The 461,373-nt window shown below is 62.9% G+C and carries 382 protein-coding genes, 2 tRNA genes, 1 other RNA gene and 10 pseudogenes (2 of these 395 running past the window's edge); 169 read left to right on the forward strand and 226 right to left on the reverse strand.

What is annotated here, in order from left to right; genetic code table 11:
- From LMTR13_RS29320 to LMTR13_RS29335, 4 genes are all read left to right on the forward strand, one after another.
- Positions 1-23, forward strand: partial view of a DUF302 domain-containing protein gene (locus tag LMTR13_RS29320; RefSeq protein WP_065730804.1) — the 3' end only. The gene continues 469 nt to the left of window position 1, outside the view; the window shows 23 of its 492 coding nt (coding positions 470-492); the start codon falls outside the window, past its left edge; it ends in the stop codon at positions 21-23.
- Positions 24-113: 90 nt separating this feature from the next.
- On the forward strand, positions 114-1,475 hold the full coding sequence (locus LMTR13_RS29325) for a dihydrolipoyl dehydrogenase family protein (protein ID WP_065730805.1): 1,362 nt from the start codon (positions 114-116) through the stop codon (positions 1,473-1,475).
- Positions 1,476-1,605: 130 nt separating this feature from the next.
- Entirely contained in the window at positions 1,606-2,097 is a 492-nt protein-coding gene (locus tag LMTR13_RS29330) for a cupin domain-containing protein (RefSeq protein WP_065730806.1), read from the forward strand.
- A gap of 117 nt (positions 2,098-2,214) precedes the next feature.
- Positions 2,215-3,444 (forward strand): MFS transporter, encoded by a 1,230-nt coding sequence (locus LMTR13_RS29335; protein ID WP_065730807.1) that lies wholly within the window; start codon positions 2,215-2,217, stop codon positions 3,442-3,444.
- Here LMTR13_RS29335 and LMTR13_RS29340 read toward each other — a convergent pair.
- From LMTR13_RS29340 to LMTR13_RS29355, 4 genes are all read right to left on the reverse strand, one after another.
- On the reverse strand, positions 3,407-4,705 hold the full coding sequence (locus LMTR13_RS29340; protein ID WP_065730808.1) for an MFS transporter: 1,299 nt from the start codon (positions 4,703-4,705) through the stop codon (positions 3,407-3,409). The two genes, LMTR13_RS29335 and LMTR13_RS29340, sit on opposite strands and share 38 nt — an antisense overlap.
- 45 nt (positions 4,706-4,750) lie before the next feature.
- Complete coding sequence (locus LMTR13_RS29345; protein ID WP_065730809.1) at positions 4,751-5,248, reverse strand: PRC-barrel domain-containing protein; 498 nt, start codon at positions 5,246-5,248, stop codon at positions 4,751-4,753.
- 47 nt (positions 5,249-5,295) lie between these two features.
- Entirely contained in the window at positions 5,296-7,494 is a 2,199-nt protein-coding gene (locus LMTR13_RS29350; protein WP_065730810.1) for an amylo-alpha-1,6-glucosidase, read from the reverse strand.
- Between the two features lie 68 nt (positions 7,495-7,562).
- Complete coding sequence (locus LMTR13_RS29355) at positions 7,563-9,326, reverse strand: ABC transporter ATP-binding protein (protein WP_065730811.1); 1,764 nt, start codon at positions 9,324-9,326, stop codon at positions 7,563-7,565.
- Between the two features lie 302 nt (positions 9,327-9,628).
- Here LMTR13_RS29355 and LMTR13_RS29360 point away from each other — a divergent pair, with 302 nt between their 5' ends.
- A complete protein-coding gene (locus tag LMTR13_RS29360; RefSeq protein WP_065730812.1) occupies positions 9,629-10,696 on the forward strand; it encodes a glycosyltransferase family 4 protein in 1,068 nt (355 codons plus the stop codon).
- A gap of 150 nt (positions 10,697-10,846) precedes the next feature.
- On the opposite strand, the gene LMTR13_RS29365 is transcribed toward LMTR13_RS29360, so the two are convergent.
- Genes LMTR13_RS29365 through LMTR13_RS29375 form a run of 3 tightly spaced genes read right to left on the reverse strand, consistent with a single transcriptional unit; the run spans position 10,847 to position 15,955 of the window.
- Positions 10,847-12,793, reverse strand: a complete 1,947-nt coding sequence (locus tag LMTR13_RS29365; RefSeq protein ID WP_065730813.1) for an alkyl/aryl-sulfatase — start codon at positions 12,791-12,793, stop codon at positions 10,847-10,849.
- A gap of 51 nt (positions 12,794-12,844) precedes the next feature.
- On the reverse strand, positions 12,845-14,665 hold the full coding sequence (locus LMTR13_RS29370; RefSeq protein WP_083219270.1) for a flavin-containing monooxygenase: 1,821 nt from the start codon (positions 14,663-14,665) through the stop codon (positions 12,845-12,847).
- 48 nt (positions 14,666-14,713) lie between these two features.
- Positions 14,714-15,955, reverse strand: coding sequence for an acyl-CoA dehydrogenase family protein (locus LMTR13_RS29375; RefSeq protein WP_065730814.1), 1,242 nt, complete (start codon positions 15,953-15,955; stop codon positions 14,714-14,716).
- 102 nt (positions 15,956-16,057) lie between these two features.
- Between LMTR13_RS29375 and LMTR13_RS29380 the strand changes: the two genes are divergently transcribed.
- Together LMTR13_RS29380 and LMTR13_RS29385 are read left to right on the forward strand one after the other, a co-directional pair.
- Complete coding sequence (locus LMTR13_RS29380; protein ID WP_065730815.1) at positions 16,058-16,870, forward strand: IclR family transcriptional regulator; 813 nt, start codon at positions 16,058-16,060, stop codon at positions 16,868-16,870.
- Positions 16,871-16,934: 64 nt separating this feature from the next.
- Positions 16,935-17,933 (forward strand): Bug family tripartite tricarboxylate transporter substrate binding protein, encoded by a 999-nt coding sequence (locus tag LMTR13_RS29385; protein ID WP_083219272.1) that lies wholly within the window; start codon positions 16,935-16,937, stop codon positions 17,931-17,933.
- 19 nt (positions 17,934-17,952) lie between these two features.
- Here LMTR13_RS29385 and LMTR13_RS29390 read toward each other — a convergent pair whose 3' ends face one another.
- Entirely contained in the window at positions 17,953-18,957 is a 1,005-nt protein-coding gene (locus LMTR13_RS29390; protein WP_065730816.1) for an ABC transporter substrate-binding protein, read from the reverse strand.
- 99 nt (positions 18,958-19,056) lie between these two features.
- Between LMTR13_RS29390 and LMTR13_RS29395 the strand changes: the two genes are divergently transcribed.
- From LMTR13_RS29395 to LMTR13_RS29425, 7 genes are all read left to right on the forward strand, one after another.
- A complete protein-coding gene (locus LMTR13_RS29395; protein WP_065730817.1) occupies positions 19,057-19,704 on the forward strand; it encodes a TetR/AcrR family transcriptional regulator in 648 nt (215 codons plus the stop codon).
- Positions 19,705-19,791: 87 nt separating this feature from the next.
- The gene (locus tag LMTR13_RS29400) at positions 19,792-20,562 is read left to right on the forward strand and encodes an ABC transporter permease (protein WP_065733068.1); all 771 of its coding nucleotides are present in this window, start codon (positions 19,792-19,794) and stop codon (positions 20,560-20,562) included.
- Positions 20,563-20,580: 18 nt separating this feature from the next.
- The gene (locus tag LMTR13_RS29405) at positions 20,581-21,618 is read left to right on the forward strand and encodes an NAD-dependent epimerase/dehydratase family protein (RefSeq protein WP_065730818.1); all 1,038 of its coding nucleotides are present in this window, start codon (positions 20,581-20,583) and stop codon (positions 21,616-21,618) included.
- Complete coding sequence (locus LMTR13_RS29410) at positions 21,605-22,429, forward strand: GNAT family N-acetyltransferase (RefSeq protein ID WP_065730819.1); 825 nt, start codon at positions 21,605-21,607, stop codon at positions 22,427-22,429. Before LMTR13_RS29405 ends, LMTR13_RS29410 begins: the two co-directional genes overlap by 14 nt.
- A gap of 11 nt (positions 22,430-22,440) precedes the next feature.
- Positions 22,441-23,496 carry a dihydrodipicolinate synthase family protein gene (locus tag LMTR13_RS29415; RefSeq protein WP_065730820.1) on the forward strand — a complete coding sequence of 352 codons (1,056 nt, stop codon included), beginning with the start codon at positions 22,441-22,443 and terminating at the stop codon, positions 23,494-23,496.
- Positions 23,484-24,272 (forward strand): ABC transporter ATP-binding protein, encoded by a 789-nt coding sequence (locus LMTR13_RS29420; protein ID WP_065730821.1) that lies wholly within the window; start codon positions 23,484-23,486, stop codon positions 24,270-24,272. The genes LMTR13_RS29415 and LMTR13_RS29420 overlap by 13 nt, the downstream gene beginning before the upstream one ends.
- Before the next feature lie 132 nt (positions 24,273-24,404).
- The gene (locus tag LMTR13_RS29425) at positions 24,405-25,796 is read left to right on the forward strand and encodes an MFS transporter (protein ID WP_065730822.1); all 1,392 of its coding nucleotides are present in this window, start codon (positions 24,405-24,407) and stop codon (positions 25,794-25,796) included.
- A gap of 33 nt (positions 25,797-25,829) precedes the next feature.
- On the opposite strand, the gene LMTR13_RS29430 is transcribed toward LMTR13_RS29425, so the two are convergent.
- A complete protein-coding gene (locus tag LMTR13_RS29430; RefSeq protein ID WP_335622050.1) occupies positions 25,830-26,147 on the reverse strand; it encodes an anthrone oxygenase family protein in 318 nt (105 codons plus the stop codon).
- Positions 26,148-26,372: 225 nt separating this feature from the next.
- Here LMTR13_RS29430 and LMTR13_RS43005 point away from each other — a divergent pair, with 225 nt between their 5' ends.
- The 9 genes from LMTR13_RS43005 (at position 26,373) to soxA (ending at position 33,126) form a co-directional block, all read left to right on the forward strand.
- Entirely contained in the window at positions 26,373-26,483 is a 111-nt protein-coding gene (locus LMTR13_RS43005) for a MarR family transcriptional regulator (RefSeq protein ID WP_236843510.1), read from the forward strand.
- A 327-nt stretch (positions 26,484-26,810) separates the two neighbouring features.
- The gene (locus LMTR13_RS29440) at positions 26,811-27,260 is read left to right on the forward strand and encodes a (2Fe-2S)-binding protein (RefSeq protein ID WP_065730825.1); all 450 of its coding nucleotides are present in this window, start codon (positions 26,811-26,813) and stop codon (positions 27,258-27,260) included.
- A gap of 9 nt (positions 27,261-27,269) precedes the next feature.
- Positions 27,270-29,456: a xanthine dehydrogenase family protein molybdopterin-binding subunit gene (locus LMTR13_RS29445; RefSeq protein WP_065730826.1), complete on the forward strand. Its 2,187-nt coding sequence runs from the start codon at positions 27,270-27,272 to the stop codon at positions 29,454-29,456.
- Positions 29,457-29,509: 53 nt separating this feature from the next.
- Positions 29,510-29,803 (forward strand): c-type cytochrome, encoded by a 294-nt coding sequence (locus tag LMTR13_RS29450; protein ID WP_065730827.1) that lies wholly within the window; start codon positions 29,510-29,512, stop codon positions 29,801-29,803.
- A 12-nt stretch (positions 29,804-29,815) separates the two neighbouring features.
- Positions 29,816-31,096, forward strand: coding sequence for an NAD(P)/FAD-dependent oxidoreductase (locus LMTR13_RS29455; RefSeq protein WP_065730828.1), 1,281 nt, complete (start codon positions 29,816-29,818; stop codon positions 31,094-31,096).
- Positions 31,089-31,547 carry a sulfur oxidation c-type cytochrome SoxX gene (gene soxX, locus LMTR13_RS29460; protein ID WP_418219730.1) on the forward strand — a complete coding sequence of 153 codons (459 nt, stop codon included), beginning with the start codon at positions 31,089-31,091 and terminating at the stop codon, positions 31,545-31,547. The genes LMTR13_RS29455 and soxX overlap by 8 nt, the downstream gene beginning before the upstream one ends.
- 9 nt (positions 31,548-31,556) lie before the next feature.
- Positions 31,557-32,036 (forward strand): SoxY-related AACIE arm protein, encoded by a 480-nt coding sequence (locus LMTR13_RS29465; RefSeq protein WP_065730829.1) that lies wholly within the window; start codon positions 31,557-31,559, stop codon positions 32,034-32,036.
- Positions 32,036-32,356: a thiosulfate oxidation carrier complex protein SoxZ gene (soxZ, locus tag LMTR13_RS29470; RefSeq protein WP_065730830.1), complete on the forward strand. Its 321-nt coding sequence runs from the start codon at positions 32,036-32,038 to the stop codon at positions 32,354-32,356. The genes LMTR13_RS29465 and soxZ overlap by 1 nt, the downstream gene beginning before the upstream one ends.
- Positions 32,353-33,126: a sulfur oxidation c-type cytochrome SoxA gene (gene soxA, locus LMTR13_RS29475; protein ID WP_065730831.1), complete on the forward strand. Its 774-nt coding sequence runs from the start codon at positions 32,353-32,355 to the stop codon at positions 33,124-33,126. Before soxZ ends, soxA begins: the two co-directional genes overlap by 4 nt.
- Positions 33,127-33,270: 144 nt before the next feature.
- Here the strand turns inward: soxA and LMTR13_RS29480 are convergent, their stop codons facing one another.
- Positions 33,271-34,044 carry a ferredoxin--NADP reductase gene (locus tag LMTR13_RS29480; protein ID WP_065730832.1) on the reverse strand — a complete coding sequence of 258 codons (774 nt, stop codon included), beginning with the start codon at positions 34,042-34,044 and terminating at the stop codon, positions 33,271-33,273.
- Positions 34,045-34,189: 145 nt separating this feature from the next.
- Here LMTR13_RS29480 and LMTR13_RS29485 point away from each other — a divergent pair, with 145 nt between their 5' ends.
- The 3 genes from LMTR13_RS29485 to LMTR13_RS29495 all read left to right on the forward strand — a co-directional run bounded on the left by LMTR13_RS29485 (position 34,190) and on the right by LMTR13_RS29495 (position 37,662).
- On the forward strand, positions 34,190-35,389 hold the full coding sequence (locus tag LMTR13_RS29485) for an amidohydrolase family protein (RefSeq protein ID WP_065733070.1): 1,200 nt from the start codon (positions 34,190-34,192) through the stop codon (positions 35,387-35,389).
- 231 nt (positions 35,390-35,620) lie between these two features.
- Positions 35,621-37,222: an SUMF1/EgtB/PvdO family nonheme iron enzyme gene (locus LMTR13_RS29490; RefSeq protein WP_065730833.1), complete on the forward strand. Its 1,602-nt coding sequence runs from the start codon at positions 35,621-35,623 to the stop codon at positions 37,220-37,222.
- Positions 37,223-37,236: 14 nt separating this feature from the next.
- Positions 37,237-37,662: a DUF4399 domain-containing protein gene (locus tag LMTR13_RS29495; protein ID WP_065730834.1), complete on the forward strand. Its 426-nt coding sequence runs from the start codon at positions 37,237-37,239 to the stop codon at positions 37,660-37,662.
- Positions 37,663-37,679: 17 nt separating this feature from the next.
- On the opposite strand, the gene LMTR13_RS29500 is transcribed toward LMTR13_RS29495, so the two are convergent.
- The 3 genes from LMTR13_RS29500 to LMTR13_RS29510 are packed head-to-tail and all read right to left on the reverse strand — an operon-like array spanning position 37,680 to position 40,036.
- A complete protein-coding gene (locus tag LMTR13_RS29500) occupies positions 37,680-38,537 on the reverse strand; it encodes a crotonase/enoyl-CoA hydratase family protein (RefSeq protein WP_065730835.1) in 858 nt (285 codons plus the stop codon).
- Positions 38,538-38,547: 10 nt separating this feature from the next.
- Positions 38,548-39,360: a crotonase/enoyl-CoA hydratase family protein gene (locus tag LMTR13_RS29505; RefSeq protein ID WP_065730836.1), complete on the reverse strand. Its 813-nt coding sequence runs from the start codon at positions 39,358-39,360 to the stop codon at positions 38,548-38,550.
- Between the two features lie 13 nt (positions 39,361-39,373).
- A complete protein-coding gene (locus LMTR13_RS29510) occupies positions 39,374-40,036 on the reverse strand; it encodes a TetR/AcrR family transcriptional regulator (protein ID WP_065730837.1) in 663 nt (220 codons plus the stop codon).
- A gap of 92 nt (positions 40,037-40,128) precedes the next feature.
- Here LMTR13_RS29510 and LMTR13_RS29515 point away from each other — a divergent pair, with 92 nt between their 5' ends.
- From LMTR13_RS29515 to LMTR13_RS29530, 4 genes are all read left to right on the forward strand, one after another.
- The gene (locus LMTR13_RS29515; RefSeq protein WP_065730838.1) at positions 40,129-40,791 is read left to right on the forward strand and encodes a TetR/AcrR family transcriptional regulator; all 663 of its coding nucleotides are present in this window, start codon (positions 40,129-40,131) and stop codon (positions 40,789-40,791) included.
- Complete coding sequence (locus tag LMTR13_RS29520; RefSeq protein WP_065730839.1) at positions 40,784-42,433, forward strand: acyl-CoA dehydrogenase family protein; 1,650 nt, start codon at positions 40,784-40,786, stop codon at positions 42,431-42,433. Before LMTR13_RS29515 ends, LMTR13_RS29520 begins: the two co-directional genes overlap by 8 nt.
- 227 nt (positions 42,434-42,660) lie before the next feature.
- A complete protein-coding gene (locus LMTR13_RS29525) occupies positions 42,661-44,061 on the forward strand; it encodes a selenium-binding protein SBP56-related protein (protein WP_065730840.1) in 1,401 nt (466 codons plus the stop codon).
- A 2-nt stretch (positions 44,062-44,063) separates the two neighbouring features.
- Positions 44,064-44,729 carry a hypothetical protein gene (locus tag LMTR13_RS29530; protein ID WP_065730841.1) on the forward strand — a complete coding sequence of 222 codons (666 nt, stop codon included), beginning with the start codon at positions 44,064-44,066 and terminating at the stop codon, positions 44,727-44,729.
- A 13-nt stretch (positions 44,730-44,742) separates the two neighbouring features.
- Here the strand turns inward: LMTR13_RS29530 and LMTR13_RS29535 are convergent, their stop codons facing one another.
- The 8 genes from LMTR13_RS29535 to LMTR13_RS29570 form a co-directional block, all read right to left on the reverse strand.
- Positions 44,743-45,198 carry a MarR family winged helix-turn-helix transcriptional regulator gene (locus LMTR13_RS29535; RefSeq protein ID WP_065730842.1) on the reverse strand — a complete coding sequence of 152 codons (456 nt, stop codon included), beginning with the start codon at positions 45,196-45,198 and terminating at the stop codon, positions 44,743-44,745.
- 28 nt (positions 45,199-45,226) lie between these two features.
- The gene (locus tag LMTR13_RS29540) at positions 45,227-45,931 is read right to left on the reverse strand and encodes an ABC transporter ATP-binding protein (protein WP_065730843.1); all 705 of its coding nucleotides are present in this window, start codon (positions 45,929-45,931) and stop codon (positions 45,227-45,229) included.
- On the reverse strand, positions 45,928-46,719 hold the full coding sequence (locus LMTR13_RS29545) for an ABC transporter ATP-binding protein (protein WP_065730844.1): 792 nt from the start codon (positions 46,717-46,719) through the stop codon (positions 45,928-45,930). Before LMTR13_RS29545 ends, LMTR13_RS29540 begins: the two co-directional genes overlap by 4 nt.
- Positions 46,716-48,605, reverse strand: a complete 1,890-nt coding sequence (locus LMTR13_RS29550; RefSeq protein ID WP_065730845.1) for an ABC transporter permease — start codon at positions 48,603-48,605, stop codon at positions 46,716-46,718. Before LMTR13_RS29550 ends, LMTR13_RS29545 begins: the two co-directional genes overlap by 4 nt.
- A gap of 230 nt (positions 48,606-48,835) precedes the next feature.
- Entirely contained in the window at positions 48,836-50,038 is a 1,203-nt protein-coding gene (locus LMTR13_RS29555; protein ID WP_065730846.1) for an ABC transporter substrate-binding protein, read from the reverse strand.
- 23 nt (positions 50,039-50,061) lie between these two features.
- Positions 50,062-50,646: an amino acid synthesis family protein gene (locus LMTR13_RS29560; protein ID WP_065730847.1), complete on the reverse strand. Its 585-nt coding sequence runs from the start codon at positions 50,644-50,646 to the stop codon at positions 50,062-50,064.
- A gap of 19 nt (positions 50,647-50,665) precedes the next feature.
- A complete protein-coding gene (locus LMTR13_RS29565) occupies positions 50,666-51,574 on the reverse strand; it encodes a UPF0280 family protein (protein ID WP_065730848.1) in 909 nt (302 codons plus the stop codon).
- On the reverse strand, positions 51,571-53,016 hold the full coding sequence (locus LMTR13_RS29570; RefSeq protein ID WP_065730849.1) for a 6-hydroxynicotinate reductase: 1,446 nt from the start codon (positions 53,014-53,016) through the stop codon (positions 51,571-51,573). The genes LMTR13_RS29565 and LMTR13_RS29570 overlap by 4 nt, the downstream gene beginning before the upstream one ends.
- Before the next feature lie 289 nt (positions 53,017-53,305).
- On the opposite strand from LMTR13_RS29570, the gene LMTR13_RS29575 reads away from it, so the two are divergent.
- The 5 genes from LMTR13_RS29575 to LMTR13_RS29595 all read left to right on the forward strand — a co-directional run bounded on the left by LMTR13_RS29575 (position 53,306) and on the right by LMTR13_RS29595 (position 60,828).
- On the forward strand, positions 53,306-53,785 hold the full coding sequence (locus LMTR13_RS29575; protein WP_065733071.1) for a (2Fe-2S)-binding protein: 480 nt from the start codon (positions 53,306-53,308) through the stop codon (positions 53,783-53,785).
- A complete protein-coding gene (locus LMTR13_RS29580; RefSeq protein WP_065730850.1) occupies positions 53,772-57,335 on the forward strand; it encodes a molybdopterin cofactor-binding domain-containing protein in 3,564 nt (1,187 codons plus the stop codon). The genes LMTR13_RS29575 and LMTR13_RS29580 overlap by 14 nt, the downstream gene beginning before the upstream one ends.
- Positions 57,336-57,396: 61 nt before the next feature.
- Entirely contained in the window at positions 57,397-58,701 is a 1,305-nt protein-coding gene (gene pncB / locus LMTR13_RS29585; protein WP_065730851.1) for a nicotinate phosphoribosyltransferase, read from the forward strand.
- Between the two features lie 45 nt (positions 58,702-58,746).
- Positions 58,747-60,042, forward strand: coding sequence for an O-acetylhomoserine aminocarboxypropyltransferase (locus LMTR13_RS29590; RefSeq protein WP_065730852.1), 1,296 nt, complete (start codon positions 58,747-58,749; stop codon positions 60,040-60,042).
- Positions 60,043-60,045: 3 nt separating this feature from the next.
- Positions 60,046-60,828 (forward strand): alpha/beta fold hydrolase, encoded by a 783-nt coding sequence (locus LMTR13_RS29595; RefSeq protein WP_065730853.1) that lies wholly within the window; start codon positions 60,046-60,048, stop codon positions 60,826-60,828.
- 195 nt (positions 60,829-61,023) lie between these two features.
- On the opposite strand, the gene LMTR13_RS29600 is transcribed toward LMTR13_RS29595, so the two are convergent.
- From LMTR13_RS29600 to LMTR13_RS29610, 3 genes are all read right to left on the reverse strand, one after another.
- Positions 61,024-62,046: a S1C family serine protease gene (locus tag LMTR13_RS29600; RefSeq protein WP_065730854.1), complete on the reverse strand. Its 1,023-nt coding sequence runs from the start codon at positions 62,044-62,046 to the stop codon at positions 61,024-61,026.
- Positions 62,047-62,135: 89 nt separating this feature from the next.
- A complete protein-coding gene (locus LMTR13_RS29605) occupies positions 62,136-62,582 on the reverse strand; it encodes a hypothetical protein (protein WP_065730855.1) in 447 nt (148 codons plus the stop codon).
- 7 nt (positions 62,583-62,589) lie between these two features.
- The gene (locus tag LMTR13_RS29610; protein WP_065730856.1) at positions 62,590-64,188 is read right to left on the reverse strand and encodes a GMC family oxidoreductase; all 1,599 of its coding nucleotides are present in this window, start codon (positions 64,186-64,188) and stop codon (positions 62,590-62,592) included.
- A 235-nt stretch (positions 64,189-64,423) separates the two neighbouring features.
- On the opposite strand from LMTR13_RS29610, the gene LMTR13_RS29615 reads away from it, so the two are divergent.
- A complete protein-coding gene (locus tag LMTR13_RS29615; RefSeq protein ID WP_083219274.1) occupies positions 64,424-65,983 on the forward strand; it encodes a flavin-containing monooxygenase in 1,560 nt (519 codons plus the stop codon).
- Positions 65,984-66,586: 603 nt separating this feature from the next.
- Here the strand turns inward: LMTR13_RS29615 and LMTR13_RS29620 are convergent.
- The 5 genes from LMTR13_RS29620 to LMTR13_RS29640 all read right to left on the reverse strand — a co-directional run bounded on the left by LMTR13_RS29620 (position 66,587) and on the right by LMTR13_RS29640 (position 74,377).
- Entirely contained in the window at positions 66,587-69,907 is a 3,321-nt protein-coding gene (locus LMTR13_RS29620; protein ID WP_065730858.1) for a carboxyl transferase domain-containing protein, read from the reverse strand.
- Positions 69,908-70,111: 204 nt separating this feature from the next.
- On the reverse strand, positions 70,112-71,548 hold the full coding sequence (locus tag LMTR13_RS29625) for an amidohydrolase family protein (RefSeq protein WP_236843188.1): 1,437 nt from the start codon (positions 71,546-71,548) through the stop codon (positions 70,112-70,114).
- A gap of 115 nt (positions 71,549-71,663) precedes the next feature.
- On the reverse strand, positions 71,664-72,689 hold the full coding sequence (locus LMTR13_RS29630) for an ABC transporter substrate-binding protein (protein WP_065730859.1): 1,026 nt from the start codon (positions 72,687-72,689) through the stop codon (positions 71,664-71,666).
- 45 nt (positions 72,690-72,734) lie between these two features.
- Complete coding sequence (locus LMTR13_RS29635) at positions 72,735-73,511, reverse strand: ABC transporter permease (RefSeq protein WP_065730860.1); 777 nt, start codon at positions 73,509-73,511, stop codon at positions 72,735-72,737.
- Between the two features lie 2 nt (positions 73,512-73,513).
- Positions 73,514-74,377 (reverse strand): ABC transporter ATP-binding protein, encoded by an 864-nt coding sequence (locus LMTR13_RS29640; protein WP_083219515.1) that lies wholly within the window; start codon positions 74,375-74,377, stop codon positions 73,514-73,516.
- 193 nt (positions 74,378-74,570) lie between these two features.
- On the opposite strand from LMTR13_RS29640, the gene LMTR13_RS29645 reads away from it, so the two are divergent.
- On the forward strand, positions 74,571-75,329 hold the full coding sequence (locus tag LMTR13_RS29645; RefSeq protein ID WP_065730861.1) for a GntR family transcriptional regulator: 759 nt from the start codon (positions 74,571-74,573) through the stop codon (positions 75,327-75,329).
- 5 nt (positions 75,330-75,334) lie between these two features.
- Here the strand turns inward: LMTR13_RS29645 and LMTR13_RS29650 are convergent, their stop codons facing one another.
- Positions 75,335-75,751, reverse strand: a complete 417-nt coding sequence (locus tag LMTR13_RS29650) for a nuclear transport factor 2-like protein (protein WP_065730862.1) — start codon at positions 75,749-75,751, stop codon at positions 75,335-75,337.
- Positions 75,752-75,902: 151 nt separating this feature from the next.
- Between LMTR13_RS29650 and LMTR13_RS29655 the strand changes: the two genes are divergently transcribed.
- Both LMTR13_RS29655 and LMTR13_RS29660 read left to right on the forward strand, forming a co-directional pair.
- Positions 75,903-77,144, forward strand: coding sequence for an amidohydrolase family protein (locus LMTR13_RS29655; RefSeq protein ID WP_065730863.1), 1,242 nt, complete (start codon positions 75,903-75,905; stop codon positions 77,142-77,144).
- Positions 77,145-77,276: 132 nt separating this feature from the next.
- Positions 77,277-78,491, forward strand: coding sequence for a mandelate racemase/muconate lactonizing enzyme family protein (locus LMTR13_RS29660; RefSeq protein WP_065730864.1), 1,215 nt, complete (start codon positions 77,277-77,279; stop codon positions 78,489-78,491).
- 141 nt (positions 78,492-78,632) lie between these two features.
- On the opposite strand, the gene LMTR13_RS29665 is transcribed toward LMTR13_RS29660, so the two are convergent.
- The 5 genes from LMTR13_RS29665 to LMTR13_RS29685 all read right to left on the reverse strand — a co-directional run bounded on the left by LMTR13_RS29665 (position 78,633) and on the right by LMTR13_RS29685 (position 86,613).
- On the reverse strand, positions 78,633-79,799 hold the full coding sequence (locus tag LMTR13_RS29665) for an ABC transporter substrate-binding protein (protein WP_236843189.1): 1,167 nt from the start codon (positions 79,797-79,799) through the stop codon (positions 78,633-78,635).
- A 799-nt stretch (positions 79,800-80,598) separates the two neighbouring features.
- Complete coding sequence (locus tag LMTR13_RS29670; RefSeq protein WP_065730866.1) at positions 80,599-82,638, reverse strand: hydantoinase/oxoprolinase family protein; 2,040 nt, start codon at positions 82,636-82,638, stop codon at positions 80,599-80,601.
- Between the two features lie 2 nt (positions 82,639-82,640).
- Entirely contained in the window at positions 82,641-84,305 is a 1,665-nt protein-coding gene (locus LMTR13_RS29675; RefSeq protein ID WP_065730867.1) for a hydantoinase B/oxoprolinase family protein, read from the reverse strand.
- 147 nt (positions 84,306-84,452) lie between these two features.
- Entirely contained in the window at positions 84,453-85,688 is a 1,236-nt protein-coding gene (locus tag LMTR13_RS29680; RefSeq protein ID WP_065730868.1) for an MFS transporter, read from the reverse strand.
- Positions 85,689-85,767: 79 nt separating this feature from the next.
- Entirely contained in the window at positions 85,768-86,613 is an 846-nt protein-coding gene (locus tag LMTR13_RS29685; protein ID WP_065733074.1) for a CmcJ/NvfI family oxidoreductase, read from the reverse strand.
- Positions 86,614-86,888: 275 nt separating this feature from the next.
- Between LMTR13_RS29685 and LMTR13_RS29690 the strand changes: the two genes are divergently transcribed.
- Positions 86,889-87,656: an SDR family oxidoreductase gene (locus LMTR13_RS29690; protein WP_236843190.1), complete on the forward strand. Its 768-nt coding sequence runs from the start codon at positions 86,889-86,891 to the stop codon at positions 87,654-87,656.
- Between the two features lie 252 nt (positions 87,657-87,908).
- On the opposite strand, the gene LMTR13_RS29695 is transcribed toward LMTR13_RS29690, so the two are convergent.
- Positions 87,909-88,208 carry an HU family DNA-binding protein gene (locus LMTR13_RS29695; RefSeq protein WP_057851696.1) on the reverse strand — a complete coding sequence of 100 codons (300 nt, stop codon included), beginning with the start codon at positions 88,206-88,208 and terminating at the stop codon, positions 87,909-87,911.
- A gap of 428 nt (positions 88,209-88,636) precedes the next feature.
- On the opposite strand from LMTR13_RS29695, the gene LMTR13_RS29700 reads away from it, so the two are divergent.
- From LMTR13_RS29700 to LMTR13_RS29715, 4 genes are read left to right on the forward strand one after another with little or no spacing between them, the layout of a single operon-like run.
- Positions 88,637-90,253 (forward strand): ABC transporter substrate-binding protein, encoded by a 1,617-nt coding sequence (locus LMTR13_RS29700; RefSeq protein WP_065730870.1) that lies wholly within the window; start codon positions 88,637-88,639, stop codon positions 90,251-90,253.
- A 24-nt stretch (positions 90,254-90,277) separates the two neighbouring features.
- Positions 90,278-91,255, forward strand: coding sequence for an ABC transporter permease (locus LMTR13_RS29705; protein ID WP_065730871.1), 978 nt, complete (start codon positions 90,278-90,280; stop codon positions 91,253-91,255).
- A 4-nt stretch (positions 91,256-91,259) separates the two neighbouring features.
- Positions 91,260-92,090, forward strand: a complete 831-nt coding sequence (locus LMTR13_RS29710) for an ABC transporter permease (protein ID WP_057851850.1) — start codon at positions 91,260-91,262, stop codon at positions 92,088-92,090.
- Positions 92,087-93,718, forward strand: coding sequence for an ABC transporter ATP-binding protein (locus LMTR13_RS29715; RefSeq protein WP_065730872.1), 1,632 nt, complete (start codon positions 92,087-92,089; stop codon positions 93,716-93,718). Before LMTR13_RS29710 ends, LMTR13_RS29715 begins: the two co-directional genes overlap by 4 nt.
- A 41-nt stretch (positions 93,719-93,759) precedes the next feature.
- Here LMTR13_RS29715 and LMTR13_RS29720 read toward each other — a convergent pair whose 3' ends face one another.
- The gene (locus LMTR13_RS29720) at positions 93,760-95,064 is read right to left on the reverse strand and encodes an NAD(P)/FAD-dependent oxidoreductase (RefSeq protein WP_065730873.1); all 1,305 of its coding nucleotides are present in this window, start codon (positions 95,062-95,064) and stop codon (positions 93,760-93,762) included.
- 74 nt (positions 95,065-95,138) lie between these two features.
- On the opposite strand from LMTR13_RS29720, the gene LMTR13_RS29725 reads away from it, so the two are divergent.
- Both LMTR13_RS29725 and LMTR13_RS29730 read left to right on the forward strand, forming a co-directional pair.
- The gene (locus LMTR13_RS29725; RefSeq protein WP_065730874.1) at positions 95,139-95,990 is read left to right on the forward strand and encodes a VOC family protein; all 852 of its coding nucleotides are present in this window, start codon (positions 95,139-95,141) and stop codon (positions 95,988-95,990) included.
- Between the two features lie 37 nt (positions 95,991-96,027).
- Positions 96,028-96,639, forward strand: a complete 612-nt coding sequence (locus LMTR13_RS29730; protein ID WP_065730875.1) for a TetR/AcrR family transcriptional regulator — start codon at positions 96,028-96,030, stop codon at positions 96,637-96,639.
- Here the strand turns inward: LMTR13_RS29730 and LMTR13_RS29735 are convergent.
- From LMTR13_RS29735 to LMTR13_RS29795, 13 genes and pseudogenes are all read right to left on the reverse strand, one after another.
- Positions 96,626-97,585 (reverse strand): fatty acid desaturase, encoded by a 960-nt coding sequence (locus LMTR13_RS29735; RefSeq protein WP_065730876.1) that lies wholly within the window; start codon positions 97,583-97,585, stop codon positions 96,626-96,628. The two genes, LMTR13_RS29730 and LMTR13_RS29735, sit on opposite strands and share 14 nt — an antisense overlap.
- A 24-nt stretch (positions 97,586-97,609) precedes the next feature.
- Entirely contained in the window at positions 97,610-98,629 is a 1,020-nt protein-coding gene (locus tag LMTR13_RS29740) for an alpha/beta fold hydrolase (RefSeq protein ID WP_065730877.1), read from the reverse strand.
- A 175-nt stretch (positions 98,630-98,804) separates the two neighbouring features.
- Positions 98,805-100,463 (reverse strand): regulator, encoded by a 1,659-nt coding sequence (locus LMTR13_RS29745; protein ID WP_065730878.1) that lies wholly within the window; start codon positions 100,461-100,463, stop codon positions 98,805-98,807.
- On the reverse strand, positions 100,460-101,170 hold the full coding sequence (locus LMTR13_RS29750; protein WP_065730879.1) for a cysteine hydrolase family protein: 711 nt from the start codon (positions 101,168-101,170) through the stop codon (positions 100,460-100,462). Before LMTR13_RS29750 ends, LMTR13_RS29745 begins: the two co-directional genes overlap by 4 nt.
- A 218-nt stretch (positions 101,171-101,388) precedes the next feature.
- Positions 101,389-102,782: pseudogene (locus LMTR13_RS29755) on the reverse strand (hypothetical protein).
- Between the two features lie 180 nt (positions 102,783-102,962).
- Positions 102,963-104,210 carry an allantoate amidohydrolase gene (locus tag LMTR13_RS29760; protein WP_065730880.1) on the reverse strand — a complete coding sequence of 416 codons (1,248 nt, stop codon included), beginning with the start codon at positions 104,208-104,210 and terminating at the stop codon, positions 102,963-102,965.
- Between the two features lie 4 nt (positions 104,211-104,214).
- Positions 104,215-105,153 (reverse strand): allantoinase PuuE, encoded by a 939-nt coding sequence (gene puuE, locus LMTR13_RS29765; RefSeq protein ID WP_065730881.1) that lies wholly within the window; start codon positions 105,151-105,153, stop codon positions 104,215-104,217.
- A 1-nt stretch (position 105,154) separates the two neighbouring features.
- Positions 105,155-105,568 (reverse strand): DUF3830 family protein, encoded by a 414-nt coding sequence (locus tag LMTR13_RS29770; RefSeq protein ID WP_065730882.1) that lies wholly within the window; start codon positions 105,566-105,568, stop codon positions 105,155-105,157.
- Between the two features lie 135 nt (positions 105,569-105,703).
- Complete coding sequence (locus LMTR13_RS29775) at positions 105,704-106,846, reverse strand: mechanosensitive ion channel family protein (protein WP_065730883.1); 1,143 nt, start codon at positions 106,844-106,846, stop codon at positions 105,704-105,706.
- Positions 106,847-106,998: 152 nt separating this feature from the next.
- Entirely contained in the window at positions 106,999-107,790 is a 792-nt protein-coding gene (locus tag LMTR13_RS29780) for a shikimate dehydrogenase family protein (protein ID WP_065733075.1), read from the reverse strand.
- Positions 107,791-107,795: 5 nt separating this feature from the next.
- Entirely contained in the window at positions 107,796-108,623 is an 828-nt protein-coding gene (locus tag LMTR13_RS29785) for a carbohydrate ABC transporter permease (protein WP_156795850.1), read from the reverse strand.
- A gap of 8 nt (positions 108,624-108,631) precedes the next feature.
- Complete coding sequence (locus LMTR13_RS29790; RefSeq protein ID WP_065730885.1) at positions 108,632-109,531, reverse strand: carbohydrate ABC transporter permease; 900 nt, start codon at positions 109,529-109,531, stop codon at positions 108,632-108,634.
- The gene (locus LMTR13_RS29795) at positions 109,528-110,889 is read right to left on the reverse strand and encodes an ABC transporter substrate-binding protein (RefSeq protein WP_065730886.1); all 1,362 of its coding nucleotides are present in this window, start codon (positions 110,887-110,889) and stop codon (positions 109,528-109,530) included. The genes LMTR13_RS29790 and LMTR13_RS29795 overlap by 4 nt, the downstream gene beginning before the upstream one ends.
- Positions 110,890-111,043: 154 nt before the next feature.
- On the opposite strand from LMTR13_RS29795, the gene LMTR13_RS29800 reads away from it, so the two are divergent.
- The 12 genes from LMTR13_RS29800 (at position 111,044) to LMTR13_RS29855 (ending at position 123,314) form a co-directional block, all read left to right on the forward strand.
- Positions 111,044-111,802 (forward strand): FadR/GntR family transcriptional regulator, encoded by a 759-nt coding sequence (locus LMTR13_RS29800; protein ID WP_065730887.1) that lies wholly within the window; start codon positions 111,044-111,046, stop codon positions 111,800-111,802.
- A gap of 80 nt (positions 111,803-111,882) precedes the next feature.
- Positions 111,883-112,956 carry an LLM class flavin-dependent oxidoreductase gene (locus tag LMTR13_RS29805; RefSeq protein ID WP_065730888.1) on the forward strand — a complete coding sequence of 358 codons (1,074 nt, stop codon included), beginning with the start codon at positions 111,883-111,885 and terminating at the stop codon, positions 112,954-112,956.
- An 84-nt stretch (positions 112,957-113,040) separates the two neighbouring features.
- Positions 113,041-114,018: an NADPH:quinone oxidoreductase family protein gene (locus tag LMTR13_RS29810; RefSeq protein ID WP_065730889.1), complete on the forward strand. Its 978-nt coding sequence runs from the start codon at positions 113,041-113,043 to the stop codon at positions 114,016-114,018.
- A 29-nt stretch (positions 114,019-114,047) separates the two neighbouring features.
- Positions 114,048-114,629, forward strand: coding sequence for a DUF2889 domain-containing protein (locus LMTR13_RS29815; protein ID WP_065730890.1), 582 nt, complete (start codon positions 114,048-114,050; stop codon positions 114,627-114,629).
- A gap of 283 nt (positions 114,630-114,912) precedes the next feature.
- A complete protein-coding gene (locus LMTR13_RS29820; protein WP_065730891.1) occupies positions 114,913-115,221 on the forward strand; it encodes a helix-turn-helix domain-containing protein in 309 nt (102 codons plus the stop codon).
- A complete protein-coding gene (gene hyfB / locus LMTR13_RS29825) occupies positions 115,221-117,236 on the forward strand; it encodes a hydrogenase 4 subunit B (RefSeq protein ID WP_065730892.1) in 2,016 nt (671 codons plus the stop codon). The genes LMTR13_RS29820 and hyfB overlap by 1 nt, the downstream gene beginning before the upstream one ends.
- A complete protein-coding gene (locus LMTR13_RS29830) occupies positions 117,227-118,183 on the forward strand; it encodes a respiratory chain complex I subunit 1 family protein (RefSeq protein WP_065730893.1) in 957 nt (318 codons plus the stop codon). Before hyfB ends, LMTR13_RS29830 begins: the two co-directional genes overlap by 10 nt.
- A gap of 5 nt (positions 118,184-118,188) precedes the next feature.
- Positions 118,189-118,851 (forward strand): hydrogenase-4 component E, encoded by a 663-nt coding sequence (locus LMTR13_RS29835; RefSeq protein WP_065733076.1) that lies wholly within the window; start codon positions 118,189-118,191, stop codon positions 118,849-118,851.
- Positions 118,848-120,299 (forward strand): hydrogenase 4 subunit F, encoded by a 1,452-nt coding sequence (locus LMTR13_RS29840; RefSeq protein WP_065730894.1) that lies wholly within the window; start codon positions 118,848-118,850, stop codon positions 120,297-120,299. The genes LMTR13_RS29835 and LMTR13_RS29840 overlap by 4 nt, the downstream gene beginning before the upstream one ends.
- Before the next feature lie 14 nt (positions 120,300-120,313).
- Positions 120,314-121,825: a hydrogenase large subunit gene (locus LMTR13_RS29845; protein WP_065730895.1), complete on the forward strand. Its 1,512-nt coding sequence runs from the start codon at positions 120,314-120,316 to the stop codon at positions 121,823-121,825.
- A gap of 12 nt (positions 121,826-121,837) precedes the next feature.
- The gene (locus tag LMTR13_RS29850) at positions 121,838-122,371 is read left to right on the forward strand and encodes an NADH-quinone oxidoreductase subunit B family protein (RefSeq protein ID WP_065730896.1); all 534 of its coding nucleotides are present in this window, start codon (positions 121,838-121,840) and stop codon (positions 122,369-122,371) included.
- Between the two features lie 100 nt (positions 122,372-122,471).
- Positions 122,472-123,314 (forward strand): HD domain-containing protein, encoded by an 843-nt coding sequence (locus tag LMTR13_RS29855; RefSeq protein ID WP_065730897.1) that lies wholly within the window; start codon positions 122,472-122,474, stop codon positions 123,312-123,314.
- 29 nt (positions 123,315-123,343) lie between these two features.
- On the opposite strand, the gene LMTR13_RS29860 is transcribed toward LMTR13_RS29855, so the two are convergent.
- Positions 123,344-123,670: a helix-turn-helix domain-containing protein gene (locus tag LMTR13_RS29860; protein ID WP_065730898.1), complete on the reverse strand. Its 327-nt coding sequence runs from the start codon at positions 123,668-123,670 to the stop codon at positions 123,344-123,346.
- A 181-nt stretch (positions 123,671-123,851) separates the two neighbouring features.
- Here LMTR13_RS29860 and LMTR13_RS29865 point away from each other — a divergent pair, with 181 nt between their 5' ends.
- The 7 genes from LMTR13_RS29865 (at position 123,852) to LMTR13_RS29895 (ending at position 131,967) form a co-directional block, all read left to right on the forward strand.
- Positions 123,852-124,598, forward strand: coding sequence for a polyamine aminopropyltransferase (locus LMTR13_RS29865; protein WP_065730899.1), 747 nt, complete (start codon positions 123,852-123,854; stop codon positions 124,596-124,598).
- A gap of 271 nt (positions 124,599-124,869) precedes the next feature.
- Complete coding sequence (locus LMTR13_RS29870) at positions 124,870-125,808, forward strand: ABC transporter permease (protein WP_065730900.1); 939 nt, start codon at positions 124,870-124,872, stop codon at positions 125,806-125,808.
- Positions 125,805-126,692 (forward strand): ABC transporter permease, encoded by an 888-nt coding sequence (locus LMTR13_RS29875; protein WP_083219278.1) that lies wholly within the window; start codon positions 125,805-125,807, stop codon positions 126,690-126,692. Before LMTR13_RS29870 ends, LMTR13_RS29875 begins: the two co-directional genes overlap by 4 nt.
- A 23-nt stretch (positions 126,693-126,715) precedes the next feature.
- The gene (locus tag LMTR13_RS29880; RefSeq protein ID WP_197520937.1) at positions 126,716-128,257 is read left to right on the forward strand and encodes an ABC transporter substrate-binding protein; all 1,542 of its coding nucleotides are present in this window, start codon (positions 126,716-126,718) and stop codon (positions 128,255-128,257) included.
- Between the two features lie 16 nt (positions 128,258-128,273).
- Positions 128,274-129,845 (forward strand): ABC transporter substrate-binding protein, encoded by a 1,572-nt coding sequence (locus LMTR13_RS29885; RefSeq protein ID WP_065730902.1) that lies wholly within the window; start codon positions 128,274-128,276, stop codon positions 129,843-129,845.
- Positions 129,845-130,825 (forward strand): ABC transporter ATP-binding protein, encoded by a 981-nt coding sequence (locus LMTR13_RS29890; protein WP_197520938.1) that lies wholly within the window; start codon positions 129,845-129,847, stop codon positions 130,823-130,825. Before LMTR13_RS29885 ends, LMTR13_RS29890 begins: the two co-directional genes overlap by 1 nt.
- A complete protein-coding gene (locus LMTR13_RS29895; protein ID WP_065730903.1) occupies positions 130,822-131,967 on the forward strand; it encodes an ABC transporter ATP-binding protein in 1,146 nt (381 codons plus the stop codon). Before LMTR13_RS29890 ends, LMTR13_RS29895 begins: the two co-directional genes overlap by 4 nt.
- On the opposite strand, the gene uxuA is transcribed toward LMTR13_RS29895, so the two are convergent.
- From uxuA to LMTR13_RS29925, 6 genes are all read right to left on the reverse strand, one after another.
- Complete coding sequence (gene uxuA, locus LMTR13_RS29900; RefSeq protein ID WP_065733079.1) at positions 131,920-133,110, reverse strand: mannonate dehydratase; 1,191 nt, start codon at positions 133,108-133,110, stop codon at positions 131,920-131,922. The two genes, LMTR13_RS29895 and uxuA, sit on opposite strands and share 48 nt — an antisense overlap.
- Positions 133,111-133,141: 31 nt before the next feature.
- The gene (locus LMTR13_RS29905) at positions 133,142-134,188 is read right to left on the reverse strand and encodes an L-idonate 5-dehydrogenase (protein WP_065730904.1); all 1,047 of its coding nucleotides are present in this window, start codon (positions 134,186-134,188) and stop codon (positions 133,142-133,144) included.
- Positions 134,185-135,591 carry a TRAP transporter large permease gene (locus tag LMTR13_RS29910; RefSeq protein ID WP_065730905.1) on the reverse strand — a complete coding sequence of 469 codons (1,407 nt, stop codon included), beginning with the start codon at positions 135,589-135,591 and terminating at the stop codon, positions 134,185-134,187. Before LMTR13_RS29910 ends, LMTR13_RS29905 begins: the two co-directional genes overlap by 4 nt.
- Positions 135,592-135,595: 4 nt before the next feature.
- Complete coding sequence (locus LMTR13_RS29915; protein WP_065730906.1) at positions 135,596-136,174, reverse strand: TRAP transporter small permease; 579 nt, start codon at positions 136,172-136,174, stop codon at positions 135,596-135,598.
- A gap of 85 nt (positions 136,175-136,259) precedes the next feature.
- The gene (locus LMTR13_RS29920) at positions 136,260-137,237 is read right to left on the reverse strand and encodes a sialic acid TRAP transporter substrate-binding protein SiaP (RefSeq protein ID WP_065730907.1); all 978 of its coding nucleotides are present in this window, start codon (positions 137,235-137,237) and stop codon (positions 136,260-136,262) included.
- An 81-nt stretch (positions 137,238-137,318) separates the two neighbouring features.
- Complete coding sequence (locus LMTR13_RS29925) at positions 137,319-138,056, reverse strand: FadR/GntR family transcriptional regulator (protein ID WP_065730908.1); 738 nt, start codon at positions 138,054-138,056, stop codon at positions 137,319-137,321.
- Positions 138,057-138,177: 121 nt separating this feature from the next.
- Here LMTR13_RS29925 and LMTR13_RS29930 point away from each other — a divergent pair, with 121 nt between their 5' ends.
- Positions 138,178-139,698, forward strand: a complete 1,521-nt coding sequence (locus tag LMTR13_RS29930) for a mannitol dehydrogenase family protein (RefSeq protein WP_083219280.1) — start codon at positions 138,178-138,180, stop codon at positions 139,696-139,698.
- Between the two features lie 69 nt (positions 139,699-139,767).
- Here LMTR13_RS29930 and LMTR13_RS29935 read toward each other — a convergent pair whose 3' ends face one another.
- A complete protein-coding gene (locus tag LMTR13_RS29935) occupies positions 139,768-140,640 on the reverse strand; it encodes an alpha/beta hydrolase (RefSeq protein WP_418219816.1) in 873 nt (290 codons plus the stop codon).
- A gap of 125 nt (positions 140,641-140,765) precedes the next feature.
- On the opposite strand from LMTR13_RS29935, the gene kynU reads away from it, so the two are divergent.
- Both kynU and kynA read left to right on the forward strand, forming a co-directional pair.
- Complete coding sequence (gene kynU / locus LMTR13_RS29940; protein WP_065730909.1) at positions 140,766-141,959, forward strand: kynureninase; 1,194 nt, start codon at positions 140,766-140,768, stop codon at positions 141,957-141,959.
- Positions 141,956-142,795, forward strand: coding sequence for a tryptophan 2,3-dioxygenase (gene kynA / locus LMTR13_RS29945; RefSeq protein ID WP_065730910.1), 840 nt, complete (start codon positions 141,956-141,958; stop codon positions 142,793-142,795). Before kynU ends, kynA begins: the two co-directional genes overlap by 4 nt.
- Before the next feature lie 22 nt (positions 142,796-142,817).
- Here the strand turns inward: kynA and LMTR13_RS29950 are convergent, their stop codons facing one another.
- The 4 genes from LMTR13_RS29950 to LMTR13_RS29965 all read right to left on the reverse strand — a co-directional run bounded on the left by LMTR13_RS29950 (position 142,818) and on the right by LMTR13_RS29965 (position 147,167).
- Positions 142,818-143,276: a RidA family protein gene (locus tag LMTR13_RS29950; RefSeq protein WP_065730911.1), complete on the reverse strand. Its 459-nt coding sequence runs from the start codon at positions 143,274-143,276 to the stop codon at positions 142,818-142,820.
- Positions 143,277-143,301: 25 nt separating this feature from the next.
- Positions 143,302-144,999 carry a benzoate-CoA ligase family protein gene (locus tag LMTR13_RS29955; RefSeq protein ID WP_065730912.1) on the reverse strand — a complete coding sequence of 566 codons (1,698 nt, stop codon included), beginning with the start codon at positions 144,997-144,999 and terminating at the stop codon, positions 143,302-143,304.
- 192 nt (positions 145,000-145,191) lie between these two features.
- Positions 145,192-146,685, reverse strand: a complete 1,494-nt coding sequence (locus LMTR13_RS29960) for a flavin-containing monooxygenase (protein WP_065730913.1) — start codon at positions 146,683-146,685, stop codon at positions 145,192-145,194.
- Positions 146,686-146,717: 32 nt separating this feature from the next.
- Positions 146,718-147,167 (reverse strand): cupin domain-containing protein, encoded by a 450-nt coding sequence (locus LMTR13_RS29965; protein ID WP_065730914.1) that lies wholly within the window; start codon positions 147,165-147,167, stop codon positions 146,718-146,720.
- A 314-nt stretch (positions 147,168-147,481) separates the two neighbouring features.
- Between LMTR13_RS29965 and LMTR13_RS29970 the strand changes: the two genes are divergently transcribed.
- The gene (locus tag LMTR13_RS29970) at positions 147,482-148,498 is read left to right on the forward strand and encodes an AraC family transcriptional regulator (protein WP_065730915.1); all 1,017 of its coding nucleotides are present in this window, start codon (positions 147,482-147,484) and stop codon (positions 148,496-148,498) included.
- On the opposite strand, the gene LMTR13_RS29975 is transcribed toward LMTR13_RS29970, so the two are convergent.
- Complete coding sequence (locus LMTR13_RS29975; protein WP_197521198.1) at positions 148,495-149,307, reverse strand: alpha/beta hydrolase; 813 nt, start codon at positions 149,305-149,307, stop codon at positions 148,495-148,497. The genes LMTR13_RS29970 and LMTR13_RS29975 overlap by 4 nt on opposite strands.
- Before the next feature lie 8 nt (positions 149,308-149,315).
- Positions 149,316-149,828, reverse strand: a complete 513-nt coding sequence (locus LMTR13_RS29980; RefSeq protein WP_065730916.1) for a MarR family winged helix-turn-helix transcriptional regulator — start codon at positions 149,826-149,828, stop codon at positions 149,316-149,318.
- 213 nt (positions 149,829-150,041) lie between these two features.
- On the opposite strand from LMTR13_RS29980, the gene LMTR13_RS29985 reads away from it, so the two are divergent.
- Together LMTR13_RS29985 and LMTR13_RS29990 are read left to right on the forward strand one after the other, a co-directional pair.
- Positions 150,042-151,214, forward strand: a complete 1,173-nt coding sequence (locus LMTR13_RS29985) for an ABC transporter substrate-binding protein (RefSeq protein WP_065733083.1) — start codon at positions 150,042-150,044, stop codon at positions 151,212-151,214.
- Positions 151,215-151,233: 19 nt separating this feature from the next.
- Entirely contained in the window at positions 151,234-151,689 is a 456-nt protein-coding gene (locus LMTR13_RS29990) for a cupin domain-containing protein (protein WP_065730917.1), read from the forward strand.
- A 1-nt stretch (position 151,690) separates the two neighbouring features.
- Here the strand turns inward: LMTR13_RS29990 and LMTR13_RS29995 are convergent, their stop codons facing one another.
- The 5 genes from LMTR13_RS29995 to LMTR13_RS30015 form a co-directional block, all read right to left on the reverse strand.
- Complete coding sequence (locus LMTR13_RS29995; protein ID WP_065730918.1) at positions 151,691-152,944, reverse strand: flavin-dependent oxidoreductase; 1,254 nt, start codon at positions 152,942-152,944, stop codon at positions 151,691-151,693.
- Positions 152,945-153,021: 77 nt separating this feature from the next.
- Positions 153,022-155,370, reverse strand: a complete 2,349-nt coding sequence (locus LMTR13_RS30000; RefSeq protein ID WP_065730919.1) for a bifunctional salicylyl-CoA 5-hydroxylase/oxidoreductase — start codon at positions 155,368-155,370, stop codon at positions 153,022-153,024.
- A gap of 168 nt (positions 155,371-155,538) precedes the next feature.
- On the reverse strand, positions 155,539-156,375 hold the full coding sequence (locus LMTR13_RS30005; protein ID WP_065730920.1) for an enoyl-CoA hydratase family protein: 837 nt from the start codon (positions 156,373-156,375) through the stop codon (positions 155,539-155,541).
- A gap of 33 nt (positions 156,376-156,408) precedes the next feature.
- Positions 156,409-157,170 (reverse strand): SDR family NAD(P)-dependent oxidoreductase, encoded by a 762-nt coding sequence (locus LMTR13_RS30010; RefSeq protein ID WP_065730921.1) that lies wholly within the window; start codon positions 157,168-157,170, stop codon positions 156,409-156,411.
- Positions 157,171-158,043: 873 nt separating this feature from the next.
- Positions 158,044-159,228, reverse strand: a complete 1,185-nt coding sequence (locus tag LMTR13_RS30015; protein ID WP_065730922.1) for a CaiB/BaiF CoA transferase family protein — start codon at positions 159,226-159,228, stop codon at positions 158,044-158,046.
- A gap of 110 nt (positions 159,229-159,338) precedes the next feature.
- On the opposite strand from LMTR13_RS30015, the gene LMTR13_RS30020 reads away from it, so the two are divergent.
- From LMTR13_RS30020 to LMTR13_RS30035, 4 genes are all read left to right on the forward strand, one after another.
- Positions 159,339-160,268: a dihydrodipicolinate synthase family protein gene (locus LMTR13_RS30020; RefSeq protein ID WP_065733084.1), complete on the forward strand. Its 930-nt coding sequence runs from the start codon at positions 159,339-159,341 to the stop codon at positions 160,266-160,268.
- A gap of 115 nt (positions 160,269-160,383) precedes the next feature.
- Positions 160,384-161,409 (forward strand): YihY/virulence factor BrkB family protein, encoded by a 1,026-nt coding sequence (locus tag LMTR13_RS30025; RefSeq protein ID WP_083219282.1) that lies wholly within the window; start codon positions 160,384-160,386, stop codon positions 161,407-161,409.
- A 244-nt stretch (positions 161,410-161,653) separates the two neighbouring features.
- Positions 161,654-162,349: a DUF3750 domain-containing protein gene (locus tag LMTR13_RS30030; protein ID WP_236843191.1), complete on the forward strand. Its 696-nt coding sequence runs from the start codon at positions 161,654-161,656 to the stop codon at positions 162,347-162,349.
- A 91-nt stretch (positions 162,350-162,440) separates the two neighbouring features.
- Positions 162,441-162,632 carry a hypothetical protein gene (locus tag LMTR13_RS30035; protein ID WP_065730923.1) on the forward strand — a complete coding sequence of 64 codons (192 nt, stop codon included), beginning with the start codon at positions 162,441-162,443 and terminating at the stop codon, positions 162,630-162,632.
- 7 nt (positions 162,633-162,639) lie between these two features.
- Here LMTR13_RS30035 and LMTR13_RS30040 read toward each other — a convergent pair whose 3' ends face one another.
- The 8 genes from LMTR13_RS30040 to LMTR13_RS30075 form a co-directional block, all read right to left on the reverse strand.
- On the reverse strand, positions 162,640-163,323 hold the full coding sequence (locus LMTR13_RS30040) for an endonuclease/exonuclease/phosphatase family protein (protein WP_236843192.1): 684 nt from the start codon (positions 163,321-163,323) through the stop codon (positions 162,640-162,642).
- On the reverse strand, positions 163,320-165,437 hold the full coding sequence (locus LMTR13_RS30045; protein WP_236843193.1) for a VTT domain-containing protein: 2,118 nt from the start codon (positions 165,435-165,437) through the stop codon (positions 163,320-163,322). Before LMTR13_RS30045 ends, LMTR13_RS30040 begins: the two co-directional genes overlap by 4 nt.
- A 658-nt stretch (positions 165,438-166,095) precedes the next feature.
- Positions 166,096-167,658, reverse strand: coding sequence for a GNAT family N-acetyltransferase (locus LMTR13_RS30050; RefSeq protein WP_065730924.1), 1,563 nt, complete (start codon positions 167,656-167,658; stop codon positions 166,096-166,098).
- 46 nt (positions 167,659-167,704) lie between these two features.
- Entirely contained in the window at positions 167,705-169,066 is a 1,362-nt protein-coding gene (locus LMTR13_RS30055) for an HlyD family type I secretion periplasmic adaptor subunit (protein ID WP_065730925.1), read from the reverse strand.
- A gap of 38 nt (positions 169,067-169,104) precedes the next feature.
- Positions 169,105-171,225: a type I secretion system permease/ATPase gene (locus tag LMTR13_RS30060; protein ID WP_236843194.1), complete on the reverse strand. Its 2,121-nt coding sequence runs from the start codon at positions 171,223-171,225 to the stop codon at positions 169,105-169,107.
- A gap of 49 nt (positions 171,226-171,274) precedes the next feature.
- On the reverse strand, positions 171,275-173,206 hold the full coding sequence (locus tag LMTR13_RS30065) for a hypothetical protein (protein WP_065730926.1): 1,932 nt from the start codon (positions 173,204-173,206) through the stop codon (positions 171,275-171,277).
- A gap of 136 nt (positions 173,207-173,342) precedes the next feature.
- Positions 173,343-174,152 (reverse strand): hypothetical protein, encoded by an 810-nt coding sequence (locus tag LMTR13_RS30070; protein ID WP_065730927.1) that lies wholly within the window; start codon positions 174,150-174,152, stop codon positions 173,343-173,345.
- 296 nt (positions 174,153-174,448) lie between these two features.
- Entirely contained in the window at positions 174,449-175,039 is a 591-nt protein-coding gene (locus tag LMTR13_RS30075) for a hypothetical protein (protein ID WP_065730928.1), read from the reverse strand.
- A 409-nt stretch (positions 175,040-175,448) separates the two neighbouring features.
- Between LMTR13_RS30075 and LMTR13_RS30080 the strand changes: the two genes are divergently transcribed.
- On the forward strand, positions 175,449-176,282 hold the full coding sequence (locus LMTR13_RS30080; RefSeq protein WP_065730929.1) for a response regulator transcription factor: 834 nt from the start codon (positions 175,449-175,451) through the stop codon (positions 176,280-176,282).
- Between the two features lie 364 nt (positions 176,283-176,646).
- A pseudogene (locus tag LMTR13_RS39985) lies at positions 176,647-176,924 on the forward strand (hypothetical protein); the annotation flags it as partial.
- On the opposite strand, the gene LMTR13_RS30085 reads toward LMTR13_RS39985, so the two are convergent.
- Positions 176,820-177,725 carry an RNA polymerase factor sigma-32 gene (locus tag LMTR13_RS30085; RefSeq protein WP_083219283.1) on the reverse strand — a complete coding sequence of 302 codons (906 nt, stop codon included), beginning with the start codon at positions 177,723-177,725 and terminating at the stop codon, positions 176,820-176,822. The pseudogene LMTR13_RS39985 and the gene LMTR13_RS30085 sit on opposite strands and share 105 nt — an antisense overlap.
- A 433-nt stretch (positions 177,726-178,158) precedes the next feature.
- Here LMTR13_RS30085 and LMTR13_RS30090 point away from each other — a divergent pair, with 433 nt between their 5' ends.
- Complete coding sequence (locus LMTR13_RS30090; protein WP_065730930.1) at positions 178,159-178,452, forward strand: hypothetical protein; 294 nt, start codon at positions 178,159-178,161, stop codon at positions 178,450-178,452.
- Between the two features lie 17 nt (positions 178,453-178,469).
- On the opposite strand, the gene LMTR13_RS30095 is transcribed toward LMTR13_RS30090, so the two are convergent.
- Together LMTR13_RS30095 and LMTR13_RS30100 are read right to left on the reverse strand one after the other, a co-directional pair.
- Positions 178,470-179,834: a sensor histidine kinase gene (locus tag LMTR13_RS30095; protein WP_236843195.1), complete on the reverse strand. Its 1,365-nt coding sequence runs from the start codon at positions 179,832-179,834 to the stop codon at positions 178,470-178,472.
- Positions 179,835-179,913: 79 nt separating this feature from the next.
- Positions 179,914-180,591 (reverse strand): response regulator transcription factor, encoded by a 678-nt coding sequence (locus LMTR13_RS30100; RefSeq protein WP_065730931.1) that lies wholly within the window; start codon positions 180,589-180,591, stop codon positions 179,914-179,916.
- A 427-nt stretch (positions 180,592-181,018) separates the two neighbouring features.
- On the opposite strand from LMTR13_RS30100, the gene LMTR13_RS30105 reads away from it, so the two are divergent.
- Entirely contained in the window at positions 181,019-181,246 is a 228-nt protein-coding gene (locus LMTR13_RS30105; protein WP_065730932.1) for a hypothetical protein, read from the forward strand.
- A 276-nt stretch (positions 181,247-181,522) separates the two neighbouring features.
- Positions 181,523-181,933: a hypothetical protein gene (locus LMTR13_RS42000; protein ID WP_083219284.1), complete on the forward strand. Its 411-nt coding sequence runs from the start codon at positions 181,523-181,525 to the stop codon at positions 181,931-181,933.
- 227 nt (positions 181,934-182,160) lie between these two features.
- Here the strand turns inward: LMTR13_RS42000 and LMTR13_RS30115 are convergent, their stop codons facing one another.
- Positions 182,161-182,844 (reverse strand): hypothetical protein, encoded by a 684-nt coding sequence (locus LMTR13_RS30115; protein ID WP_065730934.1) that lies wholly within the window; start codon positions 182,842-182,844, stop codon positions 182,161-182,163.
- Between the two features lie 41 nt (positions 182,845-182,885).
- Between LMTR13_RS30115 and LMTR13_RS30120 the strand changes: the two genes are divergently transcribed.
- Positions 182,886-184,067: an efflux RND transporter periplasmic adaptor subunit gene (locus tag LMTR13_RS30120; RefSeq protein ID WP_065730935.1), complete on the forward strand. Its 1,182-nt coding sequence runs from the start codon at positions 182,886-182,888 to the stop codon at positions 184,065-184,067.
- Entirely contained in the window at positions 184,064-187,171 is a 3,108-nt protein-coding gene (locus tag LMTR13_RS30125) for an efflux RND transporter permease subunit (RefSeq protein WP_065730936.1), read from the forward strand. Before LMTR13_RS30120 ends, LMTR13_RS30125 begins: the two co-directional genes overlap by 4 nt.
- A 47-nt stretch (positions 187,172-187,218) precedes the next feature.
- On the opposite strand, the gene LMTR13_RS30130 is transcribed toward LMTR13_RS30125, so the two are convergent.
- Complete coding sequence (locus tag LMTR13_RS30130) at positions 187,219-189,519, reverse strand: MHYT domain-containing protein (protein ID WP_065730937.1); 2,301 nt, start codon at positions 189,517-189,519, stop codon at positions 187,219-187,221.
- A gap of 167 nt (positions 189,520-189,686) precedes the next feature.
- Here LMTR13_RS30130 and dinB point away from each other — a divergent pair, with 167 nt between their 5' ends.
- Entirely contained in the window at positions 189,687-190,934 is a 1,248-nt protein-coding gene (gene dinB, locus LMTR13_RS30135) for a DNA polymerase IV (RefSeq protein WP_065730938.1), read from the forward strand.
- Positions 190,935-191,079: 145 nt separating this feature from the next.
- On the opposite strand, the gene LMTR13_RS42005 is transcribed toward dinB, so the two are convergent.
- The 9 genes from LMTR13_RS42005 to LMTR13_RS30175 all read right to left on the reverse strand — a co-directional run bounded on the left by LMTR13_RS42005 (position 191,080) and on the right by LMTR13_RS30175 (position 199,905).
- Positions 191,080-191,247: a hypothetical protein gene (locus LMTR13_RS42005; RefSeq protein ID WP_197520941.1), complete on the reverse strand. Its 168-nt coding sequence runs from the start codon at positions 191,245-191,247 to the stop codon at positions 191,080-191,082.
- A 216-nt stretch (positions 191,248-191,463) separates the two neighbouring features.
- Positions 191,464-193,317 carry a bifunctional sugar phosphate isomerase/epimerase/4-hydroxyphenylpyruvate dioxygenase family protein gene (locus LMTR13_RS30140; protein ID WP_065730939.1) on the reverse strand — a complete coding sequence of 618 codons (1,854 nt, stop codon included), beginning with the start codon at positions 193,315-193,317 and terminating at the stop codon, positions 191,464-191,466.
- The gene (locus tag LMTR13_RS30145; RefSeq protein ID WP_065730940.1) at positions 193,314-194,054 is read right to left on the reverse strand and encodes an ABC transporter ATP-binding protein; all 741 of its coding nucleotides are present in this window, start codon (positions 194,052-194,054) and stop codon (positions 193,314-193,316) included. The genes LMTR13_RS30140 and LMTR13_RS30145 overlap by 4 nt, the downstream gene beginning before the upstream one ends.
- Positions 194,055-194,064: 10 nt before the next feature.
- The gene (locus LMTR13_RS30150; protein ID WP_065730941.1) at positions 194,065-194,808 is read right to left on the reverse strand and encodes an ABC transporter ATP-binding protein; all 744 of its coding nucleotides are present in this window, start codon (positions 194,806-194,808) and stop codon (positions 194,065-194,067) included.
- A complete protein-coding gene (locus tag LMTR13_RS30155; RefSeq protein WP_065730942.1) occupies positions 194,805-195,803 on the reverse strand; it encodes a branched-chain amino acid ABC transporter permease in 999 nt (332 codons plus the stop codon). The genes LMTR13_RS30150 and LMTR13_RS30155 overlap by 4 nt, the downstream gene beginning before the upstream one ends.
- A complete protein-coding gene (locus LMTR13_RS30160) occupies positions 195,800-196,675 on the reverse strand; it encodes a branched-chain amino acid ABC transporter permease (RefSeq protein WP_065730943.1) in 876 nt (291 codons plus the stop codon). Before LMTR13_RS30160 ends, LMTR13_RS30155 begins: the two co-directional genes overlap by 4 nt.
- 99 nt (positions 196,676-196,774) lie before the next feature.
- The gene (locus tag LMTR13_RS30165) at positions 196,775-197,911 is read right to left on the reverse strand and encodes an ABC transporter substrate-binding protein (RefSeq protein ID WP_065733091.1); all 1,137 of its coding nucleotides are present in this window, start codon (positions 197,909-197,911) and stop codon (positions 196,775-196,777) included.
- A gap of 51 nt (positions 197,912-197,962) precedes the next feature.
- Entirely contained in the window at positions 197,963-198,853 is an 891-nt protein-coding gene (locus tag LMTR13_RS30170) for a shikimate dehydrogenase (RefSeq protein ID WP_065730944.1), read from the reverse strand.
- Positions 198,854-198,966: 113 nt separating this feature from the next.
- Entirely contained in the window at positions 198,967-199,905 is a 939-nt protein-coding gene (locus LMTR13_RS30175) for a LysR family transcriptional regulator (RefSeq protein WP_065730945.1), read from the reverse strand.
- Between the two features lie 322 nt (positions 199,906-200,227).
- On the opposite strand from LMTR13_RS30175, the gene LMTR13_RS30180 reads away from it, so the two are divergent.
- Positions 200,228-201,424 (forward strand): acetyl-CoA C-acyltransferase, encoded by a 1,197-nt coding sequence (locus LMTR13_RS30180; protein WP_065730946.1) that lies wholly within the window; start codon positions 200,228-200,230, stop codon positions 201,422-201,424.
- Positions 201,425-201,554: 130 nt separating this feature from the next.
- On the opposite strand, the pseudogene LMTR13_RS43010 reads toward LMTR13_RS30180, so the two are convergent.
- From LMTR13_RS43010 to LMTR13_RS30210, 7 genes and pseudogenes are all read right to left on the reverse strand, one after another.
- A pseudogene (locus LMTR13_RS43010) lies at positions 201,555-201,707 on the reverse strand (enoyl-CoA hydratase); the annotation flags it as partial.
- A gap of 23 nt (positions 201,708-201,730) precedes the next feature.
- A complete protein-coding gene (locus LMTR13_RS30185; RefSeq protein ID WP_065730947.1) occupies positions 201,731-202,735 on the reverse strand; it encodes an NAD(P)H-dependent flavin oxidoreductase in 1,005 nt (334 codons plus the stop codon).
- Positions 202,736-202,786: 51 nt separating this feature from the next.
- Positions 202,787-203,974: an acetyl-CoA C-acyltransferase gene (locus LMTR13_RS30190; protein WP_065730948.1), complete on the reverse strand. Its 1,188-nt coding sequence runs from the start codon at positions 203,972-203,974 to the stop codon at positions 202,787-202,789.
- A gap of 52 nt (positions 203,975-204,026) precedes the next feature.
- Complete coding sequence (locus tag LMTR13_RS30195; RefSeq protein ID WP_065730949.1) at positions 204,027-205,157, reverse strand: acyl-CoA dehydrogenase family protein; 1,131 nt, start codon at positions 205,155-205,157, stop codon at positions 204,027-204,029.
- Between the two features lie 21 nt (positions 205,158-205,178).
- Positions 205,179-206,360, reverse strand: coding sequence for an acyl-CoA dehydrogenase family protein (locus LMTR13_RS30200; RefSeq protein WP_065730950.1), 1,182 nt, complete (start codon positions 206,358-206,360; stop codon positions 205,179-205,181).
- Positions 206,361-206,375: 15 nt separating this feature from the next.
- Complete coding sequence (locus LMTR13_RS30205) at positions 206,376-207,113, reverse strand: SDR family oxidoreductase (RefSeq protein ID WP_065730951.1); 738 nt, start codon at positions 207,111-207,113, stop codon at positions 206,376-206,378.
- A 29-nt stretch (positions 207,114-207,142) separates the two neighbouring features.
- Positions 207,143-208,717, reverse strand: a complete 1,575-nt coding sequence (locus LMTR13_RS30210) for a class I adenylate-forming enzyme family protein (protein WP_065733092.1) — start codon at positions 208,715-208,717, stop codon at positions 207,143-207,145.
- Positions 208,718-208,945: 228 nt separating this feature from the next.
- Here LMTR13_RS30210 and LMTR13_RS30215 point away from each other — a divergent pair, with 228 nt between their 5' ends.
- Complete coding sequence (locus LMTR13_RS30215) at positions 208,946-209,689, forward strand: SDR family NAD(P)-dependent oxidoreductase (protein ID WP_065730952.1); 744 nt, start codon at positions 208,946-208,948, stop codon at positions 209,687-209,689.
- Complete coding sequence (locus LMTR13_RS30220) at positions 209,689-210,366, forward strand: glutathione S-transferase family protein (RefSeq protein ID WP_065733093.1); 678 nt, start codon at positions 209,689-209,691, stop codon at positions 210,364-210,366. The genes LMTR13_RS30215 and LMTR13_RS30220 overlap by 1 nt, the downstream gene beginning before the upstream one ends.
- 32 nt (positions 210,367-210,398) lie before the next feature.
- On the opposite strand, the gene LMTR13_RS30225 is transcribed toward LMTR13_RS30220, so the two are convergent.
- Together LMTR13_RS30225 and LMTR13_RS30230 are read right to left on the reverse strand one after the other, a co-directional pair.
- Positions 210,399-211,598 (reverse strand): CaiB/BaiF CoA transferase family protein, encoded by a 1,200-nt coding sequence (locus LMTR13_RS30225; protein ID WP_065730953.1) that lies wholly within the window; start codon positions 211,596-211,598, stop codon positions 210,399-210,401.
- A gap of 79 nt (positions 211,599-211,677) precedes the next feature.
- Positions 211,678-212,310, reverse strand: a complete 633-nt coding sequence (locus tag LMTR13_RS30230) for a 2-hydroxychromene-2-carboxylate isomerase (protein ID WP_065730954.1) — start codon at positions 212,308-212,310, stop codon at positions 211,678-211,680.
- Positions 212,311-212,556: 246 nt separating this feature from the next.
- Here LMTR13_RS30230 and LMTR13_RS30235 point away from each other — a divergent pair, with 246 nt between their 5' ends.
- The gene (locus LMTR13_RS30235) at positions 212,557-213,069 is read left to right on the forward strand and encodes a winged helix-turn-helix transcriptional regulator (protein WP_065730955.1); all 513 of its coding nucleotides are present in this window, start codon (positions 212,557-212,559) and stop codon (positions 213,067-213,069) included.
- A 113-nt stretch (positions 213,070-213,182) separates the two neighbouring features.
- On the opposite strand, the gene LMTR13_RS30240 is transcribed toward LMTR13_RS30235, so the two are convergent.
- Together LMTR13_RS30240 and LMTR13_RS30245 are read right to left on the reverse strand one after the other, a co-directional pair.
- On the reverse strand, positions 213,183-214,985 hold the full coding sequence (locus tag LMTR13_RS30240) for an AMP-binding protein (protein ID WP_065730956.1): 1,803 nt from the start codon (positions 214,983-214,985) through the stop codon (positions 213,183-213,185).
- A 189-nt stretch (positions 214,986-215,174) separates the two neighbouring features.
- Positions 215,175-216,374, reverse strand: coding sequence for an ABC transporter substrate-binding protein (locus LMTR13_RS30245; RefSeq protein WP_065730957.1), 1,200 nt, complete (start codon positions 216,372-216,374; stop codon positions 215,175-215,177).
- 438 nt (positions 216,375-216,812) lie between these two features.
- Between LMTR13_RS30245 and LMTR13_RS30250 the strand changes: the two genes are divergently transcribed.
- A complete protein-coding gene (locus LMTR13_RS30250) occupies positions 216,813-217,040 on the forward strand; it encodes an SDR family NAD(P)-dependent oxidoreductase (protein ID WP_065730958.1) in 228 nt (75 codons plus the stop codon).
- A 109-nt stretch (positions 217,041-217,149) separates the two neighbouring features.
- Here LMTR13_RS30250 and LMTR13_RS30255 read toward each other — a convergent pair whose 3' ends face one another.
- On the reverse strand, positions 217,150-217,737 hold the full coding sequence (locus tag LMTR13_RS30255) for a TetR/AcrR family transcriptional regulator (protein WP_065730959.1): 588 nt from the start codon (positions 217,735-217,737) through the stop codon (positions 217,150-217,152).
- Between the two features lie 97 nt (positions 217,738-217,834).
- Here LMTR13_RS30255 and LMTR13_RS30260 point away from each other — a divergent pair, with 97 nt between their 5' ends.
- From LMTR13_RS30260 to LMTR13_RS30270, 3 genes are all read left to right on the forward strand, one after another.
- Positions 217,835-218,647: an oxidoreductase gene (locus LMTR13_RS30260; protein WP_065730960.1), complete on the forward strand. Its 813-nt coding sequence runs from the start codon at positions 217,835-217,837 to the stop codon at positions 218,645-218,647.
- A 189-nt stretch (positions 218,648-218,836) separates the two neighbouring features.
- Entirely contained in the window at positions 218,837-220,099 is a 1,263-nt protein-coding gene (fabF, locus tag LMTR13_RS30265; protein WP_065730961.1) for a beta-ketoacyl-ACP synthase II, read from the forward strand.
- 76 nt (positions 220,100-220,175) lie between these two features.
- Positions 220,176-220,955, forward strand: coding sequence for an SDR family oxidoreductase (locus LMTR13_RS30270; RefSeq protein WP_065730962.1), 780 nt, complete (start codon positions 220,176-220,178; stop codon positions 220,953-220,955).
- A gap of 345 nt (positions 220,956-221,300) precedes the next feature.
- Here the strand turns inward: LMTR13_RS30270 and LMTR13_RS30275 are convergent.
- A tRNA-Gln gene (locus tag LMTR13_RS30275) sits at positions 221,301-221,375 on the reverse strand.
- A 285-nt stretch (positions 221,376-221,660) separates the two neighbouring features.
- On the opposite strand from LMTR13_RS30275, the gene LMTR13_RS30280 reads away from it, so the two are divergent.
- On the forward strand, positions 221,661-223,442 hold the full coding sequence (locus tag LMTR13_RS30280) for an acyl-CoA dehydrogenase (protein ID WP_065730963.1): 1,782 nt from the start codon (positions 221,661-221,663) through the stop codon (positions 223,440-223,442).
- A 304-nt stretch (positions 223,443-223,746) separates the two neighbouring features.
- Entirely contained in the window at positions 223,747-225,042 is a 1,296-nt protein-coding gene (locus tag LMTR13_RS41365; RefSeq protein ID WP_156795854.1) for a D-alanyl-D-alanine carboxypeptidase family protein, read from the forward strand.
- Between the two features lie 90 nt (positions 225,043-225,132).
- Here LMTR13_RS41365 and LMTR13_RS30290 read toward each other — a convergent pair whose 3' ends face one another.
- A complete protein-coding gene (locus LMTR13_RS30290) occupies positions 225,133-226,266 on the reverse strand; it encodes a hypothetical protein (protein ID WP_156795855.1) in 1,134 nt (377 codons plus the stop codon).
- Positions 226,263-226,454 (reverse strand): hypothetical protein, encoded by a 192-nt coding sequence (locus LMTR13_RS30295; protein WP_065730966.1) that lies wholly within the window; start codon positions 226,452-226,454, stop codon positions 226,263-226,265. Before LMTR13_RS30295 ends, LMTR13_RS30290 begins: the two co-directional genes overlap by 4 nt.
- Positions 226,455-226,987: 533 nt before the next feature.
- On the opposite strand from LMTR13_RS30295, the gene LMTR13_RS30300 reads away from it, so the two are divergent.
- The 4 genes from LMTR13_RS30300 (at position 226,988) to LMTR13_RS30315 (ending at position 230,131) form a co-directional block, all read left to right on the forward strand.
- Positions 226,988-227,203: a hypothetical protein gene (locus LMTR13_RS30300; protein WP_065730967.1), complete on the forward strand. Its 216-nt coding sequence runs from the start codon at positions 226,988-226,990 to the stop codon at positions 227,201-227,203.
- A gap of 899 nt (positions 227,204-228,102) precedes the next feature.
- The gene (locus LMTR13_RS30305) at positions 228,103-228,516 is read left to right on the forward strand and encodes a hypothetical protein (RefSeq protein WP_156795856.1); all 414 of its coding nucleotides are present in this window, start codon (positions 228,103-228,105) and stop codon (positions 228,514-228,516) included.
- A 24-nt stretch (positions 228,517-228,540) separates the two neighbouring features.
- Positions 228,541-229,038: an ImmA/IrrE family metallo-endopeptidase gene (locus LMTR13_RS30310; protein WP_065730969.1), complete on the forward strand. Its 498-nt coding sequence runs from the start codon at positions 228,541-228,543 to the stop codon at positions 229,036-229,038.
- Positions 229,039-229,063: 25 nt separating this feature from the next.
- Positions 229,064-230,131: a beta family protein gene (locus LMTR13_RS30315; RefSeq protein ID WP_156795857.1), complete on the forward strand. Its 1,068-nt coding sequence runs from the start codon at positions 229,064-229,066 to the stop codon at positions 230,129-230,131.
- On the opposite strand, the gene LMTR13_RS30320 is transcribed toward LMTR13_RS30315, so the two are convergent.
- The 3 genes from LMTR13_RS30320 to LMTR13_RS30335 all read right to left on the reverse strand — a co-directional run bounded on the left by LMTR13_RS30320 (position 230,128) and on the right by LMTR13_RS30335 (position 233,141).
- A complete protein-coding gene (locus LMTR13_RS30320; protein WP_065730971.1) occupies positions 230,128-230,874 on the reverse strand; it encodes a sce7726 family protein in 747 nt (248 codons plus the stop codon). The genes LMTR13_RS30315 and LMTR13_RS30320 overlap by 4 nt on opposite strands.
- 184 nt (positions 230,875-231,058) lie before the next feature.
- Positions 231,059-232,020, reverse strand: a protein-coding gene (locus tag LMTR13_RS40000) for an IS630 family transposase (RefSeq protein WP_156795382.1) whose coding sequence is annotated in 2 segments (ribosomal slippage) — positions 231,059-231,681 and positions 231,681-232,020 — 963 coding nt in all. Because the reading frame shifts where the segments join, the coding sequence is not laid out codon by codon here.
- Positions 232,021-232,199: 179 nt separating this feature from the next.
- The gene (locus LMTR13_RS30335) at positions 232,200-233,141 is read right to left on the reverse strand and encodes a ring-cleaving dioxygenase (protein ID WP_065730972.1); all 942 of its coding nucleotides are present in this window, start codon (positions 233,139-233,141) and stop codon (positions 232,200-232,202) included.
- Positions 233,142-233,327: 186 nt separating this feature from the next.
- Here LMTR13_RS30335 and LMTR13_RS30340 point away from each other — a divergent pair, with 186 nt between their 5' ends.
- From LMTR13_RS30340 to LMTR13_RS30375, 8 genes are all read left to right on the forward strand, one after another.
- Positions 233,328-234,992 (forward strand): bifunctional metallophosphatase/5'-nucleotidase, encoded by a 1,665-nt coding sequence (locus LMTR13_RS30340; RefSeq protein WP_065733094.1) that lies wholly within the window; start codon positions 233,328-233,330, stop codon positions 234,990-234,992.
- A gap of 89 nt (positions 234,993-235,081) precedes the next feature.
- Positions 235,082-236,008: a histone deacetylase family protein gene (locus LMTR13_RS30345; protein ID WP_065730973.1), complete on the forward strand. Its 927-nt coding sequence runs from the start codon at positions 235,082-235,084 to the stop codon at positions 236,006-236,008.
- A gap of 130 nt (positions 236,009-236,138) precedes the next feature.
- Positions 236,139-236,390, forward strand: coding sequence for an exodeoxyribonuclease VII small subunit (locus LMTR13_RS30350; protein WP_065730974.1), 252 nt, complete (start codon positions 236,139-236,141; stop codon positions 236,388-236,390).
- 146 nt (positions 236,391-236,536) lie between these two features.
- Positions 236,537-237,835: a hypothetical protein gene (locus tag LMTR13_RS30355; protein WP_065730975.1), complete on the forward strand. Its 1,299-nt coding sequence runs from the start codon at positions 236,537-236,539 to the stop codon at positions 237,833-237,835.
- 325 nt (positions 237,836-238,160) lie between these two features.
- Positions 238,161-240,107, forward strand: a complete 1,947-nt coding sequence (gene dxs / locus LMTR13_RS30360) for a 1-deoxy-D-xylulose-5-phosphate synthase (protein ID WP_065730976.1) — start codon at positions 238,161-238,163, stop codon at positions 240,105-240,107.
- Between the two features lie 106 nt (positions 240,108-240,213).
- A complete protein-coding gene (locus tag LMTR13_RS30365; protein ID WP_065730977.1) occupies positions 240,214-240,780 on the forward strand; it encodes a nucleoside 2-deoxyribosyltransferase in 567 nt (188 codons plus the stop codon).
- Between the two features lie 50 nt (positions 240,781-240,830).
- The gene (locus LMTR13_RS30370; RefSeq protein ID WP_065733095.1) at positions 240,831-241,538 is read left to right on the forward strand and encodes a TlyA family RNA methyltransferase; all 708 of its coding nucleotides are present in this window, start codon (positions 240,831-240,833) and stop codon (positions 241,536-241,538) included.
- Positions 241,531-242,778 carry a class I SAM-dependent RNA methyltransferase gene (locus LMTR13_RS30375; RefSeq protein WP_065730978.1) on the forward strand — a complete coding sequence of 416 codons (1,248 nt, stop codon included), beginning with the start codon at positions 241,531-241,533 and terminating at the stop codon, positions 242,776-242,778. The genes LMTR13_RS30370 and LMTR13_RS30375 overlap by 8 nt, the downstream gene beginning before the upstream one ends.
- A 199-nt stretch (positions 242,779-242,977) precedes the next feature.
- On the opposite strand, the gene LMTR13_RS30380 is transcribed toward LMTR13_RS30375, so the two are convergent.
- Positions 242,978-243,850 (reverse strand): DUF1194 domain-containing protein, encoded by an 873-nt coding sequence (locus LMTR13_RS30380; RefSeq protein WP_065730979.1) that lies wholly within the window; start codon positions 243,848-243,850, stop codon positions 242,978-242,980.
- A 143-nt stretch (positions 243,851-243,993) separates the two neighbouring features.
- Between LMTR13_RS30380 and LMTR13_RS41370 the strand changes: the two genes are divergently transcribed.
- Both LMTR13_RS41370 and clpS read left to right on the forward strand, forming a co-directional pair.
- Positions 243,994-244,152: a hypothetical protein gene (locus LMTR13_RS41370; RefSeq protein WP_156795859.1), complete on the forward strand. Its 159-nt coding sequence runs from the start codon at positions 243,994-243,996 to the stop codon at positions 244,150-244,152.
- A 46-nt stretch (positions 244,153-244,198) separates the two neighbouring features.
- Positions 244,199-244,504, forward strand: coding sequence for an ATP-dependent Clp protease adapter ClpS (clpS, locus tag LMTR13_RS30385; protein ID WP_028346801.1), 306 nt, complete (start codon positions 244,199-244,201; stop codon positions 244,502-244,504).
- Positions 244,505-244,524: 20 nt separating this feature from the next.
- On the opposite strand, the pseudogene LMTR13_RS30390 reads toward clpS, so the two are convergent.
- From LMTR13_RS30390 to fabI, 7 genes and pseudogenes are all read right to left on the reverse strand, one after another.
- Positions 244,525-245,708 (reverse strand): annotated as a pseudogene (locus LMTR13_RS30390) (adenylate/guanylate cyclase domain-containing protein).
- Between the two features lie 75 nt (positions 245,709-245,783).
- Positions 245,784-246,869 carry a chorismate synthase gene (gene aroC, locus LMTR13_RS30395; protein ID WP_065730980.1) on the reverse strand — a complete coding sequence of 362 codons (1,086 nt, stop codon included), beginning with the start codon at positions 246,867-246,869 and terminating at the stop codon, positions 245,784-245,786.
- A gap of 204 nt (positions 246,870-247,073) precedes the next feature.
- Positions 247,074-247,604: a GNAT family N-acetyltransferase gene (locus LMTR13_RS30400; protein ID WP_065730981.1), complete on the reverse strand. Its 531-nt coding sequence runs from the start codon at positions 247,602-247,604 to the stop codon at positions 247,074-247,076.
- Positions 247,592-247,933, reverse strand: a complete 342-nt coding sequence (locus LMTR13_RS30405) for a type II toxin-antitoxin system TacA family antitoxin (RefSeq protein ID WP_065733096.1) — start codon at positions 247,931-247,933, stop codon at positions 247,592-247,594. The genes LMTR13_RS30400 and LMTR13_RS30405 overlap by 13 nt, the downstream gene beginning before the upstream one ends.
- A 76-nt stretch (positions 247,934-248,009) precedes the next feature.
- Positions 248,010-248,609: a histidine phosphatase family protein gene (locus LMTR13_RS30410; RefSeq protein WP_065730982.1), complete on the reverse strand. Its 600-nt coding sequence runs from the start codon at positions 248,607-248,609 to the stop codon at positions 248,010-248,012.
- A 4-nt stretch (positions 248,610-248,613) separates the two neighbouring features.
- Positions 248,614-249,051 carry a hypothetical protein gene (locus LMTR13_RS30415; protein ID WP_065730983.1) on the reverse strand — a complete coding sequence of 146 codons (438 nt, stop codon included), beginning with the start codon at positions 249,049-249,051 and terminating at the stop codon, positions 248,614-248,616.
- A 2-nt stretch (positions 249,052-249,053) separates the two neighbouring features.
- Entirely contained in the window at positions 249,054-249,872 is an 819-nt protein-coding gene (gene fabI, locus LMTR13_RS30420; RefSeq protein WP_065730984.1) for an enoyl-ACP reductase FabI, read from the reverse strand.
- A 186-nt stretch (positions 249,873-250,058) separates the two neighbouring features.
- On the opposite strand from fabI, the gene LMTR13_RS30425 reads away from it, so the two are divergent.
- Together LMTR13_RS30425 and LMTR13_RS30430 are read left to right on the forward strand one after the other, a co-directional pair.
- Positions 250,059-250,547: an RNA polymerase sigma factor gene (locus LMTR13_RS30425; RefSeq protein WP_027537716.1), complete on the forward strand. Its 489-nt coding sequence runs from the start codon at positions 250,059-250,061 to the stop codon at positions 250,545-250,547.
- Between the two features lie 67 nt (positions 250,548-250,614).
- The gene (locus LMTR13_RS30430; protein WP_065730985.1) at positions 250,615-251,385 is read left to right on the forward strand and encodes an anti-sigma factor family protein; all 771 of its coding nucleotides are present in this window, start codon (positions 250,615-250,617) and stop codon (positions 251,383-251,385) included.
- Positions 251,386-251,794: 409 nt separating this feature from the next.
- On the opposite strand, the gene LMTR13_RS30435 is transcribed toward LMTR13_RS30430, so the two are convergent.
- Positions 251,795-252,745 carry a DnaJ C-terminal domain-containing protein gene (locus LMTR13_RS30435; protein WP_065730986.1) on the reverse strand — a complete coding sequence of 317 codons (951 nt, stop codon included), beginning with the start codon at positions 252,743-252,745 and terminating at the stop codon, positions 251,795-251,797.
- Between the two features lie 127 nt (positions 252,746-252,872).
- Positions 252,873-253,280: an RT0821/Lpp0805 family surface protein gene (locus tag LMTR13_RS30440; RefSeq protein ID WP_065730987.1), complete on the reverse strand. Its 408-nt coding sequence runs from the start codon at positions 253,278-253,280 to the stop codon at positions 252,873-252,875.
- Between the two features lie 122 nt (positions 253,281-253,402).
- On the opposite strand from LMTR13_RS30440, the gene pdxH reads away from it, so the two are divergent.
- Positions 253,403-254,044 carry a pyridoxamine 5'-phosphate oxidase gene (gene pdxH / locus LMTR13_RS30445; RefSeq protein ID WP_065730988.1) on the forward strand — a complete coding sequence of 214 codons (642 nt, stop codon included), beginning with the start codon at positions 253,403-253,405 and terminating at the stop codon, positions 254,042-254,044.
- Between the two features lie 112 nt (positions 254,045-254,156).
- Positions 254,157-254,909, forward strand: coding sequence for an SDR family NAD(P)-dependent oxidoreductase (locus LMTR13_RS30450; RefSeq protein ID WP_065730989.1), 753 nt, complete (start codon positions 254,157-254,159; stop codon positions 254,907-254,909).
- A gap of 97 nt (positions 254,910-255,006) precedes the next feature.
- Here LMTR13_RS30450 and LMTR13_RS30455 read toward each other — a convergent pair whose 3' ends face one another.
- A complete protein-coding gene (locus tag LMTR13_RS30455; RefSeq protein WP_065730990.1) occupies positions 255,007-255,228 on the reverse strand; it encodes a hypothetical protein in 222 nt (73 codons plus the stop codon).
- A 131-nt stretch (positions 255,229-255,359) separates the two neighbouring features.
- Entirely contained in the window at positions 255,360-256,331 is a 972-nt protein-coding gene (locus LMTR13_RS30460) for a magnesium transporter CorA family protein (protein WP_065730991.1), read from the reverse strand.
- 403 nt (positions 256,332-256,734) lie between these two features.
- Between LMTR13_RS30460 and LMTR13_RS30470 the strand changes: the two genes are divergently transcribed.
- Positions 256,735-257,424, forward strand: a complete 690-nt coding sequence (locus tag LMTR13_RS30470) for a L,D-transpeptidase (RefSeq protein ID WP_065730993.1) — start codon at positions 256,735-256,737, stop codon at positions 257,422-257,424.
- A gap of 28 nt (positions 257,425-257,452) precedes the next feature.
- Here LMTR13_RS30470 and LMTR13_RS30475 read toward each other — a convergent pair whose 3' ends face one another.
- A complete protein-coding gene (locus LMTR13_RS30475) occupies positions 257,453-258,616 on the reverse strand; it encodes an extensin family protein (protein WP_065730994.1) in 1,164 nt (387 codons plus the stop codon).
- An 84-nt stretch (positions 258,617-258,700) separates the two neighbouring features.
- Here LMTR13_RS30475 and LMTR13_RS30480 point away from each other — a divergent pair, with 84 nt between their 5' ends.
- Positions 258,701-260,329 (forward strand): fatty-acid--CoA ligase, encoded by a 1,629-nt coding sequence (locus LMTR13_RS30480; protein WP_065730995.1) that lies wholly within the window; start codon positions 258,701-258,703, stop codon positions 260,327-260,329.
- A 713-nt stretch (positions 260,330-261,042) separates the two neighbouring features.
- Positions 261,043-261,939: a LysR family transcriptional regulator gene (locus LMTR13_RS30485; protein WP_065730996.1), complete on the forward strand. Its 897-nt coding sequence runs from the start codon at positions 261,043-261,045 to the stop codon at positions 261,937-261,939.
- 99 nt (positions 261,940-262,038) lie between these two features.
- Here the strand turns inward: LMTR13_RS30485 and LMTR13_RS30490 are convergent, their stop codons facing one another.
- On the reverse strand, positions 262,039-263,280 hold the full coding sequence (locus LMTR13_RS30490; RefSeq protein WP_236843196.1) for an SEL1-like repeat protein: 1,242 nt from the start codon (positions 263,278-263,280) through the stop codon (positions 262,039-262,041).
- 454 nt (positions 263,281-263,734) lie between these two features.
- Here LMTR13_RS30490 and LMTR13_RS30495 point away from each other — a divergent pair, with 454 nt between their 5' ends.
- Entirely contained in the window at positions 263,735-264,586 is an 852-nt protein-coding gene (locus tag LMTR13_RS30495) for a DUF1499 domain-containing protein (protein WP_065730997.1), read from the forward strand.
- Positions 264,587-264,724: 138 nt separating this feature from the next.
- Here the strand turns inward: LMTR13_RS30495 and LMTR13_RS30500 are convergent, their stop codons facing one another.
- The 4 genes from LMTR13_RS30500 to LMTR13_RS30515 form a co-directional block, all read right to left on the reverse strand.
- Complete coding sequence (locus tag LMTR13_RS30500) at positions 264,725-265,642, reverse strand: MBL fold metallo-hydrolase (protein WP_065730998.1); 918 nt, start codon at positions 265,640-265,642, stop codon at positions 264,725-264,727.
- Between the two features lie 131 nt (positions 265,643-265,773).
- On the reverse strand, positions 265,774-266,988 hold the full coding sequence (locus LMTR13_RS30505) for an acyl-CoA dehydrogenase (protein ID WP_065730999.1): 1,215 nt from the start codon (positions 266,986-266,988) through the stop codon (positions 265,774-265,776).
- A gap of 192 nt (positions 266,989-267,180) precedes the next feature.
- On the reverse strand, positions 267,181-268,260 hold the full coding sequence (gene ribB, locus LMTR13_RS30510) for a 3,4-dihydroxy-2-butanone-4-phosphate synthase (RefSeq protein WP_065731000.1): 1,080 nt from the start codon (positions 268,258-268,260) through the stop codon (positions 267,181-267,183).
- A 254-nt stretch (positions 268,261-268,514) separates the two neighbouring features.
- Positions 268,515-270,242 carry a cation:proton antiporter gene (locus tag LMTR13_RS30515; protein WP_065731001.1) on the reverse strand — a complete coding sequence of 576 codons (1,728 nt, stop codon included), beginning with the start codon at positions 270,240-270,242 and terminating at the stop codon, positions 268,515-268,517.
- Between LMTR13_RS30515 and LMTR13_RS43470 the strand changes: the two genes are divergently transcribed.
- Both LMTR13_RS43470 and LMTR13_RS30525 read left to right on the forward strand, forming a co-directional pair.
- On the forward strand, positions 270,241-270,708 hold the full coding sequence (locus tag LMTR13_RS43470; protein WP_335622051.1) for a DUF3124 domain-containing protein: 468 nt from the start codon (positions 270,241-270,243) through the stop codon (positions 270,706-270,708). The genes LMTR13_RS30515 and LMTR13_RS43470 overlap by 2 nt on opposite strands.
- Positions 270,709-270,770: 62 nt before the next feature.
- A complete protein-coding gene (locus LMTR13_RS30525) occupies positions 270,771-272,015 on the forward strand; it encodes an aminotransferase-like domain-containing protein (RefSeq protein WP_065731002.1) in 1,245 nt (414 codons plus the stop codon).
- 35 nt (positions 272,016-272,050) lie between these two features.
- Here LMTR13_RS30525 and LMTR13_RS41375 read toward each other — a convergent pair whose 3' ends face one another.
- Both LMTR13_RS41375 and LMTR13_RS30535 read right to left on the reverse strand, forming a co-directional pair.
- Complete coding sequence (locus LMTR13_RS41375) at positions 272,051-272,326, reverse strand: helix-turn-helix domain-containing protein (RefSeq protein WP_335622052.1); 276 nt, start codon at positions 272,324-272,326, stop codon at positions 272,051-272,053.
- Positions 272,327-272,448: 122 nt separating this feature from the next.
- Positions 272,449-273,435, reverse strand: a complete 987-nt coding sequence (locus LMTR13_RS30535; protein ID WP_065731003.1) for a Bug family tripartite tricarboxylate transporter substrate binding protein — start codon at positions 273,433-273,435, stop codon at positions 272,449-272,451.
- A gap of 35 nt (positions 273,436-273,470) precedes the next feature.
- Between LMTR13_RS30535 and LMTR13_RS30540 the strand changes: the two genes are divergently transcribed.
- Positions 273,471-275,174, forward strand: a complete 1,704-nt coding sequence (locus LMTR13_RS30540) for an FAD-dependent oxidoreductase (RefSeq protein ID WP_065731004.1) — start codon at positions 273,471-273,473, stop codon at positions 275,172-275,174.
- Between the two features lie 17 nt (positions 275,175-275,191).
- Here the strand turns inward: LMTR13_RS30540 and LMTR13_RS30545 are convergent, their stop codons facing one another.
- Complete coding sequence (locus tag LMTR13_RS30545; RefSeq protein ID WP_065731005.1) at positions 275,192-276,472, reverse strand: amidohydrolase family protein; 1,281 nt, start codon at positions 276,470-276,472, stop codon at positions 275,192-275,194.
- A gap of 335 nt (positions 276,473-276,807) precedes the next feature.
- Here LMTR13_RS30545 and LMTR13_RS30550 point away from each other — a divergent pair, with 335 nt between their 5' ends.
- Positions 276,808-277,044, forward strand: coding sequence for a hypothetical protein (locus LMTR13_RS30550; protein ID WP_065731006.1), 237 nt, complete (start codon positions 276,808-276,810; stop codon positions 277,042-277,044).
- 193 nt (positions 277,045-277,237) lie between these two features.
- On the opposite strand, the gene LMTR13_RS30555 is transcribed toward LMTR13_RS30550, so the two are convergent.
- The 4 genes from LMTR13_RS30555 to LMTR13_RS30570 form a co-directional block, all read right to left on the reverse strand.
- Positions 277,238-278,410, reverse strand: coding sequence for a thiolase family protein (locus LMTR13_RS30555; protein ID WP_065731007.1), 1,173 nt, complete (start codon positions 278,408-278,410; stop codon positions 277,238-277,240).
- 363 nt (positions 278,411-278,773) lie between these two features.
- Entirely contained in the window at positions 278,774-280,345 is a 1,572-nt protein-coding gene (locus tag LMTR13_RS30560; RefSeq protein WP_065731008.1) for an alkaline phosphatase D family protein, read from the reverse strand.
- Positions 280,346-280,579: 234 nt separating this feature from the next.
- Positions 280,580-281,029: a hypothetical protein gene (locus tag LMTR13_RS30565; RefSeq protein ID WP_065731009.1), complete on the reverse strand. Its 450-nt coding sequence runs from the start codon at positions 281,027-281,029 to the stop codon at positions 280,580-280,582.
- Between the two features lie 145 nt (positions 281,030-281,174).
- A complete protein-coding gene (locus tag LMTR13_RS30570) occupies positions 281,175-284,648 on the reverse strand; it encodes an indolepyruvate ferredoxin oxidoreductase family protein (protein WP_065731010.1) in 3,474 nt (1,157 codons plus the stop codon).
- Between the two features lie 196 nt (positions 284,649-284,844).
- On the opposite strand from LMTR13_RS30570, the gene LMTR13_RS30575 reads away from it, so the two are divergent.
- From LMTR13_RS30575 to LMTR13_RS30585, 3 genes are all read left to right on the forward strand, one after another.
- On the forward strand, positions 284,845-285,786 hold the full coding sequence (locus LMTR13_RS30575) for a hypothetical protein (RefSeq protein WP_065731011.1): 942 nt from the start codon (positions 284,845-284,847) through the stop codon (positions 285,784-285,786).
- Between the two features lie 13 nt (positions 285,787-285,799).
- Positions 285,800-286,600 (forward strand): SDR family NAD(P)-dependent oxidoreductase, encoded by an 801-nt coding sequence (locus tag LMTR13_RS30580; RefSeq protein WP_065731012.1) that lies wholly within the window; start codon positions 285,800-285,802, stop codon positions 286,598-286,600.
- A gap of 416 nt (positions 286,601-287,016) precedes the next feature.
- Positions 287,017-287,241, forward strand: coding sequence for a hypothetical protein (locus LMTR13_RS30585; protein ID WP_065731013.1), 225 nt, complete (start codon positions 287,017-287,019; stop codon positions 287,239-287,241).
- Positions 287,242-287,315: 74 nt separating this feature from the next.
- On the opposite strand, the gene LMTR13_RS30590 is transcribed toward LMTR13_RS30585, so the two are convergent.
- From LMTR13_RS30590 to LMTR13_RS30600, 3 genes are read right to left on the reverse strand one after another with little or no spacing between them, the layout of a single operon-like run.
- Positions 287,316-287,699: a cupin domain-containing protein gene (locus LMTR13_RS30590; RefSeq protein ID WP_065731014.1), complete on the reverse strand. Its 384-nt coding sequence runs from the start codon at positions 287,697-287,699 to the stop codon at positions 287,316-287,318.
- 18 nt (positions 287,700-287,717) lie between these two features.
- On the reverse strand, positions 287,718-288,422 hold the full coding sequence (locus LMTR13_RS30595; protein WP_065731015.1) for an SDR family oxidoreductase: 705 nt from the start codon (positions 288,420-288,422) through the stop codon (positions 287,718-287,720).
- A 21-nt stretch (positions 288,423-288,443) separates the two neighbouring features.
- The gene (locus LMTR13_RS30600) at positions 288,444-290,243 is read right to left on the reverse strand and encodes a thiamine pyrophosphate-binding protein (RefSeq protein WP_065731016.1); all 1,800 of its coding nucleotides are present in this window, start codon (positions 290,241-290,243) and stop codon (positions 288,444-288,446) included.
- Between the two features lie 207 nt (positions 290,244-290,450).
- Here LMTR13_RS30600 and LMTR13_RS30605 point away from each other — a divergent pair, with 207 nt between their 5' ends.
- The 4 genes from LMTR13_RS30605 to LMTR13_RS30620 all read left to right on the forward strand — a co-directional run bounded on the left by LMTR13_RS30605 (position 290,451) and on the right by LMTR13_RS30620 (position 296,272).
- A complete protein-coding gene (locus LMTR13_RS30605; protein ID WP_065731017.1) occupies positions 290,451-291,344 on the forward strand; it encodes an IclR family transcriptional regulator in 894 nt (297 codons plus the stop codon).
- Positions 291,345-291,533: 189 nt separating this feature from the next.
- Positions 291,534-292,778: an ABC transporter substrate-binding protein gene (locus LMTR13_RS30610; protein WP_065731018.1), complete on the forward strand. Its 1,245-nt coding sequence runs from the start codon at positions 291,534-291,536 to the stop codon at positions 292,776-292,778.
- Between the two features lie 87 nt (positions 292,779-292,865).
- Entirely contained in the window at positions 292,866-293,741 is an 876-nt protein-coding gene (locus LMTR13_RS30615) for a branched-chain amino acid ABC transporter permease (protein ID WP_065731019.1), read from the forward strand.
- Positions 293,738-296,272, forward strand: coding sequence for a branched-chain amino acid ABC transporter ATP-binding protein/permease (locus LMTR13_RS30620; protein WP_065731020.1), 2,535 nt, complete (start codon positions 293,738-293,740; stop codon positions 296,270-296,272). The genes LMTR13_RS30615 and LMTR13_RS30620 overlap by 4 nt, the downstream gene beginning before the upstream one ends.
- 202 nt (positions 296,273-296,474) lie before the next feature.
- On the opposite strand, the gene hemC is transcribed toward LMTR13_RS30620, so the two are convergent.
- Positions 296,475-297,434 (reverse strand): hydroxymethylbilane synthase, encoded by a 960-nt coding sequence (gene hemC, locus LMTR13_RS30625; RefSeq protein WP_065733099.1) that lies wholly within the window; start codon positions 297,432-297,434, stop codon positions 296,475-296,477.
- 264 nt (positions 297,435-297,698) lie between these two features.
- On the opposite strand from hemC, the gene LMTR13_RS30630 reads away from it, so the two are divergent.
- The 7 genes and pseudogenes from LMTR13_RS30630 to LMTR13_RS30660 all read left to right on the forward strand — a co-directional run bounded on the left by LMTR13_RS30630 (position 297,699) and on the right by LMTR13_RS30660 (position 306,250).
- Positions 297,699-298,946 carry a multidrug effflux MFS transporter gene (locus LMTR13_RS30630; RefSeq protein ID WP_065731021.1) on the forward strand — a complete coding sequence of 416 codons (1,248 nt, stop codon included), beginning with the start codon at positions 297,699-297,701 and terminating at the stop codon, positions 298,944-298,946.
- A gap of 87 nt (positions 298,947-299,033) precedes the next feature.
- Positions 299,034-300,451, forward strand: a pseudogene (locus LMTR13_RS30635) (M20 family metallopeptidase).
- A gap of 178 nt (positions 300,452-300,629) precedes the next feature.
- Positions 300,630-302,426 (forward strand): peptide ABC transporter substrate-binding protein, encoded by a 1,797-nt coding sequence (locus tag LMTR13_RS30640; RefSeq protein ID WP_065731022.1) that lies wholly within the window; start codon positions 300,630-300,632, stop codon positions 302,424-302,426.
- 21 nt (positions 302,427-302,447) lie between these two features.
- The gene (locus LMTR13_RS30645; RefSeq protein WP_065731023.1) at positions 302,448-303,407 is read left to right on the forward strand and encodes an ABC transporter permease; all 960 of its coding nucleotides are present in this window, start codon (positions 302,448-302,450) and stop codon (positions 303,405-303,407) included.
- A complete protein-coding gene (locus LMTR13_RS30650) occupies positions 303,373-304,293 on the forward strand; it encodes an ABC transporter permease (protein WP_065731024.1) in 921 nt (306 codons plus the stop codon). Before LMTR13_RS30645 ends, LMTR13_RS30650 begins: the two co-directional genes overlap by 35 nt.
- Entirely contained in the window at positions 304,293-305,285 is a 993-nt protein-coding gene (locus tag LMTR13_RS30655) for an ABC transporter ATP-binding protein (protein ID WP_065731025.1), read from the forward strand. Before LMTR13_RS30650 ends, LMTR13_RS30655 begins: the two co-directional genes overlap by 1 nt.
- Entirely contained in the window at positions 305,282-306,250 is a 969-nt protein-coding gene (locus tag LMTR13_RS30660) for an ABC transporter ATP-binding protein (RefSeq protein ID WP_065731026.1), read from the forward strand. Before LMTR13_RS30655 ends, LMTR13_RS30660 begins: the two co-directional genes overlap by 4 nt.
- A 140-nt stretch (positions 306,251-306,390) precedes the next feature.
- Here the strand turns inward: LMTR13_RS30660 and LMTR13_RS41380 are convergent, their stop codons facing one another.
- The 3 genes from LMTR13_RS41380 to LMTR13_RS30670 all read right to left on the reverse strand — a co-directional run bounded on the left by LMTR13_RS41380 (position 306,391) and on the right by LMTR13_RS30670 (position 307,659).
- On the reverse strand, positions 306,391-306,636 hold the full coding sequence (locus LMTR13_RS41380; protein WP_156795860.1) for a hypothetical protein: 246 nt from the start codon (positions 306,634-306,636) through the stop codon (positions 306,391-306,393).
- A 194-nt stretch (positions 306,637-306,830) separates the two neighbouring features.
- Positions 306,831-307,046: a hypothetical protein gene (locus LMTR13_RS30665; RefSeq protein ID WP_156795861.1), complete on the reverse strand. Its 216-nt coding sequence runs from the start codon at positions 307,044-307,046 to the stop codon at positions 306,831-306,833.
- Positions 307,047-307,458: 412 nt separating this feature from the next.
- Positions 307,459-307,659 (reverse strand): hypothetical protein, encoded by a 201-nt coding sequence (locus LMTR13_RS30670; protein ID WP_065731028.1) that lies wholly within the window; start codon positions 307,657-307,659, stop codon positions 307,459-307,461.
- Positions 307,660-307,883: 224 nt separating this feature from the next.
- On the opposite strand from LMTR13_RS30670, the gene LMTR13_RS30675 reads away from it, so the two are divergent.
- On the forward strand, positions 307,884-308,180 hold the full coding sequence (locus LMTR13_RS30675; protein ID WP_156795862.1) for a hypothetical protein: 297 nt from the start codon (positions 307,884-307,886) through the stop codon (positions 308,178-308,180).
- A gap of 19 nt (positions 308,181-308,199) precedes the next feature.
- On the opposite strand, the gene LMTR13_RS30680 is transcribed toward LMTR13_RS30675, so the two are convergent.
- Positions 308,200-308,982 (reverse strand): 2-keto-4-pentenoate hydratase, encoded by a 783-nt coding sequence (locus tag LMTR13_RS30680; RefSeq protein WP_065731030.1) that lies wholly within the window; start codon positions 308,980-308,982, stop codon positions 308,200-308,202.
- Between the two features lie 3 nt (positions 308,983-308,985).
- On the reverse strand, positions 308,986-310,737 hold the full coding sequence (locus LMTR13_RS30685; RefSeq protein WP_156795863.1) for an acyl-CoA dehydrogenase family protein: 1,752 nt from the start codon (positions 310,735-310,737) through the stop codon (positions 308,986-308,988).
- Between the two features lie 208 nt (positions 310,738-310,945).
- On the opposite strand from LMTR13_RS30685, the gene LMTR13_RS30690 reads away from it, so the two are divergent.
- Together LMTR13_RS30690 and LMTR13_RS30695 are read left to right on the forward strand one after the other, a co-directional pair.
- Positions 310,946-311,851: a LysR substrate-binding domain-containing protein gene (locus tag LMTR13_RS30690; protein WP_236843512.1), complete on the forward strand. Its 906-nt coding sequence runs from the start codon at positions 310,946-310,948 to the stop codon at positions 311,849-311,851.
- 120 nt (positions 311,852-311,971) lie between these two features.
- Positions 311,972-312,424, forward strand: coding sequence for a VOC family protein (locus tag LMTR13_RS30695; RefSeq protein ID WP_065731033.1), 453 nt, complete (start codon positions 311,972-311,974; stop codon positions 312,422-312,424).
- A 35-nt stretch (positions 312,425-312,459) separates the two neighbouring features.
- Here the strand turns inward: LMTR13_RS30695 and LMTR13_RS30700 are convergent, their stop codons facing one another.
- On the reverse strand, positions 312,460-312,906 hold the full coding sequence (locus LMTR13_RS30700) for a hypothetical protein (protein ID WP_156795864.1): 447 nt from the start codon (positions 312,904-312,906) through the stop codon (positions 312,460-312,462).
- A 178-nt stretch (positions 312,907-313,084) separates the two neighbouring features.
- Between LMTR13_RS30700 and LMTR13_RS30705 the strand changes: the two genes are divergently transcribed.
- On the forward strand, positions 313,085-313,894 hold the full coding sequence (locus tag LMTR13_RS30705) for a 4'-phosphopantetheinyl transferase family protein (RefSeq protein ID WP_236843513.1): 810 nt from the start codon (positions 313,085-313,087) through the stop codon (positions 313,892-313,894).
- Between the two features lie 4 nt (positions 313,895-313,898).
- Here LMTR13_RS30705 and LMTR13_RS30710 read toward each other — a convergent pair whose 3' ends face one another.
- The 3 genes from LMTR13_RS30710 to LMTR13_RS30720 form a co-directional block, all read right to left on the reverse strand.
- Entirely contained in the window at positions 313,899-315,197 is a 1,299-nt protein-coding gene (locus tag LMTR13_RS30710) for a lysine N(6)-hydroxylase/L-ornithine N(5)-oxygenase family protein (protein WP_065731036.1), read from the reverse strand.
- A gap of 21 nt (positions 315,198-315,218) precedes the next feature.
- A complete protein-coding gene (locus LMTR13_RS30715; protein WP_335622053.1) occupies positions 315,219-316,214 on the reverse strand; it encodes a GNAT family N-acetyltransferase in 996 nt (331 codons plus the stop codon).
- Positions 316,215-316,501: 287 nt separating this feature from the next.
- Positions 316,502-318,205: a cyclic peptide export ABC transporter gene (locus LMTR13_RS30720; protein WP_083219289.1), complete on the reverse strand. Its 1,704-nt coding sequence runs from the start codon at positions 318,203-318,205 to the stop codon at positions 316,502-316,504.
- Between the two features lie 316 nt (positions 318,206-318,521).
- Between LMTR13_RS30720 and LMTR13_RS30725 the strand changes: the two genes are divergently transcribed.
- Complete coding sequence (locus LMTR13_RS30725; protein WP_197520944.1) at positions 318,522-319,583, forward strand: siderophore-interacting protein; 1,062 nt, start codon at positions 318,522-318,524, stop codon at positions 319,581-319,583.
- 70 nt (positions 319,584-319,653) lie between these two features.
- Positions 319,654-320,478 carry an ATP-binding cassette domain-containing protein gene (locus LMTR13_RS30730; RefSeq protein ID WP_065731038.1) on the forward strand — a complete coding sequence of 275 codons (825 nt, stop codon included), beginning with the start codon at positions 319,654-319,656 and terminating at the stop codon, positions 320,476-320,478.
- A 27-nt stretch (positions 320,479-320,505) separates the two neighbouring features.
- Here LMTR13_RS30730 and fhuB read toward each other — a convergent pair whose 3' ends face one another.
- From fhuB to LMTR13_RS30790, 12 genes are all read right to left on the reverse strand, one after another.
- Positions 320,506-322,512 carry a Fe(3+)-hydroxamate ABC transporter permease FhuB gene (fhuB, locus tag LMTR13_RS30735; protein ID WP_197520945.1) on the reverse strand — a complete coding sequence of 669 codons (2,007 nt, stop codon included), beginning with the start codon at positions 322,510-322,512 and terminating at the stop codon, positions 320,506-320,508.
- Positions 322,499-323,434 carry an ABC transporter substrate-binding protein gene (locus LMTR13_RS30740; protein ID WP_065731039.1) on the reverse strand — a complete coding sequence of 312 codons (936 nt, stop codon included), beginning with the start codon at positions 323,432-323,434 and terminating at the stop codon, positions 322,499-322,501. The genes fhuB and LMTR13_RS30740 overlap by 14 nt, the downstream gene beginning before the upstream one ends.
- A gap of 61 nt (positions 323,435-323,495) precedes the next feature.
- The gene (locus LMTR13_RS30745) at positions 323,496-324,500 is read right to left on the reverse strand and encodes an alpha/beta hydrolase (protein WP_065731040.1); all 1,005 of its coding nucleotides are present in this window, start codon (positions 324,498-324,500) and stop codon (positions 323,496-323,498) included.
- 8 nt (positions 324,501-324,508) lie between these two features.
- The gene (locus tag LMTR13_RS30750) at positions 324,509-340,945 is read right to left on the reverse strand and encodes a non-ribosomal peptide synthetase (protein ID WP_065731041.1); all 16,437 of its coding nucleotides are present in this window, start codon (positions 340,943-340,945) and stop codon (positions 324,509-324,511) included.
- Positions 340,938-347,519, reverse strand: coding sequence for a non-ribosomal peptide synthetase (locus tag LMTR13_RS30755; protein ID WP_065731042.1), 6,582 nt, complete (start codon positions 347,517-347,519; stop codon positions 340,938-340,940). Before LMTR13_RS30755 ends, LMTR13_RS30750 begins: the two co-directional genes overlap by 8 nt.
- Before the next feature lie 2 nt (positions 347,520-347,521).
- Complete coding sequence (locus tag LMTR13_RS30760) at positions 347,522-357,277, reverse strand: non-ribosomal peptide synthetase (protein ID WP_065731043.1); 9,756 nt, start codon at positions 357,275-357,277, stop codon at positions 347,522-347,524.
- 54 nt (positions 357,278-357,331) lie between these two features.
- Positions 357,332-358,300: a TauD/TfdA family dioxygenase gene (locus LMTR13_RS30765; protein ID WP_065731044.1), complete on the reverse strand. Its 969-nt coding sequence runs from the start codon at positions 358,298-358,300 to the stop codon at positions 357,332-357,334.
- Complete coding sequence (locus LMTR13_RS30770) at positions 358,269-359,024, reverse strand: thioesterase II family protein (RefSeq protein ID WP_083219291.1); 756 nt, start codon at positions 359,022-359,024, stop codon at positions 358,269-358,271. Before LMTR13_RS30770 ends, LMTR13_RS30765 begins: the two co-directional genes overlap by 32 nt.
- Positions 359,025-359,045: 21 nt before the next feature.
- On the reverse strand, positions 359,046-359,273 hold the full coding sequence (locus LMTR13_RS30775) for an MbtH family protein (protein WP_065731046.1): 228 nt from the start codon (positions 359,271-359,273) through the stop codon (positions 359,046-359,048).
- A gap of 374 nt (positions 359,274-359,647) precedes the next feature.
- Complete coding sequence (locus LMTR13_RS30780; RefSeq protein ID WP_065731047.1) at positions 359,648-361,999, reverse strand: TonB-dependent receptor; 2,352 nt, start codon at positions 361,997-361,999, stop codon at positions 359,648-359,650.
- A gap of 361 nt (positions 362,000-362,360) precedes the next feature.
- Positions 362,361-363,506, reverse strand: coding sequence for an amidohydrolase (locus tag LMTR13_RS30785; protein WP_065731048.1), 1,146 nt, complete (start codon positions 363,504-363,506; stop codon positions 362,361-362,363).
- 110 nt (positions 363,507-363,616) lie between these two features.
- On the reverse strand, positions 363,617-364,555 hold the full coding sequence (locus LMTR13_RS30790) for a LysR family transcriptional regulator (protein ID WP_065733103.1): 939 nt from the start codon (positions 364,553-364,555) through the stop codon (positions 363,617-363,619).
- 143 nt (positions 364,556-364,698) lie between these two features.
- Here LMTR13_RS30790 and LMTR13_RS30795 point away from each other — a divergent pair, with 143 nt between their 5' ends.
- Positions 364,699-365,712, forward strand: a complete 1,014-nt coding sequence (locus LMTR13_RS30795; protein ID WP_156795865.1) for an LLM class flavin-dependent oxidoreductase — start codon at positions 364,699-364,701, stop codon at positions 365,710-365,712.
- Between the two features lie 54 nt (positions 365,713-365,766).
- Positions 365,767-366,381: an NADPH-dependent FMN reductase gene (locus LMTR13_RS30800; RefSeq protein ID WP_065731050.1), complete on the forward strand. Its 615-nt coding sequence runs from the start codon at positions 365,767-365,769 to the stop codon at positions 366,379-366,381.
- 96 nt (positions 366,382-366,477) lie between these two features.
- Here the strand turns inward: LMTR13_RS30800 and LMTR13_RS30805 are convergent, their stop codons facing one another.
- Positions 366,478-367,806, reverse strand: a complete 1,329-nt coding sequence (locus tag LMTR13_RS30805) for an IS1182 family transposase (RefSeq protein WP_197520869.1) — start codon at positions 367,804-367,806, stop codon at positions 366,478-366,480.
- Between the two features lie 147 nt (positions 367,807-367,953).
- Here LMTR13_RS30805 and LMTR13_RS30810 point away from each other — a divergent pair, with 147 nt between their 5' ends.
- From LMTR13_RS30810 to LMTR13_RS30825, 3 genes are all read left to right on the forward strand, one after another.
- Positions 367,954-368,739, forward strand: a complete 786-nt coding sequence (locus LMTR13_RS30810; protein ID WP_065731051.1) for an alpha/beta fold hydrolase — start codon at positions 367,954-367,956, stop codon at positions 368,737-368,739.
- 97 nt (positions 368,740-368,836) lie between these two features.
- Entirely contained in the window at positions 368,837-369,811 is a 975-nt protein-coding gene (locus tag LMTR13_RS30815) for a Bug family tripartite tricarboxylate transporter substrate binding protein (protein WP_065731052.1), read from the forward strand.
- Between the two features lie 1,029 nt (positions 369,812-370,840).
- Entirely contained in the window at positions 370,841-371,416 is a 576-nt protein-coding gene (locus LMTR13_RS30825) for a hypothetical protein (protein WP_156795866.1), read from the forward strand.
- Between the two features lie 116 nt (positions 371,417-371,532).
- Here LMTR13_RS30825 and LMTR13_RS40015 read toward each other — a convergent pair whose 3' ends face one another.
- The 5 genes and pseudogenes from LMTR13_RS40015 to LMTR13_RS43030 form a co-directional block, all read right to left on the reverse strand.
- Positions 371,533-371,679 carry a hypothetical protein gene (locus LMTR13_RS40015; RefSeq protein WP_236843197.1) on the reverse strand — a complete coding sequence of 49 codons (147 nt, stop codon included), beginning with the start codon at positions 371,677-371,679 and terminating at the stop codon, positions 371,533-371,535.
- Between the two features lie 97 nt (positions 371,680-371,776).
- The gene (locus LMTR13_RS30830) at positions 371,777-372,178 is read right to left on the reverse strand and encodes an SRPBCC family protein (protein ID WP_236843198.1); all 402 of its coding nucleotides are present in this window, start codon (positions 372,176-372,178) and stop codon (positions 371,777-371,779) included.
- Between the two features lie 708 nt (positions 372,179-372,886).
- On the reverse strand, positions 372,887-373,159 hold the full coding sequence (locus tag LMTR13_RS43020; RefSeq protein ID WP_236843199.1) for a metallophosphoesterase: 273 nt from the start codon (positions 373,157-373,159) through the stop codon (positions 372,887-372,889).
- Positions 373,160-373,260: 101 nt separating this feature from the next.
- Positions 373,261-373,536, reverse strand: a complete 276-nt coding sequence (locus tag LMTR13_RS43025; protein ID WP_236843200.1) for a hypothetical protein — start codon at positions 373,534-373,536, stop codon at positions 373,261-373,263.
- Between the two features lie 368 nt (positions 373,537-373,904).
- Positions 373,905-374,204 (reverse strand): annotated as a pseudogene (locus LMTR13_RS43030) (Gfo/Idh/MocA family protein); the annotation flags it as partial.
- Positions 374,205-374,224: 20 nt separating this feature from the next.
- On the opposite strand from LMTR13_RS43030, the pseudogene LMTR13_RS43035 reads away from it, so the two are divergent.
- Positions 374,225-374,377, forward strand: a pseudogene (locus tag LMTR13_RS43035) (peroxidase-related enzyme); the annotation flags it as partial.
- A gap of 338 nt (positions 374,378-374,715) precedes the next feature.
- Here LMTR13_RS43035 and LMTR13_RS30840 read toward each other — a convergent pair.
- The 8 genes from LMTR13_RS30840 to LMTR13_RS30875 all read right to left on the reverse strand — a co-directional run bounded on the left by LMTR13_RS30840 (position 374,716) and on the right by LMTR13_RS30875 (position 381,525).
- Entirely contained in the window at positions 374,716-375,117 is a 402-nt protein-coding gene (locus tag LMTR13_RS30840) for a FixH family protein (protein WP_065731054.1), read from the reverse strand.
- A 14-nt stretch (positions 375,118-375,131) separates the two neighbouring features.
- Positions 375,132-376,061, reverse strand: a complete 930-nt coding sequence (locus LMTR13_RS30845; protein ID WP_065731055.1) for a branched-chain amino acid ABC transporter permease — start codon at positions 376,059-376,061, stop codon at positions 375,132-375,134.
- A 3-nt stretch (positions 376,062-376,064) separates the two neighbouring features.
- The gene (locus tag LMTR13_RS30850; protein ID WP_156795868.1) at positions 376,065-376,955 is read right to left on the reverse strand and encodes a branched-chain amino acid ABC transporter permease; all 891 of its coding nucleotides are present in this window, start codon (positions 376,953-376,955) and stop codon (positions 376,065-376,067) included.
- A gap of 19 nt (positions 376,956-376,974) precedes the next feature.
- Positions 376,975-377,694, reverse strand: a complete 720-nt coding sequence (locus tag LMTR13_RS30855; RefSeq protein WP_065731057.1) for an ABC transporter ATP-binding protein — start codon at positions 377,692-377,694, stop codon at positions 376,975-376,977.
- An 8-nt stretch (positions 377,695-377,702) separates the two neighbouring features.
- Positions 377,703-378,443: an ABC transporter ATP-binding protein gene (locus LMTR13_RS30860; RefSeq protein ID WP_065731058.1), complete on the reverse strand. Its 741-nt coding sequence runs from the start codon at positions 378,441-378,443 to the stop codon at positions 377,703-377,705.
- Positions 378,436-379,347, reverse strand: a complete 912-nt coding sequence (locus tag LMTR13_RS30865) for a branched-chain amino acid ABC transporter permease (protein WP_065731059.1) — start codon at positions 379,345-379,347, stop codon at positions 378,436-378,438. The genes LMTR13_RS30860 and LMTR13_RS30865 overlap by 8 nt, the downstream gene beginning before the upstream one ends.
- 11 nt (positions 379,348-379,358) lie before the next feature.
- Positions 379,359-380,249, reverse strand: coding sequence for a branched-chain amino acid ABC transporter permease (locus LMTR13_RS30870; protein WP_065731060.1), 891 nt, complete (start codon positions 380,247-380,249; stop codon positions 379,359-379,361).
- Positions 380,250-380,328: 79 nt separating this feature from the next.
- Entirely contained in the window at positions 380,329-381,525 is a 1,197-nt protein-coding gene (locus tag LMTR13_RS30875) for an ABC transporter substrate-binding protein (RefSeq protein WP_065731061.1), read from the reverse strand.
- A 409-nt stretch (positions 381,526-381,934) separates the two neighbouring features.
- Between LMTR13_RS30875 and LMTR13_RS30880 the strand changes: the two genes are divergently transcribed.
- From LMTR13_RS30880 to LMTR13_RS40025, 7 genes and pseudogenes are all read left to right on the forward strand, one after another.
- Positions 381,935-383,668: an acyl-CoA synthetase gene (locus LMTR13_RS30880; RefSeq protein ID WP_083219521.1), complete on the forward strand. Its 1,734-nt coding sequence runs from the start codon at positions 381,935-381,937 to the stop codon at positions 383,666-383,668.
- A gap of 26 nt (positions 383,669-383,694) precedes the next feature.
- Positions 383,695-384,969 carry an ABC transporter substrate-binding protein gene (locus LMTR13_RS30885; RefSeq protein WP_065731062.1) on the forward strand — a complete coding sequence of 425 codons (1,275 nt, stop codon included), beginning with the start codon at positions 383,695-383,697 and terminating at the stop codon, positions 384,967-384,969.
- Between the two features lie 45 nt (positions 384,970-385,014).
- Entirely contained in the window at positions 385,015-385,911 is an 897-nt protein-coding gene (locus LMTR13_RS30890) for a branched-chain amino acid ABC transporter permease (protein ID WP_065731063.1), read from the forward strand.
- The gene (locus LMTR13_RS30895) at positions 385,908-386,837 is read left to right on the forward strand and encodes a branched-chain amino acid ABC transporter permease (RefSeq protein ID WP_065731064.1); all 930 of its coding nucleotides are present in this window, start codon (positions 385,908-385,910) and stop codon (positions 386,835-386,837) included. The genes LMTR13_RS30890 and LMTR13_RS30895 overlap by 4 nt, the downstream gene beginning before the upstream one ends.
- Positions 386,834-387,565 (forward strand): ABC transporter ATP-binding protein, encoded by a 732-nt coding sequence (locus LMTR13_RS30900; RefSeq protein WP_065733105.1) that lies wholly within the window; start codon positions 386,834-386,836, stop codon positions 387,563-387,565. The genes LMTR13_RS30895 and LMTR13_RS30900 overlap by 4 nt, the downstream gene beginning before the upstream one ends.
- A complete protein-coding gene (locus LMTR13_RS30905; protein ID WP_065731065.1) occupies positions 387,552-388,199 on the forward strand; it encodes an ABC transporter ATP-binding protein in 648 nt (215 codons plus the stop codon). Before LMTR13_RS30900 ends, LMTR13_RS30905 begins: the two co-directional genes overlap by 14 nt.
- Positions 388,200-388,377: 178 nt before the next feature.
- Positions 388,378-389,295 (forward strand): annotated as a pseudogene (locus tag LMTR13_RS40025) (IS630 family transposase).
- 455 nt (positions 389,296-389,750) lie between these two features.
- On the opposite strand, the gene LMTR13_RS30920 reads toward LMTR13_RS40025, so the two are convergent.
- The 11 genes from LMTR13_RS30920 to LMTR13_RS30970 all read right to left on the reverse strand — a co-directional run bounded on the left by LMTR13_RS30920 (position 389,751) and on the right by LMTR13_RS30970 (position 400,330).
- Positions 389,751-390,122: a 2TM domain-containing protein gene (locus LMTR13_RS30920; protein WP_156795869.1), complete on the reverse strand. Its 372-nt coding sequence runs from the start codon at positions 390,120-390,122 to the stop codon at positions 389,751-389,753.
- Between the two features lie 19 nt (positions 390,123-390,141).
- Complete coding sequence (locus LMTR13_RS30925; RefSeq protein ID WP_065731067.1) at positions 390,142-390,600, reverse strand: hypothetical protein; 459 nt, start codon at positions 390,598-390,600, stop codon at positions 390,142-390,144.
- A 51-nt stretch (positions 390,601-390,651) separates the two neighbouring features.
- Positions 390,652-391,401, reverse strand: a complete 750-nt coding sequence (locus LMTR13_RS30930; RefSeq protein WP_065731068.1) for a TRAP transporter small permease subunit — start codon at positions 391,399-391,401, stop codon at positions 390,652-390,654.
- 40 nt (positions 391,402-391,441) lie between these two features.
- Entirely contained in the window at positions 391,442-392,941 is a 1,500-nt protein-coding gene (locus LMTR13_RS30935; RefSeq protein WP_083219294.1) for a TRAP transporter large permease, read from the reverse strand.
- Positions 392,942-393,037: 96 nt separating this feature from the next.
- The gene (locus tag LMTR13_RS30940; protein WP_197520946.1) at positions 393,038-394,126 is read right to left on the reverse strand and encodes a TRAP transporter substrate-binding protein; all 1,089 of its coding nucleotides are present in this window, start codon (positions 394,124-394,126) and stop codon (positions 393,038-393,040) included.
- Between the two features lie 591 nt (positions 394,127-394,717).
- Positions 394,718-394,793: transfer RNA gene (locus LMTR13_RS30945), tRNA-Lys, on the reverse strand.
- 165 nt (positions 394,794-394,958) lie between these two features.
- Positions 394,959-395,549, reverse strand: coding sequence for a Spy/CpxP family protein refolding chaperone (locus tag LMTR13_RS30950; RefSeq protein WP_065733107.1), 591 nt, complete (start codon positions 395,547-395,549; stop codon positions 394,959-394,961).
- A gap of 130 nt (positions 395,550-395,679) precedes the next feature.
- The gene (locus tag LMTR13_RS30955) at positions 395,680-397,005 is read right to left on the reverse strand and encodes a TRAP transporter large permease (protein WP_065731070.1); all 1,326 of its coding nucleotides are present in this window, start codon (positions 397,003-397,005) and stop codon (positions 395,680-395,682) included.
- Positions 397,002-397,577 carry a TRAP transporter small permease gene (locus tag LMTR13_RS30960; protein ID WP_065733108.1) on the reverse strand — a complete coding sequence of 192 codons (576 nt, stop codon included), beginning with the start codon at positions 397,575-397,577 and terminating at the stop codon, positions 397,002-397,004. Before LMTR13_RS30960 ends, LMTR13_RS30955 begins: the two co-directional genes overlap by 4 nt.
- Positions 397,578-397,698: 121 nt before the next feature.
- Entirely contained in the window at positions 397,699-398,700 is a 1,002-nt protein-coding gene (locus tag LMTR13_RS30965) for a TRAP transporter substrate-binding protein (protein ID WP_065731071.1), read from the reverse strand.
- Between the two features lie 328 nt (positions 398,701-399,028).
- A complete protein-coding gene (locus tag LMTR13_RS30970) occupies positions 399,029-400,330 on the reverse strand; it encodes an IS1182 family transposase (protein ID WP_065729675.1) in 1,302 nt (433 codons plus the stop codon).
- Between the two features lie 914 nt (positions 400,331-401,244).
- Here LMTR13_RS30970 and LMTR13_RS30975 point away from each other — a divergent pair.
- A complete protein-coding gene (locus LMTR13_RS30975) occupies positions 401,245-402,033 on the forward strand; it encodes a class I SAM-dependent methyltransferase (protein WP_065731072.1) in 789 nt (262 codons plus the stop codon).
- Positions 402,034-402,174: 141 nt separating this feature from the next.
- On the opposite strand, the gene LMTR13_RS30980 is transcribed toward LMTR13_RS30975, so the two are convergent.
- The 3 genes and pseudogenes from LMTR13_RS30980 to LMTR13_RS30990 all read right to left on the reverse strand — a co-directional run bounded on the left by LMTR13_RS30980 (position 402,175) and on the right by LMTR13_RS30990 (position 403,887).
- A complete protein-coding gene (locus LMTR13_RS30980; RefSeq protein WP_065731073.1) occupies positions 402,175-402,636 on the reverse strand; it encodes a DUF302 domain-containing protein in 462 nt (153 codons plus the stop codon).
- A gap of 85 nt (positions 402,637-402,721) precedes the next feature.
- A pseudogene (locus tag LMTR13_RS30985) lies at positions 402,722-403,443 on the reverse strand (cytochrome c biogenesis CcdA family protein).
- Between the two features lie 51 nt (positions 403,444-403,494).
- Positions 403,495-403,887 carry a thioredoxin family protein gene (locus LMTR13_RS30990; protein ID WP_065731074.1) on the reverse strand — a complete coding sequence of 131 codons (393 nt, stop codon included), beginning with the start codon at positions 403,885-403,887 and terminating at the stop codon, positions 403,495-403,497.
- A gap of 216 nt (positions 403,888-404,103) precedes the next feature.
- On the opposite strand from LMTR13_RS30990, the gene LMTR13_RS30995 reads away from it, so the two are divergent.
- Positions 404,104-404,739, forward strand: coding sequence for an RNA polymerase sigma factor (locus tag LMTR13_RS30995; protein ID WP_083219295.1), 636 nt, complete (start codon positions 404,104-404,106; stop codon positions 404,737-404,739).
- On the forward strand, positions 404,736-405,428 hold the full coding sequence (locus tag LMTR13_RS31000; protein ID WP_065731076.1) for an NrsF family protein: 693 nt from the start codon (positions 404,736-404,738) through the stop codon (positions 405,426-405,428). Before LMTR13_RS30995 ends, LMTR13_RS31000 begins: the two co-directional genes overlap by 4 nt.
- A gap of 379 nt (positions 405,429-405,807) precedes the next feature.
- Here LMTR13_RS31000 and LMTR13_RS31010 read toward each other — a convergent pair whose 3' ends face one another.
- Entirely contained in the window at positions 405,808-407,367 is a 1,560-nt protein-coding gene (locus LMTR13_RS31010; protein ID WP_065731078.1) for a 2-isopropylmalate synthase, read from the reverse strand.
- A gap of 446 nt (positions 407,368-407,813) precedes the next feature.
- On the opposite strand from LMTR13_RS31010, the gene LMTR13_RS31015 reads away from it, so the two are divergent.
- Positions 407,814-409,328 (forward strand): CYTH and CHAD domain-containing protein, encoded by a 1,515-nt coding sequence (locus LMTR13_RS31015; RefSeq protein ID WP_065731079.1) that lies wholly within the window; start codon positions 407,814-407,816, stop codon positions 409,326-409,328.
- Positions 409,329-409,907: 579 nt separating this feature from the next.
- Here the strand turns inward: LMTR13_RS31015 and LMTR13_RS31020 are convergent.
- The 9 genes from LMTR13_RS31020 to LMTR13_RS31060 form a co-directional block, all read right to left on the reverse strand.
- On the reverse strand, positions 409,908-410,321 hold the full coding sequence (locus LMTR13_RS31020; protein ID WP_065731080.1) for a hypothetical protein: 414 nt from the start codon (positions 410,319-410,321) through the stop codon (positions 409,908-409,910).
- Positions 410,322-410,554: 233 nt separating this feature from the next.
- Entirely contained in the window at positions 410,555-411,469 is a 915-nt protein-coding gene (locus LMTR13_RS31025) for a polyphosphate kinase 2 family protein (RefSeq protein ID WP_065731081.1), read from the reverse strand.
- Positions 411,466-412,446, reverse strand: coding sequence for a branched-chain amino acid ABC transporter permease (locus LMTR13_RS31030; RefSeq protein ID WP_065731082.1), 981 nt, complete (start codon positions 412,444-412,446; stop codon positions 411,466-411,468). Before LMTR13_RS31030 ends, LMTR13_RS31025 begins: the two co-directional genes overlap by 4 nt.
- On the reverse strand, positions 412,443-413,324 hold the full coding sequence (locus LMTR13_RS31035) for a branched-chain amino acid ABC transporter permease (protein ID WP_065731083.1): 882 nt from the start codon (positions 413,322-413,324) through the stop codon (positions 412,443-412,445). Before LMTR13_RS31035 ends, LMTR13_RS31030 begins: the two co-directional genes overlap by 4 nt.
- 3 nt (positions 413,325-413,327) lie before the next feature.
- On the reverse strand, positions 413,328-414,032 hold the full coding sequence (locus tag LMTR13_RS31040) for an ABC transporter ATP-binding protein (RefSeq protein ID WP_065731084.1): 705 nt from the start codon (positions 414,030-414,032) through the stop codon (positions 413,328-413,330).
- Positions 414,033-414,034: 2 nt separating this feature from the next.
- Complete coding sequence (locus LMTR13_RS31045; RefSeq protein WP_065731085.1) at positions 414,035-414,802, reverse strand: ABC transporter ATP-binding protein; 768 nt, start codon at positions 414,800-414,802, stop codon at positions 414,035-414,037.
- 32 nt (positions 414,803-414,834) lie between these two features.
- The gene (locus LMTR13_RS31050; protein ID WP_065731086.1) at positions 414,835-416,145 is read right to left on the reverse strand and encodes an ABC transporter substrate-binding protein; all 1,311 of its coding nucleotides are present in this window, start codon (positions 416,143-416,145) and stop codon (positions 414,835-414,837) included.
- Between the two features lie 101 nt (positions 416,146-416,246).
- Positions 416,247-416,963: a hypothetical protein gene (locus LMTR13_RS31055; RefSeq protein WP_065731087.1), complete on the reverse strand. Its 717-nt coding sequence runs from the start codon at positions 416,961-416,963 to the stop codon at positions 416,247-416,249.
- 41 nt (positions 416,964-417,004) lie between these two features.
- Positions 417,005-418,033 carry an ABC transporter substrate-binding protein gene (locus tag LMTR13_RS31060; RefSeq protein ID WP_065731088.1) on the reverse strand — a complete coding sequence of 343 codons (1,029 nt, stop codon included), beginning with the start codon at positions 418,031-418,033 and terminating at the stop codon, positions 417,005-417,007.
- A gap of 325 nt (positions 418,034-418,358) precedes the next feature.
- On the opposite strand from LMTR13_RS31060, the gene LMTR13_RS31065 reads away from it, so the two are divergent.
- The gene (locus tag LMTR13_RS31065) at positions 418,359-418,820 is read left to right on the forward strand and encodes an OsmC family protein (RefSeq protein WP_065731089.1); all 462 of its coding nucleotides are present in this window, start codon (positions 418,359-418,361) and stop codon (positions 418,818-418,820) included.
- 170 nt (positions 418,821-418,990) lie between these two features.
- Here LMTR13_RS31065 and LMTR13_RS31070 read toward each other — a convergent pair whose 3' ends face one another.
- Positions 418,991-419,779 carry an ABC transporter permease gene (locus LMTR13_RS31070; RefSeq protein WP_065731090.1) on the reverse strand — a complete coding sequence of 263 codons (789 nt, stop codon included), beginning with the start codon at positions 419,777-419,779 and terminating at the stop codon, positions 418,991-418,993.
- Positions 419,779-420,606, reverse strand: coding sequence for an ABC transporter ATP-binding protein (locus tag LMTR13_RS31075; protein WP_065731091.1), 828 nt, complete (start codon positions 420,604-420,606; stop codon positions 419,779-419,781). Before LMTR13_RS31075 ends, LMTR13_RS31070 begins: the two co-directional genes overlap by 1 nt.
- A gap of 262 nt (positions 420,607-420,868) precedes the next feature.
- On the opposite strand from LMTR13_RS31075, the gene LMTR13_RS31080 reads away from it, so the two are divergent.
- Positions 420,869-421,654, forward strand: a complete 786-nt coding sequence (locus tag LMTR13_RS31080) for an ATP-binding cassette domain-containing protein (RefSeq protein ID WP_065731092.1) — start codon at positions 420,869-420,871, stop codon at positions 421,652-421,654.
- Positions 421,651-423,210, forward strand: a complete 1,560-nt coding sequence (locus LMTR13_RS31085; protein ID WP_065731093.1) for a glycine betaine ABC transporter substrate-binding protein — start codon at positions 421,651-421,653, stop codon at positions 423,208-423,210. The genes LMTR13_RS31080 and LMTR13_RS31085 overlap by 4 nt, the downstream gene beginning before the upstream one ends.
- Positions 423,211-423,475: 265 nt before the next feature.
- Here LMTR13_RS31085 and LMTR13_RS31090 read toward each other — a convergent pair whose 3' ends face one another.
- The 3 genes from LMTR13_RS31090 to LMTR13_RS31100 all read right to left on the reverse strand — a co-directional run bounded on the left by LMTR13_RS31090 (position 423,476) and on the right by LMTR13_RS31100 (position 427,884).
- Positions 423,476-425,230, reverse strand: coding sequence for a sulfatase-like hydrolase/transferase (locus tag LMTR13_RS31090; protein WP_083219297.1), 1,755 nt, complete (start codon positions 425,228-425,230; stop codon positions 423,476-423,478).
- A gap of 9 nt (positions 425,231-425,239) precedes the next feature.
- Positions 425,240-426,949 carry a sulfatase-like hydrolase/transferase gene (locus LMTR13_RS31095; RefSeq protein ID WP_065731094.1) on the reverse strand — a complete coding sequence of 570 codons (1,710 nt, stop codon included), beginning with the start codon at positions 426,947-426,949 and terminating at the stop codon, positions 425,240-425,242.
- A gap of 251 nt (positions 426,950-427,200) precedes the next feature.
- Positions 427,201-427,884 (reverse strand): TetR/AcrR family transcriptional regulator, encoded by a 684-nt coding sequence (locus tag LMTR13_RS31100; RefSeq protein WP_065731095.1) that lies wholly within the window; start codon positions 427,882-427,884, stop codon positions 427,201-427,203.
- Positions 427,885-428,008: 124 nt separating this feature from the next.
- Here LMTR13_RS31100 and LMTR13_RS31105 point away from each other — a divergent pair, with 124 nt between their 5' ends.
- The gene (locus tag LMTR13_RS31105) at positions 428,009-428,623 is read left to right on the forward strand and encodes a hypothetical protein (protein ID WP_065731096.1); all 615 of its coding nucleotides are present in this window, start codon (positions 428,009-428,011) and stop codon (positions 428,621-428,623) included.
- 1 nt (position 428,624) lies between these two features.
- On the opposite strand, the gene LMTR13_RS31110 is transcribed toward LMTR13_RS31105, so the two are convergent.
- Both LMTR13_RS31110 and LMTR13_RS31115 read right to left on the reverse strand, forming a co-directional pair.
- Positions 428,625-428,867, reverse strand: a complete 243-nt coding sequence (locus LMTR13_RS31110) for a hypothetical protein (RefSeq protein ID WP_065731097.1) — start codon at positions 428,865-428,867, stop codon at positions 428,625-428,627.
- Positions 428,868-428,886: 19 nt separating this feature from the next.
- On the reverse strand, positions 428,887-429,738 hold the full coding sequence (locus LMTR13_RS31115; RefSeq protein WP_065731098.1) for an SDR family oxidoreductase: 852 nt from the start codon (positions 429,736-429,738) through the stop codon (positions 428,887-428,889).
- 456 nt (positions 429,739-430,194) lie between these two features.
- Between LMTR13_RS31115 and LMTR13_RS31120 the strand changes: the two genes are divergently transcribed.
- Positions 430,195-431,298, forward strand: a complete 1,104-nt coding sequence (locus LMTR13_RS31120; protein WP_065731099.1) for a DUF2336 domain-containing protein — start codon at positions 430,195-430,197, stop codon at positions 431,296-431,298.
- 96 nt (positions 431,299-431,394) lie between these two features.
- Here LMTR13_RS31120 and LMTR13_RS31125 read toward each other — a convergent pair whose 3' ends face one another.
- Positions 431,395-432,231: a LysR family transcriptional regulator gene (locus tag LMTR13_RS31125; RefSeq protein WP_065731100.1), complete on the reverse strand. Its 837-nt coding sequence runs from the start codon at positions 432,229-432,231 to the stop codon at positions 431,395-431,397.
- A 106-nt stretch (positions 432,232-432,337) separates the two neighbouring features.
- Between LMTR13_RS31125 and LMTR13_RS31130 the strand changes: the two genes are divergently transcribed.
- Complete coding sequence (locus LMTR13_RS31130) at positions 432,338-432,784, forward strand: PaaI family thioesterase (protein WP_065731101.1); 447 nt, start codon at positions 432,338-432,340, stop codon at positions 432,782-432,784.
- Between the two features lie 529 nt (positions 432,785-433,313).
- Here LMTR13_RS31130 and ilvC read toward each other — a convergent pair.
- The 8 genes from ilvC to miaA form a co-directional block, all read right to left on the reverse strand.
- Positions 433,314-434,333 carry a ketol-acid reductoisomerase gene (gene ilvC, locus LMTR13_RS31135; protein ID WP_065731102.1) on the reverse strand — a complete coding sequence of 340 codons (1,020 nt, stop codon included), beginning with the start codon at positions 434,331-434,333 and terminating at the stop codon, positions 433,314-433,316.
- A gap of 146 nt (positions 434,334-434,479) precedes the next feature.
- Positions 434,480-435,082: a LysE family translocator gene (locus LMTR13_RS31140; protein WP_065731103.1), complete on the reverse strand. Its 603-nt coding sequence runs from the start codon at positions 435,080-435,082 to the stop codon at positions 434,480-434,482.
- A gap of 9 nt (positions 435,083-435,091) precedes the next feature.
- Positions 435,092-435,982 (reverse strand): EamA family transporter, encoded by an 891-nt coding sequence (locus LMTR13_RS31145; RefSeq protein WP_065731104.1) that lies wholly within the window; start codon positions 435,980-435,982, stop codon positions 435,092-435,094.
- A 6-nt stretch (positions 435,983-435,988) separates the two neighbouring features.
- Positions 435,989-436,684, reverse strand: a complete 696-nt coding sequence (locus tag LMTR13_RS31150) for a class I SAM-dependent methyltransferase (RefSeq protein ID WP_065731105.1) — start codon at positions 436,682-436,684, stop codon at positions 435,989-435,991.
- A gap of 2 nt (positions 436,685-436,686) precedes the next feature.
- On the reverse strand, positions 436,687-437,229 hold the full coding sequence (ilvN, locus tag LMTR13_RS31155; RefSeq protein ID WP_065731106.1) for an acetolactate synthase small subunit: 543 nt from the start codon (positions 437,227-437,229) through the stop codon (positions 436,687-436,689).
- 150 nt (positions 437,230-437,379) lie between these two features.
- On the reverse strand, positions 437,380-438,366 hold the full coding sequence (locus tag LMTR13_RS31160; protein ID WP_065731107.1) for a threonine dehydratase: 987 nt from the start codon (positions 438,364-438,366) through the stop codon (positions 437,380-437,382).
- A gap of 178 nt (positions 438,367-438,544) precedes the next feature.
- Positions 438,545-440,320: an acetolactate synthase 3 large subunit gene (locus tag LMTR13_RS31165; RefSeq protein WP_065731108.1), complete on the reverse strand. Its 1,776-nt coding sequence runs from the start codon at positions 440,318-440,320 to the stop codon at positions 438,545-438,547.
- Positions 440,321-440,771: 451 nt separating this feature from the next.
- Complete coding sequence (gene miaA, locus LMTR13_RS31170) at positions 440,772-441,710, reverse strand: tRNA (adenosine(37)-N6)-dimethylallyltransferase MiaA (RefSeq protein ID WP_236843201.1); 939 nt, start codon at positions 441,708-441,710, stop codon at positions 440,772-440,774.
- Here miaA and serB point away from each other — a divergent pair.
- The gene (serB, locus tag LMTR13_RS31175; protein WP_065731110.1) at positions 441,688-442,593 is read left to right on the forward strand and encodes a phosphoserine phosphatase SerB; all 906 of its coding nucleotides are present in this window, start codon (positions 441,688-441,690) and stop codon (positions 442,591-442,593) included. The two genes, miaA and serB, sit on opposite strands and share 23 nt — an antisense overlap.
- A 166-nt stretch (positions 442,594-442,759) precedes the next feature.
- Here serB and LMTR13_RS31180 read toward each other — a convergent pair whose 3' ends face one another.
- The 10 genes from LMTR13_RS31180 to LMTR13_RS31225 all read right to left on the reverse strand — a co-directional run bounded on the left by LMTR13_RS31180 (position 442,760) and on the right by LMTR13_RS31225 (position 452,226).
- On the reverse strand, positions 442,760-444,265 hold the full coding sequence (locus tag LMTR13_RS31180; RefSeq protein WP_065731111.1) for a Do family serine endopeptidase: 1,506 nt from the start codon (positions 444,263-444,265) through the stop codon (positions 442,760-442,762).
- A gap of 281 nt (positions 444,266-444,546) precedes the next feature.
- A complete protein-coding gene (locus LMTR13_RS31185; RefSeq protein ID WP_065731112.1) occupies positions 444,547-444,747 on the reverse strand; it encodes a DUF2065 domain-containing protein in 201 nt (66 codons plus the stop codon).
- Positions 444,748-444,842: 95 nt separating this feature from the next.
- Positions 444,843-445,754 carry a protease modulator HflC gene (hflC, locus tag LMTR13_RS31190; protein WP_065731113.1) on the reverse strand — a complete coding sequence of 304 codons (912 nt, stop codon included), beginning with the start codon at positions 445,752-445,754 and terminating at the stop codon, positions 444,843-444,845.
- Positions 445,751-446,902, reverse strand: a complete 1,152-nt coding sequence (hflK, locus tag LMTR13_RS31195; RefSeq protein ID WP_065731114.1) for an FtsH protease activity modulator HflK — start codon at positions 446,900-446,902, stop codon at positions 445,751-445,753. Before hflK ends, hflC begins: the two co-directional genes overlap by 4 nt.
- Positions 446,903-447,074: 172 nt before the next feature.
- Positions 447,075-447,587, reverse strand: a complete 513-nt coding sequence (locus LMTR13_RS31200) for a dihydrofolate reductase (protein ID WP_065731115.1) — start codon at positions 447,585-447,587, stop codon at positions 447,075-447,077.
- On the reverse strand, positions 447,587-448,072 hold the full coding sequence (locus LMTR13_RS31205; protein WP_065731116.1) for a GNAT family N-acetyltransferase: 486 nt from the start codon (positions 448,070-448,072) through the stop codon (positions 447,587-447,589). Before LMTR13_RS31205 ends, LMTR13_RS31200 begins: the two co-directional genes overlap by 1 nt.
- Before the next feature lie 19 nt (positions 448,073-448,091).
- Positions 448,092-448,886 carry a thymidylate synthase gene (locus LMTR13_RS31210; RefSeq protein WP_065731117.1) on the reverse strand — a complete coding sequence of 265 codons (795 nt, stop codon included), beginning with the start codon at positions 448,884-448,886 and terminating at the stop codon, positions 448,092-448,094.
- 170 nt (positions 448,887-449,056) lie between these two features.
- Entirely contained in the window at positions 449,057-450,040 is a 984-nt protein-coding gene (locus LMTR13_RS31215) for a tripartite tricarboxylate transporter substrate binding protein BugD (RefSeq protein ID WP_065731118.1), read from the reverse strand.
- Positions 450,041-450,152: 112 nt separating this feature from the next.
- Positions 450,153-451,718: a tripartite tricarboxylate transporter permease gene (locus LMTR13_RS31220; protein ID WP_065731119.1), complete on the reverse strand. Its 1,566-nt coding sequence runs from the start codon at positions 451,716-451,718 to the stop codon at positions 450,153-450,155.
- A 7-nt stretch (positions 451,719-451,725) separates the two neighbouring features.
- A complete protein-coding gene (locus LMTR13_RS31225; RefSeq protein WP_065731120.1) occupies positions 451,726-452,226 on the reverse strand; it encodes a tripartite tricarboxylate transporter TctB family protein in 501 nt (166 codons plus the stop codon).
- Between the two features lie 407 nt (positions 452,227-452,633).
- Here LMTR13_RS31225 and ssrA point away from each other — a divergent pair.
- The 5 genes from ssrA (at position 452,634) to LMTR13_RS31250 (ending at position 455,845) form a co-directional block, all read left to right on the forward strand.
- Positions 452,634-452,990: a transfer-messenger RNA gene (ssrA, locus tag LMTR13_RS31230) on the forward strand.
- A 141-nt stretch (positions 452,991-453,131) separates the two neighbouring features.
- Positions 453,132-453,647, forward strand: coding sequence for an SspB family protein (locus LMTR13_RS31235; protein WP_065731121.1), 516 nt, complete (start codon positions 453,132-453,134; stop codon positions 453,645-453,647).
- Between the two features lie 70 nt (positions 453,648-453,717).
- A complete protein-coding gene (fumC, locus tag LMTR13_RS31240; protein ID WP_065731122.1) occupies positions 453,718-455,133 on the forward strand; it encodes a class II fumarate hydratase in 1,416 nt (471 codons plus the stop codon).
- Positions 455,134-455,402: 269 nt separating this feature from the next.
- Positions 455,403-455,591 carry a DUF4169 family protein gene (locus LMTR13_RS31245; RefSeq protein WP_065733110.1) on the forward strand — a complete coding sequence of 63 codons (189 nt, stop codon included), beginning with the start codon at positions 455,403-455,405 and terminating at the stop codon, positions 455,589-455,591.
- Positions 455,588-455,845 carry a ribbon-helix-helix domain-containing protein gene (locus tag LMTR13_RS31250; protein WP_028350320.1) on the forward strand — a complete coding sequence of 86 codons (258 nt, stop codon included), beginning with the start codon at positions 455,588-455,590 and terminating at the stop codon, positions 455,843-455,845. The genes LMTR13_RS31245 and LMTR13_RS31250 overlap by 4 nt, the downstream gene beginning before the upstream one ends.
- 52 nt (positions 455,846-455,897) lie before the next feature.
- On the opposite strand, the gene LMTR13_RS31255 is transcribed toward LMTR13_RS31250, so the two are convergent.
- Positions 455,898-456,476, reverse strand: a complete 579-nt coding sequence (locus tag LMTR13_RS31255) for a tetratricopeptide repeat protein (protein WP_065731123.1) — start codon at positions 456,474-456,476, stop codon at positions 455,898-455,900.
- Positions 456,477-456,764: 288 nt separating this feature from the next.
- Here LMTR13_RS31255 and LMTR13_RS31260 point away from each other — a divergent pair, with 288 nt between their 5' ends.
- A complete protein-coding gene (locus LMTR13_RS31260) occupies positions 456,765-458,342 on the forward strand; it encodes an ABC-F family ATP-binding cassette domain-containing protein (protein ID WP_065731124.1) in 1,578 nt (525 codons plus the stop codon).
- Between the two features lie 266 nt (positions 458,343-458,608).
- On the opposite strand, the pseudogene LMTR13_RS31265 reads toward LMTR13_RS31260, so the two are convergent.
- Positions 458,609-459,473: pseudogene (locus LMTR13_RS31265) on the reverse strand (IS110 family RNA-guided transposase).
- A gap of 194 nt (positions 459,474-459,667) precedes the next feature.
- Positions 459,668-461,373: the 3' portion of an ATP-binding protein gene (locus LMTR13_RS31270; RefSeq protein WP_083219298.1), read on the reverse strand. 742 nt of this gene lie beyond the right edge of the window; 1,706 of the gene's 2,448 nt are visible here — the last part of the coding sequence; its start codon lies beyond the right edge, outside the window; the stop codon is at positions 459,668-459,670.

Below are 461,373 nucleotides of genomic sequence, written 5' to 3' on the forward strand. Positions count from 1 at the left end.
CCTCGACCATCGCAACCAAGTAACAGCGTCGGGCCGCTCGACGTAAGCTCATCAGGTTGCGCAGCCGGCGTGGCCTGATCGCATCCGGCGTTGCCAACGGAGGGGTTAGTTCGATGACATCAGAGAAATTTGACGTGGTCGTTCTCGGCGGCGGCAATGCCGGCATCGGCGTCACCGGACCGGTCCGGCGCGCGGGAATGTCGGTCGCGATGATCGAGGCCGATCTGCTCGGCGGCACCTGCCCGAACCGGGGCTGCACCCCGAAGAAGGTGCTGGTCGCCGCCGGACACGCGCTGCACGAAATCGAGCGCGCATCCATCCATCACATTGCCATCGGCAAGCCGAAACTCGACTGGGCCGCGCTGATCGATCGCGAGAAGGACATGATCAAGGACATTCCTGCCAATCTCGCCCGCGCGATGGCCAAGCGCAATGTCGAGGTCATCAAGGGCCACGGCGCGTTCACTGGCCCCAATACCGTCCGCGTCGGAAGCCGGATACTCGAGGCCAGGCAAATCGTGATTGCGACGGGATCAAAGCCGCGACCGCTGCCAATTCCGGGGGCCGAGCTCATGATCACCTCGGATGAAATGCTCAGCGAACGCGAATTGCCGGCTTCCGTGATCTTCATCGGCGGCGGCGTCATCGCGCTCGAATTTGGCCACGTCTATGCCCGCGCCGGCGCTGACGTCGCCATCCTCGAAGCGCTGCCGCAGCTATTGCCGGCCATGGATGCCGACGCCGTCGCGCGCTTGCAGGCCGAGAGCGAGCGCATCGGCATACGCCTCAGAACCACAGTGAGCGTCAAGCGAATTGAACAGGCGAACGGCCGCCTGCGTGTCGTCTTCAGCCATGACGGCGCCGAGCACGCAACCGAGGCCGACCGCGTCGTCAACGGCGCGGGACGCATCGCCAATGTCGATACGCTGGATCTCTCCGCAGGCCAGGTCGAACACGCCAATGGCCGCGTCGCGATCGACGGCCATTTGCGGTCGACCTCCAATCCCAACGTATATGTCTGTGGTGATGCGGTACCGACCTCCCCGCAACTGTCGCCGATCGCGACCTATGAGGGCGACATCGTCGGCCGAAACATCGTCGAACGCGCGAAATACAGCCCGGACTACGCCAGCATGGCGACATCTGTCTACACGGTGCCGCCGCTCGCCTCGGTCGGCCTGACGGAAGCCGTCGCCAGACAGAAAGGTTTTGCGATCGACGTCCACGTCAACGACATGCTCGACTGGTTCTCCGCGAAGACCTATGCCGAAACCGTTGCGTGGTCGAAGGTGATCGTCGATCGATCAACCGACCGCATCCTTGGCGCCCATTTCGTCGGGCATTCCGGGCAGGAGCTCGTGAACATCTTCGGGCTGGCGATGCGCTTTGGCATCACCGCGCGCCAGATCCGGGAAAACGTCTACGCCTATCCAACGTTTTCCTCCGACATCAAGCACATGCTCGGCCACGGCTAGCGACATAGCGCAGCGCTATGGAGTTGAGAGCCAACCGGCATTTCCTCCTGCACGCAAATTCGATGATTGTTGTGGATGTAGCCGGCCGGTTCGTTCAGGGCCGGGGCAAACCTGAAGAGGAGACCACGACATGTCCATATCGAACATCACGTCACGCCCGATCCGGCAAGGCCTCGCACTTGCCGCGCTTGTCGCAGGCTCGCTTGCGATGACCTCCCTCGCCAGCGCGGGCGAATGCCCGGCCGCCAAGATGCAGCCCAACGTACGCGCCATGGTCGACCACAAGCCGGTCGGCGTCACCGATGTGACGCTCGGCTCGATCAACCTCGAAAAGCAGCCGGCCAAGATCAACGATCGCGAGCTGCGCTTCCGCAAGCTGACCATCGAGCCCGGCGGCATTGTGCCCTGGCACAGCCATGACGACCGGCCTGCGCTGATCTACATCCAACAGGGCGAGATTGTCGAATACGCCAGCAACTGCTCGGAGCCGATCGTGCACAAGGCCGGCGAGATCAGGCCGGAAGTCGCCGGCACCTCGCACTGGTGGAAGAATCTCGGCAAGGAGACCGTCATTCTCTATGTCGGCGACGTCCGCAAGGATCCGCACGACCACAATATGTAAGGAGCTGTAACGAGCGCCACCCGACGTCTCGTTGCAGGATGTGACGGCCTGGGGTCCCGTGTCGCCCCACACGCCCAGGCGTCACATCCTTCTTTCTCGATAAGATGTTGAAGCACCATGACCAGCATGTCCGCGCCGATGAAATCCGAAACGATGGAGATCCATGGTCATTCGCCGGGCGCAGCGCTGCGATCCCTGGTTATTGGCCTGACGGCGTTTCTGACCGTGGTGGATCTGTTCGCGACGCAGGCCATTCTTCCTTCGTTGACCCGGCACTACAATGTAACCCCGGCTGCTATGGGTATCGCGGTCAATGCCAGTACCATCGGCATGGCCGTCGCCAGCCTTGTTGTCGGCTTCCTGAGCCCGCATATCGATCGCCGGATCGGCATTCTCGTCAGCCTGGTCGTGCTCGCAATCCCCACCACGTTGCTGGCGATCGCGCCTGATCTCACGACGTTTACGGTACTTCGCATCGCCCAGGGCCTCTGCATGGCCTCGGCGTTCGCTCTGACCCTGGCCTACCTCGGCGAGCAATGCAGTTCGATGGATGCGGGCGGCGCGTTCGCGGCCTATATCACCGGCAACGTCGCGAGCAATCTGATCGGCCGGCTCGTATCGGCCGCGGTGGTCGATACGCTCGGGCTGGCCTCGAACTTCTATTTCTTCGCGCTGCTCAATCTCGCCGGCGCCGTGCTGGTCTATTTCACCATCCATCGGGTCGAGCCGATGCACGCGATGCACGCGACACGATCGCCGTTCGCGGCAACAATCGAGCATTGGCGTAATCCGGCGCTACGTTCGGCTTTCGCTATCGGCTTCTGCATCCTGTTTGCCTTCATCGGGACCTTTACTTTTGTCAATTTTGTGCTGGTGCGTGCGCCGCTCTCGCTCGGACGGATGGATCTCGGCCTTGTCTACTTCGTCTTCGCGCCTTCCGTGCTCACGACACTGCTCGCCGGCAGGGCAGCAGCGCGCTTTGGCACGCGGCCGGCGATCTGGGGCGCGCTTGCGGTCGCCGCTGTGGGCCTGCCGCTGATGCTGTCTTCGCATCTCCCGGAAGTTTTGACCGGCATGGTGCTGGTGGGCGTCGGCACGTTCTTCGCGCAGGCCTGCGCCACCAGCTTCGTCGGCCAAGCCGCCAGCGACCACCGCGGCATCGCCAGCGGCACATACCTCGCCTGCTATTTCCTCGGCGGCCTCGTTGGCAGCGCCGTGCTGGGCCAGTTGTTCGACCGCTTCGGATGGAGCGCCTGCATCGCCGGCGTCGCCGCGTCGCTGGTCATCGCGGCACTTTTGACCGTGCGCCTCACGCTCGAATCTCAGTCCGCCGGGTCTCCGGCATGAACGCCCAGATCACCGTAAGGCCAAGGCTTGCGATCCCCGCCAGCCCGACGAACGCGACACTGCTGCCAAAGACATCACTGATATAGCCCGCCAATACCGTGCTCAGCGAAGCACCAATGCCCGTCGCAGTTCCGACGATTCCCTGCGCCAGATTGAAGTGGCCGCTGCCGTAGGCGACATCGGCCACGATCAGCGGCACCATCACGCTGAGCACGGCCGCGGTAATGCCGTCGAACACCTGCACGAGAACCAGAAGAAAGGGATCGCTCACGACAGCAAACAACAGGCCACGGATTGCCAGTGCGCCGAACGCCAACAGCAGCAGCGGCCGCCTTCCCCACGCCTGCGCCTTGCGTCCGACCGAGGGTGAGGTCAACGCGACGATCGCTTGAGGTACGATGATGCAGGCCGCAATCAGCACCGGCGCCCATTGAGCCGATCGTGTCGTGACCACGCCGGCCATCAGCGGCAGCATGGCGGCGTTGGCGAGTTGGAACAGCGATACGCCGCCGGCGAAGATCAGCAGCGGGCGCTGCCGAAGGAGACGAAGCACACTGGTCGCCTCCTTGTCGGCGGCCGTGGTGCCGCCGCCGTCCTCGCTCAAGGCACCGTGCGCCTGCGCCACGTTAATTTCCTGGCCGCGAATCCGGGCAAGCGCCAACAAGGTGGGAATTACAAGAAGGGCGGTGACGAAGAAGACCGACTGGCTTGACAACAGATAGCCGCATGCGCCCATCAGCGCCGCCGCTGAACCATTGCCGAGGGACGCGAAACGGGCATTGCGCCCGAGCCGTTCCCCGATCGCAAGCGGCCCGACCAGGCCGAGGCTAATGGCGGCGATGGCCGGACCCAGCACGCAGCTCGCAAGCGCATGCAACGTTGCGGCCGCCGTCACTACCGGGAAGATCGGCCACAAGGCGTAGGCCAGCGCGGCGCAGCCGATGGTGGAGAGGGCGAGCCCCGCTACCAGCCGCTCGGAACGGGCGGCATCGACGACGGCTCCGCCCGGCATCTGCCCGAGCAGGCCGATGATCCCCCCGATCGACAGCACGAAGCCGATCTCGACCTGCGTCCATTTCTGCGTGGTGAGGTAAACCGCTATAAACGGACCGAATCCGGTCTGCACGTCGGCGAGAAAGAAGATGAACCAGTCAAGGCCGCGCTGGCTCTCGCGCGACGGTTTAGGCCGCTCGCTGGGCGCGGGCGGCAGCGGCACAACATTACTCTCCCCGGCGGATCGCCCATGGCGATCGTCGTTCATCGGATCGAGCGACTGGGAAGGGCGCGCGACCAGATCGTTTCTCCCTTATTTGTCGAAATCCCAAGGCTGCAAGCGGCCGGCCGCGCCGAGCACGATCACTGGCGCGTCCTGCTTGTATTCCGGCGCCGCCGTTACCTGTTCCTTGGTCAGCTCGAGCGTGATACTGTCGCTCTTGTTGGCAACACGGCCAAAATGCAGCGCACTCCAGTCGACGACGATCTTTCGGCTGCCGACACCGAGAAAGCCGCCGAAATCGATGACGGCGGCGCGTACAGTGCCCTCGCGGTTCACGATCACGTCGACGATCCGTCCCATATTCTCATTGGCCGGACTGCGGACCTCGCGGCCCAGAATGCCGAGCGCGTCGCGGGCGCCGATCACAGTGACCGACGGCGGAGGCGCCGGTTCCTTTTTCGTGGCATCTTTCGCAGCATCGGCCGGTGCGGCTCGGCTTCCCTGCGTTCCATTATCTTCCGCTGCCGACACCGGAAGGCTCATCGCCAGCCCGGCGATCAGCGATATGATGACAATACCGGCGCGCATATGGCCTCCTGAACTCCGAAGACGCATGGATAGCGGATGCACGACCGCTAGTGCGTCAATACGATCGACACCTGAATCTGTCCACGCGTGCGCAATACCTCGAGCGACACTTCCTCGCCGTGGCGGCGGACCCTCAGGTCGACGCTGGAAGGCCCGAGCCGCAGATCGCGCAATACCACCTCGTTGAGGAATTCCGGCAGGCGCGGGTCGCGAAGGCGTATCTCGCCGCGCGCGGCATCGAATTCGAGGCCAAGCGCCGCTTCCAGCAGCGTAAAGGGCGTCGCGCTGGCCCAGGCCTGCGGCGCACAGGCGACCGGATAGAGCACCGGTCCACGCCGCTTTTCCCGCCGGAATCCGCAGAACAATTCCGGCAGCCGCCGCAAGTCCATGTAGCTTGCGGCGTCGAACAGGCCCTTGAACAGATGCGCCACCGAGTGCTTCAGGCCGTAGCGCGCAAAGCCGAGCGCGATCAGCGCGTTGTCGTGCGGCCAGATCGACCCGTCGTGATAGGACATCGGGTTGTAGCGCACCTCGCCGTAGGCCACGGTGCGGATACCCCATCCTGAAAAGAACTTCTGGCTCATCAGATCGGCCGCAACGCGGCGGGCACGATCGGTCCGGACGATGCCGGTGAAGAGAAGCTGGCCGGCATTGGACGTTCGGACCTTGCACGGCCGCTTGGCACCATCGAGCGCCAGCGCGTAGGTGCCGAGCTCCTCGCACCAGAACGCTTCCTCGAAGCGTTCGGCCAGCAGCAAGGCCTCGGATTCGAGCTTCGCCGCCTGGTCAATCTTTCCCAACCGCCGGGCGCAACGGGCCGCCAGCCGCTTGGCGGCGAAGACATAGCCCTGAACTTCCGCCAGCGCGATATAGCCTTCGGCGAGCTCCCCATCGGCGTGGAAGATCGCGTCGTAGGAATCCTTCCAGCCCTGGTTGGCAAGTCCCTGCTCGGTGGCGCGCTGGTATTCGACGAAGCCGTCATGATCGGGGTCGCCGGGACCGTCGATCCACCGTAACGCCGCCTCGATCGCGGACCACAGTTCGGCCAGCGTTTCCTCATCGCCGGTGCGCTCGACGTAGAGGCCGGCCAGCAGCACGAACAGCGATGTCGAGTCGACGCTGCCGTAATACTGCGCGAACGGCACTTCGCGCAGCGCCGCCATTTCGCCACCGCGCATTTCGTGCAGGATCTTGCCCGGCTCGGCGTCAGCAAGTGGATCGGTGGTCTTGGCCTGGAAGAAGGCCAGCCGCCTCAGCACGCCTTGGGCAATACGCGGATCGATCCACAGCATCTGCAGTGCCGTGATCAGTCCATCGCGGCCGAACGTAGTCGAATACCAGGGAATGCCCGCATAGGGATATCGCCCCTGCGGCGTTTCGGTCATCAGCATGTTGAGGTCGCCCATCGCCTGGCACAGAACCTCGTTGAAGATGTCGTTCGACGTCTCGATGCTGGCTGCGCCGACGGTCGAACGCCGCATCTCGCGGCGATGCGCCAAGAGGCCGCGAAAGAACGGTATCGGCTTCTGCATGGCCGGCTTGTTGCAGGACACCGCGACAAACAATGCGATTACTTGCCTGGGCTCCAGCTCAAAATGGTGGGTTGCCGAATTAACGGAGAGCCGCGTCGGCCGCGGCTCAAAATGCAATGCTGTAATGCGGGTCTGACCGTCGAGCCCGCTGTACTCCAGCACGACATCGGTGGGGCCGAGCAACCGGCTGGAGCCCACGCCCCGGCGCGACCGGCGCTCGCCGCGCACCTCGAACAAATCGGCGAAATCATTGTCGAACAGCAGCGTCAGGTCGAAGCTCGCCGGCCGGTCGCCGTGATTCTGAAGGGCGATGCGCTGATAGGCCGTGCCGCGCCACAGGAAAATCGAGCGCACGATGTGCAGCGTGTCCTTCTGCAACGCCAGCCTGCCGTTGCGGTACACGTCCGAATTGGTGAGATCGACAGTCAGCGCCGAATTGTCGTCGCGCAGATTGGAGCCAAGCAACAGCGGCTGGACTTCGTCGAGCACCATCTCCAATCGGGCAAGATAACGTGTATCGGCATTGAACAGGCCATCGGGCCCGCCGGCAGAGGCGCCGATATCGCCATGGCTGTCCAGCACGATAAACGTATCGTCGTGCTTGAGGGAGCAGCGCGGCCGCGTCGCCGGGCCCGTCATCGGGATGTAGAAAGGCGATTCCGCGACGTGTTCGGCAGCCTCAATGGTGATCAATTGAGTGACTTCCGCTGTCATTTTGACCCCTCAAGCGATTTCCTTGCGTTGTGATGGACGCATCGGGACGCAAACGCTACTGCAGCAGATCAGGCCGCGTGAGTGGCGAGACGGCCCATTTCACGCGCAACCAATTCGCGGTAAGGGCCCCTTCCCTGCAGGAGAATATCCGGCGGGCCGTCTTCGATGATCCGCCCGCCCTGCAATACCACCACACGGTCAAAATTGCGCAAGGTGGCGAGACGATGGGCGATGGCTATCACGGTGCGTCCGCGCATCAGCCGCGACAACGCCTCGCGGATCGCCTCTTCGGATTCGCTGTCGAGCGCAGCCGTTGCCTCGTCCAGCAACAGGATCGGCGCGTCCTTCAGGAAGGCGCGTGCGATGGCGATCCGCTGCCGCTGCCCGCCGGAAACCTTGATACCGCGATCGCCAACCATTGTCGCCATGCCATCGGGGAGATTTTCGATGAAATCGCACCGCGCTGCAATCGCCGCGCGCAGCACCTCGTCGTCGGTCGCGTTCGGACGTCCGTAGCGGATATTTTCCATGATCGAACGGTGGAACAGCGAGATGTCCTGCGGCACCACCGAGATCGCCTCGCGCAGGCTCTGCTGCGTTACCCGCGAGATGTCCTGGCCGTCGATGGCGATGTTGCCGTGCTGGACGTCGTAGAACCGCTGCAGCAGCACAAACAGACTGGATTTGCCGCCGCCGGAATGGCCGACCAGCCCGACCCGTTGTCCCGGCTGTATGCGCAAGGAGAACTTCTCGAACACCTGAACGCCGCCGGGATAGTGGAACGAGACATTGTTGAAGGCGACGGCAGCGCCGCTGCGGATCAGCGGCTCGGCCTCTGGGTGATCCTTTAATTCGTGCGGCAACAGCAAGGTTGCAATCGCCTCCGTCAGGCGGGCGACGTGCTGGGTGACGTCGACCAGCGCCACCGCAAGATCGCGCGTCGCGCTCAGGATCGAGAGCCCGAGTGTGCATACCAGCACGACGTCGCCGGTTGTCGCCGCGCCCCGCTGCCAGAGCGCGATGGCCCACGCCAGCAGCGCGATGGTCAGGACGATTGTCACGACGGCGTGAAGGATCCGCAGCTTTTCGAGATAGCGGAGGCTGCGTCCGCGGGCGTCGAGTTCCCGCTCAACGGTAGCGTCGAAACGGTCGTGTTCGTAGCTGAGGCCGCAGAACGCGCGGACCAGCGGCAGATTGCTGATGACATCGACCATCTCGCCGTCCACCGCAGCCGCCTTGTCGGCGAAATCATCATGCAGCGGCTTGCCCGCAGCGGCGAGCTGAAACATCGCCATCAGCATGATACCTGCGATGATGATCAAGCCCGCGGACATCGCCAGGCTGACTGTTCCTATAAGGAGTATCGCCGAAACGGTCGCGATACACGGCGGCAACACGTTCCATACGAACATGTTTTCGACAGTGAAGACCGCGTTGGATGTCGCGGTGATACGGCTGGTCAGCATGCCTGGCAGCCGATCGGAGAAGTAGCTGGGGGCGTGACCGGTCAGATGGCGGAACATGTCGCGGCGAAGATCGCCGGTAACGCCGACGAAAGTGAAGCTGGCCGTCCAGCTCGCGACCCGCCACAGCAGATTATCCGCCGCGATGAGCGACATGAGAAAAGCGAATGCCAGCCATACGCTGTTTGCGTGCGACGAACCGGCCGTCAGGCTGTCGACCAGATTCTTCACGCCATATTGCGTGCCCACCGAGCAGGCAACTGCTGCAACGACGGCAGACACGATGACCACATGGGCCGCGCGGCGCCGGCGCAGATAGCGCAAGACAAACGGAAACGGCCGCCGCACATATCCTGAAAGATTGTCCATGTCGTCTGCAAACCTGTTGAGAGTGAACGGAAATCCCTAACGTGTGTCGCGCACGAGGTCGTGAACGGTGCCGCTTCGGGTTTGCGGGAGCGCGGCCATCACCGCGCAACAATTCTGCAGCATCAAGTCGCCTTCTATCTGTTGGTGTCAGATGGCATCAGCAAGACAGCCGTGTGGAAGAACCAAGATGCGCCGATGATTGGAACTTCGCAGATGCAAGAACGTTCCCAACTTCGGCACGCCGGTGCCGATCTGCGGGCTGAGGGCTTTATCCAACTAACATTCGAAACAGGAGACGAAAGATGCGCATCGCGCAGGTCGCCCCGCTGACGGAGGCTGTTCCCCCCAAACTGTACGGCGGCACCGAGCGGGTGGTGCACTGGCTGACCGAAGAACTGGTAGCGTTGGGGCATGAAGTCACCTTGTTCGCCAGCGGCGATTCCCACACCTCGGCGAAACTCGATGCGACGTGGCCGAAGGCGTTACGCCTCGACGGCTCGGTCCGCGACCCTAACGCGCTGCACATGGTGATGCTGGAGCGCGTGCGGCGGAAATGCGACGACGAAGAGTTCGATTTTCTCCACTTCCATCTCGATTACTATCCGTTCTCACTGTTCTACCGTCAGCCGACGCCGTTCCTGACGACGCTGCACGGCAGGCTGGATCTGCCGGAGCATCAGCCGGTATTCACCACCTTCTCCAAGGTCCCGGTGATATCGATTTCCAACGCGCAGCGGCGTCCTGTGCCGCTGGCCAACTGGGTGCGCACCATTCACCACGGGCTGCCGGAGGATTTGCTGACACCGCAACAGGTGCGGCCATCCTATCTCGCCGTGCTGGGACGGATCGCGCCGGAAAAGGGCGTCGATCGCGCCATCCGCATCGCGACAAGATGCGGTATTCCGCTCAAGATCGCAGCCAAGGTCGATCGTGCCGATCAGGAATATTACGACGAAGTGATCTCACCGCTCATCAAGGCCAATCCGCTGGTGGAATATATCGGCGAGATCAGCGATCGCGAAAAATCCGACTTTCTCAGCGGCGCGATCGGCCTCCTGGTCCCGATCGACTGGCCGGAGCCGTTCGGCCTCGTCATGATCGAAGCCATGGCCTGCGGCACGCCGGTTATTGCCTATAACCGCGGCTCAGTGCCTGAGATCATCGACGCTGGCCTCACCGGCTTTGTCGTAGAGGACGAGACCAGCGCAGTGGCCGTGGTCGACCGTCTTGCCGGCTTGGATCGGACCGCCATCCGCAAGCAGTTCGAAGCGCGTTTCACGGCGCGCCGAATGGCGCTCGACTATCTTGCTGCGTATCGCGGCCTGATGGAGGAAGAGCCGCGGATCAAGCTCGTGAGCAGCGCAGAGTAGCGATGCGATAACGCCCCCCTTGTCGTCGCAAGACGACCGTAGCGTGGGCAAAGCGAAGCGTGCCCACCATCGAGCAACACTCCGGACGGATGGTGGGCACGGCGCTGAAGCGCCTTTGCCCACCCTACAATCTACAAGTTCGCAACCACGTCAGGAGACCGCCGCCCGTTTCGGCTCGACGATCTCGAACATCCGCGGGAATTCGTCCATCAGCATCATCAGCTCGCCGAGCCGCGCCGCATTGCCGCTGACCTCGATCTTGCCGCTTCCGACCGCTTCGGGAAACGTCGTCAACTTGGCAATCACCTCGTCGAGCACGCCACGCGGCAACACGAAGCTGGCGTCGGCATCGGCGGCTTGCGTGCCGGCGACATAGGTCAGCGCGCAGTTTTCCAGGTTGAGAACGAAGCTCTCCCTGGTATCGGTGAAATTCCAGTTCAGCACGATGCGCTTGCCTTCGGCCTTCGGACCGTTGAGGCGCACGCCGAGCACGTCCCAGAGCTGTTCGGTGCGCAGCGCAGCCAGCGTTTCACGCGGCATCGCGGCGCGCGGCGGCGTCTTGGGCATCCCCTGCCGCAATTCCTGCGCGCCGAACAGATAGGCATTGCGCCAGGTCGAACTTTCCGAGGCATAGCCGAGTTGTTCGAACGTATCGGCAAGCAACGCACGTGCCGCCTGGTTGTCGGGATCGGCAAACACCAGGTGGCTCACGGCTTGCGCGACGAAGCGGAATTCGCCCTTGGCAAAATCCGCTCTCGCGCGCGCCAGGACCGCGTCCGCGCCGCCCATATACTCGACATACTTTTTGCCCGATTCGACCGGCGGAAGTGGATCGAGGTTGACGGGATTGGCGTCGTACCAGCCGAGGTACTTCTGGTAGATCGCCTTCACATTGTGCCTGATGTGGCCGTAATAACCACGGCCATGCCATGCGCCCTCGAGGCTCGCCGGCAGGCGGATGGCTTCGGCAATCTCGGCTGCGGTCAGCCCGTGGTTCATCAGGCGGATGGTCTGGTCATGCGCGAATTTATAGAGATCGCGCTGCTGGCGGATCATGGTGTCGATCCGCTCCCGGCCCCACACCGGCCAATGGTGCTGGCCGCACATCGCATCCGCCTTGCCGCCCCACATCTGCAGGGCCTCGCCGAGATATTTTGACCAGGCCAGTGCGTCGCGCACGTCAGCGCCGCGGAACGGCAGCAGATTGTGAAAATTATGCGTGCAGTTTTCCGCGAGGTTGAGCAGCTTGTAACGCGGGATGAAGAAATGCATCTCCGCCGGCGCTTCGCTGTTCGGCGCCATCTGGAATTCGAATTCGACCCCGTCGATGATCCGCCTGTCGCCGGTCGCCATGATCAGGTCGGTCGGGCGCACGAGCGCGACCGCTCCCGCCGCCATGGTCTTGCCCAGCCCGCAATCGACCTGCCCGTGGACGCCCTTGGCAAGAAACGGTCCGAACTGATATTGCGCCCGCCGGAGCATCGCCGGGCCGGCGATGATGTTTTCCGAAACCGCATGCTCCATGAACAGATTGGGCGCAATGATCGGCACGGTGCCGCCGGTAAGCGCCGCATCGTCGAGTACGCCGCGCGCGCCGCCCCAATGATCGGTATGGGTATGGGTGAAGATCACTGCCGCAACGGGGCGCTTGCCCCGGTGCTGGAAGTAGAGCTCCATCGCCGCCCGCGCGCCTTCGATCGAGGTCAGCGTATCCACCACGATCACGCCGCGGTCGCCCTCGATCAGCGTCATGTTGGCGATATCCAGCCCGCGCACCTGATAGACACCGGGCACCACCTCGAACAGGCCGTGATGCATGTTGAGCCGCGACTGCCGCCACAGGCTGGGATCGACCGTCGGCGGCGCTTCTTCCGCGGACAGGAAGCCATACGGCTCCAGGCTCCAGACCACCCTGCCCTGCGGCGAAGTGATCTTCGCGTTCTCGATCGTGCCGAGGAAGCCGCGCGCGGCGTCGTCGAAATCGCGCGTGTCGGAAAACGGCAACGCCTTCAGCGTCGCCACGTGCTGCGCGATGACGGAGGCGGAAGCCTCCTTTGGAGATTCCTTAAGCGCTTCGATCGTGGCTGGTTGGCTCATTGTTGTGTGCTCCCTTACGCAGAAGAAACAGAAGGTCGAATTCGAACAGCCTCAGCGAAACTCCAGCCCCTCGAACTGGCCGGCGTTGCGCCAAGCGTCGATGTACTTGAAATAAGCCATCGGGCCCGCCGGATGGCCGACATTGAGATTGGCCGCGGGGCCGGGCTCGCGTCCTTCATTGTTGTAGTAGCCCGGCGTGCAGTCGGGCGAGCCGATCATCCGGCCGGCGCCGGTCAGCAACAGTTCGACCCAGCGATCCTCGGCTTCCTTGGTGACTTCGATCTCCCTGAAGCCGTTCGCCTGCGCATGCCGAACCATCAGCGCAATCGTCTTTGCGGCCTCGGACAGGTTATGCGGTACATTGGAGATGAGATTGGCGCCCTGCGTCGGCTGCACGAAGAACGCGTTCGGAAAACCGTGGACGTGGATGCCGTGCTTGGTGCGCATGCCCGACGCCCAATAATCCGATAACTTGACGCCGCCTCGTCCTGTCAGGTCGAAGCCGGCGCGCCGCTTGTACTCGGTGCCGACTTCGAATCCCGAGGCGTAGATGATGCAGTCGAGCTGGTACTCCGTCCCTGCGACAACGACGCTATTCTCGGTGATGCGCTCGACGCCCTTGCCGTCGGTATCGACCAGACGGGTGCGTGGGGTGTTGAAGGCTTGCAGATAGGAATCATGGAAGCACGGCCGCTTGCAGAGCTGGCGATACCAGGCCTCGAGCTTGGCGGCCGTTTCGCGATCCTGCACGATGCTGTCGACCCGGGCGCGGATTTCCTCCATCTTCTCGAAATCGGAATCCTCGAACGCCGCGAGCATGTTTGGTGGCGTCCGCTGCTCGCGCGGCAGGTCCATGATTCTGGCGCGAATGCGCCGCGACAAATCGGTCCAGCCGTCCTGCACCAGATCTTCTTCCGCGGAGCCGCCGGCCTGGTTGGCGGTAAAGTTCTCCAGCCAGCGCTGCTGCCAGCCGGGTGTCGCGATCCCCGAAAACCATTTCGGATCGATCGGCGCGTTGGCGCGGACGTCGACCGAGGATGGCGTGCGCTGAAAAACATAGAGCTCTTTGCAGGCGCGTGCGAGATGCGGCACGCACTGCACGGAAGTGGCGCCGGTGCCGATGATGCCGACGCGTTTATCGGCAAGTTTTTCCATCAGTGCGCCGGATGGATCGCCGCCGGTGTAGCCATAATCCCAGCGGCTGGTGTGGAACGAGTGCCCCTTGAAAGACTCGATGCCGGAAATGCCGGGCAGTTTCGGCACGTGCAGCGGCCCCGTGCCCATGCCGACGAATTGGGTGGTGAAGTCATCGCCGCGGCTGGTGCGAATGCGCCAGCGTGACGCCGCCTCGTCCCAATCGAGGCTCACGACCTCGGTGTGGAATAGCGCGTTGTCGTAAAGCCCATATTGTTTGCCGATGCGCTGGCAGTGCGCCAGGATTTCCGGCGCATGCGCATACTTCTCCGACGGCATGTGGCCCGTTTCCTCGAGCAACGGCATGTAGACCATCGACGCAGTATCGCATTGCGCGCCGGGATAGCGGTTCCAGTACCAGGTACCGCCGAAGTCGCCGCCCTTCTCGATGACGCGGACGTCCTTCACGCCAACTTCCGACAGCCGCGCCGCGGTGACCAGCCCGGCAAACCCACCGCCGATAAAGGCGACGGTGACGTGATCGGTTTCCGGTTCGCGCGCGGTGACCGGCGTATAGGGATCGTCGAGATAATGCGCTAGCCGTCCCGCGACGCGCAGATACTGATCGTTGCCGTCGGGACGCAGCCGCTTGTTGCGCTCCTCAAGATATTTCTGGCGCAGCCGCGCCTTGTCGATCGCAGCGTTTTGCGCGGCCTGGGATTGATCCGTGATGGTCATGCGAAGGCGCCCTTTCAGGAAATCACACATCACCGTCGCTGTCGCCGCTCAGGACGGATGGGCGGACAGATACGGCGAGTTGGCAATCGACCAGGACGGCATCGGCTCCATGCGAAAGATCTGCCGCAGATGGACTTCATCGGGCCCGTCACCAATCCGCAACAGGCGCCCCCAGGCCAGCGCCTGATGGATCGGCGTATCGTCGGAGCCGCCCATGGCGCCGAACACCTGCATGGCGCGGTCGGCGATCTTCTGCAGCATCGCGGGCACTGCCACCTTGATCAAGGACACATCGCGCCAGGCGCCGTGATGGCCGGCCTGATCGAGGCGCCATGCGCAACGATAGGTCAGCAGGCGGGCCTGCTCGAGCTCGACGCGGGATTCCGCGATCCAGCGCTGCACGGTGTCGTACTGCATCACGGTACGTCCGAACGCGGACCGCTCGGATGACCGCACCATCATCAATTCGATCAGCAGTTCGCATAGCCCGATCGAGCGCATGCAGTGATGGATACGCGCCGGCCCCAAACGAATCTGCGCGACCTTGAAGCCGTCGCCTTCCGCGCCGAGCAGGTTCGCGCGGGGCACGCGCACGTTTTCGAACGAAAGCTCGCCGATCGGCGCGACGTGATCTTCGCACCCCATCCAGCGCAGCCGGCGCACCAGCCGAACGCCTGGCGTATCCATCGGCACGATAATGCAGGAATGGCGCCGCGTCCGGTCGGCGTCGGAATCGGTCACGCCCATCACGATCAGGAAGCTGCATTTCGGATGCGCCGCGCCGGTGATGAACCATTTCCGCCCGTTGATGACGTAGTCATTGCCGTCCCGGACCATGCGGGTGGCGATGTTGGTCGCATCGGATGAAGCCACGTCCGGCTCGGTCATGCCGAACGCCGAGCGTGTCCTGGCTTCCAGCAGCGGCTGCAGCCAGCGCGCCTTCTGCTCGGGCGTCGCGCAATTCTGCAGCGCGATCATGTTGGGCACGTCGGGCGCCTGGCAATTGAAGACCTCAGGCGCCCAGAACAGCCGGCCCATGATCTCGGCCAATGGCGCATATTCGAGGTTGGAAAGACGCGTGCCGGGTTCGTCTTCTCCGAGTTCAGGAAGCCCGAGATTCCATAGCCCCGCCGCACGCGCCTTGCGCTGTAGGTCCTGCATGAAGGGCGCGTCCTCGCCTTCAGCCGTGTGATCGAGCCAGGCGCGATGGCGCGGCAACACTTCGCGGTCGAAAAACGCCTGAAGTCTCTCCCGCCACTCTTCCGATCGTTTGGAAAGGTCGAAATCCATGCCGCCTCCCGATTTTTCGGGAACCTAAGCGTATATCGACACAATATGCAAATTTCATTTCGATATATTGACAGATTTGGGGAACCATGGCCCACTTCGGTCATGGCGACGATTTCCAATATCGATCCCTCGATACCCCGGACTGCGGAGGACCAGGCCGATCCCTCCTTCGCGACCACGCTGGCGCACGGGCTCGACGTGCTGGCGGCGTTCCGCAACCGGGCGGGCTCGCTGTCGAACGCGGAGCTTGCGCTCCATACAGGCCTGTCGCGGCCGACGGTGTCGCGGTTGACCTACACGCTGGCGCAGCTTGGCTATCTCAAGCGCGACGCCAAGGGACGCTTCCAGCTCGGGCTCGGCATTCTGGCCGCGGCCTATCCGGTGCTGTCGGCGCTGAAGGTGCGGCAATTGGCACGCCCGCTGATGCGCGATTTCGCGGCCTACACCGGCGGCACGGTTTCGATCGCGATGCCGTTCGGGCTCGACTTCATCTATGTCGAAACGCTGCGCACCACCGACGCCGTGGCGCATCTGCCAGATGTCGGTTTTGCCAGCTCGCTGGCGCCCACCGCCGTCGGCCGCGCTCTGCTCGCGCTCTTCACCGCGGAAGAACTCGACGCGTACGTGGCGAAGGTGAAGGCCGAGCGCCCGGAAGAGGCCGATTATGTCGAGCGGCGGACGCTGCCGGACGTCGCGCTTTGCAAGGAGCGCGGCTTTGCGATTTCGCTCGGCGAATGGCGGCGCGAGATTTTTGGTGTCGCCGCGCCGCTGTACCGCACGCCGTCGGGCGATTGCCTCTCGGTCAATTGCGGCATTCCCTCGTTTCGCTTCAATGCCGAACAGATCGAGCGTGAATGCGGGCCGCGCATGCTCGGCTTGGCGCGCAGCATCCGCTCGCTGGTAGCCAACGACTGAATACCCCCGTTAGAGGGGCAAAGGCGCACCGTTTCACCGGTGCGCAACATATGGGGAGGGAAGAATGAGCCGGATCAAAACCGTGCTGGGTTTTGCCATGAATCTTGCCCTGGGTATTGCGTTGGGCGTAGCCGTGCCGCTTGCCACGGCCGCGCAGGCGCAAATCAGCTATCCGAACCGACCGATCCGCATCATCGTTCCCTACCCCGCCGGCGGCATTGTCGACATCGTCGCGCGCGCGGTGACCGAGCAAGTCGGCCGCGACTGGAAACAGACGGTGGTCATCGAAGCAAGGCCCGGCGGCAACAGCAACATCGGCACCGCGTCGGTGGCGCGCAGCGAACCCGACGGTTACACCTGGCTGGTCACCGGCCCCGCGGCTTTGGTCAACCCGACGCTCTACAAGGACGCCGGCTGGGACGCGCTGAAGGATCTCAAATGCGTCGGCCTTGCGGTCTGGAATCAGAGTGTGGCGCTGGTCCATCCCTCGATGCCGGCCAGCACCATCAAGGAATTCGTCGAGATCGCGCGCAAGAAGCCGGGCGAACTCAATTTCGGCAATCCCGGTACCGGCTCCTCCATCGATCTGAGCGCGCAAAAGCTGTTTCAGGCCGCCAATATCAAGCTGACCAATGTCGGCTACAAGGGGCAGCCGCAGGCGCTGATCGACCTGATGACCAACCTGATGCATTTCGAGATCGTCTCGCTCGAGCTGGCACTGCCGCACATCAGGGCCGGCAGCGTGAAACCGCTTGCTGTCATGACCGACAAACGTGTCGCCGATCTGCCAGATGTGCCGACGATTGCGGAAGCCGGATTTCCGGAAGCCACCTACGTGCCCTGGTATGGCATCTACGTCCAGGCGGGAACGTCCGATGCCATCGTCGCGAAGATCAACGAGGCCATCAACAAGGCGCTGCAGAACCCGGAAGTGCGGCGCCAGCTCTCGGTCGCCAATATTCCGGGCAAGCCGATGCCGCTCGCCGACCTCGCCGCGCTGATGAAGGCAGACCACGAGAAGCTGACGAAGGTGATCGCGACATCAGGCATGGCGCTGCAGTGATGTCTGCCTCCTAAATGACTTACTTCTTCACCTTGCTGGCATCCATCTTGATGCTCGTATCCAGCATTTTGACAGAGAACGCAGTATTCACGTCGAACGGCTTTTCCATGCCGAGATAGGTCTGCACCAGCTCGTAGTCCTTCTTCATCCGCTCGGCATCAATCCAGCCCAGCGCCTTGGTCGTCGTGAATTCGTCTGTCATCAGGAACTTGATGCGCTCCCACTGCCGCTGCTGGTTTTCCTTGTCGAGACCCGAAGCCTGGTCGAGCAGCGCCTTGAGGCAGGGCGCGACGTCGGTGACGCAGGCAGCATAGGCCTTCTGGCTGATCTTGACGAAGTCCTCGACCAGTTTTGGATTCTTTTGCAGATAGGCGCCGTTGACGATCAGTGAATTGCCGTAAGGGTTCAGCCCGATATCCTTCCAGTTGACGTAGCCGAGATCGGCGCCGAACTCGATCACCTTCAGATCGTGCTCATTGTAGAAATCGCTGATGATATCGACGGTATGGCTCTTCAGCGCCGCGATCTTGGCGGTCGGACCGACATTGACGAAGCTCACCGAGTCCGGCGCGATGCCCGCCGCCTTGGCGAAGGCCGGCCACATCACCCGTGACGCGTCGCCCGGCGGATTGCCGATCTTGTGGTTCGGAAAGTCCTTCGGCCCGTTCACGCCATAGCTCTTCAGCCAATAGAAGGTCTGTCCGGTGTTGGCGTAGATGCTCATCAGCGCCACCACGTCGGCGCCCTTGCTCTTGGCCACCAGCGCGGTCGCGAGATCCGCGATGCCGAACGGCGAGCCGCCGGAGCCGACCCTCAGCGAGGAGACGCCGGAGCCTTTGCCGACCTCAATCGTCAGCTCGATGCCGGCCTTCTCGTACCAGCCCTGCGATTTGGCGTAGTAGAACGGTGAGTGATCGGCGGTCGGGGTCCAGTTCAGGATCAGATTGACCTGCTCGGCCGCAGCGCAGGGAATGGCCGGCGCGGCAAGTGCAGCCGCCAATCCCGCAATTCGCAAAGCCTTCATTGCACCCTCCTCGTTCTGCAACCCGATCTTGTCGTCGCTCCTCGGTGACGCTACCAATGCAACAAGGGACCACACGACTTGTCAACTATTTGGTTGGAAATGCCGAGAAAACGTTCTGACGATACCAGGCCGCAACGGCGCGATCCGGCCGCGACCCGCAAAAAACTGCTGACGGCGGCGCGGCGCGAATTCGCCAGCAGCGGCCTCGCCGGAGCCCGGGTCGACGAGATCGCCGCCCGCGCGGGCGTCAACAAGCAGCTCGTCTATCACTATTTCGGCGACAAGGACGCACTTTACCTTGCTGTGCTCGAGTGGGTTTACGAGGAAATCCGCGCCCAGGAACGCAAGCTCAATCTCGAGGGATTGCCGCCCGAGCAGGCGATCAAGAAGCTGATCGAAAGTTCCTTCGATCACCTCGCCGCACATCCTGATTTCATCGTGCTGCTGAACGACGAGAACCGCGGCGGCGCGCGCCATGTGCGCGGCTCGCGAAAACTGGAAGCGATGCATTCGCCGCTGGTCAGCCTCGTCTCGACCATTCTCGGCGAGGGCGTGAAGGCCGGCATATTCCGTAAAGGTATCAACCCCGTACACCTCTATATCTCGATTGCCGGGCTCAGCTATTTTTACTTTTCGAACACGCCGACCCTGTCGGCGATCTTCGGCAAGGACCTGTCGAGCCGGGCCGCACGGCAGGCGCGCCGCAAACACGTGGTCGACCTGGTGATGCATTCGCTGCGCCCTTAATCAACCAGATGGTTGATTACCGGGAGAGGCCGCGCTAGATTGCCGCCGCGCGGCGGGGAACCGGCCGCGCATCCAAAGGAGCGCACGGTGTTCAGCGATGACGGACGATCGATACGGTCTTTCGCGATCATCCTGGTCGTGCATCTGGCCGTGATCGTGCTCTGGCAGGTTCTGGTCGACGCCTTCCAGGTACCGAAATTCATCCTTCCCTCCCCGCTCGCGACCGTCGCGACGCTGGGCTCGCCCAGCTACGCCTGGCTCTCCAATCTCTCTGTGACGGCGATCGAAATTCTCGGCGGGTTCTGCCTCGGCGCGCTGGTCGGCATTATGCTGGCCGTGCTGTTCACCTGGTCGCCGCTGGTCAGCCTTTTGCTGCTGCCGCTGTTCGTGACGCTGAATATGATTCCGAAAGTGGCGCTGGGACCGCTGTTCATCGTCTGGTTTTCCTACGGCATATTTCCGAACATCCTGATCGCGTTTTCCATTTGCTTCTTTCCGATCCTGCTCACCACTGCGCGTGGATTGAGTGAGGTGGAACCGGATCTGCTGGATCTCGTGAAGTCGCTGCGCGGTTCGCGCTGGACGCTGTTCCGGAAAATCCAGTTGCCGGGCGCGCTGCCATACGTGTTTTCCGGAATGAAGGTTGGCGCCATCCTGGCGGTGGCCGGCGCAATCGTCGGCGAGTTCATCGCTTCCGAGCGCGGGCTCGGCTACCTCATGATCCAGGTGCAGTCCTCACTCGATACGCCGGCGATGGTGATGGCGGTGGTACTCCTGACATTGCTCGGTGTGGCGCTGTATGGCCTCGTTCTCGGCCTCGAACGGCTATTCGTCGTTCGGGACATCCGGCTGCAATGACAAGATCAGGGAAGAAACATGCTGTTGACCCGCGATACCCTGCCCACAACAATTGCCGATATTGCAGCGCTCGATGAATTACTGTGCCGCCCGAGCCAGGCGTTGATCGACGATCTGCGCAAGGTCGACGGCGACATCATGATCCTGGGTGTTGCCGGCAAAATGGGACCGACGCTGGCCGGCCTTGCAAAAGCGGCCGTGCCGGAGCGCCGCGTGATCGGCGTGGCCCGGTTCAGCGAACCCGTCGTCAAGGACTGGCTGCAGGTGCGCGGAATCGAGACCATCAATTGCGATCTGCTCGACGAGGCCGCCATCAAAGCTTTGCCGAAGATTGCGAACATCGTGTTCATGGCCGGGCGCAAATTCGGCGCCGAGGGTGACCTCTCGCTGACCTGGGCAATGAATTCGCACGTCCCAGCCCTGGTCGCGCAAACCTTTGCGACCTCGCGTATCGTCGCGTTCTCGACCGGCTGCATTTATCCGTTCGTGCCGGTCTCCGGCAAGGGCTCGGCCGAGGATATGGCGCCCGATCCGCCGGGCGAATATGCGCAATCCTGCGTCGGGCGCGAGCGCATGTTCGAGTATTTCTCACGCAAGCATGGAACGCCCGGACGGCTGTTCCGGCTGAACTACGCGATCGACATGCGTTACGGCGTGCTGCACGATATAGCGAGCAAGGTGCTGCAGGGTCAGCCGATCGACGTCAGCCTCGGCCATGTCAATTTCATCTGGCAAGGCGACGCTTCCTCGCAGGCGCTGCGCTGTCTGGCGCATTGCGAGACGCCGACCTCGCCGATCAATGTCAGTGGTCATGAAATACTCGCCGTGCGCGATCTGGCCGCGAAATTCGGCCAGCGCTTCGGCCGCGCGCCAATCATCGCCGGCAAGGAAGAGCCGACGGCCTGGCTCACCGACACATCGCAGGCGGTGAAACTATTCGGCCTGCCGATCGTCGATACCGAGCAGCTCATCAATTGGACCGCCGATTGGGTGTCGCGATCGATGCCGAGCCTCGGCAAGCCCACTAAATACGAGGTGCGCGATGGCCGCTATTGAGCCCATCGACATCGTCGAACTCGATGTCAGCGATGCGAAGGCCGGGCTCGTGCTGTCGACCGAAGCCGGCTGGAACCAGAACGAGGCCGACTGGCGCTTTTTCCTGAGCCAAGGGGTCGTATTCGGCGCGCGCGATGGCAACCGATTGGTGGCGACAGCGGCGCTGCTGCCCTACTCGGCGGGCAATGCCTGGATCAGCATGGTGCTGGTGACTGCCAACTTTCGCCGCCGCGGCCTTGCGACCAGGCTCGTCGATGCCTGCCTGGAAGTTGCCGCGCGGCGCGGGCTCACAAGCTGGCTTGATGCCACACCGGCTGGCGCGGCCGTCTACGCTCCGCTCGGCTTTGCGCCGACGCTGCAATTGCGGCGGTTGCGGTTGGAGAAGCCGCAAGGCACCATCGCGACGAGGCCACTAGCGGCCGACAACCTCGAGGCCCTGGCCGCGCGCGATGGCGGTGCCATGGGATTCGACCGCAGCACATTGCTGTCGGAATTTGCTGCGCGCCCGGGTTCGCGCATCGTGTCGGATGTCCGAGCCATGGCCCTCGTCCGCGATGGGCGCACCGCGCGGCACATCGGTCCAGTCTTAGCCGACCACGCCGATCAGGCGCTGGGGTTGGTCGAAGCCATCACCGGCTCCGAAACCGGACCTTGGCTGATCGACGCCGTTCATTCTCAAGACGCGTTTCTGAACGGTCTCGTTCGCTCAGGCTGGAATATCGAGCGGCCGTTTCAGCGCATGCGTTTTGGCTCCGCGACCGCCTCGCCCGCGCAACCGCCGTTCGCCGTCGCCGGCCCGGAATTCGGATAGGAACAGCCGCCATGCATCATAGCGAAATCAAAGCCGAGGTCCGAAAGCTGATCGCTGACGGCACCGTGCTGCCGGCGCATCCGCTCGCACTCGACGCCAACCGCGCACTCGATGTGCGCCATCAGCGGGCACTGACGCGCTACTACCTCGATGCCGGCGCCGGAGGATTGGCAGTGGGCGTGCACACCACGCAATTCGCGATCCGCGACGTCGGCATGTACCGTCCCGTGCTGGAGCTGGCGGCCGAGACCGCCGCATCATGGACCAAACGGCCAGTCGCGATGGTCGCTGGTTTGGCCGGTCCGACGCAGCAGGCTGTTGCAGAGGCGCAAACCGCACGCGGCATCGGCTATCACGCCGGCCTGCTCAGCCTGGCTGCGATGAAATCGGCATCCGAGGATGACATCATTGCGCATTGCGAGGCAGTGGCACGCGAGATCCCACTGGTCGGCTTCTATTTGCAACCGGCCGTCGGCGGCGTGATCCTCAGCGCCGATTTCTGGAAGCGCTTTGCGGCCATCGATAACGTCATCGCCATCAAGGTGGCGCCGTTCAATCGCTATCGGACGCTGGACGTTCTGCGCGGAGTGGCGGCAGCGAACGCGCTCGACCGCGTCGCGCTCTATACCGGCAACGACGACCACATCCTGCTGGACCTCACGTTGCCGTTCGACCTCCGCGACAGCGGCGTCACCACGCGAGCATACTTCAAGGGCGGCCTGCTCGGGCACTGGTCCGTGTGGACCGCGAGCGCGATCAGGCAGTTCGAGATGTGCAAGGCGGCGCGCGGCAAGGACACGGTGCCGGCCGACCTGCTGGCGCTCGACGCTCGTGTCACCGACTGCAACAGCGCGTTCTTCGACATCGCCAACAATTTCCACGGTTGCATCGCCGGTTGCCACGAAATCCTGCGGCGGCAGGGATTGATGCAGGGCCTCTGGTGTCTCGATCCCACCGAAGGGCTGAGCCCGGGCCAGATGCAGGAGATCGACCGCGTCTGCCGCGAGCATGCCGATCTCTCCGACGACGCATTCGTGAGGGAGAACCTGCACAAATGGCTGGCATGACGGCGGAAGAGCCCTTCATCAGCCTGCGCAATGTCCGCAAGGTCTACCGGTCGAGGGGTGCGGAATTCCTCGCCGTCTCCGACGTCACCATGGACGTGAAAGAAGGCGAGCTGGTTTCGCTGGTCGGCCCGTCCGGCTGCGGCAAGACCACCGTGCTGAAGATTCTGGCCGGGCTGCACGAGGCCGATGGCGGCACCATCAAGATCGGCAATGCGAAAACATCGTTCGATCCAGCGCGCGACATCGGCATGGTGTTCCAGCAGGCCCTGCTTTTGAAATGGCGAACCATTTTGGACAACGTGCTGCTGCCGGCTGAAATCGTCGGCCTGCCGATGAAAGCCGCACGGAATCGCGCCCGCGATCTGCTCAACCTGGTCGGCCTCGCCGGCTATGAGGACAAATATCCGCAGCAATTGTCCGGCGGCATGCAGCAGCGCACGGCGATTGCGCGCGCCTTCATCCACGATCCCAAGCTGATCCTGATGGACGAACCGTTCGGCGCGCTAGACGCGCTGACCCGCGAGCAGATGAACCTCGAAATGCTGCGGATCTGGCGCGAAAGCGGCAAGACCATCCTGTTCGTGACACACTCGATTCAGGAAGCGGTATTCCTCGCCTCGCATTGCGCCGTGCTCACGGCCGGTCCGGCGCGAATGGCGGAGTATTTTCCGATCGAGCTGCCGTTCCCGCGGGCACTGCCGATCAAGACCACGGATGAGTTCGGCGCCTATGCGCGGCGGATTTATACGAGGCTGGGGCTGAGCCCAGGGACATAGCCTGCAGGCGCCAGAATTCCGCCGGCCCGCCTCGCATACGCATCATGCAAACTGAGAGCCTGTGGTCAGCGCGGCGTCCGTAGTACACGCCACCCTAGGGCGCGTCCGCGCCGGCGTGGAGAGCCCGACAGAATGTCCGCAGACGTAGCCCCAAAACCATCAGCCACGCCCATCGACGGCTTGCCGCCGGAACTCCGGCGCTGGGCGCTCGCGGCGATCTTTACCGCGCTGGCGCTGGCCTCGCTGGATACGGCGATCGCCAACATCGCGCTGCCCGCCATCGCGGCCGACCTGCATGTCAGCCCGGCCGACGTGGTCTGGGTCGTCAATATCTACCAGATCGCGTTGGTCGCGACGCTGCTGCCGCTCGGCGCGCTCGGTGAAATCGTCGGCCATGAGCGGATCTATATCGGAGGCCTCGTGCTGTTCACGCTGGCCTCGCTCGGCTGCGCCCTGGCATGGTCGCTACCCAGCCTGACGGCGGCGCGGGCGCTGCAGGGGCTCGGCGCCAGCGGCATCATGAGCGTAAACGCGGCGCTGGTCCGCTTCGTCTATCCGACCCACACGCTGGGCCGCGGCTTCGGCCATAATGCGCTCGTGGTCGGAACGGCATTCACCTTCGGTCCGACGATTGCCTCCGCGGTCCTTGCGATCGGAACATGGCCGTGGCTGTTCGCGATCAACCTTCCCTTCGGCGTGATCGCAATCTGGATCGGCCTGAAAACCTTGCCCAAAACGCCGCGCGCGAAGCACGCGTTCGATTTTGCCAGCGCAGCGCTGACCGCAAGCTGCCTTGGGCTCTTCATCATCGGCATCGGCGGCGCGGCACATCAGGCCCCGCCCGTCCTTGTCGGAGTGGCGCTTGGCGCAGCATTGCTGCTCGGCTGGATCATGGCCCGCAGGGATGCGAACCATCCGGCGCCGATGTTGCCGATCGACCTGTTCCGGCGGCCGATGTTCGCGCTGTCGGCCGCCACATCGGTCTGTACATTCGCAGTGCAGGGACTGGCCTTCGTTTCGCTGCCCTTCTACTTCGAGGACGTGCTGCACCGGTCCCAGGTCGAGACCGGCTTCTTCATGACGCCCTGGCCACTGGTGGTGGCGATCATGGCGCCGATCGGAGGCCGGCTCTCCGACCGCTATCCCGTCGGCATCCTCGGCGGCCTCGGGCTGGTATTGCTCGGCATCGGCATGGCGCTGCTGGCGGCGCTGCCACCGGACCCCGGCACAGCCGACATCGTCTGGCGCACCGTGATTTGCGGAATCGGATTCGGCTTCTTTCAAACGCCCAATTTGCGGGCGCTGATGTCGAGCGCACCGCCGCACCGCAGTGGCAGCGCGAGCGGCATCGTCGCAACCGCCCGTCTGACCGGGCAAACACTCGGCGCCGCGCTCGCGGCCCTTTGCTTTGCGCTGGCCGGTCACGACGGTGCGACGGTCGCCCTGATGCTCGGCGCCGGATTTGCCGCGCTCGGAAGCCTGATGAGTTTTCTGCGTCTGGCGGTGGGCGCAGAACGGACATGATCGCCGCGCGGGACACGCCCCAGTTCGCTGCGCCTAATTGAGCGCCCAAAGGTAAACCAGCGTTGCCGCGATCCCGAGGCCCGTCCTGACCGCGTGCAACCTTCCCCACTTGACGATCAGCGCACGTGACTGCGGGCCGGCGTCCTTTTCGTCGATGACGTTCAGCACGCGGTTGGTCGGCATGATGCCGATCAGCGTATAGGGCCAGTTGGCAAGAATGAGCACCGCGCCGACAATCCAGCGCCAGTCCCACGTCAGCCAGGCAGCGGTCAGGCCGAGCACGCCGGAAATGACTGCGCAGCTCGCCTGCATCGCAAAGCCGCGCGCGTAGCTTGGTTTCCACTGCCTCAAGAGGCTCCGGTCATCGAGGCCGAGACGCGCCGGCTGTTCGGCGAAGTTGATGAAGAAGGCGGCGCCGGCGAACGCGGCGGCGACAATCGTTGCAAGCTGTCCCGCAAACGTGACTCACACTCCACATCTCGTTTTGCCAACTGACGATATATGCGCCCCTGGCAGGTGCCGGGCGCGATCGCGCTTGCGCCAAGCCCGCAACCGGTGGCCTGGCTCGCGCGCAGCATGGGCCTCAATCGACAGGGAGTTCAGCGCATTGTGAACGAGATGGCAGAGGATGGCCTCGTAGAGCTTGGGCCAATCCGAACCACCGCCGAGCACTCCTCGTCGCGCTAACCAAGCGTGGGCGGGATGCCTTCGAAACCGCCAGCGCGCTGCAGGTTCCGTGGGCAAATGCCCTTGCGAAGGGACTTATCCCCGAAGAACTCGCCACAACAAGCCGCATCGCGAAGCTGCTGAGCGAGCGCCTTGATAAGTCTGCCTAGCCTCTACCTCCAAACACGGACACCAATCGGCCAGGTTGCGGAAACTTGGCGCAACACCGGCGGATCGACTTTCTTCCCGTTCGTAAAACACGCTTTTTCTTGATTTGAACTGTTCTATTTTTTCCGGTCACATCGCGCCCGGTTCAATTGGCGAATTGAACTCAAAAAGGGACATGCGATGGCAAACCTCACAATAAACGGAAAAACAATCAATGTGGACGTCGAAGACGACACGCCACTGCTCTGGGCTATCAGGGAGAATGTCGGGCTGACCGGCACCAAATATGGATGCGGCATAGCAATATGCGGCGCCTGCACCGTCCATATCGACGGAGTCGCGATGCGCTCCTGCGGCATGACGGTCAGCGAAGCAGCCGGCAAACAGATCACCACGATCGAAGGACTCGCCAGCAACGGCGCGCTGCACAAGGTGCAGCAGGCATGGATCGCCAACGACGTCCCGCAATGCGGCTATTGCCAGAGCGGCATGATCATGGCGGTCGCGGCGCTTCTAAAGGAGAAGCCGAAGCCGACCGATGAGGATATCGACGAGGCCATCACCAATATCTGCCGATGCGGGACCTTCCAGCAGGTCCGCGAGGCGATCCACGCCGCCGCGAGCGTTTGAGGTGATGCCATGAATCAGCACGTCATGCCCAAACTGAATCGCCGAGCCTTCGTGATCGGCACCGCTGCCGCCGGCGCCGGGCTCGCGATTGGCCTCGATATTCCCTTCGGCGGACCGAAGGTCGTCCGCGCCGCCGATGGCTCACCAGAAGTCAATGTCTGGGTGGTGATCCGCCCCGATAACACCACCGTCGTTCGCGTCGCCCGCTCGGAGATGGGCCAGGGCACCCTTACCGGCCTCGCCCAGCTCGTCGCCGAAGAGCTCGAATGCGACTGGTCGAAGGTCGTCACCGAATATCCGACACCGGGTCAAAGTGTCGCACGCAAGCGCGCCTGGGGCGATTTTTCGACGGGCGGCAGCCGCGGCATTCGCTCCAGCCAGGACTATGTCCGCAAAGGCGGCGCCACCGCCCGCGTGATGCTGATACAGGCCGCCGCGAACGAGTGGAAAGTGCCTGCATCGGAATGCACCGCCGCCAACAGCATCATCACGCACACGCCATCGGGCAGGACCACGACCTACGGCAAGGTGGTGGAAGCCGCTGCGAAGCTCGAGCCCCCGGCGGACGTCAAGCTGAAGGATCCCAAGGACTGGAAGATCGTCGGCAAGGGCGTCAAGCGGCTCGACACCGTCGACAAGACCACCGGAGCGATGATCTACGGCGCCGACGTCAAGCTGCCTGGCATGCTCAACGCGGCGATCAAGGACGCGCCGGTCTTCGGCAGCAAGCTGAAGAGCTACGACGAGGCCAAGATCGCCGGCATGAAGGGCGTCAAGAAGGTGGTGAAGGTCGGCGATAGCGCGGTCGCGGTCGTCGCCGATACCTGGTGGCACGCCAAGACTGCCCTTGATGCGCTGCCGATCGTCTGGGACGAAGGCGAGAACGCCAAAGTCTCCAGCGAGTCGATCGCCAAATGGCTGGCCGAAGGCCTCGACAATTCGCAGCCGGCCTATATCGGCAACCAGAACGGCGACGCCAAGGCTGCGATTGCAAGCGCCGCCAAGAAGGTCGAGGCGGTCTACGACTATCCCTACCAGAACCACGCCGCGATGGAGCCGATGAACGCCACCGCGCTCTATACCGCGGACAAATGCGAGGTTTGGTGCGGCACGCAGAATGGCGAGGCGGCCTTCGCCGCCACGCTCGAAGCGTCGGGATTGCCGGCCGAAAAATGCGAGGTGCACAAGCTGATGCTGGGCGGAGGCTTCGGCCGGCGCGGCATGACCGACTATGTGAGGCAAGCGGTTTTGATCGCCAAGGAGATGCCGGGCACGCCGGTCAAGCTGTTGTGGTCACGCGAAGAGGATATGGCGCAAGGCAAATTCCATCCGGTCACGCAATGCAAGCTGACCGGAGCCTTCGATGCCGACAACAATCTCACGGCGCTGCATGTGCGATTGTCCGGCCAGTCGATCCTCTACACGGTGCGTCCGGCGGCGCTGGTGAACGGCATGGATACGGTTGCGTTTCAGGGCTTGAGCCCTTCCGGCGATGCGGCGATTGGCTACGCCGTGCCGAACCTGCTGGTCGAGCATTCGATGCGCAATCCGCACGTCCCGCCAGGTTTCTGGCGCGGCGTCAACGTCAACCAGAATGCCATCTATATGGAATGCTTCATGGATGAACTGGCGCATTCGGTGGGCCAGGATCCGGTGGAATTCCGCCGCAAGCTGATGAGCAAGCATCCGAAACATCTCGCCGTGCTCAATGCGGTGGCCGACAAGATCGGTTGGGGCAAGCCCGCGCCGCAAGGCGTCTATCGAGGGATTGCGCAGGTGATGGGCTATGGCAGCTATGTCGCGGGTGCCGCGGAAATCTCTGTCACCGAGGGCAGCAAGATCAAGGTGCATCGCATCGTCGCTTCGACCGATCCCGGCTACATCGTCAACCCGGCGCAGGTCGAGCGGCAGATCGCGGGCTCCTTCGTCTATGGCCTGTCCGCGCTGTTCTACGGCGGCTGCACGGTGAAGGACGGCAAGATCGAGCAGACCAACTTCGACACCTACAATTCCATGCGCATCGCCGAGATGCCGAAGGTGGAATGCGTCATGGTGCCGAGCGGCGGCTTCTGGGGCGGCGTCGGCGAGCCGACGATCGGTGTCGCCGCGCCTGCGGTGCTCAATGCCTACTTCGCGGCGACCGGCAAGCGTATACGTTCTGTGCCACTGAGGGACCAAAACATCTCGTTCGCCTGACAACAGCCAGCGGCGGCCTTCAGGCCGCCGCTCTATGATCGGGAGGTTCGCTGATGAAAACGCTGCCTGCCATCCTCGGGATTGCAGCTATTGTCGCATCGTGCGGGCCGGGGCTGGCGGCTTCCCTACCTCCACCGGGCGCGGCATCCTGCTCCGGCTGTCATTCCACGGGGGCAACCGCGTCGTCGATCACGCGGCTGTCCGGTCGCAATGCCGAGGATATCAGCAAGGCGATGACCGGATTTCGCGACGGTACGCTTCCCGCGACGGTCATGAACCGGATCGCCAAGGGGTTTACTGACGAAGAGTCGCGCGCGATTGCGGCGTGGCTCGCGGCACAGAAATAGGGGGCCGCCGGCATGGGCACAGACAAGCGCATCAGCCGCCGGGATTTTTGCCACCTCAGTGCGGCCGTCGCAGCGACAGCGGCGTTTCCGCTGCCCACCTTCGCGCAAGCCGCAGCGCGTGTCGTCGTGATTGGCGGCGGCTTCGGCGGCGCGAGCTGCGCGCGGGCGCTGAAACAGATCGAGCCGAAACTGCAGGTCACGCTGATCGAGCCGAACCGAACCTTCATCGCCTGCCCGTTCAGCAACAACGTCATTGCTGGCCTGCGTTCAATCGATCAGCAACAATTCGGCTATGACAAGATCGCCGCTGGTGGCGTAACAGTAGTGCCGCAGGCGGCAACGGCCATCAACGCAGCGGCGCGGACCGTCGGGCTCGCCGACGGCACGTCGCTCGGCTACGACCGGCTGGTGTTGTCTCCCGGCATCGATCTGCGTTTCGACGCACTACAGGGTTACGACGAAGCTGCCGCGGCAAAGATGCCGCATGCCTGGAAAGCCGGCGAACAAACGCTGTTGCTGCGCAAGCAACTCGAGGCGATGGACGATGGCGGTCTCGTGGTGATCGCAGCTCCCGCCAACCCCTTCCGTTGTCCGCCGGGACCTTATGAACGGGCCTGCCTGATTGCGCACTATTTGAAGACCAAGAAGCCGCGCTCGAAGCTGCTTATCCTTGACGCAAAGGACACGTTTTCCAAGCAGCGCCTGTTTCAGAACGCCTGGAAGGAGCTTTATCCGGGAATGATCGAATGGATATCGTTGTCGCAGGGCGGCAAGGTGAACGCCGTCGATCCCGCGACCAATACGCTGATCACCGATTTCGGCAACCACACCGCCAAGGTGGCCAACGTCATTCCGCCGCAGCGGGCGGGCCGCATCGCCACCATCGCGGGCGCGACTGATAACACCGGCTGGTGCGCGATCGATCCTGTCACCTTCGAGTCCAAATCGGTGCCGAATATCCACGTCATCGGCGATGCCTGTCTTGCCGGCGCCATGCCTAAATCCGCATTCACGGCAAATGCGCAAGCGAAAGTTTGTGCGGCCGCTATTGCCACACTGCTATCGGGCGGACCGCCCACTACGCCGAAACTGATCAATACCTGCTACAGCCTGGCGGCGCCCGATTATGGCATCTCGATTGCCGGCGTGTACCAGCCGAAGAACGGATTGCTGGCCGATGTCGAAGGCGCTGGCGGCGTCAGTCCGCTGGATGTGCCCCGCGAGTTCCGCGCGCGCGAAGCCGAATATGCGCAATCCTGGTTCGCGACCATCACGGCGGAAGTCTTTGGCTAGATTCGGATTTCGCATATCGGCGCCGATCCTTGCCGGAACGCTGCTTGCCCTGCCCGGCGGCATCGTTGCGCAGGAACTTCGCAGCTATACCGTCGTCGGCGACGCCATTCCGCATTCGCTGACAGGCGCGTCCGGCGATGCAGCGCGCGGGCGTTCCCTCGTCGTCGAGCGTTCCAGCACTTGCATCCTGTGCCACAACGGCCCATTTCCCGAACAGAAATTCCAGGGCGACCTAGCGCCTGATCTTTCCGGTTCCGGCAGCCGCTGGTCCGAAGGTCAGCTTCGGCTTCGGATGGTGGATGCCTCTCGTCTCAATGCCGCGACGATCATGCCGTCCTATTACCGCGTTGACGGCCTCACTCGCGTCGGGACGCCGTGGCGCGGCAAGCCGATCCTGTCGGCCGAACAGATCGAGGATATCGTGGCGTATCTCGCAAGCTTACGCGAATAGGAAGGTCCGATGCATCCACCACCGAATTCGACACGGCGCCAGTTTCTCGGCCTCGCCGGAGCGGCAGCCGTGCTTGGCACGGCCCCCGTCGTCACGCTTCGGCCTGCCGAGGCGACGCCCGAGATGCTCGCTTCCGCCATCCGCAATGTCACCGGCGGCGTCGCGGTGAAAACCGGCAAGGTCAAGCTCGACGTGCCGCCCCTGGTCGAGAACGGCAACACCGTGCCCCTGACTGTGAGTGTCGCCCACCCGATGGCGCCGGAGGACCATGTCAGCAGCATCCACGTTTTCAACGAGAAGAATCCGCAGCCGAACATCGCCAACTTCCACCTCGGCCCGCATGCCGGCCGCGCACAGGTTTCGACCCGCGTTCGCCTCACCGACAGCCAGAAGGTGGTCGCGATCGCAAAGCTCTCGGACGGGTCGTTCTGGTCGGCCAGCGTCGATGTCGTGGTGACACTGGCGGCCTGCACCGAGGAGGTGATCTGATGGCTTCCGCGCTGATCAACGTTCCGGCCAAAGCCAAACGTGGCGACATCATCGAGATCAAGACGCTGATGTCGCACATCATGGAGTCAGGCTATCGCCATAAGGCGTCAGGTGAAGCTGTGCCGCGCGACATCATCACGGGCTTTACCTGCCGCTTTAACGGCGCTGAAATCTTCCGCGCCGATTTGTTTCCGGCCATCGCGGCCAACCCATTCTTCTCCTTCTTCACGACCGCGACCGAAAGCGGCAAGTTCGAGTTCGAATGGATCGGCGACAAGGGCTTTTCCGAAACCGCGTCCGCATCGATCACGGTCGAATGAGACTTGCCGGCGCCATAGCCGCCGCACTGCTGGTGGCGGGCGCCGGCGGCGCTGCCGAGATCCCGCAAGCCGATCGCCGTTCCGGCTACAGCTTCATGAAGCCGGACACCAAGACGATGCAGGACGACGACACCGCCAATCCCGGCATGCTCTGGGTGCTCGACGGCGAGGCGCTGTGGAGCCGCAAGACAGGCGCCGCGGACAAAGCCTGCGCCGATTGCCATGGCGATGCGCGCACGAACATGAAGGGCGTAGCTGCCCGCTACCCGGCCTTCGATAAGGCGATCGGCCGCCCAGTCGATCTGGAGCAGCGCATCAACTCTTGCCGCACCAGCCAGCAGCAGGCGACGCCGCTTCCCTTCGAGAGCCGTGAGCTGCTGGCGCTGACGGCCTTTGTCGCACGGCAGTCGCAGGGCATACCGATTGAAACCGGCACCGACCCGCAGCTCGCGCCGTTCATTGCCAAAGGACGCGAGCTCTACATGCAGCGGCAGGGTCAGCTCAATCTCGGCTGCGCCAATTGCCATGACGACAATTGGGACAAGCGGCTCGCCGGCTCCGCGATCACGCAAGGACATCCCACGGGCTACCCGCTCTACCGGCTGGAATGGCAGTCGCTGGGCTCGCTGCAGCGGCGGCTGCGCGCCTGCATCACGGGTATCCGCGCGCAGGCGCATGATTACGGCGCACCGGAGCTGGTCGAGCTGGAATTGTACCTGATGTCGCGGGCGCGCGGGATGAAGATGGAAGCGCCGGCGGTGCGGCCTTAGCTGATATCTAACCCGCCGCGCGGCCCCTCACTACGAGGTCCGGAGACAAAATCGCGAAAACAACCCCATGCAAAGTAGAATGGCCCCGGCCGCCAGCACTCGCGCTGCTTGTCGGGACACGAGATGGTCTATCATCACGGCGCTTTACCGCTCCGCGAACGCCTTCTCGACCACGAACTGCGCGGGCTCGCCGTGATTGCCCTCGACAAAGCCGCGGCCGTTCAGCAGCGCGCGGGTATCGGTCACCAGCGCCGGGCTGCCGCAGATCATGACGCGGTCATGCGCCGCATCGAGTGAAGGCAGCCCGATATCGCTAAAGAGCTTGCCTGAGGTGATCAGGTCGGTGATGCGGCCGCGGTTGCGGAAGGGGTCGCGCGTCACGGTCGGGTAATAGATCAACTGGTTGCGAACGTAGTCGCCGATCAACTCGTCGTTCGGCAGCTTTTCGGTGATCATCTCGCCATAGGCGAGCTCTTTCACGCGGCGGCAGCCGTGCAGCAGCACGACCTTCTCGAACCGCTCATAGGTCTCGGGATCCTTGATCACGGAAAGGAACGGCGCCAGCCCTGTGCCCGTGCCGATCAGATAGAGGTTGCGGCCGTCTTCGAGATTGTCGATCACCAGCGTGCCGGTCGCCTTGCGGCTGACGATGATTTCGTCGCCCCGCTTCAAATGCTGGAGCCGCGAGGTGAGCGGACCGTCCGGCACCTTGATCGAGAAGAATTCGAGCCGGTCCTCGTAATTGGCGCTGGCGACCGAGTAGGCGCGGATCAGCGGCTTCTCGCCGACCTTCAGCCCGATCATGGTGAATTCGCCGTTGCGGAAACGGAACGAGGGATCGCGGGTGGTGGTGAAGCTGAACAGCGTATCGGTCCAGTGATGAACGCTCAGCACGCTTTCCTGGTTGAAATTGCTCATCGCACCGTTCCCTGACCTGCAAGCCGGATTGACCGGTCCAATCATTCGTATACGATCATTCGTATACAAACGAATAATCCAGCTTGATCCGATCGTCAAGCCGGGCAGAATGTCCGGCGAAGGCATTGAAGCAAAAGGAAAAACCATGGCCCACGACGCACCCCAGGCGACCGGTCCGAGCAAGCTGGTGATCCGCAATATCGGGCTCGTGCTGTCGGGAGCTTTGGAAAAGCCGATCCTGGATGCCGACACGATCGTGGCCGAGAACGGCAAGATCACAGCGATCGGCCGCTTCAAGGACTGCAATACCGACGGCGCCACCACGACAGTCGATGCCAACGGCACCACCGTCGCGCCGGGCCTGATCGACAGCCATGTCCATCCGGTCGCCGGCGACTGGACGCCGCGGCAGAACCAGATCAACTGGATTGACAGCTATCTCCATGGTGGCGTCACCACCATGATCTCGGCGGGCGAAGTCCACATGCCCGGCCGCCCGCGCGACGTCGTAGGCCTGAAGGCGATGGCGATCTTTGCGCAGCGTGCGTTCTGGACGCTGCGTCCGGGCGGCGTGAAGGTGCACGCCGGCGCGCCGGTGATCGAATGCGAGATGGTCGAGGACGACTTCAAGGAGATGGCGGCCGCTGGCGTTAAGCTGCTCGGCGAAGTCGGCCTCGGCGGCGTCAAGGACGGGCCGACCGCGCGGAAAATGGTCGGGTGGGCGCGCAAATACGGCATTCAGAGCACGATCCACACCGGTGGACCTTCGATTCCCGGATCCGGCCTGATCGACAAGGACGTGGTGCTGGAAGCCGACACCGACGTGGTCGGCCACATCAATGGCGGTCACACCGCGTTGCCCGACGATCAGATCCGCTGCATCTGCGAGGGCTGCAAGCGCGGGCTGGAGCTGGTTCACAACGGCAATGAGCGCTCGGCGCTGTTCACGCTGCGCACCGCGCGCGAGATGGGTGATCTCCATCGCGTCATCCTCGGTACCGACGCGCCGGCCGGCTCCGGCGTGCAGCCGCTCGGCATTTTGCGAATGGTTTCGATGCTGTCGTCGCTCGGCGAGCTACCGGCCGAACTCGCCTTCTGCCTTGCGACCGGCAACACCGCGCGCATGCGGGAGCTCGATTGCGGCATCGTCGAGGTCGGCCGCTCCGCGGACTTCGTCCTGATGGACAAGGCGCAGCACTCGCCTGGCAAGAACATCCTCGAAAGCGTGCAGCTCGGCGACCTCCCCGGCATCGGCATGACCATCATCGATGGCATCGTCCGCACCCAGCGCAGCCGCAACACGCCGCCGGCCGGCAAGGTGCCGGAGATCGTTAGCGGGCGTTGATGCCGGTGACCCCGCGAGTGTGCGCCGGGCGACCATACCCTCGAACGCGATGAACGAATTGCCGCTCAGGCTCCATTTTTTGTGAGCTCACTCACACTTAGCCCTTAAGAGCCGCGTGGAACCCGCGTACGGCAGCTTGCGGCGAACAGCCACCATGGTACGCTGTAGGTGCTGGAAAGATTGCTTGCCTCATACTGTATTCGGTATTCGCAGTTGGGAGCCAATCCAAGCATGGCCCAAATTCGTGACATCAAGTCAGGCCGACCGGGTGAGCGATCGCCCGAGCCAATGCCACGCCGACTTGCGGCCATCGTGGCAGGCGACATCTCCGGTTACAGCCGTCTGATGCAGATCGACGAGGAAGGGACGCACAATCGCGTCAAGCGGATCGAGCGCGACCTCATCGAACCCAGCATCAGAGAACACCACGGCAGGCTTGTTAAAACCACGGGTGACGGCTTCATCGCCATTTTCGACAGCCCGGTCGAAGCCGTTCGATCCAGCATCGTGATCCAGCAAAATCTGGTCGGGCGCAATGCATCACTGCCCAAGCATCATTGGATCGAGTATCGGATTGGCGTCAACCTCGGCGACGTCATCATCGAAACCGATGACGTTTATGGCGATGGCGTCAATATTGCGACGCGGCTCGAGGGCATAGCTCGCGCTGGCGAAGTCTATATCTCCGGCGGCATCTACGAACAGATCAAGCACAAGCTGGTTTGCGGATACGAGTCGCTCGGTGATCGAAAGGTCAAGAACATCACCGATCCGGTCCGGGTCTACCGCGTGCTTCCCGACCCCTCCGCCCTTCAGGAAGTCCGGAGCCGGCGCGAACGCATCCTGATCCTCTTGCTCTTCCTTGCGATAGCGACCATTGCGGGCGGCACTCTCTGGTACATGTTCGCACAACCTCGCAAGGCGACAGATCAGGCGTCGGCTCCCGTTTCATCTCCAGTAGAAGCGCCGAAGGCGCCTGCGCCTGCCGCGAAGCAACAAGCGCCGCAGCCCCAGCCTTCTCCTTCCGTAGCACCAGCTCAACAACAGGCGGCGCCTCGGCCTGAGTCGTCGCCAATGACGAAGCAGGCGGCGCCGCTACCGCCGCCGGCGTCTCCTGCACCCGAGACTCCGCCCACGACGCAAGCGGCCGCACCGGTTCGAGAACCCGAGATGATCTCGCTTCGGGGCGGTAGCTTCGCCATGGGCAGCAACGAGGAGGTTTCGGAAAAGCCGGTCCGCCAGGTAACGGTCAAGCCCTTTGCGATGGGGAAATTTCCTGTCTCCGTGCGGGAATGGAACGCATGCGCCGCCGCCGGGGCATGCGGATTCACAGCGACCGGAAAGGAGGATGCGCCGGTTACAAACGTGAGCTGGAGCGATGCCAGGCAATATGTTGAGTGGCTCGCGGAAACCACCCGAAAGCCATACCGGCTGCCGAGCGAGGCCGAATGGGAATATGCAGCGCGAGGCGGCACGCAGACCCGATACTGGTGGGGCGATCAGTTTCAGTCCGGCATGGTCAATTGCAGGAACTGCAGCGACATCCCTGCCAGCGAGCAGCCGGTCAAGGTTGGCAGCCTCAAGCCAAATCCCTTTGGGCTGTTTGATATGGGCGGCGGGGTCGATCAATGGGTCGAAGATTGCTGGCACAAAAATTATCAGGGCGCGCCGGCTGACGGGTCAGCATGGGTCGAGAATGCATGCTCGTCGCGCGTCATCCGTTCCGGCTCCTGGAGGAAAGACTCAACTTATGCCCGGACGTCAAACCGCGGCAGCTATGACACCAACGTGCGATATCCCACCCACGGGTTCCGCGTCGCACTTTCCCCGTAGGTAAGAGGGCATTCATGAAGGTCTTGCGGTGGATCGCTCTGTCAGCAGCGCTCACTTGCCTGCCGTTCGCCGCGTATGCGCAAGGAAAGCCCGCCCACAAGGATGCCCATCTCTACTTTGTATGGCCGCAGAACGGCACCGTGATCAAAGGCGGATTTTGGTGTCGCTTTGGTCTACGCAACATGGGCGTGACGCACGCCGGCGACAATTACCCGAACAGCGGCCATCACCACCTGCTGATAAATGTGAATGAACCGCTCAATCCCAATGAGCCGATTCCGCAGGACAGGTCGCATCTTCATTTTGGCGCCGGCCAGACCGAAGCCCGGATCGAGTTGCCGCCCGGCAAACATACGCTCCAGCTCGTGCTGGGCGATGCCGAACACTATCCGCACGTTCCCCCGGTTGTCTCGCAGAAAATTACTATCACCATCAGATAGAACCGCTCGGCCCCGAACTACCTGTTCTGCGTGATCGGCTGATTGGTAGTCCAGTCGAAAGTGCCCTGGTCGCGCTCGTCGACCGCGCGCTTCCAGCCCATTTCTTCCGACCGACGCTTGAAGTTCAGCCCCTCCGGCGAATGCCGGGTGATACCGTCGAACACGGTGGCGATCATCTGCGTGCCCATCAGGCCCATATTGTAGAGCGCCTGGTTCATCATCAGCTTCTGCATCATGAGCTGGTTCTGTGGCACGGTCGCAATCCGGTGCGCGAGCGCGTCGACTTCGTCGTCGAGCTTGTCGGCCGGAACGGCTTTCAGCACGAGGCCAAGCGCCGCCGCCTCGACACCGGTGATCTTGTCGCCGGTGAACAGCATGCGCTTGGCCTTTTCGGCGCCGAGCCGGTAGACCCACATCGCCGTCGTCGGGCAGCCCCAGACGCGCACCGGCGGATAGCCGATGCGGGCATCCTCCGCCATGACGATCATGTCGGAGCAGAGCGCGATATCCGAGCCGCCGGCCACCGCAAAGCCGTGCACCTTGCAGATCACAGGACGTTTCGAGCGGAACAGGCTCATGAACTTGTTCGTATTGTCCGACATGGCCGCGTAATCCTTCATCGGATCCCACGGCATTTCCTGGGTGTAGCGGTTGGCCTTGTCGCCGGAGGCGTAGGCCGTCAGGTCATATCCGGCGCAAAATGCGCGGCCGGCGCCTGCGAGCACGATCACATGCGCGCCCGGATCGTTGTCGGCGCGGGCGACCGCATCGGCAAGCGCGCCGGGTAATTCATCGTCGATCGCGTTCATGACTTCCGGCCGGGTCAGCGTGATGCGCGCGATACGGCCGTCGCGCTCGTAGAGGACTTTGGCCATGTGCGGCTCCTCAGATCTTGGCAAAATCGCCGTGGCGGCCCTTGCCGCTGGCAAAGCGCGCCGCGCCACTGACGCCCTCCTTGAAGATGGCTTCGACGCCGTTGGCCCATTCCCACCGCAAGGCATCGCGGACCGGCAGACCGTAAGTCTCGACCACCGAGCGCCGATCGGCCCGCACGGCCGCTTGCGGAAACCGCGCGATCTCCAGCGCCATCGCCTCGGCCGCAGCGCGAGCGCCACCGCTCTCCACGACCTGCTCGCACATGCCGATGCGCAACGCTTCGTCGGCCTGGACCTTGCGGCCGGTGAGGATGATTTCCATCGCCCGTCCCTGCCCGACAAGCCGCGCCAGACGCACGCTGCCGCCGTCCAAAAGCGGAATGCCCCAGCGCCGGCAATAGACGCCAAAATAGGCGCTTTCGGCCATCACGCGGATATCGCACCACAGCGCCAGCTCCATGCCGCCGGCCACCGCCGGTCCCTCCACCGCGGCAATCACCGGCTTCGACAATTCCAGCCGCGTCGGTCCGAGCGGCCCGCGCGGCGCGGGGTTTGCGCCGGTCGGGAACGCCAGCCCGTCGACGACGTGGCGTTGAAAGGCGTTGCGGTCGGAGAGCGTGCTGGCGAATTTGAGATCCCAGCCGGCGCAGAACGCGCCGCCCTCGCCCCATAGCACCGCGACGCTGGCGGAATCGTCGGCGTCGAATTCCCTGAACGCTTGCGCCAACGCTTCCGCGCTGTCGGGATCCATCGCATTGCGTGCCTCGGCAAACCGGCTGTGGATGACGGTCCACACCGCACCCTGTTTCTCGATCCGGACCATCTCGCTTACTCCCTTACTGTTTTTGTTTACGTGCGGCTCTAACCGTCGCACCTTTCGTGCCTGGGAGGCATTGCGACAGCATCATGCGAAGCAGCGTCTGCGCGCCGATGTCGAGAAAATCGAGCCGGCCCGCGATCTGCAGCACAAGCGCCCCGATCATCTGGCTGGTCAGCAGCGCGACCCATGGCCGAACCTCTGAAGGCTTGAGCCGGCGCACCTCGGTCAGCGGCACCGCGATGCGTTCCAGCACCTTCCACAGCGCTTGATTGAGCTCATCATCCGACGGCCTGCCGACGCCGAGCCGCTTGAGGCCGCGAAAGGCGTAGAGGCCCAGATTTATCTCGAAGCGGTGCTCGAGGTAGTAGTTCAGGAAGGCCTCGCAGGCCGCCTCGACCTGGGCCTCCGGCGTTCGCGCGGCGGCTACGCGCGCGGCAACGAAAGCATCGAGTGCCGCCAGCGACTGTTGGAGCAGCTCGGCATAGATCGCCTCCTTGCTCTCGAACAGCGGATAGATCGCCCCCGTCGTGCAGCCGGCGCGAACTGCGATGCCGCGCATGGTGGCGCCCTCCAGCCCCTGCTCGGCGAATTCGTCGCGCGCGGCGCGCAGCAGAAGCTCGCGCTTCGCTCCCTTCACGACATCGGACCAGTCCTTGGCGGAGGCTGCAGGTTCTCTCATGATAACAACGTTATTAAAACATGTGCACCAGAGTCAATGGTAACGATGGTTTTTTGTTTGTGTAGCAAAAAAATAAGTGTACGGTCGCCGCCATGTCGATGCCCGAACGTGCCGTCCGGGCGGGTGCCCAGCACACCCGCCGTGAGATCCTGCTGACGGCGGCGCGCCTGTTCGCCGACCGCGGCTTTGCCGACGTTTCGGTAACCGAGGTAGCGGCGGCGGCTGGCGTCTTTCCCAACCAGGTGACGTATTATTTCGGCGGCAAGGACGGCTTGTTCGTCGAGGTGGCCGGCCGCCTGATCCTCGAGGCAGGACAAGCCGCAGAGATCGAGGCACAAAAGGCCAAATCGGTTCGCGAATACACGCGAATGCTGGCAGCATCCGTGCTCGGCCCCGGCCTTCCCGCCGTCCTCGCCTTCATCGAAGCCATGCTGATCGCGCGGCGCCGTGCCGATCTGGCGCCGCAGATCAAGGCGACGCTCGACCGGCTGCACGAGGAAGGCGCGCGGGCGACGTCGGAGATCATGGCGCAAAAGCGCTGGCAGATGATGACGAGCCCGGCGACCGCCGCGCAAAACTTCTGGGCGACCATCACCGGCGTGGCGCTGCAGATGGTCGCGAGCGGAACGGGCGAGATCGGCAGCGGCGTCGACGCACTGGCGCTGGTCGAACTCAATTTGGTCGACCGGCAGGGCCGGCCCGAAAATGCCGGCTGCAAAAATCCCAAGTCCAAACGGAGTAAGCGTCATGCGTGAGTCCGCCGCCAGAGTCCTCCCCACCCACGAAGTGACCAACCAGCCTCCCCCGCTGCCTTCCATCGATCTCTTCGAAGGCGACATCGCGCTGGTCGAGGCCGTCAGGCGATCGGGCGCCGAAAGCGCGGAGCCGCACCTGAAGAGATCAGGCAAGCACGCCGGCGACGAGCGCGTGCAGGACATTGCACGCCTCGCCCATCGCTATCAGCCGGAGCTGCACGCCTTCGACCGCTTCGGCCACCGCCAGGATGCGGTCGAATTTCATCCGGCCTATCACGAACTGATGCAGCTCGTATTCGGCGACGGCGTCCACTCGCTCGCCTGGACCGCCCGCGAAGGCGGCCATGCGGCCCGCACGGCGTTGAGCTACATCTGGAATCAGGCGGATCAAGGCGTCAACTGCCCGGCCTCGATGACCTATGGCGCGGTGAAGGCGCTGCGCAACCATCCCCCGCTTTCTGCCGCACTCGAACCGAAGATCCTCGCCAACGCCTACGACCCGCGGCCGATCCATTTCAGGGACAAGAGCGCCATCACCATCGGCATGGCGATGACGGAGAAGCAGGGAGGCTCCGATCTGCGCGCCACGGCAACGGTCGCCGTGCCAGCCGGCGACGGCGAATTCGGTCCGGAATATCTGCTGACCGGCCACAAATGGTTCTGCTCGGCGCCGATGAGCGATGGATTTTTGACGCTGGCGAGAACCGAGAAAGGCGTGACCTGCTTCTTCCTGTTGCGGTCGCTGGCGGATGGAACCCGCAATCCCTTCTTCATTCAGCGCCTGAAGGACAAGCTCGGAAACCGCTCCAACGCGTCATCAGAAATCGAATATGCTGATACGCGCGCCATCCAGATCGGCGATGAAGGCCGCGGCATTCCGACCCTGATTGAGATGGCCCACCTGACACGGCTTGAAACCGCCATCAGTTCGGCTGCCATTATCAGGCGGGCACTGACCGAAGCCATCCACCACACCCGCTACCGCCGCACCTTCCAGCGGGCGCTGGTCGATCAGCCGATCATGCAAAGCGTGCTCGCCGACGTCGCGACCGAGAGCGAGGCCCATCTCGCGTTGACCATGCGGGCGGCGCAGGCGCAGGACCTTGCCGCAACCGACAGCACCGAAGCCCTGCTCTCGCGCTTCCTCGTTCCGCTCGCCAAGTTCTGGGTGTGCAAGCGCACGCCGCCGCTGGTGGCGGAACTGCTCGAATGCTTCGGCGGCAATGGGTATGTCGAGGAAGGCCTGCTCGCCCGGCTCTACCGCGAAGCACCGCTGAACGGCATCTGGGAAGGTTCGGGCAACGTCATCTGCCTCGACCTCGTGCGCGTGCTCAGGCGCGAGCCGCAAGTCCGCGATGCACTCCGAGGTGAAATTCGCGTCCCGGGATCGGCTACCCTCAACGCGCTATGGAGCGAGATCGACGGCCTGATCGACCAGGTGGTCGCCGACGAACAGGGCGCAAGGTGGCTCGTCGAGCGAACCGCGATTGCCGTGCAGTATTCCCTGCTGTTGCGCCATGCGCCGGACTTCGTGTCGGACAGTTTTCGGGCGAGCAAGATCGACCGCCCGCATCTGACGATGGGATCGCTCAAGGCCGACGCCGCTCTCCGCCGCATCGTTGAACGCGCGGCGGTAAGCTGACGCGCAGGACGGCAGGCATGGAGGCGGGTTTAGCGCAACTGCGGGCATTGGCACCGGATTAGTAGCACCATCGTTATTTTCGCCGGACGCATTGCGGTGTATGGTGATTGCGCAAACCCCGGCCGGCGGCACTCGTGAGAGGAACTCGATGCGCCGGGTGATTTCTTGCCGCTAGCGTGCCGCTGCGCCGTGTTGCTGTACATCCAGGCAAACAGGGAGGCAGTACGATGAACATTCGGCCCGATCCCACGTTTCACGCTTCGCCAAAGCTTGCCATGGAAGCTCCGCCGGAGAGCTTCGCCTACACTGTGCTGCTGAGCCCGGACGCTTCGAAACCGGACGCACTGGCCGTAATCGACGTCAGGCCGGACTCCCCGACCTACAGCCGTGTCGTTCACACGGTGACGATGCCCAACAAGGGCGACGAGTTTCACCATTTCGGTTGGAACGCATGCTCGTCGGCGCTGTCGCCGCTCACCGGGCACGCCTTCCTCGAGCGTCGCTATCTCATCATCCCCGGCATGCGCTCGTCCCGCATCTACATCGTCGATACCAAGCCTGATCCCACCAAGGCGGCGATACACAAGATCATCGAGCCCGAAGAAATCTTCAGGAAGACCGGATACTCGCGGCCCCACACCGTCCACTGCGGGCCGGAAGGCATCTACATCAGCACGCTCGGCGGCGGCGGCAAGAACGGCACCGACGGACCGCCCGGCGTCTTCATCATGGATTGCGAGACATTCGAGGTGCTCGGACGGTGGGAGCTCGATCGCGGTCCGCAAACCCTGCACTATGATTTCTGGTGGAATCTGCCGCGCGATTACATGGTGACCAGCGAGTGGGCGCTGCCGCCGCAGTTCGAGAATGGGATCGTGCCGGAAGATCTTCTCTCCAACAAATACGGCCACCGGATCCATTTCTGGGATCTGCGCGCCCGGCGCAATGTGCAGACCATCGATCTCGGCGCCAACCATCAGATGGCGCTGGAGGTGCGTCCCGCGCACGATCCGGTTCGCGAATACGGCTTCCTCGGCGTCGTGGTCGATACCACCAATCTCGAAGGCTCGATCTGGACCTGGTGGCGCGAGGGCGGCAAGTTTCACATCGAGAAAACCGCGACCATCCCGCCCGAGCCGGCGGCGAAGGAGCAACTGCCGCCGCTGCTGCAAGGCTTCGGCGCCGTGCCGCCGCTGGTCTCCGACATCGACCTGTCGATGGACGATAAGTTCCTCTACGTCGCCTGCTGGGGCACCGGCGAGATGCGTCAATACAACGTCAACGAGCCGCGAAGGCCGAAGCTTGCCGGCTCGGTCCGCATCGGCGGCATCGCGCGCCGCACCCCGCACCCGAACGGCAAGGCCTTTGGTGGGGGTCCGCAAATGGTCGAGATCAGCCGCGACGGTAAGCGGGTGTACTGGACCAACTCGCTGTATTCGACGTGGGACGACCAATTCTATCCCGACGGTGTTCCGGGAGCCATGGTGATGGCCGATACGAAGCCGGACGGCGGCCTCGAACTGGCGAGGGATTACTGGGTCAATTTCCCCGATGGTTACCGCGCGCATCAAGTCCGGCTCGACGGCGGTGACTGTTCGACGGATTCGTTCTGCTACCCGTCGGTCTGAAGTTGAGCACTGCCGACTGGACACCGGTCTGGCTCTGGCTGGCTGTCATTGCGAGCGGTCTCTATCACGGCGTCAACCCGGGAATGGGGTGGCCGCTCGCCGTTTCGGCCGGATTGATGGAGCGGAGCCCGCGTGCGCTGGTGGCCGCGCTTGGGCCGCTCACGGCCGGCCATCTGCTCGCGATGCTGCTCGTACTCCTCCCCTTCGCGTTGCTTGTTGCCATCGTCGATTGGCAGCGCACGATCCAGATCGGCGCTAGCCTCCTTGTTATCGTCTTCGGCCTGTTCCGCCTTGCAAGCCGGCGCCATCCAAGGGCGCTGGCGCGGATATCGCCGGCGCAACTGGGACTTTGGTCGTTCGCCGTAGCGCTTGCGCATGGCGCGGCGCTGATGCTGGTGCCGATCTATCTCGGGCTTTGCAGGGAAGCCGAGCTCGACAGCGGCCACGCGGCAGCGGGCACTCTCGTCAACGCCAATCTCAGCATGGCCGTGCTGGTTGCCACCGTCCACGCCATCGCGATGGTCGCCGCCGGCGGTTGTTGCGCGTGGCTCGCCTACCGCTATCTCGGCCTCAAATTCATATCGCAGAGCTGGTTCAATCTGGATACGACCTGGGCCGTGAGCCTCATTCTGGTGGGCGCGATCGCACTGGCGCTCAACCTGATCTGACGCGAGCAACGCCTTAACGCAGCTTGTCGAGCAATGCGATCAGCGTCTCGCGCTCCTTGGCGTCCAGCGGCGCCAGCGTCTCGCGACTTATCGCCAGCGCATTCGGCGCGGCCTTCTCGGCCAGTTGCTGGCCGGCGCGCGTCAGACTCACCAGCAGGCGGCGGCCGTCCTCGGGATCCGGGCTGGTCTCGGTCAGGCCGCGCGCGGTGAGACGATCGATCACGCCCTTGATGGTCGCCACATCCATCGCCGTCAGCCGCCCCAGCAGGTTCTGCGAGCACGGCCCCGTCTCAGTCAGTTTGGCGAGCGCCGCCCATTGCGTCGGCGTCAGGTTGATGCCGATTTCACGGGCGAAGATGGTGGCATGGCGTTGCCAGACCTGGCGCAGGATGAAGCCGATCTGCTCGTCGAGAATGTAGGACGGGCGCGGCGGCTTGACGCTCCGTTTCGGCGAAACACCCCTTCCCATCTGCGTTCCCCGCCCTTCCCCTCGCCGATCACAGCGACAGATGCGCGTCCTGGATATCCGGCCGCGCGTCGAGTTCGGCCATCGTGCCGCCGAAGCAAATCCTGCCGCGCTCGATGATGTAGGCGCGGTCCGAGATCAGCCGCGCGAAATGCAGGTTCTGCTCGGAGACCACGATGCTGACGCCTTCCTTCTTCATCGCCAGGATGGCGTCGACCATCTGCTCGACAATCTTCGGCGACAAGCCTTCCGAGGGCTCGTCGAGCAGCACCAGCGTGGGATTGCCCATCAGCGTCCGTGCGATCGTCAGCATCTGCTGCTCGCCGCCGCTCATCCGCCCGCCCGGCCGGTTGCGCATCTCGCCGAGATTTGGAAACAGCGTGAACAGCTTTTCGCGCGTCCAATGCGGCGCGTTCGGCCGTTTTGGCTGGCGGCCGACTTCGAGGTTCTCGTCGACCGTCAGATCGGTGAAGATACGCCGCTCTTCCGGCACGTAGCCGAGTCCACCGCGTACGATTGCATGCGTCGGTTCGCGGGAGACATCCTTGCCCTCGAAGATGATCCGTCCCGAACGGTTCTCAACCAGGCCGACGATAGAGCGGAAGGTGGTCGACTTGCCGGCGCCGTTGCGGCCGAGCAAAGCCACCACCTCGCCCTCGCCGACCTCGAGTGCGATATCGAACAGGATATGCGCCGGGCCGTAAAAACTGTTGAGGTCCGCGACCTGCAGCTTCATGCGCCGGCTCCCTCGCGGTGGCGGGAATCATAGACCAGGCCTTCGCCGAGATAGATCGCGCGCACCTGCGGATTGCCGCGCACTTCCTCGGGCGAGCCTTCGGCGATCAGGCTGCCGCGGTTGAGCACCAGGATGCGGTCGGCATGTTCGAACACCACGTCCATGTCGTGCTCGGTGAAGAGCACGCCAATCGACTGTTCGCGGGCGATGCGCGCGGTGAGCCGCATCAGCTCGATCCGCTCGCGCGGCGCCATGCCCGCGGTGGGCTCATCCATCAGCAGCAGCCTGGGCTGGTTGGCGAGCGCGATCGCAAGCTCCAGCCGCTTGAGATCGCCATAGGCAAGCTCGCCGCAGGGGCGCTCGGCATAGGCGCCCATGCCGACGAGGTCGAGCAGCCGGCCCGCCTCGTCGCGGGCGTAAGCCGCGGTCGAGCCCCAGAGATTGAACAATTGCCTGCCATACGACACCAGTGCGACCTGCACGTTCTCGCGCACGGTCATGGTCGGGAATGTCGCCGTGATCTGGAAGGTGCGCCCGACGCCGAGCCGCCAGATGGCACGCGGCTTCTCGCCCACGGTATCCTTGCCAAGCAGATGGATGCGGCCGCTGTCCGGAATGTTCTGGCCATTGAGCATGTCGAAGCAGGTGCTCTTGCCCGCACCATTGGGTCCGATCAGCGCCAGGATTTCACCCGCACGCAATTCGAACGACACGCTGCGCACGGCATGGACGCCGCCATAGGATTTGCTTAAGCCTTCGACCTTCAGCAATGTCGGGACCATGCTCATTCGGCGGCCTCGATCCGGGAGGTGACGAGCGCAGATTTTTTGGCTTCGGAGGATCGCCGGCGATTCCGGATCGCCTCCAGCGTGCCGACGATGCCCTTGGGGAACGCCACCACCATCAGCACGATGAAGCCGCCCAGCACCAGTTTTGAGAGATCGGTCTGGCTGACCAGCCAGATGTTGGCCGCCTTGAAGACGATGGCGCCGATCACCGCGCCGGAAACCGTTTCGACGCCGCCGAGCAGAACCATGACCAGCGCATCCACGGAGAGCGAGATGCCGACGCTGTCCGGGAACACGCTTCCCTTCAGATAGGCAAACAACGCGCCGCCGATCCCCGCCACCGTGCCTGATATGACGAAGGCCGTCCATTGAATGCGCTTGCCATTGATGCCGATCGCCTCGCTACGCAGCGGCGAGTCCCGCGTTGCACGCAGCGCAAAGCCAAACGGCGAGAACACCATCACCCGGAGCACGGTGACCACGAGCGCCGTGATGCCGAGCGACAACCAATAGAAACTGGCGGGGCTCGCCGCCCATTTCTCCGGCCACACGCCCAAAATGCCGTTGTCGCCGCCGGTCACCTCGACCCACTGGAACGCGATCGACCAGACGATCTGCGCAAAGGCCAGCGTCAGCATCGCGAAATAGACGCCTGAGAGCTGCACGGCGAAGAAGCCGAATACCGCGGCACCCAGCAGCCCCAGCAGCGGGCCGAGCAGCAGCGAAACGATCATCGGCAATCCGGCTGCCTTGGCGAGGAATGCGACGCCATAGGCGCCAAGCCCGAAATAGGCGGCATGGCCGAACGAGGCGAGGCCGCCGACCGACATCAGGAAATGCAGGCTGGCGGCGAAGATGACGAAGATCGCAATTTCCGATCCGACCGTGAGCGCGTAGTTGCCGGCAAACAACGGCAGCATGGCCGCAAGGACCAGCGCGCCCAATGACATCAACCGTTCACCCGAGGTAAGCGGCCGCCACGGCGTGACGGTCAGGCCCGGCGTACGGCGTGCGGCCGCTTCCGGTTTGCCAAACAGGCCCCACGGGCGCACGATCAGCACCACTGCCATCACCAGGAATACCAGGATGATGGATATCTTCGGGAAGATGAGAATTCCGAAGGCGTTGAGTTCGGACACCAGCACGGCCGCGACAAAGGCACCGATGATGCTGCCGAGCCCGCCGATTACGACCACCACGAACACTTCGACGATGATGCGAAGATCCAGCGCGTGATGCACCGCATCGCGCGGAATCTGCAGCGCGCCGCCGAGCGCTGCCAGAAAGACGCCGAGCGCGAACACGCTGGTGAACAGCCATTTCTGATTGACGCCGAGCGCCGCTACCATGTCGCGATCCTGCGTCGCCGCGCGCACCAAGACGCCCCAGCGCGTGCGCTGGAACAGAAGCCAGAGCACGCCGAGCACGACAGGACTGAGCCCGATCAGGAACAGGTCGTAGCTCGGGATGTTCTGGCCGAAAAAGTCGACCGCGCCCTTGAAGCCGGGTGCGCGACGGCCGAGCAGATCGTCCGGCCCCCAGATCATCACGACGATGTCCTGGACCATCAAGGTCAGGCCGAACGTCGCCAGCAACTGGAATAGCTCCGGCGCATGATAGATCCGCCGCAGCAACACCATCTCGACCAGTACGCCGATGATGGCAACGATCAGCGCTGCAACGACGACGCCGCCCCAGAATCCGAGCGCGCCGGAGAACCGCTCGGTCAGCGTGAACGCGACATAGGCACCGAGCATATAGAACGCGCCATGGGCAAAATTCACGATCCGCGTCACGCCGAAGATGATCGACAGCCCCGACGCGACCAGAAACAGCGACGCCGCGCTGGCGAGACCGGTCAGGAACTGAACGAAGTAGAAGGCCATTGGCGGTCCGGGTTAGGGTAATCGTCAGAGAGGCCTCATCCTTCGAGACGGCGCTTCGCGCCTCCTCAGGGATGAGGATCGTCGGTCTCACCTCTCCCCGCGGGGAGAGATCGGATCGCCCTTGCGATCCGGGTGAGGGGGTATCGGTTGATCTGCAAACCGACTCGCGGAAAGAGCCCCTCACCCCAACCCTCTTCCCGCGAAGGGCGGGGAGAGGGAGTGGAGAGAGATCAATCCTTCGGACGGAGCTTTTCGACTTCCGCGTCGCTCGGCAGATAGTCCGCACCCTTGCGATAGACCGAGTTCACCATCACGCCCTTGCCGTCCTTCAGCGCGGTCTTGCCGACATAGGCCCCTAACGTCGACTGGTGATCGATCTTGCGGAAGGTGATCTCGCCGAACGGCGACGGCATCGACAGTCCTTCGGTCGCCGCGATCAGCTTCTCCGGATCGGTCGAGTTGGCCTTCGCAAGGATCGCAGCAGCCGCCTTGATGGTCTGGTAGCCGACGATCGAGCCGAGGCGCGGATAGTCCTTGTACTTGGCCTGATAGGCTTTCAGGAACTTGTCATGGTCCGGCGTCTTGATGTCGTACCAGGGATAGCCCGTGACGATCCAGCCCTCCGGCGTCTCATCCTTCAGTGGATCGAGATATTCCGGCTCGCCGGTGAGGAAGGAGACCACTGAGCGTCCCTTGAACAGGCCACGGGTATTGCCCTCACGCACGAGCTTCACCAGATCGGCACCGAAGGTGACGTTGAGGATCGCCTCGGGATTGGCCGCAGCCACCGCCTGCACCACCGGGCCCGCATCGATCTTGCCCTGCGGCGGCCACTGCTCGTCGACCCACTGAATGTCCGGACGCTTCTCCGACATCAGCTTCTTGAACACCGCAACCGCCGACTGGCCGTATTCGTAGTTCGGCGCAATCGTCGCCCAGCGCTTGGCCGGCAGCTTGGCGGCTTCTTCCACCAGCATCGCCGCCTGCATGTAGTTGGAGGGACGCAGGCGGAAGGTATAGCGGTTACCCTTCGACCAGGTGATGGCGTCGGTCAAAGGCTCTGCGGCCAGGAAGAACACTTTTTTCTGGTTGGCGAAGTCCGAGACGGCGAGGCCGATATTGGACAGGAAGGTGCCGGCCAGCATCGCGACGTTCTCGCTCGACACCAGCTCGTTGGCGGCGGTCTGCGCGTCCGCCGGTTTGCCACCATCGTCCTTGGAGATGACGACGAGCTTCTTGCCGTTGATGCCGCCGGCGGCGTTGATCTCCTCGACCGCGAGCTGCCAGCCCTTGCGGTAAGGTTCGGTGAAGGCCGGCAACAGCGAATAGCTGTTGATCTCGCCGATCTTGATCTCGCTTTGCGCCATGGCGCTGCCAGCCATGCCCGCCACCGCGATCGCCAATCCCGCTCCCAGCAAATGTCTCCGTCGCATCCCTACCTCCAATGTTGATGTCATTATCTCAAGCCGTCTTCGCCTTTGACTTCCGCTACCATCAGTCCCCCGACGCGCGGCAGCGGCCTGCCGCTATCGGTGACCGCCACCGCCACCATGATCTCGTTGGCGCGGGGCGCATCGTTGATCTGCACTTCCATCCCATCGAAATGGCTGCGCACGAAGGCTGCGTCCTTGTGGCCGAGTGGAATATCCAGGGTCGTTCCGGGACCGCTGCGCTTCTTCGACGACGGGATCAGCGCCGCGCCCTTGCCCAGAACTTTTCGTACCGGCGCGCCCATCTTCGGATGCAGGATCGCCGCTGCATGTTCGAGTTCGCCATTTTCGCCGACCGCGGCGGCTTTGCCGTAGCTGTGCGCCTTGATACCTTCGATGCCGAGCGCGGCGACCGCTCTTTTCGAAAGGAGATCGCCGAGTTCTTCGCCGATTTCGATCAACGGCGAGAGATCCTCGACATACCTGCCTGCAAAGGGATTCTCGATGACAGCAATCGCGGCCGCCCGCCGTGTCGGCGGCGCAACCTTCTGACCCATCTCCAGATGGGTTTCCTCGACCACCGTGACAATCTTGCGAATGATCGCGCTCATCTGTCAGCCTCGCTCCCGATCAAACATGCGCTGTTCTTGCTAGTGCGTTTCCATGAAACGTTGGCAGCACACCCGCCCTGATCCCTGTTGCACCCACCACGACCGTCTCGCCTAGTAGACGCAAGGCCGCACCCTCGATCAATCCCGCCGCAAGCAATTGTTGTGCCCGGCCTACCCCTGCCCTTAACGCATCGTCGATCTCGCTTTCCCGGAGCACGCCAATGTCGCGAGTGACGAGGCGCGCTCCGAGGTCGCTGTCGGGCTGCAATTCATTGGCCGGACAACGGATGATGGCGGGATGACCAGGCAGATCGACGGCATTGGCGATGATGGTGGCCGCGGCATCGGCTTGCGACGCCGTTCGCGCCAGCACGGTAACCGCATCGGCGATCCCGAGCGAAAAGCTGCGGCCGTGCCGCCCGCTGGTCGCGATGCCGCGTGCTGGATCATCGGCTTCAATAGTGATGGTTTGCATCACACCACGATGGTCCGGTCGGTCCATCAGTCCCACTGTGAACCGCTCTCCACCGGTCAAGTGCAACGCGATGTCGCCGCCATTGTTGACGTAGGCACGATCGATCCGCGCCGTGCCCAGCATTGCGCCAAGAATCTCTTCCGCGACGCTGCCCGCCACCGCGGCCATCGGCGTGATGAACTCTTCGGCCGCAAACGGCGCCACCGCCGCATGCATGCGGCGCGCGACGACACCGTTCAGCGTGCTTCGCACCGGATCGGCGGCCCTTCGAAGTTCGATCAACTCTTCGCAGAGCTCATCGAGCAGGCCGGTGAAGCGCCGCGCGGCGGCCTCGTAAGCGGCGCGCACCTCGCCCTCGCTTCCCCTCGCTTCGATGATCAAGTCAATCGGACCGTCCTGCAAATGCAGCCGCTTGCCGTCAGAAAGAAGCGCGATTTGCGGGAGCCGCTTCATGCGCGGCGTCCCGGCACATAAGGCATCGGTCGGAATTCGCTGTTCTCCCGCAACGACGCCAGCGAGCGGACGTGATCCATGTGGCCGCCGAGCGCCGCGTAATCGGATAGTTTCAGCGTGAACTCGATCGGTGCCACCAGCGCCGGCGTCGGCACATAGCCGAATGCGCCTGCCGGCATTTGCGTGACATCGACCATGAAGGTGATGCCACCGCCCGGCCAGACATAGACCGGCGCGCCACCGCTGGTGACCCGCGTCAGCGCATCCTTCACCGATCGCGTCAGCCGCACCGGATTGTCAGTGACGCCGGCGCGCAGCGAGCCGCCAGCGCCGCCCATGAACAACACCGTGCACAGCGCCGGCTCGCAATTTTCCTGGATGCGCTCGACCGAGAACTGGAGTTCGGGCGGCATCTGCTTTTCGATCGGCCGCAACGCTTCGTCGAGTTCGTAATAGGCCGCGTGCTCGCCGGTGGTCGAAACCATCAGCATGGTCAGTCCGGGCCGCGCCTCCTTCGGGTTGAACGGTCCGAGTACCGACAGCGGATCGGAAATATTGGTGCCGCCCCACCCCGTCCCGGGATCGGCGACCTGGAAATAACGGCCGGGAGTCGAGCGCCGGCCCTTCATCTTGATCCCGGTATCGGGAATATCGAGCAGCTTGCCGGCCTGATGCTCACTGAGGACGCCGGTGATGTGGTCGTCCACGACCACGACCTCATCGACCTTGCCGTGCCACTGCTTGGCGAACATGCCGATCGTCGCCGAGCCGCATCCGACCCGCATCCGCTCTTCCGCGACACCGTTGACGATCGGCGGCCGGCCGGCCTGCACCACCACCGTGGCGCCGCCGTCGATCGTCAGTTCCACTGCCTTGCAATTGGACAGATCCATCAGCGCGTCGCAAGTGACGCGACCCTCCTTCTTGGAACCACCGGTAAGATGATGCACGCCACCGAGCGAAAGCATCTGCGAGCCATATTCGCTGGTCGTCACATGGCCGATCGCCTCGCCTTCGGCGCGGACGGTCGCGGTCTCGGGGCCGAGATAGCGATCGGTGTCGATCTTCACCTTGACGCCGCAATAGCTGAAAATGCCTTCGGTCACGACGGTGACCATGTCGACGCCGTCGACTTCCGAGGAGACGATGAACGGTGCAGGCTTGTAGTCGGGATAAGTCGTGCCGGCACCGATCGCCGTGACGAATACGTTCGGCTCGTGGACGATCTTGCCATCCCAGTCGCCACCGGCCTGAAACGGCACCAGCCGTCCGCCATGCGAGACCGTTCGCTCCAGCACGATATGCGGATCGACACGCACCAGCTCGCCATTATGGTTGGCATAGCGATCACACGCGCCCGCCGCGCCCGGCTTGATGTAGCACATCACCGGACAGGCATCGCAGCGGATCTTGTCGCCAGTGGCAACGGTCTCGTCACTCATGAACAAGCCTGCAGTGGGAAGGCGCCGATCGTAGCCGCGTCCGCGCGACCAGGATCATTTGTTCGTATACGAATGATGTTGCGCGCGGACTGGAACGCTGTCAAGCGGGCCCGGAGCCAAAAGCCTTGCTTGCCGCATAATACCGCATTTGCCTCACCCCTTTGTTCATAAAGCGAGCAACACGCTGCAGCGCGGGATAGCGCCGCTTGCACGTTTGTACACAAACGGTATCTTTCGCGAAGCACCCGGTGCGGCTTTTGCAGCGCAACGAGGACTTCGGGAGAGCATGATGCGCCTGACCGTCAACGGCAAGGCTCACGACGTTGACGCCGCACTCGACACTGCATTGCTTTACGTGCTGCGCAACGACCTCGAACTGAACGGACCGAAGTACGGCTGCGGGCTCGGCGAGTGCGGCGCCTGCGCCGTGCTGATCGACGGCGTCGCGGCGCGATCCTGCGTGATCCCGATCGAGGGTTGTGCCGGGCGCGACATCGTGACGCTCGAAGGCCTCGGCACGCGCGAGCATCCCGATCCCGTGCAGCAGGCCTTCATCCACGAGCAAGCCGCGCAATGCGGCTATTGCCTCAACGGCATGATCATTACGACCAAGGCGCTGTTGCTGCGCTCCCCTCGCCCGTCGGAGGACGAGGTTCTGGAAGCCCTGCGCCATCATCTGTGCCGCTGCGGTGCACATGTCGAAATCATGCGCGCGGCAATGCGCGCCGCAGGCCGTCTCGTTGAGGCGCAGACGCATGACCGTCCCTGACACGGCCGAGAATCGCGAGCGGTTGCAAGGCACGCTGTCCGTCGTGCGTCCGGCATCGCCGGTCGAGGCGGTCAAGTTCGAGACTTTCATCAAGATCACGGCCGATGGATCGGTCACCGCCTATAATGGCCACGTCGATCTGGGCACCGGCATCCGCACCGCGCTCGGGCAGATCGTCGCGGAGGAACTCGACGTGTCCTTTGCCCGTGTTGTGGTCGTGCTCGGCGATACAGCCCTCGTTCCCAATCAGGGCGCGACGATTGCGAGCGAAACAATTCAGATTACGGCCGTACCGTTGCGCAAGGCTGCGGCACAGGCGCGGCAGTTTCTCGTCGCGCGCGCGGCCGAGCGGCTGGAGCTTTCCGCCGAGGACCTCGTCATTGAAGACGGCCTCGTCCGCGGCAGGGACAATCGCAGCGTCAGCTATGGCGAATTGATTGCGGGCGACACCATTCGCCTCGAACTCGCCGACGACGTTCCTGTGAAGGCCGTGAGTGAATACGGCATCGTTGGCCAATCGGTGCCGCGCGTCGATCTGCCGGCGAAGGCGACCGGTGAACTCGTCTACGTTCACGACGTGCGTGTCCCCGGCATGCTGCATGGCCGCGTCGTGCGCCCGCCCTATGCCGGCGTCGATGTCGGCGACTTCATCGGCAACAGCCTGACCGCGGTCGATGAGAGCTCGGTGCGCGACGTCCCTGGCCTCGTCGCCGTCGTTCGCATTGGCGACTTCGTCGGCGTCGTCGCCGAGCGCGAGGAGAATGCGATCAGGGCGGCGGCGCAGCTCAAGGTGAGCTGGAAGCCGGTGCCGACGCTGCCCGACCTCAAGGACGTCGAGACGGCGCTGCGCGCCAATCCGTCGACGCCACGCAAGCTGATCGACAAGGGCGACGTCGATGCGGCGATCGCCGGCGCGGCCAAGCCGATGCCGCGGACCTACATCTGGCCCTACCAGATGCACGCCTCGATCGGCCCGTCCTGCGCAGTCGCCGACTGTCAGGACGACCACACCCGGGTCTGGTCCGGCACGCAGAACCCGCACCATCTGCGCACCGATCTCGCACGGCTGATCCACCGACGCGAGGCGGAGATCGAGGTGATCCGGCTGGAAGCGGCTGGTTGCTACGGCCGCAACTGCGCCGATGACGTTTCCGCCGATGCCGTTCTACTTTCACGCGCCGTCGGCCGCCCCGTGCGCGTGCAATTGACACGCGAACAGGAGCACGCCTGGGAACCGAAGGGCACCGCGCAATTGATGGATGTCGACGGCGGGCTGAACGCCGACGGCAGCGTTGCCGGCTATGATTTTGCCACGCGCTATCCGTCGAACGGCGCACCGACGCTGGCCCTGCTGCTGACCGGCGCCGTCCCGCATACGCCCGCCATTTTTGAGATGGGCGACCGCACCGCTATCCCGCCCTACGACTACGACAATCTGCGCGTGGTGGCGAACGACATGCCGCCGATCGTGCGCGCCTCCTGGCTCCGCGGCGTCTCGGCGCTGCCGAACACGTTTGCGCATGAATCCTGGATCGACGAATGCGCCAGCGAGGCTGGTGTCGATCCGATCGAGTACCGTCTGCGCTATTTGAAGGATCCGCGCGCGATCGATCTCGTCAATGCGGTGGCCGAACGCGCCGGCTGGACGCCGCGGCCAGTGCGCAAGGAGAAGCAGGCCGAGGACGATATCGTGCGCGGGCGCGGCTTTGCCTATGCGCTCTATGTGCACAGCAAGTTTCCCGGCTATGGCGCGGCATGGTCGGCATGGATCGCTGACGTCGCCGTCAACAAGGCGACCGGCGATGTCAGCGTGACGCGCGTGGTGGCGGGGCAGGACTCCGGCCTGATGATCAATCCGGACGGCGTCCGTCATCAGATCCACGGCAACGTCATTCAATCGACCAGCCGCGCATTGATGGAGGAGGTGTCGTTCGATCGCACGTCGGTGACGGCTCGGGAATGGGGCGCCTATCCCATCATCAAATTTCCCGAAGTACCGAAGATCGACGTGCTGATGCTGCCGCGGCAGGACCAGCCGCCGCTCGGTGTCGGCGAGTCCGCGTCGGTCCCCAGCGCGGCGGCCATTGCCAACGCGATCTATGACGCGACCGGCGTTCGCTTCCGCGAATTGCCGTTCACGCCGGAACGAATCTTGCGGGGACTGCGCGGCGAGGAACCGGCTGCAGCGGAGGCATTGCCTGCGCCGGCATTCGCGCCACAGCCTGATCTCGACCGATGGCACAATCCGTTCGCTGGACGGCGCGGTGTACTCGCCACCGCCGCAGCGCTGTGCGCGGCTGTGGTCGGCATCGGCGCGGCCGTGCTGCCGTGGCGAGCGATCACGCCAATCGCGCGGCCCGATGCCTCGGTCTACTCGGCCACGACTATCGCCCGCGGCCAGCAACTTGCCGCGCTCGGCGATTGCGCGGTGTGCCACACCGCTGCGAATGGCGTGCTCAATGCCGGCGGCCGGCCGCTGCCGACACCGTTCGGCACGATCTACTCGACCAATATCACGCCCGATGTCGAAACCGGCATCGGCGCCTGGTCCTATCCCGCCTTCGAACGCGCGATGCGCGAGGGCATTCACCGCGACGGGCGGCATCTGTATCCCGCGTTTCCCTATCCGCATTTCGCAAGGACCACTGACGCCGACATGCAGGCGCTCTACGCCTATCTGATGGCCCAGCCGGCGGTGCGTGCGGAGACGCCGGCGAACGTGTTGGCGTTTCCGTTCAACCTGCGCCCGCTGATGGCCGGATGGAATGCGCTGTTCCACACGCCGACCGTGTTCCAGGCTGATCCGACCAAATCCGAGATATGGAATCGCGGCGCTTATCTCGTCGAAGGCCTCGGCCATTGCGGCGCCTGCCATTCGCCGCGCAATGCGCTTGGCGCGGAGAAGGCGAACGCCTATCTCGCCGGCGGATTCGCGGAAGGCTGGGAAGCGCCGGCGCTGACTTCGTTGTCGCAAGCGCCGATCCCATGGAACGAGGATGAGCTGTACGCCTACTTGCGAACCGGCGAGTCGCGCTTTCACGGCGTCGCCGCGGGGCCGATGGCGCCGGTGGTGAGGGAACTCGCGGCGTTGCCTGATGCCGACATCCGCGCCATGGCGGTCTATCTCGCCTCGTTTAGCGAGACCGTCATCGATCGCCCGGCGCAGCAAGCGCTTGCTGGCAAGCTCGAAGCCTCGACCTCCACGCGAACGTTTGCGGCCTCGAGCGTCGGCGCGCGTCTCTATCAGGGCGCCTGCGCCGTCTGCCATGAGGTCGGCGGCGCGCCGCTGTTCGGCAGCCGGCCGTCGCTGGCGCTGAACACCAACCTGCACAGCACCGCACCAGACAACCTGATCCAGGTCATCCTGCATGGCATCGCCAAGCCGGCCATAACCGACCTCGGCTATATGCCGGCGTTCAAGGACAGCCTGACCGACGGCCAGATCGCCGAACTGGTCGGGTATCTGAGGCAACAATTTGCCCCCGATAAGCCGATCTGGAAGGATATTCATGCTGCGATCAGCCGCGTCCGGCGGGAACAGGCGCGCTGAGCTGCCATGCCGGGGCCAAAACCCGCTGGTTGGGCGGCCCCCGGCACGGTAGAGTTCCGCCATGGCAGTTACCGATATTGCATCCCGGACCTATAACCACGGCTGGCGGCTCGACCCGATCGTGCGCAGCCTGCTCGATACCGATTTTTACAAGCTCTTGATGCTGCAGATGATCCGGGAATTTTACCCGGAGCAGCGCGTTACCTTTTCGGTCATCAATCGCACCCGGTATGTCCGCCTCGCCGAGATCATCGACGAGGGCGAATTGCGCGCGCAGCTTGACCATGCGCGCACCATCCGCTTCACCAAGAAGGAGTTGATCTGGCTCGCCGGTAATACGTTCTACGGCAAGACCCAGATGTTCTCGCCTGATTTCATCCACTGGCTTGCTAACTTCCGCCTGCCCGAATACGAGCTCAACAAGGTCGACGGCCAATACGAGCTGCATTTCCATGGCCCGTGGACGCACACCACGATGTGGGAAATTCCGGCCCTTGCGATCATGAACGAGCTGCGCTCGCGCCAGGTGACCAAGGGCCAGGGCCGCTTCGTGCTCGACGTGCTCTATGCCCGCGCCAAGGCCAAGCTGTGGTCCAAGGTGGAGCGGCTGCGCAAGCTCGAAGGCTTGCGGCTGTCGGACTTCGGCACCCGCCGCCGCCACGGCCATCTGTGGCAGCGCTGGTGCGTCGAGGCCGTCAAGGAGGGGCTCGGCCCCTCTTTCACCGGCACCTCCAACGTGTTGCTGGCGATGGACAACGATCTCGAAGCGATCGGCACCAATGCGCATGAACTGCCGATGGTCGCAGCCGCGCTCGCCAATTCCGACGAGGAACTGCGCTGGGCGCCCTATCGCATCCTCGACCAATGGCGACACACCTACGGCGGCAATCTCCTGATCGCCCTGCCCGACGCATTCGGCACCAAGACATTCCTGCGCGACGCGCCGGAATGGGTCGCCGACTGGACCGGCTTCCGCCCCGACAGCGCGCCGCCGATCACGGCAGGCGAAGACATCATCAAATGGTGGAAGCAGAAGGGCCGCAATCCCCGGGATAAGCTGCTGGTGTTCTCCGACGGCATGGATGTCGATTCGATCGAGGAGACCTATCGTCACTTCGCCGGACGTGTCCGCATCTCGTTCGGCTGGGGCACCAACCTCACCAATGATTTCGTCGGCTGCGCGCCGGATGGATCGGCCGATCTTGATCCGATCTCGCTGGTCTGCAAGGTAACGTCGGTCGACGGCCGGCCGGCGGTGAAGCTGTCGGATAATCCCGAGAAGGCCACCGGCACGCCGTCCGAAATCGAACGTTACTTGCGCGTGTTCGGCAATGCCGGCCGCGTTCGCACCGCCGTGCACGTCTGAGCCATCGAATACCTTCCCGCCACTACTTGATTTGACGAGCCCCGCATGCCCGCACCCAAGCCGCCTGCCTTCGAAACCCTCAGCCTGCATGCCGGTCAGCGGCCGGATCCCGCAACCGGCGCCCGCGCCGTTCCGATCTACCAGACCACGTCCTACGTGTTCCATGATTCCGACCACGCGGCGGCGCTGTTCAACCTGGAGCGCGCCGGACATATCTACACCCGGATTTCCAATCCCACGACGGCCGTGCTCGAGGAGCGGCTGGCGGCGCTGGAAGCCGGCGTCGGCGCGATCTGCACGGCGAGCGGCATGGCCGCGATGCATCTGGCGATCGCAACAATCCTCAATGCCGGCGATCACATCGTCGCCTCGTCCTCGCTTTACGGCGGCACCATCAATTTGCTTGCCCACACGCTGCCGCGCTTCGGCATCACGACGACGTTCGTCAAGCCGCGCGCGCTCGATGAATTCCGCGCCGCGATCAAGCCGAATACGCGGCTCGTGATCGGCGAGACCATCGGCAATCCGGGGCTTGAGGTGCTGGATATTCCGGCGGTCGCGCAGATCGCGCATGACGCCAGGATTCCGCTCCTGATCGATAACACCTTTGCGACGCCGTTTCTCAGCCGCCCGATCGAGCTCGGCGCCGATATCGTGATGAACTCGGCGACCAAATGGATCGGCGGCCACGGCATTGCGATCGGCGGCGTCATCGTCGATGGCGGCCGGTTCGACTGGCACGCGTCGGGCAAGTTCCCCCAGCTCACCGAGCCCTATGCCGGCTATCACGGCATCGTCTTCGACGAGCAGTTCGGCCAGGCCGCCTTCATCATGCGCGCCCGCACCGAAGGCCTGCGCGACTTCGGCGCCTGCCTGTCGCCGACCAATGCGTTTCAGCTCCTGCAGGGCGTCGAGACGCTCGGCGTGCGGATGGAGCGCCATATGAGCAACACGCTTGCGGTGCTGGAGGCGCTGAGCGCCAACAAGGCGGTCGAGTGGGTGCTGCATCCAGCGCTGGAAAATCATCCCGACCATCAACTCGCGAAGCGGCTCTTGCCGCGCGGCGCCGGATCGATCGTCTCTTTCGGCATCAAGGGCGGACGCGCGGCGGGCAAAAAATTTATCGAGTCGTTGCGGATGATCAGCCATCTCGCCAATGTCGGCGATGCCAAGACACTCGTGATTCACCCCGCCAGCACCACGCATCAGCAAATGGACGCGGCGCAGCTCAAGGCCGCCGGGGTCGGCGAGGAGCTGGTGCGGTTGTCGGTCGGCATCGAAACCGTCTCCGACATCATCGACGATCTCGGCCAGGCGCTCCGCGCATCGCAGAAGGTTTGAACCATGCAGCTCTCCGTCAATGGCGTTGATACCTTCGTCGCGACCGGCGGCCGTCCTTTCGATCGATCGCTGCCCGCGATCGTGATGCTGCACGGCGCCGGTTTCGACCATTCGACCTGGGCGCTGCACAGCCGCTGGTTCGCGCATCACGGTTATTCGGTGCTGGCGCCCGATTTACCCGGCCATGGCCGTTCGGGAGGCAGCCCGCTGCCAACCATCGCCGACATGGCCGACTGGACCGCCGCGCTGCTCGACGCTGCGGGAGCGCCGAAGGCGAAGCTCATCGGCCATTCGATGGGTTCGCTGATCGCGCTGGAGACGTCCGCGCGGCATCCCGACAAGGTGTCCGGCCTCGGCCTGATCGGCACCGCTGCGACGATGACGGTCGGCCCCGATCTGCTCAAGGCCGCCGAGGTCAACAACCCCGATGCCATCGACATGGTCTCGATCTGGGGCCTCGGCTTCAAGGCCGAGCTCGGCGGCAGCCTCGCGCCGGGACTGTGGATGCATCAGGGCGCGCAGCGCGTGCTGCAGCAGACGCGACCGGGCGTGCTCTACAGCGATCTCAATGCCTGCAATTCCTATCAGAATGCGCTCGCGGCAGCGGCGCAGGTCAAGGTGCCCGTCACCTTCATTCTCGGCGAGCGCGACATGATGACGCCAGCCAAGGGCGGCAAGGCGCTCGCGGCGGCAACGCCGACTGCGCGGATCGTCGTTGTTCCCGGCGCCGGCCACATGATCATGGCCGAAGCGCCGGATGAATTGCTGGCGGCGCTGCGGGGGTAGCGGCGACACGTTTCGCTCTCTTCACCCGCCCCTTGAGGGGGCGGGTCGGCTCGCATGGAGCGCAGCGCAATGCGAGACGGGGCGGGGTGACAGTCTATCCACGCGTGCACTGTTGGATGTGGAGAGACCGTCACCCCGCCCCGCCGCGCGCTATGCGCGCGTCGACCCGCCCCCTCGAGGGGCGGGTAAGCAGCATCACTGCCTCTCCGGCCTCCGCTCCACCGGATGAATCTCGATCCCGCGCAGCCTTCCCATCCGCAGTACATCCATCGCGAGCGTCCGCCCGATGCGGTCGCGGTCGAGGGCGCGGATCAGATCGTCGACGCCGTTGATCTCGACGCCGTCGAGCTTGATCACGACATCGCCCGGCAACAGTCCCGCCTTTGCGGCCGGGCTGTCCGGCTCGATCTGCGCCAGCAGCGCGCCCATCTTGTTGTCGACGCCGGCGACTACGGCATGCCGTCGCGGGATCGGCGCGGTCTGGCCTGCGACGCCGATATAGGCGCGGCGGACATAGCCGTGGCGGATGATCTCGGACAACACGAACTGCGCGGTGTTACTGGCGACGGCAAAGCAGATGCCCTGCGCGCCGCTGATGATCGCGGTGTTGATGCCGATCACCTCCGATGACGATGACACCAGCGGCCCGCCGGAATTCCCGGGATTGAGCGCAGCATCGGTCTGGATCACGTCCTCGATGGTGCGCCCGCTGACCGAGCGGATCGAACGGCCGAGCGCCGACACCACGCCGGCGGTGACCGTCGATTCGAATCCGAGCGGATTGCCGATCGCGACCACGAGCTGGCCGCGGCGCAGGCTTTTGGAATTTCCCAGCGAGGCATAACGCAGATCGCGCGCGCCGTCGGCGCGCAGCAGCGCAAGGTCGGTATCGGGATCGACGCCGAGCACATGGGCGTCGGTGACGAACCCTTCGATATCGCGCAGCCTGATCTCTTTCGACGATCCGACCACATGGCTGTTGGTCAGCACTAGGCCATCGGGCGAGATCACGATACCGGAACCAAGTCCGCCACGCTCACGCGCACGACGCACTTTCGGCCCGGTTTCGACGCGGACGACCGCTGGCCCGACGCGCTCGGTCACGTCGATCACGACATTGGAATAGGCATCGAGCAGAACCCGGTCACTGTCCGGGGCACGCTCGGCCGTTCGCGACGACAGTCCGTCATCGGCGATAGCTGAGGTATAGTCCAACATGGCGAGATTCCTTCGGTTTCCTCAAATGGTGGCCGGGAACCGGATGCGCAAGAGCCGCGGCGCATGCGCAGGCCTGCCCCGCCGCCGCTTCAGGAAACCCGCAGCTTGCCGCCTCGCGCCTTGACGGGATCGAGCAGCGACCAGTCGCCCTCGGGCAGTATATGTCCCTTCGGGAACGGGGCGCGAAGCTCGAGCCCGAGCGAGCGCAGCACGCGGTCGTCGCGGTAGTAGCATTGCAGGACGACGCGGACGAGCGTCGCAGTCGCAACGCCGCCGGTGGCGCGGAACTCCGTCGCGACGACATCGCGCTTGGCCGCATCGAGCTCGGCGAGCGGCTTGCCGGCGAGATGCGCGAGATGATCGAGCGCCTGCGCGACCATCGAAGTATCGCGACCGAGCGTCGCCAGCATGTCGGCCTGGATTGCGGGATCGTCGGCGCCGGGCATCTTGTACTCGTCGCTGGCGGGAATGATCATCGCAGCGATGGTGCGGAGATCGTCGCGCTGGGCTGAGGTCAATTCATTTGTTGCGAGCATGGCGGTCTCAGTCGAAAAGATTGGCAAGGCGTTGCTTCATCTGGTCGGCGACATGGAGCGCGATCGCCTGGATGGTCGAGGTCGGATTCACGCCGCCCGCCGTCACGAACACGCTGCCGTCGACGATGAAGAGGTTCTTCACGTCGTGCGAGCGGCCCCATTCGTTGACGACGGAGCGCGCAGGATCGGTGCCCATCCGTGCGGTGCCGAGCAGATGCCAGCCGCCCCAGGGAATCGGGTTGTTGATGCAGATGTCGGTCGCACCGGCGGTTTCGAGAATCTCCCGGCCGCGCGCCAATCCATGCTCCATCATCTTCCGGCTGTTTTCGCTGATCGTGTAGTCGATCTTCGGCGCGGGGATTCCGTGGCTGTCCTTCAGCACCGGATCGAGCGTGACGCGGTTGTGCTCCTCGGGCAGATCCTCGCAGATCGCGGAGACCGCGAGCCGATGGCCATTGAGCTTGCGGAATACGCGGTGATGGTCCGCGCCCCATGGCAAAATGCCCTTCTGCTCGCTCGCGACGGCTTCGAACACCGGCCCCGCGCCGCGGCCGAACTGGATGCCGTAGCCGCGCACAAAGCCGCGCGAGAGATCGGTGTCATAGAATTCCTTGCTCCAGAGGCAGGTCGGCGGCGCACGGTTAGAGTCGGTCGGCTCCTTCACAAAACCGTAGATCTGCGCATAGGGATGAAACATCAGGTTCTTGCCGACCAGGCCGGATGAATTGGCGAGCCCATTCGGGAAGCGACCGGAGACCGAATTCAGCAGCAGCCGCGGCGTGCCGATGCCGTTGCAGGCGATGATGACGACCTCGGCCGGCTGGAACTGCTCGACGCCATCCTCGTCGTAGTAGACGACGCCCGAGGCCATGCCGTGCTCGTTGGTCAGAATCTCGCGCACGCGGCAATGGGTCCTGAGTTCGACGCCAGCGCGGATCGCCTGCGGCCAATAGGTGATATCGGTCGAGGCTTTGGCGCCTTGCGCGCAGGCCGGCGTGCAATGGCCGAGATTGATGCAGCGCGCCCGGCCCTCGTAATCCATCGTCGCGACCGTGGTATCCGACGGCCACCAGTGCCAGCCGAGCTTGTTCATGGCCTTGCCGATCAGCGGGCCGGAAAGCCCGAGCGGCTGCGGCGGCATCGGCGGATGGGTCAGCGGCGACAGCGGATCGCCTGACAGGCCCGAGACGCCCATCATCCGGTCGTTCTCTTCGAAGAACGGCACCAGCGTGTCGTAATCGATCGGCCAGTCGTCGGCGACGCCGTCCAGCGTCTTCACCCGGAAGTCGGACGGATGCAGCCGCGGCCAATGCGCGGTGTACATCACCGTCGAGCCGCCGACGCCGTTGAAGTTCACGACCTTGATCGGCGAGTTGTCGTCGTTGATCGGATAGTCCTCGGGCCGGCCGCGGATGTTCGGGCTGGTCGACCAGTCGCCATAAAACTTCGCCTCCCAGTCCCGCCCGGTGCTCGGATATTCCGACGGCTTCATCCAGCCGCCCTGGTCGAGGCAGAGGATATGCATCCTGGTATCAGCCAGGCTCCACGCCACCGCCGCGCCGGACGCACCGGCGCCGATGATGAGGACGTCAACGGGATCGTTCATTGCGGTCGCTTCGCTCCCTGAATCGTCGCCTTGAGGGCGATCTGGGCTCCACGATAGGGGCAGATACGGCCGGCAGTAAAGCCGAGCGAGGCTGACTCGGCGGGACAAACACGCAACCCTGCCACGCCTTGATACGGGTTTGTCCGCGGGCGCGAGACCGGATAGCTTTTGAGCAAACCACAATGCGGGAGCGACGCCGATTCCGGACTACGACGCCATCATCATCGGCGCGGGCATGTCGGGCCTGTACCAGCTCTACCGGCTGCGCGAACAGGGTTTTCGCGTGCGGGCGTTCGAGGCCGCGACCGATGTCGGTGGCACCTGGTACTGGAACCGCTATCCCGGCGCGCGCTTCGATTCCGAGAGCTATTCCTATGGCTACTCGTTCTCGAAGCAGCTCTTGGAGGAATGGGAGTGGTCCGAGCATTTTGCCGGCCAGCCGGAGACTCTGCGCTATCTCAACTACGTTGCCGACAAGTTCGACCTGCACCGCGATATCCAGTTTCGCAGCCGGGTGACGGCGGCAGTTTACGACGAAGGCTCGCGAAGCTGGACCGTTACGCTCGAGAACGGCAGCCGCTTCAGTACACGGTTCCTGATCACCGCGATCGGGCCGCTGTCGACGCCTACCCTGCCGCGGATCGAGGGCCGCGAGGATTTCAAGGGCGCCTCCTTTCACACCGCGCGATGGCCGAAGGAGTCGGTTGATTTCACCGGCAAGCGCGTCGCGGTGATCGGCACCGGCGCGACCGGCGTGCAGACCATCCAGACCATTGCGAGCCAAGTCGGCCATCTCACCGTCTTCCAGCGAACGCCGAACTGGTGCGCGCCGCTGCACAACGGCAAGATCGATGCGGAGACCCAAGCGAAGATCAAGGCCGGCTATCCGGAAATGTTCGCCCGCTGCAAGGAAACCTTCGCCTGTTTCCTGCACACGCCGGACCCGCGCGGCGCGTTCGAAGTGTCCGACGAGGAGCGCGAGGCGTTCTATGAAAAGCTCTATGGCGAGCGCGGCTTCGGCATCTGGCAGGGCAACTTTCGCGACATCCTGATCGACCGCAAGGCGAACGCCACGATCTCCGATTTCGTCGCGCGCAAGATCCGGCAGCGCGTGAAGAATTCGGCGGTCGCGGAGAAGCTGATTCCGAAAAATCACGGCTTCGGTACGCGACGCTTGCCGCTCGAGACCTTCTATTACGAGGTCTACAACCAGGACAATGTCGAACTGGTCGACATCATGGAGACGCCGATCGAGCGGATCACGCCTGAGGGCATCAGGACCAGCGACAAGGATTACGAATTCGACATCATCATCTACGCGACCGGTTTCGATGCCATCACCGGCAGTTTCGACAAGATCGATTTCCGCGGCGTTGGCGGCGCGCGGTTGAAAGACAAGTGGCGACAAGGCCCGGAGACCTATCTCGGCATCATGGTGCATGAATTTCCGAACATGCTGATGCTGATGGGGCCGCATACCGCGCTCGGCAACATTCCGCGCAGCATCGAATACAGCGTCGACTGGGTCACCGGGCTGATCAAGTTTGCGATGGAACGGAAACTGACACGGCTGGAAGCGACGCCGGAGGGCGTGAAATCCTGGACCGATCACGTCAAGGCGCTCGGCGAGGGGTTGCTGTCCAACGAGGTGAATTCCTGGATGACCGGCATCAACTCCAACGTCGAGGGCAAACAGACCCGCATCGTCGCCCGCTACAGCGGCAGCGCGCCGGCCTACCGTGCCAGGTGCGATGAGGTGGCAGCGAAGGGATATGATGAGTTGAGGTTGGGGTAGATCATAGTGTGTGGGCCTTCCGCACCCCGTGACTGTCATCCCCCGCGCATGCGGGGGATCCAGTACGCTGCGGCTTCTCGATTCAATCACTGCCGTCTCTGGGATACTGGGTCACCCGCCTTCGCGGGTGACGACAAGTGAATATGCGGCGGCGCTCTCGCGGCGCATGGCGCCCGAGGTTTGCTCTCAACTTCCCGCCCTCTTCAAGCAGAGGGCGCTGGGAAGACCGGGTGCGCGCCGCACCCGCGGTCTCGTGTGCAACTTGCGCACTAAGAACGCGCACACGAGCATACAGGTACAGCGGGGGCATCCCGGCCTTCCCTAGGCAATGGCTTTACGGGCGCCTTCAAATTTCGCTTTGTGCGTGCGGCAAATCAGCTCGCGGTCCGCAGGTTGGGCAAACCGAAGGCACGACGCGCGCAAGGTTGCCGCCCTATGCTCTCTGTGCTCATCGTCCCGGACAAGCGGGCAAGGCGAGCGCGATCCGGGACCCATACGCCGCGGCCGTCATTGTTGAGCGCGGGATCGACGTTCTTCAACAACGCGACCCTGTGATTATGGGTCCCTGCGTTTGCAGGGACGACGGCTTCATATCTTCGTCACTCACCACGCATCAATGCACGGCCGCTTCTTGGTCGCGCGCGCTTCCGGCTTCGGCACCGAGCGCAAACCCGACATGATCCAGTGCCGCGTGTCGGCGGGATCGATCACTTCGTCGATCTCGAGCACGGAAGCGATCGAGACTGCCTTGCCGTTGGCGTAGAGCTCGGCGACCTTGGCCTTGTAGTAGTCTTCACGCTCGTCCGGGTCCTCGATCGCTTCCATCTCCTTGCGGAAGCCGAGACGGACATAGCCTTCCAGGCCCATGCCGCCGAACTCGCCGGTCGGCCAGGCCACCGTGAAGAACGAGGCGTGGAAGCCGCCGCCGATCATCGACTGCGCGCCGAGACCGTAGCCCTTGCGCAGGACGATGCCGAACAGCGGCACGGTGAGGCTCGCACCGGTGACGAACATGCGGGCGACATGGCGGACGATCGCGGTCTTCTCGGCTTCCGGGCCGACCATGAATCCCGGCGTATCGCACAGCGATACGATCGGGATGTCGAAGGCGTCGCAGAGCTGCATGAAGCGCGCAGCCTTGTCGCCGGCCGGGGCATCGATCGCGCCGCCGAGGTGCTTTGGATTGTTGGCGATCAGGCCGAACGGCTTTCCTTCGATGCGGATGAAGGAGGTGATCATGCCGACGCCGAAATCCCGGCGGATCTCCAGCACCGAGCCTTCGTCGGCAAGGAGATCGATGACATTGCGGATGTCGTAGACCCGCAGCCGGTTCTCCGGAATCGCCCGCCGCAGCAGGCGCTGGTCCGGCGCTTTCCAGTCGGCAACCGTGCCCTGGAAATAGGACAGGTATTTCTGCGCCGCGGATGTCGCCTCCGCTTCATCTTCCACCAGAATGTCGATGACGCCGTTCGGCGATTGGAACGACACCGGACCCACCTCCGCAGGGTGATAGACGCCGAGCCCGCCGCCCTCGATCATCGCGGGACCGCCCATGCCGATCGATGCGTCCCTGGTGGCGATGATGACATCGCAGCAGCCGAGCATCGCGGCGTTACCGGCAAAGCAATAGCCGGAGACGACGCCGATCACCGGCACCAGTCCTGAGAGCTTTGCGAACTGCACAAAGGACGGACCGTCGAGGCCGGTCATGCCGAGCCTGTCCGTATCGCCGGGCCGGCCGCCGCCGCCCTCGGCGTAAAACACCAGCGGCAGGCGCCATTGCTCGGCAAGGCTCAGCATGCGATCGATCTTCTTGTGGTTCATATGGCCCTGCGTGCCGGCGAGCACGGTATAGTCGTAAGCGATCACCATGCAGCGGGCGGCATCCGCGCCGAATTTTTCCGCATTCACGGTGGCGACGCCGGAGATCAGACCGTCGGCCGGCGTGTTGCGGATCAGGTCATCGACCGTGCGCCGCCTTCGCTGGGCGGCGATGGCGAGCGAACCGTACTCGACGAACGAGCCTTCATCGACGAGTTGCGCGATATTCTCCCGCGCCGTGCGCTGGTTGGTCTTGCGCCGGCGCTCGACCGACGCCGGGCGGTTTTCGTCGAGCGTAATGGCGTGGCGCTCCATGAGTTCGGCCAGATCGGGACGGATGTGGTCGAGATCGACATCCTCTTCCTCGGCGATATCATGGGCGTCGAGCTCGGCCGGTTCGAGGTAGAGGATCGCCTCGTCCTGCATCAGCGTCGCGCCGGAGCCGGCCGCGATCTGCGTCACCCGGCCGCCATGCGGCGCCGTGACCAGATGCTCCATCTTCATGGATTCGAGCACGGCGATCTGCTGACCGGGGCGAACGAGGTCTCCCTCCTCGACGTCTATCGCGACGATCGTGCCTTGCAGCGGCGCCGGCACCGCGACCGAACCTGCTGGGCCGGTTGCAGATGCCGCGACCGCGATCGCGAGCGTCTCGTCATCGGCGGCGCTGCCGGATTCGACCAGTTCCGTCTCCGCCGTCGTGTTGGTTTCGCCAATTAGATCGGCGACGTGCTTGTCAATAAAACCGGTGCTGAGACGGTTCTCGACAAAATCCGGATGCGCCAAGATCGCCGCGAGCAAGGGAATGTTGGTGGCGACGCCGCCGATCCGAAACTCACGCAGCGTGCGCGAGGCCTTGTGCACCACGTCGGTCCAGTTGCCGCCCGGCGAATGCACGATGACTTTGGCGAGCAGTGAGTCGAAGGCGGCGCTGGTCCGGTAACCCGAATAACCGAATGTATCGACGCGCACGCCGGGGCCGGACGGCAGGTCGAATACCGCCAGCGTCCCGCCGGTCGGCCTCGTCGCGCCGGTCTCGTCCATCACCTCCATGTTGACGCGGAGCTGCATCGCAAAGCCGCGGGGCCTCGGGATATAGCCCTGCGCAAGCCCGAGCGAGCCCAGCGTCGCACCGGCAGCGACCGCAAGCTGCGACTGCACGAGATCGAGGCCGAGCACCTCCTCGGTGACGGTATGCTCGACCTGCAGCCGCGGATTGGCCTCGATGAAGGCGAACGCCTTGTCGCTGGTCCTGGCGTCGTTATCGACGAGGAATTCGAAGGTGCCGAGATTGTCGTAGTTCGCCGCAGCCGCAAGTTCCTTGGCGGCGTCGATGATGCGCGTGCGCAAGGCATCGTTCAGCGACGGGCTTGGCGCGACCTCGATGAGCTTCTGGTTGCGGCGCTGGATCGTGCATTCGCGCTCCCACAAATGGCTGATCGCGCCGTGGTGGTCGCAGATGACCTGCACCTCGATGTGGCGGGCATTGCGAATCAGGCGCTCGACATAGACGCCATCGCTGCCGAAAGCCGCCATCGCCTCGGATTGGCAGCGCGCATAGGCCTCCTCCAGCCTGCCCGCGTCGTCGACGATCCGCATGCCGCGGCCGCCGCCGCCGGCGATGGCCTTGATCATGATGGCGCCGCGCTCGCCGAGCGATTCCAGGAAGGCCTTGGCCTCATTGAGGCTGGTCCGCCCGCTGGTGCCCTCGATAACAGGCACGCCGCATTTTTTTGCCAGCGCCTTGGCCTGCGCCTTGTCGCCGAACAGATCGAGCGCTTCCGGCGACGGGCCGACGAAGACGATGCTTTCTTCGATGCAGCGGCGGGCGAACGCGGCATTCTCGCTGAGGAAGCCATAGCCGGGATGCACGGCGTCGCATTCGGTCGCCTTGGCGGCTGCGATCACCGCCTCGATATCGAGATAGGCCCGCGCGCCGCGCCCGGGGATTTCAAGGGCGGCGTCGGCGGCGCGGACATGCAGCGATTGCGCGTCGTCGGCGGAATAGATTGCGACCGTCGCAAGGCCAGCGTCGCCCGCCGCCCGCGCGATGCGGATGGCAATCTCGCCGCGGTTGGCAATCAGCAATTTATGGAAGGACATGAACGGTTCCGTCTGGACATCAGAGCGAAGTGATGCGGCGATCGGCTCACCTGGCCCGCTTGCTTCCTATACCCCAGTCAGCAGCGCGATGCGGCTACCGGCAGTTTCTTGTTTACTCGACATGAACCGGTGCCGAGATTCTGCGCAAGTGGAATTTCGTTCCACGTCACGGAATTCACAGAGCAAACTGAGGCGCTTAGCGGTCTACCGGCAATCGAGCTGGGCTTCGAACCAGCTCTGCAGCGACGCTGCGAGCGGCGGCCAGGCCCGCTGAAATGGCGCGAGTTGTCTTGCGTTGGCCCGATAGATTCCGCGCAACTCCTGCTCGATCGCGGGGAGATCGACACTGGTGCAACGGCCTTCGCTCACGATCAGCCGTCCGTCCACCACGACGTCGCGGAGCAATGACGCATTGCCGCGCGCGAACAGGAGATCGATGGGGTCGACCGGCATGATCCGGTCGCGGTCGAGCCGGTCGAGATCGAGCGTGACGAAATCGGCCGGCGCGCCGGGGACGAGTTCACCGGTACCGGGCGCGCCCGTCGCTTTGCGGCCATTGGCGATGGCGAGCGCGAGGAACTCGGCAGCGGTCCAAGTTCGCTCGAAGCCAAGGCCGCCGTGCATCATCTGCACCAGCCGCATCTCGCGCAGCACGTCGTCGTCTTCGTCGAGCGCGAGACCATCGACGCCGACTGCAATGGCGCAGCCACATCGGTGCGCCGCGGCGATCGGGGCAAGGCCCGAGCGCAGGTGCAAATTGGAGGAGAAGTTGGTGACGATGCGCGCCCCGGACGCTGCAATCATCTCGATCTCGTCGGGGCGGGCGTGGATGCAATGCGCCAGCGTCAACCGCTCCGACAGGAAGCCGATGTCGCGGAGATAACGGACGACGCCTTCCGGAAAATGCTGGTCGGCCCAGGCGCGTTGGTAGATTGTCTCCAACAGATGCATGTGGATGCGCCGCCCGGTCAGCGCCGAATTCTCCGCCACCGCCTCGAGCAGCGGTTTTGAGCACCACTGTACGCCGGCCGGGCCGAGCTGTACCTCTACCTTCGGCCCCGCGACGGCCGAGGCTATCGCATCCGTCAGCTCGATATAGGCCTTGGGCGACATCGGCGCACGGACGAACAATTCCTCGATCGTCCTGCGATCGTCGCTTGAGAGTTGCGACAGCACCGGTTCGCCGTCGCCATAGACCACCGGGTTCTGGTCGCGCACTGCGAGCGCGAACGCGATGCGGATGCCGACGTCGGACGCCGCCCTCGCAATCGCCTTTGCCTCCTCGATCAGCGGCATGGTGCCGCTTGGCCGGGTATAGTGCACCATCATCGCCGCGCAGCCCGCCCGCGCCGAGCGGGCCAACGCCGAGGCCGCGGTCAGATAGGGATCGACCGGCGTGCCCAGCGCCGAGCGCAGGATCCAGCTTTCCAAGGGCATGCCGAGCGCGCCGAACGAGGACGCGGTGGGCCGCGCATGGTCGTGGGCGTTGACGAAGGCGGGAAGAATGAGGGATCGCGGGGCGGTTGTGGGTAAGACTGCCTCGGAGATATCGGTGATGAGGCCGTTGTCGTGGCGAAGCACGACATTCTCGATCAGGCCGTGGTCCGGGCCGGAGAATAGGCTGTGTGCCGCGATTTCCATCGTGTCACCGCACTCCGTCATTGCGAGGAGCGCAGCGACGAAGCAATCCATATTTCCCCGTGCACAGACATGGATTGCTTCGATACGCTCGCAATGACGGTCTTAAGCACCCGACTCAATTCGCCGTATACACCAGCTCCCGCTCCGCACGCGGCGGCAGGAACTCGCGGGAGAAAATCTCCGACGGCGCCGGCGCGCGGGCGAGCTGGTAGCCTTCGACGATGATGCCGATGGCGCGCGCCATGCGGTCGTCCTTGACGTCGCCGACGCCGATTTCCTTCATCTCCGGCGAGACGATCAGTTTGTCAAACGAGAACTGGAGGCGGCGCTTCTCGACTTCGGCATTGATCAGATTGTCATAGTTCACCGCCGCCTTCATGCCCGCGTTCTGGTCCTTGGCGATCGCGATCACGGCCTTGTTGACGGCGCGAACGAGGCCGGCGACGGCCTTGGGATTGGACGCCAGCAGCTTGCGCGACACCATCATGCCGTTGGAATAGAGATCGAGGCCGTAATCGCCGAACGAGAACCATTTGTAGTCCTTGTCGGGATCCTGGCGGTTCAGCACCAGGTTGAAGTAGCTCGTAATGTTGAACACCAGCGCGGCATCGATATCGCCCTTGATCAGCATCGGCTCCTGCAGGTTCGGCGCCATGTTGGAGATCTTGATCTTCTCGCCCTCGAGCTTGTTCTTGCTGGCAAACACCGGCAACAACCGCGTCGTCGGCGTGCCCTGCGCGCCACCGAGCGTGCGGCCCTCAAAGTCCTTGATGGTGTTGATGCCGCTGGTCTTCTTGGTCACGATGGCGAACGGCGGCTGGTTCCAGATCATGTAGACCATCACAGGCGCGTCCTGCGGCTTGGTCGAGGCGTTCTGGATGATGGCGTTGACGTCGCCGAAGCCGGCGTCATAGGCGCCCGACATGATGCGCGTCACCGTTGCACCGGAGCCCTCGCCCTGGTCGATCACGACATTGAGGCCCTCTTCCTTGAAGAAGCCGTTGTCCTTGGCATAGAAGAACGCGGCGTCGGACCCTTGCGTCTTCCAGCCCAGCGTGAACTTGATCGTCGTTTCCTGGGCACACGCTGTGCCGGCGAACAAGGCAACTCCCAGCAGCGCGGCGCTTACTCTGGCTAACATCGTGATCTCCTCGATAAGGGTTGGATGGGGGAGTGGCGAAAATTTTCATGTCGCGATCACGTCGCTCTTGCGGGTGGCCCAGCCGGTGACGCGGCCCTCGATCAGCGAAAAGACCACGTAGAGGGCGACACCGAGGCCGGCGAGCACGAACAGGCCGGCGAACACCAGCGGCACGTTGAAATTCGAGGACGCGGTCATCATGACGTTGCCGATGCCGCGGTTGGAAGCGACGGTCTCCGACAGCACCGCGCCGACAAAGGCGTAGGAGATCGCGACCTTCAGCGAGGCAAAGAAGAACGGCATGGTGCGCGGCAGTCCGACGTTCCAGAGGATGTCGAACTTGCTGGCCCCTAACGCCTTCAGAACGTCTTCGAGTTCAGGTTCTGTCGTCGCCAGTCCCGTCGCGATGTTGACCACGATGGGGAAGAAGCAGATCGAGAGCGCGGTCAGCACCGCCGGCACCGTGCCCGAGCCGAACCACAGCACGAAGATCGGCACGACAGCAACTTTTGGAATCGAGGAAAATCCAACGAGCAGCGGATAGGCCGTGTCATAAGCGGTTTTGGAAACGCCGATCACCGCGCCGAGCACGACGCCGAGCCCGACGCCAAGAACAAAGCCGACCATCGTCGTCGCCAGCGTCTGCAGGATATGGGGCCACAGGATCGGGAATTTCTCGAACAGCGTGACGAATACTTGCGAGGGACGCGGCAGCACCAGATCGGACATGCCAGTCATCAGGCAGAACAATTCCCAAGCGACGAAGAACAGCACGATCAGTGCCGCCGACCATGCTTTTTGGCGATAATCGAGATCGGGCATGGTCAGGCCGCTCCCTGTGCTGAGGCGGTGCGCGCATCAACGATGAAGGCGCGCAGCTTCTGGTTCAGCGCGACGAAATCGGGCTCGAATGTCATGGCAACCGTGCGCGGCCGGGGGAACTCGACGCGGCTGTCGTCGAGGATGCGGCCGGGGCGCGCGCTCATCACGCAGATGCGGCTGCCGAGGAACGCGGCCTCGCGCAGGTCATGCGTCACCAGGAGCACGGTCGGCCTATGGGCGATCCAGAGGTCCTGCAGGATCGACCACAGCTCTTCCCTGGTGAACTGGTCGAGTGCGCCGAAGGGCTCATCCAGCAACAGCATGCGCGGCTCGTGGATCAGCGCGCGGCACAGGTTGGCGCGCTGAAGCATGCCGCCGGAGAGTTGCCAGGGGTAGCGGTTGCCAAAGCCCTTGAGGCCGACCTGCTCGAGCAGTGCATTAGCCTTGTCGCGGAATTCGGTCTTGCGCAACTTTCGGAATTGCGAGCGGAACGGCTCGACGATCTTGAGCGGCAGCATGATGTTGCGCTCGATCGACATCCACGGCAGCATGGTCGGGTTCTGGAACGCCATGCCGACGCGTAAAGCGCGGGCGGCGACTTCGCGGCCGCCGACGACGACGACGCCGGCCGTCGGCTGCACGAGGCCGCTGACCAGCCGCAGGATGGTCGACTTGCCGCAGCCGGACGGCCCGACGAGGGCGACAAACTCGCCGTCGGCGATCCGCAAGCTTGTCGTGGAGAGGGCCGGCACCGCGCGGGCGCCGCGGCCGAAGGTGACGGAAGCCTCCGACAGTTCGATCGCGATCGGAGTGGCGGAGCCCGGAACCGGCGTGCCCCTAAACTCGGAATGTGGTTGCATGCGCATCATGGCTGGAAGTGCATGCAAGCCGAATGCCAGCCAAACTTGCCTTTGGAATCAAGGCGCCTCGGATTTGCCGCGCGATCCGGCGGATTCCTTTTGTGCAATTCTACCCCGAAAGTGCATGCAATTGAGGCGCACAATCAGTCGGCAATTGTGATAAGAGAGCGCCATTCGAAGCACCCGTCAGGATTCGCCGATGGCGCCCCGCCCCGTCAGCAAGACCGCTGAACCATCCGATAAGGTCGGCGTGATCTGCCGCGCGCTGCGCCGCGCCATCATCGAGCAGGCGCTGGAGCCCGGCGCGAAATTGCCCGAGGACTCGCTCGGCGAGCGGTTCGGCGTCAGCCGCACCATCGCCCGCCACGCACTCGGGCAACTGGCCGCGGAAGGTCTCGTCGAGCTGCGCCGCAACCGGATCGCCGTGGTGGCGACGCCGAGCTGGCAGGAAGCGCGCGACGCCTTCGATATCCGGATCGAACTCGAGCGCCTCGTCGTGCGCCAGCTCGCCGGCAAGCTGACCAAGAGCCAGATTGCCGAACTCAATGCCCATGTCGACGCCGAGGACCACGCCCGCGACGGCGCGGATGCGGTCTCGATCCGCCTCGCGACCGAATTCCATATCCTGCTCGCCCACATGACCAACAGCCCGATCCTGGTGCGTTATGTCAGCGAGGTCGCCTATCGCTGCTGCCTGACGCTATCGCTGTACAGCCGTCCGCATTCGTCCGAATGCGGCATCAACGAGCACCGCGCGATCATCGCGGCGCTGGTGAAAGGCGACGAGGCCAAGGTGATGAGCCTGATGCACAGCCATCTGGATTCGGTAGCCAGCCGCGCGCTGGTCGCTCCTTCCCCGCAGCGCGGCCGCGATTTGCTGGATATTCTGGCGCCCTATGCCGAGGAAGGCGAAGGTGAGCGGGTGGTGAAGCTGCCGAAGGTGGTCAGGGCGAGGTAAGACCGCTACGCCTCAATCCCCATCTGCACCAGAATCCGCTCGGCGCTGTCGTTCCAGACGTCCATCTTCACGATCTGCCCGCCCCGGACCACAAAGCGATCGACATAGCGATTGCCTTCGAACGGCGTGCCGTCGAGCCATTCGCCGTAAAGCGTGCCGATGCTGTAGACGACGGTCTCCTCCGCGCCCGGGCAGACGTCGAAGCGGTCCATCTTCTTCTTGACCCAGCGATAGCGCCGCGCGTTGAAGCCGGTCGGGCCGCGCGGATGGTCAAACTCGCGTCCGCCGGTGAAGGTGATGATCGTGCCCGGCTTCATGTAGGCCGCGGCGGCATCGGGATCGGGGATCATCGACGCCGTGAGATAGGCCTCGACCACCTCGGCGTCTGACATGTTGGCTTCGGCTTTGGCGGCAACGGACATGGCGGTTTCTCCTGACGCGGGAAATACTACAGTTCAGCCCACAAACTGCATGCACATATTTTGAACAATTTAGCTCCAGATTGCACACAATCTGGAGCTGCCCGGCGTCCCCGCTTCCGATAGGTTGAGACCTACTCCAGCCTGACGCCCGATGAACACGAAAACCGCCTTCGACCTGATCTTCCGCAACGCCAGGACGCGAGCCTCGGCGACACCTCTCGATATCGGCGTCGCGAGCGGGCGCATAGCCGCCATCGAACCCCGCCTTGCCTGCGAAGCGACCGAGATCGAGGTCGGCGGCAGATTGGCCCTGCCCGGCTTCGTCGATACGCATATTCATCTCGACAAGGCCTGCCTGCTCGGCCGCTGCGCGCACAACCACGGCAGCGTCAGTGAAGCCATTGCCGCAGTCGCTGCCATGAAGCGCGATTTCACGGTGGAAGACGTCTATGCGCGCGGCGCGCGCGTGATCGAGCGCGCCATCGTGCATGGCACCACGCGGATGCGGACCCATGTCGAAATCGATCCGCGCATCGGCTTGCGCGGTTTTGCGGCGGTGAAGGCGCTGAAGCGCGACTATGCCTGGGCGCTCGATCTCTCGATCTGCGTGTTTCCGCAGGAGGGCCTGACCAACGATCCCGGCGCCGAGGAACTACTCATTGCGGCCTTGCGCGACGGCGGTGAGGCGATCGGCGGCTGTCCCTATATGGACACCGATCCGAACGCGCATCTCGAAAAGATTTTCGACCTGGCGCAGCAATTCGATGTCGATGTCGACCTGCACCTCGATTTCGATCTCGACCCGTCCTGGTGGCATCTCGAAGAGGTCTGCCGGCAGACCGAGCGGCGCAATTACCACGGTCGCGTCGCGATCGGCCACGCCACCAAATTGTCGGCGCTGCCGCCGGATCGGCTGAAGGCCGCCGCCGCGCGGCTGGCCAAATGCGGCGTCGCCGTCACCGTGCTGCCCGCGACCGATCTCTATCTGATGGGCCGTGACGCCACGCATAATGCGCCGCGCGGGCTGACTTTGGCGCACAAGCTCGTGGCGGACGGCGTTCTCTGTTCGGTCGCGACCAACAACGTGCTCAACCCCTTCACGCCGTTCGGCGACGCCTCGCTGCTGCGGATGGCGAATTTCTACGCCAATGTCGCGCATGCCGGCATCAGCGAGTTCGATACCTGCCTCGATCTCGTGACCGAACTGCCGGCACGGCTGATGAACTTGAGGGATTACGGCATCGCGCCGGGCAACCCGGCGGACCTCGTCATCCTCGACACCGACAGCGGCACCAATGCGATCGCCGAACTGCCCGATATGCTGATGGGATTCAAGAACGGGCGGCAGGTGTTCGAGCGGCGGAAGCCGACGCTGTTTCATCCGCAGGCGTAGCCGATCCCGACAATCGTTATGCTTCGGCCAGACACGGCCATGACAAACAGCGAACCCTCCCGCGATTGACCTCCCCATCAATCCACTGTTGTTATTGATCAACCACAACAACAAGCTCCGGGGCAGGAAATCATGAAAAGAGCCACCACCGTCAGAAGCGTCGAAACGCTCGCCTGCGACGCCGGATGGCGCAACTACCACTTCGTCAAGATCATGACCGAGGACGGCATCGTCGGCTGGAGCGAGTACGACGAGGGTTTTGGTGCGCCCGGCGTGACGGCGGCGATCGAGCGGCTTGGCGCGCGCGTCGTCGGCAAGAACGCGTTCCAGCACGAGCGGATTTACGCCGAACTGTTTGCGGCGACGCGGCCGGCTGCCGGCGGTGTGGTGGCACTGGCGCTTGGGGCTCTCGAGAACGCGCTGCTCGACGTCAAGGCCAAGGCGCTCGGCGTGCCCTGCTACGAATTGCTCGGCGGCAAGATCCGCGACCGCATCCGAGTCTACTGGTCGCATTGCGCGACCTGGCGCATCAACCATCCCGACTGGTTCAAGCCGGCGATTACCGATCTCGACGGCGTCAAGTCGATCGGGCGCGAGGTGCGCGAGAAGGGTTTTACGGCGATGAAGACCAACATCTTCGTCTACACCGACGGCAAGCCGCAGGGCTGGCGGCCGGGCTTCGGTTCGCCGTTCGAGCCCGAGATCAATGTCGATCGCAAGGTGCTGCGCAATCTGTGCATGCATCTGGAAGCCATCCGCGACGGCGCCGGGCCGGACGTCGACCTACTGCTCGACCTCAACTTCAACGCCAAGACCGAGGGCTATCTCAAGATCCTCCGCGCCATCAAGGACATCGACCTGTTCTGGGTGGAGATCGACACCTTCAACCCGCAGGCGCTGGGCTACATCCGCCGCCAGAGCCCGCATCCGGTCTCGTCCTGCGAGACGCTGTTGGGGCTGCGCGAGTTCCTGCCCTACTTCAACGAACAGGCGATGGACGTCGCGATCATCGACACACCGTGGAACGGGGTGTGGCAATCGATGAAGATCGCCGCGGCCGCCGAGCATTTCGAGGTCAACGTCGCACCGCATAATTTCTATGGCCACCTCTGCACCATGCAGAACGCGCATTTCTCCGCCGCGGTGCCGAATCTGCGCATCATGGAAACCGACATCGATCGCCTCGCGTGGGACCATGAGTTGTTCACCCACGTGCCCGATATCGTCGATGGTCACCTGGTGATGCCGGACCGGCCCGGCTGGGGCACCGAGCCCAACGAGGAAGGCCTGCGCGCCCATCCGCCGAAGAACAAAGGCGGGCTGTTGAATTACGGGCAGAAGAAGTAGCGAACCTTGGCCGCCATACCATGCGGGGTATCCAGTACGCCGCGACCTACCCGTTCAATCACTGACGTCTCGGCGTACTGGATCGCCCGCTTTCGCGGGCGATGACAGCGGTGGCTGTTTGTGGAGTTCGCAACATTCTGCTCAATTATCGCCCGGCACGCCCAGGAACGCGCTCTCGATCACATCGCCAATCGGCTGCCAAGTGCTGCCGTCGAACTGCACCAGCCGCATCTGTTCGATCGGATGGAAGTCGGACGGCCCGGTGTTTATCGTTATTCCCGGAAATGCGACTGTGCTCTGGTAGTTCCGCAAGGACGCGGCCTGCCGCATGATGTTCTCGCGCGACAGGTCGTCGCCGCACTGGGTCAGCACCTGGACCAGCGTCTCGGCCGCCGCATAGCCGAATATGGCGTAGCCATCCTCCTTGTCTCCATCCGGATAATACTTGTCCATGAACGCAAGCCACGCCTTGATGGCAGGATCTTCCTTCCAGGTGGCGTCGCCGGCATCCTTCAGATACGAGGTGGAGATCACGCCGACGGAGTTCTGAAGCCCCGCCGGCCGCAGCGCATGGGCGATCGAGGCCGCCGCATTCACCAGCACCACTACAGGATACCAGCCCTGTTCAGCGGCCTTGCGGATTGCACGCGCCGAGATCGGCGGCGCGCAGTTGAGCACCAGCACTTCGGCGCCGGAGTTCTTGAGGATGTCGACCTGGGCATCGATCGACATGTCGGCGTCGATGGCGATATCGGCCACGATCATGTTGGCGGTGATGCCGAGCCCTTCCTGCAAACCCCGGAACAGATCGCGGCCGAACTGGTCGTTCTGCCAGAGCACGGCGATCTTTTTGCTCGGATAGGCGGCCTGGATGTAGTTGGCGTAGATCCGCCCCTCGGAGCGATACGTCGGCTGCCAACCCATCGTCCACGGAAAGCGCTTCGGATGCGCCCACTCCTCTTCGCCGGAGGCGACAAAGAGCTGCGGGATGTTTCGCTCGTTGAGATAGCTTCGCGTCGCCAGATTACTCGGCGTGCCGAACGATCCGAACATCAGGTGCACACGCTCCTGCTCGACCAGCTCGCGGGTATGTTCGACCGCCGTTCTCGGGTTGGAACTGTCGTCGCGGGAGATGAACCTGATCTTGCGTCCGTTGATGCCGCCGCGCTCGTTGATCATGTCGAAATAGGCGGCCTCCGCCCTGCCGATCGAAGCGAACGCGGCCAGCGGGCCGGTATAGGGCATGATGTTGCCGATGCGGATTTCGGTGTCGGTCACGCCGGCAGCGCGGGTTGGCGGCGGGGCCATCCAAGTCGATCCCAGCAACAATGCAGCGAAGAAGGCTGGTGGCAGCCATTTTATTCTTGTTTTCATCAACGCGGCCCTCGAACGTCGAGCTGTTCAGAGCTCTTGACGCCACCCAGCGATGACGATGATAGCGCGGGAGATCAGGTTGTTAAAATGAAATGTTGGCGGCGCGGCTTCGCCACGCCAGATGGGCCGCCAGTCTTCATAAAATGAGACGTTGCGGTTCAGGCGTGTTTGATGTCCGATATACGCTCAACAGCGCACGAACTCGAACATCGCTGGATATCCGAGTGCGTGTAGGCTGTGTGTGGCAAGGAGGTCGAGGGATGAGGATAGCGATCGTAGCTTTGGGAACGGCCCTGGTCCTGTGTAACGTGGGCGCGTTTAGTGCCGCAGCGCATGCGCAGACCGCCCAAGTCGTTCGTGAACCACGGGAAAGGCCCATCATCCGGGTGCCCGTCGTAAGGCCAGCTCCCTACTGGGACTACAACATTGTTCCGCGATATCGCTATCGCCCTGAGGACGACCGGGTCGACCCGTGCGGCGGGCCCGTAGTGCCGGTGATACGCGAGGGACCTCAGGAAGCAACGGTTCCGTTGTGGCTGGCGAACGAATTGGGCCTTGGCCGTGTGCATGGTCGAGATTGGCCATGTAGGGGCCGAAATCGGTAATGCGACGATTGGGCAGCAACGTAGCCAGCACGAGCCAACCGGTCGCGCGAACGCGCGCCCGATGACAGGCTCCGCGATATGCGAGAGTTATGACGCCGGATATCGCTACGCTCTTCCGTGACTACAGATCAGCGTAGCGCGATATCCAGCCAGCCCAACGGATTGACTGCGACGCGGTCGCCGGTGTCGACCAGCACGGTCGTGGTCTCGGCTTCGATGATGGCCGGCCCCGTCAGCGTGTGGCCGGGCTGCAGCTCGTCGAGTGCATAGACCGGGACTTCGCGCCAGCCGCCGAAGAAGGCCTGCCGCCGGCTGCGTGGCGAACAGGCGCTGGATAATGCGGCCTCGTGCTCGCCTTCGTCCTGCCGCTCCACTTCGCCGACGGCAGCGACGCGGGCGTTGACGAACACGACCTCCTGGCCGCGCGAGGCGTAGGTGTAGAGCTCCTCGTGCCTGACATGAAAGCGGTCTTCGATCTGATCCACCAGATTGGGCGCGTTCCAGTCGAGGCCATCGAGCGAAACGTCGATTTCAAAGATCTGCTCGCCGTAGCGCATTTCGGCGGAGCGCTCGATTGCAATCGGGCCATTGAACCACGAGCGCAGGCGGCCGGCAGCCTGCTGCTCCAGCCCGGCAAACAGTTCGCGCACTTCATCGGCCGAAATGCGGCCAGTGCCATAATGCGTGCGGCTGACCTCGTAGCGGAGATCGCTGGTCAGCATACCCCAGGCCGACAGCACGGAGGCCACAGTCGGCACGATGATGCGCTTGATCTCGAGTTCGCGCGCCACTTCCGCCGCATGCAGACCGGCTGCGCCGCCGAAACTCAATAGCGCAAATTTTCGCGGATCAACGCCGCGGCGCAGCGTCATCAGGCGGATGCCGTCGGCCATGTTCAGGTTGATCATGCGATAGATGCCGGCGGCGGCCTCGACGCGCGACAGCTCCATCGCGGCCGCAACGCGATCAACGGCCGCTTCCGACGCCGCGCGAACGAGCGGACGCTTGCCGCCCATGAAGGCAGCGGCATCGAGATAGCCGAGCACGACATTGGCGTCGGTGACGGTCGCGGCCTCTCCGCCATTGCCATAGCAGGCCGGGCCCGGCACCGAGCCCGCGCTTTCCGGGCCGACCCGCAGGGTGCGGCTGGCATCGACGCTGGCGATCGAGCCGCCACCGGCAGCGATGCTCGCGATGTCGAGGCTGCGCAGCGCGATGCGCTGGCCGGCCAGCATGCCGTCGGCGGAGAGCGAGACCTGCCCCCCTGCTATCAGCGAGATATCGGTCGAGGTGCCGCCCATGTCGAACGGCACCAGATCGGGAATGCCGAGCAAGTCAGAACAGCGTCGTCCGCCGGACATGCCCCCCGCCGGTCCCGACAGCACCGTACCTGCGGCGAGCCGCGAGGCTTCTTCCACCGGCGCCATGCCGCCATGCGAGAGCACGACAAACAGACCGCCCCTGAAGCCGGCTTCGGTCAGCCGCGTTTCGAGGTTGGTCAGATAGCGCCGCACGATCGGCTCGACATAGGCGTTCACGATCGTGGTCGAGACGCGCTCATATTCCTTGATCTGCGGCAGCACGTCGCTGGAGCGCGAGATGCTGATGCCGGGCAGCGCCTGCTTCAGCCGCTCGACGGCGGCGAGCTCGTGCACGGGATTGAGATAGGAGTGTAGAAAGCACACCGCGACCGAGGCCGCGCCCGACTGCCTGATGCCGGCGATGGCGTCGTCGAGCGATTTTGTATCAAGTGGAATGAGGACACAGCCGTCAGCCTTGAGCCGTTCCTTCACCCCGAAACGCAAATCGCGCGGCACCAGCGGCGCCGGCGGCGGTGAGCGCAGATCATAGCGATCGGGCTTCAGCCCCTCGCGCATCTCGATGACGTCGCGGTGGCCTTCCGTGGTGATGAGCGCAACTTTTGCACCTTTGCGCTCCAGGAGCGCATTGGTGGCAACCGTCGTGCCATGCACAAGACGGTCGGTTGCAGCGAGCATTTCGGCGCGCGTGACGTTCAGCCGCCGCGCCAGTTCTTCCAGCCCCGCCATCACGCCGATCGATTGATCCGCAGGTGTGGATGGCGATTTTGCGAATATGGTTCGCCCGGTCTCGTCCGTGGCCACCAGATCGGTGTAGGTTCCGCCGACGTCAACGCCAATCCTGAACATGATTAGCTACGCTGCTCCGCCGACGCTTCAGTGAGGCCCTGCTCGCGGTCGCGCCGGCGCGCTTCCGCCGACCGTTTTGCGGGCGGCCCCCAGCCGCCACCGCCGGAAGAGCGTATTTCCAGGCAATCGCCGGGGCGAAGCTCGATACCGACCTCCTTGGTGCGCAATACGCGCGGCTCCCGGCCTTCGGACAGCAAACGATAATGATGCGGCTTGCCGTCCTCACCGCCGAGCATGCCGCACGGACCATGCCGCGCACCGTCGCCCGCGGTATTGCCTTTTGCGGCCTTTTCCGTCTCCAGCACCAGATCGAGGGAGACACCGAGGCCGCCGCGATACTGGCCATCGCCGCCGGAGCCCGGGCGGAATTCATGCTGCCGGAAATAGAGGGGAAAGCGCACTTCGGCAACTTCGAGGCTGCCGAACTTCAGCCCGCCGACCGAATGCCACTCGCCGATCGACGACCAGCCGTCGCCGCCGGATGACCCGCCGCCGCCGGGCCGCGCCTGGAACAGGTGCCAGATGAAATTCTTGCCGGTGCGCGGATCCTCGCCCTGGATCGCGATGCGAAAGCGCCGGCTCCAGCCCGCCATCGCACGCTCGGGACAGGATGCGGAAAGGGCCTTCACGATCGCTTCCACGATTTCATTGGAGGGATGGCTGGTGCACAGCGTCACCGGCCGGCCGGGATCGGCCCACACCACCGTGCCCTGCCTAGCGATCACCTTCAGCGGCCGCAGCGCGCCGGTGTTTTTCGGAATTTCGGCGTCGATCAGATAGGCAAACGCCATCGCCACCGCGGCCTGCATGTTGGCATGCGAGGAATTCACAAAACTGGTCGACTGCGGATCGGAGTCGGAGAGATCGACTTCGACATCGCTGCCCCTCTTGGTGACCTTCGCAGCAATGCGGATATCGCTGCGGCCCTGGCCGTCATCGTCGAGAAACGCCTCGCCATGGAACACGCCGTCCTTCCATGTCGAAACGACGGCGCGGGTCTGCTGTTCGGTCGCGTCGAGGATCGCTTCCACCGCGGCTTCGACGACGGGCGCGCCAAACTCCGCAAACAATCGCGACAGCCGCCGCTCGCCGAGATGCGCAGCTCCCAGCATGGCGGCGAGGTCGCCGCGGAATTCACGGGGGTTGCGAATGTTCAGCGCCAGCAGGTCGAGCAGATCGTCGCGGAGCTTTCCTGCCTCGTAGAGCTTGATCGGTGGGACACGCAACCCTTCCTGATAGATCTCGGTGGCGGCGGGGTTATAGGCGCCGTGGGTGGCGCCGCCGATGTCGCTCTGGTGTGCGCGCACGATGGTCCAGAGCAGCCGCCGCTCGCCGTCGAACACCGGCACGAAGGCGGTCAGATCCGGCAGGTGGCTACCGCCATAATAGGGATCGTTGAGCAGGATCACGTCGCCCGGCTTGACGTCCTTGAACCGTTCCTCGACCGCGAGCGTCGCCCACGGCAGCGCGCCGACATGAACCGGCAGGTGATCGGCCTGCGCGATCAGCCGTCCCGCGGCGTCGCAGATCGCGAGCGAAAAATCGCGGCTGGAATTGAGGATCTGCGAATAGGAGGTGCGAAGCATCGCCTCGCCCATCTCCTTCACGATCGAGCTGAGGCGATGCTGGACGACGGAGCGCGTGATGGGATCGATCCTGGCGGACATGGTTACCCGTTATTACCTGACATTCTGCGCCGGAGTGTAGGATGGGTTGAGCCCTTGCGAAACCCATCATCGAATGGATAGGCATTGATGGGTATTGCTTCCGCCTACGCTCGTTGAGCTATGGGCGGACAAGTCGCTCCACCCATCCTACGTATACCGCAAAAATACGACGGTCCCGATGATCAAGGCCGCGGCCATGAACATCAGCACCGCGGGCAAGCCGTAGACTGCCGCGACCACGCCGGTTGCCGATTGCATCAGCGCGGTACCGAGGAAGAACGCGAGGTTGACGGCGGAAAGTGCCTTGCCGGCATTCTGCGCGCCCGCCAGTTGCCGCGTCATGCCGAAGAGCAGCGGCTGCGCCGATATGGCTATGCCGATCAGAACCAGCAGCACGCCGTCAAATCGCGGCGGCATCGCCGTCATCCCGAACAGTTCCGAAAGCGGATAATGCGGCGCGCCCGCCGCCATCAGCGCGAGCAGCAGGGCTACGAAGGAATGGGCGGCGGCCAGCACCTCGCGGCGGTGGCCGATATTGCGGTCGAGGATGCCGATCAACAAGGGACCAACGATCAACGCCAGCGTGAACAGGCCGAGCGCGTTTCCGGCCTCGATGCGGCCAAGTCCTTTGACTTCCATCAGCCACGGTCCACCCCACAATCCGCGCAGCACCAGCGAAGCCGCCAGCGAGACCAGCGACAGCGCGATCAGGCCACGGAGCGGTCGCGACAAGCCGATGCGCAGCACCTCGGCCATTTGCGAGAGCGGCGAGGAGTCGTCGGCATGCGCGGCCGGTTGCTTCGGCACCAGCGCGAACACGGCCACCGCCACCACAGCGCCGAAGCCGGCGGAGATCCAGAATCCGGCCCGCCATCCCCACTGTTCCACGACGAAGGCCAGCGGGCTCGACGACAGCAGCATGCCGACATTGCCGATCGAGAGAATGATGCCGGACCACAGGCCGAAGCGCGCCGCCGACATATGTTTCGCCGCCAGCGTCATCGGGCACATCAGCATGCCTGAGGTGGCGACCCCAAGCAGGAACTGGCCAAACAGAAAGCTCTCCGGCCCCGTTGCCAGACCCGACGCCAGCGCGCCGATGATGGTTCCTGCCAGCAGACTGAGCGACACCGGCCGCACGCCAAAGCGATCCATCGCCGCGCCGACCGGAATCTGCGAGGCGGCGAAGGCGAAATGGTAGATCGAGGTGAGGCTCGCCAGCGTCTGCGACGGCGTTTTGAAATCGGCGGCCATGACGTCGAGGCTGACGGCCGGAATCGTTCGCAGCAGCGTCGACAACATGTGACCGCAGGCCAGCGCCAGCAGCGCAAAAATTAGGGCGCGGAAATTGACATCCGCGCCGTCGGCCTTGCCGTCGTCCATGAGCCGCCTCGCCCCAAAACCGTTTCGGGGCGAGGTAACACCAATATAGCGGGAACGCGAATCCACCCGCTCGCAGCGATCAGTTCCTGTGGAACACCAGCGTTCGCAGTTCGATGCTCGCGCGCGGCGGCGCATCGGCCGGCGTGGTTGGATCGATGAAAGCGGTATGCGGGCCGAACCGTGTGCGGCCGTCGGTCGCGGAATCGTAGCACTTCAGGAGCAGCGCCTCATCGGTCCGCATTTCCGGAATGTAGTACCAGCGATGGTTCGGATTGTATTTTACGGAATAGGTTTCGCCGCTGCGATTCGGATAGATCAGGTCGGATGCGACGAGATCGCCCGGCTGCACCGTCTGGCCGTCGCACATCGCCAGCGGCGTATCGCGCAACGGACCCCGGATCGGCCGCCAGACGTTGACGACCTGAACCCGTCCCTTCAGAAGCTCGTCAGCCTCATCGGGCAAATGTTCGCGCACGCGGTTGGCGCCTGAATTGTCGGTCTGGTCGACATGGACGCGCGTGGCCGGCTGGCGCGGACCGGCGCCCCTGATATCGGCGGCGCCCTCCACGCGCTTGCGCACGGTGTGATCGAAGATGAAGACGCGGTCTGCTTTGAGCGTCGCCTTCAGGAAGGCTTCCACGGCGGGGTAGTAGACGCTGTTCACTTCCTTGTCGTCGTAGAAATCCCTGACGATGGTGGGATGGCGGACCAGCGCAAAACCCTCGCGGTCCAAAGAGAGGTTTGCGGCGATCAGGCGCGCGTCGAAGATCGGGACGTTGTGCGGTTCGGGCAGCGCGGTGGATTTGGGTTCGCCCGGCGGCGGATCGAAGGCATAGGTGCGAGGCTTTCCCGGCGTCGGCGCGAGATAGTTCAGCTCGGCGGTGACGAAGGGAAGCGATTCGAGTTTTGCTTGCTGCAGGGCCATGGTGGTCTCCTGGATCCATTGTTGTTCTGCTTGATCTTGGCGCGGCCGCCGAGCCTCACAAGGCGCGCTCGAAAATAGCAACATTGCCGTTCCCGGCGGCGGCAAACGGGGAAAATCCTTGTCGAGGATGCCCTTCAAACCGGATGGTATTTCCGGCGCTCACGCGTTCGTCATCGAACGCGTGAGCGCGTTGACGCTGCGATGAGGCACGGCAACAATGGCTTCACTCGACCAGTTCCGGCTCAACGCATAGGCAGATCAACATGCAAGTCACGATGAAGGACAGAGTCGCCGTCGTCACCGGCGGCAGCAAGGGAATTGGCCTCGCCGTCGCCCGGCAATTCGCGGCCTCCGGCGCCAAAGTGGCGATCCTCGCACGCGGAGCAGCCGATCTGAAAGCAGCGCGAGAGCTGCTCGCCAAGGACGGGCTTGAGGTGCGCGACTATGTCTGCGACGTCTCCAAGGCATCAGACATTACGAAGGCGCACGAGAAGATTGTCGCCGACCTCGGCCCCGTCGACATCCTGATCAACAACGCTGGCACCGCGCGGACGATGGCTTTCGAGAACATCACCGACGAAGCCTGGCAGGAAGATCTCGATCTCAAACTCTTCGCCGCCATCCGCTTCAGCCGGCTGGTCTGGCCGGGCATGAAGGCGCGCAAATGGGGCCGCATCATCAACGTACTCAATACCTACGCCAAGGCGCCTGCGGCTTCCTCGGCGCCGACCTCGGTCTCTCGGGCGGCCGGCATGGCGCTGACCAAGGTGATGGCGAGCGAAGGCGGCGAGCACAACATCCTGGTCAATGCCATGCTGGTCGGCCTGATCATGAGCGATCAATGGGTGAAGCGGCACGCCGCGCAGGCACCCGATATGGATTTCGAGGTGTTTGCAAAAAAACTCGCCAAGGGCACGCCTTTGGGGCGCATCGGCACGGCTGAGGAATTCGCCAACCTGGCCTGCTTCCTGGCTTCCGATCAGGGTTCGTTCATCACCGGCACCGCCATCAATGTCGATGGCGGAAGGTCGCCGGTGGTTTAGGGGCTAGATGCGGCCGCATCTTCTCCCTTGCTCCCGCTCTTGCGGGAGTTGTGGCGGGATGACTTGCACAAACCCTCTCCCCACGTCTGCGAACGCAGGGACCCACAACCACAGGCCTTTCGTTTGGAAGGACGGCGTCTGCCACGGCGCCACAAGAGAAACCACGCGGTATGTCCCTGCGTTCGCAGGGGACGACGGGGCGAGGTGAAGAAAACAAAAAGGCCCCCGTCGCCAGGGGCCTTTCTGCTTTTCTTAAACCGCGTCCTTGGCGGCCTTGACCGGGCGGGCCCGGACGATCTTGCGGGCCGGCTTGGCCTTGAACATCATTTCCTCGCCCGTGAAGGGGTTGGTGCCCTTCCGAGCCTTGGTCGCCGGCTTCTTGACCACGACGAACTTCGCGAAGCCGGGAACGAGGAACACCCCGTTCTTCTTCAGTTCCTTGTGACCGACGTCAACGAGCGTGTCCATCACGTTCTTGACCTCTTTCTTCGAAACTTCGGTGGTGGTCGCGATCTTCTCGATCAGCTGCGACTTAGACATTTGGGTGGCCATGGTTGCTCCATTGATTCTGGCACAGGCGACGATATGGCGGAAACGGCCTAAAAAACAGGGTTTCCGACATTCTGCACAACTATCTCGCTAGTCGAGTTGCAGTGATTCGTCCAATTTTTCCGGGCTTTTTAGCATCGGAAGCCGTCCGGAGCCTATTTTTATGGGGAATCAGCGCACCCCGAGGCCCCCTTTCCAGACAATCTGAGACCGCCCTCGGGTCTTTGCCTCTATCGAGGCGAGCCGTGATTTGCCTTCTGACCGGACAAAATGCGCAGATTGATCGGCCAGTAAGCATGTTGTTTTCAGGAAGGATTTTCCGCCCCGCGCGTTGATTTGAAAATGACTCGCGTCGGCGTTCCATCGTAACATCGCCCTTAAGGCGGACGCGTGAACGGTCTGCCATCAAATATCGTGTTCGGAGACTTCGCATGAATTTGACGCGCCTTGAGATCAATCGCCGCACCGCGCTGCTGACGTCGGCGGCCATCGCGGCCAACGTGATCAACCCGATGCGGGCGTTCGCGCAGGAGACGCCGCGCAAGGGCGGCGTGTTCAACGTCCATTACGCCGCCGAGCAGCGCCAGCTCAACCCGAGCATCCAGGCTTCCACCGGCGTCTACATCATCGGCGGCAAGATCCAGGAAAACCTCGTCGATCTCGACGCCAACGGCCAGCCGGTCGGCGTGCTCGCCGAAAGTTGGGAAGCCTCGCCCGACGGCAAGACCGTGACCTTCAAGCTGCGCAAGGGCATCACCTGGCACGACGGCAAGCCGTTCACCTCGGCCGATGTCGAATTTACCGCCATGAACATGTGGAAGAAGATCCTCAATTACGGATCGACGCTGCAGCTCTTTCTGACCGAGGTCGAGACGCCGGACGCGCAGACCGCGATCTTCAAGTACGAGCGGCCGATGCCGCTGAACCTCCTGCTGCGCGCCCTGCCCGACCTCGGCTACGTCTCGGCCAAGCATCTCTATGAGACCGGCGACATCCGCCAGAACCCGACCAACCTTTCGCCCGTCGGCACCGGCCCATTCAAGTTCGTCAAATACGAGCGCGGACAATATATCATCGCCGACCGCAACGAGAATTACTGGCGTCCGAACGCGCCCTATCTCGATCGCATCGTCTGGCGCGTGATCACCGATCGCGCCTCGGCCGCGGCGCAAATGGAAGCCGGCGAACTTCACTACGCTCCATTCTCGAGCCTGACGCTCTCCGATCTCGCTCGCCTCGGCAAGGACAAGCGCTTCGTCGTCTCCACCAAGGGCAACGAAGGCAACGCGCGCACCAACACGCTCGAGTTCAACTTCCGCCGCAAGGAATTGTCCGACATCCGGGTTCGCCGCGCGATTGCGCATGCCATCAACGTACCGTTCTTCATCGAGAATTTTCTCGGCGATTTCGCCAAGCTCGGCACCGGGCCGATTCCTTCGACCTCAACGGACTTCTATCCGGGGCCGAATACGCCGCAATATCCTTATGACAAGGCCAAGGCGGCTGCGCTGCTCGACGAAGCCGGCTTCAAGGCGGGCCGCGGCGGCACGCGCTTCGCGCTGAAACTGTTGCCCGCGCCATGGGGCGAGGACATCTCGCTGTGGTCGACCTTCATCCAGCAGTCGCTCGGCGAGGTCGGCATCCCGATCGAGATCGTGCGCAACGACGGCGGCGGCTTCCTCAAGCAGGTCTATGACGAGCACGCCTTCGACCTCGCCACCGGCTGGCACCAGTACCGCAACGATCCCGCGGTCTCGACCACGGTCTGGTATCGCTCGGGCCAGCCCAAGGGCGCACCCTGGACCAACCAGTGGGGCTGGGAGGACAAGAATGTCGACAAGACCATCGACGATGCCGCGACCGAAATCGATCCGGCCAAGCGCAAGGCGCTCTATGCCCAATTCGTCAAGGAAGTGAACACGGAGCTGCCGGTCTGGATGCCGATCGAGCAGATTTTCGTTACCACGATTACGGCGAAGGCACGCAACCACTCCAACACCCCGCGCTGGGGATCGACGAGCTGGCACGATCTTTGGCTTTCGGCTTAAGCCGATATCCGCCAAGATAGGCCTATGCGCATCCTGGCCCTTGCGGGGCGGCGGCTCGCCGCCTCGATCCCGACCCTCGTCCTGATCCTGATCGGCGTGTTCCTGCTGCTGCAGTTCGCGCCGGGCGACACCGTCGACGCCATGATGGCGCAGATGGGCGGCGGCGATGCCGCGACCGCCAAGGAGCTGCGCAAATTCTATGGGCTCGACCTCTCGATCCCGGCCCAGCTCGGCAATTACCTCTGGCGGCTGGTGCGGCTCGATCTCGGCTTCTCCTCGATCTACGGCAAGCCGGTGGCGTCGGTGATCCTGGAGCGGTTGCCGCCGACCATTCTCTTGATGACCGCGTCGCTGTCCTTCGCGTTCTTCTTCGGCCTCCTATTCGGCGTGATTGCCGCGCGCGGCGTCAACCGCTGGCCGGACACGCTGATCTCGACGCTCGGCCTGATCTTCTACGCCACGCCCTCGTTCTGGTTCGGGCTGATGGCGATCGTGGTGTTTTCGGTTTACCTGCAGTGGCTGCCGCCGGGCGGCTTCGAGGACATCGGGACCATGCGGACCGGGATATGGCGCGGGCTCGACATCGCAAGCCACCTGGTGCTGCCGACGCTGACGCTCGGGCTGATCTTTCTGGCGATTTACCTCCGCATCATGCGCGCTTCGATGCTGGAGGTTCTCAATCTCGATTACGTCCGCACCGCGCGTGCCAAAGGTCTCGACGAGACCCGTGTGGTGACGCAGCACGTGCTGCGCAATGCGCTCTTGCCAATGGTGACGCTGATTGGCTTGCAGGCCGGTACCATGCTCGGCGGATCGGTGGTGGTCGAAAGCGTGTTCTCGTTGCCGGGTCTCGGACGGCTTGCCTATGAATCGGTGGTGCAGCGCGACCTCAATACGCTGCTCGGGATCGTCTTCGTCTCGGCGCTGCTCGTCATATCAGTGAACTTCATCGTCGACCTCATCTATGCGCGGCTCGATCCGCGCATCACGGCAGAGGGTTAGCGCCATGGATGCGGTCAAGCGCTACTTCCGAAGCCCCGCCGCCGTCGCCGGCCTGATCCTGCTCCTGATCGTGATCGCGATGGCGGTCTCGGCCGGCTGGTTCTATCCGCGCGATCCGCTGGCGCTGGCCGGCCGGCCCCTGGTCTGGCCGTTCTCCAATCCGCGCTTCCTGCTCGGCACCGACAATTCGGGCCGCGACATCGCAGCTCAGATTTTCTACGGCGCGCGGATTTCGCTTCTGATCGGCGGCGTCGCCACCGCGATTGCGATCCTGATCGGCATCCTCGTCGGCGCTTTCGCCGGCTACTACGGCGGCTGGGTCGACAATGTCTTGATGCGGATCACCGAAGCGTTCCAGACGCTGCCGAACTTCGTGCTGCTGCTGGTGCTGGTCGCAGTATTCGGCTCGACCTTGACGACGGTCACGATCGCGGTCGGCGTGGTGTCGTGGCCGGCGCCGGCGCGGCTGACCCGCGCCGAGTTCCTCTCCTTACGCAACCGCGAGTTCGTCCAGGCCGGACGCACGCTCGGCATGAAGAATATTCAGCTCATTTTCGGCGAGATCCTGCCCAATGCGCTGCCACCGGTCATCGTCTACGCCAGCGTGGTGATGGCAGTCGCGATACTCCTCGAAAGCGCACTCGCCTTCCTGCGGCTGTCCGACCCCAACGTGGCATCCTGGGGCAATTTGATCGGCCTCGGCCGCGATGTGCTGCGGGTGCAATGGTACGTCTCGGCAATCCCGGGTATTGCGATCCTGGTTACCGTGCTCGCGGTATCGCTGGTCGGCCAGGGCCTGAATGACGCGCTCAATCCGAGGCTGAAGGGCCGATGAGCGAGCACGAGACCATCCTCTCGCTCGACCGCCTGACCGTACGCCTGCCCGGCGGCGCCGATCGGGCGCACGCGCTATCGAATGTATCGCTGGATATCGCATCGAACGAAATCCTCTGCGTGGTCGGCGAATCCGGCTCCGGCAAGTCGATGATGGCGAACGCGATCATGCGGTTGCTGCCCAATGAGGTGACGATCGACGGCGGCCGGATGCTATTCGAGGGCCGCGACCTCTGCGCAGCTTCGGTTGCCGAAATGCGCCAGGTGCGCGGCGCCGGCATTGCGATGATCTTCCAGGAACCGATGACGGCGCTCAATCCACTGCGCACCATCGGCGACCAGATCGCCGAGATGTTCTCGATCCATACCGAATTGTCGAAGGCCGAGATCGGCGCGAAAGTGCTGGCACTGCTCGCCGACGTCCGCATTCCCGATCCGAAGCTGGCGGCAAAGGCCTATCCGCATGAACTGTCGGGCGGCCAGCGCCAGCGCGCCATGATCGCCATGGCGCTGGCGCTCGACCCGAAACTGCTGATCGCCGACGAACCGACCACCGCCCTCGATGTCACCACACAAGCGCAGATTCTAAAACTGATCCGTGACCTGCAGCAGCGTCGCAGAACGGCGGTGATGTTCATCACCCATGATTTCGGCGTGGTGGCGGAGATCGCCGACCGTGTCGTGGTGATGCAGCACGGACTCATCGTCGAACAAGGTACGGCTTCCGATGTGCTGCACCATCCGCAGCATGCCTATACCAAACAGCTCATCGCCGCGGTGCCGCCACTGAACGCCCCTCCCCCGCGGGCGCTTGCCTCCGACAACATCCTGACGATCAGCGATGTCTCGAAGACCTATCGCACCGGCGGTTTTCTCGGGCGCGGCGCGCGGGTGACGCCGGCCGTGAAGAATGTGTCGCTCAATTTGCCCCGCGGGGCGACGCTCGGCATTGTCGGCGAATCCGGCTCGGGCAAATCGACGCTGGCGCGGTGCATCGTGCGGCTGATCGATCCGGATGCCGGCTCCATCGTCCTCGACGGCAGCGACTGGGCAAAGATGCCGCGTGAAGAGGTCCGCCGCGAGACGCGGCATATCCAGATGGTGTTTCAGGATCCGTTCGCCTCGCTCAATCCGCGCCGCAAGGCGGCCGAGCTGGTGGCACAAGGCCCGATCGTGCACGGCACGCCGCGGGCCAAGGCGATTGCGGATGCGAAAGAACTGTTCGCACTGGTCGGGCTCGATCCTTCCGCCGGCGACCGCTTTCCGCACGAATTCTCCGGCGGCCAGCGCCAGCGCATTGGCCTCGCCCGCGCACTGGCGCTGAAACCGGACGTGCTGGTGGCGGACGAGCCGGTATCGGCGCTGGATGTTTCCGTGCAGGCGCAGGTGCTGAAACTGCTCGCCGAATTGCGCGCGCGGCTCGGGCTTTCGATCGTCTTCATCACGCATGATTTGCGCGTGGCAGCGCAAATCTGCGACCTCGTCGCGGTGATGAAGGATGGCGCCGTTGTAGAACACGGGCTTGCGGCCGAGGTGTTCGGCAATCCGCAGCATCCGTATACGCGGGCGCTGCTCGACTCGATTCCCGGCGGGGAGTTTGCGCGGGAGCATGACACGGCGGCGGTGTAGTAGCTCCGTCTCCCCGCGAAGAACGGGGGAGAGGGAGAAGATCACGCCATCTCCCTGGCATCTCGCCGGCGATAGACCAGCAGCATCAGCGGCGCCAGTTTTCGCAAAATGCCGTGGGCGACGATCGGCACCGGCTCCGTGAACGGGAGTGCCAACTCGTTTTCCGGCACGCCGCGGACGGCCTTTGCCAGCTCATTGCCGAGCGGCATCGTCAGCGCCACCGCACGGCCGTTGCAGCCTGTCCAGCCGTAAGCGTTGGGACCAAGCCGATGGATGCGCGGCAGGAAATCCGTGGTCATGCCGACATAACCGTTCCAGACATAGTCGAACGAGACCTCGCCGATCTGCGGCCATAGCCGCTGCAGGCGTTCGGTGACGCGCGCCTTGATCCGTTCCACCTTGTTGCCGGGTCCGATTACCGCGCCGCCGGTGACGAGACGGTTGCGCGCGTCATAGCGCGCGAAATAGAGTTCGCCATGGGTATCCGACATCGCCTGCCGGCCGGGGATGATGGTGTTGCGGACATTGTCGGACAACGGCTGCGTCGCCATCTGCCACGACAGCACCGGCATCACCTCGCGTGCAATTTGCGGCACGAGGGATTTCGAGAACTCGCCGCTATAGGCATTGCTCGCCACGACAAGCGCGCGGCCGGAAATCTCGCCCTTTGCGGTTTTCACCACCCAGCGGTCGTTGCGGCGCTCGAAACTCTCGGCCGGCGAGCGCGCGTAGATGCGCGCGCCGAGGCCGAGCACGGTGCGCGCGAGGCCACGGGCCAGTGCCAGCGGATTGATGTGGCCGCCGGTCTTGTTCCAGAAGCCGCCGAACCAAGCATCCGAACCCAGCATGTCGCGCGTCTGCTCGCGCGACAGCAACTCAACGGGCGCGCCGAACTTCGACCACTGCCGCACGCGACGTTCGGCAATCTTGATGCGGCCGGGAGAATGCACCGGTTGAACCCAGCCGGCCTGCTCCGCCTCGGCGTCGATGTCGTAGCGCCTTGTCACGTCGAAGAGATAAGAAGCGCTGTCGCGCAGCATGCCGACGAAACGCTCGCCGGCCTCGCCGTGTCTTGCGACAATGTCCTCCGGATCGGGCCGTGACAGCGTCGGGATCACCTGGCCGTTGTTGCGGCCCGAGGCGCCCCAGCCCGGCTCCGCGGCTTCGACGATGGCGACATCGACGCCTGCCTCGCGCAGATGCAGCGCGGTGGAAAGTCCGGTGAAACCGCCGCCGATCACGATCACGTCCGCCTGCTGCGCGCCGGTGAGTTCGGGCAATTCCGGCCCTGCAGGCGTCACAGCCGCCCACAGCGAAGAAGGCCAGCGGACGTTGCTCGTATTCATCGGTATCCTTTCTTGCGGGCAGCAGATCGTTCTGCTTAGCTTAGCCCCCTAACCAGCTCCAGGGAAACAAGAGAGTGGCACTCAAAAACGTCATCGGAATCGATCACGCCGTCATCATGGTGAAAGATCTCGACAAAGCCGCCGAAAACTACAAGCGGCTCGGCTTCACGGTGTCGCCGCGCGGCACCCACAGCGCACATATGGGATCGGGCAATTACACCATCATGTTTGACCCCGACTATATGGAACTGCTCGGCGTGCTGACGCCGACAGAACATAATGCTCCGGCGCGCGCGTATCTCGAAAAGAATGGCGAAGGCATCGAGCGCATCGCGTTCACGGCGGTGGATTCGGCAGAAGGCGCGGAAGAAATTCGCGCGCGCGGCTATCCGCCGATTGGACCGACGGATTTCGAACGACCGGTGACGATGCCCGATGGCACGATATCCGCGGCCAAATTTCGCACCTTCCAATGGCCGACGGCGGAAGCGCCGGGCGGCGTGCGCATCTTTGCCTGCCAGCACAAGACGCGCGAGACGGTGTGGATTCCCGAGCTGATGAAGCACGCCAACGGCGCCAAGCGCCTGAAGCAGGTGCTGATCGTCACCCCGGAGCCGGCAGATGACGCCGCGCAACTCGCGAGCATGATCGATCGTGAGGCAAGGGTCGAACCGGACGGCGTCATTGCGGTCCCCTCGGGCGGCGACCGTGCCGACTTCGTATTCCTGACAAGGACCCAGCTCGGCACACGCTACCCTGACGTCCCGTTGGCGGGACTGCCCGAGCGTGGCGGCGCGGGGCTGGTGATCGCGGCCGATGTCGCAGCGGCGGAGAAGGCGCTGGGTGCGACCGGTGTTCGCAGTGCAGACGGCGTCGTTGTACCGCCGGCCGAGGGCAACGGCACGATGCTGGCGTTCGTGGCCTAGCCGGCAGCGCCGCAGAGGCCGCACCGGGATAACGGGAATGGCGAAGGGCATGATCGAGGCGGATGGCGACGCGGCGGCAAACCGCCGCGGCCGCCCCCGCTCCGCCGAAACGACCAACGCCATCCTGCAAAGTGCCTACACGCTGATGGCGACCACGGGTCTTGCCGCCACCAGCATCGACGCGGTGGCGCGGCATTCCAACGTCTCCAAGATGACCATCTACAAATGGTGGCCTTCGCGGGAGGCGCTGCTGATCGATGCGTTCCTGGATCATGCCTCGCTGATGCTGCCACTGCCGACGTCTGGGACGCCGGCAGACCGCCTGAGAAGTCACGCCGCGGCTTATGCCAAGGCGCTGCAGGGTGAGTTCGGCAAGGTGCAGCTCGCGGTGATCTCCGAATGCATCTCGAAGACCGGATCTGCCGAGATCTTCTTCGAGCGCTATCTCAGGTATCGCAGAGCCGCCTTGGTACAGTTGATTGCCGCCGGCCAGCAGGACGGCAGCGTCGGCGCAGCCGGAGCGCCGGAGGATCTCTACGACGCCATTTATGGCAGCCTGTTCTACCGCTACATCTTCGAAATCAAGCCGATCTCGCCGGCGCAAGCCCGCAATCTCGTCGACACCCTGTTGATGATCAGGCGCCGTTGACGCCCTGCACCTGGTCTCGTCGCTGGCGGCGGAACCAGGCCCAGGTTTCCCGCGTCACCGCCAGATACCCCCGGCCGCGGAACACGATCCGCTGATCGACGATCTCGTTCAGCTTCGGCAGCGCGTGAAACGGGATCGAGGGATAGGCGTGGTGCTCGACATGGTACGGCATGTTCCACGCAAACCACTTCGTGACCATGCCGGTATAGGTGGTGCGGGTGTTCTGGAAGGCGCTGCGCGTCCGATCGCAGCCGGTATGTTCGGCATAGAGATAAGGACGCAGGAATAACTGGCCGACGATCAGCGGAACGATCCAGACCCAGAGCAGCAGCGTCGTATGCAGCACGAGCGAGGCGAGCAGCAGCACGAGATAAGCGACGACATAGAGGCGCGCCTCCCGCACGACGATGTGGCGTTTTCCTTCGGGAATCCAGGGGGCGGTGGCGTTGCCAGTGAAGGCATGACGAAGCATCAGCCCGATCCGGAACGCGACCTGCCGAAGGCCGCTATAGGCGATCGCGAGTTCGGCATCCGTGGCGGGCATCCGGCCGACCAGCAGTTCCGGGTCCCGCTCCGGATCCTGGGTGTAGCGGTGGTGGTCCCAGTGGAACAGACAATAATATTCGTAAGGCAGCCCGATCGCGAATGAAGAGAGATGGCCGAGCACGAGATTGATCGCGCGGCTGCGAAACGCCGTCTTGTGCGCGGTCTCGTGCACCACCATGAACAGGAAGGCGACGAAATACCCCTGCACGACGATCAGCGGGATCGCCCAGAACAGGCCATAGGTCGAGACGGTCAGCCAGATCAGCGTACCGAAAAGCGCGATCGCGCCGTAGTGGCTGGCCGCGCGAACCATGCCTTGAAGGTTCGTTCGCACCGATAGCGCGCGCAATTCGGCCGACGTCAGCGGCTTCTCTCCCGTTGCAGTAACTGCTGTGCTCATGATTGCAATCGCCTCTGATTGGCTTCAGCGCTGCAGCAGCGCCGAGATTTCGGCGTTGATGAAGTCGCGGTCTGCAGGATTGTTGATCGGATTTCCGGCACGATGTCCGTGGATCGAGGGAATCGGATGCAGTTCGGCGGACTTCGCGTTGACAAGGCGGCCAAGCTCCGCCTCGTTGTCGCGCATGTCTAAGTAGCGGTCCGTCCTCCCCGGCATCAGCAACATCCGCGCCCTGATCGCGGCGATCGCGCGGGCGATGTCGCCGCCAAATTCGGGGCATTGGCTGATATCGCCGCGCTGCCAGATGCCGATCTGCGCCAACAGATCGTTGGCGTCGCGCCTTGTGAAGGCAACATCCCAGGAACGCGCGAGGTAATCTTCGAGGCCCGTGAAGCCAGCCTCGCGCCAGACCTCGTCGCGATAATAGGCGTGCGACATCGCCCATCCCGCATAGACCCGCCCCATTGCCCGCAGCCCGGCGACCGGTTTTGCAACGAAACGGCCATCCTGCCAGGCCGGGTCCGCCGTCAGCGCCGCCTTCACGCCCTCGAGGAACACATGATTATAGGGCGAACATCTGGCGCTGCCGCAGACGACCGCTGCCCGCTCCACCATGTCGGGATGAAGGGCGGCCCAGTGATAGGCCTGCATGCCGCCCATCGACCAGCCATAGACCAGCGCGATCCTTGAAATGCCGAACTGCTCCTCAAGCAGCCGACGCTGCACTGCGACAGCGTCGTGATAGCTGATGGCCGGAAACGGCGAGACATCGCAATTGGACGGCGATGAAGACAGGCCGTTGCCGAAGAGATTTGGAATGATGATGAAATAGTGATCGGGATCCAGAGCGGCGCCGCGCTGGATCAGCCATTCGATGTCGCTGTGCTGCGCGCTGAAGGACGTCGGATAGACAATGACATTGTCCTTCCGGGCGCTCAGCGTGCCATAGGTCTTGTACGCGAGCCGCATCGCAGGAAATACCGCGCCTGACTGAAGCGCGACGTCTCCGGCTTCGAACAACTGATAGTCGGCGCGAGGCGTCATGGCCGGTTCCGAACGACATTTAGTGTACTTATCGTACACTATTTGGATGGAATTGCAATGGGCTTGTCGTGCCAGCAGGCTCTCTCCGCGCCGTACAGCCACAAATGAAAGCTGCGCCGCAGGGTTTCTGCGGCGCAGTTTCGACGGGCTCAGAAGATTGCGGACCCTCCAGCGATTACTCCGCGGGTGCTGCCGCCGGTACCTCAGCATGCGAGCTGTAAGCGACGCTGCCGCTGGTCTTCGCCAGCGCGAACAGGCCCGCCGCCATCACGGCATAGGCCAGCGCCACGCCCGGCGTCACACCGAGACCGCCGCCGATGCCGACGGCTTCGCCATGCATGAAGCCGAAATAGGTCATGACGGCACCGGCCAGCGCGAAGGCCGACGCCTTCATGAAGTCGCGCTCGATCACGAACACGCCGATCGCGCCCAGCACGAGGCCGGCGAGGATCGAGCCGCCGCCCATTACATCGAGGCCACGATAGAGCACGCCCTGCTGCGGCAACGAGGCGATGGCCGCGGCCTTCACCGCGTCGACCTTGTCGGCGGCGAGACCGCCGACGGTTTGAGCTGCGGCCATGCTCGCGCCGAGCATGGTGTCGATCTGCAGTTTTGCCCACGCCGCGAGATGCGGCGTGAAGGCGAGCACTATCGCCGGCGCGTGCTTGACTGGCGTGGTCTGGAACGCCTGCGCGCCGATCAGCATGCCGATGTAGAGCAGGATCGGTGAGATCGCGACCACCGGCACCAGCGCCAGCAGCACCGAGATGATGCCGAACCAGGACAGCAGCACCACCATGACGCCGGTCGCCGCCGAATAACCAATCCGCCCGCCCATCGCCTTCCAGCCGGGATGGCCGATATAGACGGCGTTGATGAAGGGATTGCCCATCAGGCAACCGATCAGGCTGACGACGCCGTCCGCGGTGAGCACGCGCGTGGTCGGATATTCGTCGCCGGCGGCTTCCGCGCTTTCGACATTGTCCATGGCTTCGACGAGGTCGTAGATGCCGAACGGGATCGCGGTCACCAGGATGATGCCGAGGAATTCGAAGCCGGAGAACACGTGACCGAATGCCGGCAGCGGCACCGAGAAGCCGAAATTGGCGAAGGCATCGCCAACGCCCTTCAGGCTCAACCCGCCGAGCCCGAGACCGAACAGGTTCGAACCCCAGGCGATCAGCATGCCGGCAGCAATGGCGACGAGGCCGGCCGGAATCCCCTTCGGGTATTTCACGCCGCCGAACCAGGCCACCAGGATGATGGCGAAGCAGATGAGCCCGATCTGCGGCGTCATGTACATTTCCAGCGCCGGACGCATCGAGATGAAGGTGACGGAGACACCGGCGAGCGTGCCGAGCAGCGCCGCGCGCGGGGTGATCTTCCGGATATAGGGTGCGATGAAGCCACCGATCATCAGGATAAAACTCTGGAAGAACACCCAGACCGAGCCGGCCGACCAGCCCTTTACCGGGTCGCCAGTCTTGAGCGTGATCGGCAACATGATCACGAAGGTGACGATGAACATGTGCGGCACGCTGACGCCTGAGGGCAGCGCGCAGACGTCGTTGCGGCCGGTCTTCTGCGCCAGCCTGTAGGCGAGATACGCGTAATAGAACGTCGAGAGGCACATCATCAGGCCGAGCGCCGGCAGGATGCGGCCGAATACGATGCTATCAGGCATCTTCAGCACGAAACGCAAAAGCCCGGTCAGCACCAGCATGTTGACGAGAATGTTGGTGCCGAAGCCGAATAGAGCGTTCCAGTCGCCCGGCGTCCACAAGGCCGGTTTGAACGCTGATGTGCCTGCCGTCCCCGTTGTGCTCGTGCTCATCGTAATCCCCCCGCTACTGCCGTTGTTGGAATCTCCGGTGAAATCGCCCTGAGCACTGCGGCCGAATCCGAGACCCAGCCAAAGATGCCGCCCTGGGCCTTGATCATTTTCAGGCCCATTTCGTGAAACTCGGGAAAGTAGGACGCGCAGCAATCGGCCAGCACCACGCAGCGATAGCCGCGGTCGTTGGCTTCGCGCACGGTGGTGTTGACGCAGACCTCGGTGGTGACGCCGCAGACCAACAAGTTCTCGATGCCGTAGCGCTGCAGCACGTCGCCGAGCTCGGTGGCGTAGAAGGCGCCCTTGCCGGGCTTGTCGATCACGATCTCGCTGTCGAGGGGATAGAGTTCGGGAATTATGTCGTGGCCGGGTTCACCGCGAATGAGAATGCGGCCCATCGGACCCGGATCGCCGATGCGCAAGGACGGCTCGCCGCGCTCGACCTTGGCCGGCGGCGCGTCGGAAAGATCAGGCAGATGGCCTTCGCGGGTGTGAATGACCAGCATGCCGGCCGCGCGCGCCGCATCCAGCACGGCAGCGATCGGCTTCACCGCGCGCGCAAGCTGGCTGACGTCGTTGCCCAGCGTCTCGCCAAAGCCGCCCGGCTCCATGAAATCGCGCTGCATGTCGATGATGAGAAGCGCGGTCGCCGCCCAGTCGAGTTCGATCGGCTCCGGCTCCGCTGCGAGCTTTCTTGAGTTCGCCATGACGTACGCGCCCCGAACGAGAGAACTCTTCGGGAGAAATCAAGCAAGGCGCGTGCCATTGTGTACAATCGAGGTCTTCCGCCGATACGACAAAATCCGCAGTGTTCTCAATCTGCTGCTTGTCGATGCGCCGACGACTTGCGCTCGGTCCGGTGCTATCCGGACGGGCATCTGCTCAGTAACCGAGCAGACGTCCGTCGCGTTGTGGCATCGCGGCGCTAGGCAGAGACCGCCTCAGCTGGTCGCGTATTTCCAGTAAGCAAGGAGGTCCCAAATGCCCTTCTCCAGACCGTCAGAAAACGCGGAAACCAGGAGTGCGCGACGGCGCTCTGATAGGCCCATGTGCGGTATTTGAGACCCTTTTCCGACAGGAGTTCCTGATACCCGCCGTGCGTCTCGGTTGCAGTCTGGATGTCTCGCAGTATGTCGCGGGCGCAGGACCGGTACGTGTCTGTGCCGGAAATTCATCGTACTCCAGCATGCGATCGGCGAACTCGACGTTGAACGTCGGCCAGCAGGAACGCCCCTGGTAGGCCGGAGCCGCAATCTTGTGGATCATCTTGTTCTGCGGGTTATCCGTGGACACCAGGAAGTGTGACGTATCCGGGATTCGAAACCGCGGTTCCTCAAGTATCATATCCGTCGTAGCTGCGAATAGCGCGCGTTCGCTCGCATCGCTAAGGTCCCAAAAGCCCTGGTGCACATTGACGAAATCCAGGGCGATCGAGGATGCCGCCGGTTCGATCCTGGAATCCAAAGTATGCCTGATATAGCCATGCTTGCCAAACAGCCCGAGCAATTGCTTTTTGTATTGTGAAAGCGCGCGTCCGAGCAGCCCTTCCAGCTCGATCTGATCGATCACCTCTAGTCGTATTCCGCGCACGAACGTCGCGTAGACGCATGCATTGGTGACGAAGCGCCTGCGTTCGGCGCGAGTATCTGTTGCCGCGGAACGGGGCGCGTTTACGTCGCACAGCAAAGCCGTGAGGCCGTCGTCATCGAACGGCTCCAATGCGTTGGCGAGTTGAAATATTGCCTTCTTCAGGTCCTCGCGATACTCGGCCAGCAACAAGCGGCCGGCATAAGCGCTCTGGGACATCGCCAGATATGAAGATGACCTTTGGTCCGCCCGCATGATCTGTTCGAGACCTGCGAGGATGCCCAACAGCGTGTCTGACGGCAGCGAGAAGTAGTTGACGCCGACATACCGATCGCTTCCAGCAGGAACAATGGTCGTTGTGACGACGCCGGCGCGGACGGCCTCCAACATCAGTCGCACGCTCTTTTCGAGCAAGCGAACGCGGCGGATTGCATCCTCGGAATCCATGATGGTCTCGGGATCGAGAACGTCGGGATAAAACCAGGCAAAATCCCGGGGATAATAGGCCGATGCGTGCGGGGCCCCCGTGACCAGAAAGGCTTCCGTCGGAGAAAAGGCACTGTTCACCGAGTGCCGGTACAGCTCAACGATCCCGGCCGGCGAGTGATATTTTCGCAGGAATCGATCCCCGAGAAAATTGACAGCCTGAATACCGTTGGCGACGCAGGTGGCAAACATACCCTGGTAAAATCGGTATTCGCGATTGGATGGAAATGGAATGTGACGATTCATATGCTTGGATGAACCAGGTCCCGGTAGGAGTACCACGCGTTGTTACTCCAGACATCATCGATTCGTCTTTCTGTCAGATGAATCATGATGTCATCGTTTTGTCACAAGTGGACGTGGCAGCAGCGCTAGGGAATGTCAGTTTTGGCAGGTGAGCGAACTTAAGCTGGCCGAACGCCGCTCTCAGGATCTCTCTGATCCGCCATCCGCACGTGGCCGAAAATTCTCGATCAAACGCAACAATACCCGCGCGCCGGCATCCGCGTCGGCGAGTTCGACGTGCTCGGCCGGGTTATGGCTGATGCCGCCACGGCAGCGCACGAACAGCATGGCGACATCGGCGATATCGATCATTGCCATGCCGTCATGCCCCGCACCGCTCGGCAGTTCGAACACGCTATAGCCTTCGGCCGCAACCGCTTCCGCGACCTGCGCTTTCAGCCATGACGCGCAGGGCACGGTGCGGTTTTCGTGGGTGACGTCGATCTGCAGCGACAATTCGCGGCGCTTCGCGATCGCCTCGATTCGCTGCACGATTTCGGCGACGGCGCGCTTGCGATGCGGATCGGTCGGCGCGCGGATGTCAAGCGTGAACGACACCCGTCCCGGGATCACGTTGGTCGCGCCGGGCGACGCGTTGATCACGCCGACGGTGCCGACCAGACCGGCGCCGTCAACCTTGCAGAATTGCTCGAGCGCGGTGATGCATTCGGCAGCGCCCGCCAGCGCGTCGCGCCGCAGCGCCATCGGCACCGTGCCGGCATGGCCAGCCATGCCGGAGAGGCTCGCCGTCAGCCGCGTGGCGCCAGCGATCGCTGTCACCACGCCGACGGGAATGTCTTGCTGTTCCAGCACCGGCCCCTGCTCGATGTGCAGTTCGACATAGGCGTGCAGTTCGCGCCGCGCCCGCGCCGCCGTACCGATTTTGGCCGGATCCAGCCCAAACTGCACCATCGCCTCGCGCATGGTGACGCCGTCATGGTCGCGCGCGTCGAGCACGGGGGCGTCGAAGGTTCCGGCGACCGCCCGGCTGCCGAGCAGCGTGGAGGCAAACCGCACGCCCTCCTCATCGGCGAAACCGACGATTTCGATCGCGAACGGCAGCCGCACGCCGCGCCGGTTCAGGTCGCCGACGCAGGCGATCGCCGTGATCACGCCGAGCGGCCCATCCCATTTGCCGGCATCGCGCACGGTGTCGTAGTGCGAGCCCAGCATCAGGCAGGGCAGTCCCGGGCGGTCGCCTTCGTAACGGCCGCAGACATTGCCGATGGCGTCGAGATGCGCGGCCATGCCGGCATCCCGCATCCAGGACAGAATGAGATCGGCGGCGGTGCGATGCTCTGGCGAGAGAAAGATCCGCGCCAGATGCTGCGGCGTCTCGGAAATCATTCCGAGCTGATTGATACGGCTTACGATTTCATCGCCGAGCATTGCTTCATCCGATATCGAAAGCGTTATCGGCGAGATGAGAGAGGTTAGCGTGCCAGTGCTGCGCGATCTGCAGCCGCGTCGGCACCCAGACGCGCTCATGCGTTCCGATGTAGTCGAGAAACCGCATCAGCGCCGCCGCGCGGCCGGGGCGGCCGACGACCCGGCAATGCAGGCCGACCGACATCATCTTCGGCGCGCGCTCACCTTCCGCATAAAGAACGTCAAAACTGTCCTTGAGGTAGGTGAAGAATTCATCGCCGCCGCCAAAACCCTGCGCGTTGACAAAGCGCATGTCGTTGGCATCGAGCGTATAGGGAATGACCAGATGCGGCTTGGAGCCCCGCGACTTGATCCAGTATGGCAGGTCGTCGGCATAGGAGTCGCTGAGATAAAGCAGGCCGCCGGATTCCATCAGGAGCCGCAGCGTGTTGATCGAGGAGCGCCCGGTATACCAGCCGAGCGGGCGCTGCCCCGTCGCCTCGGTGTGGACGCGGATCGCGGCTGCGATCTCGGTCCGCTCCTCGCTCTCCGACATGTCCCTGTGCTCGATCCATCTGAGGCTATGGCTGGCAATATCCCAGCCGGCCTCCTTCATGGCGGCGACCACGTCGGGATTTCGCTGCAACGCCTTGGCGACGCCGAACACGGTGACCGGCAAACTGCGTTCGGTGAACATCCGCCACAGCCGCCAGAAGCCGGCGCGCGAGCCATATTCGAACATCGACTCGATGTTGGCATGGCGCTGTCCGGGCCAGGGCTGCGCGCCCAGCACATCGGACAAAAAAGCCTCCGAGGCGCGATCGCCGTCGAGAACATTGTTCTCGCCGCCTTCCTCGAAATTGACCACGAACTGCACCGCGACGCGCGCATTGCCGGGCCAATTGGGATCGGGCGGGTTGCGCCCGTAGCCGCGAAAGTCGCGCGGGTAGACCGGCGCGGCCACGCTAGACCTCCTCGAAGCGGATCTTTTGCGCGCCCTTCCACAGCACGGACTTGCCGAATGCGGTCAGGTTCTCCAGACCCGACGTCAGGGTGATGAAGTGGTTACCGGCGAGCTGGCCCATCTTGCTGGCGAAATGCACCCCGCCATAGGCCAGCAGGATTTCGGTCTCGCTGATGCCGCCGGGATAGAGAATGATCTGGCCGGGCGAGGGATAGCTGGTGTGGTTCTCGTAGGAGACCCCGAAATCGAGATCGCCGAGCGGCATCCAGACACCCTCGCCGCTCCAGCGCACATGGATCGCCTGGCTCTCGAACGGCATCGCCTTGCGAAACGCGGCGACCGTCTTGGGCGCAAGTTGCTCCTCGAAGCGGGCCTGGAACGTGAATTCACCGGCGCGGACAATCAGTTGGCTCATCGATCTCTTCTTCTAGATATAGGTGAGGACGTGGTTCAGCCGTATCCATTACAGCCCGAACAAGCGGACGCAAGACCGATTCCGGCCCATTCTGTTTCGGCCAGGACGTCGGAGCCGTGAATTCGCCAGCGGGACCTAGCTGCGGGCCCTCGCCGGGACCGGAGGGGACCGCGCATCGTCATGCTCGAAAGTACCGCTGAAGTCGGCGAGCGGCGGCGATATCAGGGCGCGCTCGCGCGGGAATGCTTCGGGCATCTCCTCGCGAATGAAGGCCAGCAGCTTCTCCCGGATTTCGCAGCGGAGATCCCAGGACTGCGGGGCAGATCTGGCGCTGACCAATGCGCGAAGCTCGATCGACCGCGGGCTGGCCTCGATCACCTGAAGATTGACCACGGCGCCATCCCACAATTTGGAATCGCCCACGGCCTGCTCGAGCCGCTGCCTGATCCGCGAGACATCGGTGCAATAATCGACGTGAAGGGTGATGGCCCCGATCAGCGACTGAGTGTCGCGGGTCCAGTTCTGGAACGGACGTTCGATGAAGTAGGACAGCGGAACCACCATCCGGCGCCAGTCCCACAACCGGACCACGACGTAGGTTGAGGCAATGTCCTCCACCCACCCCCATTCGTTCTCGATGATGACGGCGTCCTCGATCCGGATCGGCTGCGTGATCGCGATCTGCACGCCGGCGATGAGGTTTGAGAGCAGCGGCCGCGCGGCAAGACCGACAATCAGACCGGCGGCGCCGGCGGAGGCGAACAGGCTGACGCCGTACTGCTTGACCGATTCGAACGTCATCAAGGCGGTGGAAACGGCAATGATGACAACCAACGTATCGAGCACGCGCTTGAAGACGCGCACCTGGGTGACGTGCTTGCGTGCGAGGAAGTTCTCATCGGTATCGAGGCGGAACCGCTGCAGATAGCGCGCAGCCCCCATGTCCACGGCGCGAACCGTGATCCATCCGATCAGCGCGATGACGGCGACGATAAAGAAGTGCCTGAGCTGTTGACCCAGCACGTCGTTCAAGGGCGCAAGCGGCAGCACCAGTGCCACGGCGACGAGACAAAGCGCGAGCCGCGCCGGGCCTGCGACCCGCTGCAACAGCAATGTCACGGCCGGCCAGCGCATCCCGAGGGCGCGCTTGATGATCCTTGCCGCAATACCGTAGACGAACAGCGCAACGACAATGGCACCGACGACGAGGCCGACGCCGACCAGCCATTGCGGCACCCAGCCCAACATCCGTTCGAACCTTGACAGAATATCTTCCATGCCGGATTCCCGCTGCGTGGCGTCGTTCGGCCGCTAACGCATTGATGCGTGCATTGGTCCCGCACCTGACGCAGCGCAGCAATTCACGGCGCGCAACGCGGGATTATCGGCTGATGGGAACTTTGGCGTGATGGTTTGCGGAGCGCGATGGCTCAGGATTCGCCGCGCCAGAATGCGGTCTGCAGCGGCAGTTGGTGTTTGATCATTGCGACGCCATCGACCACCTTCAGGCCGCGCGCGGCGCTAGCCTGCATGAACTCGGTCCGGCGGGCGGCGATGATATCGAACACCGCGCAATCATCCGGCAGCCTCGCGGGATTCATCGGCAGGGCATCCGTCTCGCGAAGCCCGAGCGAGGTGGCGTTGACGAGCAGGCCGGCGTCGTCGAATTTTTCGTCCAGACTGACCTCGAGATCGACGAAGCGGCTGCGGAGTTTTCGGGCGAGCATTTCGACCGGCCCCGGCGCTTCGTTCAGGATTCGTAACCGCCTTGCACCTGCCGCAGCCAGCGCATGACAGATCGCGCGACCCGCTCCGCCCGCCCCGATCACGACGCAGCGGCGGTCGGGATCGAATATCCCCGCCTCGCGCGCCGCATTCAGAAAGCCGCCGCCGTCGAAGGATTCACCGACCAGCCGACCACCAGCCTCGATCCGGATCGTGTTGACGACGCCCTCGAACTCGGCGGCTGGCCCCACCGCGTCGCACAGTTCGAATGCCGCCGGCTTGTGCGGCATGGTGAGATTGAAGCCGGCGACGCTCGGCGATTTCGCGAGCACGCGGATCGTTTCGGAAAGATGTTCCGGCGCAATGTCGAGCGGCACCATGTGCCAGTCCAGCCCGTTGCCCTGGAAGTAAGGCGTGTAATGGCGAGGCGCGCCGACATGTCCGGCCGGATGGGCAAAGATGAATACAAATCGTGAAGCACCGGTCGGAAGCCGCATCGCTTTCACCCTTTCACCGCGCCCGCCGTCAGCCCGCTCACCAGATAGCGGCGCACGGCGAGCGAGAAAATCAGGACCGGCGCCATCACCAACGAGCCGCCCGCGGCGATCTTGCCCCACTCCCAGCCCTCGTAGTTCATGAAGTTGACCACGGCGACTGGCGCCGTGCGCGCATTGGTCCGCGTCAGGATCAGCGCAAAGAAAAAGTCGTTCCAGGCGTAGAGGAAGCACAGGATTGCGGTGGCGGCGATGCCGGGCGCGACCATCGGCAGCACGATGTGGAGAAAGACGACCCGTGTCGACGCGCCGTCGACCAGCGCCGCCTCTTCCAGCGACGTCGGCACGGTTTCAAAAAACGGCTGCATCATCCAGATCACCAGCGGCAGGTTGAAGCTGGTGTAGACCAGCACCAGCCCGGTGACGGTATCGAGCAGCCCGATCCAGCGATAGAACAGGAAGAACGGAATCGTGAACGCGATCGGCGGCGCCATTCGCGTCACCAGGATGGCAAAGCTCAGCGCGTGCTTTCCCCTCCCCGCCCAGCGCGATAACGCGTAGGCCGCGGGCACCCCGAGAACGAGCGCCAATGCCGTGGAGAATGACGCGCTCATCAGGCTGTTGACAAAGGAAGCCGCGAACGCGCCTTGCCAGAGCGACGCATAGTTTTGCAGCGTCGGCGTGAAGATCAAAGGCGGCGGAAACTGCAGGATCAGGTCGTTGGACTTGAAGCTCATCTGCAAGAGCCAGAGGAACGGCGACAGCAGCACGATCAGCGTCACGCCGATCGCAACCAGCCGGCGCGGGCTGGCCGAACGGCGGACCGGGCCACTCATGCCCCCACTCATGCCATGGCCTCGCGGCGACGGCCCATCCACACCACGCCGAGGCTGACGGCAACGACGAGCAACAGCATTACGATGGTGACCGAACTGGAATAGCCGATCTCGTTGAAGTCGAATGCGAGCAGATAGGCGTAATAGTTGGTCACCTCGGTGACGCTGCCCGGCCCGCCGCCGGTCAAGAGGAACACCAGCGGAAACGCCTTCACGCTGTCGATCAGGCGAAACATGCCCGAGATGACCAGGATCGGCGTGATGAAGGGCAGCGTGATGTAGAAGAAGATCTGCAGCCGGTTGGCGCCGTCGACCAGCGCCGCTTCGGAAAATTCCTCCGGAATGGTCTGCAGCGCGGCCAATACCATCAGGAAGGTGAAGGGCATCCATTCCCAGGTGTCGGCGATGATGATCGCGGTCAGCGCGAAATCGACGCTCGAGGTCAGCGACGGCATCGCCACGTTTAGCAGGCTTGCGGCGTAGTAGAGCGGGCTGATGTCGGGCGTATAGATCAGCTTCCAGATGATCGCCACGACGATCGGCGGCAGCACCATCGGAATCAGGAACAAAGTGCGGGCGAATTCCACCACGCGAGACTGCGTGTGCAGCAATAGCGCGAGCAGCATACCGAGCAGGACCTGCAGCAACACACCCCAGAACGACAGCTTGGCCTGCACCCACAGCGAATTGACGAAGCGCGGGTCGCCGGGGAGCAGGCGATAGTTCCGCAAGGGCGAGCTGAAATCGGTCGATGATCCCGGATTGACCAGTTGGAACGGCGTCAGGCTGGTCACGACAAGATAGATCGCAGGCAAGCCTGCGATCACAAACAACACGATCAGGCTCGGCGCCAGCGCGATGGCGTTGAAGCGGCGGCGCTCGGCGTCGACCAGTCCCTTATCCCTCAAAGCGCGGTCCCGGCACGGCGAAGATTGGCCACCGCCTGCTCCTGCGCCGCGTTCATCGCCGCGGCTGCTGTGAGCTGTCCCGTCGCTACCTGTTCGAACGCCTTGTTGAGGACATCGCCAACGATCGGGAACTCCTTCACCGTGCGATAAGCCATGTAGTTCTCGCTCTTGGCCGGCAGCCCCAAGACTTCGAGATAGAGCGCGCCGAGGTCCTGGCCGTTGACCGTGTTCAGCTTGCGGTATTCTTCGCTCTCGATCACGGATCTGCGGCAGACCGACGAATGGCCGTGCTCCTTGACGAGCCGCATCGAGATTTCCGGGCTGAGCGCCCACTTAATGAATTCCCACGCCGCTTTCTTGTTCTTGGCGTTCTTGGGAATGCCAAGGCCCTGGCTGTTGGCAGCCGGGTGGTCGTGCACCGGCCCGGCGGGCATCCTGACCACGCGCGAGGTGTCTTTCACCTTGCTATCGTTCGAAAGCAGGATCGGCGTAATCCAGGCGCTGGAATGAATGAAAATGTTGGAGCGGCCGGTCATGTGGGATTGCCGCGCCTGATCCTCCGTGTAGGTGAGCACGCCGCGCGGCGCGTAGTTCTTCAGCAGGTTCGCGTAATATTCAACGGCCTGAATGGCTTCCGGCGAGTTCAGCGTCGGCATGATGTCCGTGGGCGGCTTGCGGAAAATATTGCCGCCAAAGCCCTGGATGTAAGGCGGCAGGCACCAGTGATGAAGCTGGAAGCTGACGATGCCGTTGACGTTCTCGGCGCCGTTCATTGCGGCGCAAACCTGCTCCAGCTCGGCAAAGGTCTTTGGTATCTTGAGTCCGCGCTTCTCCATCAGGTCCATGCGCGACAGGCCCATCACCATGGCCCCGCCTTCCCAGGAATAGCCGTAGGTCGCGCCCTTGGCATCGCGGTAAGGTACCTGCGCGCCTTCGACGAAGTCTTTCGGCTTCCACTCCGCCGGCGTCAGATTTGGATCGGCGGTGAATTCGTCGAGATTGGCGAGCAAACCGGCCGCCACCCAGCGCGCGGCCAGGATGAAGGTGACGTTGACGAAATCGAACGCCGAGCCGCCCGACGACAATTCGAGATTGGCCTGCTGGTTGTAGACCGGAAACGCGGAGAGTTGCAGATCGACCTTCATGCCGGTCTGCGCCTCGAACTCCGGGATGTAGTTCTGCAGCAGCGTGAAAAAGCGGTGCTGGAAGGACGCGCCGCGCAGCGTGACGCCGGCAAACGGTTTTGTTTGTGCAATGGCCGGCAGGGGAAATGCGGTCGCGCCAAGAGCGGCGCCGGCCTGAAGCAGCGTTCGGCGGCTGAAGCCCGCGGATTCATGACTCGGATTCTTCTTGGTCATAGCAGCCTCCCTGACGGTTTTTCGACAATATGACCGACATAAAATACGCTGTCAAAAGGAGCCTTCCCCATAAAACGTGCTATTTTATGGTATCAATTGACATCATGCCGCAATAAAGCAGACAATATTATTTCAAGGCTTGAGGGTCCACGATTTGCCCAGGGACGTCGAACTTCGCCAGTCCAACACCCACGTCGCGCGCGAAATCGCAAAACTCATCGTCTCCGGCACGTGGCAGGAGGGAAGGACGCTGCCGCGCGAGATCGAGCTCGCTTCGCAATTCAGCGTCAGCCGCACCTCGATCCGGGAATCGCTGTCCATCCTCAAGGCAAAGGGCTTGATCGCGGCGCGGCAGAAGGCCGGCACCCATGTGCGCGAGCGGATCAACTGGAACATGCTGGATGCAGAGCTCCTGGAATGGACCTGGGCACTGCGCCCGACGGAAGAGTTCGCCCGGCAATTGACGCAGGTGCGCAGGATCGTCGAGCCGGAGGCTTGCGCGATCTGTGCCGAGCGCGGTTCGGACGCCGACCTCGCCCGGATCGAGCGGGCCTACCGCGAGATGGATGCCGCCGGAATGGACAGCCGCGCCTATTCCGAGCCCGACCTGCGCTTCCACCGCAGCATCCTGACGGCAACAGGTAACGACTTTCTGGTCGCCTTCGGCGCCACGGTGGAAGCGGCGCTGCGCATGTCGTTCGAACTCTCGACGCTGAACCCCGGCGCGCCGCGCAAGAGCCTGCCCTATCACCGCGCCATCCTCGACGAGATCTGGGCGCGCAATCCCGATGGCGCGCGGCGCGCGATGTATCGCCTGATGGACCTGACCGAGCGCAACATTACCTCGGCGCTGTCGCGCCGGCATGGCGAAGCGATGGCGGCAGCGGATACCAGCCGTGAACACGACGCGTGACGGAACGGCCCTAACCGCTTGCTTTCCCTTGGTGTTGCGCGTTTCATTCCAGTCAAACATCAGCGACCGGGGAAACACCCATGCCCGCAAGAATCATCGGAATGATCGGCACCCAGCAGGAGGGCGTCGCGGTTCATCTGATCAAGGGACAGATATCGCGGCAATGGGTGGTCGATTTCACCCGGCTGCATGAGCAGTGGAATTACGATTCCGTCCTTGTCGGCTATTACGCCTCCGCCGCTGAAGGATTTGCGATTGCACTTTATGCCGCCGATCACACCGAACGGATCAAGTTTTTGATCGCACACCGGCCGGGCTCGGTAGCGCCGGCACTGGCCGCGCGGCAGGCCGCGACCTTTGACCAGCTCACGCAGGGCCGGATGGCACTGCACATTATCGCCGGCACCAGCGATGCGGACCAGGCGAGCGAAGGCGACTTCCTGCCCAAGAACGACCGCTATCGCCGCGCTGGCGAATATCTGGAGGTGATGCAAAAACTCTGGACCAGCGACAGCCCGATCGATCACAAGGGCGAGTTCTACCGCGTCGAGGGCGGTTTTTCCGATATCAAACCCTATCAGCAGCCCTTTCCTCCGCTGTTCTTCGGCGGCTCGTCGGAGGGTGCGCTCGAGATGGGCGCCAAACATTGCGACGTGTTCGCGATCTTTGGCGAGCCGCTCAAGGAAACGCGGGAACGGGTACAGGATTTCCGCCGGCGCGCCGCTGTCTTCGGGCGTCAGGTCGGCTTCAACATGTCGCTGCGGCCGATCATGGCGGATAGCGAAGGCGCGGCGTGGGACAAGGCGAACGCGCTGCTGGCGGATGTCGAGCGCAAGACCGGTGCCGCGCCGCAACCGACCAACCATTCCGCCGAGCGCCTGCTCGGCTACGCCGCGCGCGGCGACGTCCATGACGAGCGGCTATGGATGGGGATCGCCCGCGCCACCGGCGCGCCGGGCAATACGTCATGCCTGGTCGGAACACCCGAGCAGATCGCAGCGGCGGTGCTGGAATATTACCGGCTCGGTATTCATTCCTTCCTGCTGCGCGGCTTTGAAAATCCGCACGACACGATGGCGATCGGCCGCGACCTGATTCCGCTCATCAAGCATGGCGCGCTTGCGATCGACCGGCAGGCCGAAGCAGCCGAATAGAGTTCACCTCAAGTATCCGCAGGTACCTCAAGGTGCCGGCGCAACGTCTTGGCACACGAAGAGAAAACCCATGAAAGAATTTGCATGAAGGCGGTCGTTGTCGAGAACTACAATTCGATCGACGGTATCTCGATCAAGGAGATCGATACGCCCGGGCTCGCTGCGGGCGAAGTCCGCGTCAGGATCGGCGCGGCGGCGGTCGGCTTCGTCGATGGCTTAAAGGTGCAGGGTCTCTACCAGACCAAGGACCCGCTGCCGTTCGTGCCGGGAACGGAGTTTGCCGGAACTGTCGACGCCGTCGCCGACAATGTCGGCACCTTCAAGTCGGGCATGCCGGTGATCGGCATGGCCCGTTCCGGCGCGCTCGCCGAATATATCGCGGTGCCGTCCGCGGCGCTCAAGCACCTGCCGCCGCAAGTTCCGTTCGAGGCCGGCGCATCGTTTCAGGCCAACTATCTGACCGGGCTTTACGCGCTGGATGCCCGTGCGGCGTTGCGCGAGGGCGAGATATTGCTGGTGCTGGGCGCGGCCGGCGGCGTCGGCATCGCTGCCGTGCAGATTGGGAAGCTGATGGGCGCGCGGGTGATTGCCGCGGCCTCGACGCCGGAGAAGCGCGAATTCGCGGTTCAGCACGGCGCCGATCAGACCATCGACTACACCCAGGCGGATTGGCGGGAGACGCTGAAGGAATTGACCGGCGGGCATGGACCGGATGTGATTTTCGATCCCGTCGGCGGCGAAGTATCGCTGCAGGCGTTTCGCTCGATCGCCTGGCGCGGACGACACCTCGTGGTCGGATTCGCCTCCGGTACCATTCCGGCGCTGGCGTTCAACCTGCCGCTGCTCAAGGGCGGCGCGCTGCTCGGCGTCGACCTCGCCCAGATCCAGAAGCGCGAGCCGGAGACGCACACCCGCCTGATGGCGCAATTGTTCGATTGGCTGGCATCGGGCAAATTGCAGCCGGTGGTCGGCAAGATCGTGCCGTTCGAGAATTTCCGCGAGGCGTTCAAGACCATGCAGTCGCGGTCGGCGCTCGGCAAGATGATCGTAAAACTCGGCTGAAACGGCGCGTCGAAGCAGGATACGGACCGATGTCTCTGGAAAACAGCAAGCAATCGCGCCGCCTGATGCACAGGCGGTCGGTCGAATGCGAAGGCTTTCTGCGCGACGACGGACTCTGGGAAGTCGAAGCGTGGCTGCGGGACACCAAGCCTTTCACCCAGCGTGCCGATCGTTTCCGCGGCGAACTGAAGCCGGGCGATCCCGTGCACGATATCGGCCTGCGGCTGGCGATCGACGACGGCATGACCATCCGCGAGGCGGAAGCGATGATGCGCGCGACGCCCTATCCGACCTGCGTCGAAGTCGAGCCGATCCTCGAGCGTCTGGTCGGCGAGCGCATCGGCCCGGGCTGGCGCGAGACGGTGCGGCGCAAGGTCGGCCGGCTGGAGACCTGCACGCATCTGATGGAATTGCTCGGCCCCGCCGTCACCACGGCGTACCAGACCATGTCCTACGGCAAGAATCCGGAAGGCCGCGACACGCTGGAGAACCAGCAGAACTCCGGCCAGCGTCCATTCTTCATCGGCGGCTGCCATTCCTGGCGGACCGACGGCCCCGTCGTCGCGGCGATGTTTCCGCAGTTCGCGACCAAGCCGGTGGCTCAGGACTGAAGACGCGTAATTGGTCTCCGTGTCCCGGACGCGGCGCAGCGCGTAGCGCTGCTCCGCAGAGCCGGGACCTATAGCGCACCGAGCATGGACCCCGGATCAGCAGCGCAGCACGCCGCATTCGCGGCGCGCTGCGCAGCATCCCGGGAATGCGCGGCCAGCAACCTCAGGAGGCACCCCTCAGAATAGATATCTGAGATATCACTTATTGACATCTGAACATCAATACTTAGGATGCAGGAATGACGTCCATAACTGGCCCGAGCCTCGCCGGCGAGGCAGACTGATGATCACTGCGGCTCAATTGCGGGCTGCCAGGGTGCTTCTCGGCATCGATCAGCGTCGGCTCGCGGCACTATCGGGGCTGTCGGTGCCGACCATCCAGCGCATGGAAGCAAGTGAGAGCATGGTCCGGGGCAATGTCGACTCGCTGGTGAAGCTGATCACCGCGCTCGAGGGGGCCGGCATAGAATTGATCGATGACGGGGCGAGCAGCGCCGACGGCGGGCGCGGCGTGCGGCTGAAGGCCGATTTCGGATCTGCCAACGCGCGACGGGAAAACAAGGCCTCCAGTGGAGCGAGGGCGCGCAAATAATGTCGGCCGTCGCGCTGCAAATGGTCTGTATCGCCGGGTTGCTTGGGCTGGCCGTGCTGGCGATCGCGCTGAGCCGCTCGAAGACCGCCACGGCCGTCATCTACGGCGCGACGCTGGCCGTATCCGCAATTGCACTGATCGGCGCGTTGCGCGGCCTGCTCGGCGGCGCCACGGACGCAACCACCCTCACCTTGCCGGTGGGATTGCCGTGGCTTGGGGCACATTTCCGTCTCGACGCATTGGCGTCGTTCTTCCTCATCGTCGTCAATCTGGGCGGGGCATCGGCAAGTCTCTACGGCCTCGGCTACGGCCATCATGACCCCGCGCCGCATCGCGTGCTGCCGTTCTTTCCGGCCTTTCTGGCCGGCATGAATCTCGTGGTGCTGGCCGACGACGCATTTTCCTATCTGCTGTGCTGGGAATTCATGTCGCTGGCATCGTGGGCGCTGGTGATGGCGCACCATCGCGAACCGGGCAATGCGAAAGCCGGTTACGTCTACCTCGTGATGGCGAGTTTCGGCACGCTCGCCCTGCTGTTGGCGTTCGGCCTGCTGGCAGGGCCTGCCGGAGACTACGGATTTGCGGCCATACGCGCCGCGCAGCACGCGCCATACGCGGCGACGCTGGTGCTGATCCTGATGCTGCTCGGCGCCGGTTCAAAGGCCGGCCTGGTGCCGTTGCATGTCTGGCTGCCGCTCGCCCACCCCGCGGCGCCGAGCCATGTGTCAGCGCTGATGAGCGGCGTCATGACCAAGGTCGCGGTCTACGGCTTCATTCGCGTCATGTTCGATCTGCTGGGACAGCCGACATGGCCGGCGAGCGTGGTCGTGCTGTTTCTCGGCAGCATCACCGCCGTCATGGGCATTCTCTACGCCATGATGGAGAAAGATCTGAAGCGCCTCCTGGCCTACAGCACCATCGAAAATATCGGCATCGTGTTCGTCAGCCTCGGCCTTGCCATGGCGTTCCAGGCGAACGGCCTGAAGATGGCGGCTGCGCTCGCCTTTACCGCCGCGCTGTTTCACGCCCTCAACCACTCCTTCTTCAAGAGCTTGCTGTTCTTCGGAGCCGGCGCGGTGCTGACTGCGACCGGCGAGCGGGATATGGACAAACTGGGCGGCCTCATTCACCGCATGCCCCTCACGAGCTTTGCCGTTCTGGTCGGCTGCGTCGCGATCTCGGCGCTTCCACCGTTCAACGGCTTCGTTTCGGAGTGGTTGATTTTCCAGGCCGTGCTGCAGAGTCCGGAACTGCCGCAATGGGCGCTGAAGATCATGGTGCCGGCGGTCGGCGCGATGCTGGCTTTGGCTGCCGCACTGGCGGCGGCGTGTTTCGTCAAGACCTATGGCGTGACCTTTCTCGGACGACCGCGCGGCACGGCCGCGGAAACCGCCGCTGAAGTCGACCGCTTCTCGCTCACGGCCATGTTCATCCTCGTCGCGCTTTGTCTATTGGCCGGAATCCTGCCGGGGCTGGCAATCGACGCCCTGGCGCCCGTCGCCACCCAAATGCTCGGCAGCCGCATGCCGGCGCAGGCCGGTCAACCCTGGCTTTCGATCGTGCCGATTGCGGAGAGCCGCAGCTCATACAATGGATTGCTGGTGATGGTATTCATCACGGCAACCGCGTCGCTTGCGGTCTTTATCATTCATCGTTTCGCCTCGCACGCGCTGCGGCGCGGACCGGCCTGGGGATGCGGCTTCTCCGACGCAACGCCCGCCGCGCAATATTCGGGCGTCAGTTTTGCCCAGCCGATCCGCCGGGTGTTCGGCACGCTCCTGTTCCACGCCCGCGATCACGTGACGATGCCGCCGCCGGGAGACGTAAGGCCGGCACGGCTGCGGATCGAACTGCACGACCTGGTCTGGAGCGGAATGTATGCGCCGATTGCGGATGCCGTCGGCTTCTTGTCCACACGGCTCAACCACCTGCAGTTCTTGACCATCCGGCGATATCTCAGCCTGGTCTTTGCCACCCTCGTCACGTTGTTGCTGGTGCTCGCGATATGGTCGTGATCTCCGACATCATCGTGCAGGGTGTGCAGATGCTGCTCGTACTGCTGCTCGCGCCGCTGCTCACCGGCTATGTGCGCAAGATCAAGGCCCGGCTGGTACGCCGCCAGGGTGCCTCCATCTTTCAGCCCTATCGCGACCTGCTGCGGCTGATGCGCAAGGAGGTGGTGCTGGCCGACAACGCCTCGTGGCTGTTCCGGGTGACGCCCTACATCACCTTCGCGGCGATCTGGGTGGCCGCCGCGCTGGTGCCGACCTTCGCGACCGGACTGCTGTTCAACTGGACGGCCGATCTGATCGCCATCGTCGCGCTGCTCGGAAGTGCGCGCTTCTTCCTCGCGCTCGCCGGAATGGATGTCGGAACCAGTTTCGGCGGCATCGGCTCCAGCCGCGAAGTCATGATCGCAGCGCTCGCGGAGCCCGCGATGCTGCTTATCGTGTTTTGCCTGGCGCTCGTCGCCGGCTCGACCCAGCTTTCGACGGTCGCGCATTTCCTGGCGTCTTCCTACGTGGGCTTGCGGGTGTCGCTCGGCATGGCGCTGGTCGCGCTGTTCATGGTGGCGATCGCGGAGAACGCGCGCATCCCGGTCGACAACCCGGCGACGCACCTCGAACTCACCATGGTGCACGAGGCGATGATCCTGGAATATTCGGGGCGCCATCTGGCGATGATCGAGCTCGGCGCGTTCCTGAAACTGCTGCTCTATGTCTCGCTGATCGCCTGCGTGTTCTTCCCCTGGCAGATCGCGCTGTATGGCAGCGGCGCGCTGTCCTACACGATCGGCGCCGGCGCCTATATCGTCAAGCTCGCGCTGGCCGGCTTCCTGCTCGCGCTGTTCGAAACCGCGACCGCAAAGATGCGGGTGTTTCGTGTTCCGCAGTTCCTCGGCGCGGCGTTCATGCTGGGCTTGCTCGGCACCCTGCTCCTGTTCGTCTCGAGGAGTTTCTGATGCAGATGCAGAGCCTCGCCTTCGACGTTTCGCATACGCTGGCCGGCGGACTGGTGCTGATCAGCCTGATGATGCTGTATCAGGACCGGCTCTATTCGCTGCTCAACGTATTCGCGCTCCACGCTTTGGTGCTTTCGCTCTCGGTCGCCTGGCAGGCCTTCATCCAGGACGCGCCCCATCTCTACGTCACCGCGTTCATTGCCCTGGTGTTCAAGGCGATCGTTATTCCGGTGGCACTGCACCGCATCGTCAAGCAGCTCGGAATTCACCGCGACATCGAATCCGCCGTCGGAATCGGCCCGACAATGCTGGCCGGGATGGGCCTGGTCGCGCTCTCTTTGGTCCTCATGCTGCGGGTGACGAGCGACGCCGACCCGCTGGCGCGCGAGGATCTCGCCTTTGCCCTGTCGGTGGTGCTGCTCGGGCTTCTGGTCATGGTGACACGGCGCAACGCGGTCAGCCAGGTTGTCGGCTTCATGTCGCTCGAGAACGGACTGGTGCTGGCGGCGGCCGGTGCCAAAGGCATGCCGCTGGTGGTCGAGATCAGCGTCGCCTTCTCGATCCTGATCGCGTTCATCGTCATCGGCATCTTCCTGTTCCGAATCCGCGAGCGCTTCGATTCGGTGGACGTCTCCGCGCTCGACGACTTCCGGGGTGAGCGCCGATGACCCTGCCGTTCTTCGACCCGGTCACGGCGGTTCTGCTGATACCGATCGGCTCGGCGGCGCTGCTGGCCGCCCTGCCCGGCTACCGGCTGACGGCGCGGCTGAACGTCCTGGCCAGCCTCGCCACATTCCTGTCTGCGCTCGGCCTGTTCGTGATCGACCGCTCGTCGCCCGGACCGTACGTGTTGATCGACGATCTGAACATCGTCTTCATCGTGCTCAACACCTTCGTCGGTTTCACCACCAGCATCTTCAGCGCGAGCTATATCGGGCATGAACTCGAAACCGGACGGCTGACGCCGACTTACCTGCGCTTCTACCACGCCATGTATCAGATCATGATGTTCGGCATGAATCTGGCGTTCGTTTCAAACAATATCGGCCTGATGTGGGTGGCGGTCGAACTTGCGACGCTCACGACGGTGCTGATGGTCGGCATCTACCGTACTCATGCGGCACTCGAAGCCGCCTGGAAGTATTTCATCCTCGGCAGCGTCGGAATTGCGCTCGCTTTGTTCGGCACCATCCTGGTCTATATGGCGGCGCGCCCGGTCATGGGCGAAGGCCAGGACGGCATGGTCTGGACGCTGCTGGTCGAGCGTGCCGCGAATTTCGACGCGGCCCTGCTCAACGTCGCCTTCGTGTTTCTGTTTCTCGGCTATGGCACGAAGGTCGGCCTCGCGCCGCTGCATGCCTGGCTGCCCGACGCACACGCCGAGGGTCCGACGCCGATATCGGCCGTGTTGTCGGGCCTGCTCCTGAACGTCGCGCTCTATGCGCTGCTGCGCTTCAAGATACTGCTCGCCGCCAACCCGGCGTCGATTGCGCCCGGTCCGCTGATGGTGACGATGGGCCTGGTCTCGCTGATCTTCGCGGCGTTCATGCTGTACCGGCGGCGCGACATCAAACGCCTGTTCGCCTATTCCTCGATCGAACACATGGGCATCATCGTGTTCGCGTTCGGCATGGGCGGCCCGCTGGCCAATTTCGCCGGACTGCTGCACATGGTGATGCATAGCCTGACGAAGTCGGCGATCTTCTACGCCGTGGGTCATATTTCGCAAATCAAGGGCACCCAGCGGATATCCAGGATCCGGGGCCTGACCGTAACTCATCCAGCGCTCGGCTGGGGGTTGGTGGTAGGCGTCGTCGCAATCGCGGGACTGCCGCCGCTCGGGATATTCATGAGCGAATTTCTCGTCGTGAGTTCGACCTTCGCAAGGCAGCCGCTGCTCGCGATCGTGCTGGTGTTCGGGCTGCTATTGGCCTTCGGCGCCCTGACGTTGCGCCTGACCAGCGTCGCGTTCGGCGAACCGCGCGGCAGCACGGCACCTGCCGACGCATCCTACATTCCGATGTTCGCGCATCTCGCACTGGTATTGGGCGCAGGGATCTACCTTCCCGCCCCGCTGGTGGTCTGGTTCCAGCACGTGGCCCAACTCCTTGGATAGAGGACAGGACTGACATGCCATCGCTGATCGATCTGACGCTGGAAGGCCGCAAGGTCGGGCAACACGGCCCGTGGCCACGCGTCGTGGTCGATGCTTCGGTCTGGACCTTTGCGGCGAACGAACTGGCGCATGGACGCTGGAGCCTGCTTGGCCTGTGGGGCGAACCCGCAACGGTTCACATGGCGATCATGGATGGGCAGACCGCTGGCATCGCGGTCATCAGCCTAGATTGTCCCAATCGCCGCTTTCCCTCCGTAGGCCGGCATCACCCGCCGGCCCGGCGGCTGGAGCGCACCATCCACGATCTGTTCGGATTGTCCGCCGAGGATTCACCCGATGTACGGCCCTGGCTCGATCACAATCGCTGGGGCGTGCGCTTCCCGTTGGGCGAGCGCATCGACGCGCTGCCGAAGGCGGCGCCTTATCACTTTCTCGCCGCGGAAGGCGACGGCCTGCACCAGATTCCGGTCGGCCCGGTACACGCGGGCATCATCGAGCCCGGACATTTCCGCTTTACTGCCAGCGGCGAGACCGTGGTCCGGCTGGAGCAGCGGCTGGGGTATGTCCACAAGGGCATCGACGGCCTGATGACCGGCGCGAGCCTCGAACGCGGCGTTCGGCTCGCCGGCCGCACCTCGGGCGACAGCACCGTGGCCTATGCCTACGCTTTTTCGCGCGCCGCCGAAGCCGCACTTGATCTCGTGGTACCGGAGCGCGCCGTGTTCCTGCGGGCGCTGCTCGCAGAACTCGAGCGGCTCGCCAACCATCTCGGTGACATCGGCGCGATCTGCAACGACGCTTCCTTTGCGCTGATGCACGCGCATTGCGGCTTGTTGCGCGAGAGCGTACTGCGCGCAGCCGGTGCAGCTTTCGGCCATCGCCTGATGCGCGACGTCATCGTGGCCGGCGGTGTTGCCCGCGACGTTGGCAATGACGGGGTGGAAGCCATCCAGGCCGCGCTGGACAATATCCGCCTGCGCTTTCCCGCGCTGGTCGAACTCTACGACAACACCGCTTCGCTGCAGGATCGCACCGTCGATACCGGCACGTTGAAAGCTTCACTGGCGAGCCAATATGCCGCTGGCGGCTATGTCGGCCGCGCATCGGGGCGGTCCTTCGATACCCGCCGCGCGCTGGCCTATCCGCCGTATGACCGTCTGCGTTTCGACGTTCCCGTCCTGAACGAAGGCGACGTCAACGCCCGTGTCTGGATCAGGGTCCGCGAAGTCGAGCAAAGCCTCGCGCTGATCGACCAGATACTGAGCCAGCTTCCCAACGGACCGATACGCAAGGAAGTCCCGCTTGGAGGAGAGGTGCGCGAGGGCATGGCGATCGTCGAGGGATTCCGCGGCGACGTCCTGGTCTGGTTGCGCTTGCGCAATGGCCTGATCGAGCGGTGCCACATGCGCGACCCCTCATGGTTTCAATGGCCGCTGCTCGAGGCGGTGATCGAGAACAACATCGTCGCCGACTTTCCGCTCTGCAACAAGTCGTTCAACTGTTCCTATTCGGGGCACGATCTCTAAGGACGCCATGCGATGCGCAAGCTGCTTTTCGAAAGCGTGTTCCGTCAACCGCTCACCGAGCTGGCGCCGTCGGCGGTCGATGCCGCGGTGGCGGAACTTGTGGCCGCCGTTGGCCAAACGGCGCGGCGGCGGCTCGGCCGCAGCCTATCGATCCGCGAGGTCGATGCCGGATCCTGCAACGGATGCGAGCTGGAAATTCACGCGCTCAACAACGCCTATTACGACGTCGAGCGGTTCGGCCTGCGGTTCGTCGCCTCGCCGCGCCATGCCGACGTCCTGATGGTAACGGGACCCGTAACGAAGAACATGCGCGAGGCGCTGGAGCGCACCTATCACGCGACGCCGAACCCGAAATGGGTGGTCGCGGTCGGAGATTGCGCGCGGGACGGAGGATGTTTTGCCGGCAGTTATGCGGTGGTTGGCGGCGTCTCCGAGGTCGTGCCGGTCGATCTTCACATTCCGGGCTGCCCGCCTACGCCAACGGCGATGCTGCAGGGCCTGCTTGCGCTGCTCGAACGGGCGGATGCGGATACCGGCGCGTCCTGAAAACTGTGTTGCACCGTGACACCGCGACCGCGGCATGCCCAGTCGCCGAAAGCTGTGATAACGTTTCCGGTGTACGGCTCCGGTTCATCGGAGAGTGACGATGAGAAGCATCACGGCGTCGGCGGCCCGCAAGCTCGGCAAATTCCTGGCCAAGGACTTCCGCGAAATCTTCGGCCCGATGCATGACGATCTGGCAGAGCGCCTCGGCTCACTTGCGCGGATCACCATCGAATGCATTGGAAGAAGCGACGCTCTGTATCACAATTACGAGCATACGTGGCTGGTTACGATGGCCGGCCGCGACATCCTGCAGGGCATGATGATGTCGCGCCGCATCGAGCCTTCTGACTACACGCATCTCATCGTTGCCTGCCTGCTGCACGACATCGGCTATGTTCGCGGCATACTGAGCGGCGATACCGGCGACGAGTTCGTGATCAATGAAGATGGACGGAGAATTGCCTTGCCTCGCGGAGCGTCGGATGCCGCGCTGATGCCCTACCACGTCGACCGTTCGAAGCTGTTTGCCATGGAGCGGCTCGGGAATTCACCGGTGATCGACGCCGCACGCATCGTTGAGGCGATCGAACATACGCGTTTTCCGCCCCCACCCGAGAGGAAGCCGACGGAGACGAACATACCGCGTCTGGTTCAGGCGGCGGACCTGATCGGGCAACTTGGCGACCCGATGTACGCAAGGAAAGTCAATGCGCTTTTTTACGAATTTGAGGAAACAGGGATGAATCGCCAGCTCGGATATTCATGTCCGGCGGATCTCGTGGACAAATATCCGGATTTCTTCTGGAACAGCATCTCGGAACATCTCGACGAGGGCATCAAGTACCTGAACCTGACCGCTTCTGGCCGTCAATGGATCGCCAATCTCCATCACCACCTGTTATGCGCGGAAAATGCCCAACGTCTGATGGGACCGCAGCACTGATACGCGATGCTCGGCGGCGACGGCCTGAATCAACGAGCCCGCTCCAACGTCCGCGCGGCGGAGCTCTTGGCCTGGCGGACCGTCTTGACCTTCATCTTCGGATTTGTGACATGTTCGCGAAGGCGCACACCCCGCCCGCCGGTGGCGCTCGCGGCGCCCGGATTGATCAACTCGATCCCGGCGCTCTCGAGCGCGGAAACCAGTTTCATGAGGGAATCGACATTGGCGCGAATGACGCCATCGCTGGCTTCCATGCGTTGGATGGTCGGCACGGAAAGATCCGCGAGATCGGCCATCTGCCGCTGATCTATGTTCAGGAGTGCGCGCGCGGCCCTGAGTTGATTGGCGGTAATCATGGGACGGTATCTCCGATTCCGGATAAATACGGATATACCGTCTAAATTACATGCTCAAGCATCAATTCAGAGGTGCAGTACATCACATACGCCGGAGACATCCACCCGGCGCGATTGGCATCAGGCATGCTACATGATAAGCGATGTTTCATACATCCTATTTGATGCATGGTGATGTCAGGTGCGGTTGCTGGGGCGTTATCGGGGCACGAACGGCGAAATCGAGATCGTCGAATGTTCCGCGGACGGAACGCGGATCTATTTCGAGGAAGGCATCAGGCAGAGTCAGGCCACGCCCGACGGCGAGAGTGTCTTCAGCTATGTCAGGCTGATGGACGAGCTCTTGCATCGCGCGACGAACATTCTCGTGTTGGGATGCGGCGGCGGGAATCTGGCAACCAGACTGGCGCGTCTCGGAAAAGAGCTGACGGTCGTCGACAACAACCCGGTCAGCTTCGTGATTGCCCAGCGATATTTTGGGCTGCCGGATGGATTGCCGCTGATCGCGTCCGATTTCCGGAAATTCATTCTCGATGACGATCTGCTTTACGACGGGATCGCCGTCGATGTCGGAGGTCCGGATTTTCGCTTTGACGATGAATTCGACGTCGAGACGTGCGATGCCATCCGCGCGCGGTTGACGCCCGGCGGCCGCATCGTGATGAACGTGTTGGTCGCGAACGACATCGACCCGGTACCCGATCGCATCGCCGCGCGGCTTGCCGGCGACCGGCTGGCAGCGTGGATCATCGACGAACAGGGCGTCCAGGATCGAAACGCGATCATCGCATGTGTGCCGGAAAAGCGATTGAACGCACATACGGCGCTCGCCGAGGTGATGCAAAACAGCCTCGAGCGGTGGTCGATCCGGCGATGCAGATTGCGCGCTCGCGACCTCGGCGCGATGTATTCCGCTGCTGACAGATAGCGCGCAGCGGCAAATCGTTGCGCACCGGCACGCGTGCGCTTCCCGTGAGACGAAATTCTCGCACTGCGAAATGTCATCGCGGCGCGACGCGCAAAAGGACGCAGCGGGAGCGAACTGTCAGATTGAACGTGACGCCACGTCTGACAGATGCCAGTATCCAGGATAACCAAAAGCCGCGCACATCGGACGAAGCTCGGCTGCCGAGGGGGAAATAAAAGCGTCAACGTCGACGCGTAAGTTCCTTTTGGCCCAACCCGTCCGTTGGCGTCGCATGGGACAACAGATTGTCCATCGTCTGCTGATTTCGTTCCCCGCCTTGCTCGGGGTTCTCTTCCTCTGCTTTTGCCTGTTGCAGGTCGTGCCAGCCGATCCAGCGATGATCATCGCCGGCCCCGATGCCAAGGCCGAGACCATCGCCGCCATCCGCCAGGAACTCGGTCTCGACCGGTCGATCCCGGTCCAGTTCTTCGAATACATCCTGCGTGTGCTGCGCGGCGATCTCGGCCGCTCCATCATTTCAAACCGGATGGTGAGCGAGGAACTGGCGATGACGATCGGCCCTACGATCGAGCTGATGCTGGGTGCGATGCTGATCGCGGTGCCAGCCGGGCTCGCGCTCGGGACGCTGGCGGCAGTCCATCGCGGCCGCCTCACCGATCGCATCATCATGGCCTGCTCGGTCGCGGGCGTATCGATGCCGGTGTTCTTCATCGGGCTGATCCTGATCCAGTTCGTCGGATTCAAATGGGCGCTGTTACCCTTCACCGGCCGCACCGGGCCGGTATGGGATGGCGGGCTGCCGAGCCTGATTCTGCCGGCGCTGACGCTGGGCGCAGTGTTGATCGGCCCGATCGCGCGGCTGACCCGCACCGCCGTGCTCGAAGTGCTCGGCGCCGATTTCGTTCGCACGGCGCGCGCCAAGGGACTGCGCGAACGGGTGGTGATCATTCACCATGCGCTGCGCAACGCCATGATCCCGGTCGTCACCCTGATCGGCTTGCAGGCGGCATTCCTGCTCGGCGGCGCGGTCGTCACGGAAACCATGTTCTCGTGGCCCGGCGTCGGCCGGCTCGCCGTCGGCGCCATCGTCTCCAGCGATTTTCCGACGGCGCAGGGCGCGATCATGATCCTCGCCATCGCCTTCCTGTCGATCAACCTCCTGGTCGATGTTCTCTACGTCTATCTCGATCCGAGGGTGCAGCGCAGATGAGCGTCGATGCTCTCGAACAAGGCTTTGTCCAGGAGCGCGAAACCGGCGTATTCGCCCGCGCCGGGGTGTTGCGCCGGCTGGCGCGCGACCGGGTTGCTGCGCTCGCCGGGCTGGTACTCACGGCAATCGTGCTGGCGGCGCTGTTTGCGCCCTGGATCGCGCCCTACGATCCCTACTTCACCGACCTCACGAAAGTGATGCGTCCACCCGATGCCGCGCACTGGTTCGGCACCGATAATACCGGCCGCGACATTTTCAGCCGAGTCCTTTACGGCACGCGCAACACGCTGATGCTCGGGCTGGTCGGCGTGATCGTCGGCGGTTTCATCGGTGGTGTCCTCGGCATCCTCGCCGCCTACTACCGGCGGCTGGACGGCTGGATCATGCGGCTGGTCGACGTGATGCTCGCCTTCCCCGCGATCCTGATCGGTCTTGCAGTGGCCGCGATCTTCGGCGCCGGACTAGCGGCCGTGGTGATCGCGCTCGTCGTTGCCACCGTGCCCGACGTCGCCCGCGTTGCGCGAGGTGCCGCGATCGGCGTGATGGGCCAGGAATTCATGGAGGCCGGCCGCGCCGTGGGCGTCTCCGACGGCGAACTGATCTGGCGCTACCTGACGCTGAACTGCATCTCGACGATCTTCGTGTTCCTGACGCTGCGCTTCGGCCAGATCATCCTGATCGGCGCGGCGCTCGGCTTTCTCGGCATGGGCGCGCAGCCGCCGACCGCGGAGCTCGGCATGATGGCAGCGCAGGGCCGCGACTTCCTGTTCATGGCGCCGCATATCGCGACGATCCCGAGCTGTGCCATCTTCGTGATCGTGCTGGCCGCCAACCTTCTGGGCGACGCATTCCGCGACGTCCTCGATCCGAGGCTGCAGACATGATCAGGTTCGCGCTGGGAATGTCCTTGGCACTGTCCGTTACGGGTCCGGCGTCGGCCCAGACGCTCCAGCTCATGAAGGGGATAGACGCGCCGCATTACGATGCGCAGCGCACGACCTGGGGACCGACGTCCGACATCGTCAACATGTTCCAGGATACACTGGTCGCGCTCGACTGGGACGGCCGCACACCCATTCCCTATCTCGCCAAATCGTGGACGATCAGCGAGGACGGCAGGACCTATACGTTCAAGCTGCGTGACGACGTGTCGTTCTGCAGCGGCAAGAAGTTCACTGCCGATGACGTCGTCTACAGCTTCAAGCGGCTCAAGGATCCCGCGATCAAGGCGCCCTATGCCTGGCGCGCCGGCAACATCAAGGAGTTGCGCGCGATCGACCCGTATACGGTCGAATACGAACTCGAGGAGCCCTACTCCGAGCTGCTGCTGCAGCTCACGATGTTCACCAACGTGATCCACAACAAGGAGAGCGTGGAGGCGCTTGGCAAGGATTACGGCATCAAGGGCGCCGACGGCACCGGACCGTGGTGCTTCGAGAGCTGGCAGCCGCGCACCGAGATCGTACTGAAGCGCCACGATGCCTACCGCTGGGGCCCGTCGATGTACAAGAACAGGGGACCGGTGAAGTTCGAAAAGCTCAGTATCAAGATCATGCCGGAGGAATCCAGCCGCGTGGCGGCCATGATGGCTGGCCAATTCGACATGACCCATCAGTTTCCGGCGCAGTTCATTTCGCAGGCCAAGGCCGCGCCGATGCTGACCGTCACCGAGGCCAAGCCGAATTTCCAGTTACTCTATTTCGGCTTCAAGACGACGCGGCCGATGGTGGCCGACCGGCGCGTGCGCGAGGCGATGAGCATCGCCATCAACCGCGCTGAAATTGCCAAGGGGGTCCTGCTCGGCAATGCGGATCCCGCCTTCACCATCGTCGATCCCGATGCGCTCGATCACGACGCCGGGACCAAGAGCATCGTAAAGGAGGATATCGAGCGCGCAAAAGCGCTGCTCGACGAGGCCGGCTGGAAGATGGGCAGTGACGGCGTTCGCGAAAAGGACGGCGTCAAGCTGCAGCCCAAGGTCTATTACACCCAGGCCGGCAACACCCCGCGCGTGGCCGAGGCGATTCAGGGCTACCTGCGCCGCATCGGCGTGCAATGGCAGCTCCAGCCCTGGGACTCCACGATCGCCTCCGCCAAGATGGCCGAACAGGACTACGAAATCTGGTCGGTGACGGTGCCGTACCTATCGGCCGGCGATCTCATGAACATCTACTTCGATTCCAGGAACATCCCGACGCCCAACCGGATGAACTGGAAGGACGCCGAAACCGATGAGTGGCTGAAGCAGGGCCGCTCGGCACTGACGGAAGCCGACCGCGCCAAATATTACGCGAAGGTGCAGCAGAAGGCGATGCGCGAGCACCTCTGGATGCCCGTGCTCAACATCAACATGAACCAGGTGGCCAACAAGAAGATATCAGACGCCAGGCCGCACATGATCTACCAGAACACCTTCTATAAAGGGCTGGACGTGTCGCGGCAGAAATAACCAGGGAGAGAACACGATGCGCAGCATTTTGACAGGCGTTGCGGCGCTGCTCGGAGCAGCCGCGATGTCTTCGGCAGCCGAGGCTCAGACCTTGCGGGTGATGAAGTCGCTCGACGCGCCGCACTACGACGGCCAGCGCACCACCTGGTCGCCGACGTCGGATATCGTCAACATGTTCCAGGACACGCTGGTGGCGCTCGACTGGGACGGCAAGACGGCGATCCCCTACCTCGCCAAGTCGTGGACCATCAGCGAGGATGGCAGAACCTATACCTTCAAGCTGCGCGACGACGTCACGTTTTGCAGCGGCAAGAAGTTCACCGCCGCCGATGTTGTCTACAGCTTCAAGCGGCTGAAGGATCCGGAGACCAAGGCGCCATACCATTGGCGAGCCGGCGACATCAAGGAGCTGCGCGCGCCCGATCCTTATACCGTCGAGTACGAACTGAACGAACCCTATTCCGAACTGCTGCTGCAGCTCACCATGTACACTAACGCGATCCACAACAAGGATAGCGTCGAACAGCTCGGCAAGGACTACGGCATCAAGGGAATCGACGGCACCGGGCCGTGGTGTTTCGAGAGCTGGCAGCCGCGCACCGAAATCGTGCTGAAGCGTCACGACGCCTACAAATGGGGCCCATCGATGTACCAGAACAAGGGCCCGGTGAAGTTCGAGAAGCTCAGCATCAAGATCGTGCCCGAGGACGCCAGCCGGGTCGCCGCCATCATGGGCGGTCAATTCGACCTCTCGCACCAGGTTCCGCTGCAATTCATCGAGCAGGTCAAAGCCGCGCCCAACCTGACCGTTCAGGAGGCCAAGCCGAACTTCCAACTGATGTACTACGGCTACAAGATCACGCGCCCGATGGTATCAGACAAGCGCGTTCGCGAGGCGATGAACATCGCCATCAACCGCGCCGACATCGTCAAGGGCGTCATGCTGGGCAACGCCGAACCGGCGTTCACCTTCGTCGATCCCAAGGCGCTCGATTTCGCCGAAAAGACCAAGGGCGTGATCAAGGAGGATGTCGAACGCGCAAAGAAGCTTTTGGACGAAGCCGGCTGGAAGGTAGGCAGTGACGGTATCCGTGAGAAGGACGGCATGAAGCTCGCTCCGCGAGTGCTGTTCACCCAGGTCGCCTATTTCCCGCGCGTCTCCGAAGCCATTCAAGGCTATATGCGCAAGATCGGCGTCGATTGGAAGATCGTGGGCTTCGACTCCACGATCGCCCCTGCCGAGATGGGCAAGCAGGACTACGAGCTGTGGACCGTCACCGTGCCCTATTTGTCGGCGGGCGAGCTGATGAACATCTATTTCAACTCGAAGAATATCCCGACGCCCAATCGCATGAACTGGAAGGACGCCGAGACCGACGAGTGGCTGCGCGCCGGCCGCGCCGCGTTGACCGATACCGAACGTGCGCTCAATTACGCCCGTGTGCAGGAGAAAGTGATGGGCGAGCATCTGTGGATGCCGGTGATGAACGTTGCGATGTACACCACCAGTTCGAAGAAGATGAAGAGCGTCCGGCCGCACATGCTCTACCAGAACACCTTCTACAAGGGACTGGATTACTCGTTCTGATGGACACGCTTCTCGAAGTCCGCGGCCTGAAAACCCACTTCGCGACGGACCGCGGCCTGTTCCGCGCCGTCGACGGCATCAGCTTCAGCGTTCCCAAGGGACGCACGATTGGCCTCGTCGGCGAATCCGGTTGCGGCAAGAGCGCGACGTCGCTTTCGGTGATGGGCCTGGTGCCGAGCCCGCCGGGCAAGGTCGAGGCCGAGGCGGTTCTGTTCGGCAATCGCGACGTGCTGAAGCTCACCGCCGACGAGCGGCGCAGGTTGCGCGGCGGCAAGATGTCGATGATCTTTCAGGAGCCGATGACCTCGCTCAATCCGGTCCACACCGTGGGCCAGCAGATCATCGAGGCGATCCTCGCCCACACCGCGATGTCGCCCCGCGCGGCGCGAGCGCGCGCGATCGAAATGCTCGAACTGGTGCGCATTCCGTCGGCGGCGCAGCGCATCGACGACTTCCCGCACAACATGTCGGGCGGCATGCGCCAGCGCGTCATGATCGCGATGGCGCTCTCCTGCGAACCGGCGCTGTTGATCGCCGACGAGCCGACCACGGCGCTCGACGTCACCATCCAGGCGCAAATTCTTGACCTGTTGAGCGACCTGCAGCGGCGGCTCGGCATGGCGATCCTGATCATCACCCATGATCTCGGCGTCATCGCCGAGGTCGCCGACCAGGTGCTGGTGATGTATGCCGGCCGCATCGTCGAGAGTGCCGACGTCAACGACCTGTTCGCCGATCCGCAGCATCCCTACACGATCGGCCTGCTCGGCTCGATCCCGCGCATCGACGTCGACCGCAAGCGCCTCGCTACGATCGAGGGCACGGTGCCCAGTCCGAACAACCAGCCGGCAGGCTGTCGCTTTGCGCCGCGCTGTCCGTTTGCGGACCAGCGCTGCCGGCTTGATCCTCCGCCGTTGCGCGACATCGCGCCCGGCCATCGGGTGGCGTGCTGGAAGGCGCCGGTCGAGGTGACGTCATGAACGCGGCGCCGAACGATGCTCCTGTTTTGCAGGTCGACCGTCTGGTCAAGCATTTTGCGGTGACACGCGGGCTGATCCGCCGCAAGACCATCGGGCTCGTGCGCGCCGTCGAGGATGTGAGCTTCGAGATTGCCCGTGGCGAGACGCTGGCGCTGGTCGGCGAATCCGGCTGCGGCAAGTCGACCACCGGACGCCTGATCCTGCGTCTGATGGACCCGACTTCCGGCTCGGTGCGGTTCAAAGGCAAAGAAATCGCCGATCTCGACAAGGATGCGCTGCGGCGGATGCGCCGACATATGCAGATCATCTTTCAGGACCCCTACGCCTCGCTCAATCCGCGCATGACGGTCGGCGAAATCCTGGCCGAGCCACTGCGCGTTCACGAGATCGGCGATGACGCATCGCGTGAGGCGCGCGGCCGTGAACTCCTGGAGATCGTCGGCCTGCTGCCCGAACATGCAAGGCGCTATCCGCATCAGTTCTCGGGCGGGCAACGCCAGCGCATCGGCATCGCGCGCGCGCTCGCCGCCAATCCGGACCTGATCGTCTGCGACGAGCCGGTGTCAGCGCTGGATGTTTCGATCCAGGCGCAGATCGTCAACCTCCTGCAAAATCTGCAGCAGCGTTTTGGCCTTTCCTACCTGTTCATCGCCCATGATCTGGCCGTTGTGAAGCACATCAGCGACCGCGTCGCGGTGATGTATCTGGGCAAGCTGGTCGAGATCGCTGACAAGAAGACGCTCTATGAGCGGCCATTGCATCCCTATACCCAGGCGCTGCTCGCGGCCATCCCAAAACCAGATCCTGCGCTCCGCACCAAGCGCGTGATGCTGCAGGGCGACGTGCCGAGCCCGTTCAGGCCGCCGACCGGCTGCCGCTTCCACACCCGCTGCCCGCATGCGCAGGCGCGCTGCTCAGCCGAGGAGCCGGAGCTGCGCGAGGCGGCCCCCGGCCATCGCGTCGCCTGTCATTTCTTCGAGACGTTGCCCGCTCCCACCATTCTCGCGCGCGCTGGCCTTGCCAATGGAAAGTTCGCCGAACGGTTGGCAGCGTTCGAGGCGGCGAAGCAGGGGCTGAAGCGGACGGAAGCGCAATTACCCTCCGTGTTCAATGGCGCGGATAGCACCACGCAGCTCAGCTAGGCCGCGCAGCCGGCCGATCGCGGTGTAGCCGGGATTGGTGCGCTTGGTCTCCGCAAGATCATCGAGCATGCGATGGCCATGGTCCGGCCGGAACACGATCTGATTTTCCGGCGAACGCGTTCGGTTCTCGACAAGCAACGCCTTAAGCACCGCGATCATATCGACGTCCCCGTCGAGATGATCGGATTCGAAAAACGACAGGCCGTCGGCTTCGCGCCTGGTCGCGCGCAGATGGGCAAAGCCGATCCGCGGCGCGAAGCGCTTGGCCATCGCGGGCAGATCGTTCTCCGCGCGCACGCCGAGCGAGCCGGTGCAGAAACAGATGCCATTGGCCCTGGAAGGCACGGCGTCGAACAGCGCCTGATAGTCTTCGGCCGACGAGGCGATGCGCGGCAAACCGAATAGCGGGCGCGGCGGATCGTCCGGATGCAGCGTCAGCGTCACGCCGAGCTCTTCAGCCACCGGCGCCACGCGCGAGAGAAACTCGCTTAAGTGCTGACGCAGCACCTTGGAATCGATGCCGCGATATTGCTGCAGGCGGTCGCGGAATTGCGGAATGGTCAAGGGATCGGTGGTGGATCCCGGCAGCGCGCTGGCAATGTTGGTGATGAGGACGTCGATGTCGGCCTGCGTCATCTCTGAATAGACCTGCTTCGCGCGGCGCTGCGCGGCCTCGGAGTATTCGGCCGGCGCCTCGGGGCGCTGCAGGATGTGCAGGTCGAACGCCGCGAACCGCTCCTGGTCGAAGCGCATCGCCTTGGCCCCGTTCGGCAGCTCCCATTCGAGATCGGTGCGGCACCAATCAACCACCGGCATGAAATTGTAGCAGATGATCTTGATGCCTGCCGCGGCGACCGCCTCGAGGCTCGCGATCCACGTCTCGATCGAGTGCGTCGCCTTGCCCCCGAGCCGCTTGACGTCATCAGGAATCGGGATCGATTCCACCACCGACCATTTCAGCGGCGAACGGCCTGCTTGCGAGTTCTCGATCAGGTTCTTGCGCTCCTCGACGGCCGAGCGCGTCCAGGCCTCGCCGATCGGCACCTGATGCAGCGCCGTCACCACGTCGGTCGCGCCGGCCTGGCGGATATCGTCGAGCGATACGGGATCATTCGGCCCGTACCACCGCCATCCCTGCAGCATCATGCGGAAGCTCCTGAAGTGAGAACGGCAATCAAGCGGTCAGCACGACCTTGACGCTTTGCGAACGGTCGAGTGCCAGCCGCACCGCATCCGGCGCGACCGCGAGCGGGCGCTGTGCCGTCACCAGCGAAAGCACGTCCACACTGCCGTCGGCGATAAGTTCGACCGCGGTGAAGAATTCCGTCCCGAAGCGGAACGAGCCATGGAGATCGATCTCCTTGGCCATGACCGCGTTCGCCGGCACCGGAATCTGCCCGCCCGGCAGGTTGCCGACCTGAACCACGACGCCGCCGCGCCTGACCGCACCGATCGCGCTCGCCAGGCCCGCCGCGGTGCCGGAGACTTCGAACGCCACGTCGAATGGCTGCGCTGCAGCCTGCGCCTTCAGCGCCTCTTCTCCGCCGGAGATATCGACGACATGATTGGCGCCCAACCTCGTGGCGAACGCCAGCGGCGCCGCCGCGATATCGACGACGGTCGTCTCGGCAATGCCTGCGCGCTGCGCGGCCAGCATGGTCAGGAGACCGATCGGGCCGGCGCCGAACAGCACCGCGCGCTTGCCGGTGACGTCGCCGGCGCGGGCGACCGCATGCAGGCACACCGCGAGCGGCTCGGCGAGCGCCGCCGCCTGATACGTCACGTGATCCGGGATCTTCACGCATTGCGCCGGGATGGCGTCGAAGTAAGACGCAAAGCCACCCTGCATGTGCGGCGTCTTCGAGGCCGACCCCATGAAGAAGATGTTCTCGCAGAGATTGGGCCGGTTCTCGCGGCAAGCCTTGCAATGGCCGCACCAGCGCGACGGGTTGACGGCGACGCGGTCGCCGACCTTCACGCCAGGCGCGGCGCCTGCGATCTCGACCACCTCGCCTGCGATCTCATGGCCGAGCACCAGCGGCGAGGTTACGACGAAATCGCCGGTACGGGCATGCCGGTAGTAATGCATATCCGAGCCGCAGATGCCGCCGGCGCCGAAACGAATGCGCACCATGCCTGAGGCAAGAGGATCGAGCGGCCGCTCGATCATGCGAAGATCTTCCGGGCCGAACAGGGTTGCGGCCAAAGCCATCGATGTCATTTTGAGAGTCCCATGTATTTAGGCAGCCAGAGCGTCAGCTCGGGGATGTACGTGATGGCGACGAGCGCCAGTAACAGCGGCACCAGCCAGGGCAGGATCGCCATGGTCGTGCGCTCGACAGACAGCTTTGCTACCCGCGCCAGCACGAACAGCACCATGCCGAGCGGAGGGTGAAGGAGGCCGATCATCAGGTTCAGCGTCATGATCAGCCCGAAATGGATCGGGTCGATACCGAGCTTGAGCACGATCGGCAGCAGGATTGGCACCAGGATGGTGATCGCCGCGATGGTGTCGATGAAGCAGCCGACGAACAGGATCAGGATATTCGCCAGCAGCAGGAACACCCATTTGTTCTGGGTGATGCCGAGCATCGCATCCGTCAGCATCTGCGCGGCCTGCGACACCGTCAAAAGCCAGGCAAAGATCGAGGCCGCGGTCACGATGAATAATACCGAGGCCGTGGTCTCGATGGTGTCGAAGGTGGCCTTCGCCACCGTCTGCAGCGTCATCGAGCGGTAGCGCACGAGCCCGAGGAACAACGACCAGATCACCGCGGCAACCGCGGCTTCCGTTGGCGTGAACCAGCCGAGCGTCATGCCGCCGATCAAAATGACGGGCGCCATCAGCGCCATCACCGCGGAGAAATCGAAGTACCAGTCGAGCGCCAGCAGGGCCACGAGACCGATTCCGACCGCCATGTTCACCGAAAGGCCGGCGACGACCAGCAGCCAGACCGCCAGTGGAAATCCGAGCACGATCAAGATCTCAAGGGCTGCCGAGCCAACCTGCGGCAAAGAGAACGGCGTGTCGTTGCCCCAGCCGTTCTTGTGCGCGAAATAGGCTACCGTCGCCATCATGAACAACGTCATCATCACGCCGGGGATCACCCCGCCGAGGAACAGCGCGCCGATCGAGACGTTCGCCATCATGCCGTAGATCACGAACGGCAGCGACGGCGGAATGATCGGGCCGAGCGTCGCGGACGCCGCGGTCACGCCCACGGCGAACTCGGTGGAGTAGCCGTGATCCTTCATCGCCTTGATTTCAATGGTGCCCAGGCCTGCGGCGTCGGCGATCGCCGTGCCGGACATGCCGGAAAAGATCACGGAGCCAACGATATTGACGTGGCCGAGGCCTCCACGCATCCAGCCTACCAGCACCACCGCAAACTTGTAGATGCGGCCGGTCACGCCCGCGATGTTCATGAGATTGCCGGCCAGAATGAAGAACGGAACCGCGAGCAGCGGGAAGCTCTCGACGCCGGCAATCATGCGCTGCGCCAGCGTCACGTCCGGCGTGATGCCGGTAACGAGAATATAGACCAGCGACGACACTGCCATCGAAAGCGCGACCGGCAGGCCGAGCAGCATCAGCAGCAGAAATCCCCCAAGCAGCAGCAGCATCGCCCTACCTTTCCGTTCCGTCGAATGCGCCGGGGCGCTCCAGGATAGAGTAACCCCGCCGCCAGTTCTCGACCGCGATCTGGATCGAGCGCGCGAACATCAGCACGAAGCCGAGCAGCACGGCGTAGTAGACGAAGCCTTTTTGAAACTTGATCGTGGTCATCCGCTCGTCGCCGATGATCTGGATGAATTGCCAGACCAGCTTGATCGCATAGCCGAAGAACGCGATCCGGATCAGGTCGATGACGGTGGAAAGTACGCGCGCCGGGGCATGCGGCAGATAGCGGAACACGAGATCGACCTGGATGTGCCGCGACAGCCGCACGCACATCGCCGAGCCGATGAAGACCACGGCGATCAGGCAGTAGGTCGCGATCTCCTCGGTCCAGGCGTAGCTGTCGTTGAGCACATAGCGGGTGAAGAACTGCAGGAAGACGGAGAGCGCCATGATCCAGAAGATCGCGAGCGCGAGCCAGTCCTCGGCGGCGTATTGGCCGAGATCGGCGCCCTTGGGGACCTCGTCCTCAAAGGTATGAGCAATCTCGTCCGCCGTGATCTGCTTGTGCACTTCAACCGTCGACATGCGCCCTCCCCGAACTGGCGTATTCGAGGCCTCCTCCGTGCCTGCCGCCGAAAGTCGCGGCAAGCACGGACGAAGGCCTGGCCGTTTACTTCACCGCCTGGATGCGATCCCAGTCGGACTTGCGGTAGTCGAAGGTCTCGAACTTCGTGGTCTTGATCACGGTGTCGCGGAACTCGGCCTTGTTGACCTCGGTGACCGTCAGCCCCTTCTGCTTGAAGAAGTCGACCAGCTTGGCCTCGTTGGTCTTGATCTCGGCCGTAGCCTTTGCCGCCGCTTCCTGGGCGACGTCGGTGAAGATCTTGCGGTCTTCTTCCGAGAGTTTCTTCCAGAGCGCGCCGGCGACGACGGTGTTGAGGTGATCGACGATGTGGCCGGTCAGCACGATGTGCTTCTGCACCTCGTAGAACTTCTTGGCTTCGATCGTGGTGAGCGGATTTTCCTGCGCTTCGACCGTGCCGTTCTGCAGGGCGAGGTAGACTTCGGCAAAGGCGATCGGCGCGGTGTTGGCGCCGCAGGCGCGCGGCATCGCAAGATACGCCGGCACGTCAGGCACGCGCATCTTGAGGCCCTTCATGTCGGCGCAAGCCTTGATCGGCTTGTTCGAAGAGGTGTGGCGCACGCCGTAATAGGTCACCGCCACGATGTGGTGGCCGCTCTTGTCTTCGTAGCCCTTGGCAAGCTCCTTGAAGACGTCGCTCTTGGTGTAAGCCAGGAGATGATCGGCATCGCGGAAGGTGTAGGGATAATAGGTCACGCCGATCGGCGGAAAGCTCTTGGCCGCAAAGCTCGAGCCCGAGATGATGATGTCGACCGAGCCGAGCGAAAGTCCCTGGTTGATGTCGGTTTCCTTGCCGAGCTGCGAGGCCGGATAGACGTCGATCTGGTAGCGGCCGTTGGTGCGCTTGTTGATCTCGCCCGCGGCCCAGACGGAAGCGGTGTGGAACGGCTCCGAGGTTTCGTAGACGTGAGCCCATTTCAGCTTGGTCTGCGCCACGCCCGAGGTGGTCGCGGCCAACAGCGCAGCAGCAGACGCCGCGAATGCAATCGTCAATTTCTTCAACACGTGAATTTCCTCCGTCGTTACAATTTGCTTTTGTTACCCAACCGGCCCGACGTTTCGCCGAACCGTTCGAATTCTCGTTGTTCAGCCGCTGCTTGCGCGGATGCGCGAGGTGGACGAAGCTTCCGCTCCGAAATTTTGCGCAAAGCGGGCCTGCGAACGCGCCAGGTGCTCGCGCATCGTCATGCGGGCGGCGTCCGGATCATGCGCGGCAATGGCATCGCGGATCGCGCGATGCTCGGCCAGCGCTGCATTCCAGGATTCCGGATTCTCGAAATAATGCGCGAGCTTGGCGAAGTAGGGATTGAGCCGCTGGTCGAACAGCTCGCCGACCACGCGGACCAGCACGGCGTTGTCGAGACATCCGGCCACCGCGATATGAAACGCGCGGTCATGGATCATCGAGGCTTCGCCTGGATGCTGCACGGTGGCCATCGCTTCCAGCGAAGCGTCGATGCGTGCGATGTCTTCGGCTATCGCCACCCGCGCGGCCTGTTCGGCGATGGCACCTTCGAGGAATTCGCGCGCGCGCAAGAGTTCGAACGGACCTTCGATCTCGGCCAACGCCGGCAGGGGTGGCGCAAGCGCCGGCGGCTCGCTGACATATATTCCGGATCCCACGCGAATCCGAACCCTGCCCTCGACTTCCAGAGCAATCAGAGCCTCGCGCACCGTCGGTCGTGACACCTTCAATTGTTCGGCAAGATCGCGCTCGGTCGGAAGCCGGCTGCCGACAGCGTATTCGCCGCTGTCGATCAACGCCCGGAGCTGATCGGCAACCTGGCGGTAAAGGCGTCGTGCTTCCACGGCTTCGAGCGGCACGCTCGGCTCTCCCTGACGATCCCTAAGTGAATCGATTTTTCTTGCTTTGGTCGGAGTAAGGCCAATAAATCTGGATAATTGGCCTTACCAATTGACCAAAGACTGATGGATTGAGCCTCTCATGTCAAGCGACATGCCAAAAAACCAGGATTCCGGTCCGAAAGGCGCCGATTTCCGCCTCTCGAATGCAAACCTTCACCGGCTTCCGGGCCAAATCCGCGGCCCCAGGTATGACCGCTCGCTCATCTCGCCGGGCATCGTTCATCTCGGAATTGGCGCGTTCCACCGGGCCCATCAGGCGGTGGTGATCGACGACCTCCTGGCAGGCGGCGCGATGGATTGGGGAATTGTCGGGGCCAGCTTGCGCAGCCCGGCGACGCGCGATGCCCTCGTCCCGCAGGACGGCCTTTACACGCTGGCCGTCCGCTCCGGCGCGGGCACCGATCACCGCATCATCGGCTCGGTTCTCGCCACCGACGTCGCCAGCGAAAAGCCCGGCCAGTTGATTGCGCGCCTGGCCAACCCGGCCACGCGTATCGTCTCGCTGACCGTCACCGAGAAGGGCTATTGCCATACGCCGCAGACCGGCGATCTGGACGAGCATCATCCCGACATCGTTCATGACCTGCAGAATCCGGGCACGCCGCGCTCGGCCATTGGATTCCTGGTGGCCGCGCTCGCGCGCAGGCGGATCGCAAGCGCACCCCCCTTTACCGTTCTCTCCTGCGACAATCTCTCCGCCAACGGCCAAACGGTCGGGCACATCGTGACGCAGTTTGCCGCTCTGCGATCGCGCAATCTCGCCAAATGGATTGAAGCCGAGGTGACCTTCCCTTCGACCATGGTGGACCGGATCGTGCCGGAGACCACGGACCTCGACCGGGCGGAGATTTCTTCAGCGCTCGGCATGATCGACGCATGGCCCATCATCACAGAACCGTTCACGCAATGGATCGTTGAAGATCGCTTTCCGGCCGGACGGCCGGACTTTGCGGCTGCGGGCGTGCAACTGGTTTCGGATGTAACGCCGTTCGAACATATGAAGCTGCGGCTGCTCAACGCCAGCCACTCGGCGCTCGCCTATCTCGGATATCTCGCGGGCTTTGAGACCATCGCCGCCACCATGGCCGACCAACGCTTTGTGGCGTTTGCCCGACAGGTGATGCAGGACGCGGCGCCGACGCTGGCGATGCCTGCGGGCACCGATCTGGCGGCCTATAGCGCATCGCTGCTGCAGCGCTTCTCCAATCCCGCCCTGCACCATCGCACCTGGCAGATCGCGATGGACGGATCGCAAAAATTGCCGCAACGGCTGCTCGCCACCATGCAGGACCGGCTGCGGCTGGCGCTGCCGATCGATACCCACGCGCTCGCGGTGGCCGGCTGGATGCGTTACGTCACCGGCACCGACGAGCGAGGCCGCGCCATCGACGTGCGCGATCCCCTTGCGGGAGAATTGGCTGATATCGCCGGGCGCGCCGGCCCGGTCGCAGAGCGGCTTGCTCCCGCGCTGCTGGAGGTCAGCTCCATCTTCGGCACGCTCGGAACCGATCCTCGCATGCGCAGCGCCGTCACCGAGGCGCTCGCAAAACTCTACGCGCTGGGTGCGCGTCAGGCGGTGCAGACCTTTCAGGCAGCATGATCGGAAGGTCAGAACCACCTGTTCGCAACGCCACACCGCGACCGCCGTTCATTTCGGGAATTCAGCAGGCTACGAAGGAGACAACAAGGTCCTGGTGAGTTGGTGATGGGGATCGGCGAGCCCGTCGATGACGTCAAAATGATGCCGGCCGGGTTCTTCGATCGTGCGGGTTTTCGCGCCGAGCCCGGTCCAGATATTGGCGACGAGCGCGTTCTGACGGACGAATTCCGGGCGCTCCGCGCTGCCCACCCAGCACGTCACGCGCGCATCCTGCATCGGCTCCAGCAAAGCGGGGCTTTCCACGAGCGCCTCCGCCGCGTCGATCCGGAGGTCCGCATTCATCGCGGCCTTCATCAGCGGACGAAGGTCATGAACGCCGGAAATGGAGACCGTGTGGCTGATGCGCGCCCTGATATCGTCCGGGAGCGGCGATGTCGCCGAGATCATGCGCGTGACCAGATGCCCGCCGGCGGAATGCCCGGTTAGAAAGAGCGGGCCTTCGACCATCGCGGCTGCGCGCTCGATGGCCGCGCCAATTTCGCGCGTGATCTCGGAGATGCGCACGGCCGGGCACAGCGTGTAGGAGGGCATCGCCACCGCATAGCCGCCTTCAACCGATCCGCGCGCGAGATGAGACCAAAAGCTCTTGTCGAGCGCCTTCCAGAATCCGCCATGGACGAAGACGACCAGACCCTTTGGCCGGCCCTCCGGGCTAAAGAAATCGAAGCGGTTTCGTGCCCGCTCGCCATAGCGGACGTCGAGCGTAGCGCGGCCGCTGGCCTGAAGTGCATCGCGATAGGCCTGCGCGGGCTGCACCCACGCCGCCGGCCAGCGTTCGCCGCCCGGAATGTTGGGGCCATTCGCATAGGCGTCGTTCCAGTCGGAAATCTGATGAAAAATCACGCGGTTCGGTTTCCATTCGATCTTGTGGGCCGGACGGATGTCCAATCGATATCCGCTGGCAACAAGTCTATATCGGGAAGCGCGCTTCTCGCCTATAAATTTTAAGCTTGAAATAATCGCAGTCCGCGCGAATAATTCCGCCGGGGCGCGGACCAGGGAAGAACATGACCGATTTCACGCGAACGAAATCCCGCTTCGCCATCCCGGACGGCGTGGTCTATCTGGACGGCAATTCGCTCGGTCCCTTGCCCGTTGCAGCCGCCGATCGCGTCGGCCGCATGATATCGGAGGAATGGGGCAAGCACCTCATCAAGGGCTGGAACGTCGCCGGGTGGATGACGCAGCCGCGCCGTATCGGTGACCGCATCGGCCGGTTGATCGGCGCTGCCGCAGGGACGGTGGTGGTGGGCGATACGCTGTCCATCAAGGTCTACCAGGCGCTGGCCTCGGCGCTCGAGCTCAATCCGTCGCGGCGCATGATCTTGTCGGACACCGGCAACTTTCCGTCCGATCTCTACATCGCCAGCGGCCTGCTTGGATCGCTCGACCGCGGCTACGAATTGAAGGTCGTGGCCCCCGAAGACGTCGAAGCGGCAATCAGCGAGACGATCGCGGTGCTGATGCTGACCGAGGTCGACTATCGCACCGGCCGGCTGCATGACATGAGCGCGCTGACGCGCAAGGCGCATGCCGCCGGCGCGTTGACGGTCTGGGATCTGGCGCATTCCGCAGGCGCGATCCCGGTCGACCTGGCAGGCGCCGAAGCCGATTTCGCAGTCGGCTGCACCTACAAATATCTCAATGCCGGCCCGGGCGCGCCGGCCTTCATCTATGTGGCGCCGAAGTACGCCGATACGGCGCGGCCGGCGCTTTCCGGATGGATGGGTCATCACGCGCCGTTTGCCTTTGACCTCGACTATCGGGCCGGGCCGGGCATTGAGCGAATGCGGGTCGGTACGCCGCCGATCATTGCGATGGCCGCGCTCGACGCCGCTCTCGACATCTGGGACGACATCAGCATGACCGACGTGCGCCACGCATCGATCGCGCTCGCCGATCTGTTCATCCGCGAAGTCGAACGACGTTGTCCCGAACTGACGCTGGCTTCGCCACGGGACGGAAAGCGGCGCGGCAGCCAGGTTTCGTTTCGTCACCCCGATGGCTACGCGATCATGCAGGCGCTGATCGCGCGCAACGTGATCGGCGACTTCCGCGCGCCGGACATGATGCGCTTCGGCTTTACGCCGCTCTACATCGGAGAAGCCGAGGTCCTCGCGGCAGTCGATGTCATCGCCGACGTCTTGAACAATCGCCGCTGGGATACTGCGGACTACCGCAAAAAGGCGCTCGTGACATGACTGGCAAACCCGACGACTCCTCGCGTGAGGGCACCCAGATGTCGTTCGAAGGGCGCATGTCCTACAGCGATTATCTGCATCTGGAACGCGTGCTGGACGCGCAAGAGCCGCTCTCGGACGCGCATGACGAACTGCTGTTCATCATCCAGCACCAAACCTCCGAACTCTGGATGAAGCTCGCCATCCACGAAATCCATTCCGCCATCAAGGCGATCCGCCACGACCAGTTGCATCCTGCCTTCAAGATGCTGTCGCGCGTCGCCCGGATCTTCGAGCAGCTCAACACTGCCTGGGACGTGTTGCGAACGATGACGCCCAGCGAATACACCGAGTTTCGCGATCAGCTCGGGCAGTCCTCAGGTTTCCAGTCCTACCAGTACCGCGCGATCGAGTTCCTGGCCGGCAATCGCAATTTGGCACTGCTTGGCCCGCACGCCCACCGCGCCGACATCATGGCAAAGCTCGAGGAAATTCTCGCTGAGCCGGGCCTCTATGACGAGGCGTTGCGGCTGCTAGCGCGCAATGGTTTTGATATCGGCGAAGATGCACGCCGAACCGACTGGCGCGTCAAGCGATCGCCAAACGACGAGGTTCTGGAGGCTTGGAAAACCATCTATGCGTCGCCGGCGAAACACTGGATGCTCTACGAGCTTGCGGAGAAGCTGGTCGATTTCGAAGACTATTTCCGCCGCTGGCGCTTCAATCACGTCACGACAGTCGAGCGCATCATCGGCCTGAAGCGCGGAACCGGTGGCACGTCGGGCGTTTCCTACTTGCGCAAGATGCTCGAGGTCGAGCTTTTTCCGGAACTCTGGAGGCTGAGAACAGAGCTTTAGGATAACGCACGACAAGCGGGCTTCAGCGCGGCACCACCGCCGTCGCTTCGATTTCGACGCGGGCTTCCTTCTCGACCAGACGCACAACTTGCACCAGCGCCATAGCCGGATAATGCGCGCCGAAGATCTCGCGATAGACGCGGCCAAGCTCCTTCAGGCTCGCGAGATATTCCTCGATGTCGACGACATACCAGGTCAGGCGCACCAGATGCTCAGGTCTGGCGCCGCCCTCGGCGAGAATCTCGGAAATGTTGGAGAGCGTCTGGCGGACCTGCGCGACGAAGTCCGGCACCAGATGCCCCTGAGTGTCCCAGCCGATCACGCCGCCGGTTACCACAAGCCGGCCATCGGCCGCCATGCCATTGGCGTATCCTTTCGGCATCGGCCAGCCGCTCGGCTGCAGCACTTGCGGGCCCGGCGGTGAGGTGTCGGTCGTGGGATGAGGCACCACGCTCAGCGTGGGACCTTTGGGGGCGGTCACCGGCTTTTCTCCATCAGGTTAGAAATTATTCCGCGGCAACGCTCGGCGGCGCGCTTGTGCCCGCAGCCATCTGCCTCAGCGCAAAGCGCCTCAGCTTGCCGGTTTCGGTCTTCGGCAGTTGCGCTACATATTCGATCGCGCGCGGATATTTATAGGGCGCAATCGTCTGCTTGACGTGATCCTGCAAGGCCTGCGTCAGCGCAGCGTCGGCAGCAGCGCCGCCTGCCAGAACCACGTAGGCCTTGACGATCATGCCGCGCGCCTCATCTGGCGCACCGACCACGCCGCATTCGGCGACGGCCGGATGCGACAGCAGCGCCGCTTCGACCTCGGGGCCTGCGATGTTGTAGCCGGAGGAGACGATCATGTCGTCCGAGCGGGCGACAAAGGACAGTCGGCCGGTCGCGTCGCGGACAAAGGTATCGCCGGTCAGGTTCCAGCCGTCGCGCACGTAGTTCGACTGCCTCGCGTCGGCGAGATAGCGGCACCCGGTCGGCCCGCGCACCGCGAGCTTGCCGATGGTGCCTGCTGGCAACTCATTCATGTCGTCGTCGACGATCCTTGCCTCGTAGCCTGTCACCGGATGTCCCGTCGTGCCCGCCTCCGCATCGCCGACGCGGTTGGTGATGAAGATGTGCAGCAATTCCGTGGAGCCGATGCCGTCGAGAATGGTCCTGCCGGTCTTGCGGGTCCAGCTCTCGAACACCGGCGCCGGCAGGGTTTCGCCGGCGGAGACCGCGATCCGCAACGATGACAGATCGGCGCCGTTGTCCATCGCCGCCATCATCGCGCGATACGCGGTCGGCGAGGTAAAGCAGATCGTCGCCTTGTAGGTCTCGATGATCTTGACCATCTCGGGCGGCGATGCGTTTTCCAATAGCGTGGCGGTCGCGCCGAAGCGCAGCGGGAAGATCGCGAGTCCGCCGAGCCCGAACGTAAAGGCCAGCGGCGGCGAACCGACAAAAACATCATCTTCGGTGATGTTGAGGACTTCCTTCGCGTAGCCGTCCGCAATGATCATGAGGTCGCGATGGAAGTGCATCGTCGCCTTGGGCTCACCTGTCGTGCCCGAGGTAAATCCCAGCAAGGCGACGTCGTCGCGTCCCGTCCTCACCGCGTCGAATCGGACCGGCTTGTTTAACGCCACCCTGTCGAGCTCGGCATCGTGGTTCGACGTGCCGTCGAAATTCACTACCTGCTTGAGGAAGCGGCTGGTCTTCGCGCACGCGACCAGTTCATCGGCGATGCGGCTGTCGGTCAACGCCAGCGCGATCTCCGCCTTGTCGACGATCTTGCCGAGTTCGCCCGCGCGCAGCATCGGCATGGTGTTGACCACGACGGCGCCTGCCTTCGTGGCCGCCAGCCACGCCGCGACCAGCGCCGGGTTATTGCCGGAGCGGATCAGGACGCGGTTGCCGGGCTTGACGCCGTAATTCTCCACCAGCGCGTGCGCGAGGCGGTTGGACCAGTCGGCCAATTCCTTGTAGGTGCGCTGGCGGCCATTGCCGATCAGCGCGATCCGATCGCCCCAGCCTTTTTCGACGATCCGGTCGGTCAGTTCGACGGCGGCATTTAGATATTCCGGATACTGAAACTCGGGACGGTCGAGCAGCAAATCCGGCCATTGCTCGACCGGCGGAAGATTTCGCCGCGCAAAATCGTCAACGTGGCCGGACGGGCCAAAAGACCGACCAACTGTCCGGCTGGGAGTTTGACCTGACATTTCCGTCTCTCCTCGCTTTCAACAATGAAAGGCTCGAGATTAACATCGAGGACGCCCGGCAACGCCGTCTCGCAAATCATTTTATGCTTAAAACATTTTTTCGCAAGGGTGGAATCACGCTTCCCACCATATAGGGAGGAGCCGGACAGCAGTCGCCCGGCTCCCTTGGTGCTGCGGGAACTCGTCCCTGCCTTAGGCGACTGCCCGGTAATTCGGCGCCGCGGCGAGGAAGCGGCCGTAGGCGGCGGCATCGGGAGGGGTGAATTTCTCCACCAGCGGATTGCGCCGGCGTCCGGATACGCCGATGTCGGCCAGCAATTCGTCGAAATGCTTGAAATGATAGGGCGCGACGCACAGCCCGCCATAGACGCCGGCTGCCGGCCGCTCGACGCGCTTGAAATGCAGCATCATCTCGATGTTGTCCCGCATCTCCTTGGGCGTCGGCTGACGGGCGAGCTGGCCATCTGCATAACGCACCAGCCAGTTCGCGGCGAGGTCTGCGCACAATACCGTGCAGAAGCTCGAGTTGAAGCCGACGAATCCCATATCCGGCAGATCCGGGTTGGCGATCAGCCGATAGAGCCGATACTGCCCGTCGGCATCGACCAGCTTGTCGCGGTAGGCCTGCGGCAGGAACGGCACGCCCAGCTTGTAGCCGATCGCCAGCACGGCCACGTCAGCCTGCATGCGCTGTCCACCGGTCATCACGATCGAATTGCCGTCGTAATGGTCGAAGCTGCCGCGGATGGCCTTGATGCGCTTGTCGGCGACCATCGGAAAGAATCCGGGCGTGGCGATTGGCAGCGAACAATTGGCGCCGTCCTCGATTCTCCCGTTCGGCACCATGTCGCATTTGCCGAGCTTGAGCTGTACTTTCAGCAGGCTCTCCAGCCCGCGCCAGTTGGCCCAGATGAGCGGCTTTGCCACCCCATGCGCAAACCGCGACATCGCGCCGATACCCCAGCTCCGGAACATCTCCTCCTGCGCGCGGATGTAGAGAATGCGTTTGAAATTGACCAAGCCGCCGATGAAATAGGGAATCCGCCACACCGGCTCGCGGTACACCAGCGTCACTTCCGCCGCCCCGGAATTGACCGCATTGACCGCAATGTCGGTCGCCGACTTCGAACCGCCGAGCACGACGATCCTGCGACCCTTGGCGATCACCGGGTCGTTGTACTGCGAGGAGTGCAGGATGCTTCCTCCCTGCGCCCTGAAGGCGTCTTCGCCGGGCAGGCTGAGCGTCTGCGGTTCGTTGAACTGCCCGGTGCATACCGCAACAAAGTCGAAGTCTTCCTGACCGGCGGTGCCATCCGGCCCGCGGAGATCGATCCGCCAGCCGGGCGCAGAATCCGGACGGCGATCCATCTGCACCACAGCCGTCCTGAAGCGGATCGCGCCGAGCAGATTGTTATCCTTTGCGTACTCGGTGAGATAGGCGTGGACCTGCGGACCCTTCGGCCATTCCGGGTACGAATCCGGCATCGCCTTGTCGGTGTAACGATAGAGATCCTTCGGGCTCTGCGTTTGCACTTCGGGATAGGACCGCGCCGGCTCCCATACCCCGCCAAGGTCGCCGCTGCGCTCGATGATCGTGATCTGATGCCCGCGCGCTGCAAAGGCCTTTGCGGCGGCAAGTCCGGATACGCCTGCGCCAATGACGCAGACTTTCTTTCGGCTGACCATGACGACGTCTCCAGCGAGATGAGTTCAGGAAGTTATTCGTTGGCCTCGGGCGGCAAAAAGTTCACTTCATGCTGCGCCGAGATCCGGACCACCTCTTCGGGGTCGGTCAGATTGTGAAGCTGGTCGAACAGCGCTTCGAGCTTCTGCATCGGCGACACCCAGAACAGCGCGCGGGCCGGCTTGTCTGATTTGTTGAAGTAGCCATGCGGGATGCCGCGCGGCATCCGAACCAGGTCGCCCGCCTTGGCCTGCACCCAGACGCCGTCGAGCTTGAGATCGAGAACGCCTTCCTGCACGAGGATAAATTCATCCTGCGTCGGGTGAACGTGCACCGGCACGAATTGTCCGGGCTCGCTGTTGGTCTCGAAGGCAAAGGTTGAATCGGTCACAGCCTTGGGGAAGTAGACCTGACCGAGAATATTCCAGGTCTTGCCGCCATAACCGGTGCCGTTCCTGGTGATGCCCTTTTCGAGTGCTGCCATATCGCCCTCCTCTGTCGCAGTTGATGCGGTTGCGATGTCCGCAAATAGTTCGCGCAGGCTGGATCGAGCCGAAGCCGCCGTCTAGCCGGAAAACGAATCCCGCTGGGTTCGCGAAAGATTTCACATTGCTGCGGCGCGGAATGATCGGGCGCAGTCATTCCGGGCTCGCGCTACGCACGCCCCGGAATAACGGTAACCGCGACTTTTGGCCGTTGCTCCTGCCTTCCGATCAGGCACAAGCGGCTACCAAATCGCCTTCCCAATCCGCGCGCCGGAAGATATTATAGGCTTCAAATAATGCGGAGGACCGGGCCGTGGCGACGGGCACCAGCATTGTCCGGCATGATCCCGCCGCCAGGCTAGCGGCGTTCAGCCGCGTTGCGACCGACAGCGTCGATGACGCCGCCGACGCGATTGGACGCATATTCTGCCCGCATGAGCTAAAGCCCGCCCGCACTTCAACCGAATTTTTCGCGCTGCACAACAGCGCGGTCTTTGGCGGATTGTCCGTGAACTACGTCGCCTACGGCGGATCGGTATCAATCGACCCCGGCTGCCTCGAACGTTTCTTCCTGTTGCAAATTCCCGTGCACGGTTCAGCGCGGATCCAAACCGCCTCGCGCGACATCGCAACCGCTCCCGGCGCCAGCGCCTCGCTGTTGTCGCCGACGATCCCGACGCGAATGACCTGGCAGGGCAATTGCGCCCAGATCATTCTGCTGGTCGACCGTCGTCTGCTGGAACAACGGGCAGCGGCGCTGTCAGGACGGCCGACAGGCGCGGTCGAGTTCGAGCCCGCGGTCGATCTCTCCTCCGCAGCCGGCCGGGCGCTTCAGTCGCAGATTTTGGAGTTCGTCGATTTCGCCGAGCACCTCGGACCGCGAAGGCCGCTTTCGCCAATGGCCGCGGCCAACATGCGCGAGACGTTGTTGGGTGCTTTGCTCCACGGCCAGCATCACAGCGCCAGCGAAGCCATCGAGCGATTTGGCGGCCGGGCCGAAGCGCTGCCGCAATCGTTGCGGCGGGCGCGCGAGTTCCTGTACGCACATGCGGACGAGCCGCTCGATCTCGTGCAGCTTGCCGCGGCTGCAGGCACGGGTATCCGCGCGCTGCAGCTCGGCTTCCGACGGCATTTCGGTACGTCGATCTCCGAGATGCTGCGCGACATTCGGCTCGCGCATCTCAATATCAGACTGGCCGCCGCCTCCCCCGATGAAAGCATCACCGATATCGCCTTCGAGCTTGGGTTTACCCACCTCAGCCGAATGGCAAGCGCCTATCGCGCCAAGTTCGGCGAGACGCCGTCTGCGACCCGGCGCGGGATGAACTAGCGCCCGGCGAGCTGCTTCAACCGCAGCGTCATCGGCGAATTGGGATCGGCCAGCGGCGCGATGACGGTAAAATGGTTGGCGTCGGGAATCGTCGCAAATCGCGTCGCGATGCCGGCGGCGCCCCAGGCGTCGACAATGGTGCGGCTTTGCCGGAGATACTCGGCGCTTTCATTGCCGCCGACCACCGCGTCCAGCGCGCCGCGCATCGGCAATTTCCAGAACAAGGGGCTCACCCCCTTCGCAGAGGCATCGTCGAGCTTCAAGGCCGTGTTGATGGATGTCTCGACCAGCGGACGAAGGTCAAACAGGCCTGAAATAGCGTAGGCGGCGGTTACAAGATTCTCCGGCAGCGAGGCATCGAATGCGCGCCAGTCGGTCGCCAGCATGCAGGCCGCGAGATGGCCGCCCGCCGAATGTCCGCTGACCACGAGCGGCCGTCCGAGCTTTGCCAGTTCCCGCGCCGCCGTCCGCATTTCGCCGATGATTTCGCCGACGGAAACCGCGGGACACAGATCGTAGCTCGGCAGGGCGACATCAACGCCATGGGCATTCAATCCCGCAGCCAAGTGGCTGAACGACGAACCATCGAGCGCCTGCCAGTAGCCGCCATGAATGAAGACGACGATCGGACCCGTGCCATCGCCGGCAAACAGATCGATCCGGTTGCGTTCGCCCGGACCGTAAGCAATCGCCTTGAGACGCTCGCGATGCGCCTCGCGATAGGCCGCCGCATCGCGCGACCAGCCGGCCATGATCGCCGGGTGTTCCGGCACCCGCGCGCGATTATTGTATTCGGCCTCGTAGTCCACATCCGCCCTCAACGGATCACCCTTCCCGTGCCGCCCCGCGCCTTCGCGGATTTCTGTGCCGAAGCCTTGGTCTTGGCCAAGAGGCGCATCAGCTCGCGGACGTCCTTCGGCGTCAGGTCTCCAAAAATATCGGCGATCCATAATTCGTGCTCCGCCGCCATCTTGCGGAATTCGGTGCGGCCCGCCTTGGTCAGGCGGATCACCTGCACGCGGCGGTCGACCTCCGAGGTGCGGCGATCGAGATGCCCGGATTCGACCAGGCGCTCGACCAGGCCAGTGACGTTGCCGTTCGAAACCATCATCCGCTTGGAAACATCGGACAGCGTCATGCCCTCCGGCACCTTGTCGAGCTGAGCCATCAAGTCGAACCGCGGCAGCGTGACGTCGAAGCGCTCGCGCAAGCGGCTGCGCACCTCGCCCTCGATCAGGGTCGTGCAGGTCAGGAGGCGAAGCCACAGCCTGAGTTCGTCGCCATGATGCTCCGGGAGCTCGACGGCCTTGGTCTCTGAATCGAGAGTCATGATGTAAATCTTGTCCGGCTTCGGCGTTCGTAGATCCGAACAGACCGCAGCTCGGGATCATTGTCCAGATTTCTTTAAGTTTCAAGCAATTGGCGCATGGCTTGCATGGATCTGTTGTGCTTGCAGGTGCAGTCATCGTCAGAATAAGCTGCATAGTCGAGCAATTGGTGTGGCGTGGACGCCGGCCGCACAGCGGCCGAACGGAGAACAATCATGAAGCAGTCGCTGAAGCTGACTGGACTTGTCGTCGTGCTGGGTATTGCCGCGGGGCCGGCCATGGCGCAGGAGAAGATCAAGATCGGCGTCATCACGACCTTGTCCGGTCCGGCGGCCGTACTCGGCCAGCAATCCCGCGATGGCTTCCAGCTCGCGGTCAAGGAGCTTGGCGGCAAGATGGCCGGCAAGGACGTCGAGGTCGTCGTCGTCGACGACGAACTCAAGCCGGATGGCGCCGTGACCAAGGCCAAGGGCCTGCTCGAGCGCGAGAAGGTCGACTTCGTGGTCGGACCGATCTTCTCCAACATCCTGCAAGCCATTCACCGGCCGGTCACCGGGAACAAGACATTCCTGATCAGCCCGAATGCAGGGCCTTCGAGCTATGCCGGCAAGGAGTGCAGCCCGTTCTTCTATGTGACCTCCTACCAGAACGACCAGGTTTTCGAAGTTCTCGGCAAGGTCGCGCAGGATCGTGGCTACAAGCGCCTCTACGTGCTGGTGCCGAACTATCAGGCGGGCAAGGATTCGGCGGCCGGTTTCAAGCTCGACTACAAGGGCGAGATCGTCGAGGAGAGCTATACCCCGCTCGGCACGCTGGACTTCCAGGTCGAACTGACCAAGATCGCCAACTCCAAGCCGGATGCGCTGTTCACCTTCATGCCCGGCGGCATGGGCGTCGGCCTCGTCAAGCAGTACCGGCAGGCCGGCCTTGCCGAGAAGATTCCGGTGCTGTCGGCGTTCACGGTCGACGAATCGACTCTGCCGGCGCAGCAGGATGCCGCCGTCGGCATGTTCGGCGGCGCCAACTGGGCGCCCAACATGGACAATCCCCAAAACAGGAAATTCGTCGCCGCCTACGAGGCCGCCTATAACAGCGTGCCCGGCACCTATGCCATGCAAGGCTATGATACGGCCATGCTGATCGACAGCGCGGTGAAGGCGGTGAAGGGCGATCTGAAGAACAAGGAGGCCGTGTCGGCCGCGCTGAAGAAGGCCGAGTTCACTTCGCTGCGCGGCGACTTCAAGTTCAACGTCAACGGCTATCCGATCCAGAATTTCTATCTGACCAAGGTGGCGAAACGGCCCGACGGCAAGTTCCAGACCGAGATCGTCGAGAAGGTGTTTTCGAACTACGGCGACCGCTACGCCAAGGACTGCGTGGCCAAATAACAGGAGAGGGAGCGATACCATGAAGACTGAAATCGCCGGCATCACCCGCGCCAACGAGGGCATCCAGGGAATCTCCTGGAGCATCCTCGGCCAGACCTACGTGCCGAAGAACGTCACCGAGCATTCCTTCTCCTGGCATGCGACGTTGCCGCCCGAGACCTTCGTGCCGCCGCACATCCATCCCGATCAGGACGAGTATCTCTACATCCTGGAAGGCCAGCTCGACTTCTTGCTCGACAGCGCCGAGATGCAGGCCTCCCCCGGCGATCTGGTGCGGCTGCCGATGGGCAAGCCGCACGGTATCTTCAACAAGTCGGGCCGCACCGCGAAGACGCTATTCTGGGTGTCGCCGACGCGGCGGCTCTACGACCTGTTCTGGGCGATCCACAACATGAAAGAGCAGAAGCCGGACGCGGTGGTGGCGCTGGCGGCCGAGCACAACATCCACTTCCTGCCGCCGCCTCCGGGGGCTTGAGTTACGCCCGCACCGCCGCGAGCCCAACCTGCGGCGGGGCGAAGCCGGCCTTGGACGCATAGCCGCGCACGATGGCCTCGCGCTGGGCGTGGCTCAGCACTTTTTCGATGTCGGTAAAGCCGTCCGGCGCCAGTTGCTCGACGGCGTCGATCACGCCCTCGGGACCGCCGCGGCGGTTCGCGCGCACGATCTCCGCCGTCATCGGCAGGCGCTTCTTCTCATAGGCGACCAGCGCCTGGCGCGGATGCTCAGCGCGCGCCAGTTCATCAGCGAGCGCCCGCGCGTCAAGGATTGCCTGCGAGGCTCCATTCGATCCGACTGGATACATCGGATGCGCGGCGTCGCCGAGCAGCGTGACGCGTCCCCAGGTCCAGTACGGCAGCGGATCGCGGTCGCAGCACGGATATTCGTAGAATTCCGGAGTCGCCGAAATCAGGCTGCGCACGTCGACATACGGCACCTTGAACCGCTCGACATGCGGCATCAGCTCCTCGCGCTTACCCGGCCGCGACCAGTCCTCGCGGCGCGGCGGCGGCGAATTGCCGTCGCCGATCTTCACCAGCACCGCCCAGTTGGTCAGCCGGCTTGATGGACTCGAGCCTTCCGCAATCGGATACACCACGACCTTGGCATTCAGCCCGCCGGCCACGATCATCGAGCGGCCGGTCAGGAATGCTGGCCAGTCGCGCGCGCCGCGCCACAGCATTAGGCCGTTCCAGCACGGCGGCCCCTCGTCGGGAAACAACATCTCGCGCACGCGCGAATGAATGCCGTCGGCGCCGACCAAAATATCGCCGCGCGCGGTTTTGACATGGGCGCCGGTGCGGTCGAAGAAGTGCGCGACCACGCCGCCCTCGTGCTGCGCGAAGGCGCCGAGACGGCAACCGGTGTGGATCGCCTCGGCCCCGAGCCGTTCCTCGACGGCACGATGGATGACGCTTTGCAGGCGGCCGCGATGGACCGAAAATTGCGGCACGTCATGTCCGGCATCGAGGCCGCGCGGCTCACGCCAGACTTCCTGGCCGTGGCGGCTCAGATAGTATAATTGATCGGTGCGAACAGCGGCAGCATCGAGCCGGTCCAACAGGCCGAGGCCAGTCAATTCCCTGATCGCATGCGGCAGCGTGTTGATGCCGACGCCAAGCTCGCGGATCGCATCGGACTGCTCGAACAATTCGCAATCGATGCCGCGGGCGCGCAGCATCAGCGCGGTGGTAAGGCCTCCGATGCCGCCTCCGACGATGATCGCTTTCATGCGCGTAACTCCACTCTATTCTTCGACCTCTCCCCCGCTGGCGCGGGGCGAGGGGGCGATAGAGCCTGCCATCCGGCCTATTCGGCCGCAAGCGGCTTTGTCGCCTCGGCTTTCAGCTCGGCCCGGGTTTTCGGTTTAGCCTTAACCTTGAGGTCCTCGAAATCCTGCCGGTCACGCACGCTGTTGCGGAAAATTTGTTCCTTGCCGGGCAGATATTGCGGCGGACAGGCAATGTCCGCGCCATACCAGGCCGCCGCCCGCATCGTGAAGGACGGATCGACCAGATGCGGCCGGGCGAGCGCGACGAGATCGGCGCGGCCGGCGGCCAAAATCGTGTTGACCTGATCCGCGGTCGTGATGTTCCCGACGCACATGGTCGCCACCCGGGCTTCGTTGCGGACCTGATCGGAGAACGGCGTCTGGAACATGCGGCCGTAAATAGGCTGTGCGTCGCGCACGGTCTGGCCCGTGGAAACGTCGACCAGATCGACGCCGGCTTCGCCGAACGCGCGCGCGACTGCGACCGCGTCATCGCCGGTGATGCCGCCGGCTGCCCAGTCGGTCGCGGAGATGCGCACCGACATCGGCTTGCGCGCCGGCCACGCCGCGCGCATCGCCTCGAACACTTCGAGCGGATAGCGCAGCCGGTTGGCGAGCGTGCCGCCATACTCGTCGGTGCGCTGGTTGGTCAACGGCGAGATGAAACTCGCCAGCAGATAGCCGTGGGCGCAGTGCATCTCCAGCATGTCGAAGCCGCAGGCCACGCCGCGCAAGGTGGCCGCCACGAACTCGGCCTTGACGCGGTCCATCGCGGCGCGATCCATTTCGCGCGGCACCTGGCTGTCGGGGAAGTAGGGCAACGGCGACGCGGAAATCGTATCCCAGCCGCCCGCCTCCAGCGGCCGGTCCATGCCTTCCCACATCAATTTGGTCGCGCCCTTGCGGCCGGCGTGACCGAGCTGCACGCAAATCTTGGCGGCCGAATTGGCGTGGACGAAATCGACGATGCGCGTCCAGGCGGCCTGCTGCTCGTCGTTCCACAGACCGGTGCAGCCGGGCGTGATGCGGGCGTCGCGGCCGACGCAGGTCATCTCCGTGAAAATAAGTCCCGCGCCGCCGATCGCGCGCGAGCCATAATGCACCAGATGGAAATCGCCGGGCACGCCCTCCTTCGCCGAGTACATGCACATCGGCGACACCACCGCGCGGTTCCTCACTTCCATCTCGCGCAGCCTGAGCGGCTGGAACATCGGCGCCGCTGGCTTGTCGAGGTCGACATCGAACCCTTTGGCGCGGACCTGCTTGGCAAACGCCTTGTCGACCTCGCGGACGAATTCCGGCGCGCGCAGCGTGAGGTTATCGTAGGTGATGGCCTTGGCGCGGGTCATGACGCCGAAGGCGAACTGCACGGGATCGAAATCCCAGAAGCGGTCGACGTGCTCGAACCAGACCAGCGACACGTCGGCGGCATGCTGGGTCTTCTCGACCTCCTCGCGCCGTCCCTGCTCGTAGGTCTGCAACGCGGCGTCGACGGTCGGCGCCTGCGCCATGGCGTCGGCGAGCGCAATCGCGTCTTCCATCGCAAGCTTGGTGCCCGAGCCGATCGAGAAATGCGCGGTCGCCTTGGCGTCGCCGAGCAGCACCATGTTATCCTTGATCCAGCGCTGGCTGCGGATCATCGGGAAATTGCGCCACATCGAGCGGTTGATCAGCAGCGGATGGCCGTCGAGGAACCAGTCGAAGATTTCGGCCATGCGATCGGCGGATTGCTGTTCGTTCAGGCCTTCGAGGCCCGCACGCTGGAAGGTCTCGGCATCGGTCTCGAAAATCCAGGTCGAGCGCCCGGCTTCATACTGATAGGCGTGCGCGATGAACGGGCCCCACTCGGTCTCCTGGAAGATGAAGGTGAAGGCGTCGAGCGGCCGGGTCGAACCCATCCAGGCGAACTTGTTGGAGCGCAGGTCGATCTGCGGCTGGAAATGCCCGATGTACTTGTCGCGGAAGCGGCTGTTGATGCCGTCGGCGAGCACGATGAGATCGGCATCGGCGAAGCGGGCTTCGTCATCGATGTCGGTTTCGAACAGCAACGTCACGCCGAGTTCGCGGGCGCGCTCCTGCAGGATCAACAGCAGCGTGCGGCGCGAGCAGCCGCAAAAGCCGTTGCCGCCGACGCGGTGGACGGTGCCGCGGAAATGCACGGCGATGTCGTCCCAATAGGCGAATTCCTGGGTGATGCGGCGATAGCTCGGCGGATCGTACTTCTCGAAATTGTCCAGCGTGGCGTCGGAGAAGACGACGCCGAAGCCGAACGTGTCGTCGGCTCGGTTGCGCTCATAGACCGTGATCTCAGCCTGCGGCCGCTGTTTCTTCAAGAGGATCGCGGCATAGAGACCGGCCGGTCCGCCGCCGATTATCGCGATCTTCATCTACCGCCTCCGAAACGGGCTGTCGGGTTAGTCGGAAATTACTTTAAGCCTAAAATAATTTCGGGGCAAGTGGTCCCTTCGTAGCCCAGGTGGAGCCCGTAGCCCGGATGAGCGCAGCGACATCCGGGATTCTAGAACCGCGAGCGGCCCCGGGTATCGCTGCGCCCCTCAGTTCCCCTGAAACACTGGCGTCCGCTTGTTCGAGAACGCCTCGAACGCCCTCGCGAAATCTTCCGTGGTCATGCAGAGCGCTTGCGCGACTGCCTCAGCCTCGATCGCCTCCTCCACCGACATCGCCCACTCCATCGCCAGCATACGCTTGGTCATGGTGTTGGCGAAAGTAGGCCCTTCCGCGATCTGCTTGGCCAATAGCTGCGCCTGCGGCAGCACCTGCTCCGCGGTCACGATGCGGCTGAAGAAGCCCCAGCGCTCGCCCTCCTCGGCGGTCATGAAGCGGCCGGTGTAGAGCAGTTCCGATGCCCGCGACTGGCCGATGATGCGCGGCAGGATCGCGCAGGCGCCCATATCGCAGCCGGCGAGCCCGACCTTGTTGAACAGGAACCCGACCTTGGCGCCGGTGGCAGCCAGCCGCAGGTCGGAGGCCATTGCGATGATCGCGCCGGCCCCGGCGCAGATGCCTTCGACGGCGGCCACGATCGGCTGCGGACACGCCCGCATCGCTTTCACCAGGTCGCCGGTCATGCGGGTGAAGCCGGTCAACCCCTTGGTGTCCATCTGGATCAGTGGGCCGATGATTTCGAACACGTCGCCGCCGGACGAAAAATTGCCGCCGGCGCCGGTGACGACGACGGTCTTGACCTCGTCATCCATCGCGCAGGCGCGGAAGAAGTCGGTGAGCTCGCGATAGCTTTCGAACGTCAGCGGATTCTTGCGCTCGGGACGATTGAGCGTCACCGTGGCGACGCGGTCAACGATGGCCAGCAGGAAATGCTTCGGCGAATAGTCGGCCAGCGGCAGCGTGACGGGATTGGCAGGCTTGCTCATGGGATCTCCCTGATTTGCATTGTCGTTGACCGGTCAGACTTCGCCACCGGCTACGGCGACGGCCTGTCCCGTGACGGCGCCGGCGCCTTCGCCGCAGAGCCAGAGCACGGCGTCGGCGACTTCCGACGGCGCCACGAGGCGTCCTTGCGGATTGTGCTTCGACAACTCCGAAATCGCCTGCTCGCGGCTGCGACCGGTCTTCTTGATGATGTTGTCGATCGAGCCTTCGAGCAGATCGGTCTCGGTGAAGCCGGGACACACGGCATTCACGGTGACGCCGCTCTTGGCCGTCTCCAGCGCCAGCGAACGAACGAGGCCGATCACCGCGTGTTTCGCCGCGCTGTAGGCGCTGACATAAGCGTAGCCCTTGAGGCCCGCGGTTGACGCGACGGCGACGATCCGGCCGCGGCGGCGCTCCAGCATTCCAGGCAATACCGCCTGCACGGCATGAACCACGCCCATGAAATTGACGTCCATCATCCGCTGGAACAACGCCGCATCAGAGCGGCCGAACGGCGCGGATTCCGCCGCGCCGGCATTGGCAATGAGGATGTCGATCGGCTGCCGCGCGGCGGCTTCCGCGATAGCCGACTTGACTGACGCCTGGTCGGCGACATCAGCGACGGCGGCGAACTGCGCTGCGCCGGACGCAACCGCTTCATCCAATGTCGCGCGATTGCGCCCGAGCACCGTTACCGTTGCACCTGCATCCGACAGCGCCGCCGAAATCGCAAGGCCAATGCCCCGCCCGCCGCCGGTAACGAGCGCATGGGAGGAACGCGACAATTGGGACATCGGTCAAGCCTCCAGTATGAGAGTTCAGCATATATTTTAAACTTCAAGCTTTTGCAAGGAAGGGGAATGGATTGCTTCGTTGCTCCGCTCCTCGCAATGACGGGGAAATACCGGAACGCCACAACGACTGTCATCCCCGCGAAGGCGGGGATCCAGTACGCCGCGGCTTATCCGTTCGATCACTGCTGTCTCTGGAATACTGGGTCACCCGCCTTCGCGGGTGACGACAAGTGAGTATGCGTTCGCGATCTCGCGACGCATGGCGTCCGAGGTTTGCTCCTCACTTCCCGCCTCTCTAATCAGAGGGCGCAGGGAAGACTGGGTGCTTGCTGCACCCGCGGTCTCGTGTGCAATTGCGCATCAAGAACACGCACACGAGCATACAGGTACAGCGGGAGCATCCCGGCCTTCCCTGCGCAATGGCTTTACGGCTTACTTCGTGCTCTTCCCGGAGAACGGCTCTTTTGCCTCCGTCGCCCTTGAGAAGCTGCGCTTCTTAAGCACTTAACGCCAGCCCCGCGGCGCCCGAACCACACGACTTCGCCGTACGCGTCCGGCGCGTACGTCTAGCGCGCCCTCCGCGTCCATCGCATCTCACCGCGCGTTCGTGACGTGGCCAACGCCCCTCATCTGCTGCGAGACGGGCGGAGTTATCCGACTGATTTGGGTGAGATGTTAAGCGGAATATTTTTGATTCCCGGGCTTGACACGATTTCGGAAAATCAGAATTGATTTGCTTGTCGGGCAGTCACAGACGACATCACAGAACCGTAGAGTGGGCAAAGCGAAGCGTGCCCACCATCAAGCGGCGTGCGCGATGATAGAAGGTGGGCACGTCGCTATGCTCCTTTGCCCACCCTACACGTCGACCTATTAGATAGTCCCGTCTCTCCGCAGCGCCGCAATCGCGTCCGCGTCGTAGCCGATGTCGGCCAGCACGCGATCGGTGTGCTCGCCGAGCGTCGGCGGGCGCGTGACGATTTCGCCCGGGGTTTCCGACAGCCGCACCGCGGCGCGCGCCGTGGGCGCGGGGTTCGGCAGACCGGGATAATCGACGTCCTGCATGAAGCCGGTGGCGCGGATGTGCGGATGCTCCAGCGCCTGTTGCGGGCTCAAAACAGGGCCAGCGGGGATCATCGCCTGGCCGAGCGTATCGACGGCTTGCTGCGTGGTGCGCTCGGCGCACCAGCGCGCCATCCGTTCGCTGACGATCGGTCCGTGGTCGCCGCGCTTGATGTCGTCGGCGAAGCGGGGATCGCTCAGCCAGTGATCCTCGCCCATCAATCTGGCCCAGCGGATGAACAGCGGTTGGCCGGTGACCTGGCACAGTACCCAGCCGTCGCTGGTGCGGTAGATATCGGCGGGCGCCGCGGTCTGGCCGAGATTGCCCGTGGGTACGCGGTTGGCTGATATCACCGCCTGCTCGATCAGCGTTGCGTTGGTGAAGGACAGTGCGGTCGCAAGCAGCGCGCCCTCGACGACCTGCCCACGCCCCGACTTGCCGCGCTCGATCAGCGCAGCGAGCGTGCCAAAGGCGCAATGCAGCGCGGTGCCGAAATCGACCCAGTTCACCGCGGCCCGGTATGGCGGATCGCCCTTGCCTGTCATGTACACCGCGCCCGACATCACCTGGCCCACGCCATCAAAGCCAACGCGGTCCGACCACGGCCCGGGTCCACCGAAGGCGGTCGCCGTCGTCAGGATGATGTCCGGCTTGATCTCCTTCAGCGATTCATAATCGAGCTTCATCGCGCGCAGGGTCTGCGGCGGCAGATTGGCGACCACGACGTCTGATGTCGCGACCAGCCGTCGCATCACCTCCTGCCCTTGCGGCTTCATCGGATCGAGCGTGATGCATTTCTTGTTGCGGTTGACCTGCAGGAACAGCGCACCCTCGCCGCCTTCGCCGACCGGCGCCACGAAACGGTCCTCGCTGCCGTCGCGCTTTTCCACGCGGATGACTTCTGCACCGAACTCCGCCAGCAATGTCGCGCAATAAGGTCCCGCGATGTAGCGCCCGAAATCGAGGACGCGAACGCCCTCCAGAACTCCCCCCATCGGTCTTTTTCCTTGTTTGACTGCCCGATCGTGTCGAGCGTTCTAGCATGTTGATGAATGAACCGGACGACCATACAATCACTGATCCCCTTCGAACGGAACATCCGCAGATGACCTCGACTGCAAAACGGCCCTATAGCGGTGTCTTTCCCGTCGCCCCGACCATCTTCGACGATCAGGGGGAGCTCGATCTGGCGGGGCAGCGGCGCTGCATCGACTTCATGATCGACGCCGGTTCGAACGGCCTGTGCATCCTGGCCAATTTCTCCGAGCAGTTCGTGCTGACCGATGCCGAGCGCGAAAAAGTGATGCATGCGGTGCTCGAGCACGTCGCCGGCCGCGTGCCCGTGATCGTGACGACAACGCATTTCGGCTCGCGCATCTGCGCCGAGCGCAGCCGCCAGGCGCAGGACGCAGGCGCCGCGATGGTGATGATCATGCCGCCGTACCACGGCGCCACGTTCCGCGTGCCGGAAAAGAGCATTTTCGAGTTCTATCGCACCGTCTCCGAGGCCATCGACATTCCCATCATGATCCAGGATGCGCCGGTTGCCGGGACGCCGCTTTCGATCGACCTGCTGGCGCGCATGGCGCGGGAAATTCCGAACATCCGCTATTTCAAGATCGAGGTGCCGATGGCAGCGGCAAAGCTTCGCGATCTGATCGCGGCCGGCGGCGACAGCATCGAAGGCCCCTGGGACGGCGAGGAAGCGATCACGCTGATGGCCGATCTCGACGCCGGGGCGACCGGCGCCATGACAGGCGGCGGCTACCCTGATGGCATCCGGCAGATCGTCGATCCCTATCTCGCAGGTCGCCGCGAGGAGGCGATGGCAGCCTATGCGCGCTGGCTGCCGCTGATCAATTACGAGAACCGCCAGTGCGGCTTGCAGGCCGCCAAGATACTCATGAAGGAAGGCGGCGTGATCGGCTCGGACGCGGTGCGCCACCCCCTGCAAAGGGTTCATCCGGCGGCGCGCGCCGGCCTCATCGAAATCGCCCGCCAGCTCGATCCCGTGGTGTTGCGCTGGGGGCGGTAGATCGCCACCGTCAGCCGGCACCACTCTCCGTATAGCCGCCTGCCCCTCACGACTTGACCTAGGAACGTCGCCGCTTCCTGCGCATTAAAGGCGAAGAGACGCGGGACGGTTCGCGATGAGCCATGTGAGTTACCTGCACGACACGACGCCTGAGCCAGCCAAGGGCGAGCCTGATACTTCAGGAACTCCAGGCGATCAGGGCCGCGGCCGCCGCGCGGTGTCTCCGTGGCAAATTCCCTGGAGGGGATGGAAGGACATCCTGATCAGGACCTATCAGCAGGTCAGCGAAGACCGGCTTCTCGCGGTCGCCGCAGGCGTCGTCTTCTACGGCCTGCTCGCCCTGTTCCCGGCGATCACCGCCCTCGTCTCGTCCTACGCACTGTTCGCCAAGGCAAGTACGATCAACGACCACATGACGATGCTTGCGGGCATCCTGCCGGAGGGCGCGCTCGGAATCGTCAGAGACCAGGTCAATCGCGTGCTTGCCAAGGGCGACGTCAGGCTGGGACTGGCGTTTCTGTTCTCCTTCCTGCTTGCCGTGTGGAGCGCCAATGGCGGTATCAAGGCCATCATCGATGCACTCAATGTAGTCTATGACGAGGACGAGAAGCGCGGCTTTTTCAAGCTCAACGCGGTTTCCCTCGCACTCACCTTTGGCGGGCTGGTCGCGGTGCTTCTTGCCATCGGCTCGGTCGTCGCCCTTCCGATCGTTCTGTCCACAATCGGGCTCGGGGCCGTCACCGATGCGCTGTTTCGATTCGGACGCTGGCCGCTTCTGGTCCTGACGATGCTTTTTGGCCTTGCCGTGCTCTATCGGTTCGGACCAAGCCGCCGCTCGGCGCAATGGCGCTGGCTGAGCGTCGGCAGCGTGTTCGCAACGCTGACGTGGCTTGCAGGATCGGCCTTGCTATCGTTTTATCTTGCCAATTACGCCAATTACGACGCGACCTACGGCTCGCTCGGGGCCGCGATCGGCTTGATGATGTGGATGTGGATGTCGACGACCGTCGTGCTGCTCGGCGCCGAACTCAACGCGGAGATCGAGCATCAGACCGCAGCCGACAGCACCGAAGGCGGAAATAAGCCGCCAGGCGATCGCGGCGCGAAGATGGCCGATACGATCGGCGAAGCGAAATCGTAAAACGGAATGTTCCTGTTTTTTTCGAGCAGGCTTGGATGTCTTGGTTCGCTGTTACTTTCGGCAGCCGTGACCGTCGGCCTGCTTCTCGCGCTCGGCGTTATTCGCTTTTGATCGCTAAATTGCGGAGGGCTGAACTGGAAATCAGATTTAAAAGCAATTACATCAGGTGCCTGCAGACCGCCCACATTGATTTCCCGCCGTGAAGAAATACCTCGTCATTTTCCTTCTGCTCATGCTCGTTCCCATGGCTGTTTCCGCCGTGAAATACCTGTTCGGCGACAGGCGCGCGAACTGGCAAACGGCGGACCGTTCAAGCGCCGGGCTGCTTCCCAAGGCCTCCGAGCACGCCGATGCCGTCATCAGGGTGTTCGCGGCAAGGACGGTGCGCTGGCGCGGGATATTCGCGGTTCACACCTGGATCGTCGTGAAGGAGCGTGGGGCGAGCCGTTACAGCCGCTACGATTACACAGCCTGGGGTGAACCGATCCGGATCGACGGATTCCAGGCCGATGGCCGCTGGTTTGGCGAGATCCCCGAAACGGTCGTCAGCGTCGATGGTCCGAAAGCGGAAGCGCTGATTCCCAAAATCCGCTCGGTCATCGAGACTTACAAGTTTCGAGCCAATGGAGATTACAGCGCCTGGCCGGGTCCGAACTCCAACACGTTCATCCAGGCGATTCTGGACGCCGTTCCGGAACTTGAAGCGGTGTTGCCGCCGACGGCGATCGGCAAGGATTATCCTTACCATGGCGATTGGGTCGGCTTCACGCCGTCCCGGACCGGCGTGTTTGCTTCGCTCGGAGGTTATCTGGGGCTGACGATCGGATGGATCGAAGGGTTAGAGCTCAATTTTTTCGGAGGCGTTCTCGGCTTCGACATCCGCCGCCCCGCATTGAAATTGCCCGGGCTCGGCCGGCTGGGGCTGCCGCTTGGTCCGTGACTCGGTAATTCGTCAACGGACGAAATGGGATTGATGGCAGTCCACCGGGAACCTTCGTTTCGGTCAAACGTAAAAAATGGGGAGGATCGACATGACCGACGAACAGACCTTTGCATCATTGCTCGGCGAGGCTGCGATTGCAGTTTGGGGCGATATGCCGCGCGACATTCAGGAGGCACTGTTCGAGACCGCCATGCGCAACCGCTCCGAGTTGCGTCACGATCTGGCGAGGCTGCTGCATGAGCGCCACCCGAGAACGCAGCACCCGGCCAAGCCTGCCTGACACACCCCTATCGCGGAAAGGCGACGTCCGCGATGACGGGAAGATGATCCGAATAGGCGCGCGCCTTGCGGTCGGTCCAGGCCGAGCGGATCGTGAGATCGGGCGAGGCATAGATCCGGTCGAGCCGCATCATCGGCAACCTGGCGGGAAACGTCCGCAACCGCGTTCGGACCGGGCAAATCCGCGCCAGCACGCCCCGCACCGACTTCACCCAGAACCAGTCGTTGAAATCGCCAAGCACCAGCGTTCGCGTCGGCTGCACCAGCTCAGCCAGGGCATGCGCCTGGGCGTGCCTCTCATGAATGCTCAGGCCGAGATGGGTGGCAATGACTCTGATTTCCCCCAGACTGGACAAAATGCGTGCGGCAATGGCCCTGCGAGGCTCTCGCTCCTGATACGAGACGTCGGAAATTTTCGGGGGCTCGGCGAAGGGCCAGCGGCTGAGCAGCACCTGTCCGTAGTCGCCGTCTTTGGTGACGATCGATCGCGCATCCACGCTGTGGCTGCCGACGGCTTTCGCCAGAAGGGCGAAAGGATCGTCGGTTCTTCCGCGCGAGTCGACCTCCTGCAGTGCCACGATATCGGGCGACCAGTGGCGAATGACGGAACAGACGCCGTCGACATCGAACCCGGGATTGAGGTGGAAGACGCCGTGGACGTTCCACGTCATGATGCGAAGCGTTGCCGTCACGTTCTTCGTCCCGCCAGCCAGGTCACCAGGAACTGCACGCCGAGGCACAGCGCGATCCAGGCGAGGATCGCCAGCGCAAGCAGCAGCGCATTGGTCCACGAGGCGTTTCGCGCCAGATCCGCGATCTGCGCGCCGAGCGCGGCCATGACGGCGATGCCCGGCGCCATGCCGAGCACGGTGCCGAGCACGAAATCGCGCAGGCTCAATTTGCTGGCGCCCGCCACCACGTTCACGATCGAGAACGGCGCGATCGGCACCATCCGGATCATGGCGACCGCCACAACCCCCTTGCCGATGATGCGGCTCTGAACCCGGGAGGCGCGCCGCCCCAGCAGCCGCTGCAAGCGCGCCTGGCCCAGCACGCGGCCGATCGAGAACAGCGTGAGCGCGCTGAGCAGCACGCCGGCGCTCGCGCTCAAGAACCCCATCCACGGCCCGAGCGCCGCTGATGTCGCGGCGATCAGGACCAGCACCGGGAACACCACCAGCCCGCCGAGGACGAAGGCGGCGATCGCAAACAGCGGTGCGAATTGCGACCGCGCGGGCTGCGAGATGATCGAGGAGACGAAGCCGACATCGGTGAAATCGCGCAACGACGTATATTGCCAGGCCAGCGCGAGGCCGGCGAGCGCCGCCGCGAGGCCGGATACGGCCAAAATGGTTCTTGCCGTCCACATGCGGTTGGCGGCGCGGTCGAGGTGAAGCGGTTCCCTGGGATCGGCGACGGGCTGCACCATGATCGCCATGCCGCCGGCTGACGCGGCCGGGTCGATCGGCTGCAACGACTTCGCAGCCTCGCCTTCCGCCAGGCGGTCGAGAAATCCGAACAGGTCGGCTTCGCGGCGTTCGATTTCGCGTTCGTCGACGCCGCAGAAATGCCCGATCAGACTACGGCGAAGCCATGCGATATATTCACAATGCGCCTCGGAGGTGGCCTCGAAAGCCAGATCGCATTCGGTGTCGGCCCCCATCGAGCGATTGTTGAGGTTGGCCGACCCCACACGCAGGATGCGATCGTCAACGATCATCACTTTGCTATGCACCATGACCGCGGCTGCCTGCTCGGCATCCCGCGTCGATGGATAGAGAAAGCGGACCCGGTCCAGGACGCCTGCCGACACGAACCGGGCGATAAATCCGCCGCGCCCGGTCTGCATGGCCTGCGATTCGAACCAGGACGAATGCATCTTCGGTATGACGATCAGGACCCGAAGCTGCGGCACGTCCAGCATCCGCTGCGCCAGGAGGCGCGCGATGTCGGTGGCGCTGGTGAACTGGTTCTCGATATAGATGAAGCGGTCGGCTGCGTTGATGGAAGCTTCGAACAGCCGCGCGACTTCGTTGACGCCGCCTCCGCGTGCGGTGACTATCTCGGTCCGGGCGATGCCCACCGTCAATCCCCGGCACTGCACCGGGACCGAGGCCGGCCAGCGCTCGCCCTTGATCGCTGCGGGTTCTTCGACCGTGCAGCCGGCGGCGCGCCACCTGTTCTCCGCCACTTCCGTCAGGCTGGCCGCAGCTTCGCCATCCACCATGCACTGCACGTCGTGAAACGGCGGATAGGGTTTGCCGTCGGGATCGGTGCGAAGCGGGTGATGCGTTTCGTGCGTGCTGGTGTCCCAGCGCCGGATCGTGAGGTCGAGACCGCCGACGAAGCCAACCGCACCGTCAATGACGACGATCTTCTGATGTTGCGCCGAGCCCAGGGGAAGGCTCGAGTCGAAACAAAAGCGAAGCCGGTCCGACGCGTGCCCGGTGAACTTGGCGGCTGAATTCCACTCCCGCTCGGCAGCGTAGATGGGTGGGAAATTCCAGATCAGGATGTTGATCCGCAGATCGGGCTTCGCCTTCAGCAGCGCCTTGAGAAACGCGCCGAGCTCTTGCGGATAGCCGTCATCAGCATACCCGGAAGGTCCGACAAACCGCGTCTGGCTGTGGATGTCCCAGCCGATAATGTACACCTGCCGCGTTGCGAGCAGCAGCGCTTCCCGCAAAGCGGCGAAATAGGCGGCTGCATCGTTGAGGATCGTCAGCCGCCCTGCCTTGCACCTTCTCCAGACGGTTTCACCGGGAATGAGGATGGATGAGCTTTGCAGCAGACGGCACCTCGCCAACAAATGAAAACCTGCCCGGGATCACGAACGAATGTTCGCCCGACGCCAATCCAACGATTTGCAGGCATGACAGTTCCAGCCAGGCGGAACTTGCCGCCCTCCCTCCACCTTCGGCGCGGCGTTGAATCCGGACACGCGTTAGCGACGGTTGCTTCTACCGGTCAGAACGGCGGGGCCTAGCGCTCCGGCCCGGGCGGGAGACACTTTCCTCTTCAACCACAGGTTCGATGTAGGTGCTGTGCAGCGAGGTCGCGGACTTGAAGCCGTCGAACAGGATGCGGACGGTGCTGCGATAGCGGCCGGAGCCGATGATGACCCCTTCCCGGCCGGCGAAATTTGGGCATCGCGCAGCTCCTAGTGCGCTCATCCTGACGCGTGTCCGTTCAGGCAACGGGGTCCGTTGATCGGGTGGCTCTTTGGGCAATCGCATCCTCGGGCCACGGGCCTTCGCCGGTTCATCTATGCGCCGGCGATGAAATGCGTTCGGTCTCGAATGCATGGCGAGAAAATCCATCGGCGCACCATGCGGTTGACGAACGGCGATGTCCCGGAGGTCATCGCGGCTGTCAACCAGCGCCTGACCTTTCCTGTCATCATGAGCATGCTGTCCTCCTCCCCACCGTGGGCCTGCCAACGGGACAATTCAGACAATTCTGCCCTACGCCGAGATGGAGTTTTCGCGGCCAGCCTGCCGGTCCGGGATGCTGCGCCAATCCCGCCACTTCCTCACCGACGGCCCGCTTGCCGGTTCGATCGCAGCCAACAGCGCGGCATTGATTTCCGCCATCCGCCCGAGTTTCACCATGCATCTGGCAACGGCGACAAAGCCCTCCGGCGAATCCGGCTGCAGCCGCACGAACTCGAGATGCTGACGCAGCGCCTCCTCATGCTGGCCGAGGCTTTCGCAGACCTGGCCAAGGCATTGCCACGCCTTGGCGGCGTCGGGGCGAACTGTCGTCAAGGTGCGGAACAGCCGCTTGGCTGCGGCGAAATCTGCCTTCGCCGCCAACAACTGGCCGAGCCGGTGCAACGCATCGGCGTGTTTCGGCCGCACATCCAATATCCGGCGGTAACCCACCTCGGCGTCGGCGGTTTTTCCCGTCTTGTGCAGTTCGGTGGCCTTTTGCAACACGTCCGGAATACTCCGCGGATCGATGCCGGCGCGAAGATTCTTGCCGTCCCTGGTCGCCAGGATCGTGCTGCGGATCTTGCGCTCGGCGCAGCCATACGAATATTTGTAGGACTCGTTGCCGCGCAGGAAGTCGTATTCGCAAAAGCCGTTCGCGATGGCGTGGCGAATGCTGAAGGCATGCAGGATTACTCCCGCAGGCGGTCCCTCGAACGTCTCGTCCCGTCCGGTCATGTAGAACGAGAACGTCCGCTTGCGCGGATCCACCAGCGTGGCCAGCGCCGCAACCGCCCGCTCGCCGTGCCAGAACGTCGGCAGGTACACCAGACCGGATTGGAAACTGCGCGTCAACATCGCGCCGTTCGAGCGAACGAGACTGTCGGTCCGGTCTCCCTTGCGGTGGCGCCACTTGGTCTCCCAGAACCGCAGCAAGGTCTTGAGGTCCTGCTCGAACGTCTCGGGGGTGGAAACCGATATCCGATATTCGCCGGGCGCGTCGACCTGCTTCAGCAGGCGCCGGATTTTCTGCCTCGTATTGGGGCTCAGCGTCTCCAGGTAGGCATTCCAGTCGCCCGGCAGCGTCACATAGGGGCAGAGGCTGTTATCGATCCCGTCGACCTTGTTGACCGCGTTGGCCTCCTTGTAACGAAAGCTGGCTTTCGGGAAATAGGCCAGCAGCAACCGCACCCGCCGGTCCGACATTCGCAGATTGTCGAGATTCAAGCGCGCCCAGTTCATATGCCTGACGTAGCGGGCAAGGGCGGGAATGACCTTGTTCTCCACCTCGGGCTTGCAGACGATGCCGGTGTAGTCGGCGCCGAAATTGCCCGCCATCCTGATGTCGTGAATGACGTCGGAGTTCTCGATCGTGGTCTGCAGCCGCAACGGAAAGAACGCAACGTAGGGCAAGTCGGCGGCTTCGCCGGCCTTTGCAGCCAGAATGAACCACGGCCCCGAGATGCAGGACAGCCAGCCGTGCAGCCACTTCCACGACAGGAATATCTGGGCTTCGGGATCCTCGTCGTAGACGGCGTTCCAATTGTCCTCGAGCTTGGCCAGCGACGGCAGGTCTTCGATGATGTCAATGTGCACGGCGGATGCCTTTCCAATGTGCCTGTTTCACCTGTTCGTTCAAGACCTAACGCTCCCGGAATGCGCGCGTCATGCTGTCGTGGATCGGCCTGACGATGTATTGGAAGAAGGTCCGTTCCGACGTCTTGATGTAGACCTCGGCGGGCATGCCGGGCGTCGGACTGAAGTTCGGGACATTCCTGCTCTCCTCAGCGTTGAGTTTGACGCGGACGAGATAGATGTCGGTCGGCCCGACCTGTTGGGACTTCTTTTCATCCGCAAGCGTATCGGCCGACAGGTAGACGACGTCGCCGGAGACCATCGGCGTGATGCGCTGGTTGAGCGCGGTCAGCCGCACCATCGCGGTCTGCCCGTACTTGACATGGTCGATATCCTGCGGCCGCAACCGCGCCTCGATGATGAGTTCGTCCTTCAGCGGCAACAGCTCCATGATGTTCTTGCCGGCCTCGACCACACCACCCCGCGTGTGATAGCGCAGCTTCACCACGATGCCGCTGACCGGCGCCGTGACGCGGACTCGATCGAGTATGCTCTTGGCACTCAGCATCCGCTCGCGGACGTCGGCCAGTTCGCCACGGACCTCGTGCATCTGCTCGACCGCGGTCTTGATCGCGGTCTTGCGCACGCCGTTGATCTGCTCGAGCGCGCGGGCGATGCGTTCCTTGGCATCGCCGATGTCGCCCATGATGCGGCCCACCTCGCCTTCCAGATTGGCCTTCGTCCGCTGCAGCACCATCAGCTCGGGCTTGCGCACCAGCCCGGCCTGTACCAGCTTGTCCTTGGTCACGATTTCCTCGTCGAGCAGGACGATCTGGCGCTTGACCGCATCCAGTTGCACCCGCGATCCTCGGATTCTTTCCTCCAGGGCGTTGATGCTCTCGTTGATGCTCTTGATGTCGCTGTGAAGGTTGTTGCGGCGCGCCGTGAACGTCATCTTCTGACTGTCGACGATTTCCTTCACCTCCGGTGAACTGGTCATCGAATTGGCGATTTCGGCCGGAAGCGTCATCTCCGCTTCCTCCTTCATCTCGGCGTGCAGCCTGGCGTCCATCGCAGTCAGCCTGATGCGGCGCAAGAATAGGCGCTGCAGCTCTGCGCGCGCCGCGGTGTCGTCGAGCTCGAGCAAAGTTTGCCCGGCTTCTACCTTATCGCCTTCGCGCACGAAGATTTCGCGGATCATTCCGCCTTCGAGATGCTGGATGATCTTGTTCTGTCCAGTAACCACGAATACGCCGGAAGCGACCACGGCGCCGGCGATCGGCGCCATGTTTCCCCAGACACCGAATCCCATCAGCACCACCGCCATGATCAGCGCACCGGCGGCGGTTGGTAGCTTGGTGGATCGCGGCAACGAATCGTACCAGGTGCCCTCTGATTCCGCAGAGCGGTCCGCAATTTTCTTGGCCATCGCGCAACCTCGTTCCTGTCAAATTCGGCCGACGTCCCTCAATTCAGCGAAGGGGGACTACTATCCGGCCCGGTCGGGATATTGTTCGGCTTGCGTCCGGTAATCATCGGAATGATCTCGTCGCGGCTGCCGAACGCCTGCACCGCGCCCTGATGCAGGATCATGATCTTGTCGACGCTCATCAGCAGTGCCGCGCGCTGGGTAATCGTCACCACCGTGATTTGCTTTTCCTTGGCGCGCCCCAACGCCTTGGCAAGCGCTCGCTCGCCATTGGCGTCGAGATTCGAATTCGGCTCATCGAGCACGAGCAGGCGCGGATTGCCAAAGAATGCGCGAGCCAGACCGATGCGCTGCCGCTGGCCGCCCGACAGCGGACTTCCATCCATGCCGACGACGGTCTCGTAGCCTTGGGCAAAACTCGAGATCATCTCATGCACATCGGCGGCCTCGGCCGCATCGAACACATCCTCGTCGCGCGCGTCGTCGCGCATCCGGCCGATGTTGGCCTTGATGGATGCCGGGAACAATTGCACGTCCTGCGGCAGGTAGCCGACGCTCTCGCCGAACTGGCGTGGATCCCAGTTGCGCAGGTCCATCATGTCGAGTCTCACGCTGCCCGCGGTCGGGATGATGGAGCCCACCAGCATTCGCGCCAGCATGGTCTTGCCGGTGCCGGAGTCTCCGACGACGGCGAGCGATTCCCCCGGCTTCAATTGGAAGCTGATGCCGTTCAGGATCACCTTCTTGTTCGGCGGCGGCACATAGAGAATGCGCTCGACGTTGAGATATCCGGCGGGACGCGGCAGCCGCAACCGCTCCATGTTAAGCGGCGAGTTCAGCAGCAGCGCCCTGATCCGGGCATAGGCAGAGCGCGCCTGCACGAAGTTGCGCCAGCCTTCGATGGTGCCTTCCAGCGGCGCCAGCGCGCGGCTCGCGACGATGGAAGCCGCAATGACCATGCCGGCAGTGATCTCGCTCTCCAGCGCCAGCCATGCGCCCCAGCCCAGGATCGCGATCTGGGTACACAGCCGCAGGAACTTCGACAGCCCCGTAAACAGGATGTTGCGGTCCTGCCCGATCACTTGCGCCTTCAGGGACTCCACGGTTTCGCGGCCCCATACCTGGACGCCTTCCGGAATCATGCCCATCGCGTTGATGACCTGGGCGTTGCGGGCCATCGATTCCGCCTGCAGGTTGGCCCTGGCGCCGTAATTGTTGGCCTGGTTGAAGGGGATCGCCGTTACCCGCTGGTTCAAGATCGCCACAATGATCAGCGCGACGCCCGCCCCCAACACGATGAATCCGAGATCGGGATGGATCAGGAACACAACCGCGAAATAGACCGGCGACACCGGCGTATCGAACATCGTCAGCAACACCGGTCCGGTAATGAACGCTCGCAGGTGCTGCAGATCTGCCAATGTCTGGAATTCGCGGCTGGATCCGCTCTGTGCCGCTTTGGCGGCGGCGCTCAGGACGGGTCCGCCCAATCGGGCCTCGGTCTCGACCGCAACCCGCATCAGGATGATGCGGCGCATCATGTCCATCAGCACATGTGCCCCGATCGCGATGACCACGATGATCGTCAGCATTACCAGCGTGTCCGTGCTGCGGCTGGTCAGCACACGATCGGACATGTTGAACAGATAGATCGGTATCGCCAGCACCAGAAGGTTGACCGCGACTGAGAACAGCCCGACGGTCACCAGATTGCGGCGGGCTTTGGCCAGGCCCCTGCCGAGCACATCGCGAAATTCATGGTCGCTCGAACGCTTGTGCAGGTGGGGCGTACCGCCACCACCTCCGCCTCCGCCGCCCCCACCACCACCGGAGGAGCCGCCGCCGTCCTTGTCGCCGCCATGACGGAGCGGAGGAGCCGGGGTCGTTTGATCGATCACGACCGTGGACCCGGGCGCGGGAGTCTTGGCTTCTTCCCGCAAGGTTGGCTCGACTGGCGCCGGTTCGGCAGTTTTGGCTTCAGGCTCCTTCGGTGGTTCCTTCTCGTCGGCAAATGCGATCGCCGGCCCCTCGGCCTGGTGGCGTGGCGGATCGAACCAGGGGCGAAGCGGAATTATCTTGGCCGTATTCGACGTCGCTTCGTCATGCTGAACGAGGCGCCGGCTCCCGGCACTGCCTGGACGATCATCCCAGCCCCACATTTGCAAACTCTCCTAAGACTGCAATAAACAAAGCATACTGCGATTGCCGCTAATGCATCATCGACGCCATCGGGTCCGCCTGCACCGTGTTGGCAACCACCGCCGGCGGCGGGGACGTCGTGTCCTGAGCGTCGCCGACGAAGGCAATGAGCTCGGTCACGAGCGTGTCGGTGTTGTTGTCGACGGCATCGTCCTGGTCCACGGGCAGCAGATTGGTCTGCACCAGAATGGAATCGGTATAGATCTCGCCCCCGACGTAGGTGGCATCAGGGTTGACGTCGACGATCGCAGCGTCGTTGGCGAGCTCGTTGCCTCCAGTGGTCACTGACTGTGTCACCTCCCCGTCGGGATCAAGCGCCATCAGATCGGCCAACGGCTGGTTCTGGAGCTGATACATCACGTCGACGTCCGAGGTGACGTTGGTCTGCCAGATCGCATTGACGTCGTAGTAGTCTCCGGTGATGTAGAGCACCTTCAGGGGGCCGCCATGACCGATGAGGGCGCCGGCCAGTTCGGGATCGAGGAATGTCAAGCCGGCGGCCAGCAGGCTTTCGATCAGCTCGAGGTTTGCGGGCAGTTCGTCGAAAGTCTCGCCGCCATAGTTCGCAACCGCGGCCTCGTTCGACAGGCTGTTGCCGCGTGAACTAGCTGATTGAGACGGATCGGCGCCGTCCGCCACCATCACGATCTTGTCGTTGTCCAACAGAATGTTGTTTTGAAAGATGACGTTCAGACCGTGATAGCTGCCCTTGATGATGATCAGGTCGTACTCAACGCTGCCATCAAGGAGCTGCGCCAGATTACCCTGGGTATTGTAACCGCCGACGAGGTTGTAGTGGGAACTGCTGCTGACCTGCGTTGCCACGTCGTTGTCGGAGAGGTAGTTGACCTGAGCCATTGCATGAACGCTGTAGAAGTCGCCGTCCACCACATCGACGATCCAATTCAGGCCAGCAAAACTGGCCGAGAAGTCGGCGTAGATGCTGGGGTTCTGGGCAAAATCGGCAATGTTGGTCGCGATGTCCTCGTCATCGGTCGGCGAGGCCGCGCGATCTCCGCCCGATATTCGGATACTGTCGTCATTGACGATGGTGTTGGTCTGGAAGATGGCATCGGTCTTGAAGTAATCTTCCATCACTACCATGGCGCGGGCGGACTCGCCGAGATCGACGATCAGCGCCGCGTTGATGCTGAAGTTGCCGCCCAACGCTGCCCATTGTCCAATCCCCTCTCCGGTGTCCGGCAGCTCTTCCGGCTCATGCGGTTGCGGCGGCTCCGACGGCCGTTCCTGCAACTCGCCATTGACATAGTAGCCAGGAGTTACCGAGTGTGTGTCCGGCTCGCCGCCGCTATCGGCCCAGGCCGCGTCGCGAGCGATCACGAAATCCGTAACGCCGCCATCGGTCTTCGGCATCTGCCATTCGATGGGAATTGCGGCGTTCACGTCGGCCGCCAGCTCTTTGATCGTCGCCATCGCATCGCTGTTGAGGCGTTCGATCAGCGGCTCAACCACCGCCAGGGCATCCGCCGGCAGATTGACGTCGTCATCGAGCATGAAGTTGTATTGATGAACCGTCAGTTGGGTCTCCGGGCCACCATCCTGGTATTTTACCCTGACGTGATAGTCGGGACTGCCTCCGCCACCGCCGCCGGCCGGTTTAGGCAGCGGGATGTCCGGCTTCAGCGGAGTCGGAAAGAAATCGAAATCGGAATCCTGCGGACCGCGGGCCAGCTTGAGCCGAGGACCTCGGACCAGATCCATCAGATCTTCCGAAATCAATTCCGGCACCGGGCCTGCCGCACTGCCCATATCGTCGGGCGTGAAGCGGTGATCGTAATTCGGTCGCAGCGTCGTGTAGTCATCGGAAGGACGAGGCACGAGACTATCATCGTATTGGGCGCGGTCGCGGGCGATGTCGTGGAAGATCTGCAGATATCCTGCAAAGTGGGAAATAATCTCGACGAAGCTCGCTGACGCCATGGGAACCTCCCCTGTCGCCGCGAACTGTCAGGGCCGTAAGGCGACCCCCGGCTTCCTAGCGGCAACTGCAGCGACTGAAATGAAATGACTGGAAAAAAGATCCGCGCGGCTAACGCCGCGCGGATCGTACGCGAGACTAGAGTGTGTCGCTGTCGTTCAGATCAACACCAGCAGCCTGAATGGTGATGCTGTTGAACTGGATGTTCGCACCCTGGGTGATGTTCTGGTCGAAAGCAGACTGGTTGATGGCTGCATCGGCGCTGGAAGCAACATCCGCACGCGCTCCGATATCGCCGGCGTCGATCTTGGACTCGCCGCCCTCGATCTTGGCGTCCATGCTGAAGCTGGCACCCGGATCATGCCATGACCCGCCGCCGCCGCCGCTGTAGCTGGCGTACGAGTGGTTGGTGTCCTGATCGACCAGGTTGTTAACCTGATCAATATTGAACTGGTTGCCGTCGTCCATCTTCTGGTTCACCACGTCGGGCATAACCACAGAACCGTGCGTGGTGAAGTGGTTGAGATCGATGACCGGGGTGCTCAGGCCGTCGGTATCCAGTTCAAGATCGACCTTCACGTCTACGACGACGTCCACCTTGTTCTCGACGGTATTTTCGATCTTGTTCTCGATATTGTTGTCGACCTTGTTGTCGACCTCGTTCTCGACCTTGTTGTCGAGCTTGTTGTCGACCTCGTTCGAGTTCTCATTCTTGTTCTCATTCTCATTCTTGTTGTCGTTGTCGTTCTCGTTGTCGTTCTCGCTCTTGGAATCCAACGACTGCACGGCGAACTGCAGTTGACCCTGACCCTGCAACTGGCCCTGGCCCTGACCCTGCAACTGAGCCTGGAGATTGGCCTGCGCCTGATCTTGCTTCTGGTCCTGGTCCTGCTTCTGGTCTTGTTCCTGGTCCTTAGGATCCCAATTCCAATTTGGCCTGGCGTTCATGACGTGCTCCTGCGGTTTGGAGCATCGCGAGCGGAACGAGATCGCTGATCTTCTAAGTCTGCGGTCTGCGTAGCGCGGCGCTGCTCTTCAACGTCGGTTCTTCCGACTGCCGGCACCGCCTGATTGCGGATGCCAGCTCCGTCAGTTTGCCGACACGTTTTCGCCAATGACATGCATGCATTCGATCCGACGTCGTATCTTGCGATATCAACCATCGACGCGTGTACGCTTCGGAATTCGAAAATGCAGATGAGACCGGGACGACGGCATGAACCTCCGTTGTCGCCGGATCGGGCCTAGGCCACTTTGGTAGGAAGACCTTGCTGCTGCGCGCCGCCGCAGACATGCGCTTCAAGGCGCGGCAGCAGATCCCAGATGTCGCGATTGATCTTCGTCATCTCGCTGGTCGTCCGCAGCATCTCCTGCAGACGGCTTTCGTCCAGCGCCTTTATCTCTCCGAATCTCAGGCTCGACCTCGTTTCCATCAATCGCATCGACTGCGTATGGGTGATGGCGCCCGAGGAATCGAAGATAAACATGCAATGATTCAGCTCATTGCGAACCTTGGTCGACTCCGAGAAACGTTCGATGAGAGTGGTCAGATCCTTCGACAAAGCCTTGTCGCTTATCCTGATCTTGGCCAGTCGCTGGATCAGATCGAGTCTTGCGCGTGTTGTGTTCAACGTCGCGAACACGACTGCCGCGGAAGCCTCGTCGGTGCGCAAGAGAATCATCAGTACGTAGATGAAAAGGCTTTCGTTGTTCGACCAGCTGCAGATCAGGTTTCCCATCAGGGCGAGAACGAAAGTGCGGCGATCCGCCGAGGCGGGAGCCGCTGCAGCGAGCATATCGAAGTCCGGTTTTGGAGGCAGCTTGCTGACAAACATACCCATGTATCCGCAGATGCAGGCCCGATCTGTCAATCGTAGCGGCCTCGTCGCCAAAGACGTATATATCGAAAGATATATAGCGAAGGCTGTAAAGCCTCTCGTCTTGCAATCACTGCAAGAGAAAAAATGTAGTCACTGCAGGAGAAAATGTCACTTTTTTGTTGCTATATTGCTGTAGTTCCCTTGCTTTCGACGACTTCTTGTCACACTCGCACTGCTTGGCATTCCGTTTGAACGAGAGTAAACTTTTATGCACAATTAAGATGCTTAGTGACGTATTTCACAGCGATTTAGAAGAATCCGAAGGAACCTATCGATAGTCATACAACGTAATGTTCATAGGACGTAATGTAAGGGGCGCGTTATGTCAGTCCCGTTTAGGAAGACGGTTTTCCTTGTAGACGCAATGGCCTTCAGACGAGCGCGCGCGGAGAGCTTCTTAAGTCCGTGGGCTGGAAACGAATGCGTCGAACTGATTTCGCTCGATCCTGACGAAGCTCACACAAGACTTGTCGAGCGCGCCGTATGCGACATGCTGATTTACAGCGTCGGCGCTCCCTCTCCCCATGAGGTCTTCACCGAGATACAAGTGTTGCATACGCTTCGCCGCGACGCGGCGCTCGCCATTGTCTCAGACGATGAACACCCTGCTACCGTTCTCGCTGCAATCCGTTGCGGGGCCCAAGGCTACTTCAGTAATTCCATGGCGCCCGAGCTTGCGTTGCAGGCCCTTTCGTTCGTCCTCCATGGCGGCACTTATCTTCCGCCGGCCGCCATCCTTGCCAGCCAGACTTTCAGCGCACCGGCGCCTATCGAGTCCAAACAACGCGACCTTGCTCCGGAGCAACCGCTTCCGGAATCTGAACCACAGACGCAGGCGCCGCCTCTCGGGCCGGACGACGGCCTTTACGAACACCAAGGCGCCCTTTTCGACGGCAAGGCGGTCAGCGTGCAGCGCGACCCTGGCGCCAACGGCGCGCGGCACGTGCCCGAGTTTACCGAGCGGCAGTACGCCGTTCTCGCTTGTCTGTGCCAGGGCGACCCCAACAAGGTGATCGGTCGGAAGCTCGGCATGACCGAAACGACCGTTAAAGTTCATGTCCGCGAAATCATGCGCAAGCTTGGCGTAAGCAACCGCACCCAGGTCGCGATCGCCGCGGCCCGCGTCTCCTCGGACGGCGCCATCGACCTGATTCCCGCGGATTCACCCTTGGCGGTCAGGTCGTCCGTATCTCACTAGCAAAGAATTTTCGGCACTGCGTACCGAGCCATTGCGCCATCATCCGTGTGGAAATCAATCAGCACCCGATCGGTTCCACAATGAGCGCGTTGGAGAAGATACCGGATCATTGGCACTAATCCTTCCGACGTACCAGTTGACGTATGAACGAGTGCCGCGAAAGTTTTCGCACTGCCCTGGCGCTATGACGCATCAAGCCGCGTGAACAGCGTCGGGCGAAGTCGCTCCTGATCGGTCGCCGCGCGGGCGATTTCTGCTTCCTCCATTCCTCCGGCAGCCTGTCGGGCGCTTCGTTGCCGAAAGTGGCCGTATCCCGCTGCTTGTAATAGCGGCCGAACAGGAGACCCCCGATGTCCGCAAGGCCCGGTCCCGACTACCGGTGCTCGCCGAGATCACGGGCCACGCCACCCACAGCCAGGAGCCGCAATGGTTGGCGGCGCCTGCGCGCTCGGCCACCCGATCGGCGCCACCGGCGCGCGCTTGATCGTGACGCTGCTGCATGCGCTGGAAACGCAGAACCTGGAACGCGGCCACCCCTCAGGCTGCCAGGGCGGCATGTCTCACACGCCTTGTCGCCGCACGCCTGACCTTTTCGAATGCCAAAGCTTCGATCTGCCGCACACGCTCACCGGAAATCGATAGCTCACGCCCGAGTTGCTCCAGGCTCGGCGGATCCTCCCGAAGCCGCCGGGCCTCGAACACGCGCCGCTCCCGCGCCGTCAGCACATCGAGGGCCGAATGAAGCGCCCTTGCCCGTTCCGTCCCTTCATCCTGTTCGGCAACGATTGCTTCTGCGTTCGGTGAAGGATCGACCAGCATCGCCTCCCATTCGGTCGGCCCGTCGTCATCGAGGGGCGTATTCAGGGAAAGGTCGCCCGTCAGACGGCGGCTCATCTCGATCACTTCGCGAACGGGGACCGCGAGCTCACGCGCGACGGCCTCGGCGACCTCCTGCGTGAGCCCTGTCCTATCACTCCCGAACTTGCGCATGGCGCGCCTGAGGCCGAAGAACAGCTTCCGCTGCGCGGCCGTCGTCCCGATCTTGACCAGCGAGCGTGACCGCAAAATGTAATCGTGGATCGCGGCCTTGATCCACCACAGCGCGTAGGTGGAAAACCGGGCGCCGCGGCCGGGCTCGAAATGCGAGGCCGCGATGACGAGGCCGACATTGGCTTCGCCGATCAGATCGGCAAGCGGAAGGTCGTATCTCTGGTAGCGGCGCGCGACCTTCGCCGCCAGCCGGAGATGGCTCGTGACGAGCGCATCGGCCGCGCGGCGGTCTCCCTGCTCCTGCCAGCGCCGCGCAAGCTGCTGCTCCCGTGGCTGCTCGAGCAGAGCGTATCGCTTGATGAGCGAGGCGTATTCATCGGCGAGATCTCGCGATCTCTCTCCAGTCAGCGTCTCGCGCCTGTCTGACAGTAAGGTGGTGCTGTGGGCATTCATGGGTGGCTCCAATCCATCGGGTCCGGCAGAGAGACTCTAGGAGAAGACGCCGCGATGCAGCCATTAAATTGGAATTGAGGAATCTAAATTCGCTGTTAGCGTCCATGCAGCTTTGGTCTCGATTTCTAAACCGCGCGGTCTCGTTGCAAACCAGATCGCGAAAACATCGAGCGGTGAGCTTCCGCGCTCGGCGAAATCGAAACGAACGCGTTCCCCGCAAGCGCTTTGCAAGACGGCTCAGACCAGTTGAGCTTTGTAAAAGGCAATTTAGTGGGACGAGGTCGCGCCCGCCCTACATCTCCGTCATGCATCCGCTGCCTGGATGCAGACTCAAAGCGAGCAGTTCGCGTTCGAAAGAACACATGCCCGTTGCGGCGTGCAAGCACGCTTGCGCGTCCGGCGAAGTGCCGCGTCGACCATATGGAGAAATACAATGACCTCGATCAAGACAATCGCTATCGCAGGACTGCTGTCGATGATGGCCGCAGCGCCTGCCTTCGCGCAGGAAGCCATCCAGGAGCCGGGCAATTTTGCTTTTTTCTATCCGAATCTGGACGTCCTGAATGGCGGTGCGCCCACGCCGGCTTACAGGATGGAAGGATTGCCGCCCTCGGTGATGCAGGCCTATAACGAAAGAGAAAGCGGCATGGCCGGTCCCGGCGTCTGGCAGCATCGGCGGGTGCACCACGTATCCCGCGCCCAGCACGACGACCGCCGGCATGGGTGACGCTGGCGAGTAGCGACCTATGTCTGACCACCCTGCCCATCGGGGCAAACGATCTCCACCCGGCCTCCCGGGCCGGCGTGGATGATCAGGCGGAATCCGTGCAGCTTCACGATTGCCGAAACCAGGTTGAGTCCGAGGCCGACACCCGGCGTGTTGCGAATCTTGTCCGAGCGATAGAACCGGCGCAACACAGCGTCATGTTCGTGCTCGCTGATCCCCGGACCCGTATCGGTCACGCGCAGGATGGTTTCGCCCTCACCGCGCAGCAGCGCGAGTTCGACCCTGCCGCTCCGCGGCGTGAACTTGATGGCATTGTCGACGAGATTGGCGACCGCCTCCAGTAGCAGGTCGCGATCGCCGCATACGGAAAACTTGTCGGCTATGTTCACGCTCAGCGCGATCTGCTTGTCTTCGGCGATCGGCTCGTACATGTCGCAGACCTCGCGCAGCATGTCGCCGAGCGCAACGTCGCCAAACGCGGAAGACCGGCGGCTGTTCTCGATCTCGGCAAGCCGCAGCAGCGCCGTGACGATCGACAGCGACTGATCGATTCCGGTGATCGCCTTGTCGACAACCGCCTGGAGCTGCTCCAGGGTCGTCGCGTTGGTGCGGCCGCGCTCGAGCGTCAAGCGAGCGCGCGTCAGCGGCGTTCGCAGATCGTGGGCGATATCGTTGCCGACGCCGGCCAGCGCATTGATCGTGGTCTCCAGCTCATCGAGCATGCCGTTGACGATGGCGGCGAGCCGCGAGAACGGTTCATCGGCGTTCTTGTGCGGCAGCCGCTCGCGCAGATCTCCAGCGATGATGCGCTGGACCCGCAGGTTGACCTCCTCGACCCGCCTGTTGGCGCGCGCGCTCAACCAGGCGCCGGCCAGCAACCAGAGACAGAACGCAGGCAACAGGCCAAGCGCCAGCGCCGCTCCGACAACCCTGAAGACTTCCGCTGTTTCGTCGACGTTCCGCCCGACCACCAATATGTCGCCGTTATCGAGGCGCCGCGCGACGGCTCTGACGGATGTCGCACCGGCTTCCTTGTCATCGAGGCGCACCAGCGGCATATCCCGCGCCGGTGCGCCGATGTCGAGCCCGTCCGGCAGGGCTGCGACATTGCCGGCCAGCCGATTACCCTTCGCGTCGAACACGCCGGAGAACTGAACGCCGCGGGAATCCTGCCCGAGATGATCATCGAGCGCACCGACCAGACGCTCGCGCGGCAGTCCGGCAAAGAAGCCGATCTGCGTCGTGATCATGCGATCGGACCGCGCGATCAGGTAATCGTCGATCCTGAAGTAGATGAAACCGAACAAAACCGTGACGAAGATCGCGAACAGGCCCGCCAGCACCGTGGTCCAGTGGAACGTCTTCGAGCGAAAGAACTGCAATTGAAGCTTCCCGATCCTGCCGTCCGGTTGCCTTGCCGGCCCGACGGCGCGAGCGCCCGGCGAGGTCGCCAAAAATCAGTCAGGGCACGGCGCGAAGAATGAACCCTGCGCCGCGGACATTTTGAATCATCGGGGCGTCGCCCGGACCGTCGACCTTGTGCCGCACGCGGCCCATGTGCACGTCAACCAGGTTGGTGGCCGGGACGAACTTGTAATTCCAGACCTCTTCGAGCAGCATCGCGCGCGTCAAGAGCTGGTCGCTCCGCCGCATCATGTATTCGAGCAGACGAAACTCGCGCGGCAAGAGGTCGATTTTGCGCTCGCCGCGTTTGACTGTGCGTTCGATCAGGTCGAGCTCGAGTTGCCCCACCCGCAGGACCGTTTCCCGCGTTTCCGGCGGGCGGCGGAGCAACGCCTCTATTCGGGCGACGAGCTCGACGATCGCAAACGGCTTGGTGAGGTAGTCGTCGCCACCCATCCGCAATCCGCGCACGCGGTCATCGACGGCGCCAAGCGCACTCAGCACCAGGACCGGCGTGCGCACCTGATCTTTCCGCAAGGACTCGATCACGGTGAGACCATCCATTCCCGGCAGCAGGCGGTCGACGATCATGGCGTCCGGCCGCAGCTCGCGCGCTCTGGCTAGACCATCCAGCCCGTCGGGCGACCACTCCACCTCGAAACCGCGGTCGGCCAGTTCGGCCGTGATCTCTCCCGCCGTCTCGCCGTCATCTTCTATGAGGAGAACCTTCGTCATCTGATCGGTCCGATTGCCATCAAGATACCCTCGCGCCGCCAGGTGGCGATGATACGCTGTGCAGCCGATAAAGCCATGGCGACGGCACAAGTCTCACGGTTCAGGGAGCCAGACGGCGCCGCGACCCCTTCCGGATCCTGCAGGCGCCATCCGCCAGGCGACCATTCCGCCGCACCGCTACGAGCACGGCGAGGGCGCCCGAAACAGTTAGCCGTCGACGGCACGTGGCGCCAATAAATAGCAATTTAATGAATCGGCAGGCCCGCTTTTACCCGGTCCAGCCGGCTATTTCGGGCGGATCCAGGGCTTGGTCACCTTCACGTCGAGTTGAGAGTGCGTGAAGCGATATTCGCTTTGGACGACGGCGGACCAGCCGCACGTCACAGGAAGAAGCCAGCCTGGCTTCCCCCACCTATGGAGAATACCCATGCGCAAAGTGAAACTTCTGTCGGCTGTGTTGCTCACCGCAGCCACCTTCGCCACTCCGGTACTGGCCGCCAACACGCGGCATGTCGTAACCGATACTAATGGCCGCGTGATGTCGACGATGCATCGCGACGAAGGCGATAGCTGCGTCCGCGCTCCGCGCGTCGGCGCCTATGCGACGGCACCGTGGACCAACGCGGCGCCTTGCGAACCCAACACCGGTTACTGATCTACTCGCGTTACGATTCGACAATTGAAACAAGACGGGCTGGCGGGATATCCCGCCGGCCCGTCTTCTTTCACCCGCGCGCCAACGTGCTCTCCTTTGACGCATATCTGCGGCTGCTCCAGTTCGCGAATGCCAAGGCGGCCAAGACTAACGCCGAATTTAATGGATGCCTTGTGCATCGCACCTACCTGTCACTCATCCGACGTTTCGTTCGCGCGGCCCGCTGAAGTTCGCGCGCCACGGCGCCGAGCAATCTGACTGAAAAGGAGTGACACGATGAAACGGATGATCGCGATACTGGCAACGGCTCTTCTCGCTTCAAGCCTGGTGGCGGGCGCGGCCGAGGCCCGCGGTGGCGGTGGTGGCGGCCACGGCGGAGGTTTTGGCGGTGGCTTCGGTGGCGGCGGCCATATGGGCGGCGGCTTTGGTGGTGGAGGCCACATCGGAGGCTTTGGCGGCGGCGCCCATATCGGCGGCATCGGCGGCGGCGAACATCTGGGAGGCCTCGGCGGTGACCACATCGGTGGTGGCCACATCGGTGCGCATGGTTTCGGACTCCACCAACACGCCGTGCATCGCTTCGACAGGTACGGGCCCGGATACGGTTACGGGTATTACGGTTATCCCGATTGTTACGACTGGTACTACCTGCACCCCTACAGCCCCTTGCCGCTGAGCTGTAGCTGAACCCGCCGCGCAAGCCCCGCGCGCAGGCTGTCGGTTCGAAGGACGTTTTCGTGTTCTCTTTTAAACGTCCTCCGGACCGATCCCCCAATAGTTCGAAAGATATCGCGTGGACTTCGCGCCACGCGTTGTCGTGCCGCTCGAACGGTACTGGAGAGCAACATGAAACGCTTCCTCTTGATCACGGCGGCCTCTGCCTTGCTGTGCGGCCCGGCCTTTGCGCAGCAGGCTCAGGTAATGCCGACGCCTTCGCTGGCGGCGACTTCTCCGCTTGGCATGGTGCCGAGCGCGCCGGTCGGCGGCACCGGTATCCCGCTCGGCGCAACGGAAATTGCGTCACCCGGCATCAGTCCCGCGCCGGCCGACCAGACCGGCACAATCGGCAGCACCTTCTGCTCGACCATCGGCACGGCACCGTCGACGATGTTCGGATCGGCTGCGACCTTTGACGGCGGCGGCGTGGCGGTCGGGACGGTCACACCGCAGAGCGCGATGTCTGCGATGCCGATGGCGGGAGCGCCAAATTCGTCGGGAATGTCGTCATCGGGCATTCCGCCGACATCGGCCCTGATCGACACCTCGGGTACATCGAGCATGTGCGGCGCAGGCTCGGGCAATCTTGCGGCGTCATCGACGCCGATGTCTCCAGTGACGCCGGGCGGCGTGGCGCGAACCGGCATTCCCATGGGTTCGACGGAGATCGCTAACCTCGGGGTCAGCTCCGCCGCCGCAGTACCGACGATCGGCGTCGTGCCCACGATTAGCACCATCGCGCCGACGATCCCGACGATACCCGCCCTTACTCTGCCGGCGCCGAATACGGCCGCCATCGCAGCGTCCACCAACGTCGTCTCGGGTGTGCCGAACATCACCGGGGCGCCGAATACGGTACCGGGCCTGTCGACCGGCAACACGATGTTCCCCTGAACGGAAAGCCCACGCGCGAGAAGCAGCCATGAAAAAGAAATTCGCAATACCTGCAGTCCTTTTCGGTGCCGTCGCCGCCGGCGGCCTGCTCTACTACTTCACGCAGGCCGATTCATTCAGAGCCGCTGTCGCGGCCGCGCCCCCACCACCGGTTCCGGTCGTCGCTGGCGTGGTTGCGCAGCGTGACGTGCCGATTTACCAGAACGGTGTCGGCACCGTGATTGCGTACAACACCGATGTCGTGCGAGCCCAGATCCAGGGCCAGCTCATCAGCATCAATTTCACCGAAGGGCAGACCGTGCATGCCGGCGATCTGCTCGCGCAAATCGATCCGCGTCCTTATCAGGCCCAGATCGACCAGTTCGAGGGAAATCTGGATCGCGACCAGGCCCAGCTCACCAATGCCCGCGCCAATCTCGCGCGTTATAACCAGCTTGGCGACAAGGGCTGGGCCACGCCGCAACTGATCGAAACCCAGAAGGCGCAGGTCGGCCAGCTTGAGGCGGCGATCAAGACCGACCAGGCGCTGATCGAGGCGGCCAAGGTGCAGCTCAGCTACACGCGGCTGACTTCGCCGATCGACGGCGTGGTCGGGATTCGCCAGATTGACGTCGGCAACATCATCAGCCCGACGACCGCCAACGGGCTCGTCGTCGTGACACAGCTCGATCCCATCTCGCTGATCTTCACGCTGCCGGAAGGCGTGCTGCCGCAGATCCTCAAGCAACAGCAAGCGACCAAGACGCCGCTTCCGGTCCTTGCCTATAATCAGGATGATACCCTCCAGCTAGGCCGGGGTGAGCTCGCGCTGGTCAACAATGAGATCCTGCAGACAACCGGCTCGATCCAGCTCAAGGCAACCTTCCCCAACAAGTCTCGCGAGCTGTGGCCGGGTGAACTGGTGAATGCGCGGCTGCTCGTTACGACCCGGCATAACGGCCTGACCGTCCCCGCATCGGTCGTGCAACAGGGGCCGAACGGCGCCTATGCCTACGTCATCAAGCCCGACAGCACGGTCGCGATGCGCCCGATCAAGGTCGCCCAGATCACCGACGGCGAGGCGCTGATCGATGCCGGCCTGAAGGCCGGCGAGCAGGTCGTCGTCGACGGGCAATACCGGCTGCAGCCGGGCACCCATGTCACGCTGCTGCATGGCGAAGCAGCCGAGGAAGCGGCGGCACAGCAAGCACAACAGGCGACAATCCCATGAACATATCCGCGCCTTTCATCCGCCGGCCGATCGCAACTGCGCTCCTGATGGTAGGCCTTCTGGTCGGCGGCCTCATCGCTTACCCGCTGCTACCGGTCGCGGCGTTGCCGAATGTCAACTATCCGACGCTGCAGGTGACGGCGCAGTTGCCGGGCGCGGATCCGCAGACCATGGCGGCGTCGGTAGCGACGCCGCTCGAACTCCAGTTCGGGCAGATTCCGGGTCTGCTCCAGATGACATCGGCGAGCGCCCTCGGCTTCACCCAGATCACGCTGCAGTTCGATCTGAACCGCCAGATCGACGGAACGGTCAGCGACACGTTGTCGGCGATCAACGCCGCAAGTCCGTTTCTGCCGCCGGGCATTCCCTATCCGCCCACCATCCGCAAGGTCAATCCGGCCGACACGCCGATCCTGGTGCTCGGTCTGACCTCGGACAGCCTGCCGTTGACCACGGTGGATGCTTACGCGGAAAACATCCTGCTGCAGAAGATATCGCAAATACCGGGCGTCGGCCTCGTCGGTATCGGTGGCCAGCAGAAGCCCGCCGTGCGCGTGCAGCTCGATCCGCAGGCGCTTGCCGCGCGCGGCATCAATCTCGAGGACGTCCGCACGGCGCTCGGTCAGGCCAATGTCGATTTGCCGAAAGGCACGCTCAACAGCCCGCGCCAGACCTATACGCTGAACACCAACGATCAGCTCCTGAAGGCGGAAGACTATGCCAACCTCGTGATCGCCTATCGAAACGGCTCGCCGGTCCGCATCCGCGACGTCGGCCGCGCGATCAGTGCGCCGGAAAACGACCTGATCGCCGGCTGGTACAACAACCGGCGCGCCGTCATCCTGGCGATCCAGCGCCAACCCGGAGCTAACGTCATCGACACTGTCGAGCGGATCAAGGCAGAGATGCCGGTACTGCAGGCCTCGATCCCGCCCGCGATCAAGGTCAATGTCATCTCCGACCGCACCGATACGGTTCGCGCGTCCATCCACGACGTTCAGTTCACGCTGATGCTGACGGTTGCGCTGGTGGTGATGGTGATCTTCATTTTCTTGAGAAACTTCTGGGCGACGGTCATCCCGGCGGTCACCGTTCCCTTGTCGCTGATCGGCACGCTCGCTGTCCTCTACGAGCTCGGCTACAGCCTCGACAACCTGTCGCTGATGGCGCTGTCGATCGCCGTCGGCTTCGTGGTCGACGACGCCGTGGTCGTGATCGAGAACATCGTGCGGCATATGGAGGGAGGCGCCACGCCATTCGAGGCGGCACTGAAGGGCGCTGGCGAGATCGGCTTCACCATCATGTCGATCACGCTGTCGCTGATCGCCGTGTTCATCCCGCTGTTTCTGATGGGCGGGTATGTCGGGCTGCTGTTCCGGGAATTTGCCGTCACCGTCAGCGTAGCCCTGGTGCTGTCGCTCCTGATCTCGCTGACCTTGACGCCGATGATGTGCGCGCGGCTGCTCAAGCCGGAAAACAGGACGCACGGGCGGCTGTTCCGTATCCTCGAAAGCGGCTTCAATTCACTGCTCGGAATCTACGAGGCCGGTCTCAAGATCGTGCTCCGTCACCGTTTTATCACCCTGTTGACAATTTTTGCGACCATCGGGTTGACCGGCTATCTCTACGTCGTCATTCCCAAAGGCTTCTTTCCGCAGCAGGACACCGGGCTGATCATCGGCCTATCCGAAGCGGCGCAGGATATTTCCTATCAGGCGATGACCGAGCGCCAGCAGGCGCTGCTCAATGCCATAATGCGGGATCCGGCCGTCGCATCCATCGGCTCGGCGATCGGCGCAGGCGGCGGCAACACTACGGTCAACAATGGCCGCATCTATATTGCGCTCAAGCCCTACAAGCAACGTGACAGCATGGAAACGGTGCTCGCCCGCCTGCGGACCAACCTGGCCAAGATCCAGGGCATCACGCTCTATATGCAGGCCGCGCAGGACATCACCATCGGCGGCCGCGTCTCGAAAACCCAGTATCAGTACACGCTGGGCGACGCCGATCCCGGCGAGCTGAATCACTGGGCCGTGCTGTTCCTCGACAGGATCAAGAAGGTCCCCGGCATCACCGACGTCGCGACCGACCAGCTCAATTCCGGTCCCCTGCTCGACATCTCCATCAAACGCGAGGTGGCTTCGAGCTACGGCATCCTGCCGTTCACCATCGACAACACGCTCGATGACGCCTTTGGCCAGCGCATCGTCTCGACGATGTACACGACCTTGAACCAGTACCACGTGATCATGGAGGTCAATCCGAAATTCCAGTACTCGCCCGAGGCGTTGACCGGAATCTATGTCAAATCCTCAACCGGCCAGGAAGTGCCGCTATCGACGCTGGTCGACAGCGTGGTCAAGGTCGCCCCGCTCGTGGTCAATCACCAGGGACAGTTTCCGTCGGTGACGATCTCCTTCAACCTGCTCCCCGGCACGGCGATCGGCCAGGCGACCAGCGCCATCCAGAATATCGAGAAGCAGCTCGGCAAGCCGCTTTCGCTGCAGACCAGCTTCCAGGGCAACGCGCAGGCGTTCGGCGATTCCCTATCGACAACGCCGATCCTGATCGTGGCGGCCTTGTTCGTGATCTATCTCATCCTCGGCATCCTGTATGAGAGCCTGATCCACCCAATCACCATCATCTCGACGCTGCCGTCGGCGGGGCTCGGAGCACTGTTGTTGTTGATGGCGGTTCACCTCGATCTCAGCGTGATCGCGATCGTGGGCATCATCCTGCTGATCGGCATCGTCAAGAAGAACGGCATCATGCTGGTCGACTTCGCCCTGCATGTCGGCCAACAGGAGCGATTGTCGGCAGAAGACGCCATTTATCGCGCCTGCGTCATGCGTTTCCGGCCGATCCTCATGACCACGATGGCGGCCATGCTCGCTGGCGTTCCGATGATGCTCGGCACCGGCGCGGGATCCGAGATACGTCAGCCGCTGGGCTACGCCATCGTCGGCGGACTGGCCGTATCGCAGCTTCTCACGCTGTATACGACGCCGGTGGTCTACATCTATCTCGACCGGCTGCAGACCTGGCTGTTCGGCAAGAAGCCGGCGATTGACGGAGGCGCCAACCCGATGCCCGCCGAGTGACGGGAGCCCGGGCGGCTCGGTGAGATGCGACGAGACCGATCAACTCGTCAGGCTCTCTTCGGGTGCAAGGTCAAAACCGAGCGCGACGCGGCCTGTGCGCGCATCAGCTCATCAATGGCGGCCATGAGCGCCGCCTGGTCGAACGGCTTGGAAATGCGTGGCAGATGAGGCTGCGTCGAGCCCAGCAGCTCGGCATATCCCGTACAGAGCACCACGGGCGTGCCGGGACGCTCGGCGGCCACTGCCTCGGCAAGCTGCAACCCGTTCATCCCTGGCATGGCATAATCGGTCACCACGATGTCAATCTTCGGCATTCGGCGCAGAAGCTGGACGGCCTCCTCGCCGGAGCGCGCCTCGATCACGGCGTGGCCGAGATCATCGAGCATCGCAGCGATGCTGTCGAGGACGAGCAGGTCATCATCGACGATGAGTACGGAAAGCGGGCGACCGCTGCGCGGCGCGGAGCGCGACGGCTCCGCCGCATGAGGCACGTCTACCGTTTCGTCCTGAGCGGCAGGCAGCCAGATCTCGGCCGTGGTCCCCTCGCCAATGCGGCTTTTCAGCAGCAGCACGCCCCCGGACTGCTCGGCCAACCCCTTCACCATCGAGAGGCCGAGACCGGTTCCCTTGCCGACGCCCTTGGTCGTAAAGAACGGCTCCTGCGCATGCTTGAGCGTCTCCTCGTCCATGCCGCCCCCGGTGTCGCTCACTGAGAGCGCGACGTATCGTCCCTCGGCAAGGCCCTCGATGGCCTGCTCTTCGCGTGCGGCGATGCTGATGACCCCGCCGCCCGCCGCTATCGCATCGCGTGCATTGACGGTGAGGTTGAGGATCGCGAGCTCGAGCTGGTTGGCATCGACTTTCACCTTCGAAAGCTCGATCGGAAAGCGGGTCTCGACCCGGATGGCTGGATCGAACTTCAAGAGAGCCGCCATTCCGCGGACCAGCTCCGGGACATCCACGATGACGGGCTTGAGGTCCTGCTTGCGCGCGAACGCGAGCATGCGCTGCGTCAGCGAGGCACCGCGCAGCGCGCCCTGAATCGCGTTGTCGAGCAGCCGGTGAATCCTGGGATCTTCCGGCTGGAGGCGCTTCTTTGCGAGTTCGAGACTGCCCAGGATCACCGCGAGTATGTTGTTGAAGTCGTGGGCGACGCCGCCGGTAAGCTGCCCGACAGTCTCCATCTTCTGCGATATCACGAGCGCATCGCGCGTGCGCTCCAGCGCTTCCTGGGCTCGGCGGCGTTCCGTCACGTCGCGCACGATCTTGGCGAAGCCGATGGCCTCGCCACGCTCGTTCCGCACCGCGCGAATCGTCGCCTCGGCCCAGAAGCGGCTGCCGTCCTTGCGAACCCGCCAGCCCTCGCCTGCCGACTTGCCTTCCCGCTTCGCGTCAAGCAGCACGGCGTCAGGAACTCGGGAGCCGCGGTCCTCCTCGGTGTGAAGGATGGCGTAGTGCGTCCCGATGATCTCGTCGCCATAGCCGATCAGCCGGCGCGCGCCGAGATTCCAGTTCGCCACTCGTCCCTCGGAGTCGAGCATGAAGATGGCGTGATCGGCCACCCCCTCCACCAGCAGGCGGAATTTCTCCTCGCTTCGCCTGAGTGCCTCGGCTTCACGATCGGCACGTTCTGCCGAGGCGCGGTCGTACACGGCCGCGGCGAGCCCGATGACGAGGACGATGATGGTGGTGCCGGCGACCAGGAACGCAAGCGGCGCCTGCCCCACCGCACCATGGGCTGCTCGGCCAAGGACGGCATCCGTGGCAATGAAGGAGGAGCCCTGCATGGCGGCGTAGTGCATCCCGGAGATCGCCAGGCCCATGACGGCGCCCGCCGATATGCGCTCGAGCACGCTCGTCGTGCGAAAGGCGAGCCACAGGGCGATGATCGACGCGCCGATCGCAATCGCGATGGAAAGCACGACCCAGATGGCATCGTAGTGGATAGAAGCGGCCATCCGCATGGCGCTCATGCCGGTGTAGTGCATGCCGGAGATCGCGAGCCCCATTCCAATGCCGGAAACGACGAGCGCGTTAGCCCGCTGACTTACGACGACGAACGCGGCTGCCGCGACAAAAATGGGAAGGGCAAGCGAGAGCAGCGTGAGGAGCGGATCGTAGGAAACTTCCACGCCGGGCAGGCTGAACGCCAGCATGGCGACGAAATGCATGGACCAGATGCCGCCCCCCATGGCGACGGCCGCAGCCCCAAGCCAGCCCAGACTGGCGGAACCGGAAGCAGCCCGCATGCGGGTCGCGAGGTCCAGCGCCGTATACGAAGAAAGCGCCGCGATCAGGACTGACAGCGCGACAAGAACGGGGTCATGGGATCCTGGATGGTGATGCATTCCGTCGACGATGCAGCGAAAGAATCAAAATAGCACCAATTTTGCGGCTGTGCATTGTTCCCAGCAATCTCGGTGCCGAACTCCGACCATTCTTCTTCTTGACTCAAAGTTCTTCTTTTGTTCTCATCGACACGGAATACTCGAAATTTTTCGCAGGGCGGTTCGGGATGGACACAACAGCCACCATCCTCCATGCGGACCTCGATGCCTTCTATGCGTCGGTCGAGCAACTGCTCGATCCAACGCTGCGCGGCAAACCGATCGCGGTCGGCGGCGGTGTCGTGCTCGCCGCGTCATACGAAGCCAAGGCTTTCGGCGTCAGCGGCGGAATGCCGGGATGGCGGGCGCGCGAGCTTTGTCCGCACCTGATCTTCGTCGACGGCCATTTCAAGAAATACCAGCGGCTGGGTGATGCTGCGATCAGTGTGCTCACTGATTTCACTCCACTGGTCGAGCGGATTTCGATCGACGAGGCCTTTGCCGACGTCGCCGGCTGCACGCATCTGTTCGGCACGCCGGCCAAGATCGCCAGTGCAGTACGATGCCGCGTGCGGACAGAGCTCGGACTGCCGATCTCGATCGGCATCGCGCGCACCAAGCACCTGGCCAAAATCGCCTCGCAAGTAGCCAAGCCCGACGGGCTGGTGGTTGTCGATCCCGCGACCGAGCTCGCTTTCCTGCACGACCTGCCCGTCGAGCTGATGTGGGGCGTCGGCCCGGTCACCAGGGCGCGGCTGGCCGAGATCGATGTCCATACCATCGGGCAGCTAGCGCAGGTGCCGGGCTGGTCGCTCGAGCAACTGCTTGGTCGCGCGGCGAGAGACAAGCTGACGGCATTGGCATGGAATCGCGATCGACGGGAAATCAAGACGCAACGCCGGGCGAAGTCGGCCGGAGCGCAGTCGGCGCTCGGCAAGAAGCCGGCCGAGGAACAAGTGTTTCGACCCGCGCTGCGCCATCTTGCCGACCGCATCGGCACCCGGCTGCGTGCGCGCTTTCGGTCTGGGCGGACAGTGGCTGTCCGCGTGCGTTTCGGCGACCTCCGCTCGGTCACCCGCTCCGTCACACTCGATGCGCCGATCTCAGCGACCGCAATCCTGGCCGAGATTGCCGAAGAGCTCGTACGCAGGGTACTCGCCGATCACCCCGACGAGAAGATCATCTCGCTGCTGGCCATCTCGGTGTCGCACCTCGAGACCTGCTGGGACATCCAGCTCGAGCTCCCGCTCGGGCTGGGAGATGAAAAGTGCCGGCCCGGCACCAAGCGAGGGATGGCGCGCTGGTCGGCCGATCGCGCCATGGATCTGATCCGCGATCGCTTCGGGTACGACGCAGTCGGATATGGGTCTGTCGCGCTGGGCGTTTCCCGCGCCGTCCCCGACGCGTTTCGCGAACTCGCGGAAAAGGATCTTTAGCCATTGCCGCAGGGCGCCAGCGGGCGAGTATCGACACTGGCAAATGCAAGGGCCGCCCCGGAAGGCGGCCCAAAGTTCATCCTCGATCCACCTCAGGAGATGGTCAGCTACCGTCGCGTACAACTATTCTGTTACAGGTCTCCGCCTAGTGCGGTTCAGCCTTGTCGGTGGGAATCCGTAGTTCTGCGGCCCGCTCTTTACGTTCTTTCTTGGAAAATTCGCGCTCTCGTCGCTCGAAGGAGGCGAGCTCTTTTTGTGCCGCCTCGAGAAAGCGGTCACGTGGTGTTATTGCCAATTGAGCAAGTCCCGTCATTACGCACCCTCATTGATGGCCCCGGCCTATCCTACCCAAGTGCCGGGACCGGGAAAAGATTTATGACCGTAAAATTACGGGCCCGGCGAGCTACTCACCGGACACGATGGTTGTCGCCAAGTAATGGTCGCCGTTCGTTCATCAGGCCACCAGATATTGAAACAAGTCGGATGCCAACTTCTAAAAGAGGCGCTCATGCTTTTCCTGTCGTGCAATTCAGGATCGCGGCATGGTCAGCGGCCGCGATTCACGGGTCTGCGCGGCCAACCTGATCGCGGCGTTGGCGGCGCCGAAGCCGTGATAGTCGCGCCGCTCGACGATTTCGAAAAAAAAGCGCTCGTCGAAAACGTGGGTGTAAGCCTGGAAGAATTCGCCGTCGCCTTCCCGATCGTAGAGAATCTGATTGTGGCGCAGTGCTGCCATCGTCTCAGGGGCAAGCCCGTATTTGGCCTCGATGTCGTCGTAATAATTGTCGGGAATTTTCAGGAAACCGGCACCTCGCGCGCGCATGGCCGCGATCGCGGCGAAAATGTCGCCGCAGGAGAAGGCGACGTGTTGGACGCCGGAGCCGAAGAATTCGTGGATGAAGCGCGCCGACAGCGTACGCGTCGCGGACGACCCGTTCAGAACGAAACGCAGGTTTTCGCTACCGTTGATCAGCGCCTGACTCTGCACGAGGCCAACCGGATCGGCAATCTCGATCTGCGGCAAGCGCTCGAGATCGAGAATGCCGGTGTAGAATAGCAGCCACGACAGCATTTCATCGTAGGGCATCGATTGCGAGATGTGATCGACCGCACCGAGGCGAACATCAGCCGCATCGCTGCGCAGCGTTTCGAAATCGAGATCCCAGTTCTTGCCACCCGGTTCCAGGAAATACAGCAGGCTACCGCCGACGCCCCGGATCGCCGGAATTTCGAGCTCGCCCGGACCGACCGGCTGGTAAAACGTGCGTGCCTGCAGCGCTTCCGCCCGCGCCATGGTCTTGCCGGCATCGTCGACATCGATCGCGATTGCGCACACACCCGGACCATGCGCGACATAGTGCGAATGCGCAAAACCGTCCGGTTCGCAATTGACCACAAGCTCGATATGGCCCTGCGACCAGCGCTCGACATCCTTGCTGCGATGGACCCCGGTCTTGCGAAAGCCGAGCTGCCCGAACAGCGCGGTCAAGTCCTCCGCCTTTTCCTCGCTGACAGCGAACTCGATGAAGCCAACGCCGCGGCTCGGCGCTTTCGGCTGCAGTGACGTCCCGCGGCCAAGCCGGTCCTCGAGCAGGATGAGCGAGCGCAGCCCATCGGTCGCGGTGCGGACCGCGGAGCCGGCGCGAAACTGGTCGTTGAAGATTTCCAGCGACAGCGGGCCCGAATAACCGGTCGCAAGCACTGCTTCCATGAACGCGACGACGGGCAAGTCGCCCTGCCCGGGGAAGCATCGGAAATGCCGGCTCCAGGACAATACGTCGAGGCCGAGCTTCGGTGCGTCCGCCAGTTGCACCAGAAAGATCTTGTCGGCCGGAATCGATTGAATCGGCAGCGTCGGAAACGCCGGCGCCAGCGCGTGAAAACTGTCGAGAATTATTCCGATCGACTTATGGTCGGCGCGCCGCACGATCTCCCAGGCGTCGCGGTAATCATTGACGTGAAGCCCCCAGGCGAGCGCCTCATAGCCGACGCGCAAACCGCGCGCGGCGGCCCGGCCACCCAGTTCGTGGAAATCGCCGGCGGCGCGGTCGATGCCGCCGAGCGAAGCCTGAGAGATGTTGCTGCAAATCAGCATCAGGTCAGTCTGCAATTCCTGCATCAGGTCGAATTTGCGCTCGGCGCGGGCGAAATTGCGCCCTCGCTGCGGCTCCGGCATGCCCTCGAAGTCGCGGAACGGCTGGAACGCGCAGATCGCGAGCCCGAGATCCCGGCACATCTGGCCGACGTCGCGCGGGCTGCCTGCAAACGACAACAGGTCGTTCTCGAAGATCTCGACGGCGTCGAATCCGGACGCGGCGATCGCTCGCAGTTTTTCGTCAAGTGCGCCGCTCAGCGAAACGGTAGCGATCGAGCGCTGGTTCATGCTGCAGTTTCCGTCATGGCGCCACCCAGGAACAATTGCCCGATGCGAGGATCGTTCAGCACCCGCTCCGCTCGGTCGACGAGGCGGGTCTGACCGAGTTCGAGCACGATGCCGTAATCGGAAATCTCGAGCGCAGAACGCGCATTTTGTTCGATCATCAGGATCGAGACGCCGCGGTCGCGCAGTTCCTTCAGGATGTTGAAGGTCTGCTGCACCATCAGCGGCGAAAGCCCGATCGACGGCTCGTCGATCAGCACCAGTTGCGGATTGAGCAGCAGGCCGCGGACGATTTCGAGCTGCTTCTGCTCGCCGCCCGAGAGCGTGGAAGCCTGCTGCGTTGCTTTCTTGCGCAGCACCGGGAATTTGTCGAGCGCCGCTTCGATTCGGACGGGCAAGTCGATGATATCGCGCCCCGCAACGACAGCGCCGAGCTGGATGTTGTCGCGCACCGACAATTCGGGGAAGATGTTGCGGCCCTGCGGCACATAGCAGATGCCTGACGTCAGCAATTCACGCTGGCTCAGCCCGGTGACTTCACGCCCTTTGAACACGATCTTGCCTTCGCGCAGCTTCAGCAGGCCGAAGATCGCCTTGAACACGGTGGATTTGCCGGCGCCGTTCGGGCCGATCACGGTGGTGATGGAGCCTGCCGGCACCGAAAAGCTGGTGCCGTTGAGGATCGTCATCTTGCCGTAGCCGCCGACGAGACCTTGAACATCCAGGATGGCGTCGCTCATGGATCGATCCTCAATGGCCGAGATAGGCTTCGACGACGGCGGGATTGGCGCGGATTTCGGCCGGCGTGCCCATCGCCAGCAGCTTGCCTTCCGCCATCACCATGACGCGGGTGCACAGCGACATCACGAATTCCATGTTGTGCTCGATCACCACGAAGGTGGCGCGCCTCTCGCGGTTGATCGAAGCCAGCCGCTCCTTGAGGTCGCCGAGCATGGTGAGGTTGACGCCGCCGGCAGGCTCGTCCAGCAGCACCAGCCGTGGCCCGCCCATGAATGCCATCGCGGCATCGAGCAATTTCTGCTGGCCGTAGGACAATCCACCTGCGGCCTCGGTGGCGAGATGATCGAGCTTGAAGAAGCCGATCATCTGATCGGCCGCAGCCGTCAGTCCGGCATCCGAAGGCCCGAGCAGCCGCGACATCATGGTGCCCTGATGCTCCTGGCCAGCGAGGATTAAATTTTCCCGCACCGATAGTTTCGGGAACACCTGCAGCAGCTGGAAGGTGCGACTGACGCCGAGTCGGTTCAATTCGGACGGCCGCAACCCGGTGACGACCTTGCCGTCGACCTTCACCTCACCGCCCGTCGGCGCCAATTGGCCGAGGATGCAGTTAAAAAGCGTGGACTTGCCGCAGCCGTTCGGGCCGATCAGGCCGAGGATCTCGCCCTCCTGCACGTCGAAGCTGACGTCGTCGACGGCCTTGATGCCACCAAAACTTTTCTTGATGTTGCTGACTTCGAGGACCGCGGTCATGGCGCCGTCTCCAGCCTGGATTTCGCCACCGCGCGCAGCGCCGACGCCGCCTTGGTGCGCCGTTCGGTCAAATAGCGGTTGAGAACGCCGAGGATGCCGGTCGGCGAATAGATCAACAGCAGCATTACGGCCACCGCATAGAGCATCAGGTAATAGCCCTGGGTGAAGCGCAGCCATTCCGGCAGCAGCACCGCGATGGCAGCACCGAGGAACGGCCCGAAGAAGAATCCGGAGCCGCCGACGATCACCATCATCAACAGATCGAGCGAGAGCGAGAGATTGAAGGGAACCGGATCGATATATTGCGTCAGCGGCGCATAGAGCGTGCCGGCAACGCCGCCGAGCGCCGATCCGATCGCGAACGCCATCAGTGTGTAGCGCCGCGTGTCGATGCCCAGCGACAGCGCCCGCACCGGATTTTCGCGTAGCGCCACGAAGGCACGGCCCCAGGGCGAGCGGATCAGCCACCACATCGCCAGCGACACGATGCCGAGCGAGCCGAGGCAGAAATAATAGAATGGCAGCGGCCGGTTGGTGGCGAAGCCCATGACATTGGGCCGGGGAATGTTGGAAATGCCGTAGATGCCCTTGGTGAGCCAGTCCTCGTTGCGGAACACCAGGAAAGCCAGCGTCGAGAATGCCAGCGTAACAAAAGCCAGGTAGTGATGCTGCACGCGCAGTGCCGGATAGCCGAGGATCCAGCCGATGGCGAAACACAGCGCGACCGCGACAGCGAGTGCGGCCACCAGCGGCAACCCTTGCGTGGTCATGATCGCCGCCGCATAGGCGCCGATGCCGACGAACGCGCCCTGCGCCAGCGAAACCTGGCCGGCATAACCCAGCGTCAGATTGAGGCCCATGGCAGCGATCGTCATCACGGCCCACTGGCTCAGGATGTACAGGCCATAGCGGTTGAAGTTCATCGGCACGATGATGAGGGCCGCGACCACGGCGACGCCGAGTGCGATCCGCAAATGTTTTCCTGACCAGGTCATACCGTGCGCTCCTCGGGCCGACCGAGCAGGCCTTGCGGACGGAACAGGATGATGACAATCAGCAGGATCAGCGGCACGGCGGCGCGGTACTGCGTCGACACATAGGCGGCCGCCAGGTTGTCGACCACGCCGATCAGGAGCCCACCGGCAATGGCGCCGCGCACCTGGTTGAAGCCGCCGACGATCGCCGCGATGAATGCCGCCTGCCCCAGCACCTCGCCGGAGGAGAATTTCGCCAGATAGATCGGCGTGATCAATAGCGACGCCAGCGCCACCAGGAAGGCGTTGATCAGGAAGGTCAGCAGGATCATGCGCTCGACCGGCACACCGATGATGCGGGCGACCGTCGGATTTTGTGCGGTGGCCTGCATCTGGTGCCCGATCGAGGTGCGATTCAGCAACGCGGTCAAGCCGATCACCGCGGCAATCGCCAGCGCGAGCACGCCGAGGCTCTGCAGGGAAACGACCCTGCCGAGAACTGAGACGTCACCGACTGGCACGATAGACGGAAATGGCGAGGCCTCGGCGCTGAAGAACTGCTTCACCGCCTCCTTGATGCCGATCGCCAGCGCCATGGTCGCGATCGCCAGCGGCAGCACGCCGTGCCGCAGCATCGGATCCACCAGCAGCAACTTGAAGCCGAGCCCCAAGAGCAGCAGCGACAGCAGGATGCCAAGGATAATGGCGAGCCAGAACGGCGCGCCCACGTGCATTACCGCCAGCATCAGGAACGCTGGCAGCATCACGAATTCGCCTTGCGCGAAATTGATGGTTTGCGACGTCTGCCACAGCAGCGTGAAACCGACCGCGACGATGGCGTAGATCGCCCCGGTCGCAAGACCTGCCACGAGAAGATCGAGCAGATTGGACATGCTTCTCCCTCACCGTCACACACGGACGATATCAATTGTTTCGCAATGCCTGATCGCGACGGGTGGCACGTTCTTCCGCGCGCCACCCGTGCCTGTAGCTCAGTTCAGCTTCGGCAGTACCTGCTTGACGACCTGCTTGCCCTCGACGATCTCGACGAGGAATCCCTGGCGATCGATGTCACCCTTCTCGTCGAAAGTCACATCCATCAGGATGCCGGGCTCGCTGGCGGCCTTGATGGTGAGGCCGTGAAGCGTATCAGCGAACTTTTTGGCGTCGACCTTGCCCATCTTCTCGGTGGTCGCCTTGACCATGTAGATCGCGAGATAGCCCTTGAGTCCGTTGTGATCGGGGACGTAATTGTACTTCTTGACAAATTTTTCCCGGAACGCCTTGACCAGATCGACGGGTGCGTCGGTGGTAAGCCCAACGTGGCCGCGCGCGCCGTTTGCTGCGTCTCCAGCCAGTTCGACGACCTTTTGACCAACCAGGGTGGTCTCGCCCACCAGCGGCGCAGCGACTGCCTGGCGCTTCAGCTCCTTCAGGATGCGCGCGCTTTCTTCCTCATTGAGGTAGATGAAGACGGCATCGGGCGCCGCGGCCTTGATCTTGCTGACGTCGGCGGCGAAGTCGGCTTGCCCCGCTTCCGTAGATAGGTCGGCCGTCACCTTGATATTGTACTTGGCGAATTCCTTGCTGATGACGTCGCGGCCGCCTTTGCCGAAATCATTGTTGACCCAGACGATCGCGACCGATTTCGCCTTCAGCTCGTCGTTGATGTATTTGGCGACCTTCGGCATCGACGATTGCTGGCCGAACGAGGTGCGGAACAGGAACTTGTTGCCGCCCTGCGTCAGCTCGGCCGCCTCGCCGCCCATGATGTGGGCGATGCCGGCTTCGGCGGCGAGCGGTGAGGTGACCTTGACCGAGCCGGAATAGCCGGGCCCGAGCAGTACGTAGGGTTCATTGTCGAGCGCCTTCTGCACCTGCGCGCGCGCCACGCCGGGGTTCGATTGCGAGTCCGCGTGCGTGACCTCGAGCTTGCGGCCGAGCACGCCGCCCTTGCCGTTGATTTCTTCGATCGCGAGATCGATGCCATTTTTCCAGTTGTTGCCGACGGTGGCGCCGCCGCCCGATAGTTCGGCGACGTCGGCGAGTTTGATCGGCGCTCCTTGCGCGAACGCGGTTGCGGCCGATACGGTAACGAGCAATAGCCCCGCGAAAATTCCGGATCTCATTTCCATCCCCTCCTGTTGTTTCGAAAGACGGCCTTGTAACCGGCCGCGTTGTTACGCTGCATTCACTTTAGCGTAGCGTTTGGCCATCACGGCGTCGAATGCATTTCCCATTTCGACCGTCGACGGCTTCAACCCCGTAAACAGCTCGAATGCCTCCGCCGCCTGATAGATCGCGAGTTCGCGCCCGGTCATGACCTCTGCGCCATTCGCCTTCGCGGCATTCAAAAGCGGCGTCCACAGCGGCGTGTAGACCGCGTCCGCCACCCACAGGCCCCTGTGCAACAGCGCATCCGGAACGGGCGTGCCGCGGTTCGGCAGCATCCCGACCGGCGAACCGTTGACCACGCCGGTAACACCCTGCATGACCTCCTCGACGCTTTTGGCGACGCTTGGTCTGCCGCGGCTCTTGATCTGGCTGGCAAGATGCGCTGCCTTGGCTATGTCGATATCGAATATCCTGATCTCGGCCACGCCGATCGCAGCGAGCGCAAAGGCGATCGCTCTGCCGACGCCACCCGCGCCGATCACGGCCACGGCGGCGTTCGCGGGATTCCGCACAAGGCTTGTCGCGGCCCGGGCGAATCCGGTGGTGTCGGTGTTGTATCCAATCAACCGGCCATCTCTGACCACAACGGTGTTGACTGCGCCGATGGCACCCGCGCCAGGTGATAATTCATCGAGCAGGGAAATCACTGCTTCCTTGTAGGGAAAGGTGACGTTGACCCCTGCAAATCCCAGGCGTCGCACACCATCCAGCAGCAGCCGCAGCTCTTCCTGGCCCGCGCCGGCAACTTCGATGAGCTGGTAGTGGCAATGCGCGCCGAGCGCTTCGGCGGCGCGCTCATGCATCGCAGGCGACGCCGAATGCGCGATTGGGGCTCCGATCAGGCCGGTGAGAAACCGGCGATCGGCGGGAGCGGGGTGTCGGGCGGCAGGGCTCATGATCTGGCTATCAACGGTCGCGAAGGCTGCTCGGGCACGTCCCGGCGCTCGCGACGATAGCGCGTTACCAACCTAACACAATTATCTATTTATGCCTTGGAGATAACATGATGTTATTTTCTCCGGGACCGAGAGTCCGCCTTCCGCGGCGCCAGCTTCTCCGGCTCGACCGCCCGCATTTCCGACCGCAGGCACTCGATGAAATGTTCGATGTGGAGCGACAGCGGCGCGCCGCGTTTCACCGCAATGTAGGTGTCGAATCTGGTCGGCTCGACGATCCTGAGCAATTCGATGCCCGGATAACCGCCATGGGCGACGGTAAATTGGTCGATCACGGCAATGCCGAGGCCGGCCTTGACCAGTGCGCACACGGTCGTGCCGAAGCGCGCGCGGATGGTGATGTCGTAGTCGAGTTTGTTGCGGGCAAAGATCTCCGCCATGATCCGCCCGTAGGGATCGTTGGGGTCGATGCCGATCAGCGGATAGCGGATGATTTCCGCGGCCGAGACCTGCTTGCATCCGACAAGCTCGTGCCCCGCCGGCACGATGCAGAACAATTCGCCCGATGCGAGCGGCAGGAAGTCGAGACCGGGATGATCGAGCCGGTAGCTCATCGCGACGCAATCGCCGCGGCCGAGCAACAGGTAATCAACAGCCTCCTCGATCTTGAGAATGTTGATGTCGATCCGCAAGTCGGGATAGCGCCGCCGCACCCGTTCGATCGCGCGCGGCACCATGACCTGCGAGATGCTCGGCACCGAGCCGATCCGCAGTTCCGACAATTCGCCGCGCCCGATCTTGGAGATGATCTCGGTGAGATCATCAACCTTCTCGTAGACGCCGTTGATCTGTTCGAAGATGCTGCGGGCTTCCGGCGTCGGAAAATAACGTCCGTTCTGACGCTGGAAGAAGCGGATTCCGAGTGACTTCTCGGTGTATTTCACAAGCCGGCTGATCCCCGGCGCCGATACGTTCAGCAGCCTCGCGGCCCCACCTATTGTCCCGGTCACCATCACGGCCCGGATCACCTCTACCTGGCGAAGCGTCATCATGTGCGAGCTCTGATACTGGCGCGCGGACGGCCGCGAGCTGATGACTATTATATGGCATAACGAATTCCAAAAAGGGGCGTTCGACGCTTTCGGAAGTGAATCCCCGATGGAGCCAGGCTGGAAGGGACGTAATTCCCCCCGAGCGAAACATCTCCGTCACCATGTCACGGCCGCCCACGAATTCGCCGCGCACGTCAGGTGGGTTCCAGCCGGTGGAGAGCGCCTTCCTGCACAGGGGAGGCGCGCGAACATTGCATTGCATTCCAACGTATAGATGATTATCGTCATATAAATCAGTCGCGAGCGAACAGGAGAACCCGTCATGACCGCCCCCTCCGACCCCGTCGTCATTCTTTCCGCTGCCCGTACGCCGCTGGGCCGTTTCATGGGCGAGCTGTCGCCGTTCAGCGCTCACAAGCTCGGCTCCCACGTGATCGGCGCCGCGCTGGACCGCGCGAAGCTCGCACCCGAACGGATCGACGAGGTCTTTATGGGCAACGTGCTGCCGGCTGGCCAGGGCCAGGCGCCTGCCCGGCAGGCCGCCCGCGGCGCCAAGCTGCCTGACGCCACCGGCGCCACCACCATCAACAAGGTCTGCGGCTCCGGCATGAAAGCGACCATGCTCGGCCACGATGTCATCAATGCAGGCTCGGCCAACATCGTGCTGTCCGGCGGCATGGAGAGCATGTCGAACGCGCCCTATTTGCTGGCCAAGGCGCGCGGCGGCTATCGCGCGGGCCATGACCGGATTATCGACCACATGATGATGGACGGGCTGGAAGACGCCTATGAGACCGGCCGCTCGATGGGCGATTTCGGCGAAGCCACCGCTGAAGCCTATCAGTTCACCCGCAAGGACCAGGACGCCTACGCGATGGAGACGCTCACGCGCGCACGCAAGGCGGTAGAAGGCGGCGCCTTCAAGGCTGAAATCACGCCGATCACGCTGGCGGAAAAGGCCGGACCACGCGTCATTGCCAATGACGAACATCCGCTCAAGGTCGACCCTGCAAAGATCCCTGGCCTGAAGCCGGCATTTCGGGCCAACGGCACCATCACGCCGGCCGCATCCTCGGCTAACGCCGACGGCGCCGCGGCACTCATTCTGGCAAAGCGTTCGCTCGCCGATCGCGAAGGCCTGCCGGTGCTGGCCGAGATCAAGGGCCACGCCACCCATAGCCAGGAGCCGCAATGGTTCACCACTGCGCCGATCCCGGCGATCCGGAAGCTACTCGACAAGGTCGGCTGGAGCGTCGGCGATGTCGACCTGTTCGAGATCAACGAGGCCTTTGCCGTGGTGGCGATGGCGGCGCAGAAGGATCTCGGCATCGCGAGAGAAAAGCTCAACGTCAATGGGGGCGCCTGCGCGCTCGGTCATCCGATCGGCGCCACCGGCGCGCGGCTGATCGTGACGCTACTGCATGCGCTGGAAGCGCAGAACTTGACGCGCGGGGTCGCCGCACTTTGCATAGGCGGTGGTGAGGCGACCGCCATCGCGGTAGAGCGCATCGTCCGCTGACGGAGCAACCAAGCGGAGCATACACTCGCGAGCACACGAAAATGTCGCTCGCCGTTTTGTGACGTGCAAAAAGCTTGCAAGGGGCCCTCGGCCAAGGACCTTGCAAGCGCAAATGAAACTCGCAAAGCTCATCGCCGCACTGCCTGATCATGCGTCGGAGCGCGGGGGTCAGTTGATCGGACAAGGCGTCGCGCGCCTCGGGCCGGTTCAGCGTGATGAGTGCGACGCGATCCGGGATTTCACACAGCAATTCACCTGTGCCTGGTGTCGACCTCGACCCGATTTCCTACCATCCGCACTGCACCTTCACGCAACCTTCAGGGCTTCCTTGCTGTCGGCGTCCAGGAACCCCGTAAGCCGGCCCCTGATCAGCCGCTCGGCATCCGCCATGATGCGGTCGATCAATTCCTTCACCGTCGGGATGTCGCGAATGAGCCCTGCCACCATGCCGCAGCTCCAGGCGCCGGCGTCCATATCGCCTTCGATCATCACCTTGGGATAGACGCCCGCCACCTGATCGTGGATGTCGTCAATCTTGAGGCTCTTGCCTTTCTCTCGCTCGATCTCGAGCAGGTGCTCGACGCCCTTGTTGTTCAATACCCGTTCGGTATTACGCAACGCGCGCATGACAAGGCGCGTATCGAGCTCCGATGCCTTCACCAGCGCATTCTTGACGTTCTCGTGCACGGGCGCTTCCTTGGTGGCAATAAAGCGCGTGCCCATGTTCATGCCAGCGGCGCCCATCGCCAGCGCCGCGACCAGGCTGCGCGCATCAGCCATGCCGCCTGAAGCGACGAAGGGAATCTTCAGTTCCTCGGCCGCGCGCGGCAGCAGGATCATGTTGGGCATATCGTCTTCGCCGGGATGGCCGCCGCATTCGAAACCGTCGACGCTGACGGCATCGCAGCCGATCTGCTCGGCCTTCAGCGAATGCCGGACGGACGTGCATTTGTGAATAACCTTGATGCCCGCCGCCTTCAGGGCCGGCATATATTGTTCGGGGCTGCGCCCGGCAGTTTCGACGATCTTGACGCCGCCCTCCCTGATGGCGGCGATGTATTCCGGATAGGGCGGCGCGGTAAAGGTCGGCAGAAAGGTCAGGTTCACACCGATCGGCTTGTCGGTCATATCGCGGCAACGTGCGATCTCCTTGGCCAACAGCTCCGGCGTCCGTTGCGTCAGGCCGGTGATGATCCCGAGCCCGCCGGCGTTCGATACTGCGGCCGCCAGCTCGGCAAACCCGACATAGTGCATTCCGCCTTGAATGATCGGATGTTCGATGCCGAACATCTCGGTAATTGCAGTCTTCACGCGTGCCTCCGATGTGTTTTTACAGATCCCGTCTAGCCGGTATGTTGGTCGTCAGTGGACAATTTCGAGGAGGCCCGCGGCGCCCATGCCGCCGCCGACGCACATCGTAACAACGGCGTATTTCGCCTTGCGCCGGCGGCCCTCGATCAAGGCGTGGCCAGTCAGCCGCGCGCCGGTCATGCCGTAGGGATGGCCAACCGCAATCGAGCCCCCGTTGACGTTGAGCTTTTCGGGGTCGATCCCAAGCTTGTCGCGACAATAAATCACCTGCACCGCGAATGCCTCGTTCAATTCCCAGAGATCGATATCATCGACCTTGAGTCCGTGTCGCTTGAGCAGCCGGGGCACGGCATAGACCGGGCCGACACCCATCTCGTCCGGTTCACAACCTGCGCTGACAAAGCCACGGAAGATGCCCAGCGGCTTCAGACCCTTTTGCGCCGCGAGCTTGTCGCTCATGATGACGGCGGCGCTGGCGCCATCCGAAAGCTGACTGGCATTGCCGCCTGTGATCGTGAAACCTGGCCCCTTGGCCGGCTTGACACCTGCGAGACCTTCGGCCGTGGTATCGGGACGCGGCCCCTCGTCCGCTGATAGCGTCACCTGCTGATAGGACACGGCGCCGCTCGCCTTGTCCGTGACCGCCATGGTCGTTTTGATCGGCGCGAGTTCGTCGTTAAAGCGGCCTCCCTGTTGCGCGGCCGCCGTTCGTCGCTGGCTCTCGAGGCTGTATTCGTCCTGACGTTCGCGCGAGATGTCGTAGCGCTTCGCGACGATCTCGGCAGTATCCAGCATCGCGATGTAGGCGTCCCCTTTCATCGCGAGTAGTTCGGGATCGACGGCATGAAAATTGTTGAACTGGTTGTTCTGGACCAGGCTGATGGATTCGCCGCCGCCGCCGATGGCAACCTCCACGCCGTCGAAAATGACTGAACGCGCAGCCAGCGCAATGGCCTGAAGGCCGGACGCGCATTGGCGATCGATGGTCGTTCCGGCCACGCTCACCGGAAGTCCGGCGCGCAGCAGCGCCTTGCGTGCGATGTTGGTGCCGGTGGTGCCCTGTTGCATAGCGCAGCCCATCACGACATCCTCGACCTCGCCACCCTCCATGTTAGCGCGCGACAACGCAGCGGAAATGGCATGACCCAGCAACGTCGCGCCCTCGGTATTATTGAGGGCACCCTTGTAAGCCTTGCCAATGGGGGTGCGAGCAGTGGAGACGATTACGGCTTCAGTCATTGTTTACCTCTGGTCGGGGTGCGGAAGTCGATTGGCTGTGTTGGAAGGAGATTCAGTTCTGCTGCGCGTACCGCATCAGATGATAGGCGGGATCGCCGAACTGGACGTTGATAGAGCTTATTCGCTTGAAGTAGTGACCGACGTTCAACTCGTCGCTCATGCCCATGCCGCCGTGCAGTTGCACTGCCTGCTCCGCGACAAAGCGCGCCGCATAGCCGACTTTCGACTTCGCGCCGGACGCCAGCTTCGATCCGTGCGGCTCCTGGGCGGCGAGGCTGAGGTTCAGATGCTGCGTGAGCGAGATCGCCTCTTCGAGCGCAATGAACATGTCGACCATGCGGTGCTGCAACACCTGAAAGGTGCCGAGCGCGACCCCGAACTGCTTGCGCGCTTTACTATACTCCAGCGTTGCAGAATTCAGCACAGACATCGCACCGATCGCTTCGGCGCAGAGCGCCGCGATAGCGCGGTCTCGGCAGGTCTCCAGAGCAGCGACACCCCAGCCTTCAAGGCCCAGCAGTTGGCTGGCCGGTACTTCGACGTTCATCAGAGTGAGTTCCGCGGCACGCCGGCCATCGATGGTCTTGAAGCCCTGCAGATGTAGATTAGCCGAATGGCGATCGACCACGAAAAGGCTCACGCCAAAGCGATCGCGTGGTTCGCCCGACGTGCGGGCCGAGACGATCAGCTTATCGGCCCACGGCGCGCCCATCACCGCGGCTTTGGTCCCGCTCAGGACAAAATTGTCTCCGTGACGGCGCGCCGTGGTGGTGACATTGTTGAAATCATAGCGTGATCGTCCCTCCGCCCAGGCAAGCGCCCATATCCCCTCCCCCTCCATGATCTTGGGCAGGAACGCCTGGCGCTGCTCGGGCGAGCCGACGTCCTCGATGAGGCCGCCGGCGAGCACCACCGTCTCGAGATACGGCTCGACGACGAGGTTGCGGCCGAACTCCTGCATCACGATCATCGTCGCAAGCGAGCCGCCACCAAGGCCGCCGGAGCTTTCCTGGAACGGTGCCGCGCACAGCCCGAGTTCGGCAAAGGACTTCCAGTGCTTTCGGCTCCAGCCCTCGTCGGTCGCAACGATCTTGCGGCGTTCGTCAAAATCGTACTGGTCGCGCAGGAAGCGTTGAATGCTGGACCGGAGCAATTCCTGTTCTTCCGTCAACTGAATGTCCATCGGATGCCTCGTGCGATGTAGTCAGAGACCCAAAACCGCTTTCGCGATGATGTTGCGCTGAATTTCATTCGATCCCCCGTAAATGCTGAGCTTGCGGGAGTTCAGGTACTTCTCGGTCGCGGTATGTCCGTAGTCCGCCCCCGGCATGAAGTGGTTGGCGCTTACCGGGTGCTCACGGATGGCCAGGCCGTAATTGCCGATCGCCTGGTGCGTGAGATCGGTGATGCGCTGGAATATCTCGGTACCCCTGATCTTGAACAACGACGCGGCCGGTCCCGGGTCGATGCCGCGCGACATTTGCGCAACGATGCGCAGTTCGGTCGCCTCCAGCGCGAGCACATCTAGCTCGACGCGCGCGATCTCCCTCATGAACTCCCCGAACGCCGGATCGTCCTCGCCAACCTCGGTCCTCACAATGTGCTTGAGTCGCTCCAGATACCGTGTCGACCGGCCGATCCCCGCCATGCTGGTGCGCTCGTTGCCAAGCAGGAATTTTGCGTAGGTCCATCCCTTGTTCTCCTCGCCGATCAAATTTTCGGCCGGGACCCGTACGTCCTCCAGGAACACATCGTTGACCTCGTGCGCTCCATCGATGGTGATGATGGGTCGCACGGTGACGCCGGGCGATTTCATGTCGATCAACAGGAAGGAGATTCCGGCCTGAGGCTTTGCGTCAGGGTCCGTTCGCACCAGGCAAAAGATCCAGTCGGCATGCTGGGCCAGCGTTGTCCAGGTCTTGTGGCCGTTGACGATGTAGTGGTCGCCGTCGCGCACCGCCTTGGTGCGAACCGAGGCTAGGTCTGAGCCGGAGCCCGGTTCCGAATAACCCTGGCACCACCAATCATCCCCGGAGAGTATCCGCGGCAGAAACTTCTTTTTCTGCGCGTCGTTGCCGAATGTGTAGATGACCGGGCCGACCATGGTGACGCTGAACGCCAGAGGCGGCAGCGTTCCGGCGCGCGACGTCTCCTGTTCAAAAATGAAGCGCTGCGTGACCGACCAGCCCGGTCCGCCATACTCCTTGGGCCAGAGCGGAGCAATCCATCCCTTCTTGTGGAGGATCCGGTGCCAGAGCAGCGACTGCTCCTTCGTCAAATCGGTCTCGGGGTTTGGAACGCGCATTTCCTGCGGATAGTTCTCCGCAATAAAAGCGCGCACCTCGTCACGAAACGCAGCGTCCTCGCTGGAAAGATTGAGCTCCATCGTGCGAGGCTCCCGTTACCATTTCTCGCCGAATGGACGGATCTCCAGCTCGAAGGTCCAGGCGCTTTTGGGCTGCTGATAAAGCAGCCAATAGGATTCCGCGACCGAGGACGGCGGCATCAATGCATCGGGGTCGTCCAGCGCCGTCGGACCAAGCGCCTCGATCCGCCGCTGGCGCACCCATTCGGTGTCGACGCCGGAATCGATGATGAGATGCGCCACGTGGATGTTCTTGGGCCCCAACTCACGCGCCGCCGCCTGTGCCACGGCCCGCAGGCCGAACTTGGCGCTGGCGAAGGCGGCATAGCCGGATCCGCCACGGAGGCTCGCGGTGGCACCGGTGAAAAAGATGTTGCCCTTACCGCGCGGCAGCATCAGCCGCGCCGCTTCGCGCCCGGCGAGGAAGCCGGAATAGCAAGCCATTTCCCAGACCTTGCGGAACACGCGCTCGGTGGTCTCCAGAATCGGAAAATTGACGTTGGCGCCGATGTTGAAGATGCAGACCTCAAGCGGCGCATGCTTGTCTGCATCGCCGAGGAAGGAGATGATCTCCTCTTCCTTGCGCGCATCGAGCGAGCGCGCGTGGATTTCGCCTCCAGCCTTCTCGATCTCCTTTACCAATGGCTCGAGCTTGGCCCCGTTACGGCGCCCGGCAAACACCGTGAACCCCTCTGAGGCGAACTTCTTGGCGATCTCGCCGCCAATAAAGTCACCGGCGCCGATCACGGCCACGGTTGCGTTTCTCTTTTGCAAAGGTCTTCTCCCGGTCAGGTCAAGTGAGTTCATCGCTGGAATTTCGCTGCCTGCTTGGCGACAGCTCGGTCGGCTCGCAAACAGCCGGCGAGTTCATGCTCGCGGATCTTGCCGGTTGAGCTTCCCGGTAAGACATCGACGACAATGATTTTCGGCGGCCGAATATAGGAGCTCAGCCGAGGTTTGATGGAATCCATCAGATCGGTCGGCTTGACGCGCGATCCCGGGAACGGCTGCACGAATGCGACAACCTCGCCGTTACCGCCAAGGGCTCGGCCGACGACGGCAGATTGCACATCCTTGTGTGAATTGAGGATTGCCTCAATATTGGCTGGAATCGCGCTGATGATTTCCTTGCTACGGCCGACGATGTGGAGGCAATCGCCTTCGAAGCAAGCGAGATCGCCGGTGTTGAACCAGCGCTCGGTATCAATCACCTTCGCCGTCAGGTCTGGCGCACGATAGTAGCCGCGCATCACGTTGCGTCCGCGCACGTGAAGCTCGCCGACTTCCCCTCTTGACAGCGGTATGCCATCGAGCGTCCTGACGCGGGCTTCAACTCCGGGCAGCAGCGCACCGACCGCATCATCGGAACGTGGCGCATCGAAGTGCACGGCCGACACCCCTGGCGAACATTCGGTGGCCCCGTAGCCGTTCAGCAGAGGCAAACCAAACTCCCTCTCTACGCGAGTTTTCAGATTGAGATCGAGGGATGAGCCAGAAACGGCGATCAAACGCAGTACGCTGCGATCAACGCGCTTCAAACCTGTGACATTGTTGTATTCGAGAAGACCTTGATAGGTGGCCGGCGCCCCATCGAGCATGGTGATGCCTTCATCGACCAGTGCCTTGGCAAGTGTGGCAGGATCGTTTCGGCTGGCCAAGCGCACGGCGCCGCCGACCATCAGGGTCATGATCAGGAGCGAGATGCCGGCGATATGCGAGATCGGCACCACCAGATAGATCTTGTCGTTTCGGTCCATCTTGCGGAAATGCGCCGTGGTCCTGGCGCTGAACAGCAGGTTGTCATGGGAGAGCATCACCGCCTTCGGCGTGCCTGTCGTTCCCGAGGTGTAGATCAGAACCGCGACTTGTTTTGCCGGATCGGCCTCCACCGGCTCGACGGTTGCGGCTTCGTCGAGCGGCCCGACGCCGATCCCCCGCAGCGGCCCCAACTCCCGGTTCTCGGCGCCAAGGCGCGACGCATGGGCAGCAGCTTCTTTCGAGACACCCGACGTAAAGAACGTCCGGCGCGCGCCGCTATGATCGCGAATCTGGTCCAGTTCGCGCGCCGATAATCGTGGATTGGCGACGATCGCCCAGGCGTCGAGTCGGCTCGCCGCCAGCAGCAAGGCCGCAAGCGGAATGCAGTTTTCGCTGACAATAACCATACGATCGCCCGCTCGCACCCCGAGCGAGGAGAGAACGGCGGCAATCTCGGTGACTTGCCTATCCAGGTCGCGATAGCTCCAGGCGGCGCCGTCTTCGACCAAAGCGATCTGGCCCGGAATATCGCCGACATGGTCCGCCGTTACTTCATGGATGCGGCGAGGCAGCCCTGCAGCAATCTCATCGACATCGATCGCCCCTGAGGGACCAGCCACCACCGAACCTCCCGAACAACGAACGCCGCCTTTTGCCCCGCGCCTTCGATTGAGATTTAACGTTCTTTTTTAGAACTCGTCAATTGCTAATTCTCCGGTCCACGTGAATCGCTTCGAAGAGGCAGCAAGACTGCCATTTCTGGAATGGTTCTGGAGAAGTTCGTTTACAATTCCGTCGATTGGCGCTACCCATAAGTCTCAAATAGGAACTTACTGGGGAGCGAGATAATGGCGGAAAGTCGCGGCGTGGCAATACTGGTGGGCGCGGGCAACGCGATCGGTGCGGCCGTCGCGCGACGTTTTGCCAAGGGCGGCTATACGGTTTGTATCTGCCGGCGTGACGCAGTCAAATCCCAGGGACTGGTGGACGAACTAACCGCTGCGGGTCATCCTGTCCACGCATTCAGCGTTGACGCGCGTCAGGAAGCCGATGTTCAAGAACTTTTCTCCGACGTCGAAAGCAATATCGGGCCGATCGAGGTTTGTCTTTTCAATGCCGGATCGAATGTCAACAAGCCGTTGGTGGAGACCACGGAGAAGCTGTTCTTCAAGGCGTGGGAGCTGGCCTGCTACGCCGGATTCCTGGTCGGGCGCGAGGCTGCGCGCGTCATGGTTCCGCGCCGACGCGGCACAATTCTCTTTACAGGCGCAACCGCCAGCGTCCGTGGCGGCCAGGGTTTTGCGGCATTTTCATCGGCGAAGTTCGGACTTCGCGCGGTCGCCCAGGCCATGGCGCGCGAACTGGGGCCGAAGAACATTCACGTCGTCCATCTCATCATCGACGCCGGCGTGGATAGCGAAGCCATTCATCAGCGCATGAAGGCGGCAAAGGGAATCGAGGCAAGCGAGATTCCACCGGACATCCTGACGAAGACGTCTTCGATCGCCGAGGCATACTGGTTCGCCCATCAGCAAAGCCGAGACGGCTGGACCCATGAGCTCGATCTACGTCCGTCCGTGGAGAAATGGTGATGAACGCAGCACCCGATCTTACCCTGTGGGGCGTTGGGACAAGCCGCACCATTCGTCCGCACTGGGCCATGCACGAGCTCGGCTTGTCCTACAAGGTCAGGCCGATCGGGCCGAGGACAGGCGAGACCAAGACGGCCGAATACACCAAGCTCAACCCCCGCCAGAAGATTCCCTTGCTGCAGGACGGCGACTTCTGCATTGGAGAAAGCGCCGCGATCGTTGCCTATCTGTCCCGAACCTATTCAACGCCGGAACGCTCGCTGATTCCCGAAACCCAGCGCGAGTTCGCCGCATGGCTCGAATGGTGCTTCTTTATCGTCGCCGAACTCGATTCAACGAGCCTCTACGTCATGCGCCGCCATCGCGCGGATGCACTGGGACACATCTATGGAGTTGCGCCAGAAGTTGTCGCACAAGCCGGCGAATATTTCCGGCAACAATTGCGACACGTGGAGGTCGCGCTGGCAGACGGCCGGACGTTCTTGATGGGTGACCAATTTACCAGCGCCGACATCCTGCTGACAACGTGCCTGGATTGGGCCGTTGCTTACGGCGTCGGTATTTGCGACAACGCACATCCCTATCTTGAACGCATCCAGAAGCGGCAGGCCTATCAACGAGCGGTCGCGGCGAATGTGCCGGTGGCACCGATCACACCTGTGACGACGAAGGTCTAAGAGCCAATTGCCGCTCGCGATAGGGCTGCGGCTCAGACGGCCACGCGCACGGCGCGCTCGGCGACCATCCTGTCGATGGCACTATCGTCGTAACCCAGCTCGCGCAACACATCACGCGAGTGCTCGCCGACCCGGGGAGCCGGCCCGCCGATCGCAGCCTCATTGATTTCGAAGCGGGCCGCGGGTTTCGGCTGCCGTACCCGCCCAACCCTCGGCTGATCGAATTCCGCGATTATGCCGCGCGCGACCACTTGTTCATTGTGAATGATTTCGCCCCGCCGCAAGATCGGCGCGCAAGGCACGTCGGCGGCGTCGAGGCGCTCGAGCCATTCGGCTGTGGTATGCTGGCCGATATATTCCGCCATCTTGTTGATGCGTGCAGTAGCGTTGACCGAGCGTGCCGCCGGCGTCGCAAAGCGGGCATCCTTGGCAAGCTCGGGATCGCCAGTGGCCCGGCAAAACCCCTGCCATTCGGAATCCGAGATGGTGCCCGCCGTGATGTAGCCATCGCTGGTCTTGAACACGAGATCAGGCCGGTCGTTGGGATCGGCGGCGGCGGCCTCGGCGCCCACCACCGTGTACTGCATCATGCCTTCTGGCCACAGATAGGAAATCATCGCATCCAGCATCGCGACCTGGATATGATCGCCCTGCCCGGTTTTCTCGCGGGCATAGAGCGCCGCGGCCACCGCCTGTGCGGTGAACACTGCGGTGGTCTTGTCACACACGATGGTGCGGATCATTTGCGGACGGTTGGTGATCGGCTGCGACTGGATATCGGCAAAGCCGGACAGGCCCTGAATGATTGGGTCATAGACGCGCTTCTTTACATACGGGCCGGTATCGCCGACGCCGCTGATCGAGACGTAGATCAAGCGCGGATGGCGCTGACGCAATTCTTCCACGCCGAGTCCGAGGCGCTCCATGGTGCCGGGCCGGAAGTTCTGCACCAGCACATCCGCCTGCGCGACCAGCTTGCCGAGAACTTCGCGGCCGGCCGTGCTTTTGACATCGATCGACAGCGAACGCTTGCCACGGTTCGACGAAATGAATAGCGCCGAAAATTCGCCGTCCTTGTCGATGGTGGCACGGCTGCGTCGGGTAATATCGCCGCCAACCGGCTCGATCTTCAGCACGTCGGCGCCCTGATCCGCCAGAAACATGGTCGCGAACGGGCCCGACACCACGCCAGTCAGATCGAGGACACGAACACCGCTAAGCGGGCCAGGCATGGGCATTCTCCCTGAGTTTACTTTTTGCTTTAGGTCCGAGAGTTCGGCTTTCGCCACTCAACCCGGATAATCGCCGCTGCTAGGCCGTCTTGGGAACAGGTTTTCTGGTCTGTTCGACGATCGAGTCCTCGACGTCGCGGAGCTGGTCCTTGCCGAAGAACATTTCCTTTCCAACGAAGAAAGTCGGTGAGCCGAATGCTCCCCGGCTCACGGCGTCGTTGGTCAGATCGATCAACCTCTTCTTGACGTCGTCCTGCTGCGCACGCGCGATCAGCCGGTCGATATCGATACCTGAGGAGATAAATGCGTTTCGGACGATTTCGAGGTCGTCCATCTTCTTAGGCTCTTCCCACATATGATGATAGGCGGCACGGAAATAGGGCTCGAACACGCCTTCGAATTGGGCGGCGACGGCACCACGCATCAGCATCAGCGTATTGACCGGAAAGAAGGGATTCTGACGAAATTTCGTAATGTTGTGGCGCCGGATGAACCGCTGGGTCTCGAGCGCCTGGTATTCCGGCTTGTTCTTGATGCCGCGAAGCGAGTCGAACGGCGACATGTTGCCGGTCGCTTTGTAGATGCCGCCGAGCAGAACCGGGACATACTCGAACTTCACGCCGGTACGCCGCTCGATCCCCGGAATGGCTACTTCCGCCAGATATGCGTTAGGGCTGCCGAAATCGAACTGGAATTCTACCTTCAGGGGCATGTCGGCTTCTCCCGGAGCGTGCATTGAATGATCGGGTTTGGTGTCCGATAGCCGAACTACGGCTACCCAATTGCCTTTTACAGTTCTAAAAATGAACTGTCAAATTCTTGCGAATTTCTACTGATTTTTGCGCCACCCATAGGGGATTGTTTGAAGCTTAGTACCTATCTAGAATGGTCGTGAAGTTGAGGTTCCCTGGACGATTCGAGCAGAATTCAGGGCGCCGGATGACTGGAGAGCAGGAAAATGCGATGGGATGCCCTTGAAGAAGAGCCGTGTTCGATGGCCCGCACTATCGGCGTGATCGGTGACCGTTGGACCCTTCTTATCCTGCGCGAATGCTTCCTGCGCACGCGCCGCTTCGAAGGATTTCAGTCCGCGCTGGGGATCACACGGCATTTGCTCGCCGAGCGGCTGAAGAAACTGGTCCGGCAAGGCGTGCTGCGCCGCATTCCCTATCAGGAGTCGCCCAAGCGGCATGAATACATCCTTACCCAGAAGGGACTCGATCTCTATCCGATCATGATGGCGATCGTGCATTGGGGCGACACGCACATGGTCGACGAACGCGGGCGGCCGTTGCTGCACCAGCACCGCAAATGCGGCAAGAACTTCGATCCAGTCATGGTGTGCTCGGAGTGCGGCGAGCCGCTTTCGGCCAAGGAGGTTCATACCCACCCCGGCCCCGGTGCCCGAAGCACCCCGGCAACAAAGGCGCCAGAGAAGCCGAAGGCAAAGCCGCGCCGCAAAGCCGCTTGAGGTGGCGCTCACCTAGGACATGACATCGTAGGCCTCGCTCCAGCAGTTTGCAGCCTAAGGGAATATCCGCAGGCGCCGTCCGGCGGACACGAGATGTCCGGCAACGGTCGCTTTTAGACCCGGACAACATCTCGACTTGCTTCGTTGCAGTAGAGACGTTCGACCTGTTCGGAGCGATGTTTCAGCACAGCACGTTGATTGACGTAGGCCTTGTCGGTGATTTCTCCCGCCGCCAGTGACGGTGGATCCTTTAGCAGGGAGAATGAACAGATTCTTTCGCTGCTTCCAACAGTATCGTTGTATTCCTGAAAACGATCTTTCAGAAATTGAATCACGAGAGGGTTGCAGGTTAGATCCGAGGCTGGGGTCTTGGAAATCCGCGCGGCTTCGGTCGGGTTCAGCCAGCAGAGCAGCGCGCACGATTCACGATTTTCTCCCGCAACGACAATGTCCAGCAATACGCCCCGCGTTGCAGCCAGGACTGCCGCGCGCATATTCCCGATCGAGACCCATGTGCCGTTCGCGAGCTTGAAGTTCTCGGAAATTCTGCCTGTAAAACGCAGCCCAAGCTCCGGCTTCTGAGGATCCAGAAACGAGACGGTGTCGCCGATGCGATAGAACCCTTCCTCATCGAACGCCTTTTCCGTCAGATCCGGCCTTCCGAGATAACCGGGGGTAACGTTGGGACCCTTGACCCTTGCCTCGTAAGTATCGGAAACGGGGATCAGCTTCAGTTGCAGACCCGGCGCGGGAAGACCAATCTCTCCCGGCTGGTCGGTCGCCCAATGGGTCGTACTGATTGTCGGGGCCGTTTCGGTGGTGCCGTAGCCCGACATGACCGGAATTCGCCGGCCGGTGATCGACGATGTCAGCCGATAGAGTTTTTCGAGCGTGCCCTGCGAGATTGCAGCCCCGGCATAGCTCAATCTATCCATCCGCTTGAACACGGCGGCGCCAAGGTCGAGATCGTTCTCGATCGCGTCACACAAGAGGTTATAGCCGGCAGGCACGTTGAACATGGCGGTCGGCGAAATCTCCTTGAGATTCGCGATCGTCTTGTGGAAGAGCTGAGGCAGCGGCCGGCCATCGTCGATGTAGAGCGTCCCGCCATTCCTCAGAATGCTGTGAAGGATTACGTTGCTGCCCATCGTATGGTGCCAAGGCAGCCACTCAACCTGGACCGGCGCCTCCGGAGACGACACCAGCAGACTCCCCATTTGCAGGGAGCTCGCCATCATGCGGTGGGTGTTGAGCACGCCTTTGGGGAAACCGGTCGAGCCGGACGTAAAGAGTATCTTTGCGACAGCGTCGCAAGACACCGCACCTGACGCACGCTCGAATCCGTCGCTCCCGCTTCGGGCGGTCAGAGCCTGGAAAAGCACCGTGTCCGGCGCGCCATCGACGCTGATCCAGGTCGCGGCTGCCAGTTCGGGAATGGAGCGGCCCGCAGAAAAGCCGCGTCCGCTCTGAACGAAAACGAAATTCGGGCGTAGTGTTTCTGCGATGTCCTTTAAACGAGCCAGGCCGCCGGGCATCAGCGTGTAGTTTGGCGATATTGGCGCCAGGATTACCCCAATCGACATCGCGGCAAACGAGATCACCGCGCTCTCGATGGAGTTTCCTGAAAGTACCGCCAGCTTGTCAGCCGGCTTTGCGCCCATATCGATCAGACTTTGGCCGACCGCCTGAACCTGCAGCCATGCTTCGCGATAGGTGATCTCGTCCCATCCCCCCTTCGCATTGCGGTGTGCAAGAAAAATTCTATCCGGAGCGGAATTTGCCCAGGTCGGAAGAAAATCCGTGATACGCCAGTCACACTTCCCCAACTCAACGGGCGAGCTCAATACGAGCGTGCCGTCGGTTCGGCGCTCTATGGAAAGCTCCCTCGGCGCAAACGCCAGTGGCTTCGTCGACATCGAAATGATCTCCTGAATTAGCGGCCCGGCCGATCGAGCGCGCTACACGCGCTTCGCCACTCCTGATGCGCATCGCTGCTGGGCCCGCCCCTATGGACAGCGCGAGCTGTCAATTGGTCTTCGGGCCGACCGGTCGACAGTTCGCATCAACGCGCGAACTGCCGCACCCGTCGCTTCGCCGATGCGAGATCACTCGGACCTGGCGTCCAGCACTTCCCCGAAAGCTTGCCAGCTCGTGCCGGTCCATCGCTGCAACCGCATCTGCGTCCAGATCATGTTCTCGACGTCGCTGGTGTTGACCTTGATGCCAGGCAGCGCAGTCGGAACGACGAAGTCCTTCAGGTTCTTGGCCTGAGCAAGAATATTCTTGCGGGACAGGTCACTGCCGCATTGCTTTAGAATCTGCTCGAGCAGGATGCCTTGCTGATAGCCCGTGAGATAGCTGCCGTTGGTGATATCGGCGCCCTGCAAATATTTGTCAAAGAACACCCTATAGGCCTGCATGCCCGGGTCATCTTTCCATGCCGGATCCAGAATATCCTTGTTGGTGGTGCCGACGATCACGCCGACCGATTTGTCGAGACCGGCGGGCGCGAGTGTGCCTCCGACCGAGCTGGATGGGAAGTTGAGGATCACGGTCGCCTTCCAGCCGATCACCGAGGCTTGCCGGATCGCCTGCGCGGCAAACTTCGGTGTGCCGGCGATCACGAGAGCGTCCGCACCGGAGCTCTTCAGATTGACCACCTGTGAATCAACCGTCGGTTCAGTGACCTCATAGGAAGCGGTCACGATCTTTCGGTCGAAATCCTTGCCGAGAAACGCCTTGAAGGCGTTGACGTAGTCTTTGCCGAGATCGTCATTCTGATAGAGGATGGCATACTTGGCGTTTGGCAGCGCCTTCGTCAGATATTTGGCGTAGATCTTTCCTTCGGTGTCGTAGCTGACAAGACCTATCGTCGTCAGCGGGTAATTCGCGACGTCAGTAAATTTGGATGACCCGCTGATAATTGCGATGCTGGGCACGCCTTTCGACCGCAGATATTTTGCCGTAGCCGAGATGCCGGGAGTGCCGAGCTGGCCGAACATGAACGACACTTCGTCGCTCTCAACGAGTTTGCGGACGTGCTCCACCGCTTTGGGAGGGCTGTATGCGTCGTCATACGCGATGTAGTTGATCTTGCGACCGTTAATGCCGCCGCGGTCGTTGACCGACTGAACATAGGCCATAACTCCCCTGCCCACGAGACCGATCGATGAGGCCGGCCCGCTGAAGGGAAAAACGCCGCCAATCTTAATCTCGGTCGCTGTAACTCCGGGCTCTTCGGCCGCGAATGCCGGGCCGCCTAAAAGTAACGCCAGAGCCGCTACGATCTTCCATTTTATCAACATTGGTCATCCTCCCAATCGCGATGCACCTTCCGGGCACGTGATTCCTATTTGTTTTGTCGCCGGCTACGTCCCTCGTCACTGGGAGCCGGCATCGAGAATTTCGCTGAACTGGCCCAGCGCCTAATTGTCCAACGCTGCAACCGGCACATCGCGGCCGTTGCGATCGGCCGTCTTCTTCTCAAGACTACAGTTCTTTTTTAGAACTAGTCAAGCCATAAGGTGGTCGACGCGCAATGGCCGTGATCACCTTCGTATCGTTCATTTCTACCGGGACCTTCTAGGGAAGTTAGAAAATGCGGGTTCGCTGAGGTCGCGCCAGATGGCGTTTATCGTTCTATTTTAAAACTTCAGCTCCGTATCTGCACGTCGCCCGTCGTCGAGACCGACTGGAGGACGTTGCCAAGAGAATTGAAGTCATGACGAAGCGCGCGGTCGATCGTGACTGCCGACCTCGCTGAAGCGAAGGACCTGTCGTGCATTGAAGCGCAACTAACCGAGCGGGAGGACATCGATGTCCTGATCAACAATGCCGGCTCTGGCGCACTTGGGCCGATCTCGAAAGGAACTGCGGATGGACTGGAGAACCTAATAGAAATCAACATCCTGGCGTTGACACGACTGACTCATGCCGCCCTGCCGGGGTTTCGCAGTAGCGCGATTAATTGATTCGGCCCCGATCTGGTCTGTCCAGCTCGTCCACGTGAATCGAGGCTTTGCTGGTCGCGGTCGCTTTCCTCACTAAAGTTCGGCTCGCAATCGGTTTCGATAGGATGGCCTACAATTTCTCTTTCGCCGTATCCGCGAGCGTGTTTGCCGCACGAACCCCTGCCGCAAGTATCGCATCGGACATCAAGGGGTCCTCAACCGCCCGCGCGAGCTGAAGCGCTCCGACAAGGACAGCGAAAATTCCCATCGCGGTATCATGAGACGTGCGGCTCGAACTGTTCGGCGGCAATCGTCGCGCCAGTTGCTCGAAGAGCTCACGTATCCGAGCGGCGTAAGCCTTCCGGATGGCACGTGGCTGACGGCCGATCTCGGGAAGCAGCGCTGCTGAGGCGCATCCTGCGTCCGGGCGGTCGCGATGCTCCGTAGAGAGATAAAGGCGGGTCAGTTCACGGAGCTGTCCAGGGGCGGCATCACCTTCGAGTCGCCGCAGTTGCTCATCGAGCGCACGTTCAAGTCCTTCCCGAACCAAATCGTCTTTCGAGCGGAAGTGCGAATAGAATCCGCCATTCGTCAGCCCTGCCTCGGCCATAATCCCCGTCATTCCCGTGGCGGCGATGCCCTGCCGCCGGAACCTCTTGGCCGCGGCCTTCAGGATGCGCTCATGGGAGTGATCTTTGTGCCCTTTGGCATACCGCATGCCGGTTTCTCCAAGCGAATATCCTATTGTATGATGATCATCATGTGATATTTATATCTTAATCTCATAGCTGATCAATCGCATTGAGGAGGCTTTTATGCGACGAGACGGTAAAGTGGCGGTTGTGACCGGGGCTTCTACAGGAATTGGGCAGGCCTCCGCAAAGGCGCTGCACCAAGCTGGATTCCGCGTGTTCGGCACCAGCCGGAGGGCCGTCGCGAGTACCCTCGAGGGGATTACGATGGTCACCTGCGATGTGACGGACGACGCATCGGTGACGGCGGCCGTCGACAAGGTTCTCGATACGACGGGCAGGATCGACGTTCTCGTGAACAACGCGGGGATGGGCCTGCTTGCCGGAGCTGAAGAATCCTCGGTTGATCAAGCTCAAGCGTTGTTCGACGTGAACCTTTTCGGAGTGATCCGCACGACCAATGCGGTTCTTCCGATCATGCGAAATCAAAAGGCGGGACGGATCGTCAACATAAGCTCGGTCCTTGGCTTAATACCTGCTCCATTCTCGGCACTCTACTCCTCCACGAAGCATGCTCTCGAAGGCTATTCGGAGTCACTCGATCATGAGGTGCGGACATTCGGCATTCGAATTTGCTTGCTTGAGCCGGCGTATACCCGCACTTCATTCGAACAAAACATGGTGCTTCCGGATCGGAGCCTGGACGCCTACGTCTCGGCGCGAATGCGCTCCAGCGCACTGATGCACGAGGTTATGAAGACAGCCGATAGTCCCGGGGTTGTTGCCGAGAAGGTCGTTGAAGCCGCGACTACCACATCTCCCCGACGGCGATATACCTGCGGAAAGGTTGCGCGGCAGGTGAGCGTGCTGCGTCGTTTCGTCCCCGAACGGATGTTCGACAAGAGCCTTCGCAAGCAAATGGGATTGCCGGCGTAGCCGAACGGGCTAAGCCGATCTCAAGCGGGCTTTCGCGCTTTATCTTGGGGCCGTTTGCAGAGCGGTGGTCCGGTCCGGTGCTCGCAACTTTGCGCCGACCGCTAAGGCATCCATTGCCGTTCGGAGCCAGCCTCGCGCCCGAGCGGAACGAAGAGGTGTTCATGGGTAACTCCAGAAGGTAGTCTCATCATGCGTCGCGTCGTCGTTACTGGTTTGGGATTGGTATCACCGCTGGGTTGCGGCAGTGAGTTGGCATGGTCCCGCCTGCTTGCGGCCCGTTCCGGGCTGGCTGCCCTTCCCGAATGGGCGGCTGCTCTTCCCGCGCGGGTCGCGGGAATCGTGCCACCAAAGGCCGACGATCCGGATGGAGGCTTCGATCCGGATCTGGTTGTTCCTCCCAAGGATCAGCGACGGATGGATCGCTTCATCCTCTTCGCACTGGTCGCCGCGGCCGAGGCCATTGCGCAGGCAGCATGGACTCCTTCCGGCGCGCATTCGCTGGAGCGAACCGCGACCGTGATCGCATCGGGTATCGGAGGCTTTCCGGCAATCGTCGAGGCGGTCCGCACCACGGATCAGCGCGGGGTCAAGCGCCTCTCGCCTTTCACCGTGCCGTCTTTTCTCGCCAATCTCGCAGCCGGTCATATCTCCATCCGTTACGGCTTCAAGGGGCCCATTGGCACGCCGGTCACGGCCTGCGCCGCGAGCGTGCAGGCGATCGGCGATGCCGCGCGCCTGATCCGATCCGGAGAAGCGAACGTTGCAATCTGCGGGGGCTCGGAAGCCTGCATCGGTCTCGTGAGCCTCGGTGGCTTCGCAGCCGCCCGGGCCCTTTCGACCGGCTTCAATGACACGCCAGCGCGCGCGTCCCGCCCCTTCGACCGCGACCGCGACGGCTTCGTCATGGGCGAAGGTGCCGGTATCCTCGTCATTGAAGAACTTGAGCACGCGCTCCGCCGCGGCGCCCAGCCGATCGCCGAAATCGTCGGCTATGGTACGACTGCTGATGCCTACCACATCACGTCGGGACCCGAGGACGGCGACGGCGCGCGCCGCGCTATGGAAGGCGCCTTGCGGCAGGCCGGCCTTAAGCCCGGTGACATACAGCATCTCAACGCCCATTCCACCTCGACGCCGGTTGGCGACGTTTCCGAACTGGAAGCGATCAAGGCGGTCTTCGGCCGTGAGGGGTTGCTTGCCGTGAGCGCTACCAAATCGGCGACCGGCCATCTGCTCGGCGCAGCCGGCGGCGCGGAGGCGATCTTCACGATCCTTGCGCTGCGCGATCAGGTCGCGCCGCCAACTCTCAATCTCGAAAATGGCGACGCCGCCGCAGAAGGCGTCGACCTCGTGGCGCGTGAGGCTCGGCCCATGACGATGGAGCATGCGATCTCGAACGGCTTCGGCTTCGGGGGCGTCAACGCCAGCGTCATCTTTCGGCGTTGGCAATGAGGCCGCATACCGAGCGTCGTCGACACGACCGCTACCAATACTTTGCCAGCTTCCAACACGCATGCGAGTAAGTGACATGACTCAGTCCAAGCGCGACGCCCGACCTTCCGTCCAGGATGTTGCACTCATTGTCGGTGGTGGTCCAGGCATCAGCTCAAGTTGCGCGAGGCTGTTCGCGAAGAACGGTATGCGGGTTGCTGTGGCAGCCAGGAATCCGGAAAAAGCAGCCCTTGAGACACTCGAAAAGATGCATGGGGTGCGTCGATTCGCTTGCGATGCGAGCGAAGCGGCGGCTGTGGAGCAGTTGTTCAAGAATGTGGTGCAGGACATTGGGAGGCCGAGGCTTGTCGTGCATAACATCGATGGCCGGGTCCCCGGCATTTTCCGCAAGAGCGTGATCGAAGCCGATCCTATCATGGCGCTCGAAACACTTCGAAGCGCGGCATTCAGTGCGTTTCTGGTAGGGCAACAGGCCGCCAGGCTCATGCTTGGAAACGAACTCGACACCAACGGGGCGAAGGGAACGATCATCTTCACGAATGCCAGCGCAGCGCTCAAAGGCTTCCCATCGAGCGGTGCCTTCGCAATGGCATGTCATGCCAAGTCGGGACTCGCGCAGAGCATGGCAAGAGAACTGATGCCGCAGGGTATCCACGTCGCGAATGTGCCGATCGACGCCGCGATCGGCTGGACTCAGGAGGACGGGACTCGCGCGCACCGGCTGGCAGGAACGACTGTCGACGACAATATGGCCGACCCCGACCATATCGCCGAAACCTATTTGCAACTGCATCGCCAGCATCGGTCGACGTGGGCGTTCGAAGTCGTGCTGCGGCCGTGGGTCGAGAAATGGTGACTGGCATCGCCGGCGCGCCACGTCGCGCCTGATGCGGGCGACTCTCATGGCCGACTGGACCAGCTCTCAACCAGAACAGAAAGGAGCAGGACTCAGAGCCTGCGATGTCCGATTTGTTCGCCGTAATACCCTATTCTACGATGAGAGCGTAATAGACCTGCCCGAGTAGCCTCCGCGGTATATGTTGGGATGAAAGCCACGGGGATAAGCCACATGGTCGATGTAATGCGCGACGCCGCTTAGTTGATTCTGGAACGAACATCAGAAGCTCTCCATTTCCAAACGCGCCTAAAAAATTCGGCGAGAATAGAGCCGCTTACATAACGAAATCAGCAGCTTGGATGCTGGCTGGGGCGGGAGGGATCGAACCTCCGAATGGCGGAATCAAAATCCGCTGCCTTACCGCTTGGCTACGCCCCAAAAAGGCCGGGCCGGGACACGGGGTCGACCGATCCATGTCCGGCACCGCCGGTCTATAGAGGGAGCCCCGCCATTTCAACAGGCAGCGGGGCGAATTTCATCCCAAAATCAGCTCCTTCGACGTGACCTTTATATAGGGTCACCATATAGGGTCACCCCTTCGGGCCCCTGGGCCGGTTTTCGCACCCCGGGCGGGGACCGATCCGCCCACCGGAGAGTTGAGAGAACCCCGGTTTCGTGGGAAGACGGCGGCAGCTCACTAGCCAAAAAAGCGAGATTTTCGTCATGACTTACCGCGCGCCGATCTCCGACATCCTGCTCGCGCTCAACCACGGCGCCGGGCTGCAGGCGGCCGTGAGGGCCGGCCATTACGGCGATTTCGACGTCGACATTGCCGCGGCCGTGCTGGAGGAAGCCGGCAAATTCGCCGGCGATGTGCTGGCGCCGCTGAACCGGGTGGGCGACGAACACGGCATCAAGCTTGCGGACAACAAGGTGACGACCGCGCCGGGCTGGCCCGATGCCTATCAGCGTTGGGCCGCCGCGGGGTGGAACGCGGTGTCGGGGCCGGAAGCGTTTGGCGGCCAGGGCCTGCCGCTGGCGATCAACGCCGCCTGCACCGAAATCTGGAGCGCGTCGAATATCGCCTTCGGCCTGTGCCCGCTGCTGACGCTCTCGGCGATCGAGGCGCTCGACGCCCATGGCAGCGAGGAGCTGAAAAAGACCTATCTGCAAAAACTCGTCTCCGGCGAATGGACCGGCACCATGCAGCTCACCGAGCCGCAGGCCGGCTCCGACGTCGGCGCGCTGCGCACCCGCGCCGAACGCGCCGGAGATGGCACCTATCGCATCAAGGGCAGCAAAATCTTCATCACCTATGGCGACCACGACATGACCGACAACATCGTTCATTTCGTGCTGGCGCGCCTGCCCGATGCGCCCGCGGGCACCAAGGGGATTTCGCTGTTTCTGATTCCGAAATTCCTCGTCAATGCCGACGGCTCGCTGGGGCCGCGCAACGACATCTATCCGTCCGGCATCGAGCACAAGCTCGGCATGCACGCCTCCCCCACCTGCACCATGACGATGGGCGATCAGGGCGGCGCGATAGGTTATCTCATCGGCGAGGAAAACAAGGGCATGCAATGCATGTTCACGATGATGAACCAGGCCCGCCTTGGCGTCGGCCTCGAAGGCGTCGGCATTGCCGACCGCGCCTATCAGCAGGCACTGGCCTTTGCGCAGGAGCGCAAACAAGGCCGCGCCGTCGGCAAGAAGGGCGACGGGCTCGATCCGATCATCGTGCATCCCGACGTCAAGCGCATGCTGTTGCAGATGCGCGGCATGACGGCCGCGGCGCGTTCGATCTGTTATGCGACGGCGGTGGCGCTCGATATCTCCGCCCGCGCCAAGGACCCGAAGGTGCGCGCCGATGCCGCTGCGCGCGGCGCGCTGTTGACGCCGATCGCAAAAGCATTCTCCACCGATATCGGCAACGAGGTGGCATATCTCGGCGTGCAGATCCATGGCGGCATGGGCTTCATCGAGGAAACCGGCGCCGCGCAGCATTACCGTGACGCGCGCATCACCTCGATCTACGAGGGCACCAACGGCATCCAGTCGATCGACCTCGTGACGCGCAAGCTCGCCGCGAACGGCGGCGCCTCGGTATGGACGCTGCTCGACGAACTCGGCGGCATCGTCAAGCAGGTCGAAGCTTCGAACGATCCGGCCTTCGGCACGACAGGCGCGAAACTGCGCGACGCACTCGGCTCGCTCGAGCGCGCCAGCAAGTGGCTCCTGGAGCGCGTGGCGTCTGCGCCGAACGACGCGCTCGCCGGCGCCACGCCCTATTTGCGCCTGTTCGGTTCCACACTCGGCGGCTGCATGCTGGCCGGCGAAGCGCTGGCCGCGAAGAGCCATGGCGAGGCTGGCGATCCGCAGCGCTACGTGACGGTCGCCCGATTCTTTGCGGAGAATATTACCGTGCAGGCGGGATCGCTGGAGAAGACGGTGACCGATAGTGCCGATGCCGTGAACGGCGCGGATGCGGTATTGCTGGGGTAAGCCTTTGTAGGGCGGGTAGGCGTAACCCGCCTTCGCAAGTCCGGCTCGACGAACCAAGCGGCGGATTACTGCTTACGCTAATCCGTCCCCTACCGGTCTTGCTTCTCTGCCGGGTACCGGACACGAATCCCAAAAATACACAACAAGTTCCATTGTGCCGCCCGTTGTTTTGAGGCAACACCCCTAAAAAAACAGATTATCCCGTAGTCTCCGGCCGTTGCGGATTCATTTCGCAATCCGAAGAATGAACCCTGTCGCGTGCTTGTGTAAATCAGGCTCATGCGGAGCCTTGGGAGGCCGAATCATGGACCCCTGGCGATTGGCGACGACGGCGCAGCGCCGCATCAACGTTCTCTTGGGCCTGGCTCTCGCGAGCTGGATTCTCGTTTGCCTCGCCGGCTTCGATTCGGCTTCCACCGAACGCGTCAGCGCTTCTGTCGTCAGCGCTTCCATCAAGAATGCCGATGCTTCCATCGAGAACGCCGACGCGCCTTCAATCGTGGAACGTCAAGAACCATCTCTCATCGCAACCGCCGAGCCTACGCGCACGCCGCCCGTGATCGCCCTGGCAAGCGCCGCGATCGATGCCATCGACGTGCCGATCCCTACCGCATCCGTGATCGAGAAAGCGCCTGATGCGGCGAAAACTCCTGATACGACGAAAGCTCCTGACACGACCGCAGGCTTGGAAGAGCCGAAACCTGTTGTCGTGGCCGCGCTGACCGATCCGGCGGAGATACTGCCGCCGGAAGTTTCTTCCGCCGAGATTGCAACGACGATCACGCCTGATTCCGCACCCGACAACGCCGCGCAGACCGTGCGCACCATCGAGATCAACGAGGAATGTCTGGTCGCGGAGCCCTGCATCGATCGCTACTTGTGGGCTCTCTACGAGCGCGCACCCAAGATCGACGCCATCAAGGTGCATGAGCGGAGGAAAGTGACCGTCAAGAGGAAGGGCAAGACGGTGACTGTCACCAAGACCTTCACCAGGCGTGTCGATGAGGATTTTACGTGGAAGGACCCGAAGGCCGCGGAAAGAGCCGGCATGACCATGATGGACTACGTGATCGGCGGCATGGACAAGAGCTTCAAGCTCAAGCTCTTTCATATGCTCCACGCGGCGGAGCAGGCCGGGCTGTCGCCCGGCATCACCAGCGCATTTCGCGATGATTACCGCCAATCGATCGCCAGCGGCCTGAAGGCGGCAAGCGATCGGTCCTACCATGGCGGGAGTTTGCGTGGTGGCTATGGCCGCGGACTCGCGGCTGACGTCGTGAGCGTCAAGGGCGCAAGCCGGGCGCAGCGATGGGTCTCCACGGAAAAGTTCTGGAAATGGATCGATGAGCACGGCAAGGAATTTGGAATCGGCCGGCCCTACCTCGACAGAGATCCGCCGCATGTCGGGCCGATCGACGGCAAGGAATATGCTTCCCGCCGCGGCGGAACGAAGACGCCTGACGTGCAAGCGAGTGCAAAGAAGCGCGTCCGTGTGACCGCGCGGCACGATCACAAGCGGCACGATCACAAGGTAGCAAAACAGGCGAAAACCACAAAACAGGCGAAAACCGCAAAATTGTCGAAAGGCAGGACCATGTAACCGGTCCGGGCAGGCCTTCCTGCTGAAGCGGGAGCATGTCGCCCGCAAGCGCAGCGACATGCGGGACCGAATGAAGTTGAAGTGTATTCATTAGCGTCGCGAACTGGCTGCAGCGACCGTCAAAGCGATCGCCGCGGGATCGCAGCAGAGCACCATCAGCAATATCAGCCAGCGAACCGCATCTTCGGGTGCGGCGCCAACCATCATCGCCAGATACTGGATCGGTCCTGTGGATGCTTCGATGCGCGAGCGTTCGCCAGCCAGCGCCGCGCGTTGCGCCTGCAGCCCAACCAGCGTTGCGGTGGCCGCCTGCCGCTGCGTATCCAACCCGTCCCGCGTCGCGCGCTCTTGGGTTGCGATGTTGATGGCGCGCGTCACCCGGCCGCGCCGTGTCGATTCATCCACGGCGCGGTCGATCTGCGCGATGCGGCCGGCCAGATCGGCAACGACAGCCGACTGAGCCGAGACGCGGGCGTCGAGCGATTCGATGCGTTCGGTAACGCCGGAGCGCGCCGAGGCCGCAACGCTGACATGCGCCTCGACCAGCTTGCCGAACACACCCGCCGCGTTGATCAGCGCGAGGCCGGCAACGAGCGCGACCATGACCGAGCGCATTTTCCAGTTGGTCCGGCGCCAATGCGCCGCCAGCCATCCGGCGATCACGAGCTTGCCGGCTTCCATCGTGGCGGCGAGCACCATGACGGCAACCGGATCGCCGGGAAATATTTCGGCCATGCCCGCGACTGAAAAATAGGCCGCAACCGTCGCCAGCGCGAGCGCTGCAAGAAGGGCAAAGGCGCGGCTGGTGGCTGTCGACGTGGCGGGAGCGGCCTCCGCCACGATGGGCGCTACGGAAACCGTCAGCGGTTCGAGCGACGCGTTGGGCTCCTCCGGCTCGCCACCGATCTCGGTTGCCTTGACGTCGGCTGTCTTGTCTTCCGCTGTCTTGTCTTCGGCCATCTTGGCCTTGCCGGCCTTGGCCTTGGTACTCTTGCTAGCCTTGGCGCGACCGGAAGCGGAAGAGGAGCGGCCGCGTTTCGCTGCTGGCAGGGGCGCCTCGCCAGACGGTTCGCCGCTTATCTCTTCCGCAGGTGTCGCCACTAATCTGGGCGTGCGATTTGAGGCATTAGCCAGGCTCTCAAGCTGATGCCTGATGCGCGCAGCATCACCCTCCCCCGTCAGCTCGGCCGCGGAGATCGCTCGCGTGGTTGCACGGCCTGTCATGTGGCACCCCGCCTCGTAACGGCGAAAGCCAGCTTCTCCTCAGTAAAGAACTGGAGTGTGTCGTAACCTTCCGTGTCGACGGCATACCTAAAGCTTCCATCGACGGTCGGAAACACGGCGACAACCGTCCCTGACTCGTGATCGTTGGCAACGTTCTCGACTTGCTCGCCAATCGCAAACTTCGACATCGAAAACTCCTTTTGGATTCGTCGATGCGATTATATCTCCACGAGCAGGCCGTAGCTGCTCAACGATTCGCCTTCCGGAATTTAGGACGCCGGTTGTTGCACGAATGTCTCATCCTGCTCGTCGTGCGAAACCGCTTCACACGTTGCGCGCCAGGCGAACATGGCGCGATGTCAGGATTGAGTCCGAAATGTTGTCGAGAAGAAAATCAGTCGGACAATCTGCATCTTCTATGCGGCTGGGCGTCATTACGTTCCGAACAGCGCCATGCATAACTGTTGCTGCATAATGACAGTCAGGCTAATCCGCCGCCGAGACCGTAGTTCTACGCTTTGCGAATCGCCCACGCCCGAACTCTACTTTCACCGCAATTGTTTCCCTTGAGCGTTCGACTAGATCGTCCCGCGCCGAAAACGGCGCGGCTTTGCAGTGCGTAGTTTTACGGGCCGATTTCCTTAAAGGCCGAGCGCGCACCCTGCTGGCACGAACCCTGCATGGCGTGAGCGAACCGGGTATTCAACAACGAAGGTCACCCATGCTCGTCACTCTTATCGCCGTTCTCTGCAACAGCCAGCTCTGTCTCGAAAAGGTCGTTACCACCAGCGAGCAGTCCGGCATCACGATGGGCGCCTGCGCGGTCAACGCGCAAATCGGAATTGCCGATTGGCTTGCCAAGGGGCCGTATCACGCCTGGCGATTGCAGGGCTACAAATGCGTCCTCGGCAAATACACGCCGAAAAGCGAGGCGTGAGGCGCAGGCTATCTCACCCTGGCGCGGCTCTTTGTCGGGCGTAACGAATTCGTTTGCGTCAACGTTCGTAGACATGGCCTCACCTTCTCGCGGCGCACGGCGCCCGAGGTTTGCATGAACCTTTCCCTCAAAACAGAGGGAGCAGGGAATGCCGGGTGCTTGCTGCACCCGCGGTCTCGTGTGCAAGAGATGGAGTGAGATGCGCACACGAGCATACAGGTACAGCCGGAGCACTCCGGCATTCCCTGCGCAATGGTCTTACGGCTTATGCCGCGCTCTCCCTGGAGACGAATTCCTCTTGCCTCCATCACTGCCGGCTTGATGACGGATCGATCCGGTTGGATCGATTTCGCCACCGGCAGCTTGGCACCAGCCACGGGTGTCAGGACCACACGGTTTTGCCGTACGCTTCAGCGCCGTACGTCCTGCGCGCTGTTGCTCGCTCACGGATAACCGCCCTGCGAACACGCATCGCGCCGACGCTGCTGCGTCCACCGCATCCCACCCCGCGTCCGTGACGATCGCGATCCGCCCCTCGTGAGGGATGAGACGGCGGAATTTTTAGTGCTGATTTGGGGTGATCGAAAAGGAAATTGTTTTTCGGAAGGGACTGGACGGGGCAAATCACGTTGAAATGGCCGGGAAATTAGCGTTTTCGAGCAAGGCTCATAGCTGGGTCAAAGTTGATTCGACCGAAGGCGAAACGATGAGTTGGGGCACCATCACCGCATGCGGGATTAAGGGTCAACACAACCAATCGGATCGGTTGTTGTTGAAAGGTTGCGTATCGCAGGGTTGCAGCTACATTGTGCCCGTACCCGCTCAGCCACGTATTTCAAAGTTCATTTAGCGCAATGAAGTCTAACTCGCCCGCTTGGATACTCATCTTCGGCGCTGGCATGGTGTTTGGCACGATGCTAGCGGTCACGAATATCTTTGAATGGAAACTGGTGCCGGAGGGAGGTCAGGTCAAAATGGCCTATCACGAACTCATCTCCATCCTTCTCACCGGCATCGGGGTGATACTCGCCGCACTCGCACTTTTTATTGGCGCTCTCGCAGTGTGGGGTTACTCCCAATTTCAATCTATGACCCGCACGGCTTCGGGCGAACATCTTGAGAAACTCCTCAAGGATGGCCCTTTCCGAAAGGAAGTTGAACACATAATTGTCAAGCATGTTTCCGCGCAAATAAAGGACGGCCCACTGCGAGATATCCTGGTTGAACGCGTTGATATATTGATTCACAGCAATGCCGAGGAGCGCGCCGACCGAGATACGGGAGACGATACAGATGACTCTGACATCAAGTGACGCATCTCCGCAGGTTGCACGACGATGATAAGTGAACTGGGCCGCCTGGAACGGGCCGAACGGGAAAGAATATCGGAATTTTTGAGCGAGGCGCCTGTCAGCTTGTCTGCCCTTGCGAACTCGCTCGGGCTCCGAGTGATTTCGGCAAAACTACCTAATGGAATTTCTGGTGAGATTCGGCCTGACCATGAAGCACCGGCCGGCTACATCATTCGCGTCAACAAGAATGACCCGGCGCGCCGTCAGCGGTTCACGGTTGCCCACGAAATAGGACACTACCTTTTACATCGCGATGAGATCGGCGACGGAATCACAGACGACATTTTGTACCGGTCCTCGCTCTCAGACAGCAGAGAGGCACAAGCGAATAGAATGGCTGCTGATCTACTGATGCCCAAGCCGATCGTTGACACCTGGATTGAACGCGCACGAGCGCTTCAAGTTGAAGACCTTGTGGGATTTCTCGCGGACAAATTCAACGTTTCGACAGCTGCAATGAAGATTAGGTTGGGAATCGAGTAGAGCATCTAGTCGTGGGGAACGAAACTTGGTCGATTTCAGTCAATTTTCTTATGTACCGATTTTGGCAGTCCGTCCATCAGAGATGACCGCGATGGAAGAACTCGTTCCTGCCGACAAAGACTCTATATTGCCTTACATCACACTGCGACCATGGCTCGCTGCCCGTCACATAGAGCCTGTCATCGCGAAGGTTGAAGCGGCAGTAGGACATCGACCCGTCATCATTGACCTAACTAACGAACGATTTGACCAAGGAGAGCGACGCCGGGCTGTCCATGACGTACTTGATGAGTTGCGAGACCCAACCAACGGCTATAGAAATTTCTACGACTTCATTGGAGAACATGAAAACTTCGTCCCAAGCTTGCAGTTGAACGCTCCAGCGGAGATTGACGCACAGGTCCCCATTGTCGCCGCTCTCGGCAGAGGCGTTGCGGTCAGACTAACCGAGCCGATGTTTAGATTTTCTACATCGATAGCGCAGCGGCTGGTTCACATTGAGGATCACTCAACGATACATTTCATTGTGGACTTCGAACGCCAAACCGCAGAGCTTCTAGCTCGGGCAGCCGGAGCAATTGGCATCGTGGAAGGTATTCGGAGAATACTGCCCGATTCATTCGTTTCGGTGTCCGCCTCAACGTTTCCGGCAAACTTCGTCAATATAACGCAACAAGCAATTTTCGAACGCCAGTTCTACGATGAAGTGGTGAGGCATATTAGACATCGAAACGTTATCTATTCTGACCGCGCGTCGGTAAGAGTGGAGAGGCAATCAGGTGGAAGTGGAGCGCCGGCCCCCCGCATTGACAATGCTTTGCCGACGGATTGGCATTTCTTCAGAGTTGGGGACGATGATGTAGACCGCGATGCTGCATACCAAATGGCCGCATTACGCGCCGTCCGCTCTCCGGGTTGGGCGAATCTCGGCGTATGGGGCACAAGCGAGATCATTAAGACCGCGAACGGCGACGGCGCAATAATCTCGGCCCAGCGCTCGACCGCCGTCAGAATAAACATTCACCTTCACCAACAAGCGAACTTTGGGAAACCGCCTGCCTTGCCGGATTCAGAAACCGATTGGAGCGACTAAGCTAGTAGGCTTGGAAGTGGCAGCAGACTGTCTGAAGCTTCTTGCGCCCATTTTTGCCAGAAGATTTGCTCGTCTTGCTGCATCAAAGCGCGACGCGTTCTCAAATCTGAAAATCGACTCAACGCTAACATCCTATCTGGATCAATCTTTTTATCAGCTACTTCATTCCAGAAGGCACGGCTTGAGTGCACAAAGGTCCGCTTGAACGCTTCGATTGCTGCCTCATAAACATCTTCAGTCCGCAACTCACTAGCCGAGATATTTAATCGACCTCGATAGACGCCATCGTTATTGCTAACCGGCGCGAGACGGCGGAGTTGAGCAAGGCTACAAAGATTTGCCAGAGCCTGTGCCGATTGACTGCGATTCACGCCAGCGGCTTGTGCCTGAGTAAGATTTCCCAGGGAATCGACTGTCCACAGCTCAACCGGAGCAGGAAGCATTTCAGTCACTTTTTGGCTGTGTCTTTGGTCGATGACCACGATCACGCGATCAAAGCATTGGAGGTATGCCTGCAACTGCCAAGAAAGCCGCCGGAGGGAATCGAATTTGCTCTTAAACTCAACGCCGATGAATTCGCCGTTCCAAATTGCTAAGTCAATCCTACGACCAACTCGGCCAAGCGCATACTCTGAAGCGATGATTGAATTTTGATCAACCGTACGCAGGCCGCGAAGGTGCTCTAAGAACAAGCACTTCAAGGACACTTCATTCAGTGGTGCAATATAGTCAGGATTAGACATCGGCGACTCAGTATGCTGCGTGGCAATACAGTGTCAATCCTCAAGCCTTTGTAAATGCGGCAACATTTCGCGGGGCGCCGCGTCCTCTTTCGCGTCACTTGTAACTAAGCGCAACATACAGTTTCGTAGCAGTCGATGCATCTGAAACGCCTCGCTGCCTTCCATAGGGCGACCATTGCTCGAGCTAGAGCGTTAGCCTATCAGGTTGCAAGTAGCCGGCGGCGGTGAAGTAGTTTGTGGATTCTGCTGGCGTGTAGGTGTCGACGGTGCGCCCGATAGCATCCCAAAGGCCGCCGACGGTGCGTTCGGCGGCCTTTCGCAAGCTTGCTTTGAGCTTGGCGAAGGCGTTTTCGATCGGGTTGAAGTCGGGGCTGTAGGGCGGAAGGTAGAGAAGCGTCGCGCCAGCTGCCTCGATCATCTCACGTATGCGGGGCCCTTTGTGGCTGGAGAGGTTGTCCATGATGACAATAGCGTCGTCCGGGAGCTCGGGGACGAGCACCTTTTCGATGTAGGTTTCAAAGGCATCGCGATTGATGGGACCATCGAGCACCCAGGGCGCGATGATGCCGCGCGTGGTGAGGGCGGCGACGCAGGTTGTTGTTTTCCAGTGGCCGTGAGGAACGCTGGCCCGCAGGCGTTCTCCGCGCAGACATCGACCATGTGTTCGCGCCATGTTGGTCGATGCCCAGGTCTCGTCGATGAAGACGAGCCGATCCCGGTCGAGCTTGCCCTGGCTCTCGCGCCAGGCCTGGCGTCGCGTCAAGACATCCGGGCGATCTTGCTCTGTGGCATGGGCGGTCTTTTTTTACGCGTGATCTTGTGCCGCTCGAAGAAGCGTCGGATCGTGCCATAACCAAAGGACAAGCCTTGTTTGCTCAAGCTATCACGCAATTCCTCGATGGTGATGTCGGGTGAGGCCTTGAGCAGAGCCACGATCGTCGCATGATGGGCATCAATCCGGTGGGACTTGCGATCGCCGCCCTGAGCTCTCGGCTGGGCATCGCCTTGCTCCCGCTCGCGCGTTCGCCAGCGGCTTACGCTCGCCGCGCTGACGCCAAATCGCTCAGCAGCCTGCCGGCCTGAAACGCCGCCTCCAATACAGGCCAGCACACGTTCGCGCAGATCCATCGACAGCGGTTTCGCCATGCCCGCCGGCCTCCAGTCCGGCGACCAGCTTGAATCACTAAAACGCTGATTTGTGAATCCCCGACGATTCAGTCAGATGGGCCAACGCTCTAGCCAACCTCGGACGGGATTGTGGGTCATGCTTCGGCACACATGGCGCAAGCTGGGCAGGCTCGGGTCCCCGGTCGCGGCCCCACTCCTCACCCGATCGGCTTCAGCCCGGCCTCGATCGCCGCCCTTCGCGGCTCCAGGAATGGCGGCAGCGCCAGCTTTTCGCCGAGTGTTTCCATCGGCTCATCCGTCGCAAAGCCCGGGCCGTCGGTGGCTATCTCGAACAGGATGCCGTTGGGCTCGCGGAAATAGAGGCTGCGGAAATAGAAGCGGTCGATCTCGCCGCTGTTGGGGACGCGGAGCTCGTTCAGCCGCTGCGCCCAGGCGTGGTACTGCGTCTCGTCAGGAGTACGGAACGCGACATGGTGCACGCCCCCGGCGCCTTGCCGCGCCACCTGAACATTCTTGTCCTCGAGCACATGCAACTCCGCGGCGGGGCCGCCCTCGCCCATCGCGAACACATGAACCTGCGCGCCGTGGGCGGCGTACTCGCGCACGCGGCGCATGTTCATCACTTCGGTCAGCACGAAGGCGGTGCGCGACAGCTCCTGCACGGTCAGCACGATCGGACCGAGGCCGCGGATCTGGTGCTCTGATGGCACCGGGCTGCGCTCCCATGGCGAGGCCGCGCCCTTCCCGCCATCGTCGACCATCACCAGCCGCTGCCCCTCGCCGTCCTCGAACGGCAGCGTCAGCCGGCCGTCGACTTCGATGATGTCGCCAGTGACGCCGCCGGCCTTCTTGAGGCGATCCCGCCAAAAGCCGAGGCTTTTCTCGCCCGCAACGCGCAGGCCGGTGCGCGAGATCGAATTGGTTCCGCGCCGTTCGGGGGCCGCGGGGAAATCGAAGAAGGTGAGATCGGTGCCGGGATTGGCTTTACCGTCGGCATAGAACAGGTGATAGGCGCTGACGTCGTCCTGGTTGACGGTCTTCTTGACCAGCCGCATGCCGAGCAGGCCGGTGTAAAAGGCCAAATTCTCCCGCGGCTTCGCGGAGATCGCGGTCAGGTGATGAATTCCGCCTAGCTGCATTGCGTTGTCCTTTTAGTCACATGGTGGGCGGGACCGTTTGGCCTCTTGCCGGATGATGTAGGATGTGGCCACCGTCATTGCGAGCGGAGCGAAGCAATCCATTGTTTCTTTATGCGGTGCCATGGATTGCTTCGCTCCGCTCGCAATGACGTGGAAAAGTCAAGCTACCTGCTAAATATCCCTGCCATGAGAATTCTCTTCCGTCCCATCCTTGCCTTGACGATCATGCTGGCGCTGGCCGCGCCATCCCGCGCGCAAACGCCAGCGCCGGTAGATTTGCGCATTCTCGCAATCAACGATTTTCACGGTTACCTTCGCCCGCCGCCGGGCGGGATCACGATCGCCGATCCCGAAGACAGGATGAAGAAGATCACCGTCGAGGCCGGCGGCGCCGAGCACATGGCGACCCTGGTGCGCCAGCTTCGCGACGGCCACACGAACTCGATCTTCGTCGCGGCCGGCGACCTGATCGGCGCCAGCCCGTTTCTATCGGCGATGTTTCATGACGAGCCGACGATCGAAGCGCTGTCGATGATGGGACTGGCGCTTTCCTCCGTAGGCAATCACGAGTTCGACGAGGGCAAGGACGAACTCCTGCGCATGCAGAATGGCGGCTGCCACCCGGTCGACAAATGCCGGGGACCGCACCCATTTACGGGCGCAAAATTTCGCTATCTCGCCGCCAGCACGTTCGAGAAGCGCAGTGGCAAGACGGTGTTTCCCGCCTATGACATCAGGGAGTTCGACGGCATCCCGGTCGCTTTTATCGGCCTGACCCTGAAGGGCACGCCGGGCCTCGTCTCGCCGCTCGGCGTCGCCGACCTCGAATTCCGCGACGAGGCGGACACCGTGAACACGCTGATCCCGGAACTGAAGGCGCGCGGCGTCGAGGCCATCGTCGTGCTGATCCACGAAGGCGGCCTGCCGACAGGCGACTACAATGAATGCCCTGGTATTTCCGGACCGATCGTCGACATCGTCAAAAAATTCGATCACGCGGTGGATGTCGTGGTCACCGGCCACACCCACCGGGCCTATGTCTGCGAGATCGACGGGCGGCTCGTCACCTCCGGCGACAAATACGGCACGCTCGTCACCGCGATCGATCTCAAGCTTGATCCCGTCACACGCGACGTCATCAGCGCCAAGGCCGGCAACAATATCGTCCGCACCGCAACGCTTGCGAAGGACGCCCAACAGACCGCGCTGATCGAATCGTACGACAGGCTGGCCGCGCCGATCGCCAACCGTCCGGCGGGTTCGGTGACGGCAACGCTGTCGCGCGTGCCCAACGCCGCCGGCGAAAGCTCGCTCGGCGACATTATCGCAGACGCGCAACTCGCCGCGACCAGCAGCGAGGCGAAAGGCGGCGCGGTCATCGCGTTCACTAATCCCGGCGGCGTGCGCGCCGACATAACGCGCAAGGAAGATGGCGCGGTGACCTATGGCGACGTGTTCGCCAGCCAGCCGTTCCGCAATCAACTGGTCACGCTGACGCTCACGGGCAAGCAGATCAAGGACATGCTGGAGCAGCAATGGCTCGATCCGAAGCGCCCGCGGATCCTGCAGGTATCAAAGGGATTTGCCTATGCGTGGGACGCCAGCCGGCCTGACGGCGAACGCGTGCTGCCTGAGCGGATGTCGCTGAACGGGCGACCGATCGATCCGGCCGCGAGCTATCGCGTCACCGTCAACAATTTCCTTTTCGTCGGCGGCGACGGATTTACCGTGCTTACGCAAGGAACCGCGCCGCAGGTCGGCATCTATGATGTCGACGCGCTGCACGCTTATTTTGCGGCGAACAGCCCGGTCAGCCCGACCGCCGCCGATCGCATTGTCAGGATCAACTGAGCCGAAAGCCGTAGGCCTTTCCGAGCGGCCTCTAACCACCTAGATTAGCCGCTTCCTTACCGGCGCGTTCCATTACGCCAGGAATCAACATGACGCTGCTTTTGACCCATACCGCCTGTCTCGACCATGTCACGCCGCCGGGGCACCCCGAGCGCCCCGATCGGCTGCGCGCGGTCGCCGAGGCGCTGGGCGAAGAGCGCTTCAAGCCGCTCACGCGCGGCGAAGCGCCGGAAGGCAATCTCGATTCCGTCACGCTGTGCCATGGCGAGCATTATATCGGCGAACTCCGCCACATCGCGCCCCAGAGCGGCATGATCTACATCGACGGCGATACTTCGATGTCACCGGGCACCTGGGAGGCGGTGATGCGCGGCGTCGGAGGCGCGGTGGCGGCAACCGACGCTGTGATGTCCGGCGCCCACCAGAACGCTTTCGTCGCGGTGCGCCCGCCCGGCCATCATGCCGAGGTCTCGAAGCCGATGGGCTTCTGCTTCTTCGACAATGTCGCCATTGCCGCACGTCACGCCCAGCGCAAATACGGCATCGGCCGCGCCGCGATCGTCGATTTCGACGTCCATCACGGCAACGGCACGCAGGACATTTTCTGGCACGATCCGACCGTCATGTATTGCTCGACGCACCAGATGCCGCTGTTTCCGGGCACCGGGGCCAGCGGCGAGCGCGGCGAGCATGACACCATCGTCAACGCACCGCTGGCTTCCGAGGACGGCAGCGCAAAATTCCGCGCCGCGTTCGAAAACCTGATCCTGCCGCAATTGCAGAAGTTCTCGCCGGAACTGATCATCATCTCCGCCGGCTTCGACGCGCATTACCGCGACCCCCTCGCCTCGATCAACCTGGAGGCGGACGATTTCGGCTGGGTCACCCGCAGGCTGATGGATGTGGCGGACAGCAGCGCCGGTGGGCGGGTTGTCTCGGTGCTGGAGGGCGGCTACGACCTGCAGGGGCTGAAAGAATCGGTGGCGGCGCATGTCACCGCGCTGATAGGCGCGTAAATCCCTGCCACAATAGACCCTCAAAAGCCTCTGTTTTGACGCGTTTTCTTCACGCGAGCCGGTACCCACGTCGCTCGAAAACGTTATAGTTTGATTCCGCGCCTCGATGGCGCGCATTCGGGAACTAGATATGGCCGAAAATACCCAGGTGGACGTCAAAAAACTCTCCTTCGAGCGGGCGATCGAGGAGCTTGAATCGATCGTGAAGCGGCTCGAGGACGGCAAGGTGCCGCTGGAGGAATCGGTCGCGATCTACGAACGCGGCGAGGCGCTGAAGCGCCGCTGCGAAGAATTGCTGCGGCAGGCGGAGGCCCGCGTCGACAAGATCACGACCGACGCGAGCGGCCAGGTCACGGGGACCGAGCCGCTCGACGTCCAGTAAATCCGCCGTCCGGTATTCGGGGTTCGGCGCAACAATCGGGAATACCGGACGGATTCGCCCTCCCCGCTGTGGGAGGCGGGCCAGCCGAATTAGTTCTTTGCCCTCCGCCCGGCCTGATATAGTCCGCCGACACTTGGGGACAGTACGTGCGCGTCCAGCACCGCCATATCATCTATATTCAGGGCTATGATCCGCGCGGGCTGGCGCAATATTACCGCATGTTCCGGACCGAGCTGCGCAAGTTCAGCCGGCTTTACCAGCTCCAGGCCACCATCAGCCGGCCAAAGGTCGCGTCCGACGACGAGATCGCGTCCTGGACCATCGATACCAAGGCGGAGGACTGGCAGACCCGCACGTCTTACGACTTCCTCCGGTTCGAGGATTTCATCCAGCAGGACCTGGCGTCGCCGATCTGGCGCACGGTGCTCAGCGCAGTCTGGATCTACTGGCGCCTCGTCTTTGCCGGCACCATCGCCCGGTTCGGCAAGGCGAACTGGCGGTTCGCTACCTTCATCACCTACCCGCATTTGCTGCTGCTGCTCGAGGCCGCGTGTGCCGCGGCCATCGCCTTCGTGTTCGAAAAAGGCCTAAGCGCCATCGGCATTCCCGACGCATTCAGCATCGCTACCGCCGCCGCCATCTTCGTGGCGCTGCTCGGGGCCGTGCTGAAATACACCGAGAACGCCACCTACGTGCTCTATCTCCTGTCCGACACGATCTGGACCTGGGAGTTCTCGCACCGCGAACGCCCGGAATGGGATCAGCGCATCGACCGTTTTGCGCGGCATCTGGTCAATGTCGCCAGGAGCACCGACGCCGACGAGATCGTCATCGTCGGCCATAGTTCCGGATCGTTCCTGTCGACGGAAATGCTGGCGCGCGCGCTCAAGCACGATCCCGCGCTCGGCCGCCACGGGCCGCGGATCGTGCTGCTGACGATCGGCGGCAATTTCCCGATCGTGGGCTATCACGCCGTATCGAAAGAATTTCGCGACCATCTGCGGATGCTGGCGGTCGAGCCGTCGATCGACTGGATCGACTGTCAGGCCCGCAAGGACGTGATGAATTTCTACCAGTTCGATCCGATCGCGGGCCACGGCATCGATGTCGGAGCCCTCAGGCGCAATCCGAAGATCGTGCCGGTTCGCTTCCGTGACATCATACGGCCCGAGCACTACGAGAAATTCCGCTGGCAGTTCTTCCGCGTGCATTTCCAGTTCGTGATGGCCAACGAACTGCCCAACGCCTACGACTTCTTCATGATCGTCTGCGGACCGGTCCCTCTCAGCGCGCGCATGACCGTCCCCGACGCCGCGCTTGACGTCGCCACCGGCGATTCCGGGGCGCGGGATCGGGCCTGGAAGAGGATCGAAGCGGCCACCGCCGCGGCCACACGTGAGGCCGATTTGAGCAAAGTGGAACCATCCGCCCGCCGCAGCGGTTGAAAATCGAGGCTTTTTGCCTCAGCACCCGGAACCGAATCGGCTCTCCGGGTTGGCTTTGGCGGCGGCTTTGGTGTAAAGCTTGCGGTTCTATGGGCTGTGGAGAGCAGTCTGCGGCTGACTTCGGGCGGCGGCAAGCACCTCAAATAGCTAAAGAAACTGAACCGGGAAGGGTTCCGAGCGACTAAGTGATGCATATCACATGGTTTAAACCGGAGTGCATCTAGGCTTTCAAATCAGGTACCGGCCTGCCCGGTTGGCAGGTGGGTCTGGATTTTCGCGGCGCGGTTAACGCGCTTCCCGTCTCGCGTCGGGCCTTCATCCCGACATGCAAAATTGGAATATCGCTGTGACCACATTTAGTAAAACGCCGCTTCTCGATACCATCCGCACGCCCGAGGATCTTCGCAAGCTCAAGATCGAGCAGGTGCGGCAGGTCGCGGACGAACTCCGCCAGGAAACCATTGACGCCGTTTCGGTGACCGGAGGCCACTTCGGCGCCGGCCTCGGCGTCGTGGAACTGACCACTGCGATCCACTACATCTTCGACACGCCGCGCGACCGCCTGATCTGGGACGTCGGCCACCAGGCCTACCCGCACAAGATCCTGACCGGCCGCCGCGACCGCATCCGCACGCTGCGCACCGGCGGCGGTCTCTCCGGCTTCACCAAGCGCACCGAGAGCGACTACGATCCGTTCGGCGCCGCGCACTCCTCGACCTCGATCTCCGCCGGCCTCGGTATGGCCGTGGCGCGCGACCTCTCCGGCGGCAAGAACAACGTGATCGCCGTGATCGGCGACGGCGCGATGTCGGCCGGCATGGCTTACGAGGCCATGAACAACGCAGGCGCGATGAACTCGCGGCTGATCGTCATCCTCAACGACAACGACATGTCGATTGCGCCGCCGGTCGGCGCGATGAGCGCCTATCTCTCCCGCCTCTACTCCGGCAAGACTTACCGCACGCTGCGCGACGCGGCCAAACAGATCAACAAGCGTCTGCCGAAAATCCTCGCCAACCGCGCCAACCGCGTCGAGGAATATTCCCGCGGCTTCATGATGGACGGCGGCACGCTGTTCGAGGAACTAGGCTTCTATTACGTCGGCCCGATCGATGGCCATAACCTCGACCATCTGCTGCCCGTCCTGAAGAACGTCCGCGACATGGAAACCGGCCCGATCCTGGTTCATGTCGTGACGCAAAAGGGCAAGGGCTACGGCCCGGCCGAGGCCTCCGCCGACAAATATCACGCCGTGGTCAAGTTCGACGTCGCCACCGGCGCGCAGGCCAAGGCCAAGCCGAATGCACCGGCCTACCAGAACGTGTTCGGCCAGAGCCTCGTCAAGGAAGCGGAGAAGGACGACAAGATCGTCGCTATCACCGCGGCGATGCCGTCGGGCACCGGCGTCGACATCTTCAACAAGTCATTCCCGGAGCGCACCTTCGATGTCGGCATTGCCGAACAGCATGCGGTGACGTTTGCCGCGGGGCTTGCCACCGAAGGCTACAAGCCATTCTGCGCGATCTACTCGACCTTCCTGCAGCGAGGCTATGACCAGGTGGTCCATGACGTTGCGATCCAGAGCCTGCCGGTACGTTTTGCGATCGACCGCGCCGGCCTGGTCGGCGCCGACGGCGCCACCCATGCCGGTTCGTTCGACAACGCCTATCTCGGCTGCCTGCCGAACTTCGTCATCATGGCCGCGTCCGACGAAGCCGAGCTGGTGCACATGGTCGCCACGCAAGTCGCGATCAACGACCGCCCGAGCGCGGTGCGTTATCCGCGCGGCGAAGGCCGCGGCGTCGAAATGCCGGAAGTCGGCATTCCCCTCGAGATCGGCAAGGGCCGCATCCTTCGCCAGGGCAGCAAGGTCGCCCTGCTCTCGTTCGGCACGCGAATGGCCGAATGCGAAAAGGCTGCGGACGAACTCGCCGCCCACGGCCTCTCCACCACCATCGCCGACGCCCGCTTCATGAAGCCGCTCGACGTCGACATGGTGCTGAAGCTGGCGCGTGACCACGAAGTGCTGCTCACCATCGAGGAAGGCTCGATCGGCGGCTTCGGTTCGCACGTCATGCAGACGCTGGCCGAGCACGGCATGCTCGACGGCGGCTTGCGCATGCGCGCGATGATCCTGCCCGACGAGTTCATCGACCACGATTCGCCGAACGCGATGTATGCCCATGCCGGCCTCGACGCCAAGGGCATCGTTGCCAAGGTGTTCGACGCGCTCGGCAAGGACTACAAGACCGAGACCGTCAAGCTCGCCTGAGGGCAAATCTTGTGTCATTCCGGGGCGGAGCGAAGCGACGAACCCGGAATCCAAACCACGATCCAGAGTATGGATTCCGGGCTCGCGCCAAGAGGCGCGCCCCGGAATGACGAAGATTTATCTCGCAGGCCCCGACGTCTTCCTTCCCGATGCCATTGAGATCGGGCGCCGCAAAGCCGCAATCTGTGCCCGCCATGGCCTGATCGGTCTCTATCCGCTTGACAACGCGGTCGACCTGGCCGCTGCCCACGCCTCGCTAGCGATCTTCAAGGGCAACGAAGCAATGATGGATGCGGCGGACGCGATCATTGCCAATCTTACGCCGTTTCGTGGCCCCAGTGCCGACGCCGGCACGGTCTATGAACTCGGCTACATGGCCGGCCGTGGCAAGCTCTGCCTGGCCTACAGCAACGACCCCGCGGTCTATGTTGAGCGCGTAAAGCGGAACTACGACGTGACCAAATCCGCCACCGGCCATCTGATCGACCGCGACGGGCTGACGGTGGAAGATTTCGGCCTGCCCGACAATCTCATGATGATCCACACGCTCGATCTGCATGGTGCTAGACTGGTGACGCCGCGGCAGCGGCCGCAAGATATCTGGCACGATCTCACCTCGTTCGAGGCCTGCGTCGCTCTGGCGGCGGATCGCGCCACCGGCAAATCGGACTGAACTTGGCTGACAAGAACGACAGCAAAACCTCTCCCCGCAAGCGCGTGGACATGCTGCTGGTCGAGCGTGGCCTGTTCGAGAGCCGCGCTCGCGCGCGCGCCGCGATCGACGCCGGCGGCGTGACGGCCGATGGCAGGCCTGTGTTGAAGGCATCGGAGATGATCGCCGGCAATGCCGAATTGTCCGCTCAGCCCGCCCACCCTTACGTCTCACGCGGCGGCGTCAAGCTCGCCGGCGCGCTGGAGCAGTATCCGATCGAGATCGAGGATCACGTCTGCCTCGACGTCGGCGCCTCCACCGGCGGCTTCACCGAGGTGCTGCTGGCGAACGGCGCCAGCCTCGTCTTCGCCATCGATGTCGGGCACGGCCAGTTGCATCCCTCGCTGCAGAACCATCCCAAAGTCGTGTCGATGGAAGAAACCGACATACGCACGTTCGAGGGCAAGCGCCTGCCCGCCCGGCCGGATGTCGTCGTCATCGACGTCAGCTTCATTTCCTTGAAGGCGGTGCTGCCGGTGGCGCTGTCCCTGGCCGCAGCCCCGATGCATCTGCTCGCGCTGATCAAGCCGCAGTTCGAAGCAGAGCGGAAACATTCCAAGCACGGCATCATCCGCAACGCGATGGTGCACCAGGCGATCTGCGACGACATCTCGGCGTTTGCCGCCTCGCTCGGCTGCACCGATATCCAGGTGTTTCCGTCGTCGATCAAAGGCGGCGACGGCAATATCGAGTTCTTCATGGGCGCGCGCCGTGGCTGAGGGCGAACGCCTCGTCATCGACCATGTCGGCCATCATGGCGACGGCGTCGCCGTATCAGGCGGCGACAACATCTATGTGCCGTACACGCTCGGCGGCGAAACAATAGAGGTCGGTCCGGTTCCCGGCCACCATCCCGACCGCCGGCGATTGCTCAAGCTCGAAGCTGCAAGCCTGGAGCGCATCGCGCCGTTCTGTCCGCATTTCGGCGTTTGCGGCGGCTGCGCGATCCAGCACTGGGACGCCGAACCCTATCGCGCCTGGAAGCGCGAGCTCGTGGTGACGACGCTTTCGCAAGCGGGAATCGATTGCGACGTCGCGACGCTGGTCGATGCTCATGGTGCGGGCCGCCGGCGTATCACCCTGCACGCACGGATGGGCACGCACGACGTGCTCAAGGTCGGCTATGCGGCGGCCGGTTCGCACGACATCATTCCGATCGACCGCTGCCCGATCCTCGACCCGCAATTGAGCGGCGCGATCGAGGCCGCCTGGGCCGTCGCCGAGCCGTTGATCGCGATGGGCAAGCCGCTCGACATCCAGATCACCGCGACCAATAGCGGCCTCGACGTCGATGTGCGCGGCTCCGGCCCGGTATCGTCAGCCATGATCGCGCGGCTCTCGCGGATCGCCGAACAACACCGGCTGGCGCGGCTGACGCGCCACGGCGAACTGGTGCTGATGCGAACGCCGCCCGTGATTTCGATCGGCGCCGCGCAGGTCACGCTGCCGCCCGGCTCCTTTCTGCAGGCCACGGTGGCAGGAGAGGAAGCGCTGGCGGCGCTCGTCTCCGAACATTGCAAACGCAGCAAGAATATCGCCGATCTCTTCTGCGGCGTCGGCCCCTTCGCGCTGCGGCTTGCAGCGAAGTCGCGGGTAACCGCCTTTGACGGCGATGCCGGTGCGGTAGCAGCCTTGCAGAAGGCTGCGACGTCCACCTCAGGACTGAAGCCGGTCAATGCAGAGGCACGCGACCTGTTTCGTCGCCCGCTGATGCCGCAGGAACTGCGCGACTACGACACGGTCGTATTCGATCCCCCACGTCAGGGCGCGCAAGCGCAGGTGAGGCAGATCGCGGCAAGCAAGGTGCCAACGGTGGTTGCAGTCTCGTGCAATGTCACGACCTTTGCGCGCGATGCGAAGATCTTGATCGATGGCGGCTACAAGATCGAGGGCGTCACGCCAGTCGACCAGTTCCGCCATACGCCGCATGTGGAATTGGTGGCGCAGTTCAGGCGATAGGCGCTTCTTGCTTACCCTCCCCTGGAGGGGTCCCTGGAGGGGGAGGGTCGGCTCGCATGAGCGTAGCGAAATGCGAGACGGGGTGGGGTGATCTCTCCACTCGGGCACTGATCGAGAGGATGGACCGTCACCCCACCCCGCCGCTTCGCGGCGACCCTCCCCCTCCAGGGGAGGGTGAAGCACGGTCCTGATTCCGGATTCACCTCCCCCACCGGTCCTGCCAGATCTTCTCGCCGACCATGCAATTGACGCGCGGCTCCCGGCCCGCTGCAGGCACCACCGGGCGTTCGGGCGTGCGGCCGGCGATCTCGAGCAGCAGCTTGGTACGAATCGCTTCCTTGAACTTGTCGCGGTCCTTGATCGTCACCACGAACGAGCCGGGTCCGCCGATGACGCAATCCTCGTAGTAGAAATCGAGATTGTCGATATCCATGGTGGAGTAAGATGGTTCCTTCACCATGATCGGCAGACCGTTGATGACGATGCCCTTTTCCAGCGCGGCATCGCGCGCGATGAGGACCGGCGCGCCGTTGTTGTTGGGGCCATCGCCCGAGATATCGATCACCCGCCGCAGGCCGCGATGCGGGCTCTCGTCGAACAGCGGCATGGCGAAGTTGATCGCACCCGAAATCGAGGTGCGCGACGCCCGGCGAATCGGGGTCTTGACGATCTCGTTGGCGACGGCGTCAGCCGTCTCCGGGCCGTCGATCACGCGCCAGGGAATGATGATCTTTTGGTCAGTGGATGCCGCCCACTCGAAATAGGTGATCGCGATCCTTCCGTTCGGCCCGCTCTTGAGTGCCTGCAAGAATTCCTTGGAGAGGATTGCCTGCGCGTAGCCTTCCCGCTGCAGCGCCAGTTCATCCATGTCCATCGAATAGGAAACGTCGACGGCAAGGACGAGTTCCACGTCGACGGTCGGATTGGCGTCCTTGTCGGCCAGTGGGTGGCTATCGGCGTTCAATTGATGGCCCGGCCGGTTCGTTGGGTTCGGCGCGGCAACGCCTGCCACGTCGCCGCCGGCAAGTATGCCGGCTACAAGCACGACCCCGATCGAGACATACCAGCGCATTGCGGCCCTCCCGTCGAACGTCAGTAATGGTGACATGCAAAACGGCCAACGCAAAGCGCTGAAATCATTTGTCCTTCACATTCGGGTTAAGATCGGGATTCTTTCACAGCAGGACAACTCGGCCGGTTCCCTGCAGCGATAGCATGTCCGAACCCGGCGCGATGGCAGCCCTGATCAAGCTGAAACTCTCGGCAAACGCCCGGTTTCAGGACCGGCCCGGAGCCTGTAAACTGATCGAGCCGGCCGTCAGCCGCGGCGATCGGACTATGGCGCAACGCTTGGCGGATTGCCGCGCCAAGTAGCCGCGTGGCTGGCCCGTCGCAATTCGCTCGCTTCGGGATTTCTGGAATGGCAGATACCGTCGTCACGCCAAAAACCAAGGTCAAAACCAAGGTCGAACGGCCGCGCCTGCACAAGGTCATCCTGATCAATGACGACTACACGCCGCGCGAATTCGTCGTCACGGTGCTCAAGGCCGAATTCCGCATGACCGAGGACCAGGCCCACAAGGTGATGATAACGGCGCACCGCCGCGGCGTCTGCGTCGTCGCCGTGTTCACCAAGGACGTCGCCGAGACCAAGGCGACGCGCGCCACAGACGCCGGCCGCGCCAAGGGCTATCCGCTGCTGTTCACGACCGAGCCGGAGGAGTAATTCTCCGCGCTTCATCCGGGCTACGTCGCCGACGTCTCGTCTGCGAGACCGTAGACGCGCGCGGCCTTGGCGAAGCCGGCGACCGGAAACTCGCCGAGGTCGCTCCACCCTCCCCGGCAGATGCCGGCAAATCCCTCCGACGCTACGACCGTGCGACGGAGCTGGCTGGCGATCTTTTCCAGCCGTGCCGCCAGATTCACCGCGGGCCCGATGCAGGTGAAGTCGAGCCGGTTGCCGCCACCGATATTGCCGTAGAGATTCGTCCCACGTGAAGCGCGACGCCGAAACGAAAACGTTCGACCGCGTCTCCGATCGGATAATTCAGTTCGGCCACGCTGGCGCGGGATTCGTGCGCAGCTTCGAGCACATGCGAGCAGACCTGCTGCTCATCGCCGACATATTCGTCGATCGGAAACACCGCGAGCAGCCCGTCGCCCATGTATTTCAGCACGTCGCCGCCATGCTTCTTGATCGCGGCGACCTGGCAATCAAAATACTGGTTCAGAATGTCGACGACGGTCTCGGCCGGCAGCCGGTCCGACAACGCCGTGAAGCCACGCAGATCGGACAGCCAGATCGCGGCATTCATCGTCTCGGTATGGCCGCGGCGAATTTGCCCGCCCATGATCCGCTCGCCGGCGCTGTTGCCGACATAGGTGTCCAAAAGGCTCGCGGCCATGCGTTTCAAACTGAGGATCTCGACCACCCGCGCCAGTGGCTTCGCGAGGCTCCGCAGCGCCGCCAGTTGTTCCTCCGTGAACCCGCCCGGCTGCTTGGTGCTCCAACTCGATGCGTTCACCGTGCCGCCAATGAACGGCAGCGGCAGAGCGACATAATCCGTCACGCCTTCAGCGCGAAGGTCGTCGATAATTGGAAAACGCCTGCTCTGGGGATCATCTGGCCGGGCTCGAACTTCCAGTCCCCGCTGGAACACGATGATCAGGGGGCTGGTGTGAAAATCCTGTGACTGCAGGATATTGTAATCGACGGAGCCGACCTCGACCTCCGAGTCCGGCTTCCAGATAAAGCTGAGCCCGTAGATTTCGGGATGCAGGGTGCGAACGAAGACGCCGACGCGCCACAGCGGCAGCCCTGCCCCGACCATCCGTTCACAGCACTCGGCCATAAATCGGGTCGGGCTGGTCGCGGTTCGGCCGCCGTCGATCAGCCAGTCCGTCAGCTTCTGCAGTTCCGGTGCATTCATCACGCCGGTATTTGCCGTGCAAGTTCAGCGCGCGTCAAGCTAACAAGAACGCTTGACGTTGAGAAGCGCCCGGGGTCAGCCGACCTGTCCGCGGTGGCGCAGGAAATGATCGGCCAGCACGCAGGCCATCATGGCCTCGCCGACCGGCACCGCGCGGATACCCACGCAGGGGTCGTGGCGGCCCTTGGTCATGATGTCGGTATCGGCGCCGGCGCGATCCACCGTCTTGCGTGGCGACAGGATCGAGGACGTCGGCTTCACCGCAAAGCGCACCACCACCGGCTGGCCGGTCGAGATGCCGCCGAGTACGCCGCCGGCATGGTTGGACAGAAAGCGCGTGCCATTATTGCCGGTCCGCATCTCGTCGGCGTTTTGCTCGCCGGACAGTTCCGCGGCGCCGAAGCCGGCGCCGATCTCGACGCCCTTTACCGCATTGATGCTCATCATGGCCGCCGCGAGATCGGCATCCAGCTTGGCGTAGATCGGCGCACCCCATCCCGGCGGCACGCCTTCGGCGACCACCTCGATAACCGCGCCGATCGAGGAGCCGCTCTTGCGGATGCCGTCCAGATACTGCTCGAAGAAGGCGGCCTTGTCCTTGTCCGGACAAAAGAACGGATTGCGCGCGATCTCGTCCCAGTCCCACTTGTCGCGGTCGATCTTGTGCGGGCCCATCTGCACCAGCGCGCCGCGCACCTTGACTTCGGCCAGGATTTTTCGCGCGATGGCGCCGGCCGCGACGCGCGTTGCGGTCTCGCGCGCCGATGAACGGCCGCCGCCGCGATAATCGCGCAGGCCGTATTTGGCTTCATAGGTGAAGTCGGCGTGCCCCGGGCGAAACTTGTCTTTGATCTCCGAATAGTCCTTGGAGCGCTGGTCGGTGTTCTCGATCAGGAGCGCGATCGGCGTTCCCGTCGTCACCTGCATGCCGGTTTCCGGATGCGCCATCACGCCGGACAGGATCTTGACCGCATCCGGCTCCTGGCGCTGGGTGGTGAAGCGCGACTGTCCCGGACGGCGGCGGTCGAGATCGTGCTGGATGTCCTCTGATGTCAGCGGGATCAGCGGCGGGCAGCCGTCGACCACGCAGCCGATCGCGACCCCATGGCTTTCGCCGAAGGTCGTGACGCGGAAGAGATGGCCGAAGGTGTTGTGGGACATCTGGAGCTCGAAATCTCTGGATTGAGCGTGTGGTAACGCGGGGAAAGCATTGGGTCAAATAGGCTCGCGCCCGTAATGGCCGGGTACGGCCGTCCGAAAGGATGCTATCGCTGCTTCTTCGCCCTCAGCCTTCCTCCTTCGCTTTCTCATTGGCCCCGAGAAACGTGATTTCCGGGTCCCAACCTTGCGCCGCTCTTTCCGAAACTAGCTGAAGGCCGCAACTACGGTTTCGATGGGGAGAAACAGCGTGCGGCTGTCCTCTGGATACTCGATGAACTCGGCGCATCGGGTGTAGAAGCGCTTCGCTGTCTCATCCTTCGCATGCACCAGCACCGCCCCAATGCCGATGCTCTGTGATGCGACCGCGATACGGCGAAGCGCGTCCGATAGGAGGTCCGCACCGAGCCCCTTACCTGCGTGATCGCGGCTGACCGCCAATCTCCCGATGACCGATACCGGAATCGTATCGGGCGCATTGCGCCGCACCTTGCCCGGCGCCGCCGCGCGCTCCACCGCCCCGGCCGAGATGCAGAAATAAGCGACCACCCGGTTGCCCTCGCACACGACATAGGTCCGGGAAAAACGGCTTTCGTTCTTCAAGGCACGGTGCCTCAGCCAGTCGTTCAATGCAGCTTCGCCGCAGTCGAAGCCCGAAAGGTCATGCTCGACAGTCAAGGGAACGGGGGCCGACAATCCGCGTTCGGCGCGCTCCGATACGCCCTCTACTTCCGCCATACCGGCACCCTGCGCAACAGCGACCGCAGCTTCGGTCCCGGCGCAGGGGGATTATCGAGCGCGTGCACGAAGACGTCGTAACGTTCGGAATTGAGCACGAACAGGCGCTGGTCGAGCACCACGTCAATCGCTTGCCGACGGGCAGTCTCGATCATGAACTCCGTACGCGTCTTGCCAAGGATCGCTGCTGCGTCGTCGATAAGTTGTCTTGTATTGGCCTCGATGCGCAGATTAATGCTGCCCTTCGTATCCACAATGGGCGAGCGCTCCGCTACAGCAACGGTCGCATTTTCCGGGCCTTCCGAGAATGAGGAGCGGTCCTTTGCCATCGCAGAAAGATGCGCTTTTGTATCCACGATGTCAATACAGACGGAATTCGCCGAAAGACGAAGACTCTAACTATATTTAGCTATATTTCCGCAGATCCCCGTCGCGGAACACATAGACCGCGCCCTGCTCGATCACGAGGTCGGCGGCGCTCTGCGGCGTCTCGATACCGAGCGCCACCATCAGCGCCCGTGCGGTGCCTCCATGGGCCACCGCGACCGTGTCTGCACGCAAGGAATCGTACCAGTCGCGCATCCGGTCCTGCACCTCCGCATAGGTCTCGCCGCCTTCCGGCGCCATCGTCCACTTCGCCGTCAACCGCTTGGCATAGAGCACAGGGTCGGCGGCCTGCATCTCGGCCAGCGTCGAGCCCTCCCAGACGCCGTAGCCGATCTCACGCAGGCGATCGTCGAGCGAATAACTCTCCGGCGGCAGTTTCATGGCGCCGCGCACCAACTCCATCGTCGCCCGCGCGCGGGAAAGCGGGCTTGCAACGAACGGCAGCGCGGACGTGTCGCGGCCATCGTGCGCGAGAAGCTCGGCGAGGATGTTGCCGGCGTGGGCCGCCTGCTTGCGGCCAAGGTCGTTCAGTGGAATGTCCTGCGCGCCCTGCAGCCTGCCTTCCGCGTTCCACGACGTCTCGCCATGGCGGATATAGTAGATCACGGGCGCTGGCATCGGACTAATCGAGGTCTTTGACAGACAAGACCATTCTGTCCCCAACAAAAAAGGTCTTATCGGCCGAAATCATTTCCTTCTCTTTCAGCAGTTCGCGTCGCTGACCCAACATCTTGTGACAGAACGCTTTGCAAAAGCGCGAACTTTCGAGAAAAAAGGGTTCATCCAAATCTTCCGAAAGCTTGATCGTCCAAGCATAGGCCGTGACGGCTTTATCCCACAGCTCTTCGTCTAATAGAAACTCCGACAGGGTAAAAAGATTGGCCAACCGAGTCCGGTCTCTCAGCTCTTCGGTCTTCCCCTTCGAAGTATTGAAACGCAACTTCTCTGTCGTCGATTGACCCAGCTCCAAGCGAATCGCGGCGAGCGCCTCGATCTCCCGGGCATCGAACAACAGCTGCAGAACAGGCTCGACCCATTGCCTTGCGTTGTCGGGGCTCATTTTCAGTCCTGGGCGAGGCTGATATCCGGCGCCTCAGGGCGCTTCATGCCGACGACGTGATAGCCGGAATCGACGTGATGGACCTCGCCGGTGACGCCGCGCGACAGGTCCGACAACAGATACAGCGCGCTGTCGCCGACTTCTTCGATGCTCACGTTGCGACGCAGCGGCGCGTTGTGCTCGTTCCACCTCAAAATGTAGCGAAAGTCGCCGATACCGGAGGCGGCCAGCGTCTTGATCGGCCCGGCCGAGATCGCGTTGACGCGGATGTTCTTCTCGCCAAGGTCAGCGGCGAGATAGCGCACGCTGGCTTCGAGCGCGGCTTTGGCGACGCCCATGACGTTGTAATGCGGCATCCATTTCTGGGCGCCGTAATAGGTCAGCGTCAGGATCGAGCCGCCATCGGTCATGAGCTTCTCGGCCCGCTGCGCGATCGCGGTCAGTGAGTAGCAGGAGATCAGCATGCTCTTGGTGAAATTGTCCTGCGTCGTCTCCAGATAGCGGCCATCGAGCTGGTCCTTGTCGGAGAAGGCAATCGCATGGACCACGAAATCGATCTTGCCCCACTTTTCGCCGAGCACATCGAACACCGCATCTATCGTCGCGGCATCGGTGACGTCGCAATGGCCCAGCAGGAGGCCGTTCAGCTCCTTGGCCAGCGGTTCGACGCGTTTCTTCAACGCATCGCCCTGCCAGGTGAGCGCGATTTCCGCGCCGGCGTCGCGGCATGCCTTGGCGATGCCCCAGGCAATCGAGCGGTTGTTGGCAACGCCGAGGATCACCCCGCGCTTGCCCTGCATCAGACCTGACTTTTGCGACATCCGCTTTCCAATCGCGCTTCCGTCCGCCTTTGGAGGTACACCAGCACTCTCGCGCGGTCGAGCCCAAATCCGTCGCTCGGATAACGCGGTTTCCGGTGCGGCTCCATGGCTGGAATAGACGCGTCAATTGGGTGTTATGTTGGGTAAGGCGTTCGCGCCTCCTGCAACTCTTGCAAACTGGTGCTGATGAGCGCGTTTCGTCAAAGTGTCGAGGCCATGATTCCGGCGCTCCGCCGCTATGCACGCGCGCTCGCGCGCGATGCCGACATCGCCGACGATCTGGTGCAGGACACGCTGGTGCGCGCATTGCGTTCCGAGCGGCTGTTTCTCGGCGGCGATGTCAGGAGCTGGCTGTATACGATCCTGACCAATTTGAACAAGAACCGGCGTCGGTCGCTGGCACGGCGGCCGCAGTTTATGCCGCTGCTCGACAACAATCCGGACGCCAGCGGCACCGAGGCGGAGGGCCGCGACATTGCGCGCGCGCTGGCCACGCTGGTGGAAGAGCAGCGCTCGGTGCTGCTGCTGGTGATGCTGGAAGGGCTTAGCTACCGCGAGGTCGCCGACATCCAGGGCGTGCCGATCGGCACCGTAATGTCCCGGCTTGCCCGCGCACGCGCCCATGTCAAGGCGTCGCTCGAGGGCGAGCGCGCGGCGCTGCGGCGGGTGAAATGAAGACGCCAAAAGGGTGCATGAAGCGCGTTACGCATAGGCTGATCAGGAATAGGCAGAGACGAAGACAATGATCGATCGCAATATCCCCGTCACCGAAGACGAGCTGCATGCTTACGTCGACGACGAGCTGCCGGCGGAACGCCGTGGCGACGTCGAAGCGTGGCTCGCCTCGCATCCCGACGATGCCGTGCGGGTGCAGTCGTGGCGCACGATGGCGGAAGCGCTGCATGCCAGGTACGATTCGGTCATCGACGAGGCGGTGCCGAAACGGCTCGATATCGAACGGCTGGTGCGGCAACCGCGCAAATGGGTGTACGGCGCGGTGGCAGCCACGCTGGCGGCGTTTGTGATCGGCGGCAGCGTTGGCTGGCTGGCACGCGGCGCGGCTGCTGCGCCGTCGGCATTGCAGAATTTTACGATGGATGCGATCGAGGCGCACCGGCTCTATGTCGTCGAAGTCCGCCATCCCGTCGAAGTGCCAGGCAGCGAACGTAGCCATCTGCAGCAATGGCTAACCAAGCGCTGCGGCTGGATCGTCCGCGCACCCGAACTGACGGGTGCGGGGTTGAAGCTGGTCGGCGGACGGTTGTTGCCGGGTTCGGTAGGGCCGGCCTCGTTCCTGATGTATGAGAGCGCCTCGGGCGAGCGCTTCACGATCTACACTGCGAAGTCAGCCGCCGGGGCGATGCAGATGCGATACGCGGCGCAGGGCAAGGAGAGTTCACTGTTCTGGGCCGATGACGGGGTCATCTATGCGGTGGTTTCCACCGGAACCGACCGGGGCCGGCTCACCCAGATCGCCCAAGCCGTCTACGACCAGATGGAAAAGAAGGGCTAACCCGTAGCCCCCGGTGGAACGCAACGAGCCCCGGGATCAGTGCGATCGGAGGCGTGTTCCCGGCTTGCGCAGAGCCCGTCATCGGGCGCGCATCTATCGGGGTGAAGAGCGGCGGATAAGCAACACCGCGCCGCTTGTCCAAATTCTGACATCGAAAATCTGGAATCAGAACACCGGTGCGTCTCACTAATGCACCGGGTGATCACGCGAAAATGAGTAGCGTTCGATCCGCCGATCGGCGCAAGCGGCCTCGATCGGGGTTTGGTACCGCGCTGGTCCCCCTTTCGAGGCCGCCCCTTTTTCCGGGAAACCCTTTGTTTCCAGGAAGAAAGCGCGTTTTTTGGGAAACTCCTGCTCGGAACCCCGCTCTCCAAATTCCACGTAAAAACTCCGCCGCGAACCGGCCGAATCAGCCGAAATCGCTGCGTGGATTGTACGTGTGGCCATCGCGCCACTTGTGCATCAATGCCTCAAGCTCGCTATCGTTCCCATCGGGCAAAATAATTCGGGTGATGACGAACAGATCCCCGGTTCCCCCGGGCTTGGGCAGGCCCTTGCCCTTGAGGCGGAAGGTGCGGCCGCTCGAGGTATTTTTCGGAATCGAGAGCTCGACCGCGCTGCCCAGGGTGGGCACGCGGACCTTGCCGCCCAGCACCGCCTCATAGAGCGTGATGGGCAGCTCCAGGCGCAAATCGCTGCCATCGACCTTGAAGAGGGGATGCGGGGCGATGCTGACGGTAATCAGAAGATCACCCGGCGGGTGACCCGGCGCGGTTTCGCCCTGCCCCTTCAGCCGGATCTGCTGACCGGCGGTGACGCCTGCGGGAATCCTGACGTTGAGCTCCTTGCCGGTCGGCAGACGGACGCGCTTTTCCCCGCCCTTGACGGACTCTTCCAGCGATACCGTCATCGCGACGTTCAGATCGAGATCGAGGCCGATTCCGCCGGTATCGAATTCAAAGCTCCGGCTGCCGCCGGCTCGTCCGCTCCTGGCTGCGCCGCCGAACATGCTGTTGAGGATATCCTCAAAGCCGGCCCCGCCCATGCCGCCGGGACTCCCGCCCGAGCGGAAGCTGTAGGACTCGAAGCCGCCGGGCCCGCCGGCGCGGCCGCCACCGGGAAAACCTTGGAAGCGCGGCTTGCCCTCGGCATCGATCTCGCCGCGGTCGAACTGCTTGCGCTTGTCCTCGTCGCCGATGATCTCGTTGGCCGAATTGATCTCGGAAAAGCGGGCAGCCGCCTTCGGGTCGTTCTTGTTGTTGTCCGGGTGATGCTTCTTGGCGAGCTTGCGATAGGCACTCTTGATCGCCGCAGCGCTGGCGCCCCGCGTCACCCCCAAGACCTCATAGGGGTCGCGCATCCGTCACGTCTCCTTCACGGAAATTCAGTTCTTTGAAGCTTAGGGCAATTCGCCCGCTTTGGCTTCATCTGGGGAGCCAGTTGCATTTTTGCAACTACTCCCGGTCGCTTGAAAAGCGGTTTGAGGATCATCCCCTCGTCCAGGGCTTGATCGTATGGATTTCCCATCGGCCATGGCCGGCCTTGCAGGCGGCGCCCTGCAGCCAGCTTTCCGAGCGGCCGTTGACGTAGCTCGCCAGGAAATCCCGGCAGGTGCGCCCGTCTTCCGCAGAATAGGCCTGCGACAGTGGCGTCACCGAGCCGCGCGCGCCGGTCTCCGGATTTTCCCAAGGCTGGCTGGAATCCTTGTTGCCCCTGGTCAGCACGTCGGAAGCGGCGGTGCGGGCAAAGGCGAGATCGCTCTCGGTCGGCACCTGCGGGGAGGCCGGTCGCTTGCCCAGCGCCCCCGTAACATCGGCGGCATCCGTCCTGGCGTAGGCATCCGGGCGCGACAGGCTGCAGCCACCCGAGCCGAGACCGATCAAAATCAACGTCATTACAGCGCCCCGCGGCCCGATCGCCGATAGGCCAACGCGTCCCCATGCCCTATATAGGGCGAGCCCGCATCGGGGCTGCAACGCGTTCTGGGACGCGAGGGTACGCAAGTGGGACTCCTGACATGACGGACACGACCTCCATCAAACACCCGACACCGTTAACATCGGGTGATTTTACCGCGGCCGAGGAACCGTTTGCGCTGTTCGCCGAATGGTTTGCAGAAGCCGTGAAGTCCGAGCCGAACGATCCCAACGCGATGGCGCTGGCGACCGTCGACAGCGACGGGCTGCCCGATGTCCGGATGGTGCTGATGAAGGGCTATGATGCGGATGGTTTTGTGTTCTACAGCCACATCGCCAGCCAGAAGGGCCGCGAACTCGCCGCAAATCCCAAGGCGGCTTTACTATTTCACTGGAAGTCGCTGCGCCGTCAGGTGCGCATCCGCGGCAACGTATCGCCGGTAACGGATGAGGAAGCCGACGCCTATTTCGCGACGCGTCCAAAGCAGGCGCAGATCGGCGCCTGGGCCAGCAAGCAGTCGCAGCCGCTCGAGAGCCGCTTCGCCTTCGAGCAGGCGATCGCGCTGGTCGCGGCCAGATACGTCCTCGGCGAAGTGCCGCGCCCGCAGGGGTGGAGCGGCTGGCGCATTACGCCCCAGCGTTTCGAATTCTGGCACGACCGACCGTACCGCCTGCACGACCGCATCGAATTCCGCCGCGATGCGCCGGCACACGCCTGGAGCAAGGTGCGGCTCTATCCCTAGGACGCGCCGTCGTGGCAGGGCTTGTCCCGGCCATCCACGTCCCTCTATGTGACCAAACAAGACGTGGATGCCGGCACGAGGCCGTGCATGACGGACAACGAGAGAACCGCTTATGCCCTCTTCATCCAACGCGCCGCGGCGCACGTTGCTCTTGACCGGTGCCAGCCGCGGCATCGGTCATGCCACCGCGATCCGGTTCTCCTCGGCCGGCTGGCGCGTCATCACCTGTTCGCGGCACGCCTTCCCGGAAGTCTGCCCGTGGGGCGCAGGCCCTGAGGACCACATCGAGGTCGACCTCGGCAGCCACGACGACACCGTGCGCGCGATTTCGGAGATCCGCAGGCGGCTCGAGAACGACGAACTGCATGCGCTCGTCAACAACGCGGCAATCTCGCCGAAGGCGCCGGACGGCGGCCGTCTCGGCACCATGAACACCGACATCGAGACCTGGAGCCACGTCTTTCACGTCAACTTCTTCGCGCCGATCATGATCGCGCGCGGCCTGATCGAGGAGTTGAAACACGCCAGGGGCGCCGTGGTGAACGTCACCTCGATCGCGGGCTCGCGTGTGCACCCGTTCGCGGGCGCAGCCTATGCGACGTCGAAGGCGGCGCTTGCCGCGCTGACGCGCGAGATGGCGTTCGACTTCGGTCGCGTCGGCGTTCGCGTCAACGCGATCGCGCCGGGCGAGATCGACACCTCGATCCTGTCGCCGGGCACCGAGAAGATCGTCGAGCAGCAGATTCCGATGCATCGCCTCGGCACGCCGGACGAGGTGGCGAAGATCATCTACGTGTTGTGTACGGAAACCAGTTCGTACGTGAACGGCGCCGAGATTCACATCAACGGCGGTCAGCACGTTTAGGGCGTGACGCGATCGCACAGGCGTCGTGGCCCATCCTTCGAGACGCGCGCAAAGAGCGCGCTCCTCAGGATGAGGTCGACGTTTGCGAATGCGATATTCACTCCGCGCAAAACTTCCGCTGCGCAGTGCGCAGAGCAGTCGCCGCAGCGACGTTGAACGTGCTCGAACACTCGTCCTCGTTCTCGCCGTCCGCCAGCACAGCACCGCAGTGCCGGCAAAGCCGCGTCGAGAACGCCTGCGCCTTGCCGACGCTCCGGTCCTGCTGATAGCGCGCAAGATCGATGACGTTGCGTGGCGACATTATGAGTTTCTCAACCATGGGATCCTCGCGGCTTGAGAGACGCTTTATCGCAGACAAGTTTCGACCATTCGTTCAGTCCACCGCTCAAATTTTAGCGGTGGAATTGAGCCGATCTTTCGTACGTGGGGAAGCCGCGGGGAACCGTTGCGCTACAGCCACTTCTTCCACTTGAAGAGCAAGTATGGCAGCACGGCTGCCATGAGCATCATGACAAGCGCCATCGGGTAGCCGTGCGGCCATTCGAGTTCCGGCATCATCCTGAAGTTCATGCCGTAGATCGAAGCGATCAGCGTCGGCGGCATCAGCACCACCGCCATCACCGAGAACAGCTTGATGATATTGTTCTGCTGGAGATTGACGACGCCGAGCATGGCATCGAGGGCGAAGGTGATCTTGTTAGAGAGATAGGAGGCGTGGTCAGTCAGGGAACCGACGTCGCGCTGCATGGTCTTGAGCTGCTCGCGCATGTCCTTGGACCATTTGACGCCTTCGACCACCGCCGAGAGGAAGGTGACGACGCGACCGATCGAGACCAGGCTTTCGCGGATCTTCGAGACCAGATCCCCCTTGCGCCCGATCGCGATCAATATCTGCGCATATTGCTTGGCTTGCCGTTCGCTTTCGGGCTCGAAGATGTCGTGAGACACCTGGTCGACCTCGGCGCCGGCGCGCTCGAGAATGTCGGCACAGCGGTCGATCACCGCATCGAGCAGTTCCATCAGCACCATTTCGCCGGATATGCCCGGCGGGCATGAGCGCGCCAGCTTGTGCTCGACGAGAGCAAACGGCTTCGGCTCGTCGTAGCGCACCGTCACCAGACGGTGACCGGCGAGGATGAAGGTGACGGCCGTGGTCCTCGGCATATCGGTGTCGGATTGGCACATCAGCGTCGCGGTCATGAAGCGGGCGCCGTTCTCAATGTAGAGCCGGCTGGAAATCTCGATTTCCTGCATGTCTTCCCGGGTCGGCACCGCGATCCCGGCCAGCCGCTCGACCGCGCGGTCCTCCTGCATCGTCGGGTTCAACAGGTCGATCCAGACCGCATTGTCCGGCAGCGCCGCTGGGTCCGTGGCCGGGAGCTTCTTGAGGGTGGAATCGAAGGGAACAAACACCGAAAACATGGGCAACTCCGGAACTTGGGCAGCGGCCTCTTGTTTCTGACGCGCTTTCTTAACGCCAACCGGTCCGAATTCGCTTCAGAACGCCACGGCTACCCAGCGGCACTAAACCCGATTCTGGCAAGCGCTTCATGACCCGCACATCAACCGGCGGTCCATATTTATGGCAGCGACGTGGCACCCATGCGGCCCTAATTCGGCCCCGACACACCCCCTGCCCACCAATCAGTCGAAAGGCGCAAAATTTGCGGCATAAAAGCCACAGCCGGCCTTCCGCAGCGCAGAATGGGCGCGCAAATGCTGGCATATCTGCCGGCTTTTGCGGATAATGGGATTAATGGAATCGTCGCGTTTGAGGCGCAAGATTGCGGCTTGCGAACGCCTGACTTTCGATTGGAAGTACGCCATGTCGTCGCTGAAAGTAATTTTGGGGCTGCTCGCCGCCGGTCTTGCCCTGTCCGGCTGCATGCCGGCAACCACCTATCAAGCCGCCCCTGAAGCCACCCTCAAGCCGAACGACAAGGCCCAGCTCGCCAAGGCGCGCTACGCCGCGGTCAAGCCCCCGGAGGCGTTCCGCCGCGCCATTGTCGACTATCACCGCAAGGAACTGCCCGGAACAATCGTCGTCGATTCCGACAACCACTACCTCTATCTGGTCCAGGACGGCGGCAAGGCGATCCGCTATGGCGTCACCGTCGGCGAGGAAGCCCTCGCATTCTCGGGCATCGCGCGCGTCGGCAACATGGCGGAATGGCCGAAATGGACGCCGACCGCCGACATTCACAAGCGTATCGAAGGCCTGCCGGCTTCCGTGCCCGGCGGCGTCGACAATCCGCTCGGCGCCCGCGCGCTCTATTTGTACCAGGGCAGCCGCGATACGTTGTTCCGCATCCACGGCACCAACCAGCCGGAATATATCGGCGCCTCGATCTCGTCGGGCTGCATCCGCATGACCAATGAGGACGTCATCGACCTCTACAGCCGGGTGAAGACCGGTACCGTGGTCGTCGTGCTGGAGCCCAAGCAGGGCGACTCGCCGTTCAATTCCAAGATGGCGCTGCAGGGCGGCGGCAACAGCGGCCCGATGGCGCAATAGCCGGCAGCGGCTGGACCATATTCGAAGATCAGGAGCGCCGGTTTTGCCGGCGCTTTTTCGTTGCGGGCTTCTCTTCGCGCGGCGGCTCGGCCTGATCCGACTTCTCGCGATTCGATTCCTCAGCGTCCGGCTTGGCAGCATCGGGCTTCGCATCAGACTTGTTCGCGCCAGACTTGTTCACGTCCGACTTGTTCATGTCCGACTTGGCGTCGTCGGGCTTGGCGGCGACCTCGCGCGACGGCGCTTCTTCGGGCCGTTCTGCCGGCAATAGCGGCGCTCTCTGCGGCAGCGGGTCCCAGACGTCCCATTGGCAGATCCGGTAGTTGCCGCGCCTTTCCATCAGATCGAGATGGATGTGATCCTCGTGGTACCAATCCGAGCCCGGGCCGAGCACCGTCGAGAACCGCGCGCAGGCGGAGTGCAGCACGGTCTCGCGCAATTCCCGCGGCACCGTGCGGTCCGTCAGCGAGATCAGGCGGCCGTTGGCGAGCTTGAAGGCGCGCACATCAAGCGCGTTGGCGCGGCCGTGCTCGGAGAGTTTTGCGCCGACGATGCGGTTACGGCCGCGGCACTCGTACGAATCGAAATTGTCGAGATCGGAGACCGAACTGCCGAGGCGTTCTGCCACCGGCGCAATGTCTTTCCGGATCCAGTCGGCCAGCGCTGAAGCCATGGTACAGCGCAGGATCGCCGCAGGCTTCACCGACACCCGCCGCTTGTCCGGCAGCACGATCGCCTCGAGCCGCACCAGGTCCTCGCCGCCGCAGCCGTTGGCGCCGCGGATGTCCGGGATGCTGGGCGCAATGGCGACTTCGTCCGTCAGCGCCAGGCGGCACGCGGATGGTTGTGGCGTGGGCTCCGGTGCAGGCGCCGCCTGCTCCCTCGTTTTGTCCTTCTCAGGCGCCGCCTGCTCCTTCTCGGCCGGCCCCTCAGGCTTGGCAGACGGCGCCTCCGCAGGGCGCGGCTTCGGCAGAGGCACCACCACGCGGCGTGCCTTTCCTCGTGCACGCGGCTGAAACTCCCTGAACAGATTGTCCCACGGCGCAGCGCGCGACGCTTTGGCCGCCCAGGCCGGCTCGACTGGCATGCCAATCAATAGCGCCGCGGCGGCAGCGGTAACCATTGCCGGTGCAATGCGGCCAAAGGCGCCATTAGCCCATTTTCGGCTTGCTTTCTGCGCGGTAAAGTTCATTTCAATTCCATGAACTTAACCCCGATCCGCGGGCAATGTTCGCGGGTCGTGCGGCAATAAAACAACCATCGGAGGGAAGTGCGTATGCTCGGATTGATGCAAGACTGGCCTTTGCTTTGCCATCGGATTATCGAACACGCGGCGAAGTATCACGGCACGCAAGAGGTCGTCACGCGATCGGTCGAAGGTCCCATTCATCGCACCAATTATGCCGAAATTCATGCACGCGCACTGAAGGTATCGCAACGGCTCGACCGCGACGGCATCAAGCTCGGCGACCGCGTCGCCACCATCGCCTGGAACACCTGGCGTCATCTCGAATGCTGGTACGGCATTATGGGAATCGGCGCGATCTGCCACACGGTCAATCCGCGGCTGTTCCCCGACCAGATCGCCTGGATCATCAACCATGCGCAGGATCGCGCGGTGATAACCGACATCACCTTCGTGCCGATCCTGGAAAAGATCGCAGCCAACCTGCCGAGCGTCGAGCGCTACATCGTGCTGACCGACAAGGCGCACATGCCGCAGACCACGCTGAAGAACGCGGTCGCCTATGAGGACTGGATCGCGGAAGCCGACGGCAAGTTCGCCTGGAAGGACTTTGACGAAAATACCGCGGCCGCGATGTGCTACACCTCGGGCACCACGGGCGATCCCAAAGGCGTGTTGTATTCGCACCGCTCCAACGTGTTGCACGGGCTGATGGCCAACAATGTCGACGCTCTCGGCACCAGCGCCGCCGAGACAATGCTGCCGGTGGTGCCGTTGTTCCATGCCAATAGCTGGGGCATCGCATTCTCCGCGCCCTCGATGGGCACCAAGCTGGTGATGCCCGGCGCCAAGCTCGACGGCGCTTCGGTCTATGAACTTCTCGACACCGAGAAAGTCACGCATACCGCCGGCGTGCCGACGGTATGGCTGATGCTGCTGAACCACATGGCGGCCGGCAATCTGAAGCTGCCCCATCTTAAAAGCGTGGTGTGCGGCGGCTCGGCGATGCCGCGCTCGATGATCAAGTCGTTCGTCGACATGGGCGTGCGCGTTCGCCACGCCTGGGGCATGACCGAGATGAGCCCGATCGGCACCGTGGCCGCGCTGAAGCCGCCGTTTGCCGAACTCACCGGCGAGGAGCGGCTCGACATCCTGCAGACGCAAGGCTACCCGCCGTTCGGCGTCGAGATGAAGATCACCGACGATGCCGGCAAGGAGCTGCCGTGGGACGGCAAGACCTTCGGCCGCCTCAAGGTGAGCGGGCCCGCGGTCGCCAAGGCCTATTTCAAGATCGATACCGACATCCTCGACGAGGAAGGCTATTTCGACACCGGCGACGTCGCCACCATCGACCAGCATGGCTACATGCGAATCACCGACCGATCCAAGGACGTCATCAAGTCCGGCGGCGAATGGATCTCATCGATCGACCTCGAAAACCTCGCAGTCGGCCATCCCGCGGTCGCGGAAGCCGCCGTCATCGGCGTCTACCATCCCAAATGGGACGAACGTCCGCTGCTGATCGTCCAGCTCAAGGCCGGCCACCAGGCAAGCCGCGAAGACATCCTGAAATTCATGGATGGCAAGATCGCGAAATGGTGGATGCCCGATGACGTCGTCTTCGTCGACGGCATCCCGCACACCGCAACCGGCAAGATCCTGAAGACCGCGCTACGCGACCAGTTCAAGAGCTACCGCTTCCCGAACGCGGCAGCCTGAATCAGACTCTGTCCCTCCCGTACCGGGAGGGACAGCCCAAACAAAGAGCCGGCGTGAATTTGATCGCGCGCTGGCGCAGACCAGATGTCCCGATGGACGCGCTTTTTGTAACTTTCGATCTGTTTGCGTCGCTGCTTCGCGGAGCCATGAGCTCCCGCGATTATTATCGCCGAAGGGCTATTCGCACGAGCGTACCTCTCGTTCCTCCTCCAAAGGCAACTCGCGCGAGCGTGCCTTTCGTTCCTCCAAAGGCAACGCGTCCTGATTTGCCACACTGAGGGTGCTGGTGCGACAGCCCTCAGCAAGCTGGCGGGTGGGAGATCTGGAATTTTCAGCAGCCTCGCCGCTGAAATTTCGCCAAGCCCACAGCCTATCTTTCGAAATCAGACGCTGGGCTTTCCAGCGGCGGTTTGTTTGCGAGTGCGGGCGGTAATGGCGACCCCGGCATCACGCATGAACCTGACTGCCGAGAGCATCGAAGACGCTATGGCTGCGGCCCGCTGCCGCCGTGCGATCGCTGCATAAGCGCCAATATCGATGCGGCCATTGGGATGGCGCAGGACAGCATCACCGCTACCAAGCCACCCTGGACCGCCGCTCCAACTCGCTTCCGCTGACATTTGACTGGTCTCCATTAGCCGACGGAGGCACTTTATTATGTTCTATATATATGATAATCACCTGCAGTTTCATTTCATTCCTGAACTTAATTCATGAATAGTGCCTCCGCCGAGATGAATGCTTTTGTTCGCGTGATCGAGCGCGGCAGCTTCGCTGCGGCGGCGGGCGACCTCGGGCTCACGCCTTCAGCGCTCTCCAAACTTGTGACCCGCATTGAGGACCGGCTGGGCGTTCGTCTGCTGACGCGCACCACGCGGCGTCTGGTCTTGACTGCTGAAGGCGAGCTTTTCGTCGCCCGAAGCCGGGAAATACTTGCGTCGATCGAGGCCGCGGAAGCCGAGGTAACAGCGGGAAGCCGTGCTCCGCGCGGTCTTTTGCGGATCAGCGTCGGAACGGCCTATGCCAAACAGATACTCGGTCCCGCGCTTCCGCTGTTCCTCGCCCGCTATCCCGAAATCACCGTCGAACTTCTTGTTTCGGACCGGCAAATCGATCTTGTCGCCGAGCAGGTGGACCTGGCCATCCGCTCCGGGCAGCTCGGCGACTCAACCCTCGTGGCGCGTAAGCTCACCGACGCCAGACGCCTGATCTGCGCCAGCCCGCTCTATCTGAAGAAACATGGTTCACCGCGCGTGCCCGCCGATCTGTTGCGGCACAATTGCCTGACGCTGACCGGCTTTGCGCAGATCAATCAATGGCCGTTCCACACCGATGAAGGCATTAACCGGCTCGCCATCTCAGGCACATTCGCAAGCGACAATGCCGACCTGCTGCTCGACGCTACGGTAGCGGGGCTCGGCATCGCGAGATTGGCAGACTTTGTCGTCGCGCGCGCGTTGCAAGAAGGCGCGCTCGTTCGGCTGCTGGAGGACACCCATCTGAGCGAACCGTTTCCGATCCATGTCGTGACAGTGCCCGGCCGTCACCGCACGCCGCGCGTCAAGGCCTTCACCGACTTCATGATCTCGCAGTTGAACGATGCGCGGTGACGATCCGCAGCACCGCCGCTTGCGCCAATATTCGTTAGAACTGGCCGCACGCCACGGCGGTGTGCAATCGACGGGCGCGTGCACCGCGCCGCGTTCGGATCAGCGCGAGAGCGCCAGCGCGTCGAGCTGTCGCTGCGCGTCGGGTTCACCCCATTCCTTTGCCCGCTGGTACCACATGCGGGCCTGCGCGACGTCCGCCAGCGGGCCATCGGCGCCCATCTGCCTGAGCCGCGCCGGATCGTAGGTCGTGCCGACAAGCAGCGCCGCGCGCGCATCCCGCGCCTCGGCTCCGCGCATCAGCAACAGCCGCGCCGACTGGACATCGCCAGCGGCGAGCAGGTCCTGTCCGCGTTTGATCAGGGCAGCGATTTCCTTCGGATCGAGGCTGCGCACGACTTCCGCCTGCCGCGGCGCGGCTGGCATCGGCGACGGCACGGCGGCTGCCATGGCGACCGGCGGCGGCGGTGCGGCGACCGGGGGTGCAGCAACCGGGGCTGCAGCAACCGGGGCGGGCGCGGCAACCGGTGGCGCAGCGACGGGGGCCTTTGGCACAGGCGCCCAGGTCAGCCGCGTGGAGGTGCCGGTGAGCGCCACGCCATTACCGTCACGCAGCTCCGCCGTCACCAGCATCTGGCCGGTGAATCCGTCCGGCGGAATGACCGAAACACCCGAAATCTCCGTCGCCGACACGCGCCATTCGCTCGGACCGACACGCTTGCCGGATGTGAGCCGTGCGCCGGCAGCAAGTCCATTGATGGATACGTAGGCGTCGGGCGGCGGAGAGCCGACGTGGATCCCGAGCGGCACGGGATCGTTGGCGAACCCGCTGCCGTCCTGTACGGCCAAGGTCGCCGTACGCCTCGCTGGCTGCGGCTGCGGCGCTGGAAGCACCGACGATTTCACCGACTGCCAGGCGGCCGAAAGCGACGCATTATCCTGGTTGGCCGGGCGCTGCGACGATGGAATGGCCATGACGAGAAGCATCGCGATGCTCGCCGCAATCGCCACGGCGATCGAGAACCGGATGACCTGCTGGAACAGCGCGCGGCGTCCCGACAGGTCGCGAAGCACGGATGGCGCTTCGACCGGTGCGGTCTCCCTCGCCTCCTGCATGGCCTGGGCCACGGCTTTGGTGAACATTTCGGAATCCTGGCGGCGTGCGGGCTTGCTGAAGGGCTGCAAGGGCGGTCCTTCCGTCGGCATTCGCGGACGCCAGCCATCGTCGTTCTGCATCAGCATCGTGCCCGGTTGATCGCTGCTCGTCCGTTCCCTCAGCTCACGCGGCGCATAATATGCCGGATCGTTCGGGCCGACATATCCTTCGTGCTTTGCATCACTCATACTGAACACTCGCCCTCATGGGGCCTTCCGCCAGCCCCGCGGACGTATGCCGATTGCGCCCTATGCGATCCTAGAACTCCGGCGGCGCAACCGCAATTTTTTTGCGACTCCGCCCGGCAACAAGGACCGGGAGTTGAGATCATCCTGCAGCGCTTCCGGCTGACGCCCGCCGTTTCCCCTTTGGCTGACGTTCGCCGGTGTCCCGTGCAGGACAGTCCCGTGTTGCGGCAAATACGACAACCCAGCGGCGAGAGGTAGTCGAAAGTTGGACCAACTTCAATCTACAACTAATAATCAATTTACAGCGATGGTTAACCCGTCAGGTTGCTGCGCGGCGCGTCGCCCGATTAGCATAGCCTGCAAACTTGAAATTTGCGCCACGCCGTGGTCTCAAGCTTGCGAGTTTGCAGCCGGCCCGCCGGCCAGACAGATTTCAAAACCGGCAGATTCACCGATGGCCCGAAGGTTTTCCGCTCCCTACCAGTCGGAGCCCGTGTCCAGCCTCGCCACCTGGTCGCGCAACCTCGCCATCTTTGCCATGGTCGCGGTGGTGGTGTCGATCATCATCGTCCGCTTCGGCTTTCTGGAGGTAAAACCTGCGCTGGCGACGTTCTTCGGCGCGCTGGGTTTGGCCGTGCTGTCCATTCTCGTCGGCCTCGCCGCCTTTGCCGCGATCTGGCAGAACGGGTCGCGCGGCATGGGGCGGATCCTGCTGGCGTTCCTGATCAACGCCCTCCTGCTCGCCTACCCGGCCTACCTCGCCCTGCAATACCGCAAGCTGCCGCCGATCCACGACATCACCACCGATCCGATCGATCCGCCGCGCTTCGAGGCGCTGGCCCGGCTGCGCAGCGGCGAAGGCGCGAACTCCGCTGTCTATGCCGGGCTCTATTCGGCCGAACGGCAGCGGATCGCCTACCCCGATATCCAGACCGTGGAGCTCGAAGTCCCGCCGCAGCGGGCCTATGAGGTGACGCTCGCGCTGGTCGCCAAGCGCAAATGGCTCGTGATCGACGAACGGCCGCCGCAGCCGCCGCGCCGCATCGGCCGCATCGAGGCGGTGGCGCGGACGCCGATCATGGGCTTCCGCGAGGACATCTCGATCCGCATCACGCCCGACGCCGAGGAATCGCGGGTCGATATCCGCTCCTCCTCGCGCTATTTCGAAAGCGACCTCGGCAGCAACGCCGCCCGCGTCAGCAAGCTGATCGAGGACATCAACTCAGCCGTCGACAACGCCAAGCCGGCGGCGCCGAAGAAGCCGCAGGCCCCGGCGAAAGCCCAGGCGAAGAATGTGAAAAAATGACGCGTCAGCGTCATCCCGGGGCGCGCGAAGCGCGAACCTCAGGTGCGCAATTGTGCACCGGGGGATCTCGAGATTCTCAGGTGCGCAATTGCGCACCGTAGTTCGACACTTCGTGTCGCCCCGGAATGACGTGCTAGATCATGCCAACCGATACGTCCCGCCGATCACCGGATCACCATCCGTCGCAACGATCCCGCGGGCGACCAGGTCCTCCAGATGCGCCAGCACGGAATAGCCGGCCGCATTCGTCAGCCGCGGGTCGATGCCTATATAGATCGCACGGACCATGGTCGGAATGTCGGCCTCGCCCTTGGCAAGGCGGTGCAGGATCGAGGCTTCACGGGCCTGGCGGTGGCGGGTCAGGAAGCGGACGTAACGCGGTCCTTGCGGAATTTCCGGCCCATGGCCCGAGAAATACAGGTCCTCCTCACGAGCCTCCAGCCGCGCCAGCGAGGCCATGTAGTCGATCATCGATCCGTCCGGCGGCGCCACGATCGAAGTCGACCAGCCCATCACATGGTCGCCGACGAAATTGATCTTCCGCTCCGGCCACGCGAATGCGAGATGATTGGCGGTGTGGCCGGGGGTTGCGACTGCCTCCAGCGCCCAGCCCTGCCCTTCGATGACATCGCCGCTCTTGACCTCGATGTCGGGCCTGAAATCGCGGTCGGCACCGGATTCCGGATTGTGCTTTTCGCTCTCAAAGCGCGGCCGCGAGGCGCGGTGCGGCCCCTCGGCATAGACGGGCGCGCCGGTGGCCGCCCTGATCCGTGCGGTGTTCGGCGAGTGGTCGCGGTGAGTATGGGTGACGAGAATATGCGTCACCGTCTCGCCGCGTACGGCGTCGAGCAGCGCCTTGGCATGCGCTTCATCATCGGGCCCGGGATCGATGATCGCGACCTTGCCCTTGCCGACGATGTAGCTGACCGTGCCGGTGAAGGTGAACGGGCTGGGATTATTGCAGAGCACGCGCCGTACGCCGGGCCGTGGCTCATCGACGACGCCGGGCTGAAGCGGGAAATCGCGGTTGAACGGAATGTCGTCGTTGTCGGCCATCTGGAATTTTCACTCCGACGTCATTCCGGGGCAGCCCGACAGGGCTGAACCCGGAATCTCGAGATTCTCAGGTGCGCAATTGCGCACCATAGTTCGCGCTTGCGCGCGCCCCGGAATGACGGTGCGAGGATTTACGAAAACGCCTGTATCCCCGTGATCGCCCGGCCCAGGATCAGGGCATGGACGTCGTGGGTGCCTTCATAGGTGTTCACGGTTTCCAGGTTCGCGGTATGGCGCATCACGTGGTACTCGATCTGGATGCCGTTGCCGCCATGCATGTCACGGGAGACGCGGGCGATGTCGAGGGCCTTGCCGCAATTGTTGCGCTTGACGATCGAGATCATTTCCGGCGCCATCTTGCCTTCGTCCATCAGGCGGCCGACGCGCAACGAGGCCTGAAGGCCGAGCGCGATTTCGGTTTCCATGTCGGCGAGCTTCTTCTGCACGAGTTGCGTTGCCGCTAACGGCCGGTTGAACTGCTTGCGGTCGAGTGTGTATTGCCGCGCGCGGTGCATGCAGTCTTCCGCTGCACCCATCGCTCCCCAGGAGATGCCGTAGCGGGCGCGGTTGAGGCAGCCGAACGGTCCCTTCAGGCCTGATACGTTGGGCAGCAGCGCGCTCTCCGGCACCACCACGCCGTCCATCACGATCTCGCCGGTGATCGAGGCGCGCAAGGACAGCTTGCCGCCGACCTTCGGCGCCGACAGGCCTTTCATGCCCTTCTCGAGAATGAAGCCGCGGATCTGGTTGTCATGCGCGGCCGACTTGGCCCAGACGACGAACACGTCGGCAATCGGGGCATTGGAGATCCACATCTTGCTACCGCTGATACGATAGCCGTCGGACACCTTCTCGGCACGTGTCTTCATGCCACCGGGATCGGAGCCGGCATCCGGCTCGGTCAGGCCGAAGCAGCCGACCCACTCGCCGGTGGCCAGCTTCGGCAGGTATTTCTTGCGCTGGTTCTCGTCGCCATAGGCGTAGATCGGGTACATCACCAGCGACGACTGCACCGAGTTCATCGAGCGATAGCCGGAATCGACGCGCTCGATCTCGCGCGCCACCAGGCCATAGGCGACGTAGCTCGCGTTCGCGCAGCCATATTCTTCGGGCAGCGTGACGCCGATCAGGCCGAGTTCTCCCATCTCGTTGAATATCTCGCGGTCGGTCTTCTCTTCCAGATACGCGTTGATGACGCGCGGCAAGAGCTTGTCCTGCGCGTAGGCACGCGCGGTGTCGCGGATCATGCGCTCATCTTCGGTGAGCTGGTCGTCGAGCAGGAACGGATCGTCCCACTGAAAGGAAGCCGCCGCCGGCTTGTCCTTGGCTTGAGGGCGCACGCTCATGAAAATCCCTTTCGCATCACTGTCCCGTTGGAAATTGCCGCCAAATTAATGCGCTATCGGCAGAAGCGCAAATGGATTGGGCGATCGTCATTCCGGGATGGTGCGCAAGCACCAGACCCGGATTATCGAGATTCTCAGGGGCGCAAGGGGCGCCCCATGGTTCGATGCTACGCATCGAACCCGGAATGACGACTACTGTCCCTCCAACTTCTCGTTGGAAACAATTTCGATGCCGAACCCGGATAATCCCTTGTAGTCGTGCACGGAGGACGTGAGATTGACGATCGAAGTGATGCCGAGATCGCGCAGGATCTGGGCGCCGACGCCGACTTCACGCCATTGCCGGTGCCTATCGGCCTCCGCCGTTTTCTGTTCGCCAACCGGTTCGACGGGAACCCCGGCCGCGCCGTCGCGCAGGTACACCAGCACGCCGCGACCGGCCTTCTTGAAATGATCCAGTACGATTTGCATCCGCGCCTGGCCCGTGAAGAGATCTTTGACGATGTTGGGCTTGTGCAAGCGCGTCAGCACGTTCTTGCCGTCGCCGACGCCGTTATAGACGAAGGCAGCATGCGCGATCTCGTCGAAGGGCGAGCGATAGGCATAGCCCTGGAGCGGTCCGATCGGGCTGTCGGTCGTAAACGTCGCGACCCGCTCGATCAGCTTTTCGCGCGCCTGACGGTAGGCGATCATGTCAGCTATCGTGACGTGCTTGAGCTTGTGGGCGGCGGCGAATTTCGCGACCTGCTCGCCCTTCATCACGGTGCCGTCGTCGTTCATCAACTCGGAGATGACGCCGACCGGAGGCAGGCCGGAAAGCTTGCAGAGATCGACCGCCGCTTCGGTATGGCCGGAGCGCAAGAGCACGCCGCCGTCGCGTGCGATCAGCGGAAAGATGTGGCCTGGCCGGGCAAAGTCGTTGGCGCCGGCGTTGGGATTGGCGAGCGCGCGGCAGCAGGAGGCGCGCTCCTCCGCCGAAATGCCGGTGCCGCCATCGGGCTTGTAGTCGATCGAGACGGTAAAGGCGGTGGTGTGATTGGACTCGTTATGCGCCACCATCGGATCGAGCCGCAGCCGGCGCGCGTCGTCCGTAGTGATCGGTGCGCAAACGATGCCGGAGGTATGGCGGATGATGAATGCCATTTTCTCCGCGGTGCAGAGGGAAGCTGCAACGATCAGATCACCCTCGCCCTCACGGTCGTCGTCGTCGGTGACGACGACGAGCTCGCCCATGGCAAAGGCTTGCAGAACTTCCTGGATCGTATCGGCCATTTTCCAAAAATCTCGTCAAATTTCGCGGGGTGCTGCAAGTGCATTAGCCGGACTCCATGGCCGGCGCCAGCGTCAATACGCAGGGCGGAACGCTGGAGAGGCATGGCGGGCCCGAATGAAAAACACTGGCGATGATCGCCCGGCCGCATCGAGCGGTTTCGCCTGGCGAAAGCACTTGCGAGATTATAGCCCCTCTCACGCAGCCGGCGAATGCCCGTTGGGTAAATCGCCGGCCCGAGACGCCATCTTTCCTGCTATGGCAGCACCTCGCGGCGCTCGCTGAGCAGCGCGTCGGTCTCGGCGCGTTTGTCCTCCAGGAGCCCGGCCTGGGCGGCTTCGATCACCTTGTAGAGTTCGTGGGCGTCGCTGAGCCTGGTCACCGTAACGTAATCGGCGCCGGCCTCGTAGAGGTCGTTGACGTTGGCCAGGATCTCCGCGGTGGCGACGATCTTGGCGGTCGGATTGAGCGAGCGGACGTGCCGGACCAGCTTTTCGTTGTCGGCGCCCTTCAACAGCGAATCCGGGATGCTGAGGATGATCAGCTCCGCCTTGCCGACGCCGGCATGCACCAGCGTATCGACGTTGCTGATGTCGCCATAGACCACGTGCATGCCGCGGTCCGTCAAGGTCCTAAACACCAGCGGATTGAAGTCGATCACGGTGATCTGCTCCAGCGCCGCCGGATTGAGGCGCTCGATATCGGCAACCAGCGCGCTGGCGGCGCGGAAGAACCCGAGAATGACGATCCGGCGCGCCTCCCCGTGCCCTGCATCGTGCCCTCCGTCGGCCTCATGCTTGTGATCGAGATCGCGCAAGCCTATCCGCTTCAGGGGACCGATCAGGCTGCGCGTGATCTGATCGCTGCGGCCCATGACGAAGGTGCTCAGGACCGCCAATACCACGAAGGCAAACGACGCCGCGCTCGACGTCTCAGGTCCAATGTGATGCGCCGTCACGCCGGTCTGGATCACAACCAGCGAAAACTCCGATATCTGTGCCAGGTTGATCGCCGGCAACAGGCTGGCGCGCAGGCCCTGCTTCATCAGATAGAGCGGCGTGAACGTCGTTACCATGCGGCTGACGACGGTGAAGGCCGCGATCGCAAGCGCCAGCCCGATCACCGACGCACCGGGGATCGGGATGGTCATGCCGAGCGAGACGAAGAACAGCGTGATGAAGAAGTCGCGCAGCGTCGTGACCTTGGCGGAGACGTCGAGCGCATAGGGGAAAGTCGACAGCGAAACGCCCGCTACCAGCGAGCCCATCTCGCGCGACAGGTGCAGCCTCTCCGCGATCTCGCCGATCAGGAAGCACCAGGCCAGTGCGCCGAGCAGGATCAGTTCCGGCCGGCGCGCAATCTGGTGGAACAGCCACGGCAGCACGTAGCGGCTGAGCACGAGGGCAGTCATCACCAGCACGCCGACCCGCGCGATCGACAGCAGGATCACGCTCACCTGCAGATTGTCGAGGCTCGGCTGCACCGCCAGGAACAGTATCGCGAAGATGTCCTGCAGCACCAGCACGCCGAGCGTAATCCGCCCTGGCAGCGTGTCGAGCTCACGCTTCTCGTACAGCACCTTGACGATGATGACCGTGCTCGACAGCGCGCAGGCGACGCAGAGATAGAGCGCATCGAAATGGCCGCTGCCCATCGACAGCCCGATCCCGATAAAAAACAATATTCCGAGCAGGACGCCGCCGGCCAATTGCCCGCCCGCGGCAAACAGAATCACCTTGCCGGCGCGCACGATCTTCTTCAGGTCGATTTCCAGCCCGATCATGAACAGCATGAAGATCAGGCCGAGTTCGGAGATGACGGTGATCGAATCCTGGGACTCGACCCACTTCATGCCGAATGGACCGATGACGAACCCGGCGATAAGGTAGGCCAAAATCAGCGGCTGCCGGGAAAAATGCGCCAGCAGGCCGAGCCCCCAGGCGAACAGGATGCACAGAGTGATATCGCGAATAAGTTCGTGCATGGTTCCGGATTTCCCCCTTTTGCAACCTAGAGGTCCCGGCGCAAGGGTCAAACAAGCAATGTGTCACAGCCATGGAATGGGGGCTTTTCCCGCGATTCTGGCCACGTTGTCGATCCTCTACGCCCCCACCGCCAGCGCCCGAACCGCAGGCGGAATCGAACAGAATTTCGCAAACTCCCGCCCCCTCGTATCAGAGCGGATCGCCCATTTCGACACAGCAGGCAAGATGGTGGATAGCTACCTCAAGTCCCCGATTGCGCTAAAACCATTCGCTACCACCGAGGTCTTCATCGCCGCAAACGACGTGCGCGGCGGAACGGGAGCCAATTTCGTGGTCGGCTGGGCGGCCACGGGTGAGATCGCCGAGCCCGCGGTCGAGGCGCCGATGGTCGGCGGCGTCGGAGCCGGACATAACGCCTTCATCAGTGGGGCGGCCGATCGGCATCGCCGGCAAGACCCGGGCTGAACAACGACGAGCCGGAGGGCCTCTCGGCCCTCTCAACAAGAAACAAAATGGAGTGAACATTCATGTCTACCGCTGCACCCTTCGATTTTGCGCCCTTGCTGCCTGCCGGATTGCCGGCGCCGGCGGCGCGGTGGACGGGGCTTGCCAGATACAGTTTCGTCGGCGGCAACAATGATCCCGAGCAGGTTCCGGTCGACGGCCTGATCGACGCCGTCAATGCCGTGCTCCGGCGCGAGGGCAAGACGCTCGCGACCTACGGCCTCGCCAGCGGCCCGCAGGGCTATCGCCCCTTGCGCGAATTCCTCACCGCGAAACTCAAGCGCGACGCCGGCATCGCCTGCATCGCCGACGACATCATGATCGTCTCCGGTTCGCTGCAGGCGCTCGATCTCGTCAACCAGACGCTGCTGGCGCGCGGCGACACCGTGCTGGTCGAACAGGAAACCTATCAAGGTGCGCTGACCCGGCTGACGCGGCTCGGCGTCAAGGCGGTCGGCATTCCCCTCGATGACCAGGGCATGCGGATGGATGCGCTGGCGGCAGCCCTTGCCGACCACAAAAGCCGCGGCATCACGCCGAAATATATCTACACCATCCCGACCGTGCAGAACCCGACCGGCAGCATCCTGCCGCAAGCGCGCCGCGCGGAGATGTTGAAGCTGTCACAGCAATACGGCGTGCCGATTTTCGAGGACGATTGCTACGCCGACCTGATCTGGAGGGGCGAGCGACCGCCCGCGATCTACGCCATGAGCCCGCACGGCGGCGTCATTCACATCGGCTCGTTCTCGAAATCGATCGCCCCTGCCCTGCGGGTCGGCTTCATCGTGGCACCCTGGGAGATGATGTCGCGGATGCTGGCGCTGAAGACTGACGCCGGGAGCGGCGCGCTGGAGCAGATGGTACTGGCGGAGTACTGCGCGCCGCATTTCTCGACCCACGTGCCGAAGCTGACACGCGGCCTGCGCGCCAAGCTCGACACGCTGATGGAAGCGCTCAACGAGCAGTTCGGCACATCGGCCGAGTTCGAGGAGCCCGAGGGCGGCATCTTCCTGTGGCTGAAACTCCCCGACAATGTCGATACGCTGAAGCTCTATCAGGCCGCGCTCGCCGCAGGCGTTGCCATCAATCCCGGACCGGAATGGTCGACCGACAAGGCCTATGCCGGCAGCCGGTTGCGGCTGTGCTTTGCCAGTCCCTCCCATGAACAGATCCGCGAGGGCGTGGCCGTGCTCGCCGAAGTCTGCCGCAAGGAGTTTGGGGTGCCGGCGCGGATTGCTAATGTGGAGAAGCGGGCGCGGAGTTGAGCCTGTTCCGGCTCAACTCCTCGCGGAGGCTATTCTCAGCGAAACACCAGTGCGATCCGCAGCAGCCGGACGATCGAGACGTTGCCCTTGCCGGCTTCGATCTGCGCCACGTAGCGCTCGGACATGCGGGACCGGCGCGCGAGCTCGCGGCGCGACATGCCGCGCAGCGTCCGCATTTCGCGCACCCGGTCGCCGAGTTGGCTGAGAAATTCGCTCTCGTGCGGCAGCCTGCCGTCCTCGTCATACGGGATCGGCCCAATTGGGCGGTCCGTCGCTGCCTCGCTGTGGGATAGGCTTTCGCTGTGTGCCACGTTCGATCCTTTTGCCCGACATCGTGGTCAAGCAAAAAGCCCTCGCATTGATCGGGATCAAACGGCGTTGGCCACCGTGCAATTTGATTTTGATCAATCGGCCCACAGGCCGTGGCCGGCGCCTATTCAGCCTTGATGCCGGCCTCGGTAATCAGCTTGCCCCATTTTACGCTCTCGCTCTGGATAAACTTTGCAAAAGCCTCGGGCGAGGTGGGCGCGGGTTCGGCGCCGAGAACGCGGATTTTCTCGATCGCCGCGGGGTCGCTCAACGCCTTCACGAAGGCGGCATTCAGCGTTTTGACGATGTCGGGCGGCGTGCCGGCGGGCGCGACGATACCAAACCAGCCGACCGATTCGAATCCCGAGAGGCCCTGCTCCGCCAGCGTTGGAACGTCGGGCAGAAAAGCCACACGTTTTGCCGCAGAGACGCCGAGTGCCTTCAACTTGCCGTTGCCGATCAACTGCTTGGATGCAGGGATATCCAGCACGGCCAGCGGGACGTGGCCGGCAAGGACGTCCGTGGTCGCCGGCGCGGTGCCGCGATAGGCGATCAGTTGAATTCCGACACCGGCCTTCTGGTTGAACAAGGCCGAGGTCAAGTGCATCGCCGTTCCATTGCCGCCATGGCCGATCGACAGGCCCGCCGTTTGAGCCTTGGCCTTGGCAATGAGATCGGCGACCGAGGCAATAGCCGATTGTTGCGAAGACACCAGCACGAACGGGATTTCCGCCAGCAAGGTGACCGGCGCCAGATCCTTGACGGGATCGAACGCCATCGCCGCGCGGTTGAGATGCGGGTTGACGGTCAGCACGCCGGCCGCGGCCACGCCGAGCGTGTAGCCATCAGGCGCTGCCTGCGCCACTGCCCCGATCCCGATATTGCCGCCCGCGCCCGCCCGGTTCTCAATGACGATCGGCTGACGCAGCGTTTCCGAAAGCAGCGGCTGCAGGGCACGGATCACGATATCGGCACTGCCGCCGGGCGGAAACGTCACGATGATCTTGATGGGTTGATCGGGATATGCGTTTGCTGCTTCAATCGCCGATAATGACAGCGACAAAACAACAACAAGGGCGCGGATCATGGCTTGCCGGATCGACGGAAACATTGAGGGTCCCCCGATGATCTCTGTGGCGCTCAGTAATGCATGATCGGCCCAACGCAGCAAGCGACAAGGCGGTAAGCAACATGGTGAAGACCAGCGTTCTCGTGGTCGGCGGCGGTCCAGTCGGTCTCACGCTGGCCATGGACCTCGCAACCCGGGGAATTGCCACCACCGTCGTAGAAACACGCGCCGCCCGCGAGCCGCCGAGCGTGAAATGCAACCACATCTCGTCGCGCTCGATGGAGATTTTCCGCAGGTTAGGCCTGGCGCAGAAGCTGCGCGACGCCGGATTACCGGCCGACTACCCGAACGATTGCTCCTACCGCACCACGGCAACGGGCATCGAGCTCTCGCGCATCCTGATTCCCTGCCGGCGCGACCGCTATACCGCCACCGGCGGACCAGACACCGGTTGGCCGACAGCCGAGCCGCCGCACCGCATCAATCAGATCTATATGGAACCCGTGCTGTTCGCCCACGCCGCCGCCATCGATGGGCTGCAGATTCTGAACCGCACCGCATTCGAGGCTTTCAGCGAAGTCGAAGAGGGTATCGTTGCAACCGTCCGCAACCTCGATACCGGAGCCGCCTTTCAGATTCACGCCGATTTCATCGTCGGCTGCGATGGGGCCCGTTCGCTGGTCCGCAAGGCGATCGACGCCAATCTGCAGGGAACGCCGATCATCCAGCGCGTGCAGTCGACCTACATCTGCGCGCCCGCCCTGCTCGGCCTGATGGACCGGCCCGCCTGGATGACGCTGTCGCTCAATCCGCGGCGCTGCGGCACGGTGGTCGCGATCGACGGCCGTGAGAAATGGCTGATCCACAACCACCTCAATCGCGAGGATGAGACCTTTGAATCCGTCGATCGCGATGCCTCGATCCGCGCCATCCTCGGCGTCGGCCCCGATTTCGAATACGAGATTCTGAGCAAGGAGGACTGGTTCGGCCGTCGCCTCGTCGCCGACCGGTTTCGCAAGGGACGCGCATTCATCTGCGGCGACGCCGCCCATCTGTGGATGCCCTATGCCGGCTACGGCATGAATGCCGGGATCGCGGACGCCACCAACCTCGCATGGCTGCTCGCCGCCTATCTGCAAGGATGGGCCAACATCGCCATTCTCGATGCCTATGAGGCCGAGCGCCTTCCCATCACCGAACAAGTGTCGCGCTTTGCGATGGAGATGGCGGGCAAGGTCCTGAGCCAGCGCCGCACCGTTCCCGATGCAATCGAGCAGCCGGGGCCGGAGGGCGATGCCGTCCGCAAGCAGGTCGGGCAAGCGGCCTATGACCTGAACGTGCAGCAATATTGCTGCGCCGGCCTCAACTTTGGGTACTTCTACGACCGCTCCCCGATCATTGCCTATGACGGCGCCGAGCATCCGGGCTTTACGATGGCGAATTTCACGCCGTCCTCGACGCCGGGGTGCCGTCTTCCGTTTGCGAAACTGCCGGACGGACGGCCGGTCTATGATGCGTTAGGTCCGGGCTATACGCTCTTGCGGTACGATCCGGATGTTGCGGTTGCGTCATTGGCCGACGCGATGCGCACAAAGGGCGTGCCGTTTGCGGTCGTCGATGTTCCGGGCGACCAAGCGCAGCCGCCCGGCGGCCGGAAGCTCATCCTTGCGCGCACCGATCAGCATGTCGCCTGGCGCGGCGACGCAATCCCTGGCGATCCCGCACCGCTCGTCAGCAAGCTGATCGGCCGCGCCCATCAGCTTGCATCCGCTTCTGCGTAAAGTACCAGTGCGCTTGCCTATCGCACCGCGAACGGCGCCTGATAGGGCCTGCCGAACGGCACGCCGTTGATCACGGTCTGCACGGGCTTGAGCAACAGCTTGCCCTCGCGCCTGTTGTTCCGGGTGTCGACGAACGAGGTCTGCCCTTCCACCAGATCCAGGATCGCGACGTCGCCGGGTGCGCCGATCTGCAGCGTGCCGATCTTCGGTGCGCGGTTGATGATTTTCGCCGGCGTTACGGTGGCGGCCGCCACAACCTGCTCCAATGTAAGGCCAAGCGTGATGAACTTGCCCATGACATTCGGCAAATACGGCATGCCCGGCGAGTTGCCGGAGAAGACGTGGATGTCGGAGGAAATCGTATCCGGCGTACAGCCGCCAGGAAGCGCGACCTCCGCCACCGTGAAGTCGAAACTGCCACCGCCATGGCCGACGTCGAACATCACGCCGCGCTGCTTGGCGGAGAGCGCCGCCGGCAGCAGCTTGCCCTCCTGCACGATGTTAGTGAAGGCGCCGCCGATATTCGGCGCGCCGGAATAGGCGTGCGTCAGCACGTCGCCCGGCCGCATCAGGTCGAGGATTTGCGACATCAGCTCCTTGGTCTCGACGCCGCCGATATGCACCATCATCTTGGCAGGCCAGCCGCACATTTCACAGGCCTTGATGCTGCGCTTCAACGGCTCCAGCCCGTGCTTGGCGATGACGTTCTCCGACATCCTGACCTTCACGCCGAGCAGGAAATCCGGATTTTCCGCCAGCGCCATCGCGCACGCATCGACTTGCGCGTAATCGATGTTGTAGAGCTCGGCGACCGGGAAACCGGACAATCCGTTGTTGGCGATATGGACGAAGGCGTAAATTCGTGCCCGCGATTGCGCCACGATGTAACGCCGCAGCGCCGCGAGATTGTTGACGCCGGCATCGCCTGCCGACACCACCGTGGTGGTGGCCTGGGCCTGCACCAATTCGTCGGCGGGAATGCCGATCGCCGAACCATAGGGGTAGACGTGCGAATGCAGATCGATCAGGCCGGGTGTCACCAGCCTGCCTGAGGCATCGATGCTCTTGGCGGCGCGCGCGGCCGGAATCTCGTTCTCGACGGCCTCGATCACGCCCCAGCGGATGCCGATGTCACGCTTGCCCCTGAGCGACTGGCTCGGATCCAGCACGTCGCCACCCTTGATCACGAGGTCGAACTTGTCGTTCGGTCCCATCGCAGCGCTGGCAGGTCCGGCGATCCCGGCGATGGCGGCCGATCCGGTCAGGCTCAGGAAATGACGGCGTGAAACTCCGCTCATGGCAGCCTCCCTGATTTGATTGTTATGGCGCGATGATGCGCCCGCTCCCAGCCTTCCGCAAGCAAGAGTAAGACCTGCCCATTCTCGTCCCACGCTGGATTGAAGCACGGCGCTGCCGGCTTCCAGTGGGCGCTTACTGTATCGACTTTCGCAGCTTTGCCTCTCGCGGCGCACGCATGCGAGACACGGCAACAACAAAAGAAGCGATCGGACGATGATCGATTCGGGCTGCATCGCACACGCATCTGAACAAGCGTTCAGAATTCTCTTCAAGTTCCGCGGGAACGTTCTTCAAAATTTGATGTTCTATCCTCGCTCAATCGAGGAGGATTGGAATGAAGAAGCTTGGATACGTCATCGCAGCTCTCGGCGCGCTCGTCATTGCGGCGCCGTCGATTGCGAGCGCCGAAACCGTCGTGATCAAGAAGCGCGGCTACCATGGCGGCTACCATGTGGGACCCCATCACCGCCATCACGGCGCGCGTGCCGAATTCAGGCGACATCGCGGCTGGCATCGCGGACACCATCATGGCCACAGGACCGTGGTCATCAAGAAGAAGTACCGTTACTGACGTATCGTCCCTGGATCCCGGCTCTGATGAAATCAGAACCGGGCTCTATTTTGCCTGATGCGCTTCCCTACGCAATCCGGCATGCCCCCTCGGATAGCATCGCGTCGCGCGTTCGGTCCGGATGCCCCCCAAACGAAAAATGGCCCCTCGCGGGGCCATTCTCTTTGTTTGCGTGTCGCTGCGTTCGACGATCTCAGCTATAGATCTCGAACAGGCCGGCGCCGCCCTGGCCGCCGCCGATGCACATCGTGACGACGCCCCACTTGGCCTTGCGCCGGCGGCCTTCCTGCAGGATGTGGCCGGTGAGACGCGCACCGGTCATGCCGAAGGGATGGCCGATCGCGATCGAGCCGCCATTGACGTTGTATTTCTCCGGATCGATGCCGAGCTTGTCGCGGGAATAGAGGCACTGGCTGGCGAAGGCTTCGTTCAGCTCCCAGAGATCGATGTCGTCGATCTTCAGGCCATGTCGCTTCAACAGCTTCGGCACGGCGTAGATCGGGCCGATGCCCATCTCGTCCGGCTCGCAGCCCGCCGCCGCCCAGGCGACGAAGCGGCCCAACGGGTTGAGGCCGCGCTTCTCGGCATCCTTGGCTTCCATCAGAACGACCGCCGCCGCGCCATCCGAGAGCTGGCTGGCGTTGCCGGCGGTGACGTACTTGCCCGGGCCCTTGACCGGCTCGAGCTTGCCAAGGCCTTCCATCGTCGTGTCGGGCCGGTTGCACTCGTCACGGTCGACGGTGTAGTCGACGATGCTTTCCGCCTTGGTCTGCTTGTCGACCACCTTCATCTTGGTCTTCATCGGGACGATTTCGTCCTTGAACTTGTTGGCCTGCTGGGCGGCCGCCATGCGGCGCTGCGATTCCAGCGAGTACTCGTCCTGGTACTCGCGGCTGAGCTTGTAGCGCTCGGCAACGATATCGGCCGTGTCGATCATCGCCATGAAGATATCGGGCGCGACCTTCAGCAGGTCCGGATCGATCGATTCCTTGGGCGAGCCGCCGCCCGGGATCGAGATGCTCTCGACGCCGCCGGCTACGATGCAGTCAGCTCCGTCAGAGCGGATCGAGTTGGCGGCCATCGCGATGGTCTGCAGGCCGGAGGAGCAGAAGCGGTTCACCGAGACGCCGGCGGTCGACTTCGGCAATCCCGCGAGCAGCGCGGCCTGCCGGCCGATATTCGGCGCGCCATGCGCGCAATTGCCGAGATAGCAGTCCTCGACATATTCCTTCTCGACGCCGGCGCGCTCCACGGCGTGCTTGATGGCGTGAGCCGCCATCGACATCGGCGGGGTGATGTTGAACCCGCCGCGGCCGGACTTTGCCAGCCCCGTACGTGCATAGGAAACGATGACAGCTTCACGCATTTGAAAGACCTCCCTTTGATGCGATCCAGTATGGACTGGAGCCGCGCCCGTGTGTAGCGAAAACCCGAATTCCGGCCAGCGGAAAAGAATGAAACCGAAAAAGCCGGCTCAGGGCCGGGATTTGCACAACGCCTGTCCGTCGGCAAGGCCGCGGTTGGCTTTTCGTCGCGATGCGCGACGCTCCCGCTGTTTCACTAAGCGAAATTGACCTTCGATCGCCCGCGTAGAAAGGCGTGCGGCATCAGAACCAAGCGGGGGTGCGATGGTAAGGGCGTTCGTTGCCGTGCTCGGCGATCATCGCCCTCTCAGCGCTCATCGTGGTCGGCAGCTATCTGCTGGTAGTGCCCTTGAGGCAACCGAGCCTCAGATGTGCTGCGCCATGATCTGGCCCGGCCGCGCATCCGGGCGGGGCTCGATATCGACCGACCACAGGTCGCGGTTGTCGACGTCCTTCAACGTCACCGTCATCACTTCGGTCTTGCCGTCGATGTCGACGCGGCCGAAAAACTGTAGCCCGAAACAGGGCGCGAGATTCTCGCCGCTGCAGCCCTTCTGGAGCATCGCTTTCGGCCCGAACGTATTGTCAAGCGGGGCCGGCGCCCAGGTGCCCGCATGCAAGGGGCCCGAGACGAACTCCCAGAACGGTTCGAAGTCCTGATAGATCGCGCGGTTCGGATCATAATGATGCGCGGCCGTGTAATGCATGTCGGCGGTCAGCCACACGGTGTTGCGGATGCCGGCACGCTTCATGAACGACAGCAAATCGGCGATCTCATGCTCGCGCCGCTCGGGCGGGCCGTCGCCGAGCGCAATCGCATCCTCGCTGATGAGACCGATCGGCATGTCGGCGGCGATCACCTTCCAGGTGGCGTCGGAAGCCACCAGCTCGCGCTTCAGCCAGGCCAGTTGCGCCGCGCCGAGGATGCAGGTGTCGCTGTGGTCGTCGCGCCGGTTCAAAGTGGAATCGCGGTAGCTGCGCATATCGATCATGAAGACATCGAGCAGCGGGCCGTAGGCGATCTTGCGATAGATGCGGCCGTCCTGCGCGGGCGTCGCGCGCATCGGCATGAATTCATGGAACGCGCGGCGCGCCCGCGCCACCAGATGCGAGCTGCCGTCTTCGGCATAGCCGGTCTCGTCGGCCGTGCCGATCGGCGCCCAGTCGTTGGTGACCTCGTGATCGTCCCATTGCGCGAACAGGGGGACGGCGGCATGGAAGGCGCGGAAACTTTGGTCGAGCCAGTTATATTTGTAATTGCCGCGGAACTGCGCGAGGGTTTGGGCGACGACGGATTTTTCCTCGGTGATGACGTTCAGCCATATCCCGCCATCGGGCAGCCTCAATTCCCGCTCCACCGGGCAGTCCGCATAGATGTGGTCGCCGCAATGGATGAAGAAGTCGGGGCGGTTGTCGAGCATCGTGCGGTAAGTCCGCATCCCGCCACGGCTTTCGTCGATGCCCCAGCCCTGCCCCGTCGTATCGCCTGACCAGGCGAACGATACGTTGCTCCGTGCGGTGGGCGCGGTACGAAAGTGCCCGACCTGCGGCTCGCCGGCGATCCCCGGCTCGCTTTCAAACCGCACGCGATAGAAAATATCCTGCCCCGGCGGCAATCCGTCGAGCAGAACCTTCGAAGTGAAATCGGCTTCCGGCAACGCATCGGCCGAAGCCGTGCCAATGATGGACTTGAAATCTTCGCTGGCCGAACATTCGACCTGCATCCGCGCCGCGCGGTCGGCGCGCGCCCAGATCACCGCGGAATTGGCCGAGACGTCGCCCGATTGAATGCCGCTGGTGATGAGCGGCCGATCCGCGGCGCGGCTGAGGTAGGGTCTGGCGAGGCCGCCGAAACCGGCGACGGCGAATGTCGCGGCGGAGCGGACCAACCATTGACGCCGCGTCAAGGCGGGCTTGGCTCGAATCGCAATCGGCATCGAAGCACCCTCGTCGAATCACGACGAAGGTGTGCCCGAGCAATTTGAATGCTGGCCGAAGGTTTTACGACAGGTGGATGAAGGTGCAGATTAGTAGGATGGGTTGAGCGACTTGTCCGCCGTAGAATTGTAGGGTGGGCAAAGCGCAGCGTGCCCACCATTCACGAACACGTTGCGGACTAATGGGGTGGGCACGCTGCGCTTTGCCCACCCTACGGCAGCTACGAATTTAGTCTACCGCTGCCAGTCGCAGATGCCGCCGGACTTGCACGGCCAGGTCTGGATCCGCGTGTCGCGGGCCTGGGCGTCGAGCGGATTGGTGTGGCGACGCACCTGCTTGGTGCTGCGGGCCGCAGCGCGCGGCTTCTGCACGCGTTCATGCGCCAAGTGAGTCTTGGGCGCGACAGTCTTGGAGGCAGCAGTTTTGGGCGCAGCCGCCTTGGGCGCGGCGGCGGCCTTGGGCACGACCACGCGTTCCGTTTTCACCGGCTTGCGATCGGTTCTGGCCTCGATCCGGACCGGGGCGAATCGCGTTTCCGGGCCGAGCCGCTTCGGTGAGAGCATGGCTTGGGAAGGATCGAGGCCGAAGAGCTCGCCCGCGCGATACTCGTCCCCCCGCGCGGCGCTGCCCGATATCAGGAGCCCCGTGCAAAGTGCTGCGGCAATAGCGCTTTTCAGGACCATCGCGGGCCTCCTGAAATCAACCCAAAGATTTAAGAACAGCCGTGATGTAGGGAGCCGAACGGACAAATCCAGCCGTTCCTTTCCCTTGAGGTTACCGGTGACTGATCCAGCCTGTGAAAAAGTTCACGAGCCGGATGAACAGCCCCTACTCGGCCGCCTGCGCCACCGGCTGGCCGATCGTCGCTTCCAGCCGCGTACATTCCGCACGGTATTTCGCGACGTTGGCTTCCTTGACGTGGCCATAGCCGCGAACGAGTTCCGCTGATTTCGCCAGCGCCACCAGACGTGGCCAATCATGCGGCGGGGCTCGGTCGAGATGACGGAAGATCATCGCGGAATATTCGCCCGGCAAGGCCCGCTCCATCCGCCGCTCGGCCGTATAGCCGAACGGATCGAACGCGGTTCCGCGGAGGAACTTGAAACACGTGAGGATCTCGAAGGCGCGGAATATCCAGGCGCCGAATTCGCGCTTGCGTAAGTGTCCCGTCACCTTGTCGCGCTTGGCCAGCAGCGGCGGCGCGAGGCTGACCTTGACGTTCGCGTCGCCGTCGAACTGTTCCTTTAGTGCTTTCGCAAACTCGCCGTCGGAATAAAGCCGTGCAACTTCGTACTCGTCCTTGTAGGCCATCAGCTTGAACAGGCCTTTTGCGAAGGCTTCGGTGAGATCATGCGATCCGGGCGCGGCCTTGGCTTCAGCGGCGCGGACGCGCTCGACCTCAGCGAGGTAGCGCTTCGAATAGGCCTCATCCTGGTAATCGGCCAGGAATTTGGCGCGGAAGGCGATGCTCTCCTCGAGCGTCCGCCGGACCGGCGCCGCGCCCGAACTCTTGAAGCGCGCCGCACTGACGACACGCTGCAGATCGTGCGCGGCGAGCCGGCCCCAGGAGAATGCGAGCTTATTCATCTCGATCGCCGCGCCGTTGAGCTCAATGGCCTTCATGATCGCTTCCAGCGACAGCGGGATCGCCCCGCGCTGGAACGCAAAGCCGAGCATGAAGGCGTTGGTGGCGATGCTGTCGCCCATCAGCGCCGTGGCAAGCCCGGTCGCATCGAGAATGTCGACGTCGGAGGCGCTGACGGCCTCGTTCAGCGCCTCCAGCATCGTTCCCGCCTCGAAATCGATGTCGGGATTGATGACGAAGCTCGCGGTCGGCAGCAGGTCGGCATTGACGATCGCCCGCGTCACGCCGCGCTCGGCCCGGCTCAGCGCCGGAATGCTGGTGGCGACCACGATGTCGCAGCCGAGGATGAGATTGGCGCCGCCGGGCGCGATACGGACGGTCGAGAGATCATCCGCAACAGGCGCGATGCGGACATGGCTCATCACCGCGCCGTTCTTCTGCGACAATCCGGTAAAGTCGAGCGTCGAGCACGCCCTGCCCTCGACATGGGCGGCCATGCCGAGCAGCGCGCCGATGGTGATGACGCCGGTGCCGCCGATGCCGGTGACGAGAATGTTGTAGGCGCCATCGAGCGCCAGCGGTGCCGGCGTCGGCAGGTCGGCGAACAGCGCGGAAGGATCGGCCGCCGCACGGTCGGCCTTACGCAGTTTGCCGCCATGCACGGTGACAAAACTCGGACAAAAGCCCTCGATGCAGGAAAAGTCCTTGTTGCAGTTCGACTGATCGATCCGCCGCTTGCGGCCGAACTCGGTCTCCAGCGGCTGCACCGAGACACAGTTGGAGACCTGCGAGCAGTCGCCGCAGCCTTCGCAGACGCGCTCGTTGATGAAAATACGCTTCGGCGGATCCGGATAGAGTCCGCGCTTGCGGCGGCGGCGCTTTTCCGCAGCGCAGGTCTGGTCGTAGATCAGGACGGTGAGGCCCTTGACCTCGCGCAGTTCTCGCTGCACCGCGTCGAGCTCGCGGCGGTGGTGAACGGTCGCGCCGGCGGGAAAATAATTCGCCGGATATTTCTCGGGATCATCGGAGACGATGACAAGGCGCTTGGCGCCCTCTGCCGAAACCTGATGCGCGATCTGGGATACCGAAAGCCCGCCTTCGGCCGGCTGGCCGCCGGTCATCGCGACCGCATCATTATAGAGAATCTTGTAGGTGATGTTGACGCCGGCCGCCGCCGCCGCGCGGATCGCGAGCAGGCCGGAATGGGTGTAGGTGCCATCGCCCAAATTCTGGAATACGTGCGGCTCATTGGTGAACGGCGCCTGCCCGATCCAGGTGACACCCTCCGCGCCCATATGCGAAATCGTCTGCGTGCGGCGGTTCGGCACCGACAGCGCCATGCCGTGACAGCCGATGCCGGCCATCGCGCGGCTGCCCTCGGGGATCTTGGTCGAGGTGTTGTGCGGACAGCCCGAGCAGAAATACGGCGTGCGCTGCAGCTTTGCTGCGCCGACCCCATCGGCCGGCCGATCGAACGCTTCCAGCTTTGCGAGACGCTGCTCCAGCGCCGGGCTGCGATGCCCAAGCCGGCGGAGCCGCGCTACGACGGCGGCCGCGACCATGGTCGGCGTCAACTCGCCTTCGCTCGGCAGCAGCATGGCGCCGCTCTCATCACGCTTGCCGACCACCGAAGGCCGCTTCGCGGCATCCATGTTGTAGAGAATGCGGACAAGCTGATCCTCGATAAAGCCGCGCTTCTCCTCGACCACGAGCACGTCTTGCAGGCCTTCGGCAAAGGCCCGCGCGCCGGATTCCTCCAGCGGCCAGGTCAGCGCCACCTTGTAGATGCGCAATCCCAGCGCCTGCGCTTCAGCATCCGTGATGCCGAGATCGGCCAGCGCCTGCCGCAGATCCAGGTAGGCCTTGCCGGTCGCCATGATGCCGAGCCGCGCCGGTTTTGAATCCAGCACGATCCGATCGAAGCGATTGACGCGTGCGAACGCCGCGACCGCCTGCATCTTCGGGCCGTGCAGCCGCCGCTCCTGTTCCATCGGCGCATCGGGCCAGCGGATCGAAAGCCCACCCGGCGGCATCTCGAAATCGTCAGGCGTGATGATCTTGATGCGGTCGGGATCGCTGACGATCGAGGCCGAGCTTTCGACCGTCTCGGAAATCGCCTTGAAGCCAACCCAACATCCGGAATAGCGCGACAGCGCAAAGCCCAAAATGCCGAGATCGAGATAATCCTGCAGCGTGGCCGGGTTGACCACCGGCATCAACGCTGCCGCGAACACCTGCTCGCTCTGGTGCGCCAGTGTCGAGGACTGGCAGCCATGGTCGTCGCCAGCCAGCGCAATCACGCCGCCATTCGGCGAGGTGCCCGCCGAGTTGGCATGCTTCAGCGCATCGACGGAGCGGTCGACGCCGGGGCCCTTGCCATACCAGATGCCGAATACGCCATCGACCTTGGCGCCCGGGAACATGCCGACCTGCTGGCTGCCCCACACAGCGGTAGCCGCCAGGTCCTCGTTGAGACCCGGTGAAAACTCGATGTCATGCTGCTTGAGGAAAGTTTTGGCGCGCCACAGCGCGTGATCGTACATGCCGAGTGGCGAGCCGCGATAGCCGGAGATGAAGCCGGCGGTATTGAGCCCCTGCGCGCGATCGCGTTCGCGCTGCAACATCGGCAACCGGACCAGCGCCTGCGTACCGGACAGGAAGATTCGCTTCGCATCCAGCCGGTATTTGTCGTCCAGCCCAACTTCCACCAACGCCATTTCTTTCGCTCCCCGTCGCACGTTCCGCCGGTTATTTGAACCGGTCTAATTGTGAACACCATGCACCGGTTTTGCTATGCGTGCCCAGCGTGAATCCATGGCCGCAGGGCATATCTCGCCCGTCTTGTGGATCAGCCGGCCTCTTGCAGGCGCCCGTCTTCTTTGAAACGCTGCGCGCCAAAGGGAGACACCAGGGATGACAGAAGCGGCGTTCAGGACCGAGATATTGGAGAGCGGCAATCTGCTCGTCGGGCCTTGGCGGAGCCCCAGGCAAATGCTCCACGCGCAGGTCTATGATTCGCACGCCTCGATCCACGACGATGCGACTGCGCAGAAGCTCGGCTTTCAGGGCGGCACCATCGAGGGCCCGACCCATTTCAGCCAGTTCGCGCCGCTGTGCGAACGCATCTGGGGCCAGGCCTGGTTCGAGACCGGATGCCTTTCCGCGCACTACCGCAATCCCGCCTTCGAAGGCGAGGAAGTCCAGGCCAACATCGAGAAACCGAAGCCGGGGCAGACCACTTGCGCGATCGGCATGACCAGGCGCGACGGCACCGAAATTTTGCGCGGCACCGCTTCCGTCGGCGACGTGACCGAAACGGCGCTCTCCCGGCGGCTCGGCGAACTGAAGCCGCTCGCCGATCCCGTCATCCTCGCCGACCTCAAGGTGGGCATGAAGACGCCGCGCCAGACGGTGAAAATGGATTTCGACCAGCACATGGGCGATCTCTATCCGTTTTCGCTTGCCGAGAAGCTGAAGGTGATCACCGAACCCTCGGCGTATTATTCGCAGGAGATCAATCCCTGGGGACGGGCGATCATCCCGTTCGAGATGCTGAGCGTGCTGTTTCAATACCGCGCCCGCGAGGACCGGCTGCCGGTCCGCGGCCCCGCCGTCGGCCTGTTCGCGGATCAGGAGATCCGCCTGCTGCGCGGGCCGCTGTTCGTCGGCGAGAGCTATGCGACCGAACGCGAGGTCGTCGCGCTGAGCGGCAGCCGCCGCACCGAAAGCGTGTGGATGCGCACGACCGTGTTCGCAGCCGACGACACACCGGTCGCAACCATGCTGTTGAACATGGCGAGCATCAAGGATTCCTACGCCAACTATCAGCAGGAGCACCAAGCGCTCTACGGCTAGGGAGTTAAATGACATGCGCCTGAAAGATCGTGTCGCCATCGTCGTCGGCGCCGGCCAGAGCCCCGGCGAAGGCATCGGCAACGGCCGCGCTACCGCGCTCACTTTTGCGCGCGAAGGCGCCAAAGTGCTGTGCGTCGATCATAATCTTGCCTCTGCCCAGGAGACGGTCGACATGATCGCCGAGAGCCACGGCGTGGCGGCAGCCTTCAGAGCCGACGTCACCAAGAATACCGAACTCAAGGGGATGGTAGAGGATGCGAAAGGACGCTGGGGCCGCATTGACGTGTTGCATAACAATGTCGGCGTCAGCCTGGCCGGCGGCGACGCCGAACTCCTCGACATATCGGAGGAAGCGTTCGACCGCTGCGTCGCGATCAACCTGAAGAGCTGCGTGTGGGCGGCCAGGCACGTGATCCCGATCATGCGCCAGCAAAGAAGCGGCGCGATCATCAACATCTCCTCGATGGCTGCAATCACCACCTATCCCTACGTCGCCTACAAGGCGACCAAGTCGGCGATGGTCGCCTTCACCGAACAGCTCGCCTATCAGAACGCCCAATACGGCATCCGCGCCAATGTCATCCTGCCCGGGCTGATGAACACGCCGATGGCGGTCGACACCCGCGCCCGCGAATTCAGGAAGAGCCGCGCGGAGATCGAGGCCGAGCGCGACAGCAAGGTGCCGCTGCGCCAGAAAATGGGCACCGGCTGGGACGTCGCCAACGCCGCGCTGTTCCTTGCGTCAGACGAAGCGAGCTTTATCACCGGCGTGACATTGCCGGTCGACGGCGGCGCGAGCGTGCGGCGGGGATAGAATTGTAGGGTGGGCAGAGCGAAACGTGCCCACCATTTTGAGCGTCGCAAGACATGGTGGGCACGTCGCTAGCGCTCCTTTGCCCACCCTATCAAACCCTCATGGTGAGGAGGTCTGACAGAGCGTGCGCAGCACGAAAAACGCATCTGTACCCCCTTACGTTTACTTTTGGTTAGTAACTTTCTCTTAACGATTGCGACGATTGGGCGCTCTTTTTGACGCCCGTGCTCACGCGACCTGCGCCGGCGTCATTTGTTTTTGGCCCACGCGCGTGATTCGACAACATCGACCAATTCCAATGACACGATGATGTGACAGCGCATCGTCGCTTGTCGAAATCCCGACTCGTTGCGGTCGCACGAATTTCATGTGCGCTCGCTATGAGGCGCCACAAGAATTGTGGAAGCCGAGGCACCATGAACGAAGAATTCGACTACGACCTGACGCCGTCCCAGTGGGAAACATTGAAGGCGTTGCGCACGCCAGCATCAAGGCTGCCGCGCATGAGCCGCACCACGATCGACGGCCTGATCGCGCTCGAACTCGCCGTGATGAACGGCGACGCACCCGCGATCACCGCAAAGGGACGCAAGGTGCTGATTCGCGGCTCGTCGCTGCTGTTACAGGATCTCGCGGCTTAATTTGCTTTCGCGGTTCCGTGTCCCTGACGCGGTGCAGCGCATAGCGCTGCTACGCTGCGCCCGGGGAACGCAGCTCACACCGGCTTCTCCTCATCCGTCGTCGGCGAGGTGATCACCAGGAACACCAGATCGACCAGCCCGGAATTCGAGATCGCATGCTCGACACCGGGCGGCAGGAAGATGAAATCGTGCTTGCGCACCACATGGTTCTTGCCGGCAATCTCCATCAGCCCCTCGCCTTCGAGCACGTGATAGACCTGCTCCTGCATCGCATGCTTGTGGCGGGCGACATGAGCCATCGGCTGATACATCGAGATGCGGTAGTCGATGTGGCGCGAGCCCGCGGTCTCCGGCATGACAAGCGGTTTTGACAGCGCGCCGCCAAAGTGATTGGGGAATTCGCGCCAAGGTACCTCGACGATGTTGCGGATGAATGCGCCATTGTTTTCTGAAGCCATGATTGCTGCCTCCGCCGCTCAGATCACCAGCGCCCCGCCATCGATATAGACGATCGAACCTGTGGCAAAACCGTTGGCCATGAACGCCGAAATTTGCCGCGCGATGTCCTCAGCCGCACCGACGCGGCCGACCGGCAGCGCGGCCGCCGTCTTCGCCAGCATGTCGCGCCGCGCCTCTTCCGGCATCGCAGCGCGGATCGGGGTGTCGATCACGCCGGGAGAGACGGCATTGACGCGTACCGGCGCCAATTCCAGCGCGAGCGCCCTCGCCAGCGATTCCAGCGCGCCATTGGCGGCGCTGACGATTGCCGAATTCGGCCGCGGGCGAACGCTGAGGAAACCCGAGACCAGCGTCAGCGATCCGCCGGGACGGATTTCGGCCTCGCGCGCGACCCGCCACGCACCCCAGAACTTGCCTTCCATGGTAGCGCGGACATCCTCCATCGCGACCGCCTTGAACGAGCCGGTGCAAAGCTGCGCCGCCGTCACGACAACATGATCGACCGGGCCGCAACGGTGGAACAGGTTTGCCACGCTATCATCGCTGGTGACGTCGGCGGGGATCGCGATCGCATTCAGCTTCTCCGCCACCTTGTCGAGCCGCTCTACGTTACGGGACGCAATGATGACGTCGGCGCCCTCGCGCCTCGCCATCTCTGCGGCCGCAAGACCGATGCCGGACGAGCCACCGACGACGACGACCTTCTTGCCTGCTAGCAACATGCGATTCCCTCGAAGATTGGATCAGGCCGGCTGATAGCGGGTGCCTATGCCGGCCTTGCTCTGGCCCAGTCCGGGCAATTCCCAAACGCCCGCGCCGACCGGATTGATGTCGGCGGCGATGTCGACGTCGATCAGGTAGGGCTTGTTGGCGGCGATGCCCTTGCGGATGGCCTCGCCGAGATCGCCCGCGCGACCGACACGCACGCCCTCGACGCCGCAGGAACGCGCCATCGCGGCAAAGTCCGGATTGTAGCGCTCGCCGGTGTTGGGATCGTGGAAGTCGGTCGCCAGCTCACGCCCGCCGAGATAGCCGCGCTGCAACCCGCGGATCGAAGCGTAGGCGTAGTTGTTCCAGACCACCCAGACCACGGGCAGATTGTATTCCACTGCCGTGCCCAGCACGTTGGCGTGCATGAAGAACGCGCCGTCGCCGCACACTGAGACGCAGGGGCGATCGGGCGCGGCAAACTTCGCGCCCATCACGCCGGCAACGCCGAAGCCCATCGGGCCGAACCCCATCGAGCCGATCAGTGAATCCGGCCGCCGCGGCTTGCAGAAGCCGAGCAGCCAATTGTGATGCACGCCGATGTCGCTGACGAGGATCGCATTCTCGGGGAGCACCTTGTCGATTTCGAGCGCGGCACGCTGCGGATTGATCGGCGTGGTGTCGTCGGAAAAGCCGGGGGCGACGAACTTGTCCCACTCTTTCCGATAGCCATCGATCTGCGAGAGCCATTTCTTGCGCGCGTCCAGCTTCTTCGAGAGATCGCCGCGACGATCGAGTTCGGCATGCACCTGTCGCAGGAAGGTGCGCACGTCGGCCATCAGGCCGAGTGCGACCGGATAGTTGCGGCCGATCTCCTCGGGATCGATGTCCACATGAATCAACCGCGTCGGCGGAATGGTGAAGGAGTAGCCCGGGATCCACGAACTCGAGGTGCGGTCGTCGAACCGCATCCCCATGGCGAGCAGCACGTCGGCCTGACGCGTTGCATGGTTAGCCTGATAGTGCCCGGCGCGCGCGACCAGCCCAAGCGCCAGCGGATGGTTGCAATCGATCGCGCCGAGACCGCTGGCGGAAGCCGCGACCGGAATCTGCAGCCGCTCGGCGAGCCGCAGCAGTTCCTCCGCCGCACCGCCATAGCGCACGCCCTGACCGACAATGAACGTCGGCCGCTCGGCTGAGAGCAGCATGTCGACGGCCTTCACCACGCCCTCCGGATCGGCGCCGCAGCGGCTCGATATATTGGCATTCCATTCGATCGCGTTCGGCGCCTCCTCGGCCGCCGATTCCATGAACACGTCAAAGGGCACGTCGAGCACCACGGGACCGGGGCGGCCCGTCGTCATGGTCTTCCAGGCCTGCCGCACCGCCAGCGGCACCATTTCGCCGCGCGTCGGCTGGAACACTTTCTTGCAGATCGTGCGCACGGTAGAGGGAAAATCGGCCTGATGGTGCCGGTACATCTCCTGGAAGGCGCCGCGGTTGAACTGGCTGGTCGGCACGTTGCCGGTCACCGCCAGGAACGGCACGGAATCGAGAAAGGCATTGGCGAGCGAGATCGGCAGGTTCGCCGAGCCGGGCCCGCAGGAGGTGAAGGTTGCCGTCGGGCGCCCCGACACGCGGTAGTAAACGTCGGCCATGAAGCCGGCGACGCTCTCGTGATGGACCGAGATGGTCTTGATGTCGTGGGAACGCTCGTACAGCGCGTCGATGAACTGGATGTTGCCGTGGCCGCAGAGGCCGAACACCTGCGGCACCTTTTCCTGGATCAGATAGTCGACGATGACCTGAGCGCCGTTGAGCATGTTACGCGACATCGACCACTCCCTCCCTTAGCCCAACCAATTCGCCTCCGCGTCTTTGCTTCGCGCGGTCGGCGGCCCCGCGAACCTATTTCTCATAATACTGTACGTCAATTGCTATTGTGGTATGTTGCCAGTTTGGCGCCTCCACTGGGGGCGGATGCTGTTGAAGGGCAAGGGCGGCCTGATAGAGTTTGCCTAGCCACCTGGAGAACTGATTCCGTGAAATCGCGCACCAATCCGAAAACGAGCGACAAGCCGGCAAGTCCACGCAAGGTTTCGATCGCAAGGCTGGTGCCGTCGAGCGAGCCCAATATCGACGACGAGGCCGAGGAGCGCGCTCGCGGCGGCGTGCAGTCGCTCGGGCGCGCGTTTTCGATCATGGAAGAAGTCGCCCGCCACCGCGAAGGCATTGGACTGGCTGATCTCAGCAAGCTGGTCGGCCTGCACAATTCCACCACCTTCCACCTCGCCAAGACCTTGGTCTCGCTCGGCTATCTCAGGCAGGAGCGTGATTCCAAACGCTACCGCGTCGGCCGGCCGCTGTTTGCGCTCGCCGCCAGCGCGCTCGACGAAATCGAGATGGTTAATCTCGCGACGCCCATTCTGGAAGACCTGTCGCGAGAGACCGGAGAGAGCGGTCATTTTGCCGTGCGCATGGGCGATGCTGTCGTCGTGATCGCCCGCACCAGCGGGGCCGGTGCATTTCAACTAACGGATCGCGTCGGCGTGGTGCGGCCGGCGCATTGCACCGCGCTCGGCAAGATCATGCTGGCCTCGCTGCGCCCCGATCAGTTGAAGCGTTTTCTCGAACGCGTCGAGCTAAAGCCCTCGACCAAGAAGTCGATCACCGATCCTGCCGTGCTGATGCGCGAAATCGCCGAAATCCGCCGCAGCGCGATCGCTTTCGACGACGGCGAATACAATGCGGAAGTCCGCTGCGTAGCGGTGCCGGTGTATCATTTCACCGGCGACGTGATCGGCGCGCTCGGCATTTCCGGTCCGATCTGGCGCATGACCGACCAGGCGCTGCAGAGCCGCGCCAAGCTGGTGCAGGCGGCGGCGAACCGCCTGTCGGCCGAGTTCGGCGCCCGCGATCTCGCCAAATCCTCCTGATTTTCCCGACTTCGCACTTTCTGAATCGCCTCGGCGCGCGCTACCGCACGCCTGCGACGCATTTGGCGTTGACAGCCGGCGTCGCGTCCGGAAATATCATGCAATAATAAAAGAACGTCTCTCACATTGTCGCATAAGCGGGAATCGGTGGGGAGAACGTCAGGGCGAACTCTCGGGAGGAGATCAGTCATGACCCGCTATAGCCGACGTACTCTGTTGAAAGCCGGTGCTGCGTTCGCCGGCGCCTCCACACTCGGATTTCCCGCCATCGTCCGCGCACAGGCCGTGCGGATCAAAATCGGCCATCTGGTGCCGCTGACCGGCTTTCTCGGCGCGATCGGCAGCTACGCCCAGCTCGGCGTAAAGATGGCGGCGGAGGAGATCAACGCGTCCGGCGGCATCATGGGCAAACAGATCGATCTGATGTCGGAAGATTCGGTCAATCCCGCCACCGCCGCGACCAAGGCGCAGCGCATGATCGAGCAGGACGGCGCCGTGCTCTTGTTCGGCGAAATCTCTTCCGCCTCGTCGCTGACCATCATGCAGGTCGCCGAACGCAACAAGAAGGTGTTCTTCTCGACCGGCGCGCGCTCGGACGCGCTGCGCGGCAAGGATTGCAACCGCTACTCCTTCCATTGCGACATTCCCAATACGGTGATGGTCAACGCCGTCGGCACCGCGCTCAAACAGAAGGGCATGGTGAAGGGCAAGAAGTTCGTCACGCTGACGGCGGACTACATTTTCGGCCACGACCTCCTGAAGGCGGCGAAGGCCTTCTTCAGCGCCAATGACGCTACCTTGATCGGCGACGAGCTGATCGCGACAGATGTTACCGACTTCAGCCCGTATCTCCTGAAGGTGCGGCAGGCCAAACCCGATGTCGTGTGCTGCAACCTCGCCGGCAACCAGGTCACCAACCTCGTGAAGCAATATGCCGAGTTCGGCTTCCCATATCCGCTCGTCGGCTTCAACCTCAACACCGGCGATGCCTGGGCGATGGGCGAAGGCAATCTTTCCGGCACCTGGCCGACGGTCTGGTACCACACGCTCGACAATCCGGCGTCCAAAGCCTTCGTCGAGGCCTTCAGCAAGAAATACGGCAAGCCGCCGGAGAACCATGCCTGGATCGAATACATCACGCTGAAAATGATCGCGCAGGCGATCACCGAAACGAAGTCGACCGAGAGCGACGCGCTGATCGGCTATTTCGAGAAGCAAACGCAATTCGACATCATGAAGGCACGCAAGGCCTATTTCCGCTCCTGGGACCATCAACTGGTGCAGGAGGCCTACCCCTTCACCGTGAAGTCGAAGGGCGAGATGAAGGACAAGTGGGACATGCTCGTGCTCGGCGAGGCGGTGCCGGCGGCCGGCGCCGAGCTTGAATCGATCTACCCGACGAAGACGCAAAATCCCTGCAACATGAAGGCATAGAAGCCCGATACAGGCGTCGGGCCACTGGCGTTGCGGAGCCGGCACACAACAGCCGGCGCCGCCCCTTTTTAATCTCGCAGGTCGCAGATGCAGTTCGGTTTTCTGCTTGAGCAGGTGGTGAATGGCCTGGTGCTCGGAGGCTATTACCTCCTGATTGCGCTCGGCCTGTCGCTGATCTTCAGCGTCGGCGGCATCGTCAATCTCGCGCATGGGGCATTCTATGCGCTCGGCGCCTATATCTCCGTCGAGATCACGAAGTATCTCGGCTTTGGTTCGGCGGTGGTGCTGTCGCCCATCGCGGTCGCGCTGCTCGGCATTTTGTTTGAACGCTTCATCCTGCGCCGCTTCTATGACGCCGATCCGATCCTGAGCCTCCTCGTGACGTTCGCCCTCGCCATGGTCACCGAACAGACGATCCGAATTATCTGGGGCGCGCCGCCGATTTCGGCTGCGATCCCGCAGTCGTTTCGCGGCTCGGTGTTCCTCGGCGACTTCCTGTTCTCGCGCTATCGTTTGCTCATTCTCGCCGTCGTCGCCATGGTCCTGCTCGGCGTCTGGCTGCTGCTGCACAAGACGTCGTTCGGGCGCGTGGTGCGGGCCGGCATCCAGCGGCCGGACATGGTCGCCGCACTCGGCATCCGCCTGCAGCCCTACATGACTGCGATCGTCATGCTCGGCGTCGGCATGGCCGCGCTCGGCGGCGCGTTCTTTGCGCCGATCACGATCGTGCATCCTGCGATGGGCGCCGAGATCATCACCGTCGCCTTTGTCGTCGTCGTGATCGGCGGCCTCGGCAGCTTCTGGGGCGTGGTGATATCAGCACTTCTGGTCGGTGTCGTCAGGGGCATCACCATCCACTTCGCGCCGGCTGCCGGTGAAGCCTCGATCTACGTGCTGATGTTCCTGGTGCTCATGCTGCGGCCGCGCGGGCTGCTCGGCGAACGTATCGAGAAGTTCGAATGATCACGCCTGCCGCCAAATATCGCCCGCTGCTGCTGGCCACGCTCGCCGTCATCATGCTGCCGTTCGGCCTCCATCTGCTCGGGCTATCGCTCAACACCGGCACCATGGTGGTAGCGCTCGCCATTGCCGCGATGGGGCTCAACCTCTGCATCGGCTACACCGGGCTCGTCTCGTTCGGTCACGGCGCCTGGTTCGGCATCGGCGCTTATGCGGCCGGCCTGATCCAGCGCAACTGGTTCAACAACGATATTTTTCTGCCGCTGCTGCTGGCTGCGTTCGTCGTCGCCGTCATCGCGACCTTCGTCGGCTTCGTCATTTTACGCCGGCGCGGCGTCTATTTCTCGCTGCTGACGCTGGCGCTGTCGGCGCTGACCTATACCATCGCCTTCCGCTGGACCGCGGTAACCGGCGGCGAGGATGGCCTCGGAGGCCTGAAGCGGGGTAGCGTCGGACCGTTCAGCCTCGACAATGCGCTCAATTATTACATCGCCGTCTCGATTCTCTGTCTCGGCGTGCTCTATCTCCTGCTGCGGCTGGTACGGTCCCCCTTCGGCCATGTGCTGATGGCGATCCGCGAGAACCAGTTGCGCGCGACATTCCAGGGCTATCCGGTCGAGCGCTACAAGCTCGGCGTCTTTGTGATCTCGGCAGTCGTGACCGGCTTTGCCGGCGGGCTGATCGGATTCCAGAACTACCTCGTCTCCGCCGAAGCGGTCTCGGTGCCGTTCTCCGGCGAGTTGCTGGCGATCGTGGTGATCGGCGGCATGCGCAGCATGCTGGGGCCGGCGATCGGCGCACTGTTTTTCATCCTGTTCCGCGAGTTGTTTTCGATCTGGACGCCGAACTGGCTGCTCTGGTTCGGCCTCGTCTTCGTTACCTTCGTGCTCTACTCGCCGGGCGGCCTCGTCGGCATCTGGGCGACGCTATCAAAACGCTGGTGGCCGCCGCCGGAAGAATCCGCCGCCATGAGCAGGCGAAAAATCTACGAGGGCCTGCCGCTGCCGGCCTTCCTGCGGCCGAAGGGACTCGACGGCACGGTGCTCGACGTGCGCGGCGTCTCAAAGAGCTTCGGCGGCATTCGCGCGGTGACCGATGCGAGCCTCACGGTTGTCGCCGGCGAAATCCACGCACTGATCGGGCCGAACGGCGCGGGAAAAACCACGCTGTTCAATCTGGTGTCCGGCCTCTACCCGACCGATGGCGGCACCATCAAGCTGGACGGCCGCGAGATCCAGAGCGCGCCGTCGGAGGCGATCTGCCATCAGGGCCTGGCGCGCTCGTTCCAGATCACCAACCTGTTCAAGGGCCTGTCGATCTACGAAAATCTCCGCCTGTCGCTGCAGGCGCAGTGCCCCGGGCGCTTCGACCTGTGGCGCGACATCGACCATTACCGGGACATCCACGCCGAGACCGCGGAACTGATCAGGTTTCTCGGCCTCGAAGGCATCGAAGCAATCGAAGGCGGCGAACTATCCTATGGCGGGCAACGGCTGGTCGATCTCGGCATCGCGCTCGGCTCCAAGCCGCAGGTTCTGCTGCTGGACGAACCACTCGCCGGTCTTGCCGCCGCCGAGCGCGAGCGCGTCTCGAACCTCGTCAAGAACATCGCCGCCAATATTCCGGTCCTGATCGTCGAGCACGACATCGACCGCGTGCTCGGCTTCTCCCGCACTGTCACCGTGATGAACCAGGGCGAGGTGCTGATGACCGGCACGCCCGAGGCCGTGCGCGCCGACCGGAAGGTGCAGGAAATCTATACCGGCACCGGCGTGCCCGAGGTCGAGCACATCACAAGCGAGCAGGCCCGCAGGAGCACAGCCCCCATTCTGCGCTTCGAGCGCGTCAATACCTTTTACAGCAAGAGCCACATCCTGCACGACGCCACGCTCGACGTGCGCGAGGGCGAGATTGTCGCGCTGCTTGGCCGCAACGGCGCCGGCAAGTCGACGCTGCTGAAAACGCTCGCGGGCCTCGTGCCGCTGTTGTCGGGCACGATCGAATATGCCGGCCTCGATATCTCCCGCCTGCCGGCGCCCGAGATCGCGCGCGCCGGCATCGGCTATGTGCCGCAGGGACGCGGCCTGTTCGCCGGCATGACGGTGCGGGAAAATCTGTCGCTCGGCCGACTCGCCCGCAGGACCGACGGCACCAACGGCGTGGTGTGGGACGAAGCGCAGGTCCTCGATTATTTCCCGCGCCTGCGCGAGCGGATGGACGTCGCGGCAGATTACCTTTCCGGCGGCGAGCAGCAGATGGTAGCGGTCGCGCGCGCGATGTCGGGGAATGTCAAACTCCTGCTGCTCGACGAGCCCTTCGAGGGGCTGGCACCGGCGGTGATCCTCGAACTGTTCAAGGTGTTCGACCGGCTGCGGCAGCATATCTCCATCGTGATCGTCGAACACAATCTCGACCTTGTGCTGGCGCTCGCCGACCGCGTCTTCGCGCTGGAGCGCGGCGCGGTGTTCCATCAGGGACCGGCAAAGCCGCTGCTGACTGATCTGGAGTATCGCAAGAAGATATTGTGGCTGTAGTTCACGACCGCCACGGCGACTAGCGCGATATCCGTGTCCCGGACGCGATGCAGCGTGCAACGCTGCTTCGCAGAGCCGGGACCACCGCCTCCGCAACAACATGGACCCCGGATCAGCAGCGCACCACGCCGCGAGAGGCGTAACGCATCGAGACGCGCGTGAACGCGCTGTTGGCATTGCCAGCGTCCGGGGAACGCGCCCCTTACGAAAGCAGGGAATCTTCCTCCGGCCGCGTCCGCGCGATGATCTCCGCGGCCCCCTTGTCGAGTAACTCGAGCCCAACCGCGCGGCCGAGTTCGCGGGGGCGATCTGCCGCGCCATTCCGCGACACCTCGATGAAGCGGTCGCCGGCTTCATCGAGCACAGCGGCGGTCAGCGTCATCTCACTACCCGCCAACGTCGCATGACCGGCGATCGGCGAGTTGCAGTGGCCGTTCAGAACCCACAGCACCTCTCGCTCGGCTTCCGCGCACAGCCGTGACCGCACATCCTCGATCTTCGCCAACCGGCCGCGCGTGACCCAGTCCTTCTCCACGCATTCCACCGCGACGATGCCCTGCCCTACCGCGGGCAGCATTTCGCGAACCGAAAAGTCATGGACGATGCGCGAAGCCATTCCGATGCGCTCCAGCCCGGACCTTGCCATCACCAGCGCATCCGCCGGCCCCACCTCGCCGCCATCGGGAAGCCGCTGCTTGTCACCGCGATCGAGCTTTGCGACGCGGGTGTCGGCGGCGCCGCGAAAATGGATTACGGTGGCCTCGGGGAACAGCCGGCGCAGATAGGCGGCGCGGCGCACCGCATTGGTGCCGATCTTCAAACCCCTGCCTTTCGATGCGCGAAACGCATCCAGCGAAAGGCCCGGACGCAGCACCAGCGCATCGTTGGCCGGATCGCGCGGCAGCGTCGCCGCGATGATCAGGCCCGGCGTCTCCTCGTTGCCGGGAACGTCCTTGAGCGAATGCATCGCCGCCTGCAATTCTCCGCCGCGCATGGCCTGGCGGATTTCAGCGACGAAGGCGCCGCCCTTGCCGCCATGGCGCAGCAGCTTGCTGGTCTGGTCCTGGTCGCCGCGGGTTTCGAACTTAATGATCTCGACGTCGAGCGCGGGATCGGCCGCGCGCAACAGCCGCGCGATTCCTTCCGTCTGTGCCAGCGCCATCGCGCTCTTGCGCGTGCCGATCTTCAGGGTTTGTCCCGACACAAGGTCTCCGTTCGAACGCGGTCCACGAATATCGTTTCCAGCCGGTACGGGATAGAACAAGCGGCCCATCAGAACAATGACTTTGGCCGGCAGCGGAACGCATTGCCGCCTGTGCGGGCAGGGCGTGCCTACCGGCTCCGATGCTGCCGGGCAGCCATTCCAAAACGCGGATTGTGCGCCGCAGCACGATGAATAGATTGCGCCCCGCAAGAGGGTTTTTCGTTGTCCGATACCAGTGCCGATGCCTTGGCCGCTTCAGGCCACCGCCCGATGGGCTTTCGCGAATTCGTCATCGTGATCGCGTCGATCATGGCGCTGAATCCGCTTGCGATGGACATGATGCTGCCGGCACTGCCGGACATCGCGTCCGCCTTCCACATCACCTCGGCCAACCGGCCGCAGATGGTGCTGTCGATCTTTTTAGTCGGCTTCGGCGTCGGGCAGTTCGTGATGGGCCCCTTGTCCGACCGGTTCGGCCGGCGGCCGGTCCTGCTCGGGGGCATGGCCGTCTATTGCATCGCCAGCCTGCTCGCGATCGCCGCACCCTCGTTTGAAACCCTGCTGCTGGCCCGCGCGCTGCAAGGCCTCTGCACCTCGGCCACCCGCGTGATCGCGACCTCGATCGTGCGCGACTGCTACGCCGGCCGGCGCATGGCAAGCGTGATGTCGCTGGCGATGATGATCTTCATCGCCGTGCCCGTGGTCGCCCCGGCATTTGGCCAGGCCGTACTATTGCTGACGCAATGGCGCGGCATCTTCATCGTGCTGATGCTGTATGGCGTGGTGGCGTTGATCTGGAGCGCGCTGCGCATGCCGGAGACGCTGCCGGTCGAAAGGCGCAGGTCGCTTGCCGTCGGCGAGGTGTTTGATGCGTTCCGCCAGACCGTGACCAATCGTCAGACGCTGGGTTATGCGCTGGTCGCCGGCGGCGTACTGGGTTCGCTGTTCGCGTTCGTGTTCATTTCGCAGCAGGTGTTCACCGGGATCTACAAGCTCGGATATTATTTTCCGGTTGCGTTTGCCGGCGTCGCCGTCGGAACCGCCATCGCCGGTTTCGTCAATTCCCGCCTCGTCGGCCGCCTCGGCATGCGCGCGATCTCCCACACTGCGCTGATCGGCTTCGTGGTCATCGCCGCAACCATGCTGGTAGCGGCGAAAATGCAGATGCTGCCGTTGCCGCTGTTCATGGTGCTCTCGATATCCATGATGTTTGCGTTCGGGTTGATGATCGCCAATTTCACCGCGCTCGCCATGGAGCCGCAGGGCCATATCGCCGGCACCGCTGCGTCGCTGTACGGCTCGATCACCACGCTGCTCGGCATCGGCATCGGCGCCACCATCGGCCAGGATTACGACGGCACACTGGTGCCGTTCGCGACCGGTTTCCTGCTCTGCACGCTGGCCGCGCTCGCGGTTGTGCTGGTGGTGGAGAAAGGCCGGCTGTTCAGGCCGCACGTCCTGAAGGTGTGATGAGCATGGCGGATACCTGCGCTGGGCGTCATCGGGCGAAGCTGATAACAATTGCTCACATCGCCTTCAGTTTCAGGAACTCGGAAGATGGACAACCGCAGCAACATCTGGCGTGGCGTCGATACCATCAAGCCGCGCTTCACGGACTTGAGCGACCGGGTCTGGGCAATGCCCGAGGTCTGCTACACCGAGGCGCGCTCCTGCGCCGAACATCTGGCCGAACTGCGCCATCAGGGTTTTCGCATCACCGAGCAAGTCGCGGGCATTCCGACCGCCCTGATCGGCGAATGCGGCGAAGGCGGGCCCGTGATCGCCTTCCTTGGCGAATATGACGCCCTGCCCGGCCTCAGCCAGGAGGCGGGCGTGGCCGAACCTCGGCCGCTGGAGGCAGGCGGCCACGGCCATGGCTGCGGCCACAATCTGCTCGGCTCCGCCGCCCTGCTCGCGGCCACCGCCGTGAAGGACTGGCTCGCCGAGCACAAGGTGCCGGGGCGCGTGCGCTACTATGGCTGCCCCGCGGAGGAAGGCGGGCAGCGAAGACCTTCATGGTGCGATCAGGCGCGTTCGATGACGCCGATATCGCGATCACCTGGCACCCCCACAGTTTCTGGGAAGTGGCGGTGACGCCTTCGCTCGCCAACACCCGGGCCGATTTCATCTTCACCGGGCGCACCTCGCATGCCGCGGCCTCGCCGCATCTCGGCCGCAGCGCGCTCGATGCGGTCGAACTGATGAATGTCGGCGTCAACTACATGCGCGAGCATATGCCGAGCGATGCGCGTGTACACTATGCCCTGCTCGACACCGGCGGCATCGCCCCCAACGTGGTGCAGGCCCACGCCCGCGTGCGCTATTCGATCCGCGCCCGCGACCTGCCCGGCATGAACGAACTGGTGGAGCGCGTCCACAAGATCGCGCAGGGCGCGGCGCTGATGACCGAAACGAGTGTGGAGATGCGGATCATTTCCGCCGTCTCCAACTTGCTGCCCAACACCCCGCTCGAACAGGCCCTCCACGGCATCATGGAGGAACTCGGCCCGCCGCATTTCGACGAGGCCGACAAGGATTTCGCGCAAAAAATCCGCGCGACGCTGACCGAGAAGGACATCGCCACCGTCTACCACGCGATCGGCATGGAGCCGACCGAGCGGCCGCTGGCCGATTTCATCGTGCCGCTGGACGCCAAGCGCAATCCGCTGATCGGCTCGACCGATGTAGGCGACGTGAGCTGGGTCGTGCCGACCGTTCAGGTTCACGCCCCGACGATCGCCATCGGCACTCCCTTGCACACCTGGCAGGTGGTGGCGCAAGGCAAGAGCCCGCACGCCCACAAGGCCATGGTGCAGGCCGCCAAGGCCATGGCGGGGCTCGGCGTCAGGGCGCTGACGGAACCGGACCTGATCGCCGCTGCCAAGGCCGACCTCAAGAAGCGCACCGCCCGCACCCCCTATGTCAACCCGCTGCCGGACAGCGTGGCCCCACCGCTGGACATGTCGCTGGTCTGACCAGGCGAACAAATTTGACGCACAGAAACGGCGGATTGCCGAAGCGGTGTGCGCTGCGAAGACTTTTTGCTCAAACGACGATCATTGAATCGTTTGCGTTCAAACGGTGTGCAATCTACCCTCCCGCCGGCCGCGGCCCGCGGCCCGCCAGAACCAACGGAACCAGACGGGGACAACGATGCTGGACAAAGAACTCAAAGCCATGATCGACGAAGTGAAGGACGGGCGCATGGATCGCCGCGGCTTCGTTCAGCGTATGCTTGCTTTCGGTCTCACCGCACCCATGGCTACGCAGATTCTGGCCATTGGCGGCGTGGCCCTGGCCGAAGGCCCCTCCGTCTACAAGCCGACCAAGCGCGGCGGCGGCGGCGCGCTAAAGCTGCTCTGGTGGCAGGGACCGACCCTGCTCAATCCGCATTTTGCCACCGGCACCAAGGACCAGGACGGCTCGCGCCTGTTCTATGAGCCGCTCGCCTGCTGGGATCCGGACGGCAACATGAAGCTGGTGCTGGCCGCCGAGATTCCCTCGCTGCAGAACGGCGGCCTTTCCGCCGACGGCAAATCGGTGGTCTGGAAGCTCAAGGCCGGCGTCAAATGGCACGACGGCAAACCCTTCTCCGCCGACGACGTGGTGTTCAACTGGGAATATGCCCGCGATCCCGCCACCGCTACCGTGACGATCGGCGTTCATCGCGACATCATCGTCGAGAAGGTCGACGACCTCACGGTCCGCATCCTCTACAAGAAGCCGACACCGTTCTGGGCCGATGCGTTCGTCGGCGCTCCCGGCAGCATCATCCCAAAACACCTGTTCGCGGAATATAAAGGCGCCAAATCCCGCGAAGCCCCGAACAACCTCGCTCCCGTCGGCACCGGCCCCTACAAATTCGTCGAGTTCAAGCCGGGCGATGTGATCCGCGGCGCGCTCAATCCCGACTACCATATGCCGAACCGCCCCCACTTCGACACCGTCGAAATGAAAGGCGGCGGCGACGCCGTTTCGGCCGCGCGCGCCGTCATCCAGACCGGCGAGTATGATTTCGGCTGGAACATCCAGGTGGAAGACGATGTCCTGCTGCGCCTGGAAAAGGGCGGCAAGGGCAAGACCGTCTATGCGGTCGGCGGCGACACCGAATTCATCGCCCTCAACTCCACCGATCCCAATACCGAGGTCGACGGCGAGCGCTCCTCGATCAAGACCAAGCACCCGCTGTTGTCCGATCCCGCGGTGCGCAAGGCACTCTCGATGCTGGTCGATCGCGAGGCCGTCAAGAAAGTCATCTACGGCCGCGCCGGACGCGTCACCCCCAATTTCCTCAACGGCCCGGAGAAATTCGTCTCCAAGAACACCTCGTGGGAGTTCAGTATCGAAAAGGCGGCCAAGTTGCTGGAGGACGCAGGCTGGAAAGCGGGCGCCGACGGCATCCGCCAGAAGGACGGCAAGAAACTGAAGCTTCTGTACCAGACCGCCATCAACGGTCCGCGCCAGAAGACCCAGGCGATCGTCAAGCAGGCCTGCCAGAAGGCCGGCATCGACGTCGAGCTGAAATCGGTGGTTGCCTCAGTGTTCTTCTCCTCCGACGTCGCCAACCCCGACACCTACGCAAAATTCTACGCCGATCTCGAGATGTTCCAGATCCCGATGAGCCAGCCGGATCCGGCCCAGCACATGCGCCGCTATCATTCGCGCAACGTTGCCACCAAGGAGAACAAGTGGCAGGGCGTGAACTTCCCGCGCTGGGTCAACAAGGAATATGACGCGACGATCGACGCCGCCGAGGCCGAGACCGACATGGTGAAGCGCGCCGCTCTCTACATCAAGGCCAACGACATCATGATGCAGGACATCGTGTTCATCCCGGTGATGCACCGCCTGAAAGTGGAAGCTGCCGCCAATACGCTGCGCCCGGTCGTCAGCGGCTGGGCCAACGAGACCGACAATCTGTTCGACTGGTATCGCGAGGCGACGGGCTGATCGCGAAGGGATCTTTCCCTCATGAGCCAGTATGTGCTGCGTCGCCTCATGATCGCCGTGCCGAGCCTGCTCGGCATTTCGCTCGTCCTGTTCGTCGTGCTGGCGCTCGCGCCCGGCGATCCCTTCAGTGAATTGGCGACCAATCCGAACGTGCCGCCCGAAGTCGGGGCGGCACTGCGGGCCAAATTCGGCCTCGACGATCCGATCTACATCCGCTACCTGCGCTGGCTCGCGGCGATGGCGCAAGGCGACTGGGGCTTCTCCTTTGTGAGCCGGATGAATGTCGACACGCTGATCCTGCAGCGGCTGCCGACCACGCTGTACGTGATCGGCTCGGCGCAGGTAGTGGCGCTGCTGGTCGCGATTCCCGTCGGCGTGTTCGCCGCCACGCGTCCCTATTCGATCTTCGACCAGATCGCCAATACACTCGCCTTCATCGGCTTCTCGCTGCCGACCTTCTTCACCGGGCTGTTGTTCATCCTGATCTTTTCGGTCACGCTGGACTGGCTGCCCTTCGTCTATTCCAGCGACATCAAGGCGACCGGGATCCGCTGGCTGTTCGAGCAGGTCCGCCAGGCCATCATGCCGGTGATGGTGCTCGGCCTGTTCCAGGCCGCTTCTATGACGCGCTTCGTGCGCTCGGCCATGCTGGACGTGATCCGGCTGGACTACGTCACCACCGCCCGCGCCAAGGGCCTCGGCCAGGCCAAGGTGATCGTCAAGCACGCGATGCGCAACGCCATGATCCCGGTCGTCACCCTGATCGCGCTGCAGATGCCGGCGGTGTTCGGCGGCGCCATCGTCACCGAGCAGATCTTTCGCATTCCGGGCATCGGCTCGCTCTTGATCTCCTCCATTCTCTCCAACGACACGCCGGTCGTGATGGCCGTGACTTTCGTCTTCGCCTGTCTCGTGGTGCTCTTCAACCTGATCGCGGATATCCTCTATGGCTGGCTCGACCCTCGCATTTCCTTCCGCTGAGCGGCGGCGCGGCTATTCGCCCTGGCGCGAGACCTGGCGGCGCTATCGCCGGCACCGGCCGGCCGTGGTCAGCGCCGTGCTGCTGTTCGTGCTGATCACGGCGGTGGTGCTGGGCCCGTTCGTCTGGCGCATCCCCATCAACGAGATCGACATCACCGCAGGGTTGCAGGGGCCGTCGCTCGCGCATCCCTTCGGCACCGACGATCTCGGGCAGGATATTCTCGCCCGCATGATCTATGGCGGCCGCATCTCGTTGGCCGTTGGCCTGGCGGCGATGACGGTCGCCGTGCTCGTCGGCACGCTGATCGGCGCGCTTGCCGGCATGTCGCGCGGCGCACTCGGTCATGCGCTGATGTGGCTCACCGATCTATTCCTGTCGCTGCCGCAACTGCCGCTGCTGTTGCTGCTGATCTACCTGTTCCGCGACGGGCTGAAAGCCGTCTTCGGTCCCGAGGGCGGCATCTTCATCCTGATCGTGCTCGTCATCGGCGGCTTGCGCTGGATGCCGGTCGCGCGGCTGGTGCGCGCTCAGTTCCTCTCCTTGCGCGAGAAGGAGTTCGTCGAAGCCGCGCGCGCGCTCGGCGCCAGCCCGTTGCGGCAGGTGGTGCGGCACATCCTGCCCAACGCAGTCGGTCCCGTGATCATCGCCGGCACCATCGACGTCGCCGCCGCGATCATCGCGGAATCGACGCTGTCGTTCCTCGGCCTCGGCTTCCCGCCGGATACGCCGACCTGGGGCCGCATCCTCTTTGACGCCAAGGACTTTCTCGACATCGGTCCGCATTGGGCGCTGTTTCCGGGCGGCGCCATCTTCATCGCGGTCGTCGCCATCAATTTCATCGGCGACGGACTGCGCGACGCGCTCGACGCGCGGCGGGTGATCTGATGGCCCCATTGCTCGAAATCAAGGGCCTGAAAACCCACTTCGCCACCGACGACGGCATGCTGAGGGCGGTCGACGGTGTCGACATCACGCTTCATAAGGGCGAGACGCTCTGCGTGGTCGGCGAGTCCGGCTGCGGCAAGACCGTAACAGCCATGTCGGTCCTGAAGCTCATTCCGATGCCGCCAGGTCGCATCGTCGAAGGCCAGATCAAGTTCGAAGGCCGCGACCTCGTGCCGCTCTCGAGCCACGAACTCGATGACATCCGGGCCAAGGATATCGGCTTCATCTTCCAGGAGCCGATGACCTCGCTAAACCCGGTGCTGACCGTCGGCGAACAGGTTGCCGAGAGCCTGCGCCGCCACGAGGGCCTCTCGAACAAGGACGCACTCGCCCGCACGGTCGAGATGTTTAAGCTTGTGCAGATCCCCAACGCGGAAGCCCGCGTTCATGATTACCCGCATCAGTTCTCGGGCGGCATGCGCCAGCGCGTCATGATCGCCATGGCGCTCGCCTGCAAGCCCAAGCTGGTCATCGCCGACGAGCCGACCACCGCGCTCGACGTGACAATCCAGGCGCAGATCCTCGACTTGTTGCAGGACATGAAGGAACGCTTCGGCATGGCGGTGATGCTGATCACCCACGCCATGGGCGTGGTGGCCGAAACGGCGCAGCGCGTCGTCGTCATGTATGCCGGCAAGGTGGTCGAAGAGGCCGATGTCGACAGCCTGTTCGAGAGCCCGCGGCATCCCTACACGCAGGGCCTGATCCGCTCGATTCCGCGCATCGACCTCGACGCCGCGCACAAGACCCGGCTGGAGGCGATCGGCGGTTCGGTGCCGATCCTGATCAATCCGGCCCCTGGTTGCCGCTTCGCGCCGCGCTGCCGCTACGCCTTTGGTCTTTGCGCCGAACAGGAACCGGCTCTGCGCGAGGTCGCACCGGGCCATCGCATGGCGTGTCACCTCGGAGAGACGCAGGGAGCGACGGCATGAGCGAACCCCTGCTGCGCGTCAGCGGTCTGAAGAAGCATTTTCCCGTCAAGGGCGGGCTCCTTTCGCGCGAGGTCGGGCGCGTGCATGCGGTGGACGGCGTGTCCTTTGCGGTCAATCGCGGCGAAACGCTCGGCCTGGTCGGCGAGTCCGGCTGCGGCAAGTCCACCACGGCCCGCTGCGTGCTGCGCCTGGTCGAACCGAGCGAAGGCGAGATCCTCTTCGACGGACACGACGTGCGAGGACTTTCCGGCGGCGACCTGCGCGCCATGCGGCGCAACATGCAGATCGTCTTTCAGGATCCCTTTGCCTCGCTCAATCCGCGCATGACCGTCGGCGCGATTCTCGGCGAAGCCTTCACCATCCACGAGCTCGCCTCCTCGGCAAGCGAGCGGGAGGACCGCGTGGCGAGCCTGCTGGTCAAGGTCGGGCTGAAGGCCGAGCACATGCGCCGCTACCCGCACGAATTTTCCGGCGGCCAACGCCAGCGCATCGTGATTGCACGGGCGCTCGCGGTGGAACCGAAATTCATCGTCTGCGACGAGCCGGTCTCCGCGCTCGACGTGTCCATTCAGGCGCAGGTGATCAATCTGTTGGAAGACCTGCAGGCCGAGCTCAAGCTCACCTATCTGTTCGTCGCCCACGATCTCTCGGTGGTCGAGCATATTTCCGACCGCGTCGCGGTGATGTATCTCGGCCGCATCGTCGAGCTGGCGAGCGCGAGCGACCTCTACCGCCATCCCCGACACCCCTATACGCAGGCGCTGCTCTCCGCCGTGCCGGTGCCGGACCCGAAGGTCAAACGCAAGCGGATCCGCCTGCAAGGCGACGTACCCAGCCCGATGAACCCGCCGCGGGGCTGTCATTTCCACACCCGCTGCCCGATTGCCGAGCCCCGCTGCAGGGAAAGCGCGCCCGAACTGAAGCAAGGCAGCGATGGGCATTTCGTGGCCTGTCACCTGAGCTGACGGCGGATCTGGTCAGGCCATTCGCCGCTTCGCATGCCGACGGCGGCAAAGAATTCAATCCTTGAAAATAATGCGGCCCCGCCCCGGCAGCGGTCGAAACCACTCTTGCCGGGGCGGGGCCGAAATCAGATCGTGCCGCGTTACCGCGAATGGACGCCGTTTTTGCGGATCAGGTCCGAAAGCTGGGACAAGAGCTCCCGAAGCCTGGCATTCTCCTCGATCAGTGCATGGGCTTCGTCGGCCTGTTCGTTGCGACGAAGGGCGGGCTCATCCCCGCTAAGGGCATTCTCAAGCAATGAAAGAGCGTCGTCGGTCGGTTCCTCAACCCAAAATGAAGGTTCAGCGCGGCGGTCTCGCTTATTAAGCTGCGGATGGTCTACTCGCATGATTGATACTCCAATTTTAAAAAGCGGAACGTGCCCCCAGTCACCTTGTCTCGCGCGCGGAGAATGAGGTGAGTCGGCAGGCAAATTTGCGACTAAAATTGGAATCGTGCGGGGACGACCCCGGCGCTAAAGCGGCGTGATTGCGGCAAGTCTCGGAGCCCGCGCGGGGCAAACCTGCAGCCTGCGCGTGCGATTTAGAGAAACGTCGACAATTGATAGAGCGCGTAAAGAACCTCAAGTCCCATGAGAACGAGGGCCGCGATCATCAGATAATAACCAAAATGCATGCGTGACTTGAAACCAATGCCTCTCGCGGCCCGTGCGGGATCGCGCCAGGCCGTAAACCAAACTCGATACGCGTCGGAAGGGACAATCCTCCGGCGAACGATGCGTCGGGCAACCAGGAACAAGAAGGCCTCCGCCGCCGCGGAAGTGATGCCTTTGCCTCTGCCTTTGTCGCGAGCCTCTTCTTGACCGGAGGTCTCTAGTTCGACGCCAGCTCGCCTGTTCACACACCGTGGAAAATCTTGATTCCCCACAGCACGATGACGATGGCCAATACCAGCGTAGCCGCCGTCAGTACACTTTCTAAGGAAGCGACTCTCATACTCACTCTCCGCTTCCCAGCCCCGCTAACGGTCTAGGTGATTCGTTGATTCGACTGCAATCGCGCGATCACAATGCTTTGAACGTTGCACGGCGGTTGTGTTGTACAGGTCACACATCTGGGTAAGGCGGCGCACGTGTCGGCCACGGCAGCGTCGCCCCGCGCCTGCCGAAGCGGAACGCCGCGCCTCTTACGCTCTTTCGATGGAAGCAGATCTATTCGGGCCGGCCCGCCGGGACGTAGGAGCCGGCCGGGACCGGCGCGCTTCGCCGCCGTTCGGCGAGCGCCGCCAGGCGATCGTATTCTTCCGCGACCTTGAGCAGGCGCCCCTGGTCCTTGACGGCCATCGCGGCCAATGCCCTTGTTCGTTCCGCGCGCTTGCGCCAGTGATCCGCATTGGTCAGGAAATCCGTCATCGCTCGCCCCTAAGGTGGTTCGCTCCCCAGCCCACCCTGACGCCAGAAAGGACGGCGATACGTCAAAAATTTGGCCTAATCCGATCTGCCGTGTGACTCGAAGGACGCGTGACTTATTTGACGAGCCTTTTCGCCGTTGCCTTTCCGACGCAAATTTGCCCCGGACTCAATGGAAAGCTGGTCGCTGAAAGGCGACTGTGCCACCTTGTGATCAGGAAATTGTCATGAGTACCGAACACTCATCACGTGACAGATTTCGGGACGCCGGACATCGCGACAACGTCGTGCCGCTGCGTCAAGACAAGTACGAGCTTCAAGCGCGCGACACGCCGCTTCGAGGCGACGCCCTCCTTGCCGCGCTATCGCCCCTGCTCGACGAAGCCGACGGACTTCGCAGAGATGGTACGCGGCAGCAGGAAAGCGGAAATCTCCGCCTGCTGCTCGAGGAGAATGTCCGGCTGCGAAAGCTCGCGGTCAGGCTGTCGAATCTTCTTGGCGACCTTCCCGAACAGGGCAAGTGAGATCGGCCTTCGCCGCTCATCACGCATACGTCGCTGTCACGCTTCCGAACGGGCCGAAATCCGCGACATAGGTCTCGCCGGGCTTCGGCCGCAACATGCCCGTGAGCGTCCCCGTGCTGACGGTCTGTCCTGCCTTCATGCCGATGCCGGTGCGCGAGAGTTCGTTGGCGAGCCAGGTGAGCGGCACCAGCGGATGGTCGAGCGCTTCGCCGGCCGTGCCCTTCCGGCGCAGCGTCCCGTTGCAGGTCAACAACACTTCCTGTCCGGCGATATCGCGCGTTTTCCAATCCGGGATCGCGGCACCGCAGACGACGATACCGCTGCCCGCGCCATCGGCGAGGATCGCGGGCAGCGGCGGAAACGCGGCGTCATGGACGAAGCGGCATTCGGCCAGCTCGATTCCCGTATGCAGCGACACTACCGCCTCGGTGACCTCGGCCAGTGTGTAGGGCTTTTCGCGCGGCGGCAGATCGACGTCCAAGCGCGCCTGATACTCGACTTCGGGAATCGGGCTGCAGAGTTTGGCGTGCTCGACACTGACCGGCGATTCCACGATGGGTGCGAACACCCGGCCATAGATCGGCGAGTCCGTGCGAAGCTGCCGCTGCAGCCCCTCCTTCATGGCGGCGATCTTCCAGCCGACGACCTCCCAGCCCAGCTCTTCCGCGACCATGCCGGCGACGCGATAGGCTGTCGCCTTGTCAGGCGGCACCAGCCGTTGATCGAGGCCGCTTTGCGTGCGTCGTTCACGGCGCAGCGTCGCGAGCAGGCGGGCGAGTTCGCGTTGGTGAGCGATGTCCATGACTTACCCCTGCACCAGCGCCGCAGCCTCGCGCATCGAGACCGGCGCATCGCCGAGCAGGAGATCGATCGCTGCGTTCTCCCAATGTTGCGCCTGCAGATTGGAGGACGGATGTTCGGCCAAGCGATGCTCGAGCACGAAGCGCGAGAGCAGCAGACGCCGTGCGTCGCCGCCTACATTGCCGAGACGTGTGCCTTCGGACGCCAACAGCGCAGCCGTTGTCGCATGATAGAGTTTTCCGGCGGCGATCCTGCAAAAGCGCTCGTTCTGCGGATCCGCCGCAACCTCTTCCGCAAACCGTATCGCGTCCGTCAACGCGCCGGAAAGGCGCGTTCGGAACTGCCCCGGCATGCCGCTTACGTCCTCCAACCGGCGGCCGAGATCGTCGTGCAACGCTTCATGGCCGCGCGCCTTTCCGACCGCGCGCTGAACCGCATCCAGCGCATTGATGTTGCTGGTGCCTTCCCACAGCAAGCCGAGATGGGCATCGCGAACCAGCCGCGCGTTCGGCCAGTCCTCGATGTAGCCATTGCCGCCGCGGGCCTCCATCGCGCCCGTGGCGACTGAGACGTTGTCCCGGCACGCCCGGTATTTTGCGATCGGCGTCAGCAGCCGCAGCACCTTGTCGGACGCGGTTGCCGAGTACAGCAGCGCCGACAGCGCCTGCTCGGTCGGGACCATGAGCTTGAGCAATTGCCGGCGCATCAGCGGATGGTCGATCACCGCGCGTCCGAACGCGTTGCGATGCCGCGCGGCGATCATCGCCTCATTGAGACATCGCCGCATCATGCCGGCCGCGCGCGCAAGGTGCGACACCCGGCTCGAATTCACCATCACCAGCATGTGCTTGAGGCCCTGAGCCAGCTCGCCGAGCTGGTAGGCTGTGGCGCCCTCGAACACGATCTCGCCGCTTGCCATGGTGCGGCTGCCGAGCTTGTCCTTCAGGCGCAGGATCCGGTACGCATTCCGCCGCCCATCGGGCAACACTTTTGGCATCAAGAACAGGCCGAGACCGCGGCCGCCGGCTACCGCGCCTTCGGGCCGGGCGAGCAGCACTGCAAGTTCGGCGTCGACGTTGGAGCAGAACCATTTTTCGCCCCATAACTTCCAGTCCTTGCCGTCCCTGACAGCGACGAGTTCGCCGGCGCCCACATCGGAGCCGCCGGTTTTCTCCGTCATGAATTGCGCGCACTTCATGAGCGTGGCGGGATCCTGGCTCCACATGCGCTCGAGATAGCGCTGGCGCAGCTCATCGGTGCCGAAACGGCGCACCAGCTCCGAGGAACTGTCAGTGAGGTTGACCGGGCAAAGCAGGCCGAACTCGGCTTGCGCAAACAGATAGTGAAAGACGTATTTTGCGATCGGTGGCATCGGCGACGGCCAACCCAGCACGCCGGCGCGATTGCACATCGCGTGCATGCCGAATTTGCCGAACGCGATGCTTTCCATCTCGCGATAGGCGGGGTGATATTCGACCCACTCCTCATCGCGGCCATAGCCGTCGCGCGGATGCAGCACCGGCTGATGACGCTCGGCCTGGTCTGATAAATCGTGCAGCCGGCCTCCCGCGAGCTCGCCGAGTTCCGAAAGGTGCGGCGCGAGATGCGCCAGCAGCGGTGCCTTCATGTAATGGGGCAACAGGTCGCGCAGGCTTTGGTCGAGCGAATAATAGTTCAGCCCGCGACAGGTGGGTGCCAACGCTTTGGAGCGCCGGGCCGCCGCCTCGCGGCCGGTCAGATCGACATGGACGGTCATGGGCATCTCCCTCGGCTCTGCCTGCCGGAGCCGAAGTGAGGCCCCGGGGGTAAATACCGGCGTATGACCCGGGGAGTGCCCGTGCAAACGACTTCTTGGGTCGGGGGCTTGAGCCAGACTCAACGCTCGGCGATCCCCGGTTTTCTGGCCGATCCTTTTCCACTAAGCTCCCGCGATGGCATCACGACGACTTCCTCCCTTGCATGCGGTGCGGGCGTTCGAGGCCGCCGCACGGCACCTGTCGATCACCCGGGCGGCCGACGAGCTGAACGTGACGGTCGGCGCCGTCAGCCGGCACGTCCGCGCTCTGGAAGCGCGAATGGGGACTGCCCTCTTCCTGCGCGGCTCGCGCGGCCTGGTCCTGACCTCCGCCGGCAAGACGTTTGCCGACTCCGCCCGCGAGGCACTGGACCGGATCGCAGACGCAGCCGACGGGCTGCGGTTGCGGCGCTTCCGGCGGCTTTCGGTCGGGGTCTATGGCTTCTTCGTCTCGCGTTTTCTGCTGCCGATCTGGCCCACGCTCAATGCGGCCTATCCCGATCTGGAAGTCGACCTGCACACCAGCTCCAATCCGCTAGACCTGCTCGCCAGCCGTTACGACGCGGTGATCGCCGTCTCGGACGGGCAGCCGCGCGCCGGGCTCGTCACCCATTCCCTGATGCCGATCGCGACCGTGCCGGTCTGCGCGCCACAGTTCATGAAGCGCGGCGCCGTGGATTTCGGAAACGTTCCTCTCCTGCATGCGCGGCCTCGCCCGGACGATTGGCGCCGTTGGCTCGATCACGCGCAATTCGCCGATGTGCCCGTGCAGGGCGGCAGTAGCTTCGAAAGCCTCGGCCTGACTATTGAAGCCGCCGCCGCCGGCATGGGCGTCGCCATCGCCATCGACGGTCTTCTCGCGCCCGACCTCGCACGCGGCAATCTCGTCAAGGCGCATCCGACCGTCCGCCCGACGCGCCGGCAGTTCGTGCTCGAATACGAGCAGCGGATGGCTGACGATCCCGCGCTGACCGCTTTCGTCGCCTGGCTGAACGACGCGCGCGGCCAGCAAGTGCCTAAGAAGCCCGCCGCGAAAAAGACAGCTACGAAGGCAGGCGCGGAATACGCGCGTTGAGTTTCACGGTTGAGTTTCAGTCAAGGCGCGTTCAAAAAAGCTCGTTTGCCAGCCCGGCACTGCTCTGACACAGACGTTCCGACGTTCAAGGCGCAGCCCTTCGCGCCGAAAGGAGCAGGCATGACAACGCCCCAGGACGACTGGCGGTATCCCTACGGTACCCGGCAGCGCTATCATCTGCAGCACATCCATCTCTTCGCGTCCGATATCGACGCGACGATCGACTTCTATCGAACATGGTTCGATGCCGAGGTGAAGTGGGACGGCGACGTTGCCGGCGCGCGCAACGTCTTCGTGAAGGTTGGCATCGGTGCGCTGCATCTCTACGACCAGCAGCCGCGAGGCGACGGCAAGAACGCCGTCCATCATCTGGGAATGCAGGTCGTCGGCATCGAGGAGCTATACGAGCGGATGAAAGCCGCAGGCCTGCACATTCCAAATCCGATCCGCAAACTCGGCGGCGGAGGCGGCTATTTCATGCTCGGCGCTCCCGATGGAGTCGTGATCGAAATATTCGAGCCGGGCGTGCTTCGCGAACCCGTGGTTCGCGAATATTACGGCTTTGGCAGGTGAGAAGTAGACCGCAGCGAACGCGCGGCACCCTCGCATCAAATATCCTGGCTCACCGCGATCCGCTGTTCCGGCCGCCGGATATCTTCACGCTCACCATATGAACCGGGCTCGCGCAGGATCTTGTCTCTGTCCTCGGACGAGATGACCGGTCTGGGCGCGGACCGGCTGACCTTTTTCTCGAGCAGAGCCTGCCGAAAGCCAAATCGGCAGATCACACTATCCACACTCTCTTCGTTGCGCCGAAGGCGGTAGCCATGAAATTTCATCCACTTCTCGATCCGTTGCAAACTCAGGCGTCCCAGGCCCGGCTGCCCAAGGAGTTCGTCCCTGGTATGGAGCGACGCAATCTCGAGAAGATAGTTGATGCGCGTGGATAGCTCCTTGCTGACGAGTCCCGCGTGCTGACTGCGAACCAGTATGGTTGCTATTCGCTCCGGCAGATAGCTATCGATATGCTGCTCAGGGGGGACGGATTTTATCATGACCAGTTCCACGTTGAGTATTTGCAGATGCGATTGAGAATGAATCTATCAGCACCGCAAGCGCGCGTGATCTCGGCGTACATCAGTTAGATGGATTCTAAGTCAGATCATCTCGATGCGGGCTCCTGTACACCCGGGGATTGCAGACGGTTGCGCATTGGTCGATAAGCCCGTGGACATGACCAACTCCCTGAAGGCTGCACAAGAACCGTTTGCCACATCGCTTTCGATGGCGCGTGCAAGCGCCTCCCTTGCGTGGTCGATCGCCGTGAGATGTACGGCGCCCCAGGATCAATTGCGGGTGCGATGCTTGGGCGATGCTGATATCGCGAGGCCGATCGGGCAGTTGGAACAGGGAGAGATCCTTCTCTGGCTGGCAGCGGTATCTCCATCGCGGGACGTCGCTGCCGGCGAGCCCGGCACGCTGAGCATCGAGCGAGCTGCGAAGGTGCTCGATGCCGGTGAGATCGATCGCATGGGACGCTTCCTGCACGTCGAAGATCGAATGAGCTATCTGGCTGCGCATGCGGGCGTTCGCCTCATGCTTGGCCGGCTTGTCGGTCAACGGGCCGAAGCCCTGCGGTTTCAACCATCGGAGCATGGCAAGCCCATGCTCGTTGCTGCTCCAGTGGAGATCGACTTCAGCCTGAGCCACGCGCGGGGCGCTGTGGCCGTTGCAGCGGCCGGCATGCCGATCGGCGTCGATATCGAATCGCTGCGGGAGATCGCCGATATGGATTCGGTCTGCGAAATCGTCCTGGCGGCGGAAGAGCGGGAGGTGCTACGGAACGCTCCCGCAGCACTTCGGTCCCGGCTCTTTCTTCGCTACTGGACCCTCAAGGAAGCCTTGCTCAAAGCTGCCGCACTCGGGTTCACGATAGCTCCGAACACTGTGATCATCGACGCAGGCCCGTCACCAGCGGTGCTTTCGGTGCCGGCCGCGCTCGGCTCCGCCGCACACTGGCGACTCATTGCCCCTGCTATCTGATGGGTTACGCGATGAGCTCGCGGCGCGAAATCGTCGAAAGCAGCGATTCGGCGATTTCCTGCGAGCGCGTGGCAAGAACGGAGAGCAGCGTGTCGCTCAGGCCGTGAGAGGCCTCCGAATATCCCTGAAGATGGATCTGCGGCCGAAATGCCGGGGCGGTGACGAGCTTGTAGTAACGGTCCAGCACAGTGTCGCGAATGTAGCGCTGGATCGGCTCCAGAAACGCGTGCGGTGTCTCCCTGTCATAACCCGTTGCCAGAATGACGGCATCGTAAGTGGATCGGCGCCTTTCACTGCCGAACTTGTCGACCGTGCCAATCTCGATGCCTCCAGGTGCGGCATCTATACTCGTTATCTCGCTGCGCGGGTGTAACGCGATCCCCGTCGTGCCGCTGACGCGCTGCTGGTAGAGCAATCGGTATAACTGGTCGAGGAGATCGGAATCGACCACCGCATAGTTCGTGTTCCGGAAGTTGCGAACGATCGCGTCCCGCCGCTCGGCGGGCTGCGCATAGATGAAGTCGGTGTAATCAGGATTGAAAATCTCGTTGACGAACGGGCTACTGTCGGACGGCTTCAAGGCATAACCGCGGAAGATCAGATCAATGTTTGCATCCGGAAACCGGCTGCGAAGGTCGACCGTCACCTCGGTCGCGCTCTGCCCTCCCCCGACCACGGCCACGCGCGCAGCCCTTCCACCGAGGCCGATGTCCTCGACCGTGTCGAGATAGCGGCTGGAATGCAGCAATCTGGGATCATCGGCGACCTTCGCAAACACTTGCGGGATATACGGTCGCCCTCCCACCGCGACCACCAGGTTCCTTGCAAGCCGCACCGTTTCCCCGCCGGCGAGCGTCCGTGAATGAACGCGCAAGGAGGTCACCGATTGCCCGGCAGTCACCGGTTCGATCGCGACGATAGTTTCGCCGTAGGCCGCCTGAGACCTGAACTGGGCTGCTACCCAACGCAGATAGTCGTTGAATTCGATCCGGCTCGGATAGAACGTTCGGCAGTTGATGAAATCCTGCAAACGGCCGCGCTTGTGTAGATAGTTCACGAAGGTGAACGGACTGGTCGGATCACGCAACGAAACCAGATCCTTGAGAAACGAGATCTGCATGTCGCTGCCCGGAAGCAGCATGCCGCCGTGCCAGGTGAATTGCGGCTGCTTCTCCACGAACAGAGCGGCGCATTTCAGACGTGATCTTATGGCGCATTCATTCAATGCGATCGCGAGCGCAAGATTGGAAGGCCCGAATCCGACGCCGATGACGTCGTGTTCGATCGCAAGCGGGTGAGACATAAGCTGCGCTCCGTTCGGACGTCAGGATGCGGTCGCCGGACCGGCAGCGGGCAGCCACAGCCGGTCGCCAAAAAAGCGTTCGCGCAGCAGCATCACGAGGGTGGCGCGCTTGTGCGGAAAATCGAAGTTCTTGATCTTCGCAAAACCCGAGACGTCCAGATTGCGGAGTTGTTGCGAATGCGCCGCCGCCGGCTCGCCGACGATGCGCTGCGTCCGGCAATCGTCCAGGAACACGTAGTGCATCAGCGAAGGCAGCCAGGCGCTGATATGGCGGCGCCCGCGATAGGCATCTTCACCGACGACGACATGCCATCCGCGATCGTAATCGTCGGCATCGTAGAACGGCGCGATGCGATTCTCCTTGGCCCAGTAGAGCTCGAAATAGCCAAACGGCTCGTCGTCGAAGCAGCCGATGAGCGGCAGCATATGCGGGTCCGCCAGAATGCCGGAGAGATAGCGCCGATGCTTTTCGAGATCGCCGGCTTCGTTCCAGAACGCGTCGACGCGGGGATCGTTCATCCACCGGTGCAGCAGGTGCAGGTCATCGTCCAAACTGGCGACGCGAAAGGAGATCACTTCGGCGAGCCAGGGTATGAAGCGGGCGTACACCTTTCCCACGGGCTTGGGCGGGCGTCGCGGATGGCGCTTGCCGTCCGTCATGACGTGGAGTTGCGGCAATGGCGACCGCTCGGCATTCACCAGCCAACTATTGCGCCGCTGCATGATCAGTTCCGGAAGCAGCACGAGGTCCGTCCCCGCCATCAGGGCGAGACCCTGATTCATCAGCTCGCTCGCAAGCTCCGCGCTAGGTGAATTCAGGACAAGCCGATCAAGGTTCGGCCGCCATCCAAACATCGCTTCAGCCGCCGCCGAAACCGCCGCTATCGCCAGCTTCGGATCGTCGGGAACGGTCAATATTTTCAGATGATCCAGCCGTTCATCGAGACGCAGGCGCATTACCGTCGTGATGCCCACGGCAATCCGGAGGTCCCCGCCGCCGTCTTGAACGGCGGTCATGGAAAAGTCCGGCCCAATCGGGAATGCGCGAGGCCCTGTCGCCGAGCTCGAAGCTTTGTTCATCCGGCCCTCGCATCGCAACTGTTGTTGCTTGAAACAGCACGCGATCTTCACGCGCCTCGCGGATGTAAATCACTCGCGTACAGGATGACAAGAAATGCCGGCACACGCAGTTTAGATTTCTTACAAATCCGGCAAAACCGCGTCGCCAAGGCGATCACACGCTTTCGGCGATGTGCATCTCGAAATGAACTTCGACTCAAATTCTTCCGAAGACTAAAATTGCTCTAAAGAGAGACGTCGGTTGGAACCGATGACGATTTGATGACGTCATGGGTCTTCGCTTCGCCTGTGACGATCTTGCCGTGCCGAAGTCGCACGAGATGATCCGCCACGCCGAAATAGCGGTCATCGTGTGAGATCACGATGATCGTCTTGCCCATGCGCTTCAGATCGGGCAGCAGTTCCGTGTAGAAGATGTACCGGAAGGCGGGGTCCTGATCCGCGGCCCACTCGTCGAACACGAGCACCGGCCTCTCCTCGAGCCACGCATTCATCAGCGCCAGCCGCTTGCGTTGACCGGTGGACAGGTCCGTCGTCGTAAACACGCCGTTCTCGACCGAGACCTTGTGCGCGACCTCCAACCGCTGCAGATAGCGCTCGGCGGCATCCGGCACAATTCCCGCTCCCTGCAGAAGATCTTCGAACAGGTAATAGTCGGAAAAGATCGTCGTGAAGAGCTGCCGGTAATCGTCCCGCGTCTCCGTCACGACGGGCAGACCGTCGCGAAGCAGCGTACCGCTCTGGGGTGCGTAGAGGCCCAGCAGCAATTTGATCAGCGTGGTTTTTCCGCTGCCGTTTTCACCGACAATGAAGACGATGTCCCCCTGCCGGACGTGCAGGTCAATCGGCCCAAGAACGAACGGATTGCTGCCGGGCACTGCGCGGAAGCCGTACGACACGCCACGGAGTTCGATCGATTCGATCCTGCCTGATCTATCCGGCGCGGTCGAGCGAGCGGCCAGCAAGCCCTGCTCGGGAGTCGCGAACTGCTCCGAAAGCTCGGCGATGCGCTGCATCGCCACCTGCGCGCGGCCCAATGCCGGCAGGATGCCGATCACCTGATCGATAGGCCCCCGCATATAGAGCAGCACCAGGACGAAGCCGCTGGAGACCGCGGCCGGGCTGTCGGGCCAGAGGAACGGACGCAGGGTCAGCGCCACGCCGATCACGACGAAAAACAACATCGTGCCGAGCGCCCGCGCCGTCACAAACAGATTGATCGATTTGATCTGCACCGCGCTGATCCGGTCGACGGTACGCTGAAGCTGGTCGACATAGACGCGCTGACGGCGGGTGCGGTTCAGGCGCAGCTCTTTCGCGCCCTCGGCGATCGCGCGGTAGTGCTTCTGCAACTGGTCTTCGGAATCGCGGGCGACGTTGAAGCCTTGAACGCCTCGCGTTCGCGCATATGCATGGGCAAGCGAACCGAGGACGATGACCAATCCCGTAATCAAAAAAAGCGGCCACGACAGCACCGCCAGATAGACCATGCAGCCGAGCGTGATGACGACGGACACGAAGAAGGAGGAGAAGAAGAACGCGAAATCGCTGATGGTATCGACATCATGGGTGAGGACCGGAATCAGCCGATGCGTCCGGTAGATTTCGAGCTGGTCGATCGGGGCCGCCAGGATCTTGGCAGCGAGCGACTTGCGCAGCTCGGCGATGATGCGCTGTCCAACATAATTGGCGCTGATATCGGCACCGATTGAGCCGATGAGGATCAGGAGACACAGGCCGGCAAACGCGAACAGCAACGTTGCGACGTCATCTTGCGACGCGTAGAGCCCGCGGTTGACGACCGCGAGCAACCCGGCAACGCTGGCGCCACCGACGACGCCGAGAACGGTGCCGCCCAGCACGATCGGCCAGTAGGGCCGCAGGAGGTGAAGGATCTGCGCCGTCAGGCCGCTTCTTGGATTCATCATGAGTGCCGCGCGCTGGAGTAGAGCTGAAGCGAACCTACACGGCTCGTCGTAATACGAACAGCCTTGCGGGAGTGATGCGAATACATGATGGCAGCATCGCTCTTCCAGAGCTTATTTTTCGGCCTCTTTCGATTGATTCTAATTTGTGATCGGCAACGCGTTTAATAAAATGCGAGTAGTAGAGCCTTTGCGTCGCAGCCGGCGAGCGAGTAGGACATGGATCCACTAGGGCATGGATCTAGTGTCGGGCTGCGATATCCGGAAAATCGAAGCGTGCGCAGGCCAGCATCGGGCAGGCCCGACTGGAGAAATGACTTTGGATTCGCTTGTTTCCGAAACCCGCATCCCGATTGCTGATGCCGCCGGCCTTGCTGCCCGAATGATCGATCATCTTGCCGAGCATGATATCGCCTTCGAGGACCAGGGTGGCCTCATGGTGGCGAAGCTGCCGTTTGGAACCAGTTCGCTCGCCGTCGAGGCCGAGGCACTCAAGATCCGCGTCGAGGCCAACGACAAGGGCAACCTCGAAATGCTGCGATCGGTCGTAGCATCCCACGTCATCGAGTTTGCTGGCGACGAGCCGTTGACCATCGTCTGGTCCGGCCATGAATCCAGCGGCGGCACGCTGGCCAATTTCCGTGAGGTGCGGCTGAAGGCAGCGATCGACCTGACGCCCCGCATGCGCCGGCTGACGTTCACCGGCGACGACATCGCCCGCTTCGTGAACGACGATGACCTGCACGTCCGTCTGTATTTTCCGCCGGAGGGCCTCGCCAAGCCTGAATGGCCGTGGCCCGCCCCCGACGGGCGCATCCTGTGGCCGGAACCGGATCGCAGACCCGTCACCCGCTACTACACCATCCGACGCATCGATCTGCAGACCCGCGAGATCGACATCGATTTCGTGGTCCACGATCATGCCGGACCGGGCTCGGCTTTCGCTCTCAATGCGCAAACCGGCGCCATTTGCGGCATGGCCGGTCCGCTCGGACGAGGCATTCGTCCGGCGCGCTGGTTGCTGCTGGCGGGCGATGAGACCGCCCTTCCCGCCATTGCACGAATCCTTGAGACATTGCCGGCGATGGCAACCGGTGAAGTCTTCATCGAAGTCGCCGACCGGCTCGAGGAGGTTCCGTTGATCGCGCCGGATGGCGTATCAATCCGCTGGCTCCATCGCGGCGACCGTCCGGCCGGGACAACGCAGCTATTGGTCGATGCCGTCAAGGCCGTGCGATGGCCTGATCATCGCGACGTCTTTGCATGGGTCGCGTGCGAAGCGCAGGCGCTGAAGGCGCTGCGAAACCATCTGCGCGACGAGCGGAAGCTCGCCCGTGAGCAGCATCTTGCGGTCGCATATTGGAGCCTGCGGCAGCCATGACATCCCCACATCTGCAGACCGACGGGAGGGCATTCGCCCCGCATCACATAGTCGCCGCAGGCACTTTCCCATGCACGTAGTTCGGCCAACCGAAATCGTCCAGGCATCGCCCGACGCGACCGCGCCCTTGTTCGAACTGGACCAGGTGGCGTTCGCCGTGGCGGGACGCGCACTGCTCGAACCGCTCACCCTGTCGCTTCCCGCGCGCAGCGTCGTCGGCCTGATCGGGCACAATGGCTCCGGCAAATCGACCTTGCTGAAGTTGCTGGCGCGGCAGCGGCCAAGCTCATCCGGCACGATCCGGTTCGAAGGCCGCGCTTTGCGCGAATGGAGCGATCGGGAATACGCCCGCAAGGTCGCCTATTTGCCGCAGCAGACGCCGCCCGCCGCCGGCATGCTGGTGAAGGAACTGGTGGCGCTGGGGCGCTATCCCTGGCATGGCGCGCTGGGCAGGTTCGGCGACACCGACCGCGACAAGGTGGCGGAAGCCATGGCGCTGACCCACATCGAGCCGTTTGCGGACCGGCTGGTCGATACGCTGTCAGGCGGCGAGCGTCAGCGGGTCTGGATCGCCATGCTGGTTGCGCAGGATGCCGAATGCCTGCTGCTTGATGAGCCGACTTCGGCGCTCGACATTGCCCATCAGATCGAAGTTCTGTCACTGGTGAAGCGACTCGCGCGCGAGCGTAATCTCGGCGTGGTCGTCGTGCTCCATGACGTCAACATGGCGGCGCGCTTCTGCAACGAGATCATCGCGCTGCATTCGGGCAAGCTGATTTCGCGCGGCGTGCCGGACAAGATCATGATGCCGGCCGAACTCGAAACCATCTACGGCATTCCGATGGGGGTGATGCCGTCGCCGGATCACAGCCATCTCATCAGCTTCGCACGGTGAGTTCGTAGACGATTTCGCGCTTCGCCGTCATCCGCGTTGCGGGCGCAACAGCCAGAGAAGATAGGGCCCGGCGAGCATCATCGCGAAAATGCCGGCCGGCATCTGGAACGGGAAGATCACCATTCGCCCTGCCCAATCCGCAAACACCATCAGGATTGCTCCAATCAGCGCGGCCAGCGCGGTCTGATGAAGCGCGCGCTGCGCGCCCATCATCCGCGCCATGTGCGGCGCGATGAAACCGACCAGGCTCAATAGCCCGACCATCAGCGTCGCCGTCGCCGTCAACAATGCGGTCAGCAGCATGATGATGATGCGGCTTCTCGCCATCGATACGCCTATAGAACGCGAGGCCGCCGGGCCGAGCGGCAGGATGTCGAGCCAGCGAGACAGCATCGGCACCATGATCAGCAGAAGCAGCGCCGCGGCGGCGAGGACCCAGGCCTCGGCCGAGCCGATCTGATAGAGCGATCCGGTCAGCAACGACAGCAGCATGCCGATGCGCGGATCGCCGGTCGCCAGTGCCATGGCGATGATGGCGCCGAACGCCGCGCTCATGGCGACACCAGCCAGCAGCACACGCTCCGGACTGAATTCGGACCGCCGGCTGAACAGGAGAACCAGCCCGAGCACGATGAAGGCCCCGATCCCGCCGCCTGCAATCTGCGCCACGCGCGTGTGGGAAGGAAGGAGATAGAGAAGAACGATCACGCCCATCGCGGCACCGTAGCTGATCCCCATCACCTCTGGAGCCGCCATCGGATTTCCGGTCATGCGCTGCAGCAGCGTGCCCGCCACCGCCAGCGTGGCCCCTGCGGCCAACGCCGATACCACGCGCGGCCAGCGCCACGGCAGGAATTCCTGGATGCCGGCGAGACCACTCCAGTTCCAGCCCTCGGCGCCGACCCCGACTGCGAGCGCGATCCAGACCACGAACAACAGCAAGGCCAGACCAAACAGGATCACCCGCCAGGGATGGTCGAGACGTGGTGGAACGGATGGTGTGAGATTTCCGACCGGAGCTGCAGACCGTAGCCGCGGCAACAGCACCAGCAACAAGGGCGCGCCGATCAAGGCCGTGGCTGCGCCGGCCGGCATCTCGCGATAGCCCGGCGGAATCAGCAGCACAAGCTCGTCTGCCAGCCACAGCAGGCCGGCGCCGCAGAGCGGCGCCCAGATCAGCCGATCGCGGAAACGACGCGCGCCTGCAAGCATCGCGAGAGCCGGCCCGGTCAGACCGACAAAGCCCAATACGCCGACCACACTGACCACCGAAGCGCTGAGAGCGATCGCAATGCCAAGCGCGCAGACCCGCGCGCCTGTCAATCCGAGGCCGAGATTGCGCGCGGTCTCGTCGTCGAAGCCGAGCAAGGTCAGCGGGCGGACCATCGCCGCGATCAGCACGAACGAAATCAGAAGCCGCGGCGCCAGGAACGCCGCATTGCTCCAGTCCTGCTGGTTGAGATAGCCCGCGCCCCAGATGAACAGGCCGATCAGGTAGTCATGGTTGAGCAACACCAGGGCCTGGGTCGTCACGGCGCAATAGTAGCCAACGATCAGCCCGGCCAGCACCAGCACGACCGGCGATAGCGCACGTTTCCAGGTGAGGCCGAACACGCACAGGAACGCGGCGAACCCGCCGACCAGCGCAATCCACTCGCGGCCGAACGCAAGCAGCGATGGCGCCCACAACGTCGTCATGGCCAGCGCGAGATAGGCGCCGTTCGAGACACCGAGCGTGGTCGGCTCGGCCAGCGGATTGCGCAGCACCTGCTGACAGACGGCGCCGGCAAGGCCCAATGCTGCGCCGGCCAATAGCGCCACCGCAATTCGCGGAAACACGGTATAATGCACGAGCATCTGCTGCGGATCGTCGATTTCGGGACGCCACAGCACCGGCAACCACGCGTTAACAGGCAGATATCCCGACAGGTGCCGAAAGGTCAGCGCAGAGGCCGCCGCAAACAGCAAGCCGATCAGTATCGCAGGATGCATTTCGATCCCGGATCGGGCGGGCAGCGCGTCAACCTTGCTCATTGTTTTCCTGCGGCAAACGTTCGGCGAGAAGGCGTGCGAAGCGTTCGGCCGCTGGCACGCCGCCATAGAAGAATTGATTTCCCAGCACCGTCAGCCGCCCCGACCTAAGGAACGGCAGGGTCCGCAGCACCGGGCTTGCGTTGAGCAGGGCTTCGATATCGGCAACCCGCGAACTCATCAGAACCAATCGCGCATCCGGAACCGCGGCGAGCACTTCAAGACCAACGCTGGTATGTCCCCAAGGACCGCTCTGCCCGGTCCAGGCATTCTTCAATCCGAACTGACCGAGGACTTCCTGGTAAAGGCTATTCGGGCCGAACACGAGCGCACGGTTGCGCGCGATCTCGCTGACGAGATACAGCGGCTTGCCGCTGCGACCGCGAAGCTGATCGCGGTAGCCGGCCATGGCGGCATCGAAGCGCGCCAGATAGGCCTCGCAAGCGGCCTGCACGCCGAGGCGCTGCGCCAGCTCCATCGTCGAGCTGCGTGCTGTCTCGAGCGGATGTCGGCCGGGCTTGAAAATCGTGAAGACCTCGACCGGCGCAATCAGCTTGAGCCGCGGTATTGCGGCCGTGATGCTGGGATCGACGATGATGATATCGGGCGAAAAACTCTGCAGCAGTTCGAGATTTGGCTCCGAACGCAGGCCGATCTCCTGAACGCTTGACGGGACAGCCGGTTCGACGACGAGCCGGCTGTAACGCTCGATTTCCGGAATGACTAACGGTACGACGCCAAGCGCCAGAATGGTCTGCGCGCAGGCCCAGCCGAGCGCGGCGACGCGCGGGCCGGCCTGCGGCGCGGCGGCTTGAGCAAGCGCGATGGGCCAGCCACCTGCAAGCACCCCGCCGCCGATGCCCGCGCCCACTGTGAGAAGCGCGCGGCGAGACAGCCTGCGATCGGAGAGTAAATTCTTGCTCATGGGGTGCGGCTCGAGAACGGCTTGCGGCGAGGCTGCGAGAGACGGGAGTTATGGCATACCTTCATATGCCCTGTCTTTCCATGCCCGGCCGCGGCCTTTCGCCTGCTGCGCGAAACGCGCTGGCCAGCGCCTGCCCGATCGCCACCCGCGCCTGCAGGGCGTCGGCCACGACATTTCCCATCCGCAGGAACTCGTGGATCATGCCCGGATAGACCTGCAGGTCGACGGGAACGCCGGCAGCGCGGAGCTTTGCTGCGTATTCGCGCCCTTCGTCCACCAGGGGATCACATTCGGCGAGCACAATGAGCGCCGGGGACAGCCCCGAGAGATCTTCCGCGGCCAGCGGCGCAAAGCGCCAATCGTCACGATCGGAATCGTCGCGGAGATATTGCCGGAAGAACCACTCGACGGTGCTGCGCTCCAGGAGATAGCCGGAACCATATTGCTCATAGGAATCGGAGGTTTGCCGGGAGCTCAGACCGGGATAGGCGAGCACCTGAAGCACAGGCTGTGGCAGGATTCTGTTCGCCTTGGCTTCGATGGCAAGCGCCGCGGCGAGCGTCCCGCCGGCGCTGTCGCCGCCGACGGCGACGCGGCCGGCATCTAGCCCTGCAGCAGGCCCGTCGCGGCCGATCCAGGCCAGCGCATCGACTGCATCCTCGAACGCGGTCGGAAACTTGTGCTCCGGCGCAAGCCGATAGCCAACCGACAGCACGGCCGCGCCGCTGTCTTCGGCGAGACCGCGGCACAAAGGCTGATGTGAGTCCGGGCTTCCGACGACAAAGCCGCCGCCGTGCATGTAGAGAATCACCGGCGCCGGATTGCGACGGCCTGGCTCCTGCTTCGCGTACAGCCTCGCCTCGATCATGGCTCCATCGCGCATCGGCAGCGCGAGGTGACGCTCGTAAGCGAGCGCCGGCGGATCGACATCGAGCAGCGGCGATGATGCATCGAAATCGGCCCGCGCCTGTTCGGCCGTCAGTTGCGGAAACGGAATGCGTGCCCCGCTTTCGGTGCCGGCCTGCACCATCTCGAGCAGTGCGGCGATATCGGGATCAAGGCTCATGCGACTATTCACTCCGCCGGCTCGGGCACCGTATCCTGCGACGCTATCGATGCCGTCTCCGGCACGAGCAGGCCGCAGATCTCATCGAGCAAGCCGGCATCCTTCAGGATCGTGAAGTGATTGTCGCCGACGACGCCGCGGTCAATGGCGTCAGGCAGTTGTGTCTCCAGCCGATCGCGCTGCGTCAGGCGGCCCGACGTCCACCAGCACAATGGCTTGGTCGCAAGACGCCGCGGCGGCGCCGCGTTCTGCGTCAGGGTCTTGAGGTGCCGGCCGACTGCGAAGGCTGCTGATAGGTCGTCGACGCCGAGCAGCATGCCGTCCGCCGAAGTTCGCTCCCCCAATATCTGTGCGACCAGGCGCCGGACGCTCTCGGATGTCTCCGGCATGCCTGCGGCCTTCGCCTCCTCCACATGCGAACTGATACGAACGGCCGCGGCGTGCGGCAGAACGGCCGACAGCAATCCCGCGAGATCATCGATCCAGTGGGCTGCCGCTGCCTGCCGATCCGATCCGCCGTGCTCACGCAGCACAAAGCTATCGACCATCAGGAGACAATCGACGCGTTCACCGCTCCGTTCGAGCTCGGCTGCAACAAGCGTGACGAGAAGGCCTCCGAGCGACCAGCCGATCAAGCTATAGGGACCTTGCGGCTGAACCCGCCTGATTTCGCTCGCATAGTCGGCCGCCATCGTTTCGAGCGACCGGTCGCTCCACGAACTGTCGACCAGCATCCTGGACTGCAGCCCGATCACCTGCCGGCGTTCTTCGAGGCGGCGCGCCAGCGGCCCATAATCGAAAACGGTACCGAAACCACCGTGCACGCAGAACACCGGATGCGCGCCGTGAACCGCGGCATTCAGCGGCAGCAGCGCTGTCGGCGGCGGCGCAGCGACGGGCGTCGAGGAAGCGTTGTCCGCGAGCAGCGCGCGGATCGTCGGCTTTTGCAGGAGATCGCGAAGCTTGATCTCGATGCCAAACGTCTTGTCCTGCCGAAGCCGGGCCACGACCTTGAGACTCAGAATCGAATTGCCGCCGAGCTCGAAGAAATTATCGGTGACGCCGACCTGCGGCAGCTTGAGGATGTCGGCCCACAGGCGCGCCATCGCAGTTTCGGCCGGCCCTTGCGGAGCCACAAAGCTTCGCCCGGCCGAGTCGGGCGCCGGCAGTGCACGCCGGTCAACCTTGCCGCTCGACAACACCGGCAGTCGCTCAAGCACCATGATCCGCGCCGGCACCATGTAGACCGGCAGAGTCAGCTTGAGGAAGGAGGTCAATCCCTCGACCAACGCCTCGGCAGCATCTCCCGCTGCGTCCTTTGCAGCCTTCGGCGCGACATAGGCCACGAGCTGGTTTCCAGCCGAGCCCGGCAACGCCAGCACGGCCGCCTGCTCGATCTCCACGTGACGAAGCAGCGAGGTCTGGATCTCTCCAAGCTCGATCCGGAAGCCGTTGACCTTGACCTGGTCGTCGCTGCGGCCGAGATATTCGACGGTACCGTCCTCGCGCCAGCGCGCGAGGTCGCCGGTCCGGTAAAGCCGCCCCCCCGGCAGCGCAGAGAATGGATCAGGCACGAAGCGCTCGGCGGTCATGCCCGCCTTGCCGTGATAGCCGCGCGCCAGCCCGAAGCCGCCGAGATAGAGCTCGCCAGCGACACCGGCGGGAATGATGTTGAGCGAACTGTCGAGAATGTAGGCGCGGCGGTCGCCGACCGGCAAACCGATCGGCGCGTACGGCGTCTCGCATTCGCCAGTTCCATCGACCTTCCAGACCAGCGGCGTGACGACGGTTTCGGTCGGACCGTAGCCGTTGATCAATATCCGCGGTTTCAGAACGCGCCTGACCTTGTCGAAGCCAGCCTTCGGCATTGCCTCGCCACCGAACGAGTACAGTTTGACCGGCGGCGGATTACCCGCCTGCTCGACCGCCTCCGCAACCTGCTGCAGATAGGCCGGCGGCAACCCGATATGCGTGACCTGATGCGCATGCAGGTTTTCGACGGTCTGCTCCGGCGTCCACAATTCGGCGTCGCGCATCAAGAGCCGCGCGCCGTGCGACAACACCGTCAGCCAGCGTTCATGGGCACCATCGAAGGCCAGCGACAGGAAATGCAGCTCGCACGAGCTCTCGTCGATCTCGTAAAGCCTGCCCGTGACGTGACAGTGCATCGCCAGCGGCCCATGAGCGACGGCCACGCCTTTTGGCGTGCCCGTCGAGCCGGACGTGTAGATGAGGTAAGCGAGATTATCGGCGTGCAAGTCTGGTTGCGGCGCATGATCCGGTCCGGCATCGAAATCGAATGTCGCAAGGGAGATTCTCTCGACACCATCGATGCCTTCCCGGATATCGAGCTGTCCCGTCAGCAGGAACGATATCCCGGCATCGCGCATGACGAAGACGCGCCGCTCGGCCGGAATCTCCGGGTCGAGCGGGACGTAGGCCCCGCCCGCCTTCAGGACCGCCAGCAGCGCTACCATTGTGGCTTCGGTTCGCTCGACCACAACACCAACGCGCTGCTCGGGCTTCAGCCCCCGGCCGATCAGGTGATGGGCAAGACGATTGGCCCTGGCCTCGAGCGTACCGAACGAGAGCGTTGTGCCGCCGATGGTAAGCGCCGTCCGCTCCGGATGCCGCCGCGCGTGGATGCTGATCGACTCGTGAACCAGCGGCAATGCGACCGCTGACGTCGCGTGGCGATTGCAGTTTTCGGCGAGAGCGGCGTCGATCGCCGTGACCGGATCGATGCTGCCGAGCAACGCCGACGAATCGCGGGTCAGCGCGGCCAGCAGTTGCTCGAACTGCGCCTTGATCTGCGTCGCCTGTGTTGCCGCAAAATGGCTCGGCATATAGGTGTACTCGATCTGAAGCGTGTCCTCGACGAGCACCGACAGGTCCATCGGATAGTTCGTCACGTCGACATTCCTGAGGCCGCCGAACTGCAGCGAGCCGTCGCCCCGGTGCATGCTGCGTTCGATCGGATAGTTTTCGAACACGATGATGCTGTCGAACATGGCCTGACCGGCGCGGCCGGCCCAGCTCTGGATGTCGTAGAGCGGCGTATGTTCGTAATCCCGGATCGCCGAATTGCGATCCTGAAGCGCCCGCAGCCATTCTCCGACAGTGCCCGTGGATGCTGGCGTTTCGATCACGGGCAAGGTGTTAATAAAGAGCCCGAGCATCTGCTGCGATCCGTCGAGGCTAACCGGGCGGCCGGCAACCGTAACGCCAAACGTCACGGTCTGCTGGCCGGTATAGCGGTGCAGCAACAGCGCCCATACGCCTTGAACGACAGTGTTGAGCGTGATCCGCTCGCGGCGCGCGAATGCTTTCAGCTCCGCGGTCGCCGTTTCTCCGAGCCGCGTGTAACAGCGCTCGTGGCCGGATGCTTGATGACGGCGCGAGCCGAAGGCATCGGCCAGTTGCGTCGGCTCTTCGAAGCTCTTGAGCTGTTCGCGCCAGAAGGCTTCGGCAGCCTTGGCGTCCTGCGCCAGAAGCCAGGCGATGTAATCGCGGTAACGCGTCGGGTTCGCCGCGGGCGCGCCGCTATAATAGCATTCCAGCACTTCCCCGACGAACCTTGCCGAACTCCATCCGTCCATCAGGATGTGATGATAGGTCCAGATCAGGCGATAGAGATCGTCCTCGAGGCGCAGCAGCCGCACGCGCTGCAGCGGCGGCATCGATAGATCGAACTCGGCGGCGCGCTCGCCGGCAAGCGCCGCCGCAATCCGGTCCTCATTGATGGTTTGCCCGCGCCAGTCTTCCCGTTCGAACGGCGCGACGGCCTCGCGATAGACGGCTTGCAGCGGAGACCCGGCAAGCTCGCGCCACAGGAATCCGGTCCGAAGCATCTGATGGCGTGCAGTCACCTCGCGCCATGCTCTTCCGAGGCGCACGGCGTCAAGCCCGCGGATTTCAACGCTGACCTGATTGACGTAGACACCGCTGCCGGCATCGCGCAGGCTATGGAACAGCATGCCCTGCTGCATCGGCGACAGCGGGTAGATGTCCTCGATGCGGTTCCAGTCGAGATCGAGCCGATCGAGCTGTTCGCTGGTCAAACCCGACAGCGAGCCGCGCGCTGGTGCCGGAGTGTCCTTGTTCGGGCCGACATCGTGGGACAACGCGGCCAGCGCTTCGATCGTCTGATGCCGGAAGACATCGCGCGCCTCGATGAGTACGCCCTCGCGGCGCGCGCGGCTCACCATCTGCAGCGAAATGATCGAGTCCCCGCCGAGCTCGAAGAAATTATCGGTGACGCCGATATCGGGCTGTTTGAGCAGATCGGCCCAGATCTCGGCGAGCGCCGTTTCCACCGGCGTGCGCGGTGCGACGCGTTCGGTTGATGTCGCAAGCTGGTCCGGCACCGGCAGCGCCTTGCGGTCGATCTTGCCGTTCGGCGTCAGCGGCAGCCGCTCCAGCACCACAATCCGCGCCGGCACCATGTAGTCAGGCAGTAGCGCTGAGAGCGCGGTCTTGAGTGCTGTCCCATCCATCAACGTTTCGCCACTGACATAGCCGACCAACTGGCGGGCAGCGCCAACCTCGCGCGCGACCACGACCGCCGAGCGCACGCCAGCCTGTTCGAGAAGCCGCGCCTCGATCTCGCCGAGCTCGATCCGAAAACCGCGGATCTTCACCTGGTGGTCGGCGCGGCCGATATATTCGATCACCCCATCGTCGCGCCATCGCGCCACGTCGCCGGTGCGGTAGAGCCGCGCTCCCGGCGGGCCGAACGGATCGGGGATGAAGCGTTCCGCGGTCAGCGCGCCGCGCCGCCAGTAGCCGCGCGCGAGACCCGCGCCGCCGATATAGAGCTCGCCCGCCACGCCAATCGGCGCGAGATTGAGGTCGTTACCCAGAATATGCAGCGTGGTGTTGCCGATCGGGCCGCCGAGAAGCGGACGATCGTCCTTGGCATCGAGGCGGTGGCGGGCCGACCACACCGTGGTCTCGGTCGGGCCGTACAGGTTCCAGACTTCGCCGGCCTGCGCCACCAGCCGCCGCGCCAGATCCGGCGGCAGCGCCTCGCCGCCGCACAGCACGCGGCAGCTCGCGGGCAGCGATGGGCCGTCATGATCGAGCAGCATACGCCAGGCCGAGGGCGTCGCCTGGATCATGGTGACGCCGTGCTTGACCACCATCGCCTTGAGCCGCGCCGGATCATGCGCAGCCGCCCGATCCGCCAGCACCACGCATGCCCCGAGCGTCAGCGGCAGCCACAATTCCAGCACCGCGATGTCGAACGACAGCGACGTCAGACCAAGCACGCGGTCCTTGGCCGTCATGCCCGGCCGCTCCGCCATCGTCGCCAGAAAATTCGTGACCGCGTCGTGACGCACCATCACGCCCTTGGGCAGGCCGGTCGAGCCCGAGGTGTAGATCACATAGGCGAGGCTTTCGGGATGATGGACGGCGACATCCAAATTGCCGGCATCAGTGCCCTCTCCTTCCTTCCCGTCGAGCAACCAGGCCTCCGCGCCGGTCTCCTCCAGCACGAGCGTAAACTGATCCAGCAGCGTTCGCTGCGTCAGCACCAGCGCCGCACCGCTGTCGCGCAGCATGTGCGCCAGCCGCTCCGCCGGATAGTCCGGATCGAGCGGCAGATAGGCCCCGCCCGCCTTCAATACCGCCAGCAGCGCGACCATCATGTCGACGCCGCGGTCGAGCGCCAGCCCCACCACCACGTCGGTTCCGACACCGCGCTCGCGCAATCGCCTCGCCAGCCGGTTGGCCCGTCCGTTCAACTCGGCATAGCTCAGCTTCTCGTCGCCAAACACCAGCGCCACCGCATCAGGAGATTGATGGACCTGTTCTTCGAACTGCTCGACAATTCCCCGACGCGGCGCATCGCAGCGCGTATCGTTCACCCGTGAGAGCAGCGCATCCTCAGCCGGATCGCTGGCCGCGATCATGCCGACGGTCCGGTCGGCATCGGCGCTCAACGCTTCCATCAGCCGCACAAAGCCGCGCTGCAACCGCGCGATCTGCATCTCATCGAAATGCCTGCGCTGATAGTTGAAGACCAACCGCAATCGCTCATCGAGGCCGATGCTCGCAAACAGCGGATAGTTGCTGGTCTCGACGATCCTGGTCTCGCCGACCCGGATCTGTCGGTTCTTTCCCATCAGCGCGCGGTCGACCGGATAGTTCTCGAACACCAGGATGCTGTCGAACAGCGGCCGCCCGGGACGTCCCGCCAGGCGCTGGATCTCGTAGAGCGGCGTCCAGCCATATTCGCGCAAGGTCAGATTGCGATCCTGCAGTTCGCGCAGCCATGCGCCGACTTTCTGCTGCGGGCCGACATCGTCGACGACGGGCAAGGTGTTGATGAACAGGCCCACGATATCCTCGGCGCCGGCCAATTCCGGCGGCCTGCCTGATACGGTAACGCCGAAGCAAACCGCTCCCTGCCCTGTATACTGCCGTAGCAGTTGCGCCCAAGCCGCCTGCACCAGCGTGTTCAGCGTCACGCGCTCGCGCGCGGCAAATTGTTGCAGACGTTCAGTCGCGGCAACATCCAGCTCCAGCGCAAGCATGCCGTGACCGGGCGCCTCCGCGTCGGCATGTTCGATCGAACCTCCTGCAAGGAAGCTCGGTTCTTCCAGCCCTTCCATCGCGCTGCGCCAGAACGCCGCCGATGCATCGCGGTCCCGGCTCTGCAGCCAACCGATGTAGTCGCGATAGCGCCGATGCAATGTCGGCAACCGGCCGTCGCTGTCATGCTGCATCACCTCGGCGATCAGCCGCGCCGAACTCCATCCGTCGAGAAGGATGTGATGGTGCGTCCAGATCAGCCAATGACGATCCTCACCGAGCTGGATCAGCCGCACCCGCTGCAGGGGCGGCTTCGACAGATCAAACCCTTCGACCCGTTCGCACCGCGAAACTTCGCCCAGCGCAGCCTCCAACTCGGACTGCTCCAACGCCGCAGTACGCGCGCGCCAGTCCTCCTCGACGAACGGCACTTCAGCACGGCGATAGACGATCTGTTGCGGCGAGCCTGACAGGTCGCGCCAGACGAAACCCGTTCTCAGCACCGCATGGCGATCGCTGACCGCCTGCCAGGCGCGATGGAGCTTTCCGGCATCGAGACCGCGCACTTCCGCGGCGACCTGGTTGACGTAAAGCCCACTCTCGCCGTCGTGCATCGCATGGAACAGCATGCCCTGTTGCATCGGCGACAACGGATAGATGTCCTCGATCTCCCGCCAATCCAACTCCAGTCCGTCGAGATCGGCCTGATCAAGGCCCGACAATGCCACATCCGACGGCGTCAAGCCGCAGGCGCCGCTGGTGCAGTGATCGACCAACTCGCGCAGCGCCATTTCGTACAATCCAGCCAACCGCTCGATCGTCTCGCGCCGATAGCGTTTACGACCGAAGCCGAACGAGAGCCGCAACTGGCCGTCGCGCACGGTGCCGTTCACGCTGAGCCAACGCCGCAACGGGCTCGATGCGTCGCGCGAGGGGCCCGCGCTTTCCGATGCCATGGCGAACAATGCCGCGTCGCCAACACCGCCGTCGATCTGGCCGAGATAGTTGAACGCAATCTTTGGCCCGGCAACGTCAGACAGCGCCGCGCGCCGCTCCTTAGAGCCGAGATAGCGCAATACGCCATAGCCGAGCCCCCGCCCGGGAATGCCGCGAAGTTCCTGCTTCACGGTCTTGATGAGTGACGAGGGGTCCTGCGACCCGCCGGCCAGCCGCACGGGAAAGGCGGTGGTGAACCAGCCGACGGTGCGCGAGATGTCGAGATCGTCGAACAGATCCTCGCGGCCGTGGCCCTCCAGTTCGACCAGCACATCGTCCTTTCCGCTCCATTGCCAGACAGTACGCGCGAGACTTGCGAGAAGAAGATCGTTGATCTGCGTACGATAGGCGGACGGCGCATCCGTCAGCAGGCGCTGTGTCAATTCCCGCTCGAACGTGAGCAAGACCTCATCGGCATCGGCGACATAGTCGATGCCGCCATGGTCGTCATCGCAGGGAATATCCGCATTCGCACGGCGATCGACCCAGTAGGACAGTTCCGCCGCCAGTTCGGGCGATGCCGCATAAGCGTGCAGTCGCCCACCCCACGCGGCATAGGCATGGCTCTTCGGTGGAAGCGCAACCGTCGCGTCGCCTTTCGCGAGCTGCGCGTAAGCGGCGGAGATGTCTTCCAGCAGAACCCGCCATGACACGCCGTCGACAGCCAGATGATGGATCACGATCAGGAGACGCTGAGTGTCATAGGCGACGTCGATCCCGACCGCACGCAGCAACAGACCCCTCGATATCGAAAGACTTGCCTGCGCCGAGGATGCCAACGCCGTCACGGCTTCCTCGTCGGCCGCGTTTCTTATCCAAAGCAAATCCGCGGCGGCGGGTGCAGCGCCGTGCTCCGCGCGCCACGTTCTTTCGGCGTCTTCGAAGCGCAGCCGCAGCGCGTCGTGATGGTCGACCACTGCGGCGATCGCACGCCGCATAATGTCCCAGTCGATGCGGTCTCTCGGCCGCAGCAGCACCGCCTGATTCCAGTGATCGCGGTTTCCTGCGTCCTCCGCAAAGAACCGGGCCTGGATCGGCAACAACGCATGCGGGCCTGTGACTGCCCCCTGATCGGCGAGCGGTTCGCTGCGCTGCTCGGCGCGCGCCGCGAGCGCCAGCGCTTCGAGCGTCTGATGCTGAAACACATCGCGGGGTTCGATCAGGTAACCGGCGCGGCGAGCCCGGCTCACCATCTGCAGGGAGATGATCGAATCGCCGCCGAGCTCGAAGAAGTTGTCGGCGAGGCCGACAGCAGGCCGGCCGAGCAGTTCGGCCCAGATCGCCGCGAGCGCCATTTCGGCCGGCGTGCGCGGCGCCTGATACTCGGCGCCGCTGTAGGCCACGTCAGGTGCCGGGAGTGCGTGGCGATCGATCTTGCCGTTCGGCGCCAGAGGCAGCCGCTCCAGCAACACGATCCGCGACGGCACCATGTAATCAGGCAGAACGCCCGACAGCGCCGTCCGCAGGACCTGTTCCTCCAACTCACTCGCGCCACTGACGTAACCGATGAGCTGGCGGCTCAATCCGATCTCGCGCGCCACCACCACCGCAGAGCGGACACCGGGCTGCTCGACGAGCCGTGCCTCGATCTCGCCGAGCTCAATGCGGAATCCCCGAATCTTGATCTGATGATCGGATCGCCCGACATACTCGATCGCGCCGTCGGCGCGCCAGCGCGCCAAATCACCCGTTCGATATAGAAGCGCGCCAGGGCGGCCGAAGGGATCGGGAATGAAACGCTCCGCCGTCAGCGCCTGACGTCGCCAGTACCCCCGCGCCAGCCCTGCTCCGCCAATGAACAATTCGCCGGTCACGCCGGCGGGGACCAGGTTCAGATCGGTGTCGAGGATACGAATTGCCGTACCCGGGATCGGCCGTCCGATCGGCACCCGCGCTGCGCCATCGTCGTGACAGTTCCAGAACGTGGCGTTAATCAAGGCTTCGGTCGGACCGTAGCGATTATCGAAACGCACATTGGGGAAAGCTGCGATCACCCGCGCCTTCAACTCCGCCGGCAAGGCTTCGCCTCCGGCAAATAGCCGCTTCAGGGTGACGCAGCGTTTCGCCTCAGACTCGGCAACAAAATGTTCGAGCATCTGCGGCACGAAATGGAGCGTTGTCACCTCGTGAGTGACGATGGCATCAGCCAGAAGCCGCGGTTCGCGATGCGCGCCTGGCGCTGCAATCGCAAGCCGAGCACCGGTTGCGAGCGGCCAAAGGATCTCCCAGACCGAGACGTCGAAGCTGAACGGCGTTTTCTGCAGCAAGGTCTCGCCGGCATCGAGGCGATATTCCGCCTGCATCCAACCAAGCCGCGCCGCCAGCGCGCCATGCGTGCACGCGACGCCCTTAGGGACGCCCGTCGATCCCGACGTGTACATCACGTAGGCGAGGCTATCCGGATGCAGCGCGACGTCCGGATTGCGGACCGGCTCTCCTGACGGAACCCCGATCGCTTCGTCGATGGTCCAGGCCTCGACGGCAGCTTCCGCGATCACAGGCGCAAGGCGCCCCTGCAACCGGCCCTGCGTCAGCACCAGCGCCGCTCCGCTATCGCGCAGCATGTGCAGAAGGCGGTCCGGCGGATAGTCGGGATCGAGCGGCAGATAGGCCCCACCGGCTTTCAGCACCGCGAGAACACCCACGATCAGTTCAACGCTGCGCTCCAGCGCAAGGCCGACCAACAGGTCGCGACCGATGCCGTGGTCGTGCAGCCGCCGCGCCAAGCGATTGGCACGAGCGTTCAAATCGGCATAGCTGACCTCCTGGCCGCCAAACACCAACGCAATAGCGGATGGCACAGCGGCGGCACGCGCCTCGATCTGAGCGACGATGCTGTTGCCAGCGTTCGGAGCCTTGGCGAAGCCGCCGCTCCAGCCAAGCACCTTCCGAACCTCGTCGGCATCGAGACCGCTGAGTTCACCCAGCGGCCGGGAAGCGTCCGCGACGATCCCGGCAAGGAGGCGCGACAGCGTGAGCTGCAGATATCTGATCTGGTCTTCATCGAACCGGGCTCGGTCGTAGCGGAAACCGAGATTGATGCCGTCGGCCCTGGCGAATACCGCCACCGTCAGGGCATAGTTGGTGATCGAGACCTGCTCGACCCGTCCGAAACGGCGACCGCTTTCGTTCTCGCCGCGCAACGCCTGATCGATCGGATAGTTCTCGAACACCAGGATGTTGTCGAACAGCGGCCGGCCGGATCGTCCGGCGAGGCGCTGGATCTCGTAGAGCGGCATCCAGCCGTGATCGCGCAAATCGACGTTGCGTTCCTGCAGATCCCGAAGCCACGCACCAATATCGGTTTGCGGGCTCGCCCGATCCACGACCGGCAGGGTGTTGATGAACAGGCCGACCATGTCTTCGGACCCGCCGATCTCTGCCGGCCTGCCCGACACCGTCGCGCCGAAGCAGACCACGCGCTGGCCGGTATGACGGCGCAACAGTTGCGCCCAGGCGCCCTGCAACAGGGTATTCAGCGTGATGCGCTCGCGCTTAGTAAATGCCTGCAGCTTTGCAGTCAGATCGGCGTTGAGAAGCAGGTCGAGCGAACCATGGCCGGATGCACCGGTGGCTGCAGGTCCCCCCAGCGTTTCGGCCAGGAAGCCCGGCTCATCCAATTCCGCCAACGCCGTGCGCCAGAACGTCGCCGACGCGTCGCGGTCCTGCCGTTGCAGCCAGGCGATGTAGTCGCGGTAGCGACCCTGCACGGCAGGCAAACGATGGCCGCGCTCATGTTGCAATATCTCGGCCACCAGCCGCGCCGAACTCCAGCCATCCAGCAGGATATGATGATGCGTCCAGATCAACCAGTGGCGGCTTTCGTCAAGCCGGATCAACCGCACACGCTGTAACGGCGCCTGCGACAGGTCAAAACCCTTGGCGCGTTCGGCCTGCGACGCCTTTGCCAGCGCCGCATCGAGTTCGCCGCAGTCCATGGCTCCGGCCCGTTCGCGCCAGTCTTCTTCCACGAATGGCAGCGTCGCATGGCGATATACCACTTGCTGTGCCGCGCCCGACAGCTCGCGCCAGGCAAAGCCGGTCCGCAGCACCGCGTGGCGCGCGCTGACCTCATGCCAGGCTGCGCGCAACCTGCCGGGATCGAGGCCTCGTAGTTCGAGGCCGACCTGATTGACGTAGTTGCCGCTTTCGCCGTCGCGCAGCGCATGGAACAGCATGCCCTGCTGCATCGGCGACAGCGGATAGATGTCTTCGATCTCGCGGCAATCGACCGTCGCGCCCAGGAGATCGAGGTCGGTCTGGCTCAAGCCCGACAATGCGAAGTCCGATGGCGTGAGGCCGCGGGCGCCGCTTGTGCAATGGTCGACGAGTTCTCTCAGCGCCGCCGCATAGTGTTCTGCGAGGCATTCGATCGCGGCTCGCCGGTAACGCCTGCGGCCGTAGCTGAACGACAACCGTAGCTGGCCTTCCCGCACCTGGCCGTTGATGCTCAGCCAGCGGCCAAGCGGCGCGCTGTCGCTGCGCGACGGCCCGGCGCTCTCAGGCGCAAGCCGGAACGGCGTGCCCTCACCTACGCTGGAATCGAACTGGCCGAGATAGTTGAAAACGATACGTGGCTCGGGCAGCGCGGCCAGCGCATGGCGCTGCGCCTCGGTGCCGAGATAGCGCAATACGCCGAAGCCCAGCCCGCGCGCGGGAATCGCCCGAAGCTCTTCCTTCACGGATTTGATCAGCGAAGCGTCATCGCCGGCGCCGCCCGGCAGGCGCACTGGGAAAGCGGTGGTGAACCAGCCGACCGTGCGGGAGATATCCACGCCAGCAAAGATGTCCTCGCGGCCGTGGCCTTCAAGCTCGACGAGAACATCCTCAGTTCCGCTCCAGCGCGATACCGCCCGCGCCAATGCTGCCAGCAGCAGATCGTTGACCTGGGTCCGGTAGGCGGACGGCGCCTCCTTCAGCAGCCGCGTCGTCAGCCCGGCATCGAATGCCAGCAGGATTTCCTCGCCGTCGACAACGCGGTCGACATCACCATGGTCGTCGTCGCAGGGCAGATCGGCGCGCGAACCTCGTTCAAGCCAATAGGGCAACTCGTCAGACAGTTCCTCGCTGCCGCTATAGGCCTGCAACCGCGCACCCCAGGATGCGTAGGATTGACTCCTCGCCAGCGCGATCGACGCTGCGTCTTGCTGAAGCTGTCCGTACGCCGCCGCAAAGTCTTCGAGCAGCACGCGCCACGATACGCCGTCGATGACGAGGTGGTGCACCACAATGAGGAGCCGCTGGCTGCCGTCGGCAAGCTCCATGCCGACCACGCGCAGCAGCGGCCCTGCCAGCGACAGGCTGGCCTGGGCGGAAGAAGCGACGGCCGTTACCTCGGCGGCATCGCGAATGCCGCTCCGAATCCACAACAACTCCGAAGCTGCCGGCGCGGCGCCATAGATTGCGCGCCAAGCGCCATCGACTTCCCTAAAGCCAAGACGCAAGGCATCGTGATGCGCCACGACGGCGGCGACCGCGCGTTCCACGTTCGCCCAATCCAGCCGCGACTTCGGCATCAACAAGACGGCCTGATTCCAGTGATGACGTTCCCCGGCATCCTCGCTGAAGAACCGCGCTTGGATTGGCAGCAGCGGATGTTCGCTGCCATAGAGATATTCTTCGGGAGCCGCCGCCTCCACCGGCCGTTCGATGCGCGCAGCCCGCGCCAACTCCTGCAGGGTCTGGTGCCGGAAAACGTCACGCGGTTCGATCGCGAGGCCCGCCTGCCGGGCGCGCCCGACCAGTTGCAGCGAGATGATGGAATCGCCGCCGAGCTCGAAGAAATTGTCGTCAACGCCAATCACCGGCTGGCCAAGCAGCTCGGCCCAGATCGCAGCAAGCGTCGCCTCGGTCGCGGTGCGTGGCGCCACGTGTCCGGCCGCAGTAGCTTGCACATCGGGCGCCGGCAGTGCTTCGCGGTCCACCTTGCCGTGCGCGGTGAGCGGCAGCCGCTCGAGCTTCACGATGCGGGCCGGCACCATGTAATCGGGCAATTCGTCCGAGAGCGCGGCGCGCATTGCCGCTTCGTCGAACGGACCGTCGCCGGCGACATAGCCGACCAGTTGACGGGTGACGCCGGCTTCACGGGCGATGACGACCGCCGATCGCACGCCCGGCTGGCGCATCAGCCACGCCTCGATCTCGCCGAGCTCGATCCGGAAGCCGCGGATTTTCACCTGATGATCGGAGCGCCCGACATACTCAATGACGCCATCGGCGCGCCATCTCGCCAGATCGCCGGTACGATATAGCCGCGCGCCGGGCGCACCAAAGGGGTCGGGAGTAAAGCGCTCGGCCGTCAGTTCAGCGCGCCGCCAATAACCGCGCGCCAGTCCTTCGCCACCGATGAACAATTCGCCGGTCACGCCGACCGGCACGACGTTCAGATCGCCATCCAGAATATAGGCCGAGCGGCGTCCCACCGGGCGGCCGATCGGCGCATAGTTGCCCTCGATCTCTTCGCTGGCATCGACCTTCCAGACCAGCGGCGTCACGACGGTCTCTGTCGGGCCGTAGCCGTTGATCAATGTCCGCGGCTTGAGCGCGCGCTTGACCTTGTCGAACCCGGCCTTCGGCATCGCCTCGCCGCCAAATGAGTAGAGCCCGACCGGCGGCGGATCGCCGCGCCACGCCGCAAAGTCGGCGAGCTGCTGCAAATAGGCTGGCGGAAAGCCCGCATTGGTGACGCGCTGCTGGCGCAGAACGTCGAGCGTCTGTTCGGCCGACCACAGATTCTCGTCACGCATCACGAGCGCCGCACCGCAGGTCAGCGCGGTCCAGAGCCGCTCATGGGCGCCATCGAATGTAAAAGACAGGAAGTGCAGTTCGCGCGAGTACCGGTGCATGTCGTAGAGTCCGGCGGTCACCTCGCAATGCATCGCAAACGGCCCGTGCTCGACCGCAACCCCCTTCGGAATACCGGTGGAGCCCGAGGTGTAGATCACATAGGCGAGACTCGTTGCTTCGACGGCAATGCCGGGATCGTTCTCCGCCTCCCGGTCGAGATCGCTCGCGTCGAGCGGGACAGCCGCGATGCCGGACGGCGGCGGCGTCAGTGCCGAACCCTCATTAACCAGCACGAAGCGAACGCCGGCATCGCGCATGGTACTGACTTGCCGTTTCGCCGGATGTTCGGGATCGAGCGGAAGATAGGCCGCGCCGGTCTTCAATATGGCCAGCAATGCGACAACGAGAGACGGCGAGCGCCGCGCCGAGATACCAACCAGATCGGAACGGCCGACGCCCAAACGGATCAGACGATGCGCCAGCCGATTGGCGCGACGGTCAAGCTCGGCATAGGAGATCACCTCGTCGCCAAAGATAAGCGCCGGCGCGTCGGGTGTTTCAGCGGCAAGCTGGGCGACCGTCTGGTGTACCGGCGCAAACGGTGCGGCCGTTCCGACACCCCTGCCGTTCCACTCGCGCAGCGTGGCCATTTCCTGCGCCGATAGCAGTGCCACGCCGGCGACCGACTGTGCACCGTCCTCAGCCATCGCGTTCAGGATCGTGATCCAGTGCGAGGCAAGACGCTCGATCGTCGCCGGCTCGAACAGCGCGGTCGCGTAGGTAAAGATCGCGCGGATCTGCCCTGATGGCCCCTCTTCGCTGTCGAGCGCGAGATCGAACTTGACCGTGTCGATTTCAGGCTCGACCTTTTCGATCTGCAGGTCGGTGCGGTCGGGCGGATGGCCCGGCCCGCGCTGGCGCTGATGATTGTAGAGAACCTGAAAGAGCGGATTCTGGCTCAGGCTGCGCTTCGGCTGCAGGATTTCCAGCAGTCGCTCGAACGGAAGGTCCTGGTTCTCCTGCGCTTCGATTGTGGCCGAACGGACCGCTGTAATGAAATCAGCGATCGTCGCGCGCCCGTCGAGCTGCGTGCGAAGCACCTGGGTGTTGACGAACAGCCCGATCACGCCGCGCGTCTCGTCCCGGTGACGATTGGCGACCGGCACGCCGACGCTGATGTTGGATTGGCCGGTGTAGCGATAGAGCAGCAGTTTGAAGCTCGCCAGCAGGACGACGAACAGCGTGGTCTGATGCCGGCGCGCCAGCGCGCGCAAGCCGTCGGCGAGCATCGGATCGAGCATCATGCGGAGCGCGGCGCCGGCGAGATCGGGAACCGCGGGCCGCGCCCGATCGATTGGAAGCTGCAGCACCGCCGGATCTGCAAGGCGCGCCGTCCAGTAGTTGACCTGGCGCTCGCCATCGACAGCGCTCATCCAGAGCCGCTGCCAACAGGCATAGTCGGCATATTCAATATCAGGCTCCGGCCAAGCCGGTGCCTCGCCGCACGCATATGCCGCGTACAAGCGCCAGAACTCATCAACCAGCAAGCCCATCGACCAGCCGTCGGCGACGATGTGATGCAGGCTGACGACGAGAACGTGGTGGTCCTCCTTCAGCCTCAGCAACGCAGCGCGCATGAGCGGGCCGACTTCGAGATCGAACGGCCGCGATGCTTCCTGCCGCGCCAGCCGACGCGCCTGCTCTTCGCGGTCACCGCCATCGAGCGATACATGCCGCAATGTGAACGGCTGCGTGTCGAACACGACCTGCTCGGCCTCCTTGCCCTCTTGCCGGAATACCGTGCGAAGCGCGCTGTGACGGGCGAGCAGCGCATCGAAGGCTTGCTGCAGGGCGTGCCGTTGCAGCCGGCCTCGCAGCCGCACCGTCGCCGATATGTTGTAGGCGGCGCTGTCCGGATCCATCCGCCACAAAAACCAGAGGCGCGACTGCGCAAAGGACACCGGCGCCCGCGTTTTCTCCTGGCGCGCAATCGGCAGCATGGCGAGATTGACGCCTTTCGCCGCGAGCTGCGTCAGGAACGCTTGCTGCTTGCTGGCATCAAGACGCATCAATCGCCGTGAGATATCACGAAGCTGCTGCTTCTGCGTGGCGGCAATATCACTCATCGGAAAGTTCGACTTCCTTCAACATGTCGAGCATCGCGGCGATGTCGTCGCTGCGCTTGTCGACCAAAATCTCCGGGGCAAGAGCGGCGGCCATCGTTTCGACGGTCGTCATTTCAAACAGGCGGTTCAGTGGCAGGTCGTGGCCGAGATCGCGCTTGATGCGGCTGACGAGCTGGACAGCGGTCAGAGAGTCGCCGCCGAGCTCGAAGAAATTATCGGTGACGCCGATATCGGGCTGTTTGAGCAGATCGGCCCAGATCTCGGCGAGCGCCGTTTCCACCGGCGTGCGCGGTGCGACGCGTTCGGTTGATGTCGCAAGCTGGTCCGGCACCGGCAGCGCCTTGCGGTCGATCTTGCCGTTCGGTGTCAGCGGCAGCCGCTCCAGCACCACAATCCGCGCCGGCACCATGTAGTCCGGCAGCACCGATGACAGCGCGGCTTTGAGCGCGGCCGCATCCAGCCACGCCGCGCCGCTGACATAGCCGACGAGCTGACGTGCAGCGCCAACCTCGCGCGCGACCACGACCGCCGAGCGCACGCCATCCTGTTCGAGAAGCCGCGCCTCGATCTCGCCGAGCTCGATCCGAAAACCGCGGATCTTCACCTGGTGGTCGGCGCGGCCGATATACTCGATCACGCCGTCGGCGCGCCACCGCGCCACGTCGCCGGTGCGGTAGAGCCGTGCGCCCGGCGGGCCGAATGGATCGGGGATGAAGCGTTCCGCGGTCAGCGCGCCGCGCCGCCAGTAGCCGCGCGCGAGACCCGCGCCGCCGATATAGAGCTCGCCCGCCACGCCAATCGGCGCGAGATTGAGGTCGTTACCCAGAATATGCAGCGTGGTGTTGCCGATCGGGCCGCCCAAAAGCGGACGATCGTCCTTGGCATCCAGACGGTGGCGGGCCGACCACACCGTGGTCTCGGTCGGGCCGTACAGGTTCCAGACTTCGCCGGCCTGCGCCACCAGCCGTCGCGCCAGATCGGGCGGCAGCGCCTCGCCGCCGCAGAGCACGCGGCAGCTTGCGGGCAGCGATGGGCCGTCATGATCGAGCAGCATCCGCCAGGCCGAGGGCGTCGCCTGGATCATGGTGACGCCGTGCTTCACCACCATCGCCTTGAGGCGCGCCGGATCATGCGCAGCCGCCCGGTCCGCCAGCACCACGCACGCGCCGATCGTCAGCGGCAGCCACAGCTCCAGCACCGCGATATCGAACGACAGCGAGGTCAGGCCGAGCACGCGGTCCTTGGCCGTCATGCCCGGCCGCTCCGCCATGGTCGCCAAAAAGTTCGTCACGGCGTCATGGCGCACCATCACGCCCTTGGGCAGGCCGGTCGAGCCCGAGGTGTAGATCACATAGGCGAGGCTTTCGGGGTGCACGCCAATTTCAAGGTCATCCGTATCACTGCCCTCGCCGTCTTCCTTCTCGTCGAGCAGCCAGGCCTCGGCGCCGGTCTCCTCCAGCACCGGGGAGAACTGATCGCGCAGTGTGCCTTGCGTCAGCACCAGCGCCGCGCCGCTGTCGCACAGCATGTGCGCCAGCCGTTCGGCCGGGTAGTTCGGATCGAGCGGCAGATAGGCCCCGCCGGCCTTCAGTACCGCCAGCATCGCGACCATCATCTCGACGCCGCGCTTCAGCGCCAACCCGACCACCACGTCGGTTCCGACGCTGCGCTCGCGCAATCGCCGCGCCAGCCGATTGGCGCGCGCGTTCAACGCGCGATAGCTCAGCTCCGCATCGCCAAACACCAGCGCCACCGCATCAGGAGATTGATGGACCTCCGCCTCGAATTGCGCGACGAATGAACGGTCTCGCGGATATTGCGCCTGCGCCCGATTCCACTTCTCCAGCAAAAGCTGACGCTCTTCATTAGGCAAGACATCCAGTTGTCTGACCGGAGAGCAAGGCGCGCGTTCCAGCGCCTCCGCCAATTGATCGAGCGCCTGCTGCATCAAGGCGCAGATACGATCGGCCGAGAGCGGATGGACGATTTGAGCGGTCAAGCCGAGCGCTTGGCCATAATCCTCGACCGCCATCATCAAGGGATAGTTGGTACGCTCTTCGCCGCCGAGCCACTCGATGCCGTGCGGGCCTGCACCGCCCTTGTCCGCGGACAAAGTCTCCGGCTTCGCGTTGTGCCGATAATTCAGGATCGAGCTGAACAAGGGCGCCGGCGCGGCGACACCGCTGCATCGTTGCGCGAGCGCCAGCGAGGCGTGTTCATGCGCCATCAGTTCGGCCAGCCGGGTATGCGCCTGACGCACGCTTTCCTCGACCGCCGTATCATCGAGATCGAGCCGCAGCGGCAATGTATTGATGAACAACCCCATGGTGCGATCGCCCCCGGCGCCCGCATGCATGCGGCCAAACAGAACCGTGCCGAACACAACGCTCTCGCGTCCGCTGCTTCGCGCCACCACCTGCCCCCAGGCGAGATGGCAGAGACTGGCAAGGCTCACCCCCAGCCGCCTCGCTAAAATGCGGAGTCGTGCATTGAGCCGTTCCGGCAGCATTCGCCGCGCTTCCGCCACGCCACCACCGTCGCCATGCACGCGATCCAGCCCAAACGGCGTCGTCGGCTCATCTATGTCAGACAGCATGCCGCGGAAGAAGCGCTCGTGCTCCGCGCTGGCTGCCGATCCACGCGACTGCGCCACCAGGTTTCGGAACGGATACGGAACCGAAAGCTCGTGAGTACGTCCCGGCAATATCTTCTGCACCTCGTCGTGCATCACCTCCAGCGTAGAGTGATCGCCGATCAAATGATGCAGCAATACCAGGAGCAGCCAGCGCTCCTCGCCGGGATCGCGCGCGACCGCAAATCGCAACAGAGGCGCCTGGCCGAGATCGATCCGATTGCGGCGCGGGTCGAAACGTTGCGCAAGCTGCTTGTGCGCGGGACTGTCGCGATCCAACACGACTTCGGTAACAGCCAACGAAGCCCGTCGCCATACCACCTGCGCCGGAGCGGATAGCCCCTCCCATTGAATGGACGTGCGGAGGATGTCGTGGCGATCGATCACCTGCTGGACGGCGGCAAGATAGCAGTCGAGCAGGTCGCGGCTTGCGAACGCCATCTGGCCGATCAGCAAATACGGATCGCCTTGCGCTGCAAGCAGATGGTGAAACAGGATACCGTCCTGAAGCGGCGACAGGCCGTAAATGTCCTGGATGTTGGCAACGCCGCCGGGAATCCTGGCCACGATGCTGTCGATGTCGAATTGCTTCAATGCGATCAGCGGCAACATTTCAGGCGTAATTGCCGTCGTCTGCGGCGTGATCAGATTGGCGGGAACAGCGGCAACGGCGCCGCGATTAAGATTGGCGGCGAAATCGGCGAGCACGGGATTGGCGAACAGCGCGCGCACATCAGCGCGCAGGGAATGCCGCTGCAAGCGTTCCAGCATGCGGACCGCGAGCAGCGAGTGGCCTCCCAGTTCAAAGAAGTGATCGTTGCGTCCAATTTGATCGACGCCGAGCAGCTCGCTCCAGATCTTTGCAACGACCTCCTCGGTCTCCCCTTGCGGCGGCTCAAAGCTGCGCCTTGCAAAGGCATCATCCTCCGGCGCGGGCAGCGCCTTGCGGTCGACCTTGCCGTTCGGCGTGAGCGGCAGTGTATCCAGGCGCACGAACGCCGACGGCATCATGTAGTCCGGCAGGCACGCGCGGAGGTGATTGCGCATCGCCGCCGCAAATTCACCGGCGTCAAGTTTCACGCCGTCATCCTTCGCGGCCACGTAGGCGACAAGCCGTGGGTCACCGCTGTGTTCCCGACGCACCAGCACCACCGCATCGGTCACACTGGTGTGTTCATTAAGACGAAACTCGATCTCGCCCAATTCAATGCGGAAGCCGCGGATCTTGACCTGATGATCGTTGCGGCCGAGGAACGCGATGTTGCCATCCGGCAGGTAACGTCCGAGATCGCCGCTGCGATACATTCGCGCGGTAGCGTCGCCACTGAAGGGATCGCGCACGAAACGTTCCGCCGTCAGATCGGCGCGATTGAGATAGCCGCGGGCGCCCCCTGCCCCGCCGATGTAGATTTCGCCGGTCGCCCCTAACGGAACGGGCGCACCGAACCTGTCGAGAATATAGATCCGTGTGTTGGGAAGCGGGCGGCCGATCGGGACGACGTCGCCGTCAAAGCCCGCCGGGCGCAGCCATGTGGTGGCACAGACGGTTGCCTCCGTCGGACCGTAGCCGTTGAAGACGGCAACGCCCGAAGGCAGTCCCTTGATCAGTTCGGCCTTGGGCAATTCGCCGGCGAGGACGAGCACCTGCAGCGACGCCAGCCTGTGGAGATCATCCCGCCCCTGCAGCATGGCCGGCGGCAAGGTCGCATGCGTAATGGCGTTGTCCGCGAGAAAATCGAGCAGTTCCGACGTATTGCGGTGCTGTCGCGGGCCGACGAGAAACAGCCCTGCCCCCGAGCACAGGGCCATGACAATTTCCCATGTACTGGCGTCGAAGCTGAACGAAGCAAACTGCACGACGCGGCTGTGTGGGGAAACCTCAAACAGCGTTCGCTGGGCCTGCGCCAGATTTACCAGGCCGCGATGCTCGACCATCACCCCCTTAGGCCGCCCGGTAGAGCCGGACGTGTAGATGATGTAGGCGAGATGCCGGGAAGAAAGTCCCGTGACGAGGTCAGGCGGATTCGATGTCGCAAGCGCTGCGATGGCGTGCGCACACGCGTCGGGATCGACGATCTCGCACGCGACATTCGCGAAGATTGCGCGTCCGGCCGCATCCGCGATCAACAATTTCGGTTTCGCATCCTCGACGATCTGGCGCAGCCGCTCCACCGGATAGGCCGGATCCAGCGGCAGATAAGCGCCGCTCGCCTTGAGCACGGCCAGCAGGCTGACGACCATGGCGATGCCGCGCTCAAGACAGATCGCAACCGGCTGATCCGGCCCCACACCCAACGCGATCAAGTGCCGTGCGAGCTGGTTGGCCTTCGCATCCAATTCGCCATAGCTCAGGCGAACGTCTTCGTGAACCAGCGCGATGGCTTCCGGCGCTTTTCGGACCTGCTCAGCGAACAGCTCGTGGATGCAGCGTTCGGACGGGAACGGTTCAGCGGTCTCGTTCCAAGTATCCAGAACGAGCTTACGTTCCTCGGAGTCGATGATATCGATCCGATCGACGATTTGATCCGCGTCATCGACCATGGCCTGCAGCAAGACCAGCAGATAGTCCCGGTGACGCCTGATCGTCGCTTCGTCGAACAGTGCCGTTGCATAGTTCAAGGCGCCGACGATGCGGCCGTCCGCTTCGCCCAGACTAAGCTCGAGATCGAACTTGACCTGCTGCAGCGGGATATCGGCAATCTCGGCCTTGAGGCCGGGCAATTCAAGTACCGCCGCTTCGTTGTTCTGCCAGGCGAACACGACCTGGAAGACCGGCGTGTGGTCCAGTCGCCGCGGCGGCTGAATGATCTCGACGAGTTGCTCGAACGGCAGATCCTGGTGATCCTGAGCCGCCAGCGCCACGCCGCGCACGCGGTTGAGCAACTCCGCCACATCAGGCTCTCCCGATAAATCCACGCGGAGCGCCAGCATGTTGACGAAGAAGCCGACCAGGCTCTCGATTTCGCGCCTGTTACGGTTGGCCGTTGGCGTACCGATCACGAGATCAGTCTGCCCGGAAAGTTTTGACAACACCGCCGCCCATGCCGCCAGCACCGTCATGAATGCCGTCGCGCGATGCGACTGGCTGAATCGCTTGATGCCAAGCGTAAGGTCGGCCTCGATCTCGATCGGCAACGACGCACCGGCGAGCGACCTGACTGGCGGTCGCGGCCGGTCCGTCGGCAGTTCGAGCACCGCGGGCGCCCCCGCGAGCGCCTGCCGCCAATAGTCGACTTGCCGCTGCAATCGCTCGCCCGCCAGCCATTGCCGCTGCCAAACAGCGAAGTCCGGGTATTGAGCCGTCAGTGGCGGCAGCGGATCGCTTCGGCCTGCCGTGAAGGCTCGGTACAGAGCACCCAGCTCGCGCACGAGCACACCCATCGACCAACCGTCGGATATGATGTGATGCTGGGTGAGCAGGAACAGATATTTCGTCTCGGCGGTTCGGATGAGTCGCCAGCGGATCAATGGGCCCGCGGCGAGATCGAACGGCGTATCGGCCTCCTCGCGGCACAAGCGCGCGCGTTCCTGCTCGGCATCCGCCTGTTGCCGCAAATCATGCTCGAGCACCGGCAGGTGCGCATCGGCCGGCAACAGTTCGACGCAAGGCCTTCCTTCGACCGCGCGGAAGACACTCCGCAGCGCTTCGTGACGCGCAAACAACTGATCGAGGCCACGCCGCCATGCATCGACGTCGAGATCACCCGAAAGCTGCAAAGCGCCGCGAATGTGATAATTGGCGTTGGCGCCATCGAGCTGCGCCAGCAGCCAAAGCCGCTGCTGTGCAAAGGACAGTTCCAATGGCCCGCCGCGCGGCACCGCCGGAATCGAGGAGATTCCATTCTTGCTGGCATTTCGACCGCGGTCTCTCGCCAGCGACAGGAGTTTCTTCACCTGCGCGGAATCCAGATCACGCAAACCTGGCTTTGATGGTTCAGCCATGTTCACTGCCCCGCCGCGATCAGATCCTGGAGTTCGTCTGCATCGAACTCCTGCTCGATCAGCCTGATCGACACGACCCGCGCGAACGACGCGAGGTCGGGGTGAACGAACAGATCTGAAACCGGGATCGACACGCCGATCTCCTGCGACACCCGGCTGAGCACCCGCACCGCCAGCAATGAGTGCCCTCCGAGCTCGAAGAAGTGATCGTTACGTCCGATCTGCTCGACACCGAGCAGTTCGGCCCAGATCTTCGCCAGCGCGATCTCGATTTCGTCCTCGGGCGCTTCATAACCGCGGTGTGCCTGGCCATCCTCATCCGGCGACGGCAATGCGCGACGGTCGATCTTGCCATTGAGGGTCAGCGGCAATTGCTCGAGCAGAACGATCGTCGATGGCACCATATAATCAGGCAGATTGGCCGACAGCGCATCGCGCAAGGCGCGGCCGTCGAGCATCGGCTCGCCGCTCGCATAGGCGATCAACTGACGCCCGGTCCTGCTCTCGCGCGTCACCACGGCGGCGGCGCGCACGCCGCGCTGCTCGAGCAGGCGCGCCTCGATCTCTCCGAGTTCGATGCGGAAGCCGCGGATCTTCACTTGCTGGTCCGCGCGGCCGACATATTCGATCACGCCGTCCCCCCGCCACCGCGCAAGATCGCCGGTCCGGTAGAGACGCGCGCCGCTACTGCCGAACGGATCCGGGATAAACCGTTCCGCCGTCAGCGCGCGGCGGTTCAGATAGCCTCGCGCCAGCCCAATACCGCCGATGAACAGCTCGCCGGTGACACCAACGGGTGCGATGTTGAGATCGGCGTCGAGGATATAGGCGGACCTGATGCCGACGGGCCGTCCGACCGGCGCCGGCTGACCCGGCGTCAGCGCGGCGTCGTCGACGAGCCACGCCGTCGGCGCGATCACCGTTTCGGTCGGACCGTAGGCGTTGACCAGAAGGTCTACGTCGGCAACCTGACGGAGCGCCTTGATTCCGGTATCCGACCAGGCTTCGCCGCCGACAATGCAGGCTCTGATCGCAAGCCGGCGTCCACTCTGCCGCAACGCTGCGCTCAATTGGTCCGCATAGGCCGGCGGCAGAAAGATCGTCGAGACCGAGTTTCTCTCGATCTCATCGACGAGGTCGTCGATCAACAGACCCGGCCTGGATGGCAGCACGAGCGACCCGCCCGTCATCAGCGGCACCAGCCAGCGCTCGTGGGCGATGTCGAAATTGATCGAGGCCGATTGGAATTCCCGGTCGCGCGAAGTCATGCGGTACAACCGGCCGATCGCTTCGCAATGCATGGCAAGCGGCCCATGCGTTACAGCCACGCCCTTCGGTGTCCCGGTCGAACCCGACGTGTAGATTACATACGCCAGGCTATCCGGATGGATCTCGACGTTCAGATTGGCCGTATCGTCGCCGACGGGGCGTTGCGGCTCGTCGATGCACCAGGCCTCGACCCCGGTCTCGCGCAGCACCGGCGCAAGCGGCTCGAGCAGCGCGCTTTGCGTCAACACCAGTGTCGCCGCACTGTCGCGCAGCATGTAGGCGAGCCGTTCGGCCGGATAATCCGGATCGAGCGGAAGGTAGGCGCCGCCAGCTTTCAGAACGGCCAGCAGCGCGACCATCATTTCCGGGCTGCGCGCCAAGGCGACGCCGATCAGGCGATCTGGGCCGACGTCGAAGTGGCGAAGCCGCCGCGCAAACTGATTGGCCCGGGCGTTCAGCTCTCCATAGCTCAGGCGCTTATCGCCCCACACAATCGCAAGGGCAGAAGGCGCCCGCGCCGCTTGCGCCTCGATATGCGCGACGACGCCGACATAGGAAGCACCTCTCGCCAAACGGCCGGCACCGCTCCATTCCAGAATTCGCCGGGCCTCGTCACCGGCGGATAATCCGAGATCGCCGATCGGCCGCTCCGCATTGGCCGCGATCCGTTCCAGCAATCCGTGCAGGATGTCCCGAAGGCGCCGGATCGCCGCCGCGTCGAACCGGGCGCGGTCGTAGTTGAACTCGAGATCGAGCCGTTCGCTCCCGGCGAACACGGCAACCGCCAGCGCATAGTTTGTCGGCGTCACATGTTGCACCCGTCCGAGGCGCGGGCCGCTCTCCCCGGTTCGCCGCAGCGCCTGATCGATCGGATAGTTTTCGAACACGAGAATGCTGTCGAACAGCGTCTGCCCGGCCTGGCCGGCGAGGCGCTGGATTTCGTAAAGCGGCGTCCAGCCATGCTCGCGCAAGGCCAGGTTCTGCTCCTGCAACTGACGCAGCCAATCGCCGGCTCGCGCTTGCGGGCTCGGCGCGTCGACAATCGGTAACGTATTGATGAAGAGGCCCACCATCTCCTCGGAGCCCGGCAGGTCTGCCGGACGACCCGATACAGTCACCCCGAAGCAGACGGCGGCCTGCCCCGAATGCCGCCGCAACAACTGCGCCCATGCAGCCTGAATGAGCGTGTTGAGCGTCACGCGCTCGCGCTTCGCAAATGCCTTCAGGCGTTCGGTCAACTCCGCATTCAAAGCGAGTGCAACGCTGCCGTGTCCTTCTGCCTCCGATGGCTTGTTGTTCGTAGCCGGCGTATTCACCAGCAGGGTCGGCGCTTCGAGCCCTGCCAAAGCGTCGCGCCAGAATTTCTTGGCGCCTGCGTGATCGCGACTTTGCAGCCATGCGATGTAATCGCGATAGCTTCCCTGCACGGACGGCAGCGTGCCGCCGCTCACATGCTGCAGCACCTCCGCCACCAGCCGCGCCGAGCTCCAGCCGTCGACAAAGATGTGGTGATGGGTCCAGATCAGCCAGTGGCGCTTGTCGTCGAGCCGGATCAACCGCACCCGCTGCAACGGCGGCTGAGAGACGTCAAAGCCACTCTCGCGCTCCCGACGCGATGCGTCCGCCAGCGCCGCATCCAGTTCAGCGCGGCCGCCATTGCGTTCCAGCACTGCCGTGCGACTGCGCCAATCCTCTTCGACGAACGGCACCGTCACATGACGGTGCACCACCTGCTGAGCCGCGCCTGAGAGGTGCTGCCAGACAAAGCCGGTCCGCAAAGCGGCGTGCCGGTCACTCACCGCCTGCCACGCGGCTCGAAGCTTGACGGCCTCAAAACCGAACAGCTCGAGCCCGACCTGGTTCACATACGCATCATTGTCGCCATCCCTGAGCGCGTGGAACAGCATGCCCTGCTGCATCGGCGAAAGCGGATAGAGGTCCTCGATGCTGCGGAGACCCAGGGTCGCCGCCAACCGATCGAGATCGGCCTGTTCGAGCCCGGACAACGCGACATCCGAAGGCGTGAGACCAGATGCGCCGCTGCAGCAATGCGCCACCAGTTCGCGCAGGGCGGTTTCGTAAAGCTTCGCCAGCCGCGCGACCGTCTCCCACCGATAGCGCTTGCGTCCATATCCGAAGGACAGATGCAGACGTCCCTCACGCACCAGACCGGTGATGTTCAGCCATCCCCGCAAGGGCGCGGTGGCGCTGCGAGACCCACCCGCGCTTTCGGGCGCGAATCCGAACAGCGAGGAAGCCCCTACGCTGCCGTCGAAGCGGCCGAGATAGTTGAAGACGAGTTGCGGTTCCGGCAGTTGCGCCAGCGCGCGGCGCTGATCCTCGGAGCCGAGATAGCGTAACACGCCATAACCAAGCCCGCGGTTCGGAATCGCGCGAAGTTTTTCCTTGACGGTCTTGATCAGGGACGCGTCGTCGTCTGACCCGCCCTGCAGCCGCACCGGGAACGCCGTCGTGAACCACCCCACCGTGCGGGAAATATCCACTCCCGAAAAGATGTCCTCGCGGCCATGGCCTTCGAGCTCGACCGTCACATCGTCGCGCTGACTCCAGCGCGATATGGCGCGCAAGAGGCTCGCCAGCATCAGATCGTTGACCTGCGTCCGATAGGCCGACGGCGCCTCCTGCAGCAGCCTCGACGTCACTTCGGCATCGAACACCAGCGACACCTCTTCGCCGTCACCGACACGATCGACGCCGCCATGATCATCGTCGCACGGCAGGCTTGGGCCCGCCGCACCATCGAGCCAGAACGGCAGTTCGTCAGCAAGCTCCCGGATCGCCGCATAGGAATGGAGCCGCTCGCCCCAGGACGCATAAGCCTCGCTCTTCGGCGGCAGCGTCACCACGGCGTCTCTCTTCAACTGGTCGTAAGCCGAGGCCAGGTCTTCCAGCAGGACCCGCCAGGACACGCCGTCGACAACCAGATGATGGATCACGATCAGCAGCCGCTGGCTGCCGTCCGCAAGATCCATCGCCGCGGCATGCAGCAAGGAGCCCGAAGACAGCGACAGGCTTTCCTGTGCGGCCGATGCAATCGCGGTGACCTGGGTCGCATCTCCGACATCGGTATGGATCCACAGCAACTCCGACGGCGATGGCGGCGTGCCCTGCGTCGCATGCCATGCGCCGTCCACCTGCGCGAACTGCAGACACAACGCATCGTGATGATCGACGATCGTCGTCAGCGCCCGCCGCAGCGTCTCCCAATCCATCCGCGTTTGCGGGACCAGCAACACCGCCTGGTTCCAGTGATTCCGGTTGGCGATGTCTTCGCTGAAAAAGCGTGCCTGAATTGGCAGCAAATGACGCATGCTGGTTGCCGCAGCGGTCGATACCTTTGCGGTCGAACTCTCCTTCCCTGCTAAAGGTGCCGTCGCGACGGCAGCGACGGTTGCCAACCCCGCCACGGTTTGCTGGCCGAAGACCTGCTTCGGCGTCAGGCGGATGCCGCGCTTACGCAGGCGTGCGATGATCTGCAGGCTGAGAATGGAATCGCCGCCAAGCTCGAAGAAATTGTCGTTGCGGCCGATGCGTTCGCGGCCGAGCACCTCACGCCACACCGCCGCAATCTGTTCCTCGGTGTCTCCCAGCGGCTCGGAATAGTTCGCAGCGACCACATCCCCAGCCGGATCCGGCAGCGCCTTGCGGTCGACCTTGCCGTTTGCTGTCAGCGGCAGCCGCTGCAGAATAATAATGTGCGACGGCACCATGTATTCCGGCACCACCGCGGCCAATTGCTGTTTGATTACATTTGGCGTCGGCGTGGCGCCCATCACAGGCACGCAGTAAGCAACGAGCTCCTGGCGTTCGGCGCTGTCTCCGATGGCGCGCGCAGTAACCACCGCGTCATCGATCCCCTGCAGCGCCTTGATGGCGCGCCCGACTTCGCCAAGCTCGATGCGATAACCGCGTAGCTTGATCTGATCATCGCCACGGCCGAGGAATATCAGCCGGCCGGCCCGATCGCAGCGAACGCGATCGCCGGTTCGGTACAGCCGCTCACCGGCCGGCCCAAACGGATCCGGAATGAAGCGCTCGGCGGTCAAGCCGGCCTTGCCACGATAGCCGCGCGCGACGCCGGCGCCGCCAATGTAGAGTTCGCCGGCTACGCCGATCGGAACCTCGTTCAGCGCATCATCCAGAACGTGAGCATGCAGATTGGCTAGCGGCAAGCCAATGGGAACCAAACCCGTCTCGCCTTCAGGCTCACATTCTTGCGTGACCGCGCCGACTGTCGTTTCCGTCGGGCCGTAGTGATTTAGAATTCGGCACTGCGGCCGCAACTGCCGGATCTCGTTCAACAGCGCGGCGTCGCAGGCTTCTCCGCCGAGGATGAGCGCCTCGCGCGGCAGGAGATCGGCCGAGCGCGACGCGTTTAACAGCCCGCGCAAATGGCTGGGCACGATCTTGAGAATGCCGATCTCGCCGTCGCGCATGGCGTTTGCGAGCGCATCCGCGTCGAACACCGTTTCCGGCGGCAGCAGATGCAGTGTCGCGCCGGAGGCGAGCGCGCCGAACAGGACGGTGTGGCCGAGATCCGCCGCCACGGTCGAGACCATCGCGATGCTCGCCAAAGGCTGCGGCTGCAGGCGCTGCAGCAGGGCCTGCACATAGTTGGCCAACGCACCGTGCGAGACGGCAACGCCCTTCGGCGTTCCGGTCGATCCGGAGGTATAGATGACGTAGGCGGTCTGCGCCGGATGGATCAGATTGTCTGATGGCGCGCTCGATGTGTCCTCGCGCGCAGCTTCAGCTTCCGCATCGAGCACAGTGCGATCGAGTGCACGCGCTTCGGCCAGCTTCTCGCCGGCCGCCAGCACGATTTCGATGCCGCCGTCTTGCAGGATGCGCCTGATGCGCTCCAGCGGCCATTTCGGATCGAGCGGCACATAGGCGCCGCCCGCTTTCAGCACGCCAAGCAGCGCGACGACGAAAGCCGGCGAACGCTCGATCCACAGCGCAACCGGCACCTCGCACGTCACGCCTTTGCTGGCGAGCATGTGAGCGATGCGGTTTGACTTTCGCTCCAGCTCGGCGAATGTCAGCGTCTCGCTGCCGCACCGGATGGCGACCTCGGCCTGGCGGTTCGCCGTCGACGCGCGATGAAGACTGACCACATCGGTAAATCCGAACGTGGCGGCCTGGCTCGGCACGACCTGCCGGTTCGCATCGTCGATGACGAAGTCCGAAATCCGTTGTTCCGCATTTTCCGCGATCTGCCGCAGCAATGAACCGAACTGCGCCGCCAGCCGCGCGATGGTCGGGGAATCGAACAGATCGGTGGCGTAGTTGAATGTTGCCTTCATGCCGCCGGCGCCATCGACGATGTCGAGCGCGAGATCGAAATGCGATCCCGCGAGGTCCATGATGTCGATTTCGGCGGTAAGCCCTTCGACGCCGTCGAACCCGCGCGGCGCCGTCATGTAATTGAACTTGGCCTGGAACAGCGGATTGTGCGCACCGCTTCGTTCAGGGCGCAGCCCGTCGACAAGCATTTCGAAGGGCAAATCCTGATGCGACAGCGCGTCGATCACCGCGTCCTTGACCTGCTGCAGCAGGCCCGGGAAGGTCGCGCCATCGGCAATCTCGGCCCGCAGCACCAGCGTGTTGACGAAGCAGCCAATCAGTCGCTCGAGCTGCGCGTGACGACGTCCCGCGACCGGCACGCCGACGCGCAAATCGCTCTGCCCCGTATAGCGATGCAACAGCGCCTGATATGCACCGAGCAGCAGCATGAAAACGCTCACGCGATGTTTTGCGGCGATCTCCCGCAGCCGGGCGGCCAGCGCGCCGTCGATGGCAAGGCCGACCGTGTCGCCAGCGTGACTTTGCGTCGCCATACGCGGCCGGTCATGGGCCAGAGCCAGCACCGGGTGCGCGTCGCCCAGCTTTGCGCGCCAATAGGCGAGCTGCCGATCTCCTTCGCCACCTGCAAGCCAGTTTCGCTGCCAGACGGCGAAATCCGCATACTGCATCATCGGCACCGGCGGCCGGCCGGCATCCTGCCCAGTAACGTTGCGGTAGAGTCCCGCCAGCTCTTCGAGCATCACGTCGAGCGACCATCCGTCGACGACGATGTGATGGGCAAGCAGCAGCAATTCGTGCGCATCATCTGCGATCTGAAGCAGTACCGCCCGCAATAGCGGCCCATTGACAAGATCGAACGGTTTTCCGAGCTCGGACCGTCTGATCTCCGTGGCATCCTCGTCGGGACTTCCACGGAGATCCTGGAGCCTGATATCGACGCCGAGGGCGTCGTGAACGATCTGCCTTGCGCGGCCATCCGTTGCGGCGAACGTGGTGCGCAGCACCTCATGACGCCGAACGATTTCCGCAATCGCCTGCGACAAGGCGATATGGTCGAGCTTTCCCTTCAGCCGGATCGTGCTCGCGACCGTATACGCCGTTCCGCCGGGATCCAGATTCCAGAGAAACCACAGCCGCTCCTGCGCATGGGACAAGGTCGCGCGGTCGGCCGGCGCTGCCCGCTGGATCGGGGGAAGCGTCCTCTCCGCGCCCTCGCGCAACAGCACGTCGATATAATCAGCGAATGAGGCAAGCTTCGGCGCGTCGAAAAAACTGCGCAATTCCAGCTCGACGCCGAAGCGTTCGCGCAGCGCGGCAGCAATCTGGCCGGCCGCGATCGAGTTTCCGCCCAGCACGAAGAAATCATCCTCGCGATGCACCGCCTGGACGCCAAGCGCCTCGCACCAGATCGACGCCAGCGCGCGCTCGGTATCGGTCGCGGGCGCCGTCAATACGGCGCCATCGCGGCGCCGCCCTCGCTCAAAGACCATAAAACTGTCGAGCGTGTTGCTGGCCCAGCCGGCGGCGCAGGCGGAGCGCTGCAGTTTTCCGCTCGTCGTCAGCGGCATCGCTTGCGGATTCAACAGGACGATCACGGCCGGATATTCCTGCGCCTGCCGCAGCACCGCCTCGCCGATTCCCTGCGCAAGCGCTTCGGGATCGCTGCGCTTGAGTACGGCACGGCTGAATTCTGCCGCGACGCCGATGCTTTCCCGTCCATCGATCTCGACCGCGAACGCGGCAACCCGTCCGCTGCGGACGGATTCGACCTCGGCTTCGACCGCCTGCTCGACATCAGTCGGATAGACATTCTGCCCGCGAACGATCAGCAGGTCCTTGAGCCGGCCCGTCACGATCAGCGTGCCGTCCTGAATGAATCCGATATCTCCGGTACGCAGCCAGCGCGCGCCATCGCGCTCGACGAATGCTTTTTGCGTCGCCTCAGGATTGTTCCAGTATCCTTGCGCGACACTCGGACCGGCGACCCAGATCTCGCCGACTGCGTCGGCCGGTGCCGCAGCCGACCCATCGATGCGCATGATGCGCGTGACATGATTGGCGACCGTCCGGCCGCACGCCACGAGATCGGTGCCTTGGTCGGCGGCTGCGACGCGGCCTGCCGCAAGCGCTGCCGTATCGAGGGTATGGCTGACGGTCTCGGTGGTGAACTCGCCGGCCGTCACCAGCAGCGTCGCCTCGGCCAGACCATAGCAGGCAGTCAACGCGCATCGCTTGAACCCGGCCCGCTTGAACCTTTCGCCGAACCTGCGCAGCGTCGTGTGGCGCACGAATTCCGAGCCGGAGAATGCGAATCGCCAGCGGCTGAGGTCGAGCCGGTCGATCGTCTCATTGGAAATGCGGTCAGCACACAGCGCGAAGGCGAAATCAGGTCCACCGCTGATCGTGCCACCGTGATGATCGATCGCCTCAAGCCAGCGGCGAGGCCGCTCGAGAAAATTGCGCGGCGACATCAGGACGGCGGTAAAGCCGGTAAACAGCGGATTCAACAACCCGCCGATCAGCCCCATGTCGTGATAGAGCGGCAGCCAACTCACGAAGACGTCGTCGAGCGTCCCTCGGGCCACGGCCTCGATGGCCTTCTCGTTGGCCGTCAGGTTAGCGTGCGAGACGCAAACGCCCTTCGGCTGCGAAGTCGATCCGGACGTGTACTGCAGGAAGGCAATCGTGTCCGCCTCCGGCCCGGTCTCGCGCCACTCCGTTGCAAACGCCGCCGGTATCGCATCCACCGCGACGACCTCTACGTTCGCCGGCTCGGGAAGTGCCGCTTCCACCGCACCAAGCAGCGCGGTCTCCGTCAGGATGAAGCGAGGCGTCGCGTCGCGCAGAATGCCGTTGAGACGCCCTGCATAGCGTTCGGCGCCGCCCTCCGGCGGATAGGCCGGGACGGCGATCACGCCCGAATACAGGCACGCATAGAACGCCACGGCATAGTCGAGGCCGCTGGGCAGAAGGATCACCGCGCGCTCGCCCGCGCCGCCCAACTGCTGCAGCCGGGCTGCGACGGATCGAATCCGGGCGTCGAGACCGGCAAACGTCAACTCTTCGGCGACGCCGTCCCCCTCCAGGAAGCGCAACGCGATTCCGTCCGGGCGTAACGCGGCATGGCACCGTAGGCGTTCGACGAGGTTGTCCTTGTGCATCTTTTCGAATCCAGTCCGCGCGCGACGACTATTCTTTCTGCCCGAAAATGCCGATCAGCCCTGCCGATGCGCTTCCGCCATCGCGACGATCACCTTGCGGGGCCCCTTGAACGGCGCGCGCGCATGCGCGGTAAGCATGTTGTCGAGCATCGCCACATCGCCGGCCTGCCAGGGAAAGCTGATCTTGTGCGTTTCGAGAACGTTGCGGACGGTAGACAGCGTTTCATCGTCGATCGGCGAGCCGTCGCCGTACAAGACGTTGCGCGGCAGTTCGGTCTCGTCGCCGACCACGTCGAGCAAGCTCTCGCGGACCTCCGGTTCGAGGTTGGAGACGTGAAACAAATGGGCCTGATTGAACCAGACCCACTCTCCCGTTACCGGATGCCGTGCCGTCCCCTGACAGATCTGGCGCGTGCGAAGCTCGCCGTCTTGCTTCCATTCGCATTCGATGTCGTGCCCGGCGCAATAGGCCTCGACCTCTGATCTGGACTCGGTGCCGAACACCTGCTGCCAGTCGACATCGAGCCCGTTGCCGTAGTTTCGCACATACATCACGCCCTTCTCGGCGAAGCGCTCCCGAATCGCCGGCGGCATATCGCGATAGATGGCGCGGCTGTCGGCGACCGGCGTCTCGCCGCCTTGCAGCGCCGGCTGCATGCAATAGAACCATATCTTCATCGGCCAATCGCGCGTGTAGGCCTGCTCGTTATGCAGCGGGATATGCTGGTGCGGCGGGTATTCCGTGGAGGTGTAGACGCCGGAGGTGACCTGCGAGCGCGGCGTCGATCCGAACTCGTACGTGAGCAGCGGATGACCGAAATCGGCCGCGAACGCCCGGAACGCGTCAGGGCCATCGAGAGAGAAATCGCGAAACACGATGCCGCCGCAATCGGTCAAATGCCGGTCGACGGTGTCGCGCAGCCTGGGAAGCGCCGCGCCAAGCGGCTGCCCGGCCTTGTCGGCCTTCAGCAACAACGGAAGACTTTTGCCTTCAATGAGTGGCTGGACGGAGAATACGCTCATGATCCTCGCTCCGATGCGAACCAATCGATCGCCCCGACCGTCGGGCCAGGGCCGATCCGATCAGGCCGAGCAGTTCGGCTTGCTGCGTGTGAATGAAGAAGTGATGGCCCGGCAGCACGTCGAGCGTGAACTCCGCCGACGTTTCCTGCCGCCAGGCCTGTAGCGATTCACGGCTGGTCTCGTCGTCGGCCCCGCCGAAGACGTGCACGGGACACGACAACGGATGTCGCCGCCGATAGACATAGACGCCGCACATCAGAAAATCCGCACGGAGCACCGGCAATGCCGACCGCATCAGCTCCGCATTCGACAACGCCTCATCCGGCGTGCCCTGTAGATCGCGCAACTCCTTCAGCAACGCCTCGTCGCTCAATGGCAGGCGCCATTTGCTGCCGTCTCGAACGGCCGGCGCCTCGGCGCCCGAGGCAAAGAGAATGGCCGGCGCGGGCGCGCCGCGATCACGCAGGAAATGCGCGAGTTCGAACGCAATCAGCGCGCCGAGGCTATGCCCGAACAGTGCATAGGGACGATCAAGCTGCGCGTGAAGTTCGGCAGCCAGTTGCCATGCAAGCGCGTGCGGGTCGGTCGCCAGCGGCTCGTCCATGCGTGCGCCGCGCCCTGGCCACTCCACCGGCCGGACATCGATCCATGACGGCAAAAGCCTGCGCCACCGCGCATAGAGCATGGCGCTGCCGCCGGAGTAAGGCAGACAAAGAAGCCGCATCGGACGACAAGGCTCCGTTGCTTAAGCCGACTTCTGCGGCGCCGTCTCGTCCATGAATTTTCGCAAGCTCAGCGGACGCATGTCGGTCCACACTTGCTCGATGTGTTCGAGGCATTCCTTCTTGCTGCCCGTCTTGCCCACTGCTTTCCAGCCCTTCGGAATATCCTTGAACGTCGGCCAGATGGAGTATTGCTCTTCGTGATTGATAACGACGGTGAAGGTGACGTCGTCTCTGTCGAACACCATCATGGTTCGGTCCCTCTTCAGAAAACGAAAGCAATGGCGTGTTGACTAAGTCAGAAGCAAATGAGGGTCAAAGCAATATCGACGCCGAAGTTTTTAATAGCTCCAAGGTGGCGATAGCGTGACACGATGCAACCTCCGCGCTTGCGAGCTGGCGCGCATGACAAGTGACTGATTTGCAAAACGATGCGCAGTTTGTTGCAATTCTAGTTTTTCGGATCGGAACAATTTTCGATTCTCGGAATCGCACGCACGCGACGCTCGGAGTTTTCATCACATTGTCATCAATTTCGATAAGTGCTGACAATGCAGATCAAAGAAAAACCGCCGCGGACGAAATCCGCGGCGGCAAGTACTGCAGGCATGAGATCGGCGAGCGGTCAGAAGTTGAACGTCGTCGACAAGAGATAGGTGCGCGGGGCGCCGAGCGATACGGCACTGCTGACCGTGCGATAGGAGTTCCAGTACGCCTCGTTGAAAACGTTCTCGACAGCGGCACGAATGACGATCGGCTTACCGTTCCAGGGGGACAGGAAGGTATAGCGCGCGCCGAGGTCGACCCGCGTCCACGCCGGAAGCACCAGCAAGTTCGCATCGTCAGCGTAACTCTCGCTGGTGTAGATGACCCTGCCCGTCAGAGTGAGACCGTTCACATAGGGAGTATCCCATTCGGCGCCGATATTGACATTGACCGTCGATACGCCCACCGGCGTTTTGCCATTGTAGTTGAAAGTAAATCCTCCTGGATAAGCGTAGGTTTGCGATACCACTTCGCCGTCGATGAGCGTTACGCCACCGAGGACCCGGAACCAGGGCGCCACCTCACCGAAGGCATACAGTTCGACGCCGCGATTGCGCTGCTCGCCGACAAGCCTCCTTGCGGGCAGCGGCCGTCCGGGCACGGGAACTGCCGTCGCGTTCGGGGCGGTGATATCGAAATAGCTGCCCGTAACGGTGATGCGGCCCATATCGACCTTGACGCCGGCCTCCATTTGCTTGGTCTGGCCAGGCGGAAGGATCTCTCCGACGTTCGAATACGTCGTACCACCGGCGACGACTTCCGGCAGTTTGAGACCCTCGATGTAGTTCGCATAAAGCGAAATATTCTCGATGGGCTTCACAATGACCGCGTAGCCCGGGCTCCAGACTGGAAGGTCCATATGCGAAGTGGTAGGCGGAGTGGTCAGCAAGTTCTGGCTATCGGCACCTACCGCCTGCCGCCGGGCTCCGACGACGATCTGCAGCCTGTCGCCGAATATCGACATCGTATCGGCGATGCCGACGCTGCTCATATTCGTCTGGGTTTTCAGATTCTGGACGACGGTAGTGAAGTTCGGCAAAGGAACCGGGAGCGGATTGTATAGGTTCGAATTGACGGTCCCGCCGGACCGACCGAACGAATGGTAGTCGCGATCGAAGGTCGAGTAGTTGACGGTAAAGAGGTGGTGGACGGGTCCGGTGTGACCAGAAGCGCGAAAGCCGATCTCGCTCGCATAATTGTCAAAGATGTCGAACCCCTTCAGAGCAGGATTTGACCAGTTTCCCACCACCCCGCCGGCGTTCGTGATACGCGGCGATACATACTGGTAGTTGTTCTCGCTCCTGTGATAGCCACCCGCGGCATACATGGTGAGCCAGTCAGTCATATCGACTTCAGCGCGCGCCATCGCGAAAGAATCTCTCGGCTTCCAGGTCGCCCAGTCCGGCATATAATTGGTGCCGGGCCTCGGTACGGGCGGTACCGGAATTGTGGATGCAAACGGCGGACTGGTCGTGAACGTCAAGAACCGCAGCGGCGGGCTGAGATTTTCGGTCTGATAACCGACGTCGACGGAGACGCGTGCACGCTCGCCGCGATAGTCCATGTTCAACACGGCGTTGGCGAGCTCATCGGTCTGCCGGTCAATCGCAGTCTGTCCGCCCCGCCCGCCACCGTTGAAACGGATTCCGAATTCCTTGTGCTCGCCGTAGCGGCGCGCCACGTCGATAAATGCCCCGAACTGGGACTTGGAAATGTACACGCCAGTGAGCTGCGTGATGTCGTAGTCAGGAGCCCGCTTCGTCACGAGGTTAATGCTGCCTCCGATCGCGCCGGCAGGCGGCATACCACCGAGCATGACACCCGGCCCCTTCAGAACCTCGACTCGATCCAGATAGTTGGCCGAAGTCGAATAGGCCGGCGCCATGCCGTAGAGGCCGTTCATGGCGTAGTCGCCGCTGTCGTAATAGAAGCCTCTGATATAGAGGCCGTCGACGCCGTTGCCGGCGGGGGTCTTGGACCGGACCGAGGGATCGTTGAACAGGACGTCGGCTACGGTGCGCGCCTGCTGGTTCTGCATGAGCTGCGCGGTGTAGCTGACCTGATTGAACGGCGTGTTCATGACGCCGCGATTGCCGAGGAATCCGAGCTGGGATCCGGTGGCAACCTGTCCTCCCGCATAGGGTGGCGGCGGAGCACCGAGCGCGCCAGTTGAAGGCGTCACATACGGCACCGGCTCCGCCCGACGCGGCGCCGGCGCGGCGACGCGCCGTTGCACGCGCGATGTCGAGGTTTGCGACCGCCGTGGGGCGGGCCGCGCGCGTTGCTGGCTTGGAGCATCGACTGTGACGGGTGGCAAATTCTGCGCGAATGCGTTCGGGCCGCCGGCAAAATCCAGAGAGAGCGCAAGATAGCTCACCGCTCCCAGCGAAACAGCGCGCACAACATTTCTGGCAGCGACTTGATACGTCATACTTCCACCCCAAAAGCCCACAAGCAGGTCCCGGCTCGTTCTAACTTCTGAGGTGGAAACGGCGAGTAGAAGCCATCTAAGGTAACGAAGCGTGCACATAACGGATTGCGTTAGTGGCGATGAGGCAACACTCCGTAGTTTTTCAAATCGTTCTAAACAACCTCACTAAAGTTTTTAAGCGTTCTAAGTTTGCAAGCTACACGCGAAGTGGAATGTAGCGATCGGCCAGAGTCGTGATGCATTGTTGTGCAGCGATATCAGGAAACGATTCACGGAACCGACCGATCGCCTTTCAAGCATCTTTCAAAGGCAGGACGTTTGCTGTCGAACGGCCAGCATCGTTCGCTGCCTGCACGCCGTCTCAACTCAACAGATTGCGCAGCACGCGGATGAAGACACGCGAGCCGACATCGATCAACTCGTCCGGAAAATCATAGTCCGGCGCATGCAGGCCGGCATGATCCACACCCGCGCCCAGGAAAAACATCGCAGACTTCGCATCACGGTTGAACAGACCGAAATCCTCAGAGCCGCGCAGCGGCAGCCCGCACGCGGAGTGCGCGATGCCTTCGTCAAGCGCGTTCTTCAGATGAATGACGGCCTCCGGCGCGTTCATGCAGTGAGCGAATACGTCGCGATAGGCGATCTCCGCTTTCAGCCGCTCGTCTTCTGCAACGCGCCGGGCCAAATTCTCAACCTGCAAGCGGACGCTTTCCATCTTGGCATCCGTCAGCGTTCTCAGCGTCAACCACAGCTCGGCATGCCCCGGCGAGATTCCAAACGCCGGCTCGCCCAGCCGCGCGTGGGTCACCGTGACCATCGAGAATTCGCTAGCGAGCTCGCCGCCCTGTCCCAGCGCAGGGATTTCGCTCAGCAGCCGGACCATGGCTCCTTGCGGCGAAACGCCGAGTTCCGGATTCGACGCGTGCGCCGTTCGGCCGATCAATGCGATCTGCATGCCGCGCGAGGCGCAATTGACCAGGCCCTCTGCGATGGCAACTTCGCCCAGCGCAAGGCCCGGCAGATTGTGCAAGGAGAATACAAAATCGGGCTGGACCTGCTGAAATTTCTTGTCGGCAAGCACAGCGGCCGCGCCCGATCCATCCTCTTCAGCGGGTTGGAACAGCAACACGGCCCGCCCGCAGCGCGGACGCGCTCGGCAGAGATCGCGCGCCACGGCCGCCAGGATCGTCATATGACCGTCATGGCCACAGAGATGCGCTTTTCCCGGCACCTCGGAGCGATGCGGAATCGCGGACGTCTCTTGAATCGGCAGTCCGTCCAGTTCGGCCCGAAGCATGATCGTCGGGCCGGGCGCACTCCCGTCATAGATCCCGGCCACGCCATGCCCGCCTAATCCCGTAATGATCTTGTCAGCCCCGGCGGCCCTGAGAAACGCCTGTACGGTTTGCGCGGTCTCCTTCTCCTGCCCCGACAATTCCGGCTTGCGGTGCAGCTCACGACGCCAGGCAACCAATTCGGCCAGGTCCTGTTCGAGCAATGACATGAGCTACCCCGGGGTTCATCGAAAGTCGAAACGTAACAGGTGACTGCTGGATTCCCAGCCACATCCTTGACGATCACTTTATAACAACTCTCTCGATCTTGAGCGCTGCCCTATCCAACCTTCATCTGCGCGGCCGGCGTCCGGTCAACTTCGGACGCAACGTCGGTGATTATCTCGCGCAACCACACAAGTGCGGGATCCAGGTGAAAGGACGCCGGCCATTGCAGGGCTTCTCGAAAGGCGGGAATGCGGACCGGAGCACGCAACAGCTTCAGGGGAAAGTTTCGCGCAAAGATCACTGCGAGGCGGCGATGCATTGTCGCAATGCGGTCTGTGCCGATCACCATGGCTGCCATCGCGGTGAAGTTCGGGGCAATGACCTCAATGCGGCGTTTGTAACCCAACTGGACGAGCGCTCGTTCATCGAAGGATAGCCCGTGAATGGGCCCGAGCTGAGCCGTTATATGTCCGAGCTGAAGATAGCGGCCGAGCGAGATCGAGCGCCCGATCTGGCGGCTTCCGCTCCAGGCGACGCAGCAGAATTCGTCCGCAAACAGATGCTGACTAGGATGACCATCGATGAGATTCGTATCCGGGATCACGACGAAATCGACCTCCCCGCGCTGAAGCTGGTCGTCGACGCGATCACCGAAGGGAAGAATTTCAAGGCAGACCCGCGGTGCCGCGCGATAAACACGCTTCATCACGGCGTGCATCAATACGATGCTCGCATAATCGGAAACGACCAGCCGGAAGCGCCTCTCGGAACTCGCCGGATCGAATTTCGGCGGCGAGATCAGATTTGCCCGGATGCGCAGCAGGATGTCCCGCGTCGGTCTTTCCAGCGACTGCGCCAGCGGCGTCGGCACCAACTTCCGCTGTGAAATCGTGAAGATCTCGTCGTTGAAATATCGGCGCAACCTGCCAACGGCGGCGCTCATCGCCGGCTGGCTGAGATGAAGGCGCCGGCTGGCTGCCATAACGCTGCGTTCTTCGAGGATCGCATCCAGCGCGATCAGGAGATTGAGGTCCAGGCCTTCGAAGCGCATCGGCTGATATCCATACTTCAAATATTACAGATCAATATAATCGATTTTTCAAATCTAAAAACCCCGTGTAATCAAGAAGGCAATCAAGAAACAAGTCGTGCATTGGGAGAGGCGCTTTGATCAAGCCATGGATCTTTGAATTCATGCAGGCCCCGAATCTGGGCGATGGGGAGGCCCTGCCCAGCACGGTGGCTGCCGTGTTCGACGAAGGTCACGCGTTTTGGCTCGAAGCCGAAAAGCTTGGGTTCGAAGGAATATTCTTCAGCGAACATCACTTCGGTCTCTCCTATAGTCCCTCTCCCAACCTCCTGATCGCAGCTATTTCCCGTCACACCACCCGGCTGCGCCTGGGGACGATGGGAATGGTCGTGCCGTTTTACGAGCCGTGGCGCATCGTCGAAGAACTGACGATGCTCGACCACCTGACGAACGGGCGCCTCGAGATCGGCTTTGCAGCCGGCGTGCCGCAGGAACTCGCACGGATCGGCCTGGGGATGGAGGAGGCGCGCGAGCGCTTCAACGAGGCGCTGGAAATACTCGATGCCGCCCTCGCGAGGCCGGTCATCAGCCACAGCGGCAAGTACTGGAAGCTGGAAAACCTGAGCCTGATGCCGAACGCCTTCCTGCAGCCTTCTCCGCCGAAATGGACAACTGTTGTAAGCACCGGATCCGCGGAGAAATCCGCCCAACGGCGGTCCAAGATCTGCACCGGCTTCGAATCCGTCTCCCGCATATCGGAAATCTTTGACGTGTATCGCGCGGAGGCTACCCGATTGGGAATTCCGGCAGGGCCCGATCAGCTCGCAATCCGGCGCAATATCTCGATTTCACGCGATGCGGCTCAGGCGCGCGAAGAATCCCAGGCCGCGAAGGCGGCGACGCTGAAGGTTGTGGCTGGCGATCCGCGCGTTGCCGCGCGCTCATCCTCGTTGCTCGATGCACCGAGGGCTGGGGCCGGATTTTCGTTGCATGACGACGACTACATCGCCGGCACGCCGGCGCAGGTCGCCGAACAAGTCATCGATCAATGCCGCAAGTGCGGCGCGGGCCATTTTCTCGCGATGCTGGGGCGGAGCATTACGGCGCGTCGCCGCGAGACGCTCGCGCTCTTTGGCGAGGAGGTAATCCCGCAACTGCGGCGCGCCGAGATCGGCTGATGCGCCCGATTGGATCGGGCGAGTGTCGTAGTGTCGTAACAACTGGAGCTTGGTATGATTCAGGAGAAGCCGCTCATTCTCGGGTTAGGAGGAACCCCGCGGCACGGGTCATCATCAGAACGCGCGCTCGCGATCAGCCTCAAGGCAGCCGAGAATGAAGGCGCAAGGACACTTCTTCTCTCCGGAGCAGAACTGCTTCTGCCGATGTATATGCCCGGACAGCAGCAGTCAGGTCAGGCTTCGCGTCTCGTCGCCGCGCTTCGTGAATGCCACGGCATTATCATCTCGTCGCCTGCCTATCACGGCTCGATATCCGGATTGATCAAGAATGCTCTCGACTACGCCGAAGAGCTGAGAGCGGATGCACGCGCATATCTGGATGGAATTCCCGTCGGCTGCATTGCTTGCGCTGCCGGGTGGCAGGCAGTCGGGCAAACGTTGGCGGCGCTTCGGACGGTTGCTCATTCGCTCCGAGGTTGGCCTACGCCGCTTGGTGCAGTGCTGAACACATCGAGCACGCTGTTCGACGCCGAAGGCAATTGCACCGATGCGGCGATCAAACGCCAGCTTGAGACGGTGGGGCAGCAGGTCGTCGATTTCGTACGCATGCAATCTCGCGGCAGAGCGATAGCGCACTCCCTTTCGACAGACACGACGGTCCACCCGTAGAGCCTGTGAAGCTTTTGGGTCCGCGGGGATTGGCAAGGCGAGGTCAGGGTGTGAGTTGATCCGACCGTTGTGAAGAGACGGACGTTGGCGGTGCCACTAGGTTTTGGCGAGACGGTGGCCCTGCAAGATGTTGTTGGTGAGCGCGAACCAGAGCACGACGGCGCGGACCTTGTCGATGCCGCGGACGGTCAATTGCCGCAGGTCCCAGTTGCGCCAGCGGGCATGGATGCATTCGCAGATCGTGCGGGCTCGGTACTGCGCCTTGCCATCTTCGCTGGCCATGCGGGCACGCCAGGCCAACACGCCCGGGCTGTCGCCGGGCCGGGGCAAATAAGGATCGATGCCACTCCTGGATTGTGTTGGTGGGCAGTAGACGTCAACGCCTTTGCCATGCGCCCACTCGATGTCCTCGGCGCTGCAGAACCCGCCATCGACGAGGTGGCGGCGGGGAAAGCAGCCCAGCAGTGAGCGCGTTCGTTCCAGCATCGGCCGCATCAGGCCGCGATCCGATCCATTGTTATCGACATCGACCGTGACCACGATCAGCTCGCCCGCTGCACTGGCCACCTGCACGTTGTAGGCTGGACGGAAGCCGGCATCCGCCATCTTCATCACCCGTGCCTGCGGGTCTGTGGTAGAGGCCCGCGGTTCCTTCGGCTTTTTGCCATTGCCGCCCTTCTCGTCGAGTTGCTTTCGCTTGCGCTTGATCTCGGCCAGCGCCGCTTGCGCAGCCTGTACGCGCTCGCTGCGTTCGCGCGCCGCGCGCTCCCTGGCGGCCCGGATGCGCCGATTGCTGGCTTCCGGATCCGCATCGACCTCGCGCTTCAGCTCCTCCACTATCGCCTGGGCCTGCGCCATCTGCCGATCCAGCGTCGCCTCGCGCCGGAACGATCCGGTCCCCGCATTGGCCCGTATCCGCACCCCGTCTTGGGTCAACTTCTCCAGATCGACCAGCCCCGCCTTGCTCAGCGCCGCCAGATGCTCGCTCAGCAACCGGTCGAGCAGGTCGGCACAACCGACCCGGAAGTCCGACAGCGTGTGATAGTTCATCGACACCCCGCCACAGAGCCAGCGATAGACGTCATGGTTCTCGCAGAGGCGGGCCAAGGCACGCGCGCTGCCCACGCCATCGCTCGTGGCGTAAAGCCAAAGAGCCAGCAGCAGTCGTGGCGATGGCGGCGGATGGCCGGGCGTATTCTCCCGCGCCTTGACCCGATCCTCAAGCTCGCTCAGGTCCAGCCCCTCAACATAGCCCCAGATCACGCGCGCCGGATGCTCTTGCCCGATCAGGCTCTCGATATCCACAGCGCGAAGTTCGATCTGCTCGCGCATTGGCTCGCGCAGTCGCGGCGCTCCACGCGGCTCCGCACCCGCTCGGGGCTTTACCTGTTCCGGCAATTCTCCAAAGAGCCCTTCGTCAGCCATTATTCTCTCCGGCGAATCAACGCACATAGAGAATCACGACCGCCTTGATCTCCGCTACATCCGCCAAGCCGAAATGAAAGATTCACAGCCTCGTAGCCCCGATTCGACGATCCTCGAGACCGGCGCGCGGTCAGGAAGGAGTTTGACGTGGTATTCGAAACGATAAGGCTCGAAATCGACGCCGTGGACACGGTCGTAAAGACCATCGGAACGGGCCCGGCCGTCCTGGCGCTGCACGGAGCGGCGACGATCGAGGGGCAGGAATGGGCGCGCGGTTTGGCCGACAGGTTTCGAGTCTATCTGCCGTTTCACCCCGGCTTCGGCGAAAGCGGACCTGCGCCGCATATTTGCGGGATGCAGGACTTGATCATCCACAATTTGCGGCTCATCGCAGCATTGGGGCTGGATCGGCCGCACCTCGTGGGTCATTCGATGGGCGGCTGGATGGCAGCAGAAATGGCTGCGGTCGCCGGCGAACGTTTTGCGCGCCTGGTGCTGAACGCGCCTGCCGGGCTCAACCACCCCGATCATCGCGGCACCGACCTCAGTAAAGTCGCTCCGCAAGATTTGCCTCGCTACCTGGCGCACCGTGCGGAAGTCGCGGCCCAATACTTTCCCGGAGGCTCGCTTGCGCCGCCGCCAGAACAGTTCGTTGCGGCAAGGGAAAAGGAAGCCAAGGCGCTAAGCAATATTCAGAAGGCGCACGGCATGGGACACCCAAATCTCGGTCGGTGGTTAAGCCGGATACCCAACGAAACGCTGATCGTGTGGGGCAATCGAGACAGGGTCGCACTTGCCAGTCAGGCAGAACTCTGGGCGAGCGCGATCCCAAAATCGCGCACTTATGTCGTGCCCGGCGTTGGGCACTTCGCCATGCAGGAAGACCCCACCTGTGTCGGGGCGATCGGCGATTTTCTCGCGGGTGGAAAGTGACTTGCCGTTCGCCCTCTTTCATAGGCGAAACGAGATCCTGCGGATGGATCGAGGATATCAGCTATTCCTTCCAATTGTACGAGCTAGGGAGACAATCATGAGAGCCATTGTGATCGCGCTCGCCCTCACCGCGGGCCTGATATCTACTTCGCTGGCACAGACTTCGGCACAGACCTGGCCCACCCAGTCCATCCGTCTCATCGTCAATTTTCCTGCGGGAGGCGCAGCAGATCAGCTCGCGCGTCTCATAGGCCAGCCTCTCAGCGAAACTTTCGGCCAGTCCGTCGTGATCGAAAACAGAGGAGGCGCTGGCGGAAATCTCGGCGGGGAATTCGTGGCGAGGTCCGCGCCGGATGGCTACACTTTGCTGATGTCTTCGGGCGGGATGGTGGCGATCAATCCCCATCTGTATGCCAAGATGCCATTCGACCCCGCGAAGGACATCATCCCCGTCGCTTCCGTCGCACGCGTCCCCTTCTATCTCGTCATTCGCGCTGACAGTCCGGTGCGGGATTTCAAGGGATTCATTGCCGACCTGAAGGCCAATCCGGAAAAGCGGAATTTCGGATCGCCCGGTATCGGCAGTTCTCCCCATCTTGCGGCAGAAATGTTGAAAGGCATGACCGGCACGAGCGCAGTACACGTGCCTTACCGCGGCGCCGCGCCTGCGCTCAATGACCTCCTCGGGGGTCAACTCGACTTCCTGTTCGACCCGGGCATTGCCATCGAGCACGTCAAAGCCGGCAAGCTGCGCGCGCTTGCGATCGGAAGCCCGCAGCGATCGCCGCAACTTCCTGATGTACCCACGCTCGACGAACTCGGCCTTACCGGCTTTGACGCGGACGCCGTATTCGGCATCTATGCGCCAGCCGGAACCTCACCCGATATTGTCGCGCGCCTGAACAAGGAAATTAATCGATCGCTTGCAATTGCCGCGCTGAACGAACGCATCGCGACCCTCGGAAACATAGCTGCACCGATGTCTCCGGAAGAGTTCAAGGAAAGGTCCCGCAAGGACTCCGATCGGTTCGGCGCGATCATACGTGAACGGGGCATCCGCGCCGCGAACTAGCTGCCGAGCTGCCGATGGCGAAGTCGATCCACCGGATCGAGGAGCCATCAAGCCGGCAGCGATGGAGGCAAGAGGAATTCGTCTCCAGGGAGAGCGCGGCATAAGCCGTCAACCCATTGCGCAGGGAATGCCGGGCTGCTCCGGCTCCGGCTGTACCTGTATGCTCGTGTGCATTTCCTTCCAATATCGGCACACGAGACCGCGGGTGCTAGCCGGCACGCGGCATTCCCTGCACCCTCCATTTTCGAGGGTGAGACTGGCCAAGCCCCGGACGCCGTGCGCGCCGCGCGAACGCATATCTGTGTTTGGCTTTGGAAGGGAATCGGCGGTTGACTCGGGAACCGCCAGCAATCAGAAAAAGCCCTGATAAATGAACGGCAAACATAATGGTCGGAGTGGCAGGATTCGAACCTGCGACCCCTGCGTCCCGAACGCAGTGCACATGCTCTAAGTCATTGATTTTTCTTGCTGTGACAGTCGATACCGTCTCGTTTTGTTCACGGTCGTTTCACCCAATTCGTTGCGATTTCGTTGCGGCGTTCTGGGGGAAGGTGTTGATCTATTGGGTCATGCTTCAAGAGGCTTGGGCGGTTTCAATCGGCAGTCCAGCCCTGCCATTGCGGTGTCCTCGCAAGACCGTTGGATCGCGCACCGAGAGCGAGAACTGACGCTGCTTTCCAAACACCTTGAAGTTTAGCCGCGAGAAGAGCTGTCCTAATAACGAATTCAGGGTTTTGAGTGCTGGCTGCAGCCGGACGGATCGGACGTCGGATGGCGGAATCGAAATCCGCTTAATTCACAAGTACCTCTCTTAGGCGCTCTGCCATAGAGCTTGTCGCTTAGGCGTTGACGCATCCGTACGCGAGAATATGTTGATCTTGCAAAAGGATCATCAATGAATCGCGAGCCCGTGTCAGGAAAACCTGTCGGATGCGCAACATGCAAATACATCAGTCGTGCTTGTTCAGGCGCTCTTACCGAGTCGCTAGTTGGCATTCGCGCATAAGCCGACGGTCTTTGTGGGCCATTTTGTTTATTCTGGTGTTCCCCGCCTACTGCCTAGCCGATGAAGGGAAACCCATCAGCATCACCGTGGCGGCCGACCACACGAAGGCCAACGGAGAACCCTGGGACGGCATTCCAGGCATTGGCGGGGGGCGCGGTCCGACGGCCATGCCCATCCCCAACAAAAATGCGCCGGATCTGGCGGTCTGCGTCGTTCGTTTGGAAACGCCTCCGGAATGCAGCATGCGGTATGTGAACTTGAAGCAATATTCGCTTTGCCAGAACAGCTATGATTGCATTTTTAAGCGGGTGAGTACCCCCGATGGTCCTTTCGGGCTCATCATTCTGGATTTGGACTTACGGCGGCATGATCTAGTTGGCTTCCTTTTAATGACGGCTGGGAAGGCTCTTACTCCTGACCAGCGAGCCGCCTTGGAAAGTGAGATTCGGAGAAGAGCCGACCAGTTAGCGCCTCCTTTTTCCCAAGGAGAGAAGCAACGCAGGTTGAGGGAGATGCTTGTTGTTCCGATGGACCGCTGCACCGAAGCGAAGGGATGCAGGCTCGTCCAATCCGAAATCCGCGTGAACTCGGCCGAGTGATCCTTGCCTGGGCAGCTCCGTCGCCACGTCAAAGGTGATACGAGCGGCAAGCCGCCCTTGACGTACCGCCGTGACGGCGCAATGGGCCGGCCGTCGCCAATGCCCAGGTCTGGGCGCTATGGAACTGGTTTAGGCCGCTCGGTGAGGATGATGGCTTCCTCCGGACAATTCGCGCGTGCGATGTAGGCCTTGTCGATCAGGTCAGGGGCGGCGAAGCTGCTCGCGCTTTCCCGCGCGTGTCCGAACTCATCGAGCTGAAACAACTCTGGCGCAAGCGCGCTACAACGGGCGTGCCCCCTGATATTTGTCCGGACCGACCCTGACCGTGATCTCAGTCGTCATCGCGTGGTCTCCCGCGTTTCAGCACGGATAGGGGCTGACACGGCGGGCGGCGAAACGCCACTCGACCTGTTTCTTGATATTGCCGAGCCCGATCCGGGCTTCCTCGTCCATGCGCAGGAGCTGGTCATCGGTCGGCTCGGATGGCCGATCGGGATTGGTGAGCTCCCGCGTATAGCGAGTGTGGCCTTTCTCATCTGCAAACGTGTAGCGGATGACGATCGGACCGATGAAATCGGTATCGGCCTTGCACGTCCATGTGCTCGGACGGTTGCTCTCGGTCACCGTCCAATGCAGCTCGATCGTGCCACGCCGCGTCTGCCACTTCTCGCGAAAAGTTTGGCTGAGTTTTAACGGCTGATTTGGCCCCTCGATCTTCTGCGATGCGGCCAGCCATTCGGGCCAGGAATGCGGTGCAAACATAGTCGAATACCGCCTCCGGCGACGCGGCAATGAGGATGTCGTGTTTTCGAACGAAGAACATCTGAACTCCAGGTATGTGAATTGCAATCAGCAAGCTGCAATTAAAGCCCGGCATGGCGGTCGCCGAGTTAAGCGCATGTCGAACGAGTTTTGCTTGCCACTCGCAAAGAAACAGACGAGCGTGATCGCTTCTCGTGCAAAGACATTACGCCGCTCGCGATTCCGCTTCGCTCTCGAGAGCAGGCGTAGCGAAAGTGCCGCTAACGTCGTTGAGACCGGCTGCCCGGCCATGATTCCGCGCAGCACGAACCACGCCGATTCACTGGACTACCAGACCCCCCCTGACGGTTTACAATCCGACTACGGCTGCTTGCGATGGAGAACGTGCAAAGTCACTTCTGGAGGACAGTTGAGCCGGACCGGCAGAAGGCTCGTCCCGGCGCCTACGGAAGTGTATCCGCCCATCTCCCCATATCTCCAAGCTCCCGTGCCCATGCGTCTAGGTAACATTGCCTCAAGCTTGATCGGGATTGATCCGGGCAGGCAGAGTTGTCCCCCGTGTGTGTGGCCGCTTAGCATCAGATCAAAGCCGGCTTCAGCTGCCTGGCGATACACTTCGGGTGTGTGGGACAACAAGATCGAGAATTCATCTTTTCGGAAACCTGACGCAGCTGTGGCTATGTCGTCTGCTGTCAAAATGAGCATCGTCTAGTCAGCCAGATAGAGTTGCTCGTCACCGAGTTTCAGGATCTCGCATTGATTCATCAGTACTCGTATATCCATGTCTTCCAGCCGTGGGACCATCTCAATGGTGTCGTGGTTTCCTAGGACTGCGTAGACCGGCAATGTTATCTTCGCCCTTAGGTTAGCGACGGCTTCCATGGCAATCTCGATCGGCCCATAAGTCTTCCCCCGATAGTCGCCGGTCAGCACGCAGATATCGCACGCTAGCGTATCGATGATCTGGACCAAAAGTTTCATAGCCGATTCGCTTATGTCCACATGCAAGTCGCTGACGTGAAGGATCGTGAAGTTCTCAAACGAGGAAGGTAGATCTTCGAACGTGATTTCGTTCTACCGGATCATGCATGGCCGGCGTTGCGGCGCGCGCGCTCGTACAGCCCCATGAATGTAAGCGCTGTTCGGATGATCGCCGGTGCCGAGAACCGGTTCTCTAGATGGAAGAAAGTCAGGCCTTGGCCAAATACTTGGGCTCGGTGATCCGCCTCGAACTTCAATCGCTCGTGTGCCCGTTGGGATCCAAGCCGCTTTTCCAATCTGCCTAGAAACTTTTCGTCCATTTGCAAATAATAGCGGCAACTGAAGCCTTCGCAATCAGGGCCAGCTGGCAAGCTCATTACCTCCTTGGAAGTCAAGGCAAAGGTGCGCGAAAGCAGTCGAACCTTTGCGAGCTAAGGGAAACAGATCGAGCTCGGCTAGATCACGCACCCCGCCGCTATCGGAAGCGCGGGGCTTGTTTCCGATCATAGCGCCGCCGAACGTCACGAACGGAATGCGACTGAGCAGCGTTGAGCCATGCATTGGATGAGACGATCGCTATCGATGTCGCAGTTGGTTCATTGGCAGACATCGCAAGCGCCCGAACTATGACCGCTTCAGCCTCACAGCCGGACTGGCCGGGCGCACCTGGCTTGACTACAGGGCGCCGTGCGCCGTTGTTGAAACGCAGCATCATCTGCACGTTATCATCGAGGCGGCGACCTTAGACGAACGTCGTAAGCTCGGCCGCAACCCGTTCGACACGCGAGCCCACGACGAACTCCGCGAGATTGAAGGCGTAGGTGCCAATATCGCCCAGGCAGTCGCCGGCGCCGCTGCGCCCGGGATCCGTGCGCTATTCCGCCTGCTTTTGGCCTGTGCGCTCAAGAGGCGTGGTCAGCCATTCCTGCGGATACTAGGACTGTACCACGCGGATGCGGCCGAGCTCGCCGGCGGCGATCATCTCGCGCGCATGGCGGACCATGGGATAGCCGGTGTAGTTGTGCGTCAGTACAAAAAGACCACCCGGAAACGTCGGCGAATGTCGACATCGCCGCGCTGAAGGCCCTCGGCTTCACGGATGACGATGTCCGGGATATCGCCGCGATCGCGGCCTTCTTCGGCATGTCCAACCGTCTGGCGAACGTCTCCAGCATGCGACCGAACGACGAGCTCCACATGATGGGTCGGTCGAGTTGAATCGAATGCAGGCCGCCCTTGCGTGATCGATCGTACAAAATCGTAGTTTGGCGTGCAAAATCGTGCGATTGGTAGCGGGGAAGCGCTACCGGCTTCCACACACCACGCAAATCTACGATATTCGTTCCGTTTCTCCGCATGGATCTCAGCCTCAATGAAAGCGACATCGGAGGTTTGCCCAGCCTAAACCTCGGACTCATTCGAGGCTGTGGATCGCCCGTACTACGCAGCGACCATGCGGCAGGCCAAAGCGCGCCTCGGAGGCTCAATTGTCGAAGCTTGATGGGTTTCGTAGGCTTGCCGAAGAGTTCTTTCCACGAATGTGATCGAGAGCCGTGTCAGCGCTTGTTCCGACCCGAGGACGACTCGGTGACTTCCGCTTCCGCGAAATGCAGCATCGCAATCACGCGGTCGCGCATGGGCCCGCTCAGGTCGATATGCACCGCCCAGTCGCCGTGCATCTCAAGCTCAAGGCGTACCTGATAAACGCCCTTCTCCGCCTGCTCAGTCGCTTTCACGGGGCGCACGTTGTGTATGCCGGGCATCGAGGGCATGTCCGCTCCGACGGATACGGTCAGCCCGGAGAGCGGTTCGCCGGAGCGCGCGTTCGCGAGCCTGATCGTGCAGTCGTACTCCAGCACCTGCCCGGCCGAGACGCAGGTCACAGCGGCCTTGGCGCGCACCTGGCCGTGCGCGTCTTGCGGATAACCGGCCATCAATGCCGCCACGGCAACAAGCATGCAAACCATCGTTCTCATCGCGGTCCTCGTCTTGTTCGGGTCGATCCGGATATCGTGTTCCGGAGCAATCGGCCAATTCCGTGCACCAGCCGCTCATCAAGCAGGCCGCGCGGACGAACGATCAGCAGCAACGCAACCAGACCGCCGAAAATGATCATGCGGTAGCCCGCAAACAGTCGCACTGACTCGAGGAGCCCGACGTCGATGACGACCCCGAGCAGCGGTCCAAGCGCAGTGCCGAGCCCGCCGATCAGACCATAGGCAAGGGAATGCACACCGAGCATGACATCGAAGGTTCGCGGCTCCACATAGGTGGTCAGATGGGCGTAGAGGCCGCCGCCGACCGCGGCGAGCGCGCCGGCGATGCCGGCCGCGAGAACCTTGTAGCGGGCGACCGCTATCCCCTGCAGTGAGGCAAGCGTCGCATCCTCACCGATCATGCGGAAGATGACGCCAAGCCGCGAGCGTTCGAGCAGCATAAAGCCTGCAAGCGTGACCGCCAGCATCGTATAGATCAGTATCATGAAATCGAAAGTTTCGATGTTGTGATCGAAGATGTAACGGATACTGCGAAAGCCGTCAGTGCCGTTGGGTCCAACCGGTTCGCCGTCGATGTCAACCTGATAACGGAACAGCTCGAACAGGATTCGCACCATCTCGGCGAACGCAAGCGTCGCGATCGAGAACTGAAGTCCGCGAAGCCGCAATGTCGGGATGCCAAGCGATACGGCGCAAGCTGCACCCGCCGCTGCGCCCCAGGCAATACCCAGCGCCAGCGGCCAGCCCCACATCGCAGTAGCCATGCCGGCTGCATACGCGCCGATTGCAAAGAACGCCTGCTGCCCGAAGGAAATTTCTCCGGTGAGCAGCAGGAGATAGGCGGACAGCGCGACGAACGAGATGACCCCGATGTTGGAAAATACGCTGACCAGATAGTCATCCATCGGTCAAACCCTGTGCGACAGCTCGACGTCGGCCGTGCGGCCGAGCAGGCCGCCCGGACGCGCCACAAGGAAAGCGAACAGCATGAAATAGGCAAACAAATCGCGCACCTGGGGCCCGAACAGCCAGTGGCTGTGCACCTCGACGACGCCGAGCAGCAGTCCGCCGAGCAGCGCGCCGGGTATCGATCCGAGGCCGCCAATCATCATCGCGATCAGGCCCTTGAGCGTTGCCCACATGCCGAACATCGGCGTCACCTGCTGGTCGACCGCCAACACGAGAAAACCGGCCACCCCTCCGATGGCCGATGCCGCGGCGAACGCCAGCATGACCAGGCGCCCGACATCCACGCCGACCAGGTTCGCCGCGATCGGGTTGGCGATCACCGCACGCAGGCCAAGACCGAAGCGCGTGCGATAGACCGCGAGCTGCACAACAGCGGCGAGCAGAAGCGCGCTCGCCAGCATGATCAGGTGGTCGGGACGGACGAGCAATGGACCGATCTCGAGCGCGGCGCCGGTCGCGAGCGGCGGGAACGGGTAGGTGTGACGCGGCAGGACCAGCACCGCTGCCTGCTCCAGTTGCATCCAGATCGCAAAACTCGACACCATCGACGCGATCCCGGCGCCGGCCTTCATCGGTGCGAAGCAGAGCCGTTCCACGTAGATGCCGGAGATCACCGCTCCGGTGACAACGGCCGCAGCGACCGCGAGCGGCCCGGCGCCAAAGTCCAGATAGAGCACGGTGCCGAAATAGGCGCCGATCATGACGGTGGGCCCGTAGGACAGGTTGAGACGCCGCATGACGCCGAAGATGACGGTGAAGCCGAGCGCGAGCAGCCCGTAGGACGAGCCGATCATCACGCCGTCGATCGTATTCTGGATGAGATCGATCATCGGCCCCTGACCTGTCGGCTCATCGAGCGGCGCGGCGGGCACCGAGATAGGCCCGCTGGATCACCTCGTCCTCCGCCAGCTGGCCGGGCGTGCCCCGGAAGGTGACGCGGCCCTGCTCCATCAGGAAAAACTGGTGCGCCACCTTCAGGGCCATGTGTGCATTTTGCTCCACCAGCAGAATGGTGGTGCCGTCGCGATTGAGCGCAGCGACGATATCGAAGATCTCCGCCACGACAAGGGGCGCGAGTCCGAGCGAGGGCTCGTCCATCAACAGCACGCGAGGGCGCGACATCAATGCGCGAGCAACCGCCAGCATCTGCTGTTCGCCGCCGGACAACGTGCCGGCAAGCTGTTCCCTCCGCTCCTTCAGTCGCGGAAAGCGCGCGTACATGCGCTCCATGTCGTCGGCGATCTCGCTCTTGTCCCTGCGCTGGTATGCCCCCGCCAGCAGGTTCTCGCGCACCGACATCTCGGGGAAGACCAGCCGGTTCTCCGGCACCAGCGCGATGCCGCGCGAGACGATTTTCGCGGGCGACAGCCCGACCAGCTCGACACCTCCGAGCTTGATCGAGCCGCGCCGGGGTCTGAGAATTCCGGCGATGGTCATCATCAGGGTCGTCTTGCCGGCGCCGTTCGGTCCGAGCAGGCAGGTGATCTTCCCGCCCTCGACCTGCAGCGACACGCCCTTGAGCGCTTCGATCTTACCGTAAGTCGTCACGAGGTCCGACACGTCCAGCATGATTCACCTCACCGCGTGCCGAGATAGGCTTCGCGCACGGCGGCATCGTCCTGCACGGCAGCCGGCGGCCCCTCGGCGATCTTGCGACCGAAGTTCAGAACGGCGATCCGGTCAGCGACCGACATAACCAGCTCGACGTGATGCTCGATCAACAGGACCGTAAACCCGTCATCGCGCATCTTGCGGATGCGGGCATCGAGCTGATCCACCTCTTCGGCATTCATGCCCGCTGCCGGCTCGTCGAGCAGCAGAAGGCTGGGTTTGGCGGAAATGGCGCGGGCGAATTCCAGCCGCCGCTGCTCGCCGAAGGATAGATTGGCAGCGAGCTCGTGGCGTTTGTGCGCAAGGTCGAAGAATTCGAGCGTTCGCTCGATTTCCGCCTGCACGCCCGCGGAGCCGCCGAACCAGCGCGTGAAGAACATTTCCTGCCGCTGCAGGCGGGAGTTCTGCGCGACCCAGAGGTTCTGCCAGACCGACAGTTGCCCGAACAGCCGGATATTCTGGAAGGTTCGTGCGATGCCGAGGCCCACCCGCGCATGGGACGGCAGGTCCGAGATATCGTCGCCATCGAAGAGAATCCGGCCTGAGGTCAATGGAAACAGGCCTGAGACCAGGTTGACGATCGTGCTCTTGCCCGAGCCGTTCGGCCCAATGAGGCCGAGAATCTCGCCGCGCTTCACGGTCAGATCTACTCCGTCCACCGCGTGGACGCCGCCGAAATGCTTGGCGATGCCCTGAAGGTCAAGCACCGGAACTCTCCTTGCCCGCGAACAGCATGCGTTTCAGGGAGGCGACGCCGCCCGCGTCGAGAAAACCGCGCGGCCGCAGGTTCATCGCCAGCACGATCAGCGCGCCGAACAGCAAATTGCGCCAATCGCCGAGAAAGCGCAGGCCCTCGATCAGGAAGCCCTGGATGAAGATGACGGCGAGCAACGTGCCGAACACGTTCGAAAGCCCGCCGAGAATCGGATAGGCGATGGCGAAGGTCGCCAGAATGACGCCGAACTGCACATGCTCGATGTGCGTCGTGTAGTGCGCAAAAATGCCACCGCCGATTCCGGCGATGACGCCACCGATGGTCATCGCCGACACCTTCACCGCCGTGACGTTGATGCCGGAGCTGTGCGCCGCAACCTCGTCCTCACCGACCGCGCGCATCACGGCGCCGGCGCGCGATCGATCGAGCCACCACAGGCATGCCATGACGATCGCCACCATCAGCCAGATGAATACGAGGACGTCGAAGGTGGACCAGCCATGCTCCGGGAAATAGCGGATCTGGCGGAAACCTTCGGCGCCGTGCGGACCGATCTTCAGCTCGCCCGCCTGGATCTGGTAGGTGAAATTGAAGAAGAACAGACGCACGGCCTCGCCGAAGGCGAGCGTGGCGACGACCAGCATCAATCCTTTCACGCGTAGCGCCGGGAAGCCGACGGCGCAGGCGGTCAGGCCGGAAACGACCGCGGAAACGCCGAGCGCGGCAAACAGATGCCACTTGAAGATGACGGTGAGGATCGCCGCGACATAGGCGCCGATGGCGAAGAAAGCCGCCTGCGCCAGGCTCACCTGGCCGGTGAGCAGCACGCAGTAAGCCGAGAGCCCCAGCAGCGTATGGACGCCGATGACTTGCGCGAGACCGAAATAGAAATCCATGCCTCCCCCTCTCAGTCGCGCCCGGCCGCCTTGGCGAAGATGCCTCCCGGCCGGAACACGAGGAAGGCGAACAGGAGCATCATAATGTAGAGGTCTCGTTCGGTCACACCACGCAGGAACTGGAACAGGCTCTCCAGCCCGCCCACGATCAGGCCGGCGATGATCGCCCCTGGTATGCTGCCGAGGCCGCCAATCACGGTGACAATCAGGCCCTTGACGGTGAGCGGCTGAGCCAACAGCGGCGACAGCATGCCGATCGCCGCGCCGCTCATGGCACCGGCAATTCCGCCCAGCATGCCGGTGACCACGAAGGTCAGAACGTTCACCTGCAGGATGCTGATGCCACAGAGCTGCGAGGCGATCGGCTGCTGCGAGACGGCGCGCGTGGCGATGCCCAGCCTGGTCCGATAAAGCAGCAGCAGGAACAGCACCATGCAGGCACAACCAAGCAGGAAGACGAACATCAGGTCGCCGCGCAGCATGAACGGGCCAAGCCGCACGACCACGTCGGAATACAACGCCGGATAGGCGAGCGGCACGCCTTCGGTCGTGTGCACGATAATCTCGTCGATCAGCAGCAACAGGCCGACAGTCGACATCAAGGTGGCCAGCGGATTGGCGACGGGGATGAACTTAAAGCCGATGAAATAGACGAGCGCACCGATCACCCCGCCGCATAGCGCCGCGGCCATGAAGACGATGATGGCCGGCGCTGTGAAGCCGCTGAGAAGCAGCAGGCTTCCGTAAGCAGCGCCGATCGACGCTGCGGCATAGGAAAGGTTGATCTTGTGCATCACACCGAAGATGAGCGTGAAACCTATTCCGAGCAGCGCGTAGGTGGAGCCGAACAGCAACCCGTCGGCGACGGACTGCACGGCATCGAACAGATCAAGCAGGTCCACTGCGGTGCCCCCTACACTACAGGGTCAAGGTTGACAGGATGCAGCGGGCCAGCCGGGCCCGCCGCGTCCTTGACGGCGATCACGACGAAGGCTTGTGGAGGACCTGCCAACTCCCGTCCTTCGCATGCACGTAGAGGTACGGCTTGATCGCCTCGCGGTCGTTGGTGCGCCCAACCGTGCCGAGCAGCCCTTTTGTTTCCTTCAACGCGGCCAACCCCTGACGCATCTTGTTGCGGTCGGCCTGCACGGTATCGGGCTTTGCCATGATCTTCTGGCTCTCGATCACGTCCTTGAGGATGAACATGATCTCGTAGGCCGCCGCGCTGTGCAGATCCATGCTGCCGCCTTGCTTGGAGACGTTGTCGGCCGCGGCTTTCGCCTCCGGGGTGACGGGCGCAAAGCTGGTCGGTATGATGATGCCTTCCGCCTGTTTGGCGCAACCCTGCAACGTCTCAATGCTGGACGAACTGGTCAGGCCGATCAGGAGTTTCGGCTTCACGCCCTGGCGGTCCATCTCGCGCAGCACCCCGCAGGTCGTGAATGGGTGGGCGGAAATGGCGACAATCTCCGGATTGGCACGGCGCATTTCGCGCACCTGCGTCGAGAAGGTCGTGTCGTTCAGCAGCCACTCGCCGGTCCCGAGCACTTGGAAGCCGTTCTCCTCGGCCTGCTTCTTCATCACGCCGTAGGTGGCATTCGAATGCGCAAAGTCCTTTTCGACGCCGCCGTAGATCGTCTTCAGATTGGGATGCTCCCGCTTCAGCCACGCGAACAGCGACTTGTACATTTCGAGCTCACTCGGGACGTTGCGAAACGCCCACTCGGAAATCGCGGCGAGGCCGCCCTTGGCAGCTACGTCGGCGAAAACAGGAAATTGCAGTCCGCTGTCGGAGGCATCGCCCACCTTCTTCTGCAGGATGCCGAATAGCGACTCGGCAACGTTCGAGCAAGTCGGCCCGATCGCCACAAAGGCATCCGTCGAAGCGATGCGGCGGATGACGGAGATTCCCTCCTCGGCGTTGCAGCGATCATCGAGGAATTCGACCGAAAGCTTCGCTTTCGCGCCGTCACCCAGGGTGACGCCGCCCGCCTTGTTGATCTGCTCGGCGGCCGCCTTCATCGCCGCCTCGCTGTTGACGCCGAACACGCGGACGACGCCGGATTTGGCGCCGAAGCCGGTGATCTTGACGGTACGCTCCTGGGCCAGAGCGCCGCCGGAAAGGCTGGTCGTCATGCCGGCAAGCAGCGCGGCAGCCGCAATACTGACAATTCTCATGGGGTCTCCTCCTGCTGAAAAGCGGGCGGTTTTTCCGCCTCTCTTGTGGTTTGAGGATCCTGCAAGGCCGGTCTCGCGTCGCACTCGTGCTTGACCGTCCGCAATCGATGGTGAGCCTGAGGAATGTCACGCCCGTTTGCAAGTCCCTTGTCTTCGGCGCGGATTATGCCGTGCCGCAGCAATCGAACGACAGGCAATCTGGCGGGCATTCGTCCGGATAGGCATCATCACCGACGGCCGGGTCAGGCTAGTCAGCCTTGCCAAGGCGCCGCCAGCGATCAACAATGTCATCCTGCCGGCAATGGAGGGCGCGGTTCGGCATATGCTCGGCGCCCTGGTCCAGGAGAATTGGATCGGACGGCGCGCGCTGACGCTTCGCCACAGCGCGGGCGCCGCGGGAGGAGCAGCGATGGTACGATCACCGCAAGGCAGGCGCGCTGCACGGCCCAGGCGAACGATCTCCAGGCCAGCACGCAAGACGCCTGCGGCGAAGTCCAATCGACGGTCGCGCGGTGGCGCCGGCAACGGGGCGTTTTCCGGCCTCGGCCGCAGCGAAGCAAACTTCTCCCCGCTCACGCCCATTTCGTTCCTGCCCCGCTCGGCCGAGATCTATCCGGATCGGACCGCGGTGATCCACGGCGAGCGGCGCTACAGCTATCGCCAGTTCTATGAGCGCGCCCGTCGCCTCGCGTCGGCGCTCGCTGGCACCGGCGTCAAGCGCGGCGATACCGTTTCGGTCATGCTGCCGAACGTACCGGCGATGGTCGAGGCGCATTATGGCGTGCCGATGCTCGGCGCGGTGCTGAACGCCATCAACACCCGTCTCGAGGCGGCAACGATCGCCTATATTCTCCAGCATGCCGAGGCGAAGGTGTTGATCACCGACCGCGAGTTCGCGGCGCAGGTTGGTCCCGCGCTTGCGGCGCTGAAAAAGCGGCCGCTGGTGATCGACGTTGACGACGAGCTTTATACCGGGCCCGGTGAACGGCTCGGCAAGTTCGAGTACGAGGCATTCATCGCCAAGGGCGATCCGAACTTCGCCTGGAGCGCGCCGGCCGACGAGAGCAGCGCGATCGCGCTCAATTACACATCCGGCACCACCGGCAACCCGAAGGGCGTTGTCTATCATCACCGCGGCACTTTCCTCGAGTCCGTCGGCAACATCATGGCCTGGCCGATGCCGCCGAAGCCGGTCTATCTCTGGACGCTGCCGATGTTCCACTGCAACGGCTGGTGCTTCCCATGGTCGGTGGTGGCGATGAGCGGCACGCATGTGTGCCTGCGCAAGGTCGATCCGGCGCTGATCTTCCCGATGATCGTCGAGAACGGCGTAACGCACATGTGCGGCGCGCCGACGGTGCTGACGATGCTGACGTCGGCGCCGGCCCAGCAACTGCGCCGGTTCAACCATGTGGTAGAAATCCAGACCGGCGGCTCGCCGCCGCCGGCCAAGGTGATTGAAGCGATGGAGCAACTCGGCTTCCGCGTCACGCACATCTACGGCATGACGGAGCTGCAGGGTCCTTCCACCTATTGCGCGCCGCAGGATGACTGGTCGGCGCTGCCGCTCGCCGAACGCGCCGGCTTTGTCGCACGCCAGGGCGTCCGCTATCCTGTGGTCGAAGGGCAGATGGTGGCAGATGCGAAGACCATGAAGCCGGTGCCCCGCGACGGCCAGTCGATCGGCGAGATCATGGTTCGCGGCAATACGGTGATGCTCGGTTATTTGAAGGAGCCGAAGGCGACCGCCGACGCCTTCCGCGGCGGCTGGATGCACACCGGCGACCTCGCGGTCGAGCATCCGAACGGCTACGTGGAGATCAGGGACCGCGCGAAGGACATCATCATCTCGGGCGGCGAGAACATCTCCAGCGTCGAAGTCGAGATCGCGCTCTACAAGCACCCGGCGGTGCAGCTCGCCGCCGTCGTCGCGCGGCCGGATTCGAAATGGGGCGAGACGCCCTGCGCCTTTGTGCAGCTCAAGCCCGGCACTCAGGCGACCGAGGAGGAAATCATCACCTTCTGCCGCGACCGGCTCGCGCACTTCAAGGCGCCGAAATCGGTGGTTTTCGGGCCGCTGCCGACGACTGCAACCGGCAAGGTGCAGAAGTTCACGCTGAGGGAGCGCGCGCGATGCCTGTAGGAAGTCCAACGAGGAGGAGGAAACAAATGCGACCATTATCGAGCTTCGGGTTGCGCGCGGCCTTGGCCGCGTTCGTCTTTCTGCTGGCGGTGCCGGCTTCGCTGGCGCAGCAACCCCTCAAGGTCGGCATCGTTACGTTCCTGTCCGGTCCGGCCGCCGGTCCGTTCGGGGTCCCGGCCCGCAACGCCGCCGAGCTGACGGCCGAGTCGCTCAACGCGGGCACCGTGCCCGCACCCTATTCCCAGAAGGGCTTCGGCGGGACGCCCATCGAACTCGTCATCATCGACGAGGCCGGCGGCCCACAGAAGCAGGTGGCCGAGTATCGCAATCTCGTGCCAAGGGTCGACATCGTGATCGGCTACATCTCGAGCGGCGATTGCCTGGCGATTGCGCCCGTTGCCGAGGAGCAGAAGAAGCTCACCGTCCTGTTCGACTGCGGCACGCCTCGCATCTTCGAGGACGCGAGCTATAAATACGTGTTTCGCACCGGTCCAACCGGCACGATGGATAACGTCTCCGTCGCGCTTTATCTGGTGGAGCGCACTCCCAACGTAAAATCGATTGCCGGCCTCAATCAGAACTATGCCTGGGGTCAGGACTCCTGGGCGGACTTCGAGAACGCCATGAAGACCCTCAAGCCTGGCATCGAGGTGAAGACCTCGCAGATGCCGAAGCTTTTTGCGGGTCAGTTCGGCGCCGAAATCACCACGCTTCTCGGTAGTGGGGCGGAGGTGATCCATTCCAGCATGTGGGGCGGCGATCTTGAGGGCCTCGTGCTGCAGGGCGCACCGCGTGGCCTGTTCGAGAAGCACAAGGTGGTGCTGTCAGCCGGCGAACCGGCCATCAACAGGCTGGGCACGCGGATTCCGGACGGAACCATTCTGGGGGCGCGTGGTCCGTTTGGGCCGTTCGCACCGGACACCGATCTCGCGCGCTGGCTGAAGACCACCTACCAGGACCGCTACCACGTCCCGCCGAACTATGCGTCCTTCAAGATGACGCAGGCAATCCTCAGCGTGAAGGCGGCCTACGAGAAGGCCAAGGGCAGCGGCAATGCGGCACCCGACCAGGACAAGATCATCGCTGCGCTCGAGAACCTGACCTTCGAAGGCCCCGGTGGGCCGGTGAAGATGGCGCTCGGCAAGGGCCACCAGGCGATCATGGACGCCGCCGTCGGCACGACCAAGGTCGAGGGCGGTGAGCTCAAGATCGTGGATGTCGCACGCTATTCCGCGGACAAGGTGAACCCACCCGACGGCATGAAAAGCGAAACCTGGATCAAGTCTGGCCTCAAGAAATAACAATCAGGGGCGGCAGTCCTGCGGGCTGCCGCCGCTTGGCTTCAGATGAGCAGCATCCTGCCCATTGCCTTCGACGGCATCGCCTATGCGTCCTGGCTGTTCCTGATCTCGGCCGGGCTGACGCTGATCTATGGCGTCATGCGCATCCTCAACGTGGCCCATGGCAGCCTCTATGCCCTGGGCGCCTATGCAGCCTGCTCGCTTGCCGGCGCATGGCTCGGTGGCGGACTGCCGGCGGCCGGCAGCTTCGCCATGCTGCTGCTCGCGGCCGTCCTCGTCGGCTCCCTCGTCGGTCCGCTGATCGAGCGTGGCCTGCTGCAGTGGATGTACGGCAAGGACGAGGTGGTGCTGGTGCTGGTCACCTATGCTGTCTTCCTGATCATGGAGGACGTGATCAAGCTGGTGTGGGGCGTGGACTCGTTGCTGCTGCCCGAGCCCTACGCGTTGCCCGGAAATTTTCAGCTCGGCGGCCTGCCTTATCCCGTCTACAACGTAGTGCTGATCGCATTGGCGCTGGCGACCGGGCTCGCCCTTGCCTGGGCGCTCTATCGCACGCGCCAGGGCAAGCTGCTGCTCGCCGTCATCCACGACCGTGAGATGAGCATGGCCATGGGCATCAACGTGAGCCGGGTCTATCTCGCCACCTTCGCCGTCGGTGCGACGCTGGCGGCGCTCGGCGGGGCATTCACGGCGCCGACGATAGCCGTGACGCCCGGCATCGGCGTGGAGGTGATCGTGCTCGCCTTCGCGGTGGTGGTGATCGGCGGTCTCGGCAGTCTCGGCGGAGCGGCGCTCGGCGCGCTTCTGGTCGGCCTCGTCCGCTCGGCCACGGTGCGCTACTGGCCGGAGGCCGAGCTGTTCTCCATCTACGCCGTGATGGCCATGGTGCTCATTGCGCGCCCGAAGGGACTGTTCGCGGCGCAGGAGGCGCGCAAGATATGAAGGCTGCAATTGTCGCAATCGCTTCCCTCGTCGCGCTGACAGGGTTGGCTCTGCTCTCGCCGCAATGGCTGGTGTTCATGGCCATGCTGGCGCTCGCCAAAGGCGTGGTGGTGCTGGGGCTTCTTGTGCTGATGCGCACCGGGCTCGTGTCGTTCGGCCAGGGGCTGTACTTCGGCATCGGCGCCTATGCGGCTGCCCTCCTCTCGCATCATCTGCATGTTGCCGATGCGGCCGTAATGCTGCTCGCAGGCGCCGCTGCCGCCGGGTTGGTAGCCGCTCTGCTGGGCCTGCTGCTCGCCAGGTATCGCGACATCTTCTTTGCCATGCTGTCGCTGGCATTTTCGATGATCCTGTACGGCGTGCTGGTGAAGAGTGCCGCGCTCGGCAGCACGGACGGGTTCAACCTGCATGCGCGCACGTTCTTCGGAGTTGCCTTGGCGTCCGGCGCGGAGCGGCGGGTGTTTCTCATTGCAGGCGCGGTCTGTGCAGTGGTTGCGGCGCTATTGGTGCACCGGCTGCTGGGTGGACACTGGGGGCGATTGGCCACCGGCGTGCGCGACAACGAGCTGCGGGTGGCCTATCTCGGCGCCTCACCCTACCGCGTGGTTTACGTCAACTATCTGATCGCGGGTGCCCTTGCGGGCCTGGGCGGCGCCCTCGCGGCACTCGCGGTCGGCCATGTCGATCCCGAGATGACGTATTGGACGACCTCAGGCGAGTTCGTGTTCATCGCCATCCTGGGCGGCATCCAGAGCATTCTGGCCCCCTTCGTGGCGGCCACCATCTTCGAGGCTCTGCGCATGATTGCCAGCCAGTACGCGCCCAACGTGTGGCAGATGTCGCTCGGCCTTGCCATGCTGACCATCATCATGTTCTTGCCGGCTGGCCTATGGACGCTCGCCGAGCGGCGGCGGAGGTCCGCATGAGGGCGGTGCTGACTGCACAAGGGTTACAGAAGAGCTTCGGCGCCGTGAGGGCAGCGACCGATATCAGCCTGACGTTCGATCCCGACACCGTCGTCAGCCTGATCGGTGCCAACGGTGCCGGCAAGACGACCTTTCTCAACATGGTGACGGGCTATCTCAGGCCCGACAGCGGGCAAATCCTGTTCGGCGAACGCGACATCGTGGGCTTGAGCCCGCGTCAGATTACCAAGCTCGGCATCTCGCGCTCGTTTCAGATACCGCAGCTCTTCAATTCGCTGAGCGTTCGCGAGAATCTGCTGCTCGCCGAGAGTATCGCCGCGACTGACAATCCGCAGGCCGCGACCGATGAGGCGCTGACGCGGTTCGAGCTCGCTCCCTATGCTGCGCAGAAGGCCGGCCTGTTGCCCGAAGGAATCCGCAAGCTGCTCGACGTTTCCATGGCCCTGTCCAGCCGCTCCAAGCTGCTCCTGCTCGACGAGCCGACGAGCGGCGTCTCTGCCGACGAGAAGTTCGCCATCATGGACGTCGTGATGGGCGCGGCGCGTATCGCCGGGGTGACGGTGATCTTCGTCGAGCACGATATGGACATCGTGGCGCGATTTGCCGGGCGCGTGGTGGCGTTCTACGACGGCGGCATCATCGCGGACGGATCGCCCGACACCGTGCTGCGCGCAGAGAACGTGCGCCGCTACGTGATCGGCGAGGAGATCCCCCATGCTGCGGCTTGAGGGCGTCTCCGTGTCGATCGGGGCGGTGGCGATTTTGCGTGGCGTCGATCTCGAGGTCAGCGCAGGGGAGTTCGCCGGCCTGATCGGGCGCAATGGCGCAGGAAAGACCACCCTGTTGCGCACCATCATGGGGCTGCAGGCGCCGGCGTCCGGACGGCTCGACTTCGAGAGCCAAGAGCTGGCGGACTTGCCGACCTATCGTCGCGCAGGGCTCGGCATCGGCTACATGCCAGAGGACCGGCGGCTGGTACCGGGCCTGTCGGCGGAGGAGAACATCCTGCTGCCTGCCTGGGCCGCGGACGCGGACGACGCAAAGGTGCAGCTCGCGCACATCTACAACACCATCCCGGAGCTGACGACCTTGCGCGCGCGCAAGGCCCTGCAGCTCTCGGGCGGCCAGCAGAAGCTGGTGGCCCTGGGTCGGGCGATGATGGCGGGACGCAAGCTTCTCTTGCTGGATGAGCCGTTCGAGGGCGTGGCGCCGGTGCTGGCCCGGCGCCTGGCCGAGGTGATCTCGGGGCTGCGCAAGTCCGGATTGTCGGTGATTCTCGCCGAATCAAGCATGACGCACGCGCATGGCCTGCTCGATCGCGTGTTCACCATTGACCGCGGGTCGGTAGGCGTGAGGAGTTGACGAGGAACGCACACGCCGGCACTGCGAGCGGCACCAACGAATTCTGCTCCAAGTCCAATCTCTCGGAGTGTCCGTTTTGCTCGCGCTAGAGCGTTAGCCCATCTGACTGAATCGTCGGGGATTCACAAATCAGCGTTTTAGTGATTCAAGCTGGTCGCCGGACTGGAGGCCGGCGGGCATGGCGAAACCGCTGTCGATGGATCTTCGCGAACGTGTGCTTGCCTGTATTGGAGGCGGCGTTTCAGGCCGGCAGGCTGCTGAGCGATTTGGCGTCAGCGCGGCGAGTGTAAGCCGCTGGCGAACGCGCGAGCGGGAGCAAGGCGATGCCCAGCCGAGAGCTCAGGGCGGCGATCGCAAGTCCCACCGGATTGATGCCCATCATGCGACGATCGTGGCTCTGCTCAAGGCCTCACCCGACATCACCATCGAGGAATTGCGTGATAGCTTGAGCAAACAAGGCCTGTCCTTTGGTTATGGCACGATCCGACGCTTCTTCGAGCGGCACAAGATCACGCGTAAGAAAAGACCGCCCATGCCACAGAGCAAGATCGCCCGGATGTCTTGACGCGACGCCAGACCTGGCGCGAGAGCCAGGGCAAGCTCGACCGGGATCGGCTCGTCTTCATCGACGAGACCTGGGCATCGACCAACATGGCGCGAACACATGGTCGATGTCTGCGCGGAGAACGCCTGCGGGCCAGCGTTCCTCACGGCCACTGGAAAGCAACAACCTGCGTCGCCGCCCTCACCACGCGCGGCACCATCGCGCCCTGGGTGCTCGATGGTCCCATCAATCGCGATGCCTTTGAAACCTACATCGAAAAGGTGCTCGTCCCCGAGCTCCCGGACGACGCTATTGTCATCATGGACAACCTCTCCAGCCACAAAGGGGGCCCCGCATACGTGAGATGATCGAGGCAACCCGATCGAAAACGCCTTCGCCAAGCTCAAAGCAAGCTTGCGAAAGGCCGCCGAACGTACCGTCGGCGGCCTTTGGGACGCTATCGGGCGCACCGTCGACACCTACACGCCAGCAGAATCCACAAACTACTTCACCGCCGCCGGCTACTTGCAACCTGATAGGCTAACGCTCTAGCGTGCCTTGATAGTCCGCCAGATGTCACCGCTTTTTTGCGATATCCAACTACTCGTCGAATGTTGCCGAGCAAGTTCAAAATCGCGGAGACGCAACGCCCGATCTCTGCGAAACGGCACCCAAAACGCAAAAGGCGATCCTTCCGGATCGCCTGCGCCGACATCACAAGAATCGGTGCTGCAGGGGGCTCGCAAATTCCCAAGCTGGCTTGCACAACGAGTTCACTGGTGAGTCTTAGATGGCGCTCTCTAGCGACGAACGACAAACCAATGAATTCAAGGCAGAGTGTTTGGGTAAGAAACGCCTCATTGTTTTTTCAAGCCGTTTCAGAATGCTCTCGCGTGCAGCAGCCAAGGAGCCTAAGTTCCAGGTGGTGAGAGAAAAGCGGAGGGCATGCTTCCACCTGATAGACTCGGCGCTACCTTAACTCGGGGTTCTGCCCAAACCATTTTTGGTCAGCGCGGCGGCGGGGGCGGCACTTCACCCTTCTCGAACCGAGACTTGATGTCCTCAATGTGCCCCCGATCATAGCTCTTGAGGTTGAGCTCTTCGGTCCGCGCATCGGCCCAGCGCTCGTCGACCGTCGCCGTCTTGTAGAAGAGGTAGTGCGCCGCGAGCAAAGGGCTGGTCACGAGCAGCGGCCAGAACGCCCACCAAGGCCGCCCCGTGAGAAAGTTCAGCCCGTTGAGGATGAGATTCGCGGACACGAAAAACCACACGTGCCAGAGGAAGTAGCGCACCAGCCAGCGATAGACGGGCGCAAGACGAGCGCGCCATGAGGATGCGGGGGATGCGGATTCGGGCGGGCCGGCCGCCGGGCTCGTCATCGGTTCATCTCCGCGCACCTCATTGCGGCGGCATGTCCGGATAGGTCCTGACGATCGCGAGCACGCGCCAACTGTAGCGCAGCCACAGCAGCACGATCACGGTCAGCAGTACCTTGTCGCCCGTGCCGAGGTTTGGATGAAAGCCATACAGCACAAAGTAGATCAGCGCCGCGACGGGTGCACTGGCGCAGAAACTCGCCGCCCACGGGTGCCGGGTCGTGCCGAAGATCAGGGCGGCGCCGACCACCGCAAGCGCATAGACCGGCACGCCCAGCGCGCCGCCGTGCGGCAGCTCGGTCGACATTGCCGCAACGCCGACCACTGAGAACAATACGCCCATGAACAGCGTGTAGGCGAATAGCTCATAGCGCGCCTGCGTCTGCGTCATTCGCGTCACCGGCACGAAATATGGCGTCTTGACGTCGTCAAACACGTATCGCTTGAACAGCTTTTCCCAGTCCAGGTTGTTGTTGCTCATGATCTCCTGCCGGACCAGATCCGCGGGCAGCTGAGTGATCGCGGCAGCACTCTACTCCGCCGCGTCCGCCTTCTCCGCAAGGGCTGGAGGAATCTCAGGTTCGGACACGACATCCTCCAGCGTCAGGCGCTGTTTACCTTCTACCCTGGTGCCGGCCTCTTCCGGCCATTCCAGCGTCATCAGCGAGAAGCGTCGCGTGCGCTCACCCCACAGCACCATCACCACCTGCAGCCACACGGAAAAGCCTGCGATGGCCGCAACAATCAGTCCCGCCACCAAGACGCTCTTGATGATCCAGCGGTGGGTCAACCCGACGGTCGAGGCCGAGATCTCGCCGGTGAGGAATGACTGATGGGCATAGGAGACGGCGAACCAGATGACGACGAGGAGATAGGGGATCATGAAGCATGTGAGCCCCAGGAACTCCAGCCACGCCTGCTTGCGGAATCCGAGACGGTTGCGCACGAGGTCGACGCGCACATGCGTGTTGTAGATCGTGCCGAAGCCGAGCGCCAAAGCGAACAGCGCGGTGTGGAAGTGCCACTCCATCTCCTGCAGCAGAGTCGACTCGAACATGCGGCCGAAGTGCTCGACGAGCCAGAGCTGAGCGCCCTGCATCCTTCCGCCCGGACCCACCCAGACAAGCTTGCGGATCACCACGTCGATGACGGTGACGAGGACGAGCGGGACGATCAACCAGGCCGCGCAGCGGCCGACCAAATCGACGAAGCTGCGCAGCCTGTCGCTCAAACCAAGGGCCAGTGGTGTTCCGTGCGTCTCTCGAGTGACCTGCTTGTGCATTGGCACATCCCTGTATCAACCACCGGAAATGGGAGTGAGTTCAGTCATAAGTACGGCGCATCAGCCAAAGGGCGATCTCCGGCCACAGCATGACAGCGATGAGCGCCAGCAGTTGCAGCAGAACGAACGGCACGATGCCCTTGTAGATACTCTCGATCTTGATCTCCTTGGGCGCAATGCCTTTGAGATAGAATAGCGCAAAGCCGAAGGGTGGGGTCAGGAACGACGTCTGCAAGTTGACCGCCATCAGGATGGCAAACCAGTACACCACGTCGGCCTTCGCGATGTGCTCGCCGAAGTCGAGCCCCGCAATCAGCGGCGCAAAAACCGGGAGCACGATCAGCGTGATCTCAATCCAGTCGAGGAAGAATCCGAGGAAGAACACAATCCCGAGAATGAGGATCAGGAGTCCCCAATCGGTCAATCCCGCCGACGTGATCAGCTTCTCGACGATGTCGTCGCCGCCGAGCGAGCGATAGACATAGGCGAAGCAGGTGGCGCTGATGATGATGAAGAAGACCATCGCGACGGTGCGCGCGGTGGCCACACACGTCTCCGACAGCATCCCGACGTTGAGCCGGCCCGCGAACAGCGCAAGCAGCAACGCCCCGAAGGCGCCGACGGCGCCCGCCTCGCTCGGTGCGGCCCAGCCGAACAGGATCGAGCCCTTGATCATGCCGATCAGGAACACCGGCGGAAAGAATGCCTTCATGAGCAGGGGCACCAGCTTGCCCTTCGGTACCACCAGCATTTCCGGCGGCAACGGTGGCGCGAGCCTGGGATTGATCAATGCCGCGAGGTAGACGAACAGCAGATAGAGCGCCGCCAGCGACAGGCCGGGTCCGATCGCCGCCATGAACAGGTTGCCGACCGACACGCCGAGCAGGTCGGCCATGATGATCAGCATAATGCTTGGCGGGATGAGAATGCCGAGCGTCCCCGACGCCGCGATCGTGCCGCAGGCCAGCGCATGGCTGTAACCCTGACGCATCATGGTGGGCAGCGCGAGCGCCGTCATCATCGTCACCGAGGCGCCGATGATGCCAGTCATGGCGGCAAGGATGGTGCCCATGATTGTCACGCCCAGCGCCAAGGCGCCGGGCACGCGCTTGAGCAGCACCTGCACGCAGTAGAGCAGATCGTTGGCGATGCCGCTCCGCTCCATGACCACCCCCATGAAGATGAAGGTGGGCACGGCGACCAGCACCAGATTCTCGGCGGCCTGGCCCCAGATGCGCGGCACGAAATTGAAGAACTCGATAAGTTGAAAGACGCCGAGGAAGTACCCGATCAGTCCGAACAGCAGCGCTACCCCGCCGAGAATGAAGGCGACCGGGTAGCCGCTGAACAGCAGGGTGGCCAATGTCAGGAACATCAGGATCGGCAGGAAATCCTGCACGAGGTAGAGGAGCTCGCGTCGCTGCTCCAATGGCAGGCTGGCGATCAACGTCGCGAGCGTTGCGAGCGCAGCCAGTATCAACAGCGGAATACCGAACGCGATCAACCGCCGATCGACGCGGCTCTGCTCCTGCAGGGACATCCTATCACCTCAGCGAGTCCGAAGTCGGTGTGATGCTGAGCCGCGCGCAGACGGATCAGCATCGATGCTCGTGTTCAGGGATGCAACCGCCCTGCCCTATTCTTTCTGATAGGTCGGCTTGAGTACCTGGGATTCACCCCAGATTGCATACTTCTTGCGGAAATCGAGGTAGTGGTCGGCAACCTTCTTGAATATCGGATCGTTTGCCGACTCCTCCTTGATCACCTCCAGCCACGCCTTCTCGAACGCGGCCAGCGTGCCGTCCGGCCAGCGCTTCACCTGTACGCTGTACTTGTCTTTCATCTCCTGCATGACCTGGAACTGCTGTGCTTCGGTCTCGGCGTAGGTGTAAGCAACCTGCGCCTGGGCCGCGACCTGGATCATCGCCTTGTAGTTGTCGGGCAGCGCTTCATAGGCCTTCTTGTTCATCAGGAACTCGCTGCACGAGACCTGCTGGTGCCAGCCCGGGAAGTAGTTGAACTTGGCGATCTTGTGGAAGCCGAGCTGGATATCCATCTTCGGCATCGAGAATTCGGTCGCATCGATAACGCCGCGCTCAAGCGCGGGGAAGATGTCCGCCGCCGCAAGGAGCTGGGTCGAGACGCCCATCTTCTGCATCACCTTGGCGCCGAGGCCGAAGAAGCGCATCTTCATCCCGCGCATTTCCTCCAGCGATTTGATCTCGCCGCGGAACCACCCCGAGGTCTCCGGACCAATGCAGAAGCAGTCGAAGGCGATCAGGTCGTGCTTGGCGTAGATCTCGTCACGAAGCTGGTTGCCGCCGCCGAACCACTTCCATGCGAGAAACTCGCCGAAGCTCGGGCCGAAGGGAACGGTGGTGAAGAAGGCGAGCGCCGGATACTTGCCGGTGTGATAGCCCGGCGTCGTCCAGCACGATTCGACGGACCCCTTCGATACGGCGTCGAAGCATTCCAGCGCCGGAACCAGCGCACCCGGTTCGAAAAACTTGATCTCGAACTTTCCTCCGGACATGCGCTCGATGTCCTTGCTGAAGCGCACGCCTGACGGCCCGAGATGCGGCAACTGGCTGCCGAACGTGCTTTGCATTCTCCAGCGGATGCGCTCCTGCGCGTTGGCGTCGGTGACCGTTGCCGCCAAAGTGACGGCAGAGAAGCTCAGGGCCGACAGTCCCATGAGCCCAAGTCTCAGCAGGCTTCTCGACATTAGAGTTCCTCCCTCTCACGCTTCGTTGTTCTGAATTCTTCTTGTCGAAGCCGGGCGCTTTGCGCTTCCGGTACGCACAACATCGCGGCCGCCAACAAGGCGACAGCACAGCTCGGAAGCGCATTTTCTTATTAGTCCCGCTGGGTACGCAGGGAAAACCTCTGGACGCAAAGCCCCGAGCTGCTCACGTCAAATACGTGAATGCAAAAAGGTCGCACGGCGCAGGGGTCCTGTCAAAAGGGTTTTCCCCGACGGGATTGTCGGCTCACCGCTGCCGCCCTCCCCCCTGTCGTTTCCGCGCCGGCTCGCGATCCACAAAGCCCGCCGACGCGGTATTCGCTCTCGATGATTATGTGCGGGGGTCGCACGCAGCCTTGGTAGCGGGAGGGAGAATCGACCCCCGACTCGAACAATCCGGTTCTGGTTCTGCAGCTAGCGGTACCCTACGGCGGCGGACAGAACAGATTGTCCGTTTTGCTCGCCCAATGGAAAAGTCGTGCAGCAATCCAGCCGTGCGACATACGACCACAAAAACGTCGCACGAGACCCGTTTTGTTCTCCGCGACCTATTGGGGAGGAATGCTTTCGCGATGGTGGGCGCACCAGGGCTCGAACCTGGGACCCGCTGATTAAGAGTCAGCTGCTCTACCAACTGAGCTATGCGCCCGGATCTTGGTCCGGAAGGTCCTTTGCAAGAGGGCGTCGTTTAGCAAAGCGACCTCCAGATGTCCAGCAAGCCGGAGCAAGTTTTCCCGGGCTTTGGCGGCTCCCCGCTATGGCAAAAAGCCGCTGGATTTCAGCGGCTTCCGGCCGAAGCCGGGGCCAGGCCGCGTCAGAGCCGTTCGGGGCCGCCCCGGGCCGGTCCGTCGTCCCGGTCATAACGGTCCCGGCCGTAGCCGTGATGCCGGCCAAAGTCGCGGTCCCTGCCCATTTCGCGCTCGAACCGGTGATGGCGCCAGCCTTCCCTGCCCCCGATCCGGTCCATGTGGGTCAGGACGGCAAGCCGGCGCTTCTGGCTGTCATCCAGGGTCTTGTAGAGCGGGTCGGCCACGTCGGCGATCTTCTTCATCGCGGTCGCCATGGCCCCCATGTTCTCGGCCCGGTCGCGCAGCCGCGATACCGGATCGTCCGGCTTCTGCTGGCTGGAATCGTCCCGTGCCGCGTTCATCCGCGCATTGGCGCGATCGATTTTGAGCTTGGCAAACTCCCGGACCGCGGCCTCGACCGGCGGCCACAGCTTTTCCTGGTCGGCCGTCAATTTAAGGCCGGCATGGACGGCTGCGATCCGCGCGTCGGCGTACGCCGCCCGGTCCTCCGGGCTCATCCGCATATGGCCGTAGCCCCAATGGCGGTGCTGGGCATAGACGGCGGTCGAGCCGGCAATGGCAAGGACCGCGACGGCGGCGATGGTGAATTTCCTCATGCGAACCTCCTTGAAAGGTTGCATGAAGATGAGCCTGCGTCAGTCGGCGTTCAACTTAAGGATTGGCAAGGGAGGCTTCCCTTACCAAGATGTAATGTGACACCGTTTGATCCACCGCAATGCGATATGGCTACAGCATCCCCAACGCGCGAGGCAGCCACAGCGAGATTTCCGGCACGTAGGTGACGATGCCGAGGAAGATCAGCATGGTCAGAAGCCATGGCCACACCGCGATCGTCAGCTCGGTGATGCCCATCTTGGCGATGCCGGAGGCGACGTAGAGGTTGAGTCCGACCGGCGGATGGCACATGCCTACTTCCATGTTGACGACCATCAGGATGCCCAAATGCACCGGATGGATGCCGAGCTTGACCGCCACCGGAAACAGGATCGGCGCCATGATCAGCACGATCGAGGACGGCTCCATGAAGTTGCCGGCGAGCAGCAGCAGCACGTTGACGATAAGAAGGAAGATGATCCAGTTGACGCCGACCGAGGTGATCCAGTTTGCGATGTGCTGCGGAATGTTTTCGTTCGCCATCAGGAATGAGAACAGCACCGCATTGGTGATGATGTAGAGGATCATCGCGCTCATATTGGCCGAGCCGAGCAGCACCTTCGGCACGTCCCTGAGCGACATGTCGCGATAGACGAACACCGCAATCACGAAGGCGTAGACCGCACTGATCGCGGCCGCCTCGGTCGGCGTGAAAATGCCGGCATAGATGCCGCCGAGCACGATCACGATCAGCAGCAATCCCCACATGCATTTGCGGAACGCCGTGAAGCGTTCGCCCCAGCTCGCGCGCTGCAGCCGCGGATAATCGTTCCTCCAGGCGCGGTAGAAGGTTGTCACCCCAAGCAGCGTGGCCATCATCATGCCGGGAATGACGCCTGCGATGAACATCTGGCCAACGGATGCCGATGACACCCGCTGGCCAGCGGGATCGAGCGCGATGCTGCCACCGGTCGCCACGCAATAGATCACCATCACGATCGAGGGCGGGATCAGGATACCGAGCGCGCCTGATGTTGTGATGACGCCGGCACCGAAGCGCCTCGGGAATCCCTGCTTGACCATCGCCGGCAGCATGATCGCGCCGATCGCGATCACAGTCGCCGGCGACGAACCGGACACGGCGGCAAACAGCGCGCAAGCCATCACGCCGGCAAGCCCAAGGCCGCCATACCAGTGTCCGACCATCGAGGTCGCAAAATCGATCATGCGTCTCGCGACACCGCCATGGGTCAGGAAATTTCCCGCGAGGATGAAGAACGGGATAGCCATGATCTCGAAATTGTCGATGCCGGTGAACAGCTTCAGAGCCACCGACTCGGTCGGCACGTTCGTCATCGTGTAGATGACGGTGAGCACCGTCAGACCCAGCGCGATCGAGATCGGCATGCCGGTCAGCATCAGCAGGATCAGCAGTCCGAAGATGATGAATGAGGTCATCGAGTCACCTCCGCGGCGCCCGCGCCGGGCGCCTCGACGTCGACGCCCTCGACATGGGCGTGGTCATGGTGCGGAAGATCGCCCGTGAAGAAGTAGCGATACGCGACCTGCAGGAAGCGGAAGCACATCAGGTAGGAGCCGAGCGGAATACAGAGGTAGACGAACCAGCTCGGGATCTCGAGGTCGGGCGACACCTGGTCGGTGTAGTAAAGCCCGTAGACGAAATGCGCGCCCATGGTGCCGATGACGGCAGTGAAGAAGGCCCCGCAAAGCAGTCCGAACAGCACGATCGCGTTCTTCCAGGGCGGCCTGACCTGGTTGACCACGACGTCGACGCCGACATGGATGCCGGTGCGGACGCCATAGGCGGCGCCGAACTTGGCGACCCACACGAACATGTAGATGCAGAGCTCCTGCGCCCAGGACAGGTTGATCGGGAACAGGATCGGAAAGAGGAAGGGAACGCCGAGCAGATAGCGATGGCAGACGGCGAGGAAGATGATGAAGGTCGCGAGCGCCATCAGCGTCGCGATCAATATCTCCTCAAGCCGATCGAGGATGCGAAGCAGTATCAATGTCCCCCCTTCAGGTCAGGCTTTTACGACGCCTCACCTTCCTTCGCGGCCGTGTGTTGCCGAGCCCCGACATACAAAGGGCTTCCGTGCCTTGGCACGGAAGCCCGACAACGTCGTCTCAGTTGGTTGCGCCCTTGGCTTCCTTCATGAACTCGTCGATCACCCCCTGGCCGACACGGCCGGCGACGTCCTTGTAGACTGACTCCATCGCCTTGCGCATGGCCGAGTCCTGCTCCGGCGTCAGCTTGATGATCTCGCTCTTGCCGGACTTGACGATCTCGGCGAGCGCGTCGTCGTTTTCCTTCTGCGACTGACCGTTGCCGTAGGCGGTGGCTTCCTTCATCGCCTTCTCGCACTGGGCGCGGATGTCAGCCGGCAGGCCATCCCAGAACTTCTTGTTCACGACCACAATGTAGCCGATATAGCCGTGATTGGTGTTGGTGATGTACTTCTGCACCTCGTGCATCTTCTGGGTATAGATGTTCGACCAGGTGTTCTCCTGTCCGTCGACGACGCCCGTCTGCAGCGCCTGGTAGACTTCCGAGAACGCCATCACCTGCGGGACCACGCCGAGGCCACGGAACTGAGCTTCCAGAACCTTCGAGGACTGGATGCGGAATTTCAGGCCGCGATAGTCGGCCGGCGAAATGAGCTTCTTGTTGGCGCTCATCTGCTTGAAGCCGTTATCCCAGTAGGCGAGACCGGTCATACCCTTCGGCTCGAGCAGCTTGAGCAGCCTGGTACCCAGCGGTCCGTCGGTGACCTTACGCACCGTGGCGAGGTCGGGCAGGATGTAGGGAAGATCGAACACCTCGAATTCCTTGACGCCGATCGGGCCGAACTTGGCGTTCGAGGGCGCCAGCATCTGCACCGCGCCGAGCTGCAGCGCCTCGAGCTCTTCCTTGTCCTTGTAGAGCTGAGAGTTCGGGTAGACTTCGACTTTGACTTTGCCCTCGGTATATTTCTCGGCCAATTCCTTGAATTTCTCCGCCGCGAGCCCCTTCGGCGTGTTGGTCGCCACCACGTGGCTGAATTTGATCACGATCGGCGACTGAGCCGCGGCCGGTCCGATCAGAGTCAACGCCGCGATCGATGCCGCGGCCAAAATCAGTTTGCGCATATATCCTCCCAATTTTTTGCAGAACGCGAACGGCACGGTTCCGCGGCTTGCATGCCAGTTGCACCAATACAGATAAGCTGGCCAAATTGCCATTGCCCGTTAGCAGGGACTGCCTCCCAGGACTTGCTGCGCTGCAAAAAAATGGCTTTCCCGTAGGATGGGTTTCGCTTCGCTCTACCCATCCTACTCAGACCGTCATCCCCGCGAAGGAGCCTGTGAAGGAATTGAGCTTAATGGGGGATGGTTGCCGCCACCGATATCGCGGCGGCGTTTGGTGGGCCGATCGGTTGATGCGGTTACCTCACTGGCTCTCTCCGGTGAACTCTGGTCACGTGGGTCTGCCTCGCAGGCGGTGCGCTGCCAGCAGGTTATTGGCGAGCGCATGCCAGAGCGCCACTGCCGCGGCCTTGATCAGGCCACGCACCGGAATGAAGCCGAAGCCGTGGTTTTTGAGGTTGGCGTTGATCCGCTCGATGAGCTTGCGCCGTGCGTACACGTCGGTGCCAGCCTGCGTCGCCATCCGACTGCGCCACTCTTTGACACTGTCAGGCTCGCGGGCCCGCTCTCTGGTCCGCCTGACAAGCGTCTCGGGTTTGACATCCTGACGGTCTGAAGGTGGCGGCGTATAGACCTTCACCGGTCCGGCGGCGTGCTCCGACAGAGTGGCGATGTCCTCGGCAGTCGCGTAACGGGTGTCGATGAGAAGCGTCTGTGGTGCTTTGCCGTAGCGCTTCACCAACTGATCCACCATCGGCATCGCCAAGCCGGCATCGTTGCGCCGATCCGTCATCTCTACTGCGACAATGATGCCTGGCCGGGGCACCACCGCGATCTGTGCATTATAGGCCGGACGAATGGCCCCGTCCGGAAAGCGCATCGAGCGCGCCTGCGGATCACTCAGCGAGACTTTCGGCTCAGACTTCTTCGCCTCGTCCTTGGCATGGGTCTTTTCTCGTTTCGCCTTCTCCGCTCGCATCCGCTCAAGCGCTGCCCGCGCGCGTGCAGCGCTTTCCTTCACTTCCCGAGACCCTCGCTCCTGCGCCGCCCGCTTGCGGCGCGAAGACGCCTCCGGATCGCTTTCGGTTTCCGCCTTGAGCGCCGCAAGCCGCCGCTCCACGGCAGCCTCAATACGATCAAGCCTGCTGCCGCTCTTGAACGATTCACGGCTGGCATTCGCTCGAACCTTGGTGCCGTCCACCGCAATCTCGGCCAGCGACACCACCCCTTCGGCAATCAACGCCGTCACGCTCTCCGTCAGGAGCCGATCGAGAACCTCCACATGCGCAACCCGGAAGTCCGCAAGCCCGTGGTAGTTGAGCGGTACCCCACCGGCGATCCAGCGGTACGCCGGATCATGCCGTGCAAGCCGTTCAAGTTGCCGAGCCGAACCTACTCCTTCGATCGTCGCATAGAGCCAAAGCGCCAACAGAACCGCCGGATCCGGCGGCGGGCGTCCAGGTTCCCCTTCACGGGCCTTGATCGCCTCGTAAAGCCGCGAAAGGTCCAAGCTCTCCACAAAACTCACCACAATACGGGCGCGATGGTCGCTCGGAACCAGAGCTTCCAAATCCACAAAGTCCCACTGCGTCTGCGTCCGATCAGCCCGAATAAACCGTGCGTCACTGGTCATCGAATAACCCCGTTCGATGCCAGTGAATCACAGCGCAACCGGCTGCTCAATCCTATTCCCTCACAGGCTCGAAGGCGGGGATCCAGTACGCCGCGGCTTATCGGTTCTATCACTGGCGCCTCTGGGATACTGGGTCACCCGCCTTCGCGGGTGACGACAACTGAATATGAGGCGACATTCTCGCGACGCATCTCGCCCGAGGTTTGCATATCTTTTGCCCTCCTCGATATTAGAGGGCGCAGGGAAGACCGAGTGCTGGCTGCACCCGCGGTCTCGTGTGCCGTTGCGCAAAACAAAACGCACACGAGCATACAGGTACAGCGGGAGCATCCCGGCCTTCCCTGCGCAATGGCCTTACGGCTTACTTCGTGCTCTTCCCGGAGAACGGCTCTTTTGCCTCCGTCGCCACGCGGAAAACTTCCACGCGACTTAACGCCAGCACCGCGGCGCCAGAACCACACGACTTCGCCGTACGCTTCCGGCGCATACGTCCTTGCGCCTTCCGCGTCCACCGCATCTCACCGCACGTTCGTGACGATCGCGAGCGCCCCTCAATGGGTGAGACGGGCGAAAATATGCCGATGATTTGCCCCGGAAGTTAAGCGGAATATTTTTGATTCTTTTTGCTTCCCGGGCTTGACAAGATTTCGGAAAATCAGAACTGATTTGCCCGGTCGGGTTGATGTGACGCAGGCCGCCGCACGAGAAATCGCGCTTGAGAGCCGGCTGCTGAATACCGGACATATCGAGTATTCGATATTTCGGATAACATAGATCCAATTGGACCTCGAAAAAATTCATTTCACCGCTCGCCGGTGCGAGCCACCTGCCCGCTCCATGCCAAAACCGCGCAGCATCTCGATTTCACCTTGCACCCAAAGTTTGCGCGTTACAGTTAGTTACGGAGATTGCAAATGGCCGAACAACAAATCCGGTTCGATGACGGCGCTGCCTACGAGCAGTTGATGGGGGTTTGGAGCCGGAAAGTCGGGGAAGTCTTCCTGGACTGGCTGGCTCCATCGCGAGACTTGCGGTGGATCGACATCGGCTGCGGTAATGGCGCATTCACCGAACTCCTGATCGAACGGTGCGCGCCCGCGGAAGTACAAGGTATCGATCCCTCGGAAGGGCAATTGGCGTTCGCTCGCCTGAGACCGGCGGCACGCCTGGCGAATTTTCGCCAAGGCGACGCAATGGCGCTTCCCTTTCCCGCCGAGCAGTTTGATGCAGCCGTCATGGCGCTGGTCCTTGTCTTCGTTCCCGAGCCAACGGGAGGCGTCGAAGAAATGGTTCGCGTGGTTCGCCCGGGCGGGACGGTCGCGACCTATATATGGGACATGATGGGTGGCGGATTCCCGCTGGATCCCGTCCACATCGAGATGCGTGCGATGGGCCTTGCGCCACCGCGCCCGCCGCGAATGGACGCGTCCCGAACGGAGGAGCTACGAAACTTGTGGTCGGGCGCCGGCCTTGAGGCTGTGGAGACACGGGAGATCACCGTGCAACGGACCTACGCGAGTTTCGACGAGTTCTGGACGATCAACCTGAAAGCGCCCTCGATTGCCCCTATCCTTGCCGCCATGCCATCGGCAGATGTCGACCTGCTCAAGAGCCGGATACGCGCCCGCCTTCCCGAGGCCCACGACGGCCGCATGACGTGCGACGCTCGTGCGCACGCCATCAGGGGACGCAAACCAAATTAACCGGACCGGCGAACCAGCCGCGGACCAGGCTGGAAGCCCCGAACACGCGGGCGCCAACGACGCCGCATTCATTGATTGATGTCATTCCGGGCGGCATCGAGCCCGCGGCGCGCTGGAAGCGAGCCCCGTCAAAGCCACCTGCTATTTCGTCGCCTCGTCGGTTATGTCGTTCAAGACCTTCGTGAACGCCGCGTAGTTGGGCGGAGTCTCCAGTCCATGCCGCGGGTAGATTGTTTTATACAGATAGTCGGCCGAATTATAAGACAGCCATACCTTGCCCTGATCATCCTCCCAAACAAGCGCCTTCGGAGGATTGTCGATCGCCAGCTTTGGCGTCTTTGCCATAACCGGCGTGCCGAGTTTCGGATTGCCGAAGATGACCACCGTGCGTGGGCGCATATCAATGCCGAATTTCTTTCCCGCAGCAGCGTGGTCGATTTCGGTGAACACAATGAACCCTGCGCCTTCCCTTGATTTCACCGCCGCCGCAAACCGCGAAATGGTATCCTTCACCGAGTGGTTGCTGGACTTGGTAATGATACCGTCGTCCGCCGAAGCCGGCGTCACAAACAGAAGTGCCAAGAAAACGAAAATGAATTTCATCGGACTTCTCCCAACCGGGTTTCAGATTTTCAGGTAACCGACACCACCCTTCGCGTGCGACTTGCCAATACAGCTTCATAAGATTCTAGAACCGCGTGGTCAGATTAGTCAGCCATTCCGGCGAAACTTCGACCAGGAGGGTTTCAAGCGCCTTGTCCGTCCCCGAGATGACGAGCATGCCGACGACGAGAAGCAAAAGGCCGAGCACAAATTTCATTCCGCTGCCGGCGGCTAACAATCGGCCACGCCAGCGCGCCATCGTTTCCCGGGAGAGCCATCCCAGCCCCAGCAGTGGCAATGCCGCGCCGATGCCAAACGCAAACATCGTCAGCGCTACCTGGCCAAGATCCTTGCCTTGAGCGGCAAGCAAGGACGCTGCTCCAAGTGTCGGCCCCACGCATGGGCTCCATACCGCTCCCAGCAGCACCCCGATCCAAAACTGTCCAGCAACGCCGTCCGCGCGGCTCGTGAGCAACCTGCCATCGGCCCAATTCCCGATTGGGCCCGCTGCAACTGCGATCTGCGCCTGTAACCGCGGAACGACGAGCACGATGCCGACAAGCATGATCAGCGTCGCCGCGACGTAGCGCAGCCGGTCGGCATCCAATCCGATCGAGTGGCCCGCCGTTGCCAGAATAATCCGATGCCGACGAATGAGAGGCACAATCCGGCAGCAAGCGCCAAAGGTCCCTGACGATGACTGGATGCCGCAGCACCCAGGACGATTGGAAGTATCGGGAGCACGCAAGGTGAAAGGATCGAAAGGATTCCTGCGAGAAACGCCAAAAACGTACTGCCGATCGTCATCGCCGTTTCCCCATCTCCTAGTCACCTTTTCCGCCACGCTCGACGACGAAGTCAGACGGCTTTCCCGACCATGGCGAAGATCGAGTCCCGCTTGGTATCGCCGACCGAGCGGGCCGCTTCCTTGTCGCCCTTGAAGGCAATCAGGGTCGATTGCGCGCGGACGCCGAAGCGATTGAGCAGATCCTTCTGGCTGTCGAAGTCGATGACGAAATAGATGAGATCCTTGAACCTTGGATCAGCCCTCAGATCGCTCAGGATCGGGGCCTGCGCCTTGCAGGTCGGGCACCACGGCGCATGAACCGCAATCAGAATTGGCTTGCCGGCCTTCTGGGCCGCGGCGAAGGCCTTGGCATCGAACGCATGCGCGTTATCCGCGAACGCCGGCGCAGCGGCGAGCGTTCCGGCAACAAACACGGCTCCAAGAATGGATCGGCGGGTCAGCATGGCATTCTCCTTGTTGATCTGGATGAATTACGTTTCGGGGGCCGCAAACGTTACGCGCCCGCAGCAGCAGCGGCATCTATTTTCGCGAGGTTCAAGACTGGAGGTTCGAGGCAGCCGCGGCAAAGGTTAGCGGCCAGGCGAAAAATTCTTGTCTGTCGTGGCCGGGCGGGCGGGTGTATCCAGACAGGCATCGGGTCAGGAGAACGAACCTTCAAGATGCCGGGTCGCAGTAAGGAAAATCCTCCCTGTTCCGAGACTCCCAGGCTGACGCTGGTTCGTACGCCTGCGTCGATCACCGGGCAAGGTTCCCGCGGGCAATGGTCGGCGCTTATGGCGCGTGCCCAGGATGGCGATCGCGAGGCTTATCGCACCCTGCTTACGGAAGTTGAGCCCTATGTCCGGTCGATCGCCATCAAATATCTGAGATCGTCAAGCGATCTCGAAGACGCGGTCCAGGATGTCCTGATGACGGTCCATTCGATCAGACAAACCTACGACCCGAAGCGGCCGTTCGGACCCTGGCTGGTCGCCATCGCCCATCGCCGCATCATCGACCAGTTGCGCCGTCAAACCCGGCGCAGGTCTCGCGAGATTGAACTGTCGACCGAGCATGAAACCTTTGCCGCCCCTCCGGCGAAGCTATTCGGTGAGAGGTCGGTTGAGATTGCTCTCGTGGGCGCAATCGACAAGCTGCCGCCCGACCAACGCGACGCGATCAGAATGATGAAGCTCGAAGAGATGTCGCTGAAGGAGGCGTCGCAAGCCAGCGGCCGGTCGATTTCTGCCCTGAAGGTCGCGACCCATCGCGCCATCAGAAACCTGCGCAAGTTGCTGAAAGGCGAATTGTCGTGAGGAAAACGTCCGAACTCATCGATACGCTTGTCGAGTCGGCAACTCCAGTCCGAAGGCTGGCTCCTCCGCTATGGCGTACCTGCATCTGGCTCGCGCTGGCTGCCCTCATCCTGGCGCTGCTCTGCGTCGTACACGGCGTGCGGCCGGATCTTTCAATGCGGCTGAGGCAGCCGGTTTTTGTTGTCAGCATGTTTGGCGCGCTTGCGACGGCCGTGCTGGCGGCATTGGCGTCTTTCAAGCTGAACCTGCCGGAGTCTCCGCGCCGGTGGCTGTTGTTGCCGCTGCCGGGATTCGCGGTATGGGTGTCGACGATCGGCTATGGTTGCCTGACCGATTGGGTCAGCATGAGCCCGGATGGAATCCGGATGGGCGAAGCCGCCCGTTGCTTTGCAACGCTCCTGATGACCAGCGTGCCTCTGTCGGTCGTAATGCTGATCATGTTGCGCTACGCGGCGCCATTGCGGCCGACCATGGTGAGCACGGTGGGAGGACTGGCGGTCGCCGCCATGACATCGTTCGCGCTATCTCTCCTGCACAGTCTCGATGCGACGATCATGATCCTGATATGGAATCTCGGCATGGCCGCCTTGATCGCCGGAATGGCCAGTGCGCTCGGCCGGCCAATGCTGGCATGGGCCGCCGGACGGGTCATGCCGTTGCTGCCGCCGCAACTATCGAAGCCGCAATGACTCCCGTATTCTGGTCCGAGAACGACCCATGCATTGCACTCAGTCAATAGCCGTTCACGGGCTGCGCGGCCTGGGAGCCATTATCCTGCTCGTGTTGGCTTTTGCCTGTGGCAGTGCTTACGGCTGGCTCGTTCTGCCTCTGCTGATCGGTGCCGTCTTGCTTCTCGGCGGTTGCCCGGGATGCTGGCTGACGGGCCTCTTTGAGGCCATTCGGGCAAGACGCAACTCCGATGTCGGGCCGATGAGTTAACGAGTTTGGGAGATGACGGCGTCGAAAGCTCACGCAAAAACGCGGCGCCTAAGCGCCGCGTTACATTGTGAGTCATCGACGTCATTCCGGGGCGATGCCCAGCACCGAACCCGGAACGACGCGGCGTCGTCAGCCCGCCGCCTGCGCCGGCATGTCGCGCTGGCGCTTCATGACGATCTTGTTGAGCGCGCCGAGATAGGCCTTTGCCGAGGCGACCAGCGTGTCCGGGTCCGCGGCGCGCGCCGTCATCGAACGGCCCTCATGAGAGAGCCGCACCGAGACTTCGGCCTGGGCGTCGGTGCCTTCGGTGACGGCGTGAACCTGGTACAGCTCCAGCTTTGCTTCGTGCGGCACCAGCCGCTTGATGCAATTGAACACGGCGTCGACCGGGCCGTTGCCCTCGGCTTCCTCGATCCTGGTCTGACCCTCGACGTCGAGTTTCATGGTGGCGCGCTGCGGACCATGGGTGCCGGCGATCACCGTCAGCGAGGTCAGCTTGATGCGATCGTGCGAGGCCGCCATTTCCTCGTCGACCAACGCCTCGATGTCTTCGTCGTAGATGTCCTTCTTGCGGTCGGCCAGCGCCTTCATCCGCGCAAAGGCATCTTCGAGCTGGTTCGGGCCGAGCTTGTAGCCCATCTCTTCCAGCTTGTGGACGAACGCATGACGCCCGGAATGCTTGCCCAGCACCAGCGAGGACTGCTTCAGGCCGACCATCTCGGGCCGCATGATCTCGTAGGTCGAGGCGTCCTTCAGCACGCCGTCCTGATGGATGCCGCTCTCGTGGGCGAAGGCGTTACGGCCGACAATCGCCTTGTTGTACTGCACCGGGAACGAGGTCGCCGCCGAGACCAGCTTCGAGGCGCGCGTCAACTGCGTGGTATCGATCTTGTTCCACCACGGAAACTTGTCGTTGCGCACGTTGATCGCCATCACGATCTCTTCGAGCGCAGCGTTGCCCGCCCGCTCGCCGATGCCGTTGACGGTGCATTCGACCTGGCGGGCGCCGCCGGCGATGCCGGCCAGCGAGTTCGCCACCGCCATGCCGAGGTCGTTATGGCAGTGGACCGAGAAGATCGCCTTGTCGGAGTTCGGCACCCGCTCGATCAGCGTCCTCATGAAGTGGGTGTATTCCTCCGGCACGGTATAGCCGACGGTATCGGGAATGTTCACCGTGGTGGCGCCGGCCTTGATGACGGCCTCGACGATGCGGCAGAGGAAATCCATCTCGCTGCGGGTGCCGTCCTCGGCCGACCATTCGACGTCGTCGATCTGGTTGCGGGCGCGGGTGACGTTGGCGATCGAAAGCTCGACCACCTGCTCCGGTGTCATGTTCAGCTTGACGCGCATGTGCAGCGGCGAGGTCGCGATCACGGTGTGGACGCGGCCGCGTTTTGCGAACTTCACCGCCTCGGCGCAGCGGTCGATGTCCTTGGGATGCGCCCGCGACAGGCCGGCGATGACGGCGTTCTTGGAGCGGCGGGCGATCTCGCTGACCGCCTGAAAATCGCCTTCCGAGGTGATCGGGAAACCGGCCTCGATGACGTCGACACCCATGTCGTCGAGCATTTCGGCGACCTCGAGCTTTTCCTCGAACGTCATGGTCGCGCCCGGGCACTGCTCGCCGTCACGCAGGGTGGTGTCGAAAATGATGACGCGGTCCTTCTCGGACTTGTTGGCGGTGGTCATGTTCTGAATTCCTTTTGGGTAGTAGCGCCGCCTCTCATGGGCGCTGAAGGGTCTGGTGATCTCGCGCGAACCCCTGAGTGCCCAGGCGCAAACGCCCAGACGGCCCTCAGGGGCCGATAAGAAGCAGAAGCCCGCCAAGAAGCAGGGTGGGCGCGGACGCAGCCGGGCGAACAGGGGCAGCCTTGGCCGCTCCACCCCGAACTCCATGCTTTTGGCTGCGAATCAGCATTGCCAGACCCTTTTGGACGCTCAAATCTCGGCTAAAACCGTTGACGGTTCGTTGCCGGGACGCCGTTCCGGGGTTGTTCTAGACGAGAATGTTGGCCGGCCGCAATGCCAAAAGAGGGTCAGAATAGGTGACCTAATGGCCAAGGATACGGGGCTGCGGTCAGGCATCCGGAAGCACTTTCCGACGTTACCAACCTGTAGCGTCAGGTGAGCAACACATGGGCGTTGAGACCGAAATCAAGTTCCGTATGCCTAGGCGCAATCTCGGGTCCAGTCCCAGATTGACCGTGCCCGGCTGCAAAATCGGCAAGCGCTCGGAGAGCGATCTGCTGTCGACCTATTTCGACACGCGGAAACACAAGCTGAAACGGCGCGGACTTCTGCTCCGGGTCCGGCAATCGGGCGGCAAGCACGTACAAACGATCAAGCAGACGTCCGGCGCACAGTTCGGCCGCGGCGAGTGGGAAACCGAAATAGGAGGTCGCACTCCCGATCTCGACGGGGCGAACGGTACGCCGCTGGAACGGTTGGCCTCGAAAAAGCTGCGCCGCAAGCTGAAGCCGATCTTCGAGACCTCGGTGCATCGCATCACCATGCCGGTCCGCACCAAACGGAGCGAACTGGAACTAGCCATTGATCACGGCAGGATTGTCGCGGCCGAGCACACAGGACGCATCGAGGAGGTTGAAGTCGAATTGAAAAGCGGTCCAGCGAGCGATCTGTTTCGCGTCGCGAAGGCGCTGGAGCGAAAGCTCGGGGCCGAGCTTTGTTTGAGAGCGAAGGCAGACCAGGGCTACGATCTCGTCAACGGCAAGCGCGCTCAAGCTGTTTTCGCCGAGCCAATCGAGCTTGGAAAGCGAATGACCGCCATCGAGGGTTTCCGGACCATCGCCCGCTCCGCCCTTCGCCATTTTTCGGGAAACGCTCATGCCGTCCGCAGCCTTGATCCGGAAGGCGTGCATCAAATGCGCGTAGGCTTGCGCCGCTTGCGCGCGGCCATCTCGCTGTTTTCGAAGATGCTGCCCGAGACGAAAACCGAAAAGATCAAGACAGAACTCAGGTGGCTGACAAACGAACTCGCCCGCGCGCGCGAGCTCGACGTCTTCCTGGAGGACAAGGTTGGCCCTGTCGCCCGCGAAATAACACCGCGCCGGGGCGGCAAAGCCATCGCCAGGCAGTTTGCCGAGAAACGCACCGAGGCGCTCGCGCAGGCCAGGAAGGCTGTCGATTCGCCGCGATGCCGTGCGCTGCTGGTCGATGTGCTCGAGTGGATCGAGGCGCAACGCGGCCGGACAGATGCCGCAAACAGTGAACTTGGCAAGTTCGCCGCGGAGTTGCTGGAGCGGCGCTTGAGGAAGGCACACAAGGACGCAGGCAAGCTGCAGGAGATGACGGCGCCCGAGCGGCACAAATTCCGGATCAGGATGAAGAAGCTCAGATACGCGGCCGAATTTTTCGAAAGCCTTTTCCGCAGCAGGCGCGATCGAAAGGTGCTCGCGCGTCTGTCGAAACATGCGAAGAAGATCCAGGATTCCCTGGGCTCGCTGAACGACTTCATTGCGGATCGAAAGATGGCGGCGGAAGCGGCACTAAAGGCGCCACCGCAAGACAGGCGCGCCCGCGCCTATGTTTCCGGCATCATCGTTGGCCGCGAGGATGAGCAGGCAAGGCCGCTCATGAAAGCGGCCGCAAAGGAACTGCGTGCACTTCGCCATCTTTCCGGACCTGGCTGATACTATTGTCACCGGGCGCCCGATGACAGGCTCCGCGTGCCCACCATGCCGCCCGGGTATATGGCACCAGACAATCCGCGCGTCACCGGCCAACAAATTATCTTACGGCAGCGACCCTCTCAGGTCTGCGACACCGATATCCAGGGCAACTCGGCCACCGTTTTCAGGGGTTGCGCGCGTGCGGACTTCACTGCGTTCGGACGCAGTGAAGACTCCGCCACCATTTTCAGCCGGTCCGACACTTTGAACGACGATCGCGCCAAGCACGAGCAGTGCGACCATAATCAGCCCACTCAGGGCCGGAGTTAGACATAGATTGGACCCAAAGCGCATCATCGCTACACCCATGCGCATCGCCCGCGGCCCGCTACAACAGGCGTCGTTGAGTCGTTAGGCGATTTGGTGACGTGGCTGTGGCGATCCGGCGTTCATTCTTGTGCACACTGTACAACGGACGCGCTCGGACAGCCAGGATGAGGCGCGTCCTGCGCCGACGGCAGTTCTGCCGGGAGTGTGGCCTAAGGAATTCGCACCGTGTACCGAGCCAGCAAATATCGGCGAGCGGCGCGCCCGCCGTCGCTACCCGACCCGCATGCGTTGCTCAATATTGGCCGCCGGCCCCCCCGCGCGGACATTGCGAGTGCCGGATGAATGGGTTTGTGAGCCCGCGCCCGCGATACTTTTCCACGGACTGATGGTTTCGACGATGATATTAATACCGGCTAACGCGCTGTCGATTTGGCGCTGCACGTTGTTGACCTCCGACTTCAGGAATTCTTGCATTTTTTGCAGCTCGGAAACCAATCCCTGAAGTTCGTCTATCGAATTTGATGTCAACCGGGCGACGGAAGAGCTGATTCGTTCGGCGCTGACCTCCAGCGAACCAGAGGTTTTCGACTTCTCTTGCGTTTCCGATTTGCTGAGTTGTGTCGCCAAAGCCGATTCCGCCGGAGGCGTTTTTTCATCGGGTGCGGCAGACGTTGGGGTGTCCATCAGCTTCTCCCTTGGTGCGGGTTTGTCGCGTCACCAATCCCGAACCCAATTGGTTAATAATTCGTTTACAACGGTCCCGGTTGGTTAATATTTGTTTACGGAACTGTCTTGCCCTGGCGCGTGCTGGCGAAACCGGCCGATCCAGAATTTGTAGGTGGATAAAGCGCAGCGTGCCCCACCATTCCGCCGCGTACTCGGCACCGATGGTGGGCACGGCGCAAGTGCGCCCAACCCTACTTCGCTTTCTCCTCCGCCAGCAGCGCGTCCCGCACTTTGGCGAAGTCGCTGCGGTCGGCCTTGTCGACTTTTGGAAAATGCAGATCGAGGCTGTCGAGCGCGGCCACGATGGCCGAGCCGATCACCACGCGGGCGAACCATTTATGGTCGGCGGGGACCACGATCCAGGGCGCCGCCTGCGACGCGGTGTGATGGATCATGTCCTGGTAGGCGGCCTGGTATTTCGCCCACAGCTTGCGCTCGCCGACATCGGCCATCGAGAACTTCCAGTTCTTGGCGGGGTCCTCCAGCCGCTCGAGAAAGCGTTCGCGCTGTTCCCCCTTGGAGACGTTGAGAAAGAATTTCAGGATCACGGTGCCGTTGCGCGCGAGATAGCGCTCCATCGCGGAAATGTCCTCGAAGCGCTCCTTCCAGATATCCTTGATCACCAACTGCTGCGGGATCTTTTGCCTGGCGAGAATTTCCGTGTGGACCCGCACTACCAGGCATTCCTCGTAGTAGGAGCGGTTGAAGATGCCGATCCGGCCACGCTCGGGCAGCGCGATCATGCTGCGCCACAAAAAGTCGTGATCGAGTTCTTTGGTCGACGGCTGCTTGAACGAAGTGACCTCGCAGCCCTGCGGGTTGACGCCTTCGAACACGCTCTTGATCGCACTGTCCTTGCCGGCCGCGTCCATGCCCTGGAAGATCAGCAGCAGCGACCAGCGGTCCTGGGCGTAGAGTTTTTCCTGAAAATCGTTCAGCCGCTTACGGTTGGCCTCGATAATCCTGGTCGCCTGCTCCTTGTCGAGGGTGCCCTTCTCGTTGGTCTTGTGCGACTTGAGATGAAATTCGCCCGAGCCATCGTAACGGAACGGGGCGACATAGGGCTTCAATTCATCGGCGAGGGCTTGCGAGGATTTCTTGCTCATTTCGTCCCGGAGGGCTTGGGTTGCGTCTTCAGTCTGTCGAGGACGCTACCAAGAATGCCCTTGGGAAGGAATATGATGAAGATGACGAGCAGGAGGCCGTAGACCAGATTGTCCCAACCGACCGCCTTGGTCCCGAAGCCGATGCGCAGCCCTTCGGCGAGCAGGATGGTGATAATGGCGCCGACGGTCGGCCCGAGCGAAACGTAAAGCCCGCCGACGATCACGGCGAACACCATCTGCAGCGACACCGCAATGCCGCTGACGGTGTCGGGCGAGATGAACATCTGGTACTGGCAATAGAGCGCGCCCGCCAGCGCGGTCATCAGCGCCGAGATCAGCGTGATCTTGAGTTTTTCGGCCGTCACGTTGACGCCGGCCGCGGCGGCGGCGTCCTCGTCTGCCGAGATCGCCTCCATGGCGTAGCGGCTCATGCTGCGGTCGACCCAGCGCCAGATAAAAAGGCCGAGCACCCAGACGGCGAGCGCGATCAGATACCATGTCGTCTTGTCGTCGAACTGCAGCGCCATCAGCCCGTGACCGCTGGGCGCGCGGTTCGGCGTATAGCCGAGCGAGCCGCCGGTGTAGTCGCGCGTGGCGGTAATGACCTGTAGCACGATGCCCGATAACGCCAGCGTCACCAGCACGAAATAATGCCCGGTGATGCGGAAGCGAAAACAGGGATAGGCGACGATCAGCGCCAGCACGCCAGCCGCCATCATGCTGATCGGAATGCCGATCCATGGCGAGATGCCGAGATGGTTCCAGAGCAGCGCGGTGATGTAGGCGCCGACGCCCATGAAGCCGCCATGGCCGAGCGACACCAGGCCGAAGCGGCCCATGATCGACCACGCGGTGTAGGCGAACGACCAGATCAGGATCAGCACCAGGATGTGCAGGTGATAGGGCTCACGATAGACAAAGGGCAGCGCGATCAGCGCTGCGAGGCCGACGCCCCAGGCGGCATGACGGGAATTCACGAGCGCCTCGCCAGAAGGCCCGCGGGCCGGATGAACATCATGACGATGAAGAAGGCGAACGCCAGCACGTAACCCCATTCGAGGTCCGAGTACAGGCCGCCTAGCGAAATGATCTGGGCGAACACGAACGCCGCGATGAAACCGCCGACGAAATTGCCGAGCCCGCCGAGCACGCAGATCAGGAAGGTGATCGGCCCGAACGACAGCCCGACGAACGGATGCACGTCATATTGCAGCACCAGCAGGCAGGCGGCGAGGCCGGCCAGCGCGCCGCCGAGCGCCGAGGTGATGAGATAGATGCGCTTGGTATCGACGCCCATCAGCGACATGATCTGGCGGTCCTGCGCAACGGCGCGGATCGCCGTGCCGGTATAGGTGCGCTTCATAAAGAAGTAGATCGCCAGCATGCCGAGCAAGGCGGCGACGAAGGCCAGCAGCCGCGAATAGCTGAAATGCATGTCGCCGATCGCCAGCACCGGCAGGCGGATGCCGAGATTGCGGAAGTCGATACCGAAGGCGACGGTGGCAAAGCTCTGAAGGATGAACAGCACGCCGCCGGTGGCAAGCAGTTGGTTGATCGGTGGCGCGGTGAGTAGCGGCTGGATGACGAGGTAATGCAGCGCCGCGCCGAGGGCTGCGACCAGCAGGATAGCAATTGGAGCCGCGACCCAATACGGCAGGCCGAACACCTGGACCATGTAGTACATGCCGTACATGCCGATCATGACCAGTTCCGCGTAGCAGATCCAGGTGACGTCGATGACGCCGAAGATCAGGTTGAGCCCGAGCGCCAGCAACGCCAGCACGCCGCCGAGCAGGATGCCGTTGACCACGGCTTCCAGCAGATAAATGTCGAAGGTGTCGAGGAATGCCTGCATTTACTAGACCCCGAGATACGCTTGCTTGATGGTGTCGGTCGACAGCATCTCTTCCGACGTGCCGGACGCGCGGATGGTGCCAGCCTCCAGCAGATACGCACGATCGACCACTTTCAGCACCTGCTGCACGTTCTGCTCGACGATCAGAACCGTCAGCCCGCCCGCGCGAATTCGCTTCACTAGCTCGAACACCTGCTGCACCACGACAGGCGCAAGCCCTGCCGAGGGTTCGTCGAGCAGGAGCAATTTCGGATCGGACATCAGCGCGCGGCCGATCGCGCACATCTGTTGCTCGCCGCCCGACATGGTGCCGGCCATCTGGCCGCGCCGTTCCTTCATGCGCGGGAACAGGTCGAACACGAACTCCAGCCGCTCGGCATATTTGGCGCGCGCGCCCGGCATGTAGGCGCCCATCTTCAGATTGTCGTCGACGGTGAGCCGCGGAAACAGCCGGCGGTTCTCCGGCACGTGCGCGATGCCAAGATCGACGATGCGATGCGCCGGCGTCGCTACGACGTCCTGGCCTTCCATCGCGATCGAACCTTTGATGGGCCGGATCAGGCCGGAGATCACGCGCATCAAGGTGGTCTTGCCGGCGCCGTTCGGGCCGATCACCCCGACCGCCTCGCCCGCTTTGACGTCGAGATTGATGCCGAACAATGCCTGGAAGCTGCCGTAACCCGCATCGAGCGATCTGAGTTCGAGCATTCTTACACCCCTGCCCGCCGGCGCGCTTCCGCCGCCGCGGCCTGGCTCGAATCCGCGTCGGTGCCGAGATAGACCTCGATCACCCTTGGATCGCTGGCCACCGCGCTCGGCAAGCCTTCGGAAATCTTCTCGCCGTGATCGAGCACCATCACGCGGTCGACCACCCGCATCAGCACGCCCATGATGTGCTCGACCCAGATGATGGTGATGCCGAGTTCGTCGCGGATCTTGCGCAGCATGTCGGCGGCCTGGTCCATCTCGTGCTCGTCGAGCCCGCCGAGGCTTTCGTCGGCGAGCAGAAGTTTCGGCCCCGTGGCGAGCGCCTTGGCGAGTTCGAGTTTTTTCAGGCCGGCGGCACCTAAGCCATCGACGCCAGCGTGACGGTTCGTCGGCAGGCCGACCATGGCGAGCGCGCGTTCGGCGGCCTCGTCCGCCCTGGCGCGGCTATGGCTGCCCTGGCCGTAATAGCCGGCGAGCGCCACGTTCTCGAATATCGTGAGCCGGTGAAACGGACGCGGGATCTGGAAGGTGCGGCCGATGCCGCTGTTGATGATGCGATGCGGCGCCTTGCCGGCGATCTCGGCGCCGTCGAACAGGATCGATCCCGCCGTCGGGATCAGCGTGCCCGACAGCATGTTGAAGATCGTGCTCTTGCCGGAGCCGTTCGGGCCGATCAGGCCGAGAATCTCGCCCTGCTCGACCCGGAACGACACGTTGTTCACCGCAGTGAAGCCACCAAAACGCTTCACCAAGCCTTCTACCGTCAGCACGCCAGAACCTCCGCTAGCCGTTTGCCCGGCTCTTACTGGTTGCTGAACGTCGTTCCTTTCGGCAGCGGTAGCACGGCCTCGCGCTGCGCCTGACTCTTCGGCCACACTACATATGACTTGTCGTCGACATACTGGATGACCACCGGGAACGAGCGTTCGTTCTGACCGGCCATCCGGGTGCCCTCGCCGTGGAACTTGACGCCGAAGCCCAGCATGGTGCCGCCTTCGGGAATATCGGTCTCGAGCGCGGCCTTGCGCAGCGCATCGGGATCGACGCCGCCATATTTCTTGATGGCGCGCGGCAGCACCTCGGTCAGGAACAGGTAGGTGTTGGACGCCGCCATGCCGACATGCGCGGAGCGAATCGCAACGCCCGGCTTGGCCTTGTCGAACTCCTCGCCGACCATCTTGATGACCGGCGGCAATTTCGGATCCATCGATTTCTGGTTGGCGAGCCAGATCGAGATCGGATCGGTGTTGAAGACGTAATTGACGTCGCCGCCCAGACCTTCCTTCAGCTTCTCGTAGACGCCATAGCCCGCGCCGTGACCGACCAGCGCTGCGAATTTCAGGCCCTGCTCGCGCGCCTGACGGCCGAACAGAGTGATGTCCGGATTGTAGCCGGTGTGGAAGACCACGTCGGGCCGGGCGCGCTTCAGTTTCGTCACCAGCGCGGAAAGATCGGGCGCGGTGGCGGCGTAGCCTTCCTTCAGCACGATGTTGAAGCCGGCCTTCTTGGCGCCGGCCTCGTTGCCCTTCGAGACGTCGACGCCGTAGGCGCCGTCCTCATGGATGATGGCGACGCGCAGATCCTTCGGCTCCTTGCCGAGCTTCGCTTTCGAGTTCTGGGCGATGAAATCCATCGTCATCAGCCCGAACTGGTCGCCCGAGGCCTGCGGACGGAATACGTATTTGAAGTTCTTGTTGTCGAGCACAGCGGAAGAAATGCAGGTGGTGATCCACATGAACTTCTTGAGCTGCTCAACCCGCGCGGCGACCGGCACGCATTGCGCCGACGAATAGAAGCCGAGCAGCATGTCGACCTTTTCCTGCTCGATCAGCCGCACCGCCTCGTTGATCGCGACATCAGGCTTGCTCTGGGCGTCGGCATAAACCGCTTCGACCTTGTAACCCTCGACGCCGGTCTTGGCGTACTGGTCGAGCATGATCTTGGCGCCGATATATTGCAGCTCCGAGCCGCCGCCGGCGAGCGGGCCGGTCAGGTCGTAGATGACGCCGATCTTGATTTTCTTTTCCTGGGCTTCGGCGGTCTCCGCCATCCCCAGCACCGCGATTGCGGCAGACAGCCCGACGAGAAGGCGTGCAGCTTTGCGCCCCGGCATGGAATCCTCCCTGGATTATTTTTTGTGCACTGCGACTTTTCTTGTTCTGGTTGGCGCCTATCACATTGATAGCGCGACCAGATGTCAAGCGCATTACTTGGTCAAGGCTTGGAAGCGAGCTGCGCCTCGATGAATGCCGTGACAAAACGCGGCATTGCCGAACTGAGATCGCGCGCGCTGCGCACGAGGTGAATGGCCGACAGTTCCGGCTGATGCTGCGAGGCCAGATTGCGCTCGATCCGCTCGCGCAGCACTTCGCCTGCCATGTCGACGCGCAGGATGCGGATCATCGCGAGCGCGGGCCCGGTGTAGACGCAGTGCCAATGCGGCTCGCTCTGGTATTCGCCCGGGGCAAGGCCGGTCTCTTCCTCGACCTCGCGCGTCACGCTGCCGGAAATATCGACCGCGCCGTCCCTGATGTCGTCGAGATCGGGCGTGCCTGACGGAAAATAGATGCGTCCCGCGTTGGCCGTGTGCTGGCCCATTTCGCCGAGCACGAAGGCGCCGTCGGCGCAGAGCAGCGCGCCCATGCCGAAACCGTTGAACACGCTCGCGTCGGGAAAACCCCAGTCGCGCCACGCCAGAAAACTGGCGAAATCGGTTTCGAAATAGCCGGCGCTGAAGCGATCGCCGGAGAACACCGGCTTGCGCCCGAGCAGCACACGGCCATTCCACAGTTGCGGCCTTTCGCGCTGCTTTTCGGCAAAATGTGCATCGATCGCCGCGCGCCGCGCCTCCGCGAACGGCCACGCCCACGCTTCGACCACAAGATCGAGCGTGCTGACGCGATGAATGGCCGGAGGCCTCGTGCCACTCATCGCTTCACGTCGCTCGATTTCACGCCGATCCTATTCCTTCTTCACTTCGGATTGGCACCCGTGGTCTTCTTGGCCTGCTCGACATATTTGTTGGTGTACGTCTTGGTCACGTCGATATTGGCCTTGGCGATCTCCGGCGAGCCCTCGCTGAACACCGCGAGCACCGCGTCGGCGCCCTTCGGATCCATCAAGCCGGTTTGCGAGTACATCGGGATCGTGTTCTTCAGCGCGGCCAGATAAAGCGCCTTGTCCTTGCCGACCATTCCCTCCGGCATCTTCGCCATGATCTCTTCCGGCGAATGCGAATGGATCCAGTTGAGCGTGTTGACGATCGCGTTGGTAAGTGCCTGCACTTCCTTCTCGTGCGACTTGATCCAGGCCGTCGTGGTGTAGAGCGCGCCACCCGGATACTCGCCGCCGAACACTGCCAGCGTGTCCTTTTGCGTGCGGGTGTCGGCCAGTATCTTCAAATCCGGATAGCTGCCCTGCAAAACGGTGACAGAGGGATCGAGCATCACGGCGGCATCGATCTGGCCCTGCTGCATCGCCGCCACCGCGGTGGCGCCGAGGCCGACACCGATCACCGCGGCGCTGGTCGGATCGAGGCCGTTCTTCTTCAACAGGTATTTCAGGAAGAAGTCGGTCGAGGAGCCGGGCGCGCTGACGCCGACCTTCTTGCCGGCCAGATCCTTGATCGACTTGATCTCATTGGTGCGCGCGGGTGATACCACCAGCACCAGGCCCGGGTAGCGGTCATAGATCACGAAGGACTGCAATTCCTGCTTCTTGGCGGCCAGGTTGACGCAATGATCGAAATAGCCCGACACCACGTCGGCGCTGCCGCCGAGCACGGCTTTCAGCGCGTCCGAACCGCCCTTGAGGTCGACCAGCTCGACGGCCACGCCGGCTTTTTCATATTCGCCGAGCTGTTTTGCCAGCACGGTCGGCAGATAGCACAGGCAGGCGCCGCCGCCGACCGCCACCGTGACCTTGCTTTGCGCTGCGGCAATTCCCGAGGTCAGTGTGAGCGCCAGCAGCGAAGCGGCCAGCCGGCCGAACAGTTTCTTCATGGGTTCCTCCATTCGTTGGCGGCAAGATAGAGCAGTGCGCGGGAGTTGAGAAGGCTGCCCCTGATGATATGACAATGCTGAATTGAGAGTGCCGGCTCCCGTCACGTCATTACGAGGAGCGACAGCGACGAAGCAATCCATGTCTCCGCGTGCGGCACGATGGATTGCTTCGCTTCGCTCGCAATGACGACGAGGCAATGACGCAAATTCGTAGGGTAGGCAAAGGCACGCAGTGCCGTGCCCGCCATGCAGCGTAATCGTGGGGTGTAGATGGTGGGCACGCTTCGCTTTGCCCACCTACGGTTCCAGTACACTGGAGGATTACATGGCAACAGGGAAAACATACAAGTCATTTCGGTACAGCAATAACCTGGTCTGGGACACCGCTCGCCGCGGCCGAACATCCGCACCCGACAAGCCCGACATCGAGATCGGCAGTCCTCCTGAATTCAAGGGAGACCTGGGCGTCTGGGCTCCCGAAGAAATGCTGGTCGCCGCGCTGAATGCTTGCATGATGCTGACGTTTGTATCGTTCGCCCAAAGTAGGAGGCTGGAGTTTGTGGCCTATGAAAGCTCAGCGGAAGGCTTGCTGGCGAACGTCGACGGCAAATATCGGATTGTTGAAGTCAGCGTTCAGCCAACCCTGGTCTTGAAAAGCCAGGCTGATATCGCGGCCGCCCGAACAATCATGGCCGAGGTAAAGGAAAACTGCTTCATTTCCAACTCGATTACCGCTGACGTGAAACTTGCGCCGCAGTTTAAGCTGGCATCCGATGTCGCCATCTAGTGTGGCCTTCGTCCGCCGGCCGCCAGACCGGTGGACAAAGGCGCGTCGCGCCGTGCCCACCATCCATCCCGCATCGCGATCCTAATGGTGGGCACGCTGAGCCTGTCATCGGGGCGCGCATTCGCGCGCCCCATTGGCTTTGTCCTCCCTACGGGTTTTGGAACGAAGACCTACCCTCGCCCCTCCGCCGCTACCGGACGCCACACCAGCAGCCGGCGCTCGACCAGCGTTACGCCCATGTCGATCAAAATGACGAAAGCCGACAGCACGAACATGCCGGCGAACACGCCGGCGACGTCGAACACGCCTTCGGCCTGCTGGATCAGGTAGCCGAGCCCGGCGGCAGAACCCAGATATTCGCCGACCACGGCGCCGACCACAGCAAAGCCCACGGACGTGTGCAGCGAGGAGAACATCCAGGACAGCGCCGAGGGCCAATAGACGTGCCGCATTAATTGCCGCTCGTTCATGCCGAGCATGCGGCCGTTGTCGAGCACGGTGTTGGAGACTTCCTTGACGCCCTGATAGACGTTGAAGAACACGATGAAGAACACCAGCGTGACGCCGAGCGCGACCTTGGACCAGATGCCGAGCCCCAGCCACAGCGTGAAGATCGGCGCCAGCACCACGCGCGGCAGCGCGTTGATCATTTTCACGTAGGGATCGAACACCGCGGCGACGCGCGGCTGGCGTGCGAACCAGAAGCCGACGAGGACGCCGGCGACCGAGCCGATCACGAAGGCGAGGATGGATTCCCACAGCGTAATGATAAGGTGTTTCCAGATCACGCCGCTCGAGAACCATTTGACAATCTGGCTGCCGACATCGATAGGGTTGGAAAAGAAAAACGGCGGCAGCAGGACTTTTCCGAACACCGGCACGGTGGTGAGGAACTGCCATACCGCCAGCGCGACGACGGCGACCAGCAATTGCAATAGGAGCAGCGTCGAACGGGACATCAGCCAACTCCTGCCGCTTGGGTGGATTGCACGTAACCCTTCATCACTTCGTCCTTCAGCACGCCCCAGATCTCCCGGTGCAGTTCGTGAAAGTCCTTTTCCATGCGGACTTCCGAAATATCGCGCGGACGCGGCAGCTTTACGCGCCAGTCACCGATGATGCGCGCGCTAGGCCCTGCCGACATGATCACGACGCGGTCGGCCAGCGCGATCGCCTCTTCGAGATCGTGGGTCACGAACAGCACCGCCTTGCGGTCGGCATTCCACAATTCGAGCAGCAGGTTGCCCATGATCTGCCGGGTCTGGGCGTCAAGCGGGCCGAACGGCTCGTCCATCAGCAATATTTTTGGATCGCGAATCAAAACCTGCGCCAGGCCGACGCGCTTGCGCTGTCCGCCGGACAGCATGTGCGGATAGCGGTTGCCGAAAGCACCCAACCCCACGGATTTGAGCCAGCCCTGCGCGCGCTGCAGCGCCTGTTCGCGCGGCGCGCCCTTGATCTCGAGTCCAATGGCGACATTGTCGAGCGCGGTCTTCCATGGAAACAGCGCATCGGCCTGAAAGAGATAGCCGGCATCGCGATTCAGCCCGGCAAGCGGCTGGTCGAAGATATTGACCGATCCCGACGCCGGCTTCAGCAACCCTGCAGCGACATTGAGCAGCGTCGATTTTCCGCATCCCGTCGGCCCGACAATGGCGACGAATTCGCCGTGGGCCACCGAGAGGCTGGCCTGTTCCACCGCCGTATAGACGCGATCCCCGGCCACGCGAAATGCCACCGTCGCGTCTTCAAGCGCGATTGCCGTCGGCTGTGCCGTATCCGCCATGTTTCTCCCCAAACGTTTGGAGGGATGCCTTAGCGGTTACGACAGACAAGTTCAACGCGGCGCCGTGACATGGTAGTTGATCTCTACCCTCCCCTCGAAGGGGAGGGTCGGCTCGCATGGAGCGCCGCGACATGCGAGACGGGGCGGGGTGATCTCTCAACTCGGGCACTGTTCGAGTGGAGAGACCGTCAGCCCACCCCGCCGCTCCCTTCGGTCGCGTCGACCCTCCCCCTCCAGGGGAGGGTGAAGGATTCGAGACTGCATGAGCCCTCCCCTGATCGCCTACAGCCATGTCAGCAAGACGTTTGACGGCGGCCGCATCATCGCCGTCGACGACGTCTCGCTCGATGTCGCCGAGGGCGAGCTCCTTGCGATCGTCGGCGGCTCGGGTTCGGGCAAGACCACGCTGTTGCGGCTCGCCAACCGGCTGATCGAGGCCGATAGCGGCAGCATCACGGTCGAAGGCGAAGACGTGCGCAACGTCGACCCGATCCTGCTGCGGCGGCGGATCGGCTATGTCTTTCAGAGCGGCGGGCTGTTTCCGCATCTGACCGTCGCCGGCAATGTCGGCATAACGCCGAAGCTGCTTGGCACGCCGATTGCGGAGATTTCGGCACGCGTGGACGAGCTGCTCGACCTGGTGCGGCTCGACCGCGCGCCATACCGGGACCGCCTGCCGCATGAACTCTCCGGCGGCGAGCGCCAGCGCGTCGGCGTGGCGCGGGCGCTCGCCGCGCGGCCGCGCATCATGCTGATGGACGAGCCGTTCGGCGCGCTCGATCCCTTAACCCGCGACGCGCTCGGCGACGATTTTCGCGAACTGCACAGTAAACTCGGCCTGACCACGGTCATGATCACCCATGACATGAGCGAAGCGATCCTGCTCGCCGACCGCATCGCCGTGATGCGCGGCGGAAGAGTGCTGGCGCAGGGCACGCCGGCCGAGCTTTCCGAAAGCGGCGACGTTTACGTCGGCGAACTCCTGCGCACGCCGCGCCGGCAGGCCGAGCGGCTGGGCGCGTTGCTGCCTCGCGAAGGTGCGGCATGAGCCTCTTCGCCGATCCACGCTGGGGCGAGGCGCTGGGCCACTTGCCCGACTATCTCGGCAATCACGTCCGCGTCAGCGTCGCCGCGCTGGCGCTTGGCTTACTCGTCAGCCTGCCGCTTGCGATCATCTCGCGCCGCCAGCCGGTGCTGCGCGGGGTGCTGCTCGGGCTTGCCAGCGTCGTGCAGACGGTGCCGGGGCTGGCGCTGCTCGCCCTGTTCTATCCGCTTCTCTTAGCGCTCGCGGCGTTGTCGCTGTCGTGGTTCGGCGTCAGTTTTTCCGCGTTCGGATTTTTGCCCGCGGTGCTGGCGCTGGCGCTCTATTCGATGCTGCCGGTGCTGCGCAACACCATCACCGGGCTGCAGGGCGTCGACGCCGCGATCCTGGAAGCGGCGCAGGGCGTCGGCATGACGCCGCGGCAATCGCTGTTCACGGTGGAGTTGCCGCTGGCGCTGCCCGTCATGATGGCAGGCATCCGCACTTCGGCCGTCTGGGTGATCGGCACCGCGACGCTGTCGACGCCGATCGGCCAGACCAGCCTCGGCAATTACATCTTTGCCGGGTTGCAGACCCAGAACTGGGTGTTCGTGCTGTTCGGCTGCCTGGCCGCCGCGGTGCTGGCACTCGCGGTCGATCAGCTACTGGCGCTGATCGAAAACGGCTTGCGTCACCGCAGCCGCCTGCGTGCGGCGCTTGGCGGCGCCGGCATCGCGGCGCTGGTCGTTGCAACGCTGGTACCGACGATGATGCGCGCGCAGACGAATTACGTCATCGGCGCCAAGACCTTCACCGAGCAATATGTGCTGTCGGCCTTGATGGCGCAGCGACTGAAGACCGCCGGCCTTTCGGCGACCACGCGCGAAGGCCTCGGCTCCAACGTGATCTTCGAGGCGCTCGCTTCGAACGATATCGACGTCTACATCGACTATTCCGGCACGCTGTGGGCCAACCAGTTTCACCGCACCGACATCAGGCCGCGGCAGGAGCTATTGGCCGAACTGAAGACGATGCTGGCGAAGCAGAACATCACACTATCAGGCGAGCTCGGCTTCGAGAACGCCTATGCGCTGGTGATGCCGCGCAAGCGCGCCGAGCAGTTGGGCATCCGCACCGTCGCCGACCTCGCCTCGCGCGCCGCCAACATGTCGATCGCCGGCGACTACGAGTTCTTCTCGCGGCCCGAATGGGCGGCGTTGCGGCGCGCCTACGGCCTGTCGTTCCGGGGGCAGCGGCAGATGCAGCCCGACTTCATGTATGCGGCGGTCGCCTCCGGCGAAGTGGATGTGATCGCCGGCTACACCAGCGACGGGCTGATCGCGAAATACGACCTGGTGGCGCTCGGCGATCCCAGGCGTGCAATTCCGCCCTACGATGCGATCGTGCTGTTGGCGCCGAAGCGAGCCAATGACGAGGCCTTGCGCAAGGCGCTGGCGCCACTGCTCGGCAGCATCGATATAGCCACGATGCGCGAGGCGAATTTGCGCGCGGCCAGCAATGACGCGGCGAGCTCGCCGGACGCGGTGGCGCGCTGGCTGTGGGAGAAGGTGGGGAAGAAGTAGGACGACCTCTCCGTCGTTATTGCGAGCTCTCGTAGGGTGGGCAAAGCGAAGCGTGCCCACCCTCCTTTCAGACTATGTAAGGTTGCACTATGATACGGCATGCCGCGATACATTCGTGCCAAGGGCAGTATTTTCTTTTTCACCGTTGTCCTCGCGCAGCGGCCGAGCGGTGGCGATTTGCGCGACATCAAGGGCTCCTTCGGCGAATAGATGGTGGGCACGCTGCGCTTTGCCCACCCTACGAGATCTCGCTAATGGAACGACATCAAAGCCCCTTGATCATTCCGGCGTCGATCAGCAGGCGGTTGAACCGGCGCGCCTCCGCGCCCTTTCTGCAATCGTAGAACGCTCCCTTGCAGCGGAGCATGATGCGCTTCTGCTCGGCAAACGAGGGATCCAGCGGGATGCCGGCGGCTTCCTGCAGCACGAGGGGGATGTACGCCGCATCGAGCGTTTCGAGCGCCGACGACAGGCTGGAGGGTGAGTAATTGATGCCGTCGATGGCATAGTAGGTGGAAAAGTAGCGAGGATCGGCGGCCATCACTCGTTTCGCCAGCGTCGCCTGATCGATCCCTGGCTCCAGCATCTTTTGCGAGATCGCCGGCTGGTGATCGCCGAAACGCAGCACCAGGAACGACTCGTCGGGATAGTCGCGCTTCAGCCGTTCGGTGAATTCGCGATAGTCGTTGGCCGTCATGGTCTGGCGGCGAATGTATTCATCGACCTCCGCCGTGTTGCCCGGCGGCGTCCAGCCCGGAGGGGTCAGATCGGGCCGGTAGACGTCGGTCCAGGGAAAATGGTTGGCCGTCAGGTAGACGAACATGAAGACCGGCGCCTGCTGAGGCTGCTCGCGCGCAAATACCTTTAGCGCCTGATCGAAATAGAACTTGTCGGGCTGCATGTCCTGGTTCACGCCCATATCCGCCATGTCGACGAAATGGCCGACGCCGGCTCCCTTCTGGAAGGAGCGCGCGCCAAGGAAGTTGCCATAGGTCGGATAGAGCGAGAAGGTCTTGTACCCGCAGCTTTGCAGCGCCTGTGGCAGTCCACGCGTCACGCGGCCCGCGGTTATCCTCGTCACGTAGAACTTGAGATCGCCGAACGACCGCGCCGACAGGCCCGTCAGCACGTTGAACTCGGTGTACCAGGTCGGACCGCCGGTCGCCTCCGCCATCATGGTGCGCTGCTTGCCGTCGATGGACTTGAAGTAGTCGGTGTACCCAGCCGGCACCTTGATGCCGGGCGCGGACGTGACGTCGAAGCTCGACTCGTCGAGCAGCATGATGATGTGCGGCCGCTTTGCGTTGGCATCGCAGGCAGCGTCAGGCGGCAGCGCCGAAAGGCCGGCGGCGCGCGCTTCCCGTGCCAGGCGAAGCGGGGCGTTTGCCGGCGGATCGGCGTCGATCCATCCGGTCGATGCCAGCCGCGACACCGCCACCACGCCCGAGCGCGCGAGATTGGAAATATGGTTGATGCCCTGGAACGGCTCCCACGGCTGCTCGGGCCATGCGACCGACATCGCCGATATCGATGCAATGCTCGCGGCCAGACCGATCAACGCCAGGCGGCGCCGCACCCGGAACGGATCGAAACGCCAGATCAGCCATAACAACGGAACCGCGACGATCCCCGTCACGATCAACTGCGTCTGCAATCGCGGAAACACCGAGAGCAGAAACGAAAACGTATCACGGTCGATGATCAGGAAATCGAGGAACGTCAGCGAGAGCTGCAGGATGCCGAATTTGAAACGCGACAGCGCGATCAGCAACACGATGAGGGCGAGCGCAATCGCCGCGCAGACGCCGGGCCGCGGCAGCACCAGCAGCAGGAGGCAATTGACGAACACCCATGCCAGCAAGGACAGCGTGATCGCAAACGGCCCATACTCGCTCGTCAGCAGCACCGCCAGGGCCGCCAGGTGAACCGCCACGATCACGCCGGCCAGAGCAAAGAACCGGGCGCCGCGCGATCCTGCGCGGATGTCTTTGCTCCTTCCGGGCTCAGCAACGGCTGACATGTCTCGTCCCTAAAGGCCCTTGATGAATCCTGCCTCGATCAACAACCGGTTGAACCGGCGGGCTTCCGCGCCGTCCTTGCAGGCGTAGAATACACCCTTGCAGCGGAGCATGATGTTCTTTTGCTCCTCGAACGAGGGGTCGAGCGGAATGCCGGCGGCCTCCTGGATCACCAGCGGCAGGTACGGCGCGTCGATCGTATCCATGACCGCGGAACTCTTCACCGGCTCGAAATTGATGGCGTCGATCGCATAGTAAGTGGTGAAGTAGCGCGGGTCGTAGGTGTCGAACTTGCGGGCGAGCTTGGCTTCATCCAGACCGGGGTCCAGCAGGTTCGACGAGAACTCCGGCTGGTGGTCGCCGTAACGAACGATCAGGAACGGCTGCGCGGGGAACTTCTTTTTCAGGCTGGCCACGAACGCCGCATAATGGCCGGCGCTCATCGCCTGACGGCGCAGATATTCGTCGACCACGGGCTCGTTGCCCAATTGGCGCCAGGACGGCAGCAGGTCGGGGCGGAATTTGGTTTCCCAGGGGAAGTGGTTGGCGGCGAGATAGACGAAGGCGAACAGCGGCGTCTTGGCCGGCTGTTCGGCGATCAGATTCAGCGCCTTGTCGTAGAAGAAGCTGTCGGGCTCGATGCCCTTGGCGCCGAGAGCGCGCGCGTCATAGAAGTGCTGGATGCCCGTGGAGGTCTGGAAGCCGCGCGCGCTCATGAAGGCGCCATAGGCCGGATAGAGCGAGATGGTGTTGTAGCCGCAACGGCGCAGCGCCAGCGGCAATCCGCGCTCGACCCGGCCAGACGCGATGCGGGTGACGAAATAGGAGAAGCGGCCGAACGACCGCGACGACAGGCCGGCGAGCACGTTGTACTCGGCCATCCAGCTTGCGCCGCCGCTGCTCTCGGCCATGAACTTGCGCTCGCGGCCGTCAAAGGATTTGAAATGGCTGCCATAGCCCGGCGGCACCTTGACGCCGGCGGCCTGGCGGATGTCGAAGCTCGACTCGTCATGGATCATGATGATGTGCGGGCGGCGGCCGGCCACATGACAGGAATCGACCAGCGGCACCTTCAGCCGCTCGGCGGTCACGGCTTCCGATTCCATGAAACCGTAATTGACGAAGTCCGAAACCGCCGTCACGCCCGAGCGGGCGAATTTGGAGAGATAGCCGTCGTCGTAATAGCCGCGCCAGGCTTCATCGGGCCAGACGACGGAATAACCGGTCAGGCTTGCGAGACAGGCCAGCAGGCCGGCAGTGGCCGGCAGGCGGCGAATGCGGAACGGATCGAGCCACCACAGCGCATACATCAGCGGCAGGATGACGAGGGATGCGCCGACCACGCTCCAGCGCAGGTTCGGAAAGATCGTAAACAAATAGGCCGCGGTGTCGCGGTCGATCACCATCAGGTCGACGAAGTTCGCGGTCATCTGCGCGACGTCGTGCTTGAGCCGCGACAGCAGCACCAGGAGCACGACCAGCGTGAGCGACAGCGCGCCCGACAGAGCCGGACGCCGCAGCAGCGCAATAAACAGGAAGTTCAGGATTCCCCACGCCAGGGCAAAAGCCATGCGGCCGCCGAAATCGCTTTCGGTGTGCAGCAGAATCGCCAGCGCCGCCATGTGCGGTGCAGCGACGGCCGAAAGCCGCCAGAGGCCGATGGCGGCAAGGCCGGCGACAAGGGTGGCGGCGGAGGGCCCTGGATTTGGCGCGGGCGCCATGGGAGGAACGCAACATGACCCGGCGCAATACAAAGCCTTGGCTGGCGACGACCAGGAGACGCACGACCCATCCGGAACCTGTGTCGTGTCACAAAAACGTAGTGGAATCGTCATGAACAGGCAATGAATTTGCCTCTTCGGCAATTACGGGGTGTCATTCCGGGGCGCGAAGCGAACTACGATGCGCAATTGCACATCGGAGAATCTCGAGATTCCGGGTTCGTGTCTTCGACGCGCCCCGGAATGACGTGTCAAGATTTCGCAATCCCCTCGATGAAAAGATCCAGCACCGCCTCGGCGGTCCGCTCGGCCTCGGGGCCGGCCACGCCCCAGCGTGGAAAATGGCCGTCGATATTCATCCGGGCAAAACCATAGACCAGCGCCCGGCCGGCGATCTGAACCTGCTTGAGGTCGGCGCTGCGGAGCTGGCCCGCCGCAAAGGCTTCGGCCAGCGTTTGCTCGGTCAGCGCGATCAGCTCGGCATTGTCGCCGGAGACGGCGACCGCCCGGTCGTGGTCGAACAAGCGACGGCTGGAAATGATTTCGAAATGGGTCGGGTTGCGCATCGCCCAGCGCAGGTACGCGAGCCCGAGGCAGCGAAAGCGGCCGAGCGGATCATCGCCCGGCGCCGTCGCAAGAGCCGCCTCGATCTCGGCACGGAACCGACGCTGCGCCTCCTCCGCCACCGCCTGGATCAGGGCGTCGCGGCTGGGAAAATGCCGGAACGGCGCCCCGGGCGACACGCCGGCCCGGCGGGCGGCCTCCCGGACGCTCACCGCCTCCGCCCCGCCCTCGCCGGCCAGTTGCAGCGCGGCCTCGATCAGGACACGCCGGAGGTCGCCGTGGTGGTAGGATTTTGGCGCCGTTGCCCGGGAGGCGCGGCGGCGGGGCTTGGTGGTAGATTTCGCGGCAGATGCCTTGGCTGACGGACGCATGCCTTCACCTACCATCACCAGGTCGTGAATGTAAGCACTGATTACACGGATTGACCTGATCTGCACGGCAAATGTAACTGGTGATTACATTAGCAGCCGCCACGCAAACCAGGGGAGCAAATACATGCCGACGCAAAAATGGTTCGAAGGCTGGCGGCTGTTCGCCCTGCTCGCGCTGACGCTGCTGGCCATGAGCATCTGGATCGCCGGCATGCGGGGCTTCGAGGTCGAGGGCGTGCGCATGGTGATCCGCTTTACCGCGCGGACCTCGCTTGCGTTGTTCTGCCTCGCCTTCTCGGCCGCAGCCCTGGCGCTGTTATGGCCGAACGCGTGGACGCGATGGCTGCGCCGCAACCGCCGCTATCTCGGCGTCAGCTTCGCGGCCTCGCACGCCATCCACGCTGTAGCCATCCTGGCCTTCGCCGTGATGGATCCGGCGGGCTATGCGGCGGCGACCTCGATCGCGTCCTACATCTTCGGCGGCATCGGCTATGCCTTCATCGTCGCGATGACTGCGACCTCGTTCGACCGCACTGCGGCTGCGATCGGCGCACGCGCCTGGCGCCGGCTGCATCTCGCGGGCGGCTACTATCTGCTGTTCCAGTTCATGGTGTCGTTCGGCAAGCGAATCCCGGGTATGCCGCCCTACGCGCTGTTCCTGATTCCATTAGTGGCGGTGTTCGCGCTCCGGATGATCGCGATGGCACCGCGAGCCCAGGCGCCGGCACGGGTAGGATAATCTAGTCGCCGGCCAGCAGATGATATTTCCGCCCAAGCCGGCGGTGCACGGACATCACGGCGCGGTCGACGTCGCTGATCAGGCTGTCACCGAGAACGACGTTGGGGATTTCCCAGTTCCGCCCTTCACGGATGTTGGGAAGCGCGCGCACGGCGGGGACGGACGCCGTTTCGCATCCCGGTTGGCTGCGAAGCGCCGCGTCGGCGATTTGCGTCAGCTCGGCGCTGCTCTTTCCCGTCGTCACTGGTGGCCGGTACCTTTGCTCATCCCCGCGGCATCAGCCCGAGGCGCTTGGCGATGATCCGGTCGAGGGTGCGCTTGGGCAACACCGCCGCCATGAACTGCTGCATCGGATCCGGCGCGATGACGTAGCGCACCTTGGGATTGGGTCGCGTCAACGCCTCGAACACCTTCTCGGCGATCTGTTCGGGCGGCAATCCGTTCGCGCCGAGCTGTAGCATGAAGGCGCGGATTTTCTCGAGCGCCGGGAAATACGGCGAGTTCTTGTAGGCGGAGATATCGACCTCCTCAGCCTTGCTCCAGATCGGCGTCTTGACCGCGCCCGGTGCGACGATGATGACGTCGATCCCGAACAGCATCAGTTCGCGGCGCAGGCTCTCCGACAGCCCCTCGATGGCGTGCTTGGAGGCGGAATAGGCCGAGGTCATCGGGTTGCCGTTCTTGCCGGCAACCGAGGAGATCATCACGATCCGCCCCTTCGGCCCCTTCAGGGCCGGATCGGAGCCGAGCAACGGCCCGAATGCCTGGGTCGCGATGATCGGCCCGATGAAATTGACCTCCATCTGGCGGCGGAATTCGCCGGCCGCGAGTTCGAGCACGGGGCCTGCAACCGCGATGCCAGCATTGTTGACGAGGCCGGCGAGCGTTTCGCCGTCGAGCTCGGCGCGAACCTCGCGCGCCGCCGCCAGCACCGCGGCTTCATCCGTGACATCGAAGATGAGCGGCGTGAAGTTCGCCCCGAACTCAGCCCTGAGGCGGTCGGCGTCGGCCTGCCTGCGCACGCTGCCGAACACCCGGAAGCCGCGGTCGAGCAAGAGCTTCGCGCTGGCCCAGCCGATGCCGGTGGACGCGCCGGTTATGACAACAGATCTCATGGTAACCAGGCCCTTGTCAGAGGTTTAATGAAGTTCGTCGTGAAGGAATGCTTAAGCGCCGGCTTCGTGAGCTTCCTCCGCGGATGCAGCCAGCCTTGACGGCGTCTTGTTCGGCAGATTGCGATTCGAATTTTCCCGGGAACGGTTTGGTGAGGATAGCAGCCGGACCGGAATACCGGAAGCGGCGACAGATCGCCGATCCGCTTCGACTCGGCGATTTATCGCATGAAATCCCGGCATACGTGCCGATCGATTGGTAAAGCAATTCAGAACGCGGAATTTGCAATGCATGGCCTGTTTCGACATTGGAATGTCCGCAATGACCGCGACCGATGCATTGCCCGATTCAAATGCAAGCCGTTCTGTAATTCTCCGAGGTTCCGCCTTTAACGTGAGTGTAAGGCCCGGCTTGTCATTGTGCGCGCCAACCCTTCAACAACAGACAGGCTGCCCACAATGGTGCAACAGCCGGCGCACTCGATCATTGCCGAACTTGAAGACGCCGTCAGAGGCGGGTCATCCGCGAAGCGGGTGGAAACCCTGCGGCAGGTCACCGATCTCTTCCTCCATGACGGAGAACGCCTCAGCGACGACCAGGTCAAGGTCTTCGACGACGTGCTCTGCCTTCTGATCGCGCGCGTCGAGACGCGGGCGAAGGCCGAACTTTCCAAGCGGCTGGCGCCGCTCGACTACGCCCCGTTCGAGGTCATCCAGCATCTCGCGTGGGACGACGAGATCGAGGTCGCCGGCAATGTGCTGACCCATTCCAGCCGGCTCGGCACCGACGTGCTGGTCGAAATCGCCAGCAGCAAGGGGCAGGATCACCTGCTCGCCATTTCCGGCCGCGCCGAACTGCCCGCGGCCGTGACCGACGTCATCGTCGACCGCGGCGAAGGCCAGGTGATCCGCAAGCTCGCCAACAATGCCGGCGCCAGGTTTTCCGATCAGGGTTATTCCACCATCGTCGCCCGCGCCGGTGCCGACGAGGAGCTGGTCGAAATCCTCGGCCTTCGCGCCGATTTCCCGGCCAAGTTCATGGGCGACCTGTTGCGACGCGCCAAGGAGACCGTTCGCGCGCGGCTTCTGGCCATCGCGCCGGCCGCGGTCCAGGAAGAGATCAAGCGGGTCCTTAACGAGATCGCTCGCGAGCCACAGCCCCCGAGCCGCAGCTTCGGCGTCGCCGAGGAACTGGTGAAGCTGATGAAGGGATTGAACGAGCTCGACGACGCGGCGGTGTACAAATTCGCGGAGTCGAACAAGTTCGACGAAGTGACGGTCGCGCTCGCCGTCCTCAACGACATGCCAGTCGAGATGACGGCCAGGCTGATGGAAGGCTCCCGCGCCGACCTGATCCTGATTCCCTGCCGCTCGGCGCGGCTGAACTGGCCGACGGTCGAGTCGATCCTGCGCAACCGGCCCGGTCGTCCGATCAGCGAGCAGACGCTCGAGGTCGCGGAGCGCGACTACCGGAAGCTATCGATGGAAACGGCCCAGCGCACCGTGCGCTTCTGGCAGTTGCACAACAGGATCGAGAAAGAACCGATCATCCGGACAAATTGAACGGCGACGTGGTCACGGCGCTGGGCCTGGGTTAAGGCGCATCGCCCGCAGACCTCGCTTCTAGGCGGGTGTCCGCGCCCGCGGCATGAGATCAGATCACAGACCATCCAGCGCGCGATCCAGCCAGCCATCGGCGCTGCCTCTGACCCATTCAAAGCCGAGCCGCCGGGTCAGATCGACCCCCTCGGGGCGAAGCATCCGCACCTCGGGGTGTTCGAAACTGTCCGGCATCAGACAGAACCCGATGCCGGCCGCCACCATCGCGAGCGCCCGCGCATCGCTGTCCGTCTGGGCGACGACTCTCGGCCGCACCTTCCACGCATCGAGAATCCGCGACGCCGCCTGCAATTGCTCGCAGTGCACGCGCACGATCAGGGGCTGGCCCGCCAATATCTCCGGAGAGACCGGCCCGCGGGGGAACGAGCGGGCGGAAACGGCCAGCGCCTGCCGGTCTGCCGCCAGCTCGACCTGCCGGTGGCCGCGTGCGGCCGATCCCAGCGCGGTGAGGATGACGTCGCAACGGCCGTTGGCAAGCCGCTGCCGCAACTTGGGAAGCGGTGCATCCTCGCTCCGCCACGACCGCGCCGGCTCGATCGCCCGCAGCCGCTCAATGCATTGGGCCACGAAAGCCGGAGCAATCGTCGGCAGAATTCCAAGCCGCAGCGGCCTGCCCGACGGCTTGCCGCCGGACGCCGTCTTGAGTCGTTCGGTCTGGCGCAGAATCGACCGCGAAGTCTCCAGCACCTCCTCGCCGCGCGGCGTGAGCCTGACGCCACGCGCATGACGCTCCAGCAGTGCGAATCCCAGCTCGGCTTCGAGGGAAGCGATCGCGGCCGACAGCGTCGGCTGCGTGACGAAGGCACGGCGCGCGCCGGCGCTGAAGCTGCCCGCCTCGGCAACCGCCACGAAATACCTGATCTGCTTGAAGTCCATCCATAGAGAATATCTATGGTTTGATATCGGAGCAATCGGGATTGCCTAAGCCTCTTCCCGGTCCAAGCATGCGCCCCTGTCAATAGCCGGGAGAGAGCCACGCACCATGCAAAAACAGCCGATGACGCCTGATGCGATCCGCGACCTGGTCGAACGGGTCACCTCCGCCCCCGGCTACACCCGGTCCGTCGGCACGAGGGTCGAGAGCGCGGAAGCGGGCCGTGTGGTGATGTCGCTCGCGAAGAATGACGGTCTGCTCCAGGCCAACGGCTTCTTCCATGGCGGGGTCATCGCCGGGCTGGCGGACCATGCCGGCGGCGGCGCGGTGAGCACGGCGATGCCATCGGGCCGCTTCGCGGTAACGGTGAACCTGCAAGTCAGCTTCCTCGCGCCGGCGAAAGGCCAGTCGCTGATCGCTCGCGCCCGCGCAATTCAGGTCGGCAGCACGATCGGCGTGGCGCATGTCGACGTGGCTTCCGTGGCCGATGGCGTGGAGACGCCTTGTGCAGTGGCGATCGTCACGCTTCGCGGCGTCGACTTCCCCGCCAAATAAAAGCCACGCCAGGCTGGAGACTGCGGCGCGTTCCGACCGCTTTGCAAGGCGATGCAAGGCCACGTGCGGCTTGCTGATCCAGCACATGAGACGTTCGGAATGGCGAAAGCCGATATTGGCTCCACCGTTATTGCGAAATGCGGGTTTCGTTTAACGGACGAGAATGCACATTAAGCGACCGGTCTTCGACTCGGTAAACGCTCATCTTTCCGTCGCTAACGCAATTGTTGAATTGCTTCGCACCAAGAATGTGCATGAAGCGTCAGTTCTTCGTTTCCGCTCGGCTGGCGCGCGTCGGGCGACGCGTTGAAGAATGTGCTTGAACCATCAATCCTTCAAAGAAACGGCGAGACCGCTGTTGCGATCACGCCGGATATTGCCGAGCAAGGCTTAAGATTTGGTGTCGTGGTACCGTAGGTACCCTAGGGTGGGCAAAGGCGTTTTGCGCCGTGCCCACCATCTCTCCACGGGAGTCAACGTAAGTGGTGGGCACGCTGCGCTTTGCCCACGCTGATCGAAGCGTCCCGCCTCAGTTCTTGGTCTTGTCGACCAACGCGCCCTTCTTGATCCACGGCATCATGTCGCGGAGCTTGGCGCCGACTTCCTCGATCGGATGCTGGGCGAGCTTGGCGCGGGTCGCCTTGAACGAGGTCTGGTTGACCTTGTTCTCCAGCATCCAGTCGCGGGCGAACTTGCCGCCCTGGATGTCGGCGAGAACGCGCTTCATCTCGGCCTTGGTCTCCGCAGTGACGATGCGCGGGCCGGTGACGTATTCGCCGTATTCGGCGGTGTTGGAGATCGAGTAGTTCATGTTGGCGATGCCGCCTTCATAGATCAGGTCGACGATCAGCTTCACCTCGTGCAGGCACTCGAAATAGGCCATCTCGGGCGCGTAGCCAGCTTCCACCAGCGTCTCGTAGCCGCCCTTGATCAGTTCGACCAGGCCGCCGCAGAGCACCACCTGCTCGCCGAACAGGTCGGTCTCGCACTCTTCCTTGAAGGTGGTCTCGATGATGCCGGCCCGGCCGCCGCCGATCGCGGAGGCGTAGCTGAGGCCGAGGTCATGGGCATTGCCGGAAACGTCCTTGGCGATCGCGATCAGGCAGGGCACGCCGCCGCCGCGCTGATATTCCGAGCGGACGGTATGGCCGGGGCCCTTCGGCGCGATCATCAGCACGTCGAGATCGGCGCGGGGATCGAGCAGGTTGAAATGGACGTTGAGGCCATGCGCGAACACCAGCGCCGCGCCCTTCTTCATGTTGTCATGCAGGTGCTCGCGGTAGATGTCGCCCTGCAGTTCGTCCGGGGTCAGCATCATCACGAGGTCGGCCCATTTGGCGGCCTCGGCGACTTCCAGCACCTTGAAGCCGGCGGTTTCCGCCTTCTTGGCCGAGGCCGAGCCCTTGCGGAGCGCAATCGCCACTTCCTTGACGCCGGAGTCCTTCAAATTCAGCGCATGGGCATGGCCCTGGCTGCCGTAGCCGACGATGGCGACCTTCTTGCCCTTGATCAGGTTCAGGTCGGCGTCGCGATCGTAATAAACACGCATGGTCGTTTCCTCAATCGATGGCCAAAAAGGGCCGGTTAATCAGGCATTTGGACAGGTGGGACCGCCGGTCGCCCGCGAATTTCCGGCGTTGTCTAGAGCATTTTCCCTCGAAGGGGAAACCCGTTTATGCATGGCCCGGTGCGGCATCATGCGTCCATGAAGACCGGATAGAGCGAGGCCAATAGCAGTACCGCCATGACGATGTTGAAGGCACGCACTGCGCGCCGGGAGGTCAGGATCGGTCGCAGCGCAGTGCCGAACAGGGCCCAGGCGGTGCAGGACAGGATGCCCAGAATCAGGCTGAGGCCCACCTGGATCGCGATGTTCCAGGGGTAGGCGGCGATCGCCGCATAGGCAGTGATCGTGCCGATCACCATGACCCAGCCCTTGGCGTTGACCCACTGGAACATGGCCGCGCCCCAGAACGTCATCGGGCGGCCCCGGCTGTCCTTATCCGCGGACGGCGGCTCGGACATCGCAATCGCCCAGGCCAGATAGATCAGGTAGGCCACACCGGCATATTTCAGGATGGTCTGCAGCACCGGATAGGCAATGAAAATCGTCCCAAGGCCCAGCCCCACCGCGCCGACCATGAAGGCAAAGCCGACCGTGATTCCCATGATGTGCGGGATGGTCGGGCGGAAGCCGTAAGTGAGCCCCGACGACAGCAGCATGATGTTGTTCGGCCCCGGCGTGAAGAACATCACGGTGGCGAACATCACGAAGGCGATCAAAAGCGAGTGCGACATCGGGGGGCCTCATGCGATCTTTGGCAGAACTTGTTCTTCTGAAGCCTTGGTAGGTTTGAACAACAGCATGACGGCGATGCCCCCCACCACAGTGATCATGCCGGCGAGCCGCAGCGGCCCAAAAGTTTCGCCGAACACCACGCTCGATGCCGCGGAACCGACGAACGGCACTAAAAGCGCGAACGGCACCACCTGCGCCGCCGGGTAATCCCGCAGCAGCCGGCCCCACAGCCAGTAGGCAATGCTGGTGGAGACGCCGCCGAGGCCAATCATGCACAGCAAGCCGGTCAGAGACATATGGGTCAGCGCATGCCAGGTCGGCTGCGGACCGTTGCTGACCAGCGTCAGCGCAAACAGCGGAACTGCCGCGACCAGACACAGCCACGCGAACAGATCGAACATCGGCACGCCCTGCGCACTTCGCAGCAGCAGATTGCCGGCGGCGAAGCTGAGCGGGGAGATCATCAATATCGCGAAGGCGCTGACGCTGAAATCGTAGCCGACGGTGCCGCAGATCATCAGCAGGCCTGCGGTGGCGATAGCAATGCCGACTGTCTGCCACAGGCTCGGCCGCTCGCGGAACAGAAGCGCGGCGAAGCCGATCGTGAACAGCGCCTGGCTCTGCACGATCACGCTGGAAAGACCGACGGGAACGCCGTGGGCAATGGCAAACGCCTGGGCAAGAAACTGGCCGAGAAACAGCGTGAAGCTGATCGAGACCAGCACCGACCATGAAACCTTCGGCCGCGCCACGAACAGGCAGGGCAAGGCTGCGATGGAAAACCGCAGCGTCGTCATCAATTCCGGCGAAAACTCGTTGAGCGCGATCCGGCTGGCCACGAAAGCAAGGCCCCAGATCACCGCCACCAGCGCGGCGATGCAGACATCGGCCGGTTTCATTTTTTTCTAGCTCTGTTGATCCGGCTTTGGTTTGCGCAGGAGATAGGTACCGTGCAGCGGCGCGTGATAGTCGACCGATTCCAGCGTGAAGCCGATGTCGGTCAGCATGCGCTCGATCACCCAACCGAAGGTCGAGTATTCGTCGCGCATGTGGGTGACTACGCCTTCGCGCTGGAAATCGTGGTTCTTGATGGTGAAATCCGCCCATTGGTCGACATCGCGCTCGGTGCCGTCGGGCATGCTGACGAACACGATGTCGCGCAAATAGAAATTCGCGCCGGGCTTCAGCGCGGCATAGATCCTTGCCAGCGCCACCGCCTTCCAGAAATCAGGCAGGTGATGCAGAGTGAATTCGCTGACGATCAAATCATAGGAATTCGGCTGGTAGGCGAAGCTCAAGAGACCGGCCGGCTGGGTACGGATTGCCGCCTTTCGGTCGCGCGCGTAGATGTCGGCGAGCGCCAGCATCGCCGGCGAAATGTCGATGGCATCGACCTCGGCCCCGATCAGCGCCGCCTCGCAGGCCAGTACGCCATTGCCGCAACCGATGTCGGCCACGCGCCAGCCGCGCTGTACGCCGAGCATGGTGAGCGCGGCACGCGCCCGCTCGTCGCTGTCGTCGTGCCGGTCGTAGATCGAGGCGACCGCGGAATCTAGCCCGAGCCGCCGCCTTTGAGTGTAATACCAGTCACGCGCCAGCATGTTCACATCCCCTCAGGCCCACGCCCGATCGCGGCAACGCCGGTGCGCGACACTTCGACAAGGCCGAGCGGGCGCATCAGGTCGATAAATTGACTGATCTTGGATGAATTGCCTGTGATCTCGAACACAAAACTCTCGGTCGTGGCGTCTATCACGCGGGCACGGAATGCATCCGCCAGCCGCAGCGCCTCGACCCGGCTGTCGCCACGGCCACGCACTTTCACCATGGCGAGCTCCCGCTCGATGGAACGGCCGGTGATCGTCATGTCGACGACGCGGTAGACCGGGATCATGCGATCGAGCTGGTGCTTGATCTGCTCGATCACCATCGGCGTACCCGTCGTGACGATGGTGATGCGCGAGAGATGTTTCTGGCTCTCGGTCTCGGAGACGGTGAGACTGTCGATGTTGTAACCGCGCCCCGAAAACAGGCCGATCACGCGCGCGAGCACGCCGGGCTCGTTCTGCACCAGCACCGAAAGCGTGTGCGTCTCGTTGGGATCGTGGCGATCTTCCAGGAAGTAGGCGGATGCGGGCTGGTTCATTGTCGTCCCCTTGTCTTCTCTATTGTCATGCCCGCGCAGGCGGGCATCCAGTAATCGCCGGCGCCTGCGATTGATCGCAAGGCCGCGGCGTACTGGATCGTCCGGTCAAGCCGGACGATGACAGCAAATTCTTGGCTAGTGTTCGCGGCATTACGCCATTGCCCTTTCACCAGGGGCGGCAGCATCCGTCCCGACCCATTTGCGGAACAGATCGAAATCGATATTGCCGCCGCTCAAGATCAAACCGACGCGCTTGCCTGCGAGCTTGTTCTTTTCCTGCAGCGCCGCGGCGAGCGGGGCCGCGCCTGCACCTTCGGCAAGGTTGTGCGTGTCGGTCCAGTAGGCGCGAACGGCGGCGGCGACCTCGTCATCCGTGACCTGCACGATGCGCGAGGCACCTTTGCGGATGACGGCGAGGGCCTCGGCAACGGGAACGCGGGTTGCCATGCCGTCGGCCAGCGTGTTGCTGGTTTCCGTCGTCACCACCATGCCGGCCGCAAATGACAGCGCGTAAGACGGCGCTTCGGTTGACTGCACGCCGACGATTTCCGTCTTAGCCCCCAAGAGATCACGCGCCATGATGCAGCCGCAGATCCCGGAGCCCTGCCCGATCGGCACATAGAGCACATCGAGGTCGGGCGCCGCGCGCAGGAGTTCGAGCGCGTAGGTCGCCACGCCAAGCACGAGGTCGGGATGGAACGACGGCACCATGTGCAGACCGTCGAACTGGGCGCGACGCTGGGCTTCTTCGGCCGCCGCCTGAAAATCCTCGCCATGTTCGACGAGGTCAGCGCCGAACGCGCGCATGGCGCGGTTCTTCTCGACCGAATTGCCTCGCGGCACATAGATCACGGCTGGAACGCCGTGACGACTGGCCGCAAACGCCAGGCTCTGGCCGTGATTGCCGCGGGTTGCGGAAATGATCCCGGGCGTATTCGGCCGTTCGCGCTTCAGCCGCTCCAGATAGACCAGCCCACCCCGCACCTTGAAGGCGCCGATTGGCGTGTGGTTCTCATGCTTGACGATGACGCGCGTACCCATCCGATCGGCAAGCAGTGGCCAGGCATGCGCCGGCGTCGGAGGCACTGCCTGCCCCACGATCTCGTGCGCACGTTCGAGTTCTCTGAGGTCAAACATTTTGGTCTTCCGTCGATCTTCCCTCGTTGTTGTCATCCCCGCGAAGGCGGGGATCCAGTATTCCAGAGGCGCCCGAGAGTAATGGAGACGTCGCGGCGTACTGGATCGCCCGGTCAAGCCGGGCGATGACAGCGGAGTTTTTGTCTCGCGTTCTCATACCGAATCTTGTCTCGCATCCTCACACCAGCGCCTTGCCGCCGGCAAACGCCGCGGCGGTGGCCTCGTCGGTGGCTTCCACCGGCAGCAGCATTTCGTTGTGCGCCTTGCCGGACGGAATCATCGGGAAGCAGTTTTCCAGTGCGGCGACACGGCAATCGAACAGCACCGGGCGCTTGACCTTGATCATTTCCTTGAGCGCGCCGTCGAGATCAGAGGGCTTGATCGCCTGCAGGCCGACGCATCCGAAGGCGTCGGCGAGCTTGACGAAATCCGGCAGCGCCTCGGAGTAGGAATGCGACAGCCGGTTGCCGTGCAGGAGCTGCTGCCACTGCCGCACCATGCCCATGTACTGGTTGTTCAGGATGAAGATCTTGATCGGCAGTTCATACTGAACCGCCGTCGACATCTCCTGCATCGTCATCTGCACCGAGGCATCGCCGGCAATGTCGATCACGAGGCTGTCGGGATGCGCCACCTGCACGCCGAGCGCAGCCGGCAGGCCGTAACCCATGGTGCCGAGACCGCCCGACGTCATCCAGCGATGCGGCTCCTCGAAGCCGAAGAACTGCGCGGCCCACATCTGGTGCTGGCCGACTTCGGTGGTGATGTAGGTGTCATGGCCGCGCGTAGCCGCGAACAATCGTTCGATGGCGTATTGCGGCAGGATCACGTCATTGCTCTTCTTGTAGGCGAGCGAATTGCGCGCGCGCCAGGTGGCAATCTCCTGCCACCAGCTCTTGATGTCGGGCTTCTTCGCTTCCGCCTTGAACACCTGCAGCAAATCGCCGAGCACGTTGCCGGCATCGCCGATGATCGGCACGTCGACATGGATGTTCTTGTTGATCGAGGACGGATCGATGTCGATGTGGATCTTCTTCGAGCCCGGCGAGAACGCATCGACGCGGCCGGTGATGCGGTCGTCGAAGCGCGCGCCGACGCACAGCATGACGTCGCAACCATGCATCGCCATGTTGGCCTCGTAGGTGCCGTGCATGCCGAGCATGCCGAGCCAGTTCTTCCCCGTGGCCGGGTAAGCGCCGAGGCCCATCAGGGTCGAGGTGATCGGAAAGCCTGTGACCTCAACCAGCTCACGCAGCAGCTTCGAGGCTTCGATTCCGGAATTGATGACGCCGCCGCCGGAATAGATCACCGGACGCTTGGCAGACGCGAGCAGCGCGACGGCCTTGCGGATCTGCGCGGCGTCGCCTTTGACCCGCGGCGTGTAGGAGACATGGACGTCGGACTTGCGCGGCGGATGGTAGGTGCCGGTCGCGAACTGCACATCCTTGGGCACGTCGACCAGCACGGGGCCGGGTCGGCCCGTGGTCGCCACGTAAAACGCCTCGTGCAGCACTTTCGCCAGGTCGTTGACGTCGCGCACCAGCCAGTTGTGCTTGGTGCACGGACGGGTGATGCCGACGGTGTCGCATTCCTGGAACGCGTCGTTGCCGATCAAGTGCGTGGGGACCTGGCCGGTGATACAGACCAGCGGAATCGAATCCATCAGCGCGTCCGTCAGCGGCGTCACCATGTTGGTGGCGCCGGGACCCGACGTCACCAGCACCACACCCGGCTTGCCGGTCGAACGCGCATAGCCCTCGGCCGCATGGCCGGCGCCCTGCTCGTGGCGCACCAGGATGTGCTCGACCTCGCTCTGCTGGAAAATCTCGTCATAGATCGGAAGCACCGCGCCGCCGGGATAGCCGAAGATGTGCTGGACGCCGTGATCGATGAGCGCGCGCACGATCATCGCGGCGCCGGTCATCTGATTGGGGTCGTGGCTCTGGTCGGTCATGGTCTGCTCCGGATGCGCTTGTTGCGCGGCTTCTTTCGGTTGTCTGTTTTGGGAAATAAAAAAGGGCCCGAGAGGCCCCATGCACACCGCCTGAATTTGGATGGCCGCTAGCCACCCCCGGCGGTGTGCCTGGGTACGACGACGATAAGGAGTTTGGTAATAATGTTACGCATTTTGCGGCTCGGACTTCCCAAAGGTTGCGCGGGTTATACCGTTCGGCCCCCGGAAGTCAAGGGACGCACGCTTTCGGCGCGATTTAGGCAGTGTAGCGGTGTTCCGGGCGTTCGGCGAGGGGGAATTTTTGGTTCCAGCTATGCGGCGTTGTTACTCCGAGGTCATTCCGGGATGGTCCGAAGGACCAGACCTCAGGTGCGCAATTGCGCAACGGGGAATCTCGAGATTCTCAGATGTGCAGTTGCACATTTCAGTTCGCTTCGCGCCCCGGAATGACTCAAACGACCCACCTCCTCGCCGCCTCCGGCGTCACCCATTCGAACTCCGGCAATTGATGCCGGAACCAGGTGAATTGCCGCTTGGCGTAATGGCGGGTATCGGCGCGGCCGATTTCGGCGGCCTCCTCGCGCGTGATTTCACCCCTGAGGTGCCGCATCAGCGCCGGCACGCCATGGGCCTTCATTGCCGGCAGCAGGGAATCGAGCTTTCGCGCGGCGAGCGCTGCGACCTCCTCCAGCGCACCCGCGGCCAGCATCGCGTCGAACCGCGCATCGATCCGCGCATAAAGCTGGTCGCGGTCGGGCGCGAGAAACAGTGCAGTGAATTCGCCTCGAGGGAGCAGCGGCGGCAGGCCTTCGCGATGCCAGTCCGGCAGTGTGCGTCCTGTAGCTTCCACGACTTCCAGCGCGCGGGCAATCCGGGTGCGGTCGCGCGGCTTCAACCGCGCGGCGGAGACGGGATCGCGCCGCGCCAATTCAGCGTGCAACGGCTCGACGCCATCGCATTCCAGCCGGGCACGTACGGCTTCGCGCACCTCGGCCGGGATCGGCGGCACCGCGGAGAGACCGCGCGTCAGCGCCTTGAAGTAGAGGCCGGAGCCGCCGACCAAGATCGGCAGCCGGTCTTCCGCGCGCGCCTCCGCCAGCACCTTTCCGGCGTCCGCCACCCACGCTCCGGCCGAGAAATTGACCGATGCGTCGACATGGCCATAGAGCCGGTGCGGCACCCGCGCCTCCTCCTCCGGCGTCGGCCGCGCCGTGATGATGCGGAGATCGCTATAGACCTGCATGGAATCGGTGTTGATGACGACGCCGCCGGTCCTTTGCGCCAATTCGAGCGCCAGGGCCGACTTGCCGCTGGCGGTCGGCCCTGCGATAAGCACGGCCTTGCTCAAATCTAGCTGATACGCCTGCATGTCCCTGGTCGCCACCCTCATCTGCAATCCGGCCAACCCTGCGCTCGACTCCACCATCGTCGACGGCGCGCTGGCTGTTCTCCCCTCGCCGGGAACGGCACAATGGCTGTTCGACGAAGTGGCAGTCGACATTCCCTTCGACAGCCAGGTCAAGAGCCCGGACGGAATCAAGGCGATCGAAACCCGCCTGCAACGGGCGCGCGGCGACCTGCCGATCGACATTGTCGTGCAGCCTGCCGCGTTCAGGCGCAAGAAGCTTTTTCTCGCCGACATGGACTCCACCATGATCGGCCAGGAATGCATCGACGAGCTGGCGGACTTCGCCGGGCTGAAGGCCCACGTCGCAGGCATCACCGAGCGCGCGATGCGCGGCGAGATCGAGTTCGAGCCGGCGCTGCGCGAGCGTGTCGCGCTCCTGAAGGACCTGCCGGTCAGCGTGGTCGATGAAGTCCTGGCAAAGCGCATCACGCCGACGCCGGGAGGCCGCGAACTGGTTGCCACCATGCGCGCCAACGGCGCCTGGACCTGCCTGATCTCCGGCGGCTTCACGCTGTTCACGCATGCGGTCGCGGCCAGGATCGGCTTCCAGGAGAACCGCGCCAACGAGCTGGAGGTTCTCGACGGCAAATTCACCGGCGAAGTGGCCGAGCCCATCCTCGGCCGCGCCGCCAAGCTTGCGACGCTGATCGAGCTGCGCGAATCCTTCGACCTCGACGAGATCGATACGCTGGTGACCGGCGACGGCGCCAACGATCTCGGCATGATCCAGGCGGCGGGGCTCGGGGTCGCCTATCACGCCAAGCCCGCGGTGGCCGCCGCCGCGGCTGCGCGGATCGACTATGGCGACCTCACCGCGCTGCTATATGCGCAAGGGTATCGGCGCGAGGAATTTGTGGGGGGATAACGAGTGGCGTCGTCGCATGCGAACGCAGGGACCCAAACGCCGCGGCCCGTCCATGATGCGATGGGGCCAGTTGCCTTACATGCAATCCGCGCTGGTGGTTATGGGTCCCTGCGTTCGCAGGGACGACGGCGTTGTTTGGGACGACCTTCAATGATCCCGTCGTTAATTACTGCACGCTGAGCGCGACAAAGCGCAATTCGCCCTCGCCATTCGACACCAGCAGCAGCACCGATTTCTTGCCGTCCTTCTTGAGCTGATCGACGCGCTTCTTGATGTCGGCAGCGCTCGCGACCGCTTCCTGCGCCACCTCGACGATGACGTCGCCGGCGGAGAGCCGCTTTTCGGCGGCGTCGGAGGAGCCGTCGACACCGGTGATGATCACGCCTTTGACGCTCTCCTTGACCTTGTACTTCGTACGCAGGTCCTTGCTCAGGGCGGCCAGATCGAGGCCGAGCGCCTTTTGCGTCACCGGCTTCTCGACAGGATCTTCCTTGGTCTTGGCGGCGGCCTGCTGCACCTTTTCAGTATCCTCGAGGCGGCCGAGCGTGACCTTGCGGGTTTCCTCGTTACCCTTGCGGATGATGACGACCTCGACTTCCTTGCCGACCGCGGTGTCGGCGACGACGCGCGAAAGATCCTTCGGGTCCTTGACGTCCTTGCCGTCGAACTTGACGACGACATCGCCAGGCTCGATGCCGGCGGGCTTGGCCGGCCCCTTGTCGTCGACGCCGGCAACCAGCGCGCCGCGGGCAGGCTTGATGCTGAGGCTTTCAGCGATCTCCTCGGTGACCTGCTGGATCCGCACGCCGAGCCAGCCACGGCGCAATTCGCCGAACTGCTGGAGCTGATCGACCACGCGGGCCACCGTCTTCGACGGAACCGCGAAGCCGAGGCCGATCGAACCGCCGGTCGGCGAGATGATCAGCGTGTTGACGCCCACCACTTCGCCTTCGAGATTGAACAGCGGACCGCCGGAATTGCCGCGGTTGATGGAGGCATCGGTCTGAATGTAGCTGTCGTACGGCCCCTGGCTGATGTCGCGGTTGCGCGCCGACACGATACCGGCCGTGACCGAGCCACCGAGGCTGAACGGATTGCCGATCGCAATCACCCATTCGCCGAGCCGCAGCTTGTCGGAATCGCCGAACTTCACCGCGGTCACCGGCTTCACCGGCTTGAACTTCAAGACCGCAATGTCGGTCTTCTTGTCGACGCCGACCAGTTCGGCCTTGATCTTGGTACCGTCGTTCATGATCAAGTTGATCTCGTCGGCATCCGCGATGACGTGATTGTTGGTGACGACGACGCCAGCGGCATCGACGATGAAACCGGAGCCGAGCGAATTGGTCTTGCGCGGCGGGTGCATTTCGCCGCTCTTGTCGCCGCCCTTGGGCAGGCCGCCGCGCCGGTTCTTGAAGAAGTCGTCAAAAAATTCCTCGAACGGCGAGCCCGGCGGCAATTGCGGCATCGCATCCTTTCCGCCCTTGACCTCCACGCTCTGCGAGGTCGAAATATTGACGACGGACTCGATTACCTTCTCGGCAATGTCGGCGATACCATCCGGCCCGCGCGCACTGGCCGGCACTGAAGCCAGCATGCTGACGGCACCGAACGAGATCGCAATCCCCATCAGGCGCAGGCGGCTTTTCAAGGCGGGTCTGGCACCGGTCATGTCGGCTCGTCTCCAAAGGCTCAAATTTGCGCCCACAGTGCGCCCGAACGGGTCCTGGGCGCAAGCATCTGCGCCGGACATTCCGGCGAAAAACGGGTCGCCGGCGGCTCACGATTTCGTTGGCGCCAGAGATAGTTGCGGCCGTTGATTACCGTCATTCCGGGGCGCGAAGCGACCCCCAATGTGCAAATTGCGCATTGTGGAAGCTCGAAATTCTCAGGTGCGCAATTGCGCACCGTAGTTCGCGCTTCGCGTGCCCCGGAAATGACGGTGGCCGGAACCTACCGCCGCACGAACCAGATCAGAAGCAGGCCGACGACCGCCGAAACGATGCCGACGATCCGCAAAATATTGTCCGGCGTCACCAGCGCGCTCTTCATCGCCCGGCGCATCCAGGCCGGGCTGGCTGCGAACATCAGGCCTTCGAGCACAAAGAGGATGCCCACACCGATGAGGAAGTCGGCGAACGCAATGGACCTCATCGGATGGCATCCCCCCGCTACTCAAGCGCCTTTTTGTTTTTGTGCCGGCGAAGCGGCCCCCGCTTCGCCGAAACTTGTGTACCGCGGCCGGCCGTTTAAGGCTTCGGCGCTGCGGCCGCCGCAGCGGCCGCCGGCGGATGGCCCGACGGATTGGCGAAAAAGCGGAAGAACTCGGAATCCGGCCGCAGCAGGAACCGGGTGTCGTTGCTGCGCAGCCCGGTCTCGTAGGCCGACATCGAACGGTAGAAGGCGAAGAAATCCGCATCCCGGCCATAGGCTTCAGCGAACAGCCGGTTCCGTTCCGCGTCGCCGACGCCGCGCGTCTGCTCGGCGGTCGAATTGGCTTCGGCGACGATCACGGTCGCCTCGCGATCGGCCTTGGAGCGGATCTCCTGTGCCTTCTGGCCGCCCTGGGCGCGGAACTCGGCGGCCTCGCGCTGCCGTTCGGTCTGCATCCGCTGATAGACCGCCTGGCTGTTCTGCTCCGGCAGATCGGCACGGCGGATGCGGACGTCGGCCACCTGGATGCCGTACTGATCAGCCTCCCGATCGAGCTGGTCGCGGATCCGCGTCATCAGCGTCTCGCGTTCATCGCGAACCACGGTAATGAAGTTGACCTCACCCAGAACGCGGCGCAGCGCCGCGTTCAACAGCGTCGTAAGCTGGATGTTGGCGGCCTGGATCGTGCCGATGCTCTGATAGAAGCGCAGCGGGTCCTTGATGCGATAGCGAGCGAACGCGTCGACCACCAGCCGCTTCTGATCCGACGCGATCACTTCCTGCGACGGATTTTCCAGGTCGAGGATTCGCTTGTCGATCGTAATCACCGTGTCGATGAACGGCGCCTTGAAGTTCAGGCCGGGATCGGTGACGACGCGCACCGGCTCGCCGAGCCGTACCACGAGTACCTGTTCGGTCTGAGCGACCGTAAAGACCGAGCTGTAGCCGACAATGATGACGACGAGCAGCAGGATCAGGGCAGTAACGCCTGCAACCGGGGATCTCATCGGGAGCCCCCCTGCTGCGGCTGGCTCGTGGAGGGCGATGCCGGCGGACGCCGCGGCGTCAATTCGCTAAGCGGCAGATACGGCACGATGCTCTGAGCCGAACCCGAATTGCCGCCGTCATAGACCAGCTTCTCGGAACCGCCGAGGATTCGCTCCATCGTCTCCAGATAGATTCGCTGCCGCGTCACGTCGGGGGCCTTCCTGTATTCGTCGTAAACCTTCTCGAAGCGCGCGCTCTGGCCCTTGGCCTCGGCGACCGCCTGCTCCCTGTAACCTTCCGCGACCTGCAGGATCTGCGCGGCACGGCCGCGCGCTTCGGGGATGATGCGGTTGGCATAGGTCTGCGCCTCGTTCTGCAGGCGCTCGGAGTCGGCACGCGCGGCTTGCACGTCACGGAACGCGTCGATGACCTGCGCGGGCGGATCGACCTTCTGCATCTGCACCTGCGTGATCAGAACCCCCGCGCCGTAAAAGTCGAGCGTCCTCTGCATCAGTTCCTGCACGCCCGCTTCCGTCGTGGTGCGGGCGCCAGTCAGGATCGGCTGGATGAAGGAGCGGCCGATCACCTCGCGCATCGCGCTTTCGGCCACCGCCTTCACAGTGCCTTCGGGGTTCTGGATGTTGAAGAGGAAGTTACCGACGCCATCGGGCTTGATCCGCCACAATACCGCGAAGTCGACGTCGACGATGTTTTCGTCGCCGGTCAGCATCAGGCTCTCTTCCGGCACGTCCCGCATGGTGCGGCCGCGCCGTGCCGGATCCTCGATCAGCTGCATGCCGATCGAGATGGTGGAGACGCGCAACGCCTTCGGCAGCAGCACCGTCTCGATCGGATAGGGCAGATGATAGTTCAGGCCGGGCTGCACGGTGCGCACATGCTTGCCGAAGCGCAGCACGACGCCGAGCTCTTCCGACTGCACGCGGAAGAATCCGGACAACCCCCAGATCACCAGCGCGCCGGCCAGCACCAGCGCGATGCCCATGCCGCTGAAATGGCCGCCCGGCAGAAGCTGCTGCAGCTTGTCCTGGCCGCGTCGCAGAAGGTCTTCCAGATCAGGTGGCCTCGGCCCGGCCGATTGCGGACCGCCACCCCACGGCCCCTTCGGACCCTGGCCCCACGGACCCCCGCCTTGATTCTTCCACGGCATATAAACTCTCCTCTGCGCGGGGAACGGGCCCGCCTGCTCGGCGGTCGGCCTTGAGCCTCGCATATCCGCCCGGCTTTATAGGGGACCGCTAGGTCCCTTACAACGCAAGCTTCCTGCTCGAAGCAGCTATGCCTGACGCCATAATTGTCAATGTAAACCTTGGTTAGCGAGGTTAACTCTGTTGGCGCCGACGAAATGTCACATAGGAGAAATCGGCGCTGTCGTCCGGACCGGCCGGATTCCGCGCGCGAGTGACCTCTTGCCATACGGCCAAATCGACCGCCGGGAAACGCGTGTCGCCGTCGGGCCGGTCATGAACCTCGGTAATCTCCAGGCGGTCGGCGCTGTCCATCCATTGCGCGTAGATTTCGGCGCCGCCGATCACGGCGATCTCAGTGGCGAAACGTCGCAGCGCATCGCCGGTGGCGATCGCCTTCGCATCGGTGAAGGAATGGGTAACCACCACGCCATCGGCGCGAAAACCGCCATCGCGGGTGACGACGATATTGGTCCGCCCGGGAAGCGGCCGGCCGATCGAGACGAAGGTCTTGCGGCCCATCACCACGGGCTTTCCCGTCGTCAGCGCCCTGAAGCGCGCCATGTCGGATTTCAGCCGCCAGGGAATGGCGCCACCTGCCCCGATCACGCCGTTCTCCGCGACCGCGACGATGAGTACGATTTCCATTACCGCGTCCCTTGCGCCAGCGCCGCGAGCGCCGGACCGCCGACCCGGCACACGGTCCATTCGTCCATCAAGACCGCACCGAGCGACTTATAGAATTCAATCGACGGCGTATTCCAGTCGAGGACCGCCCACTGCAAGCGCGACCAGCCGTTCGCTACGCATTCCCTCGCGAGATGCACCAGGAGCGCCTTGCCGATCCCCTTGCCGCGCAGCGCCGGGCGGACGAACAGATCTTCCAGATAGATGCCGGAGCGGCCGCTGAAGGTCGAGAAATTGACGAACCAGACCGCGAAGCCGGCCGGCTCGCCGCCCCACTCGGCGATCTCGCAGAACAATCGCGGATTGGCGCCGAACAGCGCCGCATCGATGCCCGCTTCGGTCGCTTCGACTTCGTGGAGCAGTTTTTCGTATTCGGCGAGTTCGCGAACGAAGGACAGGACAAGTCCCGCTTCGCCCGGGCGTGCGCGGCGGATCGTCAGGGACATCAGATGCTCACACCGCTCGTCATACAGCCACTTCGGCCTTGATGTGCGGGTGCGGATCGTAGCCTTCGAGCGCGAAATCCTCGTAGCGGTAGGCGAAGATATCGTTCACGTCAGGATTGATCTTCATGACCGGCAACGGCCGCGTCGGCCGTGTCAGTTGCAGCCGGGCCTGCTCGAGGTGGTTGGAGTAGAGATGCGCATCGCCGAGCGAATGCACGAAATCGCCGGGCTTCAATCCCGTCACCTGCGCCACCATTATCGTCAGCAACGAATAGGAAGCGATGTTGAAGGGCACGCCGAGGAACACGTCGGCCGAGCGCTGATAGAGCTGGCACGACAATTTGCCGTTCGCGACGTAGAACTGGAACAGGCAATGACAAGGCGGCAGCGCCATCTTGTCGACGTCGGCTGGGTTCCAGGCGGTCACGATCAACCGCCGTGAATCCGGGTTGCGCCTGATCATGTCGATGACGTTGGAAATCTGGTCGATGCTGCGCCCGTCCGGCGCCGGCCATGAGCGCCACTGCGATCCATAAACCGGGCCGAGATCGCCGTTGGCGTCGGCCCATTCATCCCAGATCGAAACGCCGTTATCCCTGAGGTATTTGATGTTGGTGTCGCCGGCCAGGAACCAGAGCAATTCATGCACGATCGCCTTCAGCGGCAGCCGCTTGGTGGTCAGCATTGGAAAGCCGGCCGAGAGATTGAACCGCATCTGATGACCGAAGATCGACAGCGTACCGGTGCCGGTGCGGTCGTGCTTCTCCGCGCCGTCGCTAAGGATACGTTCGAGCAGGTCGTGGTACTGGTTCATGGCTGGTGCTTCAGGCCTCTTCGGAACGGCGAATTTAGCGGCCGGGACATCCGATCGACACGCCGATTCGGCGTCCAACATCAATTATACCCGGAAAAATGATCGCTCCCCGAACAAACGACAAGGGGCGGAACCCGCGTTCCGCCCCTCACCTATCCGTCTGACAGGGATCAATTCACCGGCTTGACCACCGGTGTCCACTTCGCGATTTCGCTCTTCACCAGCGTTCCCAGCGCCGTCGGCGTGCGATCGGCGGCAGGCGGTATGACGCTGCCGAGTTCGAGCAGGCGCTTGCGTACATTCTCGTCGTCGAGCGCCTTGACCACCGCGGCGTTCAACTTGGCAACGACATCCGGGGGCGTTCCCTTGGGCGCGAAGATCGCGTTCCATGCCTGGGCCTGGAAGGCCGGCAGGCCGGCCTCGGCGGTGGTGGGAACATTCGGCAATGACGGGTTACGCTCCGGCGTCGCCACGGCATAGGCCTTGATGGTACCGCCGTTGATCTGCGGCACGGCATTGACGATCTGGTCGCACATGTAATCGACCTGCCCGGCCACCAGCGCGTTCATCGCAGGACCGGTGCCGTTGAAGGGAACGCCGATCGGCTTGACGCCGAGCACGGAGTTCAACAGTTCGCAGGATACGTTCGAGACCGAGCCGATGCCGGCATGCGCCGCGTTGACCTTGGTCTCATTCGCCTTGACGTAGGCGGTGAATTCCTTGAGGTCCTTCGGCGGCAGATCCTTGCGCGCCAGGATCAGGATCGGCGTACCGGCGAGCAGGCCGACCGGCTCAAAATCCTTTTCCGGGTGATAGGCGAGCTTGGGATAAAGCGGCACGGAAGCCGCATGCGTGCCCATATGCCCCGTGATCAGCGTATAGCCGTCATTGGCGGCCCGCGCGGCGCGGGTGGTGGCGGTGGTGCCGCCGGCGCCGACCACGTTTTCGATGATGATGGTTTGACCGAGCGTCTGCGCCATATGGCCGGTGACGATGCGCGCGATGACATCCGTCGGTCCGCCCGCCGCGAACGGCACGATCATGGTGATATTGCGCGTCGGATAGGCTTGTGCCAGCGCCTGCGTCGAAGACAAGACCAGCCCGGCAAGCACTGCCAGAAAACCGCTCGCGAGCGAGCGACCGTACCAATTCATTTTGATCTCCTGAAATCCGTTACAATGCCGAGCCCGCCGGTCGGCATTTTCCATGGCATAGAAAATTAACCCGAAGTCGACCAGACTTCGGGCTGCGGCGCACCGACGCAGGTCAGTTCTCCGATTCGACAAACACCTCGTCACGCTTCTTGCGCAGCGTTGGAAGCACCGTAAGGATCAGCAACGCTGCGGCAATCGCCATCAGCACCGCCGACAGCGGACGCGTCACGAAGACTGACCAGTCGCCGCGCGAGATCAACAGCGCCCGACGCAGGTTCTCTTCCATCAGCGGTCCAAGCACCATGCCGAGCAGCAAGGGCGCCGGCTCGAAGTCGTGCTTGATCAGCCAGTAGCCGACCAACCCGAACGCACCTGCAAGCATGACGTCGGTCGGGGCGTTGTTCACCGAGTAGATGCCAATGGAGCAGAAGACCACGATGGACGGAAACATCAGGCGGTACGGCACGCGCAGGAGCCGCACCCATATCCCGACCAGCGGAAGGTTGATGATCAGCAGCATGAGGTTGCCGACCCACATCGAAGCGATCATGCCCCACACCAGATCGGGTTGCTTCTGCATCACCTGGGGGCCTGGCACGATGCCGTGAATGGTCATCGCGCCGACCATCAGCGCCATCACCGCGTTCGGCGGAATGCCGAGCGTGAGTAGCGGGATGAAGGAGGTCTGGGCCGCGGCATTGTTGGCACTCTCGGGTGCTGCAACGCCCCGGATCTCGCCATGACCGAACTTCGAGGGATCTTTCGCGATCTTCTTCTCGAGCGTGTAGGCCGCGAACGATGCGATCACGGCGCCGCCGCCTGGCAGAATGCCGAGGATCGATCCGAGGACGGTACCGCGCCCCACCGCGGGCGCCGAATCCTTGAGATCCTTCGCCGTCGGCATCAGGCCCGAAACCTTCTCCTGGACCAGCTTGCGATCGGTTTCGCCGCCGGCGTCGAGATTGCGAATGATCTCAGCAAAGCCGAACAGTCCCATCGCCAGCGTGGCAAAACCAAGACCGTCAGCCAGTTCGGGAATGTTGAAGGCCATGCGGGACGCACCGGTCTCGATGTCGGACCCGACCATGGAAAGCAGCAGGCCGAGCACGATCATCGCGATCGCCTTCAGCACGGAGCCTTTCGCGAGCACGACCGCGAAGATCAGGCCGAGCACCATCAGCGAGAAGTATTCGGCAGGTCCGAACGCCAGCGCCACCCTGGTGAGCGGCGCACCCAGCAGCGCAATCAGCACGGTCGCGACGCAGCCGGCGAAGAACGATCCGATCGCGGCGATCGCGAGCGCCGGGCCGGCGCGGCCTTTCTTCGCCATCTGGAAGCCATCGAGCGCGGTGACCACCGAGCCGGCCTCACCTGGAATATTGACCAGGATCGACGTGGTCGAGCCACCATATTGCGCACCGTAATAGATGCCAGCCAGCATGATCAGCGCGCCCACCGGCGGCAGGCCGAACGTGATCGGAAGCAGCATGGCGACGGTGGCGATGGTGCCGATGCCCGGCAGCACGCCGACCAGCGTACCGACCAGAGCGCCGATCAGACACAGCAGAATATTGACCGGGATCGGAATGGAAGCTCCGCCAAGAAAGGCGGGTGTCCACTGCACGAACTGGAAAACGACGCCGAAGCCGAGCCCAAGATTTGTAAAGATATCTCCCATCGCGCCCTCAACGGATCATGAAAGTCGGCAGGAGCTGCAAAGGCAGGCCGAGCGCATACGGAAACAACAGGGCGCAAAACGTCGTCAGGCAGACGGCAACGATCAACGTTTCCGTCCATCGCGTTTCCGGTGTCCCGCATGCCGCGATCAGGAAGCTCGCCATAGCGGCAAAGATCATTCCCATCGGCCGGATCGTGAAGGCAAACGTCAAGATCGCAACCGTAACGAAAAAGGGTCCCCGCCAATGGTATTTCGCGAGATGGGGACCTTCGGTGACGACGCCGACGACGGCGATGAGAGCGCCCAGGCCAAACAGCAGAAATGCAAACATCCGCGGCGCGGTGCCGGCGCCGAATGAAAATCCGCGCATTCCCTGCAGGTCGCTCGACGCCCAAAGCGCGAACGCGGCGATCGCCATCAAGGCAATTCCGCCGACGAATTCCTGCGGGTTGCGAACCCATTTCGGCATGATGGATTTGACCGGCGCATGGCCCGGCGTAGCGTTCATGGATACCTCCTCCCCACGAGAGGCTTCTCTCCCGTTTGCTTGGATAACCTGGATACTTGTCCCGGAAACTGCCTAGCGACTTTCCTCAGACAACGCCAGCAAAACCCAAAACACTCCAGCGCCGAAAGTAAACGGAGCGGTCAAGGCCGCCATCAACCCCTTAAAGGGCACAGAGATCGCAACTTTTCCGGTTGACGCGCTGCAACACACGCGAGCGAATTGCCGATCACGTCACGAACCGCGCATTTCGGCCCCGGGGCGGGCGGTGGGTGGCGGCGAATTGCGCGTTGTTTATGCATGAACGTGAACGGCACATCTTTGGAATCGTCGAATCCGTGACGAAACCGCAACTGGGCGATAGCAAACCGAAAGTCGGGGCCACGTTCCCCTCCCGTTTAGCGCCATTGGCCCTGTTTTTCTCCCAGCTTGCCCCCTATATTGGGGATGCCGGTTCGCCGGCTATGGAAATAAATGACCGTCGCAATAAACCATTCGGACCCGGGGGCAGTACCCGGCGCCTCCACCCAAGTCCACCCTCTCGTGGTGGGTTTCGGCGGGGGCGAACCAGGATCGACGAGGGCGTAAAGGACGAGTTTTTTCCCGGTATTGTTCCGCCGTTATCGGGCTATGCAATAGTTGCAAACGACAACTATGCTCCGGTTGCTCAGGCTGCGTAACGCAGTTTGAAAGACCAATCTAAAGTCCTAGCGGGTTAAGCTCCGCTAGGCGGGGTTCGGAGGCACCTGGCAACAGAAGCCTCCACTTATTCTTTTCATTTCCGGCCGACGGAGCCGTTGCTGCAATTCCATCCGTCGCGCCTGCTGACCTGCGGCTCCCGCCGGGGTAGCATGGGGACAAAGGGGCGAGTCGGGGGACCGGCGGCCATAAAACCTGACAGGACGACCATGGCGACCGATCACATCCGTTATGACGTGCTGGCGCGCGACGCGCTGCGCGGAGTGCTGCGCCGGGTGCTGGCTGACGCAGCCGAACACGGCCTGCCCGGCGAGCATCATTTCTTCATCACCTTCCTGTCCACCGCCGACGGCGTGAAGCTGTCACCGCGGCTCCTGGCGCAGTATCCGGAAGAGATGACGATCATCCTGCAGCATCAGTTCTGGGATCTGGTAGTGACGGAGGATCGTTTCGAGGTCGGCCTGTCGTTCGGCGGCATTCCCGAGCGGCTGGTGGTGCCGTTCGCGGCGATCAAGAGCTTCCTCGATCCGTCGGTACAGTTCGGCCTGCAGTTCGAGCCGTCGGAAACGGCGGCAGAGGCGCCGGCGGCGAAGCTGCCGGCGGTTTCCGCGCCATCCGCCCTGCCCGTCGCCGCGCCGGAGCCCGCCGCGGAAACCAAGGACGAGCCTGCGAAGACGAGCGAAGGCGCGGAAGTGGTGCGGCTGGATCGTTTCCGCAAGAAATAATCTAAGCGCGAGAAAATCCACGACGCTGTAATGTCCGTTCCGCCCTTTCACGGCGCAACGGACATTACGCATGGCTCGATCAATAACATCTGGAAACAAATCTACCCGCAGCGAGACCGACAGCTTCGGTCCGATCGACGTTCCCGCTGACCGCTATTGGGGCGCGCAGACGGAGCGCTCGCGGCAGAATTTCAAGATCGGCCAGGACCGCATGCCGATTGCGGTCGTCCATGCGCTCGGTCTCGTCAAGCTCGCCGCCGCCCAAACCAACCGGGAACTCGGACTGCTTGATGCACGCAGAGCCGGCGCCATCATCCGCGCGGCACGCGAGGTGATCGAAGGCAAGCTCGACGATCACTTTCCCCTCGTCGTCTGGCAGACCGGCTCCGGCACCCAGACCAACATGAACCTCAACGAGGTGATCGCCAACCGCGCCAACCAGATGCTCGGCGGCGAGCTCGGCGCCAAGAAACCGGTTCATCCCAACGACCACGTCAACATGAGTCAGTCGTCGAACGATTCATTTCCAACGGCGATGCATATCGCCGCCGCCGGACGGATCGTCGCCGACCTGATTCCGGCGCTCGACGGATTGCATCGCGAATTGCGCAAGAAGGAAAAGGCGTTCGCAAAGATCGTCAAGATCGGGCGAACCCATACCCAGGACGCAACGCCATTGACGCTGGGACAGGAATTTTCAGGCTACGCCGCGCAGGTCGAGAGCGGGATCGCGCGGCTGCGAACCGCAGTGAAGGAGCTGTTCCCGCTGGCGCAGGGCGGCACTGCGGTTGGAACCGGTCTCAACTCAAAGCCGAAATTTGCAAAGCTGTTCGCCAGGCATGTCGCGAACATCGCAAAACTGCCCTTCACCAGCGCGCCCAACAAATTCGAGGCGCTGGCTTCCAATGACGCCTATGTGCTGGTGCACGGCGCGATCAACTCCGTGGCGACCGGCCTGTTCAAGATCGCCAATGACATTCGCCTGTTGGGTTCTGGCCCGCGTTCCGGTCTCGGAGAATTGATCCTGCCGGAAAACGAACCGGGCTCTTCGATCATGCCCGGCAAGGTCAACCCGACCCAGTGCGAAGCGATGACCATGGTCTGCTGTCAGGTGTTCGGCAACCAGACCGCCGTCACCGTCGCCGGCAGCCAGGGGCATTTCGAATTGAATGTTTACAAACCCGTATTGGCATATTGTATGATGCATTCCATTCAACTGCTATCGGACGCGGCGCGCTCGTTCACCGAACATTGCGTGGTGGGCATCCGCGCCGACGAAAAGCGAATCCGCGAATTAATGGAGCGCTCGCTGATGCTGGTCACTGCACTGGCTCCCAAGATCGGATACGACAACGCGGCGAAGGTCGCCAAATCGGCGCACGCACGCGGGACAACGTTGAAGGAAGAGGCCGTGCGCCTCGGATTTGTGAACGCCGCCGAATTCGAACGACTGGTGCAGCCGGACAAAATGACACACCCGGGCTGATCGCCACTGCCGCCCCCGGGAAACTACGGATGAGAGAATAAATTATGGATCATGCCCGAAGAATGAGGTGATCATCTATCGCGGTTGCGTTGACGCATGGTAGGAGCAGGAATTATTCGGTTTTCGCAGAGCGGAATTTATTTTTTGATGCTATCAGGGACGGCTACACGGGGATTCCCAATGACCATCCAATTTGCTTGCGTACGACGCGACGTTTTTCTGCCCCATGAATCATCATGTCTTCAAGCCGCCGGATAATGGAGGCGAGCATGGGAGACGTGATCAATCTGAAGCGATTCAAGAAGCGTACCGAACGGGAACAATCGGCAAGGCAAGCCGATGCCAACCGCGCACGCTTTGGCCGGACCAAGGTCGAACGCGTGCTCGATGAACGTCGCAAGGATCGCGCCGGCAATCTTCTGGACCAGCACAAGCTCGAGGACGGAGACGCATCATGAAGTCGCCCGTCGTCAAACGCTCGATCGTCGTTGCCGGTCACAAGACCAGCGTCAGCCTCGAGGAGGCTTTCTGGAACGGGATGAAGGAAATCTCGGGCCTGCGGAACATGACGCTGTCCGAACTGGTCGGCGAGATCGACAGCAATCGCCAGCAGGGAAACTTGTCCTCGGCGATCCGTCTCTTCGTGCTCGACTATTTCCGTACCCGCGCCATGCCTGCCGCCGCGCCGGACGCGCCGCGGCCACAGGCCTAAGCAACGATCAGGCGAGCGCGCCCAACCGCGCCCGCCCTGTTACGTCAGAACCTCAATAAACGAGTCCGGTGCCGGGCGGCTTTTCGAGGGCCGCGGCCAGCGACTTATATTCTTCGCAAGCCGTGCCGCAAATCGCGGCAATTCGCGTCAGATGGTACGACGCCTGGTCGCGGTTGCCCTGCTCGATCTGCCACAGGCCGTAATACTGCCAGGTCAGCACGTGGCTCGGATCCGCCTTCAACGCGCGCTCGTACCAAACTTGCGACAGGCTGTAATCGCCGAGCTTGCGATAGGAATAGCCGATCAAATTGGCGACGTCAGCGTTGTCGTCACGGCCGAGCGCCTTTAGCTGCTCGATGGCACCAGCATAATCGTTGCGCTCATAGATCGTCGCATGCGCGGCACGGTACGCTTTCCGGAACGCATCATCGTCGGCGTTCGACTGTTTGGGGGCCTTCTTCTTGGACTTGGAAGTGGACTTGGGTGCAGACCGGGTGTCCGGTGGCGGCGGGTTCGCCGAAGGCGGGTCACCACCGCCTCCCGCGGCAAAGGCCGGAACGGATGGCGGCGAAGCGATCAGAGCCATCGAAAACATGACCAGCATTGCAAACTTGATAGCCGACTTCATCATGCGAACCTCCGGTTTTCCTGCGTGAGCGAATCCACGGTCCAGCCGGAGGTAGAGACCCCGCCGCGCGTGGAGTATTCCCGCTGATCGCTCGGGAAGCGCGCCTTGCAGCAAGCTGGACGAATGACGGCAATGCGTATCTAATGGACGGTGGTTGCGGTTCCCTGCAAAAGCGGCGGGCGGAACCGACGACGACCGGCTCAAGAGACCGTCGAGAAACCCTGGAGAGAGAAATGGACATCGCAACGCTGACCGCGCCTCGCGACATCAGTCCATTTTCGGAAGCCCTCCATGCCTGCCTTTCTCGTTCTGGATTCCATCTCCCTCGCCACGCCTGACGGACGCCCGCTGTTCGACGGATTGACGCTCGCCATAGGGCGCGAGCGCACCGGCCTTGTCGGCCGCAACGGCTCCGGCAAATCCTCATTGCTGCGCCTGATCGCGGGCGAGATCGAGCCTGCCGGCGGATCGCTGCAACGCATCGGTTCAATCGGCATGCTCGCGCAACTGACCGATGAACGGCTGACGGTCGGCGAGGCGCTCGGCGTGACGAGCAGTCTCGCCCGCCTGCGCCGGCTCGAATGCGGCGAAGGATCGCTTGATGACGCGACGGAAGCGGATTGGACGCTGCAAGCGCGGATACAGGCGGCACTGGTCGAAGCCGGACTGCCGTCATTGCCGCTGGATCGCCCGATCGCCTCGTTGAGCGGCGGCGAGCGAACGCGGGTGGCGCTGGCGCGGCTTTTGATCGAGGCACCGGACGTTCTGCTATTGGACGAGCCGACCAACAATCTCGATACCGACGGAAGGCAGGCCGTGGCGCAGTTGCTCGAACGCTGGCATGGCGGCGTCCTCGTTGCCAGCCACGACCGCACGCTGCTCGAACGCATCGACCGCATCGTCGAACTGACGCCGGTCGGCGTCACCCTGTTCGGCGGCGCGTGGCCGGAGTTTGCGAAGGCGCGTGAGGCGGCGCGCGCCCGCGCCGCCGATGACCTCGACCGCGCCGCGGATGCCTTACGCAATACCGAGCGCGCGCTGCAGAAGGCGCGGGAGAAGAAGGCACGCCGCGACAAGGCCGGCCGCGCCTGGCGCGCCAAGGGCATCGAGGACAAGATGTTCATGGACCGCGAGAAGGAGCGCGCCGAGAACAGCGCCGCGCGCGAAAGCGGGCTCGCCGGCCGCCTGCTCGGCGAGCGCACCGAGGCGCTGGAAATGGCCAAGGCCCATGTCGAGATCCTGACGCCGCTGTCGATCGATCTGCCGCGCACCCATCTGCCCGGCAGCCGCGAACTCGTCGCTTTCAGGGACGTGGTGATGGCTTTTGCGGAACGTCATCTGTTCGGACCGCTGTCGTTCGAGGTTCGCGGACCCGAGCGGATCGCCATTCGCGGCGCAAACGGTTCTGGCAAGACCACCTTGTTCTGCCTGCTCAGCGGTGAGTTGAAACCTGCGAGCGGCGATATCAGCCGCCTCACCGACCGCATTGCCGTACTCGATCAGCATGTCGGCCTGCTCGATCCTGGCTTAAGCATTCTCGACAATCTGCGTCGCCTCAATCCGGAGCTCTCGGCCAACGCGGCGCACGCTGCCCTGGCGCGGTTTGCGTTCCGTAACAAGGCGGCGCTGCAGATCGCGGCGACGCTGAGCGGCGGCGAGCGGCTGCGCGCGGGCCTCGCCTGCGTGTTCGCACGCCCGCAGCCGCCTTTCCTCCTGCTGCTGGACGAGCCGACCAACCATCTCGATCTCGCCTCGATCGAGGAACTGGAAGGTGCGCTGAAAGGATTCGATGGCGCGCTGATCGTGGTCAGTCACGACGAGGCTTTTTTGCGCGCGATCGGGATCGAAAAGGAGATCGTGCTCGGCTAGGCCGTGTACTCATCTGTGGACGCCCCGCGAGATGCAAGCGGTTTTTGAAGAAGATTGGCGCGTAGTCGGATGCTGCCATCTGTCCGGCCTCTGATGCAGCGATGGAGCTGCGGGCCCGTATGGGAGTTCGCGGACCGGAACCAAATCATAAATACGTGCTCCAGGCACGATGAGTACATCTGGTTCTTCCGGCCCCGTCTCGCCGACTGTTGCGCCATACCCTCCTTCGACCGACTACATCTCTGACGACCTCAGGCCCACCAGGCTTACGCCTTGGCGGCGACCGGAGCTCTGTAGTTTTCCTGCTTTACAAGTAGTGCCCAGACAATCCGCGCCATCTTGTTGGCGAGCGCGACGGTTACCAGCATGCGTGGTTTGCGAGCCAGCATCTGTTCGAGCCACGAACCCTTTGGTGCGCCCCGTTTGCTTGCCTGCTGCACGACGGCGCTGCTGCCGATGATGAGGAGGCGCCTGAGCGTGCGCTCACCCATTTTGGATGTCGCACCGAGCTTCTGCTTGCCGCCTGTCGATCTTTGAAGAGGCGTAAGACCCAGCCAGGCGGCAAAGTCCCGGCCCTTGGCAAAGGTCTCGGCCGGCGGTGCTAGAGCGGTGATAGCGGTAGCGGAGATTGGGCCAATGCCGGGAATGGTCATCAGCCTTCGCGATACTTCGTCCTCGCGGGCACGTCGGGCGATCTCCTTGTCGAGATCCGCGATCTTGCCATTGAGGCCGGCGAGCAGGTCTAACATCACTCGGAACATGGTGTGGGCCGCTTCTGGAAGCGAGCTGCTCGCTCTTCACGGCCACGAACCGCATGCTCGGCCGCTGCGCTGCCTCGCAGATCGCCTCGGCATCGATCGCGTCGTTCTTTTGCCGCTTCACGAACGGTTTTACATAGGCGGGCGGGATCAGCCGAACTTCATGGCCGAGTTGGGTGAGCTGACGGGCCCAGTGATGTGCTCCGCCACATGCCTCCAGCGCTACCGTGCAACTCGGCTGGGCTGCGAAGAAATCCAGCAGCTTTCCTCGGCTGATCCGCTTGCTGAATATCGCTCGACCCCGCTCATCCGCTCCGTGCGCGTGAAAAACATGCTTGGCGATATCCAGACCGATTATGATAACCTCTGACACGGACGCCTCCCTTAAGTGGTGCTCAACATCTCCACTTTGGCACATCGATGCCGTCGGCGGGGCGTCCACCCCATCATGAAAGCCGGTGGCGCGAGGTACGGAGCAGTTTCTGCTGTGTCTCTAAAGCGACGCGGCTACTGCACGGCAGCGAAATGACGCAAAGGGCCACAAGCTGACTATCACTGCCCTCCGCCTCAATGAAGTTGCTTCATCTGTTGCAGAAGCTCGTCCACCAAAAACGGCTTGATCAAGACCGAAATATGGTGTGCGGCAATCGCCTCGACAGTTTCCGACCTGATGTCACCCGTCATGACAATGGCGGGAACATTCCAGCCGAGAGCGGTACGCAAGGCCTTTATGCTCTGAACACCGTCGATTGTACCACGGAGGTTGTAGTCAGATAATACCAAATCAGGACGAAAGTGCCGGTGATTGACTAGAGCGAGTGCCTCGTCGCCCGTCGCAACCACAACCGCGCCAATTCCTTTGAGTTTCAGAAATCTGATCACCGCGGTCCGTACAGAGGTCTCGTCCTCAATGACGAGAACGTTGCGGGCCAACAAGTCAACGTCATTCACCGAGCTCCGCAGCCGGTCGGGCGCATTGACGCGTATTTGCGCCCGCGGGACCTCGATGGAGAAGCACGTGCCCTTGCCAGGCGTGGAGTGCACATCGACTCGATGGTCCAGCAAGTTTCCCAGTCGCTTGACGATCGCGAGACCTAGTCCGAAACCGCCGCGCCGTATGCCCTCTGCGCCCTGATAATATTCTTCAAAGATGTAGGGCAGCTGATCTTGTGTGATCCCGACGCCACTGTCCCAAACTTCGATACGAACGTTGTCGCCGCCGCGCCGGCAGCCCAGCAGGACTTTCCCACCATAGGTGTACCGGATCGCATTCGACAGCAGGTTTCGAAGCATCTCCTCCAACATGCGCTTGTCACTGTGGACCATGACTCCGGAACGCGCCAGACGCCATCGTAAGCCTTTTTCTCCGACCGGGCGGTCAAAGTCGGTTGCAACCGAATCGAATATCTCGTTGAGTGCAAACTCGCTCTTCGACGGAACGAGATTTCCGGATTCGAGCTGATTGACGTCGAGAAGGCTCGACAACATGCTGGACATGGTGTCGAGCGAATGCCCCATGTCGGCGACAAGCTTGCGCCCCTCGCCATGTGGATGATGCTGCTCAAGTGAACCCTGAAGGAATCTCAAGGTTTGAAGCGGCTGTCGCAGATCGTGACTTGCCGCGGCGAGAAAACTGGATTTGGCGCGATCGGCCAATTCTGCTGACTTTCGCGCCCGCGAAATCCCCTGTTCGAACCGCTTGCGCGCGGTGATATCAGTCGTCAGGCCGTGAATGCGGGTGGGCTTTCCGGCCGAGTTGAACTGCGTGACGGCAATTTGCTCGAGCCACGCTTCGCCAGCGCCATCGGGGCGCAGGTACCGGAACGTCACCGCATGCGAGGGCTTGTCGGGATGAGCGCGATTTACGCATTCCATCACCTGGGCGCGATCATCCGGATGGATTTGCCCGAGCCACGCAGCACTGTCGAGCGGCTGGCTCGATTTAAGGCCGAGGATTTGCTCAGCGTTTTGACTGTGGCGTACCTGGTCCGCCGCGACATTCCAATCGAACGCCATGACACCGCCGGCCCGAAGCGCCTCCTCGAGCCGATGTTCCCTCTCCAGAATGGTGCTCTCGTGAAGCCTCCGCTCGCTAAAGAGCGCCGCAAGGACGAGCGCGCCGAACGAGGTGGCCAGAATCGCTGCTTGAGCGGACAAGATGCGTTCTTCGATCGGCAAACTTGGGTCGCCAAAAATGCCAACGGTAAAGGTCGTCGTCCAGACAATCGTGATGGCGAACATGAAAGTTGCTGCTGCGGTAAAGGCTGGTCGAA

This window comes from Bradyrhizobium icense (assembly GCF_001693385.1).
Taxonomy (GTDB): domain Bacteria; phylum Pseudomonadota; class Alphaproteobacteria; order Rhizobiales; family Xanthobacteraceae; genus Bradyrhizobium; species Bradyrhizobium icense.

Coding starts and splice junctions, on each gene's coding strand:
- LMTR13_RS29325 (WP_065730805.1), top strand. CDS start 114: ATGACATCAGAGAAATTTGACGTGGTCGTTCTCGGCGGCGGCAATGCC.
- LMTR13_RS29330 (WP_065730806.1), top strand. CDS start 1,606: ATGTCCATATCGAACATCACGTCACGCCCGATCCGGCAAGGCCTCGCA.
- LMTR13_RS29335 (WP_065730807.1), top strand. CDS start 2,215: ATGACCAGCATGTCCGCGCCGATGAAATCCGAAACGATGGAGATCCAT.
- LMTR13_RS29340 (WP_065730808.1), bottom strand. CDS start 4,705: ATGAACGACGATCGCCATGGGCGATCCGCCGGGGAGAGTAATGTTGTG.
- LMTR13_RS29345 (WP_065730809.1), bottom strand. CDS start 5,248: ATGCGCGCCGGTATTGTCATCATATCGCTGATCGCCGGGCTGGCGATG.
- LMTR13_RS29350 (WP_065730810.1), bottom strand. CDS start 7,494: ATGACAGCGGAAGTCACTCAATTGATCACCATTGAGGCTGCCGAACAC.
- LMTR13_RS29355 (WP_065730811.1), bottom strand. CDS start 9,326: ATGGACAATCTTTCAGGATATGTGCGGCGGCCGTTTCCGTTTGTCTTG.
- LMTR13_RS29360 (WP_065730812.1), top strand. CDS start 9,629: ATGCGCATCGCGCAGGTCGCCCCGCTGACGGAGGCTGTTCCCCCCAAA.
- LMTR13_RS29365 (WP_065730813.1), bottom strand. CDS start 12,793: ATGAGCCAACCAGCCACGATCGAAGCGCTTAAGGAATCTCCAAAGGAG.
- LMTR13_RS29370 (WP_083219270.1), bottom strand. CDS start 14,665: ATGACCATCACGGATCAATCCCAGGCCGCGCAAAACGCTGCGATCGAC.
- LMTR13_RS29375 (WP_065730814.1), bottom strand. CDS start 15,955: ATGGATTTCGACCTTTCCAAACGATCGGAAGAGTGGCGGGAGAGACTT.
- LMTR13_RS29380 (WP_065730815.1), top strand. CDS start 16,058: ATGGCGACGATTTCCAATATCGATCCCTCGATACCCCGGACTGCGGAG.
- LMTR13_RS29385 (WP_083219272.1), top strand. CDS start 16,935: ATGAGCCGGATCAAAACCGTGCTGGGTTTTGCCATGAATCTTGCCCTG.
- LMTR13_RS29390 (WP_065730816.1), bottom strand. CDS start 18,957: ATGAAGGCTTTGCGAATTGCGGGATTGGCGGCTGCACTTGCCGCGCCG.
- LMTR13_RS29395 (WP_065730817.1), top strand. CDS start 19,057: ATGCCGAGAAAACGTTCTGACGATACCAGGCCGCAACGGCGCGATCCG.
- LMTR13_RS29405 (WP_065730818.1), top strand. CDS start 20,581: ATGCTGTTGACCCGCGATACCCTGCCCACAACAATTGCCGATATTGCA.
- LMTR13_RS29410 (WP_065730819.1), top strand. CDS start 21,605: ATGGCCGCTATTGAGCCCATCGACATCGTCGAACTCGATGTCAGCGAT.
- LMTR13_RS29415 (WP_065730820.1), top strand. CDS start 22,441: ATGCATCATAGCGAAATCAAAGCCGAGGTCCGAAAGCTGATCGCTGAC.
- LMTR13_RS29420 (WP_065730821.1), top strand. CDS start 23,484: ATGGCTGGCATGACGGCGGAAGAGCCCTTCATCAGCCTGCGCAATGTC.
- LMTR13_RS29425 (WP_065730822.1), top strand. CDS start 24,405: ATGTCCGCAGACGTAGCCCCAAAACCATCAGCCACGCCCATCGACGGC.
- LMTR13_RS43005 (WP_236843510.1), top strand. CDS start 26,373: ATGGGCCTCAATCGACAGGGAGTTCAGCGCATTGTGAACGAGATGGCA.
- LMTR13_RS29440 (WP_065730825.1), top strand. CDS start 26,811: ATGGCAAACCTCACAATAAACGGAAAAACAATCAATGTGGACGTCGAA.
- LMTR13_RS29445 (WP_065730826.1), top strand. CDS start 27,270: ATGAATCAGCACGTCATGCCCAAACTGAATCGCCGAGCCTTCGTGATC.
- LMTR13_RS29450 (WP_065730827.1), top strand. CDS start 29,510: ATGAAAACGCTGCCTGCCATCCTCGGGATTGCAGCTATTGTCGCATCG.
- LMTR13_RS29455 (WP_065730828.1), top strand. CDS start 29,816: ATGGGCACAGACAAGCGCATCAGCCGCCGGGATTTTTGCCACCTCAGT.
- LMTR13_RS29465 (WP_065730829.1), top strand. CDS start 31,557: ATGCATCCACCACCGAATTCGACACGGCGCCAGTTTCTCGGCCTCGCC.
- soxZ (WP_065730830.1), top strand. CDS start 32,036: ATGGCTTCCGCGCTGATCAACGTTCCGGCCAAAGCCAAACGTGGCGAC.
- soxA (WP_065730831.1), top strand. CDS start 32,353: ATGAGACTTGCCGGCGCCATAGCCGCCGCACTGCTGGTGGCGGGCGCC.
- LMTR13_RS29480 (WP_065730832.1), bottom strand. CDS start 34,044: ATGAGCAATTTCAACCAGGAAAGCGTGCTGAGCGTTCATCACTGGACC.
- LMTR13_RS29485 (WP_065733070.1), top strand. CDS start 34,190: ATGGCCCACGACGCACCCCAGGCGACCGGTCCGAGCAAGCTGGTGATC.
- LMTR13_RS29490 (WP_065730833.1), top strand. CDS start 35,621: ATGGCCCAAATTCGTGACATCAAGTCAGGCCGACCGGGTGAGCGATCG.
- LMTR13_RS29495 (WP_065730834.1), top strand. CDS start 37,237: ATGAAGGTCTTGCGGTGGATCGCTCTGTCAGCAGCGCTCACTTGCCTG.
- LMTR13_RS29500 (WP_065730835.1), bottom strand. CDS start 38,537: ATGGCCAAAGTCCTCTACGAGCGCGACGGCCGTATCGCGCGCATCACG.
- LMTR13_RS29505 (WP_065730836.1), bottom strand. CDS start 39,360: ATGGTCCGGATCGAGAAACAGGGTGCGGTGTGGACCGTCATCCACAGC.
- LMTR13_RS29510 (WP_065730837.1), bottom strand. CDS start 40,036: ATGAGAGAACCTGCAGCCTCCGCCAAGGACTGGTCCGATGTCGTGAAG.
- LMTR13_RS29515 (WP_065730838.1), top strand. CDS start 40,129: ATGTCGATGCCCGAACGTGCCGTCCGGGCGGGTGCCCAGCACACCCGC.
- LMTR13_RS29520 (WP_065730839.1), top strand. CDS start 40,784: ATGCGTGAGTCCGCCGCCAGAGTCCTCCCCACCCACGAAGTGACCAAC.
- LMTR13_RS29525 (WP_065730840.1), top strand. CDS start 42,661: ATGAACATTCGGCCCGATCCCACGTTTCACGCTTCGCCAAAGCTTGCC.
- LMTR13_RS29535 (WP_065730842.1), bottom strand. CDS start 45,198: ATGGGAAGGGGTGTTTCGCCGAAACGGAGCGTCAAGCCGCCGCGCCCG.
- LMTR13_RS29540 (WP_065730843.1), bottom strand. CDS start 45,931: ATGAAGCTGCAGGTCGCGGACCTCAACAGTTTTTACGGCCCGGCGCAT.
- LMTR13_RS29545 (WP_065730844.1), bottom strand. CDS start 46,719: ATGAGCATGGTCCCGACATTGCTGAAGGTCGAAGGCTTAAGCAAATCC.
- LMTR13_RS29550 (WP_065730845.1), bottom strand. CDS start 48,605: ATGGCCTTCTACTTCGTTCAGTTCCTGACCGGTCTCGCCAGCGCGGCG.
- LMTR13_RS29555 (WP_065730846.1), bottom strand. CDS start 50,038: ATGCGACGGAGACATTTGCTGGGAGCGGGATTGGCGATCGCGGTGGCG.
- LMTR13_RS29560 (WP_065730847.1), bottom strand. CDS start 50,646: ATGAGCGCGATCATTCGCAAGATTGTCACGGTGGTCGAGGAAACCCAT.
- LMTR13_RS29565 (WP_065730848.1), bottom strand. CDS start 51,574: ATGAAGCGGCTCCCGCAAATCGCGCTTCTTTCTGACGGCAAGCGGCTG.
- LMTR13_RS29570 (WP_065730849.1), bottom strand. CDS start 53,016: ATGAGTGACGAGACCGTTGCCACTGGCGACAAGATCCGCTGCGATGCC.
- LMTR13_RS29575 (WP_065733071.1), top strand. CDS start 53,306: ATGCGCCTGACCGTCAACGGCAAGGCTCACGACGTTGACGCCGCACTC.
- LMTR13_RS29580 (WP_065730850.1), top strand. CDS start 53,772: ATGACCGTCCCTGACACGGCCGAGAATCGCGAGCGGTTGCAAGGCACG.
- pncB (WP_065730851.1), top strand. CDS start 57,397: ATGGCAGTTACCGATATTGCATCCCGGACCTATAACCACGGCTGGCGG.
- LMTR13_RS29590 (WP_065730852.1), top strand. CDS start 58,747: ATGCCCGCACCCAAGCCGCCTGCCTTCGAAACCCTCAGCCTGCATGCC.
- LMTR13_RS29595 (WP_065730853.1), top strand. CDS start 60,046: ATGCAGCTCTCCGTCAATGGCGTTGATACCTTCGTCGCGACCGGCGGC.
- LMTR13_RS29600 (WP_065730854.1), bottom strand. CDS start 62,046: ATGTTGGACTATACCTCAGCTATCGCCGATGACGGACTGTCGTCGCGA.
- LMTR13_RS29605 (WP_065730855.1), bottom strand. CDS start 62,582: ATGCTCGCAACAAATGAATTGACCTCAGCCCAGCGCGACGATCTCCGC.
- LMTR13_RS29610 (WP_065730856.1), bottom strand. CDS start 64,188: ATGAACGATCCCGTTGACGTCCTCATCATCGGCGCCGGTGCGTCCGGC.
- LMTR13_RS29615 (WP_083219274.1), top strand. CDS start 64,424: ATGTCGGGCCTGTACCAGCTCTACCGGCTGCGCGAACAGGGTTTTCGC.
- LMTR13_RS29620 (WP_065730858.1), bottom strand. CDS start 69,907: ATGTCCTTCCATAAATTGCTGATTGCCAACCGCGGCGAGATTGCCATC.
- LMTR13_RS29625 (WP_236843188.1), bottom strand. CDS start 71,548: ATGGAAATCGCGGCACACAGCCTATTCTCCGGCCCGGACCACGGCCTG.
- LMTR13_RS29630 (WP_065730859.1), bottom strand. CDS start 72,689: ATGTTAGCCAGAGTAAGCGCCGCGCTGCTGGGAGTTGCCTTGTTCGCC.
- LMTR13_RS29635 (WP_065730860.1), bottom strand. CDS start 73,511: ATGCCCGATCTCGATTATCGCCAAAAAGCATGGTCGGCGGCACTGATC.
- LMTR13_RS29640 (WP_083219515.1), bottom strand. CDS start 74,377: ATGCGCATGCAACCACATTCCGAGTTTAGGGGCACGCCGGTTCCGGGC.
- LMTR13_RS29645 (WP_065730861.1), top strand. CDS start 74,571: ATGGCGCCCCGCCCCGTCAGCAAGACCGCTGAACCATCCGATAAGGTC.
- LMTR13_RS29650 (WP_065730862.1), bottom strand. CDS start 75,751: ATGTCCGTTGCCGCCAAAGCCGAAGCCAACATGTCAGACGCCGAGGTG.
- LMTR13_RS29655 (WP_065730863.1), top strand. CDS start 75,903: ATGAACACGAAAACCGCCTTCGACCTGATCTTCCGCAACGCCAGGACG.
- LMTR13_RS29660 (WP_065730864.1), top strand. CDS start 77,277: ATGAAAAGAGCCACCACCGTCAGAAGCGTCGAAACGCTCGCCTGCGAC.
- LMTR13_RS29665 (WP_236843189.1), bottom strand. CDS start 79,799: ATGGCCCCGCCGCCAACCCGCGCTGCCGGCGTGACCGACACCGAAATC.
- LMTR13_RS29670 (WP_065730866.1), bottom strand. CDS start 82,638: ATGTTCAGGATTGGCGTTGACGTCGGCGGAACCTACACCGATCTGGTG.
- LMTR13_RS29675 (WP_065730867.1), bottom strand. CDS start 84,305: ATGTCCGCCAGGATCGATCCCATCACGCGCTCCGTCGTCCAGCATCGC.
- LMTR13_RS29680 (WP_065730868.1), bottom strand. CDS start 85,688: ATGGACGACGGCAAGGCCGACGGCGCGGATGTCAATTTCCGCGCCCTA.
- LMTR13_RS29685 (WP_065733074.1), bottom strand. CDS start 86,613: ATGGCCCTGCAGCAAGCAAAACTCGAATCGCTTCCCTTCGTCACCGCC.
- LMTR13_RS29690 (WP_236843190.1), top strand. CDS start 86,889: ATGAAGGACAGAGTCGCCGTCGTCACCGGCGGCAGCAAGGGAATTGGC.
- LMTR13_RS29695 (WP_057851696.1), bottom strand. CDS start 88,208: ATGGCCACCCAAATGTCTAAGTCGCAGCTGATCGAGAAGATCGCGACC.
- LMTR13_RS29700 (WP_065730870.1), top strand. CDS start 88,637: ATGAATTTGACGCGCCTTGAGATCAATCGCCGCACCGCGCTGCTGACG.
- LMTR13_RS29705 (WP_065730871.1), top strand. CDS start 90,278: ATGCGCATCCTGGCCCTTGCGGGGCGGCGGCTCGCCGCCTCGATCCCG.
- LMTR13_RS29710 (WP_057851850.1), top strand. CDS start 91,260: ATGGATGCGGTCAAGCGCTACTTCCGAAGCCCCGCCGCCGTCGCCGGC.
- LMTR13_RS29715 (WP_065730872.1), top strand. CDS start 92,087: ATGAGCGAGCACGAGACCATCCTCTCGCTCGACCGCCTGACCGTACGC.
- LMTR13_RS29720 (WP_065730873.1), bottom strand. CDS start 95,064: ATGAATACGAGCAACGTCCGCTGGCCTTCTTCGCTGTGGGCGGCTGTG.
- LMTR13_RS29730 (WP_065730875.1), top strand. CDS start 96,028: ATGGCGAAGGGCATGATCGAGGCGGATGGCGACGCGGCGGCAAACCGC.
- LMTR13_RS29735 (WP_065730876.1), bottom strand. CDS start 97,585: ATGAGCACAGCAGTTACTGCAACGGGAGAGAAGCCGCTGACGTCGGCC.
- LMTR13_RS29740 (WP_065730877.1), bottom strand. CDS start 98,629: ATGACGCCTCGCGCCGACTATCAGTTGTTCGAAGCCGGAGACGTCGCG.
- LMTR13_RS29745 (WP_065730878.1), bottom strand. CDS start 100,463: ATGAGCACGAGCACAACGGGGACGGCAGGCACATCAGCGTTCAAACCG.
- LMTR13_RS29750 (WP_065730879.1), bottom strand. CDS start 101,170: ATGGCGAACTCAAGAAAGCTCGCAGCGGAGCCGGAGCCGATCGAACTC.
- LMTR13_RS29760 (WP_065730880.1), bottom strand. CDS start 104,210: ATGCTCGGCGATGAAATCGTAAGCCGTATCAATCAGCTCGGAATGATT.
- LMTR13_RS29770 (WP_065730882.1), bottom strand. CDS start 105,568: ATGAGCCAACTGATTGTCCGCGCCGGTGAATTCACGTTCCAGGCCCGC.
- LMTR13_RS29775 (WP_065730883.1), bottom strand. CDS start 106,846: ATGGAAGATATTCTGTCAAGGTTCGAACGGATGTTGGGCTGGGTGCCG.
- LMTR13_RS29780 (WP_065733075.1), bottom strand. CDS start 107,790: ATGCGGCTTCCGACCGGTGCTTCACGATTTGTATTCATCTTTGCCCAT.
- LMTR13_RS29785 (WP_156795850.1), bottom strand. CDS start 108,623: ATGAGTGGCCCGGTCCGCCGTTCGGCCAGCCCGCGCCGGCTGGTTGCG.
- LMTR13_RS29795 (WP_065730886.1), bottom strand. CDS start 110,889: ATGACCAAGAAGAATCCGAGTCATGAATCCGCGGGCTTCAGCCGCCGA.
- LMTR13_RS29805 (WP_065730888.1), top strand. CDS start 111,883: ATGCCCGCAAGAATCATCGGAATGATCGGCACCCAGCAGGAGGGCGTC.
- LMTR13_RS29810 (WP_065730889.1), top strand. CDS start 113,041: ATGAAGGCGGTCGTTGTCGAGAACTACAATTCGATCGACGGTATCTCG.
- LMTR13_RS29815 (WP_065730890.1), top strand. CDS start 114,048: ATGTCTCTGGAAAACAGCAAGCAATCGCGCCGCCTGATGCACAGGCGG.
- LMTR13_RS29820 (WP_065730891.1), top strand. CDS start 114,913: ATGATCACTGCGGCTCAATTGCGGGCTGCCAGGGTGCTTCTCGGCATC.
- hyfB (WP_065730892.1), top strand. CDS start 115,221: ATGTCGGCCGTCGCGCTGCAAATGGTCTGTATCGCCGGGTTGCTTGGG.
- LMTR13_RS29830 (WP_065730893.1), top strand. CDS start 117,227: ATGGTCGTGATCTCCGACATCATCGTGCAGGGTGTGCAGATGCTGCTC.
- LMTR13_RS29835 (WP_065733076.1), top strand. CDS start 118,189: ATGCAGAGCCTCGCCTTCGACGTTTCGCATACGCTGGCCGGCGGACTG.
- LMTR13_RS29840 (WP_065730894.1), top strand. CDS start 118,848: ATGACCCTGCCGTTCTTCGACCCGGTCACGGCGGTTCTGCTGATACCG.
- LMTR13_RS29845 (WP_065730895.1), top strand. CDS start 120,314: ATGCCATCGCTGATCGATCTGACGCTGGAAGGCCGCAAGGTCGGGCAA.
- LMTR13_RS29850 (WP_065730896.1), top strand. CDS start 121,838: ATGCGCAAGCTGCTTTTCGAAAGCGTGTTCCGTCAACCGCTCACCGAG.
- LMTR13_RS29855 (WP_065730897.1), top strand. CDS start 122,472: ATGAGAAGCATCACGGCGTCGGCGGCCCGCAAGCTCGGCAAATTCCTG.
- LMTR13_RS29860 (WP_065730898.1), bottom strand. CDS start 123,670: ATGATTACCGCCAATCAACTCAGGGCCGCGCGCGCACTCCTGAACATA.
- LMTR13_RS29870 (WP_065730900.1), top strand. CDS start 124,870: ATGGGACAACAGATTGTCCATCGTCTGCTGATTTCGTTCCCCGCCTTG.
- LMTR13_RS29875 (WP_083219278.1), top strand. CDS start 125,805: ATGAGCGTCGATGCTCTCGAACAAGGCTTTGTCCAGGAGCGCGAAACC.
- LMTR13_RS29885 (WP_065730902.1), top strand. CDS start 128,274: ATGCGCAGCATTTTGACAGGCGTTGCGGCGCTGCTCGGAGCAGCCGCG.
- LMTR13_RS29890 (WP_197520938.1), top strand. CDS start 129,845: ATGGACACGCTTCTCGAAGTCCGCGGCCTGAAAACCCACTTCGCGACG.
- LMTR13_RS29895 (WP_065730903.1), top strand. CDS start 130,822: ATGAACGCGGCGCCGAACGATGCTCCTGTTTTGCAGGTCGACCGTCTG.
- uxuA (WP_065733079.1), bottom strand. CDS start 133,110: ATGCTGCAGGGATGGCGGTGGTACGGGCCGAATGATCCCGTATCGCTC.
- LMTR13_RS29905 (WP_065730904.1), bottom strand. CDS start 134,188: ATGACATCGATGGCTTTGGCCGCAACCCTGTTCGGCCCGGAAGATCTT.
- LMTR13_RS29910 (WP_065730905.1), bottom strand. CDS start 135,591: ATGCTGCTGCTGCTTGGGGGATTTCTGCTGCTGATGCTGCTCGGCCTG.
- LMTR13_RS29915 (WP_065730906.1), bottom strand. CDS start 136,174: ATGTCGACGGTTGAAGTGCACAAGCAGATCACGGCGGACGAGATTGCT.
- LMTR13_RS29930 (WP_083219280.1), top strand. CDS start 138,178: ATGTCAAGCGACATGCCAAAAAACCAGGATTCCGGTCCGAAAGGCGCC.
- kynU (WP_065730909.1), top strand. CDS start 140,766: ATGACCGATTTCACGCGAACGAAATCCCGCTTCGCCATCCCGGACGGC.
- kynA (WP_065730910.1), top strand. CDS start 141,956: ATGACTGGCAAACCCGACGACTCCTCGCGTGAGGGCACCCAGATGTCG.
- LMTR13_RS29955 (WP_065730912.1), bottom strand. CDS start 144,999: ATGTCAGGTCAAACTCCCAGCCGGACAGTTGGTCGGTCTTTTGGCCCG.
- LMTR13_RS29960 (WP_065730913.1), bottom strand. CDS start 146,685: ATGGTCAGCCGAAAGAAAGTCTGCGTCATTGGCGCAGGCGTATCCGGA.
- LMTR13_RS29965 (WP_065730914.1), bottom strand. CDS start 147,167: ATGGCAGCACTCGAAAAGGGCATCACCAGGAACGGCACCGGTTATGGC.
- LMTR13_RS29980 (WP_065730916.1), bottom strand. CDS start 149,828: ATGACTCTCGATTCAGAGACCAAGGCCGTCGAGCTCCCGGAGCATCAT.
- LMTR13_RS29985 (WP_065733083.1), top strand. CDS start 150,042: ATGAAGCAGTCGCTGAAGCTGACTGGACTTGTCGTCGTGCTGGGTATT.
- LMTR13_RS29990 (WP_065730917.1), top strand. CDS start 151,234: ATGAAGACTGAAATCGCCGGCATCACCCGCGCCAACGAGGGCATCCAG.
- LMTR13_RS29995 (WP_065730918.1), bottom strand. CDS start 152,944: ATGAAAGCGATCATCGTCGGAGGCGGCATCGGAGGCCTTACCACCGCG.
- LMTR13_RS30000 (WP_065730919.1), bottom strand. CDS start 155,370: ATGAAGATCGCGATAATCGGCGGCGGACCGGCCGGTCTCTATGCCGCG.
- LMTR13_RS30005 (WP_065730920.1), bottom strand. CDS start 156,375: ATGAGCAAGCCTGCCAATCCCGTCACGCTGCCGCTGGCCGACTATTCG.
- LMTR13_RS30010 (WP_065730921.1), bottom strand. CDS start 157,170: ATGTCCCAATTGTCGCGTTCCTCCCATGCGCTCGTTACCGGCGGCGGG.
- LMTR13_RS30015 (WP_065730922.1), bottom strand. CDS start 159,228: ATGGGGGGAGTTCTGGAGGGCGTTCGCGTCCTCGATTTCGGGCGCTAC.
- LMTR13_RS30020 (WP_065733084.1), top strand. CDS start 159,339: ATGACCTCGACTGCAAAACGGCCCTATAGCGGTGTCTTTCCCGTCGCC.
- LMTR13_RS30025 (WP_083219282.1), top strand. CDS start 160,384: ATGAGCCATGTGAGTTACCTGCACGACACGACGCCTGAGCCAGCCAAG.
- LMTR13_RS30030 (WP_236843191.1), top strand. CDS start 161,654: ATGGCTGTTTCCGCCGTGAAATACCTGTTCGGCGACAGGCGCGCGAAC.
- LMTR13_RS30035 (WP_065730923.1), top strand. CDS start 162,441: ATGACCGACGAACAGACCTTTGCATCATTGCTCGGCGAGGCTGCGATT.
- LMTR13_RS30055 (WP_065730925.1), bottom strand. CDS start 169,066: ATGGCCAAGAAAATTGCGGACCGCTCTGCGGAATCAGAGGGCACCTGG.
- LMTR13_RS30060 (WP_236843194.1), bottom strand. CDS start 171,225: ATGTGGGGCTGGGATGATCGTCCAGGCAGTGCCGGGAGCCGGCGCCTC.
- LMTR13_RS30065 (WP_065730926.1), bottom strand. CDS start 173,206: ATGGCGTCAGCGAGCTTCGTCGAGATTATTTCCCACTTTGCAGGATAT.
- LMTR13_RS30070 (WP_065730927.1), bottom strand. CDS start 174,152: ATGAACGCCAGGCCAAATTGGAATTGGGATCCTAAGGACCAGGAACAA.
- LMTR13_RS30075 (WP_065730928.1), bottom strand. CDS start 175,039: ATGTTTGTCAGCAAGCTGCCTCCAAAACCGGACTTCGATATGCTCGCT.
- LMTR13_RS30080 (WP_065730929.1), top strand. CDS start 175,449: ATGGCCTTCAGACGAGCGCGCGCGGAGAGCTTCTTAAGTCCGTGGGCT.
- LMTR13_RS30085 (WP_083219283.1), bottom strand. CDS start 177,725: ATGAATGCCCACAGCACCACCTTACTGTCAGACAGGCGCGAGACGCTG.
- LMTR13_RS30090 (WP_065730930.1), top strand. CDS start 178,159: ATGACCTCGATCAAGACAATCGCTATCGCAGGACTGCTGTCGATGATG.
- LMTR13_RS30100 (WP_065730931.1), bottom strand. CDS start 180,591: ATGACGAAGGTTCTCCTCATAGAAGATGACGGCGAGACGGCGGGAGAG.
- LMTR13_RS30105 (WP_065730932.1), top strand. CDS start 181,019: ATGCGCAAAGTGAAACTTCTGTCGGCTGTGTTGCTCACCGCAGCCACC.
- LMTR13_RS42000 (WP_083219284.1), top strand. CDS start 181,523: ATGAAACGGATGATCGCGATACTGGCAACGGCTCTTCTCGCTTCAAGC.
- LMTR13_RS30120 (WP_065730935.1), top strand. CDS start 182,886: ATGAAAAAGAAATTCGCAATACCTGCAGTCCTTTTCGGTGCCGTCGCC.
- LMTR13_RS30125 (WP_065730936.1), top strand. CDS start 184,064: ATGAACATATCCGCGCCTTTCATCCGCCGGCCGATCGCAACTGCGCTC.
- LMTR13_RS30130 (WP_065730937.1), bottom strand. CDS start 189,519: ATGCATCACCATCCAGGATCCCATGACCCCGTTCTTGTCGCGCTGTCA.
- dinB (WP_065730938.1), top strand. CDS start 189,687: ATGGACACAACAGCCACCATCCTCCATGCGGACCTCGATGCCTTCTAT.
- LMTR13_RS42005 (WP_197520941.1), bottom strand. CDS start 191,247: ATGACGGGACTTGCTCAATTGGCAATAACACCACGTGACCGCTTTCTC.
- LMTR13_RS30140 (WP_065730939.1), bottom strand. CDS start 193,317: ATGAACCAGCGCTCGATCGCTACCGTTTCGCTGAGCGGCGCACTTGAC.
- LMTR13_RS30145 (WP_065730940.1), bottom strand. CDS start 194,054: ATGAGCGACGCCATCCTGGATGTTCAAGGTCTCGTCGGCGGCTACGGC.
- LMTR13_RS30150 (WP_065730941.1), bottom strand. CDS start 194,808: ATGACCGCGGTCCTCGAAGTCAGCAACATCAAGAAAAGTTTTGGTGGC.
- LMTR13_RS30155 (WP_065730942.1), bottom strand. CDS start 195,803: ATGACCTGGTCAGGAAAACATTTGCGGATCGCACTCGGCGTCGCCGTG.
- LMTR13_RS30160 (WP_065730943.1), bottom strand. CDS start 196,675: ATGTCCAATCTGCTCGATCTTCTCGTGGCAGGTCTTGCGACCGGGGCG.
- LMTR13_RS30165 (WP_065733091.1), bottom strand. CDS start 197,911: ATGAGATCCGGAATTTTCGCGGGGCTATTGCTCGTTACCGTATCGGCC.
- LMTR13_RS30170 (WP_065730944.1), bottom strand. CDS start 198,853: ATGAGCCCTGCCGCCCGACACCCCGCTCCCGCCGATCGCCGGTTTCTC.
- LMTR13_RS30175 (WP_065730945.1), bottom strand. CDS start 199,905: ATGATGACGCTTCGCCAGGTAGAGGTGATCCGGGCCGTGATGGTGACC.
- LMTR13_RS30180 (WP_065730946.1), top strand. CDS start 200,228: ATGACCGCCCCCTCCGACCCCGTCGTCATTCTTTCCGCTGCCCGTACG.
- LMTR13_RS30190 (WP_065730948.1), bottom strand. CDS start 203,974: ATGACTGAAGCCGTAATCGTCTCCACTGCTCGCACCCCCATTGGCAAG.
- LMTR13_RS30195 (WP_065730949.1), bottom strand. CDS start 205,157: ATGGACATTCAGTTGACGGAAGAACAGGAATTGCTCCGGTCCAGCATT.
- LMTR13_RS30200 (WP_065730950.1), bottom strand. CDS start 206,360: ATGGAGCTCAATCTTTCCAGCGAGGACGCTGCGTTTCGTGACGAGGTG.
- LMTR13_RS30215 (WP_065730952.1), top strand. CDS start 208,946: ATGGCGGAAAGTCGCGGCGTGGCAATACTGGTGGGCGCGGGCAACGCG.
- LMTR13_RS30220 (WP_065733093.1), top strand. CDS start 209,689: ATGAACGCAGCACCCGATCTTACCCTGTGGGGCGTTGGGACAAGCCGC.
- LMTR13_RS30225 (WP_065730953.1), bottom strand. CDS start 211,598: ATGCCTGGCCCGCTTAGCGGTGTTCGTGTCCTCGATCTGACTGGCGTG.
- LMTR13_RS30230 (WP_065730954.1), bottom strand. CDS start 212,310: ATGCCCCTGAAGGTAGAATTCCAGTTCGATTTCGGCAGCCCTAACGCA.
- LMTR13_RS30235 (WP_065730955.1), top strand. CDS start 212,557: ATGCGATGGGATGCCCTTGAAGAAGAGCCGTGTTCGATGGCCCGCACT.
- LMTR13_RS30240 (WP_065730956.1), bottom strand. CDS start 214,985: ATGTCGACGAAGCCACTGGCGTTTGCGCCGAGGGAGCTTTCCATAGAG.
- LMTR13_RS30245 (WP_065730957.1), bottom strand. CDS start 216,374: ATGTTGATAAAATGGAAGATCGTAGCGGCTCTGGCGTTACTTTTAGGC.
- LMTR13_RS30255 (WP_065730959.1), bottom strand. CDS start 217,737: ATGCGGTATGCCAAAGGGCACAAAGATCACTCCCATGAGCGCATCCTG.
- LMTR13_RS30260 (WP_065730960.1), top strand. CDS start 217,835: ATGCGACGAGACGGTAAAGTGGCGGTTGTGACCGGGGCTTCTACAGGA.
- fabF (WP_065730961.1), top strand. CDS start 218,837: ATGCGTCGCGTCGTCGTTACTGGTTTGGGATTGGTATCACCGCTGGGT.
- LMTR13_RS30270 (WP_065730962.1), top strand. CDS start 220,176: ATGACTCAGTCCAAGCGCGACGCCCGACCTTCCGTCCAGGATGTTGCA.
- LMTR13_RS30280 (WP_065730963.1), top strand. CDS start 221,661: ATGACTTACCGCGCGCCGATCTCCGACATCCTGCTCGCGCTCAACCAC.
- LMTR13_RS41365 (WP_156795854.1), top strand. CDS start 223,747: ATGGACCCCTGGCGATTGGCGACGACGGCGCAGCGCCGCATCAACGTT.
- LMTR13_RS30290 (WP_156795855.1), bottom strand. CDS start 226,266: ATGACAGGCCGTGCAACCACGCGAGCGATCTCCGCGGCCGAGCTGACG.
- LMTR13_RS30295 (WP_065730966.1), bottom strand. CDS start 226,454: ATGTCGAAGTTTGCGATTGGCGAGCAAGTCGAGAACGTTGCCAACGAT.
- LMTR13_RS30300 (WP_065730967.1), top strand. CDS start 226,988: ATGCTCGTCACTCTTATCGCCGTTCTCTGCAACAGCCAGCTCTGTCTC.
- LMTR13_RS30305 (WP_156795856.1), top strand. CDS start 228,103: ATGGTGTTTGGCACGATGCTAGCGGTCACGAATATCTTTGAATGGAAA.
- LMTR13_RS30310 (WP_065730969.1), top strand. CDS start 228,541: ATGATAAGTGAACTGGGCCGCCTGGAACGGGCCGAACGGGAAAGAATA.
- LMTR13_RS30320 (WP_065730971.1), bottom strand. CDS start 230,874: ATGTCTAATCCTGACTATATTGCACCACTGAATGAAGTGTCCTTGAAG.
- LMTR13_RS30335 (WP_065730972.1), bottom strand. CDS start 233,141: ATGCAGCTAGGCGGAATTCATCACCTGACCGCGATCTCCGCGAAGCCG.
- LMTR13_RS30340 (WP_065733094.1), top strand. CDS start 233,328: ATGAGAATTCTCTTCCGTCCCATCCTTGCCTTGACGATCATGCTGGCG.
- LMTR13_RS30345 (WP_065730973.1), top strand. CDS start 235,082: ATGACGCTGCTTTTGACCCATACCGCCTGTCTCGACCATGTCACGCCG.
- LMTR13_RS30350 (WP_065730974.1), top strand. CDS start 236,139: ATGGCCGAAAATACCCAGGTGGACGTCAAAAAACTCTCCTTCGAGCGG.
- dxs (WP_065730976.1), top strand. CDS start 238,161: ATGCAAAATTGGAATATCGCTGTGACCACATTTAGTAAAACGCCGCTT.
- LMTR13_RS30365 (WP_065730977.1), top strand. CDS start 240,214: ATGACGAAGATTTATCTCGCAGGCCCCGACGTCTTCCTTCCCGATGCC.
- LMTR13_RS30370 (WP_065733095.1), top strand. CDS start 240,831: ATGCTGCTGGTCGAGCGTGGCCTGTTCGAGAGCCGCGCTCGCGCGCGC.
- LMTR13_RS30380 (WP_065730979.1), bottom strand. CDS start 243,850: ATGCGCTGGTATGTCTCGATCGGGGTCGTGCTTGTAGCCGGCATACTT.
- LMTR13_RS41370 (WP_156795859.1), top strand. CDS start 243,994: ATGTCCGAACCCGGCGCGATGGCAGCCCTGATCAAGCTGAAACTCTCG.
- clpS (WP_028346801.1), top strand. CDS start 244,199: ATGGCAGATACCGTCGTCACGCCAAAAACCAAGGTCAAAACCAAGGTC.
- aroC (WP_065730980.1), bottom strand. CDS start 246,869: ATGTCCCACAACACCTTCGGCCATCTCTTCCGCGTCACGACCTTCGGC.
- LMTR13_RS30400 (WP_065730981.1), bottom strand. CDS start 247,604: ATGGCGGAAGTAGAGGGCGTATCGGAGCGCGCCGAACGCGGATTGTCG.
- LMTR13_RS30405 (WP_065733096.1), bottom strand. CDS start 247,933: ATGGCAAAGGACCGCTCCTCATTCTCGGAAGGCCCGGAAAATGCGACC.
- LMTR13_RS30410 (WP_065730982.1), bottom strand. CDS start 248,609: ATGCCAGCGCCCGTGATCTACTATATCCGCCATGGCGAGACGTCGTGG.
- LMTR13_RS30415 (WP_065730983.1), bottom strand. CDS start 249,051: ATGAGCCCCGACAACGCAAGGCAATGGGTCGAGCCTGTTCTGCAGCTG.
- fabI (WP_065730984.1), bottom strand. CDS start 249,872: ATGTCGCAAAAGTCAGGTCTGATGCAGGGCAAGCGCGGGGTGATCCTC.
- LMTR13_RS30425 (WP_027537716.1), top strand. CDS start 250,059: ATGAGCGCGTTTCGTCAAAGTGTCGAGGCCATGATTCCGGCGCTCCGC.
- LMTR13_RS30430 (WP_065730985.1), top strand. CDS start 250,615: ATGATCGATCGCAATATCCCCGTCACCGAAGACGAGCTGCATGCTTAC.
- LMTR13_RS30435 (WP_065730986.1), bottom strand. CDS start 252,745: ATGCGCGACCCCTATGAGGTCTTGGGGGTGACGCGGGGCGCCAGCGCT.
- LMTR13_RS30440 (WP_065730987.1), bottom strand. CDS start 253,280: ATGACGTTGATTTTGATCGGTCTCGGCTCGGGTGGCTGCAGCCTGTCG.
- pdxH (WP_065730988.1), top strand. CDS start 253,403: ATGACGGACACGACCTCCATCAAACACCCGACACCGTTAACATCGGGT.
- LMTR13_RS30450 (WP_065730989.1), top strand. CDS start 254,157: ATGCCCTCTTCATCCAACGCGCCGCGGCGCACGTTGCTCTTGACCGGT.
- LMTR13_RS30455 (WP_065730990.1), bottom strand. CDS start 255,228: ATGGTTGAGAAACTCATAATGTCGCCACGCAACGTCATCGATCTTGCG.
- LMTR13_RS30460 (WP_065730991.1), bottom strand. CDS start 256,331: ATGTTTTCGGTGTTTGTTCCCTTCGATTCCACCCTCAAGAAGCTCCCG.
- LMTR13_RS30470 (WP_065730993.1), top strand. CDS start 256,735: ATGTCGTCGCTGAAAGTAATTTTGGGGCTGCTCGCCGCCGGTCTTGCC.
- LMTR13_RS30475 (WP_065730994.1), bottom strand. CDS start 258,616: ATGAACTTTACCGCGCAGAAAGCAAGCCGAAAATGGGCTAATGGCGCC.
- LMTR13_RS30480 (WP_065730995.1), top strand. CDS start 258,701: ATGCTCGGATTGATGCAAGACTGGCCTTTGCTTTGCCATCGGATTATC.
- LMTR13_RS30485 (WP_065730996.1), top strand. CDS start 261,043: ATGAATAGTGCCTCCGCCGAGATGAATGCTTTTGTTCGCGTGATCGAG.
- LMTR13_RS30490 (WP_236843196.1), bottom strand. CDS start 263,280: ATGAGTGATGCAAAGCACGAAGGATATGTCGGCCCGAACGATCCGGCA.
- LMTR13_RS30495 (WP_065730997.1), top strand. CDS start 263,735: ATGGCCCGAAGGTTTTCCGCTCCCTACCAGTCGGAGCCCGTGTCCAGC.
- LMTR13_RS30500 (WP_065730998.1), bottom strand. CDS start 265,642: ATGGCCGACAACGACGACATTCCGTTCAACCGCGATTTCCCGCTTCAG.
- LMTR13_RS30505 (WP_065730999.1), bottom strand. CDS start 266,988: ATGAGCGTGCGCCCTCAAGCCAAGGACAAGCCGGCGGCGGCTTCCTTT.
- ribB (WP_065731000.1), bottom strand. CDS start 268,260: ATGGCCGATACGATCCAGGAAGTTCTGCAAGCCTTTGCCATGGGCGAG.
- LMTR13_RS43470 (WP_335622051.1), top strand. CDS start 270,241: ATGGTTCCGGATTTCCCCCTTTTGCAACCTAGAGGTCCCGGCGCAAGG.
- LMTR13_RS30515 (WP_065731001.1), bottom strand. CDS start 270,242: ATGCACGAACTTATTCGCGATATCACTCTGTGCATCCTGTTCGCCTGG.
- LMTR13_RS30525 (WP_065731002.1), top strand. CDS start 270,771: ATGTCTACCGCTGCACCCTTCGATTTTGCGCCCTTGCTGCCTGCCGGA.
- LMTR13_RS30535 (WP_065731003.1), bottom strand. CDS start 273,435: ATGTTTCCGTCGATCCGGCAAGCCATGATCCGCGCCCTTGTTGTTGTT.
- LMTR13_RS30540 (WP_065731004.1), top strand. CDS start 273,471: ATGCATGATCGGCCCAACGCAGCAAGCGACAAGGCGGTAAGCAACATG.
- LMTR13_RS30545 (WP_065731005.1), bottom strand. CDS start 276,472: ATGAGCGGAGTTTCACGCCGTCATTTCCTGAGCCTGACCGGATCGGCC.
- LMTR13_RS30550 (WP_065731006.1), top strand. CDS start 276,808: ATGAAGAAGCTTGGATACGTCATCGCAGCTCTCGGCGCGCTCGTCATT.
- LMTR13_RS30555 (WP_065731007.1), bottom strand. CDS start 278,410: ATGCGTGAAGCTGTCATCGTTTCCTATGCACGTACGGGGCTGGCAAAG.
- LMTR13_RS30560 (WP_065731008.1), bottom strand. CDS start 280,345: ATGCCGATTGCGATTCGAGCCAAGCCCGCCTTGACGCGGCGTCAATGG.
- LMTR13_RS30565 (WP_065731009.1), bottom strand. CDS start 281,029: ATGGTCCTGAAAAGCGCTATTGCCGCAGCACTTTGCACGGGGCTCCTG.
- LMTR13_RS30570 (WP_065731010.1), bottom strand. CDS start 284,648: ATGGCGTTGGTGGAAGTTGGGCTGGACGACAAATACCGGCTGGATGCG.
- LMTR13_RS30575 (WP_065731011.1), top strand. CDS start 284,845: ATGACAGAAGCGGCGTTCAGGACCGAGATATTGGAGAGCGGCAATCTG.
- LMTR13_RS30580 (WP_065731012.1), top strand. CDS start 285,800: ATGCGCCTGAAAGATCGTGTCGCCATCGTCGTCGGCGCCGGCCAGAGC.
- LMTR13_RS30585 (WP_065731013.1), top strand. CDS start 287,017: ATGAACGAAGAATTCGACTACGACCTGACGCCGTCCCAGTGGGAAACA.
- LMTR13_RS30590 (WP_065731014.1), bottom strand. CDS start 287,699: ATGGCTTCAGAAAACAATGGCGCATTCATCCGCAACATCGTCGAGGTA.
- LMTR13_RS30595 (WP_065731015.1), bottom strand. CDS start 288,422: ATGTTGCTAGCAGGCAAGAAGGTCGTCGTCGTCGGTGGCTCGTCCGGC.
- LMTR13_RS30600 (WP_065731016.1), bottom strand. CDS start 290,243: ATGTCGCGTAACATGCTCAACGGCGCTCAGGTCATCGTCGACTATCTG.
- LMTR13_RS30610 (WP_065731018.1), top strand. CDS start 291,534: ATGACCCGCTATAGCCGACGTACTCTGTTGAAAGCCGGTGCTGCGTTC.
- LMTR13_RS30615 (WP_065731019.1), top strand. CDS start 292,866: ATGCAGTTCGGTTTTCTGCTTGAGCAGGTGGTGAATGGCCTGGTGCTC.
- LMTR13_RS30620 (WP_065731020.1), top strand. CDS start 293,738: ATGATCACGCCTGCCGCCAAATATCGCCCGCTGCTGCTGGCCACGCTC.
- hemC (WP_065733099.1), bottom strand. CDS start 297,434: ATGGCGCTGGCACAGACGGAAGGAATCGCGCGGCTGTTGCGCGCGGCC.
- LMTR13_RS30640 (WP_065731022.1), top strand. CDS start 300,630: ATGCTGGACAAAGAACTCAAAGCCATGATCGACGAAGTGAAGGACGGG.
- LMTR13_RS30645 (WP_065731023.1), top strand. CDS start 302,448: ATGAGCCAGTATGTGCTGCGTCGCCTCATGATCGCCGTGCCGAGCCTG.
- LMTR13_RS30650 (WP_065731024.1), top strand. CDS start 303,373: ATGGCTGGCTCGACCCTCGCATTTCCTTCCGCTGAGCGGCGGCGCGGC.
- LMTR13_RS30655 (WP_065731025.1), top strand. CDS start 304,293: ATGGCCCCATTGCTCGAAATCAAGGGCCTGAAAACCCACTTCGCCACC.
- LMTR13_RS30660 (WP_065731026.1), top strand. CDS start 305,282: ATGAGCGAACCCCTGCTGCGCGTCAGCGGTCTGAAGAAGCATTTTCCC.
- LMTR13_RS41380 (WP_156795860.1), bottom strand. CDS start 306,636: ATGCGAGTAGACCATCCGCAGCTTAATAAGCGAGACCGCCGCGCTGAA.
- LMTR13_RS30670 (WP_065731028.1), bottom strand. CDS start 307,659: ATGACGGATTTCCTGACCAATGCGGATCACTGGCGCAAGCGCGCGGAA.
- LMTR13_RS30675 (WP_156795862.1), top strand. CDS start 307,884: ATGAGTACCGAACACTCATCACGTGACAGATTTCGGGACGCCGGACAT.
- LMTR13_RS30680 (WP_065731030.1), bottom strand. CDS start 308,982: ATGGACATCGCTCACCAACGCGAACTCGCCCGCCTGCTCGCGACGCTG.
- LMTR13_RS30685 (WP_156795863.1), bottom strand. CDS start 310,737: ATGACCGTCCATGTCGATCTGACCGGCCGCGAGGCGGCGGCCCGGCGC.
- LMTR13_RS30695 (WP_065731033.1), top strand. CDS start 311,972: ATGACAACGCCCCAGGACGACTGGCGGTATCCCTACGGTACCCGGCAG.
- LMTR13_RS30700 (WP_156795864.1), bottom strand. CDS start 312,906: ATGATAAAATCCGTCCCCCCTGAGCAGCATATCGATAGCTATCTGCCG.
- LMTR13_RS30705 (WP_236843513.1), top strand. CDS start 313,085: ATGACCAACTCCCTGAAGGCTGCACAAGAACCGTTTGCCACATCGCTT.
- LMTR13_RS30710 (WP_065731036.1), bottom strand. CDS start 315,197: ATGTCTCACCCGCTTGCGATCGAACACGACGTCATCGGCGTCGGATTC.
- LMTR13_RS30715 (WP_335622053.1), bottom strand. CDS start 316,214: ATGACCGCCGTTCAAGACGGCGGCGGGGACCTCCGGATTGCCGTGGGC.
- LMTR13_RS30720 (WP_083219289.1), bottom strand. CDS start 318,205: ATGATGAATCCAAGAAGCGGCCTGACGGCGCAGATCCTTCACCTCCTG.
- LMTR13_RS30730 (WP_065731038.1), top strand. CDS start 319,654: ATGCACGTAGTTCGGCCAACCGAAATCGTCCAGGCATCGCCCGACGCG.
- fhuB (WP_197520945.1), bottom strand. CDS start 322,512: ATGAGCAAGGTTGACGCGCTGCCCGCCCGATCCGGGATCGAAATGCAT.
- LMTR13_RS30740 (WP_065731039.1), bottom strand. CDS start 323,434: ATGAGCAAGAATTTACTCTCCGATCGCAGGCTGTCTCGCCGCGCGCTT.
- LMTR13_RS30745 (WP_065731040.1), bottom strand. CDS start 324,500: ATGAGCCTTGATCCCGATATCGCCGCACTGCTCGAGATGGTGCAGGCC.
- LMTR13_RS30750 (WP_065731041.1), bottom strand. CDS start 340,945: ATGAGTGATATTGCCGCCACGCAGAAGCAGCAGCTTCGTGATATCTCA.
- LMTR13_RS30755 (WP_065731042.1), bottom strand. CDS start 347,519: ATGGCTGAACCATCAAAGCCAGGTTTGCGTGATCTGGATTCCGCGCAG.
- LMTR13_RS30760 (WP_065731043.1), bottom strand. CDS start 357,277: ATGCACAAGGACAACCTCGTCGAACGCCTACGGTGCCATGCCGCGTTA.
- LMTR13_RS30765 (WP_065731044.1), bottom strand. CDS start 358,300: ATGAGCGTATTCTCCGTCCAGCCACTCATTGAAGGCAAAAGTCTTCCG.
- LMTR13_RS30770 (WP_083219291.1), bottom strand. CDS start 359,024: ATGCGGCTTCTTTGTCTGCCTTACTCCGGCGGCAGCGCCATGCTCTAT.
- LMTR13_RS30775 (WP_065731046.1), bottom strand. CDS start 359,273: ATGATGGTGTTCGACAGAGACGACGTCACCTTCACCGTCGTTATCAAT.
- LMTR13_RS30780 (WP_065731047.1), bottom strand. CDS start 361,999: ATGACGTATCAAGTCGCTGCCAGAAATGTTGTGCGCGCTGTTTCGCTG.
- LMTR13_RS30785 (WP_065731048.1), bottom strand. CDS start 363,506: ATGTCATTGCTCGAACAGGACCTGGCCGAATTGGTTGCCTGGCGTCGT.
- LMTR13_RS30790 (WP_065733103.1), bottom strand. CDS start 364,555: ATGCGCTTCGAAGGCCTGGACCTCAATCTCCTGATCGCGCTGGATGCG.
- LMTR13_RS30795 (WP_156795865.1), top strand. CDS start 364,699: ATGCAGGCCCCGAATCTGGGCGATGGGGAGGCCCTGCCCAGCACGGTG.
- LMTR13_RS30800 (WP_065731050.1), top strand. CDS start 365,767: ATGATTCAGGAGAAGCCGCTCATTCTCGGGTTAGGAGGAACCCCGCGG.
- LMTR13_RS30805 (WP_197520869.1), bottom strand. CDS start 367,806: ATGGCTGACGAAGGGCTCTTTGGAGAATTGCCGGAACAGGTAAAGCCC.
- LMTR13_RS30815 (WP_065731052.1), top strand. CDS start 368,837: ATGAGAGCCATTGTGATCGCGCTCGCCCTCACCGCGGGCCTGATATCT.
- LMTR13_RS30830 (WP_236843198.1), bottom strand. CDS start 372,178: ATGTTTGCACCGCATTCCTGGCCCGAATGGCTGGCCGCATCGCAGAAG.
- LMTR13_RS43020 (WP_236843199.1), bottom strand. CDS start 373,159: ATGAAACTTTTGGTCCAGATCATCGATACGCTAGCGTGCGATATCTGC.
- LMTR13_RS43025 (WP_236843200.1), bottom strand. CDS start 373,536: ATGAGCTTGCCAGCTGGCCCTGATTGCGAAGGCTTCAGTTGCCGCTAT.
- LMTR13_RS30840 (WP_065731054.1), bottom strand. CDS start 375,117: ATGCTTGTTGCCGTGGCGGCATTGATGGCCGGTTATCCGCAAGACGCG.
- LMTR13_RS30845 (WP_065731055.1), bottom strand. CDS start 376,061: ATGGATGACTATCTGGTCAGCGTATTTTCCAACATCGGGGTCATCTCG.
- LMTR13_RS30850 (WP_156795868.1), bottom strand. CDS start 376,955: ATGATCGATCTCATCCAGAATACGATCGACGGCGTGATGATCGGCTCG.
- LMTR13_RS30855 (WP_065731057.1), bottom strand. CDS start 377,694: ATGCTGGACGTGTCGGACCTCGTGACGACTTACGGTAAGATCGAAGCG.
- LMTR13_RS30865 (WP_065731059.1), bottom strand. CDS start 379,347: ATGGATTTCTATTTCGGTCTCGCGCAAGTCATCGGCGTCCATACGCTG.
- LMTR13_RS30875 (WP_065731061.1), bottom strand. CDS start 381,525: ATGAGAATTGTCAGTATTGCGGCTGCCGCGCTGCTTGCCGGCATGACG.
- LMTR13_RS30880 (WP_083219521.1), top strand. CDS start 381,935: ATGGTACGATCACCGCAAGGCAGGCGCGCTGCACGGCCCAGGCGAACG.
- LMTR13_RS30885 (WP_065731062.1), top strand. CDS start 383,695: ATGCGACCATTATCGAGCTTCGGGTTGCGCGCGGCCTTGGCCGCGTTC.
- LMTR13_RS30890 (WP_065731063.1), top strand. CDS start 385,015: ATGAGCAGCATCCTGCCCATTGCCTTCGACGGCATCGCCTATGCGTCC.
- LMTR13_RS30895 (WP_065731064.1), top strand. CDS start 385,908: ATGAAGGCTGCAATTGTCGCAATCGCTTCCCTCGTCGCGCTGACAGGG.
- LMTR13_RS30900 (WP_065733105.1), top strand. CDS start 386,834: ATGAGGGCGGTGCTGACTGCACAAGGGTTACAGAAGAGCTTCGGCGCC.
- LMTR13_RS30905 (WP_065731065.1), top strand. CDS start 387,552: ATGCTGCGGCTTGAGGGCGTCTCCGTGTCGATCGGGGCGGTGGCGATT.
- LMTR13_RS30920 (WP_156795869.1), bottom strand. CDS start 390,122: ATGACGAGCCCGGCGGCCGGCCCGCCCGAATCCGCATCCCCCGCATCC.
- LMTR13_RS30925 (WP_065731067.1), bottom strand. CDS start 390,600: ATGAGCAACAACAACCTGGACTGGGAAAAGCTGTTCAAGCGATACGTG.
- LMTR13_RS30930 (WP_065731068.1), bottom strand. CDS start 391,401: ATGCACAAGCAGGTCACTCGAGAGACGCACGGAACACCACTGGCCCTT.
- LMTR13_RS30935 (WP_083219294.1), bottom strand. CDS start 392,941: ATGTCCCTGCAGGAGCAGAGCCGCGTCGATCGGCGGTTGATCGCGTTC.
- LMTR13_RS30940 (WP_197520946.1), bottom strand. CDS start 394,126: ATGTCGAGAAGCCTGCTGAGACTTGGGCTCATGGGACTGTCGGCCCTG.
- LMTR13_RS30950 (WP_065733107.1), bottom strand. CDS start 395,549: ATGAGGAAATTCACCATCGCCGCCGTCGCGGTCCTTGCCATTGCCGGC.
- LMTR13_RS30955 (WP_065731070.1), bottom strand. CDS start 397,005: ATGACCTCATTCATCATCTTCGGACTGCTGATCCTGCTGATGCTGACC.
- LMTR13_RS30965 (WP_065731071.1), bottom strand. CDS start 398,700: ATGCGCAAACTGATTTTGGCCGCGGCATCGATCGCGGCGTTGACTCTG.
- LMTR13_RS30970 (WP_065729675.1), bottom strand. CDS start 400,330: ATGACCAGTGACGCACGGTTTATTCGGGCTGATCGGACGCAGACGCAG.
- LMTR13_RS30975 (WP_065731072.1), top strand. CDS start 401,245: ATGGCCGAACAACAAATCCGGTTCGATGACGGCGCTGCCTACGAGCAG.
- LMTR13_RS30980 (WP_065731073.1), bottom strand. CDS start 402,636: ATGAAATTCATTTTCGTTTTCTTGGCACTTCTGTTTGTGACGCCGGCT.
- LMTR13_RS30990 (WP_065731074.1), bottom strand. CDS start 403,887: ATGCTGACCCGCCGATCCATTCTTGGAGCCGTGTTTGTTGCCGGAACG.
- LMTR13_RS30995 (WP_083219295.1), top strand. CDS start 404,104: ATGCCGGGTCGCAGTAAGGAAAATCCTCCCTGTTCCGAGACTCCCAGG.
- LMTR13_RS31010 (WP_065731078.1), bottom strand. CDS start 407,367: ATGACCACCGCCAACAAGTCCGAGAAGGACCGCGTCATCATTTTCGAC.
- LMTR13_RS31015 (WP_065731079.1), top strand. CDS start 407,814: ATGGGCGTTGAGACCGAAATCAAGTTCCGTATGCCTAGGCGCAATCTC.
- LMTR13_RS31020 (WP_065731080.1), bottom strand. CDS start 410,321: ATGGACACCCCAACGTCTGCCGCACCCGATGAAAAAACGCCTCCGGCG.
- LMTR13_RS31025 (WP_065731081.1), bottom strand. CDS start 411,469: ATGAGCAAGAAATCCTCGCAAGCCCTCGCCGATGAATTGAAGCCCTAT.
- LMTR13_RS31035 (WP_065731083.1), bottom strand. CDS start 413,324: ATGCAGGCATTCCTCGACACCTTCGACATTTATCTGCTGGAAGCCGTG.
- LMTR13_RS31040 (WP_065731084.1), bottom strand. CDS start 414,032: ATGCTCGAACTCAGATCGCTCGATGCGGGTTACGGCAGCTTCCAGGCA.
- LMTR13_RS31050 (WP_065731086.1), bottom strand. CDS start 416,145: ATGCCGGGGCGCAAAGCTGCACGCCTTCTCGTCGGGCTGTCTGCCGCA.
- LMTR13_RS31055 (WP_065731087.1), bottom strand. CDS start 416,963: ATGAGTGGCACGAGGCCTCCGGCCATTCATCGCGTCAGCACGCTCGAT.
- LMTR13_RS31060 (WP_065731088.1), bottom strand. CDS start 418,033: ATGAAGAAACTGTTCGGCCGGCTGGCCGCTTCGCTGCTGGCGCTCACA.
- LMTR13_RS31065 (WP_065731089.1), top strand. CDS start 418,359: ATGGCAACAGGGAAAACATACAAGTCATTTCGGTACAGCAATAACCTG.
- LMTR13_RS31070 (WP_065731090.1), bottom strand. CDS start 419,779: ATGTCCCGTTCGACGCTGCTCCTATTGCAATTGCTGGTCGCCGTCGTC.
- LMTR13_RS31075 (WP_065731091.1), bottom strand. CDS start 420,606: ATGGCGGATACGGCACAGCCGACGGCAATCGCGCTTGAAGACGCGACG.
- LMTR13_RS31080 (WP_065731092.1), top strand. CDS start 420,869: ATGAGCCCTCCCCTGATCGCCTACAGCCATGTCAGCAAGACGTTTGAC.
- LMTR13_RS31085 (WP_065731093.1), top strand. CDS start 421,651: ATGAGCCTCTTCGCCGATCCACGCTGGGGCGAGGCGCTGGGCCACTTG.
- LMTR13_RS31090 (WP_083219297.1), bottom strand. CDS start 425,230: ATGTCAGCCGTTGCTGAGCCCGGAAGGAGCAAAGACATCCGCGCAGGA.
- LMTR13_RS31095 (WP_065731094.1), bottom strand. CDS start 426,949: ATGGCGCCCGCGCCAAATCCAGGGCCCTCCGCCGCCACCCTTGTCGCC.
- LMTR13_RS31100 (WP_065731095.1), bottom strand. CDS start 427,884: ATGCGTCCGTCAGCCAAGGCATCTGCCGCGAAATCTACCACCAAGCCC.
- LMTR13_RS31105 (WP_065731096.1), top strand. CDS start 428,009: ATGCCGACGCAAAAATGGTTCGAAGGCTGGCGGCTGTTCGCCCTGCTC.
- LMTR13_RS31115 (WP_065731098.1), bottom strand. CDS start 429,738: ATGAGATCTGTTGTCATAACCGGCGCGTCCACCGGCATCGGCTGGGCC.
- LMTR13_RS31120 (WP_065731099.1), top strand. CDS start 430,195: ATGGTGCAACAGCCGGCGCACTCGATCATTGCCGAACTTGAAGACGCC.
- LMTR13_RS31125 (WP_065731100.1), bottom strand. CDS start 432,231: ATGGACTTCAAGCAGATCAGGTATTTCGTGGCGGTTGCCGAGGCGGGC.
- LMTR13_RS31130 (WP_065731101.1), top strand. CDS start 432,338: ATGCAAAAACAGCCGATGACGCCTGATGCGATCCGCGACCTGGTCGAA.
- ilvC (WP_065731102.1), bottom strand. CDS start 434,333: ATGCGTGTTTATTACGATCGCGACGCCGACCTGAACCTGATCAAGGGC.
- LMTR13_RS31140 (WP_065731103.1), bottom strand. CDS start 435,082: ATGTCGCACTCGCTTTTGATCGCCTTCGTGATGTTCGCCACCGTGATG.
- LMTR13_RS31145 (WP_065731104.1), bottom strand. CDS start 435,982: ATGAAACCGGCCGATGTCTGCATCGCCGCGCTGGTGGCGGTGATCTGG.
- LMTR13_RS31150 (WP_065731105.1), bottom strand. CDS start 436,684: ATGCTGGCGCGTGACTGGTATTACACTCAAAGGCGGCGGCTCGGGCTA.
- ilvN (WP_065731106.1), bottom strand. CDS start 437,229: ATGAACCAGCCCGCATCCGCCTACTTCCTGGAAGATCGCCACGATCCC.
- LMTR13_RS31160 (WP_065731107.1), bottom strand. CDS start 438,366: ATGTTTGACCTCAGAGAACTCGAACGTGCGCACGAGATCGTGGGGCAG.
- LMTR13_RS31165 (WP_065731108.1), bottom strand. CDS start 440,320: ATGACCGACCAGAGCCACGACCCCAATCAGATGACCGGCGCCGCGATG.
- serB (WP_065731110.1), top strand. CDS start 441,688: ATGTCCCTGGTCGCCACCCTCATCTGCAATCCGGCCAACCCTGCGCTC.
- miaA (WP_236843201.1), bottom strand. CDS start 441,710: ATGAGGGTGGCGACCAGGGACATGCAGGCGTATCAGCTAGATTTGAGC.
- LMTR13_RS31180 (WP_065731111.1), bottom strand. CDS start 444,265: ATGACCGGTGCCAGACCCGCCTTGAAAAGCCGCCTGCGCCTGATGGGG.
- LMTR13_RS31185 (WP_065731112.1), bottom strand. CDS start 444,747: ATGAGGTCCATTGCGTTCGCCGACTTCCTCATCGGTGTGGGCATCCTC.
- hflC (WP_065731113.1), bottom strand. CDS start 445,754: ATGAGATCCCCGGTTGCAGGCGTTACTGCCCTGATCCTGCTGCTCGTC.
- hflK (WP_065731114.1), bottom strand. CDS start 446,902: ATGCCGTGGAAGAATCAAGGCGGGGGTCCGTGGGGCCAGGGTCCGAAG.
- LMTR13_RS31200 (WP_065731115.1), bottom strand. CDS start 447,587: ATGGAAATCGTACTCATCGTCGCGGTCGCGGAGAACGGCGTGATCGGG.
- LMTR13_RS31205 (WP_065731116.1), bottom strand. CDS start 448,072: ATGTCCCTGACGATCCGCCGCGCACGCCCGGGCGAAGCGGGACTTGTC.
- LMTR13_RS31210 (WP_065731117.1), bottom strand. CDS start 448,886: ATGAACCAGTACCACGACCTGCTCGAACGTATCCTTAGCGACGGCGCG.
- LMTR13_RS31215 (WP_065731118.1), bottom strand. CDS start 450,040: ATGAATTGGTACGGTCGCTCGCTCGCGAGCGGTTTTCTGGCAGTGCTT.
- LMTR13_RS31220 (WP_065731119.1), bottom strand. CDS start 451,718: ATGGGAGATATCTTTACAAATCTTGGGCTCGGCTTCGGCGTCGTTTTC.
- LMTR13_RS31225 (WP_065731120.1), bottom strand. CDS start 452,226: ATGAACGCTACGCCGGGCCATGCGCCGGTCAAATCCATCATGCCGAAA.
- LMTR13_RS31235 (WP_065731121.1), top strand. CDS start 453,132: ATGGCGACCGATCACATCCGTTATGACGTGCTGGCGCGCGACGCGCTG.
- fumC (WP_065731122.1), top strand. CDS start 453,718: ATGGCTCGATCAATAACATCTGGAAACAAATCTACCCGCAGCGAGACC.
- LMTR13_RS31245 (WP_065733110.1), top strand. CDS start 455,403: ATGGGAGACGTGATCAATCTGAAGCGATTCAAGAAGCGTACCGAACGG.
- LMTR13_RS31250 (WP_028350320.1), top strand. CDS start 455,588: ATGAAGTCGCCCGTCGTCAAACGCTCGATCGTCGTTGCCGGTCACAAG.
- LMTR13_RS31255 (WP_065731123.1), bottom strand. CDS start 456,476: ATGATGAAGTCGGCTATCAAGTTTGCAATGCTGGTCATGTTTTCGATG.
- LMTR13_RS31260 (WP_065731124.1), top strand. CDS start 456,765: ATGCCTGCCTTTCTCGTTCTGGATTCCATCTCCCTCGCCACGCCTGAC.